Source organism: Diaphorobacter sp. C33 (assembly GCF_030503915.1).
In the GTDB taxonomy this organism is placed as follows: domain Bacteria; phylum Pseudomonadota; class Gammaproteobacteria; order Burkholderiales; family Burkholderiaceae_C; genus Diaphorobacter; species Diaphorobacter nitroreducens.
This window is the reverse complement of sequence record NZ_CP129980.1, coordinates 1,005,054-1,451,139: the sequence shown is the minus strand read 5'-3', so window position 1 is coordinate 1,451,139 and position 446,086 is coordinate 1,005,054. Positions and strand designations below refer to the sequence as shown.

Here is a 446,086-nt window from a genome sequence, read left to right as displayed (position 1 = left end):
GGGACGGTGATGGCGGTGAACAGCGCGGCAAAGCCCAGCAGCGTGGCCTGCCAGCTCAGATGCTGCAGCGCCATGCCCAGCGCGGGCGTCATGATGGCGATGCCGGCCATGGAGCCCGTGGACAAGAAGAACAGCGCCATGCCCCGGCGGCGGTTGAACCAGCGGCTGATGACCGGCGTGAGCGCCACCGGGCTGGTGAATCCCGCGCCCACGGACATGAGGATGCCGAAGCTCAGCAGCAGCCCCAGCGGCGTGCGCGTGTTCACTGCCCAGAGTGTCGACGCCACCAGCAGGACCGTGCCCGCCAACAGCACGAAGCGCGTGCCCCGACGCGCCACCAGCCAGCCCGCCAGCGGCATGGCCGCGCCGTAGCACAGCATGCCCACGGCGACGATGGCCGACAGCAGGCTGCGCGAAAAGCCCAGATCCTCGGTCATGGGCAGGAACAGCGGGCCCAGCCCCAGGCGCAGGCCCACGGTGAGGGCGGTGAGCACGGTGGCCGCGGCCACGATGTTCCAGCCGAAGTACCAGCGGGCCGGTGAGGAATCTTGAGAGGACATGGGAGCGACGGGCGTGGGGCCGGGTGAATGCGACCCTTGGTTGTAACGGCTGCCGTGGGCCGTGTGCGCCGGCTGCGGCCGGCGGCGCATCGCGATTGGCGATGGGGGCTGCCGCGGCGCGCGAGGGGCGGTGACCCGGTAGCCCGGTGGCCCCGCGGCGCGGCAGCGACGGCGTCAGCGGCGGAACAGTCCGTCCGCGTCGATGATGGACAGCTCCACGTAGCTCAGGCCCGTGCGGTCGCCGGGGCCGTAGCCCAGCTCCAGCCCGCCCAGGTCGTAGTGGCTCATGCCACCCAGCGCGGTGACGATCTTCTCGCGCGTGGGCTTGGGGCCGGCGCGGCGCACGCCTTCCACCAGCACCTTGGCGGAGGTGAAGCCTTCCATCACCGAGGGCGACAGCGTCAGGTTGCCCTTGGCCTTGGCCAGAGCGGCGGCCTCGCGGTTGATGGCGTAGCCCATGGAGCGCACGTTGGGGAACACCTGCGTGACGATCACGCCGCGCACCGAGTCGCCCAGCTGGGCGACGAAGCCGCGGGATGCGTTGTTCGACACCGTGACCACCTGCATGGACGAGCCGGCCTTGCGCAGCGCTTTCACGCCGTCGCTCACCGCCACGCTGGAGCCGATCCAGATGACCGCCTGGGCCTGCGCCTGGATGAGCTGCGGCACGATGGTGGCGTAGTCCGGCTTGGCGCGGTCGGCCTTGATCACGGCCACGGGCTTGCTGCCCACGTTGGCAAAGCCCTTCTGGGCACCGGCCAGGCAGTCCTCGCCAAAGCTGTCGTCCACGTGCACCACGGCGATGCGCTGGACCATGATGGTGTGCAGGTGCTCCACGGCCTTCTCGGTCTCGGCCTGGTAGCTGGAGCGCACGTTGAACACCAGCGGGTTGGCGGGCTTGTGGAAGGTCATCGCACCCGTGGAGGGCGCCACCAGCGCCACGCCGTGCTTGGCCAGGTGCGGCAGTATGGCTTCGGTGTGCGGCGTGGCGCGGCTCATGAACAGCGCGGCCACGTTGTCGTCTTCGATCAGGCGGCGCGCGTTCTCGCCGGCGAGCTTGGGTTCGAACTTGTCGTCCAGCGTGATCAGCTTGATGCGCTCGCCATGCACGCCGCCCTTGGCATTGACGTGGTCCAGATACAGGTGCACGCCCGCGAGGGTCTCGCCCACGCTGGCGGCCACCGGGCCGCTGACGGCCGTGGTCTGCCCGATCAGGATGTCGGCCGAGGCGGCGCCGCCGCTCAGGGCGCCCGCCAGCAGGCAGGCGGCTTGCCAGGCGCGCAGGCGCCCATGGAGTTTCTGGTTCATGGTTCCTCCCTGTGCCCGCGTTGCACCAAGTGGGTGCATGGGCTGTGGTTTCGCACTGGCAGCGGGTGGCTGCAGTCCCTCAAAAGGTGCATATTGTGACCGCGATGTGGCACGGCCGGCGTACGTGGTGCGCGTGCCGCGCCAGAAAGGTCACATACCGGAACGCACATTCCCGCATCACGCACCTACCGTTGTCGAGCCAGCCCGGCCGCCGATGCTGCCAGCCGCACGGCGCGATAAACCGCGTGGCCAGGTGCAATGGGCGCGCCTGCACGGCGCCGCGCGCAGCCCGGCGACGCATGCCGGCGCGCCGGTGGCCGTGGCCGTGGCGCGCGCGCCCAGGCGCCGTAGCGCTGCGGGGGCCAACCATGCCCCCGCGCCCATCAGCGCCATGGGCCGCAGGGTGGGACATGCAGGCGCCGAGAATCCCCATGCCGTCCCGGCGATCCCATGGCCGTGAGGAAGGGGCCCCGGTTCAGCGTGGCCAGCGCCACCGTCGCCAGGCATTCCTATACGCACGGGCCGGCACCGGCCCCGGCGGCGCTGTGGTCAGGGGTGTCAGGGGCCGTCCGTGGGCCAGGGCGCGTCGCCGTAGAGCTGCTCCACGCCAATGCCCGTGGCCAGGCGTTGCAGCGGCAGGGGCGGCGGGTCCAGCGGCAGCCGCAGGCGCTGGTAGGCGCCTTCGCTGGACAGGCCGTAGGGCGCGGCGTCGCGGTTGTCGAAGGCGTAGAACACCCTGTCCGCGCCGGCCATGACCAGCGCCGCCAGGCACATGGGGCAGGGGTGGCCGCTGGCGTAGACCGTGCAGCCCGCCAGGCTGGGGTTCGCTCGCTGGCGCGTTGCGGCGCGCAGGGCCTGCATCTCGGCGTGGGTACTGGGGTCGTGGCTGTGCACGATGTCGTTCACGCCGGTGGCGATCACCTCGCCGCCGCGCGCGATCACCGCGCCGAAGGGCCGGCCCCCGCGGGCCCGGTTGTCATGGGCCAGGGGCACGGCCCGGCGCAGCAGGGCGGTATCGGTGGACATGGGAACTCCTGAAAAATGAGCGGCCCCCGCTTTCCCCGCGGGCGTCGCGGCCGGATTGTCCTTTGGACACAAAAACCCTGCCGATGAATCACGCATGTGACATGTGTGGCGCGGGCCGCTCGCCACAATAGCCGCTCAAAATCCTGCCGCCGCGCCTCCGTTGCCCACTGTGGGCGATGGCACGGCGTACCACAGACTCTTGGGGAGACACCTTCATGGCCCGTACCGCGCAACAACTCTTCGACCTCTCGGGCAAGACCGCCCTCGTCACCGGCGGCTCGCGCGGCCTGGGGCTGCAGATGGCGCACGCGTTGGGCGAGGCGGGCGCGCGCATCATGCTCAGCTCGCGCAAGGCCGAAGACCTGGAGCAGGCCGCCGCCGAGTTGCAGGCCGCCGGCATCGACGCGCGCTGGGTCGCCGCCGACTGCGCGCGCGAGGAAGACATCCACCGCCTGGCCAGCGAGACGCTGCAGCGCATGGGCGACGTGGACATCCTGATCAACAACGCTGGCGCGAGCTGGGGCGCGCCGGCCGAGGACCACCCCGTGGCCGCATGGGACAAGGTCATGAACCTGAACGTGCGCGGCTACTTCCTGCTGTCGCAGGCGATCGGCAAGCACAGCATGATCCCGCGCAAGAGCGGCCGCATCATCAACGTGGCATCCATCGCGGGGCTGGCGGGCAACCCGATCGAGATGAAGACCATTGCCTACAACACCTCCAAGGGTGCGGTGATCAACTTCACGCGCGCGCTGGCCTGCGAGTGGGGCGTGCACGGCATCGGCGTGAACGCGATCTGCCCGGGTTTCTTCAAGACCAAGATGGCCACCGTGCTCATCGAGACGCTGGGCGAGGAAAAGATGGCCGCGCACGCGCCGCTGCGCCGCCTGGGCGACGACGAAGACCTCAAGGGCATCACGCTGCTGTATGCCAGCGAGGCGGGCAAGCACATCACCGGCCAGTGGCTGGCCGTGGACGGGGGCGTGAGCGCGGTCATCGGCGGCTGACGGCAAGGGCGAACCACCGCGCCAGGGGCTCTATCCTTGCGGTCTTTTTTTACCTTGAGCAAGGAGCTTCCCGTGCTGGATTTTGGTGCCGACATTCCCTTCGTCAAAGAGCTGGGCTTCACCCTGCATCACATGCAGGGCGGAACGTCCGAACTGCACTTTGAGGCGCGGCCCGAGCACATGAATTCCTACGCCGTCACCCATGGCGGCGCCACCATGACGCTGCTGGACGTGACCCTGGCCACGGCCGCGCGCAGCGATACGCCGGACATGGGCGTGGTCACCATCGAGATGAAGACCAGCTTCATGCACCCGGCGCGCGGCCCGCTGGTGGCCAAGGGGCGGCTGCTGCACCGCACGCGCTCGCTGGCCTTCGTCGAAGGGGCGGTGTACGACGCCGAAGGGCGCGTTTGCAGCCATGCCACGGGCACCTTCAAATACGTGCCCAAGGCCGTGCCCGGCGGCGTGTCCACCGACTGAATTTTAAATGAAAAGTGGCTCTGGCGCTTATGTATCAAGCGCTAGAAGCTATTGAAACAATAGCAAAATTTAACCTGGAGATTTCGCATGCCACGCAACCAACAGATCCTCCTCGACAACCGCCCCCAGGGTGAAGCCACGGTGGACAACTTCCGCCTGGTCACCACCGATACGCCTGCACTGCAGGACGGCCAGGTGCTGGTGCGCCACCATTACCTGAGCCTGGACCCCTACATGCGCGGGCGCATGAACGACAGCAAGAGCTACGCCGCCAGCCAGCCGCTGGGCGAGGTGATGATCGGCGGGACGGTGGGCGAGGTCGTCGAGAGCCGCCACCCGGCCTATGCCGTGGGCGACAAGGTGGTAGGCATGGGCGGCTGGCAAGAGTACAGCGTGGTCGACGGCAACACGCCCGGCATGCTGCGCAAGGTGGATACCACCCACGTGCCGCTGTCGGCCTACCTGGGGGCCGTGGGCATGCCCGGCGTGACCGCCTGGTACGGCCTGGTGAAGATCATCGCCCCGAAGGCGGGCGAGACCGTGGTGGTGAGCGCCGCCAGCGGCGCCGTCGGCAGTGCCTTCGGCGCGCTGGCCAAGGCGCGCGGCTGCCGCGTGGTGGGCATTGCCGGCGGCCCGGACAAATGCCGCTATGTGACTGAAGAGCTGGGCTTTGACGCCTGCATCGACCACCGTGCGAACGGCGATTTGAAGAGCATGGCCCGCGCGCTCAAGGAAGCCTGCCCGGACGGCATCGACGGCTACTTCGAGAACGTGGGCGGCTACATCCTGGACGCCGTGCTGCTGCGCGCCAACGCGTTCGCCCGCGTGGCCGTGTGCGGCATGATCGCCGGCTACGACGGCCAGCCGCTGCCGCTGCAGAACCCGGCGCTCATCCTCATCAACCGCATGAAGGTCGAGGGCTTCATCGTCAGCGAACACATGGAGGTGTGGCCCGAGGCGCTCAAGGAACTGGGGGGCCTGGCCGCCAGCGGCAAGCTGCGCCCGCGCGAGACCATCGCCCAGGGCCTGGCCGCGGCGCCCGAGGCGTTCCTGGGCCTGCTCAAGGGCAAGAACTTCGGCAAGCAACTGGTGAAGCTGGTTTGACGGTGCAGTGGAGCTGGGCACGGTTTGACGACCTGGGCGTGCACGCGCTGCACGATGCACTGGCCCTGCGCTGCCGGGTGTTCATCCTGGAGCAGGGCCCCTACCAGGACCCGGACGGCGCGGACAAGCACGCCTGGCACCTGCTGGGCCGCGCGCAGCCGCAGGGGCCTCTGCTGGCCACGCTGCGCGTGGTGGACCCCGGCGTGAACTACGCCGAGCCTTCGATCGGCCGCGTGGTCTGCGCGCCCGAGGCGCGCGGCAGCGGCCTGGGCCGCGCGCTGGTGGCTGAAGGGCTGGCGCAGTGCCAGCGGGTATGGCCGGGGCGCCCGGTGCGCATCAGTGCGCAGGCGCACCTGCAGCGCTTGTATGGCAGCCTGGGGTTTGCTACGGTGTCCGATCCCTATCTGGAAGACGACATCCCGCATGTCGAGATGCTGTGGAGCCCGCCGCCACAGGCCTGAAAGGGCGCAAGGCAGGGGCCGTCTTTCGCACCGCACCGGAGAGCGCGCATGACCGAACTCATCCTGCACCACTATCCCGCCTCGCCGTTCGCACACAAGGTGCGCTGCGTGCTCGGCTTCAAGCAACTGGCGTGGAAGTCGGTGATCGTGCCCAGCGTCATGCCCAAACCCGACGTGGTGGCGCTCACCGGGGGCTACCGGCGCACGCCCTTCCTGCAGATCGGGGCTGACATCTATTGCGACACGGCGCTGATCTGCGATGTGCTGGAGCATCTGCAGCCCGAGCCCGTGCTGTACCCGCCGCACCTCAAAGGCGTCTCGCGCGTGTTCGCCCAGTGGGCGGACATGGTGCTGTTCGGGGCCGCCATGGCTTACTGCCTGCAGCCGCGCGGGGCACAGGCGCTGTTCGCCGGCCTGCCCGATGGTGCGGCCGAGGCCTTTCGCAACGACCGCCGCGCCATGGGCACGGCCCGCACCCACCCGGCGGACGCCACGGCGGCCTACCGCTCGTACCTGCGGCGCATCGCCAACATGGTGGAAGAGCACGACTTTCTCTTCGGCGCCGAGCCCTGCGTGGCCGACTTTGCCGCCTACCACCCGCTGTGGTTCACGCGCGAATGCGTGCCGGTGATGGCCGACATTCTCTCGGCCACGCCGGCGGTGCTGGAGTGGATGGATCGCATGGCCGCGCAGGGCCAGGGCCGCGCGGAGAAGTTCAGCGCCCAGGACGCCGTCACCGTTGCCGCAGGCGCGCTACCCCAGCCGCTGCCCGCCGAGGCCTTCCAGGACGAGCATGGCATCCCCCTGGGCAGTCGCGTGACGATCACCGCCGAGAGCTTTGGGCCCGAGCCCACCGAAGGCACGCTGATCGCCGCCACGCGCACGCGCTACACGCTGGCGCGCACCGACCCGCGCGCGGGCGACGTGCATGTGCACTTCCCACGCGTGGGCTATGTGCTGCGCCGCGCCGCATGAGATTTCCATTCATAGACCGCAGGAGACACACAGCATGATCGACAACTTCGCCGGCAAGACCGCCGTGCTCACGGGGGCGGGCTCGGGCTTTGGCCTGGAGTGCGCCCGCATCGGCGCGCGCCTGGGCATGAACCTGGTCCTGGTGGACGTGCAGCAGGACGCACTGGAGCGCGCCGCCGTGGAGCTGGCCGCCGCTGGCGCCCCCGTGCTGGCGCGCCGGGTGGACGTGTCCAACGCCGCGCAGATGGAGCAGCTGGCGCAGGACGTGGTGCAGCACTTCGGCGCGCCGCACCTGGTGTTCAACAACGCGGGCGTGGGATCGGGCGGGCTGGTGTGGGAGAACTCGGCCCGCGACTGGGAATGGGTGCTGGGCGTGAACCTCATGGGCGTGGTGCACGGCGTGCGCCTGTTCACCCCGCTGATGCTGCAGGCCGCCAAGGACGACCCCGCCTGGCGCGGGCACATCGTCAACACCGCCAGCATGGCCGGCCTGCTGGCCCCGCCCAACATGGGCATCTACAACGTCAGCAAGCACGCCGTGGTGGCACTGAGCGAGACGCTGTACCAGGATCTGGCGCTGGTCACCGACCAGGTGGGCGCCAGCGTGCTGTGTCCGTATTTCGTGCCCACGGGCATCAGCCAGAGCGAGCGCAACCGCCCGCAGGTGCTGGCGGACGAGCGGCCCACCAAGAGCCAGCTCATCGGCCAGGCCATGATCGGCAAGGCCGTCACCAGCGGCAAGGTGACGGCCGCCGAGGTGGCGCAGAAGGTCTTCGACGCCGTGGCGGCGGGGCAGTTCTACATCTACAGCCACCCGCAGGCGCTGGGGGCCGTGCGCACGCGCATGGAAGACGTGGTGCAGGCACGCAACCCCACCGACCCGTTCGCGGACAAACCCGAGCTGGGGGCGCAACTGCGGGCGGCGTTGCGCGCGCAGTGACCGGATTTTGAATTGAAATGGCTTCTGGCGCTTGCTGGATCAGCGCTAGCAGCTATTGAAAATGTAGCGTTTGCGCGTCCACCCAGGTGCAGGGTGCGCAGAGCATCCGCTCAGGGCGCCGGGCGCACCAGCCGTATGGGCAGGCGCGTGCTGCGGCCCACGTCGCCGCGGGCCTCGCCGCTGGTCATGTCCACGGCCCAGCCCTGCTGCACCGACAGGCTGCTCTCGCCCGCGCCGCCGCGCGCCACATTGCCGTAGGCGTAGGGGTTCACGCTGAGGGTGTTGACGCTGGCGGTGCCGGTCCAGTGCCATTCCAGCGGCGCATTGGGAAAGAGTTGGGGGTCGACCGAGGGCGGCTGCGCGTTGCGGTTGACCAGGCGGCGCAGCTCGGGCACGCGCGGCAGGCGCCAGCGCACGCCCTCGTCCTTCCAGCGCTGGCGCACCAGCGCCTGGGCCTCGCCGTAGGTGTAGCGCAGGGCCACGCCGGTGCAGGTGGTGCCTGTCCATTGCATGCCCTGCGCGCAGCGCGGCCAGGCCAGCCGCGCCTGCGTGTCGATCACCAGCGCGCCGTCGGGCGACGGCACCAGCACCGGCTGGGCGGGCGCGACCGGAACGGGCGGGGCGTCGTCGGCCTCGTCCTCACGGTCCGTGGCGGCGAGGGCGGGCGCGGCCAGGAACAGGGCGCCAGCGCACAGGGCCAGGGTGGCGGCCCAGCCGCGCACGGCGGGGGCGATCGGGGGCAGGGGCATGCGGTGTCTCCGGGCGAGGCAGTACAGGACGGCAGGGAACAGTGCGGCCGAGCCGCGCACGCGATTGTCGGGCGGCGGCAGGGCCAGGCAACCCGTGAACAGCGGGCAGGAAGGGCGGCTTTTGTGGCCATCGAACGCACGCGGGTGCCGGCCGCGGCGCTGCATGGGAGGCGATGTGGGCCTTCGCGCAGCGCGCCAGCACGATCCGGCCAGTGTGGCGACAATCGCCCGAATGCCCTTTTCCCCGTTTTTCCGCATGGCCCTGATCCTGGGCCTGCTCTCGGCCATCGGCCCATTTGCCATCGACATGTACCTGCCGGCGCTGCCGGCCATCGGCGCAGCGCTGCGGGCCGACGTGGGGGCGGTGCAGTGGAGCCTGACGGCCTTCTTTCTCGCGCTGGGCGTGGGCCAGTTGGTCTACGGCCCGGTGTCCGACATGGTCGGGCGCAGGCCGCCGCTGTTCTTCGGGCTGGGCCTGTTCACGCTGGCCAGCGTGGGCTGCGCGCTGGCGACCGACGTGCACACGCTGGTGCTGCTGCGCTTTGTGCAGGGGCTGGGCGCGGCGGCGGGCATGGTGATTCCGCGCGCGGTGGTGCGCGACCTGCACACGGGCACCGCGGCGGCCCGGCTCATGTCGCTGCTGATGCTGGTGTTCAGCGTGTCGCCCTTGTTGGCGCCATTGGTGGGCAGCGGCGTGATCGCGCTGGCCGGCTGGCGCGGCGTGTTCTGGGTGGTGGCGGTGGCGGCGCTGGCCGGGCTGGTGTTGGTCCAGCGGGCGCTGCACGAGACACGGCCCGCCGGCCAGCGGGTGCGCAGCTCCGTGGGCAGCGCGGCCGCGGCCTACACGACGCTGCTGCGCGACTGGCACTACCTGGGGCTGGTGGGCATCGGCGGCTGCTCCATGGCGGGTTTCTTCGTTTACCTGGCGGGCTCGCCTTTCGTGCTGATCAACCACTACGGGTTGTCGCCCGTGCAGTACAGCGTGGCGTTTTCGGTCAACGCGGCGGCCTTCTTCGCCAGCGCGCAGCTCACGGCGCGGCTGGGGCGGCGCTACGGCATGGCGCCGGTGGTGAAGGCGGCCGCCAGCGGCGCGGGCGCGGTCATGCTGGCCCTGCTGGCGCATTACCTGCTGGGCGGCGACCGGCTGGCCGTGCTGCTGGTGCTGTACTTCGTCGCCAGCGCGCTGATGGGGCTGGTGATCCCCACCACCTCCGTGCTGGCGCTGGAGGAGCACGGCACCATTGCGGGGACGGCGTCCGCCCTCATGGGCACGCTGCAGATGCTGATCGGCACCCTCGCCATGGCGGCGGTGGGCCTGTTTGCCAGCGACGCGCCCCTGCCCATGGTGGTGGGCATGGCCACGGGGGCGCTGACGGGGGTGGCGCTGACCTGGATCACGCTGGGGCCGGCGGGCGCGCAGCGCATCGCGCACGGCGCCGCGAAAGACATCGCCCCGGAGCGCCGGCCATGAGCGGCTTACCCGTGGGTGCGCCGCCCCTGGCCGACGGCCTGCCGCAGCCCGCACGCCGCCAGGCGATGCTGGTCATCGTTCTCGGGCTCACGCTGGCGGTGCTCGACAGCAGCATCGTCAACCTGGCGCTGCCCGACATCGCACGCCAGTTGCAGTCGGGCGCGGCGCAGAGCGTGTGGGTGGTCAACGCCTACCAGCTCGCCACGCTGGTCGTGCTGCTGCCGCTGGCCGCGCTGGGCGAGCGCGTGGGCTACCGGCGCGTGTACTTGGTGGGCATGGCGCTGTTCGCGCTGGCGTCGGTGGGCGCCATGCTGGCGGCCAGCATGCCCGCCTTGATTGCCGCGCGCGCGTTGCAGGGCCTGGGCGCCGCGGGCGTGATGGCCGTGAACGCGGCGCTGGTGCGACTGATCTATCCGCGCGCACAGCTGGGCCACGGCATGGCCATCAATTCGCTGGTGGTGGCCACCGCGTCCATGGCGGGGCCGTCGGTGGCGGCGGCCATCCTGTCGGTGGCGTCGTGGCCCTGGCTGTTTGCCATGAACCTGCCCTTGGGCGTCGGAGTCTGGTGGCTGGGGCGGCGCGCGCTGCCGGTCAATCCTCCATCCGCCAACCATGCGCCGCGCTTTTCCGCCATCGACGTGCTACTCAACGGCGCCATGTTCACGCTGCTGTTCCTCGGTGGGGAGCAACTGGGCGTGCGCAGCGCGGCGCAGGGCGGCAGCGCGGCCACGGGTGCGATCCTGCTGGCCGCGGGCGTGGCCGTGGGGGCGGTGTTCCTGTGGCGCCAGCGCGGCTTGGCGGCGCCGCTGTTTCCGGTGGACCTGCTGCGCATTCCGGTGTTCGCCCTGTCGATGGGCTCTTCCGTGGGGGCGTTCTGCGCGCAGATGCTGGGCTTTCTGTCGCTGCCCTTCCTGCTGCTGGAGGCGCAGGGCCGCACCCACCTGGAGGCCGGGCTGCTCATCACGGCCTGGCCCCTGGCCACCGCCGTGGTGGCGCCGCTGGCGGGCCGGTTGATTGGCCGCTACCCGGACGGCCTGCTCGGCGGCATTGGCATGGCGGTGTTTGCTGCCGGCCTGGTCTCGCTGGGCCTGATGCCCGCGCAGCCCGCGGACTGGAACGTGGCCTGGCGCATGGCGCTGTGCGGTGCCGGCTTTGCGCTGTTTCAGTCGCCCAACAACCACACCATCGTCACCTCGGCCCCGCTGCATCGCAGCGGCGCGGCCAGCGGCATGCTGGGCACCGCGCGCCTGACGGGCCAGACACTGGGCGCCGTGTCGCTCGCGGCCATCTTCGCCCTGCGGCCGGGGCACGATGGAAGCGCGGAGTCGCTGGCACTGCTGGTGGCAGGGGCGTGCGCGGTCGTGGCGGGGGTGTGCAGCTCGCTGCGGGTGAGGCAGCGGTAAGAGGGCCCGAGCAGTGGCGCTTGTGCGCCCCATGTGGGCGGTGTTCTTGGTCTCCCTTTGGCGCAAGAAGAACGTCGTGCGGGCGCGGCAGTCCGTGATCGTCAGATCGTCAGATCGTCAGAAAAGATAGCTGCCAGCGCATGCCAGTCAAGCGTTAGAGCTGTTTTTTATCATAAAGAACCACTTGTTCCGCCAGCCGCTGCACTGTCAGCGGCGCACAGCCTTCCGCGTGGTTGCTGATGGTCACGAAGGCGTTTTGGCCCCGTCCGCAGATCCCCGCCACCGTGCGCGCCAGCAGCGCCAGGTTGTCCGGATCGGGGTCGTGAATGCGGTCGTAGGGCGCATAGCCCTTTTCAGCGGCTTCATACCCCTGGGGGCCGTGCACGGGGTTCAGGTTCCACCGGCAGACCAGTGGGCCGGGCCAGAGCCGGCGCAGCAGCGGTAGTTGCTCGGCCAGGGGCGGCAGGCGCGCATGCAGGCCCAGGCAGTAGGTGGCACCGCTGCTGCGCAGTACGTCGGCGAAGTGGTGCAGTTGCGCGGGCGCCAGCCATTCGGGGTCGCGCACCTCGACGGCCAGGACGGCGTCGGGCGCCGCGGGGCATAGCGCCGGTTGGGCCTGCAAGAGCGTGCGCAGTCGCTCCAACACCTCGGGCAGGCGGTCCAGCAGGTTCCAGGGCAGCGGGCTTAGCTGAAACACCAGCGCGCCGGTGCGCTGGCCCAGCCCCTCCAGTGCGGGCGCCACAAACTCCTGGGCGGCCAACTGCGCATTCAGGAAGGCCGGGTTGGGCTCGCGTCCACGGCCGTCCTCGCTGCGCACCAGCGCGTCGGTGACCAGGCTGGGCGCCTTGACCACAAAGCGGAAGTCCGCCGGCACCTGGGCCGCGTAGCGCGCATAGTCGCTGGCCTTGAGCGGGCGGTAGAAGCTCCGGTCGATGCTCACGGTGCGCATCAGCGGATGCTGGGCCAGCACGGGCAGGCCTTTGCGGGCCAGCAGCTGTTCGGAATGCGCCCCCTCCCACACGAAGCCCTGCCAGCCAGGGTAGCTCCAGGAGGAGGTGCCCAGGCGCAGCGTGGGCGGCAGCCGGTTGGCGAGTGCGCGCAGATCGTCGCCCCACGCGGCGGGATGCACGCCGGTGCGGCGGGTGGGTGACTTTTCCCGTGGGCGGGCGTGGGTGTCTTCCGGTGGTCGTGGCGGTGCTGAGGGCGATGGCGGCGCACCGCCAAACAGATCGTCCTGCATGGATCACAGGCCCTCGAACAGGCCGCCCGCGTTGAGCAGGGCGTAGACGATCTCGGGGTGCCGCTCCATGCTTTTCTTGATGGCCGCAGGGATGGCCTGGCGCGTCTTGCGGCACAGGCCCGGCTGCTCCTGGACCAGCACGGTGATGCCACGCAGGCTGCGTACCTCGTTGGGGCTGGTGCCGATGGTCAGGCGCACGCCGAGCTGCTCCAACAGGCGCTGCTCCATGTGGCGCAGGTCGGCCAGGCTGGTGAGGCTCTCCAGGCGCTGCACGAGGCGTTTTTCCTCCTCGCGCGTGAGGCGCAGGATGCGCACATCACCGCCGGGCGTGCGCATCAGCGCGTCGCGCTCGCACACGCAGGCGCCGGGCGGGCATTCGGTGCGGAGGGGGAAGGGAGGGGTGGACATCGGCAGTTGCAATTTTAGGGAGCAAGCCCTGTGGCAAACTCGCGCGCTTCGTGTTTTGACCCGTCTCAGAAGGCACATGCAGCAGATCGTTCGGCAGTTGGCCGCAGAAATCAAAGTCACCGAATCCCAGGTCCGCGCAGCGGTGGAGCTGCTCGATGGCGGGGCCACCGTGCCCTTCATCGCACGCTACCGCAAGGAGGTGACCGGCGGCCTGGACGATGTGCAACTGCGCGAGCTCGAAGCGCGCCTGGCCTACTTGCGCGAACTGGAAGACCGCCGCGTGGCGGTGCTGAAAAGCATCGACGAGCAGGGCAAGTTGACCGACGCATTGCGCGCTGCCATTGCTGCTGCTCCAACGAAGCAGGAGCTGGAAGACATCTACCTACCCTTCAAGCAAAAGCGCCGCACCAAGGGCCAGATTGCCCGCGAGTTCGGCATCGAGCCGCTGGCCGACAAGCTGCTGGCCGACCCCACGCTGGATCCGCACGCCGAGGCCCAGGCCTTCTGCCAGCCCGCCACCACGCTCGATGACGGCAAGCCGGGGCCCGATTTTTCGACCACCTTCGCCGTGCTCGACGGCGTGCGCGACATCCTGTCCGAGCGCTGGGCCGAGGACGCCGTGCTGGTGCAGTCGCTGCGCGAATGGCTGTGGGCCGAGGGGCTCTTGCGCAGTAAGAAGGTGGAGGGCAAGAACGAGAACGACCCCGAGGTGGCCAAGTTCCGTGACTACTTTGAGTACGACGAACCGATTGGCCGCGTGCCCTCGCACCGCGCGCTGGCGGTGTTCCGCGGCCGCGCGCTGGAGATTCTGGAAGCCAAGCTGGCGCTGCCTGAGCCGCAGGCGAATTCCACGTTCAAGCCCGAGCCGGGCCAGCCCAGCATCGCCGAGGGCAAGATCGCCCTGCACCTGGGCTGGAGCCACCAGGGCCGCAAGAGCGACGACCTGCTGCGCAAGTGCGTGGCCTGGACCTGGCGCGTGAAGCTCAGCCTGTCCACCGAGCGCGACCTGTTCTCGCGCCTGCGCGAGGAGGCTGAGAAGGTGGCCATCAAGGTGTTTGCCGACAACCTGCGCGACCTGCTGCTGGCCGCGCCCGCCGGCCCGCGCGCCGTGATGGGGCTGGACCCCGGCATCCGCACCGGCGTGAAGGTGGCCGTGGTGGACCGCACCGGCAAGCTGGTGGAGACCGCCACCGTCTACCCGCACGAGCCGCGCCGCGACTGGGACGGCAGCCTGGCCACGCTGGGCCGCCTGTGCATGAAGCACGGCGTGCAGCTCATCGCCATCGGCAACGGCACCGCCAGCCGCGAAACCGACAAGCTGGCGGCCGAGCTGATCAAATTAATGCAAAAACAGGCCGTAGACCAGGCAGGTCAAGCGCTACCAGCTATTGAAAAGATAGTGGTGAGCGAGGCCGGCGCCTCGGTGTATTCCGCCAGCGAGTACGCCAGCCAGGAAATGCCCGACGTGGACGTGAGCCTGCGCGGCGCCGCCAGCATTGCGCGCCGCCTGCAGGACCCGCTGGCCGAGCTGGTGAAGATCGAGCCCAAGAGCATCGGCGTGGGCCAGTACCAGCACGACGTGAACCAGAGCGAGCTGGCGCGCACGCTGGACGCCGTGGTCGAGGACTGCGTGAACTCCGTGGGCGTCGACCTGAACACCGCCAGCGCGCCGCTGCTGGCGCGCGTGTCGGGCCTGTCGGGCAGCGTGGCCAAGGCCGTGGTGCGCTGGCGCGAGCAGCACGGCGCCTTCAGGAACCGCAAGCAGCTCATGGAGGTCAGCGGCCTGGGTGCCAAGACCTTCGAGCAGGCGGCCGGCTTCTTGCGCATCCGCGATGGCGACAACCCGCTGGACATGACCGGCGTGCACCCCGAGACCTACCCCGTGGTCGAGCAGATCATGGAAAAGACCGGCAAGCCGGTGGCCGAGCTCATGGGCCGCGCCGAGATGCTCAAGACGCTCAAGCCCGAGCTGTTCGCCAACGAGAAGTTCGGCGTGATCACCGTGCGCGACATCCTGGGCGAGCTGGAAAAGCCCGGCCGCGACCCGCGCCCCGACTTCAAGGTGGCGCGCTTCAACGAGGGCGTGGAAGACATTGCCGACCTGCGCGAGGGCATGGTGCTGGAGGGCACGGTGAGCAACGTGGCCCAGTTCGGCGCCTTCGTGGACCTGGGCGTGCACCAGGACGGGCTGGTGCACGTGAGCCAGCTCAGCCACAAGTTCGTGAATGACGCGCGCGAGGTCGTCAAGACCGGCGACATCGTCAAGGTGAAGGTGCTGGAGGTGGACGCGGCGCGCAAGCGCATCAGCCTCAGCATGAAGCTGGACGCCGCACCCGCGCGCCGCGACGGCCCGCGCGACAACCGCTTCGAAGGCGCGGGCCGTGGCTACGCCCCGCCGCGCCGCGCGGCCGAGCCGGCGCAGCCCTCGGCCATGGCCTCGGCCTTCGCCAAGCTGCAGCAGGGCAAGCGCTGAAGCGCTGCCCGTAAACAACCGTAAGAGTTGCATGGATAATGGCCCGACTTTCCTGTCTGGGCGATCCGATCCATGGAGTTGAACGCACTGCTGGCGCAGCCCATCACGCTGCCCAGCCTGCCACGCGCGGTGGCGCTGCTGATGAACGAGCTGAGCGCGGTAGAGCCCAACCTGCGGCGCCTGAACCAGCTCTTCGGCACCGACCCTGCACTGGCCGCACGCCTGCTGGAAGAGGCGAACACGCCTCCATTCGCCGCGCAGCGCCAGATCGGCGGTATTCCTGAGGCGCTGGCGCTCCTGGGGGTGTCCCAACTGCGCGCGCTGGTGGCGTCCGCGCCGCTGGGGACCACGTCGCGCTCGGTGCCGGGGATGAACCTGCAACACTTCTGGCGCTACAGCCTGCACACGGCCAAAGTGGCACGCGCGCTCGCCGGGCTGGTGCACCACAACCAGATCGCTGCCTACACGGCCGGCCTGCTGCACGGGGTGGGCGAGCTGGCCATGCACCTGGCCGACGCGAGCCGCATGCAGACCCTCAACAGCCTGGTGGGCCCGCTGGACCTGCGCCGCGCCCGGCTGGAGCAACACCTGTGCGGCTACTGCTACGCCCATGTGAGTGCGGGGCTGGCCTGGCGCTGGCAGTTGCCCGAGACCGTGGTGGACGCGCTGCGCCACCACCATGCGCCGTTCGACAACGATGTGTACGAGCCGCTGGCGGGAGTGCTGCACCTGGCCGCGTGGCGCGCCCGCGCGCGCGAGGCGGGGCTGGATGCGCGCGAGCTGGCGGGGTCCTTCCCCGGCGAAGTCGGCATCGCGCTGGGGTTGGACATCGACATGGTGCTGCAGCAGGACCCCATTGACTGGAAGGTCCGCCCCGACGCGGGCGATTACGTGTGAGCCGGCGCATGCGTGAGGCGGGGGCGTGATGAAGGCGCTGTGCATCCATGCCGGTCCGCAGGCGCTGCAGCACATCGGGCGCCATGGCCTGGCGCCGAGCGACGTGGCCGTGATTCCCGCGGCCGCGGGCGGCCCGAAGGGACTCATCCTCGGCCCGCTGGACCGGTTTGTCTTTGGTGAATGGCTGGCGCAGTCGGCACAGCCGGTGGACCTGGTGGGCGCCTCCATCGGCGCGTGGCGCATGGCCACGGCGTGCCTGGATAACAGCCTGCCGGCCTTCGAACGGTTGGAGCACGACTACATCCACCAGGAGTACGAGCTGCCCCCCGGCGCGCGCCGCCCCACGGCGGACGCGGTGAGCGCGCAGTTCGGCCAGAACCTGCAGGCCTTCTTTGGCGGCCGTGTGGACACGGTGCTGGGCCATGCGCGCTACCGGTTGCACATCATCGCCGCGCGCGGGCGCCACCTGCTGGCGCGCGAGCACCGCTGGGGCACGCCGCTGGGCTACCTGGGCGCTTTCGCCAGCAATGCGCTGCACCGCCGCGCGCTGGCGCTGTGGCTGGACCGCGTGGTGTTCTCCACCGCTGCGCCGGGCGCGCTGCCGTTTGACGTGCGCGACTTCCGCACCCACCAGGTGGCCTTGACCCCGCAGAATTTCATGCCCGCGCTGCAGGCCAGTTGTTCCATTCCCTTCGTGCTGCGCGCCGTGCACGACATCGCAGGCGCACCGCGCGGCGCCTACTGGGACGGGGGCATCACCGACTACCACCTGCACCTGCGGTATCAGGCGCCAATTGCTATTAAAAATATAGCTGATACCGCTTTGCCCGCGGGTGCTGCAGGCCAAAACGGCTTGGAAAGTGCACCGGGGATCGTGCTGTACCCGCACTTCCAGCACCGCGTGGTACCCGGCTGGCTGGACAAGGGGTTGCCCTGGCGCCACCGCGCCACGCCGGCGCTGGACCGCATGGTGTTGCTGTCGCCCCATCCCGACTGGGTGCGCAGCCTGCCCGGCGGCAAACTGCCGGACCGCACCGATTTCACCCGCTACGGCACCGACACGGCCGCGCGCGCCCGTGCCTGGAGCACCGCGACGGCGGCGGCGCAGCAGCTGGCGGACGAGTGGGCGCAGTGGCTGCGGCGGCCCGATCCCGCCCGCGTCCAGCCGCTGTGAGCGTGTCCGCCGCGGCGTGCCGCGGCAACGTCACCGGGGGCGAAAGACCAGCACGTGGCCCACGGCGGTGCCGTCGGGCGCGTGCACGGCCGCCACGGAGTAGTCCACCGTGCGCGGCGCACCCGAATGGCAGGCGAGGATCGCGGTGGCCGGGGCGCCCGCGCCGTGCGCAGCATGCCCCTGCGTTCCCGAGGCGGCGAGCACGGAGTGCGGTGGCTCCAGGCGAAAGACCTCATCGACGTGGCGGCCGACCGTCTGCCCCTGCGCAAGCCTGATGACCCGCTGGGCTGCGCCGTTGATCGTGCGCACAAGGCCCTGCGCGTCGATGGTGATGACGCCATCGGCCACGGCATCCAGCGCGGCCTCCGCACACGCACGGCCGGCGCGCTCTGCCTGCAGTGCCTGGGTGTGCTCCGTCATGTCCACCAGCACGCCGATGGTGCCGGCGGGTACGCCGTCGGGCGCGGTGAAGGTGGCGTGGTAGCAGGCCATCTCGTGCGGCACGCCCTGCAAGGGGCGAACGGTGGTCTGCCATCCCGAGGGCCGGTCGGACAGCCGCTGGGCCAGGACGATGGAGGAGTCCACGCCGTCGGCCCAGAGCTGGTCCAGCGTGCCCGCGACGGTGGAGGGGCGGGAGGCATTGAGCAGTTCGCGCCAGGCCTTGTTGGTCTCCAGGTGCGCGCCATCCGCGCCCAGCACGAACAAAGGCAGAGGCAGGGCGTTCACCAGCTGGCGGCGAAAGTGCAGTTGCTCGTTCTGCTGCCGCTGGGTTTCCTGCAGAGACAGCACCAGGGACTGGACCTTGCCTGCCATGTCGTTGAAGGTGTCGGCGATTTCGCGCGCCTCCAGCGTGCCCGTGCGGCGTATGCGCGCGTCCAGGTGGCCTTGCTTGAAGCGCTCCGCCGCGTGCCGCATGCGGTCCAGCATGCGGTCGTTCGCGCGCAGGATCAGGGTCAGCAGGAGCAGGATGGTGAAGATGTTCAGCGCCGTGATGCGCAACTGCGTGGCCATCGCGCCCCAGGCGCGGTCCACGTAGTGCTGGGGCCACAGCGCCAGCGCCAGCTGCCCCGTGCGGCCGTCCGCCAGCCGGTGCGCCACCGTGTGGCGCGGGGTGGGCAGGTCCAGCAGCTCCACGAACCACGGCGGCGCCTTGGTGGGCGGCATGGCGTTGCGCAGGTCGACGGCCGGGCGGGAGGGCAGTTCCCAGCGGATGGACTGGATCGGTGCGTCCGCGACCTGCGCGGCCTGGCGCAGGCGCTCCTGCGCTGCAGCATTGCCGGCAGGCTCGTCCAGCGCCTGCAGCACGGCGTACGCGGCTGCCTGCAGCTCTGCGCGCATGCGCAGCTGCGCCTCCTCACGCTCGGCGCCCACCAGCGCGTGGTAGCGCACCAGCGTGACCGCCACCATGATCAGCACAATGGGAACGTACAGGCGCGGGTAGGTGCCTTGCGTCAGCCATTTGGAGAGCGGGTATGTGCGCATGCGGTACGCGGCCCCGCCGAACCGGCGGAATGCGTGTTAATAAATGTTAAGCGCACCAGTGTAGCGAGGCCGCCGGGCGCCTGCTCGGCGAACGCTGCCGCGGGTCAGAGCGACTCGACCAGCATCTCCCGGTAGTCGTCCGGCGTGGCCAGGCGGGGATTGGTCTTGTGGCAGTGGTCGGCCAGGGCGCCCTTGATCACGTCGTCGAACACGGCCTCGGTCACGCCCATGGCCGCCAGGCCCGTGGGCAGGCCCAGGCGTGCGCTCATGTCGCGGATGGCATCGGGGATGTCGCTGGCAGAGGCCAGGCCCATGGCATGGGCCATGCGCTCCAGGCGGCGCTCTTTGCGCACCGATTCGGCCTGCGCGTTGAAACGCACCACGGCGGGCAGGAACACGGCGTTCAGCGTGCCGTGGTGCAGGCGCGGGTTCAGCCCGCCCAGGCTGTGGCTCAGGGAATGCACGCAGCCCAGGCCCTTTTGGAAGGCCATCGCGCCCTGCATGCTGGCGCTCATCATGGCCAGGCGTGCGTCGCGGTCCTGGCCGTCGCGCGTGGCGGCCTCGATATGGTGCCAGCCGCGCTCCAGGCCATCGAGCGCAATACCGTCCGCCGGCGGGTTGAAGGCGGCGGACATGAAGGTCTCCATGCAGTGCGCGATGGCGTCCATGCCTGTGGCGGCCGTCAGCAGGGGCGGCAGGCCCAGCGTGAGGCCCGGGTCGCAGATGGCGGCCTTGGGCACCAGGTGCCAGGAGTGAAAGCCCAGCTTGCGGTGGTCATCCACGATGATGATGGCGCCGCGCGCCACCTCGCTGCCGGTGCCGCTGGTGGTGGGCACGGCGATCAGTGGCGCGGCGCGCTCGGTGATGCGCGGCGAGCCCCCCTCGATGGTGGCGTAGTGCGTGAGCGGGCCGTCGTGCGTGGCGGCGATCGCGATGCCCTTGGCGCAGTCGATGGCGCTGCCACCGCCCACGGCGATCAGGCCGTCGCAGCCCTGGGCCTTGTAGAGTTCCACGGCCGCGCGCACGGCCGCCTCGGTGGGGTTGGAGGGCGTCTGGTCGAACACGGCGACGTTCAGGCCGGGCAGGGCGTCCAGCGCCTGCTGCAGCACGCCGGCGGCCTTCACGCCGGGGTCGGTGACCACCAGGGGGCGGGTGATGCCGATGCGCTCGCATTCTGCTTTGAGCAGGCGCACGGCGCCGAATTCGAACTGGATCTGGGTGACGTAGTAGATGAAAGCCATGGTGTGCGAAAGAGAGGGAGTGCCAGTAGGATCGCCCGACACACTACAACCAGGAGACACGCATGACCATGAAGCAAACCCTCATCGCCCTGGGCGCGGGGGTCGCCTTGGCGACCGGCCTGGGCGCCCAGGCCGAGTGCCTCAGCGACGCCGCGGTGGGGGCGATGGCCTCGCACTACGCCGCCAAGACCCCCGCGCCCAACTTCCCGGCACTGTCGGACGCCGACGGCGCCTGCACCCGCGCCAAGTTCAATGCGCTGCTGGGCGCCCGCCTGGGCAAGGTGGTGGGCTACAAGGCCGGCCTCACCAACCCCGCGGTGCAAAAGCGCTTCAACACCGACAAGCCGGTGTGGGGCAAGCTGTACGAGGGCATGGTGCGCCCCGGCGGCAGCACCGTGCCCGCCGCGTTTGGGGCGCGCCCGCTGTACGAGGCCGACCTGCTGGTACGCGTGAAGGATGCGGCCATCAACCACGCGCGTACGCCCGAGGAGGTGCTGCAGCACATCGACCAGGTGATCCCCTTCATTGAACTGCCCGACCTGGTGGTGCAGGCGCCGCCCCAGCTCAACGGCGCCGGCGTGGGCGCGATCAACGTGGGCGCGCGCCTGGGTATCGCCGGGCAGCCTATCGCCGTGCCGGCGACGCGCGGCGAGCGCTATGCGCTGCTGGACGCGCTGGAGCGCATGACCGTGCAGCTCACGGACCATTCCGGCGCGCTGCTCGCCAGCGGCAAGGGCAGCGATATCCTCGGGCATCCGCTCAACGCCGTGGTCTGGCTGGCCCAGGCGCTGCAGCAGGAGGAGATCACGCTGCAGCCCGGCGACCTGGTGAGCCTGGGGTCGTTCTCGCCGCTGCTGCCCCCGCGCGCCGGCCTGAGCGTCTCGGCCACCTATCTGGGCCTGCCCGGCGCGCAGCCGGTGCAGGTGCACTTCCAATAACCCAAGGACTTTTCCGTTGACGACGCCCGGTTCCGCTTCCCATGTGCCTTCCCCCCACCACGCGCGGCTCACGCCGCAGATGCGCAACGTCATCGACGGCATGGCGCGCGCCGGGCGCCCCCCACTGCACACCCTGAGCCCTGCACAGGCCCGCGCTGCCTATGAACTGGGTGCCGGGGTGCTGGAGCTCCCCAAGGCGGCCCTGCCGCGCGTGGAAGACCTGCGCATCCCCGCACGCGACGGCACCCCGCTGGCCGCGCGCCTGTATGCACCCACGGCCTCTGACGCGCAGGCGCTGCCGTTGCTGCTGTACCTGCACGGTGGCGGCTTCACCATCGGCAGCATTGCCACCCACGACGTGCTGTGCCGCGAGTTGGCGCGGCTGGCCGGCTGCATGGTGGTGTCGCTGGAATACCGGCTCGCGCCCGAGCATCCGTTCCCCACGGCCAGCGACGATGCGTGGGACGCGCTGGCCTGGCTGGCGCAGCACGCCACCACGCTGGGCGCCGACCCGTCGCGCCTGGCGGTGGGCGGCGACAGCGCAGGCGGCACGTTGGCCGCGGTGTGCGCTCTGCAGGCGCGCGATGCCGGGCTGCCCCTGGCGCTGCAGTTGCTCATCTACCCCGGCACCACGGCGCACCAGGACACGCCTTCGCACACCGAGTTCGCGCAGGGCCTGGTGCTCGAACGCGCGGCCATTGGCTGGTTTTTCGACCAGTACATCCCCAGCCGTGCCGAGCGCGAGGACTGGCGCTTCGCCCCCTTGCTCGCGCCCGACGCCGAGGGCGTGGCGCCGGCCTGGATCGGTCTGGCCGAGTACGACCCGCTGGTGGACGAGGGCGTGGAGTACGCGGACAAGCTGCGTGCCGCGGGCGTGCCGGTGCAACTCGAGATCTACCGCGGCGTGACGCACGAATTCATCAAGATGGGTCGCGCCCTTCCCGAGGCGCGCCAGGCCCATGCCGATGCTGCCGCCGCGCTGCGCAGCGCCTTTCAACTCGACTGATCCCTTCGACGGAAACACGCCATGCAACGCTCTGACTTTCGCTGTTTTCACCGCCTGCGCGTGCGCTGGTCAGAGGTGGACATCCAGAAGATCGTCTTCAATGCCCACTACCTCACCTACGCTGATTGCGCCATGACCGAATACTGGCGCGCGCTGGCGTTGCCGTACGAAACCGGCATGCAGGCGCTGGGCGGCGAGGTGTACCTCAAGAAAGCCAGCGTCGAGTACCACGCCTCGGCCCGGCTCGACGACCTGCTGGACGTGGGCATGCGCTGCGCGCGCGTGGGCACCACGTCGCTGGTGTTCGAGGCCAGCATGTTCGCTGGCGATCGGCTGCTGGTGACCGTGGAACTGGTCTATGTGTTTGCCGACCCCGCCACGCAGACCAAGCGCGCCGTGCCGCCCGCGCTGCGCGCGATGATCGAGCACTTCGAGGCCGGCGGCGAGATGGTGGAGCTGCGCGTGGGCGACTGGGCCACGCTGGGGCGCGACGCCACGGCGCTGCGCACGGCGGTGTTCGTGCAGGAGCAGGGGATTGCGCCCGAGATCGAGCTGGACGCGCTGGACGCCACTGCCGTGCACGCCGTCGCCTACAACCGCCTGGGTCTGCCCGTGGCGACGGGCCGACTGCTGCAGGATGCGCCGGGCGAGGCGCGCATTGGCCGTATGGCGGTGGATCGCGTGTTGCGCGGCCAGCGTTGGGGCCGCATGGTGCTGGACGCGCTGGTGCAGGCGGCGCGCGCGCGCGGCGACGCACAGGTCACGCTGCATGCCCAGTGCAGCGCCGAGGCGTTCTACCGCCGCGCGGGCTTTGAGGCGGCAGGCCAACCGTATGAGGAGGCGGGCATTGCCCACATCACCATGCGGCGCAGTCTGCAGGGCTGACGGCTTCTTTATTGATAGCTGCTAGCGCTTGTCAAATAAGCGCTAGCGCCTGTTTTTGCTTAAATGTCTTCCAGCAGCGCGTAGGGCAGCGGCAGCAGCGTGAGCGCCACGCCATCCGCGGCGCCCATCCGCAGGGCGCCGCCGGTGGCTGCGATCTGCAGCGACACCAGCGCATCCACGCCGCCGGTGGGTGCGGCCGCAACCTGCACCACCGTGCCCACGGGCTGTTCGGCGTCACCGTCGGCAAACACTTCAGCACCCACGGCCACGGCCGAAGGGGCATGTGCCAGGTAAGTGCGCCGCTTGAGCGTGCCGCGGAACTGGCTGCGCGCCACGACCTCCTGGCCGGGGTAGCAGCCCTTCTTGAAGTTCACGCCGCCCACGGACTCATAGTTCAGCATCTGTGGCACGAAGGCCTCGACCACGGGCGCGGTCAGGGTGGCGATGCCGCTGCGCACCTCGCTCCACAGCCACAGCGCTTCGGTCAGGGCTGCGCCAGCGGGCGCGGCGCTGCCAGCGGGCGCTACCCACAGCGCGCGCGGCTGCCCTTCGGCGGGGTAGAGCTGCACCACGCTGGCATCCCCCACATCGGTCTTGGCCCAGGGCTCGCCAGCGGGTAGCACGGCGCGGGCGGCGTCGCCCAGCAGGCCGTACAGCGCGAAGTCGCCGGTGGCATCGGTCAGCTGGGCCTTGGCGCGCATCACGAACATCGACAGGCGCTTGAGCGCGGGCGCCAGCAGGTCGCGGGCGCAGACCAGCAGTACCTCGGCCTCGCTGCGCTTGAAGGCGATGAAGCTGGCCTGCATGCGGCCTTTGACGGTCAGGAACGCCGCCAGGCGGGCGTGGTGCAGATCCAGCAGCGCGAAGTCCTGCGTCAGCTGGCCGTGCAGGAACTTGGCGGCGTCTTCACCGGCCACGCGGATCACGCCAAGGTGGGACAGGGGGACTACGCCGTCCGCAGGCAGGGACGGGGGCACTGGCATGGAGTCGGTCATGGCTGAATTATGATGCCCGGCTTCTTTCATACAGGCTGCAGGGTTGTGCGTCGTTTCCTCGCATTGGTGTTGCTCATCGTGATCGCCGTGGGCGCTGTGGCCGCCTGGTGGCTGCAGGCGCCGTTGCCGGTGCGCGCGGACGTGCCCGCCGGCCAGCCGCTGGAGCTGGAGATCGAGCCTGGCACCACGCCACGCAGCGTGGCCCGCGCGGTGGTGCGGTCGGGCATGGCCACGGATGCAGACGTGCTGTTCCTGTGGTTCCGGCTGTCGGGCAAGGACCGCGAGATCAAGGCCGGCAACTACGAGATTCCCCAGGGCACCAGCCCCTACGCGCTGCTGCAGAAGCTGGTGCGCGGCGAGGAGGCATTGCGCGCCGTCACGCTGGTGGAAGGCTGGACCTTTCGCCAGGTGCGCCAGGCGCTGGCGCGGGCCGAGCAGCTCAAGCCCGACACCCAGGGCCTGAGCGACGCGGACATCATGGAGCGCCTGGGCCGCGCGGGCGTGCCCGCGGAGGGGCGCTTCTTTCCCGACACCTACACCTATGCCAAGGGCAGCAGCGACATTGCCGTGCTGCGTCGCGCGCTGCACGCCATGGACCGGCGTCTGGACGCGGCCTGGGCGCAGCGCGCGCCGGACACGCCGCTCCAATCCGCCGACCAGGCGCTGATCCTGGCGAGCATCGTCGAGAAGGAAACCGGCCGCGCCGAAGACCGCGCGCAGATCGCCGGCGTGTTCAGCAACCGCCTGCGCGTGGGCATGCTGCTGCAGACCGACCCCACGGTGATCTACGGCCTGGGTGAGAAGTTCGACGGCAACCTGCGCCGCCGTGACCTCACCGCCGACACCCCCTACAACACCTACACACGTGTGGGCCTGCCGCCCACGCCGATTGCCATGCCAGGCAAGGCGGCGCTGTTGGCCGCGGTGCAGCCCGCGCCCACCAAGGCGCTGTACTTCGTGGCGCGCGGCGACGGTTCCAGCCACTTCAGCAGCACGCTCCAAGACCACAACCGTGCGGTGAACCGCTACCAACGCGGCCAGAAATGACCAACGGCGCATTCATCACCTTCGAGGGCATCGACGGCGCGGGCAAGTCCTCGCACATCGACGCGCTGGCCCAGGCGCTGCGCGCTGCGGGGCATACCGTGACCCTGACGCGCGAGCCCGGCGGCACACCGCTGGCCGAGAAGCTGCGCGGGATGCTGCTGCACGACAGCATGGACGCGCTGACCGAAACGCTGCTGGTGTTTGCCGCGCGGCGCGACCATCTGCGCTGCGTGATCGAGCCGGCGCTGGCACGCGGCGAGGTGGTGTTGTGCGACCGGTTCACCGATGCCACCTTTGCCTACCAGGGCGCAGGGCGCGGCTTCGATCTGGAGGTGCTATCGTATATGGAGCGCCTTGCGCAGACTGGTGTTGGTCTGCAGCCCGATTTGATGCGAAACCCGGACCTCACGCTGTGGTTCGACGTGCCACCTGAGGTGGCCGCGCAGCGCCTGTCCGCCGCGCGCGCGCCCGACCGCTTCGAGTCGCAGCCTGTGGAATTCTTCACCCGCGTGGCGCGCGGCTATGCCGACCGCGCCGCGGGAGCGCCGCAGCGCTTTGCGCGCATCGACTCGTCGCAGCCGCGCGAGCAGGTTGCCGCGCAGCTGCGTGCCGTAGTGGCCGCACACGGCTGGCTGGCGCAGACGCCATGAGTGCCACGGTTGCCCCCTGGATCGCCGCGCAGCGCCAGACGCTGCTGGCCCAGCGCGGCCACGCGTGGCTGCTGCAGGGCCCGTCCGGCCTGGGCCAGTACACGCTGGCGCTGGAGCTGGTGCGCGCCTGGCTGTGCGATGCGCCCACCGCGCACGGCGCCTGCGGCCAGTGCGCCAGCTGCCATGGCATCGATGTGCATACGCATGCCGACCTGTGCGTGCTCATGCCCGAAACGCAGGCGCTGGCCCTGGGCTGGCCGCTGCCCGAGAAGGCGCAGGCCGAGATCGAGGACAAGAAGCGCAAGGCCAGCCGCGAGATCCGGGTGGAGGCCATGCGCGACGCGGTGGAGTTCGCCCAGCGCACTAGCGGGCGTGGCCGCGGAAAGGCCGTGCTGGTCTACCCGGCAGAGCAGATGAACCATGTGACGGCCAACGCGCTGCTCAAGACGCTGGAGGAGCCGCCGGGCGACGTGCGGTTTGTGCTGGCCACCGAGGCCGCGCACGAACTGCTGCCCACCATCCGCAGCCGCTGCCTGGGGCACACCCTGCAGTGGCCCGATCCGGCCCAAAGCCAGCAATGGCTGGTAGAGCAGGGCGTGCCCGCTGATGCGGCCGAGGCCCTGCTGCGCGCCGCCGGCGGCCGGCCTGACGACGCATTAGCCCTGGCGCGTGCGGGCCGCAGCCCGCAGACCTGGGCGCTGCTGCCCAAGGCCGTGGCGCGCGGCGACGTGTCGGCGCTGGCCGGGCTGGAACCCGCACAGGCCGTAGATGCCTTGCAAAAGCTCTGCCACGATCTGCTGGCGCAACGCGTGGGTGCACAGCCGCGCTATTTCTCGCCCGCCGACTTGCCCGCGCCGCCCGGCGTGGGGCCGCTCACGCGCTGGTCGCGCGCCCTCGCCAAGGAGGCGCGCACGGCCGAGCACCCCTTCAACGCCGGCCTGATGCTGGAGTCGCTTGTGGCGCAGGCGCGCCACACACTAAACTCGCGCCATTGAAAGCCTTCTACGACCTATGAGCAGTCCCTCCACAGCGCCGCGCCCCAGCGTCATGCAGCTGAACATCAAGGAAAAGGCCGCGCTGTACGCAGCCTATATCCCGTTCTTCGAAGAGGGCGGCATCTTCGTGCCCACGGCGCGCGAATACAAGCTCGGCGATGATGTGTACGTGCTGCTCACGCTGCCCGACGACCCGCAGCGCTACCCCGTGGCCGGCCGCGTGGCCTGGGTGACACCCGCGCGCGCCGCGGGCAACCGCACGCAGGGCGTAGGCATCCAGTTCCCCAAGGACGAGAAGTCGCGCCAGCTCAAGCACAAGATCGAGGAAGTGCTGGGCACGGCCCTGGCGTCTGAACGGCCTACGCAGACCATCTAAGGGCAACCCTTCGCGGGCCCCGCAGGATGCCGACCGCGCCCGCCGGTCGGCATTTTTGTTTTTCGAGACCACCATGTTTGTCGATTCCCACTGCCACCTGAACTTTCCCGAACTCATCAGCCAGTTGCCGCAGATCCGCCAGGCCATGGCCGAGGCGCAGGTGGACCGCGCGCTGTGCATCTGCACCACGATGGAGGAGTTCTCCGCCGTGCACGCGCTGGCGACCGGCTATGACAACTTCTGGGCCACGGTCGGCGTGCACCCGGACAACGAAGGCGTGGCCGAGCCCTCCGTGCAGGACCTGCTGGAGCGCGCAGCGCTGCCGCGCGTGGTGGCCATCGGGGAGACGGGGCTGGACTACTACGGCATGGATGACCGCAAGGGCGGCCGCAGCATCGCCGACCTAGAGTGGCAGCGCGAGCGCTTTCGCACGCACATCCGCGCTGCGCGCGCGGCGGCCAAGCCGCTGGTGATCCACACGCGCAGCGCGTCGCAGGACACCCTGGCCATCCTGCGCGAAGAGGGCGAGGACGGTGCGGGCAACCGTGCGGGCGGCGTGTTCCACTGCTTCACCGAAACCGCCGAGGTGGCCCGCGCGGCGCTGGACCGGGGCTACTACATCTCGTTCTCGGGCATCGTCACGTTCAAGAACGCGCAGGACCTGCGCGACGTGGCCGCCTTTGTGCCCATGGACCGCCTGCTCATCGAGACCGACAGCCCGTATCTGGCGCCGGTGCCTTACCGGGGCAAGACCAACAACCCGTCTTATGTGCCCTACGTCGCCCAGCAGCTGGCACAGGTGAAAGGGCTGAGCGTCCAGCAGGTGGCCGAGGCAACCAGCCGTAACTTCGAGCAACTTTTCTTGAGCAAGGAGGCAGTATGAAGAGCCTGTTGCAGCGTCGCAGCGCCCTGGCGTGGCTCGCCGTGGTTGCCGCCGGCACCGCGGGGCCGGCGCATGCCGGCGCGTACGACGATTTCCTGCGTGCCATCGCGCGCGACGATGCCGCCACGGTGGCTTCGCTGCTGCGCCGCGGGTTTGACCCCAACGCGCGCGATCCCAAGGGGCAGCCCGCGCTGATCCTGGCCCTGCGCGAGGAAGCGCGGCAGGTGGCCGAGGTGCTGATCGCCGCCAAGGGGCTGAAGGTGGAGGAGCGCAATGCCAAGGACGAAAGCGCGCTGATGATGGCCGCGTTGCGCGGCAATCTGCCCGCTGCGCGCGGCCTGATCGCGCGCGAGGCGGACGTCAACAAGACCGGCTGGGCGCCGCTGCACTATGCCGCCGCGAGCACCACGGCCGATGCCGCGGCCATGGTGGCGCTGTTGCTGGAGCATCACGCCTACATCGACGCCGCATCGCCCAACGGCACCACGCCGCTGATGATGGCCGTGCGCTACGGCACGGCGGATGCGGCGCGCCTGCTGATCAGCGAGGGGGCCGACCCATCGCTGAAGAACCAACTGGGCCTGTCGGCCGTGGATTTCGCCATGCGCGCCGACCGGCAGGACATGGTGCAACTGGTGGCGGAGGCCGTACGCCGCCGCCAGCCGGACCGCGGGAAATGGTAGGCCCTTGGGCGCGTACGCTATGAATAACGGAGCTGCTGGCGCTTTTCAGCTGGAAGTTTCAGGTCAAAAGAGTGCTACATCGCTTACAGGGTAAGCGCAAGCAGCTATTGTTTTGGTAGTCGTCATGCGCCGCCATGTGCGCGCAGGCGAGCGTACAGGCCGCCCCGGGCCAACAGCTCCGCGTGGGGGCCCTGCTCGACGATGCGCCCTTGCTCCATGACCACCACGCGGTCCGCGTGTTCGATGGTGGAGAGGCGGTGGGCAATTACCAGCGTGGTGCGCCCCTGCATGAGGTGCTGCAGGGCCTGCTGTACCAGGCGTTCGGATTCGGTATCCAGTGCCGAGGTGGCCTCGTCGAGGATGAGCACCGGAGCGTCGCGGTAGAGCGCCCGCGCGATGGCCAGCCGCTGCCGCTGTCCGCCCGACAGCTGCGTCGCGTTGTGCCCCACCACGGTGTGCATACCCTGCGGGAGGCTGGCCACGTACTCGGCGAGGTTCGCTGCGTCCAGACAGTGCTGCACACGTTGCTCGTCCACGGCAGCGCCCAGCGCCACGTTGGCGGCGACGCTGTCGTTGAACATCACCACGTCCTGGCTCACCATGGCGAATTGCGCGCGCAGGCTGGGCAACGCCCACTGGTCGGTCGCCACGCCATCCAGCAGCACCTGGCCGCTGCTGGGGCTGAGAAAGCGCGGCAGCAAGTTCACCAGCGTGGTCTTGCCGGCACCGGAGGGGCCAACGAACGCCACCACTTCGCCCGGGCGGATGTCCAGGCTCACGGCGTCCAGTGCGGGTGCCTGGTCGGGACGGAAGGACACGGTCACGTTGCGCAGGGCAATCGCCCCCTGGGCGCGCTGCGCGGTGTGCGTGCCGCCTGTCTCGGCCGGCGCCTCGTGCAGCAGGGCCAGACCCCGTTCCAGCGCCGCCACGCCACGCGTGATGGGGTTGGCGATGTCGGCCATGCGGCGGATGGGCGCTATCAACATCAGCATCGCCGCGATGAACGAGGCGAAACCGCCCACGGTCACGTCCTTGGCACCGTTGCCATGGCTTTGCCACAGGGCGATGCAGATCACGGTGGACAGCGCGCCCGCGGACAGCAACTGCGTGGTGGGCGTCATGGCGGCCGAGGCGATCGTGGATTTGATGGCCAGGCGGCGCAGGCGCTGGCTCAGCGTGTCAAAGCGCGCGGCCTGCTCGGCCTGGGCGCCGTGCAGGCGTACCACACGGTGGGCCAGCACGTTCTCTTCGACCACATAGGCCAAGTCGTCGGTGGCCTGCTGGCTGCTTTTAGTGATCTTGTACAGGCGCCGCGAGAGCGTCTTCATCACCCAGGCCACCCCCGGCACCAGCACGGCCACGATCAGCGTGAGTTGCCAGTTCAGGTAGATGAGATAACCCAGCAGGGCGACCAGCGTGAAACCGTCGCGCGACAGGCCCAGCAGCGCCTGGACCAGCGAGGTGAACCCGGTCTGCACCTCATACACCACGGTGTTGGACAGTGCGCTGGCCGACTGGCGATGGAAAAGCCCCATGTCCGCCGCCAGCAGCCGCTCGAACAGCGCCGTGCGCAGGCGCAGCATGCCCTCGTTGGCGATGCGCGTGAGGGCGTACTGTCCCGTGAACTGGGCCAGCCCACGCACCAGGAAGACGCCGATGATGGCCACGGGAACCATCCACAGCTCCAGCGATCCTTCTGTAAAACCCTGGTCCAGCAATGGTTTGAGAAGCGCGGGAATCAATGGCTCGGTAGCGGCCGCGACGATCGTCGCCAATACCGCCATGGTCCATGCCAGCCGCTGGTGACCGAAGTACGGATGGAGCCTGCGCAACCGCTCCCACAGCGAAAGAGGCTGCGGAGCTTGCTGCAAAGTGGTCTTTGGCGCGCTATGATTCGAATCTTGCATGAGGGGCGGATTCTACGTTTCGGCTATTGCAGACCGGCACAGTTTGTCACATGGCACGCTACGCTATGTGTAACATGCGAGGCTCTGTTTGCCGGCATTTGACGGTTATTCGATGGTTCCAATGACTATTGACCGCATCCCCAATACCCCTTCCTTCCGCACGGCTCTGCCGCAGCTTTCGCGGCGCCACGCCATTGCAGCCTTGGCTGCCAGTTCATCCCTTTCAGCGCTTGCGCAGTTCCGTGTGGAAATCACGGGCGTAGGACTGACGCAACTGCCCATTGCGATTGCACCGTTCCGTGGCGAACCGCAGTCGCCGCAGAAAATATCCGCCATCGTCCAGGCTGACCTGGAGCGCAGCGGGCGCTTTTTGGGCGTGGACGCGTCGGGTGTCGCGCTGGATGAATCGTCCCGTCCCGATCTGTCCCTGTGGCGTCAGCGCAAGGCCGACGCACTCACCTCCGGCAGCATCACGCGCTTGGCCGACGGCCGTTTCGACGTGCGATTCCGCTTGTGGGACGTGGTCAAGGCGCAGGACCTGGGCGGCCAGAGCTTCGTGGTCACGCAGGCCGACCTGCGTCTGGTGGCGCACCGCATTGCCGACTTCGTCTACGAAAAACTCACCGGCGAGCGCGGTATCTTCTCCACCCGCATTGCGTATGTGACCAAAGCCGGCTCGCGCTACAGCCTTTGGGTGGCCGATGCGGACGGCGAGAACGCGCAGTCAGCGCTTTCCAGTCCTGAGCCGATCATTTCTCCCGCATGGGCGCCCACCGGGACCCAGCTGGCTTACGTATCGTTCGAGTCGCGCAAGCCGGTGGTGTACGTGCATGACGTGGCCACAGGCCGCCGCCGTTTGATCGCCAATTTCCGTGGCTCCAACAGTGCCCCTGCTTGGTCGCCCGATGGCCGTACCTTGGCCGTGACCCTCAGCCGCGACGGGGGCTCGCAGCTCTACACCATCGACGCCAACGGCGGTGAGCCGCGCCGCCTGATGCAAAGCAGCGGCATCGACACGGAGCCCGTGTTCTCCAGCGACGGCCGCAGCATCTACTTCGTCAGCGACCGTGGAGGTTCGCCCCAGGTGTACCGCGTGGCAGCCAGCGGGGGAGGCGCGGAGCGCGTGACCTTCAACGGGTCCTACAACATTTCACCCAGCATCAGTCCCGATGGTCAGTGGTTGGCCTACATTTCCCGCGTGGGCGGCGCCTATAAGCTGCACGTGATGGATTTGAAGTCGGGCAGCGTGACGGCTGTGACCGACACCTCCGCCGATGAGAATCCCAGCTTTGCTCCCAATAGCCGCCTGATCGTCTATGCCACGCAGCAGCAGGGTCGCGAAGCCCTGATGACCACCACGCTGGACGGCAAAATCAAAGCGCGTCTGGCGGGGCAGGGTGGAGATATCCGCGAGCCCGACTGGGGCCCGTTCCAGAACAAATAAGTTTCCGTTTTTCGAACAACTGCTCTTCAGGAGTTATTAATGAACCGTTTTCCCTTCAAGCGCGTGTCCCTGGCGCTCTCCATCGTCGCCCTCATGGCAGGCTGCAGCTCCGGCGTCAAGCTGGACGATGTGCCGGTCGAAGACCGCGGCGCTACGTCCACCGCACCGGGTGCCAACTCGGGCAGCACGGGCCAAAGCGGCGTGGCTCCTGTGGACCTGTCCCAGTCGGGCCGCGACGCCGCGGGTCCCGTTGGCGTGGCGCGCGTCATTTACTTCGACTTTGACAGCTTCATCGTCAAGCCTGAGTTCCAGTCCGTGTTGGAGGCCCATGCTCGCTTCATGAAGGCGTCTTCCGCCCGCAAGGTCGTGCTGGAGGGCCATACCGATGAGCGCGGTGGTCGCGAGTACAACCTGGCGCTGGGCCAGAAGCGCGCGGAAGCCGTGCGCCGCTCGTTGGGGCTGCTGGGCGTGCAGGACGCGCAGGTGGAGGCGGTGAGCTTTGGGAAGGAAAAGCCGGCGGTGCAGGGCCACACGGAAGACGCGCACTCGCAAAACCGCCGCGTTGAGCTGTCGTACCGTTGATGCCGCGCATGTCTTTGCTCCTGCGCCCGCGGGCGCTGGGCGCGGCGGCGCTGGCCGCCGCTGCCTGCTGGTCGACCCCCAGCTATGCATTGTTCGAGGACAGCGAGGCGCGCCGTGCCATCCTTGAGATGCGCCAGCGTGTCGATGCATTGACGCAGGCCAGCCAGCGTGCGGGTGAACGGTCCGGCGATGAGGTCTCGCAACTACGGCGCAGCCTGCTCGACCTACAGATGCAAATCGAGGCATTACGCACCGAACAGGCGACACTGCGTGGTCAGAACGAGCAGTTATTGCGCGATGTCGCAGAGCTGCAGCGCCGCCAGAAGGACATGGCGCAGGGTGTCGATGAGCGTTTACGCCAGTTTGAGCCCGCGACGGTGACGCTGGACGGGCGCGAATTCCGGGCTGATCCTGCAGAGAAGCGTGATTTTGAGGCGGCCTTGGCGCTCTTCCGTGCAGGTAAGTTCGGTGAAGCCTCCAACGCTTTCAGCAGCTTCGTGCGCCAGTATCCACAGTCCGGTTATGTGCCGTCTGCCCGGTTTTGGCTGGGCAATGCACAGTACGCCACGCGTGATTACAAAGAGGCCATTAACAACTTCAAGGCTCTGTTGTCGGCGGCGCCAGACCATGCGCGCGCTCCCGAGGCGGCCCTCTCGATCGCCAATTGCCAGATCGAATTGAAAGATACGCGGGCTGCGCGCAAGACCCTGGAGGACTTGCTGCGCGTTTATCCGCAGTCGGAAGCAGCAGCCGCTGCGAAGGAACGACTGGCGCGCCTGAAGTGATCACACCCGTTGACGACACGCCAGACTTGGAGCGGCGCTTCGCAGGGCTGGAACGCCTGTTCGGGCAGGAGGGCGCCGCACGCATCCGGAGCGCGCACGTTGCTGTGGTCGGAATTGGCGGCGTGGGTTCTTGGACAGCAGAGGCACTCGCGCGCAGCGGCGTCGGAGCGCTCACGCTGATTGACTTGGACCATGTAGCCGAGTCGAACGTCAACCGGCAAATTCACGCTCTGACCACAACCATAGGCCAAGCCAAGGTACGCGCCATGGCCGAGCGCATTGCCCTGATCAATCCGGCATGTCGGGTGAACTGCGTTGAAGAGTTCGTGGATGCACAGAACTGGCCCACTCTGTTGCCATCTTCGGTGGATGCATTGGTGGATGCATGCGACCAAGTAAACGCCAAGGCCGCAATGGCAGCTTGGGCCGTCTCCACGCGGCTGCCTTTCGTCACGGTAGGTGCTGCCGGGGGTAAGCGTCACGCATATAAAGTCGAGGTAGAAGATCTGGCGTTTACCACGCACGACCCGCTGCTGGCCCAGCTGCGCTATCGCTTGCGCAGGAACCACGGCGCGGCCCGAGAAGGCCGCAAAATCGGCGTCACCTGCGTCTATAGCAAGGAAGCGGTATCAAAGCCACACGCGTCTTGCGGCGTCGGTGAAGGCGACGGATCCCTGAATTGCCATGGTTATGGCTCATCGGTCGCCGTCACGGCCACATTTGGTCAGTGTGCAGCGGGATGGATTCTCGACAAGTTGGCGGAAAGGTCGAAGACCTGAAAACCACGCTATAATCTTTAGCTTTGCTACTGAGAGGTGGCAAAGGCTGGGACGTTAGCTCAGTTGGTAGAGCAGCGGACTTTTAATCCGTTGGTCACAAGTTCGAATCTTGTACGTCCTACCAGAGATACAGAGGGACTGGCTGTCATGGTCAGTCCCTTTTTTTCATCTGGCGTAGCCAAAGCGTAGCCAAGCACATTATCCAGCCGACTTGCAGCGGCCTGCAAGCCTTCAGGCGCCACATGCGCGTACCGCTCCACCATCGAGAGCGTTTTCCACCCCCCAAGTCTTTGAAGCTCATGCGTTGGCGTGCCTGCTTGGCGATGCCATGTCGCGAACGTATGCCGCAGGTCGTGCCAGCGGAAGTTCTCGATCCCGGCTTGCTCCAAGCCTTTCCACCATGCCTTTGTCGAGACATTGGCGATGGGGTGCCCTCGGTACGAGAAAACGTGCGTTGGGTGCTTGCCGATCTGTTTTTGCAGCACGGCCATGGCCATGTCGTTCAGCGGCACCGCGTGCGCTCTGCCGTTCTTGTGCTGCTCGGGAGTGATCCATGCGTGGCGCAACTCCAGATTGATCTGACTCCAGGTCAGCCCGCGCACGTTGCCTTGCCGTAGGCCAGTGGCAACCGAGAAGGCCGCCATGTCCGCTAGGTGGGGCGGGAGGTGTTGCAGCAGCTTCGCGAATTCGGCGGGGGTGAGCGAGCGAATGCGGCCCTCTTTCTCGCGATAGAGCGATACCTTCGGAATGCGCTCGATCCATTCCCATTCATGGCAAGCCTTGCGCAGAATGGTGCGGATCAATGCCAGGTAGCGATTAGCCGTGCTTTGCGTCGCAATCTTCGCTCGCGTTGCCTTGATGTGGTCAATCGTTGCGCGGTCGATTTCATCGAGGTACCGGCCACCGAAGTGCTCGTCCAGCCAGCGCAGAATCGACTTGTCGCGTTCGTGGGTGCGCTTGTGCGCGGTTTCTTCCAAGAACTTCAGCACGGCGTCTTCCCACGTGCGCCGAGGCTTGGCGCCGAGCTTTTCTTGTTCCCATCGTTCGGCCTTCAGCCGATCATGGAACTCTTGGGCCTTGCGTTTTTCGGCAGTCCCAGTGCTGACCTGTAGAGGGCCAGATTCGCCCCGGATTGCCGGGAGTTTGACCCACCAAAAGGACGAGTCTTTTCTTCTGTAGAGCGACATTCAGTTTCTTCCTGAGTACCGGCTACAGACACACGCAGGGTTGATTGTGTCACCAAGTACTCGATCAGCAGAGATTCAACGAACACCCAAGAGCGACCGACCTTGCAGCCAGGTATGAGGCCCGAGCGGGCGCGGGTCATGAGCGTTTGCGGGTGGATGTGCAGCAAGGACGCCGCCTCGCCCACGTTCAAGGTGCGGCTCGTCATGACGCACCCGCATGAAGCGACACGCAACCTATGGACGAATAGGGACCGTCAGCCCATCGCGCAGGTAGCGGGCCATTGGGGTACAGGCGCATTCCGGCAGGCTGGAAAACGCGTCGGTACATGGCTCCAAGAATTTCCCCCGTTGCACGCACCACACGACGACCCGCGACGGTTTTGAGGTCACCAACTCCGAATCGCTGTTTGCACCAACTGGGCAGGTTGAGCCAGCTGCAGATGCCGCGGGCCTGCTGTGTAAGTCCTCCGAGGCCATAGAGTCGCACTCCCTTGGGAAACTGGTGGAACGGGGAAATCTTCGACAGGTACTTCATGAGGTACCCGACAGCGTTTTTTGCGATAACGCGATGCGTCATACCGTGGGGCCACCATCCCTGCTTATCGAACATGGGCAGCTGTAGCCGCTTAGGAAGCCATATCGCCAGGTGGTAATGAAGGGCGCCACGCTGCTGCAATTCAGCGACCCAGAGGTACCTGAAGGGAACCCTGCGTAGCTGACACCAACGGCGTGCAGCCTTGAGGCATTTGGAAATGTGGCGTGGTTGCCAGTCGTCGACCCCGCGGTAGGTCAGGGTGACGAACCAGACGTTTTCACGCATGCCGTTGGGTGTGCCGAAGCGCTGGAGATGTCCACCTGCCCAGACTTGGCGACGCAGGCGCTTGACGCGCCGTTCCATGACTAGATTTCTGGAGAAACCGATATCCAGAAAAGCCGGGCCACTTGTTTTAGATGAGACAAGCCCGGCGGCTTCGCCGCCCGTGGGCGCGCAGCGCGCCGCTTGCCCACCCACGAGCGGCAAATCCGCTGTCTGGACTGCAGAAGAAAAAGAAAGTGATGCAGGTAACCGCATGCGAACTCCAGAAGTTGGAAATTCGCGACAGGTGCGGTGTGTTTGTGAGAGGGAACTTGGCTCCTACGGTAGCTCCTGCTTTCTACCGTAACCCCGATGCGCGGGGCGACCCAGTGTCGGTGTCAGAAATAGCCTGAAATCAAGCTGTCGCAGCAAGAAGTCTATTGTGTATTGGTGTGGATCTCAAGTCGTGAAGCTGATACGACGAGCGCCGCTTGACCACAAGCCCCCACAGGTTCCCCGGCTCCCACCCCCCTGTTCGTCGCAAGCGACGGGGGGTCGCCGGGCCTTCGGCCTGTGGGTTTTGTGGACAAGCTCCGTGATCTACACGGAGCGTGGTTGCGTACACCGTTCCAGCATTTTTGCCTCGGGTGCGTAGTCGCCAATGCCGATTGAATGAGCTTCGGCCTTGATACGCAGATCAAAGAAGTGCGTCATGCAATCAGCGAAGGTTTCCCGATCAGCGTAGGGCCGACCATCAACGCCGAGAAATTTCTCCCCCTTGGGGGCCTTGACGTTGTTGCAAGCCCAATAGAACGCGGCGAGAGCGTGTCTCACCACGTCCTCGGGCCTGATCCAGTCCCAACAGTCAGGGGCTTTGACTGGCGCGGCAAAGGTATGTTTTTGATCACTCATAAAACGTAGCTCCAACGTAGCTGCAGACAGCAGAATTTGGCTACGCTTGGCACCCGGTGACATGGTGCGTGCGTCTGAAAGCCGTGGTTTAGGACTTGGAAAAAGGGCCGGGCAGCCTCTTTTAATCCGTTGGTCACAAGTTCGAATCTTGTACGTCCTACCAAGTTTCAAAGGCTCTGTAGCGATACAGGGCCTTTTTTATTTTTGCTTGGCCAATTGTGAGGGTAGGGGTGCGCCAACGTTTTGCCCCCCCAATAGCTCCGTGATCAGCATGGAAGGCACCCATGACCTGACTGCTTACCTTTGTCGCTGTGCTAGCGATGAGTGGTACAGCGTCGTACTACTCCACCGTACGAGTTTCAATCAGTCCGGGAACAATGGGCACTTCTAAAATGCCTCGACGTCCATCCACTTTTCCAGCCATGAAGACTCTGCTTGCCATTGCGGTTGCTGCATTCACGCTTTCCGGTTGCGCGGTCTATCACGACCATTACGACAACCGTGGAGTGGGTCCCAAGAGCCACCCGCACGGGTGCCCTCCCGGTCAGGCGAAAAAAGGCAACTGCTGATGTGACGCCGCGCTTCGCGCCGTATCGGACTTTTTTTGGGAAAGCTCGGTGTGGCGCAAGAGAGGGCAAAAATGCAGGCCCCCGGCCCTCTGCGGCAGATTACGGCGTGCCCAGGCGCTGGTTCTGTCGGTCAGAGTGCGCCAAGTACGCCTTACGCCCCGGAATCACCGCTAAAGTGGTGGGCTAGGCTGCGCGCGCAGCGCGAGTGCTTTCCTTCCTCCCGCATCCCGGCAAAGTTCCCATGACACTTCACCTCAGCATTGGCCCCCTGGTTTCCCTCATCGCAGGCATCCTGATTCTGATCATGCCCAAACTGCTCAACGTGATCGTTGCGCTGTACCTGATCGTGATGGGCATCCTCGGCCTGTTGGGTATGCACACGCTGCGTTTCTAGCCAGACTTACCGTTTGCGTTTCGACGGTGTGCCCCCCTTGCGTGCGGGCACACCGGCCTTTGCCGAGCGGACTGTCGCCCGGCTGATGGGTTGTTTCGCGCTGGTCCGCGCCAGCGAGGTCGCGGCAAGCCGCACGGGCAGGTACATCACGACCTGTTCTCCGGGCTTGAACTTGCTGGAGGTCTTCACGTCGTTCCAGTCGGCAACGTCTGCGGTGCTGACCTTGTAGCGCCGCGCGATGCTGGCTACGGAGTCGCGCTTGCCCGCGCGGACCGTGGTGCGCCGCGTCACGATTTCGGGGGTGAAGCTGACTTGGCCGTTGTCGGCCAGATGACCCGGGACGTCTGCGCGCATGGTGGCCGCGCGGGGCACCATGAGGGCCGAGCCGGCCTTGATCATCATGCGTGGTGGAATGCCATTCACCTGACGCAAATCGTTTTCGCTCATGCCCGTGCGTTGCGCCGCGGTGGAGACGCTCATCGTGTTGGGCACCGTCCATACCGTCCAACTGGCGTATTGGCCTTCGGTGTAGGCCTCCAGATTCTTGCGGAACACCTGGGCGTTGTCCCAGGGCAGCAGGATCTGCGGCATGCCCGCCGCAAGGATCACGGGCTTGTGCAGCGACGGGTTCAGGGCGCGGAAATCCTCGAGGCGTACGCCGGCGAGACTGGCTACCAGGGTGACGTCCATGTCGCGCGTGATCTCCACGCTCTGAAAGTACGGGTGGTTCTCGATCAACGGCAGCTCGGTGCTGAACTTGTCGGGATTGGCCACGATGTTCTTCACGGCCTGCAGCTTGGGCACGTACATGCGGGTTTCGGCAGGCATCGTCAACTCGGTGTAGCGCGTGCCCAGACCCTGTTTCTCGTTGCGAGCGATCGCGCGGGCCACGCTGCCTTCCCCCCAGTTGTAGGCGGCCAGGGCCAGATGCCAGTCGCCGAACATGCCGTAGAGCTTCTGCAGGTAGTCCAGTGCCGCGCGCGTGGACGCCAGCACATCGCGCCGGTCGTCGCGGAAGGCGTTCTGCTTCAAGTCGAAATAGGTTCCCGTGGCCGGCATGAACTGCCACATGCCCGCGGCCTTGGCGCTGGACACTGCCTGGGGGTTGAAGGCGCTCTCGATGTAGGGCAGCAGCGCCAGTTCTGTGGGCATGCCCCGGCGTTCCAGCTCTTCGACGATATGGAACAGGTACTTGCTGGAGCGCTCGGTCATGCGCTGCATGTAGTCGGGGCGCGTGGCATACCACTGTTCCCGGTCGCGTACCAGATCGGTGTCCAGGTCGGGCATGGAAAAGCCGCGCCGGATGCGGTCCCACAGATCGGCTGGCGCGCTGACGCCAGCCACTGTGTGGCCGCTGGCGGCGCTCGCCGTGATGGGCTGCAATGGTCCCGACGGATACAGCGGCGTATGGCTGGCAGTAGTGGGGTCGGTGGTGGATGCGGCGTTGTCCGTAGGGGCAGTGGTCGCGCAACCGGTCAACCACAGCAGGCTTGCCAGCCCCAGGATGTGCAGAAGTCTCATCGAAATTCGTTTTTCCATTGGCGCAGCGCGGCCAGTACGGCTGCGGGTTCGCGCGGGTCTATGAGGGCGTCGAAGCCGTGGGCGGCTTGGGCTACCGTAGCAACGCGCGTGCGCAGAAAAGGGTTGATGTCGCGCTCGATGGCAATGCGCGACGGCAGTGTGGGCTGATCCGCGCGGCGCCGGGACTCGCATTCGGTGATGTACTGGAGTAGCGCAGCGTTATGGGGTTCCACCGCGCGGGCGAACTTCAGGTTGGACAGCGTGTATTCATGGGCGCAGCATACGCGGGTGTTGCCGGGCAATGCGGCCAGCGTATCCAGCGAGGCCTGCATTTGCGTGGGCGTGCCTTCGAACAAGCGCCCGCATCCACCCGAGAACAGCGTATCCCCGCACAACAGCAGGGGCTCGCCTTCCATGTCCGCACAGTAGTAGGCGATATGCCCCGCCGTATGCCCCGGCACGTCCAGCACGGAAAACGTGAGGCCCAGCGCCTGCAGAGTGTCGCCGCCCGACAGGCGGATGAGGGGCTCGGGCATGGGCTCCGTGGCAGGGCCATACACGGTTGCGCCCGTGGCTTCGCGCAGGGCGTTCACCCCGCCCACGTGGTCGCCATGGTGGTGCGTGACTAGAATCGCTTCCAATGGCAGCCCCATGCTGCGCAGCGCCTGCAACACGGGTTCTGCATCGCCGGGATCCACAACGACCGCACGCTGCGCGTCGTACATCATCCAGATGTAGTTGTCGGCGAAGGCGGGCAATGGCAGCAAGTTCTTCATGACCGGCGAAATTATAGGTTTGCACCACTGGTTCGATACTGCCCCTGGCCGCTACCTGCTGGCCTGGGAGCAGGAGCGTTACGACGAGCTGGTGGCGGACATCTTCGGCTACCACGCGCTGCAGCTGGGCATGCCGGGCCTGCAGGCATTGCGCAGCAACCGCATGCCGCACCGCTGGCTGGCCGTGATGCCGCCGGAGTTGCTGCTAGAGCGTAGCGATGCTCAGGAGCCACCGGCGCTGCTGGCGGATGCGGTCGCGCTTCCGTTTGCCGAGGCCAGCCTGGACCTGCTGGCGCTGCCCCACACCCTGGAGCTGAGCGTGGACCCGCACACGGCGCTGCGCGAGGTGCACCGCGTGCTGGTGCCGGAGGGCAAGGTGGTCATCAGTGGACTCAACCCGCTCAGTCTGTGGGGGTTACGGCAGCGGCGATCGCGCCTGTACCAGCGCTGTGGCGCAGGGGGGCGGCTGTTCCTGCCGGACGTGGGGGAGTTCATTTCACCCGGGCGCCTGCGCGACTGGCTGCGCCTGCTTGGCTTTGAGCTGGAATCCATGAGCTTCGGCTGCTACCGGCCCGCCGTGGCCGGCGACCGCTGGCTGCAGCGCTACGGCTGGATGGACGCGCTGGGTGCGCGCTGGTGGCCGATCTTCGGGGCCGCGTATGTGATCGTCGCCGTCAAGCGCGTGCAGGGCATGCGCCTGCTGGAGCCTTCGTGGCGCAAGGCGCCGCAGGCGGCTGCCGCGCAGGTGCAGGTAGCGCGGCGCCATGGCCCGGGCTGAGGCGACGGGCCATTTTCTTTATTTCTGGGAGCTATTTTTTGAATCAGGTGGTGATCTATACCGACGGTGCGTGCAAGGGCAATCCGGGCCCCGGCGGTTGGGGGGCAGTGCTACGTTCAGGCACGCTGGAGAAAGAGCTGTTCGGTGGCGAACTGGGAACGACCAACAACCGCATGGAACTGATGGCCGTGATCCAGGCGCTGGGCGCGCTCAAGCGCCCCTGCCAGGTGGCGTTGTACCTGGACAGCCAGTACGTCCGCCAGGGCATCACCGAGTGGATCCACGGCTGGAAGAAAAAGGGCTGGCGCACGGCGGCCGGCCAGCCGGTGAAGAACGTGGAGCTGTGGCAGCGCCTAGACGAGCTGGCCCATCAAGCGGGCCACCGCATCGAATGGCACTGGGTGCGCGGCCATGCAGGCGACCCCGGCAACGAGCGCGCTGACATGCTGGCCAACAAGGGTGTGGAGCAGGCGCTGGGCCGCTGAGACCGGGTTCCGGGCCTTGCGGGTGATCAGCCGGTGGTGGCGGTGATGCCCTGCACCGCTTCATGGATGCTCTGAGCCGTCTGCGGGCGCACCAGCCGTGCCGTTTCGCGCCCGTCGCGCAGGAACACGAGCGTGGGCCAGAGTTTCACGCCAAAACTGCGGCCCAGGCGCTGGCCGGGGCCGTCCTCCACCTTGACGTGGCGCACATCGTCCCGGTCTTCGAGGGCCTGCTCGATGAGCGGCTGGGCGCGCTGGCAGTGGCCGCACCAGGGCGTACCGAACTCCAGCACGGTGGGGCCCAGCCACTGGTCCACCGTTTCACGCGAAGGCGGCTGAGCGAGATGGGTGGCGGCAAACGGCATGGCGGCTCCTGCAAGGATGGCGATGGGGGCAGGGTAGGGCTGCGGCGCACGCGGCCAAGCCGGCCGCCGCTGCGCGGGCGTGTCAGATCACGCCGTCAAACATCATCACATCGACCATGTCGCCAGGTGCCACGTTGCCCTGGCCGTGGTGCAGCACGATGAGGCCGTTGGCTTGCACCATGGAACTGAGCACCCCTGAGCCCTGGTTGCCCGTGGTGCGCACCTGCAGCGTGCCGTCCGCGGCCGTGGTGACCAGGCCGCGCTGGTATTCGGTGCGGCCGGGTTTCTTGCGCATGGCCTCGGTGCTGACGGCGCGCAGCAGCGGCGGTGCGCCGCGCGTGCAGCCCATCATGCGCAGCAGCGCGGGGCGGACGAAAGCCAGGAAGGTGACCATCACCGCCACAGGATTGCCTGGCAGCCCGAACAGCACGCTGCTGCCGTTTGCACTCTGAATGCTTCCATTTTGATAGCTGTTAACTCTTGATGGAAGCGCGTTAGGATCGGATTTGGCTTGTAATTCGGGCCGAATGCGGCCCACCGCCATTGGCCGGCCCGGGCGCATGGCGATGCGCCAGAACGCCACGTCGCCCAGCTGCTTCATCATGGTGCGCGTGTGGTCGGCCTCGCCCACGCTCACACCGCCGCTGGTAATGATGGCGTCGGCTTCGGTGGCCGCACGGCGGAAGGCGGCTTCCAGCAGTGTGGGCTCGTCGCGCACCACACCCAGGTCGATCACCTGGACGCCCAGACGTGTCAGCAGGCCAAAGACCGTGTAGCGGTTGCTGTCGTACACCGCGCCCTCGCGCGGTGGCTCGCCCAGGCTGAGGATCTCGTCGCCCGTGGAGAAATAGGCCACGCGCACCCGGCGGTACACCGTCACCGTTTTTAGGCCCAAACTGGCCACCAGGCCAATAGCAGCAGGCGCTAGCAGCTCTCCTTTTGCTAGCGCTACGCGGCCTTGCATGAGGTCTTCCCCCAGCAGGCGGCGGTTGTCGCCCCGGCGCAGCACGTCGGGTGCGATGCGGATGTGGCCGTCGGGCTCGGCAGTGGTGAACTCCTGCGGCACCACGGTGTCCAGCCCTGCCGGCATGATGGCGCCGGTCATGATCTTCACGCACTCGCCAGCGGCCACGGTGCCGGTCCAGGCGGCGCCGGCAAAGGCTGTGGAGCCGACCGGGCGCAGCACCAGCGGTTGGCCGGGCTGCAGTTGGGCGCCGTCGAAGGCGTAGCCGTCCATGGCCGAATTGTCGTGCGGCGGCACGCTGACGGGCGAGACCACGTCCCGCGCAAGCACGCGGCCCAGGGCGTCGAAGATGCCGACTTCTTCGGTGCTGGTGACGGGCGCGACCAGGCGCTCCAGGAAGGTGTTCACATCGGCGGCACGCAGCGCCTGCGGGTCGTAGCCCTGCAACTCGGCGGCGATCTGGTCAATGGTTTTCATGCGGTATGGGCAAGGAGGGTTGCAGCTCAGCGGTGGCCCAGGCCTTCCAGGGCGTGCAGCTCGGCCAGGGTGTTGGCGTTGTAGAAAGCATGCGGGTCGTCGCCCGGCTGGTCGAACGGAACCACGGCGCAGGCGTGCTGTTCGGTCCAGCGGTCGATCTTGCGCCCGCCGCCCTGCGTGAAGCGCACCAGGCTCTCCAGCAGCGTCACGCGCAGCAGGCAAAACACCGGCTGGGTGCGCACGCGCACGGTGCCATCGCGCTCGTCGGCCTCGGGTGCCGCTGCCATGGCAATGTCGGCGCCCTCGCGCATGGCGGCCTGGGCCAGGCGTGCGGCAAGGTCTGGCGGGAACAGCGGTGTGTCGCAGGGCACGGTGAGCAGCCAAGGGGCCTCGCAGCGCTCCAGCCCTGTGAGAAAGCCCGCCAGCGGGCCTGCGTAGTCGGCAAGGCCATCAGGCCACACCGGCACTCCGAATGATTCATAGGCCGCCAGGTTGCGGTTGGCGTTGATCATCACGTCGCCCACCTGCGGCTGCAGCCGCATCAGCGTGTGCAGCGCCAGCGGCAAGCCGCGGAAGTTCTGCAGGCCTTTGTCCACCCCGCCCATGCGGGAGCCGCGGCCGCCGGCGAGGATGAGGCCTGTGATGTCGTGGGTGTCGATCATGGGAAAGAAGAAGGGTGGTGAACGGCGCGCCGGGGCAGGTCCCTGCGGCGCGGCGGCGGGTCAGCCGCCGATGTAGCTCATCTCGATGCGCCGCTGGCCGCTGCCCGTCTCGGGTGGCAGGCTGGCACGCAGCTCGGAATAGCGGTCGCCGCGCCCCTGCCAGATGTGGGCGATGGCGGCGCTGATCTGCACGTCGCTGGCATTGCCGCGCAGCAGGCTGCGCAGGTCCCAGCCTTGCGAGGCAAACAGGCACAGGTACAGCCGGCCCTCCATGGACAGGCGCGCGCGGTTGCAGTCGCCGCAGAAGGCCTGCGTGACGCTGCTGATCACGCCCACTTCGCCCAAGCGCGGGTCGTGGCGACCGTCGGGGCCGGCGTAGCCCCAGCGCTTGGCGGTCTCGCCGGCGGACTGCGCGGCCAGCGGCACCAGCGGCAGCTCGGCCTGCAGCCGCGCGATGACTTGGGCGGAGGGCAGCACCTCATCCATGCGCCAGCCATTGGTGGCGCCCACGTCCATGTATTCGATGAAGCGCAGCGTGATGCCGGTGCCGCGAAAGTGGCGCGCCATCGCCGGGATCTCGTGGTCGTTGGTGCCGCGCTTGACCACCATGTTGACCTTGATGTGCTCCAGGCCCGCCGCCTGCGCGGCCTCGATACCGGCGAGCACGTCGGCCACCGGAAAGTCCACGTCGTTCATGCGGCGGAACACGTCGTCCTGCAGGCTGTCCAGGCTCACGGTGACGCGCCGCAGGCCCGCGGCCTTGAGGGCGCGCGCCTTGCGCGCCAGCAGAGATCCATTGGTGGTCAGCGTGAGGTCGGGCACGCGGCCCTCCAGCGTGCGCAGTTCCGCCAACTGGGCAACCAGGTTCTCCAGGTCCTTGCGCAGCAGCGGCTCGCCGCCGGTGAGGCGGATCTTGCGCACGCCATGCGCCATGAACAGGCGCGCCAGCCGCGTGATCTCTTCAAAGCTCAGCAGGTCGCTGTGCGGCAGGTAGCGGTAGTGCTTGTCGAACACTTCCTTGGGCATGCAGTAGCCGCAGCGGAAGTTGCAGCGGTCCGTCACGCTGATGCGCAGGTCGCGCAAGGGACGGGAGAGCGTGTCCTGCAGCAGTCCGGTAGCGGGTGCCGCGGCCAGGAGCGCAGGGGGCTGCAGCACCTTGCTGCGCTGATCCACGAGGGGAATGACACGTTCAGCCATGGCGAAATTGTGCCCCATCGGCGTCGTAGGGGTATGGCGGCTGCCCGCTAAATTGATGTTGATCAATCTGCTGTCACGGCAGCGACATGAGGTGCCTTTGACCAGTGTCATAGGGGGCGCGGGAGGGCGATTTGAGAATACGGCGCATGCAGAACCAACGCCCAGTCCCCACCCCTCCCTCCGTCGCCGCCTGCCGGCGCGGCCGCCGCACCGCTGTGCGCGCGCTGGCCACCGTGTTGCTGGTGCCGGCCCTGCCGCTGTCGGCCCAGGCGCGCATGGCCCTGGCCACGGCCATCAACCGCACGGCGCGCTTTCGGGCGCTGTCCCAGCGCACCGCCAAGGTCTACGGCCAGCTGTACCTGAACGTGGGTGCCGCGCGCGCCCGCGATGCGCTGGAACACACCCGCCGGCAGGTGCATTCCGGCTTCGAGGACATGGACCGCCAGAGCTGGCCGCCCGAGGTGGCGCGGCTGCTGGCGGACGTGCGCCGCAACGCGGACCGCCTGGACGCGCTCACGGCCCAGGCGCCGACGAAGGAGGGCTTTCAGGCCGTGTCGGCCCAGGCCGACCAAATGCTGGCTGCTGCCAACACCACCACCGAGGCCCTCGAGCGGCTGGCCCAGGCGCCCACGGCACGCCTGGTCAACACCGCCGGGCGCCAGCGCATGCTGTCGCAGCGCCTGGCCAAGAACTATGAGCTGTTGGCCGCCGGCCTTGACAGCCGCACGGTGCGCGAGCAGATGACGGGCGACGCCGATGAGTTCCAGCGTGCCCTCGCGCAGTTGAACAAGGCTCCCATCTCCACCCTGGCCATCCGCTCGGCACTGGAACTGGGCCAGGCGCAGTGGGTGTTTTTCGAGGCCGCCCTCAAGCGCCAGCCAGACCCGCGCGGCCTGGAAAACGTGGCCACCACCAGCGAGCGCCTGCTGGAGGTTACGGACAGCTTGACTTCGCTGTACGAGGTGGCCCTGCAGGACGTGCTGGGCTGACCCCCTGCGGCCACAAGAGCAACTGCGTGTCTCATCGGCGCGGCGCCCGGCTGCGCCGCTTTTCCGGGGGAGGGAAGGCCGACGTGGCTGGGCTGGTTGCCCCGCTGGGCAGCAGCTGTGGCGCGCGGGACACGGCTTTGGCTCGACCGCCCAGCCGCGAGTCCCCGGCGGATGTGCCACGCCACTCTCCACTCGCTCTACTAACCAGGGCTGGCTAACCAGGGGTTGGCGCAGGCCGTCCGTCGGGCCGAGCCGTTCAAGCGCTATTCATCCTCCGCGAGTGGCCGGATGGTGAACCTGAGCTGGGCGCCAGCACATGCGGTCGATCTAAATCAGGTCTATAGGTAAAAAGTGCCTCTAGCGCCTGTGGAGCAAGCGCGGGCAGCTATTGAATCGGGAGCGGTTGCTGATCAGGCTGCCTTCGGCGTGCGCGGCGCGCGGCCGTAGAACTGCGGGTAGTGCTCCTTCACTCCCTGACCGCTGAAGTCCCAACCCGCGCACTGGCCCAAGTGGCGCGGCGGCTCGTCGCCTTCATTCTGGAATGCGGCGTGAATCGTCTGGAACGTGGCCGTGGCCAGGTTGAACAGCAGTTCCCGCAGATGGGTGCAACCGGCCACGCCGCCCAGGTGGGTCTGGATGGACTGGCGCCAGCCGCGCGCCATGCTGCAGCCCACCATCGCCTGCAGGGCGCGCTGCGCTTGTGTGCAGCCCGCCAGGGGGTGGGCATCCATGGCGGACTCGATGGCGCGCACCACCAGGTCGCGGTCCACGGTGACGCGCAGCCACAGGTGGTGGATGGGTTCGCCCGCGCGGCGCACGCCGTCCGGGTAGCGCAGCGACGGCAGGTCCTGCGGCTTGCTGTCGTGCAGCTCGCCCTCGATGTCCCAGAGCCCGTCCTCGCGCTCGTAACCCTGGTAGGTGACGCGTCGGACATGGCGGGCAGTGCGGGGGACAGGGGATGACAGAGGCATGGGTTCGAGATGGGAAACGTATCAGCGGGCAAGCGAGCACTGGCGGGGCACCGCAGGGCACGCGGCTCGCAGGGATCAGCCGTGGCGGATGGCCACGGTCTTGAGGGTGGTGAAGCCGTAGAGCGCCTCGAAACCCTTCTCGCGTCCGTGTCCGCTGGACTTCACGCCGCCAAACGGCAATTCGACGCCGCCGGCTGCGCCGTAGTTGTTGATGAACACCTGGCCGCTGGCAATGCGCCGCGCCATGCGGAACTGGCGCGCGCCATCGCGCGTCCACACGCCCGCCACCAGACCAAAGGGCGTGCCGTTGGCGAGCTCCACGGCGTGGTCTTCGTCGTCGAAGGGCATGGCGGCCAGCACGGGGCCGAAGATTTCCTCCTGCGCCAGGCGGTGCTGCGCCGGTACGTCGCGCAGCAGGGTGGGGGCCTGGTAGAAGCCCGTGTCGGGCGCTTCGTCCACCACGGTGCCCTGCGCGGCCAGGGGAATGCCAGCTACCTGCGCATCGGACAGGTAATCCCACACGCGCTGCTGCTGGCTCTGGCGGATCAGCGGCCCCAGGTCCAGGTCCATGGCGGCGGGGCCCACGCGCAGCGCCTCGAAGGCCTTTGACAGGCGCTCCAGCAGCGGTTCGTAGATCAGGGAATCGATCAGCACGCGCGAGCCGGCCGAGCAGGTTTGCCCAGCGTTCTGCACGATGGCGTTCACGAGCACGGGCACGGCGGCGTCCAGGTCGGCGTCGGCAAAGACGATCTGCGGGCTCTTGCCGCCCAGCTCCAGCGTGACCGGGCAGTGGCGCTCGGCGGCGGCCTGCTGGATCAGCGTGCCCACCTTGGGGCTGCCGGTGAAGCTGATGTGCTGGATGCCGGGGTGGCGCGCCAGCGCGTCGCCGACCTCGTGGCCGTAGCCGGTCACGAGGTTCAGCGCGCCGGCAGGGAAGCCCACCTCGACCGCCAACTGGGCCACGCGCAGCAGGGACAGGCAGGCGTCCTCGGCCGGCTTGACCACGCACACGTTGCCGGCCGCCAGTGCGGCGCCCACGCAGCGCCCGAAGATCTGCATGGGGTAGTTCCACGGCACGATGTGGCCGGTCACGCCATGCGGCTCGCGCCAGGTCAACACGCTGAAGCCGTCGGGGTAGGGAATGGTCTCGCCGTGCAGCTTGTCGCAGGCGCCGGCGTAGAACTCGAAATAGCGCGCCAGGGCGTGTGCGTCGGCCCGTGCCTGCCGGGTGGGCTTGCCGCAGTCGCGTTGCTCGATGGCGGCCAACTCCTCGGCATGCTCGGTGATCTTGGCCGACAGCCGCATCAGCAGCCTGCCACGCTCGGCCGGGGCCAGCTTGCGCCACACGCTGTGGTAGCACTGCTGCGCCGCATGCACGGCGGCATCGATGTCCTCGGCCGTGCCGCGCTGGATTTCGTCGTACGGCTGGCCGTCGGAGGGGTCGATCACGGCAATGGTGCGGCCCGAAGTCGAGGCCACGCCGGCGTTGGCGATGTGGTGGAGCTGCATGGGCCTGATTGTGCGGCAGGCGCGCGCAGCGTGCTGGGCTACGAGCCGGAATGCCGTCCAGCGCCCAAGGGACGGGCGCTGGCAGCTTCTCTTTTGATAGTGCCGGGTCAGCCGGCGTGGAACTTCACCACCAGCGGCACGATGAGCAGCGCCACGATGTTGATGATCTTGATGAGCGGGTTGACCGCCGGGCCGGCCGTGTCCTTGTAGGGGTCGCCCACGGTGTCGCCGGTGACGGCGGCCTTGTGCGCGTCGCTGCCCTTGCCGCCGTGGTGGCCGTCCTCGATGAACTTTTTGGCGTTGTCCCAGGCGCCGCCGCCGGTGCACATGCTGATGGCCACGAACAGGCCCGTGACGATGGTGCCCATGAGCAGCCCGCCCAGCGCCTTCGGCCCCAGCGCCAGGCCCACGATGATGGGCACCGCCACGGGCAGCAGGCTGGGGATGATCATCTCCTTGATGGCGGCGCTGGTCAGCATGTCGACCGCGCGGCCGTACTCGGGCTTGGCCGTGCCTTCCATGATGCCTGGGATCTCGCTGAACTGGCGACGCACCTCCACTACCACGCTGCCGGCGGCGCGGCCCACGGCCTCCATGGCCATGGCGGCGAACAGGTAGGGAATGAGCCCGCCGATGAACAGGCCCACGATGACCATCGGGTCGCTCAGGTCGAAGCGGATCGCCTGGCCGAAGCTCTCCAGCTTGTGCGTGTAGTCGGCGAACAGCACCAGTGCTGCCAGGCCTGCCGAGCCGATGGCGTAGCCCTTGGTCACGGCCTTGGTGGTGTTGCCCACGGCGTCCAGCGGGTCGGTGATGTCGCGCACGCTGCTGGGCAGCTCGGCCATCTCGGCAATGCCGCCAGCGTTGTCGGTGATGGGGCCGTAGGCGTCCAGCGCCACCACGATGCCCGCCATGCTGAGCATGGACATGGCGGCCACGGCCACGCCGTACAGGCCCGCCAGCGTGTACGACACGATGATGGCCGCGCACACGAAGATCACCGGCCAGGCCGTGGAGCGCATGGACACGCCCAGACCCGCGATGATGTTGGTGCCGTGGCCCGTGGTGGACGCCTGCGCGATGTGGCGCACGGGCGAATATTGCGTGCCGGTGTAGAACTCCGTGATCCACACCAGCGCCGCCGTCAGCACCAGGCCCGTGGCGCAGGCACCGAACAGCCGCATCTGCGCGCCCGAGCCGCCCAGCGCGTTGTCGGGGATGACCCAGGCCGTGACGAACCAGAACGCGACGAGCGACAACACGCCCGCGATGGCCAGCCCGCGGTACAGCGCGGGCATCACGTTGCGCATGCCCGGGCCGGCTTGCACGAAGAAGCAGCCGATGATGGAGGCGATGATGGAGACGGCCCCCAGCGCCAGCGGGTAGGTCACGGCCGCGACGGGCGCAGCACCCACCAGCAGCGCGCCCAGCACCATCGTGGCGATGAGGGTGACGGCATAGGTCTCGAACAGGTCGGCCGCCATACCGGCGCAGTCGCCCACGTTGTCGCCCACGTTGTCGGCGATCACGGCGGGGTTGCGGGGGTCGTCCTCGGGGATGCCGGCCTCCACCTTGCCGACCAGGTCCGCGCCCACGTCGGCACCCTTGGTGAAGATGCCCCCGCCCAGGCGGGCAAAGATGGAAATCAGCGACGAGCCGAACGCAAAGCCGATCAGCGGGTTGAGCAGCGCCGGCAGGCTGGCCGTGGGGGTGAGCCGGCCATTGCCGACCAAGAACCACGCGAAGGCGGTCACGCCCAGCAGTCCCAGGCCCACCACCAGCATGCCAGTGATGGCCCCGCCGCGGAAGGCAACCTGCAGCGCCGGGCCCATGCCCTGCGTGGCGGCCTGGGCCGTGCGCACGTTGGCGCGCACCGAGACGTTCATGCCGATGAAGCCGCAGGCGCCGGAGAGTACCGCGCCGATGACGAAGCCCACGGCGGTGGTGCCGTCCAGGAACGCCGCAATGAGGATGGCCAGCACGATGCCGACGAAGGCGATGGTCTTGTATTGCCGTGCGAGATAGGCCGCCGCGCCCATCTGGATGGCGCCGGCGATTTCCTGCATGCGGGCGTTGCCCGCGTCCTTGGAAAGGATCCAGCTGCGTGCCCACAGTCCGTAGGCCACAGCAATCAGTCCGCAAACCAAAGCCAGGATGAGAGGGGCAGTCAGCGCCGAGGTGGAACCAGCCATTCGTTATCTCCATCGGTTGTCAGTTGCACGGAGGGGGAAGCGCAACGCATGGGGGAAGTGCTTCCGCTGCGTTGCTTCCTCGTGCCCCGGTGGCGGGAGACGATTGGCCAACGCAGCCATTTAACGCGAAACCCCCGGTGCAAGCAAGCTGCAAGGGGCGTGCGCCTAAAATCACGGGCCGCCTTGCGCACCGCCCCCGGGGCGAAGGCCGTGTCATTCCAACCACTCAACCCCCAAACCATGTCGCTGAACAACGTCAAGCCCGGCAAGAACATTCCCGAAACCTTCAATGTGGTGATCGAGATCCCGGCGGAATCCGATCCCATCAAGTACGAAGTGGACAAGGAGTCGGGTGCCGTCTTCGTGGACCGTTTCCTGACCACGGCCATGTACTACCCCTGCAACTACGGCTACGTGCCCCAGACCCTGTCGGGCGACGGCGACCCGGTGGACGTGCTGGTGATCACCCCGTACCCGCTGCACCCCGGCGTGGTGGTGCCCTGCCGCGCGCTGGGCATCCTGAAGATGGAAGACGAGGCCGGCGTGGACGGCAAAGTGCTGGCCGTGCCCACCACCAAGATCCTCAAGATGTACGAGCCCTGGAAGACCGTGGAGGATGTGAACCCCATGCGCCTGAAGGCCATCAGCCACTTCTTCGAGCACTACAAGGACCTGGAAGAAGGCAAGTGGGTCAAGGTGCTGGGCTGGGAAGGTATCGACGCCGCCCACAAGGAAATCCTGGACGGCGTGGAAAACTACAAGAAAGCCTGATGGTGGCGGGGTGCGGCCCGTATCGCGCCCACTGCCTCATCCAGCCCGCTGGCACATGCCCGCGGGCTTTTTTCTTGCAGGGATTTCGGCTTCTGGCAAAATTGTCAGCATAAGTAACCGATGACTGCTATGCTGCCAGGGCGTGCGCGACGCTGGTGTGGCCGGCGGTGCCCGACCTGCGCGCAAGCGCGAGAACATTTCCCTAGGAGTTGCCATGTCGTCTTCCATCGCCCAGCGTCCTTCGTACGGCAACGCCAACGCCAGCGGTGCCGCGGAATACCTGACCTTCCGCCTGGGTGAGGAGGAGTACGGCATCGACATCCTGCGCGTGCAGGAAATCCGCTCCTACGAGCAACCCACCCGCATGGCGCACGCGCCGGAGTTCATCAAGGGCGTGATCGATCTGCGCGGCGTGATCGTGCCGATCGTCGACCTGCGCCTGAAGCTGCAATGCGCCAGCGCCGACTACACCGACTTCACCGTGGTCATCATCCTCAACGTGGGTGGCACGGTGTTGGGCGCTGTGGTGGATGCCGTGGCCGACGTGGTGGCTCTGCCGGCCGATGCCATCAAGCCTGCACCGCAGTTCCAGGGGCAGGTGGATTCGTCCTTTGTGCGTGGCATCGCGACCGTGGGCGAGCGCATGCTGATCGTGGTGGACATCGAATCGCTGCTCAGCAGTTCTGAGATGGGATTGGTGCAGTCGGTCGCGACGGCCTGAGGGCCTTCTCGCTGTATCTCTGCCAAGCGCGCCCATGGGCGCGCTTTTTCATGGCCGCGTCCAGCCCGTCAGCCTGCCTGCCGGAAGGGGTTGCGCGCGTGCAGATCCTCCAGGTAGTGCTCCACGCCTTCGCCTTCACGCGCCAGGAACCGGTCCACGGCTTCGGCAAACGCCGGGTGCGCCAGCCAGTGGGCGCTCTGCGCGCGCACGGGCAGGAGGGCGCGCGCCATCTTGTGTTCGCCCTGCGCACCGCCTTCGAAACGGTGCACGCCCTGCGCGATGCACCACTCGATGGGCTGGTAGTAGCAGGCCTCGAAATGCAGGCAGTCCACCCGTTCTAGCGCACCCCAGTAGCGGCCATAGGCCACGGATTGCATGTCATCTGGGGTGTTTACGCAGTTGGGATAAGCGCCAACAGCTATCAAACTGGTAGCGATGGGGTGGCCTGCGCGCTCCGCCACGAAAAGCACCCAGGCCTCGGGCATGTGCTGCTGCATGGCGTGGAAGAAGGCCCGCGTCAGGTAGGGCGGATTGCCGTGCTCCAGGTAGGTGCGCTCGTAGCAGCGGTAGAAGAAGTCCCAGTCTGCTGTGGTGATCTGCGTGCCCCGCAGCACGCGAAAGCACACCCCCGCCTGGGCCACGCGCCGGCGCTCCTGGCGGATCTTCTTGCGCTTGTCCTGGTTCAGGGAGGCGAGGAAGTCCTCGAAATCCGCGAACCTTGCACCGTCCATGGGCCGCCGGTTGTGCCAGTGGAACTGCACGGTGCTGCGCAGCAGCATCCCCGCCTGGTGCGCTGCAGCCAGATCCTGCTGCGCGCCGAACAGCAGGTGCAGGGACGACAGCTCCGCCTGCTCCGCCCAGTCCAGCACGGCACGCAGCAGGGCATCCCGCCCGGCATCGTCGCAGGCCATCAGCCGGGTGCCGGGCACCGGCGTGAACGGCACGGCGGCCACGGCCTTGGGGTAGTACGCCAGCCCGTGGCGGGCGTAGGCATCGGCCCAGGCCCAATCGAACACGTACTCACCGTACGAGTGCGCCTTGGCGTACACGATGCAGGCGGCCTGCAGGTCCGTGCCCGCCCACAGGGTGAACACGACGGGCGTCCAGCCCCGGGCGGGCGTGGCGCTGCCGCTGTCTTCGAGCGCGCACAGGTAGGCATGGCGCAGGAAGGGCGTGGGGTGAGGCTGGAGCGCCAGCAGTGCGTCCCATGCATCGGCGCCCACGCGATGGATCGAGTCGTGCAGGTGCAATGCGTAAGCAGGCGTGCTGGCAGGGCAGGGTGTGGTCATGCAGTGGGCGGTGCCGCAATCAGGGCAGGGCGCATCATGTCCCCAAAGCCCGGACCGCGTGGCCGTGGGGATTTCTCCGCGGTAGCGCAGCCTGCTTAAAAATGAGGCGGTGCAGGGGCGGGCGTTACGAATCAACCACTTAAGCCGCATGTGCCCGCCTCGCCCGCAGCTTATCCACAGGTCTGTCCCTGGCCTGTGGGGACAAGCGCGCAGCCGGGGCGTGCCGCAGGGGCAAGGCGCGGCTCGGGGCGGCGCCAGGGCCCGGGTGACATAATCGTCCGAGACCAACCCGCCCCGCTATTCCCATGCCGTTCGTCATCAGCATCGCCCAACTCAACTTCGTGGTGGGCGACGTGCCGGGCAATGCCCAGAAGATTCTTGCGGCCGCGCGCGATGCCCATGCTGCCGGCGCCCGGCTGCTCCTTACGCCCGAATTGGCGCTGTGCGGCTACGCGGCCGAGGATCTGTACCTGCGGCCAGCCTTCGTGCAGGCGTGCGAGCAGGCACTGGAAGGGTTGGCGGCCGCTACGGCGGATTGGCCGGGGCTGACGGTGGTCGTGGGGCACCCGCGGCGCGTGGCGCACGGGGTGGGCGAGGGGGGGCGCGGCCTGTGCCACAACGCGGCCAGCGTGCTGCGCGCGGGGCGTATCGAGCACACCTATGCCAAGCAGTACCTGCCTAACTACGAAGTCTTCGACGAACGCCGCTATTTCGTCCCCGGGGATGAGAACTGCGTGTTCGAGGTCGAGGGCGTGCGCATGGGCCTGCTGATCTGCGAGGACGCGTGGTACCCCGGGCCGGCGCGCAGCGCGCGGGAGGCGGGCGCGCAGGTGCTGGTCACGCTCAATGCGTCGCCCTACCACCTGGGCAAGGCTGTCGAGCGCGAACAGGTGATGCGCGAGCGCGTGCTGGAAACCGGCCTGCCCCTGGTCTATGCGCACTTGGTCGGCGGGCAGGACGAGGTGGTTTTCGAGGGCCGATCCTTCGCGCTGAATGCCGATGGCAGCGTGGCGGCTCGTGCGCCAGGATTTGAAGAAAAAACGCTGCTGATCAAGGTGCAGCAAGCGCAAGCAGCTATTGTTTTGGAAGCGCCAGTGGCGCCACACGAGGGCTGGGAGGCGGAGCTGTGGTCCGCCCTGGTGCTGGGCGTGCGCGACTACGTGGGCAAGAACGGCTTCCCCGGCGTGCTGCTGGGCCTGTCGGGGGGCATGGACTCGGCGCTGGTGCTGGCCATTGCCGTGGACGCGCTGGGCGCCGACAAGGTGCGCACAGTGATGATGCCCTCGCCCTACACGGCCGACATCAGCTGGATCGATGCCCGCGACATGGCCGGGCGGCTGGGGGTGCGCTATGACGAAATCGCCATCGCCCCGCAGTTCGAGGCTTTCAAGACCGCGCTGGCGCCGCAGTTTGCCGGCCTGCCGGAGGACACGACGGAAGAGAATCTGCAAGCGCGCATCCGCGGCATGCTGCTGATGGCGCTGTCGAACAAGTTCGGCAGCCTGGTGCTGACGACGGGCAACAAGAGCGAGCTGGCCACGGGCTACTGCACGCTTTACGGCGACATGGCCGGCGGCTTTGCCGTGATCAAGGACGTGGTCAAGACGCGCGTGTTCGCCCTGGCCCGTTGGCGCAACGCCAATGACCCGTATGGCACCGGCGCGAATCCCATTCCCGAGCGCATCATCACCCGTCCGCCCAGTGCCGAACTGCGTCCCGACCAGAAAGACCAGGACAGTCTGCCGCCCTACGAGATACTGGACGCCATCGTCGAGCGCTACATGGAAAATGACGAGCCTCTGGAAGACATCGTGCGCGCCGGCTTTGAACGTGCGGATGTCGAACGCGTGACCCGGCTCATCAAGCTCAACGAATACAAGCGCCGCCAGGCGCCTGTGGGCGTGCGTGTCACGCGCCGCAGCTTCGGCAAGGACTGGCGCTACCCGATCACCAACCGATTCAGGGCCTGAGCCCCCTGTGGCGGCCGCTGGGTCGCCGTGCCGTGCCCGCCGCTTTTTAGATATTTGAGGAGTTTCCCATGCAAATGATCACCGCCGTCATCAAGCCCTTCAAACTGGAGGAAGTCCGCGAGGCCTTGGCTGAATGTGGGGTGACGGGGCTGACGGTGACCGAGGTGAAGGGCTTCGGCCGGCAAAAGGGCCATACCGAGCTGTACCGTGGTGCTGAGTACGTGGTGGACTTCCTGCCCAAGGTCAAGATCGAGGTGGTGGTGCGCACCGAAGACGTGGACCGCTGCGTGGACGCGATCGTAGGCGCGGCGCGCACCGGCAAGATCGGTGACGGCAAGATTTTCGTCACCGCCGTGGAGCGCGTGGTGCGCATCCGCACCGGCGACCTGGACGACGCCGCGGTGTAACGAACGGCACGTCTGCCAATCCCGCGCACGCCAGCGCGGTGGGACAGCCGTCAGATCACGCTGCGCAGGGGGATGGCGCTGGCATTCGCGCCTGCGTCCTGCACCAGCGCGGTGAGCAGGGCATCGGGCTCCGTACCCACGCGGATCAGGCCCATCTGCCATTCTCCCATGAGCCCGCCATGTACCGCATGCTGCAGGAAGCCCAGCATGCCGCCGTAGTAGCCGTCGGTGTCCAACAGGCCGATGGGCTTGTCGTGGTAGCCCAGCTGGCGCCAGGTCCAGACTTCGAACAGCTCTTCCAGTGTGCCGATGCCGCCCGGCAGGGCGACGAAGGCATCGCTGCGCTCGGCCATCATGGCCTTGCGCTCGTGCATGGTCTGCACGATGTGCAGCTCATCGCAGAAGTGGTTCGCCAGTTCCTTGTCCACGAGAGCCTGCGGAATGATGCCCACGACCCGGCCGCCTGCCACGCGCGTGGCCTCCGCCACCGTGCCCATGAGGCCGCTGCGGCCGCCGCCGTAGACCAACTGGCCGCCGTGGCGGCCTATCCAGTGGCCCACGGCCGTGGCCGCTTCTGTGAACAAGGGGTTGTTGCCCGGGCGAGAGCCCAGGTACACGCAGATCGAAAAAGCGACATCAGCCATGTAGGAACCTTTGGTAGAGCGCGGCCGCCCACACGGCTGCGCACAGCAGCAGGCTGAGCAGCACCGCTGCGCTGCCCAAGTCCTTGGCGCGCTTGGACAGCGGATGCAGTTCATGCCCGATGCGATCGATGGCGGCCTCGATGCCGGAGTTGAGCAACTCGGTGATCAGCACCAACACCACCACCGCCGCCAGTACAGCAGTCTGCATCCAGTCCCGACCGATGTAAAAGGACGAAGGCAACAGCAGGGCTGCCAGGCACACCTCCTGGCGAAACGCCTTTTCTTCCCAGCCTGACCGCAGGCCCGTCAGGGAGTAGCCCGTGGCATGCCACAGCCGGCGCAAGCCGGTGCGTTGCTTGTGGGGGTGTGGTGCGGAGGAGGTGGGATCAGGCATTCGGACGGTGATTGTCGCGCTATGGGAAGGCGAACTGCAGGGGTTGTGCGCATAGCTTGCGCGTCAGATGCACACGTGCGTGGCCCAGTCCGCCCCTCAACCCTTGCGGCGGGGCGGCACTTCGTAATGCACCAGGCGGGTACCGGCGAGTGCGTCGTGCCAGAACTGGCGTTGCGGGTGAAATCGGCTGAGCAGGGCCCATACCGCGACCCAGCCCGCCACGATGACGGTGGCTTCGCCCGCGGACAGTTGAAAGGGTGCGATCACCGCCAATGGGGGCAGGAACCACAGCCAGCACAACAAGTAGCGCAGCAGCGCCCGTGGTTGCGAGAGGGAGCGCCCCTGCCGGTCTTCCACCCGGATGTGCCAGGTCTTCATGGCAAGCGTGTGTCCCTGGGACCAGAACCAGACGAAGTAGATGCCGAACACCACGAACAGAAAGGCCTGCAGCGCGTGGCGGTTGTCCAGCCCATGCCGCGTCTGTGTCAGGGTGCCGAACAGGTAGCCCGCGATGAACACCACCCCGAACATCAACATGCCCTCATACAACCAGCAGGCCATGCGGCGCCGCAGCGGAGGGGCGATCGCGCGGGATGCCGCCGGGGCGGCAGCGTCGGATGGATGGGGATTCTGCGGATTGGCGCGCGAGGCAGTCATGCGGGACGGCGAACGGAGGTCATGCACCGATCATTGCGGCGGATGCAGGGGGGTCAGGTCCACTGGCGGTTCCGGAGCGGGTTCGGGGACCGAGGCGGGCGCAAGGGGGGGGAGCGGCGCAGGCAGTGCGGACGGGATCGTGACCGGCGATGTTTCCACGACCACGGGGGGCGGCACCGGCAGGGCCTGGGGCGAATGGAATTCCGCTGGCGGCTGGATTTTCGGAGGGTTGGGGACGGCCGGCGGCGCATTGGTGGCTGCAGGGACGCGGGCCAGCTTCTTGGGGGAAACCGGGCGTACCGTGGTGGCGGCGCCGGTTGGCCGCGGCGCGGCCTTGGCCGCCAGGCGCTTCTTCTCTTCCGCACTCAGCGCCTGGTATGCCTCCCATCGGGCACGCCGGCTGTCGGCCGGGAGCCTGCTGGCGGCGGCATAGTTCAGTCGCGCCTGGCTGCGCTGCTGGGTGCTGAGGCTGGCCCAATCGGTAATGCGTGCGAGCATCTTCGCCTGCTCGTCCTCAGAGAGTGCGTGAAAGCCCGCCGCCAGGTTGAGCCAGTTGCGCTTTTGCCCTTCGCTGAGCACGCTCCAGCGGTCTGCAAGGGGGTAGAGCGCTTCTTTCTGAGGAGTGCTCAATTCTGTCCAGCGGGGGCCAGCCTCGGCTTGCGGAGCCTGCCGGGGCTCGCTGTAGATTTTGTGCCTGCCATCTCCCAGCGCCTCGGCCGGGACAGGGGTACTGGGCGCCACCCGCACATAGGCAGCCATCCACCACCCCGTCGTCGCCAGCGCACCCAGCAAGACAAAAGCCAGCAAGAATGCTGGCAGGTGGGGGCGTGGGGCGTGCGGGGACGGCTCGTGCATGCAGGCAGTGATCTTATTGCGTCGTATTGGCTGTCTTGAGGTATTGCAGGAAGCCGGGGTCAGCATAGGCCGACGGGGGAAGATCGTCGGTCAGAAGCGCAGCGTCGACTTCGGCGATTTCGGTGGCCACCGTCTCATCCTGCGCCATATTGATGAAGACCAGCCCCACCACCAGCGCCGTCAGCGGCACGGCGGATACCAGGGCGCGCCACCAGTTGCCACCTTCGCTGCCCCAGCCGCTGAGCGTGGCGGTGGAGCCTTGCGAAGACACGTGCGTTGCCGCGGCTGTCTGACGGGCAGACTGTACGGCGGGGCGCTTGCGCTGCGCCAACGCCTGCATGCGGGCGGCGCGCAGGCGCTCGGTGATGTCGTAGGGAAGGCTGGCATTGCCTTCGCTCAGGCGCGCCGTAAGGCGGCGGGCGAACGCATCCGCGGCCCGGTTGATTTCCGGCGGGTATTCTGGAGGGCGGTTCATAGCACGATTCCTTTGGCCTTCAGTGCCTTGCTGAGGGTTTGGATGGCCCGAAAGCAGTGTGTCTTGACGCTGCCTTCGGAGCAACCCATGGCGGCTGCGGTTTCTGCGACATCCATTTCTTCCCAGTAACGCATCAAAAATGCCTCCCGTTGACGCGGGGGCAGTTCTTGGATCTCGGCATCGATATCGCGCAGTACCTGGGCGCGACGCACAGAATCCTCTGCACTCTGTGCCATTTCGCCATTGGCAGCGGCGTGTACCTCGAGAAAATCAAAATCTGAACCATCGTCCGACGGGCCCTCGAAGTCGCTCAGGCTGGAAAAAAGCGCATTGCGCGTCTTCTGTCGCCGGAACCAATCCAGCATGCAGTTGGTGAGGATGCGCTGGAAGAGCATGGGTAGCTCGGCCGGCGGTTTGTCGCCATAGTGCTCGGCCAGCTTGAGCATGCTGTCCTGAACGATGTCCAACGCGGCCTCCTCATTGCGCACATGGTAAAGCGTGCGCTTGAAAGCACGCTTGTCCACGCTTTTGAGGAAGTCGGAGAGCTCTTGTTCAGTAGCCAAAGGCAAAAACCCAAGGAGGGCGAAAGCGGAGTGCGCGCGCAGGTGCGTGCAGCAAGCTGCGAAAGGCGGATTATCGCATTGCCGCGTATTTTTTATGCCGTGCCGCGCCAACTGCATGTGTGCAGTGCAATAATGTGTACTGCAATTCAAAAAGGCAAACGGGTCCCGATCCGGCGCAACACTCATGGCGCCCATGGCCGAGGCCTCAAGTCCCAAGTCGGCTTCACAAGAGTTCGTGCAAGGGGCACCCAAGGTTTTTCGTTAGAGAAATTCGCAAAGGTTGATCATGGAAATCTCCAAGGCCGAACTCACGTCGGCGGCTGCGGCCTCTCGCGGCGGCAACTCCTCATCTTCTCCCGGCGCCCAGGACCTCATGGGGTCCGAGATTCTCGTCAAGGCTCTGCAGGCCGAGAATGTTCAGTACATCTGGGGCTACCCCGGCGGCGCCGTGCTGTACATCTACGACGCGCTGTACAAGCAGGACACCATTCAGCACGTGCTGGTGCGCCACGAACAGGCGGCGGTGCACGCGGCCGACGGTTATGCCCGCGCGACGGGCGAGGTCGGGGTGGCGCTGGTGACTTCCGGCCCCGGATTGACGAATGCCGTGACGGGCATCGCCACGGCGTATATGGATTCGATCCCCATGGTGATCATCTCCGGCCAGGTGCCTACGCCCGCGATCGGGCTGGATGCCTTCCAGGAGTGCGACACCGTGGGCATCACGCGTCCCATCGTCAAGCACAACTTCCTGGTCAAAGATGTGCGCGACCTGGCGGTGACGCTCAAAAAAGCCTTCCATATTGCGCGCACCGGCCGCCCCGGCCCCGTGGTGGTGGATATCCCGAAGGATGTGTCGTTCAAGAAGACGGCTTTCCATGGTTATCCGCAGAGCGTGGAAATGCGCTCTTACAACCCCGTCAAGAAGGGGCATGGCGGCCAGATCCGCAAGGCGCTGCAACTGCTGCTGGCCGCGAAACGACCTTATATCTATACCGGCGGCGGCGTGCTGCTGGGCAATGCGGTGCCCGAGCTGCGCACGCTCGTCGACATGCTGGGCTATCCGGTCACCCATACGCTGATGGGTCTGGGTGCCTACCCGGCCACCGACCGCAAATTCCTGGGCATGCTGGGCATGCACGGCACGATCGAGGCCAACAATGCCATGCAGAACTGCGACGTGCTGCTGGCCGTGGGCGCGCGCTTTGATGACCGCGTGATCGGCAATCCCAAGCATTTCGCGCAGAACGAGCGCAAGATCATCCATATCGATATCGACCCGTCGAGCATTTCCAAGCGCGTGAAGGTGGACATTCCGATCGTGGGCGATGTCAAGGACGTGTTGACTGAGCTGATCTCTATGATCCGCGAGACCACGACACGCCCCGACGCTGGCGCGCTGTCGGCGTGGTGGGATCAGATCGAGGCTTGGCGCGGCCGCGACTGCCTGAAGTACGACCGCGGGAACACCGAGGTGATCAAGCCGCAGTACGTGATCGAGACGCTGTGGAATATGACCCGCGATGCGGACGCATACGTCACCTCCGATGTGGGCCAGCATCAGATGTGGGCCGCCCAGTTTTACAAATTCGACGAGCCGCGCCGCTGGATCAACTCCGGCGGCCTGGGCACCATGGGCGTGGGCATTCCCTATGCCATGGGCATCAAGCTGGCCAAGCCCGAGTCTGAGGTGTTCTGCGTGACGGGCGAAGGCTCGGTGCAGATGAACATCCAGGAGCTCTCCACCTGCCTGCAGTACAACACCCCTATCAAGGTGCTGTCGCTCAACAACCGCTACTTGGGCATGGTGCGCCAGTGGCAAGAAATTGAATACTCGGGCCGCTACAGCCACAGCTACATGGACGCGCTGCCCAACTTCGTGAAGCTGGCCGAGGCCTATGGCCACGTGGGCATGCTCATCGAGCGCCCGCAGGACGTGGAGCCGGCGCTGCGCGAAGCGCGCAAGCTCAAGGACCGCACGGTGTTCCTGGACTTCCGGACCGACCCCACCGAGAACGTGTTCCCGATGGTGCAGGCTGGCAAGGGCATCACCGAGATGCTGCTGGGGTCGGAAGACCTTTAAGCATCAAAAAGGCCTGTAACGCTTGAATGACAAGCGCTAGTAGCTATTTATTTGATAGCGTTTTCTGACGAATCTATTGTCTGCCAAGCCTGGCGCTTACCGGCGCCAGGGGAGGGCAGCGAGAAGAGGAAGCTCATCCCATGAAACACATCATCGCCGTCCTGCTGGAGAACGAACCGGGTGCGCTGTCGCGCGTCGTTGGCCTGTTTTCCGCGCGGGGCTACAACATCGAATCGCTGACCGTGGCGCCCACCGAGGACGCGTCCCTGTCGCGCATGACCATCCAGACCCATGGATCGGAAGACGTGATCGAGCAGATCACCAAGCACCTGAACCGCCTCATCGAGGTGGTCAAGGTGGTTGACCTGACCGAAGGCGCCTACACCGAGCGCGAACTCATGATGGTGAAGGTGCGCGCCGTGGGCAAGGAGCGCGAAGAGATGAAGCGCATGGCCGACATCTTTCGCGGACGCATCATCGACGTGACCGAAAAGAGCTACACGATCGAGCTGACCGGCGACCAGTCCAAGAACGACGCTTTCCTGCAGGCCATCGACCGTACCGCCATTTTGGAGACGGTGCGCACGGGCGCCAGCGGCATCGGCCGTGGCGAACGCATCCTGCGTGTGTAAGTACGACAATCCCCCCGTTTTCCTTTCCCCCTGAACAGAATCCCAACCGGAGCGACCATGAAAGTTTTCTACGACAAAGACTGTGATCTGAGCCTCATCAAGGGCAAGACCGTGGCCATCATCGGCTATGGCAGCCAAGGCCACGCCCATGCTCAAAACCTCAACGACAGCGGCGTGAAGGTCGTGGTCGGCCTGCGCAAGGGCGGCGCTTCGTGGGACAAGGTCGGCAAGGCCGGCCTGACGGTCAAGGAAGTGAACGACGCCGTGAAGGAAGCCGACGTCGTCATGATCCTGCTGCCCGACGAGCAAATCGCCGAGGTCTACAAGAACAACGTCGAGCCCCACATCAAGCAGGGCGCCTCGCTGGCCTTTGCCCACGGCTTCAACGTGCACTACAACCAGGTCGTGCCCCGCGCCGATCTGGATGTGTGGATGGTGGCGCCCAAGGCTCCCGGCCACACCGTGCGCAACACCTACACCCAGGGCGGCGGCGTGCCCCACCTGGTGGCCGTGCACCAGGACAAGTCCGGCAAGGCGCGTGACCTGGCGCTGTCCTACGCCATGGCCAATGGCGGCGGCAAGGCCGGCATCATCGAGACCAACTTCAAGGAAGAGACCGAGACCGACCTGTTCGGCGAGCAGGCCGTGCTGTGCGGTGGCGCTGTCGAGCTGATCAAGATGGGCTACGAGACGCTGGTGGAAGCCGGCTACGCCCCCGAGATGGCCTACTTCGAGTGCCTGCACGAGCTCAAGCTCATCGTGGACCTGATCTACGAAGGCGGCATCGCCAACATGAACTACTCGATCTCGAACAACGCCGAGTTCGGCGAGTACGTGACCGGCCCTGAAGTGATCAACGAGCAGTCGCGCGCCGCCATGCGCAATGCCCTGAAGCGCATCCAGAACGGCGACTACGCCAAGATGTTCATCCAGGAAGGCCGCCTGAACTACCCGAGCATGACGGCCCGCCGCCGCAACACCGCCGACCACAGCATCGAAGTGGTGGGTGCCCAGCTGCGTGCGATGATGCCCTGGATCGCCAAGAACAAGCTGGTGGACCAGACGCGCAACTGATGCGTGAGCGCGGCCGGGCCGCGCTGGCGTCTTTCCCCAAGGCCACCCCGGTGGCCTTTTTTGCGTGCGGGGCAGCGGCTACACTGCGTCCTTTTCCGCACGCGTGTGCGGAACAAAAATACTATTGATTTAATAGCTGTTGGCGCTTGCTGGATGGGCGCTGGAGGTCGATTGAATGCATGATGGCAACGACGCCGCCGAAAACACGGGCGTGATGGTGCGCAAGCGCCGCAAGGGCATCTACATCCTGCCCAACCTGTTCACGCTGGCAGCGTTGTTTGGCGGGTTCTATGCCATTGTCATGGCCATGAATGGCCGCTTCGACTATGCGGCGGTGGGAGTGTTCTGCGCCATGGTGCTGGACAGCCTGGATGGCCGCGTGGCGCGCATGACCAACACGCAAAGCGCGTTCGGCGAGCAGATGGACTCGCTGTCGGACATGGTGTCCTTCGGCGTGGCGCCTGCACTGATCGCCTACGAGTGGGCTCTCAGCGGCCTGGGGCGCTGGGGCTGGATCGCGGCCTTCGTCTACTGTTCGTGCGCTGCCTTGCGGCTGGCGCGCTTCAACGTCAACACCGGCACCGTGGACAAGCGCTGGTTCCAGGGGCTTCCATCTCCGGCCGCGGCGGCGCTGGTGACGGGCTTTATCTGGCTGCTGTCCGACGCGGGTGTGCAGCGTGGGCAGGACGGCCTGCTGACCTGGAGCCAGCTCACCTGGGTGATGTTCGGGCTGACGCTGTACGCCGGGCTCACCATGGTGACCAACGCGCCGTTCTACAGCTTCAAGGACCTGCACCTCAAGCGCAGCGTCCCCTTCACGGCCATCGTGCTCATCGTGCTGGGGATCGCCATCATCAACATCCATGCGCCCACGGTGCTGTTCAGCATTTTCGTGGCTTATGGATTGAGCGGCTACGGCGTGTATGCATGGCGGCGTGCCAAGGGGTATCGGGCCAGCGTGATCAGCACCTCTAAGGACGAGCCCGAGGAGCGCGGGTTGCACGAGTAGCCCTGCGTGTCGCCGTGTGTTTTTTGTGCTAGAGTCGTTCGCATGCATTTCCTGTCGCTAGCACTACTACTGAACTTGTCCCTCGGGCAGGCATAGTAGCGCGCGCGTACACACCTACTTCCCACGGCCCGTGAGCACCAGCGACGGGCCGTTTTTGTTTTTCCGGGGTCGCTGGAGCACAGGTCAGACACCTACCTTGTTCCACGAAAGAGAGAATTCCGATGCTGCAGAACCCCGCCGCCAAATACCGTCCCTTTGCCCCCGTGCGCCTGACGGACCGCACCTGGCCCGACGCGGTGATCGACCGCGCGCCCATCTGGTGCAGTGTGGACCTGCGCGACGGCAACCAGGCGTTGATCGAGCCCATGGATATCGCGCGCAAGACGCGCATGTTCGAGCAACTGGTGAAGATCGGATTCAAGGAGATCGAGGTGGGCTTCCCGTCGGCCTCCCAGGTCGAGTTCGACTTCGTGCGCAAGCTCATCGAGGAAGACCGCATTCCTGACGACGTGACCATTCAGGTGCTGACCCAGGCGCGTGATCATCTGATCCGTCGCACGTTTGAGGCACTGGAAGGCGCGCCCCGCGCCATCGTCCACCTCTACAACGCGACCGCGCCTGTGATGCGCCGCGTGGTGCTGGACATGAGCGAGGACGAAATCGTGGAACTGGCGCGTGGCAACGCGCAGATGTTCAAGGACATTGCTGCCCAGTACCCCCTTACCGACTGGACGTTCCAGTATTCGCCTGAGATGTACTCGGACACCGAACTGGAGTTTTCCAAGCGTGTGATCGATGCGGTGACCGATGTGTGGCAGCCGACACCCCAGAAGAAGTGCATCATCAATCTGCCGACCACGGTGGAACACTCCACGCCGAACATCTTCGCGGACATGGTCGAGTGGACGCACCGCCACATCCAGCGCCGCGACAGCGTGGTGCTGTCGGTGCACCCGCACAACGACCGCGGCACCGCCACGGCAACGGCGGAGCTGGCCTTGATGGCGGGCGCCGACCGTCTGGAGGGCTGCCTCTTCGGCAACGGCGAACGTACGGGTAACCTGGACGTGGTGAACGTGGCTCTCAACATGTACACGCAAGGCGTGCATCCGGGGCTGGACTTTTCGGACATCGACGGCATCCGCAGCACCGTGGAGTATTGCAACCAGTTACCCGTGCACCCGCGCCATCCGTACGTGGGCGATCTGGTCTATACCTCTTTCTCCGGTTCGCATCAGGACGCTATCAAGAAAGCATTTGCCGCCCGGCGCGAGGGCGACATCTGGGAGATGCCCTACCTGCCGATCGATCCCAAGGATCTGGGGCGCAGTTATGAAGCCATCATTCGCGTCAACAGCCAGTCCGGCAAGGGCGGCATCGCGTATCTGTTGGAGAGTGAATACGGCGTGCAACTGCCGCGGCGCTTGCAGATCGAGTTCAGCCAGGCAGTGCAGCGCGAAATGGACGCCAGCGGCAAGGAGCTCACGGCCGCCGATCTGTGGAGTTTGTTCGAGCGCGAATACCGTCTGGACGAGGCAGCAACGCCGGTATACCGTATGGAAGGCGAAAACGGCACGGTTGCATTGCGCGGACAACTGCCCTGGCAAGGCCAGACGCTGCAGATTGAAGGCGAAGGCACAGGCCCGATCGACGCATTCGTGCAGGCCGTGGCCGCTGCGCTGGACTGCGATGTGCGCGTGCTGGACTACAACGAACATGCCATCAGCGAGGGCGCCCACGCCAAGGCCGTGGCCTATGTCGAGATGCGCATCGATGATCGCCACACCGTATATGGGGTGGGCATGGATGCCAATATCGTGTCAGCCTCGATCCGTGCCATTCTTTCGGGGCTGCAGCGTGCTCCGCAAATACAAGCCCAGGTGATGGTTGCCTGATTCCCTATCCCCACAACGACCTCAAGAGACGATCCATGACCGACAAGCTCATCATTTTCGACACCACCTTGCGCGACGGCGAACAGTCGCCGGGAGCTTCCATGACGCGCGATGAAAAGCTGCGCATTGCCCGTCAACTGGAGCGGCTGCGTGTGGATGTGATCGAGGCGGGTTTTGCCGCCAGTTCCAACGGCGACTTCGAATCGGTGCAGGCCATTGCGCGCGCAGTGAAGGATTCCACGGTCTGCTCGCTGGCACGTGCCAACGACCGGGACATCGCACGTGCTGCCGAGGCGCTCAAAGAGGCAAACCGCGCGCGCATCCATACGTTCATCGCCACCAGCGCGCTGCACATGGAAAAGAAGCTGCGCATGACGCCCGAGCAGGTGCTGGAGCAAGCCAGGCAGGCGGTGCGTTTTGCACGCAACCTGGTGGAGGACATCGAATTCAGCCCCGAGGATGGCTACCGCAGCGATCCGGACTTCCTGTGCCGCGTGATCGAGACGGTGATCGCGGAGGGCGCCACCACCATCAACGTGCCCGACACCGTGGGTTACGCCATTCCCGAGCTGTACGGCAACTTCATCAAGAACCTTCGCGAGCGCATTCCCAATAGTGACAAGGCCATCTGGTCCGTGCACTGCCACAACGATCTGGGCATGGCGGTCGCCAACTCGCTGGCGGGTGTGAAGATCGGCGGGGCACGCCAGGTGGAGTGCACCATCAACGGCCTGGGCGAGCGTGCGGGCAATTGTTCGCTGGAGGAGGTGGTGATGGCCGTGAAGACGCGGCGCGACTACTTCGGCCTGGACGTCGGCATCGATACCCAGCACATCGTGGCCGCCAGCCGCATGGTCAGCCAGACCACCGGCTTTGTGGTGCAGCCCAACAAGGCCGTGGTGGGCGCCAATGCGTTCGCCCACGCCTCGGGCATCCACCAGGACGGCGTGCTCAAGGCGCGCGACACGTACGAGATCATGCGCGCCGAGGACGTGGGCTGGAGCGCCAACAAGATCGTGCTGGGCAAACTCAGCGGCCGCAATGCGTTCAAGCAACGTCTGCAGGAACTGGGCGTCCAGTTGGAGAGCGAAGGCGAAATCAACGTGGCGTTTGCCAAATTCAAGGAACTCGCCGACCGCAAGAGCGAGATCTTTGACGAGGACATCCTGGCACTCGTGAGCGACGAAAGCGTGACCAGCGAGAAGGAGCAGTTCGGCTTCGTGTCCCTGGCGCAGCACAGCGAAACGGGCGAACGGCCCGAGGCGACCATCGTGTTCACCGTGGACGGCAAGGAAGTCCGCAGCTCCTCGGAGGGCAACGGCCCGGTCGATGCCTCGATGAAGGCCATCGAGGCGCATGTGCGCAGCGGTGCCGAGATGGTGCTGTACTCGGTGAATGCCATCAGTGGCTCCACCGAAAGCCAGGGCGAAGTCACCGTGCGGTTGCAGAGCGCCGGCCGCGTGGTGAATGGCGTAGGGGCCGACCCCGACATCGTGGTGGCATCGGCCAAGGCCTACCTCAGTGCCCTGAATAAATTACAAAGTAAAGCTGAGCGCGTGGCAGCGCAGGGCTGATACCGCATCCTATAATTCAGGCACTTTCTAAAAGAGTCGCGCAAGGCATTGATCTTGCGCGACTTTTTTTGATTTTGTACACTGCCACACAGTTTTTGCTGCTTGGAGCATTTGATGCATATGCGCGCTCGCATCGTCTCCCGTATCTCTCAGGGATTGGCCCTTCTGGTGATGGGCATCGCACTGGCCTCGCCGGGCGTGCATGCGGCCGAACGCAAGAAGGCGGTGGCAAAAAAAGCCGCGTCCACCACGGTTGCCAAACGCACCCCCGCTAAATCGTCGGCCAAGGCGCCCCGCCGGACCGTGGCCGTGAAGGCGGCGCGCGCGTCTGCAGTGAGTGCCCGGGCGCCCGTGCGCGTAGCGGCGGAGCCCGCGCGCCTCTCATTCGGGCAGTTGGCAGGGCTGCACGATGTGAGCGATCCGCTGGACCTGAAGTCGAGCGTGGCCCTGGTGATCGATCAGGACACGAAGGAAGTTCTCCTCAGCAAGAATGACCATGCCGTGCTGCCCATCGCTTCGTTGACCAAGCTGATGACCGGCTTGCTGGTTTCCGAGGCGAACTTGCCCATGGACGAGCTCATCACGATCACGCAGGACGACGTGGATACGGAAAAGGGCAGCGGCTCGCGGCTTGCGGTGGGAACGACACTCTCGCGCGGTGAACTGCTGCACCTGGCACTCATGTCCAGTGAGAACCGCGCCGCCCATGCGCTGGGACGCACCTTCCCGGGCGGGCTGGATACGTTCGTGGCGCGCATGAATGCCAAGGCCAAGCTGCTGGGCATGGCAGATACGCGCTTTGTCGAGCCCACCGGCCTGTCCAGCCGCAACCAGTCCAGCGCGCACGACCTGGCGACGCTCGTGAATGTGGCGCATGGAGACGCATTGCTGCGTGAACTCTCCACGTCTCCAAGCCACGAGGTCGCCGTTGGCCGGCGCACCCTGCAATACAACAACACCAACCGGCTGGTGAAGAGCCCTTCGTGGGATATCGGCCTGCAGAAGACCGGCTACATCTCGGAAGCGGGGCGCTGCCTGGTGATGCAGGCGGAGGTGGCGGGCCGCAAGTTGATCATGGTGTTCCTCGATTCGGCAGGAAAGTTCAGCCGTCTGGGCGACGCAGAGCGCGTGCGCTCCTGGGTCGAGAAGACCCACCCCAGCGCCGGCGCCATCCTGCACGCAGGAACCAACGGTTAGCCGCGGTTGTGGCCACGGGCCGCATGCGTCTTGCGACCCGCCCGCCGGACGGCTGGCGTCAGGCCATTCAGGTCTTGAGCGGGCCGTCCAGCGCCGTGCGCTGCCCCGCCGTATAACCCAGCGCTTGGGAGATTTCATCGGCGGTGGACTGGAGCTTGGGCAGCCATCCGTCATCCAGTCGATCGGCGGGCGCTGAAATTGACAGGCCTGCCACGAGCTGGCCCTGGTCGTCAAAGACCCCCGCCGCGATGCAGCGCACCCCGAGTTCCAACTCCTCGTTGTCCCGCGCAATGCCGTATTGGCGCGCCTTGCCCAGTTCACGTTCCAGGATGGGCAACTGGGTGATGCTGTTGCGCGTGTGGCCTGGCAGGCCGGTACGCGTGGCGTACGCGCGCACGCGCTGCGGATCGTCGGCCGCAAGGAAGAGCTTGCCCGTAGAGGTGAGGTGCAGCGGGGCGTGGCCGCCAATGGCGCGCACCACCTGCATGCCCGAACGCTCGCTGTAGGCGCGTTCCACGTACACGATCTCGTCCCCCTGGCGCACGCTGAGGTTCACCGGCTGCTGGATCTGCTTGTGCAATTGCCGCATGGGTGCCATCGCGGCGTCGCGCACGCTCAGGCGCCCCTTCACCAGATTGCCCAGTTCCAACAGGCGCATGCCCAGGCGGTAGCTGCCCGACTCAGGACGGTCCACGAAACGGCCGATGGTCAGGTCATTGAGGATGCGGTGGGTGGTGGACGGATGCAGGCCCGTCTTCTCGCTGATCTCCTTCAGCGAGATGGCTTCCTCGCGCGAAGCGAGTACGTCAATCAACTGGAACATGCGCTCCAGCACCTGGACACTGGGTTTGGCGGGCGCGTCCGGCGAGTGTTTCTTCATGAGGCAGGGCAGAACCAAGGAACCGGTGATTTTATCTTGTGAAATGCCGCGCTGCTTTTACTCACTGGCTGTCTGGCCGGTCCGTGCCTTTCTCCGTGCGGCGCCAGGCCTCGTTCAGGGAACCGCCGCCGCGAAGACCGGAACAGGCTGATCAAGACATCGCGGCCTAGCCACCCCAATGGGGATGGGCCAGGCCGGGACCGGATCTTCAACTGCGGAGCAAGGTCCCGCTGCGTTCAAGCGCCGCGGGTGACCGGTTGGGCCGCACCACGACCGTAGGTGCCGTACTTGCCCAGTTCCCATTTGGCAATGGCGTTGCGGTGCACCTCATCCGGGCCGTCGGCGAAGCGCAGGGTGCGCGCGTTGGCATAGGCGTAGGCCAGCGGGAAATCGTCGCTCACGCCGCCGCCACCATGCACCTGCATGGCCCAGTCGATCACCTGGCACGCCATGCTGGGGGCGACGACCTTGATCATGGCGATCTCGGTTTTGGCCACCTTATTGCCCACGGTGTCCATCATCCAGGCGGCCTTGAGCGTGAGCAGGCGCGCCATGTCGATCTTGCAACGGGCTTCGGCAATGCGTTCCTGGGTCACGCTCTGTTGTGCCAGCGTCTTGCCGAAGGCCACCCGGCTGCTGGCGCGGCGGCACATCAGTTCCAGCGCGCGCTCGGCCTGGCCGATCAGGCGCATGCAGTGGTGGATGCGCCCGGGCCCCAGGCGTCCCTGAGCGATCTCGAACCCACGGCCTTCGCCCAGCAGGATGTTGTCCACCGGTACGCGCACGTTCTCGAAGAGGACTTCGGCGTGGCCGTGCGGCGCATCGTCATAACCGAACACGTTGAGTGCACGCACCACCGTGATGCCTGGCGTATCGGCTGGCACCACGATCATGCTTTGTTGCGAGTGCTTGGGCGCCTCGGGGTCGGTCTTGCCCATGGTGATGAACACCTTGCAGCGCGGGTCGTTGGCGCCGCTGGTCCACCACTTGCGCCCATTAATCACGTAATGGTCGCCCTGGCGCTCGATGCGCGTTTCGATGTTGGTGGCGTCGCTGGAGGCGACATCGGGCTCGGTCATGGCAAAGGCCGAGCGCATGCGCCCTTCCAGCAGCGGCTTGAGCCACTGAGCCTTGATGGCCTCGGACCCATAACGCGCGATGGTCTCCATGTTGCCCGTGTCGGGGGCCGAGCAGTTGAACACCTCGCTGGACCACAGCACGCGGCCCATGATCTCCGCCAGCGGCGCGTACTCGGCGTTGGTCAACCCGGCGCCTTCGTAGCCCGATGCTTGGGCGGTGTCCACCGGCAGGAACAGGTTCCACAGCCCCGCGGCCTGCGCCTTGGGTTTCAGGTTTTCGATGGTTTGCAGTGGTGTCCAGCGCCTGCCCGCGGCGGTGTTGGCCGCCATCTCCTCGGCATAGGCCTTCTCGGCGGGGTAGATGTGGTCGTCCATGAACTGGATCAGGCGCGCCTGCAGTTCCTTGGTCTTGGGCGAGTAATCGAAGTCCATGGGGTGCTTTCTCGTCAGTGGGGAAGGGGGATCAACTCTTTTGCGCGAAGGACCAGGCCAGCTGCGCCATGGGCCGTGCGGTGGCGCCAGCGGCCTTGGCCTGTGCGCTGGCGGCCGTGCCGGCCTCCACGCGCTTGGCAATGCCTTGCAGGATGGCGGCGATGCGGAACATGTTGTAGGCCAGGTAGAAGTTCCAGTCCCGGTGCAGCGCATCCACGTCGGTGATGCCGGTGCGTTCGCAGTAGCGCTGGATGTAGTCGCGCTCGCACGGGATGCCCAGCGCCGCCAAGTCCAGCCCGCCGATGCCCCGGCTCAGCGATGCGGGGATGTGCCAGCTCATGCAGTGGTAGGCAAAGTCCGCGAGCGGATGGCCCAGGGTGGACAGCTCCCAGTCCAGCACCGCGATCACACGTGGCTCGGTGGGGTGAAACACGAGGTTGTCCAGCCGATAGTCGCCATGCACGATGGACACGCGGGTTGCGTCGCGCGCGCTGTCGGGCATGTGCGCGGGCAGCCATTGCATCAGCGCGTCCATCTCGGCGATGGGCTGGGTGACCGAGGCGGTGTACTGCTTGCTCCAGCGCGAGATCTGGCGTTCGAAGTAATTGCCCGGCTTGCCGTAGTCCGCCAGGCCACGCGCCGTGAAGTCCACCCGGTGCAGGGCAGCGATCACGCGGTTCATCTCGTCGTAGATCGCCGCGCGTTCGGCCGGCTGCATGCCGGGCAGCGACTGGTCCCACAGCACGCGGCCTTGCATGAACTCCATCAGATAAAACGCGCGCCCGATGACGGACTCGTCCTCGCACAGCGCAATCATGCGCGGCACGGGCACGTCGGTGCCGGCGAGCCCGCGCATGACCGCGTATTCGCGCTCGATGGCGTGTGCCGACGGCAGCAGCTTGGCCACAGGGCCGGGCTTGGCGCGCATCACATAGCTGCGCGTGGGAGTCACGAGCTTGTAGGTGGGGTTAGACTGGCCGCCTTTGAACATCTCCACCGTCAGCGGTCCGGCAAACCCTTCCACATGCTGCGACAGCCAGGCAGTGAGCGCGTCGGTGTCGAAGGCATGCTGCTCGGAGACGGGGCGTGTGCCGATGAAGTGCTCGAAGTTGCTCATGGGGATGGAGGGTTCTTTCAAAAAAGTGAGCTGCTTGCGCTTGTCAGCTATGGAATTCAAAGGCTTTTCACATGGAAACCGTTGCGGGACAAGCGCTGGAAGCTATGGTTTTTGTAAACCTGGCTCATTGGTTGGCTTCGGAGATGCGCATCAGCGCATCCCGGTCGCGTATCACGAGGCCGCCGGGCTCGATGCGGATGGCGTCCTCGCGCTCCATGGCCTTCAGCTCCTGGTTCACGCGCTGGCGTGACGCGCCCAGCAACTGCGCCAGTTCTTCCTGGGCCAGTTGCAGGCTGATGCGCACTTCGTTGCCGTCGGACAGGCTGGGCACGCCATAGCTGCGCACCAGGTGCAGCAACTGCTTGGCCAGCCGCGAGCGCAGGGGCAGGGTGTTGAGGTCTTCCACCAGCCCGAACAGCTGCCGGATGCGCCGCGCATGCAGCCGCAGCATGGCCTCGTACAGTTCCGAGTGCTGTGCAAGGATCTTCTTGAAGTCGGCCCGCGCCACGCACAGGATGGTGGTGTCGCCATGGGCGTAGGCATCGTGCGTGCGCCGGTCCCCGTCGAAGATCGCCACGTCGCCGAACCAGATGCCCGGCTCCACATAGGTCAGCGTGATCTGCTTGCCGGAGATCGAGGTGGAGCTCACGCGCACGGCGCCGCGCGCGCAGGCAATCCATTCCTCGGGCGGGTCGCCGCGTGCTGCGATGAGTGCGCCATCCTTGAAGCGTTTGACGTAGGAACATCGCAGTATGTCGTGGCGCAAAGAAGGGGAGAGGGAAGAAAACCAGCGACCTGAGTTGATCGCCTCGCGTTCATCGATGGTAAGAATCGGATCGTCCATGGTCTGTCGTTTGCGTGACTGGGTTGCAGTCCATTGTCGCGTGAGGGACCGGGGCGCGGGGAGCGGGCTGTCACATGGGCGTCCGCGGGCGCGCGCGTGCTGGCGCCGCTGCCGCGGAGCCAGCAATGCCATGGATGGGTTTGAATGAGACAAGCCGCCGGCGCTTGACCGTCAAGCGCTAGCAGCTATAAAAATAGTAGCTTTAAGCGCGTGGGTCGGCAGAAGCCGCCCGGGTTTCGCCCGCCGGGGCATGCTGGAGGTTGCGCACGAAGTGGCTGCGTTCCAGCGCGAGCTGTTCGGTGAAGCTGTGGTGTCGCGCCTCGCTCACCAGTTCCTTGATGCTCGCCAGCGCATGGGGCGGGCCATCGTTCAGGCGCTGGGCCAGCGCCAGCGCCTCATGCAGGGCGCGCCCGGGATCGGCCAGCCGGTTGACCATGCCCAGGGACTGCAGTCGTGCGGCGTCGATGCGGTCGCCGCACATCAGGATCTCATGCGCCAGCGCGCGGGGCAGCATTTGCGCCAGGCTCCAGCTGGCGCCGCCATCGGGCGACAGGCCCGCGTGGACATGGTTCATGGCAAACACCGCGTTGCGCGCGGCCACCATCAGGTCGCATGCCAGCGCGAGTGAAAACCCCGCGCCCTTGGCTTCACCCTCCACGGCGGCGATCACGGGCTTGGGATGGGTGCGTATCGCCTCGATCCAGTGGTGCAGCAGATCCAGGCCATGCACCTGCGCTGGCGCGCTCTGATGCCGCAACGCCTGCAGCCGCTGGGGGCTGCTGCCGGCGCTGAACAGGCCGTCCGCGCCCGTGATGACCACGCAGCGCACATCGGGATTGCGCTCCGCCACGTTCAGGGCTTCGATGCCCGCCGCGCAGATGGCCGGCTCCAGGGCATTGCGCAGTTCGGGGTGGCGAAGGGTCAGGACCAGGGTCTGGCCCTGGCTGGTGCTTTGCAGTTCGGCGGGCATGGCGGCGCGGGTGGTTGCAGGGTCAGGGTTCTTCGTGCGTCAGGCTCAGGCCGATGGCGCCGCGCCGGCGCAGCCAAGGGCTGGGGCGGTAGCGCGGGTCGCCGTACACGGTCTGCATGTTGAAGAGCACTTCCAGGATGTTGGTGGGGCCCCAGCGGTCGCCCATGGCCAGCGGGCCCAGCGGGTAGCCCAGGCCCAGGGTCACGGCGGTCTCCAGGTCCTTGGGACTGCAGATGCGCTGCTGGCAGATGTCCGCGGCGATGTTGACGATGCTGGCCACGACGCGCTGTGTGACGAAGCCGCCGCTGTCGCGGATCACGCTCACTGGCTTGCCGTCGCGCGCGAACAGCGCGTGCGCGGCGTCGCGCATGTCTTCGCGTGTGGCGGGGTTGGTCGCCAGCACGCGCCGGCGGGTGGCCGCGTCGTCGATCAGCATGTCGATGCCGATGGTGCGCGCGGGGTCCAGGCGCTCCACCACGGCCACGGTGGTCACGTCAAAGCCGAGTGGCGCGACCAGCGTGAGCGCCTGGGCCGAGGGCGAGGTGCCCGTCTCGATCGTTGCCCCCAGGTCCTTGAGCAACTGGTACAGCTCGGCGCGGCGGGCGGCGCGCGTGGAGACCCAGACCGGCGGCAGGCCCGATACCTCGGGCACCGGCGGCTCGGCCGGCAGCTCGGGCGCACCGTCCACGTAGCGGTAAAAGCCCTCGCCGGACTTGCGGCCCAGCAGGCCGCCGCTCAAGCGCTGCGCCGTGATCACGCTGGGGCGAAAGCGCGGTTCGTCGTAGTACTGGCGGTAGATCGACTCCATGACCGGGTGCGACACATCGAGCGCGGTGAGGTCCAGCAACTCGAAGGGGCCGAGCTTGAAGCCCACCTGGTCGCGCAGGATGCGGTCCACGGTGGCGAAATCGGCCACGCCCTCGCTCACGATGCGCAGCGCCTCGGTGCCGTAGCCCCGCCCTGCGTGGTTGACGATGAAGCCCGGCGTGTCCTGCGCCATCACCGGGGTGTGGCCCATGGCGCGCGCATAGCCGGCCAGGCGGGTGCAGACATGGGGGTCCGTGCGCAGGCCGGCCACGACCTCGACCACCTTCATCAGCGGCACCGGGTTGAAGAAGTGAAAGCCTGCCATGCGCTGCGGCCGCTGCAGCGGTGCGGCCACGGCGGTGATGGACAGCGATGACGTGTTGCTGGCCAGCACGGCTTCGGGCGAGACGATGGCTTCGAGCTGTTTGAGCAGTTCCTGCTTGGCATCCAGTCGCTCGACGATGGCTTCCACCACCAATTCGCAAGCCGCGAAGTCGTGCAGCGACGTGACGGGAACCAGCCGCTGCACCAGAGCCGGCAACAGGCTCTCGTCCAGCCGACCCTTGTCCACCAGACGCTGCCACTGCTGGTGGATGTGGGTGCGGGCGGCGTCGGCGGCGCCGCCATGGGTGTCATAGAGGTAGACCGTGCTGCCTGCCTGGGCGGCGATCTGCGCGATGCCGCGGCCCATGGCGCCAGTGCCCACGATGCCGATTGAAGTGAAGACCGTTTGCATGGCGGCAATTATCTAGCGCTATCGGATGCGGCAGGGTTATGGCAAAATTTATAAACAAATTGAAACCATTGTGTTTATGCGTAACCTACTTGTCGGCGCCTGGATCTATGCCGCAGCGTTTGGGGCCAGCGCGCTTTCGCTTGGCGGCAGCCACGGCACAGTGGTTCTGGGGTCCACGATCGATCTCACCTTCGAGGTACGGCCTGATCCCGGCAAGACCGTCGCGTCTTCCTGCCTCGGGGCGCGGCTGGTCTTAGGCGCAACCACTGTCCCCGAAACGCGTGTGCATGTCACTCCCCTGGAAGGAGGCGCCATTCCGATGGTGCGCGTGCAGGCGCTCATTCCCGTGGATGAGCCGGTGCTGACTGCCACGCTCACCGCCGGCTGCGAAGGGCGTGTGTCGCGCACCTACACGTTCTTGGCAGACCCGCCCGGCACTGCACCCCCAGCGGCACGGCAGCCCTTCGATCTATCGCGCCTGGCGGTGCCCGCACCACGCGCTACGCCGCAAGTGCGGAATGCATTGGGCGGCGAGGGGGAGGGCGCACGCACGGTCCGGCGGCCTCGTGCGCAGCCGCGTGTTCCCGCGGCGTCCACGTATGCCCCGGCCGAGCGGGCGACACGCCCATCGCGGGCGGCTAAGAACGCCACGACGCTGCGCACCAGCGCCAAAGTCTCGCCGCCCGCGGCCGCGGCGGCTCCCTCCCGCCTGGTAATGGAACCCCTGGATTTGGGTCCTGACAATGCCTCCGCGCTGCAGCTCACGCGCGAGCCGCCCCAGATGTCGCCGCGCCCCAGCGAGGCCTTGCGTGCGGAGTCGGCCGCGTGGTGGCAGGCGCTGGACACTTCGACGGCCCAAACACAGCGGTTTGAAGAGCGGCTCAAGAGGCTCGAGGCCGATGCGGCCGCGCAGGGCCAGCTGGTGGAGCGCGAGCGCGCAACGGCGGCTGAGCTGCGCGAGCGCCTGGCGCAGGTGGAGTCGCAGGGGTTCCCCGCGACCGTGGTGTACATGCTCGCGGGGCTGCTGGTGCTCGCGTTGGCCTGCATTGCCTGGCTGCTGCGCCGCACGCGGCGCGAGGCGCTGCAGGCATGGCGTGACTCGGTGGCACTCAGCGGTGGCCTGCGGGACGGGGCCGTGGCCGCGGAAGGCCCTGACGGCAAGCTCCGGCTGCAGGTGGAGCCGGATGCGCGCGATGTCTGGCAGCCGACAGCGCCGCCGCAAGGGCCGGACAGTGGGCCGCCTCCGCTCACGTCTACCGCCGCGCCAGTGAGTGCACCCGCGGCGGCTCCAGGCCCCGCGCTGGCGGCGCCGGCTGTGGAGCCCTTGCAGGCAAGGGCCCAGTCCGGTGTGCAGCCCGAGTCGCTGTTCGATCTGCAACAGCAGGCCGAATTTTTCACTTCGGTGGGCGAGCACGAGCAGGCGATCCATGTGCTGCGCCAATACATCGCGCAGCACGGTGAAGATTCGCCGCTGGCGCATCTCGAACTACTGCGGCTGTACCACCAACTGGGGCGAACCGACAGCTTCGACGGCCTGCGCGCGCAGGTCGAGGAGCGGTTCAATGTACGCGTGCCTCCATTTGCACAGTTCCAGCAACTGGGCCGGAGCCTGGAAGACCACCCCGAGGCGCTGGCACGGGTCGAGGCGGCATGGTCCTCGCCCGAGGTCCTGGCCGTGCTGGAGGGCCTCTTATTTCACCGGGGACAGACGCAGGGCGAGGGGCCCTTCGACCTGGCGGCGCTGGACGATTTGCTGCTGCTGCTGTCCATCGCCCAGACCACACCCGCACATTTGCGCGGTGCGCCGCCGCCCCGCGCGCGCACCACCCCGCGTGCCACGCCAGCGCTCCACCCGATGGGCGCGCAGGATGGGGCGGGCCGGTCGCTGGACTCGATGGCGGCCGGCCTGGCGCTGCTGCCGGTGGATGACGGCTCGCCAGCATCCACTTGCGCCGCCGCGGTGGACGTGGACGTGTCCGGGCCGCCTCACATCACCCTCAGCGATCTGCCGCCCGTGCCCGTCACCCCGGCGCCCGCGCAAGGGCAGGCCGTGGGTTTTGGTATGGAAAACGACAAGCTGGAGTTGCGCTTCGAACTCGAGCAGTCGCAAAAGAACCGCTTCTGAAGCGCGAACGCCCCCCGTGCGCGGACGGGGCTATCGCCTGCCGGCGTCCATGGCCCGCATGAGCTGCGCCGCAGCGGCTTCCGGCTGATCGGCCGCCACCACGGCGCGCACCACGGCGATCGCCCCCACTCCGGTGGCCAGGACTTGCGGGAACTGGGCCAGGCCAATGCCGCCGATGGCAACCAGCGGATAGCCGCGCATCAGCCGGGCATAGCCCGCCAGCCGCGCCACGCCCTGGGGCACTGTGGCCATTTTTTTGAGTGTGGTGGGGAACACCGCGCCCATGGCGATGTAGCTGGGGCTGGCCGCGTCGGCGCGCACCATCTCGGCATAGCCATGCGTGCTCACGCCCAGGCGCGCCCCGGACTCGCGCAGCGTGCGCAGCTCTTCGGGGCTCAGCGCATCCAGATCCTCCTGGCCCAGGTGCACGCCATAGGCCCCGGCCGCGATGGCCTGGCGCCAATGGTCGTTAATGAACAGCAGCGAAGCGGTGCCTTGCACGGCCTGCACTGCGGCGTGTACCTCGCGCGTGATGGCCGCAGGGTCATCACTTTTGAAGCGCAGCTGCACCGTCGGCACGCCGGCCTGCGCCATGCGGCCCACCCATTGGGCATCGGGCAATACGGCGTAGAGACCCAGGTTCTGCGGGCAGGCTGCAAAGGGGTGCGTATGGGGACGCGGCTGCAGTCCGAAGTCTGCGGGCTCGTCGGGCCACTGCGCCGGGTCGAAGCGGCCGGTGCGCCGCGTCTGCGCAGCCCAGGCGCGGGCCAGGCAGTCTGCGTCATGGGCGATGAAACCCAGGGCGCCGCAGGCCGCAAGGGCTGCGCGGTACACGGGGTCTTCCACGGTTGTTGCCGGCATCGGCTGGGGCGAGAAGTCCGCGAACGCCGACGCATGGTGCTGGCGGATGGCTTGCTCCATGGCGGCTGCAGAAGGCAATGGTGGGGCGGCTTGCGGCATGCTCAGCCCTGCGCGTGGTGCCAGAACGGCGTGCCCAACACGGGCGTGCTGGGTTGCGCCGCCTCCTGCGGCGTCATCGCGCCGGCCATGCGGGCGGCGCGGCCTGCGGCCACGGCATCGGCAAAGGCACCGGCCATTTGCACGGGGTTGGTCGCCAGGGCCACGGCCGTGTTGAGCAGTACGCCGTCGTAACCCCATTCCATCACCTGGCAGGCGTGGGACGGCAGGCCGAGGCCGGCGTCCACGAGCAGCGGCACGTCCAGGCGCTCGCGCAGCAGCTGCAGGCCATAGGGGTTCACCGGGCCGCGGCCCGTGCCGATGGGCGCCGCCCACGGCATGACGGCTTGGCAGCCCACGTCCACCAGGCGCTGGCACAGCACCAGGTCTTCAGTGCAGTAGGGCAGCACGTAGAAGCCTTCGCGGACCAGTTGCTCGGCTGCCTGCACCAGGTTCAGCGTATCGGGCTGCAGCGTGTAGTCGTCGCCGATCAGTTCCAGCTTGATCCAGGGGGTGTCGAAGACTTCACGCGCCATATGGGCGGTGGTGATGGCTTCCTGCAGGCTATGGCAGCCGGCGGTGTTGGGCAGCACCGGCACCTGCAGGCGCTTGAGCAACTCCCAGAAGCTGCTGCCGGATTCGGCCGGGTTGCTGCCCTGGCGGCGCAGCGATGCGGTGAGCATCGCGGGCCGCGCGCGCTGCACGGCTGCCTCCAGCACGGCGGGAGACGGGTAGCGCGCGGTGCCCAGCAGCAGGCGGCTCTGGAACGCCTGGCCGTAGAGCACCAGCGTGTCGGGGGAAGAGGTAGGACTGTTCATGGGTGAAAAAGGCTCAACCGCCGGTGACCGGCGCAATGATTTCGATCTGGTCGCCGGACTGCAGGGCGTGCGCGGCATAGCGGGCACTGGGCACGAACTGCAGGTTCACGGCCACGGCAAACGGGGGCTGGGGGGCCAGGTGGGCCACGGCGTCGGCGACGGTGGCGCCATCGGGCAGTTGCACGGCGTTTTGGTTGATGAATACGTTCATGTGTGCAGCGCAGCTTCGCGGTCGAGCTGCAGCGAGAGGTCGAATCCAGGGGCGAGCTCGGATTGTCCCGTGTTCAGCACCTGCATGACCACATCGAGCATGGCCGGCGCGATCATGAAGCCGTGGCGGTACAGACCGTTGACCTCCAGCACGCGATCCTGCACCACGCGCACGGCGGGCAGGTTGTCGGGCAGGGTGGGGCGGCAGTGGGTTGAGATCTCCAGGATACGCGCCTCGGCAAAGCCCGGATGTACGGCATAGGCGGCGCTCAGCAGCTCCAGCGTGGAGCGCACGCTGGCGGGCGACATGTCGTCGGATTCGATCTCGGTCGCGCCGATAACGAACAGGTGGTTCTCCTTCGGTGCGATGTAGATCGGGTAGCGGGGATGCACGATGCGCGTGGGGCGCTGCAGCGTCACGTCGGGCGCGTGCAGGCGTACCACTTCGCCGCGCAGCCCGCGCAGCTGCGGCCATTGCGCGCGCGCGCCCAGGCCCCGGCAGTCCAGCACCCAGTCGGGCTGGCCGGCCTGGCCGGGAGTGAAGTCGGCCGGCCGGCGCGCGCTGCCCCAATGCGTGACCACGCCCAACTGGTCCATGGTGGCGGCCAGCGCGGCCAGTGCCTGGCGGTTGTCCAATTGGCCCTCGCCGGGCAGGTACAGGCCCTGGTGGAAGCGCTGTGCGGCCGTGGGTTCCAGTGCGGCCACGCCGGCGCTGTCCAGCGCCTGCATGCGCGGCAGCCCGGGCACCAGGCCTTGGGTCTGCTCGAACTTCAGTCGCATGCGCGCGGCTTCGGGCGCGTCCTGGCGGTGCCACAGGATCAGCGTGCCGTCATGTTGGAAGTACACCGGTGCGGCCAGCGGTGCCAGCAGCTCGGGCCAGCGCGCCAGCGAGTGCACGCCCATGCGCACCACGCCGGGCTCGGCCACGATGGATTCGGCCAGGGGGGCCACCATGGCGGCGGCCACGTAGGCTGCGGCGCCTTCGGCGGCACGGGTGCCGGCCTCGTGCACCTCAACGGCGTGGCCCTGGCGGGCGAGTTCGACGGCCAGCAGGCGGCCCATGAGGCCCGCGCCCAGGATGGTGACGCGGGAGGAGGAGCGAAGGGTGGGGAAAGTGTGCATCGTGTCCGTGATGAAAGGCCAGGCCAAACAACCAAAGGACAAAACGGGAGCGCGCGGCGCGCCGATGCTGTTGAAACTCCCCACGCCAGCATGACCTGGATCGGGTGCTTAGGGTATTTCTCAGTCGCCTGCCGCTTTCGTCAACACGTTCTTAGTGCGGCGGGGACACCCCTGTTTCGTCCGTGGCCGGCATTACAGCACAGGGGTGGTGCCCCTGTTGTTGACGTGGCGCAGGCTCTGGCGTTGCCGCGGCTGCGTTGAATGCGCTGCGGCTTGGCCGATAATTTTTGCCATGAACCAAGAGACACAGACGCCCGGCGGTGGCCGGCGCTATGCGCGCGTGTTGACCATCGCGGGCTCCGACAGCGGCGGCGGCGCGGGCATACAGGCCGACCTGAAGACCTTCAGCGCCCTGGGCTGCTACGGCATGACCGCGATCACCGCCATCACCGCGCAGAACACGCGCGGCGTGACGGGCATCCACGGCATTCCGCCCGAGATGCTGCGCGCACAGATCGACGCCGTGGTCGAGGACATCGGCGTGGACGCGGTGAAGATCGGCATGCTGCATTCGCCTGAGGTGGTGCAGGTGGTGGCCGACGCGATTCTTCGCCATGGCTTGCCCAACGTGGTGCTGGACCCGGTGATGGTCGCCACCAGCGGCGACCGGCTGATTGCCGAGGAGACCGTGGGCACGCTGGTGCGCGCGCTGTTCCCGCTGGCCGCCGTGGTCACCCCCAACCTGGACGAGGCCGGCTGGCTGCTGGGCCGCGCCATTGCCGACGAAAGCGCGCTGGACGCGGCCGCCACCGACTTGCTGGCGCTGGGCGCGCGCGCGGTGCTGCTCAAGGGCGGGCATCTGCCGGGCGACCGGGTGGTGGATGTGCTGGCCCTGCCTGGCGACGAGCGCCACCGCCTGGAAGCTGCGCGCATCGTCACGCACAACGGCCACGGCACGGGCTGCACCTTGTCGTCGGCGATCGCTGCGCACCTCGCATTGGGCCAGCCGCTGGCGCAGGCGGTGCGGTTGGCGCGCCAGTACATTCTGGGCGCGATCGCTGCCGGGGCTGATGTGCGCACCGGTCACGGCCACGGGCCGCTCAACCATGGCTATGCGCCGGTGGCGCAGCGTGTGATCGAGTAACGGGCGGCTGAGGGAGCGCCGGGCACCGCGCGCGCCACAGGCCCACACCGCCGCGGCACCCGAAATATCACCAGCCCCAGGTCAGGCGCCGGGCCACCCAGCCCTTTTGCCCGTCTTCGCGCTGCACCCGGGCCCAGCTGCCCGACTGGCCCAGGCTGCGCACCACCTCATGCTGCTGCAGCTTGCCCACGGTCTTGTGCTGCTGGCCGGGGCCGGCGCGCAGGTTGGCGACGCGTGCCGTCACCACGCGGTGCGGCGTCTTGCTGGTCAGCGGCGCATACACCCAGCCGAGCGGCTCCTCGAAATCCCGCACTTGGAGCCACCGGCCCTTGCGCTGCTGCACCTGCAGCGGATAGCCCCGGCCCAGCTCCCACAGCGTCGCCGAGCGGGTGCTGGGCTTCTCGCGCACGTTGACCGCATTGCCCTTGATGCTGACGAACTCGCGCGCCTGCACGCCGGCGGGCATGAGCAGGGGCAGGGCCAGCGCGGCGGCGGCCAGGGCTTTGGACAAAATGCGATGCGGCAGGGGCAGTGCGAAGGGCACGGGGTGATCTCCTTGGAGTTGGAACTGAGGGATGACAACCCCCAGGTGGAGGGCCGCCCGCGTGCGAAGTTCCGGCCGTTTCAGGCGTGAACCGATGGCCGAAACGTCAATTGCTATGAAAAATATAGCTACCAGTGCAATATACAAGCCATTATTAGACAATTTTCTATTTGGAAACAAGGCAGAACGCGCGCTGCAAGCTCCTGCTTCAATAGCGCCCGGCGCATTGCCGCAGGGCGCGCCGCGCCGTCGACGCAGGTCAGCGGGCCGGGGCGACGCCCAGCCGGGCTTGCAGCCGTTCGCTGCTGGTGGTGTATTCCAGGGGCAGCTTGTGGCCCGCCTGCCGTTCGGCCTCGGCGAAGGCGGCGAGGGTGGCTTCGTGGAAGCCGCACAGGATCAGCTTGCGCTTGCCGGGGTAGGTGTTGATGTCGCCGACGGCGTAGATGCCGGGGACGCTGGTGGCGAAAGTGGCCGTGTCCACGGTCAGCTGCTTGCGGTCCATCGCCAGGCCCCAGTCGGCGATGGGCCCTAGGCGCGGAGAGATGCCCAGGTAGGCCAGCAACAGGTCCAGCGGCTGGCGCTGTGGCTCGCCTTGCGGGTCCAGCAGGGCCAGCGCCTGCAGGGTGCCGTCGGGCGCTGTCTCCACGCCCGTGATCTGGCCGATCACGACCTGGATGCGGCCCGCCTCGCGCAGTGCCTGCAGTTGCGCCAGCAGCGCGGGCGCGGCCTGGAAGGCATCGCGCCGGTGCAGCAGCAGCACCTGCGCGGCAGCGTCCACGCAGTCCAGCGCCGCCTGCACGGCCGCCTCGTCGCCGCCATGTACCACCACGCGCTTGCCGGCCGCGGCACGGGTGGCCGTGGCGGCGTCAGGGTGGTAGAGCAACTGGCCGGGTGCCAGCGCCTCTACCCCCTCGGCCTTGATGGCGCGCGGCACGAAGGCGCCCACGCCCGCGGCGATGAAGACGCTGCGTGCCAGCAGCGCGGTGCCGGCGGTGGTGGTGAGCAGAATACGTCCTTCGGCCTGCGCGGCCAGCGTGTGGACCTGCTGGCCCAAGTGCAGCGTGGGGGCGAAAGGGGCGATCTGCCGCTGCAGCAGTTCCACGAGCCCCTGGCCCGTGCACACAGGGATGCCGGGAATGTCGTAGATGGGTTTGTCGGGATACAGCTCGGCGCACTGGCCGCCCACATGGGGCAGCGCATCAACCAGGTGCGCCGCGATGCCCTGCAGCCCGAGCTGGAAGACCTGGAACAGCCCCACTGGCCCGGCGCCGATCACCACGGCGTCCGCGGCCTGGGGCGTCGGGCTGCTGGGGGATGGGTGCATGCGGGCGTGGCGGGAGCGCGGGAGTCAGCGCTCCAGCTGGTCCAGCTTGCCGGGCTTGCCGTTCCAGTCGTCAGCGTCGGGCAGCGCTGCCTTGCGCTTGGTGATGCTCTTGAACTTGGGCGTCAGCTCGGCGTTGATCTTGATGAAGGCCAGCTGGTCGCTGGGCAGGTCTTCCTCGGCAAAGATGGCGTTGGCCGGGCATTCGGGGATGCACACGGCGCAGTCGATGCACTCGTCGGGGTCGATCACGAGGAAGTTGGGACCTTCGCGGAAGCAGTCCACGGGGCACACATCCACGCAATCGGTGTATTTGCACTTGATGCAGTTTTCGGTGACGACGTGAGTCATGAGTAGTTGTGTTCTGGTATGGGGTTAGCCCGCGATTTTAGGCCGACCGCCGCCTCAGCAGGCCAGCCAACCATGCCTGAGGCGCGGAAACCTTAACGTTGATCAAGCTTTTGGGGCCGGTGCGTTCACCAGCACGGCGCCCGCCGTCTTGTGGCTGGCTGTGTCGACCAGGATGAGCGAACCGAGCACGCGGCTGCGCGCGAACGCCGCCGCGGGCAGGGGTTCCTGCAGCAGCAGCTCCACATGGCCGATGGCATTGGGCTCCAGTTGGGTGGCGTCTTCCTCGGCCAGGGTGTTGATGTCCAGACGGTGAACCACGCGGCGCACCTTGACCTTGACCCAGCGGTGGCCGTGCAGCGCCCAGTACACGCGGCCCGCCACCAGCGGCTCGTCGTCCATCCACGCGATGGTGGCGGTGATCTCGCGCTGGCCGGGCCATGCGGGCACGGTGACGGGGGTGTCGAAGTCGTCCTCGGCCGCGGCAGCGGGTGCGGGCGCAGCCACGATCCAGTCGCCGCGCGAGACGTCCACCTCGCGGTCGAGGGTGATGCCCGCGCTCTGGCCCGCGGCCACGCCGGTGGCGCGGCGCGCATGGTCCAGCACCTGCGCCACCTGCGCCAGCTGGCCGCTGGGGAAGATGGCGACCTGCGCACCCGGCTGCACGCGGCCCGTGCCCACCCGGCCCCAGAACACGCGGCGCCCCTGCGAGGTGTCGGACGAGGAAGAAAATTTCTCCACCCACTGCACCGGGAAGGCCAGGGGCAGGCCGGCGTCGGGCGGGGTGTTGGGCAGCCGCTCCAGGATCTGCAGCAGGCTCGGGCCCGCGTAGTCGCACCAGCCGGGCTTGGCCTCTACCACGTTCCAGCCCTTGAGCGCCGACACCGGCACCACGCCCGCCACCGCGATGCCCGCGTGCCGGGCGAACTGCTCCAGCGCGGCACGGATGTGACGGTAGGCGAGCTGTGGGTCGGCCACGGCGTCGAGCTTGTTCACGGCAAACACCAGCGAATGCACGCGCAGCAGGTGCACCAGCAGGCTGTGGCGGCGCGTTTGCGGCAGCAGCGTGAGTTGCGGGTTCTGCCAATCAAGTTTGGTGGCGTCCACCAGCACCACGGCGGCGTCTGCCTGGGAGGCGGCGGTGACCATGTTGCGCGTGTACTGTTCGTGGCCGGGCGCGTCGCCGATGATGAACTTGCGCGCCTCGGTGGCGAAGTAGCGGTAGGCCACGTCGATGGTGATGCCCTGCTCGCGCTCGGCACTGAGGCCGTCGGTCAGCAGCGCCAGGTCGGTCTCTCCGCCGCGCTGCACGCCGGCCAGGTGGTCCTGCAGCACGGCGCGGCTGTCCACCAGCAGGCGGCCGATCAGCGTGCTCTTGCCATCGTCCACGCTGCCGCAGGTGATGAAGCGCAGCGCGGAAATGTGATCATTTGTGCCGCTAGCGCTTTCTGGTTGTGCGCTGGAAGCTATTGAATTGATAGTGGCGGTGGTCATCAGAAATACCCGTCTTTCTTGCGCTTTTCCATCGAGGCGTCGCTGGTCTTGTCGTCCATGCGCGTGGCGCCGCGCTCGCTGACCTCGGCGGCCAGGGTCTCGATCACGATTTCGCCAGCCGTGGCGGCCAGGCTTTCCACCGGGCAGGTGCAGGTGATGTCGCCCACGGTGCGAAAGCGCACGGTGCGCGTCTGCACCGCTTCGCCGTCCTTCGGGGGCGTGAGCGGCGTGACGGGCACCAGCAGGCCGCGGCGCTCCACCACTTCGCGCGGGTGGGCGTAGTACAGCGATGGCAGGGCGACCTGCTCGCGCTCGATGTACTGCCACACGTCCAGCTCGGTCCAGTTGCTGATGGGAAAGACGCGGAAATGCTCGCCGGGGGCCAGGCGGGTGTTGAACAGCGTCCACAGCTCGGGGCGCTGCGCCTTGGGCTGCCATTGGCCGAAGCTGTCGCGGTGGCTGAAGATGCGCTCCTTGGCGCGCGCCTTCTCCTCGTCCCGGCGCGCACCGCCGATCAAGGCATCGAAGCGGAACTCCTCAATCGCTTCGAGCAGCGTGACGGACTGGTGCACGTTGCGCGATTCGCCGGGGTGGGCCAGGCGCACGGTGCCGCGCGCCATCGAATCCTCGACGCTGCGCACGATGAGTTCGGCGCCCAGTTCCTTCGCGCGGAAGTCGCGGAAGTCGGTCACCTCGGGGAAGTTGTGGCCCGTGTCGATCATCAGCAGCGGGTAGGGAATGCGGCCCGCGCCGAAGGCCTTCTCGGCGCACTTGAGCATGACCAGCGAGTCCTTGCCGCCCGAGAACAGCAGGGCGGGGCGCTCGAAGGCCGCAGCCACCTCGCGCAGGATGAAGATGGTTTCTTCTTCCAGCGCGTCCAGGTGGCGGTTGCTGAGCTGGTTGAGCACTTGGGAGTCAACACGGGCGTTCATTCGATGTTCCAGTCAAATCTGGCTCCAGCGCTTGTGGGGCAAGCGCAGGCAGCTATCGTTTTTAGTGGGCCAGGTGCAGGCCGCATTCGCGGTTGTCTTCGCCCTTGGTGGGGTCCACGTAGTCAAAGTTGTTGGGCAGGCCGTGCTGCTGGCAGTACTCGTGCAGCTGTTTGGACGACCAGTGCAATAGCGGCGCGACCTTGATCAGGCCGTCGGGGTTGATGCTCACGGGCTCCATCTGCGCGCGCACGGCGGTGTCGGTGGCGCGCAGCGCGGTGAACCACACCCGGGGTGCCGTTTCGCGCAGGGCGCGGGCGAAGGGTTCGAGCTTCACCTCTTCGGTGAACGCGGCGTGGCGCGGGTCGTCCAGTGCGGGCGTCGGGCCTTCGACGGCCTCGCGGTGGGCGCGCGAGCGGCGCGGCAGGTAGATCTTCAGGTTGAGCCCCAGCTGCTTCGTCACCGCGTCGGCAAAGCGGTAGGTGGCGTCGGTGTTGTAGCCGTTGTCCATCCAGACCACAGGCACGCCCGGCTGCACGCGGGTGACCAGGTGCAGGATCACGGCCTCGAACGGGCGGAAATTGGTGGTGACGATGGGCGTCTGGCCCAGGCCCAGCGCCCAGGCCACCAGGGCGGCGGCATCGTGGCCGTGCTCGGCGTTGACGCGGGCGAGTTCGGCGGCGCTGACCGCCGTGGCGGTGCTCATGCGGCCTCCCGGGCGAACAGTGGGCGCGGCTCCAGCACGTCGCCCTGGTAGAAGGCGGCATAGCGCGCGAACTGGCGTTCGGCCGCGGCCGGGTCCACGCCGGGCGCCAGCACCGCGCTGCTGAAGCCGCTGCGGTGCATGTGCACCAGCTGGTCGATCAGCACGTCGCCCGTGGCGCGGATATCGCCCGCAAAGCGGTAGCGGCGGCGCAGCAGCAGCGCCTGGCTGTAGGCGCGGCCGTCGGTGAACTTGGGGAACTGCAGCTCGATGCGCTGCACGCCCTCCAGCGCGCCTTCGGCGGCCAGCGCGGCCAGGTCGGCGTCGTTGGCGATCTGCAGGGTTTTGAGGTCGTCAGCGCCCAGGGACAAAGCGCCAGCAGCTATGATTTTCATAGTGTTCGAGATCTTTCGGATGGGGTCAGGCCACGGCTTCTTCGGCCGCCTTGGGATGGCGCGCGCCGTTGGCGGCGGCCTTGAAGGGGTCCTGGCCCACGCGGCGCAGGGTGTCGATGAACAACTCGCCGCCCTTGCGCAGCGCGCGGTAGGTGTCCAGCAGCGCCTCGATCACGTCGGGCACTTCGGCGGCCGAGAACGACGGGCCGACCACCTTGCCGCCGATGGCCGGGCCGGACAGCTGCGTGCCGTCGGAGCCGCCCAGCGTGATCTGGTACCACTCCTTGCCGTCCTTGTCCACGCCCAGGATGCCGATGTGGCCGCTGTGGTGGTGGCCGCAGCTGTTGATGCAGCCGCTCATGTGCAGGTCGATGGGGCCGATGTCGAACAGCTCGTCCAGGTCCTGGTAGCGCTCGGTGATGGCCGCGGCGATGGGCAGCGAACGCGCGTTGGCCAGTGAGCAGAAGTCGCCGCCGGGGCAGGCGATCATGTCCGTCAGCAGGCCGATGTTGGGCTGCGCCAGGCCCAGCTTGCGCGCGGCCTCGTACAGCGCGGGCACGTCGGCTTCGTGCACCCAGGGCAGCAGCAGGTTCTGCTCGTGCGTCAGGCGCGCCTCGCCGGCGCTGAACTGGTCGGCCAGTTGGGCCAGGGCGTCCAGCGTGTCGCCGTCGGCATCGCCGGGCGCAAAGCCCACGCGCTTGAACGACAGTGTCACCGCCTTCAGCCCCGCCATGCGGTGGCCGCGCACGTTCTGCTGCAGCCAGCGCTGGTACAGCTGGCCGGAGGTGTTCACGCCATGCGGGAGGCCGGCGGGCCGCAGCGGTGGCACGACGAAATGGCCGGTCACGCGGTCCAGCTCGGCCTGGGTGATGGTGTGGGGGGCGCCGTCCTGCTCCAGGATGGCGCGGTATTCGGCCTCCACCGCGTCGATGAACTGCTGGCCTTCGCTCTTGACCAGGATCTTGATGCGCGCCTTCCACTTGTTGTCGCGGCGGCCGTAGCTGTTGTACACGCGCACGATGGCTTCGATGTAGTTCAGCAGCTGGTCCCACGGCAGAAATTCACGCACCACGGTGCCGATGACGGGCGTGCGCCCCATGCCGCCGCCCACCTTGACGGCAAAGCCCACCTCGCCAGCCGCGTTCTTCAGCGCCTGCAGGCCGATGTCATACCAGCCGGTGGCGGCACGGTCTTCCGCGGCGCCGTTGAAGGCGATCTTGAACTTGCGCGGCAGGTAGGTGAACTCGGGGTGCAGCGAGCTCCACTGGCGCGTGATCTCGGCGAACGGCCGGGTGTCCACGATCTCGTCCTCGGCGATGCCGACGTAGGCCTCGCAGGTGATGTTGCGGATGTCGTTGCCGCTGGTCTGGATGCCGTGCATGTGCACGCTGGCCAGCAGGTCCATCACGTCGGCCGCGCGGGTGATGGGAATCCAGTTGAACTGCACGTTGGTGCGCGTGGTGAAGTGGCCGTAGCCGTAGCGCAGCGGTGGCGCGGCCAGTGTCAGGCCCGGCTGGGCGGCCTGCAGCTGGTCCTGCGTGGCCTGGGCATGGGCCAGCAGTTCGGGCGTGGGGCGGTCGTATTCGCGGGCGATGTGAGCCAGCATGCGCAGCTGAGCGCTGTTGATGTCGCCATAGGGCACGGCGATGCGGGCCATGGGCGCGTAGCGCTGGATGTACCAGCCGTTTTGCAGGCGCAGGGGCAGCAGTTGCTCGTCGGTCAACTCGCCGCGCTGCCAGCGTTCGAGCTGATCGCGGAATTGCTGGGCGCGCAGGTGGACGAACTGGCGGTCGAATTCGGTGTACTGGTACATGGCAGGGCCGTGGGCGTTTCAACACAGGTGCCGCCGGGCCCCGAATGGCGCCCGCAGCATCGATGGGCGCACTTTAAAAGTCTGTCTTATAAAGACAAACTATTTTTTAATGCTTCATATATTCCGTTATTTGTATATGAAATGCATGTCGGGTTCACTGTGGCTCATACCCTAGCCAGCGCTCGCTGCTCAACGCGCGCGCCAGAGGGGCGTCCAGCGGCAGGGGCTCACTGTGCAGCCGCGCGGCGATCAGTTCGCCGCACAGCAATGACAGCGTGAGCCCGCGCGCGCCCATGGCAGTGCACAGCCACAGGCCGGGTTGGCGCACCGAGTCCACCGGCCCCACGATGGGGCGGCGGTCCAGCGCGCCGCAGCGCACGGCCGCCCAGGTGCGCACGGGGCCGTCCGGCGTGGTGGCAGCCTGGGTGAAGGCGGCGTCCATGGCAGCGCCCAGGGGGGGCAGCAGCGCGTGCAGTTTGGCCTGATTGGTGGCCAAGCCCTTGGCGTGGTCGTCAGGGCTGGGGGGCAGGGCGGTCTTCAGGCGCTCGAACGTGGAGCCCAGCACCCAGCCTGCGCCGTCCTGCAGCGGCACACGGGGCACCAGGTTGCCGTTGCCATTGAGCGGCTGGGGCGGCCAGGGGGCGCCCGCGGGGGCCTGGGCATGCAGGCCCCAGGCCAACTGGCCGCGCAGCGGATTCATGGGCCAATGCGCGTGCGTGAGCGGGCCGGTGTGGTGCCCGGCGCAAACCACGGCAAGTTCCGCCTCGGCCAGCATGCGCCCCTCGGCGTCCAGTGCCTGCCAGAGGGGCTGGCCGTCGACGGTGGTGCGGCGCAACTCCGCCACCGCCGCGCTGCCGCGCCAGTGGATGGCCGGGTCGTTCAGCAGGTGGGCGATGAACTGGGGAGGGCGCACCCAGCCTGCGTGCTCGTGCCAGCAGGCCACCGTGTCTGCCGATAAGCCGTTAGCCTGCAGTTGCGCGGGTGTTGCGGGGCGACTCCAGTCCAGGCCAGGCCCGTCGCTCCAGGCCAATCCTGTGGTGCCGTCCACACGGTGCTCCAGCGTGCCGCACACGCTCCAGTCGGTGCCGCGCGTCTCGGCTGGAAGCTGCGCCAGCGTATTCAGCGTGGTGCGTACCCCCGCGCGCGACAGGCGCGAGATCAGGTTGTCGTCCTGCGAGACATTGGGCGCGAACACCCCCGCCGGCAGGCCGGATGCACCGGCGGCAGGGTGATCGGCCTGGTCCAGCACCTGGACCTGCCAGCCACGGTGCGCCAGGCTGGCCGCCACGGCGGCGCCCGCCAGTCCTGCGCCCACCACCAGGCAGCGGGCCGGGGCGGCCACCGTGGCGTCTGGCAGCACGGGCTGGCCGGCGCGTGGCTCCCAGCGGGGCGCGTAGGTGGCCTGCAGGTTGTCGCGCTTGGGGTGGACACCCGGCACCTTTTGCACCTCGAAGCCGCACTGCACCAGCCCGTCCCGCACGCCGCGCGCCACCGTCCACGTCGCCAGGCGGGTGCCGCGACGGCAGCAGCGCGCCACGGCCTTGAGGGTGTGGATGTCCCACATTTGCGGGTTGTGCTGGGGGTCGAAGCCGTCCAGGTACACCGAATCCGCCATGGGGTGCTGCTGCCTCAGCAGGGTTTGCGCGTCACCGATGTACAGCGTGAGCAGCACCTGCCCGCCGTCGAACGAGAGCCGGTGCACGCCCGGCAGCAAGCCCCAGTACTGCGCCGCCAACTGCTGGGCCAGCGATTGCAGTGTGGAATCGATGGGAGCGGCGCGCAGCAGATCGGCCGCGCTCACGGGCCAGGCCTCGCAAGAAACGAAGTGCAGCCGCTGTGGCCGGTGGGGGTCGGCGCGCCACGCGGCCCAGGTCACGAGGAAGTTCAGGCCCAGGCCGAAGCCGGTTTCCAGCACGCGCCACTGCGGCTGGTTCTGCCAGGCCTGGGGCAGGCCGCAGCCGGCGAGAAATGTGCCGCGGGCTTGTTCCAGGCCGCCTTGCTCGCTGTGGTACCGGTCTGAGAAGCGCGGGCTGTAGGGCGTGCCGTCTTCCAGCCATTCAATCGGTTCGGACATGGTGTCGGGAGGCGCGAAAAGATTACAGAAACAGTGTCATTCCCAGCGCTGCTGGTACGAGAACACCGGCAGGCGCCAGTGGTAGTGCAGTGCCAGCAGCCGCAGCGCCAGGCCGGCGGCGAAACACACCAAAGTGCTGAGGTTGTTTTCCACTTCCATCGTGCGCAGTCCCAGGAACAGCAGGCACACGGCCAGGGATACGCTGGCGTACAGCTCGCGCCGAAAGACCACGGGCACCTGGTTGCACAGCACGTCGCGCAGGATGCCGCCGCTGATGCCCGTGAGCATGCCGGACATCACCACCACCACGGGCGGGTAGCCCAGTTCCAGGGCCACATTGCATCCGATCAGCGAGAACGCGATCAGCCCCATGGCGTCCAGCAGCAGGAACACGCGCTTGATCCGGTGCAGGTAGCGCGCGACCACCGTCGTCAGCAGGCCTGCGGAAATCACCAGGTACACGTATTCCGGGTGCTGCGTCCAGCCGATCGGGTAGTGGCCCAGCACCATGTCACGGATGGTGCCGCCGCCCAGCGCGGTCACAAAGGCGATCACGCTGACACCGAAGATGTCCATGTTGCGCCGGCCTGCGGCCAGCGCGCCAGACATGGCCTCGGCCGTGATGGCCACAAGGTAGATCACCAGCAGGGTGGTGAACTGTGAGAACTGGAACGAGTCCAGCAAGGACACCGACGGCAACATGAATATCTCCTCAGGGAGCCGGGCCTGGGCCGCCTGCCAGGCGCCGTGGGCTACAACGGCAACGCCCCCGCCACAGTGATGCGACGGGGGCGACTGCAAAGAGGCGCTGCTTCAGCGCAGCGCTGCGTTATGCGCCGGGCGGGACGCAGCCAGCCTCAGCGTCTGCGCCGCGCCAAAGAAGTGGTTTTATCGAAACCGCTTCTTGCAGCGCTGCACTGCGTTACGCGCTGGGCGGCACATAACCCGCCGCAGCGTCTGCGCCGCTGCCGAAGAAGTGGTTTTCCATCTGGCGGGCGAGGTATTGGCGCGCGCGCGCGTCGGCCAAGTTCAGGCGGTTCTCGTTGACCAGCATGGTCTGGTGTTTGATCCAGTCGGCCCAGGCTTGCTTGCTCACGTTGTCATAGATGCGTTTGCCCAGATCGCCGGGGTAGGGCGCAAAGTCGAGGCCTTCGGCTTCCTTGCCGAGCTTGATGCAGTGGACGGTACGTGCCATGGAGCGATTCCTTGCTGAAACTTCAGACGTCAATGGAATAACGAACTGAAATCTTATTGGTTTGGATTTTGAAGGGCGACTTCCAGAATGCCTTGCATCGGTGAACCGCACCGACGCACCCTGCAACGAAAGCCCTTCATGAACAATCGCCGCGACTTTATCAAGTTTCCCCTGGCCACCGCCCTGACGGCGGTCATGTCCCTGACGTCTTTGCCGTCGTTCGCGCAGCCCGCCCAGTTCCTCAACGTGTCCTACGACCCCACGCGTGAACTCTATGTGGCCTACAACCAGGCCTTCGCACGCCACTGGAAGGCCAAGACGGGGCAGGAAGTGCAGTTCAAACAGTCGCACGGCGGCTCGGGCAAGCAGGCGCGTTCGATCATCGATGGCATCGACGCCGACGTGGCTACGCTGGCCCTGGGCGGAGACGTGGATGCGCTGGCCCAGCACGGCCTGCTGGCGCCCGCTTGGCAAAAGCGCCTCCCGCACAACTCGGCGCCCTATACCTCCACCATCGTGTTCTTGGTGAAGAAGGGCAACCCCAAGGGCGTGAAGGATTGGGATGACTTAGTCAAGCCCGGCGTGCAAGTCATCACACCCAACCCCAAGACCAGCGGCGGGGCCCGTTGGAACTATCTTGCCGCCTGGGAGTTCGCCAAGCGCAAGTACGGCAGCGACACTCAAGCCAAGGATTTCGTGTCCAAGCTCTACAAGAACGTGCCGGTGCTCGACACGGGTGCGCGCGGCTCGACCATCACCTTCGTGCAGCGCGGTGTGGGCGACGTGCTGCTGGCCTGGGAGAACGAGGCGTTTCTTGCGCTCAAGGAGTTCGGCAAGGACAAGTTCGAGATCGTCGTGCCATCGCTGTCCATCTTGGCCGAACCCACGGTGGCGGTGGTGGACAAGGTGGTGGACAAGAAGGGCACGCGCGCGCTGGCGGAGGAGTACCTTGCTTACCTCTATTCCGACGAGGGGCAGGACATTGCTGGAAAGAACTTCTACCGTCCAACCAGCGAGAAGGCCAAGGCCCAGTACGACAAGCAATTCCCCAAGCTCACACTGGCCACCATCGACCAGGCTTTCGGTGGCTGGGCCAAGGCCAATCGGGAGCATTTTGCGGACGGCGCACTGTTTGACCAGATCTACAGCCGGCGTTGATCCGTCTTTGGATGAAAATCGGCGCTAAGCTTTGATAAGTAAGCGCTATAAGCTATCAAAAATATAGTTTGCAAAGCGCCCCGCGCTCCTTTGGCGAAGTGAGGGACGTGGGTCCGGGCCTCGGCGCGAGGGACAGCACACCCATGGCGGGGCACGCCGTGCCGCGGCAGGCGCCAACCCTTCGCGCGCGACTGCACTACCATGCCGCCCATGCTGACCGTTCACCACCTGGAAACCTCGCGCTCCCAGCGCATTCTGTGGCTGCTGGAAGAACTGGGCGTGCCCTACGACATCCGCCGTTACTCGCGTGACCCCGTGACCAAGCTGGCGCCACCAGAGCTCAAGCGGGTGCACCCGCTGGGCAAGTCGCCCGTCATCACCGAAGGCGACATGGTAGTGGCCGAATCTGGCGCCATCATCGAATATCTGGCCGAGCGCTACGGTGCACAGGCACCGGCGGATCTGGCCCATCTGGAACCCGCGCGCGGTACGGCAGAACATCGCCAGTGCAGGTTCTGGATGCATTACGCCGAGGGATCCCTGATGAATTGGCTGGTGATGAAGCTGGTGTTTGACACCATTGCGCGCCAGCCCATGCCGTTTTTTGTGCGCCCCATCGCGCGCACCCTTTGCGCCAAAGTGCAGCAAAGACTCATCGGCCCGAACGTGCAAACCGCGCTGGCTTTCATGGACGCGCACCTGGCACAGCACGACTGGTTCGCCGGGGGCCACCTGACCATGGCCGACTTTCAGATGAGCTTTGCCGTCGAGGCGGCCCTCGCGCGCGGGGGCGACGAAACGGCCTGGCCGCACCTGGTGGCCTACCGCCAGCGTATGCGGGCGCGTCCAGCCTACCAACGGGCGCTGGAGCAGGGCGGCCCCGTGGTGATGCAGGCCTGAGGGGCACTGCCGCGCCGTCAGCCAGACCAGTCCTTCTCGTCCCATGCAAGCCAGCGCCCTTGTGTGGCTGCGGCGCGATCTGCGCTGCCATGACCACGCCGCCCTGTACCACGCACTGCGCCGTTTCGAACGCGTGTACTGCGTCTTCGTCTTTGACACCGACATCCTCGATGCGCTGCCGACCCGGTGCGACCGGCGGGTGGAATTCATTCACGCCAGCGTGTGCGCATTGGATGAGGACCTGCGCGCGCTGGCGGCGCGCAGTGGCGCCCCCGGCGGCGGCCTGATCGTGCGCCACGGTACGGCGGTGCAGTGCATCGTGCAATTGGCCCGCAGCCTGGGCGTGCGCGAAGTGCTGGCCAATCGCGACTACGAACCTGCAGCCCTGGCCCGCGACCGCCGGGTGGCAGACGGCCTGGCGGCGTGTGGCATCGCGTTCAGCGACTACAAGGACCAGGTGCTGCTGGAGCAGGGCGAGGTGCTGAACCAGCTGGGCCAGCCCTACAGCGTCTTCACGCCATACAAACGCACTTGGCTGCAGAAGCTGGATGCCTTCCAGACCAAGCCTTATCCCGTGGAGCGCCACGCACATCACCTGGCCGTGCCCCCGGCGGGGGAGCGGCTGCCCACGCTGGCGGATCTGGGCTTCGTGGCCACCAACCTGGCTGATTTGCAGCTGCCTGTGGGCTCGCGCGGCGCGCAGCAGTTGCTGCAGGATTTCCTGCCGCGCATGGCAGCTTACAAGCTGGCGCGCGACTTTCCTGGACGTAAAGGCGTGTCCTACCTGTCGGTGCATCTGCGCTTTGGCACCGTGTCCATCCGCCAACTGGCCTCACTGGCCGCGCGACAGGCCGCGCAAGGCTGCGAAGGCGCGCAGACCTGGTTGTCCGAACTGGCGTGGCGCGACTTCTATTTCATGATTCTGTGGCACCACCCGCACGTGGTCACCCAGGCATTTCGCCCCGAGTACGACCGCGTCCAGTGGGATGACGCGCCTGAGTACTGGCAGGCATGGTGCGCGGCGCGCACTGGCTATCCGTTGGTCGACGCCGCCATGCGCCAACTGCTGCAAACGGGCTACATGCACAACCGGCTGCGCATGGTGGTGGCGAGCTTCTTGACCAAGGATTTGGGTATCGATTGGCGCCGTGGCGAGCGCTTCTTTGCCCAGCACCTGAACGACTACGACCTGGCTGCAAACAATGGCGGCTGGCAATGGGCGGCGTCAACCGGCTGCGACGCTCAGCCCTGGTTTCGCATCTTCAACCCGGTGGCGCAGTCGCAGAAGTTTGACCCCGACGGCAGGTTTATCCGCCGCTATCTCCCAGAGCTGGCGTGTGTTCCTGATAAGCACCTCCATTTCCCTGCAGGCATGAAGCCGCTCGAGTTGCAGGCCTGTGGGTTGCGTTTAGGCATCGACTATCCACTGCCGGTAGTGGACCACGCCATAGCACGGGAGCGTACCCTGATGCGGTTCCATTTCTTAGGTCGCCCGCGAGAGGCATCCTGAAAGGCGGGGAACCGGGATGTCCCATCTTGGGATCCATGAGGAAGCATGTTTTTTCGAGGGAACAGTCAGATCTTTGAAAAAGTGTCTGTGCATCATCTATAATGGAGGGCTTCGGAGAGGTGGATGAGCGGTTTAAGTCGCACGCCTGGAAAGCGTGTGTGGGCTAATCCCCACCGCGGGTTCGAATCCCGCCCTCTCCGCCAGTCGTTCCAAGGGTTAGCAGGTACTCATCTGCTAACCCTTTTTCGTTGCGGCTCCTCTGAAAACGAGGGCTGTAGTAGAGGCAGCATCCCGGCAAACCATATAAGGTTGGCATGTGAACTAAGCTGGGCCGGTTATGCCATTACTGGATGGCGAGATGACCGCCGCGCCTGCGACGGATGCGGCCAGCCTGTACAAGGCAAGCGGCCACGCTGACTCCCCGGCACAGCGCGAACCTGTGGGTGACCGAGGCACTGGGGCACGGCTTTGGCGTGGGCGGCGGCCTGAACTATATGGGAGCGCGGTTTGCCAACCCTGGCAACTCGGTCACCTTGCGTGGCTACCACGGTGGATGCCATGGCCTACTACTGCCTGGGCGCCTGGGATGTGCAACTCAAGCTGAACAATCTGTTTCGACCACCGCTATATCGTGGCGGGCATGGCAGTTCGCCGAACCTGAACCTGGCGGGTGCCCCGCGTTCGGCGCAGGTGGTGGCACGCTACCGATTCTGAGATCCAGGCCCCGGGTCATGCCGCAGGAATCCTGGCGCGCCGACAAAGGCGCGATCATGGGCAACCAGCGGTCCTGAAAAGGCCGCGCACAGTGACCGAAACGAACAACGGGCCTTACAGGCCCGTTGGTTCTTCAAGCAAGGGCGGTGTGGCGCACCCACCCCGCAGTCATTTCAGCAGGCTCACACCTGGTCTGCCGAGAGCCCGGCGGTTTGGCTGAAGCCGCCGTCCACATAGGTGATCTCGGCTGTCACGCCGCTGGCCAGGTCGGACAGCAGGAACGCGGCCACGTTGCCCACGTCTTCGATCGTCACGTTGCGACGCAGCGGGGCGGCGTCAGCCACGCGGCCCAACAGCTTGCCGAAGTCCTTGATGCCGCTGGCGGCCAGCGTCTTGATGGGGCCCGCGCTGATGCCGTTGGCACGGATGCAGCGGCCGTCTTCAGTGCGGCCCACGGCTTCGGCCAGGTAGCGCACGCTGGCTTCCAGGCTGGCCTTGGCCAAGCCCATGGTGTTGTAGTTGGGAATGGAGCGCAGGGCGCCCAGGTACGACAGCGTCAGCAGCGACGACTTGTCGTTCAGGTAGGGCAGGGCCGCCTTGGCCATGGCCGGGAAGCTGTAGGCACTGATGTCGTGGGCCACCTTGAAGGCTTCGCGAGAGAGGCCTTCCAGGAAGTTGCCGGCGATGGCCTCGCGCGGAGCAAAGCCGATGGAGTGCACGAAGCCGTCGAACTTGCCCCAGGCGGCGCCGATGTCGGCGAACAATTTGTCGATCTGCGCGTCGTCGGCCACGTCGCAGTCAAAGACCAGCTTGGAGTCGAATTCGGCGGCGAACTCGGTGATGCGGTCCTTGAAGCGCTCGCCCACGTAGCTGAAGGCCAGTTCCGCGCCTTGTTGGTGGCAGGCCCTGGCGATGCCGTACGCGATCGAGCGATTGGACAGCACGCCCGTGATGAGCAGCTTCTTGCCGGCGAGAAAACCCATTGTTGTTCTCCTGAAATGCGATGTGCGAAGGAAAATGGCAAGCGTGACGCGGGGGCTTGCGGGCCGCTTGCGTGGTGCAGAATTGTCGCATGCGGTTCTGGCGTATCTGTTTATTGATCGGTTGGCTGGGAGGGAGCAGCGTGGCGGGCGGGACGGCCTGGGCCGCGCATGCCTACGCGATGTGGGGGGCGCCCGCGCTGGCGGCCGACTTCGCGCACTTCCCCTACGTCAACCCACAGGCGCCCAAGGGCGGCGAACTGCGCCTGGTGAGCAATCTGCGCACCTCCACCTTCGACAAGTACAACCCATTCACGATCCGCGGCAACGCGCCGGCCTACCTGTCGGCGCTGATGTTCGACTCGCTGCTCACCGGCTCGCTGGACGAAACGGCCACCGGCTATGGACTGCTGGCCGAGGATGTGGCGGTGGCGCCGGATGGCCTGTCAGCCACCTTCAGGCTGCGGCCCGAGGCGCGCTTTCACAACGGCAAGCCGGTGCTGGCCCAGGATGTAAAGCACAGTTTCGACACCCTGATGGGCCCTCACACCTCACCGGGCTACAAAACGCTCCTGATCGAGGTGGCCGGTGTGGATGTGCTGGACGACCGCACCGTGCGCTACCGCTTCAAGGCGCCCAACCGCGAACTGCCGCTCACCGTCGGGGGGCTACCCGTGTTCAGCCGCGACTGGGGGCTGGGCGCCGACGGCAAGCCCAAGCCCTTCGACCAGGTGGTGATGGACATCCCCATCGGCAGCGGACCGTACAAGATCGGCCCCGTCAACTTCGGCAAGGACATCACCTATGTGCGCGATCCCCAGTATTGGGCGCGCGACCTGCCCGTGCGCAAGGGGACGGCCAACTTTGACCGTGTGCTGGTCAAGATCTACAAGGACAACACTGCGCGGCTGGAGGCGCTGAAGGCCGGCGAGTTCGATCTGATGCGGTTTTTCAGTGCGGGCGATTGGGCGCGGCGGGTCAACGGCCGCAAGTTCGACACGGGTGAGCTGGTCAAGGGCGAGTTCGCCAACAAGCTGCCCTCGGGCTTCCAGAGCTACGTACTGAACACCCGCCGCCCGCTGCTGCAGGACCGCCGCGTGCGAGAGGCCCTGGGGCTGGCGTTCGACTTTGAGTGGATGAGTCGCCAGCTTTTCTATGGTGCCTATCAGCGCGTGCGCGGCATCTTCGGCAACACCATGTGCGAGACGCAGGGCATGCCCACGCCGCAGGAGTTGGCCTTGTTGGAGCCCTGGCGCAAGGATCTGCCCCCCGCGGTCTTCGGCCCCATGTTCGAGCCGCCCACCACCCACGGCGCCACCACGCTGCGCGACAACCTGCGCCGCGCACAGGCGCTGCTCCAGGAGGCAGGCTGGCAGGTGCAGGATGGCGTGCTGCGCAACGCCAGCGGCCAGGCCATGGTGCTGGAATACATGGACAGCAGCGAAGGCGGCGTGCGCACGTTGTCCTCGTGGATGCGCAACCTGCAAAAGCTCGGCATCACGCTCAAGTTCCGCTCGGTGGACTTCGCGCTGTACCAGCAGCGTCTGCAGAAGTTCGACTTCGACATCACCACCATTGCCTACCAGGGCACCAACAACCCGGGGCAGGAGTTTGCCGACCTGTTCGGCAGCGCGGCGGCAGACCAGGAAGACTCGGGCAATTTCCCCGGCGTAAAGAGCCCGGCCGTGGACGCAATGATCCGTGCCATGGTGTCTGCCAAGACGCAGGAACAGATGTTGCCCGCGTGCCATGCGCTGGACCGCATCATTGCGCATGGCCACTACCTCATTCCGCAGTGGTCCGCGGGCACCCATCGCATGGTCTACAACGCCTGGCGCCTGGACCGGCCCGAAGTGGTGCCGCCGTATTCGACCGGAGAGATGTGGGCGGTGGATACGTGGTGGGCCCGTTCGCCTACGCTGACCGCCGAGACTGCGCCCAAGGCCGCGACGCCGCGCAAGGACTGAAACCGCCATGTTCGCCTACATCCTCAAGCGCATCCTGCTCATGCTGCCTACGCTGTTGGGCGTGTTGCTGTTGACCTTTGTCGTGATCCAGTTCGTGCCCGGCGGTCCGGTGGAGCAGTACCTGGCCGAGGCCAAGGCCGGCGCTGCCGGCATGGGCGGGGGCGGCGAGGGCGGCGGCATGGCCTATCGCGGCGCGCAGGGCGTCGATCCCAAGCGGCTGGAGCAGATCAAGCAGCTCTATGGCTTTGACAAGCCGGCGCACGAGCGCTTCTTCCAGATGCTGGGCCAGTTCGCGCGCTTCGACCTGGGGCGCAGCTTCTTTCAGAACAAGGACGTGTGGCAACTCGTGAAGGAGAAGCTGCCCGTGTCCGTCAGCCTGGGGTTGTGGACCTTCTTCATCAGCTACCTCGTGGCGGTGCCGCTGGGTGTGGCCAAGGCGGTGCGCGCCGGCTCGCGCTTTGACTTCGTCACCACGCTCATCATCCTGGTGGGCTACGCGATCCCGGGTTTCGTGCTCGGCGTGGCGCTGCTGGTGATCTTTGGCGGGCAATTGCAGTGGTTCCCGCTGCGCGGGCTGACCTCGGCCAACTGGGACGAACTGGGCCTGTGGGCCAAGGTGACGGATTACCTGTGGCATATCGCGCTGCCCATCACGGCCATGGTGGCCGGCAGCTTTGCGGTGACGGCGATGCTGACCAAGAACGCTTTTCTGGAAGAGATCCGCAAGCAATATGTGCTCACCGCGCGTGCCAAGGGACTGACAGACCGGCAGGTGCTCTACAAGCACGTGTTTCGCAATGCGCTGATTCCCATCATCACGGGCTTTCCATCCGCCTTCATCGGCGCGTTCTTCGCGGGCTCGCTGCTCATCGAGACGCTGTTCTCGCTCGACGGCCTGGGCCTGCTGTCCTATGAGAGCGTGATCCGCCGCGACTACCCCGTGGTGTTGGGCACGCTGTACCTGTTCACCCTGATCGGGCTGGTGACCAAGCTCATCAGCGACCTGTGCTACGTGTGGGTGGATCCCCGCGTCAAGTTTGATTGAAATATGGCTCCAACGCCCGACCATCAAGCGCTAGTAGCTATTGATTCGGTAGCTAATGGGGCGCCTGCAGCGCCCGTTGCCGCCTCGGCGTCACCCAGTCGGCGCGCTTGGCAGCGCTTTCGTGCCAACCGCCTGGGGTTCTGGAGCCTGCTGGTGTTCTGCACCCTGGTCGTGATCAGCCTGGGGGCAGAACTGGTTAGCAACGACCGGCCCCTCGTCGTGCGCTATGAGGGTCAGACGTATTTCCCGTTGTTCAACGATTACCCCGAGACGACTTTCGGCGGTGACTTCCAGACGCCCACCGACTACCTCGACCCCTTCATTCGCGAGCGGCTGTCGCAGGGGGATAACTGGGCGCTGTACACGCTCAACCGCTACGGGCCCGACACCCTGAACTACTTCGCGAAGGAGCCCAACCCCTCGGGCCCGTCGCGCGACAACTGGCTGGGCACGGACGACCGCGGGCGTGACCTGCTGGCGCAACTGATCTACGGCTTTCGCGTGAGCGTGTTGTTCGGTATTGCCCTCACCGTGGTGGGCGTGGCACTGGGCGTGGCGGCGGGGGCCGTACAGGGCTTCTTTGGCGGCAAGACCGACCTGGCTTTCCAGCGCTTCATCGAGATCTGGGGCTCCATGCCCGAGCTGTACCTGCTCATCATCTTCAGCGCCGTGTTCGCGCCCAGCATCGGGCTGCTGCTGGTATTGCTCAGCCTGTTCGGCTGGATGGGGCTGTCGGACTATGTGCGCGCCGAATTCCTGCGCAACCGGCAACTGGACTATGTGAAGGCCGCGCGGGCGCTGGGTGTGTCCAACGGCCAGATCATCCGCCGCCACATCCTGCCCAACAGCATGACGCCGGTGGTGACCTTTCTGCCGTTTCGCATGGGTGCGGCGATCCTGGCGCTGACGTCGCTGGACTTCCTGGGCCTGGGCGTTCCGCCCGGCACCCCCAGCCTGGGCGAGCTGCTGTCGCAGGGCAAGAACAACATCGACGCGTGGTGGATCTCCATCTTCACCTTCGGGGTGCTGGTCACCACGCTGCTGCTGCTCACCTTCATGGGCGATGCGCTGCGCGACGCGCTGGACCCCCGCAAGAACTGAGGCATCGTGAACCCTTCTGCCATGCGCGCTGCGCCCCCCCTGTCTCCCTCGTCCGCGCCGCTGCTGCAGGTGCGGGACCTGCGGGTGCGCTTCGGCGCCAAGCAGGTGGTGCATGGGGTGAGCTTCGACATGGCCCCGGGCGAAAAGCTCGCGCTGGTGGGTGAATCCGGCTCGGGCAAAACAGTGACCGCGCTGGCGCTGCTGCGCCTGACGGGCGATGCGCAATTGGAGGGGAGCGCGCTGATGCACGGGCGTGATCTGCTCCAACTGCCTGAGCGCGAACTGCGCGGCGTGCGCGGCGGCGATATCGCCATGGTGTTCCAGGAGCCCATGACGGCGCTGAACCCGCTGATGACCATTGGCGACCAGGTGGCCGAGGTCTTGGTGCTAAAACAGGCCCTGAGCAAGGCGCAGAGCGCGCAAGCAGCTATCGAACTGCTAGCGAGTACCGGCATCCCCGAGCCATCGCGGCGCGCGGGCAGCTTTCCGCACCAGCTTTCGGGCGGGCAGCGCCAGCGCGCCATGATCGCCATGGCCCTGGCCAGTCGACCGAAGCTGTTGTTGGCCGACGAGCCCACCACCGCGCTGGATGTGACGCTGCGCGGCCAGATCCTGGATCTGCTGTCCGACCTGCAGCGCCAGACGGGCATGGCCGTGCTGCTCATCACGCACGACCTGCTGCTGGTGCGCCGCTTTGCCGATCGCGTGGCCGTCATGGAGCAGGGCGCCGTGGTGGAGCAGGGCACCGTCGCCCAGGTGTTCGACGCACCGCAGCATGCCTACACGCGCAAGCTGATCGGCAGTACGCCGCGGCGGGACGTGGTGGAAGGCGGTGCCGACGGCGACGCCGTGCCCGCCGCGCAGGCAAGCGGCCTGCGCGTGGCCTACCCCGTGCCAGTGCCGGGCATCCGCGGCTGGTTTGCCAAGGGCGAATTCGTGGCCGTGAAGGATGCGGGCTTTCGCATTGCGCGTGCGCGCACACTGGGGGTCGTGGGCGAATCGGGCTCGGGCAAGTCCACGCTGGCCCAGGCGCTGCTGGGCCTGCTGCCGTCGCGCGGTGACCTGCAGGTGGCCGGCCAGGCCTGGCAGCAGCCCGCCCACCGCAACACCGCGCACAACCAGGAGCTGCGCCGGCAGGTGCAGGTGGTGTTCCAAGACCCGTTCTCATCCCTGTCGCCGCGCATGACCGTGGAGGAGATCGTGGGCGAGGGCCTGCGCGTGCACATGCCTGCGCTGGACGTGGCCGAGCGCCGCACGCGCGTGGCTGCCATGCTGGCCGAGGTGGGCCTGACGGACGCGCAATTCCCCGGCCTGCTGGCGCGCTACCCGCATGAGTTCTCGGGCGGCCAGCGCCAGCGCCTGGCCATTGCGCGCGCGCTCATCGTCGAGCCGCAAGTGCTGGTGCTGGACGAGCCCACCAGCGCGCTGGACGTCACCATTCAGCAGCAGGTGCTGAGCCTGCTGCAGCGCCTGCAGAAGGAGCGGGCGCTGTCGTACCTGCTCATCACGCACGACGTGGCGGTGGTGCGCGCCATGGCGCATGAGGTCATCGTCATGAAGGACGGCGAGGTGGTGGAAAGCGGCAGCGTGCACCAGGTGCTGGATGCGCCGCGCCACGCCTACACGCAACGGCTGGTGCAGGCCGCGCAGCCGGTCTGACCTGCCCGGCGGCGGGTCGCGCAGCAGGGTGTGCGGGGCCGTGGGCGACTACCGCGTTTGGTGTAGGACACGAGCGCGATCTGCTTGCATGTCCGTTGGCCGGTTGCTCTGCTATTAATAGCATTGAATTTCGATTTCATCTGCCTGTCCGGTGTTTCACAGCGCACAAGGCGGCTCCCGCTTTTCTGGCGATTTCACACATCAGGCAACACACCTGACACTTGGCTGCTAGGTGCCGCGGGGTGCCGCTCTCACAATGCGCCCCGGGGCGGTCAGGCTGGTCTGACGGCACCTTCCTCGGCAAGAAAAACCCCGGAGGCGATGAACATCATGCGCACGAAAACCCTCTCCTGTTGCAAGTATCTGGCTGGCGCCGCCGCGCTGGCTGCCCTGGTCGCCTGTGGCGGCGGCGGTGGTGATGGCGGTGACGGTAGCGGCACCGGCACGCTGAAGCTGGCGCTGACCGACGCTCCCAGCTGCGGCTATGACGCGGTGAACGTCACAGTGCAGAAAATACGCGTGCACCAAAGCGCTACGGCGGCGGATGACGCTTCCGGCTGGCATGAGCTCACGCTGAACCCCGCGCGCCGCGTGGACCTGCTGTCGCTCACCAACGGAGTGCTGGAGGAACTGGGCGAGCTGCCGCTGCCCACGGGCAAATACACCCAGATGCGTCTGGTGCTGGCCGGCAATGGCGGAGCGGCCCCCTTCGCCAACTCCGTGGTGCCCACGGGGTCGGGCGAAGTAGCGCTGACCACGCCCAGCGGCCAGCAAAGTGGCGTGAAGATGAACGTGAACATCGACATCGCCGCCAACCAGATGGCGGACTTCGTGCTCGACTTCGACGCCTGCAAGTCCGTCGTGACGGCCGGCGCATCGGGCCGCTACCTGCTCAAGCCCGTGGTGGCTGTGATTCCGCGCCTGGTCTCTGGTGTGCAGGGCTTCGTCGAACCCGTTGCTGGCACCACGGTGACGCTGCAGTCCCAGGGCGAGGTGGTGCGCGCCACCGTGCCGGACGCTTCGGGCCGCTACCTGCTGCGGCCGGTGGTGCCGGGCAGCTACACGCTGGTGCTGACGGCACCCGGCCGCACCACGGCCGTGGTGACCCAGGTGCCGGTGCAGTCCGAGCTGGTCACCTCCGTCGGCACGTCCACGCAGGCCGTGGCGCTGCCGGCATCGCCCGTTGCCACCGTGAACGGCACCACTTCGGTGGATGCCTGGGTGCGGGCCCTGCAGCCGCTGGCGGCGGCTGGCGCGGTGGAAGTGTCGGCCAAGCCCGTGGACGGCGTGACCGGCGCCTACAGCTTCACGCTGCCCACGGCCGCCCCGCTGGTGGCGCCGTATGCCGCGGCGCCCACTCCGCTCGTGTTCACGGCCGATGCCGGCGCCGCAGGGCGCTACACCATCCAGGCGCGCCTGGCGGGGCAGGCCGACAAGCAGCAGGCCTTGACCCTGGGCGCGGGAACGACCCAGACGGTGAACTTCACGTTCCCCTGACGCCCGCCACGCGTTCCTAGAATGAAGGGCGCCAGTCCGCGACTGGCGCCCTTTTTTGTACGAACGCCCTTCCTGTCATGCCCCGCCTCGCTGCCAACCTCTCCATGCTCTACGCCGAGCATGCCTTCCTGGACCGCTTTGCCGCTGCCGCGCGCGACGGCTTCCGGGGTGTGGAATACCTCTTTCCCTACGACCATCCTGCGGAGCAGATCGCGCAGCGCCTGGCCGAACATGGACTGACGCAGGTACTGTTCAATGCCCCGCCGGGAGACTGGGCGGCGGGCGAGCGCGGTCTGGCCTGTCTGCCAGGGCGCGAGGCGCAATTCCAGGAGGGGCTGCAACAGGCGCTGCACTATGCGCAGGCGCTGCGCTGCGAGCGCCTGCACGTGATGGCTGGCGTGGTGCCGCCCGGGCTGGCGCACGCCGACGCACGCGCCTGCTACCTGCGCAACCTGCGCTGGGCCGCCGGCCAGGCCGGGCGTCAGGGCGTGCGGCTGATGATCGAGCCCATCAACGGGCGCGACATGCCCGGCTACTTCCTGCAGCGCCAGCAGGACGCCCATGCCGTGCTGCAGGAACTGGGCGCTTCCAACGTGCAGGTGCAGTTCGACCTGTACCACTGCCAGGTCATGGAGGGCGACGTGGCCACGAAGATCCGCCACTACCTGCCCACGGGACGGGTGGGGCATTTCCAGATCGCCGGCGTACCTGAGCGGCACGAGCCCGACCAGGGAGAGCTGCAGGTCGACTACCTGCTGGGCGTGATCGACGAGGTGGGGGCCACCTGCGGCTTCGACGGCTGGGTGGGCTGTGAATACCGTCCGGCGATCGCGGGCCCGGGCGGCACCTCGCAGGGGCTGGCCTGGGCGCGGCGCTGGGGTGTCGTGCCGCGCGGCGCGGATTGAGGGCGTTCGCCCCGGCGCGGGGCCGGGGCTAGCGTGGGGACGTCACAGTTCAGATAAAAAAGGCCTGCAGCGCTTATGCAGTAAGCGCTAGCAGCTATTGAATCGATAGTTAACCCGTCAGCGCAGCACCAGCACCGGCACGCTGCACAGCCGCAGCAGCGCGGTGGTGGTGCTGCCGACGATGAGCTGGCGGATGCGCGAGTGCCCGTAGGCGCCCAGCACTAGCAGTACGTTGCCGTGCGACTGCAGCAGGGCCGGCAGCGCCTCCTCCGGCACGCCCGGCACGATCTGCGTGGTGATGTTGAAGCCTGCGGCCTCCAGGTGTGACTGGGCGCTTTGCAGCGCTTCCAGCATCTCCAGCGTGGGCTCGCCGGCCAGGGCCAACAGGCCGGGCATGCCGCGCAGCAGCGGGCTGCGGCCCACGGCCTCTACGGCGCGGCGCGCGGTGGCGCTGCCGTCAAAGGCCACGACGAAGCCCGCCGGCGCCACGAACTCCGGCATGGTCACCACCATCACCGGCTGGCGCACGTTGCGCACCACGCCTTCCACACGGTAGTCCAGCCGCAGCTTGCGCGCGGCGGTGGCGCGGTGCTGGCGCCCCAGCACGAACAGGCGCGCGCTGGGTTCGTGCTCCAGCAGCACGTCGGTCAACTCGCCCTGGCGCAGCAGCGCCTGCAGCGACGGCACGCGTGCGGCATCCACGCGCGCCTGGGCCTCGGCCAGCATGCGGCGCGCGGCCTCCTGTGCGACGTGGCTGCGCTCTTCATCGAGGGTATTCAGGCGCTGCAGCAGCAGGTCCTGCGCGCCCATGCCGATGACGCCGCTGTAGTCGCCCACGGGCGGCATGGGTTCAGGCCGCTCCAGTGCGTGCAGCAGCGCCAGGGGTGCCTGCAGGCGCTGCGCGGCCCACAGGGCCCCGTCCACCACGGCGTGGGTGGTGGCCAGCCCGTCGATGCAGGCATACACGGTGTCGTGGGTGTTCATTGCTTCCTCCTGCGCACGCATGTGATGGCCCGAGTGTGGCATCGCAGAGCGTGCAGTGCCACCGGGGGTGCCCCGCAGGCTGTGGTCGCAGGTGAATGCAATTCACAAGAAAATCGCGCTCTAGCGCTTGTCCATCAAGCGCTGCCAGCTATTGTTTTGATGGCATTTCGGCATGCATCGGCCGCTGCTGCATCACCCGTGCGTACAGCGCCTGCGCGGCCACCGACAGGCCCCGGTCGCGCCGGCGCACCAGGTAGATCTGCCGCGTGAGCCCGGGCAGGGCCAGCGGCCGGGTGGCCAGGCCCTCCTGCTGGAAGTGGAACAGCGTGAGCGTAGGCACCACGCTGATGCCCAGCCCGGCCCGCACCATGCCCATGACGGTGGCCAACTGCTCCACCTCCATCAGCGTGCGCATCGCATGGGGATGGAAGGCCGCCTCCAGGTACTGGCGCACGCTGCTGTGCCGCGCGAGATGGATGAATGGCCACTCGGCCAGGGCACGCCATTGCGCGGCGGCGCTGCGCCGGCCGGCGGGCAAGGGTTGCCGGGCGAGCGGATGGTCCGCGCGGCAGACCAGGTGAAAGCCGTCCTCGCAGAAGGGCTCGGCCTGCAGCTCGGGCGTGTCCGCGCGGATGGCGGCCAGCGCGAAGTCGGCCTTGCCCGTGGCCACGCGCTCGATGCAAGGCTCGGACAGCACGTCGGCAATGTCCAGTTCCACGCCCGGGTGCTGTGCGCGAAAGCCGGCCAGCACACCCGGCAGCCACCCCGCGGCCAGCGAGGGCAGCAGCGCGACGGACACGCGCCCGCGCCGCAGCAGTGCGGCGTCGCGCAGCGTGGCCAGCGCGGCATCCACCTCGGCGCGAATGCGCAACGCCGACGCATGGAAGTTCTCGCCCTCGGCCGTCAGGCTCACATGGCGCGTGCTGCGGTCGAACAGGCGCAGACCCAGGTCGTCCTCCAACGCGCGGATGAGCGCGCTGAAGGCCGGTTGCGACAAGTGGCACTGCGCCGCGGCGCGCGTGAAGCTGCGCTGCGCCGCCAGGGCAAGGAAGGCGTCGACCTGCCGTGTGGAGATATTCATTTGATATCCAGATGAATTGATCTTGACAATCTATTTCCCAGAATAACCTGCCGTGCCTACAGTGCGCCCTGGAGACATTCCCCAAGGACCCCTGCAATGGCGAACCCCTCACCCCTGCTCATCGGCTGTGCGGCCGGCTTCTCGGGCGACCGCCTGGATGCTGCCGCACCCGTGGTGCAGGCGCTGGTGGACAGCGGCCGGCCCGGCGTGCTGATCTTCGAGACCCTGGCCGAGCGCACGCTGGCGCTGGCCCAACTGGCGCGCCGCGCCGATCCCGATGCGGGCTACGAGCCGCTGCTGGATGAGCTGCTGCGGCCGGTGCTCGCGCAATGCCTTCAACACGGCGTGCGCATCGTGAGCAACTTTGGCGCGGCCAATCCGCGGGGCGCTGCGCAGCGTATCCAGCAACTGGCAGCCGAGCTGGGCGCGCGCCGCCCGCGCGTGGCGGTGGTGCACGGCGACGACCTGAGTGGCGCACAGCACCGCGCTGTGCTGGAACGGGCGCTGGGCCCGTCCATGCCCGCGCAGCCCATCGTGAGCGCCAATGCCTACATTGGCGCGGAGCCCATCGCCCAGGCGCTGCGCGCGGGGGCCGACATCGTGGTCTGCGGCCGCGTGGCCGACCCTGCGCTGGTGCTGGGCCCGGCGCTGGCGCACTACGGCTGGTGCATGGACGACTGGGACCGCCTGGCGCGCGCCACCATGGCCGGCCACTTGCTGGAATGCGGCGCGCAGGTCACGGGCGGCTACTTTGCCGACCCGGGCTACAAGGATGTGCCGGGCCTGGCCCGGCTGGGCTACCCGATCGCCGAGATCGACGCCGACGGCCATTGCACCCTCACCAAGCCGCCGGGCACGGGGGGGCGCGTGGACGAGCGCACGGTCAAGGAGCAGCTGCTGTATGAACTGCACGACCCCGCCGCCTACCTGACGCCCGACGTGGTGGCCGACATCACCCAGGCGAGCGTGGCGCAGGCCGGCAGCGACCGCGTGCACCTGCAGGGCGTGCGCGGCCATGCGCGGCCGCCGTCGCTGAAGGTGAATGTGTGCTTCGAGTCCGGCTGGTTTGCCGAGGGCGAAATTTCGTATGCCGGCGCGCGCGCCGAGGAGCGCGCCCGCCTGGCGGGCGACGTGCTGCGCGAGCGGCTTGCGAGCGTGGCACCGCTGCGCGTGGACCTGATCGGCGTGGCCAGCGTTTGGGGTGACGACGCAGGGCGGTGGCTGGCGGCGCAGGCAGGCCAGGGCGCGCAGGACGTACGCCTGCGCGTGGCACTGCAGCACCGCGACCATGCCAGCGCGCAGCGCCTGGTACGCGAGGTGACGGCGCTGTACTGCTGCGGCCCGGCGGGGGGCGGCGGTGTGCGCACGGCCATGCGCCCGCGCCTGGGCACCGTTTCCTGTCTCGTGCCGCGCGAGGCGGTCAATCCTGGCTACACGCTGCTGGACTGAAGGACCACGATGAACCCTACTGATCTCACGGTTCCCCTGTACCGCCTGGCGCACGGCCGCACGGGTGACAAGGGCGACCGCTCCAACATCAGCGTGATCGCCTGGCACCCGGCCCTGTGGGACGTGCTGGTGCAGCAGGTCACCGAGGAGGCCGTGGCGCGCCAGTTCGCGGCGCGCGGGCCCACGCGTGTCACGCGCTATCTGCTGCCCCAACTGCAGGCGATGAATTTCGTGCTGGATGGCGTGCTGGACGGCGGCGTGAACGACGCGCTCAACCTCGACAGCCATGGCAAGGCGCTGTCCTTTCTGTTGCTGGACCTGCCGGTGCGGATGCCGGCGGCGCTTGTACATCACCTGGCCGGAGCGCATTGACGCGCGCCGGCGGCATTTTTCATCACCACAACCAAGGAGACACCATGAACCCGTTCCCGCATCGCCGCCGTGTACTGGCTGCCACCGCTGCGGCCGTCCTGTGTGCCGCGGCCGGCGCCGCCAACGCACAGGCTCCCGCCTATCCTGCCAAGCCCGTCACTTTCGTCGTGCCGTTTGCGGCCGGCAGTGCCACCGACCAACTGGCGCGGGCATTGGGCCAGGCCGTGAGCACCGATGCGCGGCAACCCGTGGTCGTGGAGAACAAGGCCGGCGCCAGCGGCATGATCGCCGCGCAGTCCGTCGCCAAGGCACCGGCGGATGGGTACACGGTGCTCATCACCACCAACACCACGCATGCCGCGAACGAACACCTGTACAAGAAACTGCCCTACGACCCGGTGAAGGATTTCGCCCCCGTCACCGGCCTGGGCAAGGGCGGCCAGGTGCTGGTGGTGAACGCGGGCGCTCCCTACAAGAACGTGGGCGACCTGCTGGCCGCCGCCCGCAAGAACCCCGGCAAGCTGAGCTTTGGCAGCGGCAGTTCCTCCAGCCGCATGGCCGGCGAGATGCTCAAGCAACTGGCGGGGGTGGACATCCTGCATGTGCCGTACAAGAGCAACCCGTTGGCCATCACCGATCTGCTCGGCGGGCAGATCGACCTGATGATCACCGACACGTCCACCGGCGTTCCTCAGGTCAAGGCGGGAAAGCTGCGCGCGCTGGGGTACTCCACGCAAAAGCGCAGCACGCAGCTGCCCGAGGTGCCCACGCTGGATGAGGCCGGCGTGAAGGGCTATGACATGGGCTACTGGTTTGCGGCCTACGTGCCCGCCGGCACGCCCGAGCCCGTGGTGGTGCGGCTGAACGCGCTGCTGGCGCAGGCGACGAGGAGCCAGGCCGCCCAGTCGTTCTTCGAGACCGCAGGCTCCGAGGCCTGGACCACCACGCCCGAAGAGCTGGCGCGCTTTCAGGCCGCCGAGACCCAGAAGTGGGGCAGGGTGATCAAGGCCGCCGGTATTGAGGCGGAATGAGTGCGTCGGCGGGGTTGAAGGCGTTTTGGCCTTCAGCGCCCGCCCATCAAGCGCTAGTAGCTCCTATTTCAGGAGCGTTCTGAGCCGTCGTGCGGCGCGAACAGGTCCCAGGTGGCGATGAACAGTGCGGCGATCATCGGGCCGATCACAAAGCCCGTGAGCCCGAACAACGCCATGCCGCCCAAGGTGGAGATCAGCACCACGTAGTCGGGCAGCTTGGTGTCCTTGCCGACCAGCACGGGACGCAGTACGTTGTCCACCAGCCCGATGACGAATACGCCATAGGCGGTGAGGATCACGGCCTGCCCCGGCGCGCCGGTCGCCAGGAAGTAGATGGCCACGGGCCCCCAGATCAGGCTGGCGCCCACGGCGGGCAGCAGCGACAGGAACGCCATCAGCACGCCCCACATCACCGGCCCCTGGATGTTCAACAGCCAGAAGATCAGGCCACCCAGGGCGCCCTGGGCCGCAGCCACCACGATGTTGCCCTTCACGGTGGCGCGGATCACGGTGGTGAACTTGATGGCCAACTGCTCCTTGTGCCGCGCATCCAGGGGGATGGCCTCGCGGATGCGCGCCGCCAGCCGCGCGCCGTCGCGCAGCAGGAAAAACAACAGGTAGAGCATGACGCCGAAGCTCACCACGAACTGCAGCGTGTTCTGGCCCACGTCCAGCGCCTTGGTGGCCAGGAACTGGCTGGCCTGGGCGCCGATCGTGGTCAGGCGGGCTTGCAGCTCCGCGCGGGTGGTGAGATGAAAGCGGTCCAGCAGCTCCAGCATCCAGGGGGGCAGCGCGGCCAGCACCTGCTGCAGGTAGGCGCCGAAGTTCAGCTGCCCCGAGCGGGCGCGCTCGTAGGCCACACTGGCCTCCTGCACCAGCGAAGCGCCGATCAGCGTTACCGGCAGGATCACGATCACCAGGCACACGCCCAGGGTGGCAAGCGCGGCCAGGTTGCGCCTGCGCGGCATGCGCCGCTGCAGCCGCCGGTGCAGCGGCGTGAACAGGATGGCGAGCACCACACCCCAGAAGATGGCACCGTTGAGCGGCCAGAGGATGGCGCCAAAGGCCAGCGTCACGACGGTGAGCAGGAGCAGCAGGGTGCGGGACTGGAGCGTGGGCGGGTTCATGGGGGCGGTGGAAGGAGCGAAGCCCAAAATGTAAGCCACACACACGCCTGTCTTGATACACCGCTCGCCGCGCGCGCAGGCGTTCAATGGCACAATAGCGGCCGCAAACGAGGCCCTTCCCCTGCCACAGTCGCATCCGCCAACCGGTTCAGCCGTGACGCGGAAGGTTTGTTAACCAGCTAACGCTTCCTTCAGGGAAGTGGAGGTCAGCGGAATATGAGCGATCCGACATCCGTCTACCAAGCCTACCAAGGCAACACCTATCTTTTCGGCGGCAACGCGCCCTACGTCGAAGAGATGTATGAGAACTACCTTGCCAACCCTGGCAGCGTGCCAGACTCCTGGCGCGAATACTTTGACGCACTGCAACATGTGCCCGCGGTAGACGGCAGCAATGCCAAGGACGTTCCCCACCTGCCCGTCATCAACGCCTTTGCCGAGCGCGCCAAGGCCGGCGGCACCAAGGTCGTGGTGGCCAGCGCCGACGCCGAGATGGGCCGCAAGCGCACCGCCGTCCAGCAACTGATCGCCGCGTACCGCAACGTGGGCCAGCGCTGGGCCGACCTGGACCCCCTCAAGCGCACCGAGCGCCCCCAAATTCCCGAACTGGAGCCGTCGTTCTACGGCTTCAGCGATGCCGACCAGGAAACGGTGTTCGACGCGAGCAACACCTTCTTCGGCAAGGACAAGATGCCCCTGCGCGAGCTGCTGAACGCGCTGCGCGAGACCTACTGCGGCACCATCGGCGTGGAGTACATGTACGCCACCGACCAGGTGCAAAAGCGCTGGTGGCAGCAAAAGCTGGAAAGCATCCGCAGCAAGCCCAACTTCTCTGCCGACAAGAAAAAGCGCATCCTGGAGCGCCTGACGGCCGCCGAAGGCCTGGAACGCTACCTGCACACCAAGTACGTGGGTCAGAAGCGCTTCTCGCTCGAGGGGGGCGAGTCCTTCATTGCCGCCATGGACGAGTTGATCAACTCCGCAGGCGCGAAGGGTGTGCAGGAAGTGGTGATCGGCATGGCCCACCGCGGCCGCCTGAACGTGCTGGTCAACACCCTGGGCAAGATGCCCAAGGACCTGTTCGCCGAGTTCGACCACACCGCCCCCGAGGACCTGCCCGCCGGTGACGTGAAATACCACCAGGGCTTCAGTTCCGACGTCTCCACGGCTGGCGGCCCAGTGCACCTGTCGCTCGCGTTCAACCCGTCGCACCTGGAAATCGTCAACCCCGTGGTCGAGGGCTCCGTGCGCTCGCGCATGGACCGCCGCGCCGACCCCCATGGCAAGCAGGTGCTGCCCGTGCTGGTGCACGGTGACGCGGCCTTTGCCGGCCAGGGCGTGAACCAGGAAACCCTGGCCCTGTCCGAAACGCGTGGCTACACCACGGGCGGTACGGTGCACCTGATCATCAACAACCAGATCGGCTTCACCACGTCCGATCCGCGCGACCTGCGCTCTACGCTGTACTGCACCGACATCGTGAAGATGATCGAGTCGCCCGTGCTGCACGTGAACGGTGACGATCCCGAGGCCGTGTGTCTGGCCATGCAGCTGGCGCTGGATTTCCGCATGGAATTCGCCAAGGACGTAGTGGTGGACATCATCTGCTACCGCAAGCTGGGCCACAACGAGCAGGACACGCCGGCGCTGACCCAGCCGCTGATGTACAAGAAGATCGGTCAACACCCCGGCACGCGCAAGCTCTACGCCGACAAGCTGGCAGCCCAGGGTCTGGGCGAGACGCTGGGCGATGACATGGCCAAGGCCTATCGCGCCGCCATGGACGAGGGCAAGCACACGGTCGATCCGGTGCTGACCAACTTCAAGAGCAAGTACGCCGTGGACTGGAGCCCCTTCCTGGACCAGAAGTGGACCGATGCCGGCGACACCGCCATCCCGCTGGCTGAGTGGAAGCGCATCGCCGAGAAAATCACGACCATTCCTGAGACCGTCGCACCGCACCAACTGGTGAAGAAGGTCTACGACGACCGCGCCGCCATGGGCCGTGGCGAGGTCAACGTGGACTGGGGCATGGGCGAACACATGGCCTTCGCATCGCTGGTGGCCTCGGGCTATCCGGTGCGCCTGTCTGGCGAGGATTGCGGCCGCGGCACGTTCACGCACCGCCACGCCGTGATTCATGACCAAAAGCGTGAGAAGTGGGACGAAGGCACCTACATCCCGCTGCAGAACGTGGCCGAGAACCAGGCGCCGTTCACGGTGATCGACTCCATCCTGTCCGAGGAGGCCGTTCTGGCCTTCGAATACGGCTACGCCTCCAACGACCCCAACACGCTGGTGGTCTGGGAAGCGCAGTTCGGCGACTTCGCCAACGGCGCACAGGTGGTGATCGACCAGTTCATCGCCTCGGGCGAAGTGAAGTGGGGCCGCGTGAACGGCATCACGCTGATGCTGCCGCACGGCTACGAAGGCCAGGGCCCCGAGCACAGCTCGGCCCGCCTGGAGCGCTTCATGCAGCTGGCCGCTGACACCAACATGCAGATCGTGCAGCCCACCACGGCCAGCCAGATCTTCCATGTGCTGCGCCGCCAGATGGTGCGCAACCTGCGCAAGCCCCTGGTCATCATGACGCCGAAGTCGCTGCTGCGTAACAAGGACGCCACGTCGCCGCTGTCCGAGTTCACCAAGGGCGGTTTCCAGACCGTCATCTCGGAGCAGGACGAAGCGATCGCCAAGAAGGCCGACAAGGTCAAGCGCGTGATCGCGTGCTCGGGCAAGGTCTACTACGACCTCGTGAAGAAGCGCGTGGAGAAGGAAGCTACCGACGTGGCCATCATCCGCGTCGAGCAGCTTTACCCGTTCCCGCACAAGGCCTTTGCCGCCGAGCTCAAGAAGTACCCGAATGCCACCGACATCGTGTGGTGCCAGGACGAACCACAGAACCAGGGCGCCTGGTTCTTCATCCAGCACAACATCCACGAGAACATGCTCGATGGCCAGAAGCTGGGCTATGCCGGCCGCGCCGCATCTGCCTCCCCCGCAGTGGGTTACGCCCATCTGCACCAGGAGCAGCAAAAGGCCCTGGTGGAAGCCGCTTTCGCCAAGCTCAAGGGTTTTGTCCTGACCAAGTAAGGCCGCAACCCACACCTTCAGTACAGAACCCTCTTTGGAAAGAATCAAATGGCTATCGTAGAAGTCAAAGTCCCCCAGCTGTCCGAGTCCGTGGCCGAGGCCACCCTGCTGCAGTGGAAGAAGAAGCCCGGCGAGGCCGTGGCAATCGATGAAATCCTGATCGAGATCGAGACCGACAAGGTGGTGCTGGAAGTGCCCGCACCGGCCGCCGGCGTGATGGCCGAGATCGTGGTCGCCGATGGCGGCACCGTGGCCTCGGACCAGGTCATCGCCAAGATCGACACCGAGGGCAAGGCCGGCGCGGCCGCGCCTGCAGCTGCTGCCGCTGCACCAGCGCCCGCAGCGGCATCTGCCCCGGCGGCCGCTGCGCCCGCCGCTGCTGGCGGCAGCAAGGGCGACGTGGCCATGCCTGCCGCCGCCAAGCTGCTGGCCGACAACAACCTGTCGGTCGGCGATGTGACGGGCTCCGGCAAGGACGGCCGCGTGACCAAGGGCGATGTGCTGGCCGCAGTGGCGGGCGGCGTGAAGTCGACGGCCGCCGTGATCCCCACCGGCGTGCCCACCAAGGCGCTGCCCCAGGTGGCGGCCCCGTCGTCCGCTGCTGATCTGGGCGAGCGCCCCGAGCAGCGCGTGCCCATGAGCCGCTTGCGTGCCCGCGTGGCCGAGCGTCTACTGCAATCGCAGTCCACCAACGCCATCCTCACTACATTCAACGAAGTGAATATGGCGCCGGTGATGGACCTGCGCAAGAAGTTCCAGGACGCATTCACCAAGGAGCACGGCGTGAAGCTGGGCTTCATGTCCTTCTTCGTAAAGGCCGCGGTGCATGCCCTCAAGAAGTACCCGGTGCTCAACGCCTCGGTGGACGGCAACGACATCGTCTACCACGGCTACTTCGACATCGGTATCGCCGTGGGCTCGCCGCGCGGCCTGGTGGTGCCCATCCTGCGCAACGCAGACCAGATGAGCTTTGCCGACATCGAAAAGAAGATCGCCGAATTCGGCAAGAAGGCGGCCGACGGCAAGCTGGGCATCGAAGAGATGACCGGTGGCACGTTCTCCATCTCCAACGGCGGCACCTTCGGCTCGATGATGTCCACCCCCATCATCAACCCGCCGCAGTCGGCCATCCTGGGCGTGCACGCCACCAAGGACCGCGCCGTGGTCGAAAACGGCCAGGTCGTGGTGCGTCCGATGAACTACCTGGCCATGTCTTATGACCACCGCATCATCGACGGCCGCGAAGCCGTGCTGGGCCTCGTAGCCATGAAGGACGCGCTGGAAGACCCGTCGCGCCTGTTGTTCGACCTGTAATTCCCACAGGGTTCGACGCATACGAAAACCCACCCCCGGCCCGGTCCAGCGGTGGGTTTTTTCTCATCACCAGATACTGTTTTTGAACCATGAGCAAGCAATTTGACGTCATCGTGATCGGCGCAGGCCCTGGCGGCTACATCGCCGCCATCCGCGCCGCCCAGTTGGGCATGAATGTGGCCTGTATCGACGAGTGGAAGAACGCCGCTGGCGGCGCCGCACCCGGCGGTACCTGCACCAACGTGGGCTGCATTCCCTCCAAGGCGCTGCTGCAGTCGTCCGAGCATTTCGAACATGCCAACCTGCACTTTGCCGACCACGGCATCACCGCCACGGGCGTGAAGATGGACGTGGCCAAGATGATTGCCCGCAAGGACAACGTCGTGAAGCAGAACAACGACGGCATCCTGTACCTGTTCAAGAAGAACAAGGTGACCTTCTTCCACGGCCGCGGCTCCTTCGTGAAGGCGGTGGACGGGGGCTATGAAATCAAGGTCACCGGCAAGGCCGAAGAAACGCTGACCGCCAAGCAGGTCATCGTGGCCACCGGATCCAACGCACGTGCGCTGCCCGGTGCGGCCTTCGACGAAGAGCAGATCCTGTCCAACGACGGCGCGCTCGCCATCGGCAGCGTGCCGAAGAAGCTGGGCGTGATCGGCTCCGGCGTGATCGGCCTGGAAATGGGCAGCGTGTGGCGCCGCCTGGGTGCCGACGTGACCATTCTGGAAGGCTTGCCCACGTTCCTGGGCGCGGTGGACGAGCAGATCGCCAAGGAGGCCAAGAAGGCCTTCGACAAGCAAGGCCTGAAGATCGAGCTGGGCGTGAAGATTGGCGAAGTCAAGGCTGGCAAAAAGGGCGTGAGTATCGCCTACACCAACGCCAAGGGCGAGGCCCAGGCGTTGGAAGTGGACAAGCTGATCGTCTCCATCGGTCGCGTGCCCAACACCACCGGCCTGAACGCCGAAGGGGTGGGCCTGAAGCTGGATGAGCGCGGCGCCGTGGTGGTTGATGGCGACTGCAAGACCAACCTGCCCGGCGTGTGGGCGGTGGGCGACGTGGTGCGCGGCCCCATGCTGGCGCACAAGGCCGAGGAAGAGGGCGTGGCCGTGGCCGAGCGCATGGCTGGCCAGCACGGCCATGTCAACTTCAACACCATCCCCTGGGTCATCTACACCAGCCCCGAGATCGCCTGGGTCGGACGCACCGAGCAGCAGCTCAAGGCCGACGGCGTGAAGTACAAGGCGGGCACCTTCCCGTTCCTGGCCAATGGCCGAGCGCGCGCACTGGGCGACACCACCGGCATGGTGAAGTTCCTGGCCGACGCCGCCACGGACGAAATCCTGGGCGTGCACATCGTCGGTCCGATGGCTTCCGAACTGATCGCCGAAGCCGTGGTCGCCATGGAGTTCAAGGCATCGAGCGAAGACATTGCGCGCATCTGCCATGCCCACCCCTCGCTGTCCGAAGCCACCAAGGAAGCGGCGCTGGCCGTGGACAAGCGCACCCTCAACTTCTGATAATTTGAGGCAAAAATGGCTGCCAGCGCTTGTGTGGCAAGCGCTGGCAGCTATTGTTTTTGAAGCATAGGGATAACATGCGGGTGAACGTCAGGCAGGCGTACGAGGCCGAGCTGGCCGCCAAGGGCTTCAAGAGCGATCCGGCCCAGTTGCGGGCCGTGGATGCGCTGGAGCGTTGTGCCCAGGAATGGGGAGCGTACAAGCAGCGCCGCTCCAACACGCTGAAGAAGCTTATCAACCGGCCCCAGGTGCCGCGGGGCGTGTACATGTACGGCGGTGTGGGGCGGGGTAAGAGCTTCCTCATGGACTGCTTCTTCAACGCCGTACCCATCAAGCGCAAGGTGCGTCTGCACTTTCACGAATTCATGCGCGAAGTGCACCGTGAGCTGGCTGGCCTGCAGGGGACGCAGAACCCCCTGGATGTGCTGGGTGCGCGCATCGCCAAGCGCTATAAGCTGATCTGCTTTGACGAGTTCCACGTCGCGGACATCACCGACGCGATGATCCTGCACCGCCTGCTGGCGGCGCTGTTCGACAACGACGTGGGCTTCGTCACCACTTCCAACTTCAAGCCCGACGAACTGTACCCCGGCGGCCTGCACCGCGACCGCATCCTGCCCGCCATCGACCTGCTCAACGACCGCATGGAGGTGGTGAACGTGGACAACGGCACGGACTATCGGCGCCGTGCGCTGGAGCTGGTCGAGCTCTACCACACGCCCCTAGGCCCCGCGGCGGACGCGGCCATGCATCACGCCTTCGAGCAGCTGGCCGAGGTGCGTGACGAAGACGCGGTGCTGCACATCGAGGCGCGCGAGATCAAGGCCATCCGCCGTGCGGGCGGCGTGGTGTGGTTCGACTTCCGCGAGCTGTGCATGGGCCCGCGGTCGCAGAACGACTATCTGGAAATCGCCTCGCAGTTCCACACGGTGCTGCTGTCCAACGTGCCCTACATGCCTGTCAGCATGGCGTCGCCCGCGCGCCGGTTTACCTGGCTGGTGGACGTGCTCTACGATAGGCGCGTGAAACTCGTCGTCTCCGCCGCCGTGCCGCCCGAGCAGCTCTATACGGAAGGCCCCCTGGCGCATGAGTTTCCACGCACCATTTCGCGCCTCAACGAGATGCAATCCAAGGAATTCCTGGCGCTTGAGCGGCGCGTCGTCGATACCGGACTGACCTGATGCCTGCACTGCCTTCCCGCTTTCTTGCCGCAGCCCTCCTGTGCGTGGGTGGGGCAGCGCTGCCTCCCCTGGCGGCGTGGGCTGCCGACGCTCCAGCGACCGATGCAGCGCAGGCGCAGCGGCAGCGCCAGACCCAGCGTGAGCACATCCAGGCGCAGCGCCGGGAGATCGAGGCGCAGCGTGAGCGTGGCGAGGCGGCTTGCTACCAGCAATTTGCCGTGGAGGATTGCCTGCGCAGGGTGCGTGTTCAGGCACGTGAGGCCGACAACGTGCTGCACCGCCAGGAAGTGCAGATCAACGATGCGGAGCGCCGGGAGAAGGCGGGGCAACGCCTGCAAGCAATCGAGGAGCGCAAGCAGGAGCAACGCCAGAAACTGGAAGCAGGGGAGCGTCCCGCCCCGATGCGGGTGGCGCCCCGCAACGCGCCGCAGAAGCCCCGCGAGCAGGAGGCGCGCGACCGTGCGCAGCAGCAGAGCCGCCGCGCAGCCGAGCATTCGGCCGATGTGCAACGCCGTGAGCAAACGCAGCCCCAGCGCATCCAGGATTCCCGCGCCCGCTACGAGGCCAAGCAGCAGAAAGCGCGTGAGCGCCGCGAACGCCTTGAGCGCCAGCAAGCCGAGGCGGCCGGCCGCAAGCCGTCGCCGGCATTGCCGCCGCCGGCCCCGGCCGCGAGCAGCGACCGTTGAGAGCCCTTTAGGGCCCGGTGGACGCCACGGCCCATGCGGGGCCGTCTTCCACGCGCGTTTTAGTTGGCGGGTGTGAGTTGCGCCAAGCGTGGAGGCTTCTTTTCCTCTACCAGCGTTTCGATCTTCACGATGGCGAGCGACAGGTTGTCGCCGCCCCCGCGTGCGCGCGAGCGCGCCTTGTCGATGAGGAACTCGGTGGCCTCGCGCGGCGTCAGCGAATCCAGGACCGACGCCAGTTCCGCAGGTGAGAAGTAGTGCCACACGCCGTCGCTGCAGGCCAACAGCACGTCGCCCGGCTGCATCTGCGGAATCAGGTGGGTGGTAATGGGAGGGTCGCTCTCGGTGCCCAGGCAGCCGACGAGGATGTTGGAGTGGGGATGGGTGTTGGCCTCGGCTTCCGTGATCTCGCCACGGTCCACGAGCGCCTGCACATAGGAGTGGTCGCTGGTGCGGAACACCAGCCGCCCCCCCTGGAAGTGGTAGATGCGCGAGTCCCCTGCGTGGGCCCAGTGGCAATCGCCGCGTGGGTTGATCACGAATGCCGCGATGGTGCTGTGTGGCTCCTGTTCCGCGGAAATCGCGGTGAGGCGGATCACGATGTGCGCCTCCTCCACGATGTGCTTGAGCAGGGCGGCGGCGTCGTCCGTTTCTGGCGAATAGCGTTCAAACAACTGGCGCGCGGTGAGCATCACCTGGTCGGACGCCTTGCGCCCTCCGCTGCGGCCACCCATGCCATCGGCCACCACGCCCAGTACGCATCCATTGAAACGCGGGTGCGACAGCAGGGCGACCTGGTCTTGCTGGTACTCGCGGTCACCCTTGTGGATGCCGGTCGACGCAATGAGGCGGAACGCTTTGGTCATGGGATTGGAGCGGAGGACGAAAGGCCGCCTCGCAGTCGCGAAAGCGGGGGAGCCGCCTATTATGATCAACTCCCGGGCCTTGTCATCGCTGGTGCGTCTGCTTGTGTTTTTAGAGCATCACGGCCGGTGCAGGGCCATTCCTTTCTGACACTTCTTTTGGCCCACGGCGCATGTCCTTGAGCGATCTCGTCCTCCCGGTGTTTGCGCCCGACGGACCCCTGGCGCGTGTGCGGCCTGATCTGCGTTCCCGCCCGGGGCAGGCGGCCATGGCCCTCGCAGTGGCGCAGGCCATCAACGCCCGGGAGTCACTGGTGGTGGAAGCGGGAACGGGGATTGGCAAGACCTTTGCCTATTTGGTTCCCGCACTGCTGAGCGGCGAGCGTGTGCTCATTTCCACGGCCACCAAGACACTGCAGGACCAACTGTTGACGCGCGACCTGCCGCTGCTGCAGCAGGCGCTGGCGCTCCCGCTACGCGTAGCGGCCCTCAAAGGCCGGGCCAATTACCTTTGCCTTTACCGACTGGAGCAGGCGCGTCGCGACGGGGAGGGGCATGACGAAGCAGTCGCCCACGATCTGGCGTGTGTTGAGCGATGGGCCCAGTCCACGCGCAGCGGAGACCTGGCGGAGGTCCCCGGTCTGGATGAATACTCAGCCGCCTGGAGGCAGGTCACTTCGACGGTGGACAACTGCCTGGGTTCCGGGTGCCCGCGGTTGCGCCAATGCCATGTCTACCGGGCACGGCACGACGCGCAGGCGGCGGATGTGCTCATCATCAACCACCACCTTTTCTTTGCGGACCTCGGTGCGCAGGGGGCGGGGGCCGCGCAACTGCTACCGGACACCGGGGTCGTGGTGTTCGATGAAGCCCATCGGTTGGCCGAGACCGCGGCCCAGTTCCTGGGCACGCATGTCAGCACCAGCCAGCTGCTGCAACTTGGGCAGGATGTGGTGGCGGCTGGGGCGCGGCATGCGCGCGGCGCTGCGGATTGGCAGGGGTTGCTCCAGCACCTGCGCCAGTGCGCGCACGCGCTGCGCCTGGCGGTCGCTCCGGGCGAAGATGCCGATGCAGCCGGCTCCCGCATCGCCTGGACGGGCGTCACACCCGAGGCCTTGGATCCGTCAGCCTGGGACGGTGCGCTGGAGGGGGCGGTGGCGGCACTCCGCGCGGTGCTGGCCGCACTGGACGGCGTGGCGCAGCACGCTCCCGATCTGGCCCACCTGCACAGCCGGACGGTCGCGTTGCTGGAGCGTGTACTGCATTTCTGTTCCGACGCGGAAGCTGGCACGGTGCGCTGGGTTGAATCTGCAGGTGCGTTGCGCATGGTGGAAACACCCCTGGATGTGGCCGGGGCCCTGCGCACGCTGTGGAAGGGAAAGCCCCCCACGGAGGGCGCCTGGGACGAGAGCGACGAACCGCCTGCCGCGTCCGCACCGCGTTCGTGGATCTATACCTCCGCCACGCTGGGCGATGGCAAGGACCTGCGCTGGTTCACCGATGCCTGTGGATTGGAGGGCGCTCGTACCCTGCAGGTGCCTAGCCCCTTCGACTACGCGCGGCAGGCGGCGCTGTATGTGCCACCCGCACTCCCGCTGCCTTCCGACGCGGGGCACAGCGTTCAGCTTGCGCGCTGGGTGGGTGATGCCGTAGCACGGCTTGGCGGGCATACGCTGGTGTTGACCACCAGTCTGCGGGCGCTTGCGGTGATCGCGGATGAGCTATGCCGCCGGTTCGCGCCCGGCGGCGGCATCGAGGTGCTGGTGCAGGGACATGCCTCACGGTCGCGCATGGTGGAGCGCTTTCGTGCCCAGCTTGACGCGAGCGGCCGGCCGGCGGGCCATGTGCTCGTGGGGGCGGCGTCGTTCTGGGAGGGGATCGACGTGCCAGGCGAGGCCCTGCAGATGGTGGTGATCGACAAGCTGCCATTCCCCGCTCCGGGTGACCCGTGGGAGCAGGCGCAGGCACGGCGGCTGGCGGACCAGGGTGGCAACGTGTTCCGCAGACACGCCCTGCCATCGGCGGCAGTGGCGCTCAAGCAGGGGGCCGGCCGGCTGATCCGCAACGAGAGCGACCACGGCATACTGGTCATCGCCGACACACGCCTGTTGCACAAGGGCTATGGCAAGCCTCTGCTGCGGGCATTGCCCCCCATGCGGAGGCTGCATACGCAGGAAGAGTTCGGCGCGGCGCTGGATGCCCTTACCAGAACTTCCACCAGGGGTTCGCCTTCGCCTTGAATCCCGTCTGCGGCAGGCTGCTCTGGGGATAGGACGCATCCATCACGCGGCGCGTGTCGTCACGCAGTTGCGTGAGCCCCAGCGCGTCGTACGACCGAACCAGGATGTACAGAGCCTCTTCCGTCGCCGGGACGTCCTTGTAGTCGGCAACCGCACTCTGCGCGCGGCTCACGGCGGCCACATACGCACCGCGCTCATAGTAGTAGCGCGCCACGTGTACTTCATACTGCGCCAGCGAGTTGACGATGTAGGTCATGCGCTGGCGCGCGTCGGGCGTGTAGCGCGACTCGGGGAAGCGGGTCACCAGTTCGCGGAAGGACTCGAACGAGTCCTTGGCGGCCTTCTGGTCGCGCTCCGACAGATCCTGGCGCGAGAGCCACGAGAACAGGCCCAGGTTGTCGTTGAAATTCACCAAGCCTTTGAGGTACAGCGCATAGTCGTACGCGGGACTGGCGGGGTGCAGTTTCATGAAGCGGTCCAGCGTGGCAATAGCCTGCGCCTTCTCGCCGCCCTTGTATTGCGCGTAGGCCTTTTCCAACTGGGCCTGTTGTGCCAACGGCGTGCCGGCGGCGCGTCCTTCCAGCTTTTCCAGCAGCGGCACGGCTTTGTCGTAAGAGCCGCCATTGAGCTCGTCGCGTGCTTCCGAATAAATCTTGTCGGTGCTCCAGCCAGCGGTCTTGTCTTCAGGCGTGCTGGAGCAGGCAGCCAGCAGGCCGGAGGCGAGCAGGGCAGAAATCAAAGGCAGGGGAAAACGCGGCATGGCGGCAGCTCTTGTACTAAGGGTATGCGACGACGGCGGCACCTCCATGGAACTGCCGCATGGCACCATTGTAAGGATGCTGCGCGCGGGCCCTGAGCAAGCATGGGACACGCCCGCGTTCCTACAATGCCGCATGTTTGTCCACTTGCGCTTGCACACTGAATTTTCCGTCGTGGACGGAACCACCCGTATCGACGAGGTCGTCAAGGCGGCGGCGAAAGACGGCCAGCCCGCCCTGGCGATCACGGACCTGAACAACCTGTTCGGCGCGATCAAGTTCTACAAGGAAGGCCGGGGCAAGGGCGTCAAGCCCATCCTGGGCGCCGAAATCTACCTGGAGGGCGAAGCGGCAGGCGCACCCTCGCGCATGGTGCTGCTGGTGCAGAACCGCACCGGGTATCTGAACCTCTCCGAACTGCTGGCCCGCGCGTGGACGCGCAACATCGTCAGGAACCAGGCGCTGTGCACCTGGGAGTGGCTGCAGGAATTGGGCGACGGCCTGATTGCCCTCGCTGGAGCGCAAGCTGGGCCCGTGGGGCAGGCGCTCATGAAGGGCGATGACGCCGGAGCTGCGCGGCTGGCGCTGCGTCTGGCGGGTATTTTCCCGCACCGCTTCTACCTGGAGGTCCAGCGCGCCGGACGCCCTGACGACGAAGCCCATGTCACCGCCGCGGTGCAGCTTGCCGCGCGCCTGGCCCTGCCGGTGGTAGCCACCCACCCGGTGCAGTTCGCAACGCCGGACGATTACGAGGCGCACGAGGCGCGCGTGTGCATTGCCGAGGGCGAGATCTTGGCGAATCCGCGGCGCGTGCGCCGTTTCACGCGCGAGCAGTATTTCAAGAGCAGTGCCGAGATGGAAGCGCTGTTCGCCGATGTACCCAGCGCGCTCGCCAACACCGTTGAGGTGGCCAAGCGCTGCAATGTGTCGCTGGTGCTGGGCAAGCCACAACTGCCGAACTTCCCCATTCCGGGTGGAATGACGATGGAGCAGTACTTCCGCCACGCGTCCCACGAGGGCCTGGAGGAGCGGCTGCTGCACCTGTACCCGGACACCGCCGAGCGCGACCGCCAGCGCCCCCGCTACCAGGAGCGGCTGGAGTTTGAACTGGGCACGATCCTGAAGATGGGCTTTCCCGGCTACTTCCTCATCGTGGGTGACTTCATCCAGTGGGCCAAGAAGAACGGCTGCCCGGTGGGCCCCGGGCGCGGCTCGGGTGCGGGCTCGCTCGTGGCCTACGCGCTCAAGATCACGGATCTGGATCCGCTGCAATACAACCTGCTGTTCGAGCGCTTCCTGAACCCCGAGCGGGTGTCCATGCCCGACTTCGACATCGATTTTTGCCAGGCCAACCGCGACCGGGTGATCGACTATGTGAAGGACAAGTACGGCAAGGAGGCCGTGAGCCAGATCGCCACCTTCGGCACGATGGCGGCCAAGGCTGCCATCCGCGACGTGGGGCGGGTGATGGATATGAGCTACACGTTCTGCGACGGTATCTCGAAGCTGGTGCCCGGTAAACCCGGCCAAACCTATACGCTGGCCTACCCGCCAGAGCCCAAGAAGGAAGGGGACAAGAACAACTACGCCCTGGAGTTGGAACCCATCCTGTACGAGCGCGTGCGCAAGGAGGAGGACGTGCGCACCATCATCGAGATGGCGCAAAAACTCGAAGGGATGACGCGCAATATTGGCATGCACGCCGGCGGCGTGCTGATCGCGCCGGGCAAACTGACCGATTTCTGCCCGCTGTACCAGCAGCCAGGCAGCGAATCGGCGGTGAGCCAGTACGACAAGGACGACGTGGAGGCCATCGGCCTGGTGAAATTCGACTTCCTGGGCTTGGCAACGCTGACCATCCTGGAAATCGCGCGTGAGTTCATCATGCAGCGTCACAAAGGGCAGGAAAACTTCGCGTTCGAGAACATTCCCCTGGACGATGCTGCGACCTACAAACTGTTCTCGGACGGCAAGACAGAAGCCGTGTTCCAGTTTGAAAGCCGGGGCATGCAAGGCATGCTCAAGGAAGCGCGCCCAAGCAGGCTGGAAGACCTGATCGCCTTGAATGCCCTGTACCGGCCGGGCCCCATGGACCTGATTCCCAGCTTCGTGAACCGCAAGCACGGCAAGGAGGTGGTGGAGTACCCGCATCCGCTGGTGGAGCCCGTGCTGGCCGAGACCTACGGCATCATGGTCTACCAGGAGCAGGTGATGCAGACGGCGCAGGTACTGGGGGGTTACTCGCTCGGTGGCGCCGACATGCTGCGCCGCGCCATGGGCAAGAAAAAGGCCGAGGAAATGGCCGAGCACCGTGCCATCTTCCGCAAGGGTGCAGCCGAAAAAGGTATCAGTCAGGACAAGGCCGACGAGGTCTTCGACCTGATGGAAAAGTTTGCGGGTTACGGCTTCAACAAGTCGCACGCCGCCGCCTATTCGCTACTGGCCTACCACACCGGGTGGCTCAAGGTGCACTACACGGCGGAGTTTTACTGCGCCAATATGACCGTGGAAATGGACGACACCGACAAGCTCAAGGTGCTCTATGAAGACGCGGTCAAACATTTCGGCATGACCTTCGAGCCGCCGGACATCAACCGCGGCAATTACCGCTTCGAGCCGGTGACGGACAAGGTCATCCGCTATGGCCTGGGCGCCGTCAAGGGCACGGGACAGCAGGCGATCGAGGCCATCATCGCCGCACGCGAAGGGCAGGGCGTGGGCCCACAGGGCGCAACCCGGGGGCCTTTCAAGAGCTTGTTTGACTTTTGCGTACGGGTGGACCGCACGCGCGTCAACAAGCGCACGGTGGAGGCGCTCATCAAGGCGGGCGCCTTCGATGCCCTGCAGCTCAACCGTGCCGCGCTCGTGGCATCCCTCGACCGGGCGTTCGAGTTTGCCAATGCGCAGATCGCCAACGCCAACCAAGGCGGGCTGTTCGACATGATGGGCGATGACGCCATCGGCTCCAGCACGCAGGAGCCTGATCTGGTGGATGTGATGCCCTGGGGCATCAAGGAACGGCTGATGCAGGAGAAGACCGCGGTGGGCTTCTACCTCTCGGGCCACTTGTTCGATGAAGTGCACCAGGAGGTGCGCCGCTTCGTGCGCACCGCAATCGACGAACTGGTGGACAGCCGCGAGACGCAGGTGGTCGCCGGCATCGTGAGCGACTACCGCGTCATTAACGGGCAGCGCGGCAGGCTGGCGTTGTTCAAGCTGGACGACAAGTCGGGCGTCATCGAGGCTTCCGCCGACGAAGGGCTGATCAACGCGAACGCCGGCCTGCTCAAGGACGATGAATTCGTAGTGGTGAGTGGTCGGCTGCAGTTGGACCACTTCAGCGGAGGCCTGCGTATGAAGGTGCAGCAGGTCTGGGATTTGGCGGGTGCGCGGGCACGCTATGGGCGCTATCTGCAGGTGTGCCTGGGGCAGCAATTGCCAGACATCGGGGCGCTGGTGCGTGAATATCCTCCGCAACGGGAGGAGACCGAACACGGCGAGGTGCTTGCCCATGGCCTGCGCGTGCGCATGCAGTTGCGCTGCACAGCGGCGGCTGGGGCGGCCACGGCCGAGGTGCAGTTGGGAGAGGCCAGCCGGTTCTTTCCCAGCGATGCCGCGCTGGCCGCGTGGAGCGCTCAGGCGGGCAGCGGTGCTGTGAATGTGGTCTATGAGTAGGGCTGTGATCAGCGCTTGAAAAAAGCCCGCGCGGCACCATGTGCGGTCTGCTCAGGTGCCACATCGGCCTCGCTAGAATGAAATTCATGGCAACCACCCCCCCAACCCCCGCGCCGGTGCCGGCTCCCACCCCTCCGTCCTGGGACGAGGGTGGTTCGGTCGTGCTGGAGCGGCGTACACAGAAGACCCAGCCGCCCCAGATGTACCAGGTGGTCATGCTCAACGACGACTACACCCCCATGGAGTTCGTCGTCGTCGTGTTGCAGGAGTTCTTCAACAAGGACCGCGAGGCCGCCACGCAGATCATGCTGAAGATCCATCTGGACGGCAAAGGCGTGTGTGGCGTGTATACGCGCGATGTCGCCGCTACCAAGGTGGACCAGGTGCTGGAAGCGGCGCACAAGGCGGGCCACCCCCTGCAATGTTTGAGTGAGCCCGTTGAATAAGGGGGCATTGCTCCCGATCTACAGTCATCCCTAACACGCAAGCACAAAGGAGTTCTCACATGATTGCCCAGGAACTGGAAGTCAGCTTGCACATGGCCTTTGTCGAGGCCCGCCAGCAACGCCACGAGTTCATCACCGTGGAACATCTGCTGCTGGCACTGCTCGATAACCCCAGCGCGGCCGAGGTGCTGCGTTCATGCGCTGCCAACATCGACGATCTGCGCGCATCGCTGACCAACTTCATCAAGGACAACACCCCTCAGGTCGCCGGTACCGACGAGGTGGACACACAACCCACGCTGGGCTTCCAGCGGGTGATTCAACGCGCCATCATGCACGTGCAGTCCACGGGCAACGGCAAGAAGGAAGTCACGGGCGCCAACGTGCTTGTGGCCATCTTCGGCGAAAAGGACTCCCATGCCGTGTACTACCTGCACCAGCAGGGCGTGACGCGCCTGGATGTGGTGAACTACATCGCCCACGGCATCAAGAAGGGCGAGCCGCCGGAGCCTGCCAAGGCCGAGGGCCAGGCCGACGGGGAAGAGGGCGCGCAAGGCGAGCGCAGTGAAAAAGCGTCGCCCCTGGAGCAATACACCCAGAACCTGAACCAGGCGGCCAAAGACGGCAAGATCGACCCCCTGATCGGCCGCAACTACGAGGTCGAGCGCACGATCCAGATCCTGTGCCGCCGCCGCAAGAACAACCCGCTGCTGGTGGGTGAGGCCGGCGTGGGCAAGACCGCGATTGCCGAGGGCCTGGCTTGGCGCATCACGCAGAACGACGTGCCCGAGATTTTGGCCGAGGCCACGGTGTATTCGCTGGACATGGGCGCGCTGCTGGCGGGCACCAAATACCGCGGCGACTTCGAGCAGCGTCTCAAGGGCGTCTTGAAGAGCCTGAAAGACAAGCCCAACGCCATCCTGTTCATCGACGAGATCCACACGCTGATCGGTGCGGGCGCGGCGTCGGGCGGGACACTGGATGCGTCCAACCTGCTGAAGCCTGCGCTGTCCAGCGGGCAGCTCAAGTGCATCGGCGCGACTACCTTCACCGAATACCGCGGCATCTTCGAAAAGGACGCGGCGCTGTCGCGGCGCTTCCAGAAGGTGGACGTGGTCGAGCCAACGGTACAGGAGACCATCGACATCCTCAAGGGACTCAAGAGCCGCTTCGAGGAGCACCACAGCGTGAAGTACGCCGCCGCCGCCTTGCAGGCCGCGGCCGAGCTGAGTGCCAAGTACATCAATGACCGCCACCTGCCCGACAAGGCCATCGACGTGATCGACGAGGCTGGCGCAGCGCAGCGCATCCTGACGCCGTCCAAGCGCAAGAAGACCATCGGCAAGGCCGAGATCGAGGAGATCGTTGCAAAGATCGCCCGCATCCCGCCTGCCAACGTGTCCAATGACGACCGCGGCAAGCTGCAGACGCTTGAGCGCGACCTCAAGAGCGTGGTTTTCGGCCAGGACAAGGCGCTGGAGGTGCTCGCCGCCGCCGTCAAGATGGCACGCTCGGGACTGGGTAAGGCGGACAAGCCGATCGGCTCCTTCCTGTTCTCGGGCCCCACAGGCGTGGGCAAGACCGAGGCCGCCAAGCAGCTCGCCTACATCATGGGCGTGGACCTGATCCGCTTCGACATGTCGGAGTACATGGAGCGCCACGCCGTGAGCCGTCTGATTGGTGCGCCTCCGGGCTACGTGGGCTTCGACCAGGGTGGTTTGCTGACCGAGGCCATCACCAAGAAGCCGCACGCCGTGCTGCTGCTCGACGAAATCGAGAAGGCACACCCGGACATCTTCAACGTGCTGCTGCAGGTCATGGACCACGGCACGTTAACGGACAACAACGGGCGCAAGGCCGACTTCCGCAACGTCATCATCATCATGACGACGAACGCGGGCGCCGAGACCATGAACAAGGCCGCTATCGGCTTCACGAATCCGCGCCAGGCGGGCGACGAGATGGGCGACATCAAGCGCCTGTTCACGCCCGAGTTCCGCAACCGCCTGGATGCCATCGTGAGCTTCAAGCCGCTGGATGAGCAGATCATCCTGCGCGTGGTGGACAAGTTCCTGCTGCAGCTCGAGCAGCAGCTCGCCGAGAAAAAGGTGGAAGTTACCTTTACCGACGCGCTGCGCAAGCATCTGGCCAAGAAGGGCTTTGATCCGCTCATGGGCGCGCGCCCCATGCAGCGCTTGATCCAAGACACCATCCGCAAGGCGTTGGCCGACGAGTTGCTTTTCGGTCGCCTGACCGAAGGCGGGCGTCTGACGGTGGACATCGAAGTCAAGACGGACGACAAGGGCGTGGAGACTTCCGAGGTGCTGCTGGACATCCAGCCGGTGCCCAAGAAGGAGCGCGGAGCCAAGTCCGAACCGGCCGAACCCGAAGAAGCCACCGCCGACTGATTCCGGCACCGCCGCGTTTTAACAAACCCGCAGCCCGCGCTGCGGGTTTTTTTATGGGCGCGCGCCCTGCTTATGAGCAAAAGCGGTTCTGGCTTTTATCCAGTAAGCGAGCGTAGCTATCGATAAGAGAGTGAATTGCAGGGTGTGGTCGGCGAATGGGGCACAACTAGATGCTCCAGGGGGCCTCCGTGCCTTGTGCCGAACGTGTTTATCGATAAGATAGTAATAAATTACTTTCTTTTGGTGACTGCATGAGTGAGCTGCCCAAGTACCTGCCCGCTGACGAACGGCGCACCGCCACGGTGGAGGCCGTGGTCGATCTGGCGGCCCAGCAGAACCCCAGCGACATCACCACCACCGCCATTGCCCAGCATATGGGCGTGACGCAGGGGGCACTGTTTCGGCATTTCGCGTCCAAAGACGCCATCCTGCAGGCGGTGATGTCGTGGGTGGCACAGCGTCTCATGGCGCGCGTGGACGCGGCCGCGGATGGGGCAGCCTCTCCCCTGGCGGCGCTGGAGGCTGTGTTCATGGCGCACATCCATTTCGTGTGCGAGCGGCCCGGTGTGCCACGCCTCATCTTTGGGGAGCTCCAACGCCCCGGCCAAACCCTGCCCAAGCAGATGGTGCAGACCCTGATCACGGCCTACGGCGAGCGCCTGCGCGGGCTGCTGGAGACCGGCAAAGCCGCGGGAGAGCTGGACCCGCAACTGGATGCGCAGGCCGCTGCCGTGCTGTTCATCGGCACCGTGCAGGGGCTGGTGATGCAGTCGCTGCTCGCGGGCGACGTGCAGCGCATGCGCCGCGATGCGCAGGGCGTGTTTGCCATTTACCGCCGCGGCATCGGAAGAGCGCTATGAAGTTTCCCCGTCTGCAGCGCCGCACGCTGGCGCTGATCGCCGTCATTGCGCCGCTGGTGGCGCTGTTCGTTTATGTCGCTCTGCGTTCGGGGCCGCTGGCGCCCGTGGCGGTCACGCTGGGCAGCGTGCAATCGCGCGCCATTGCTCCGGCACTCTCGGGCATCGGCACGGTGCAGGCGCGGTATCTGTACAAGATCGGCCCCACCTTCGCGGGGCGCGTGCAGCGCCTGGACGTGCAGGTGGGCGACAGGGTTGAGGCTGGGCAGGTGCTGGGCGAAATGGACCCGGTGGACCTGGACGACCGCGTGCGCGCACAGCAGGCGGCCATCAAGAGCGCCGAGGCCGCGCTGCGCCAGGCAGAGGCCAGGCAGAGCTATGCGCAGACCCAGCACCAGCGCTACGGGAAACTGGTGGCGGTGCGCGGCACCAGCGAGGAAAGCTACGCCACCAAGCAGCAGGAACTGGCCGTGGCAGACGCCGCGCTGGCCGCTGCCCGCGAGGATGCGAGCCGTCTGCGCGCTGACTTGCAGGCATTGCGCGCGCAGCGTGGCAACCTGCGGCTGGTGTCGCCCGTGGCCGGCATGGTGGCTGCGCGCGATGCCGACCCTGGCACGACCGTGGTGGCGGGGCAGGCGGTGGTAAAGCTCATCGACCCGGCCAGCCTGTGGATCGACACGCGCTTTGACCAGATCACCGCCCAAGGGTTGGCGGCACAGCTACCGGCCGAGGTGGTGCTGCGCTCGCGCCGCGGGGACAACCTGGTCGGCAGCGTGCTGCGCGTCGAGCCCCTGGCGGACGCGGTGACAGAGGAGACGCTGGCCAAGATCGTCTTCGATGCACCGGTTACACCGCTGCCCCCCGTCGGTGAACTGGCCGAGGTCACCGTGCGCCTGCCGGCACTGCCCGAAGCGCCCACCATCCCCAATGCGGCCATCCGCTTCGTGGACGGGCAGCGCGGCGTGTGGAAGCTGGTCGGCGGCAAGCCGCAGTTTGCGCAGGTACGCCTGGGCCGTGCGGACCTCGACGGCCATGTGCAGGTGCTGGACGGGCTGGCCGTGGGCGACTCCATCGTGGTGTACAGCGAGAGGGCGCTCACGGCGCGCAGCCGCGTGCACGTGGTCGAGCGCATTGCCGGGGTGGCGCCTTGATCAGCCTGGCAGGGCGCGACATTCTGCATGCCTGGGGGAAGTTCGTCTTCACCGGCATCGGCCTGGGCCTGCTGATCGGCGTGACGCTGACCATGGCGGGCGTCTACCGCGGCATGGTGGACGACGGCAAGGTGCTGCTGGACAACAGCGGCGCCGACCTGTGGGTGGTGCAGAAAGACACGCTGGGCCCCTACGCGGAATCCTCCAGCGTGCCCGACGACCTGTGGCGCGGCATCCGCGCCATGCCGGGCGTGGCGCAGGCCGCCAACATCACCTACCTGACCATGCAGGTGGGCCACGGCGACAAGGATGTGCGCTCCATGGTGGTGGGCATCACCGCGAGCGGCCCAGGCGCGCCCGGCTGGCCACCGCAGTTGGTGGCGGGGCGCCAGATCACGCGCGGCCATTACGAGGCCGTCGCCGACGTGGCGGCCGGCGTGCGTCTGGGCGATGTGCTGAAGATTCGGCGCAACCACTACACGGTGGTGGGCCTCACGCGGCGCATGGTCTCGTCCAGCGGCGACCCGATGGTGTTCATACCGTTGAAAGATGCGCAGGAGGCGCAGTTCCTCAAGGACAACGACGCCATCCTCATGCAGCGCCGCCGCACCGAGGCCAACCCGGCCTTCAACCGCCCCGGCGTTCCCGACCTGTTGGATGCGGTGGTGGCCTCGCAAACCAGCAACAGCTATGTGAATGCCGTGCTGGTGCGCATGCAGCCGGGCTTCACATCTGAGGAGGTGGCCGAGCCCATCCGCCGCTGGAAGCGGCTCACGGTGTACGACCGGGCGCAGATGGAAGGCATCCTCGTGGGCAAGCTCATCGCCACATCGGCCAAGCAGATCGGCATGTTCCTGGTGATCCTGGCGCTGGTCAGTGCGGCCATCGTGGCTTTTCTCATCTACACGCTGACGATGGACAAGATCCGCGAGATTGCCGTGCTCAAGCTCATCGGCACGCGCAACCGCACCATCGCCTGGATGATCCTGCAGCAGGCGCTGGTGCTGGGCGTGATCGGCTTCGTCGTTGGCAAGATAACGGCCACCTTTGCCGCGCCGCTGTTTCCCAAATACGTGCTGCTGGTGCCGTTCGATACGGTGGCGGGGTTCATCGCGGTGCTGGCGATCTGCGTGCTCTCCAGCGTGGTGGCCATCCGCATGGCGCTGCGGGTCGATCCGGCCGAAGCGATAGGGTGAGGACGCAGCAATGAGCAGGAAAGGGATCCACATTGAGCGCCTGACCAAGCGCTACGGCTCCGGCGACACGGCGTTCCTCGCCCTCAAGGACGTGAACATGCACGTGGCACCGGGTGAGGTGGTGGGCCTGATCGGCCCTTCCGGCTCGGGCAAGAGCACGCTGCTCAAGTGCCTGGGCGCGGTGATCGACCCCACGTCGGGCCGCATGACGCTGGGCGACACCGTGATCTATGACGACGGCTGGCAAGTACCCGACCTGCGCGCGCTGCGCCGCGACCAGATCGGCTTCGTGTTCCAGGCGCCGTACCTGATCCAGTTTCTGGATGCCACCGACAACGTGGCGCTGCTGCCCATGCTGGCCGGCGTGCCCAACGACGAGGCGCGCCGCCGCGCACTGGAGTTGCTCACGGCCCTGGACGTGCAGCACCGCGCCACGGCCATGCCATCGCAACTGTCGGGCGGGGAGCAGCAGCGTGTGGCCATCGCCCGCGGCTTGGTCAACCGCCCGCCGGTGATCCTGGCCGACGAGCCCACGGCGCCGCTGGATTCGCAACGTGCCATGGCGGTGATCCGCATCCTGAACGACATGGCTCGGCGCCTGGAAACGGCCATCATCGTCGTCACGCACGACGAGAAGATCATTCCCACCTTCAAGCGCATCTACCACATACGCGACGGCGTGACCCACGAAGAGGCGGGCGAGGGGCGCGGCTTCGAGTGAAGCGGCGATCTTGATGAAATCAGGCTCTAGCGCCCGTCCAGCAAGCGCGAGAAGCTATTAAAAGTGGAGTAACGCCCGCTCAATGCGTCAGCAGTCGCTGCAATAGTTCGCGCGTGGCATAGCCATCGGCGGGCAAGCCCACACTTTGCTGGTAGCGGCGCACCCCAGCGCGCGTGGCGGGTCCTGCCACGCCGTCGGGCGTGCCGGTGTCCAGGCCGCGCGCGTTCAGCGCCTCCTGCAGCGCGCGTACTTCGCTGCGCGACAGAGGCTGCAGTTCGCGCGGCCAGGCGGATGCCAGGCCCGCGCCGCCGTCGATCTGCCGTGCCAGCAGGCCGACGGCCAGGGCGTAGTTCACCGAGTTGTTGTAGCGCAGCAGCGCGCGGAAGTTGGGCCCGACCAGGATGGCGGGACCACGCGCGCCTGCCGGGGTAAGGACGGAGGCGTCCTGCAGCGGCGGCAGTTCTGCGCCATCCACCCCGCGCACCCCTTCAGCGGCCCAGTCGCTGCTGGCCTGGCGCACGCTCAGTTCGGCGCGTGCGTAGTCGAAGCCGGGCGGCAGCAGCACTTCGGCGCCCCACGGCTCACCGCTCTTCCAGCCCGAATGGGACAGGAAGTTGGCCGTGGACGCCACCACGTCGGGCACGCTGCCCCAGATGTCGCGCCGCCCGTCCCCGTCGGCATCCACCGCGTGGGCAAGGAACACCGAAGGCAGAAACTGCGTGTGCCCCATGGCCCCGGCCCAGGAGCCGATGAGCGCGTCGGCCGCGATGTCGCCCTGGTCCACGATGCGCAACGCGGCCAGCAGCTCGCGCTGGGCCCATGCGCTGCGGCGCCCGTCGTAGGCGAGGGTGGCCAGCGCATCCACGGTGCGGAAGCTGCCGAAGTTGCGGCCATAGTTGCTCTCCATGCCCCAGATGGCCGTGACCACGCTGGCGGGCACGCCGTAGCGCTGCGCGGCCGCGTCCAGCGCGTCGGCGTACTGGCGCCGCTGCTCGCGTCCCTGCGCAATACGCTGGGGTGACACGGCGCTGTCCAGGTAGGCCCAGGGCGGGCGGGTGAATTCGGGCTGGGCGCGGTCCAGTTCCACCACGCGCGGTTGCCACTGCACCTGGCCCAGGGTGGCGGCCACGGTCTGCGGTCGGATGCCGGCGGCCAGCGCCTCGCGTTCAAAGGCGCTCACCCAGGCGTGAAAGCCGGCCAGTGTGGCCGCAGTGGTGCCCGCCTGCGCCGGGGCTACCGGCGTGCTCGCAGGTTCCACGGTGGATGCTGCCGGGGCAGGCGCCGGGGTGGTGGGCGCTGCGGGCGACGGCAGTTGGGGGATGACCGGCGCGGGAGCAAGGGCGCTGGGTGCAGCGGATGGAGCCGCTACGGCGGGGGTCGCTGGCGGAGCGGAGGCGCACCCCGCCAGTGCTGCCAGGCCGAGTGCGGAGGCGGCGGCGCGGCGCCGGGCGAGGGTGTCGGGCATGAAGAGAAAACGCATGCGGCCATTGTGCCGGCCTGCCATGCATACTTCGCCCTGGCACTGTTTCCGGCTGCAACTTCTTCCTCATGCACACTTTTCTCTGGCACGACTACGAAACCTTTGGCGCCAACACGCGCCGCGACCGCCCCGCACAGTTCGCCGCCGTCCGCACCGATGCCGAGCTCAACGAGATCGGCGAGCCGCTGATGATCTACTGCCGCCCGGCCAACGACTATCTGCCGGATCCGCAGTCGTGCCTGATCACCGGTATCACGCCCCAGCTGTGCCTGGAAAAGGGTTTGCCCGAGCGCGAATTCGCCGCCCGCATCGAGGCCGAGCTGGCGCTGCCCGGCACCATCGGCGTGGGCTACAACACCATCCGTTTCGACGACGAGATCACGCGCTTCATGTTCTGGCGCAATCTCATGGACCCCTATGCGCGCGAGTGGCAGAACCAGTGCGGCCGCTGGGACCTGCTGGATGTGGTGCGCCTGACCTACGCGCTGCGCCCCGAGGGCATCGCGTGGCCCGAGGTGGACGGCAAGCCCAGCTTCCGCCTGGAGCATCTGTCCAAGGCCAACGGCCTGGCGCACGAGGCCGCGCACGACGCGCTGTCGGACGTGCGCGCGACCATCGCGCTGGCGCGGCTCATCCGTTCACACAACCCCCGGCTGTTTGACTTCGCGCTGTCCCTGCACAAGAAGGACCGCGTGGCTGCCGAGCTGCGCCTGCCCACCACGGCGCAGGAGGCACGGCCGTTCCTGCACGTCTCGGGCATGTTCCCCGCCGAACGCGGCTGCCTGGCCGTGATGTGGCCGCTGGCCAGCCACCCAACCAACAAGAATGAGCTGCTGGCCTGGGACCTGGCGCAAGACCCTTCCGAGCTGGCCCGGCTGTCCGCTGACGAGATCCGCACGCGCCTGTTCACGCGCGCAGCCGACCTGCCCGAGGGCGTGACACGCCTGCCGCTCAAGAGCGTGCACCTGAACAAGTCGCCGATGGTGGTGGGTAACCTCAATACGCTCACGCCGGCCATGGCGCAGCGCTGGGGCATCGACCTGCCACAGGCCGCGCAACATGCCGCCGCGGCGCGCGCGTTGCCCGACCTGACGGCCGTCTGGGCCCAGGTGTTCCAGCGCCCTGCGGAGGGGCCGCTGGATGTGGACCAGGACCTGTACGGGGGCTTCGTGGGCAATGAGGACCGCCGCCGCCTGAACCGTCTGCGCGCATTGCCCGGCGAAGAGCTGGCGCACGAGCGCCTGGGTTTTGACGACGCGCGCCTGGCCGAGCTGGTCTGGCGCTACCGTGCGCGCAACTTCCCGCACACGCTCTCGCCCGAGGAGCAGGAGCGCTGGGAGGCGCACCGCGTCGCCATGCTGGTGGAGGGCGAGGGCGGCGGGCTGACGTTCGACGCGCTGTTCGAGCGCCTGGACACGCTGGGTGCCGAGGCCGATGACGAACGCACCGAGGCCATCCTCGGCGCGGTGTACGACTACGCCGAGAGCATCGCGCCCGGCATGGACTGAGGGGCTGTGATGCAAGCTGCCGCCGACGTTGATGCGCTGCTTGACTTCGTGCGCCGCCACCCGCGGTTGTTCGTCATCACGGGCGCGGGCTGCAGTACGGAGGTGGGCATTCCCGACTACCGCGACCACAACGGTGAATGGAAGCGCCCCCAGCCCGTCACCTTCCAGGCCTTCATGGGTGATGAAGCCACGCGCCGGCGCTATTGGGCGCGCAGCCTGCTGGGCTGGCGGGTGATGGGCAGCGCCCAGCCCGGTTCTGCGCACCGTGCGCTGGCTGCGCTGGAAGCGGCGGGCCGTATCGAACTGCTGTTGACCCAGAACGTGGACGGCCTGCACAGCGCAGCGGGCAGCCAGCGCACGCTGGACCTGCACGGGCGCATCGACACCGTGCTGTGCATGGACTGCGGCATGCGTGCGCCGCGTGCCGCGTTGCAACACGAACTGGAGCGGCGCAACCCTGGATGGGTGGCGCTGCAGGCCGGCGCCGCGCCCGATGGGGACGCCGATCTGGACGGACGGGACTTCGGCGGCTTCGATGTGCCTTCCTGCGCGCACTGCGGCAACGGCCTGCTCAAGCCCGACGTGGTGTTCTTTGGCGAGAGCGTGCCGCGCGAGCGTGTGGAGGCCGCGCGCGCGGCGCTGGCACGCTCGCACGCGGTGCTCGTCGTGGGCTCGTCGCTCATGGTGTATTCGGGCTTCCGGTTCGTGCAGGCGGCGGTCGATGCGGGCCTGCCGGTGGCAGCGGTCAACCAGGGGCGTACACGGGCCGACGGGCTGCTGGCGCTCAAGCTCGAGCAGGACGCAGGCACTGCCCTGCAGGCGTTGGCCCACGCGTGGGCGCAGCCCCATGCCAGCGTGCCCGCCGCGGTTGCTGGGCTCGTCAGCGGCCGTTGATGCTATCGTGCGGTCCCAAAGCGCCGCCTGGCCGCGTGCCGTGCAGCGCATAGCTTGCATAGGAGACACCATGCACCGCACCGCAACGCCCGGCGCGCATCCTTCCGCGGGTGCCGCGCTGGCGCTGACCACGGCAGGCGTCGTCGCCCAGGCCCACGCCCGCTCGCAGTCGTTCGGGCTGCAGCCCCATGAGCAGGCCGACCTGCACCTGCTGGACCGCCAGACCCTGGCCTGGACCGTGGCACGCAACGAGGCCCTGTGCGCCCATGCGCGCCCCGTCATGGAAACCCTGGCGCAGCAGCTGCGCGGCACGCAGAGCATGGTGATGCTGACCGACGCGCAGGGGGTGATCCTGCATGCCGAGGGCGATGATGCCTTCCTGGACCGCGCCGGCCGCGTGGCCCTGCAGCCCGGTGCGGGCTGGTCGGAGCGCAGCAAGGGCACCAACGCCATTGGTACGGCGCTGGCCCTGGGCGATGCGGTGCAGATCAACGGGCGCCAGCATTACCTGGAAGCCAACCAGTTCCTCACCTGTTCATGCGCTCCCATCCTGGACCCGCAGGGGCAGATCCTCGGTGCGCTGGACGTGAGCGGCGACCGCCGTGGCCACAGCGCCCACACGCTGGCGCTGGTGCGCATGTCCGCCGCGATGGTGGAGAACCACCTCTTCGGCAAGGTGTACGAGGATGCCGTGCGCCTGCGCTTTCATGCGCGCGCCGAGTTCCTGGGCACGCTCATGGAAGGGCTGGCGGCGTTTACCCCGCAGGGGCGCTTTCTGGCGGCCAACCGCAGCGCGCAGTTCCAGCTGGGGTTGTCGGGACCGGCGCTGGCGGCACACACCTTCACCTCGCTGTTCGGCCTGTCGATGGGCGCGCTGCTGGAGCATGCGCGCCGCTCGGTGCCCACGCTGCTGGCGCTGCAACTGCCGGCAGGCGTGTCGGTGCACGCACAGGTGGAGTTTGCGCCACGCGGCGGCGTCACGCTGCCGGTGTGCCCGGACGTCCCGGCCGAGGCTCCGCCGCCGCGCGCGCGGCCTGCTGCGGCCCCGGGCCTGTCCAGCCTGCGCTACCTGGACACGGGCGATGCCCAGCTGGCGCAGGTGATCGAGCGCGTCACGCGGCTGCTGGGGCGTGGCGTGCCCACGATGATCCTGGGTGAGACGGGCACCGGCAAGGAGCTGCTGGCGCGTGCCATCCATAACGACGGCCCGCGCGCGCGGGGGCCCTTCGTGGCGGTGAACTGCGCGTCCATTCCCGAGTCGCTGATCGAGGCCGAGCTGTTCGGCTACGAAGAGGGCGCCTTCACCGGCGCGCGCCGCAAGGGCAGCGTGGGCAAGATCGTGCAGGCGCACGGCGGCACGCTGTTCCTGGACGAGATTGGCGACATGCCGCTCGCCATGCAGGCGCGGCTGCTGCGCGTGCTGCAGGAGCGCAGCGTGGCGCCTCTGGGCAGCACGCGGCAGATCGAGGTGGACGTGAACGTGGTCTGCGCCACGCACCGCAACCTGCGCGCCATGATGGCCGACGGCCAGTTTCGTGACGACCTGTACTACCGGCTGAACGGCCTGGTAGTGCGACTGCCTGCGCTGCGCGAGCGCACGGACCTGGCGGTGATCGTGCAGCGGTTGCTGCGCGCCCAGCATGACTCTCCCGCCGCAGACAGCCCCATGCCGGTGGCGCCCGAGGTGATGGCGTTGTTCGCCGCCCACGCCTGGCCGGGCAACCTGCGCCAGCTGTCCAACGTGCTGCGCACGGCGGCGCTGTTGGCTGAAGGGGCTGACGCGATCACGTGCGCGCACCTGCCGGAGGACTTCCTGGAGGAATGCGAGGCGCTGGCGCAGCAGGGCCGCGTGGTGGCGCAGGCGTTCTCTCAGCCGGCGGTGCCGCCAGCGGACGGCGCGCGTGCCGCGGTCCCGGCCCCGGCCCCGGCCAGCGTGCGGCCGCTGGGCGATGTGGCGGCCCATGCGCTGCAGCAGGCACTGGATGCGCACGCGGGCAATGTCTCCGCCGCCGCGCGCGCGCTGGGCGTGTCGCGCAACACGGTGTACCGCTACCTGCGCGCGCAGTCGCGTCGCTCCTGAAAAAGGAGCGATTTGCGCTGGTTGGGCGGGCGATTCAGTCGAAATTTATCTGAAAAACGCCGCCGATACAGCGCGAGCAGCTATTAAATAAAGAGCAACACTAGAGCAGCGTCACTGGCCGCCCGTTGGCGGCGGCCCCAGCGCTTCGATGGCGGCCCATTCCTCGTCGCTGTACAGCCGCGAGCGCGTGAGAAAGCGCATGCCCGTGGGCCCTTCGAGCGAGAACATGCCCCCGCCGCCCGGTACCGCATCGATGAGGAGGTGCGTGTGCTCCCAGTACGCGAACTGCGCGCGGCTCATGTAGAACGGCTGCCCGGCGATCTCGCCCAGCAGCACGTCGGCATCGCCCAGCAGGAACTCCCCGCGGGCAAAGCACATGGGCGCGCTGCCGTCGCAGCAGCCACCCGACTGGTGGAACATCAGCGGCCCGTGCTGGGCCACCAGGCGCTTGATGAGCGCCGTGGCCTCGGGCGTGGCCGACACGCGGGTGGCGGGCGGCGCTGGCGTGGTCATGGCGTTACCTGTGCCGCGGCGTCAGGCCGCCATGTCCAGCACCACGCGGCCCTGGATCTGGCCCTTGTGCATGCGCGCGAACACGTCGTTGATGTTCTCCAGCTTCTCGGTGCGCACCGTGGCCTTCACCTGGCCGCGCGCGGCGAAGTCCAGCGACTCCTGCAGGTCCAGACGCGTGCCGACGATGGAGCCGCGCACGGTCACGCCGCGCAGCACCATGTCGAAGATGGGCAGAGGGAAGTTGCCCGGCGGCAACCCGTTGAGCGACACCGTGCCGCCACGCCGCACCATGCCCAGCGCCTGCTCGAAGGCCTTGGGCGACACGGCCGTGACCAGCGCGCCGTGCGCGCCGCCGATCTCCTTTTGCAGGAAGGCGGCCGGGTCGGTGTCGCGGGCGTTCACCGTCACGCTGGCGCCCAGCTGGCGGGCCAGCGCGAGCTTGTCGTCGTCCACGTCCACCGCAGCCACGTTCAGCCCCATGGCGCGGGCGTACTGCACGGCCATGTGGCCCAGGCCGCCAATGCCGGAAATCGCCACCCAGTCGCCGGGCTTGGTGTCGGTCACCTTCAGGCCTTTGTACACGGTCACGCCGGCGCACAGCACGGGGGCGATGTCCACGAAGCCCACGTCTTTCGGCAGGTGGCCCACGTAGTTGGGGTCGGCCAGCGCGTAGTCGGCAAAACCGCCGTTGACCGAATACCCCGTGTTGCTCTGCGACTCGCACAGCGTCTCCCAACCGCCCAGGCAGTGCGTGCAACAGCCGCAGGCCGAGTGCAGCCAGGGCACGCCCACGCGGTCGCCTTCCTTCACATGCTTGACGTTGGCGCCCACGGCGGCGACGAAGCCCACGCCCTCATGCCCCGGGATGAAGGGCGGATTGGGCTTGACGGGCCAGTCGCCCTCGGCGGCGTGTAGGTCGGTGTGGCACACGCCCGAGGCCTCGATCTTCACCAGGATCTGGTCGGCGGCGGGGGTGGGCACGGGCACCTCTTCGATCGTCAGCGGCTTGCCGAACTCGCGGACCACGGCGGCTTTCATTGTCTTGGCTGGCATGGGATAAACCTCCTTCTCTGTGCAAATGAACGCAAGGGGAGCCCCCGTGCACCAGCCGCCCCCGCTGGGACGGCCAGTGGGGGCGCTGTATGGGCTTAGAAGAAGCCCAGCGGCTGCTGGGTGTAGCTCACCAGCAGGTTCTTGGTCTGCTGGTAGTGGTCCAGCATCATCTTGTGGTTCTCACGGCCGATGCCCGACTGCTTGTAGCCGCCAAACGCGGCGTGCGCGGGGTAGTGGTGGTAGCAGTTGGTCCACACGCGCCCGGCCTGGATGCCCTTGCCCATGCGGAAGGCGCGTGCGCCATCACGGCTCCACACGCCCGCGCCCAGGCCGTAGAGCGTGTCGTTGGCGATCTCCAGCGCCTCTTCCTCGGTCTTGAAGGTGGTCACCGAGACCACGGGCCCGAAGATTTCTTCCTGGAAGATGCGCATCTTGTTGTGGCCCTTGAACACCGTGGGCTGCACGTAGTAGCCGCCGGCCAGGTCGCCGCCCAGGGCGGTGTTGCGCGCGCCGCCGATGAGGCACTGGGCGCCTTCCTGCTTGCCCAGGTCCAGGTAAGAAAGGATCTTTTCCAGTTGCTCCTGCGAGGCCTGGGCGCCGATCATGGTGTTCTTGTCCAGCGGGTGGCCTTGCTGGATAGCGGCCACGCGCTTGAGCGCGCGCTCCATGAAGCGCTCGTAGATCGATTCCTGGATCAACGCGCGGCTGGGGCAGGTGCAGACCTCGCCCTGGTTCAGCGCGAACATCGCAAAGCCTTCCAACGCCTTGTCGAAGAAGCCGTCGTCGGCGGACATCACGTCCTCGAAGAAGATGTTGGGGCTCTTGCCGCCCAGCTCCAGCGTCACGGGAATGATGTTCTGGCTGGCGTACTGCATGATGAGCCGGCCCGTGGTGGTCTCGCCGGTGAAGGCTATTTTTGCGATGCGGTTGCTGGAGGCCAGCGGCTTGCCGGCCTCCAGGCCAAAGCCGTTGACCACATTGACCACGCCCGGCGGCAGCAGGTCGCCAATGATCTCCATCAGCACCAGGATGGAGGCGGGCGTCTGCTCCGCGGGTTTCAGCACCACGCAGTTGCCCGCAGCCAGCGCGGGGGCGAGCTTCCACACCGCCATCAGGATGGGGAAGTTCCACGGAATGATCTGCCCGACCACGCCCAGCGGCTCATGGAAGTGGTAGGCGATGGTGTCGGCGTCGATCTCGCTGATGCCGCCCTCCTGCGCGCGCACCGCGCCGGCGAAGTAGCGGAAGTGGTCGATGGCCAGCGGAATGTCGGCCGCCATGGTCTCGCGCAGCGGCTTGCCGTTGTCGATGGTCTCGGCCACGGCGATCTGCAGCAGGTTGGCCTCCATGCGGTCGGCGATCCGGTTCAGGATGTTGGCGCGCTCGGTGGTCGAGGTGCGGCCCCACGCGGCCTTGGCTTTGTGCGCGGCGTCCAGTGCGGCGTCGATGTCCTTGCTGTTGGAGCGCGGCACGGCCGTGAACTTCTGGCCGTTGATGGGCGAGATGTTCTCGAAGTACTGCCCGTCCACGGGCGCCACCCACTGCCCGCCAATGTAGTTGCCGTACTGCTGCTTGTAGGGGTTGGCGATGCCAAGGCTGGCGATTTCGGCCATGTTCATGTGGTGTCTCCTGAATGCTTGTGAAGGAATGCCACCGATGCGGCGGCGGCAGTGCCTCAGTGCAAGCGCCGTGCCAGCACGGCGACAGAGGGAAGGGGGCGGTGGGGCGTGCCGCGGCTGTGCCGCAGCGGCGCAGCCGTGTGCCATAACGCAACAGTGCGTCGGCCCATGACGGAACACCCGTTGGGGGTGCAGCCGTACGGATGTGCTCAGATTGCTATGCTTTATATAGCTTCCAGCGCAGTATGCAAGGGTGTTTCAGGCGCTTTTTTGCCTGATCTGCTTCCGCAGATCATTCGGCACCGGGCGTAACGCTTGCCGGGCCGTTGGCGGGCGGGGTGGGTTTGAGACGCGGCAGGGCTGCCAGATGCTGCGCGGCCTTGTGGGCCTGTTCCACGGCGCGGCGCAGGTCGCCCAGCAGGCCCGTCCACTCGTGCACGGCCGTCACTTCCAGCAAGCCCTGGGCACCCGCGCGCAGCACGGCGGCCTTGGCGGCTTCATACGCCGCGTTGAACACGGCTTGTGCGGTGTTCACCTGGTCCAGGTCGTGGGCCTTGGGATCAGCGGCGGCAAAGAAATCCAGCGCCGCGGTGAAGGCCAGGGGCAGCGCGGCCAGGGGGTGGCCTTCGGGCGTGGTGGGCGCTACCGTTGCGGGGTGCGTGACGCGCAGCGCCTGCTGGCCCACCTGGTGCATGACACGCGCCAGCGTGTCGTAGTAGCCCGCAATGCGCAGCAGCTCGGGCATCTGGTCGGCCACGTCGCGCGACAGCGGCTGGCGGCTCACGTCGCTCACAAACGCGCCCACCTGCTGCTGCAGCTGCTCCAGCGCCTGCAACTGGCGCGTGAGCTGGCTCGCGGCCTGTGCGCCGGCCGGTTGCCAGGGCAGGGCGACGGGCGCCATGCGGGTGGCATCCGACGCCAGCTGCAGTGCCAGGTGGCCTACGCGCGCCATCTCGCGGCGCAGCGCCTGCAGGGCCAGCGCGGGCACGGCGGCCACGTTGTGGTCCAGGAACTGCGCACGGGCCACGTCTTCGTCCGCCGAGCGAAAGCGTGCCAGCAGAAAGCGCGCGAGCGGCCCCGACAGCGGCCACATGAGCAGCACGCCCAGCAGGTTGAACGCGGTGTGGAAGATCACGAGCTGCGTCACTGCGTCTCCCTCACCCGTGAGCCATACGCCCAGATGGTGGATGGCCGCGAGCAGGGGCGACAGCAGCGCCAGGGCCGCCGCGGCCGTCACCACGTTGAACAGCACGTGTGCCGCCGCCAGGCGCCGCGCGTTGGACGTGGCGTGGATGGCGGCCAGGATGCCCGTGAGCGTGGTGCCCACGTTGGCGCCGATGACCACGCCCGCGCCCACTTCCACCGCCAGTGACCCGCCCGCCACGGCCGTGAGCACCACCGCCAGCGTGGCCGACGAGGCCTGCAGCACCACCGTCATGCCCAGGCCGATGAGCACTGCCAGCGCCAGGCCCGGCAGGTCGCTGGACAGCGGTGGCAGCGCTTGCGGACCCAGCCCGGTGAAGCCGTTGCGCAGCAGTTCGATACCCAGAAACAGCACGCCGAACCCCGCCACCGCCTGGCCCAGCGCCCCGCGCCGCGTGCCGCTGCCGGTGATTTGCAGCGCCATGCCGATGCCGATGAACGGAAGGGCGAAGGCATCGGCCTTCACCGCAAAGCCTAGCCACGCCACGAGCCAGCCGGTGACCGATGAACCCAGATTGGAGCCGAACACCACCCACAGCGCGGAGCTGAAGCCCAGCAACCCCGCGTTGACGAAACCGATGGCCGCCACCGTCATGGCGGTGGACGATTGCACCAGCGCCGTGAGCGCCACCCCGGTCACCAGCCCGTGCAGCGGCGTGCGCGTCCAGGCGGCCAGGATGCGCTCCAGCGCGCGCCCGGCCGCCAGCTTGAGCCCGTCGGTCAGCATGGTCATGCCCAGCAGGAACAGGCCGATGCCGCCCAGCAGGGTGCCGGCGGCAATCAGGGGAGTGGCGGTGGCGGTCAAGGCGGCGGCGGTGGCTTTGTTGGGGATGGACCCGTAGGTGCGTGCCGACGGGGCGGTGCGGCAGAGGCGCTTTTATTTTGATAGCTGCTCGCGCTTGCTGCAAGCGCTCTGGGGCTATTTTAGGTCATTGATCGGTAGGGCGGAGCGCCTTGCGGGCGGCGCGGTGCACGGCGTGCGCTGTCAGTCGTCCGCCCGCGTGCAGTCTGTGGCGGCTGCCGCCTACAGGGGCGCGGGGCCGCGCAGCAGACAATACGCGCCGGACACGACTTCGAGAAGCGATGCAAGGGGACAACGCCATGGGCAACAGCGGGCCGCAGGAGCCGACCGATTCCAGGCCGGCCAGGGATACGGGGGCGGCGCGCGGCGCCACCGCTTCGGGCTATCCGCCGCAGCGCACCGTGCACACCGCCACGGCCTTGGACGCCACGGTGCCCAGCCTGCGGTTCATGATCGGCCTGGTGATCGCGGCGCTGGTGGTCGCGGGCCTGTACTTCGGCCGTACGCTGCTGGTGCCGCTGGCATTGGCGTTCCTGCTGAGCTTCGTGCTGGAGCCGCTGGTGGCGCAGCTCAAGCGCATGGGCCTGCCGCGCCTGCCCTCGGTCATCGCGGTGGTGATGGCCATGCTGATGGTGCTGGGCGTGGGGGCGCTGTTCGTGGGTAACGAGGCGCGCGAGCTGAGCGCGCAGCTGCCCTCCTACCAAAGCACCATCCGCAAGAAGCTGCGCAGCCTGCGCCAGGAGTTGCGCGCGCCCGGCATGTTCGATGGCGCCAAGCGCACCTTCGACATCGTGCAGCGCGAGGTGGAGGCGGCCGCTCCCGCCTTGTCGGGTGTCGCGCGCGCGCCGGCCGTGCAAAAGGTGCAGGTGCAGCCGCCCGTGCTGTCGCCCGCCAACCAGCTCATGGCCGCGCTCTCGGCGGTCAGTGGGCCGCTCACCCAGGCGGGCCTGGTGCTGGTGTTCGTGATCTTCATCCTGCTGGACCGTGTAGACCTGCGCGACCGCCTGCTGCGCCTGTGGGGGGGCAATCTGCACCGCGCCACTGATGCCATGGACGAGGCGGGCGACCGCATCACGCGCTACCTGACCATGCAACTGCTGGTGAACGTGACCTACGGCATTCCCATGGCGGCGGGCCTGTGGCTCATCGGCGTGCCCGGTGCCGTGCTGTGGGGGTCGCTGGCCGCGGTGATGCGCTTCGTGCCCTACCTGGGGCCGTTCATCGCTGCGGCGTTTCCGCTCACCCTCGCTTTCGCGGTGGACCCGGGCTGGGACCTGGTGCTGTGGACGCTCGGCCTCATCGTGCTGCTGGAACTGGTGAGCAACAACGTCATCGAGCCCTGGCTGTATGGGTCCAGCACCGGGCTGTCGGCGCTGTCGCTCATCGTGGCGGCCACCTTCTGGGCGGCGCTGTGGGGGCCGGTGGGGCTCATCATGTCCACGCCGCTCACCGTGTGCCTGCTGGTGATCGGCCGCTACCTGCCGCAGCTGGCCTTCCTGGAGGTGCTGCTGGGCAGCCGGCCGGTGCTGGATGAGCCCACGCGCATCTACCAGCGACTGCTGGCGGGCGACGCGGCGGAGGCCATCGAGCTGAGCACCACCCGCATCGAGGCCCTGAAGGGCGCCGTGCCCGCTTTCTACGGCCAGGTGGGCGTGCCCGTGCTGCGCATGGCCGTGGGCGACCATGCGCAGGTGGCCACGCCCGAGCACCGCCTGCGCCTGGTCGAAGGCATGGACGCGCTGCTGGACGAGCTGGAGGAGCAGTACCCGGTGCCCGACGCCGCTGCGCAAGAGCCGGTGGTGTGCCTGGGCGGCAAGTGGGAGGTCGACCTGTTCGCGGCGCGCATGCTGGCGCATGCGCTGTCGCTGCAGCATTGCCCGGCGCTGGCGCGCGTGGAGGGCGCCATGAGCGCCGAACATCTGGATGGCCTGGACCTGGACGCCGTGCGCGTGGTTTGCGTGGTGTGGCTCGCGCCCGAGCCCACCGCCGCCGCGCGGCACCTGTGCCGCAGGCTCAAGCGCCGCTGGCCGCATGTGCACATCGTGCTGGCGCTGTGGGGTGGGGTGCAGTCCCAGCCGCAAGACGAGCTGAGTGCCCAACTGGGCGCCGACGCGCTGGCGCTGTCGCTGGAGGAAACCCTGGCCCAGGTGGCGCAGCTGCAGGGCGCCAGCGTGGAAGGCGCCTACACCCCCGCGCCCATTCCCGCGGACGACGAGGCGCGTCTGCGCGCCCTGCAGGCCAGCGGCGTGCTCGACAGCCCCGCGCTGCAGCAGCTGTGCCAGCACACGGCCCAGCGCGCGGCCGACATCTTCGACGTACCGCTGGCGATGGTGTCGCTGGTGGATCGCGAGCGGCAGGTCACGCTGTGTGCGCACGGCCCGTTGTCGGCCGGCGGGGGGCAGGCCTGCTCGGCGGGCCAGGGCCTGCCGCGCGGCCTGTCGCTGTGCGGGCATGTGGTGGCGCGGCAGCGGTCGCTGGTGGTGCTCGACATTGCGCGGGATGCGCGCTTTGCCGGCAATCCGGCGCTGCGCGAGCAGGGTCTGCGCTTTTACGCGGGCGTTCCGCTGCGCGACGCGGCGGGCCATGCGCTGGGCACGCTGTGCCTGATGGACACCGCGCCGCGCGCATTCGATGAGCGGGAAAAGCGGTTGCTGCAGGCCATGGCCAATGACCTCATGGCCGGCTGGCGCGACGCCCAGGCCGCGGGCGGCCCGGCGCTACCCGCGGGCCAGGCCGCGCCATCGGCCACGGTGGGTCAGGTGGTGCCGCAGTAGCCCGACGTCCGAAATCGTCCGCAATGGTCTGAAGTAGCAGCGACCGGCGCGGCCAGGGCCGGGGCAGGCCTTGTCGCCAGTGCGTTACTTGGTCCCGAAGATGCGGTCGCCCGCATCGCCCAGGCCGGGCAGGATGTAGCCGTGGTCGTTGAGTTCGCGGTCGATGGCGGCGGTGTAGATGGGCACGTCGGGGTGGGCCTTTTGCAGCGTGGCCACGCCCTCGGGTGCAGCCAGCAGGCACACGAACTTGATCGAGCGCGGCTGCAGTTGCTTGAGGCGCGCGACGGCCGCGGCGGCGGAGTTGCCGGTGGCCAGCATCGGATCCACGACGATGATGTCGCGCTCGGCCATCTCGGAGGGCATCTTGAAGTAATACTCGACCGGCTGCAGCGTGTCCGGGTCGCGGTACAGGCCGATGTGGCCGATGCGCGCGCCCGGCACCACGTTGAGCATGCCGTCCAGGAAGCCGTTGCCCGCGCGCAGGATGGACACGAGCACGAGCTTCTTGCCGTCGATGACCTTGCCGGTCATGGTCTCCAGCGGGGTTTCGATCTGGATGTCCTGCAGCGGCATGTCGCGCGTGACTTCGTAAGCCATCAGGGTGGACAGCTCGCCCAGCAGGCGGCGGAAGCTGTTGGTGCTGGCGTCCTTCTTGCGCATCAGGGTCAGCTTGTGCTGTACCAGGGGGTGGTCGATGACGTGGACGTTGCTCATGGGCTGGTGCCTCTTATTGGGATAGAAAAAAGATCGGAGCCGGAATTTTGCACTCTGGCGCCAAGCCCCTGCGCGCGGGCAGCGCCGACGCACCGCCGGCCAGCGGCCCATCCGCCTCAGGTCAATCTGCCGACGCCGCGGTCAGCAGCTGTGCGTAGCGGGTCATGTCCACGTTGCCGCCGCTGATGACGACGCCCACGCGCTTGCCCCGCAGCCGCACGCCGCCATGGCACGCGCCCGCCAGTCCCAGCGCGCCCGTGGGCTCGACCACGATCTTCATGCGTTCGGCAAAGAAGTGCATCGCGCTCATGAGCTGCGCATCGGTTGCGGTCACGATGTCAGAAACGCCGGCGTGGATGAGGGGGAAGGTGAGCGCGCCCAGTGCCTGCGTCTGTGCACCGTCGGCAATCGTCTGCGGTGTGTCGATGCGCACCACGTGGCCTGCGTTGAGGGACTGCTGTCCGTCGTTGCCGGTCTCGGGCTCCACGCCGACCACCTTGCACTGCGGCGCCAGTTCGCGCGCTGCCAGCAGGCAGCCCGACAGCAGGCCGCCGCCGCCCAGCGGCACGAACAGGTAGTCCAGGTGCGGCACGTCCTCGAACAGCTCCTTGGCCACCGTGCCCTGGCCGGCGATCACGTGGGCGTGGTCGAAGGGCGGAATCAGCGTCATGCCGCGCTCGGTGGCCAGGCGGCGGCTGATGGCCTCGCGGTCTTCGGTGAAGCGGTTGTAGGTGACCACCTCGGCGCCGTAGCCGCGCGTGGCGGCTATCTTTGCAAGCGGCGCATCCTCCGGCATGACGATGACTGCGGGAATCTCCAGCAGCCGCGCCGACAGCGCGATGGCCTGCGCATGGTTGCCCGACGAGAACGCGATCACGCCGCGCTGGCGCTGCGCGTCGCTGAACTGCACCAGTGCGTTGAACGCGCCGCGGAACTTGAACGCGCCCATGCGCTGCAGGTTCTCGCACTTGAAGAACACCTGCGCGCCGAGCAGCGCATCCAACGTGCTGGAACTCAGCACCGGCGTGCGGTGTGCCATGCCCTTGAGGCGATGGGCCGCTTCGGCAACGTCGTCGTAGGTGGGCAGCGGAGGGCGCGGCAGGTGCATGGCTGTGGGCGAACGCTGGTGAATGGAAACGCGGCGCGGTGCCGCGCCGCAGGCGGGTTGCCGCATCATAGCCCGACACCCGGCGGTATATGCCTCGATTGGCCTGCAACGCCCTTGCAGCAAGCGCACCCAGCTATCAACTTTGAAACCGGGGCCGCGCGGCGCGTGCGTCAGCCGAGTTCGCTGAAGCGCTTGAGCGGCGCCAGCGCCGGGAAGTCGCCAGCGCGCTTGGCCTGCATGGCGGAGACGGCCTCGCCCACGTGGCGGTTGCTCCAGATGGCGCCCTGCAGCCAGCCCATCTGGCGCAGGCTGTCGTGCACGCCGTGGTCGCGCGCATAGCGCACGGCCTGCTTGGTGCCCCAGACGGCCACCGGCGGCTTGGTGGCAATCTCGTTCGCGCAGGCCAGGGCGCCGGCCACCAGCGCTTCGTGCGAGTCGAACAGCTGCGTGACCAGTCCGCATTCCAGCGCGCGCTCGGCCGGCAGGCGGCGGCCGGTGTAGGCCAGCTCGTTCAGCAGGCCCAGCGGCATGAGCTTGGGCAGGCGCTGCAGGCTGCCCACGTCGGCCACCATGCCGATGTTGATCTCCTGGATGCAGAAGAAGGCATCGCGCGTGGCATAGCGGATGCAGGCGGCCGCCACCATGTCCAGTGCGCCACCGATGCAGCCGCCGTGGATGGCCGCGATCACGGGGATGCGCAGCTCTTCGATGCGCGTGAAGGTGGCCTGCATGTCCGTCAGCAGGTCGAACACGGCGGCGCGCCCCTCGGGGCTGCGGTCGTCCAGCGTGATCGCGCCGCCGAAGGTCTCCAGCGCCATGCCCGCGCTGAAGTGCTTGCCCGTGCTGCTGATGACCAGCGCGCGCGCATCGCCGCCGCGGTGCAGGTCGGCTAGCACGGCGTCCAGCTCGCGCCAGAACTGCGGGTGCATGGTGTTCATGGCCTCGGGGCGGTTCAGCACCAGGTGGGCCACGTGGTCGGTGACGGTGAGGGTGAAGCAGGTGAGGGTGTTCATGGCACGACTGTAGGAGTGGCCGGCGGGCCGGGGCGTCGCTTGCGCGACGGTGCGGCGGTCATCGGGCACAGAGCGAAATCGGCCTGCAGCGCTTGTAGGGCAAGCGCAGGCAGCTATTTGATGCATAGCAAAGAAGCGCCATCTCGCGCGGCGCCACCGGCAGGCGCCCCTCTGTCGCGGTCCAGCCGGTCTGGCGGCGAGGTATACACTTTGCCGCTGCGGCGCAGGCCGCATTTTTTGTTGGCTCCAAGCAAAGGAATCGCAGCCATGGGCGCGCAATGGAAGGCAAAGGGCAAGGCGCTGGTCGCCGATGCCAAGGGCAGGCTTTTTGGGAAGCTGGTCAAGGAAATCATCGTCGCCGCGCGCGCGGGGGCCGACCCGGCCGGCAATTCGCGCCTGCGCCTGGCCATCGAGGCGGCGCGCAAGGCGTCCATGCCCAAGGACACGCTGGAGCGTGCCATCAAGAAGGGTTCGGGCGTGGGGGGTGACGCGGTGAACTATGAGCGCGTGATCTACGAGGGCTTTGCCCCGCACCAGGTGCCGGTGATGGTGGAGTGCCTGACCGACAACGTGAACCGCACGGCGCCCGAGATGCGCGTGTGCTTTCGCAAGGGGCAGATGAGCGCCGTGGCCTGGGACTTCGACCACGTGGGCATGATCGAGGGCGAGCCCGAGCAAGCCGGCGCCGACGCGGAGTTGGCCGCCATCGAGGCCGGTGCCCAGGACTTCGAGCCCGGCGAGGAAGAGGGCCAGACCCTGTTCCTGACCGACCCCTCGGACCTGGACGCGGTGGCCAAGGCATTGCCGGGCTTCGGCTTCAAGGTGCTGTCGGTCAAGCTGGGCTACAAGGCCAAGAACCCGGTGAGCATGGCCAGCCTTTCGCCCGAGGCGCAGGAGGAAGTGCAGGCCTTCCTGGCGGGCATCGAGAACAACGACGACGTGCAGAACGTGTTCGTGGGGCTCGTGGACTGATGCACGCGATGCACCGTGCCGCCAAGGCCCCCGTCCACCCACGAAAAAGCCGCTGAACAGCGGCTTTTTTTCATGGCGCCTCGGTGCTTGGTTAGCGGCGCACCGTGCCGGCGTCCTGGCCGAAGAGGATCTTCTTGGCCGCCTCGTCCACCGTGGGCGCGGTATTGATGGTCTGTGCCAGCGCGTAGGCGCGGCCGGTGGCGGGCCGTGCCTGGATGCGCTCGAACCAGGCCCGCAGGTGCGGGAAATCCGCCAGGTCCTGGCGCTGCCTCTCGTGCGGCACGATCCAGGGATAGCAGGTCATGTCGGCAATGGAATAGTCCCCTGCGATGTAGTCGCGCCCGTCGGCCAGGTGCTTGTCTAGCACACCGTACAGGCGCGCGGTTTCCTTCACGTAGCGGTCGATGGCGTAGGGCACCGGCTCAGGCGCGTACTGCGTGAAGTGGTGGTTCTGCCCGGCCATGGGCCCCAGGCCGCCCATCTGCCAGAACAGCCACTGCAGCGCCTCGTTGCGCCCGCGCAGGTCCTGCGGGATGAACCGGCCGGTCTTGTCGGCCAGGTACAGCAGGATGGCGCCGGACTCGAACACCGACAGCGGCGCGCCGCCATCCGCGGGCGCCTGGTCCACGATGGCGGGGATGCGGTTGTTGGGCGCGATGCGCAGGAAGTCCGGCGCGAACTGCTCGCCCCGGCCGATGTTCACCGGGTGCACGCGGTAGGGCAGGCCGCTTTCTTCCAGGAAGAGGGTGATCTTGTGGCCGTTGGGCGTGGTCCAGTAGTACAGGTCGATCATCGGATGCTCCTTAAATAATAGCTGTTAGCGCTTGATAGATGGGCGCTGGAGCTGAATTTGGCTTGGAATGCCTCAACGCTTCCTACCGCCGAAGATGCCGCCCAGCACGCCGCGCAGTATTTCCTTGCCCAGGCTGGTGCCCATGGTGCGTACGGCCGACTTGGCCATGGTCTGCACCAGGCCGTCGCGCTTGCCGCCGCGCGGCCCGGTGCTGCCGAACAGCACGTCGTTCAGGCCGCCCATGAGGCCGCTGTCGCCCTGTGCCGTGCCGTTGCCGGGGGCGCTGGGGGCGTTGCTGGCAGCCTGCTCGGCGCGGCCGCGCAGCTTCTCGTAGGCAGATTCGCGGTCCACGGCTTGCTCGTAGGTGCCCGCGACGAGCGATCCGCCGATGAGTGCGCGGCGTTGCACGTCGGTGATGGGGCCGATCTGGCTGCCGGGCGGCAGCACGTACACGCGCTCGGTCTCGCTGGGGCGGCCCTTGGCGTCGAGAAAGCTCACCAGCGCCTCGCCCACGGCCAGCTCGGTGATGGCGGCCTCGATGTCCAGGCCCGCCTTGGGGCGCATGGTGGTGGCCGTGGCCTTCACGGCCTTCTGGTCGCGCGGGGTGAAGGCGCGCAGCGCGTGCTGCACGCGGTTGCCCAGCTGGGCCAGCACGCTGTCGGGGATGTCCAGCGGGTTCTGGGTGACGAAATACACGCCGACCCCTTTGGAACGCACCAAGCGCACCACCAGTTCGATGCGTTCCACAAGCACCTTGGGCGCCTCGTTGAACAGCAGGTGGGCTTCGTCGAAGAAGAACACCAGCTTGGGCTTTTCGGGGTCGCCGATCTCGGGCAGTTGTTCGAACAGCTCCGACAGCATCCACAGGAGGAACGTGGCGTACAGGCGCGGCGAATTCATGAGCTTGTCGGCCGCCAGGATGTTGACCACGCCGCGCCCGTCCACGGTCTGCATGAAGTCCTGGATGTTGAGCATGGGCTCGCCAAAGAATTGGTCGCCGCCCTGCGTCTCGATCTGCAGCAGCCCGCGCTGGATGGCGCCCACGCTGGCCGTGGAGATGTTGCCGTACTCGGTGGTGAAGTCCTTGGCGTTGTCGCCCACGTAGGTGAGCATGGCGCGCAGGTCCTTCAGGTCCAGCAGCAGCAGGCCGTTGTCGTCCGCGATCTTGAACACCAGGTTGAGCACGCCCAGCTGGGTTTCGTTCAGGTTCAGCATGCGCCCCAGCAAGAGCGGCCCCATGTCCGAGATGGTCGCGCGCACGGGGTGGCCCTGCGTGCCGAACACATCCCACAGCGTGGTGGGGCAGGCCGTGGGCTCGGGCGCGGCCAAGCCGCGGTCGGCCAGCGTCTTGCCCAGCTTCTCGCCAATGCTGCCCTTCTGGCTGATGCCGGTGAGATCGCCCTTCACGTCGGCCATGAACACCGGCACGCCGATGCGCGAGAACTGCTCGGCCAGCGTTTGCAGCGTCACGGTCTTGCCGGTGCCGGTGGCGCCGGTGATCAGGCCGTGCCGGTTGGCCAGGCCCGGCAGCAGGTGGCATTGCGTGGAATCACGCTGTGCAATCAGGAGAGGTTCGGACATGGCGGTAGTGATGGGGTGAGTCAAAAGTAAAATCGCGGCCGCAAGATTAAATCAATCAAAGGACGCTGCAGTGGCAGGACACAGTAAATGGGCCAACATCCAGCACCGCAAGGGGCGCCAGGATGAAAAGCGCGGAAAGATCTGGACCCGCATCATTCGTGAAATCACCGTCGCGGCGCGCACGGGCGGCGGCGACCCCTCGGCCAACCCGCGTCTGCGCCTGGCCATCGACAAGGCCAAGGCCGCCAACATGCCGGCCGACCGCATCAAGTACAACATCGACAAGGCCTCGGGCACGCTGGAAGGCGTGAGCTACGAGGAAATCCGCTACGAGGGCTACGGCATCGGCGGCGCCGCGATCATCGTGGACACCATGACCGACAACCGCGTGCGCACCGTGGCTGAAGTGCGCCACGCCTTCAGCAAGTACGGCGGCAACATGGGCACGGAAGGCTCCGTGGCCTTTCAGTTCAAGAACGTGGGCCAGATCATCTTCGCCCCCGGCACCAGCGAGGACAAGGTCATGGAAGTGGCCCTGGAGGCGGGCGCCGAGGACGTGATCACCGATGATGAGGGCGCCATCGAGGTGCTGACCGCGCCCGGCGATTTCGAGGCGGTGCGCGATGCGCTGGGGGCTGCGGGCCTTCAGCCGGAGGTGGCCGAGGTCACCATGCGCCCCGAGAACACCATCGCCCTGGAGGGCGACGATGTCGCGCGCATGCAAAAGCTCCTGGACATGATCGAAGACCTCGACGATGTGCAAGAGGTCTACCACAACGCAGAGCTCTAGGAACTTGAGCACCGACACCCTATGAAAATCCTAGTCATTGGCGGCGGCGGCCGGGAACACGCACTGGCCTGGAAGCTGAGCCAGTCCCCCAAGACCTCCAAGGTGTACGTGGCGCCCGGCAACGGCGGCACGGCGCTGTCGCCAAAGTATGAGAACGTGCCCATCAGCGACGTGACGGCCCTGCGCGAGTGGGCGCAGGCGCAGAAGATCGCGCTCACCGTGGTCGGCCCCGAGGCACCGCTGGCCGCTGGCGTGGTGGACGAGTTCCGTACCCACGGCCTGCGCATCTTCGGCCCCACGCAGGCTGCCGCGCAACTGGAAAGCTCCAAGGCCTTCTCCAAGGCTTTCATGAAGCGCCACGGCATCCCCACGGCCGAGTACGAGACCTTCACCGACCCGCAGGCCGCGCATGCCTACGTGAACCGTCTGGGCGCACCCATCGTCATCAAGGCCGACGGCCTGGCGGCGGGCAAGGGCGTAGTGGTAGCCATGACGCTGCAGGAGGCCCACGACGCCGTGGACTTCATGCTGGTGGACAACAAGTACGGCGTCGCCCACAACGAAGGCGGCGCCCGCGTGGTGATCGAGCAATTCCTCGAAGGTGAGGAAGCCTCGTTCATCGTGCTGTGCGACGGCAAGAACGTCCTGGCGCTGGCCACCAGCCAGGACCACAAGCGCCTGAAGGATGGCGACCAAGGCCCCAACACCGGTGGCATGGGCGCGTATTCGCCTGCGCCGGTGGTCACGGCCGACGTGCATGCGCGCGCCATGCGCGAGGTGATCCTGCCCACCATCCGTGGCATGGAAAAAGACGGCATCCCCTACACGGGCTTTCTGTATGCCGGCCTGATGATCGACGCGACGGGCCATCCCAAAACGTTGGAGTTCAACTGCCGCATGGGCGACCCCGAGACACAGCCCATCCTCATGCGCCTCAAAAGCGACCTGGTGGAGGTGCTGGGGGCGGCCGTGGACGGCAAGCTCGACCAGGTGGAACTGCAATGGGATCGCCGCACGGCGCTGGGCGTGGTGATGGCTGCCCAGGGCTATCCCGAGAACCCGCGCAAGGGCGACGCCATCACCGGCCTGCCGCAGGACGCGGACGACGCCATGGTCTTCCACGCCGGCACACAGCTCGTGGACGGCGTGGTGCGTACCAGTGGCGGGCGCGTGCTGTGCGTGACGGCGCTGGCCGACAGCGTCAAGCAGGCACAGCAGCGTGTGTATGACGTGGCGCGCGGCATTCACTTCGACGGCGCGCAGTACCGCCACGACATTGGCCACCGCGCGGTGAAGGCCAACGGATGACCACACAAAAACCCACCTTCAACACGGCGGACACCGTGGCTCGCGTGCGCGGCTATCTGGAGGGCCTGCAAGCGCGCATCACCAGCGCGCTGGAGGACATCGAGGGGCCGCAAAGCCACGGCGGGGCGCGCTTTCGGTCCGATGCCTGGCGGCGCGAAAGCGGCTCTGCACTGCAGGGCGACGGCATCACGCGCATCCTGGAAGGTGGGCGCGTGTTCGAGCGCGCGGGCTGCGGCTTCTCGCATGTGAGCGGGCCGCGCCTGCCGCCCTCGGCCACGCAGCACCGGCCGGAGCTGGCGGGTGCGCCGTTCGAGGCCATGGGCGTGTCGCTGGTGTTTCACCCGCGCAACCCCTATGTGCCCACGGTGCACATGAACGTGCGCATGATCGCAGCCGGCACAGGTGCGGCCGGCACAGATGCGGCAGGTCAGGCAGGCCAGGGCCCCATCTGCTGGTTCGGCGGCGGCATGGACCTCACGCCGTACTACGGTTTCGACGAGGATGCGGTGCACTTTCACCGTGCCTGCCGCGATGCGCTCGCGCCCTTCGGCGAAGGCCTGTACCCGCGCTTCAAGACCTGGTGCGACGAGTACTTCTACCTTAAGCACCGCAATGAGCAGCGCGGCGTGGGCGGCATCTTCTTTGACGACTTCGCGGAGCTGGGCTTCGAGCAGAGCCTGGCCATGACGCAGAGCGTGGGCGATGCCTTCCTGGGCGCCTACCTGCCCATCGTGCAGCGGCGCATGCACATGGGCCATGGCGAGCGAGAACGCGAGTTCCAGCTCTACCGGCGTGGCCGCTATGTGGAGTTCAACCTGGTGTGGGACCGCGGCACGCACTTCGGCCTGCAGTCGGGCGGGCGCACGGAATCCATCCTGCTGTCCATGCCGCCGCTCGCGGCCTGGTCCTACCAGCGCGAGCCGCAGCCGGGTTCGCACGAGGCGCTGTTGACCGAGCGCTTTCTGCAGCGCCGCGACTGGATCTGAGTGTGTGAGCGCGGGTAACTATAATTTCAATAGCTGCCTGCGCTTGATCATCAAGCGCCAGACCCGTTTTTGATATCTGAAACATGCCCTGACAACCGCTCCGCGCCCCCCTTGGCCGTGGCGGTGCTTGCAGGCTATATTGATTCCATTCCTTCACTGAAGACCACCTGATGACCACTTCCAGCAAATCGGAAACCGCCGCCAAGAAAGACGTCACCAAGCTCCAGCGCGCCATCGTCGATGGCCTGGAAGACGTCAAGGCGCAAGACATCCAGGTCTTCAACACCGAGCATCTCTCGCCGCTGTTCGAGCGCGTGGTCGTCGCCACCGGCAGCTCCAACCGCCAGACCAAGGCGCTGGCCGCCAGCGTGCGCGACGCCGTGCGCAAGGCCGGGTTCCCCAAGCCGCGCAGCGAGGGCGAGGACAACGGCGAATGGATCATCGTGGACTGCGGCCAGGCCGTGGTGCACGTCATGCAGCCCGCCATCCGCCAGTACTACCGGCTGGAGGAGATCTGGGGCGAGAAGCCCGTGCGCCTGAAGCTGGGCGCTGCCAAGCCGCGCAAGATCATGGCCTCGGAAGGCGACGACGAGGCGCCCGCGCGCAAGCCGGCCGCCAAGAAGGCAGCAGCCAAGCCCGCCACGAAGTCCGCAACTGGCAAGAAGCCGGCCAAGGCGGCAGCTCCCGCAGCGGCCAAGCCGGCAGCGAAATCCGCAGTGAAGCCCGCATCCAAGCCCGCTGCCAAGCTCGCGAGCAAGGCACAGAAGGCACCGGTCAAGGCCGCATCCAAACCCGGAGCGAAGAAGACCACGGCAAAGCCCGTGGCGGCGAAGAAGCCAGCTGTCAAGAACGCGGTGAAGACCGTCGTGGTGAACAAGCCTGTGGCCAAGAAGGCACCCGCCAAGGCCGCCGCTACCACCACGGCACGCAAGCCGGTCGCCAAATCCACCGGCAAGGCTGTTGCGAAGAAGGCCCCCGCACGCAAGAAGGCCTGAGCCTTTCGCTGACCCATGAAGCTGCTGATCGTGGCCGTGGGCCAGCGGGTTCCCGACTGGGCGCAGACGGCCTATGACGACTATGCCAAGCGATTCCCGCCCGAGCTGAAGGTCGAGCTCAAGGCCGTCAAGACCGAGCCGCGCGGCTCCAAGACGCTGGAGACGCTCTATGCTGCCGAGCGCGAGCGTATCGAAGCGGCCATCCCGCGTGGCACGCGTGTGGTGGTGCTGGACGAGCGGGGCACGAGTCTCACCACCAAGGCCCTGGCCCAGCGGCTGAAGGACTGGCAGCTCGGGGGGGATGATGTGGCCCTGGTGATCGGCGGTCCCGATGGGCTGGAGCCTGCGTTTCGGCAGGCCGCGCATGAGCGCATCCGCCTGTCTGACCTGACGCTGCCGCATGCCATGGTGCGCGTGTTGCTTATCGAGCAGCTCTACCGTGCCTGGTCGGTGAATGCCGGGCACCCGTACCATCGCGAATAACTTCAGATTTGATAGCTGCTCGCGCTTGCTGGTCGGGCGCTGGAGGCCCATTTGACTCAAGAACACCGCTTCATCTACCTGGCCTCCCAGAGCCCGCGGCGCCGCCAGTTGCTGGAGCAGTTGGGGGTGCGCCATGAGCTGCTGCTGCCCAACGCGGCGGGGGACGAGGCCGAGGATGCCGAGGCCATCGAAGCCGTGCTGCCTGGTGAGGCGCCCACGACCTATGTCGAGCGGGTGACGGGGCTCAAGCTGGACGCTGCCGTGGCGCGCCATGCGCGGCGCGGGCTGTCGCCAGCGCCCATTCTGTGCTCCGACACCACCGTGGCCCTGGGCCGCACCATCTACGGCAAGCCCGAGGATGCGCACGACGCGGTGCGTATGCTGAGGGAGTTGGCGGGGCATGAACACCGCGTATTGACGGCCGTCGCGCTGCAGGTGGGTCCCCGACGCCTCACGGCGCTGTCAGTCTCGCGCGTGCGCTTTGCGCCCATGTCGCGGGCGCAGATCGAGGACTACGTGGCTACGGGCGAGCCGCTGGGCAAGGCGGGCGCCTATGCGATCCAGGGGCGCGCCGCCGCCTATGTGGAGCACCTGTCGGGCAGTTACTCCGGCATCATGGGCCTGCCCATGTATGAGACGGCGCGCCTGTTGCGCGCGGCGGGCGTGCTGGCCGTCTAGGCGCAGCCTGTCAGGCCCGGAGCCTGGTTACATCGGGTATTTCGCCAGGCGCGCCGTATCTGGGATGTGGATGTCGCGCTTATCGATGTGGATCAGGCCGGCGGCCTCCAGGTCGTGCAGTACGCGAGAGAAATACTCGGGCGTGATCGACAGCCGCGAAGCGATGGTGGCCTTGCTCACCGGCAGCGAGATGCTGCGCGCGCTGGCTGGCGGCGCGGGAGCAACGGACTGCAGTGCCGCGCGGGCCGGGCATTGCGGAGGCACAGGTGCGGCAGGGGGATGAGGCGCGTCCTCGGGCAGGGCGTGCAGCAGGTAGCCGATCACGCGCTGCGCGCCGTTGTGCAGCGTATAGGTCTGCACGTCATGCACCAGGCCGTGCAGGCGGCGCGAGATGCCGGCGAGCATGCGCATGGCAAAGCGCGGCTCGTTCTCGATCTCGCGCACCACGGCCGCCTTGCCTACAGAGAGCAGCAGGGTATCGGTCAGGGCCTGGGCGTTCACGATATAGGGACGATCAGTAAACATCAGCGCCTCGGCGAAGCTGATGCCGGGGCCGGCAAGCTCGATCACCTTCTCCTGCCCCGCTGGCGACAGTGCAAACAGCTTCACCTGCCCCATTACGGTGACGTGGAATTCCTCGCAGGGCATGCCAACGCTGAACACCATCTCGCCGCGCGCATAGCGGCGTAGCCGGCAACCCGTGCCCAGGCGTTCCAGCTCCTGGGGTGCCATTTCCTGGAACAGGGGCAGCGCCGCAAGGTAGCGCGGTATGTCGAAGTGCGCGATGTCCATGCGCGCATTACAGGGGAGACCCCTAGGTTTTGACTTGATCTATCTCAAATCGTTCAGTGCGATGTGCCCTCACTGCGGGTGATCTTGTTCCAGACGTTGTATTTCCCCACGGGCTTTTTCATGGGCAGGCGCTTGACTTCCTTGAAGGTGGCGGCGTCGTAGACCACCAGGGCGCCGTCCATTTCCCAGACACTGGCGAGGGCGTAGCGGCCATCGCGGGTGAACTCGATGTGCGCCAGCGTCTTGCCGGGCTCGCGCACCTGGGCCACCGGCTGCAGCGTGCGCTTGTCGATGATGGTCAGAGTGTCCTTGGCCGTGGGGCTCATCATGGAGTCGGTCCAGGCGTAGGGCGTGTCCTCATGGCTGCGCATGAAGAAACCCGGGCCGGGCGTGGCGATGGTGCGTACCGTCTTCCAGGTCTGCATGTCGATGACGTCCACGGCCCCGCCGCCCAGGTTGGGGCTGGCCAGCACAGTGGTGTCGCCCCAGGCGAAGGTGATGCCCGAGCCCAGGTGCGGCATGCCGGCGATGGGCAGATCGGCCACCTTGCGCCGGATGTCCAGGTTTACGACCTGCGCGCTTGCGCGTTCGTCGGCGCCACTGCGCGGGCGCGTGGCGCCGAGTACGTGGCGGTAGGACTGGTCGAAGAAGAAGTCGTCCAGCGGCTCGCTCAGGGGGGTGCGCCGCACGCCCAGGTAGCCAGGTTTGGCGATGGCCTCTCCCATCTTGTAGTCGTGCACCAGACCATCGTAGATGGGGGCCGCGTTCCGGTCGTACGAGATTTCCCAGAGCTCGGGGATGTCCTTGAGCGCCACCACAAAGCTCTTGCGCGGCGTGGCGTCGTACACGGCCGAAACGCGTGAACTCGCCTTGCCGTCGAGCGTGGCTGCGGCGTATGTCTGCACGAGGTTCAGATCGGCATCGAACAGCGCCAGCGTGTGGGGCAGGTAGTTGGCGGCCATCACCCAGCGCCCGTCGCCGCTCACGGCCACGTTGCGCATGTTCAGGCCCGCGCGCACCTCGGCCACCACGCGCAGGCGCCACAGGTCGTATTTGGTGATCCAGCCGTCGCGCGAACCGAAGAACACGTAGCGCCCGTCCGGCGTGAACTTGGGACCGCCATGCAGCGCATAGCGGCTGGCAAAGCGCGTGATGACCTCGAAGCGGTCGCCGTCGAGCAGCGAGACATGGTGGTCGCCTCCTTCCACGACGAGGAAGAGGTTCATCGGGTCTGCGTTCCACTTCGGCTTGGCGGGCTCATCGTCGGGCACGGGCGTGAACGTGCGTGACGCCCGGATATCGTCCTCGCCCCAGCGCGGCGCGGGCACCACGGGGGTACGTACCCACGCGGCCAGGGCGCGAATCTCCGCGTCGCCCAACTGCTCGGAGAACCCGGGCATCTGGGTGGCGGGGCGCCCTTGCTGGATGACGCGCAACACCTCGGCGGGGCGTACGCGCTCCAGGCTCTCGGGCAGCAGCGCGGGGCCCATGATGCCGGTGCGCTGCGCGCCGTGGCATACAGCGCAGTGCTGCTGGTACAGGGCGGGGGCGTTGGGCTGGAGGGCTTCGGTGGTTTGGGCGTGCAGGCCCGTGAGCCAGAACAGACCCAAGGCCGCCAGATACCGGCTCGGCCCAGACCAGCGGGCGCCGCGCAAGGGCCGCTTCGCCGCGGCGGTGTCCACCTTTTTCGCGATAGCGCAGAGAAGGGGGAAGCGGCGTAGCCGCTCAGGGAAATGTGTTTCTAGTTTACGCATGGGCAATCTCGATCGTGCGACGGCGCTCATGCTTGGCGGGGAACTCGAAGGGCGTGCTGGAGGCGCCCACTTCGGCATCGGTGAGGTAGCAGCCGGGGTCTTCGAACCAGGGGTTGCCCGTGAGCTGCTGTGCGCGCACGCGGGTGTTGCCATTGCAGATCGAGAGGTATTGGCAACCGGCGCAGCGGCCCTGGACAGGGCGCGGGTGCTGCTTGAGCCCCGCCATGAGCGGGTCGCTGGTGTCGTTCCAGATCTGCGAGAAGGGGCGTTCGCGCACGCTGCCCAGGTCGTGGTGCCACCACATGGTGTCGGGGTGCACATGGCCCAGGTTGTCGATATTGGCCACCATCTGGCCGCTGGCATTGCCGCCCCAGGCCACCAGGCGCTGGCGCAAGGCGTCTTCCCATTGCGGCAGGTGCTCGCGCGCCCATTGCAGTAAATAGGGGCCGTCGGCATCGTTGTTGCCGCTCACGTAGTCGTCCAGGCTGCCGGCCTGGGCGTCGGCCCAGGCGTGGTTGAACAGCAGGTCCATGGCCTGGCGTGTGGCCTGATGGTGCGCGTCCTTGTCGCGGTGGATGTTGCCACGCCCCGCGTAGTTCAGGTGCGAGAAGTAGAACTTGTTGGCGCCCTCGTCCTTCATGAGCTGCAGCAATGCGGGCAGATCGTGTGCATTCAGCGCTGTCATGGTGAAGCGCAGGCCCACCTTGACATTGTGCGTGGCCAGGTGGCGGATGGCGGCCAGGCTGCGGTCGAACGCACCGTCCAGACGGCGGAACTTGTCGTGCGTGGGCTTCAGGCCATCCAGGCTGATGCCCACGTAGTCGAAGCCTGCGCCCGCGATGCGCGCGGCCATGGGCGCGTCGATCAGCGTGCCGTTGGTCGAAAGGCCGGTGTAGAAGCCCAGGTCACGCGCGCGCGCCGCGATCTCGAAGAGGTCGGGGCGCAGCAGTGGCTCGCCGCCCGAGAGGATGAGCGCAGGCACGCCGAAGGCCTTGAGGTCGTCCATGACGGTGTATACCTCTTGCAACGACAGCTCTCCAGCGTAGTCGTGGTCGGCCGAGAGCGCGTAGCAGTGCTTGCAGGTGAGGTTGCAGCGCCGGATCAGGTTCCAGATGACCACGGGGCCGCGCGCGTGCCGTTCGCGCGAAGTGGGGTAGGTTCCGGTGGCTTGGGCCTGGGCGAGTTCACGCAGGTACTGGCTGATGCGAAACATGGTCAGTCTTCCTTGAGGCGCAGGCCGGTCTTCTTGAGGATGGCCGTGGAATACAGGATGTCGTGGGCGCGGCAGGCATCGCCCAGCAGGCCGGCAATCTGCTCGGCCTGTTGCTCGACATGCGCGCGGCTGGGGCCATGCAGCATGGCAAACAGGTTGTAGGGCCAGTGGGGCAGGTGGCGCGGGCGGCGGTAGCAGTGGCTCACGCCCGGCAGCGCGGCGACTTGGCGGCCCAGCGCGGCGACCTGGGTATCGTCCACGTCCCACACGCTCATGCCGTTGGCCGTGTAGCCCAGGCGGTAATGGTTGGGCACCGCGCCGATGCGGCGCACCAGGCCCTCGTCGATCATCCGGGCCAGGCGCTCGCGCACCTGCTCGCCGGGCACGCCCAGCATGGCGCCCACGGCTTCGTAGGGGCGCGCCACCAGCGGCAGCCCGCCCTGCGTGGCGGCGATCAGCGCACGGTCGAAGGCATCAAGCGCCATGGTTTTCTCCGGTGGACTGCGCCGGCAGGGGCGGCAGGCGCAACTCCACGAAATACTCTTCTTCCTTGGGAAAGGCGTAGACCGGCAGGCCAGTCGCGGCTTCGATGCGTGCCAGGGTCTCGCGCGCCAGCGCGGGGGACTCGGCCGCCACCACGAACCACATGTTCAGCGCATGCTCGCGGCGGTAGTTGTGCGCCACCTCGGTGAAGGCATTGACGGCAGCGCACACGGCGTCAAAACGATCCTCGGGCACAGCCATGGCCGCGAGGACGAATTGGCCGCCTGCGCGTTCGATCTGGAACAGCGGGCCGAAGCGCGTGAGCACCCCCTGGGCGAGCAGGCGGTGCAGGCGTTCGATGACCTGCTCCTCGGTCCAGCCGATGTCGGCGGCGACGGCGGCGAAAGGGTGGTCCACCAGCGGAAAGCCGCCGTGCAGGTGGTCGATCAGCCGAGCGTCTTCAGGGGAGAGCATCGACGGCCTCCTGCATGGGTTCGGGAATGGCATGGGGCGCATGGTGGGCAAACCGCCGCGCACCCGTCTGTTTGAAGCGCCGTAACGAAAACAGCACGGCGCTGGGGCAAGTGGCCAGGCCCGCCTGGGCCACGGCCTGCGCCAGCTGGGTATGCACCGCTGCGCGGTCGCGCCCATGCACCATGCAGTACAGGTTGTAGCGCCAGTCTGGCGTGCGCGCACGGCGGTACGCCAGCGTTACGCCGTGCGCATGGGCCAGGGCCATGCCGTGGGTGTCCACGTGGTCGTCCGGCACGTCGAACACGGCCATGGCATTCGCTGTGTAGCCCAGTTCATGGTGACGCACCACCACGCCGAAGCGGCTGAGCAGCCCTTCGTCCTGCCAGCGGGCAATGGTGGCCAGCACGGCGGGCGTGCTGCTGTGGAGCTGGTCGGCCCATACGTCATAGGGCCGCTCGGTCAGCGGCAGGCCCTGCTCGGCCAGCGCGGCCAGGGGCCAGTCTTCGGGTGCCAGGGGGGTGCGTGCGCGGCCCGTGGGGCCCGTGGTGCCGACACCGTCCCCCACACCTGCGGAAGTCCTCTCCAGGTCGAAGGCGGTGTCGATGCGGTAGGGGCGCAGCATGGGCAGGCGCTGCACGGGCAGGCCGGTGGTGTGCTCGATGGACTGGAGCAGGCGCTCCACCTGGTCCGCGTCATGGCCGGTGGCCACGAACCAGAGGTTGGTGGTGTGCTCGCGCTCGTAGTTGTGGTTGACGCCCGGGTGGCCCGACACCGTGGCGGCCACGTCGTCGAGCCGCTCGGGGGGCACGGCCATGGCGGCCAGCAGGGAGGCGCCCCCCGCGCCCGGCGCAAACACTGCGCCGATGCGGCTGAGCGCGCCCGCCTGCCACAACCGTGCGTAGCCGCTGAGCACGGCCTCGGCATCCATCCCCAGGCTATGGCCGATGGCCGCGAAGGGTTCGGCGCACAGGGGAAAGCCACGCTGCCAGTGGTTGAGCAGCGCGAGGTGGGTTGCGTTCTGGCTGCTCGGCATGGCTTAGAACCCCATGCGCTGTGCGCGGGCAGTGAAGAAGATGCCGCTGGGGGCGTCCACGTCCAGCCTGGCTTGGGACTGCAAGGTGTGCGTGTCGTAGACCTGAACGCGGTTGTCGTCACGGCAGCTGATCCAGACCGATTCGCCGCGCGGCGTGAATTCCATGTGCAGCACGGCCTTGCCGGGCTCCAGCGTCTGCACCACGCGCTGGCTCGGTGTGTCGATGACCTGCACGCGGTTGTAGTCTGGCACAGAGAAGTTGACCCACACCTGACGTCCGTCGGGCCGCGCCATCACGAACACCGGCTGGCCCGCGACCGGAATGCGGCCGACCTCGGCCCAGGTGGCGGTGTCGACAACCAGCACCTCATGGCGGCCAATGGCCGGCAGATAGGCATGGCCTCCCGCGATGGCCCAGCCGCGCAGATGGGGCATTTTGTACACCGGCAGCGGTTGCTGGCCGCGGCCGTAGCCTGCGAGGATGCGGCGCACGCGCGGCGGGTTGTCCCAGAGGTCCACCATGGCCAGGCCGTCTTCACCGAACAGGCCGGCGATGTAGTGGCGTCCGTTGGGCGAGACCAGTGCGTCGTAGGGCTGGCGGCCGATGTTGGGGATAGTGGTGACCTGCGGCTTTCGGGGGTTGGAGCAGTCGGCGATGCAGATGGCGTTCGCGTCGAACAGGCTGTAGATGAACCGGCGCTGCGGCAGGTCGGCCAGGCCGACGACGCGCGAGCGTTCGCCACTGGCCGTGTGGGCGGGAAGGTCGGCCAGCAACTCAAGGGTGGCGGCGTCGAAGACCTTGACGCCGCCGGGCGTGTAGTTCTGCGCCACGACCAGGCTGCCGTCGGCGCTGATGGCGCCACCGATGGAGTTGCCGGCCTGCATCACGCGGCCCGTGATGTGCTGGGTGAGCAGGTCTACCTGGGTCAGGCCGCCGTCGCGGCCGAAGACGTAGGCAAAGCGCTCGTCACGCGAGAACACCACCGAGGCGTGCGACAGGTCGCCCAGGCCGGTAACGCGGCCCACGGCTTCGCGCCGGCTGGTGTTGATCAGGGTGAGTGCGCCCTTGGCGCGCTCGATGACCACGCCCAGATCGCCCGTGCCCTGCAGCGTGGCTGCAGAAGCGGTGGATGTGGAGGTGGTGGAAGAGGGAGCCGCACAGCCCGTGGCAATCAGGGGTGCACTGGCGGTAAGGGAGAGCAGGGCACGCCGTTTCATGGGGCGGACCTCCTGTTTTCTTCGGGGAACCCATTGGCCAGCTGTTCGGCGATCCACAGGGCCTCGCTTCCCTGCAGCATGGCGCTCCAGGGCGGCATGGGTGTACCGGGGATGCCGTGGGTGATGACGGCAGCCAAATACTCGGGCGGCTTGCCGGCCAGGGCCTCGCGGGTGAGCGCGGGACCCAGGCCGCCCGTCAGGCGCATGCCATGGCACGAACCGCAGTCCTGCCGCACCATGCGCACGAGCTGGGCGGCTCGGTCAGGGTCGGGCGTGCCCTGTGCGCCGGCCGCAGAAGCGGCCAATGCCAGGGCCAGGGACAGGAACGCGGTGCGTGACATGGCTGGCCTTCGAAGTGCGTCAATAGACGTCGTGCTGGGTGTTGTACACGTTGAAGTGGCCGGTCGGCGTGATCAGGCGCGGGTCCTTGATCACGGACTTCAGCTTGAGCGTCTTGTCGTCCACGACGACCAGCGCACTTTGCTTGTCCTTGGCCGACCACACGGCGAACCACACTTCGTCACCTGCCTTGTTGTACTCAGGCTGGGTCACGCGCTTGGCGCCACCGTCATCGGGCAAGCCTGCCCATTCGGCGATCGGCAGCGTGACGTAGCCCTTGTCCAGGTTGTTGATGTCGAACACCACCACGGCTTGCGAAACCTTGGGATCAGGATTCAGCGGTGCGTCGGACCACAGGTGCTTGGACTTGGGATGGGTCTTGATGAACAGCGCTCCGCCGCCCGGGCCCTTGAGCTTGGCCACTTCCTTGAAGGCGTATTGCTTGTTCTTCTGCGGGTCGGTGCCGATCAGCGAGATGGTCTCGTCGCCCAGGTGACCCGTGGCCCACACCGGACCGTACTTGGGGTGCGTGAAGTTGGCGCCGCGGCCGGGGTGGGGGATCTTGCCCACTTCGGTCAGGCCGGCCAGCTTGCCGTCCTTGGCGTCGATCGCAGCAATCTTGTTGCTGTTGTTGGCAGCCACCATGAAGTAGCGCTTGGATGCATCCCAGCCACCGTCATGCAGGAAGGGGGCCGAGCCGATCTCGGTGGTCTTCAGCGCATTCAGGTTGGAGTAGTCCACCATCATCGTCTTGCCGGTTTCCTTCACGTTCACCAGGAACTCGGGCTTGTAGTGCGATGCCACGATGGAAGCCACGCGCGGCTCGGGGTGGTATTCCTGCGTGCCGACGACCATGCCGCGGGTGGACACGATCTTCAGGGGCTCCAGGGTGTTGCCGTCCATGATGGTGTACTGGGGAGGCCAGTATGCACCGGCGATCGCCAGCTTGTCCTCATAGCCCTTGAACTTGGAGGTGTCCACCGAGCGTGCTTCCAGGCCCACGCGGATTTCAGCCACGTTGTCGGGCTTTTCCATCCACAGGTCGATCATGTTGATCTTGGCATCGCGGCCGATCACGAACAGATAACGCCCCGAAGCCGACATGCGCGAGATGTGCACCGCGTAGCCGGTCTTGACGATGTTGATGATCTGCTTGGTGTCGCCGTCGATCAGCGCCACTTCGCCCGTGTCGCGCAGCGTGGTGGAGAAGATGTTGTCCAAGTTGTACTTGTTCATCTTCTTCTTGGGACGCTGGTCTGGGGGCACGATGACCTTCCAGGTGTTCTTGGCGTCGGCCAGACTCCACTCGGGCGGTGTGGGAGGGTCCTGCTGAATGTAGCGGGCCATCAGGTCCACGGTCGCCTCGTCGAATTCGCCGGACGTCTGCCAGTTGGGCATGCCGGCAGGCGAGCCGTAGGCGATGAAGACCTTGAGGTAGTCCGTGCCCTTGGGCAGGGTCACGTCCGGTGTGAGCGGCTTGCCCGTGGCGCCCTTGCGCAGCACGCCGTGGCAGCCCGCGCAACGCTCGAAGTAAATCTGGCGTGCGCGGTCGAACTCGGCCTGCGTCATCTTGGGTGCCTTGGGGTTCGTGCTCTGGTACATGGGCACTTCCGCCAGCGGCGATCCGCCTGCCTGGTAGTTTTTCTCGGCCTCCGAGACTGGCTTGGCGTCCTGCGCCATAGCGGTGGCAGACACCAGGGTGGCGGCCGCTAATGCGACCAGCCTGGCGATCCTCTTTGCTGTCATTGTGGGTCCTCTGCGTCACGGATCAGCGCTTGGGTGGGCCCTGGCGGCTGCCACGGCCACTCTCGCGAGGTCGCTGTCCATCCCCTCTTCATGCGAGTGGGAGCATCGTCGCAGCGGGTGTTGCCGCTGTCCTTGAACTGGTTCAAGGACGCAAACGGTGCAGCCTTTGAACAATGGAGCCACCCCATGATCCGCAAAGGAGAGGCCCATATGAGCTTCATTGAAGATGCGCGCTGGTTCACCGTGGCACCCGCAGCAGGAGAGTCCGGACAGCCCCCGAAGCCTGGACACGTGACGCTGGTGGGCGCAGGCCCGGGCGACCCTGAGTTGCTCACGCTGCGCGCCGTCAAGGCCCTGCGCGGCGCGCGCCTGGTGCTCTACGACCACCTGGTCGGCAAGGAGGTGCTGCGCTACGTGGCCGAGGATGCCGACCTGATCTACGTGGGCAAGCAGTCCTCGCACCACACGCTGCCGCAGGAATCGATCATTGACCTCATGGTGCGCCTGGCGCGCAGCGGGCGTAGCCTGGTGCGCCTGAAGGGCGGCGATGGCTTCATCTTCGGCCGTGGCGGCGAAGAGGTGCAGGCGCTGGCCGAGGCCGGTATCGCGTTCGACGTGGTGCCGGGCATCACGGCCGCGCAGGGTGCGGGCGCCTGCGCCGGCATCCCGCTCACGCACCGTGACCACTCCGCGACCCTGGTGTTTGCCACCGGCCACCTGCGCGGCGACAACGAAGTGGCGCTGGACTGGGAGGCGCTGGCGCGCCCGCGCCAGACCGTGGTGATCTACATGGGAATGGGCACGCTGCCGATCATCTGCCGCGAACTGGTGCGCCACGGCCTGCCGGACAGCACGCCCGCAGCGCTGGTGGAGCAAGCCTCTCTGCCCGGGCAGCGCTGCATCACCGGCACGCTGCAGGACCTGCCCGCGCTGGCGCAGCAGCACCGCGTGCGTCCCCCTGCGCTCATCATCGTGGGCGACGTGGTGGCGCTGCAGCCGCAACTCATGCAGGGCATGCTGGCGACGATGGTGTGACGGGCGCCGGCCGCCGGTAGGGCGGCGGGCAGCGCTGGTTCTGAGGCATCATGGGCGCCTCATCTGGCAAAAGCCCATGCAACAAGACATCCTCATCAACTGGTCGCCGCAGGAAACGCGCGTGGCCGTGGTCGAAAACGGCGCCGTGCAGGAACTGCACGTGGAGCGCACGCTGGAGCGGGGCCTGGTCGGCAACGTGTACCTGGGCAAGGTCTCGCGCGTGCTGCCGGGCATGCAATCGGCCTTCATCGACATCGGGCTGGAACGTGCGGCCTTTCTGCATGTGGCGGACGTGTGGCACCGCCAGGAAGGCGGCGAGGCGCCGATGTTCGCGCGCAAGAACGAACCGCCCGTGCCCATCGAGAAGCAGGTCTTCGAGGGCCAGGCGCTCATGGTGCAGGTCATCAAGGACCCCATCGGCAGCAAGGGCGCACGCCTGTCCACGCAGATCAGCATCGCCGGGCGGCTGCTGGTCTTCCTGCCGCAGGACGACCATGTGGGCGTGTCGCAGAAGATTCCCCAGGCCGAGCGCGACGCCTTGCGCACGCGGTTGCAAAAGCTGGTGGATGACCAGGTATCGGGCAACGGTGGCGGCTTCATTTTGCGCACCAATGGTGAGGACGCCAGCGACGAAGAGCTGGCCGAAGACATCGCCTACCTGCGCAAGACCTGGGCAGGCATCCGGCAGGCAGCGCTGACGCATCCGCCCACCTCACTGCTGTACCAGGACCTGAGCCTGCTGCAGCGTGTGCTGCGCGACCTGGCGGGCGAGCAAACGCAGAGCATCCGCATCGATTCGCGCGAGCAGTTCGTGGCACTGAAGGCGTTCGGCAATGAATTCATGCCTGCGGCCGCCGCCAAGCTGCAGCTGTACAAGGGCGAGCGCCCCATCTTCGATCTGTATTCCATCGACGAGGAGATCGCCCTGGCGCTGGGCCGGCGCGTGCAGCTCAAGTCGGGCGGCTACCTCATCGTGGACCAGACCGAGGCGCTGACCACCATCGACGTGAACACCGGCGGCTACGTGGGCGCGCGCAACTTCGACGACACCATCTTCAAGACCAACCTGGAGGCCGCGGGCGCCATCGCGCGGCAACTGCGCCTGCGCAACCTGGGCGGCATCGTCATTGCCGACTTCATCGACATGCTGCGCGAGGACCACCAGGCCGCGGTGTTGGCGGAGTTCCGCAAGCAGCTCGCGCGCGACCGGGTCAAGACCATGGTGGGCGGTTTTTCACAGCTGGGCCTGGTGGAGATGACGCGCAAGCGCACGCGCGAATCGCTAGCGCACATGCTGTGCGAGCCGTGCCCCACGTGCCAGGGCGCGGGCCAGGTGAAGACCGCGCGCAGTGTGTGTTACGACATCCTGCGCGAGGTGCTGCGCGAGGCGCGCCAGTTCAATCCGCGCGAGTTCCGCGTGGTGGCGTCCCCGCGCGTGGTGGAGCTGTTCCTGGACGAGGAGAGCCAGCACCTGGCGGGCCTGTCGGACTTCATTGGCAAGCCGATCTCCCTGCAGGCCGAAAGCGCCATGGGCCAGGCGCAGTACGACATCGTGCTGTTGTGAGTTGAGGTCAAATTGGCCTCTGGCGCTTGTGGGACGGGCGCTAGCAGCTATCAAAAACATACCAACGTCGCGAGCCAGGGTGCGCCACGTCTGTCGCACGTGACGGTCGGAGACAGAAAAGTCGAGGTGAACGCGGACCCTACTCGTGCGCCGGTGGTCTTCCGGCGGTGGTGGGCGGGCAATGGTGGCATCCGCCGTACTGCTCCCTGGCTTGCTCGGCTGCGCGGCGCAGTGGCGCGACTTTCCGCGGCACCTGTGTGCCACACGGGGTGTCACAGGTGCAGGCCCGCGCCATGCGCCACGTCGCTCGCCGTCGATTGCGTGCGCCAGGAGGCAATGCTCCTGGGTGCTACTAAATGATGAGCTGCTAGCGCTTGCTGGATAAGCGCGGGAGCCTGTTTTGGCTTAAAGCGTGCGCAGGCGTTCGATGGCCGCACGCAGCGTTTCGTCCTTCTTGGCGAAGCAAAAGCGCACCACGCGCTGGTCGAAGCCGTCGCCATAGAAGGCCGACAGGGGAATGGCGGCCACGCCGATCTCGCGCGTGAGCCACTGGCAGAAGTCCGCTTCGTTCAGGTCGCTCACGGCCGAGATGTCCACGCACTGGAAGTAGCTGCCGGTGCTGGGCAGCAGCTTGAGTCGCGAGCCCTCCAGCCCCTGGCGGAACAGGTCGCGCTTGGCCTGGTAGAAGGCCGGCAGCTGCAGGTAAGGCGCGGGGTTCTGCAAATAGTCCGCGAGGCCGTACTGCATGGGTGTGTTCACGGTGAACACATTGAACTGGTGCACCTTGCGGAACTCCGCCGTCATGGCGGCGGGGGCAGCCACCGTGCCCACCTTCCAACCCGTGACGTGGAAGGTTTTGCCGAAGCTGGAGACGATGAAGGCGCGTTCCGCGAGGCCCGCGAAGCGCGCGGCGCTCTGGTGCTCGGCGCCGTCGAAGACCATGTGCTCGTACACCTCGTCGCTGATCAGGAGCACGTCCGTGGGGGCCAGCAGTTCCTCCAGCGTGCGCATGTCGTCGGCCGTCCACACGGTGGCGCTGGGGTTGTGCGGCGTGTTGATGATCAACAGACGCGTGCGCGGCGTGATGGCCGCCGCGATCTTGGCAAAGTCAGGGCGGAAGCTGCCCGGCGTGAGCGGCACCCGGACCACGACGCCGCCGGCCAGTGCGATGTTGGGCACGTAACTGTCGTAGCAGGGCTCCAGCACGATCACCTCGTCGCCTGGCTGCACGCAGGCGAGGATGGCGGTGAGAATGGCTTGGGTCGCCCCGGCCGTGATGGTGATTTCGGCGTTGGGGCAATACTGGCGAGCGTGAAGTGCTTCAATTTTTGAAGCAACGGCCTGCCGCAGCGCGGGCACGCCGGCCATGGGAGGGTACTGGTTGTGGCCGGCCTGCATGGCGCGCGTGACGGCGTCGATCAGCTGCGGGTCGCAGTGGAAGTCAGGAAAGCCCTGGCCGAGGTTCACGGCCTGGTGTTCGGCCGCCAGCGCGGACATCACGGTGAAGATGGTGGTGCCCACGTTGGGCAGGCGGCTGGGAAAGTGGGGCGTGGTCATTGGGTGTCACTCATTCAAAACTGGCGCAACGCGTGGCGTTCCGACGGCCGCATGCTTTGCGAACACGGGTCTTGGGGCGGGCTTGCCCAGGCCGCTGGCGTCGTCCCCATGCGGGAAGCCTTAAAGCGGCTCAGGGCGCATCACAGCTCATAGTCGTTGACGTGCCCGGTCATGGCGCGGGCGATCAGGTCGCGGCTCAGGCGGTCGCTCAGCAGCTCGGCGAACTTGTAGACGAAGTTGCGCAGGTAGGCGCCGCGCTTGAAAGCCACGCGCGCCACGCTCTGACCGAACAGATGGCCGACGGGGCGCACGACGAGGTCGCCCAACGGGTCGTCGCGCATGGCCATCTCCGCCACGATGCCGATGCCCAGCCCCAGGCGCACATAGGTCTTGATCACGTCGGAGTCGATGGCCTCCAGCACGATGCGCGGCTGCAGCTTGCGGGTGGCGAAGGCCTGGTCGATCTTGCCGCGCCCGGTGAATGAGGGGTGGTAGGTGATGAGCGACTCGTGCGCGATGTCCTCCAGCCCCACGCGCTCCTTTTGCGCCAGCGGATGGCTGGGTGGCAGCACCAGGACGTGCTGCCACTCGTAGCAGGGCAAGGTGACGAGGTCGGGATACTCCGCCAGCGACTCCGTGGCCATGCCGATCTCGGCCACTTCGTCGATCACCATGCGCGCCACCTCGTGCGGCGTGGCCTGGTGCAGGCTGATGTTGACCTTGGGATACGCCTCGCGCAGCTTGGCCACCGGTACGGGCAGCACATAACGCGCCTGGGTGTGGGTGGTGGCAATGGCGAGGGTGCCGCTGTCCTGGGCGCTGTACTGCTCGCCGATGCGTTTGAGGTTGCCCACCTCGCGCATGATGAGTTCGATGCTCTTGAGCACGTGCTGACCGGGCTCGGTCACGCGCTTGAGCCGCTTGCCGTGGCGCGCGAAGATGTCCACGCCCAACTCGTCCTCCAGCTCGATGATCGCCTTGGATACCCCCGGCTGCGAGGTGTGCAGTGCCTTGGCGGCCTCGGTGAGGTTGAGGTTGCGGCGCGCCGCCTCTTGAACGAAGCGAAACTGGTGCAGATTCATATTGAAATGCGGCTAAGAAGTCGCATCATTATGCTGCATCAATCTAAACGGCGGGCGCGAAAGGCGCAGATATCGTTACGGCACCAATGCTTCGGCGGCAATGCGCGCCATCAGGGCCGTCATGCGTTCGTCCTCGCCGATGGGAGGGCTGAGGTGCAGGCGCATCTGTGGAAACGCCTGGGACAACTCCTCGACCATGCGGGGGAGATCTTCGCGCGCATGCCGCCCGGTGCCGAGAAACATGGGCACGATGCCCACCTGGGTGATGCCCTGCGCCGCCATTGCGGCAACCGTTGAAGGCAGGTCGGGCGCGCACAGCTCCAGGTAGGCGCAGCGCACTTCCAGCGCGGGTTGCTCGGCGCGCATGCGCGCGAGCACCGCCTCCATGGGCAGGCGCCACAGGGGGTCGCGGGAGCCGTGTGCGAACAGCACGATGCCGTTGGTACTAGGGTTCGTCATGGGTCTACTGCAGTGGGTCTAGCGCCTCAATACCAGCCATCCAAACGCTGCCAGAGAAAGCACGGAATAGATCAGGCCCGGCGCGGCCGCGGTCAGCCAGGGCGACCAGTTCTGCAGATTGCCCGCGAAGCCGAACACATTGTTCAGCAGGAAGAAGCTGATGCCCGCCATCACCCCGCCGAACACATAGCCCGCAATGCCCCCCGAGCGGAAATGCAGGTAGGCGAAGGGCAGGGAGAGCACTACCATCACCAGGCAGCTCAAGGGGTAGAAGACCTTGCGCCAGAACTCGATCTCGTAGCGCTGTGCCGACTGGCCGTTCGCCTCTAGGTGGCGTACGAAGCGGAACAGTTCGATCGTCGCCATCTTGTCCGGCTTGAGCAGCGACGCGGCCACCATGTCGGGGCTGATGCGCGTGGGCCAACGCAACGTGGGCTCTTGCAGGCGCGACACGCGCATGCCGCCATCGGCCTCGGCCTCGAAAAGGGTGCGCTGGACCTGCTGCAGATTCCACGCATCGCGGGCGTCGTCGAAGGTGGCCTGTTCCGCCTGGATGGTGGCGGCGACGCGTCCGCGCGCATCGAACTCGAACACCCGCACGCCGCGCATGGCGCCATTGGGGTCCACGGCACGCACATTCACTGCGATCGAATGGTCGCCCTGGCGCTCCTTCAGCCATGCGCCCGTGGCGCCAGTGCTGATCTGGCCCAGCCGGCGGGCTTTCACGAGGGAGGCCGCTTTTTCGCTCGCCGGGGCAATGTAGTCCCCGACGATGACTGTGACCATGACGAACGCGCAGCCGAGCATCAGCAGCGTGCTCAGCGCCCGCCAGGGTCCCAGCCCACTGGTGCGCATGATGGTGAACTCCGAACTCTGCGCCAGCCGTGCCATCACGAAGATGGTGCCGATCAGCACGGTGATGGGCAGTAGTTCGTAGAGGTGCTGCGGCAGGCTCAGCGCCACGAACAGCAGCGCGTGCGAGAGCTGGTAGCCATTGGCGCCCGCGCGGCCCACCCAGCGCAGTTCGTCCACCATGTCGAAGAAGAAGAACAGCGCGAGGAAGGCGAGGGTGACGAAGGCCACACCCACGACGACTTCGCGGTAGATGAAGCGGCGGATGGTTTTCATGCCGTCCTCCTGCCCAGCAGGCTGCGCAGCGACCAGTGGTTGTGGCGCGCGGCCAGCAGCAGCAGGCCCAGGGCCAGGGTACCGCCGTGCAGCATCAGCATGAACGGTAGCAAGCCCAGCCGGCCCACGCCGATCCATGTCTGTCCAACGGTCATGAGGTTGTAGTACACGACAAAGGCGAACAGTGCGAACACCAGGCTGGTGCTGCGCCCCGCGCGCGGGTTGACGACGGCCACCGCCAGGCCCAGGACGACGAAATTCAGTGCGGCCAGCGCCATGCCGATGCGCCAGCCCAGCTCCGCCTGGTGGCGCGGCTGCGGGTCGCTGACCAGCTCCCAGGTGTCGCGGGTCTTGATGGAGGCCGCCTCGGGGTCGTTCTGCGATCCGCCACCCACAAGCGTGCCGTACTCGGCAAATTCACTGACGCGCAGGCCCGGCTTGTCCCGCAGCGTCTCCAGCCGCTGCCCGTTGCTCAACAGCGCCATGCGTTCGCCATTGCGGATCTCCAGGCGCGCGCTTTGCGCGGAGGTGACCGTCTCGCGGTTGGGTTCGTTGGTGGCAATGAAAACGTTGCTGGCCGAGTTGGCATCCGGTGCGTCCTTGTCAATGAAGAACACGCGTGACCCATTGGAGGATTCCTGGAATTCCCCGGGCGCGATACGGTCCACGTCGCTGCGCTGCTCGTATTGCGTCTTGAGCTCCTGGATCTGCCGGTTGGCCCAGGGCCAGACCACGAGCGACAGCGCGGCGATGGTCAGCATGACGGGCCAGGAAAACCGGAACAGCGGTGCCAGCAGGCTCATCAGTCCGCGCCCTGCCGAAAACCAGATGACCATCTCGCTGTCGCGGTACATGCGCGACAGCGCCCCCACCACGGTGACGAACAGGCTCAGGCTGAGGATGGTGGGCAGTTGTCCCAGCACCGTGAAACCCATGACCAGCATCACGTCGGAAGGGTTCACGCTGCCCCGGGATGCCTGGCCTAGCGTACGGATCAGCATCATGGTCATCACGACGGTGACCAGAACCACCAGGGTCGCGCCGAAGGTGCGGGCCAGCTCCTTGCGAATGGATGAATCGAATAACATTGGCTCGAAGGAAAACGCTGATTATGAACTTCGAACTGAAGACGCTTTCGCTGGCTGCCGCTGCTGCGCACAAATGCGACCTGCTGGTGGTGTTGGTGCCTGAAGGCTTCCTGCCGGGCAGCGACGTTCTGTCGACCATGGTTGCGCATGCGCTCAAGCAAGGCGATCTGGAGGTGAAACCGGGCAAGCTCCTGCAGTGCTACGCCCCCGCCGGTGTTGCGGCGCGTCGGGTTGTGCTGCTGGGGTGCGGTGCGGCCGATGCACATGCGGTGCGCCAGGCCATGCAAGCCTTAGCCCCCTCGTTCAAGTTGCCGTCGGTCAAGCGCGTGGCACTGGTGTTTGGAACCTCGGCCCAGCGGGGCGCCATCGGCGCTGCGGTGCGTGCGGTGGCCGATGGGAGCTATGTCTACACGGCCACCAAGACCAAGGCTGAGCCGCGTGCCTTGCTGCGTGTCACCCTGGGCGTGCCCGATGCGGGTGCGGCGCAGCCGGAGTTCGCCACGGCCACGGCCGTGGCGGCCGGTGTAGAGTTTGCGCGCGAGTGGGCCAATCGCCCTGCCAACCATGCGACCCCCACGCTGGTGGCCAATGCCGCCAAGACGCTTGCGAAATACCCCGGCGTCCAGTGCCAGGTGCTGGGCCCTACCGAGGTGGCCAAGCTGGGCATGGGGGCGTTTCTGGCGGTGGCTCAAGGGTCCGACCAGCCGCTTCGCCTGGTGGAATTGCGCTACAACGGCGCGGCCCGCACGCAGGCTCCCGTGGTGCTGGTGGGCAAGGGCATCACGTTCGACACCGGGGGGATCTCGCTGAAGCCCGCGGCGGAGATGGACGAGATGAAGTTCGACATGGGCGGGGCGGCGAGCGTCCTGGGCGTGTTCCGGGCGCTGGCGGAACTCCGGCCGGCGATCAACGTGGTGGGGCTCATTCCCGCGTGCGAAAACATGCCCGATGGCAAAGCGGTCAAGCCGGGTGATGTCGTGACGAGCATGAGCGGCCAGACCATCGAAATCCTCAACACAGACGCAGAAGGGCGTTTGGTCCTGTGCGACGCGCTGACCTACGCGGCACGCTTCAAGCCAGCCGCCGTGGTGGACATTGCCACATTGACAGGCGCTTGTGTGGTGGCGCTTGGTGGCTTGCGCAGCGGACTGTTTGCCTCCGATGACCTGTTGGCGGCACAACTCCTATCGGCAGGCGATGCCGCGCTTGACCCCTGCTGGCGTATGCCCTTGGATGATGAGTACGCAGAAGGGCTCAAGAGCAATTTTGCCGACATGGCCAATGTGGCAGGCCGGGCAGGTGGTTCGATCACCGCCGCGAAGTTCCTGCAGCGCTTCGTCGGGGACACGCCGTGGGCACACCTGGACATTGCCGGGACGGCTTGGAAGGGCGGTGCCGCCAAGGGCGCCACCGGCCGGCCTGTGGGACTGCTGGTGCACTATCTGCTGGAGCGGGCGACGGTGAGTACCGTGAAACCCAAGCAAAAGACGCGCAGTCGCAAGTCGGTGGCTTGAGGGCCATGTCGTTGAAGGTGCCCGCATGACACAGGTGGCATTCCACTTCAATGCACCCGACAAACTGGCGTATGTCTGTCGCCTGGTGCGAAAAGCCACCCGGCAGGATGCGCGGGTGACGGTCACGGGTGATGCAGACACCTTGCTGCGGCTGGATCGCCAGCTCTGGGCGTTGGCGCCTTCGGATTTCGTCGGCCATTGCCTGGGAGACGCCGACGAGGAAATTCTGCGTGCCTCTTCCACCGTGTTGGTGCAAGACCCTCGTACCAGTCCGAATCGGGACGTGCTGGTCAACCTGGGAAATGTCTTGCCCGAGGGATTTGCGCAGTACGCTCGGGTCGTGGAGGTGGTCAGCCAGGCGGATGAGGATGATCGGAAGCGCGCGCGGGAGCGCTGGCGCGGCTATGCCGCGCTGGGGTATGACATCGTTCGCCACGATCTGGTACTCAAGGAAAGCGCGGGATGACAACACCCACCAAGAAACCTCCCAGATTCGTGCCCACGCTCACCGACGTGGTGCAGATGCCCGAAGCCGAAGGGAGCTCGGCGCGTCCGTCGCCTCCGGTGACACGGCCTGCGACCACCGCTGCGTCGCTCTCTGTGCCTTTGCCAGCGGCTCCGCATTCACCACCGCCCCTCGCAGTTCCCGCGCCGGTTGCGCCGCTGCCTGCAGGGCTGCCCTACGGGTTTGAGGAGTACGTGGTGCATCGCGTGATGCAGCGCGTGGATGTCGTGCTCGACCAACGTTTGCGCGAGGCGATCGCAGTGGTGGTACAGGAGCAGACACGGTCCATGGTGCCTCGTCTGCGAGAGGAAGTGGAATCGGTAGTGCGGCAGGCCGTCTACGAAGCCGTGGCCGAGGAACTGGCAGGCGAGCGCAGCGGCCATTGATGCTGCGTCAGGGTATTTCCCTGTGTCGTTTCGCAGAACCTCCTTGTGTTCCCTAGTGATGTGGAACATAAATTGCGATATGTTTCTCCGCGTTGGTTCACAACAATATTTCCAGCGCTTTTCTTAATTGGAGATCCATATGCAACTGAAGTTGAAAATGACCGTGGCTGCTGCGATCGCAGCGGTTGCCGGTGTGGCCGCTGCTCAAGAGGTGGTGAAGATTGGCCACGTGGCACCGGTCTCCGGCGCCCAGGCGCACTACGGCAAGGACAACGAAAACGGCGCTCGCATGGCCATTGAAGAGCTGAACGCCCAGGGCGTCACGATCGGTGGCAAGAAGGTGAAGCTGGAATTGGTGGCGGAGGACGATGCCGCTGATCCCAAGCAAGGCACGGCGGCCGCACAGAAGTTGTGCGATGCGAAGGTCGCGGGGGTGGTCGGGCACCTGAACTCGGGCACCACGATCCCTGCCTCCAAGGTCTACAACGACTGCGGGATCCCCCACGTCACTGGCGCCGCAACCAACCCCAACCTGACGCGCCCCGGCTACAAAACCACCTTCCGCATCATTGCGAACGACAACGCTCTGGGTGCTGGACTGGCAGCTTACGCGGCGGAAACCCTGAAGCTGAAGACCGTGGCCATCGTGGATGACCGCACCGCTTATGGCCAGGGCGTTGCCAACGTGTTTAAGCGCGTGGCAGCCGAGAAAGGCATGAAGGTTGTGGACGAACAGTTCACCACGGACAAGGCGACGGACTTCATGGCTATTTTGACGGCCATCAAGGCCAAGAACCCCGATGCGATCTTCTTCGGCGGCATGGATCCTCAGGCGGGTCCCATGTTGCGCCAGATGGAGCAATTGGGCCTGGCCAACACGAAGTATTTCGGTGGGGATGGCGTATGCACCACGGAAATTGCCAAGCTGGCGGCAGGCGCCAAGACGCTGGCTAACGTGATTTGCGCAGAGGGTGGCGCATCCCTGGCCAAGATGCCTGGCGGCACGGCCTGGAAGGCCAAATACGACGCCAAGTACCCCAACCAGTTCCAGGTCTACAGCCCGTACACGTATGACGCGACCATGCTGCTGGTGGACGCTATGAAGCGCGCCGGCTCCTGGGACCCGAAGGTGTATATCCCCGAGCTGCTCAAGTCCAACTACAAGGGCGTGACCGCGAACATTGCGTTTGAACCCAATGGCGAAATGAAGAACCCGGCCATTACGCTGTACACCTACAAGGAAGGCAAGAAGACGCCGTTGAACTGATCGACCTGTTCCGCCTCGCCTTGAGTGCGGATCTCGTAAAAAAGGGCTCCTTGGGGAGCCCTTTCTCTTGATATCAGCAACCGTTCAGCGTCGGACCTGTAGCGCGCCGGGGTTGACGATATTCGAGGGCGTGCCTTTGATGTAGTTCACCACATTGTCAAAGGCGGCTCCGAAATAGAGCTCGTAACTGTCTTGTTCGACGTAGCCGATGTGCGGTGTACAAATACAGTTCTCAAGCCGCAACAGCGCGTGGCCTTGCAAAATGGGCTCGCTTTCAAATACATCCACAGCAGCCATGCCCGGGCGGCCTCTGTTCAATGCGGCGATCAGGGCGTCAGGCTCAATGAGCTCGGCACGTGACGTATTGACGAGAAGGGACGTCGGCCGCATGCACGACAGGTCCTCTAGCGTGATCATGCCCTGCGTTTCCTCGGTCAAACGCACATGCAGTGAAACCACATCGCATTGGGAGAAAAACTCTGCCCGTGTGGCCGCTACCTGCAGGCCGTCGCTCAGTGCCTGGACCCGTGAGGCTTCCCGCCCCCACACGCGCACGTTCATCCCAAAAGCGCGCCCATAACCTGCCACGATCTGCCCGATCCTGCCGTAGCCCCAGATGCCCAGCGTCTTGCCACGCAGGACATTGCCCACCCCGAAGTTAGGCGGCATGGATGCGGCGCGCAGGCCCGACTGTTGCCATGCGCCATGCTTGAGATTGGCGATGTACTGGGGAAGGCGGCGCATGGCGGCCATGATGAGAGCCCATGTGAGTTCCGCTGGCGCAACGGGGGAACTCACGCCTTCAGCGACGGCGATTCCCCGCTCGGTGCAGGCGGCAAGGTCAATGTGCGCGCCCACGCGGCCGGTCTGGGCAATCAACTTCAGGCGCGGCAGCTTGTCCACCAGTTGGCGCGTGATCTGCGTGCGGTCGCGGATCAGCACGATGACATCTGCGTCCCGCAAGCGCACCGATAGCTGCCCCAGCCCCTTGACGGTGTTCGTGTAGACCTTTGCGGAGTAGGGGTCCAACCGTGCCGCGCAATGCAGCTTGCGCACGGCGTCCTGGTAATCGTCGAGTATTACGATGTTCATCTTGTCCACTTACTGCGCACACAGTGGCGCAGCTTTGTTTCTCTGCAATGGTTCCAAAGGAGCGCATTGCCGGTCTCAATGGATCATTGTCGCTGATAAGAAAACCTGTGCAGCGTAGTTCCACCGATGGGCACCAGGCGCATTACCGTGGCGAATACGCTATTGCTTACATTTTTCAGAGAGTATCTGCGCCTTTTTCCCATTTGTGCAGTTACAAATGGCCGTGCATTCCACCAGTTTGTTTTCGGCATCAGCAATCACCATGAAAAACCGCGAGCCTCACGCCCTCTCCTCAACCCTCCAACTGGCCCGCGGTTTGGCTATGGCCTTGGCCGTGGCAGCCTCCGCCGGTGGCGTGGCAGCCCAGACCTACATCAACGCCACGGTGGGCGGGCAAATCGCTCCCGGCGTCTACGGCCGCGTGGATATCGGCAACAGCGCGCCTGCGCTGCTGTACCCGCAGCCGGTGGTGATCGCACCTCCCGCGGTGTATGTTCCCCGTTCGCCCATCTATATGTATGTGCCGCCGGGCCATGCCAAGAACTGGTCCAAGCACTGCGCGCGCTACTCTGCTTGCGGTCAACCCGTGTATTTCGTGAAGGAGCCCCCGCGCCGGCCCGGCAAATTCCGCGATGACCGCGACCGGTTCGATGGCCGTTCGTTTGACGATGGCCGCGGCCACTGGAACGGCCGCGACCGGGATGATGACCATCGCGGCCGTGGGAATGGAAAAGGCAACGGCAACGGCCGAGGCCACGGGCGCGGTGATCGCTGAGGCAGGCGTGAAGCCTGGCATCTGATGGCCGCAGCACGATGAGGGTCCAGGCTTTTCGAGGGAGGCATTTCCCTCCCGAAGTTTTCGAGCCAACACTGCGTGTGCTCGGCGGTGTTGCCTTAAGCTTGTGTGCCTATGGCACATGTGACGTTCTCCCCTCCCTATACACCGCCCTCACAGGTCGTCGCGCAGTTGCGTGACCGGGGTTATGCGGTGCTGCAACCCCGGGACACAGCGACATGGGTGGGATGTGCCTTGAACGATTTGCAGGCCCTGGCGGCCGACTGGTCGGATCTGCCCCCGGATGACTACCTCAAGGACGGAGGACGGTACCGCAGGCGGCGCCACTCCTGCTTCATTGTCGAGGGCCCCGCCGTGAAACAAGCACCGCACCGCGCGCACTGGCAGCCGGTGGAGTACAACGCGCTGCACGGAGGGCTGCAGCGCTGGTTTGCGCCCATGCGTGACGAAACGGTGGCTCGACCGGTGTGGCGGCAACTCATGCAGGCGGCTGCGGGCCTCTCGCAAGCGATGTGCGGGCAGCCGTCTCAACCCTGCTACATCGAAGCACATCAGTTCCGCATTGACACCGAGGGCGGCATCGGCCGTCCGACACCCGAAGGCGCGCACCGCGACGGCGTGGACCTGGTGGCGGTGTTCCTGGTAAGCCGGCAGGGCATCAAGGGTGGAGAGACCCGCATCTTCGAAGCCACGGGCCCGAATGGACAGCGGTTTACCTTGAGCGAGCCCTGGTCCGTCATGCTGCTGGACGATGCGCGCATGATCCATGAAACCACACCCATCCAGCCCACCGAAGATGGCGGCTGGCGCGATACCCTGGTGGTTACCTGCCGGGGCGGTGGCTTTCAAGGGGATGCGTCCCAATAATTGATGCGAATCAAGCCTTGGAGGCCGCGTACGCATCACACTCGTTGTTGTTGCGGGCCTTCCAGGCCTGCCACCCTAACCAAAAGGAGGTTCCATGTTCAAGCACATTCTGATTCCCGTCGATGGCTCGGAGACGTCCATGAAGGCCGTGGCCAAGGCGGCAGCGCTGGCCAAGACCTTCGGCAGCGCCGTGACGGCGCTGTACGTGATCGACCCTTATCCCTTCACGGGGGTGGGCGCCGATTTCGCCTACGGCCAGGCGCAATACCTCAGTGCCGCGACGGCCGAGGCGAACACGGCCCTGGACGCCGCCAAGGCCGCTGTCACCCAGGCAGGCGTCGCCAGCGTCAACACCATGGTAGGCGAGGGGCATGCGATCCACGACGGCATCCAGCGCGCCGTCGAGAGCACGGGCGCGGACCTCATCGTGATGGGATCGCACGGTCGCCGCGGGCTGGAAAAATTGGTGTTGGGCAGCGTCACACAGCGCGTGCTGGGCGTGGCCCACGTGCCGGTGCTGGTCGTGCGGGATTGACCCGGGGCGTACGTCGCCACACATGAAAACGGCTCGCAACGCGAGCCGTTGTCTTTTCGCGCCTCGGTCACGGAACGGGGCGCTGCGAGCACGGGTTATTCAATCCGTGCACCCGAGGCTTCCACGATACCCTTCCACTGCACGTATTCGTTCTTGAGCAGGGTCGAGAACTGTTCCGGCGACATGGCCTGCGGCTCTGCGCCTTGCGCTTGGATGGCAGCCTTCATGTCCGCGGTGGCGAGCAGCTTGTTGACTTCCGCGTTGAGCGTGTTCACCACGGCTGGCGGCGTGCCTGCCGGCGCCAGCACGCCGTACCAGGTGCTCACGTCAAAGCCCTTGAAGCCGGACTCGGCCACCGTGGGCACGTCGGGCAGCGACGAACTGCGCTTGGCCGAGGTGACCGCCAACGGGCGCAGCTTGCCCGCCTTGATCTGACCCATGGCCGAGGGCAGCGACGAAACCAGCAGTTCCACATTGCCCGCCAACGCATCCATGAGTGCCGGGTTGGAGCCTTTGTAGGGCACGTGGCTCAGCTTGATGCCGGCAGCTTTCTCGAACAGGTCGCCCGCCAAGTGAATGGAGGTGCCGTTGCCGGGCGAGCCATAGGTGACGGTGCCCGGCGCGGCCTTGGCGGCCGCCACCACGTCGGCCAAAGATTTGTACTTGGAGTTGACACTCGTGGCGATGACCACGGGCGTGTACGCCACGTGGGCCACGGCCGTCAGGTCCTTGGTGGGGTCCCACGGCAGGTTCTTGTACAGCCAGGGGCCGATGACCAGATTGTCCTTTTGGCCCATGACGATGTCATAGCCTGTGGGAGCGGCCTTCACCGCCTCGGTAATGCCGATGGTGCCGCCAGCACCCGGCTTGTTGTCGGCCACCACGGTCCATTTGTTGGCTTCCGTCAGCTTGGCGGCGACCAGGCGGGCCAGGATGTCGGTGCCGCCGCCGGGCGGGAAGGGCACGATCAAACGGATGGGCTTGGCGGGATAGGCGCCGGCAGCGGGTGCACTGGTCTGGGCATGGGCGGGCACAGCGCCCAATGCACAGGCGAGGGTGGCAAGAGAAAGGATGTGTCGACGAAGCATGGGAAAAAGTCTCCTGGAGAACCTGGTATAGAACATGGCGCATCTGGCGCGCGCCCGCCTGGATGATGGCCCAGCCATCGTGGGCCGCACTGTGCCGAAGCGCGCGCATGCCATCGCCATCGGCGATGGCGGGGCGTGTCAGAGGCGCTCGAAAATGGCCGCGATGCCTTGTCCACCGCCGATGCACATGGTCACCAGCGCGTACCGGCCCTGGATGCGCTGCAGTTCGTGCAGTGCCTTCACGGTGATCAGCGCACCGGTGGCGCCGATGGGATGGCCCAGCGAAATGCCCGACCCGTTGGGGTTGACCTTGGCCGGGTCCAGGCCCAGGTCGCGCGTGACGGCGCAGGCCTGCGCGGCAAAGGCCTCGTTGGCCTCGATCACGTCCAGGTCGTTGACCGTGAGGCCTGCCTTCTTGAGCGCCAACTGCGTCGCGGGCACAGGGCCGATGCCCATGTACTTCGGGTCCACGCCCGCATGGGCGTAGGCCACCAAGCGCGCCAAAGGCTTTGCGCCGCGGGCCTGCGCTGCCTTGGCATCCATCAGCACCACGGCGGCAGCCGCATCGTTGATGCCCGAGGCATTGCCCGCCGTCACCGTGCCGTTGTCCTTCGCAAACACGGGCTTGAGCTTGGCCATGTCGTCCAGTGTCGCGCCGGCGCGGAAGTGCTCGTCGGTGGCGTATTGCACCTCGCCCTTCTTGCTCTTGAGGGTGACCGGGACGATCTGGTCCTTGAAGTAGCCCGCTGCCGTGGCACGCTCGGCACGGTTGTGGCTCTCCACGGCCAGGCGGTCCTGGTCTTCGCGCGTGATGCCCCACTTGGCGGCGATGTTCTCGGCCGTCACGCCCATGTGGATGTTGTGGAAGGGGTCGTGCAGGGCGCCGATCATCATGTCGATCATCTTGAAGTCGCCCATGCGCGCGCCCCAGCGGCTGGCGAGGCTCGCGTAGGGTGCGCGGCTCATCACCTCCGCGCCGCCGCCGATGGCCACGTCGGCATCGCCCAGCTGGATGGTCTGTGCGGCCGACACGATGGCCTGCAAGCCCGAGCCGCACAGGCGGTTCACGTTGAACGCGGGCGTGCCCTCGGCGCAGCCGCCCTGGATGGCCGCCACGCGCGAGAGGTACATGTCCTTGGGCTCGGTGTTCACCACGTGGCCAAACACCACATGGCCGACGTCCTTGCCGTCCACTTGCGCGCGAGCCAGCGACGCGCGCACCACGAGCGCGCCCAGCTCGGTGGGCGGAACGTCCTTCAGGCTACCGCCAAAGGTGCCAATGGCGGTGCGCACGGCACTGACTACGACGACGTCACGGGACATGGTTTTCTCCTGTAATGGTTTTGAATCAAGTCAGGCTCTAGCGCTTATTGGATAAGCGCTAGCAGCTACAAAATGCATAGTAATGGTTGCACTGCGCCGGGGCACGGCATCAGGCCTCGCGCACGTCGGCCACGGGGTTGGCGCCGAAGTCTGTACGCTGCAGCCAGGCGAGCACGCGGGCAGCCGCGGCGTCTGGCGAGGTGAGCATGCCGCCCGTCTTGAGGGCGGCAGAAGTTCTGCACATCCGGAAAGTCGGCCGGGTTGGCGCCGCGCAGCTGGACCTGCATGTCGGTGTCGATCACACCGGGAGCCAGCGAGCATACCTTGGCGCCGTGGGGCTTGGCGGCTTCGTCCAGCGCCAGGCACCGCGTGAAATGGTCCATGCCGGCCTTGGCCGCGCAGTAGCCGGACTGGGACGCCATGGCGCGACGCCCCAGCCCCGAAGAGATGTTCAGCACCCTGCGCGCCACGGAGTGGGGCGGTGCAGCCCAGCCTTCGGTCGCGCCCAGGAAGGCGGCCGTCAGCAGCATCGGCGCCTCCAGACCCACGCGCAGCGCGTTGGACAGCTCGGCCATGTCCTGCGGGCCGGTGCATGCCGACAGCGGCGCGATGCGCGGGATCACGCCGGCGTTGTTGATCAGCGTGGCGCTCGCGTACCGGCTGGCAGGCTGCGTGGCCAGCCATTCGCGCAGGCGTTGAGCGGCCTGCGCAGGCTGGGCCAGGTCCACGCTCCATTGCTCCAGCGTCGCGCCCTGCGGCACGGCCGTGGACAACGGCGCAGAGGTGCTGCGCGCCAGGCTGATCAGCGTGTTGCCGGGTTTCAGCAACTGGTGTGCCATGGCCAGGCCCATGCCGCGCGAGCCGCCGGTGAGGATGTAGAGGTGTTGCGTCATGCGGGCATGGTAACGGCCACGCACGCGGCGATCAAAACGGCGGTGCCGAGGCAAACGCGCACCAGCCACCCTGCAGCGGGTGCGCGAACTCCAGCACGCATGCGTGCAGCAACAGGCGCGGTGCGCGGGCTTGTACCGACGCATCGGCATAGAGCTGGTCGCCCAGGATGGGGTGGCCCAGTGCCGCCAGGTGCACGCGCAGCTGGTGCGTGCGACCGGTGACGGGTTCCAGCTCCACGGAGGTAGTGTCGCGGGCGGCGTCGTGCGCCAGCACGCGCCAACGCGTGAGGCTGGGCTGGCCGTGCGTGGCATCCACCACGCGCAGCGGACGGCGTTCCCAGTCCGCCGCGATGGGCAGCGCGATCTCGCCCCAGCCGTCCGCGTGCGCAGGGTCGGGCGGCGGCATGCGGCCCGCCACCACGGCGCGGTAGCGCTTGTGCACCAGCCGCTGGGCGAAGCTGTGGCTGAGGGCCCGCTGCATCGCGGCGCCCCGCGCCATGAGCACCAGTCCCGACGTGGGCTGGTCCAGCCGGTGCACGATGAGCGCGTCGGGCCACAGCGCCTGGGCGCGCGTACTCAAGGCATCCTGTTTGTCGGGGCCCCGTCCGGGCACGCACAGCAATCCCGAGGGCTTGTCCAGCACCAGCAGCGTGTCGTCCACGTGCACGCTGCGGACGCCCTCTGATGGGCTGGCCGGCATACCCTGCAAAGGTGCATGCGCCCCCGCCGTCTGTACGGCCTGCGGTGCTGTCAACTCAACCGCCATGGGCCAGCCGGTCCACGGTCGCGCACAGCTCTTCCACGTCATTGGGCTTGTGGATCAGCGCGCGTGCGCCTTCGGCCAGCGCGGCCTGTTCGATTTCCGCCGTCACATAGCCGGAGGCCAGGGCCACTGGCAGGTCGCTGCGGATGGTGCGGGCTGCGCGCACAAGATCCAGGCCCGAGTAGCCCGGCATGTTGTAGTCCGTCACCAGCAGGTCGTAGCGCTCGGGGTGGGCCTGCAGGGCGTCTGTGGCTTGGTGCGGGTCGGTGAAACCGCTGACCTCGTAGCCGCGGAGGCGCAGCAGGCGCTGCACCAGAAAGACCAGCGCCTCGTCGTCGTCCACGTACATCACGTGCAGCAGGCGGTCTGTTGCCGGCGCCACCGCGGGCGGACTGGCGGGCGCGGCCGGCGCGGGAACGTCCGACAGGGCGGCCATCATGGCGTCCGATGCCACGGGAAAGTACAGCGTGAAGCGGCTGCCCTCGCCGGGTGCGCTGTGCACATCCACGCCACCACCGTGGGTGCGCATCACGCCGTGCACCACCGCCAGTCCCAGGCCGGTGCCCTGGCCCACGGGCTTGGTGGTGAAGAAGGGTTCGAAGATGCGCGACTGGGTGCCGGCGTCCATGCCCGGGCCGTTGTCATGCACGCGCACGGCCACGTAGTCGCCCGCACTCAGGCCCAGGCTCTCGCGCATGCGCTGGTCGGGCTGGATCAGCGCAGCATCCACGCGAATGCGGCCACGGCGGCTGCCGATGGCGTGCACGGCGTTGGTGCACAGGTTCAGCACCGCTTGCTCCACCTGCGTGGCATCCGCCAATACGGGGGGCAGGTCGGGGGGGACATGCACGGTCAGCTCGATCTCGGGCGGCAGCGTGACCCTCAGCAGCCGTTCGGTGTCGTGCACCACCTCTGCCAGGGTGACGGCGGCACGCTTGGGCGGCTCGTTGCGGCTGAAGGTGAGGATCTGCCGCACCAGGTCGCGGGCGCGCCGGCCGGCCTTGTCGATTTCCAGCAGGCTTTCGTACATCGGCGTGCCGGGCGGGCAATCGGCTTTGGCCAGCTCCACGTTGCCCAGGATCGCATGCAGGATGTTGTTGAAGTCGTGCGCGATACCGCCGGCCATGGTGCCGACGGCCTGCATCTTGTGCGACTCGCGCAGCTGTCCCTCCAGCGCGTTGCGGCGGGCTTCTTCGCGCTTACGGGCCGTAAGGTCGCGGGCAAACACGGTGGTGGTCTCGCCTTCCGCATGGCGCTCGAACGACACGCTGATCTCCACCGCCAGCTCGCGGCCTGATGCCGTGAGCGCCGTCATCTCCCCCAGAGCCGCCTGCGTGGTCAGTTGCGCGAACGCCAGCACCTGCTGGGCCTCGGGCAGAAAGCGGCTCAACGGGCTGCCCAGCGCGTCGCTGGTGGCGCACTGGAACAGCATCGCCGCCGTGGGGTTGAACACGGTGATGCGCTCGTGCTGGTCCACGCAGATGATCGCGTCGAGCGCGGAGTTGATCACCGCTTCCAGCCGGCGCTCGCTGGTGTGCAGTTGCACGTTGCGCTCCTGCAGCTCCTGTGCGCTGCGCTGCAGGGCCTGGCGTTCGGCCAGCAGCGGCCCCTGGTCGATCACGGCGCACAGAAACTGCGTGAGCGGCGCGTCCTGCTCGGAGCGCGACTCGATGCGCGCGATGTGCAGGTCGCCAGTGATATGGCGGCCCTCGCTGATGTGGAACACAACCTCCGTGGCCTCGGCCGTGCCCATGGCCCGCGCCTGGTCGAAGGCCTCGCGCACACGCGGCGCGTGGCTGTCGCTCACGAAGGGCATCAGTGCCGTCAGGGGACGGTCCGTCTCGCGCGGTTGGAACGAGCGCTGTGCCATGGAGTTGGCCTGGACCACCATGTCATGCTCGTCCACCACCATAAGCGACAGCGGCACGCTGGAAAACAGGGCCTCGAATCGCTCGGAAGCGCTTTCGGCCGCGGCCTGGCTGTAGCGCAGCACCTGGTTTTGCGCCTCCAGCTCGGCCTGTGAGGCGCGCAGCTGCGCAATCAGCTCGGCCACGTCGCCGCTGGCCCGTTGAGGGCCGCGGCGCTCCGGCTGCTCAGGGGGGGACGAGGCAGGCTCCGCGGCGGGAAACAGCAGGGACAGGTCGGGGCGGCTCATGGGAATCGGGCAATCCGCAGGCCTGCCAGTGTACGCGTCTGCCTGGTGCCCTACAGGCCGGTGCCGCTGCCTCGTTCAGCGGCGCACCGACAGCAGCTCGATCTCGAAATTCAGCGTGGCGTTGGGCGGAATCACGCCGCCCGCGCCGCGCGCGCCATACGCAATCGCCGGCGGGCAGGTCAGCTTGGCCTTACCGCCCGGCTTCATGCGCTGCACGCCTTCGGTCCAGCAGGGGATGACGCGGTTCAGCGGGAACTCGGTCGGCTCGCCGCGCTTGTAGGAGCTGTCGAACTCCTTGCCGTCGGGGACGGTGCCGCGGTAGTGCACCTTGACGGTGTCGGTGGCCTTGGGTGATTCACCGCTGCCGTCCTTGAGCGATTCATAGACCAGGCCGCTGCCGGTGGTGACGGCAGGGGCCTGCGCCTGGGCTGCGGAGGCGAGGGCAAGCGATGCGAGCAGTGCGAGAAGGGGGCGCATGGGTCAAATGTTCAGAAGCAACAAAGGCCCGATGGTAGGGCCTTTGTGAATGCCTGTGCGGAGAAGGCCGTCAGCCCAGTTCGCTCACCGGAACACAGCTGCAGAACAGGTTGCGGTCGCCGTAGACGTTGTCCACACGGCCCACGGGGCTCCAGTACTTGTTCTGGCGCAGGGCGGCAACGGGATAGGCTGCCGCATCGCGCGGGTAGGGGTGCTGCCAGTCGGCTGCCAGCAGGCACTCGGCCGTGTGGGGCGCGTTCTTGAGAGGGTTGTCGTCCTGCGGCCAGGTGCCGGCCTCGATCTGGCGGATCTCGCGCCGGATGGCGATCATCGCGTCGATGAAGCGGTCCAGCTCAAACAGCGTCTCGCTCTCGGTGGGCTCCACCATCAGCGTGTTGGGCACGGGGAACGACAGCGTGGGTGCGTGAAAGCCGTAGTCGATCAGGCGCTTGGCCACGTCCTCGGCCATCACGCCGCTGGTGTCCTTCAACTGGCGCAGGTCCAGGATGCACTCGTGCGCCACATGGCCGTTGGCGGAAGCGTACAGCGTGGGATAGTGGTCCTTCAGGCGCGCGCTGATGTAGTTGGCGCTCAAGATCGCTGTCTCGGTCGCGGCCTGCAGACCGTCGGCACCCATCATGCGGATGTACATCCAGCTGATGGGTAAAACGGCTGCATTGCCCAAGGGAGCTGCGCTGACAGCTCCTGTTTTGGAAGCAATGCCGCCCGTGGCATGGCCGGGCAGGTAGGGCACGAGGTCCTCCACCACGCACACCGGGCCCACGCCGGGGCCGCCGCCGCCGTGGGGGATGCAGAAGGTCTTGTGCAGGTTCAGGTGGCTCACGTCACCGCCGAACTCGCCCGGCGCGGCCACGCCGACCAGGGCGTTCATGTTGGCGCCGTCCACATACACGCGCCCGCCGTGGCGATGCACCAGCTCGCACAAGGCCTTCACCTGGGTCTCGAACACGCCATGCGTGCTGGGGTAGGTGATCATCACGCAGGCGAGGTTGGCGCTGTGCTTCTCGCATTGGGCTTGCAGGTCCGCCATGTCGACGTTGCCGTTTTCATCGCACTTGGTCACCACGACCTGCATGCCCACCATCTGGGCGCTGGCGGGGTTGGTGCCGTGCGCGCTACTGGGGATCAGGCAGATGTTGCGGTGGGCGTGCCCCTGCGCCGCGTGGTAGGCCTTGATGGCCAGCAGGCCGGCGTATTCGCCCTGGCTGCCTGCGTTGGGCTGCAGGCTGATGCCGGCGTAGCCCGTGGCCTGGCACAGCCAGGCGCGCAGTTGCTCGTCGAGCAGGCGGTAGCCTTCGAGCTGGTCGGCCGGGGCGAACGGGTGCACGTTGGCGAACTCGGGCCAGGTGATGGGGATCATCTCGCTGGTGGCGTTGAGCTTCATGGTGCACGAGCCCAGCGGGATCATGGTGCGGTCCAGCGCCAGGTCCTTGTCGGACAGCTGGCGGATGTAGCGCAGCATGCCGGTTTCGGAATGGTGGGTATTGAACACCGGGTGCGTCATGAAGCGGCTGGTGCGCGCCAGAGCGTCGGGGAACAGCGCCGGTGCGCCGGCCGCGTCCATCGCCTCGATGGTGGGCAGTTGCTGGCCGTCCCGCGCAAAGATCTTCCACAGCAGCTCGATATCGGCGCGGGTGGTGGTCTCGTCCAGCGAGATGCACAGGTATTTATTCCAGGCTTTTCGCAGGTTTGCGCCCATCTGGACTGCGCGAGCAGCTATTGAATCCGTAGCATCCTTGGTGTGCAGGCTGAGTGTGTCGAAGGCCGAGCCATGGTGGCGGCTGGTGAACCCCAGCTGCGCCAGGCCGCGGCTCAGGATGGCGGTGAAGCGCGCCACGCGGCGGGCGATGCGCGTGAGGCCCTCGGGGCCGTGGTACACGGCGTACATGCTGGCGATCACGGCCGGCAGCACCTGGGCCGTGCAGATGTTGCTCGTGGCCTTCTCGCGGCGGATGTGCTGCTCGCGCGTTTGCAGCGCCAGGCGGTAGGCGGGCTTGCCGTGCACGTCCACGCTCACGCCCACCAGGCGGCCGGGCAGGCTGCGCTTGAATTCGTCGCGGCAGGCCATGAAGGCGGCGTGCGGTCCGCCGGCGCCCATGGGCATGCCAAAGCGCTGGGTGGAGCCCACCACGATGTCGGCGTCCCACTCGCCGGGGGCCTTGAGCAGCGTGAGCGCCAGCAGGTCGGTAGCGAAGATGGCGGCGGCCTGTTTGGCGTGGATGGCGTCCACGTCGGCCTGCCAGTCCTGCACCCAGCCGCTGCTGGCAGGGTACTGGATGAGGGCGGCGAAGAAGTCGCCGGCCAGGGCCGCCTGCCATTCCTCCTGGGAATTGGCCACCACCACGGTGATGCCGATGGGGGCGGCGCGGGTCTGGATGACTTCGATGGTCTGCGGGTGCGCATCGCCGGCCACGATGAAGACGTCGCTCTTGGACTTGACCGAGCGCTTAGCCAGCGTCATGGCCTCGGCGGCAGCGGTCGCCTCGTCGAGCATGGAGGCGTTGGCGATGGGCATGGCCGTGAGGTCGCACACCATGGTCTGGAAGTTGAGCAGCGCCTCCATGCGGCCCTGGGAGATCTCGGCCTGGTAGGGCGTGTAGGCCGTGTACCAGGCAGGGTTTTCCAGCACGTTGCGCAGGATGACGCCCGGCGTGTGCGTGCCGTAGTAGCCCTGGCCGATGAAGCTCTTGAGGATGCGGTTCTTCGACGCAATGGCCTGGAGTTCAGCCAGCGCTGCGGCCTCGGTGGCCGGCGCGGGCAGGTCCATGGGGCGCTGGCGCGCGATGGAGCGCGGCACGATGGAATCAATGAGCGCGCGGCGCGAAGCCTCGCCGATCACCGACAGCATGTGTGCTTCGTCGGCGGCGTCGATGCCAATGTGGCGGGGCAGGAATTCAGCGGCGTTTTCGAGCGCCGCCAGGGGCAGGGGGGAGGGCATCTGCATGGCGAGGGACCAGTCTCAAGAGCGATGGGGCGGTGCGGCGGCGCCGTGTGCACGGCGCCGCGGGTGCATCAGGCGTTCTGGGCGAAGGCGGTATAGGCCGTTTCGTCCATCAGGCCGGCGAGCTGGCCGGCGTCGCTGAGCTTGACCTTGAAGAACCAGCCCGCGCCCAGCGGGTCCGAGTTGGCCAGGGACGGGTCGGCGCGCAGGGCCTCGTTGACCTCGACGATTTCGCCGGACACGGGCATGTAGACATCGGCAGCGGCCTTGACGGACTCGACCACACCGGCCACGTCGCCCTGGGCAAAGGTGGTGCCCACCGCGGGCAGGTCCACGAACACCACATCGCCCAACGCATCCTGCGCGTGGACGGTGATGCCGACGACGGCCGCGGCCGGGTCGGCTGCGTTGATCCATTCATGGTCTTTGGAAAACTGGATGCTCATGAGGGGCTCCGGGAAGAAGAGGTGGAAGGAAAAGGTTTGAGAGTGGTCAGCCCGCACTGTAGCCGGGCTGACCTGGGCGCGGTGGCAGTTCGCCGTGGTGAATTCAGCCGCGGTAGTAGCGTGTGGGAACAAAGGGCGTGGCAGCCACTTCCATGGGCACGGCCTTGCCGCGCACCATGGCGTTCACACGGGTGCCGGGGGCGGCATGGGCGGGCATTACGTAGGCCAGGGCGATGGGCTTGTCGGCAGTGGGGGCCAGCAGGCCGCTGGTGACTTCGCCGATGCGCTCGCCCGACTCGTTTTGCAACTCGGTGTGCTCACGCACGGGCACGCGCTCCAGCGCCACCAGGCCCACGCGCTTGCGCGTGAGAGTGGCCGGGCTGTCGATCTGGGCCAGCACCTTGTCGGCACCAGGAAAACCGCCAGCGCGCGCGCCGCCTGTACGGCGCACCTTCTGGATGGCCCAGTTCAGGCCGGCTTCGGGCGGGGTGGTGGTGGTGTCGATGTCGTTGCCATACAGACACAAGCCGGCTTCCAGGCGCAGCGAATTGCGTGCACCCAGGCCGATGGGCTTGACCTCGGGCTGGGCCAGCAGCGTGCGCGCCAGGGCCTCGGCCTGCGCGGCGGGCACCGAGATCTCGAAGCCGTCCTCTCCGGTGTAGCCGCTGCGCGTCACGAAGCACTGCGCCCCGGCGATGTCGCAATGCCCGCCGGTCATGAACACCAGTTTGTCCACGCCTGGTGCCAGACGCGCGAGCACCGCAGCCGCCTGTGGGCCCTGCAGCGCGAGCAGGGCCTGGTCGGGCATGGGAATCACCTGGCAGCGTTGGCCGATGCGCGCCTGGATGTGGGCAATGTCGCCCACCTTGCAGGCGCCGTTGACGATTACGAAGAGCTCGTCCTGCGCCATGCGGAAGAACATGAGGTCGTCGATGATGCCGCCCTCGTCATTGAGCAGCAGGCCGTAGCGCTGCTTGCCTACGGGCAGGTCGACCACGTCCACGGGCATCAGCGTCTCGAACGCGGCTGCGGCGTCAGGGCCGACCAGCTTGAGCTGCCCCATGTGCGACACGTCAAACAGGCCGGCCGCCGTGCGCGTGTGGTGGTGCTCGGCCATTAGGCCCATGGGGTATTGCACGGGCATGGAGTAGCCGGCGAAGGGCACCATGCGGGCGCCCAGTTCGATGTGCAGGGCGTTGAGGGGAGTGGTGAGCAGGTCGGACATGGCGGACATGGCAATGGGCGAAGGCAAATGGTGGAGCGATCTCTCGATCGCCGATTTGCCCCGCTGTCCGCTTTACCTGAGAGATTCACCCCGCCTGCATGGCATGTCACGGGGCTTGCTCCTTCGGTGGGCCGCATGCTGCTGCGGCCTCTCTCCAGCAAGGGAAACACCCGCATCCCTGCGGGCGTGTCGCCAGTCCTTTTGCCTGAGCGTTCGGCTGCTGCCTGCGCCTTCGGCGGCCTGGCCCTGATGGGCGCAGACTCTCTCCTGACGGGACGAATTCTATCTATTTTGCGTACACGAGATCACGCAGGGCCAGCGAAAGCGATGGCACGTAGGTGATGACCAGGAGGCACAGCAGGACCACGCCCACGAACGGCAGCAGGTGGGCGACGATGCGATCCAGAGAGATGCGCGCCACCGTGCATGCCGCGAACAGGTTCACGCCAAAGGGCGGCGTGATCATGCCCAGCGCCAGGTTCACCACCATGATCAGCCCGAAGTGCACCGGGTCCACGCCGAAGTGCTGGGCCACCGGCGCCAGGATCGGCGCCAGCACGATGATGGCGGCGCTGGTCTCGATGAACATGCCGATCACGAACAGCGCGGCATTCACGCCCAGCAGGAACAGCGCGGGCGACTGCAGCACCTCCTGCAGCCAGCGGCCGATGGCGTCCGGCACGCCAGCGCGCGTGATGAGGAAGGCAAACAGGCCCGCATTGGCAATGATGAACATGATCACTGCCGACGAGATGGCCGACTTGCGCAGGATGGCGAACAGGTCCGCGACGCGGATCTCGCGGTAGATCAGCATGCCCACCACCAGCGCGTAGAACACGGCCACGGCAGAGGCCTCGGTAGGCGTGAACACGCCGCCGTAGATGCCGCCCAGGATGATGACCGGCATCAGCAGTGCCCAGCCCGCCTGCAGCAGCGCGCGGCCGAAGGGCATGCGCCCGTCGCCGTCATGCTTGCCCCAGCCCTTGTACTTGCAATACGCCCAGACGAACAACATCAGCGCACCGCTGATGAGGATGCCGGGGCCGAAGCCGGCGATGAACAGCTCGCCAATCGACACCTCGGCCGCCACACCGTACAGGATCATGGGGATGGACGGCGGGATGATCACACCCAGCTCGGCACTGGTGGCTTGCAGCGCGGCCGCGTAGCTGGTGGGGTAGCCATGCTTGATGAGCGCAGGAATCAGGATGGCGCCGATGGCGAACGTGGTCGCCACCGATGACCCTGAGACGGCCGCGAAGATCATGCAGGTGAGCACGCAGGTCATGGGCAGGCCGCCCTGCACGCCGCCCACGATGCTCTTGGCAAACTCCACGAGCCGGCGCGAAATACCGCCGGTCTCCATGAGGTTGCCCGCCAGGATGAAGAACGGAATGGCTGCGAGCGGAAACTTGTTGATGGAGGCGAACATCTCCTTCACGGAGATCAGCATGTTGGCGTTCGCCACTTGGATGCCCAGGATGGAGGCCAGCCCGATGGAGACGGCCACGGAGATGGTGAGCGCGAAGCACAGCACCATGGTGGAGATCATGACCGTGGTCATAGGGCCCCCACGCGCGTCATTTCATGTACTCGTCGCCCCCCGTGGGGGTCGCTCGCTTGCTTGAGGTGGCTCTGCGCGGCGCTCATTGGGCAGTCTCCAGTTCATGGCGCTGCGGGTCGATCAGATTGCCCACGATGCCGAGGATGCTGAACAGCCCACCCACGGGCATGGCCAGATAGGCCCAGAACATGGAAACCGACTCCAGCCCTGCCATCGACTGCACGCCGCCGCGGCGCGCGTAGTCCCACCCCCACCAGATGATCACGGCGATGAGCGCCAGCGCTGCCAGGCACACCACCCAGTCCAGCACGCGGCGCAGCGGGCGCGGGCTCCAGCGGTAGAGCACGTCGACGCTGACCATGGCGCCCTGCCGGAATGCCATGGGAATCGCCAGGAACACCATCCAGATCAGGCTGAAGCGGATCAGCACCTCGGTCCACTCGGCCGGCTCTTCGAAAACGAAACGCATCAGGATCTGGAACATGCCGAGCGCCGAGGCCAGCGCCAGCATGGCGCAGGCGCCCCACATGGCGACGGCGGTGCTCCAGCGCTCGCAGGAGAGGAAGAAGGTTTTCATGCGCACTCACGAAAATATGAATAAAAACGCCCGTGGCGCATGATCCACGGGCGGTAGCAGCTACTGAAAAGTGAGCGTCACTTGTAGTTGCGGATCTTGTCGAGGTTGGCCTTGCCGAACTCTTTCTCGAACTGCGCGTTCACGGGCGCGAGCGCGGCGACAAACTTGGACTTGTCCAGATCGTCGATCACCGTCATGCCCTTGGCGCGCAGGTCGGCCACGCCCTTGGCGTCGTCCTCGTCCACGCGAGCGCGGTTGGCCTTGGTGCCCTCCTTGGCGGCGTCGATGAAGGCCTGCTTGTCCGCAGGGGAGAGCTTGTCGAACACCGCCTTGTTCATCACGAAGAGGCAGGGCGAGTACACGTGACCCGTCAGCGAGAGGTGCTTTTGTACTTGGTCGAACTTGGCCGAGATGATGACGGGCAGGGGGTTTTCCTGGCCGTCCACCGTGCCTTGTTGCAGGGCAGTGAACACTTCGGGGAAGGCCATGGGCGTGGTGATGATGCCGAAACCCTTGTACGCGGCGATGTGCACCGGGTTCTCCATGGTGCGCATCTTCAGGCCCTTCAAGTCCTCGGGCGTCTTCACGTCGCGCTTGCTGTTGGTCATGTGGCGAAAGCCATTCTCCGCCCAGGCCAGCGCCTTGAAGCCCTTGGCATCGAATTTGGTCAGCAGGTCCTGGCCGATCGGGCCGTCAAGCACGGCGCGGGCGTGGGCCTTGTCACGGAACAGGAAGGGCACGTCCAGGATCTTGGTCTCGGGCACGAAGTTGGGCACGGGACCGGTGGAGCTGAAGGCCAACTCCTGCGTGCCCAACTGCACCGCTTCGATGGATTCGCGCTCGCCGCCCAGCGCGCCGTTGTAGAAGGTCTGCACCTTGTAGCGCCCGCCGGTGCGCTTTTCGACCTCCTTGGCAAACGTGTCGATGGCGACGCCCTGGTGGGAGTTCTGCGCCGTCGAGATGCTGATGCGCATTGTGGTTTGTGCCAAGGCCGTTGCGGCCATGCCCAGTGCCAAGCCCAGGCCCAGCGCAAGTTTGGTCAGCTGCATGTTGTCTCCTGTGAATCTGCGGGTGCTGCCGAAAAATTATGGCAATGCAACATGACGCAGGTCATAGGGGTTTGCGCGGGGACTTGAGAAGGCCGCCTTGACCCGTCTTGCCAAGTCCCCGCCCAGCGGTAACCGGGCGGGGTCTCGTCAATGTCGTGCGCCCCGGTAAGAGCGCCTTGATGGAGAAGAAGTATGCGCCGCGGGTTGTGGATGAATTTGCTGAATTTCTCTATAAAAACCTACATTGAAGAAAAATTTTCTGCAGTATCTAGGTTTCACGAATAATGCAGCACATGGATCGCCTAGACAGAAAAATTCTCTCCGTCCTGCAAGGCAATGCACGCGCCAGCCTGCAAGAGATCGGCGCCGCCGTCGGCCTGAGCCCCTCGCCGTGCTGGGGCCGCATCAAGAAGATGGAGGAGGCCGGCGTGATCGAAGGCTATACCGTGCGCCTGAACCCGCTGGCGCTGGACCTGGGCGACACGGTGCTGGTGCAGGTGACGCTGGACAGCCATTCGGACAACACGCTGGAAAAGTTCGGCGAGATGCTTGCCAGCATCCCGGAAGTGGTGGAGGCGCACCTGGTCTCTGGCGACTACGATTACCTGCTGCGCGTGGTGGTCAAAGACACGCGCGACTACGAGCGCCTGCTGCGCGAGAAGCTTTACAGGATCAAGGGTATACGCCACAGCCGCTCGAGCTTCGTGTTGCGCACGCTCAAGAAGGCGGACCTGCCCCTGTTCCCGGGTTAACACTTCTCGCGGCGATTGGCCGTCAGAACTTCCACGTCACGTCCAGGCGTACGTTGCGGCCCGGCTCGGCGAAGCCCCGGCCACTGATGGCGCCAGCGGTACTCACGTAGTAGGCGTAGCTACCCTGGTCGTAGTAGAACTTGTTGAGCAGGTTGCGCGCGCCGAAGGTCACGCGCAAGCGGTCGTTGCCGTAGGGCAGCCAGTTGACGTAGACGTCGTGCACGCCAAAGCCGGGCTTGTGCTTGGTGGCGGTGCGGCTTTCGGAAATCAGATATTCGGTCGAGGTCTTGGATTCCACGAAGCGCCCAAACCATTCCAGGTCCAGGTTCCACGTGGGGATGCGGTAGCCCAGGTTCAGGTTCCAACTGCGGCCGGTGGACACGCCCAGCCCGTAGGCCTCGTCGCCCAGGTCGTAGCCGTTGAGCTGGGGCTTGGCGCTGGCCACAGCAAGACCGCTGCGCCACACGCTGCGATTCCATGCCACACCGACCTCGTAGCCTGAGGACTTCATCGTACCTACGTTGGCCACGGCCCAGGTTGCGCCGGTGGTGGTGGAGATGAAGTTGCGGATCTGCTGGCGGAACACGGTGGCTTTAGCGCTCCACGGGCCCTCGTTGTAGTTCACGCCCAGCTCGACGTTGCGGGCCTTTTCTGGCTGCAGTCCGGGGTCGTTCCGCCAGCGGGTGTTGTCCACATAGAACGCCTCCTTGAGTCCCGCGCCGCGCAGGGCGGTGCCTGCGGACGCGCGCACGCTCAGCGCGTCGGTCGCCATCCAGGTCAGAGACATGTTGGGGCTCAAGCCGCGGCTGGAGATACGCTGCGCGTGGTTGTCGGTGTAGCCGTACCAGTCGTAGCGCGCGCCCGCCCCCAGGAGGAACTGGTCGCCCAGTGGGATGCTGCCTTCGGCGAACAGTCCCTTCACGCTGCTTTCTTCGCGCCCGTTGCTGGTGGATGCGGCGGGCGGGCGGGCATGGACGGCGTTCATCTCGAAGCGATGGATGTTCAGTCCGTAGCGCACGGTGGCGTCCGCCACGCGGGTGGCGGCTTTCAGGTTCAGCCCGCTGGAGGCGATCTCTTCGCCGAACTGATGACCCAGCGGCTTGTTGAACTGCGGCTGCGCGGCCGTCGTGATGCGCGTGACCTTCATCGTGTCGGAGAACAGTCCTAACTCCATGGCCGGAAGGGTGCGCGTGCCGTCATAGCGGTAGGTGACGGTGAGCGTGTCACGCGTGGTCTTCTGGGGCATGAGCGAATTTCCCTGGCCCTGCCAGAAGTTGGGGCGCAGGTAGCGCGAACCCTCGTCCTGCACGGCCTGATAGCCCAGCGTGAGGCGGTGGCCGGCGGCGATGCGCCAGTTGAGCTTGCCCAGCCCGCTGCTTTGCTTGGAGCCGCTGTGCGTCTGCCGGATGCCGTCGCCCGCCTGGTAATCATCGTTGTCGTCACGGTTGGCGGACACCAGAAAGTCCACGCTCTCGCCCGCCAGGCCGTACAGCGCCGCGCCCCAGCGGTGCCCGTCGTTGGATGCCACGCCGCCGCGCACGCTGGCGCCAAAGGTCTGGCCGTCGCGCAGAAGCTGCCGGCCATCCTTGGTGGTCATGCGGATGGAGCCTGCCAGGGCCCCCGGCCCGGCACTCGCGGGTGTGGCTCCGCGGTCAATCTCCACGCTGTGGATGAGTTCCGGGTCGATCAGCAGGCGGGACTGGTGGTGGAACGCCCGGCCGCTCTGCGCCGCGCCGTCCAGCGTGGTGTTGAGCATGGAATCCTCCACGCCCCGGATGTAGAGTTTTTGTGCGATGGCCGCACCGCCACCCACCGACACGGCGGGCTCGTCGCGCAGCATCTCACCCAGGCTGCGCGCCGCGTGGGTCTGCACAGCTTCGCTGGTGACGGTGGTGGTCACGTCGGACACGAGTTTTTCCTGCACGCTGACAGTGGCGAGTGTGGGCTCCTGCGCCAGCGCGAGAGAGGCCGAGAACAGGCCGGGCAGGGCCAGAAGCAAGGGGTAGGGGCAAGGGTGTTTCACGAACATGGAAGAGGGAGCGCCTGGTAGGTGTGGCGAGACCGCTGAGATTGAGAATGGTTATCAACTAGCGTGTAGTATCGGGACAGCTCCGTTCTTCTTCTTTTGCGCTGACAGGGAATATGTTTGCCGCGACAAAAACCTTTGCCTCGATCGTGAATCGCCGGCAGGCCGAGCCCCAGGCGGGGGAAATGACGGCCCTGCTGCTGGACCGGCTGGCGCACGGTGGGGCTCTGAGCGGGCCCGAGCAGGCCGTCGGCGGTTCCGTGTTCAACGGCACGCTGTCCCTGGCCGAACTGCGCGCCGGGTTCTTCCTGCACCGCACGGACATCGCGTACCTGCGTGGCTTGACCAGCCGCTTCCCGCTGACCAAGAGCGGGATCAAGATCGTGTTCAAGCTGCAGGGCGGCGGCAGGCTGCGCATCGGCCCCCTGGCCCTGCCGGTGGCGGTGCCCCCAGGCGGGGGTGCCCGGGCGGCCGTGGTGGCACTGCGCGGGCCGGCGCCGTACGAGCACCGCTGCCGCGCGCCGTCGCGCGAGCGCATGCTGGTTCTCACGCTGACGCCGCACTGGCTGGACAAGGCGGGGCTGGGCCACCTGAACGCGCTGCCCCACCTGTCCATGACGGCGTGGGCGCCTTCGTCCAGGGCGGTGTACGTTGCCGAGCAGTTGTTGGCAGAGGGCCAGTTGCAGGACGGGCCGCTCAGCGGGCTGCAGCAGGAGTGCCTGACGCTCGAACTGGTCATCGAGGCGCTGGCGCAGTGGGTCGCGCCCGCCAATTCCGCCGCCGCATGCGAGGCAGCCGGATTGCGGCCAACCGCGTACCAGCGGGCATGCCATCTGCGCGACTGGCTCGACAGCGGCGCCGCTGACTCCCTCACCATGGGCGCAATCGCGCGGCACATGGGCTGCAACGCCAGCACCCTGCAAACGCAGTTCCGCCAGGCATTCGGCAAGCCCATCTTCGAACACTTGCGCGAAGGCCGCTTGCGCAGGGCGGCCGATGCCATCACGGCACAGGGCATCACCGTGGCGCAGGCGGCGGACTTGGCGGGCTACCGCAGCCCTGCGAATTTCTCCACCGCCTTTCGCCGGCTCTACGGCTTTTCGCCCAAAAATCTCCGCGCGAAGCGGTGACTACCGCGCGGCGCACGCTTCCCGTATTTGAAGCGAAATTGCCCTCTAGCGCTTTCCTGAAACGCGCTAGTAGCTATTAATAGAGAAGCATCAGCCGAGCAGCAGCGCGTCGTCGGCCAGCTTCTCGCCGCGCACCTTCTCGAACATCTGCAGCAGGTCGGGCACGTCCATACGCGCGCGTTCGTCGCCCGAGACGTCCAGCACCACCTGCCCCTGGTGCAGCATGACGGTGCGCTGGCCTACGTCCAGCGCCTGGCGCATGCTGTGCGTGACCATCATGGTGGTGAGCTGGTTCTCGGCCACGATGCGGGCCGTGAGCTGCAGCACGAAATCGGCCGTGCGTGGGTCCAGCGCGGCGGTGTGCTCGTCCAGCAGCAGGATGCGCGAGGGCTGCAATGCCGCCATGAGCAGGCTCACGGCCTGGCGCTGGCCGCCCGACAGCAAACCGATGCGGTCGGTGAGGCGATTCTCCAGGCCCAGGCCCAGCGTGGCCAGGCGTTCGCGAAACATGGCGCGTTCAGACTGCTTGACGGCGCCGCGCAGGCCGCGACGCGTGCCGCGCTGCTGGGCCAGGGCCATGTTCTCCTCGATGGTGAGGTCTTCGCAGGTGCCGGCCATGGGGTCCTGGAACACGCGCGCCACGCGGCGGGCGCGCTCCCACACGGGCTGGCGCGTCACGTCCTGGTTGTCGATGGCGATGCGGCCGGTGTCCACCGACAGGTCGCCCGAGATGGCATTCAGGAAGGTGGATTTGCCTGCCCCGTTGGAGCCGATGACGGTGACGAACTGACCCGCCGGGATGTCCAGCGACATGCCGCGCAGCGCGCGCGTCTCGATGGGCGTGCCGGGGTTGAAGGTGATGAAGAGGTCTTGTGCGCTCAGCATGGGGAGAGCCTTCCTTTCAGCGGCCGCGTGCGGCCAGCTTGCGCTTGAGCTGCGGAATCACGAGGGCGATGGTGACCAGCACGGCAGTCACCAGGTTGAGGTCCTGCGCCTTCAGGCCGATGAAGTCGCTGTTGAGCGCCAGCGCGATGAAGAAGCGGTACACGATGGCGCCAATGATCACGGCCAGCGTGGCCAGCACCAGGCGGCGCGAGGGCAGGATGCTCTCGCCCACGATCACGGCGGCCAGGCCGATGACGATGGTGCCGATGCCCATGGAAATGTCCGAGCCGCCCTGCGTCTGCGCGAACAGCGCGCCCGCCAGTGCCACCAGCGCGTTGGATACGGCCATGCCCAGCAGCACCATGGCGCCGGTGTTGATGCCCTGCGCGCGGGCCATGCGCGCGTTAGAGCCGGTGGCTCGGATGGCCAAGCCGCGTTCGGTGGCGAAGAACCAGTCCATGAACAGCTTGGCCGCGATCACGATCACCAGCAGGATCATTGGGCGCGACCAGTAGTCGTCCAGGCCCGGCGGCTGCAGCAAGGTGAACAGCGTCTCGTCGTTGATCAGCGGTACGTTGGGGCCGCCCATGATGCGCAGGTTGATGGAGTACAGCGCGATCATCATCAGAATGGACGCCAGCAGGTCCATGATCTTCAGGCGCACGTTCAGCCAGCCCGTGACCAGGCCGGCAACAGCCCCCGCCGCGGTGGCGGCCACCGTGGCCACGTAGGGGTTATGGCCGGTGGAAATGAGGATGGCGCAGACCGCGCCGCCCAGCGGGAAGCTGCCGTCCACCGTCAGGTCGGGAAAGCGCAGCAGCCGGAACGAGATGAAGACGCCCAGCGCGACCAGGCTGAAGATCAGGCCGATCTCGACGGCACCCAGCAGGGAAAAGAGTGACATGGACAGTGGCGGATAGAAAACAAAGCAGGAGCCATGGCGCCATGGCTCCTGCGTGGGGTGCCAGTGGCCCGGGCTGCCGCGGCGGCCCGGCCTTGGCGCGAAGGTTTATTGGACCACTTGCGTGGCGGATTTCACCAGCGCGTCGGAGAGCTTCACGCCCTGCTTCTCGGCGGCGCCGGGGTTCACGAACAGTTCCATCTTCGTGCTGACTTCAGGCTTGATGTCGCCGGGCTTTTCGCCCTTGAGCAGGCGCACCACCATGCGGCCGGTCTGTTCGCCCAGGTCGCGGTAGTTGATGCCCAGGGCGGCGATGGCGCCGCGCTTGACGCTGTCGGTGTCGGATGCCACCAGCGGCACCTTGGCCTCCTGGCCGACCTTCACCAGCGACTCGTAGGCCGAGACGACGTTGTTGTCCGTGTTGGTGTAGATCACGTCCACCTTGCCCACCAGGCTGCGCGCGGCGCTGCTCACGTCCACCGAGCGCGGGGCAGAAGCCTCCACCAGCGTCATGCCCATCTTGGGCAACAGTTGCTTGAGTTCCTTGACCACGACGACGGAGTTGGCCTCGCCCGGGTTGTAGACCATGCCCACGCGCTTGGCGCCGGGCACGACCTGCTTGACCAGGTCCATCTGCTTGTCCAGCGCCAGCATGTCGGACACGCCGGTCACGTTGGTCTTGGAGGGTTCCCAGTTCTTCACCAGCTTGGCGGCCACGGGATCCGTCACGGCAGAGAACACCACAGGCACGGTCTTGGTGGCAGCCACTACGGCCTGGGCAGAGGGCGTGGCGATGGCGACGATGGCGTCAGGCTTGTCACCCACGAACTTGCGCGCGATCTGCGCGGCAGTGCCCGTGTTGCCCTGGGCGCTCTGGTATTGCCACTTGAGGTTCTTGCCCTCTTCAAAGCCGGCGGCCTGCAACTGGGCCTTCACGCCGTCGCGGATCGAGTCCAGGGCGGGGTGCTCCACGATGGCGGTCACGGCAACGGACTTTTGCTGCGCATGCGCCACGGGCGCGAGGGCGGCTGCGGCCAGGGCGATAGCGCCCAGGGGCGCCCAAGACAAACTCTTCATAACGGTTCACTCTCCAATTGAACGTGCGGTGTTTTCCTGTGTTTGTAGTACCAGGCCGGCGCAGGAACCACGCGCGGCCTTGTGGGGAGTCTACCGTTTGCCTGCCGTCCGTGGACGGAACGGGCGCTGCAGCACTTTGGTGTCAAAAGTGCCTCCACGGCTTTTCAGTCAAGCGCTAACAGCTATTAAAAATATAGCATTGCGCAGCAGCCCCTTGGTTACATGCCCGAATAGTTCGGACCGCCGCCGCCTTCCGGCGTGACCCAGACGATGTTCTGCGTCGGGTCCTTGATGTCGCAGGTCTTGCAGTGCACGCAGTTCTGGGCGTTGATTTGCAGGCGTTGTGCGCTGCCGCCCTTGGCTTCGTCCGGCACGAACTCATATACGCCGGCCGGGCAGTAGCGCGCCTCGGGGCCGGCGTACTTGGCCAGGTTCACATTCACCGGCACGCTGGCGTCCTTGAGCGTCAGATGCGCGGGCTGGTCCTCGGCGTGGTTGGTGTTGCTGATGAACACGCTGGACAGGCGGTCGAAGGTCAGCTTGCCGTCCGGCTTGGGATACACGATGGGCTTGCACTCGGCCGCGGGCTTCAGGTAGGCGTGGTCGGGCTTGTCGCGGTGCAGCGTCCATGGAATGTGGCCCTTGAGCACGAACTGCTCGATGCCGTTCATCACCGTGGCCGTGACCAGGCCCTTCTTGAACCAGGCCTTGAAGTTGCGTGCCTTGTTCAGTTCGGTGTAGAGCCAGCTGCCCTCGAAGGCCTTGGGATAGGCCGAGAGCTCATCATGCTGGCGGCCATTTTGAATGGCGTCATATGCCGCCTCGGCGGCCAGCATGCCGGTCTTGATGGCGGCATGGCTGCCCTTGATGCGGCTCACGTTCAGGAAGCCCGCCTCGCAGCCCACCAGCGCGCCGCCCGGGAACACGAACTTGGGCAGGCTCATCAGGCCGCCGGCCGTGATGGCGCGTGCGCCGTAGCCCAGGCGCTTGGCGGGCTTGATGCCCTTGGCCTCGTCGCCCTCCAGGTACCAGCGGATGTTGGGGTGGGTCTTCCAGCGCTGGAATTCCTCGAACGGGCTCAGGTAGGGGTTGCTGTAGTCCAGGCCGGTGATGAAGCCCAGCGTGACCTTGTTGTCCTCCAGGTGGTAGAGGAAGGCGCCACCGTAGGTGCTGTTGTCCATGGGCCAACCGGCGGTGTGCAGCACGAAGCCGGGCTGGTGGCGCTGGGGGTCGATCTCCCACAACTCCTTGATGCCGATGCCGTAGGTCTGGGGGTCGCTCTCCGCATCCAGCTTGTAGCGGGCGATGACCTGCTTGCCCAGATGACCACGCGCACCCTCGGCAAAGATGGTGTACTTGGCATGCAATTCCATGCCCAGCTGAAATTCGCTCGTGGGCTCGCCGTCCTTGCCCACCCCCATGTTGCCGGTGGCCACGCCCTTGACGGAGCCGTCTTCGTTGTAGAGCACTTCAGCGGCGGCAAAGCCGGGGAAAATCTCCACGCCCAGGCCTTCCGCCTGTTCGGCCAGCCAGCGCACCACGTTGCCCAGGCTGACGATGTAATTGCCGTGGTTCTGAAAGCACTGCGGCAGCAGGAAATTGGGCGTGCGCAGGGAGGACTTCTCGCCCAGGAACACCATGGCGTCGTCGGTCACGGGCTGGTTCAGCGGCGCGCCCTTGGCCTTCCAGTCGGGGATCAGTTCGGTCAATGCCTTCGGGTCCATGATGGCGCCGGACAGGATGTGCGCGCCCGGCTCGGAGCCTTTTTCGAGCACGACGACGGAAACGTCCTGGCCCTTCTCGGCCGCCAGTTGCTTCAGGCGGATGGCGGTGGCAAGCCCGCCGGGGCCGCCGCCGACGATCACCACGTCATATTCCATGGCTTCCCGGGGACCGTAGGTGCTCAGAATTTCGTCGTTCGTCATGGGTGTCTCTTCTGCTTCGATAGTGGAAAAAGGCAGGGTGCCGGCCTGTGGGAGCGATGGCCCTGTGTGGTGACCGATTGTATTCAGGCCGTCGCACAGGAATCGCACGGTCGTTCACTTCTCGCTGTGCCGTCCAGACACTTCATTTTGTGCAGTGCACAAGCGCAAACGGGGCGTTCGCGTACCTTCGCTTTATGGGGGAACGAACTGAAAAACGGCAAGCGATGCCCGCTTTTTCGAATCCCGCATTCCGTAATTTGGCAGCACTTTCGTTATGTGAAAGTGAAGGCCACGGCAAAACCCGAGTCTGGCACCGCGACGGCCAGCGCTGTGGTGTGGCAACCTGGCGAAAATTGGACGGGACACTAGGGTAAACACTTAGCTAGAGCAGGGGCATTCCGCGGGAGATGCTTGTTACCAGCCACTTCCGAATAAAGTCACACTTATTTACATTTGGCGGTTTTTCCTTCTCGTGTTTGCTTCACGGACGGTAAGTCAGCCGTTCACGTTCCGAGGTACACATGGAAAACTTTCGTATCGGCACCCGCCTGACGGCTGGGTTTGGCCTGCTCATCCTGTTTGCGGTGCTCATGCTCACAGTGGGGGTGTGGCAGTTGCAGGAGGTGGCCGGGAGCACGCGGCAAATCCTTTCTGTGCCGCTCCAGAAGGAACGGCTGGTGACCGACTGGTACGGAGTGATTCGCGCCAGCATCCAGCGTGCCACTGCTGTCGCGCGCAGCAGCGACGACTCGCTGACGGAGTTGTTCGCCGCAGAGAACGCCGCGTCGAGCAAGGAAACCAACGAACGGCAGGCCCAGTTCGTCAAGCTCATTTCCGGCAGCGAAGAGCAAGCCCTCTTTGACACTCTCAGTGGACACCGTCAGGCATACATCCAGGCCCGCGACGCCATCATCGCCGCCAAGAAGGGCGGGCAGGCAGAGCAGGTGACCACCTTGTTCGAGCGCCAGTTCGTTCCTGCCTCCCGTGGCTATCTGGAAAGCCTGGCGGCGCTGCGCGACTTCCAGCGGGCCAGTATCGATCGCACCGGGCAAGACATCGACAGCAGCGCTACCGCAAGCTCCTGGCTGATGGGCGGCATCGGGCTGGTGGTCCTGGTGGCGGGCATCGGTGTGGCCTGGATCCTTACCCACAGCATCACTGCGCCGTTGGCCCGCGCTGTCCAAGCAACGCAGGTGGTCGCCGCAGGAGACCTCACGCATGCCGTGCACTCCAGCGGCCGGGACGAAGGTGCCCAGCTGTTGCAAGCGCTGCAAGCCATGACCGACCGTTTGCGTACCATCGTAGGCGAGGTGCGCCAGGGCGCCGACAGCATTGCGGGCGCGTCGGCAGAGATTGCCGCAGGCAACCTGGACCTGTCCCGGCGCACGGAACAGCAAGCCAGTTCGCTGGAGGAAACGGCAGCTTCCCTGGAAGAGCTGACGTCGACGGTGCGTCAGAACGCCGACAACGCCCATCAAGCCAACCAGCTGGCGCGCACGGCGGCAGAGCAGGCCCAGCAAGGCGGCCAGGTGATGGACGATGTGATGCAGACCATGCGCGCCATCGACGCGTCGTCGCGCAAGATCGTGGACATCATTGGCGTGATCGACTCCATTGCCTTCCAGACCAACATCCTTGCGCTCAACGCGGCGGTCGAAGCGGCACGGGCCGGCGAGCAGGGGCGGGGGTTTGCCGTGGTGGCCTCCGAGGTGCGCTCATTGGCCGGCCGTTCGTCCGAAGCGGCGAAGGAGATCAAGGACTTGATCGGACGTTCGGTCGATACCGTCGAGGCGGGTAACCAACTCGTGGCGAAGGCCGGCACATCCATCCAGGACATCATTCGCAGCGTTGACCAGGTGAGCGCTCTGGTGGGCGAAATCAGTGCGGCAAGCCGTGAACAGAGCTCGGGCATCGAGCAGGTGAATATCGCGGTGGCGCACATGGACCAGGCGACGCAGCAGAATGCCGCGCTCGTCGAAGAGGCCACCGCTGCGACGCAATCGCTGCAGGGCCAGGCGGCGCAAGTGGCCCAGGCCGTAGGGGTCTTTCGCGTTGATTCCTCGGCAGTCGCGTTGCCGGCACCGCAGGCCTGATCCTGGATACCACCGCACACCCCGCCGGGCCCCCGGGGCCTGGCGCTGGCGTAAGGGCAACGGCTGGCTTACCTGGGCGTCAGCAACAGCCGCGCCTCGAACCCGCCAGCCTCGCCAGCCAGGGGTGACGTGAGTTGTAGCTGGGCATCGTGCTTGGCCGCAATGGTCGCGACGATGGACAGACCCAGTCCATACCCCGTGCGGTCCGCGCTCTGGCGCACATGGCGCTGCTGCAGGGTCTGCAGGCGGTCGCTGCTCACACCCGGGCCGTGGTCGCGCACGGCGATAGCGCAGCCAGGGCCCACGATGAGTTCCACCGCGCTGTCGCCGGCATAGCTCAGTGCGTTCTCCAGCAGGTTGCGCAGGGCAATGGCCAGCGCGTCGAAGTCGCCCCGCGCTACGGGAGCGGGCCCTTCGTAAGCGGTTACCAGATCCAGCCGGTCGGCGGCGCGATCATCCTGCCAAAACTCCTGCGCCACCGTGGTGGCCAGTTGGGCCAGGTCCACGGGCTCCCGGGTATAGGGAGCACTGGACTCGGCGCGCGACAGCTGCAGCAGCTTTTCGGTGCGGCGGCTCAGCGTTTGCAGTGCGGCGATGGCGGCCTGCACGTCGTCACGGTGCAGGCCATGTTCCAGTGCCGTCTGTAACCGCAGGCGGGCCGCGGTGAGCGGCGTGCGCAGTTCGTGCGCAGCGTTGGCGGCCAGGGCGCGTTCCACGTCCAACGCGCGGGACAGGCGGTCCAGCAACCGGTTTACATGGTCTTCCACGCTGCGCAGTTCGCGCGGCAGGCCGGGCAGGGCGATCGGGGTGAGCTGCTGCCCGTCGCGCAGGCTGATCTCGTGCGTGAGAGCGTCCAGCACCTGCAATTCGCGCCGCGCGATGCGCCGCAGCAGCAGCGCCAGCAGGGGCAGCATGGCCACCATGACGATGCCCAGGCCGACCAGGGTGCGGTTCACCGCCTCGCGCCGCTCGTGCAGCGGGTCGGCCACCTGCATGAAGAGAGGGCGAGTGGGGTGCGACAGGGTGTAGACACGCCATCCGTGCGTGTTCTCGAAGCCCGGCGCCAGCGGTACGTCGAACTGCTCGGGCTGGGCCTCGGCCGACCGCGCCAGCACGCGCGTGTCGGGCGCGACGATCTGGTAGAGCAGGTCGGCATCGGCAAACGATCCCGGAGAGGGCAGGACCAGCGGCCCCTCGGTCGCGTCGCGCGGGCCGGCCGCGTCCAGGTGGTCCAGGGCAATATCGAAGAAACGGTGTGAGACCTCGACCAATTCGTTGTCGAAGTTGTAACTGATCTCGCGGTCCGTGTACCACACCACGCCCAGCACGCACAGCAGCCACACGCCGCCCACCCAGAGGATCAGGCTGCGCGTCAGTCGCCCCGCAAGGGTCTGCGTGCGCAATGGCCCGCGCAGGTGTGTCCTCATGCCGTTAAGCCTTCGTCAGGACGGTGCACGAGGCGGTAGCCCAACCCGCGCAGGGTCTCGATGTGTTCGCGCCCCAGCTTGCGCCGCAGCCGGCTGATGAACACCTCCAGCGTGTTGCTATCGGCCTCGTCGTCAAAGCCATACAGCGCGTCCTGCAGGCTTTCGCGCGTGTGGATGCGCTCGGGGCGGGTTGCCATCACGCGCAGCAGCGCCCATTCCTTCTGCGTGAGCGCGATCGGCACCCCGGCGCGGCGCACCTGCTCGCGCGACAGGTCGATCTGCAGGTCGCCCAGCGCCAATACCGGTACATAGGCGGCGTTGCGGCGGCGCTCCACCGCACGCAGGCGGGCCAGCAGTTCACCGGGGTCGTAGGGCTTGACGAGGTAGTCGTCCGCTCCCGCGTCCAGGCCGGCGATGCGGTCGCTGACCTGGTCGCGCGCCGTCAGCACGATGACGATGGGCCGGTCCTTGAGGGCACGGATCTGCGGCAGCAGGCTCAGGCCATCCCCGTCGGCCAGGTGCAGGTCCAGCAGTACCGCGGCGTACTGGGCCGCGCGCAGGGCGGCGCCGGCCTGCGCCAAGCTGGGAACGGCATCGACCACGAAGGCCTTGGCGCGCAGATAGCCGCACACGGCCTCGGACAGGGCTTCGTCGTCTTCTACCAGCAGCACGCGCATGCAAATTTCTCTAAGGTGGGTGAGGCCGAAAGTGTAGGGCGCTGTGCGGGCGGTCTGGTGTTCATGGTGCATTCAGGCCGCGGGCGTAGCCTGACGGGGTGCCGTTTTCTGCCCACGGCGGTTGTTGTGCCGCCAGCCTTGCCATGCCCTTCTGGAATTTGCGCCGCCTGTATGCGGTGACGTTGTTGCTTTTCCTGTTGCTCGTCTTGTGGGACGCTTCGGGCCTGGATCTGCCATTGGCCCGCCTGTTTGGGGGGGCGCAGGGCTTTGCCTGGCGTGACCACCATACCTTTGCCCTGCTGACGCATGAGGGTCCGCGCTATGCCAGCGGTGCGCTGCTGGCCGCACTGGCGGTGGGGGTGTGGCGGCCCTGGGGATTCCTGCGCGTCATGGCGCCGGCGCAGCGCGCGCAACTGGTGCTGTCCGTCATCGGTGCGATGCTGGCGGTTTCGGTGTTCAAGCGCCTGAACACCACCAGCTGTCCCTGGGATCTGGCCGAGTTCGGCGGGGTGGCGCAGTACGTCTCGCACTGGGTGTGGGGCGTGCGCGACCTGGGGCCGGGGCACTGCTTCCCTGCAGGGCATGCCTCGGCCGCGTTTGGCTTTGTAGCGGGCTGGTTCGTACTGCGCCGCGCGGCGCCGAACGTAGCGCGCCTCTGGCTGCCCGGCGCTCTGATGGCCGGGCTGGCACTGGGCTGGGCGCAGCAGATGCGCGGTGCACATTTCATGAGCCACACACTGTGGTCCGCCTGGTCCTGCTGGACCGTGGGCCTTGCGTGGGAAAGTCTGGCGCAGCTGCACGTGCGCCTGGGAGTAGCGGCAGATACAAAGCTGAACGAAGCCTGAGCGGCGTCTTCAGCTTGGCTTCAGTGGCAGGTTCCACGATGGCGGCATGTCTTCGCGCGCCTCCATTGCCTCTCCCTCCTCGGCCTCCGTGCCGCTTGTGTCATTTTCCAGCCCTGCCGACGAAGGCTTCTTGCGTGGTGCATTACGCCGGCTGGATGGCTGGATGACCACCCCGCTGTCGGCGCAGCAGGTGGTGGTGCGCCTGTCGCTGTACCTGGTACTGGCGGCCAACTGGCCGCTGTGGCTGCAAATCACGCGCATTGGCGGCGCGCCCAGCCTGTACCTGCGTTCAGCGGCTGCCTTGGCCGTGCTGACGGCGTGCGGCACGGTGGCCATTCTGGCATTCACCGCCTGGACGCGCGGCATGAAGCTGCTGTGGTGGCTGGTGGTCATGGTGGCCGCGCTGTCGCAGTACTACATGCTGACCTACAGCGTGGTCATGGACCCCAGCATGGCCGCCAACGTGCTGCAGACGGATGCGCGCGAGGTGGCCGATCTGCTGAGCGTGCGCATGCTGGCTGCGGTGCTGGCCGTCGCGGCGCTTCCCTCCTGGTGGTTGCTGCGTATGCGTATTCCCGCCATGCGGCCGCTGCGCCAGGTGGGCCGCAACCTGGCACTGCTGGTGCTGGCGCTGGGCCTGGCCGCCGGCACGGTGGCGGCCATGTCGCGGGACTTGGCGCCGCTGATGCGCAACCACCCGCACCTGCGCTACCTGATGAACCCCTTGGCCAGCCTGTACTCCACCTCCGTGTCGGCCCTGCGACCGGTGTTCGCACGCAACCGCACGCTGGTGCCGATGACCCAGGGCGCCGCGCTGGGCGCCAGCTATGCGGCCGGGGCGCGGCCCACGCTGTTCGTGCTGGTGGTGGGCGAGACGGCGCGCGCGGACCATTTCGGCATCAACGGCTATGGCCGCGACACCACGCCGGAACTGACCAAACGCAACGTGATGAGCTGGCGCGAAGTGCGCTCGTGCGGCACCAGCACGCTGGCGTCGCTGCCTTGCATGTTTTCGCCACTGGGCAAGAGTGCATTTGAATCGCGTGACAACGACTACGAGAACCTGCTGGACGTGGCGCAAGCCGCGGGTATGGGCGTGCTGTGGCTGGACAACCAGTCCGGCTGCAAGGGCGTGTGCGACCGCGTGCCGCACGCATCTGCCGCCGAAGGCCTGGATGCAGAGGCGCGCAAGCAGTTGTGCGATGGCGGCGAATGCCGCGACGAGGCCATGCTGCACAACCTGGATGCGCGCCTGGCCGCCTTGCCCGCGGCGCAGCGCGAGCGCGGCGTGCTGCTGGTGCTGCACCAGATGGGCAGCCATGGGCCGGCCTACTACAAGCGCTCGGCCGATGCAGGCAAGCGCTTCATGCCCGAATGCCGCACGGAAGTGCTGGCCGACTGCGCCCACGGTGAACTGGTGAACGCCTACGACAACTCCATCGCCGCAACGGACGCCTTCCTGGGCAAGACCATCGACTGGCTGCGTGGCCAGAGCGCCAAGTACGACACGGCTCTGCTGTACCTGAGCGACCATGGCGAGTCGCTGGGCGAGTACGGGTTGTTCCTGCACGGCATGCCCTACGGCGTGGCGCCCGACATGCAAAAGCACGTGCCCATGGTGGCGTGGATGGACACCTCCTTCCTGCGCCGTGACGGGTTGGCGGCCGACTGCCTGCGCGCCAGCGGCGATGCGCCGTTGACGCACGACAACCTCTACCACACCGTGCTGGGCCTGCTGGACGTGCAGTCGCCTTCCTACCAGCGCCCGCTGGATGCCTTCAGCGGCTGCCGGAGCGCCGTGTTGGCATCCAAATAAAAACAGCCACCAGCGCTTATCTATAAAGCGCTAGCAGCTATTGTTTTAAGAGCATTTTGACGCTCAGGCCTTCTTCTCGCGCGGCAGACGGCCCATCAGGTAGAACTCGGGATTGGGCTGCATGCCGGCAAAGCTGGCCATGCGGTTGGACAGGCCGAAGAACGCGGTGATGGCCGCGATGTCCCAGATGTCTTCATCGTCAAAGCCGTGGGGGTACAGCGCCTCGAAGTCGGCGTCCTCGATCTCGTGCGCGCGCTGGCAGACCTTCATGGCAAAGTCGAGCATGGCCTTCTGGCGCGGCGGAATGTCGGCCTTGCGGTGGTTCACCGCTACCTGGTCGGCCACCAGCGGCTTCTTCTCGTAGATGCGCAGGATGGCCCCGTGTGCCACCACGCAGTACAGGCACTGGTTGGCGGCGCTGGTGGTGGTGACGATCATCTCGCGCTCGCCCTTGGTGAGGCTGCCTTCTTCCTTCAGCATCAGCGCATCGTGGTAGGCGAAGAACGCGCGCCATTCGGCCGGGCGGCGGGCGAACGCCAGGAACACGTTGGGGATGAACCCGGCCTTTTCCTGCACCTCCAGGATGCGGGCGCGGATGTCCTCGGGCAATGTGTTCAGGTCGGGGAAGGGATAGCGTTCGGCCATGGGTGTCTCCTGATTTTTTATGAAAGGTCTGGTCCGAGCATAGCCGAGCGTGCCGCGCCATCGCGCGAGCGCAGCAGTGCCATCAATGCATCCATGGCCTGGCCCAGTGCGGCGATGTGCGGGTTGGCGGGTTCCAGTTGCCGCAGTGCGCACTGCGCGGCCTCCAGCGTGCTGAGCTGGTGCGGCGCGTGCGCCTTGCGCACGGCGTAACGCGTGGGCGGTACCTGCTGCAGGGCCAGGCGCGGCAGGGCCTGCAACGCAGGGTTGGCCCACAGCATCCTGCGGCTCTTGCGCCAGGTACCGTCCAGCACCACCAGGCGCAGCCGTTCGGGCACTGCCAGCCAGTCGGTCGACAGCGGCGGCGGGGGCAGCATGGGGTGCTGCGGGTCGAGCGGCGTGGGCGGGTACAACAGCACTGCGCGGCGCGGTGCCTGCCGGTCGCCATCAACCCAGGGGGCGTTTATTTCCTGCACCAAGGCAGCGTGGTCGAACGCCTCGCCCACCACGATGCGGCTGCCCGGCAGGCACAGGTGCAGCAGCCGTGCCGTGCCCTTGGCCTGGTGCTGCTCCAGCGGGTGCATGAGGATCAGTACCTGCACTTGGTGCGCCACGGGCCGCACGGCGGCGCAGATGCAGGCTGCGGCGGGGCGCTGGCAGCGGTGGCATACGAGCCGGCGGGCCAGATGGGTGCAGGAGGGCATCGGGGTTGTCAAAAACAGAAGCGCCCAGCGCTTGTCAGGTAAGGGCTGGGCGGTATTTTGATGCTTGGCCCGGGTGCGGGCCTGAGCAGGGCGGCGGCGGTGCTTATTACAGCGTGCCGGCGCGCACGGCTTCGAGGGCAGCCTTCACGCCGGCGCCGTAGGCCGGGTCGGCCTGGGTGCAGTGCGCGATGTGGCGGTCAATGATGTGCTGCGACACCCCGTTGATGTTGCGCGCGGTGTTCTCGCACAGCAGGCGCTGCTTCTCCGGCGTCATCAGGCGGAACAGGTCGCCGGGCTGGGTGAAGTAGTCATCGTCGTCCTCGCGGTAGTTCCAGCGGCTGGCGTCACCGTAGAGCTTTTCCACCGGTTCGGCGTACGCGGGCTGCTCCTGCCACGCACCCTGGGTGTTGGGTTCGTACGCAATGGTGCGTCCGGCATTGCCGTCCACACGCATGGCGCCGTCGCGGTGGTAGATATTGACCGGGCAGCGCGCGGCGTTCACCGGGATCTGGTGGTGGTTCACACCCAGGCGGTAGCGCGCGGCGTCGGCGTACGAGAACAGGCGCGACTGCAGCATGCGGTCGGGCGACGGGCCGATGCCAGGCACCAGGTTGCTGGGCGCGAACGAGGCCTGCTCCACGTCGGCGTAGTAGTTGTCGGGGTTACGGTTGAGCTCCATCACGCCGACCTCGATCAGCGGGAAGTCCTTCTTGCTCCACACCTTGGTCAGGTCGAAGGGGTGGAAGCGGTAGGTCTGCGCCTCGTCCTCGGTCATGATCTGCACGCACAGCTTCCACTTCGGAAAGTCGCCGCGGTCGATGGCTTGCAGCAGGTCGCGCTGGCTGCTTTCGCGGTCATGGGCGACCACGGCGGCGGCCTCCTGGTCGGACAGGTTCTCGATGCCCTGCTGGCAGACCCAGTGGAACTTCACGTAGTGGCGCTCGCCGGCCTGGTTGATGAGGCTGTAGGTGTGCGAGCCAAAGCCGTGCATGTGGCGGTAGCCGCGCGGAATGCCGCGGTCGCTCATCACGATGGTGATCTGGTGCAGCGCCTCGGGCAGGCCGGTCCAGAAGTCCCAGTTGCTCTCGGCGCTGCGCATGTTGGTGTAGGGGTCGCGCTTGACGGCCTTGTTCAGGTCGGGGAACTTGAGCGGGTCGCGGAAGAAGAACACCGGCGTGTTGTTGCCCACCAAGTCCCAGTTGCCTTCCTCGGTGTACATCTTCACGGCGAAGCCGCGGATGTCACGCTCGGCGTCGGCCGCGCCGCGCTCGCCAGCCACCGTGGAAAAGCGCGCGAACAGCTCGGTCTGCTTGCCGATCGCCGAGAACACCTTGGCGCGGGTGTAGCGGGTGATGTCGCCGGTCACCGTGAAAGTGCCGAAGGCGCCCGAGCCCTTGGCGTGCATGCGCCGCTCAGGGATCACCTCGCGGTGGAAGTGGGCGAGCTTTTCCAGGTGCCATAGGTCTTGCAGGAGCATGGGGCCGCGCGGGCCCGCGGTCAGCGAATCCTGGTTATTGGCCACGGGTGCGCCGGCGGCGGTAGTGAGGCGATGGGTCATGGAAGAGCTCCTTTCTGGATTGCTGCGGGTTAAATAGATGTGAACTATTTGTTTTGAAGAATTATTGTTTTCATCTATTTAAACGGCAAGCCCAAACCCATTGAATTTCCGCAACGCGGCAATAGACGCAGGCTTGCCTACACTGTAGAGCGGTAACCTGGAAGAAGGTTTGACATGCATTACGACATCGTGATCGTGGGGGGTGGGGCCGGCGGCCTGGAACTGGCTGCACGCCTGGGCCGCGCGCTGGGGCCGCGACAGGGGCGTGAGCGGGTGCTGCTGGTGGACCGCTTTGCGTTCCACATCTGGAAGCCCACGCTGCACGAAGTCGCGGCCGGGACGCTGGACGCCCATCAGGAGGGTCTGTCGTACCCCGTGCTCGCGCGGCGCAACCATTTCAGCTTCACCATGGGCGAACTGGCCGGGCTGGACGCCGCGCGCAAGACCATCGCCCTGGCCCCTCAGCGCAATGCACATGGCGAGGAGGTGGTGCCCGCGCGCACGCTGAGCTTCACGCGCCTGGTGCTGGCGCTGGGCAGCGGCTCCAACGCCTTTGGCACGCCGGGCATCGAACACGCCTATCTGCTGGAAAACGTGCGCGATGCACAGCGCTTTCATGCCGACTGGCTGAGCGCCTGCGCGCGGGCATCGTTCACGGACAAGCGCGCGCTGTCCATCGCCATCGTAGGCGCGGGCGCCACGGGGGTGGAGCTGTCTGCCGAGCTGCTGGAAGCCCATGCAGAGCTGCTGGAGAGCCTGGGCAGCAGCCAGCGTTTTCGGCTGGACGTGACGCTGGTGGAGGCGGGCGACCGCATTCTGGGCGGCCTGCCCGAGCGCATCTCTGCCCAGGCCGCCGTGGCCCTGCGCCGCAAGCAGGTGCGGGTGATGACGGGCACACGTGTGCTGGAGCTGCGCCCGGGCGTGCTGGTCACCTCGGCCGGAGAGATCGCGGCCGAGATGATGGTCTGGGCCGCGGGCATCAAGGCCGCGGACGCCAACGCCGCGCTGGGCCTGGAAGTGAACCGGCTCAACCAGTTCGTGGTGGACGAGCGGCTGCGCACCTCGGCCCCTGACGTGCTGGCCCTGGGCGACTGCGCGGCCTGCGTGTGGGACGGTGGCCGCATGGTCCCGGCACGCGCGCAGGCCGCGCACCAGCAGGCCGACTACCTGGCGCGCGTGCTGCTGGCGCTGCTGCGCGAGCGCGAGGTGGCGGAGCCCTTCGTCTATCGCGACTTCGGCTCACTCGTGTCGCTGGGTGAGAACAAGGGCGTGGGCAACCTGATGGGCGGCCTGGCGGGGCGCAACTTCTTCGTGGAAGGGCTGATCGCCAAGTGGATGTACATGTCGCTGCACCTGATGCACCACCGCGCCATCCTGGGCCTGGGCAAGACGGCGGTGCTGGCGCTGGCGCGGCTGCTGCAGCAACGCGTGTCGGGGCGGCTCAAACTGCACTGACCGGCGCGACGGCGGCTTCAAAAACCATAGCTGGCAGCGCTTGCTGCGATTGGATCTCAGGCAATAAACGCCTTGAACTGCTTGATTAGCAAGCGCCAGCAGCTCACTTTTTTGATGACTTATCCCGCCAGCAGCTTCTGCACCAGGTCCGCGGCCGTGGACGCGCCGTACTTGCGCATGAGCCGCGCGCGGTAGATTTCCACCGTGCGGTGGCTGATGTCCAGCGCGCGGCCGATCTCCTTGGAGGTCATGCCGTCCAGCAGCCGCGCGGCCACCTCGCGTTCGCGCGCCGTCAACTCGGCGCGCACAGGGCGCTGCGCGCTCAGGTCCTCGAAGCTCCAGATGCCCGAGGCGTGCGGATCGTTGCGATCCAGCGCGCGACCGGACACGTGGCACCAGAAGGTTTCGCCGTTGGCGCGCTTCATGATGCGGTTGTCGGCATAGTGGCCGCGTGCGTTCAGGATGGGCGCCATGCGTGCGCCCAGCCGCTCATATTCGTCCGGGCTGGGGTAGAGGATCTGGAACGACTGGCCGATGAGCAGTTCGCGCGAGGCGCCGAACATCTCGCACACATGGCGGTTGCAATCCACCATGGTGCGGTTGCGCGAAATCACCAGGCCCACGGGTGCCATCTCGAAGGCCAGGCGGTAGTCGGCAACATTCATAGTGGTGCAAGTCTTTAGGGAAAACTACTTAGAAAACTACGTAGTATCGTAGCGCATCCACCCAGCAAACCAGGAGACTGTAGTGAACAAGCTTTACCCCTCGGCGGCCGAAGCGCTCAAGGGCGTCGTGGCCGATGGCCAGCTGATGGCCGTTGGCGGTTTCGGCCTGTGCGGCATTCCAGAGGCCTTGATCGATGCGCTGCAGGCCAGCGGCGTGAAGGACCTCACGGTGATTTCCAACAACGCGGGCGTTGACGGCTTCGGCTTGGGCAAGCTGCTGGAGACGCGCCAGATCAAGAAGATGATCAGCTCCTACGTGGGCGAGAACAAGGAGTTCGAGCGCCAGTACCTCGCGGGCGAGCTGGAGCTGGAGTTCACCCCGCAGGGCACGCTGGCCGAGAAGCTGCGCGCCGGCGGCGCGGGCATCCCGGCCTTCTTCACCAAAACCGGCGTGGGCACCATCGTGGCCGAGGGCAAGGAGCTGCGCGAGTTCGACGGCGAGACCTACGTGATGGAACGCTCGCTGGTGCCGCAGGTTTCGCTGGTCAAGGCCCAGCGGGCCGACAAGTCGGGCAATCTGCAGTTCCGCCTGACGGCACGCAACTTCAACCCGGCCGCCGCCATGGCGGGCAAGCTGTGCATCGTCGAGGTGGAGGAGGTGGTGGAGACCGGCGCGCTGGACCCCGACCAGATCCACCTTCCCGGCATCTACGTGCACCGCATCGTGCACAACCCGAACCCCGAGAAGCGCATCGAGAAGCGCACCATCACCGAGAAAGCAGGAGCCTGAACCATGCCGTGGACCCAAGACCAGATGGCGGCCCGCGCCGCGCAAGAACTCGAAGACGGCTTTTACGTCAACTTAGGGATAGGCATTCCCACGCTGGTGGCCAACTTCACCGGCGACAAAGAGGTGTGGCTGCAGTCGGAGAACGGCATGCTGGGCATCGGTGCCTTTCCCACCGAGGACAAGGTGGATGCCGACCTCATCAACGCCGGCAAGCAGACCGTCACCACCATCCCCGGTTCGTCCATCTTCAGTTCGGACCAGTCGTTCGCGATGATCCGCGGCGGCAAGATCAACCTGTCCATCCTGGGCGCCATGCAGGTCAGCGAGAAGGGCGACCTGGCCAACTGGATGATCCCCGGCAAGATGGTCAAGGGCATGGGCGGCGCCATGGACCTGGTGGCCGGTGTCAAGCGCGTGATCGTGCTCATGGAGCATGTGGCGCGCAAGAAGGACGGCACCACCGACCTGAAGATCCTGCCGGCCTGCACGCTGCCGCTGACGGGCGTGGGCGTGGTGGACCGCATCATCACCGACCTGGGCGTGATGGACGTCACCCCCGAAGGCCTGAAACTGGTGGAGTTGGCGCCGGGTGTGAGCTTCGAGGACATCCAGTCCAAGACCGGCGTGCCGCTGCTGCGCTGAGGACAGGCATCCGCCAGGCCGCCATGCGCATGCACGGCGGGGGCGCGGGGCCAAAACTACGGGCCGGGTGGGATCACCCGGCTTTTTTGTCTTTTTGCGCAAGGCAAAGCGCCGTATAGTGCGCGTGACATTTTTTAACATTTCGTCTGCGCATGAACGCACCCGACCTCAGCCCGGCGGCTTTTGCCGACGGAGACAGCCATTACCTGCGTGCCATCACCGACATGGCCGATCGCCGCACCGTGGTCACGCAGGAAGCGCTTTACACCGACCGGGGCATCAAGCTGGTAGACAAGGGCGCGCGCGTGGACAGCCGGCTCTACGACCGCTTGGTCAAGCACAAGCTGCGCGGCAGCATCGACGAGCATCTGGCCATGGACGACATGGTCAGCGTGCAGTCCATCGTGCAACTGGCCGCGTCGCAGTGCGAGCACGACACGCTGGCCTATCTGCTGGTGCACACGCTGGAGGGCATGACCGCCGAGAAGCTGCTCGCGCCCGTGCGCGCCTTGCTGCTGCCGCCGTCCCTGGCCTTCAAGCTCACCGTCATGCGCGAGCAGCATCCGGTGCTGTTCGAGCACAGCGTGCGCATGATGCTGGCGGCCGTGTACCTGGGCATCAAGAGCGGCTGGAGCGACCGCGAATGCGTGCCTCTGGCGACGGCGGCGCTGCTGCACGACATCGGCGTGCTGCACATGGACCCCGTCTGGCACGACCCGGCCAACAAGATGACGGCCGTCGGGCGCCAGCAGCTCATGGCGCACCCCATCACGGCCATGTTGATCATCCGGGGGCAGAACATGTTCCCGCGCGTGGTGGAGCAGGCCGTGCTGGAACACCATGAATGCATGGATGGCAGCGGTTATCCGCGCGGCCTGCAGGGAGACCAGATCTCGCTCATGGGGCAGATCCTGATGGTGGCCGAGGTGGTGGCCGCCTTCTTCGAGAAATACGCCAACGAGGCCGCGGCCCAGCGCCTGTCGCTCACGCTGCGCCTGAACCACCGCAAGTTCCCCGCAGCGCTCATCGCCTGTCTGCTGCCCGTGCTGCAGATACGCGCCGTGCAGACCGATGTACAGGTCACGCCGGCAGATGTGGAGCGGCTCATTGAACAGCTGTCCACGGCCTTCGGCGACTGGGACACCCGCCGCGCCGGGCTGCCGCCAGAGGCGGCGGAATCCGAGGCCTGCGCCTTCGTGGAGCAGCGGCTTTCCGCGCTGCAAAAAACCCTGTTCGAGGCCGGCTCCCATCCCCAGCAGCAGGCAGAGGCCCTGCAATACCTGCAGGGCGATGAACAAGGCTTGGCCGAACTGGCTCTGTTGGGGCGGGAAGCCCTGTGGCAGCTGCAGGGCATCGTGGACGCCACCCACAGCCGCTGGCTCACGCTGGAGCACAGCCCGCAGGCGGGCGACCGTGCGGTCGTGCAGTGGCGCGATGCCTGTGCAGTGCGCTTGGCGCAGCGCTGAAATTCGCTCCCTGACGCACCGCCGGATCAGACGCTAGGCCCTGACGCCGGCCGGGTTGGAGCCACCAACCGCCGATGATTACTGTATATTTGAACAGTATTCATCGGCGGTTCGCATGGCGGCTTTTCTTTCCTCTTCCCTGAACGCGCTGCCCGGCGTCTGGCAGGGCGATGCCTGGGCGCACGCGCCGCAGCCGGCGCTGGCCACGGGCCATGCGCCGCTGGATGCGCAACTGCCCGGTGGGGGGTGGCCGTTGGGGTGCATGAGCGAGTTGCTGCTGCCTCCCCAGGCCCATCCCGAGTGGACCCTGGTGATGCCGGCCCTGGCCGCGCACCTGGCGCAAGGCCCGGGACGCGCGGTACTGGTCACGCCGCCGCTGGAGCCCTTCCTGCCGGCGCTGCAACCCCTGGGGGTTGCCGCCGACCGGCTGTGCTGCATTCACCCGCCCAGCCCGCGTGCGGACATGGCCGCGGCATGGGCTTGCGAGCAGGCGCTGCGTTGCCGCGACGTGCGCGCCGTGCTGGCCTGGCTGCCACAGGTGCCTGCCGCCGTGCTGCGGCGGCTGCAGCTGGCGGCCGCGCAGCACCGCCAGCTGCTGTGGGTGATGCGTCCCGAGCGCTCGCGCGCGCAGGCATCGCCCGCGCCGCTGCGCCTGTGGCTGCAACCGCAGGGCGAGGAGCTGCACGTCCATGTCGTCAAGCGGCGCGGCCCGCCGCTGGCGCAGCCCGTGGCACTGCCCGCACGCACGCCGGTACTGGCCGCGGCGCTGCAGGCACAGGCCCAATGGCGCCGCCAGGTGCAGGCGGCCGCCTGGGGCATGGGGGGCCACACACCGCAGGAGGTGGAGGATGCATTGGCTTGCCTGGCACTTGCCACCCATTGAGGCCACGACCGGGCCCGCCACCGGGTCCGTGATCGGTCTGCCGCCTGCCGCGCAGGGCTGGTGGGCGCTGCGCTTCACGCCGCGCGTGGCCCTTGTGGACGAAGCGCTGCTGCTGGAGGTGAGCGGTACCGAACGCCTGTGGGGCGGGCGCGCCGCTCTGCAAAGCCTGCTGCGTGACCACGCGCCCCCCGGGCCCGAAACCCTGGAGGGCGGGTCTCTCTGGGCCAGTGCGCCCACGGCGCTGCAAGCCCTGGCCCTGCTGCGCCTGCAGCGCCAGGGCCGGCCCGTGCCGCGGCGGCTGCCGCACGATCTGCCGGTTGCCACCCTCTCGGCGCTGCGCCCGCATGCCCAGGCGCTGCAGCAGCTGGGCTGCCGCACCTGGGGCGCCGTGCGTGCGCTGCCGCGCGCCGGGGTGGCGCGGCGCTTCGGCGCCGAACCCCTGGCGGCGCTGGACCGCGCATGGGGCGACGCACCGCATGGCCTGGACTGGATCACGCTGCCCGAGCAGTTCGCGCTGGAGCTCGAACTGCCCGCGCTGGCCGAATCGGCCCCCGCGCTGCTGTGGGCCGGCCAGCGCCTGCTGGATGCACTGCAGGGCTGGCTGCGCGCGCGCCACCAGGGCGTGCAGGCGCTGGAGCTGGCCTGGCGCCATGACCTGCGCCGCATCGACGGCGTGGACCTGCCCCCCTGGCAGAGCCTCACGCTGCGCACGGCCGAGCCGCTGCAGGGCATGGCACACCTGCGCCGCCTGCTGGCCGAGCGCCTGGCGCACCAGCGCCTGGCCGCGCCCGTGAGCCGGCTGGCGCTGCGCAGCCTGCAAACCGCGCCCATGCCACAGGCCAGCGCGGACCTGCTGCCGCCCCAGCCAGGCGACGCGGAGGCGGGGCAGGGCGAGCCCTGGCACCAGTTCGTCGAGCGCCTCTCGGCCCGCCTGGGCGCGGACAGTCTGCGGGTGCCGCGGTCCCAGGCAGACCACCGTCCCGAATGCATGCAACAGTGGCACCCGGCCCTGGCGGCCCGCGCCGCGCCGCCGGCGCCCGCACAGGACTGCACCCTCGCGCCCTTGCTTCCGCCCTGGCTCGTGCGGCCTGCGCGGCCGCTGGCCCTGCGCGGCAGCCGGCCTTGCCTGCACGGCCAGCCGCTGCGCTTGCTGGACGGGCCGCAGCGCGTGGAAACCGGCTGGTGGGAGGCCGCAGCGGATCTGAACGACGACGAGAGCGATGTGCAGGTCAGTGCACACAATGGCGCGCAGGATGGTGGCTCGGCCCTGGTGCGGCGCGACTATTTCATCGCCCACAACGTGGTGGCGGGCACCGTCTGGATCTTCCGCGACCGGGCGACGGGCGGCTGGTTCTTGCAGGGGGTGTACGGATGACGCTGCCCGCCTACGCAGAGCTGCACGCGTTGAGCAACTTCAGCTTTCAGCGCGGCGCCTCGCACCCGCAGGAACTGGTGCAGCGCGCGCACAAACTGGGCTACAGCGCCCTGGCGCTGACCGACGAATGCTCCGTCGCCGGCGTGGTGCGCGCCCATGGCGCGGCGCAGGCGCTGGGCCTGCCGCTCATCGTGGGCAGCGAGTTCTGCTGGGGCGACGTGCGCATCGTGGCACTGGCGCGCGACGTGCAGGGCTGGGGCGACCTGTGCGAATTCATCACCGCCGCGCGCCAGCGTGCCGGCAAGGGCGGCTACCGCGTGGATGCCCAGTCGCCCTGGGCGCTGCTGCAGGGCTGCGAGGTGCTGCTGGCGCCGCGGCGCGAGGCGTTTGTCGATGCTTCTGATTTAATAGCTGTCAGCGCTTGTCTAGAAAGCGTTAGAGGCCTATTTGGCTCTAACTGCTGGCTGGCGGTAGAGCTGCACACCGCACCGGACGACGGCCTGTGGCTGCGCACGCTCACGCAGGCCGGCGCGCAGTTGGGCCTGCCGTTGGTGGCCGCGGGTGACGTGCACATGCACTCGCGCGCGGCCAAGCCGCTGCAGGACGTACTGACCGCCGTGCGCCTGGGCCGCAGCGTGGCCGCGTGCGGCTTCGCTCTGCAGCCGCATGCCGAGAAGCGCCTGCGCCCGCGCAGCCGGCTGGCGGGCCTGTACCCGCCCGCGCTGCTGGCGGCCACGCTGCAGGTGGCGGCGCGCTGCACCTTCAGCCTGAACGAGATCAAGTACCGCTACCCGCTGGAGACCGTGCAGCCCGGCATGACGGCAAGCCAGACGCTGGCCTGCCTCACCTGGGAGGGCGCGCGTGTCCGTTACCCCGATGGCGTGCCAGAAGCGGTGGTGACGCAGGTCGAGAAGGAGCTGGCGCTGATCGCCGAGTGCGGGTACGAGATGTACTTCCTCACGGTGCACGACATCGTGCGCTATGCGCGCAGCCAGGGCATTCTGTGCCAGGGGCGGGGCTCGGCGGCCAACTCGGCGGTGTGTTATTGCCTGGGCATCACGGCGGTGGACCCGCAGAAGACGCGCCTGCTGTTCGAGCGTTTCATCAGCCGCGAACGCAGCGAGCCGCCCGACATCGACGTGGACTTCGAGCACGACCGGCGCGAGACCGTCATCCAGTACATCTACGACAAGTACGGGCGCGAGCGCTCCGCGATCACCGCGGTGGTCATCAGCTACCGCACGCGCAGCGCCCTGCGCGACGTGGGCAAGGCCCTGGGTGTGGCGCCGGCGCTGGTAGATGCGTTCGCCAAGGAGCACCACTGGTTCGACGACGTGCTGGCCACGGAGCACCTGCTGGCGCTGGCCGAGCGCCTGGGCGAGCCGCTGGGCGCGCACACGGCCGCGCTGTGGCTGCAACTGGCGCGCCAGTTGCGCGGCTTTCCGCGCCACCTGAGCCAGCACGTGGGCGGCTTCGTGCTCACCGAGGGCAAGCTCACACGCCTGGTGCCCGTGGAGCCGGCCGCCATGGACGGGCGCTCCATCATCCAGTGGGACAAGGACGATCTGGACGCCATGGGCCTCTTGAAAGTGGACGTGCTGGCGCTGGGCATGCTCAGCGCGCTGCGCCGCTGCCTGGAAATGCGTGCCGCGCTGCGGGGCGAATCATGGGACCTGGCCGACATCCCGCCCGAGGACCCGGCCACTTACGACATGGTCTGCCGCGCTGACACCGTGGGCGTGTTCCAGATCGAGAGCCGCGCGCAGATGAGCATGCTGCCGCGCCTGCAGCCGCGCGAGTTCTACGACCTGGTGGTGCAGGTGGCGATCGTGCGGCCCGGGCCCATCCAGGGCGGCATGGTGCACCCCTACCTGCAGGCGCGCGAGCGCCGGCGCCAGTGGCAGCGCACGAAGCGCGAGGAGCCGTTCCCCATTGAATACCCGAGGCTCGGCAACGCCCTGCGGCGCACGCTGGGCGTGCCCATCTTCCAGGAACAGGTGATGCAGATCGCCATCGACGGCGCGGGCTTCAGCGCGGGCCAGGCCGACGAGCTGCGCCGCTCCATGGCCGCCTGGCGGCGCAAGGGCGAGGTGCACCGCTTCGAGAAGCCCTTCAAGGACGGTCTGTTGGCGAACGGCTACCCGCCGGAATTTGCCGACCGGCTGTTCCAGCAGATCCTGGGCTTTGGCGAATACGGCTTTCCCGAAAGCCATGCCTACAGCTTTGCGCTGTTGGCCTACGCCAGCAGCTGGCTCAAGCGGCACGAGCCCGCGTGCTTCCTGGCCGCGCTGCTCAATGCGCAGCCGCTGGGCTTTTACACACCGGCGCAACTGGTGCAGGACGCGCGCCGCCATGGCGTGCGCGTGCTGCCCATCGACGTGGCGACGAGCGACGTGGACTGCACGCTGGAGGAGCCCCTGGCGCCCGTTGCCGGCGTGTCCTTGGCGCAGCCGGCCGTGCGCCTGGGCCTGCGGCTGGTGGCGGGGCTGGGCGCGGCGGCCGAGCGGCTGGTGCAGGCGCGCGGCAGCGGCCCCTTCGCCAGCACCGAAGACCTGGCCCTGCGCGCGCGGCTGGACCGGCAGGATCTGCAGGCCCTGGCCGCGGCTGATGCGCTGCGCGCGCTGGCGGGCCACCGGCGCCAGCAGATGTGGGACGCCGCGGCCCAGCTGCGCGCTCCGCCGCTGCTACAGGACGCGCCCGTGCATGAGGCCGCCCTGCAGTTGCCCGCCGCACCAGAGGGCGAAGACATCTTGTGGGACTACGCCGCCACGGGCCTGACGCTGCGGCGCCACCCCCTGGCGCTGCTGCGCGAGAAGCTGCAGCGCTGGCGGCTGGCCACGGCGCAGCAGTTGCAATCGGCGCCCCATGGGCGGCGCGTGCGTGCCTGCGGCATCGTCACCGTGCGCCAGCGGCCGGGCTCGGCCAACGGCACGATGTTCGTCACGCTGGAGGACGAGACCGGCTCGGTCAATGTGATCGTGTGGCCCGCGCGGCTGGAGCGCTGGCGCAGCGCGCTGCTGCGCTCGCGCCTGCTAGCGGTGGAGGGCGTGTGGCAGTGCGCCCGCGCACCGGGCGCGGACACGGCCGTGCGCCACCTGGTGGGCGAGCGGTTCAAAGACCTCACGCCGCTACTGGGCCGCCTGGCGCAGGCGCTGGACGGCAGCCGCGACTTCCATTGAGTTTCAAGAGAAATAAGGCTCTGGCGCTTATGTGACAAGCGCTGACAGCTATCAAAACGATAGTCAGCGTGGCCCCACGGGCCGGCCCGAGCGCCATTCCTGTGGAATCAGCGCGTACAGCGGCGTGGGGTCGCGCACGAACAGCTGCGGCGTGGGCGGCGGCTGCAGGGTGAGCACCGAACCCTCGGGCGACAGCTCCATGGTCGAGAGCTGGCGCATCCAGGCCACATCGATCGTGCCGTCGGGCGCGGGGCGCGAGTAGATCAGCTCCAGCATGCGCTTGGCGGGTCGGCTGCCGCTGGCGGCGGCGATCTGGTACAGGCGGATGGCTTCGGTGTAATTGGACGGCACGCCGTCGCCGCGGTGGTAGCGGCGCGCCTGCGCCAGCCATTCGTCGGCCGTGTGCGGGGCGGGCTGTGCGCTGATGGTCTGCTCCATGCGGCTGGCCAGCAGCCGGGCATTGGAGGCTGCCGCGGGCGAGCGCGGCGCCGCCGCGCGGAACTGTGCCAGCGCATCGGGCAGGCGCGCTGCGGCGATCTGACGCAGGCCCAGTTCGTTGAGCGCCTGGGCACTGCCGGCCTGGGCGGCGCGCTGCAGCAGGGCTGCGTGTCCGTTCTCCTGCGGGGGGGCATCTGGCGCGCGCGGTGCTGCGGCGGAAAGCGGCAGCGGGGCCAGGCGCTCCTGCGCCCACCATTCCAGCAGCAGCGCCAGCGGCGCGTCCACCGCACGCAACTGGGCGATCCACGGGCGCGCGGCCGCAGGTTGCGGCGGGCCCACGCAGCCATCGATTTCGCACCAGGCCAGGCCGGCGCTGGCGTGGGGCTCACCCAGCGCGCGGGCGCGCTCGAACCAGTACCGCGCCTGCGTGCGGTCCAGGGGCACGCGCTCGCCGTGCAGGTACAGCAGGCCCAGGACCCAGGCGCTGCGCGCGGCGGCCTTTTCCGCTGCGCTGCCCTTGCGCGCTGGCGCCAGGGCCGTGGCGCGCAACCGGCGCAACTGCGCCATGGTGGCCTCGTCCTCGGGCTGGGGCAGGCGCAACGGTTCGGCCTGGGGTTGGCCGGAGGGCTGGATGCGCGGCACGCTGGAGGAACCAGATGGCTCGATCAGCGGGGCCGCGGGCTGCACCGCCGGCGGCGTGAAGTCGCCGCCGCCCTGGCTGGGCTGGATGGCGGGCTGCGGCAGCGCTTCGATGCGCGCTTGGGCCGGAGCCAGCAGCGTGCACGCCAGGAGCAGCACGGCCGGCAGGGCCAGTCGTCTGCCGCCGGGCGGCAGGGTGGCACCGGCCCGGGGCGCGAAAGGGCGGAGCAGGGGCGTCATGGCGGCGTCCTGGCGAGGTGGGGCGGGCCGCGCCCTCAGCGCTTGGCGGGCTGCGGGGCGGCAGGTGCGGCCGCCGCGGGCTGGGTTTTCTTGGGCTGGGTCTTCCAGTACACCTCGGACTTCACGTAGCCACTGGTGCCCACGCCCTGCTGGAAGGCCTTGTCGATGTCCTCGATGGTGCGGTAGCCGGGAATGTTGACCAGCCCTGCGCCTTGCAGTGGCGCGGGCAGCCGGGGCAGCACGTCGGTTTCGGCGGCAAAGCAGGCCACGCGCTCGGTGCCAGGGCGGCTCGCGTCCATGATGAAGGCCGGGTTGGGCACCAGCCAGTCGGGCAGTCGCAGCGCCTGGTTCGCCGCCACCAGCGAATGCGGCGTGACCTGGTTGGGCGTGAGTCGCATGACGTTGCCCGAGGGGTCGGCAAAGTAGCAGTACATGTGTGAGGTGCGCGACACGGTGGCCGACACGAACACCTGCTCGCCGACTTCGAAAGTGGGCTCCATGCCCGGGGGCAGCGCATTCTCGATCTGCATGTCGATGCGCCGTGGCGGGGGCGTGGTGGAGGTGAGCACGAGGCCCGAGGTGCGCACGGGCGTGGAATCCCCTTTGTTCTCGGCCATGCTGCCGGTGGGGCCCGACGGGCCCCAGCCCACCCGTTGCAGGGAGCCGTCGGGTGCCAACGTCACGAAGTGGCGCATCGCGCGCTCGTAGGTGGAGAAGTCCAGCACGCCAGTGGGCACCAGCAGGCTGTCGATCTGGAACTGCGTGAGCGCGGTGCGCAGCGCAGGCGAGTCCAGCGCCAGCAGGTCGGTGCCCGCCTGCAGGTAGCCCTGGGCGATCAGCGAGTTCTGCACCAGCGTGGCCTGGCCTACGCCGCCGCTTTCGTCGAACCAGTCGCGCATCTGGCGCTGAAAATCGGGATGCGTTTGTTCCAGCGTCAGGCACTGCCAGTAGGGCACGCGTGCCCACTTGCCCACGAGCTCGATGGTGGCCAGGTCAATCAGCGTGCGCATGGCGCCGCCGGCGCCCAGCGCGTAGTCGCGCCCCACGTTGAAGTTGACGCCGTAGCTGCCGATGCGCCCGGCCACGTCCAGGCCCTGGCTGCCGCTGCCGATCACCACCTCATTGGCTGAGTCCAGTCCGGGAATCAGCGTGCGCGTGCGAAAGTCCCCCAGGTGCATCTCCAGCCCGATCACGGTGGCCGAGCGGTTGCGGCTGTAGCCTGTGTCCAGCCGGCTGGCGGAGGTGCCGGCGTCGAAGCGGTTGGTGGCCACGTTCTGGTCCACGAACGCAATGGCACCCGACACGTACAGCGCGGGGCGCTGCAGTTGCATGAGGTTGTTGTTGAGCAAGATGGTGGTGAGGTTCTGCACCGTATCCTGGCGGACGATGTCGACTTCGTAGTCCACGTAGCGGAAGGCGTTGGACAGCCGCGACATCTGCGACAGGGAGGTGATGATCATGTCTTTGGCAGCAACGGGCACGCGGCTGGAATAGTCGATGACCTGCTTGCTGGTGATGAGCGTGGTGGGCACCTGCGCGGCGCGCAACATGTGGTCCATGCACATCAGCGAATCCGAGAAGCTGGAGACCGAGCGCGTCGGGCGCACGACGGGGCGGTCCGTCGTATAAGCCGCCTGCTGCAGCGATGCGTCCTTGCGAGGGTCTAGCGGCGTTGTGCAGGCGCTGAGCAGTAGAGCACCCGCCAGCATCAGCCAGGCAGCGCCACGGCGTGGGGCGCCGTTGCGGCCGGGACCGCGGGGAAGTGTGGTTGCGGTGTTCATGGCAAAGCCCTCTCGTCTTCGCGTTATCCAACCCTCTGGCGCGGCCGAGCAGGCGCGCGGCGCATGCCCGGCCGCGCCCGCACGCTGGTGGCCATCACCAGCAGATATTGACCAGATCCCCTCGCAGCACCACCACCTGGTCGGCGCCGGGCTTGCCGGTGCCACCCGAGGCCGCGGTGCCGAAGTTGCTGCCCACGGATTGCGAGCACACGACCTTGGAGCCTTGCGTGTTCACCGCGTTGACGACGTCCTTTTCGGTCACGATGCCCGTGGTGTCGCCAGAGAACGCCTTGGCCACGTAACGGGTCAGGCGCGCCTGCTGCCAGGCGGGCAGGCCGGTGTCGTGGTTGATGTAGCCGGAGCGCGGCGCAGAAGGCAACGGCTGCATCTGCACATTGACCTTCTTGTCCAGCACCACCGGGTCTTCACCTGGCGCGGCCCAGGCGGGCACCGTGGCGCAGAAGGCCAGGGCTGCCGTGGCGGGCGCCAGGAAGCGTGTTGCGCGACTGAGCATGGCGAATCTCCTCAAGCAACCTGCACAAAAAGCGCCAGGCCTTCAGTAGGCCCGGCGCTCGCGGACTCACCAGTTGGGGCGATAGCAGTTGCCGCCGGGGCAGGGATCCTCGGCGCAAGCGTCATTGGAGGAGATGTTCTGCACCGCGAACGAGTGCGAGCCCTTGGCCTGGTTGACTGCGCTGCCACCGATGAAATTGGCCGTCTGGGTGGAAGCTGCCGCTACCACCACATGCCCGTAGTTGGAGGCGACGTTCTGGGTGGCGTGTGCATCGCTGCCGTCAGCCAGGTTGCTCAGCACGGCACCCAGGCTGTTCACCGTCTGGTTGGAAGCAGCGCGAATTTCCACCTTGCCGTTGTTGCTGGCGAGGTTCTGGCGGGCAAGGGCGTCGTCACCCTTGGCTTCGTTGGTCACGGCACCCAGGCCCAAATTGGCGGTCTGTGTAGACGAGCCCCCAGCAAAGACCTGCACGGGGCCGGCGTTGGAGGCAATGTTTTGCAATGCCTCGTTGTGTGCGCCGGACGTATTGGAGATGGCGGTGCCGACCGAGTTGGTCATTTGCACGGACGGCCCATTCAGGGTGATGGTGCTGGGCGGTTGCACTGCCATGGCAGCAGTCGCGACGGCACTCAACGCAAAAAATGCAAGAACTTTCATGACTGTCTCTCCTATAACGTGTCAAAAAGACCGCGCCCTCCGGTGGCTTGGGTTATGACCGGTGTCACGGCTACATCGACAAGAAGAAAGACCGCGCCCGACCCGAGGAGGAATGCCGGAGGCCGCCCGTCTTTTTGTCTGGCTCCAGTTTCCGCAGGGGGGCCTCCGGCATCCATCTCCCATCGCGGGTAGCCGAAGAAGGGGGCGCTCTGAAAGCAGTGGAAATGCGTGCGTCAGAGAGGAAAGAGGACCAAGAGAGGCGCTGAAAAGGACCGGCGCAGGGGTGTTTCTCAGGTAGTGTCATTCGGTAACAACCGAATCGCTGCGGATGGGATGTGTTTATTGCCAGTGAGGGCCGGACCGGGCGGGACTGCAAAAAAGGCTAGCACGCCCTGCATATTCTTTCGCAGGGAAAATTTCCCATTAATGTGCTTGAGCGAGGTTTATCCCTTATCTGCGTTAGTTTCAAAATGTGAGTCAGGTAACTCACGAAGAAATTACGAATATCTCCGGATGTTTCGGTGTAATTTGTTTTCCTGTGAGGAAAGCACCCAAAGCGTTGGGATGATCTTTCCGTGGTTACGGTGTGCAAACGCTGAGGGGCCGCCAACAGGCGCCCCCGTCTGGAGACTTCTTTATGCTGCCCGTCAACGATCCTCCTGGTGCAATGGCCGCTCCGCGGGGGACGTCTGTCACCCCAGGCCAATTCGCCATGCACCAGAATCCGCCCTCCATCTGGCCGGACTTTCTGGCGGGGCAACTGGAAAAGCCCGTGCGCGTTTTGCTGGTGGATGACGATGCGCACATGCGGCGCGTCATCGCGCAAGAGCTGATGAGCGACCAGCGTACGCTGCTGGTAGCGCAGGCCACCAGCGTGCGCGAGGGCCGCAAGGCCATCAAGCAGCATGAGTTCGATGTGATGCTCGTGGACCTGAACCTCGGTGATGGCGAGGGCTTCATGTTGATCGACTACATGAAGTCGGTGCGCCCCACGGCCGAGGCCATCGTCATCTCCATCATGCAGAACGATGAGCAGGTGCTGCATGCCTTCGAGCTGGGTGCCACGGGCTATCTCGTCAAGAACTCATGGTTCGGCAGCTATCCCCAGGCGGTACTGCAGGTGGCCAACGGCGGTGCTTCCATCACCCCCAACCTTGCGCGTCGCCTGCTGCAGCGGTTTGACCCGAGCGGCGCCGCCGCCCCGCACGCCCAGCGGCGCGTGGAGCAGGAAACCGAGCGCCTGTCCCAGCGCGAGAAAGAAGTGCTGCGCATGGTGGCCAGCGGTTACACCAGCGCCGAGATCGGCAACCGGCTGTTCATCAGCAGCCTGACCGTGAACACGCACATCAAGAACATCTACCGCAAGCTGCAGGTGCGCACGCGGGCGCAGGCCGTGCGCTTCGCGTCACTGCGCGGGCTGTTCTGAAAGAAGAGCCGCCTGGGCGCAAAAACGTCCGTCGCACCTGCTGCAGGGATGAGGGAGATTTCCATGTTTCGCACCCGTCCGCCGGCCTTTGCAATCGCCTGCGTTGCTGTCTGGTTGCTTGCCATGTCCGTTGATACCCTGCTGCTGGCCTCTGCGGAGCAACTGAGTCTGCAGGCGCAGTTGCGCTGGAAGCTGCTGGGCCTGGGGGCTCTGGTAGTGCTGGGCATCTTGCTGATCGTGCAGTTGCCGCGCGCACTGCAGTGGCGCCCACGGCGCAGCATCCGGCCCAGCCCTGACGTGAAGCGCGAGCGCGAACGCATCGCGCGCAACCTCCACGACCAGGTGGGGTCCCAACTTGTCAACGCGATCGCCCTGGTGGACGAGCGAGACCCCGAACACGGGACGCTGATGCAGTCGCTGGAGTTGTGCCTGCTGGACCTGCGCCTGTTGGTGGATTCGATGGACGGCGAGGACGATTCCCTGGCGGACCGGCTCGCGCGGCTGCGCCACCGCATCCAGCCTGCGCTGGACCGGCGCGGCATCGCGCTGCACTGGGAGATTGCGCCACACGATGAACTGGCCCTGCCAGGAGGAAAGGTGGCGCGGGAGATAGCCGCCATCGTCCAGGAAGCCGTGAGCAATGTGCTGCAGCATGCGGACGCCACGGCGCTCGTGATCCGCCTGCACTCCGTGCAAACGCTGCAGGGCAGGGCATGGCAGTTGCAGGTGGCAGACAACGGCGCAGGGCTGCCGAGCGGCGAGCCCGCGTGCCACAGTCTGGGACGCGGCATTGACAGCATGCGCTCGCGTGCGGCGGCGGTGGCGGGCTGGCTGGAGCTGCTGCCGCAAGAAGGCCGTGGTCTGTGTGTGCAACTCACGGTTCCGGCCGTGCAGTGAGCACGACCAGTGCGTGCCCCCAGGCCGCACACCCAGAAAACTATTAAAACAATAGCTGTTAGCGCTGTATTGGCGAGCCTTGTGGGCTGCTTTAACGTTGAGCGCGCGAGGCGGGCTTGGCCGGCGCAGATGCCGGTGCCGCGCCGGCCTTGGCCAAAAGTGCAGCGCAGTGCGCGTCGTCCTCGGCGGCGGGCACGGTAATCGGCAGCAGCGCCAGCGCCGCGGGCGCCGTGAGGGCGGCAGCCACCGCCGCCCCCGCGCGCAGCAGCAGCGGCCCGGGTTCTACCCCCACCTGCGGATCTGCGAAGGTGCCGCGCACATACAACGGCGTGCGCAGCGAAAAGAATTTCCACTTCAGCGAATCGGGCGTGATGCGCAGGTTGAGCAGTTCGTCGCCGAGGTCCACCGTGCCCTTGGCTTCGACGATGGCCTCCTCGGTGTTGAGCTTGACGGTGCGCGTGCTGGCCACCCCACCTTGTACGTCCAGGTTGGCCACGGCGCAGCGCAGCTTGACCTCCTTGTCGTCGCCGAACAGTTTGGAGACGATGACGCTGCCCAGGTTGAGCGCCGCCAGATCCAGCAATTCCTTGCTCAGCGTGCCGTCGCGGATGTACAGCCGCATTTCGCCCCCACTGGTGCTCAGCATGCGCGCCACCGATTGCCCCTGGCCGGTCAGCGCCAGAGCGCCGTCCAGCCGCCCCAGGCTCTTTTGCATGCGCTCCACCTTGGGAAAGAGAGCCGACAGCTGCAGGCCCTGGACTGAGCCCTGCAACTGCACCTGCAGCGGATCGGTGCGGCTGTCCAGCAGCACGTTGGAGTCGATGCGACCGTGGGCCACGCCAAAGCGCAGCGGTGTCAGGCGCAGCTGGCGGTCTTCCAGCACCGCGCGCACGCTCAGGTTGTCCAGCGGCAGGCTGTCGGGGCGCACCACCTTCTGCCCGGCAAATGCCAGGTCCAGATCCATGGCGCCCCAGCGGTCGGTGGCGAAGCGGGCATCGGGCAGCACCTTGCCGGGGCGGCGCGAGGTGCCTTTCTCCTGTGCGCGCACGCCGCTGGGCGCGCCCAGGACCGGGCCCAGATCCGCCAGGCGCAGTTGCTTGGACGTCATATGGCCCTGCAGCTTGGGACGGGGCTCGCCGCCTGTGTAGGTCAGGCTGCCGTGCAGGTCGCTGCTGCCCACGGTGCCGTTGAAGTCGCGGTATTCCCACACCGCTTTGGCCGGTGCCAGGTTGCCGAGCAGGCGCCCCTCGACCTGGAACGGCGGCGTGTTGGGCAGCACCAGGCCGGTCAGTTCATACAGGTCCGCCATGCTGGGCGCCTTCACGAACACCTGCAGATCCATGCCCGAAAGCTTGGCGGGATTGTTGAGCACGCCTTCCACCCGCGTCTGCACGCTGCCCGAGCGTGCGGAAAAGCGCAGCGGATACCGCGCGGCCTGCTGGCGCAGCGACAGCACCGGTCCTGCCAATCCTTCTCCGGCGATGCGCGCCTTGCGGTAGGTGCCCTGCAGCGCGATCTTCATGCCGTACTTGCCTTCGGCCTGCGGTGCACCAGTGGGCAGGGTGTCGATGCGGGCACGCAGCGCCAAATCCTTCAGGCCATCGGCATAGCCCAACCAGCCGCCGCGCACGACGAGCTGGTTCAAGCGCAGATCCCAAGGGTTGTCCTCAGCAGTGCTTTCTCGGGCATGGGAGCGCGTGAAGGTCCAGTTGTTGCGCCCGTCCTGCCGGCGCGCCAGCACGATGTCGGGCGCCGTCAGTACGACCGTGTCCAGCAGCAGCGTGCGGGACAGCAGCGGCAACAGGCGCAATGTGGCGCTGGCGCTGGCGATGGTGCCCATGCCCGTGGGCGGGCGTGCCGGAGCATTCGCTTGGGTATCCCCCGCCTCCAGCGCGACGGCGCGCGCGGCGTCGGACGCCGCCGAACCCGCAGACGCAGGCGCTGCTGCCGCCGTGCGCGCGTCGGCATCACCTGCGGGTGCGGCTGGCTCGGGGCGCGGGGGAAGGGCGGGCAGTTGGTCCGTGCCCTTGACCGGCGCTTCCGGCACCTCAAAGCCCTCCGGGTTGCTCAGGGAGAGCTGCTGGGCACGCACGGTCACACCGGGTACCCAACGGCGCCAGCCTTCTTCCAGCGGTTGGGGCCAGTGCCACTCCGCCGACAAATCGCCATCAATGGAGAAGGTGCGCCCCGTGGCCTCGCTCACCTTGTCGTTCACCCAGGGTTTGGCGCGGTTCCAGTCCCAATTCACCAGCACCACGATGAACAGCGCCAGGGCCGCCACCACTGCGCCTAACGTGCCCAGCGTCCATCGCAGCACCCGCTGGCGCGTGGAACGGCGGGGGAGGGAGGCGGCGGTGGGCGTGTTCTCAGGGGGCATGGCAAAGGCGCCGCAAGCTGGCCAAACGGGTGTGCCTTGCCTCAGGGCGCGGAGTGGTGTTTGAAGCCATGCTAGTGCGAACATCCTCGCGCTGGGCCGTGCGTACGGCGATTGCCGGGCTTGTCCTACAGCCCACCCATAGGACGGCGCCGGGGCGTGCATGCGCCTTTGGCCTACGTTGAACCACAGCTGTTGCTTCAAGAATGGCGCCATTGCATTCACTTACACCGAGGCGCTCCTCATGCAAACGACCGACGCACTCACCCAGGAAACGATCTTCGGCGTGGCCGACAGCGTGACCTATTCCGGCATGCTGTGCCTGGCGCCGGATGGCCGCCGCTACTTTTACGCCCATGCCCAGGTGGATGGACGCACGCTGCCCCTGCCGCATGACCACTGGACCTCGCGCGATGCCGCGGTGCGCGGCCTGGCGGCCATCGCATCGGGCGAGAGCAAGCCCGCGGTCGCATGACACCGGAGCCCCCCGCGATGGATGCAACGCCTACGCTGCCCCAGGTCCTGGAAGAGGGTTATCGCGGCTTCCTGATCCGCATTCCTATTCCTGAGGCCACGCACGTCGCTGCCGGCACGCCGGTCCAGGTCAGCGTGGCGGCCATCTCGCAACACGCGATAGCCCATATGGACGCCATACGCTGGGCGCCCGTGGAAGGATCGGAGGGAGACCTGCACACACTCGCACGGATCAAGCAAGCCATCGACGAGGCGTTGGACGGCGTGGATCGCGCGTCGTGAGCGTCGGTTTGCAACCCAAGACAAAATAGCCTCTAGCGCTTTACCATCAAGCGCTGATAGCTATCAAAAAAATAGTATTGTTGCATGGAGCGGGAGCCTGGGGCCCCTACAATCGCGGCCCCATGCACAACAGCCACGATCCCCGGGTCCTGCCCATGCGCGACGGCGTCAACCCCAGTTGCGTGGTTCTGCCCTCGGCGGGGCAGGGGCTTCTGGTGGACTTCCTCGCGCAGCGCTTGCCCGCCGTGTCGCGCGAGGACTGGCTGCGCCGCCTGCGCGCGAACGAAGTGGTGGACGAGTTCGGCGCGGCCGCCACGGAGCGCAGCGCGTTCACGCCGGGCGTACGCTACTACTACTATCGCGAACTGCCGCCCGAGCCCGAGCTGCCGTTCCACGAAACCGTGCTCTACCAGGATGCGCACATCCTTGTGGCCGACAAACCCCACTTTCTGCCCGTGGTGCCCGCGGGCCGCTACCTGCAGCAAACCCTGCTGGTGCGCTTGAAGCGCCGGCTGGGCCTGAGCGAGTTGTCCCCCGTGCACCGCATCGACCGCGACACGGCAGGCCTGGTGCTGTTTTCCGTGCAGCGGGCAACGCGCGGCACCTATCAGGCCCTTTTTCGCGACAGACGGGTGCACAAGGTCTATGAGGCCGTTGCACCGTGGCGTGCCGACCTGCCGCTGCCGTGCATCCATGAAAGCCGGCTGGAGGAAAGCGGCCATTTTTTTCGCATGCACGAAGTGCCCGGCACGCCCAACGCGCGCACGCACATCGACGTGTTGGAGGTTGCGGCACCCTGGGCGCGCTACCGGCTGCAGCCCATCACCGGAAAGCGCCACCAATTGCGCGTACACATGGCCGCGCTGGGCCTGCCGCTGCGCGGCGATGCGTTCTACCCGGAGGTGAACGACCCGCCGGAAGGGGACTATTCCAACCCGCTGCAACTGCTGGCGCGCACGCTTGCCTTTACCGATCCCCTCAGCGGAGAGACGCGGCAGTTTGACAGCCGGCTGAAACTGCGCCCGCTGACGGATTAGCGTGTGGGAAAGTGGGGGAGGGGAGAGCAGCCGGAAGGCCGCGTTGCAGCACGCCTTGCCGGAATGCTGGAGCGGGCGATGGGAATCGAATCCGTCCGAGATGGGATTACCCCATCCATTTTGCGTGCGCAATTGACCTGCAACCCGCCACCCGTACCAAGGCAATAGAGAATCCGCGCAACCGAGAGGAAGCGCGATGCGCAAGAGCAGGTACACGGACGAACAGATCATTGGGTTCATCAAGCAGGCCGACGCTGGCATGAGCGTTGCGGACCTGTGCCGCCGAGAGGGTTTCAGCTCGGCCACGTTCTACAAGTGGCGAGCCAAGTTCGGCGGCATGGAAGCCAGCGACGCCAAACGGCTGCGCGACCTCGAAGCCGAGAACAACCGGCTCAAGAAGCTACTGGCCGAAGCGGTGTTGGACAACGAGGCGCTGAAGGTGGCCTTCGGCGTAAAGCGCTGAGCCCACCGGCGAAGCGACGCGCGGTGGGCAAGATGTTGGAAGAGACCTCGATCAGTGAACGGCGCGCCTGCGCTTTGGTGGGACTGTCGCGCGACAGCTGGCGGCACCCGCCCCAGCGCGCACAGCACGACCAGGCCACGAGTCAGCGCATCGTCGAGCTCGCGCACGAGCGGCGTCGCTTCGGCTACCGGCGCATTGCGGACCTGCTGCGGGCTGAAGGCACGAAGGTCAACGACAAACGCGTCTATAGGCTCTACAGGCTGGCTGAGCTGTCGGTGCGCAAGCGCCGCGGCAAGCAGCGCCTGAAGCTCGAACGCGTGCCGCTGCACCAATGCCAGAGCGTCAACGAGGTCTGGAGCATGGATTTCGTCAGCGACAGCTTGGCCAGTGGCCGGCGCATCAAGTGCCTGACCATCACCGATGACTTCAGCCACGAGTGCGTGGATATCGCCGTCGACCACGGCATCGGCGGCGAGTACGTAGTGCGCGTGCTGGAGCAGGTGGCGCGGTTTCGCGGTTACCCGCAGGCCGTGCGCACAGACCAGGGGCCCGAATTCACCAGCCGAGCCTTCATGGCGTGGGCGCAGGCCAGGGGCGTGCGCCATATCCTCAACCAGCCCGGCAAGCCCACGCAGAATGCCTACATCGAGAGCTTCAACGGCAAGTTCCGCGACGAGTGTCTGAACGAGCACTGGTTCCAGAGCCTGAAACAGGCCCGTGCCGAGATTGCGCGCTGGCGGGCTGACTACAACGAGATCAGACCGCACAGCAGCTGCGGCCGGATTCCCCCAGCAAAGTTCGCAGCGCGACATCGACAATCAACTGGCGGCGCCGTAACGGCGCCGCTTCAAACCCAGGAGTAATCTCCTTTAACCAGCGGATTTTCTCAAAACGACTGGTACGGGTATTGGGGGCAGGTCACCTGTCCGCCACAAAAGCCCACAACCTGCCGCAGCAGAGCAGTTGATCCCTTTGATAGCCAGTCCGCACACTTTGCACAGTGGGCAGGGCCAAGAAAGTTATTGAGCTACCCTATAGAAGCCCTATTCCCCCAAAGGGGGAATAGGGCTTCTTCATGATGTGTTGTATCGGAAATACCGTTTCAACCGACAGACTGATGACTGGCCGAACTCATCTTGTTCTGCAGCCACTCTTCCACGGTCACGTCGTCATACCTGATGGCACCCCCAATCCGGACGCAGGGTGGAAGGTCATTGGAGCCTTGGGCACGCAGCCGTTCGATTGTTGATACTGACAGCCCGAGCCGCTTGGCAAGCCAGCTTGTTGGGCGAAGAAATCGGAATTGCGTCATGTTGTCCTCCTGATGGCAGGGAGTAGTCCCTAACGGGATGTTGCGGACATCAGGGGCAACGTCTGGCGTGGGTCGGCCGCAAGGCATTCGCTGGGACCAAGCAGCAGAAGCCATCTATTTGACTTAAGGGCAATCTACCGTCGCTAAAGGCTGGCGATCCGTGGCTTTTTCGATGCTATTTGCGACATCTTCGCGCCACCTCTCCTGAAATGCACCTCAGAATTTGCCCAAAAAAGTGGCAGTCAGAAACGCAGGAGACGGGGTTTGACGGGGTTAAGCCCACTGGACCCGGCAAGACCGTCAATGCAGCCCTTCGCAGGCGACTATGACTAACGTTGATTTACGCTGATCCAGCTGCGACCAGAAATCGACCAGACAGCAAAAAGGCCAACCGGTGTGGTTGGCCTAAGTGCTTGGAAACACTAGAGGTTTCCAAAAGTTCATGGAGCGGGCGATGGGAATCGAACCCACGTCTTGAGCTTGGGAAGCTCAGGTCCTACCATTGAACGACGCCCGCAAAGTCGGTGGATTCTAGCGCACTGCCGCGTGCTTTCCGGGCAACCGTGCGATCTGCGCCGGCCGACGACCAGCCTGTCCTGCCGGTACATAGGTTCGTGGGCATTTCTGGCCATCGGACAATAGGAGCAAGCGCTGGCAGCTATAAAAAAAGAAGCAAAGTGCTCTCTACTTCTGGATATCGCCCACGCAGAGGTATTTGATCTCCACATAGTCGTCCATGCCGTAGTGGGAGCCCTCGCGCCCCAGGCCCGACTGCTTGACGCCGCCGAAGGGCACATGCTCGGTCGCGAGAATGCCGACGTTCACACCCACCATGCCATATTCAAGCGCCTCGCCCACTCGGAAGATGCGGCCCACGTCGCGGCTGTAGAAGTAGCTGGCCAGGCCAAACTCGGTGGCGTTGGCGGCAGCGATGGCTTCCTGCTCGGTCTCGAACCTGAAGACCGGCGCCAGCGGGCCAAAGGTTTCCTCGCGCGCGCACAGCATTCCAGCGGTGGCGTTGGCCAGCACCGTGGGCTCAAAGAACTGGCCCGCGCCCAGTTCCGCCAGGTGCTTTCCGCCCGTCACGACGCTGGCGCCCTTGGCGACGGCGTCATCCAGGTGGCGCTGCACCTTGTCCACCGCGGCGGGTTCGATCAACGGGCCCTGGTTCACGCCGTCCTCGAAGCCATTGCCGACCTTCGCGGTTTTTACGCGGGCGGCAAACTTGGCGACGAAGGCGTCGTACACCCCCGCCTGCACATAGAAGCGGTTGGTGCACACGCAGGTCTGCCCGGCATTGCGGTATTTGCTGGCAAAGGCGCCTTCCACGGCGGAATCGAGGTCGGCATCGTCGAACACGATGAACGGCGCATTGCCGCCCAGCTCCAGGCTCAGCTTCTTCACCGTGGGCGCGCACTGGGCCATGAGGATGCGCCCGACCTCCGTCGAGCCGGTGAACGACAGGTGGCGCACGACGTCGCTTGCGCACAGCACCTTGCCGATGGCGATGGAGTTCTCCGCATCGGCCGTCAGCACGCTCAGCACGCCGGGGGGAATGCCCGCGCGCAACGCCAGCTCGGCAGCGGCGAGGGCGGTGAGGGGCGTGAGCTCGGCCGGCTTGATGACCACCGGACAGCCCGCCGCGAGCGCCGGCGCTACCTTGCGCGTGATCATCGCCAAGGGGAAGTTCCACGGCGTGATCGCCGCACACACGCCGATGGGCTGCTTGAGCACCAACAAGCGGCGGTTGTTGTCGAACTGCGGCAGGGTCTCGCCGTTCACGCGCTTGGCCTCCTCGGCAAACCACTCGACGAAGCTGGCGCCATAGGCCACCTCGCCCTTGGCCTCGGGCAAGGGCTTGCCTTGTTCCGCCGTCATGAGCCGGCCCAGGTCGTCCTGGTGCTGCATGAGCAGGTCAAACCACTGGCGCAGGATGGTGCTGCGCTCCTTGGCGGTCTTGGCCTTCCATGCGGGCCACGCTTCGTTGGCGGCGGCGATAGCCAGCTCGGCTTCCTTGGCCCCCAGGTTGGCCACATCGGCCAACTTCAGGCCGGTGGCCGGGTCGTGCACGGCAAAGCGTGCGCCGCCTGCGAACCACTGGCCTCCCAGTAGGGCGTCAGTCTTGAGCAGACTCGGATCCTTGAGCAGGGAAAGGGGTGATGTCTTCATGTCCATGGGGTGGCTCCTGGAAGGCCGCGGCGGGCAGGGCAAAGGGGCAGGATAGCGCCGTGTGCACGCAAGGGTGAAATCTATAATGGCGGGTTGGTCACGACGGGATGCCTTGCGCTGCCATACCCGCCCACGAACCCCATACACACCATGAGCACACCCACTTTCTCCGTTGCAGACATTCGCAAGACCTTCCTGGACTTCTTCGCCGCCAAGGGGCATACCGTGGTGGCGTCCAGTCCGCTGGTGCCGGGCAACGACCCCACGCTGATGTTCACCAACTCGGGCATGGTGCAGTTCAAGGATGTGTTCCTGGGTACGGACAAGCGCCCCTATGTGCGCGCCACATCGGTGCAGACCTGCCTGCGCGCCGGCGGCAAGCACAACGATCTGGAGAACGTGGGCTACACCGCGCGCCACCACACGTTCTTCGAGATGCTGGGCAACTGGAGCTTTGGCGACTACTTCAAGCGCGAGTCGCTCAAGTGGGCCTGGGAGCTGCTGACCGAGGTCTACAAGCTGCCTCCCGAGCGCTTGCTGGCCACGGTCTACGCCGAGGACGACGAGGCCTACGACATCTGGACCAAAGAAATCGGCCTGCCGCCCGAGCGTGTGATCCGCATCGGCGACAACAAGGGCGGCCGCTACAAGAGCGACAACTTCTGGATGATGGCCGACACCGGCCCCTGCGGCCCGTGCTCGGAAATCTTCTACGACCACGGCGAGCACATTGCCGGCGGCCCCCCGGGCAGCCCGGATGAGGACGGCGACCGCTTCATCGAAATCTGGAACAACGTGTTCATGCAGTTCGACATGGACGAGCAAGGCAACGTCAAGCCGCTGCCCGCGCCCTGCGTGGACACCGGCATGGGCCTGGAGCGCCTGGCCGCCATCCTGCAGCACGTGCACAGCAACTACGAGATCGACCTGTTCGACGCGCTGATCAAGGCCGCGGCGCGCGAAACAGGCACAAGCGACCTGACCAACCCGTCGCTCAAGGTCATCGCCGACCATATTCGCGCCACCGCCTTCCTGGTCGCCGACGGTGTCATCCCCAGCAACGAGGGCCGCGGCTACGTGCAGCGCCGCATCGTGCGCCGCGCCATTCGTCACGGCTACAAGCTGGGTCGTAAGACGCCGTTCTTCCACAAGCTGGTGCAAGACCTGGTGCAACAGATGGGCGATGCCTACCCCAAAATCCGCGAGCAACAGGCGCGCATCACGGACGTGCTGCGGGTGGAAGAGGAACGCTTCTTCGAGACCCTGGCGCACGGCATGGAGATTCTGGACAGCGCTTTGGCTGGCGGTGCCAAGACGCTGCCGGGCGACGTGGCGTTCAAGCTGCACGACACCTATGGCTTCCCGCTGGACCTGACGAATGACGTGTGCCGCGAACGGGGCGTCAACGTGGACGAAGCGGGCTTTGCCACCGCCATGGAACACCAGAAGAGCACTGCCCGCGCCGCAGGCAAGTTCAAGATGGACCGCGCGCTGGAATACACCGGCGCGGCCAACCAGTTCACGGGCTACGAGCAACTGGCCGAAAGTGCCAAGATCGTCGCGCTGTACGTGGACGGCACCAGCACCGCGGCCCTGCACGCGGGCCAGAGCGGCGTGGTGGTGCTGGACCGCACGCCGTTCTATGCCGAAAGCGGCGGCCAGGTGGGCGACCAAGGCACCATCGGCGCTGGCTCGGCGTGCTTCACCGTGGCCGACACGCAGAAAATCAAAGCCGACGTCTACGGCCACCACGGCACCTTGGAAGCCGGCACGCTGAATGTGGGCGACACGGTGCAGGCGCAGGTGGACCTGCAACTGCGCGCGGCCACCATGCGCAACCACTCGGTCACCCACCTCATGCACAAGGCGTTGCGCGAGGTGCTAGGCGACCATGTGCAGCAAAAGGGCAGCCTGGTGAACGCCGAGCGCACGCGCTTTGACTTCGCGCACAACGCGCCGCTGACGGCCGCGCAGATTCGCGAGATCGAACGCCTGGTGAATGCCGAAGTGCTGGCCAATACCGACACCAACGCGCGCCTGATGGACATCGAAAGCGCGCAAAAAACGGGCGCCATGATGTTGTTCGGCGAGAAGTACGGCGAGAGCGTGCGTGTGCTGGACATCGGCACCAGCCGCGAGCTGTGCGGCGGCACGCACGTGCGCCGCACGGGCGACATCGGCCTGTTCAAGGTGGTGGCTGAGGGCGGCGTGGCCGCGGGCGTGCGCCGCATCGAGGCGGTGACCGGCGAGAACGCGCTGGCCTACCTGCAGTCGCTGGAGTCCACGGTGGACCAGGCTGCAGCCGCCCTGAAGGCGCCCCCTGCGGAGCTGACCGCCCGCATTGGCGGTGCGCTCGATCAGATCAAGACGCTCGAGAAGGAACTGGCTGCACTCAAGGGCAAGCTGGCTTCCAGCCAGGGCGACGAGCTGGCCGGCCAGGCCGTGGACGTCAAGGGCCTCAAGGTGCTGGCGGCCCGGCTGGAAGGCGCGGACGCCAAGACCCTGCGCGAGACCATGGACAAGCTCAAGGACAAGCTCAAGACGGCGGCCATCGTGCTGGCGGCCGTCGATGGCGACAAGGTGCAGCTGGCGGCCGGCGTGACGGCCGATAGCATCGGCCGTGTCAAGGCCGGGGATCTGGTGAACTTCGTGGCGGCCCAGGTGGGTGGCAAAGGCGGCGGCAAACCCGACATGGCCATGGCCGGCGGCACCAACGCGGCGGCGCTGCCGCAGGCGCTGGCAGCCGTGCAGGGCTGGGTGGGCGAGCGCATTTGACGACGGCCTGGGCCCCCAGACGGGGGCCCGGCGCACATGCGGACATGGTGCACCCGCGTGGGCGGTGGTGGCCTGCGCCGCGGTCGCACCGGACCCAGGGGGCTAGGCAAAAGACGGCAGGCGCAGCGCCGTCTGCCGGCAAATGAGCTAGAACAGCTCCACTTCGTCGTGCGCCACCTTGATCTGCAAGGCGCCACTGTTGACCAGATCTTCATAGAAGCAGACCTGGTTGCGTCCATGTTCCTTGGCATAGTAGAGCGCCTGGTCCGCGCGCCCCAGGATCTCCACCGGCGAGCCCTGTTGCGTGGCCGCGAAGCCGATGCTCACGGTGATGTGTCCGATCTGCGGGAACACATGCGTCTGCACGGCCGCGCGCAACCGCTCCAGCGCCTGGCGCGCCTGCGCCAGCGTGAGGGAACGCAGCAGCACCACGAACTCCTCTCCGCCGAAGCGGAAGATGCTGTCCTGGCTCTGGAACTGGGTGCGCAGGCGGTTGGCCACCAGGATCAGCACCTCATCGCCATAGAGGTGTCCAAAGCGGTCATTGACCGACTTGAAATGGTCGATGTCGATCACCGCCAGCCATTGGCGCACGGCGTCTTCGCCCTCGCCTGGGCTGGCGGGTGCGCCGGTCTGTCGTGAGAACTGCTCCTCGAAGGTCTTGCGGTTCAGCAGCCCGGTGAGCGCGTCCCGCTCGCTGTAATCCAGCAGGCTCTGGTAGTTTTGGTAGACCAGGAACACGCCCATGATCACGTCGCGCTGGTGCCGCGTGAAGCGGCGGGACTGGGTGATTTCCAGGCACGCCGTGGGGCGCCCGCCCAGCCACATGGGCAGCCAGAGCGTGTGGCGCTGCTCGGAGGCACGCGCGGCGCTCTCGCCCTGGGTGGCGATGCAGTGGGCCAGTTCAGGCTCTTGCGCCAGCGGAATGCGCTGGGGATCCGAAGCAGCGTCGTACTCACTGGAGACTAACTGCCCTTCGTGGCTCCAGCTGCGCGGGCGCAGCATCAGGACTTCGTCCTGCGTGAACAGCTCCAGCGCCCGCACGTGCACGATATGGCCCAGCTTGAGCAGCGTGGACAGCACCGAGACCTCCAGGCGCAAGTGGTCCCGGTGGGCGGTCATTTCGGCCAGGTTCTGGAGGATGGGCTTCATCGGGAAACGGGAATAGACGCTCAGCGGCGCGTGAACACCAGGTCCCACACGCCATGGCCGAGCCGCATGCCGCGGTTCTCGAACTTGGTCAGGGGGCGATAGTCCGGCTGCGGAGCATAGCCCTCGGCGGTGTTGGACAGCAAGGGTTCGGCCGACAACACCTCCAGCATCTGCTCCGCATACGGTTGCCAGTCGGTCGCACAGTGGATGTAGCCCCCCGGCTTCAGGCGTGCCGCCAGCTGCGCCACCAGCGGCGGCTGGATCAGGCGGCGCTTGTTGTGGCGCTTCTTGTGCCAGGGGTCGGGAAAGAAGATATGCACGCCGTCGAGCGATCCGGGCGCCAGCATGTGCTCCAGCACCTCGACGGCGTCGTGCTGCAGGATGCGGATGTTGTGGATGTCCTGCTCGCCGATGCGCTTGAGCAGCGCGCCCACACCGGGTTCATGCACCTCGCAGCACAGAAAGTTGTCTTGCGGGCGCACGCGCGCGATGTGAGCCGTGGCCTCGCCCATGCCGAAGCCGATCTCCAGCACCAGCGGCGCGCTGCGGCCGAAGGCCGCAGTGGCGTCCAGCAGGGCGGGCGCATAGTCCAGCACGTAGCGCGGGCCCAGCTCTTCCAGCGCCTTGGCCTGGCCGGTGGTGGTGCGGCCGGCGCGGCGCACATAGCTTTTGATGCCCTTGGGATGGGCGACGTCTGCCGGGGCGCTGCCTGCGGCACCGGGCATGGGGGAGGCCGCGGGGGCCTGCGGGTCTTGCGAAGAAAGCGTTTGAGTCACAGCGGCGAATTGTAGGTTCCAGGCCATGCCTTGACCCAGAATGCGAGCGCATCGGCGATGCCTGTTATGCCTGTAGGTGACGGCAATCCCAGTACCTGGGCTGCATTTGTCAAAGCCTGCAGCGGCTGGCTGTCGTCGATGGGGGGAGCGCCATGTTGTTTGGAGAGCTTCTCGCCATCCGCCGCACGTACCAGGGGTGTATGCAGGTATTGCGGCGTGGGCACGCCCAATGCGGACTGCAGCAGGATCTGGCGCGGCGTGTTGTCGGCCAGGTCTTCGCCGCGTACCACATGGGTGACGCCCTGGTCGGCGTCGTCGACCACGACCGCAAGCTGGTAGGCCCACAGGCCATCTGCACGCCGCAGCACGAAGTCGCCCACCTGCCGCGCCACATCTTGAAACTGCGGGCCCAGGCGCCGATCGGTCCAGGAGACGCCGGAACTTGCTATTGAATAAATAGCTGGTTGCGCTTGCTGGATGGGCGCTGGAGGCATTTTTGATTGATACCTCTGGGTATGGAAGCGCCAGGCGCGCGGCGTGCGTCCACCCAGGCCGTGGCGGCAGGTGCCAGGGTAGGGGCGTTCCACATGGCGTTCATGCACCAGGCCCTGCGCCTGCAAGGCGGCTTCGATGTCGCGGCGCGTGCATGCGCATGGGTAGGCCAGGCCGGCGTGGAGCAGCCCATCCAGCGCCTGCTGGTAGCGGGGGCCGCGGGTGGATTGGTACAGCGGCTGCTCGTCGGGCAGCAGGCCGCAGCGGGCCAGCTGCGCCAGAATGCGCTCGTCGGCGCCGGGCACGCAGCGCGGCGGGTCCACGTCTTCGATGCGCACCAGCCAGCGCCCGCCGCGTCCTCCAAGGGCCGCGCGCGCGTCCAGCCAGCTGGCCAGGGCGGCGACGAGCGAGCCCGCGTGCAGCGGGCCGGTCGGGGAGGGGGCAAAGCGGCCGACGTAGCCCGCGGCCGCTGTCATGCAGCGGTGAGCGCGAGCTCCAGGCCCGAGACGAAAGCGTCTTCCAGCCGGTGCCCCAGGCACCAATCGCCGCAAACGCCCAGGCCCAGGGAGGCGTCCCACAGAAAGCTCTGGCCCAAGGGCTTTTGCGTCTGCGCGTGGCGCCAGCGCCGCATCTCGGCATGCGTGGGCGTGGCGCGTATGCCGGTGACTTCGGCAAACGCCTTGATGAGCTTGGCCTGCACGCGGGGGGCCTCGTCGTTCAGGTGCTCCAGCGACCAGGCGGGACTGGCCTGCACCGTCCAACGCTCGATCTGTGTCCGGCCGGGCTTGCTGGACTCACGGGCCAGCCAGGCAATGCGGTGGTGCGTACTGCGTGCAGCGTTCCACTGCGGACCGAGCGTGGTCAGCCCGGGGCGCACGGCCTGCGCAAAGGCGAGCATCAAGGTCCAGCAGGGCGCGATGTCCACGCCGGCCAGGGCGTCGTCCCACGGCGTGGAAACGCCGGACTGCTGCAGCAGCGCCCGCGACAGCGGTGCGGGCTGGGCCAGTACCACGCCATCGAAACCCGCATACACCTGCGATCCCCCATCCAGCGTCTCGGTGCGCAGCTGCCAGGCCGTGGGTCGCATGGCGTCGCGCTCGATGTGCGTGACGGCCGTGCGCGTGTGCAGGTGCCCTTCACGCGCCAGTGGTGCGGCCCAGGCCTGGACCAGCGCATCCATCGCGGGGGCGGCCACCCAGTGCGCTTCACCGGGCGGTGGCGCGGCGGTGGCGACGCGCCCGGCAGCGTCCAGCACGCGGATGGTGGTGGCACTCCATGCGCGGCACAGGCCGGAAACGGTGTCCAGCGCCCGCTGAAAGCGTGCGTCGCGTACCGTGAAGTACTGCGCGCCCGAATCAAAACTGCCAAAGGGCGACGCCAGCGCCGCCGTGCGCCCGCCGGGCTGCGGCGCCTTCTCGAAGACGGTGACCATGTGGCCCGCCTGGGCCAGTGTGCGGGCGCAGGCCACGCCGGCCATGCCGGCACCCACCACGGCAAAGCGCCGCGCGGCGCCCAGGGGCGCGACCTGCTGGCCTTGTTTCAGTCGATCGCTGGAGCGGGAGGAAAAGCGGGTCATGGCAGGCCTTCGATGACGTCGGAAATGGGCTGGTGCAGAGCTGGTAATTAGCGCAGCGCTAGTGTTGACTCTACACGCGCCGCGCGGCCCACGCATTCAGAACTGGTGGTGGTTTTCCAGCAGCGCACGGCGTGTGGCGTCACTTTGCAGTTGCGACAGCCACCACTGCAGCGCGCGGCCTGGCGCAGCGTGCCCGGGGCCACCCCATTGGTAGCTCAGACGCACGTTGCGCGCGGGGCGCGCCACCTGCCGCTCGACCAGATGGCCGGCTTCGAGGTACGGACGCACCATGGGCTCGGGCAGAAAGCCCCCGCCCAGGCCGCGCAACTGTGCGTGGATCTTGGCGCGCATGTTGTCCACGGTGAGGACGTCCTGCCCCGCGAGGATGCCCATGGTCACGTTGCTGCGCCGTGCCGAGTCGGCCACGGCGATCGCGCGGTGTTCGCGCAGCGTGGTGTCGCTGATGGGCTCGGGCACCTTGGCCAGTGGGTGGTGGGGCGCCACGACGAAGATGAAGCGCACCTCGCCCAGCGGGGCGGATTGCAGCCCGGCGACGTTGGAGGCACCCACGGCCACGCCGATGGCCAGGTCTGCTTGGCCCGACGTCAGCGCTTCGGCCGTGCCGCCGAGGATGCCGTCGCGCCACTTCACGCGCGTGGGTGGACCGAGGGCGTAGAACGCCTCCACCAGCTCCAGCATGGTGGTGGGCGAGATGACGCCGTCCACCGACAGCGTGAGCTGTGGCTCCCAGCCCGTGGCCACGCGGCGCACGCGGTTGGCGATGGCGTCCACGTCCTCCAGCAAGCGCTTGCCTTCGCGCAGCAGCTCCATGCCGGCATCGGTGGGCCGTGCGTGGCGGGCGCTGCGGTCGAACAGCAGCACGTCCAGCGCATCCTCGATCTGGCGCACACGGTAGGTCAGTGCGCTGGGCACCACGCCGAGCTGGCGTGCCGCCGCGGCAAAGCTGCCCGTCTCCGCAATGCTCTGCAGCATGGCCAAGTTTTCAGGGGTCAGGGCATCGCGGGTGTTTTGCATGATCGATGGCCTCTTCATTCAATGAGTTTGAATGATGCCTTCAAGCCCGCTGTCCCTGCAAGGGCGCTGCGCCACCTACAGTTCTCTCCAACGCAACGCATTTCCAGGAGCAACCCCATGCTGACCCTTCGCAAATCGCAAGATCGCGGCCACGCAGACCACGGCTGGCTCCATTCGTACCACAGCTTCTCGTTCGCGGGCTACTACGACCCGCGCCACATGGGCTGGGGCAACCTGCGCGTCATCAACGAGGACCGCATCGCGCCGGGCACGGGCTTCGGCACCCATGGCCACCGCGACATGGAGATCATCAGCTACGTGCTGCCTGGCGAACTGGCGCACCAGGACAGCATGGGCAACGTCAAAGGCATTCCGCCCGGCGACGTGCAGCGCATGAGCGCCGGCACGGGCGTGATGCACAGCGAGTTCAACCACGCCGAGGGCCAGCAGACGCACTTTCTGCAGATCTGGATCGAGCCCAATGTGCGCGGCATCGCGCCGAGCTATGAGCAAAAGCGCTTTTCCGATGCCGACAAGCGCGGCCAGTTGCGTCGCGTGGCCTCGCCCGACGGCGCGCAAGGCTCGGTCACGATCCATGCCGACGCCACGCTGTACGCGGGCCTGTTCGACGGTGCTGAGGCGGCGCAACTGCCCATTGCCGCAGGGCGCAAAGCCTACGTTCACCTGATCCGCGGTACGCTGCAGGTCAACGGACAGCATCTGAGCGGGGGCGACGCGGCCCTGCTGGATAACGAAAGCAGCGTGACCCTGTCCGGGGGAAGCGATGCCGAAGTTCTGGTTTTTGATCTCGCCGCGTGAAGTCTGCCCATCCACTTCAACCCTAGGAGTTCCGCCATGTTTGCTACCCTGCAAAACCCTCTGGCCCTGGTGGGCCGCATCCTCATCGCCCTGTTGTTCATCCCTGCGGGGTTCGGCAAGATCAGCGGCTTTGCCGGCACCGTGGGCTACGCCACGTCTGTGGGCATGCCCATGCCCACCGTGGCCGTTGCCGTCGGTCTGTTGATTGAACTACTGGGCGGCCTGGCACTGCTCTTCGGATTCGGAACACGCATCGCTGCGCTGGCGTTGGCCGTGTTCACGCTGGCGGCCAGTTTCTTCTTCCACGCCTACTGGGCTCTGCCGGCGGACCAGCAGATGATGCAGCAGCTGTTGTTCTTCAAGAACGTTGCCGTGACGGGCGGCCTGCTGGCATTCGCCGCCTTCGGTGCCGGGGCATGGAGCGTGGACGGCGCACGGTCCGGGCGCTGATCGCTATTAAAAAAGAAGCTGCTTGCGTTTGATGGATGGGCCTTGGAGGTCGATATGACCTGCAAGGCCCATCAACTGTTGGAACGCTGCCAACGGCCGTCGATGCGCAGCTCATGCGGCATGAAGCGCGCCTTGTAGTTCATCTTCGGGCTCTGCTCGATCCAGTAACCCAGGTAGACATACGGCAGGCCCAGCGTGCGCGCCTGCTGTACCTGCCACAGCACGTTGTAGGTGCCGTAGCTTGCGCCCGGCTCGGGCTCGTAAAAAGTGTAGACGGCGGAGAGGCCGTCCTCCAGCACGTCCAGGATGGACACCATCTTCAGTGTCCCCGGCTGGCCGTCGGCCCCGGTCTCACGGAACTCCACCAGCCGCGAATTGACCCGGCTTTGCAGCAGGAACTGGGTGTACTGGTCGATGCTGTCCTGGTCCATGCCGCCCCCAGCGTGGCGTGCGTTCTGGTAGCGCAGGTATAGCTGGTAATGCTCGGGCAGGTAGCACAAGCGCAGCACCCGCGCCTGCAGGCCGGCGTGGCGCTTCCAGGCACGGCGCTGGCTGCGGTCGAGCTTGAATGGATCAACCACCACGCGCAGCGGCGTGCAGGCCTGGCAGCCGTCGCAGTAGGGGCGGTAGGTGAACATGCCGCTGCGCCGAAAGCCCCGCGCCACGAGGCCCGAATACACATCGTTCTGAATCAGGTGACTGGGCGTCGCCACCTGCGAGCGCGCCTGCCGCTCGGGCAGGTAGCTGCACGGGTAGGGTGCCGTGGCGTAGAACTGCAGGCTTTGCAGCGGAAGATCGTTGAGTTGGGTCACGCCGCTGAGGGGTTGGGCAAAAGCTCGGTCCAGTATACGGGCTCGAATTTCCAGGTGCAGGCAGGGTCTTGCCGCGCTCGCGCCACGTGATTCAGGAACTGCGAACGTTCCATCTCCCGGGCGCCCAGCGAGGCCAGATGGCCCGTGTTCTGCTGACAGTCGATCAACCGGACCCCCTCGCGCCGGCACAGGCATACCAGCGCCGCCAGGGCGATCTTGGAAGCATCGGTCGCGTGCGCGAACATCGATTCGCCAAACACGGCCCGTCCTAGCGCCACGCAATAAAGCCCCCCCACCAGTTGCCCGTTCACCCAGGTTTCCACGCTATGGGCATGCCCAGCGGCATGTAGCGCCTCATACGCGGCAACCATGGAGGGCACGATCCAGGTGCCGGACTGCCCGGCCCGCGGCTTGTTGGCGCAGGCGTGGATCACGGCGGAAAAGTCGCTGTCGAGGCGCACCTCGCAACCGGGTGTGGCGCGAAAGCGCTGCAGCACGCGGCGCAGCGAGCGGTGCAGACGGAATTCCTGCACATGCAGCACCATGCGCGGGTCCGGGCTCCACCACAGGATGGGCTGGCCGGTGCTGAACCACGGAAAGACGCCCTGGGCATAGGCCTGCACCAGGCGAGGCACCCCCAGCGTGCCGCCCGCGGCCAGCAGGCCGGGCGCGGGAGAGTCTGTGCCCCAGGCACCGTCGGTGGGTGGAAAAGGATCGTCGGGTTCCAGCCAGGGAAGCGATGTGGTCATGCAGGCAATCAAGGGCGCGCGTGGAGCGCGATTGTCGCCCGCCCGCGTGCTCAGAACGTGATCAGGACGGAGGACGCGCTGCGCTGGTGTGCGCCATGGAATACCGCCTCGATGTTGTTGCCGTCCGGGTCCAGCGCAAAGGCGGCGTAGTAGCCCGGGTGGTAGGACCGCTCGCCCGGGGCGCCGTTGTCGCGCCCGCCATGCGCCAGCGCCGCGCGGTGGAAGGCATCCACCATCTCGCGGTCCTTCGCCTGGAAGGCGAGGTGGTGCCGCCCCGTGAGGTGGCCATTAGCGGCGGGGCTGCTGGCCGTGGAGACGAACAGCTCGTCAGCCCAGAAGTAGCTGTCGGTCTGACCCCCGACGGGGATTTGCAGCGCGCCCAGCACCGCCTCATAGAACCGCAGGCTGGCGGGCAGGTCGCGCACCACCAGTTGGATATGGTCGATGAGGCGGCCGCGGTGCAGTTGCTGGACTTCCATCTTGGCACTCCTTTCCTGTCGTGGCGGAATACCGCGCGACCCAGCGCGCGGTGCGTCCGGTCATTCTAGGCAGGGGCGCGTGCCGGCCTCTCAGCGCACCATGCAGGGCCGCTTGGGGTCGAACTGCCAGCCCGGAATCAGGCTTTGCATGCCGATGGCGTCGTCGCGCGCGCCCAGGCCGTGTTCCTGGTACAGCGCATGCGCGCGCTGCAGTGCGGCGCGGTCCACCGTCACGCCCAGGCCCGGGGTCTTGGGCACGTCGACGAAGCCGCCGCGGATCTGCAGTGGGTTCTGGGTGAGGAACTGCCCGTCCTGCCAGATCCAGTGCGTGTCGATGGCCGTGACCTTGCCCGGAACGGCGGCCGCCACGTGGGTGAACATGGCCAGCGAGATGTCGAAGTGGTTGTTGGAGTGCGACCCCCAGGTCAGGCCCCAGTCGCGGCAGGTCTGGCCCACGCGCACGGAGCCGGCCATGGTCCAGAAATGGGGGTCGGCCAGCGGGATGTCCACGGACTGCAGCGACAGGGCGTGCACCATCTGGCGCCAGTCGGTGGCGACCATGTTGGTGGCCGTGGGCAGGCCGGTGGCACGGCGGAATTCGGCCATGACCTCGCGGCCCGAGAAACCCCCTTCGGCGCCGCAGGGGTCTTCGGCATAGGCCAGCACACCGCGCATGTCGCGCATCAGGCGGATCGCGTCCTTGAGCAGCCAGCCGCCGTTGGGGTCCAGCGTGACGCGCGCCTGCGGAAAACGTTGAGCCAGTGCAGTGACGGCTTCGACCTCCTGCTCGCCGGCCAGCACGCCGCCCTTGAGCTTGAAGTCGTTGAAGCCGTAGCGCGCGTGCGCGGCTTCGGCCTGGCGCACGATGGCGTCCGGCGTCATGGCCTCCATGTGGCGTACCTGATGCCAGTCGTCGGTGCCTGAACGGTCCTCTCCCGCCTGCACGTAGGGTTTACCGGTCTTGTGCGACGGGCCCACGAAGAACAGATAGCCCAACATCTCCACGCGCTCGCGCTGCTGGCCTTCGCCCAGGAGCGCCGCCACGGGCACGCCCAGGTACTGGCCCTGCAGGTCCAGCAGTGCGGATTCGATGGCCGTCACGGCGTGCACGCCAACGCGCAGGTCGAAGGTTTGCAGGCCGCGCCCACCAGGGTCACGCCCTTCCAGGGTCTTTTGCACCTGCTGCAGCAACTGCAGGCGCTCACCAATGGAGCGGCCGATGAGCACGCCGCGACTGTCCTCCAGCGCCCGGCGGATGCCTTCGCCACCGGGGACTTCCCCCACGCCGGTGCGACCCGCGCTGTCATGAATCAGCACCACGTTGCGTGTGAAGAAGGGCGCGTGCGCGCCGCTGAGGTTCATCAACATGCCGTCGCGCCCGGCGACGGGGATGACTTCGATCTCGGTGATGGTGGGAGTCTGTGACATGGTTCGGGGAAGCAGAAAAAACGGAAATGAAAACGGCCCGGACGTCAGGCGGAGTGCGCCTGCCGGGCCGCAGCCGCCGACCAGGGCACTTCCTGCACCGGCGCGCCCGTGGCAAGGCAGCTGTGCAGGTTTTGCAGCACCAGGTCGGCCATGGCACGGCGGGTCTCCTGGGTGCCGCTGGCGATGTTGGGGGGCCAGGACGACGTTGTCCAATGCGAGCAGTGCTGGCAGCGGGTGGGGCTCGTCCTCGAACACGTCCAGACCGGCGCCGGCAATCCGCTGCTGCTGCAGGGCGGCGGCCAGCGCGGCCTCGTCCACCACGCTGCCGCGCGCTACGTTGACCAGGAACCCCTGCGGGCCCAGCGCGTCCAGCACCTCGGCATTCACCAGGTGGCGCGTGCTGTCTCCGCCCGCAGCGGTGATGACGAGGAAGTCCGCCCAACGCGCCAGCTCCATCAGTGACGGCAGGTACTGATGGGGCGAGCCCTCCACCGGCCGGCGGTTGTGGTAGGCCACCTGCATGTCAAAGCCCGCGGCGCGGCGCGCCACGGCAGCGCCGATGCGCCCCATGCCGAAGATGCCCAGGCGCTTGCCGCTGGCGCGCGTGTGCACGCCAAAGCGCTGGCGGCTCCAGTCACCGCGGCGCACGAAGCGGTCGGCCGCGGACAGGCTGCGCGCCGCGTCCAGCAGCAGGGCGAAGGCCATGTCGGCCACGCAGTCGTCCAGCACACCGGGCGTATAGCCCACGCGTGCGCCGCACTCCAGCAGCGCAGCCTGGTCCAGTGCGTCAAAGCCCACGCCAAAGCTGCTGACGAACCGCAGGCGGGGCAGGGCGCGCACCACGTCGCCCGGCAGCCCCATGGCGGCGGAAGTCACCACGCATTCGAAATCTGCGCCGTGTGCGGCCAGGAAGCCGGCCCGGTCTGGCTGCTCGCTGAGCACGGTCACGTCGAACTGGGCGGCCAGTTCGTGGTCCAGCGCGGGCAATGGCATGCGGCCGTACTGGAGGATGCGGGGAGAGCGGTGTGTCATGGGGGCGGCAGAGGCAAGAGGGCGCCCGCACCGGCAAGTGCGGCGCGGACGTCGAGAGGGCGTGGCAATCAGTCGATGCTGATTTTGCGGGCTTCGATGAGCGTCTTCCAGCGCGCATATTCGCGCGCCTGGAAGGCCGTGAACTCCTCGGGGGTGTTGGCAACGATCTCCATGCCCTGGTCCGTTAGGCGCTTCTTCAGCGTCGGCTCATTGATGGCCTGGATGGCGGCGTCCGCCAGCTTCTTCTTCACATCCGCGGGCAAGCCCTTGGGCGCGGCCATTCCTTGCCAGGAATAGATCTCGGCCCCTTTCACACCGGCCTCGGCCAGCGTGGGCACGTCGGGCAGAACGGGGGAGCGCTTGTCGCCCGTGACGGCGATGGCCGTCAACTTACCGGCACGGATGTGCGGCAGCACCGCGTTCACGTTCTGGAACGAGAAATCCACCTGTCCACCCAGCAGATCGTTGATGGCCGGTGCGCCACCCTTGTAGGGCACGTGCACGCCCGTGGTGCCGCTTTGCTGCCAGAACAGCTCGGCCGAGAGGTGGTCCGACGAGCCATTGCCAGAGCTGGCAAAGCTGATCTTGCCAGGTTGCGCCTTGAGCGCAGCCACCACCTCGGCCAGCGTACGTGCCTTCTGCGCGGGCGAGGCGACGAGCACATTGGGCGCTTGCACGGGCAGGGACAGGTAGTCGAAGTCCTTGACTGCGTCATAGGGCACGTTCTTCACCAGATGCGGCGCGATCACGTAGGGGCCGAGCGAGGCCACGAGCAGCGTGTAGCCGTCGGGCGCGGCGCGCTTGACTGCCGTGGCGCCAATGGTGCCGGTGGCGCCCGGGCGGTTGTCCACCACGAATGCCTGGCCCAGTTTCTCGCCCATGTGCTGGGCCATGGCGCGGGCAATGGTGTCGGTGGAGCCGCCGGGCGGGAACGGTACGACGATGTTCACGCTCTTTTCCGGCCAGGCGGCCACGGCAGACAGGGCCACGCTGGCCGCGAGGGCCACGAGGACTTTTTTCATGGGGTGCTCCTTGGATCTTTATGTGCCGGGATGAGCGGCCCCGCCAACGCTGGGCGGGGCCAAAATGCATCAGACAGGCTCGACCTTGCGGATCAGTTCGGCCAGCATCTCGATCTCTTCGGCCTGCAAGTCGGCCAGCGGCGCACGCACGGGGCCGGCGGGGTGGCCGACGATCTTGGCGCCGGCTTTGATGATGCTCACCGCGTAGCCGGCGCTGCGGTTGCGGATCTTCAGGTAAGGCATGAAGAAGTCCTTGAGCAACTGGTGCTGCGTGGCCTGATCGTCGTTCTTCACCGCTTCGTAGAAACGCATGGCTGTTTTCGGGATGAAGTTGAACACGGCGGACGAATACACCGGCGTGCCCAGTGCCTTGTAGGCGGCGGCATAGACCTCGGCCGTGGGCAGGCCGCCCAGGTAGGCAAGCCGGTCGCCCATGGCCAGGAACATGGAGGCCATGCCTTCGATGTCGCCCACGCCATCCTTGAAGCCGACCAGGTTCGGGTTGCGCTCGCACAGGCGGGCAACGGTTTCCGGCGTGTAGCGGGTGATGCCGCGGTTGTAGATGATCACGCCGAAGTTCACGCTCTTGCACACGGCTTCCACGTGGGCTGCCAGGCCTTCCTGGCTGGCTTCTGTCATGTAGTGGGGCATGAGCAGGATGCCGTGCGCGCCGGCCTTCTCGGCGGCCTGCGCGCATTCGATGGCAAAGCGCGTGGGGCCGCCCGCACCGGCAATGATGGGCACCTTGCCGCGGCAGGTGTTTACCGCCGTCTGGATGATCTGCGGATATTCGCTGGCCGTGAGCGAGAAGTACTCGCCCGTGCCACCCGCAGCAAACAACGCGCTGGCGCCGAACGGTGCGAGCCACTCCAGGCGCTCGGCATAGCCCTTGGCATTGAAGTCGCCGTTGTCATGGAAGTCGGTGATGGGGAACGACAGCAGGCCGGAACTCATCACGTTCTTCAGGTCTTGGGGAGTCATCTCAGTCTTTCTTTCAAAGCCGCTGCGCGGCAGGTTGGCGACGTGGGGTTAAGTTAAAGAAGGGAAATCGGGGCGCGGTCAGTCCAGCTGCAGCTTCTCTTGCTGCACGACCTTGGCCCAACGGGCGCGCTCGCTGGCAAAGAAGCTGTCCACTTCCGACGGGGACATGGTCACCACTTCGGCGCCCTGGCCCGTGAGGCGTGAGCGCACATCGGGCGTACGGATGGCGGCCACCAGGGCCTCGCCAATGCGCTTGGTGATGGCCGGCGGTGTTCCGGCGGGCAGCATCACGCCTTGCCACGAGCCGGTTTCGAAGCCCGTCACGCCCTGCTCGGCGATGGTGGGGGAGCTGCCGATGAGCGGCATGCGCTCGCGCTTGGACACACCCAGCAGCTTGAGCTTGCCGCTTTGCACATGGGGATAGGTGGCCAGCATGCCGTTCATCAGCACTTGCGTCTGGCCGGCTACCGTGTCCTGCACCGACTGCACGCCGCCCTTGTAGGGCACGTAGACCCACTTGGCGCCCGTGGCGCGGGCCAACTCCACGCCCGCCAGGTGCGGTGCGCTGCCGGTGGCCGTGACGGCGAAGTTCAGGTCGCTGGTTTTGGACAGCTCCACCAGTTCCTTCAGGTTGTTGGCCTTGACGGAGGGGTGCACCACCAACAGGTGGGGCGAATACGCCAGCATGGCAGCGCCGCGCAGATCCTTGGACGGATCGAAGGGCAGCTTGGTATAGATCGACGGGCTGATGGCCAGCGCACCCAGATCGCACAACAGCAGCGTGTAGCCGTCAGGCGACGACTTGGCCACGATATCGGCGCCCAGATTGCCGTTTGCACCGGGCTTGTTCTCGACGATCACCGGCTGCTTGAGCGACTCGGACAACTGCTGGCTGATCGAGCGGGCAATGATGTCCGAACTGCCGCCCGGCGGGTAGGGCACGACGATCTTGAGCGGACGGCTGGGCCAGTTGTCTGCGGCGTGAACCATGGTCGTGCTGCAGGCCAGCGCAGCGCAGGCGAGGGCAAGGCGGCGGGTAAAAGTCATGCGATGTCTCCTGATGTTGTGCGGGTTAAGTTATACGTCATCGTACAACATCAATCAAAGAACAACAAACGTTTCAGCGCAAATTTTTCAGTGGATGGCTTGTGAGGGGCTCAGGCGGGCAGGGCGGCCGCCGCGGCGGCCGCTTCCTGAGCCTGGCGCAGCCGTTCGCGGCTGTTGGTCAGGTGTACGCGCATAGCCGCGCGGGCGGATTCCGCATCCTTGCGCGCAATCGCCATGTAGATCTCTTCGTGCTCTCGGTTCACGCGCTGCAGGTAGCCGTCATTCGGCGGGGAGCTGCGGGTGGTGCCCACGCGGGTGCGTGGAATCAGCGTGGTGCCCAGGTGGTTCATGATGTCCGCAAAATAGCGGTTACCGGTGGCCTGGGCAATCTGCAGGTGAAAGCGAAAGTCGTGGGCTACCGTGTCTTCGCCCAGTTGCGTGCTCTGCGCAAAGTCATCCAGTGCGGCACGCATGGCCTGCAATTGCCCCTCCGTACGGCGTTGCGCGGCCAGCCCGGCCGACTCGGTCTCCAGGCTGATGCGCAGCTCCAGCACGGCCAGCACGTCCACGGACTCGGCCAACTCGGAGGGGTCCAGGAAGAACATGCCGCCGCTGCGGGGTGGCAGTACGAAGGTGCCGATGCCGTGTCGGGTCTCCACCATGCCGGCGGCCTGCAGCTTGGACAGTGCCTCGCGCACAACTGTGCGACTCACATCGTAGCCCTGCACCAGCTCCGATTCCGTGGGCAGCTTGTCGCCTTCGCGCAGCAGGCCTTGGCGAATCTTGCTTTCAAACTCATCGAACAGCACCTTTGCCAGGCTGCGCCCTGCGCTGCGGCCCGCTCTGCCGCGCAGTGAAGAGGCGTGCTGGGCTACGGACGCGATGGATTCGGGTAATCCCGTGGAGGGCGTGTTCATGGATGTGATCATAATTCGTTGCACGTTATCAGACAACATATCTCTTATTCGAGCCGCACCCTGAAATGCCGGCACGGATGCCTCTCTCAACGCACGAAGATGAGCACCTCCCACGCGATCCGCCACATCCGCATCACGCCCATCGCCTTCCGCGATCCGCCGCTGCTCAATGCGGCCGGCATCCACGAGCCCTGGGCCCTGCGCTCCATCATCGAGATCGAGACCGCCTCGGGTCTGGTGGGCATCAACGAGAGCTATGGCGACCAGCCCATGCTGGACGCTTTGGCCAAGGCGGCGCCCGCCCTGGTGGGTCTGTCCCCCTGGGCGCTCAACGCCATGGAGCAGCGCGTGGCGGCCCTGGTCGCACCGCCCGCACAGACGGCCTCGGAATTCCTGGGGCAGCAGGTGTCGCTGGCACCGGGCACGCATGTATCCAAGACCGTGGCCAAGGTCATCAGCGCGTTTGAAGTGGCGATGCTGGACCTGCAAGGCCAGTTGGCCCAGGCCCCGGTCGTGGATCTGCTGGGCGGCGCGGCGCGCGACAGCGTTCCCTTCTCGGCCTACCTGTTCTACAAATACGCCGAACACATCGACCAGCCCTATGCGCCGGATGCCTGGGGCGAGGCACTCACGCCCGCGCAACTCGTCGCCCAGGCGCGGCGCATGATCGCCCAGTACGGCTTCCAGAGCATCAAGCTCAAGGGCGGCGCCTTGCCGCCCGACCAGGAGGCGGCCGGCATCCTCGCGCTGGCCCAGGCCTTTCCGGGTATGCCGTTGCGCATCGACCCCAACGCCAACTGGACGGTACAGACCAGCCTGAAGGTGGTGCGGCAACTGCGTGGCGTGCTGGAGTATTACGAAGACCCGGCCCCTGGCCTGGAGGGCATGGCTGCCGTGGCGCGCGCGATGGAACGCGAAGGCGACGTGCCGCTGGCCACCAACATGGTGGTCACCGACTTTGCCGAATTCCGCCGCAACGTTGACCTGGGCTGCCCCGTGAAGATCGTGCTCAGCGACCACCACTACTGGGGCGGTCTGCGTGCCACGCAACGGCTGGCCACGCTGTGCAAGACCTTCGACCTGGGTCTGTCCATGCACAGCAACTCCCACCTGGGCATCAGCCTCGTCGCCATGACGCACCTGTGTGCCAGCGTGCCGCAGCTCACCTATGCCTGCGACACGCACTACCCGTGGCAGGACGAGGAGGTCGTCGAAGGCGGCCGCCTGCAATTCGAACAGGGCAGCCTGCGCGTGCCTACGACGGCGGGCCTGGGCGTCACGCTGGATCGCGAGGCGCTGGCCCGCCTGCACGACAACTACCTGCACTGCGGCATCCGCAACCGCGACGACCTCGGGCAGATGCGCAAGTACGACCCCGGCTTCACTGGCCGCCAGCCACGTTTCTGAGTCCTTTCCATCCAACCAGGAGACATCCCCCATGCAACGCCGCACCTTGATCAAAAGCTCCCTCGCCGCCGCCAGCGCCTTGCTGCTGGGCAGCGCATTGACCCCCCTGCCTGTAGCAGCGCAGGGCAATTGGCCGGCGGGCAAGGCCATCACCTACCTGGTGCCCTTTCCACCCGGCGGTAATACCGACACGCTGGCTCGCGTGGTAGCCCAGCCTCTGGGCCAGGCCCTGGGCACGCCCGTGGTCATTGACAACAAGGGCGGCGCGGGCGGCAGCGTGGGATCGGCCATCGCCGCGCGCGCGCCCGCCGACGGCTACACCATCCTTGGCGGCACCATCAGCTCGCACGCCATCAACGTGAGCCTGTACCCAAAGCTGGACTACGACCCCGTCAAGTCCTTCACACCGATTGCCATGCTGGGATCGGGTCCGCTGGTGCTGGTGGTGCCCGCCGCCAGCCCGTACAAGACGCTTGCGGAAGTGCTCGCCGCCAGCAAGGCCAAGGCCGCGGCGGGCGGCCTGTCCTCGGCGTCGCCCGGCAGCGGCACCTCCAACCACATGGCGCTGGAGCTGCTGGCCTATCAGACGGGCGTGAAGTTCACGCATGTGCCGTACAAGGGCAGCGGCCCGGCCGTGCAGGACGTGATCGGTGGCCAGGTGGACATGATGTTCGACACCGCCCTGGTCGTAGGCCCGCACATCCAGTCGGGCAAGCTGCGCCCCATCGCCGTGACCAGCTCCAAACGCGTGGAGTCGCTGCCCGACGTGCCCACCATTGCCGAAGCCGGAGAAAAAGGCTTCGACATGGGCTCCTGGCAGGCCGTGTTCGCGCCCGCCGGCACACCCAAGCCCATCGTGGACCGACTGCACGCCGAGATCATGAAGATCGTCGCCACCCCGGAAGTCCAGGCGCGCCTCAAAGCCTTCGGCATGGTGCCATCCACCATGACGCCCGCCGAACTGGCCACATTCCAGAAAGCCGAGGTGGCCAAGTGGGCGCAGGTGATCAAGGCCGCAGGCATAAAGGCGGAATGACCCCTGAGCGGCCGCACGCCTTTCGCTAACGGAGATGCCGCCCCGTTGCCGGGTAGCCCTTGCACGGCAACCTGGTTGCAGGCGTCAGCTTCATAGCCCGCGGGCGGCCGTAGCGCCATGGAAACTGGAAAAGACATTGGTATGAGTACACAAGCCCCGCTTTGCATCGCCATGCACCCGGCCGACAACGTCGCCATCGTGGCCAACGATGGCGGCCTGCCTGCTGGCACCCGGCTGCCCGGCGGCCAGGTGCTGGTGGACAAGGTGCCGCAGGCGCACAAGGTGGCGCTGGAAGACATCCCCGAGGGCGGTGCCGTGCGCCGCTACAACGTGGTCATCGGCTATGCCCTCAAGTTCATAGCGGCTGGTAGCTGGGTGCACGAGCGCCTGTTGCAGATGCCCGATGCGCGTGCGCTGGACGGCCTGCCCATCGCCACCGCCAAGCCGACGCCGATGGAGCCGCTGGCGGGCTACACCTTCGAGGGCTACCGCAACGCCGATGGCTCCGTGGGCACGCGCAACATCCTTGCAATCACCCAGACGGTGCAGTGCGTGGCCGGGGTGACGGACTTTGCCGTGCAGCGCATCAAGGCCGAGTTGCTGCCCAAGTACCCGAACGTGGACGACGTGGTGGCGCTGGAGCATGGCTACGGCTGCGGTGTCGCCATCGACGCGCCGGACGCGGCGGTACCCATCCGCACGCTGCGCAACATCAGCCTCAACCCGAACTTCGGCGGCGAGGTGATGGTGGTCAGCCTGGGCTGCGAGAAGCTGCAGCCCGAGCGCCTCATGCCGCCTGGCGCCATTGCTCTGGTGGACCAGCGTACCCTGCAGGAGGCACCGCTGGACGTGGTGTGCCTGCAGGATGAAGCCCATGTGGGCTTTATGTCCATGGTCGACTCCATCTTGCGCCAGGCCGACGAGCACCTGAAGCGCCTGAACGCACGTCGGCGCGAGACGGTGCCTGCCAGCGAACTGGTGGTGGGCGTACAGTGCGGCGGCAGCGATGCCTTCAGCGGTGTGACCGCCAACCCGGCCGTGGGCTTTTGCACCGATTTGCTGGTGCGCGCCGGCGCCACGGTGATGTTCAGCGAGGTGACCGAGGTGCGTGACGGCATCGACCAGCTCACCGCACGTGCGGCCACGCCCGAGGTGGCGCAGGCCCTGATCGACCAGATGGTCTGGTACGACGCCTACCTGGCACGCGGCCGCGTGGACCGCAGTGCCAACACCACGCCGGGCAACAAGAAGGGGGGGCTGTCGAACATCGTCGAGAAGGCCATGGGCTCCATCGTCAAGAGCGGTAGCGCGCCCATCGCCGGCGTGGTGGCACCGGGCGAAAAGGCGGTGCAAAAAGGATTGATCTACGCGGCCACCCCCGCCAGCGACTTCATCTGCGGCACGCTGCAACTGGCGGCGGGCATGAACCTGCACGTGTTCACCACGGGGCGCGGCACGCCTTATGGGCTTGCGCAGGTGCCGGTGATCAAGGTGGCCACGCGCAGCGATTTGGCCCGGCGTTGGCACGACCTGATGGATGTGAACGCCGGCCGCATCGCAGACGGGCAGGCCACCATCGAAGAAGTGGGCTGGGAGTTGTTCCACCTCATGCTCGACGTGGCCAGCGGCCGCAAAAAGACCTGGGCCGAGCACTGGAAGCTGGCCAACCAGCTCGTGCTGTTCAACCCAGCGCCGGTGACCTGACCTGCTTGTTCGACCCACCCCCGGCAAAACCCACAACGGAGATCCCGAAATGCCTCACGAGAAGAATGCGGCGCCCCGCGCTGCCACGCGGCGCCATTTCCTGGCCGGCGCGGTGGTCGCCACGGCCGCAGGTGCTGCCACGGCGCAGAGTTTTGAATTCAAGCCCCAGCAGCGTTACCCCGACCCATCGGTGCAGGTGCTGGACCCGCAGTTCGCCAAGTACCGCATCTACAGCAGCAGCGTGGAGCAGATCGCCACCGGCATGCGTTGGGCCGAAGGGCCCGTGTGGTTCGGGGACGGGCGCTACCTGCTGGTATCCGACATTCCGAACAACCGCATCATGCGCTGGGATGAGGCCACCGGTGCGTGGGGCGTATTCCGCCAGCCCTCCAACTTTTCCAACGGCCTCGCGCGCGACCGCCAGGGCCGGCTGCTGACCTGCGAGCACCTGACGCGCCGTATCACGCGCACCGAGTACGACGGAAGCATCACCGTGCTGGCCGATGGCTACAACGGCAAGCGCTTCAACTCACCCAACGACATCATTTGCAGCAAGGACGGCGCGGTCTGGTTTACCGACCCGCCGTTCGGCATCGCCGGTCATTGGGAGGGCGAAAAGGCCGCGCCAGAGCTGCCGCACGGCGTCTACCGCATCGACCCGGCCGGCGCAAAGGTCAGCCAGGTGCTGGGCGACCTGGCAGGTGCCAATGGCCTGTGCTTTTCGCCCGATGAGAAGGTGCTCTACATCGTCGAGGGCCGCCACCAGCCGCATCGCGTGGTGTGGGCCTACGATGTGGGCCCGGGCGGGCGGCTGTCCGGCAAGCGTCTGCACATCGACGCGGGCGGCCCGGGTGCCCTGGACGGCATCAAGTGCGACGAGTTCGGCAACCTCTGGTGCGGGTGGGGCAGCAACGGCGCCGTGGGCGCCAACCCGGCGGACCTGGATGGCGTGATGGTCTTCAACCCCGAAGGCAAAGCCATTGGCCACATCCGGCTGCCTGAGCGTTGTGCCAACCTGTGTTTTGGGGGTGCCAAGAACAACCGCCTGTTCATGGCCAGCAGCCATTCGATCTACGCGCTTTACGTGGAGGCGCGCGGCGCTGTCTGAGTGCGAACGTCCCCGTGGCGGGCGCCCGCCAGAGGGCAGGGGCCGCCCCGTGCGACCCAGGTCATCAGGGCCGCAAGGATCACGGTGTACTGAGCCAACCGCCCCGTTCGCACGAACGCACCGCATCAACGGCAACAGCCGCCACCCCCGTGGGGGTTGGCGGCTGTTTCGCTTCTGTTTTGATAGCTGCTGGCGCTTGCTGGTCAAAGGCTAGAGGCCAAAAAGGCTTGAAACCTTCTGGCTGACGCCAGCCCAGCACTGCGCGGCTACCCTGTGGTGCGCAGATCAGTCTTGCACGTACCAGGCGTCCTTCAGCTCGCTCACCGTGGCCTCGGCCACCTCGGGCTGTGCAGCCAGCCAGGCCTGCGTGGCTTGGCGGTCGTCCTCGGTGGCGGAGCCGCGCACGAAGGCCGTCACGAAGCCTTCGCGCACCCAGCCGGCGGCCGCCAGATTGCGGGGCACCAGCAGGTCCCGCACGAAGCGGTCCATCAGCGCCTCCTCTTGCTCGGGCGTCAGCTCCTGCTTGACCTTCAGCTCGTACTCGAAGCCGAATTCCTGAAACTCGGCCACGCGCATCTTCTTGCGAAGGCGGCGGCTGCGTTGCTTGTTGGGTGGCAGTGCCATGGTCAGGTTCTCTCAGTTCAGTGAATCAAGGGCGGCATGATGGCAGAACACGCGCCGCGCCCGCCCGTCAAAGCCCCAGTACCTTGGCGACGTAATCCGCATCCTTGTCGCCGCGGCCCGACAGGTTGACCAGGATGTGCTGGTCCTGAGGCAGCGTGGGCGCCACGCGGATGGCCCAGGCCACGGCATGGGCGCTCTCCAGCGCGGGGATGATCCCTTCCACGCGCGACAGCTGCATGAACGCGTCCAGACATTCCTTGTCGGTCACGGCTTCGTACTGCACGCGGCCAATGTCCTTCAGATAGCTGTGCTGCGGGCCCACGCCGGGGTAGTCCAGGCCCGAGGCAATGCTGTGCACGGCGGCGGGCACGCCCGGCGCATCCTCCAGCACATAGCACTTCATGCCGTGGATCTCACCGGGCTGGCCCATGCTCAGCGTGGCCGCGTGCCGGCCGGGCTTGTCGGTGCCTTCGCCCGAGGGCTCCACGCCCACCAGCTTCACATCGGTATCGCCCAGGAAGGCGGTGAACATGCCCATGGCATTGCTGCCGCCGCCCACGCAGGCGGTCACGTAGTCGGGCAGGCGGCCGTGCCTGGCCTGGAACTGTTCGCGCGCCTCGCGGCCGATGATGCTCTGGAAGTCGCGCACCATCATCGGAAACGGGTGCGGCCCCACCACCGAGCCGATGGCGTACAGGTAGTCGGTGGGGTTGGTCAGGTACTCCTCGAAGGCGCTGTCCACCGCCTCCTTCAGCGTGGCCGCGTCGCGCGTCACTGCCACCAGCTTGCAGCCCAGAATGCGCATCTTGGTGACGTTGGGGTGCTCCTTCTCGATGTCCACCTGGCCCATGTGGATCTCGCACGGAATGCCCACCAGCGCACAGGCCGTGGCCAGCGCCACGCCGTGCTGGCCGGCGCCCGTCTCGGCGATCACCTTCTTCTTGCCCATGAACTTGGCCAGCAGCGCCTCGCCCAGGCAGTGGTTGATCTTGTGCGCGCCGGTGTGGTTCAGGTCCTCGCGCTTGAGGTGGATCTGCGCGCCGCCCAGCAGGCCCGACAGGCGCTTGGCATGAAAGATCGGGCTGGGCCGGCCCACGTAATCGGCAAACAGCTGTGCCAGCTCGTCCTGGAAGTCCTTGCGCTGCGTGATCTCGGCATAGGCCGCGGCGATGTCGTCCATGGCGGCTTTCAGGTGCGGCGGCACAAGCTGCCCGCCGTAGGGGCCAAAGAAGCCGGCGGCATCGGGCATGGGGGCGAAGTCGGTGGAGGCTGTCATCGCAGTCAAAGGAGGAGGGTGGTTGAAAGAACTTCGATTTTGATAGCTGCCCGCGCTTTTCAGACGGGTGCTGGGCGGCATTTTCATGCTGAACCATTGCGGGGTGCTTACGGCCCGCCAACGGCAACACGGGGCAATATACGCGCGTGTTGCGCCTCACGGTTCGATACACGCCCCCGGTTGCCGCGCGCCGCCGCGCCGCCACAGAATCGACCATGCACCTGCAACCCTACGAAAGCGTGAATGGCGTGCCCCTCACCGCCACGCGCGGCGACATCATCCGCGCCCACGGCCAGCCACGCAGCGAGTCGCGCAACAACGTCGACCTGACCGCGCTGGACTATGGCGACGTGGTCTACCGCTTTCAGGACAGTGGCCGCCTGGAAGAGGTGACCGCCCGCGCGGAAGCGCTGCACCTGGGCACCGTGGCCGTGCCGTTCCGTGACCTGGCCGTGTTTGTGCAATCGAGCGATGACCGGGCATTCGACCGCGCCGGGTTTCTGGTCAGCCCGCGGTACGGGATTGCCTTCGTACCGGGGGAGCCCTGCTGGGTGACGGCGCTGGCCCGCCATTGCGTACAAGAGTGGATGGCGATGGCTTGAATTTCTATCTAACCGATTGTTTTATAAAGAGTTTCGGTAGAGGAGCAAAGCCAGGGCATTGTTAGCCCGCTTCAACCAAGGCGAGAGAACCCGACAAATGCCGGCGTGAAGGAAACGCTGGCGTCACCGACTGCGTTCAGAATCCCGTCACGCACGGCTTTGCTGGCGTCGCCATAAACCTCCAAGCTGCGGATGACGCAGTACTTCATCACCCCGGCAATGCTGGGGTCAGACACTTGCCAATGGCGGAGAACCGCTTCGGAGTCTTGAAACAGCTGGAAGCTGTAGCAGAGGCCGTTCTCATCGTCGACGTAAGTCTGAACCATCAACTGGGGGGCGTGCTGATTTGCAAACTCGACCGCGTTGACGATGGCGCGCTTGAATTCGGCCACATGTTGCCGGTCAAAAGCCAGGGTATTGCGAAGAAGGATGGGGCTGGTTTGTCTATCGGTGGTCATGCGAGATTCGACTCCAAGGTGCTTCCAGGCTGCGTTCGGTTCGCGGCAGCAACCACCACGCCACCGCGACGGCCGCGAGGGCGGCGGCGGCGACCCCAGCTCCCAACGCGGGCCATCCGCCTGCTGCGGTGAGGGCGGCTGCGGCGGGTGGACCCGCGACCAGGCCCAGGTTGTTGCCCTGCATCATCATTCCCAGGGTCGCACCCACTGCATTGGGATGCGGTGCCTGTGACGGAGCCTCCGCGAAAAGCGCGGGAGGCACGATTCCAGAAATCACTGCAAAGACTACGACCAGGCCGAAACGCCATGCGGGGCCGAGCGGTGCTGTCGCCACGACCAACGCAAGCACTGCGCTGGCACCGAATGCCCAGGCCAAGGCAGAAGACGGTCGTGCCCCGTGCGCAACCAACGCCCCGCCCAGCAGGTTGCCCACTGCACCCGCGCCGATGGCAAGCGCAGTGAGCGCGTTCGCCCGAGCCGGCGAGGGCGCCAGCCCGTCCTGCAGGACGACCGGCAGCAGCCCGAACAGAGCAAACCATGCCCCGGCATAGAGCATGAACAGCAGCAGCAGGCAGATTGGCCCCCGCGCCAGCAGCGTTTGGCGCAGCAAAGCCGCGGTGCTTGCGTTGTCCCGCGCAGCCGCTACGTGGGGCGCGTGCAACGCCACGGCGCAGGCGAAGACCAGGGCGGCGGCGCTGCCCACCCACCACAGCGCGCGCCAGCCGTACAAGAGCAAGCAGGGGGACGCAAAGAGGATGAGTGCCATGCCAACCGGCATGAAGGTGCTCCAGGCACCCAACGGGCCAGAGGCGCCGCGTCCCCGCGCGATGTGTGCAATGAGGGCGGGGGCCGCCACGATCGCACCAAGGAAGCCAACGCCCTCCACGACGCGGCTTGTGATCAGCAGCACGGGGCCTTGGGCCATGGCGCCAGCGGCCGATGCGACGCCCTGCAGGAGCAGGCCGGCGATCAGTGCGCGGCGCGCGCCGAGCCGATCTGCCACCAGTCCGATGGCGATACCGAACATCGCCCCGACGACGCCGAAGGCGGACAGCAGCCACGCGGCTTGCGATAGCGGCATGGCCAGCGCCGTCTGCACAGCCTGCAACGCGGCGGGCGCCTTGCCCACCTGTACGGCCGAGACAATGCCAGCCCCGACCAGCAACAAGGTAGCGGGCCAGGGCGACGTCGGGAGCGCGCCCGTCATGCCGCTTCCCGGTGGAGCCGGCCGAGCAACAAATCATGGGTGACGCGAGCGACGTGCGCGCCCTGGAAGCGCGCGCCTTCCAGCTCGTTCGGGCTCGGCAGGCGGTTGCCACCTTCGCCATCATCGGCGATCGTCGAAGCGCCATAGGGGCTGCCTCCGGTCACTTCGTCCATGCGGTTCTGCCCCTTGAAGGTATAGGGGAGGCCGACCAGCAGCATGCCCAGGTGCAGCAGCACCACGTGCGTCGTGAGCAGCGTGGCTTCCTGACCGCCGTGCTGCGAGCCCGTGGATGTGAAGACGCTGCCTACCTTGCCGACGAGCGCGTCGCGTGCCCAGAGGCCACCGGCCTGGTCCAAGAAGTTCTTCATCTGGGCGGCCATCGTGCCAAAGCGCGTCGGCGTGCCGAACAGGATCGCGTCGTAGTCGGCCAGCTCTTCGACCCGGGCGACCGGTGCGGCCTGTTCGAGCCGATAGCCAGCCCGCTCCGCAACCGATGGAGGCACGAGTTCCGGCACGCGTTTGAGGTCGGCCTGCGCGCCCGCCTCGCGCGCACCGTCGCGCACGGCCTGCGCCAGGGTTTCGACGTGCCCGTACGAGGAGTAGTACAGAACCAGCACACGTGGACGGATAGGCATCCTGAATTCCTTTCTTTTGAGTTGGTTGTGCGACTATGGGTCCAACGTCCGATCAATGAAAGTCACATAATTTCGCTCAAAATGATCTAAAGAGTGGATCAATGATCGACGCCCTCACACTGGGTCAATTACGAACTTTTGTGGCCATCGCCGAAGCGGGCGGCTTTCGCGCCGGCGCTGCCCGCTTGCGACGAGCGCAGTCGGCCGTCAGCCACGCGGTGGCGAGCCTGGAGCAGGAGTTGGGTATTGCGCTCTTCGACCGCGACGGGCGCAGGCCGGTTTTGACGCCTGCCGGGACCGCGCTGCTAGAGGACGCACGCGCGGTGCTGCTAAAGGTGGACACCATGCGCGCTCGCGCCCAGGGCGTGAGCCAAGGGCTGGAGCTGGAGTTATCCGTCATCGTCGACACGCTGTTTCCGCTGCCCCTGGCCTGTGCCGCATTGCAGGCCGTGCACGCGCGGTATCCGAGCGTCCGTGTCCAACTGCAAGTCGCCCCGCTTGGCGGTCCACTCGACGCATTGCTCGAGGGCCGCTGTTCCGTGGCCATCACGGTCGGCAACGACCTGCACGATCCGCGGGTCAAGAAGGAGCCGCTGACGACGGTCCCGATCGTGCCCGTCGTGTCATCCAGCCACCGGCTGGGTGCGTCGCTGCGCGCGCGCAAGCGCCTGAGCGCGGACGATATTGGCGAGCACCTGCAGATCGTCCTGATCGATCCCACCCCGCTGTCAGCGAGGCGTGACTTCAATGTGCTGTCTCCCCGGACGTGGCGCGTCGGTACGCAGGAAGCGAAGCAGGCGTTAATTGAGGCGGGCGTGGGCTGGGGCCGCCTGCCCCTATGGACAGTCGAAACCGCGCTGCGCGACGCTCGACTTCTGCGACTCGTTGCCAGCAACCTCGGCCCCGCAGGGGAAGCCCGTGAACAGGCCTATGTTGCGCATCGGCGCGATCGCGTACTTGGACCAGCGGGCAGGGCTTTTCGGGAGGAGGTGCTGTGTCGTGTCTGAAATTCCTCACTACCTCTGTTTTCGGGGGTACGCTGCGACGATCTCGCGCCAAGCCGCGCGCCCCGGTCCCGCGAGACCGTACCCAAGACAACTGCATCGAAAGATGTCCGCTCCGGGTGAAGCGGGTTATTTTTCAGGATCCGTCGATGATGTCAGCGGTCCAACTCGCCCGCGTTGGGTCGAAAGAGGCCATAGATGGATGAGCACCTGCCTACTACTTGCCTAGTTTGAGATCGCAGCAAGGCACTCTGCTCAAAATAAAAAAGGCGCTGCAACGCAAGTCACAGCGCCTTTTTGCAGAAGGCATGCCGGAAAGCCTGCTTCAGCCCTTCTTTTGCACCATCTTGATCACGCTGGAGAAATCCTCCCCCCCGTGCCCCGCAATGCTGTGCGCCGCGTAGATTGCGCGCGCCATGCCGCCGAGCGGGGTGCTGGCCTTGGTGGCGATGGCGTTTTCCTGGGCCAGACCCAAATCTTTCAGCATCAGGTCGGTGCCAAAGCCGCCCGCGTAGCCCTTGCTGGCGGGGGCGTTCTCGTGCACGCCGGGGAAGGGGTTGTACTTTTCCAGCGCCCAGTTGCCGCCGGAGCTGCGGCGCATGATCTCAGACAGCACCTTGGGGTCCAGGCCGTTGGCTACCCCCAAGGCGATGGCTTCGCTGGTGCCCACCATCAGGATGCCCAGCAGCATGTTGTTGCAGATCTTGGCTGTCTGGCCCGCGCCCACGGCGCCGGCGTGGAAGATGTTGGCGCCCATTTTTTCCAGCAGGGGGCGTGCGCGCTGCAGTTGCGCGTCGGTGCCGCCCACCATGAAGGTGAGGGAGCCGGCGATGGCGCCGCCCGTGCCACCCGATACGGGTGCGTCGATGAAGTCGATGCCCAGGGCTTCAGCGGCCTTGGCGACCTTCTGGCTGGTGGCGGCGGCGATGGTGGAGCTGTCGATCACCAGCGTGCCCTTGGCAATGCTGGCCAGCAGGTTGCCGTTGCCCAGGAACAGGCCTTCCACGTGTTGGCTGGCGGGCAGCATGGTAACGACGGCCTCAGCGCCCTGCACGGCGTCTTGCGCGCTCGCGGCGACCTGCAGGCCCTCGGCCTTGATCTTGGCCAGGGCGTCCTGGCTCAGATCGAAGGCCTTCACGCTGTGGCCGGCCTTGTGCAGGTTGATGGCCATGGGCGCGCCCATGTTGCCCAGCCCGATGAATGCGATTTGCATGGTGGTTGTCTCCTGTGGTGTGTGATGGGAACTATGGTTTTGATAGCTGCTAGCGCTTTATGGGTAAGCGTTACAGGGCAAAAATGCCTGAAATCATGATCGCGTGCCCTTGCTGCTGCTTGTGGCTGCCTTCGCCCGCCGGGGCGAGGCCTTGGCAAGCGGGTTGAAGGCGAGGGCGGTGTCAATCCAGTGCTCCCACTGGGCGCGCGTGGCGTAGGCAGCGGGCTCCAGCCAGAAGTAGCCGGCCATGCCGCCACGCGGGTCCAGTTCGCGCACGCCGGGGGTTTCGGCGGTTGCATCGTGCTGCTGCGGCGGCAGGCGCACCAACAGCTCTTCGCCCTTCACGCCCAGGCAGAGTTTGCCGTCCACCATGAAGGCGTGGCAGCCAAAGAGCGTGCGCTCCTCTACCTCCACCTGTGCGTTCAGCCGCTCGCCCAGTGCGTCGCGCACGGCGGCGATCAGGTGCAGCGCTTCGTCGGACAGGGGGCGAGCAGGCATGGTGGGTATCGAGTCAAATAGGCCTTTAGCGCTTATCTGTCCAGCGCAGGCAGCTATGGTTTTTGAATGTCAACGGATCACCTCCGGCGCGTCGCCGTCCAGCATGCGCCGGCCGATGATGACGCGCATGATCTCGTTGGTGCCTTCCAGGATCTGGTGCACGCGCGCGTCGCGCAGCAGGCGCTCCAGCGGGTATTCGCGGATGTAGCCGTAGCCGCCGTGCAGTTGCAGCGCCTCGTTCACCACGGTAAAGCCCACGTCGGTGGCAAAGCGCTTGGCCATGGCGCAGTAGGTGGAGGCATCGCGCGCGCCGGCGTCGAGTTTGCTGGCGGCCAGCCGCACCATCTGGCGCGCAGCCACCAGCTCGGTGGCCATGTCGGCCAGCTTGAATTGCAGCGCCTGGAAGCTGGCGATGGGCTTGCCGAACTGCTTGCGGTCCTGCATGTAGCGCTGGGCGTGTTGCAGTGCGCCTTGCGCGGCGCCGACCGAGCAGGTGGCGATGTTGATGCGCCCGCCGTCCAGCCCCTTCATGGCGATCTTGAAGCCTTCGCCTTCCTGGCCCAGCAGGTGGTTGGCGGGGATGCGCACGTTGTCAAAGCTGATCTGGCGCGTGGGCTGGCTGTTCCAGCCCATCTTTTCTTCCTTCTTGCCGTAGTGGATGCCGGGCAGGTTCGCGGGTACGGCAAAGGCGCTGATGCCGCCGGCGCCGGATTGCGCGTCGCCGGTGCGTGCCATGAGCACCAGCACGTCGGTGCTGCCCGCACCGCTGATGAAGGCCTTGCTGCCGTTGATGACGTACTCGTTGCCGACCAGCTCCGCGCGCGTCTTGATGGAGGCGGCGTCGGACCCCGCGCCGGGTTCGGTCAGGCAGTAGCTGGCGAGCTTTTGCCCGCTGGTGAGTGCCTCGCCCCATTCGGCGCGCACGGCATCCGTGGCCCAGGTGCCCAGCATCCAGGTGGCCATGTTGTGGATGGTGATGAAGGCGGTGGTGCTGGGGTCCACGGCCGCCAGTTCCTCGAACACCAGCGTGGCGTCCAGGCGCGGCAGGGCCAGGCCACCGGCGCTCTCGGGCGCGTACAGGCCGCAAAAGCCCAGTTCGCCCGCACGGCAAATAGCCTCGCGGGGGAAGATGCCCTGCGCATCCCACTCGGCGGCGTGGGGCGCCAGCTCCGCCTGGGCGAACTGGCGCGCGGTGTCGGCAAAAGCGCGCTGGTCTTCGCTGAGTTCAAAGTCCATGGCGGTGTCTCCTTCTCTTATGTGTCTTATGGCTTGTTCGTCGTGGGCTGCGGCGCCTCGCCATGGTGCAGCCAGTGCATCAGGGCATCGCGCCGCGCCTGGGTATGGACCGTCAGGCAGTCGTGGTACAGCCGCGGCCATTCGGGGCGGGACTCCGCCGCGCGCTGCGCCTGCTTGCACTGCGCGGCGCGCGTGCGCTGCCAGGCGGCGTGGTCCTGGCGCAGGGCAGGGCGTTCATGGGCCGACAGGGCACGCATCACATCGCCATACAGAATCTGAGTGGCGGTGTCCGCCTCCTGGTAGCGCTGCACGGCGCAGGCGTTGGTCTCATCCACCGTGCCACCGGGGCGGCAGGCAGCGCCGGCCTGCGCCTGTGCCTGCGTGGCAGCCAACAGGGCGCACGCAGCGGCCAGGGTGCGCAGGCGGGCGGCATGGGGTCTCACGCATCGTGTCATGCCTGTGATTTCACCATGCGCGCACCGCGCGGCGCCGCTTACTTCAGGCTGATGGTGGTGTTCACGCCGTGGCTGGTGGTGCTGTCGTCAAACCAGCGCGCCGTGACGGTCTTGGTCTGCGTGTAGAACAGCACCACCTGCTTGCCGTAGGGGCCCAGGTCGCCGAGCTTGGAGGCGCGGCTGCCGGTGAACGAGAACAGCGGCACGGGCACGGGGATCGGCACGTTGATGCCCACCTGGCCCACGTCGATGTCTTCCTGGAACTTGCGCGCGGCAGCGCCGGACTGCGTGAAGATGGCCGTGCCGTTGCCGTTGGGGTTGGCGTTGATGAACTCGATGGCCTCGTCGATGTCCTCGGCGCCGGCCAGGCACAGCACGGGGCCGAAGATTTCCTGGTCGTACACGCTCATGCCGGGCTTCACACCGCTGAAGATCGTGGGGCCGACGAAGTTGCCCTTGTCGTAGCCCGGCACCTGGGGCTTGCGGCCGTCCAGTTCCAGCGTGGCACCGTCGGCAATGCCGCGCTCGATCAGGCCCTCGACGCGCGACAGCGCGGCGCAGCTCACCAGCGGGCCCACGTCGGTGCCGGGTTCGGTGCCGGCGGACACCTTCAGCGTCTTGGCCTTCTCGACCAGCTCGGGGATCCAGTTGCGCGCCTCGCCCACCAGCACGGCGACCGACAGGGCCATGCAGCGCTGGCCGGCCGCACCGAAGGCGGCGCCGGCCAGGGCGTTCAGCGTCTGCTCCTTGTTGGCGTCAGGCATGACGATGGCGTGGTTCTTCGCACCCATCATGCATTGCACGCGCTTGCCGTTGAGGCTGGCGCGGTTGTACACATGGGTGCCCACCTTGGTGGAGCCCACGAAGCTGATGGCCTTGATGTCCGGGTGGTCGCAGATGGCGTTCACGGCGTCTTCGCCGCCATGCACCACGTTCAGCACGCCGGCGGGGATGCCGGCCTCCAGCGCCAGTTCGCACAGGCGCATGGTGACCATGGGGTCCTGCTCGGACGGCTTGAGCACGAAGGTGTTGCCCGTGGCGATGGCCATGGGGAACATCCACAGCGGGATCATGGCGGGGAAGTTGAACGGCGTGATGCCGGCGCACACGCCCAGCGGCTGCATGATGGAATAGGTGTCCACGCCGTTGGCCACGTTGTTGGCCAGCTCGCCCAGCTGCAGCGTGCCGATGTTGGCAGCGTGCTCCACCACTTCCAGGCCGCGGAACACGTCGCCTTCGGCGTCGGGCAGGGTCTTGCCCTGTTCGGCCGTCAGCAGGGCGGCCAGTTCCTTCATGTTCTCGCGAATGAGCTGCTGCAGCTTCAGGAAGATGCGTGCGCGCGTGCCGATGGGGGTCTTCTTCCAGGTCTTGAAGGCTTCCTTGGCGGAGGCCACGGCGGCGTTGATCTCGTCGGGCGTGGCGAAGGGCACGCGCGCCAGCACCTGCTGCGTGGCGGGGTTCACCACGTCGCGCCACTGGGTGGTCTTGGACTCGACGAACTGGCCGCCGATCAGCAGCTTGACGGTGGGGGCCTTCACGGCCTGGGAGGTGGATGCGTCCATGGTTGTCTCCTGGGGTCCTGGGGTGGTCTGCAATGAAGCCGGCACGGCAAGTGCCGACTTGGCATGGGCTGCATCGTAGTTGTGCGAAATTGCGTAGGCAATAGACAATCACGCACCTTGGCTTTGCAAATTTGCACATCACCGCAGAGGAGCCACATGGATTGGGACAATTTGCGCTACTTTCTGGAGCTGGCGCGCACCGGCACGCTGGCAGGGGCCGCGCGCCGCACCGGTGTGGAACACACGACAGTGGCGCGGCGCATCCAGGCGCTGGAAAAACAGATGGGTGCGCCGCTGTTCGCCCGCGAGGCAGCGGGACACCGGTTGACGGAAACCGGCCGCCACCTGCTGCCCGCCGTCGAGGCCATGGAGGCCGCCGTGCTGGGGGTGGAGCGCGCATCGCCCGCCAACTCGCCGGGCGCGGGCCCCTCCGGACTGGTGCGCGTGGGTGCCACCGAGGGTTTTGGCACCGTGGTGCTGGCGCCGCACCTGGCGCGGCTCACACAGAAGCACCCGCACTTGTCCATCGACCTGCTGGCTCTGCCGCGCATGCTGCACCTGAGCCGGCGCGAGGCGGACATCGTGATCTCCCTGGAGCGGCCCAAGCGCGGCTCGGTGATCGTCACCAAACTCGCCGACTACACCCTGCGTCTCTACGGCCAGCGCGAGTACCTGGCGCGCAGACCGCTGGTGGCCAAGCGTGAAGACCTGCGCCACCACGCCTTCATCAGCTACGTGGACGATCTGCTGTTCACAAAAGAGCTGCAGTTCATCGACCAGCTCTACCCGCCCGAGCGTTTTGCGCTGCGCAGCACCAGCATCACCGCGCAGTACGAGGCCGTGCGCGCCGGCGCGGGCCTGGCCGTGCTGCCCGCGTTCCTGGCCGACCGTGACCCTGTACTTGCGCGCGTGCTGCCCCACGAGGCCGAGTTCACACGCACCTTCTGGATGAGCATGCCGGCCGAGGCCAAGCACCTGGCGCGCATGCAGGCGGTGTGGGCCTTCCTGAAAGACGTGGGCCAGCGCGAGGCGGCATCGCTGGTCCCAGGTAAACCAGCGGCAGGCTAGGGCACGCTGAGGCATACAGAAAAAGGCCCCCGCATGCGGGGGCCTTGCGGACCAGGGGATCAGCGAGGATCAACCCTGTTCTTTGTTCTTGCCCGACGTGCCCTGGCTGGATGAGGTAGCGCTGTTGCTTCCGCTGCTCTTTTGCCCGGCGCCGCCGCGCGAGGTGCGCCAGGTGTTGAAGTCATCGGCAAACTTCTCATAGCGCTCCTTGCGCCAGGAGTCGTAGTCGTCATCCAATTGGCGCAATTGGTCCTGGCGCCACTGGTGGTAGTCGGGGTCGTTCTGAAAGCGTCCGCGCTGCTCTCCGCCCGTGCCGGAGTACTGCGAACCAAAGTCCGCGTCGCGATGGCCTTCATAACCTTGGCCTTGGGAGCCGTACCCCTGCGAACCGTACCCCCCGTAGCCGCTCTGACCCACGCCCCCCTGGGCGCCATAGCCTTGAGCGCCGCGGTAGCCGCGGCCGTACGAGCCCTGCATCGGGTTGTTGCCGCCATACATACCCTGCTGCTGCCCGCCTGCGCCAAAGTCGCCGCCATAGCCGGCACCGCCCTGGTAGCCCTGGCCTGATCGCGACCCTGCGCGGAAGTCGCTGTCATAACCCGCCTCGTAGCGGTCGCGGTAGTTTTCCTCATAAGGGCGCTGCTGTTGCATGCCCTGGTAGTCGCCGGCCCACTCGCGCTGGGAGCGCTGGGAGCCGCTGCCTTCCTGGCCATAGGATGCATAGCGCTCCCGGTCGTCCCCGCCGCGGTAGCCGCCGCCTTGCTGGGATTCGCGCCCGCCGCGGCCCATGCGATTGTCATGATCGTCACGGCTGCGGTCTTGGCGGTAATTGCGTTCGTCGTTGTCTCGGTATGCCATTGCGTACTCCTGAAAAAAAGGGGTGGAAGAGGGGGGCTGAAAACGCTCAGCGCTGCTTCGAACTGCGGTTGGATGAACCGCTTTTCACATTCGAATCGCCTTGCGATCGCGTGGAGTTCTGGCCGCTGGCGGTGGCGCCACCCTGGCGGCTCTGGCTCTTGCGCTGGTTCGAGTTCTCCGTGTACTGGTTGTGGCCTTGCGGGTTGTTGTTGGGCATCGATTTCTCCTGAAGTGGTGGTGTGAAGGGCGCACAAAACCTGATGTGCGTGATTCATTCTTCGGTTGCGGTGTACGCGGGTCGGTAGGACCGGTCCTATCGGCGGGTAGGTGCCCTGCGCTGACTGGAAACACAGCGCATGGGCATCAGACGCATCAGGCGCCGTCTCCCGCATTGCCGGTAATGGGCAGCACGATCCCGGTGATGTAGCTGGAGCAGCACGGCGCTGCCAGGAACACGTAGGCCGGAGAAATCTCCTCGGGCTGTGCCGGCCGGCCCAGGTGCGTCTTCTCGCCGAAGTGAACGATGTCCTCGGACGATTGGTCCGCCGGGTTCAGCGGCGTCCATACCGGCCCCGGGGCCACCGCATTCACGCGGATGCCCTTTTCCGCCAGGTTGTGTGCGAGGGCTTTGGTGAAGGCATGGATGGCCCCCTTGGTGGCCGAATAGTCCAGCAGCTTCTTGCTGCCCCGCAGGCCGGTGACGGAGCCGGTATTGATGATCGCGTCGCCGCGCGACAAGTGCGGCAGCGCGGCCGTGGCCATGTGGAAGTAGCCGTAGATGTTCGTGCGGAAGGTTTCGTCCAGCCGTTCCTCGGTGATGTCCGTCAGCGATTCGGCGTGTTCCTGGAACGCGGCGTTGTTCACCAGGATGTTCAGCTTGCCGAGCTGGGCCACGGCCTGCTTCACCGCGTCGCGGCAAAAAGCCGCGTCTTTCACGTCACCCCGAATGACCAAGCATTGACGGCCCTCCGCCTGCACCAGGCGGGCGGTCTCCTGCGCGTCCTGGTCGGCGCTCAGGTAAACGATGGCGACGTCGGCACCCTCGCGGGCAAACAGCAGCGCGACCGCGCGGCCAATGCCGGAGTCGCCCCCCGTGATCAGGGCCGCCATGCCCTGCAGTTTGCCGCTGCCCTTGTAGTGGGGCGCGTCGAAACGGGGCTGGAGCTCCATGGCATGTTCGTGCCCGGGCTTTTGCAGATGCTGCTCCGGCATGGGCGGAACGGGCTCCTCGCGGCCCGGGCCGGGTGCCGCCTTCTGCGATTGCTGGGTGTCGCCTGAGGACTTGGTGGCGTCTTTTTGGTCTTGCTGCTGTTGTATGTCCCGCTGTTGTTGCTGGGTCTCGTCGGCGGTGGGCGAGGAGGGCGTCTGGCTGGCCGGTGTATTCATGAGAAGGCTCCGTGGAAGGTTCAGAAAGAGAGAGGACTGCTGCTCAGCCCAGGGATTTCCAGTGGGGAAGTTCGGGATCGGGGCAAAGCGGCGCGATGTGGCAATGACGGGCGGCGGTTTCCATGGCGTTGGCTCCTGCATAAAAAGTGGCTGACATGACCGGCTGAAAACCACAGGGCCGGGCACGCGCCATGGCGGGCCCGGCCCTGCTGGCCAGTGCGCGTCAGCGGTCGCTGCTGCGGCGAGGGCTGCTCTGGCCGGCGCCGCGGGAAGCGTGGGTGCCCCCATGGCTCTTGGCGCCTGCTGCGCGTGCCTCGGCGGAGGTGAATTCGTGTGCATTGCCCGAGGCATGGGCCGCGCGCCCGCCTTGCGAGGCCGTCTCGCGCCGGCGCTCGGGGTCCATGCAGGCAAATCCCCGCCCGCCCTGGCTGCTGGCCTGGGGCGGGGTGCCGGCGCGCTGATCTCGGCTGGCGGGACGTTGGGAGGTATGGCTGGGCATGCGTAAGCTCCTGCGTGAAGGGGGAAATGAACAAGCGGCGAAAGTGACTCGCTGCCAATTCACTCTAGGCCGCAGGATTTGCATGCAAAGGTAAGAAGATTCTGACGGAGAGGTCGGAATCGGTTGCGCTGGGGCCGTGGTGGCGCTTACCCCTTGGCGGGCTGGCCGCCACTTTCTGCGGTGGGCGCGTCGGCCTCCGCTGCAATGCGCAGCTCTGCGGGCGGCAGCAGGGCGAGGTGGTCGTTGCTGACCACGGGAATGAACCCCAGCGCACCCCGCTGCTTGTGAAAGGGTGTGGAGAACTTGGCTTCGATGAGCGCGGTTACCTTCTGAAAGAAGGCGAGGTGCGGCGGGTCTCCATACGCCATCTCCGTCTGGTTCCAGCGCACACGCCATTGGTTGCGCACGCGCTGCACGCCGATGCGCACATGCTCATCCAGACATCCGTGGTTCATCTTGAAGACGATCGTGAGACCGAAGTAGATGAAGCCATCGTCCCCCGGCTGCAATCGGGGCGAGAGGGTGGTTCCCTCGTCCTTCATGCGCTCCAGATTTTCATTCAACACGTGGAACTCAATGTCCGCCGACCGCGCGCCCAGGTATTCGATGTACTCCACGCGCATGTGCTCCGCGAACACGCGGCATTCCTCCTTGTAGCGCCCATATTCCGAGCACCATTGCGAGGCTTTGGCTTGCAGTTGTTCGAAGATGGGAGGACTGCTCATACGGGGCTCCTCATCCAGGGATCATGGTATGTGACGGCGGGCGCGGACGGCCCGCCCCGGCACGCGGAATCCGCGGTGGACGGCGCCGCCGCGGTGTATTCAGCAGGAGCAAGGGCTGTCCGGTAGAGCGCCGTCCTTGAAGGGTCCGCATCGATCCACTCTGCGCCTGGGAAAAATGCCCGGCTGTAGGACAAGGGCAGAAATAGGGCAGGCCCCTCATCGCTTGGGCGTCGCATCCTGCCCAAGTCGGCAGTACCGCCCAGCCACGCATTGCGCAGGCGCGCCTTCCCCGGTACGGCGGCTGGTCCTACAGCCCGGCGCCTGCGCGTTTTCCACACTGAAGGCCAATCCGTTGCAAGAAAGGACTTCCCATGGCCAAGCAGTGCGAAACCTGCGGCAATACCTACGACCGCACGTTCGATGTGATTCTGGACGGCAAGCCGCACACCTTCGACAGCTTTGAGTGCGCTATTTCGCGCCTGGCGCCGCGGTGCGGGCACTGCGAGGTGCCGATCATCGGCCACGGCGTGCAGGCGGGAGAGCGCATCTTCTGCTGCAACCATTGCGCCGAGGCCACGGGTGTCCAAGTCTTGCGCGATCGCGCCTGACCCTTGTCTTTCATGAATGGAGTGAGCTATGCAGAAAGTTTCTGATGTGATGACCCGCGGGATCCGCACCATGGCACCCGACGACACCCTCACCACCGCCGCGCAGGCCATGCGCGAATTGAATGTGGGAGCCTTGCCGGTGTGCGATGGCGAGCGCCTGGTGGGCATGGTGACGGACCGCGACATGGTGCTGCGCGGCCTGGCCGAAGAGCGCACCCACTCGCGCCTGAACGAGGTCATGTCCCGCGAGGTGTACTACTGCTACGAAGACCAGCCCGTGGACGAAGCCATCGCGTCAATGCGCGACATGCAGGTGCGCCGGCTGCCCGTGGTGGACCGTGATCAGCGGCTGGTGGGTATCGTGTCGCTGGGCGACGTGGCCACCAACGTGGACGAGCGCCAGTCCGGCACGGCGATCCGCGACATCTCCAGTCCTTCGGAGCCTGACCGGCGCAGCCAATCGGCCGCCAGTGGCGCCGCGGGCGGCGGCCAGACCTCGTGACGACACACGGCCGCGCCCACGGCGGCCCTCGCCACAGCGGGGCGCAGGCCCCGCTTTTTTATATGCGCCCCATCAGCAGCAGGATGAGCACGATCACCACCACCAGCCCGACACCACCGCCCGGACCGTAGCCCCAGGAACGGCTGTACCCCCAGGTCGGCAGCACGCCGATCAGGATCAGCACCAGGATGATGAGCAGCAGGAGGGAAATCGACATGGTTTTTCCTTTCGTTGGCAACGCGGGCATCGCGTGGCCTCATCGTGCGGGCGCTGGGGGCGCGCGCAGCTAAGCAGGCGGCGCATGGTGTGGTCAGGCAGCATGCCGAGCGGGCTGTAGGCCAAGGCCCCGCTCTTGCCTGGACAGTAGCCGGCGCTTCGCTGCCGGCTGCGCGGGCCGCCGCGTGCGGGTTCGCTGAAGGATGGGTTTGCCTGTGCGGCCCGGCCGCGCACAATGCACATGCCATGGTGTCAACGCGGCGCCATGGCCCTCCGCGTAGCCCCGCGTGCCGCATGCAGAGCCCGCTGGCGCAGCACCATGACAGCACCCACGGTTGATCCCAGGAATCTTTCCCATGAACTCTGTGCCAAAAGTGCCTGCAAGCCACACTGGAAGAGCGCTAGCAGCTATTATTAACATAGCATTGACCGCTGCCGCCATGCTGGCGGGCGGCGAGGCGCTTTCCCAGGAGGTCGCACCCGTCCCCCCCGTGCCCGCGCGCGGTGAGGCGTCGGCGGAGGTAGTGGCTTCGGGCCTGAGCCATCCGTGGGGCCTGGCCTTCTTGCCGGGCGGGCGCTTCCTCGTCACCGAGCGGCCCGGCCGCCTGCGCGTGGTAGAGGCTGACGGGCGCCTGGGGCCGCCGCTGGCCGGGTTGCCACAAGTGGCGGCGGGCGGGCAGGGCGGCCTGCTGGATGTGATCACCGATGCGGACTTCGCGCGCAACCGGCGCATCTTCTTTTGCTACTCCGAACCCGCACCAAAGGGCGGCGGCAACAGCACGGCCCTGGCCAGCGCCACGCTGGCGCCGGACGCGGCGGCGCTGCAGGACGTGAAAGTGCTCTTCAGCCAGCGTCCCAAGGTGGCGAGCCAGTTGCACTTTGGCTGCCGCATCGTGCAGGCGCCGGACGGCCATCTGTTTCTCACCCTGGGCGAGCGCTACGGCCGCAAGGAGGACGCCCAGCGCCTGGACAACCACCTGGGCAAGGTCGTGCGCATAGCGCCCACGGGCGGCGCGGCGCCTGGCAACCCGCTGGCGGGCCGCGCGGGCGCGCTGCCGGAGATCTGGAGTTGGGGCCACCGCAACCCCCAGGGAGCGGCCTGGGGGCCAGACGGCCGGCTGTGGATCCATGAGCACGGCGCGCAAGGGGGCGACGAGATCAACCGCCCCGAAGCAGGCCGCAACTACGGCTGGCCGGTGATCACCTATGGCGAAAACTATGGCGGCGGCAAGATCGGCGAGGGCACGGCCAAGGCCGGCATGGAGCAGCCGCTGCATTACTGGGTGCCGTCGATCGCGCCGTCGGGGATGGCCTTTCTCACCAGCGACCGGTACGGCACGGCCTGGAAGGGGAGCCTGTTCGTGGGTTCTCTCAAGTTCGCACGGCTGCACCGGCTGGAGTTGCAGGGCGCGCAGGTGGTGCGCGACGAGTACCTGCTGGACGGCCTGGGCGCGCGCATCCGCGACGTGCGCCAGGGGCCGGACGGTTGGTTGTACTTGCTCACCGACAGCCCGGACGGGCAGTTGCTGCGCCTGAGGCAACGTTGAACACGCCAGCGCGAGGGCGAGCCGCGGTGCGGGACCGGCTGCGAGGGGGCATCCCCTGTGCCCGAATCGGGACATGCGGCGCACGGGGAACTTGCGCGCTGTTGCCCCGCTGCTACCCGTAGCGCCTGCGACAATGACCGCCCGACTGAACAACGATGACCGCCATGCTGCTTGACGCCTCCGAATCCCAACTCGTTCTCGTGGATTACCAGGAACGCCTGATGCCCGCCATCTTCGAGGCAGAAGCCGTGCTGGCCAACGCGCGCAGGCTGGCGCAGATTGCCAGGCTGATGGACGTGCCGGTGTGGGGCACGGAGCAAAACCCTTCGCGCCTGGGACCCAACGACGCCGCGTTGCGCGCGCTGTGCCAGCGCACCTTGTCCAAGATGCACTTCAGCGCCACCGAGGAGGGCCTGGGCGAGTGGCTGCGCCCGCCCGCCAAGCCCCAGGGCGGCAATGCGCGCAGCCTGCCCAAGCACCTGCAAAAGGGCCGCGAGCCCCAGGCGCCGGAGCGCGCCAGCATCGTGGTGGCCGGCTGCGAGGCCCATGTCTGCCTGCTGCAGACGGCGCTCGATCTGCTGGAGGATGAATTCGAGGTGTGGGTGGTGACGGACGCCTGCAGCTCGCGCACGGAGCGCAACCGCGACGCCGCCTTCGACCGACTGGCCGGCGCCGGCGCCGAGCTGGTAACCACCGAGATGGTGGCCTTCGAGTGGCTGCGCAGCTGCGAGCACCCGGCATTCAAGGAGATGCTGGCCTTGATAAAATAGGTCTCTGAGGCACACCCACCAAGCGCTAGCAGCTATGAATAGTGAAGCACGAAGGTGGGCCGAGCATAGAAGGGGCGGCAAGCGCCGCGTCAGCGACTGCGTCAAGGACCGCGTCTGCGACCGCGTCAGCTTCCCGCAAGCGCGGCATGAATAATTATGAATTTTGGATAACCACCGACCCGCGCCACGTCGGCGCGGAGGATTCCAAGGAGACAGCACCATGGCCGCCGACTATGCCGAGTTCTACCGCCGCTCCATCGACGAGCGCGACGCCTTCTGGGCCGAGCAGGCTCGCCTGATCGACTGGCAGCAGCCGCCGCAGCAGATCTGCGACTGGAGCAACCCGCCGTTCGCCAAGTGGTTCGTGGGCGGCACCACCAACCTGTGCCACAACGCGGTGGACCGCCACCTGACAGAGCGCCCGCTGCAAAACGCGCTGGTGGCCATCTCCACCGAAACCGATACCGAGCGCGCCTATACCTACGCCGAACTGCACCAGGAAGTGCAGCGCATGGCCGCCAGCCTGCAGACGCTGGGCGTGCGCCAGGGCGACCGCGTGCTGATCTACATGCCCATGATTGCCGAGGCGGCGTTCGCCATGCTGGCGTGCGCGCGCATCGGGGCCATCCATTCGGTGGTGTTCGGCGGGTTCGCGTCGTCGTCGCTGGCTTCGCGCATCGAGGACGCCGAGCCCACGGTGATCGTGAGCGCCGATGCGGGCTCGCGCGGCGGCAAGGTGGTGCCCTACAAGCCGCTGCTGGACGAGGCCATCGAACTGTCGGCCCACAAGCCCGCGGCCGTGCTGCTGGTGGACCGGGGCCTCGCGCCCGCCGCCATGCGCGCGGGCCGCGACCACGACTGGGCGGCACTGCGCGCGCGGCACATGGATGCACAGGTGCCCTGCATCTGGGTGGACGCCACGCAGCCCAGCTACACCCTGTACACCAGCGGCACCACCGGCAAGCCCAAGGGCGTGCAGCGCGACACGGGCGGCTACACCGTGGCGCTGGCGTCCAGCATGCGCCACATCTTCGAGGCACAGCCGGGCGACACCTATTTCTGTACCAGCGACATCGGCTGGGTGGTGGGCCACAGCTACATCATCTACGGCCCGCTGATTGCCGGCATGACCACCATCCTGTACGAAGGCCTGCCGGTGCGGCCCGACGCGGGCATCTGGTGGAGCATCGTCGAGAAATACCGGGTCACGCACATGTTCTCGGCCCCCACGGCGGTGCGCGTGCTCAAGAAGCAAGACCCGGCCTACCTGAAGAAATACGACATCCGCAGCCTGAAGGCGCTGTGGCTGGCAGGCGAGCCCCTGGACGAGCCCACGGCGCAGTGGATCAGCGACGCGCTGCAGGTGCCCATCATCGACAACTACTGGCAGACCGAGACCGGCTGGCCCATCCTCACGCTGTGCAACGGCGTGCAGAAGCAAACCTCGCGCTTCGGCAGCCCGGGCAAGGCCGTGTACGGCTACAACGTCCAGCTGATCGACGAGGCCACGGGCGAGGAACTGACCCAGCCCAACCAGAAGGGCGTGGTGGCCATCGAGGGGCCGCTGCCCCCTGGCTGCCTGCAGACCGTGTGGCGCAACGATGATCGCTTCGTCAACACCTACTGGAAGAGCATTCCCGGCCGGCTGGTCTACAGCACGTTTGACTGGGGCATCCGCGATGCCGACGGCTACTACTTCATCCTGGGCCGCACCGACGACGTGATCAACGTGGCCGGCCACCGCCTGGGCACGCGCGAGATCGAGGAATGCATCGCCGGCCACCCCAATGTGGCCGAGGTGGCCGTGGTGGGCGTGGCCGACGCGCTGAAAGGCCAAGTCGCGATGGCCTTCGCGGTGCCGCGCGATGCCTCTGGCCTCACCGACGAGGCCGCGCGCCTGAAGCTGGAAGGCGAGGTGATGAAGCAGGTCGATACCCAACTGGGCGCCGTGGCCCGCCCGGCGCGCGTGCTGTTCGTGACGATGCTGCCCAAGACCCGCAGCGGCAAGCTGCTGCGCCGCGCCCTGCAGGCCGTGGCCGAGCGCCGCGACACGGGCGACCTGACCACCATGGAAGACCCCGTGGCACTGCAGCAGATCAAGGAACTGCTGGGCTGACGCGCGGGAATTTGCTCTCGATTTGATAGCTTCTAGCGCTTGATGGACGGGCGCTGGAAGCTTTTTTATTGCTTGATTCGATACGCCATCAAGCGGCTATCGCCGCCGCCGGTGGTACGGGCGCGGCGGCCTGGCTTGTGGCGCGCCATGGTGCGGGGGCCTGCCAGGCCTTCGCCCAGTCCATGAACTGCTCCACGGGCATGGGCATGGCGATGCAGTAGCCCTGCGCATGGTGGCAGCCCATCTGCAGCAGCGCCAGGCCTTGCTCCACCGTTTCCACCCCTTCGGCCACGATGCCGCAGCCAAAGGAATGCGCCAGGCCGATCACGCCCTGCACGATGGCCCGGTCGCCCGCATCGCCCAGCATGCCGGCGACAAAGCTGCGGTCCAGCTTGAGGTGGTCCATGGGCAGGCGGCGCAGGTACGCCAGCGACGAGTAGCCCGTGCCGAAGTCGTCGAACGAGATCTGCATGCCCAGCGCGCGCAGTCTGGTCAGCTCCCGCGCCACGTGGTCGATGTCGTAGAGCGCGGCGCTTTCGGTGAGCTCGATGGCCAGCAGCCGCGCCGTCACCGCGGGGTGCTGCGCCAGGCGCAACGCCATCCAGTCCGCAAAGCCCCGGCGGTGCAGGTGCTCGGGCGTGATGTTGATGCTGACGGGCAGTTCCAGACCCTGTGCCATCAGGCGGGCGATCTGCTGCAGCGCGGTGTCCACCACCCATTCGCCAAAACGCATCTGCAGCTCGGTGTGCCCTTCGATGAGGTGCAGGAAATGCACGGGCGACAGCAGGCCGCGCTCGGGGTGCTGCCAGCGGGCCAGGGCCTCGGCCCCCACCACGGTGCCCAGCCGCATGTCCACTTTGGGCTGCAGGAACAGTGTCAGTTCGCCACGCTGCAGCGCGCGCAGCAGTTCGCCGCACTGCTCGCGCCGCAGTTGCCGGGCGCGCTCCTCGGCAGCGTCAAAGCCATGGAAGCGGTTGCGCCCCGCCTGCTTGGCCGCATACATGGCCTGGTCGGCATGGCGCAACAGGGTGTCGGCGTCGGCCTCATCGTCGGGGTAGAGGGTGTAGCCGATGCTGGCGGTGACCAGCACGCGCTCGCCGTCCAGCGTGTACGGGGCCGCGACGCTTTCCATCACCGTGTGCAGGCGCCGCTCGCATTCCTCGGCATGGGCCAAGCCCGACAGCAGGATCACGAACTCGTCTCCGCCCAGCCGCGCCACCGAGTCGGTCAGGCGCAGGGCGCGCTTGAGCCGCTCGGCCACCACCACCAGCAGCCGGTCGCCCGCCGCGTGGCCCAGGCGGTCGTTGACGGGCTTGAAGCCGTCCAGGTCCAGGTAGGCCACGCCCAATTGCTGGCCGCGCGCACGGCTGTGCTCCATGCCTGCGCGCAGCCGCCGCTCCAGCATCACCCGGTTGGGCAGGCCGGTGAGTGCGTCGTAATGGGCCATGCGCTCCAGTTGCCGCTCCTGCGCGCGCTGGCTGCTCACGTCGATGGACATGCCCACCATGCGCGCGGGCTGCCCGGCGGCGTCGTACGCCACCACCTTGCCCACGCTGCGGATCCAGCGGCCGTCGCCCTGGGGGGCAAGCACCTCGCAGGTCACGTCGAACGGCTTGTGCGGCTCCTGCAGGTGGCGCTGCAGTTCCTGGGTGACCACGTCGATGTCTTCCGGCGTGATACCCGACGCCCAGTGCACGGCGGCGCTGGCCCCGAGCTCCACGGGCGCCAGCCCGTACATGGCGCGCCAGCGCGCGTCGCCCGTGACTTCGCCGCTGTGCAGGTTCCAGTCCCACAGGCCAAGCGCCGCCGCCGCGATGGTGAGCGACAGCAGTTCCTCGCGTTCGCGTACGCGCTGTTCGGTCTGCTTGCGCTCGGTGATGTCGTGCAGGCCGAACAGCCAGCAGGCCTCGCCGTTCACTTCGATGGGGCTCATGGACTGCAGCACGGTGCGCTTGTCGCCGCCGCGCGTGGTCAGTTCCAGCTCGTAGCCCACAAGCTGCCCTTCGGCCGTCGCCGCCTCCAGCAGCGCCGCGCGGGTGGGGGCGGAGTAGATGCCCAGTTCCACCACCGTGCGCCCCACGGCTTCCTGGCGGGTGTAGCCCAGGGCCTGCTCCCACGCCGGATTCACGTCGAGGTAGGTGCCGTCCTCGCGGCGCGAGAACCCCAGCGGGTAGGGCAGCAGCTGGAAGATGCGCGCCAGCCGTTCTTCGGAAGAACGCAGCCGCTGCGCCGCGCGGCGCGGCTCGTCGATGTCCTGCAGGATGCCGCGCACGCGCACCACGCGGTCGCCCTCGATGATGGGCTCCCCGCGCACGCGCACCCAGACCAGGCGCCCATCGGCGCGCACGATCTCGATTTCCTGGCTCCACACAGTGCGCTTGCGCAGGCAGTCGCGCAGGGCTGCGTGCATGGCTTCCCGCCAGGCGGGTGCGACGAACTGCTGCACGTAGTCGCGCGGCAGCGGCGTGCCTGGGTCCAGCCCGTGGATGTCGAAGCACACGTCGGACCAATAGGTGATGCCCTTGCCCGGCTCTTCCTCCCACACGCCCAGCCGCGCCATCCAGCCCGCCTGGCGCAGCAGGCGGTTGGCGGCGAGCAATTCATCGCGCACACGGCGCTCCTGCGTCATGTCGTGGAACACGAAGACCAGGCAGTCCTCGCCCTCAATGCGCGACACCCGTCCCGACATGAGGCCCGGCACTTCGGCGCCGTCGCGCAGCGCCGTCATCGGCAGGCCGCGGACCTCGCCCTGATTGCGCAGCGCTTCGGTGAGGCGGGCGCGCTCCTGCGTGTCGCCCCACACGCCCAGTTCCATGGACGAACGCCCCAAAATCTGGTCGCGCGGCTTGCCCAGCAACCGCTCGAACGCAGGGTTCACGTCCAGGTAGCACCCGTCGGACAGGCGGGTGATGCCCGCGGCGTCGGGCAGTGTCTGGTAGACGGTGGTGTATTTGGCTTCGGACACGCGCAGCGCGTCGCGCATCTCGTGGTGCTCGGTGATGTCCAGGTCAATGCCGGCCATGCGCAGGACCCGGCCGGCGGAGTCGCGCTCCACCGCGTGCCCGCGCGAGACCACCCAGCGCCAGTGGCCCTCGTCATCGCGCATGCGCGACTCTGCATGGAAGCTCTCTTCCAGTCCGTCCTGCACGCGCTGCAGGTACGCGCCCAGGCGCTCGCGGTCGTCGGGGTGGCGCCGGGCGTTCCAGCGTTGCCATGACTCGCGCACATCGAAGGCGCGCAGCGGTGTGAAGTCCTCGTCGTCGGGGCTGTTGGCCAGGCCGAAAGCCCGGTAAAAGCGCCCGTGGTAGGTAAAGCGGCTGTTGCGCAGATCCCATTCCCAGCGCCCGCCGCCCGAGGCCTTGAGCACGCGCAGCAGCTCGTCCTCGTGCTGTCCCAGCGTCTGCAGCGACCGGGCCCGCGCGCGCAGCAGCTCGACGGCGCCGCACAGCGCCACCACGCCGAAGGCGTAGCGCCAGGGGATGCCCTGCCACGGGGCCGATCCCCCCTGCGCGGCGAGGGCGCTGGCCGTCTCGGTCCAGGGCAGCAGCGCGGGCGGCACCAGCACGGTGAGCGCGACCACCAGCGATATCGCCGTCAAGCGTGTCGAGCGCCCCAGCAGCCACGCCAGGCAGCCCATCAGCCAACAGGCCGCGGACAGGCTGATCATGGCGCCCCAGTGGGCCGGCGCGTCCAGCCAGCCGCTGGCCAGCGCAGCCACTGCGGCCACGCCACCGCACAACGGCCCGAACAGGAACGCGGCGGAAACGATGATGGGCGGGTGGATGTACGCCACCCCGGGCGCGTCTAGCGGCATGCCCTGCAGGGCCACCAGCGTCGACGCAGCCCCGGCCACCAGGCCCAGCGCGATGCGCACGCCGCGCGAGGGTTGCAGCAGGACGGATTGCGGCAGCGCGGTCGCCCCGGCGATCAGCAGCAGGTGCACGATGCCAGAGAGGAACACCTCAGTGGGCATATCCCTCCTGTGCATCCGCGCGCTGGTCGCCCCTGCGGTCCCCGCCGTCCTGGCGCAATGGCGCAGCGCCCGCGGGCCGCGGCCCGGGGATGCGTGCAACGGCAGGGAATACGGCGAGGGCGCAAGGCGACATGTTTCAGAGTGTATTGCGCCCGGCGGTCCATGTGCGTGCCGCGCGTCGCGCAGCGGACCCGCAGGCGTCGGGTGAAACCCTGCCGCGGCGCGTCAGGGCGCCTTTGTACCCGGCCGCACCGCGCCGCCCACCAACCCCGTGGAGAGCGCCGTGCCGCACGCAATGACCACGCCGCAGCCCAGCATCCACGGCGTCACCGCTTCGCCCAGAAACACCGCGCCGTAGAACACTGCGAACACGGGCGCCAGGAAAGTCACGGCCAGCGCCCGGCTGGGGCCGGCATTGGCAATCAGGCGAAAGTAGAGGATGTACGCAATGCCCGTGCACAGCACGGCAATGGCGGCGATGGCCGCCCAGGCGCGCAGGCTCGGCGTCTGCGCGGGCCAGGCCCACCACATGGGCAGGGCCAGCCCGAGCGCCGCGCCCACCTGGCTGCCCGTGGCCGTGGCCAGTGGCGGAATGCCCACCAGGTAGCGCCGTGCGTAACTGGCGGCCACCGCATAGCAGGTGGACGCCAGCAGGCACGCCGCGATGGCCCAGCCCGCCTGACTGCCGCTGGCGCCCACGCCAGCCGGTGCGCGCCAGGCCAGCAGCGCCACGCCGACGAAGCCCAGCGCCAGCCCCGCCCAGCGCAGCCGGCTGATGCGGTCGCCCAGCCACAGCCAGGCCACCAGCGCGCCGAACAGCGGCACCGTGGCATTGAGAATCGATGTCAGCCCGGTGGCTATGTGCATCACAGCCCAGGCGAACAGCGCGAACGGAATCGCCGAGTTGATGAGCCCGGCGAACAGCACGGGCCGCCAGTGGCGCCGCAGCGCGGGCCATTCGCCCCGGTGCAGCAGGAAGGGCCAGAGGAACAGGGCCGCCATCAGCACGCGCAGCCCGGCCATGGGCAGCGGGCCGAACTCGGCCGCGCCCAGGCGCATGAAGAGGAACGACGCCCCCCACAGGCTGGACAGCAGCACGAACTCGCCCACCCAGGCGGGCGCGGGGGGGGAGAGGGCTTCAGCGCTGGTGTGTGGTGCTGTCATGCGAAATTCAATAGAGGGGTGAAGGGAATGGCGCGGGCTTGCGGGCCCGACTCCAGCGCCAGCAGTGCCTTCTTGCGCGGCAGCCCACCCGCGTAGCCGGTGAGGGCGCCCGCACTGCCGACGGCGCGGTGGCAGGGCACGACGACGCTGAGGGGGTTGCGCCCCACGGCAGCGCCCACGGCACGCACCGCGGTAGGCCGGCCGATCTGGCGTGCCAGCGCGCCATAGCTGGTGGTGGCGCCGTGCGGAATGGCCAGCAACGCCTGCCACACGGCCTGCTGGAAGGGTGTGCCGCCCGACAGGTCCAGCGGCAGATCGAACCGCGTGCGTTCGCCCCGCAGAAACTGCTGCAGTTGCTGGGCCGCCCCGCGCAGCACGGGATGCGCATCGTCTGTGGGCCACGCGGGCGCGGCATCCAGTTGCGCGGGCTGGTGGCGCTGGCCGTCGAACCAGAGCCCGACCAGGCCTTTCGCGCTGGCGGCCAGGCGCACGTCGCCCAGGGCCGTTGCGATGCGGCTTTGCACGGTGTCGCGGGGGTATTGCATGGTGAATCCTTCATTAAACGCGAAATTTGCCTTTTGCGCAGGCGCACCCAGCGCCGGCAGCTATTGGTCTGATAGCGCCAGAGCCAAACCACTCCACGCGCGCAGCACGCCATAGCTGCGCCAGGGGCGCCAGGCGCGCGCTGCTTCGGTGGCGGCGCGCGCGGGTTGCGGCTGGCCCTGCACGCCCAGCGCCTTGTGCAGCGCCACGTCCCCGGCCGGAAAGGCGTCGGGCCAGCGCAGGGCGCGCATGGCGATGTACTGCGCCGTCCAGTCGCCAATACCGGGCAGCGCACGCAGCGCGTCCAGCGTGGCGGGTACGTCGGCGCTGGCATCCAGCAGCAGCGTTCCCGCGTCCACGGCCTGCGCAAGCGCCACGATGGCGGCCTGCCGCTGGCGCACGATGCCCAGGCTGCCCAGTGCGTCCCCTTCTGCCCCGGCCAGAGCGGCCGGTGTGGGAAACAGCCGATGCAGGTCCGGCCATGGCGTGGCGATGGGCTCGCCAAAGCGTTCCACCAGCCGCTGCGCCAGCGTGCGCGCGGCGGCCACCGTGATCTGCTGGCCCAGCACGGCGCGCACCGCCAGCTCGAAGCCGTCGAACGCGCCCGGCACACGCAGACCGTCGCCCTCCGGGAAGGAGGGGTGCAGCACCGCGTTGATGGCCTGCGGGTCCGCGTCCAGGTCGAACAATGCGCGCACCCGCGCGATAAGCTGCGGCAGCACGGGCTGCAGGCCGTCGCTGACGCGCAGCCACAGCTGGGGGCGCCCGTCATCGAAGCCGGCTTCCAGCCAGCCGGTGAAAACGGTGCCCGCGCTTGCCAGCCGCACCGTTCTGCGCAGAACCTGCGCCCCCGGCCCGGTGCGGATGCTCTCCATGCCATGGATCTGCCGCGCCGCCAGAAAGCCCATCAGCGCGGCCGTGTCGTAGGGCGGGCGCAGGCCCAGACGCACTGCACGGGCGCCTGCCTGCACCCCATCGGGTGCGGCGCCTTGCCGGCGCAACTGGGTGGGATTGAGTCCGTAGTGGGTATTGAAAGCCGCGTTGAAGCGGCGCACGCTGGCAAACCCGCTGGCCAGCGCCACCTGGGTGACGGGCAGATCGGTATCGGTCAGCAACTGCTTGGCCGCCAGCAGACGGCGCGTCTGCAGGTACTGCAACGGCGAGATGCCCAGCGCGGCCTCGAAGATGCGGCGCAGGTGCCGGTCGCTCACGCCCAGGCGCGCAGCCAGCTGCGCGACCACGGCGCCACTTTCGCACGCGCCCCAGGACTGCGGCGCATCCAGCATCCGCAGCGCCTGGCGCACGAGGATGCCCGATGCGTCCTGCACCGACCAGGCCAGCGCCTGCGGCGCCAGCTCGGGCCGGCAGCGCAGGCAGGGGCGAAAGCCGGCACTCTCGGCCTGCGCCGCCAGCGTAAAAAAACGGCAGTTTTCGCGCCGGGGCGTGCGTACGGCACAGACGGGACGGCAGTAGACTCCGGTGGAGGTCACGCCGGTGAAGAACCGTCCGTCAAAACGCGCATCCCGGGCCCGCAGGGCCAGGTAGCGGGCCTCGTCGTCGTCCGCCGCAGAGGCGGTGCTGGCGGGTGGAGCAGGGGAATGAAGAACGTCGGGCATGGGGCCATGATAGGCACGCGCAGCCGTTCTACTGGCCGTTTTCGGACATGCGCCTGGCCTGCCTCAGGGGGGTCCCCGGCTGACAGGGGCGCGCCCGGTCCGGGCCTACAATTCCCGCCTTCCTGCCGGCCTTCCTGCCGGCCTTGCCTGGACGGCGGACCTCCCGGTCCCGCCCCTTATCTCCAAGGAATCCCCTGTGCAGCTTTCTCCCGCGATCTTCAAGGCCTACGACATCCGCGGCATCGTGCCCAGCACGCTCAACGACGACGTGGCCCGTGCCCTCGGCCGGGCCTTTGGCACCGCCGCACTCGCGCAGGGCGAGCGTACGGTGGCCGTGGGACGCGACGGGCGCCTGTCGGGCCCGGCACTCTCGGCCGCGCTGATCCAGGGCCTGGTGGACGCGGGCATTGAGGTCATCGACATCGGCATGAGCACCACGCCCCTGCTGTACTTCGCGGCCAGCACGCTGTGCGCCAGCGGCATCCAGGTCACGGGCAGCCACAACCCCAAGGACTACAACGGCTTCAAGATGGTGCTGGCCGGTCGCGCGATCTACGGCGAGGAAATCCAGCAGTTACGCCGCACCATGGAGCAGCAGAGCTGGCAGTTGCGCGAAGGGGGCCACGTGCGCCATGAGGACGTGCTGCCCGCCTACGTGCAACGCATCGTGGGCGACGTGAAGCTCGCGCGGCCCATGAAGATCGTGGTGGACAGCGGCAACGGCATCGCCGGCGCGTCGGCGCCCGGCATCTTCCGTGCATTGGGCTGTGAGGTGATCGAGCTGTTTTCGGAGGTGGACGGCAACTTCCCCAACCACCACCCCGACCCCAGCAAGCCCGACAACCTGCGCGACGTGATCGAGGCCTTGAAGAGCAGCGACGCCGAACTGGGCCTGGCCTTCGACGGCGACGGCGACCGCCTGGGCATCGTGACCAAGGACGGCCAGAACATCTTCCCCGACCGGCAGATGATGCTGTTCGCCCAGGATGTGCTCTCGCGCGTGCCGGGCGCACCCATCCTGTTCGACGTGAAGTGCACGCAGCGGCTGGCGCCCGCCATCGAGGCCGCGGGCGGCCAGCCGCAGATGTACAAGACCGGCCATTCGCTCATCAAGGCACGCATGAAAGAGCTGGACGCGCCCCTGGGCGGCGAGATGAGCGGCCACATCTTCTTCAAGGAACGCTGGTTCGGTTTTGACGACGGCACGTATGCAGGCTGCCGCCTGCTGGAAATCCTGAGCCGCCATGCCGACCCCAGCGCCGTGCTGAACGCCCTGCCCACAAGCCATTCCACGCCCGAACTCAACGTGCATTGCGAGGAGGGCGAGCCCCATCGCCTGACGGCCGAGTTGCAGGCGCTGGCGGCCGACGCGTTTGCGGCGCCGGCCCGCATCAGCACCATCGACGGCCTGCGCGTGGACTGGCCCGATGGCTTTGGCCTGATCCGCGCCAGCAACACCACGCCGGTGCTGGTGCTGCGCTTCGAGGGCCACACCGACGCCGCGCTGCAGCGCATCGAAGCCGCCATGCTGGCGCTGCTGGAACGCGTGAAGCCCGGCGCCCAGGTGGGCGGCGCCGCGCACTGATCGCGGGCAGCGCGGGCGGCATGCACCAGCTCATACTGTGGCTCTACAGCCTGGCCGTGTGGCTGGCCACGCCGCTGCTGATGCGCAAGCTGCGCCGCCGTGCGCTCACCGAGCCCGGCTACGCCGTGGCCGTGCCCGAGCGCTTCGGCCACTACCCGCCGCCCATGGACAGCCTGTCGCCGTCATCGGAGACCGAGGCCGACGAGCAGTTCATCTGGATCCACGCCGTCTCCCTGGGGGAGACACGCGCGGCGGCCATCCTGCTGAAGGAACTGCGCCCGCTGCTGCCCGGCATGCGCCTGCTGCTCACCCACGGCACGGCCACGGGCCGGGCCGAGGGCGAAAAGCTGCTGCTGCCCGGCGACGTGCAGGTGTGGCAGCCCTGGGACACGCCCGGGGCCGTGCGGCGCTTTCTGCGGCAGTTCCGCCCGTCCATCGGCATCCTCATGGAGACGGAGATCTGGCCCAACCTCGTCGCGGCCTGCCGCAGGCGGCGCATCCCGCTGGTGCTGGCCAACGCGCGGCTCAACGAAAAGTCGCGCGCCGGCGCGCGCCGGCTGGGCTGGCTGTCGCGCCCGGCCTACGCCGGCCTGTCGGCCGTGTGGGCGCAGACCGAGGACGACGCCGCCCGGCTGCGCGACGTGGGCGCGCATGTGGCAGGAGTCTTCGGCAACCTGAAGTTCGACGTGGTGCCGTCACCCGCCCTGCAGGCGCAGGGCCGCGCGTGGCGCGCCGCCAGCGCCCGACCGGTGGTGCTGCTTGCCAGCAGCCGCGAGGGCGAAGAGGCCATGTGGCTGGAGGTTTTGAAGCAAAAAACGCCTCTAGCGCCCGCCATTCAAGCGCCAGCAGCTATTGATTCAGGAGTAAATCAATCCGTGCAGTGGTTGGTGGTCCCGCGCCACCCCCAGCGTTTTGACGAGGTGCAGCGCCTGTGCGAGGCCGCCGGCCTGCGCGTGTCGCGGCGCAGCCAGTGGACCGCGCAGCCGGACAGCGCCGATGTGTGGCTGGGCGACTCGCTGGGCGAGATGGCGCTGTATTACGGCCTGGCCCACGTGGCGCTGCTGGGAGGCAGCTTTGCGCCGCTGGGCGGGCAGAATCTCATCGAGGCCGCGGCAGGCGGCTGCCCTGTGGTCATGGGCCCGCACACGTTCAACTTTGCCGAGGCCGCGCGCCTGGCCATCGACGCCGGCGCCGCGCTGCGCGTGGCCGACATGGCCGAGGGCGTGGCCGCCGCGACCGCCCTGGCGCAGGACCCGCAGCGGCGGATGGCGCTGTCCGAGCGCTGCGTGGCATTCACCGAGGAGCACCGCGGCGCGGCCCTGGACACGGCCCTGGCCGTCCTGCAGCGCCTGCGCGAGGCCGTGGACGACCGTCCCGACTGAGCGGTCCGCCCGCGTTTCCTGCGATCACGACTGCGACCACGACTGCGAGGGCGCTGACACAGCGCAAGCCGCCGGCGTTGCCTGTCTCGCCAAGCAATGCCGGGATGGCAGAGAATCGCTCCATCATGATGGACAAGCACTACCTCACGCCCCTGTTCACGCCCAGCTCCATCGTCGTGCTGGCCGGCAACGCCGATGCGCCCGATACGCACACGCCCCAGGCCAAGGTGCTGCGCGAGGCGCTGGCCGCCCAGCGCTTCACGGGCACGCTCACCTACCTGGACATCCATACCAGCGGCACGCTGGCCGACCTGGCGCAGACGCGTGCGGACCTGGCCATCATCGCCCAGCCGCCGCAGGACCTGCCCGCCGCGCTGGAGGTAGCGGGGCGCATCAACTGCCGCTCGGCACTGGTGCTGTCCAACGGCGTGGATGCGCAACTGGCCGAGCAGCTGCGCAAGATCGCGCGTCGCGAGGGCATCCACCTGCTGGGGCCCAATTCGCTGGGCATGCAGCGGCCGTCGCTGCAATTGAATGCCAGCGCCGCGGGGCCGCTGGCGCGCGAGGGGTCGCTGGCGCTGGTGTGTCAGTCGGGCGCGCTCACCTCGTCCATCCTGGACTGGGCCAGCAACAACGCGGTGGGCTTTTCCAGCGTGATTTCGCTGGGCCCGCACACCGACGTGGGGCTGAGCGAGGCGCTGGACTTCCTGGCCAACGATGCGCGCACGCAGAGCATCGTGGTCTACATGGAAGGCATCCAGAATGCGCGCCGATTCATGAGCGCCCTGCGATCGGCGGCCTATGCCAAGCCCGTGGTGGTGCTCAAGGCGGGGCGCAAGCCTGCAGGCAACGAGGCGGCGCAGACGCACAGCGCCGCCATCGTGGGCAGCGACGATGTGTTCGACGCCGCGCTGCGCCGCGCGGGCGCCGTGCGCGTGCGCTCGTTCGTGGAGCTGTTCTCGGCGGCCAAGTGCCTGGCCTCGCGCTACCGGCCCGTAGGCAAGCGCCTGGCCATCATCACCAACGGCGGCGGCCCCGGCGTGCTGGCGGCCGACTGGGAGAACGAGATCGGCCTGGACCTGGGCCGCTTTTCGCCCGAGACCTGCGCTGCGTTGGCACCCAAGCTGCCGCCGCTGGCCTCGCTGGCCGACCTGATCGATCTGTCGGAAGAAGCGGGGCCGGAGCACTATCGCCTGGCGCTGGAGGCGGCGTTCCGTGACAAGCAGATCGATGGCCTGCTGGCCATCTTCTCGCCCAAGGCGGGCGCCGACGCCGAAGCCGTGGCCACCGTGCTGGCCGATGCCAAGCGCCTGGCCTCCAAGCCCTTGCTGTCGTGCTGGATGGGCGACGCCTCGGTGGTGCCGGCGCGCCGCATCCTGCGGGCCGCGCAGATTCCCACCTTCCGAACGCCCGAAGCCGCGGTGGGCGCCTTCGGCAACATCGCCTCGTTCTACCAGAACCAGCAGCTTTTGCAGCAGACACCGCCGCCGCTCACGACGCTGTCCAAGCCCGACATCGAGGGCGCGCGCCTGGTGATCGAGAGCGTGCTGGCCGAGCGGCGCAACGTGCTGACCGAGATGGAGTCCAAGACGCTGCTGGCGGCCTTCCACATCCCGGTGACCAAGACGCTGCTGGCGCGCAGCAGCCACGAGGCGATGATGATCGCCACGCAGCTCGGCTTCCCCGTGGCGCTCAAGATCGATTCGCCCGATATCGCGCACAAGTCCGACGTGGGCGGCGTGGCGCTGAATGTGCACAACGGATCGGCCGCGCGCGATGCCTACACCGACATGGTGCAGCGTGTGGCGCGGGTACAGCCCGGTGCGCGCATCAACGGCGTAACGGTGCAGAAGATGGCACGCGGGCGCCGCGGGCGCGAGACCTGCATCGGCCTGGTCAGCGACGAGCCCTTCGGCCCGGTGATCACCTTTGGCGCCGGCGGCACGATGATCGAGCTCATCAACGATCGCGCGATGGAGTTGCCGCCGCTCAACCAATTCCTGGCGCGGCGGCTCATCGACCGCTCGCGCGTGGCCGAGACGCTGGGCGAATGGCGCGGCGCCACCGCCGTGGACCTGGAAGGGCTGGAGCAGGTGTTGCTGCGCGTGTCCGAGATGGTCTGCGCGCTGCCCCAGCTGCGCGAGATGGACATCAACCCCCTGATCGTGGACGAGCAGGGCGCCGTGGCCGTGGACGCGCGCATCGTCATCCATGAAACCGCCCAGGGCGGCTCGCGCGGCGAGGTAGCCGGCTACGGGCACTACGGCCACCTCTCCATCCTGCCGTACCCGGCGCGCTATGAGGCGGTGTGGCCGCTGCGCGGCGGGGGTGAGTATCTGGTGCGACCGATCCGCCCGGACGATGCGCAGATGGTGCAGCGCCTGGTCAAGGAACTATCGCCCGAGAGCCGCTACTTCCGCTTCGTGTCGCAGTTGGCCGAACTGCCGCCTTCGATGCTGGCGCGCTTCACCCTCATCGACTACGACCGCGAAATGGCCCTGGTGGCCGTGCACCGCGAGCGCGTGGTGGACGAGGAGGGCGAGGTGAGCCACAAGGAGCGCATCGTGGGCGTGTCGCGCTACGTGACCAACCCCGACCAGACGAGCTGCGAGTTCGCGTTGCTGGTGGCCGACGACTTCGCCGGCAAAGGGTTGGGCTCGCGCCTGATGCTCAGCATCATGGACGTGGCGCGCGATCGCGGCCTGGCCGAGATCCAGGGCCTGGTGCTGGCCAACAACCCGACCATGCTCAAGCTGATGCGGCGCCTGGGCTTTGAGGTGCGCACCTTCGAGGACGACCCAGAATTCCGCCTGGTGGTGCACCAACTATAAAAACGATGGGCTGGCTCGTCACCAAATACCTGATCACCGCGGCGGTGGTGGTCGCCGTGTCCGAAGCAGCCAAGCGCAGCGACAAGCTGGGCGCATTGCTGGCGGCGCTGCCGCTGGTGACGTTCCTCGCGCTGGTCTGGCTGTACGTGGAAAAGCAGCCGCAGGAAAAAATCGCCAACCACGCCTGGTACACGTTCTGGTACGTGGTCCCCACGCTGCCCATGTTTTTGGCCTTCCCCTGGCTGCTGCCGCGCATCGGGTTCGGCCTGACCCTACTGGCCAGCGCAGCCATCACCGTGGTCTGCTTCGGCCTGTTCGCGCTCGCCGTGCGGCCGCTGGGCGTCGAGTTGCTGCCCTGACCCTGCAGAGCTTTGCGGGACGGCCCACGCGCTATAAACCGTCCATGAAGACCCAGTATTTCACCGCCACCAGCCTGGACGGCTTCCTCGCCACGGAAGACGACTCGCTGGATTGGCTTTTCACCCTGGGCAGCCTGGAGGAATCCAGCTATCCCGCCTTCATCGCGCAGGTGGGTGCCCTGGCCATGGGGTCATCCACCTACGAATGGATGCTGCGCAACGCGGACGCCGTGCGCGCCGAAACGGGCTCCGCCTGGCCCTACACGCAGCCTGCCTGGGTGTTCTCCTCGCGCCGCCTGCCGGGCATCGACGGGGCGGACATCCGCTTCGTGCAGGGCGACGTGCGGCCGGTGCACGCGGCCATGCGCTTGGCCGCGGGGACGAAGAACCTCTGGGTGGTTGGCGGCGGGGACCTTGCCGGCCAGTTCTACGACGCTGGCTTGCTGGACGAGCTGATCCTGCAGGTGGGCTCGATCACGCTGGGACGGGGCAAGCCGCTGTTTCCGCGCCGGCTGCCCGGCACCGCGTTGCGCCTGCTTGACGCACAGCCCCTGGGGACGGGCATGGTGGAGCTGCGTTATGCCGTGAACCGGACGGGTGACGCGGCGGACCTTGACCGCGAATGATGGTCTTTTAGGCCTCTAGCGCTTATCCACCAAGCGCAAGCAGCTATTTTTTATATAGCACTAGCGGTGGGTATCGCAGGGTGTCAGCGACTCAGCAGGCTGTCCACCGCCACCACGTCGTCCATGGACAAGGTGCCGGCGGCCTGCTTGAGTCGCAGCGTGCCCATGAGCACGTTGTAGCGCGCCACGGCCAGGTCGCGCTTGGTCTGGTAGAGCTGGCTCTGGGCGTTGAGCACGTCGATGTTGATGCGCACGCCCACCTCGTAGCCCAGCTGGTTGGCTTCCAGCGCGCTCTGGGTGGACGCCTCGGCCGCCTGCAGCGCCCGCACCTGGCTCTGGCCCGACTGCACGCCGAAGAACGCGGCGCGCGTGGCCTGGGCCACGTTGCGGCGCGCATGGTCCAAGTCGGCGCGCGCCTTGTCTTCCAGCGACAGGGTTTCCTTCACCCGGTTTTGCACCGCGAAGCCCGCGAACAGCGGCAGGTTGAGCGCCACACCCACGCTGGCGACGTTGGCGCGGGAGTGCACGCCCGGCATGGTGACGGTGCCGTTGGGCGTGCGCTGCACGCTGTAGCCCGCCTGCAGGTCCACCGTGGGCAGGTGGCCGGTCTCGGCCTTGGCGGTTTCCAGACGCGCCACGTCCAGCGCGATGGCCGCCTGGCGCACCTGGGGCTGCTGATCTTCCGCGACGTGCACCCAGCTGTTCACATCGGCCGGCTGCACCGCGGGCAGCTGCACCGGCTGGGCCAGGGGCAGCGGGGTCAGGCCCGGGCGGCCCACGGTCTGCTCCAGTGCCAGGCGCTTGACGTGCAGGTCGTTCTCGGCCGCGATCTCCTGGGCCGACACCAGGTCGTGCCGCGCCTGGGCCTCGCGCTCGTCGGTCACCGTGGCGGTGCCGACCTCGAAATTGCGCTTGGCCGCGGCCAGTTGCTCAGCCACGGCGGCCTTTTGGGCCTGCACGAAGGTCAGGGTGTCCTGGGCGGCCAGCACATCGAAATACGCCTGGCTCACGCGCACCAGCAGGTCCTGCTCGGCCCCGTCACGCTGCGCGCGGGCAATGTCGATCCCGCGCTGCCCCTGCTCGAAGCCGATGCGGTTGGCCGGCCGGTACAGCGGCTGCGAGGCCACCACGCCCACGGTCTGGGTAGGGGCGTGCAGGTCCAGCGGGGGCAGGGGGCCACGGGTCAGGTCGGTGCGGGCGTAGGTCACGCCCCCGTTCAGCGCGGCGCTGGGCAGCAGTCCTGCGCGCGCCTGCTCGGCGCGGCTGTCGGCGGCCTGCAACTGTGCCTGCGCGGCCTGCCACGGGGCGTCATAGCTGCGCGCCCACTCCACCAGCGTGGACAGGCTCTGCGCCTGCGCGGGCAGGGCGCCCAGCGCACAGGCGCCCACGGCCAGGGAAACGGAGAGCAACCGTTGCAGTGATGTCATGGCGTTCTTCAGGAAGGTCTGCGGTGATCAATGGGAAGGCTGCAGCACGCCGGGCGACGTCCGTGGTGGCTCAATACCGGGGCACCGCCGGGTCGCGCTCATGCGACCAGGCCTCGATGCCGCCCGTGATATTGGCCACCTGGTCGAAGCCCCGGTGCGCCAGGAAGCCCGCCACCCGCAGGCTGCGCATGCCGTGGTGGCACAAGCAGGCCACAGGGCGGGCGGGGTCCAGTTCATCCAGCCGTGCGGCCAGCTCCCCCATGGGGATGGCGACGAGCTCAAACCCCCGGGGCGTCACGCTGGCGGTCTGCAGCTCCCACGGCTCACGCACGTCCAGTACCAGCGGGCGGCTGCCGGCGTTAGCGGTCAGCCAGTCGGCCAGTTGGGCAGGGCGCACGTGGTCGATCATGCAAAGGTTCCTGAAGGACGCTGAAGGGGTGTCAGAACTTGAAGCGGGTCGGCTCCGGGAAGTGGCGCAGGCGCGGCACCACCACATCCCAGGGTTGAGTGGTCTCGTACCGGTCACCTTGGCGGCGCACGAACGTGGCGCGCATCATCGGCGTGTGGCCCACGAAGGCGCCCAGGCGGCCGCCGTCGCGCAGCAGGCCCAGCAGGCGCTGGGGAATCTCGGCCACCGAGCCGCTGAGCACGATCACATCGAACGGACCATCGGGGATGGGGTCCAGCGCGCCGTCGGACTGGCGCACCTCGGCGTTGTCCACGCCGGCACTGCGCAGGTTCTCGCGGGCGAACTCGGCCAGCTCAGGGACGATCTCCAGCGACACCACGCGCTCGGCGCGCGCGGCCAGCAGCGCGGCCATGTAGCCCGAGCCCGCGCCGATCTCCAGCACGCGGTCGGTGGATTGCACCTGCAGATCCTGCAGCATGCGCGCATCCACGCGCGGCGCCAGCATCACCTGCCCCAGGCGCTCGGCTTCTTCCACCGAGGGGTTCAGCGGGATCTGCGTGTCGATGAAGGCGGCACCCTGGTAGGCCGGAGGCACGAACTCTTCGCGGCGCACGGTGGCCAGCAACTCCAGCACCGCCTCGTCCAGCACGTTCCACGGGCGGATCTGCTGCTCGACCATGTTGTAGCGGGCCTGCTCGGTAGGATCGCAAATGTCAGCGGACGTGTTCAGGGGCATGTTCATGGGGTACTCCGGAGGCGGGTCACTGTGGTTCAGACAAACCCCTGATTCTAGGTCGGCCGCACGCACAGCCCCTGCAAGACGTTCTCGGCCTGCAGGCGGATGTACTCCTGCGCGGAGAACGTGTCAGGGTTCGGGATGCACAGCGACAGCGATGGCTGCGAGAACATCAGGAACATCAAGGGCGCCAGCACCAGGTAGACGGCATGGTCCAGATCCAGCGGGCGGAACTCGCCACGGTCCATGCCGCGCTGCAGGATGCGGCGGATCAGGCGGTGGCCGGGTTCCACGACCTCCCGGCGGTAGAACTCAGCGATCTCCGGGAAGTTGTTGGCCTCGCTCAGCATGAGCTTGCCCAGGCCCGAGGCCTTGGTGGAGCCCACGCGCTCCCACCACGTCTGAAAGCAGTACTGCACCAGTTCGCTGCTCGTGCCCTCGAAGGTTTCCATCTCCAGGTCCCATTCAGGGAAGCGGCCCGCAATGTTCTTGCGCACCACGGCCTTGAAAAGGTCTTCCTTGCTGGGGAAGTAGAGGAACAGCGTGCCCTTGGACACGCCCGCGCGCGCGGCGACCTCGTCCACCCGGGTGGCGGCAAACCCTTTTTCCACGAACAGGTCCAGGGCAGCGTCCAGCAATTCACCGGGCCGGGCTTCCTTGCGGCGGCCACGGCGCGGCGGTTCGGGCGATTCGGGGACTGGGGGGAGGGCGGCCATAAATTACTGACTGACTGGTTAGTAATATAGCAACCCGCCTTGCCCCCGTCAACGCAAGGGCAGACGCGGGACGGCGCCTTCGCTTCATTTCTATGATGAGGCTTTCATTCCCTTCATGAGGCGCAACCCATGTCCGATCTGCAGTCCATCACCCTCGGCGGCGGGTGCTTCTGGTGCACCGAAGCCGTGTTCGACCGCGTGCGCGGCGTGACCGACGTGCAAAGCGGCTATGCCAATGGCGACGTAGCCGAGCCCACCTACGAGCAGGTGTGCAGCGGCACGACCGGCCACGCCGAGGTGGTGCGCGTGACCTTCGACCCTGCGCAGATCGGCGTGCGCGAGATCTTGGAGATATTCTTCGCCACGCACGACCCCACCACCCTCAACCGCCAGGGCAACGATGTGGGCACGCAGTACCGCAGCGCCATCTACTTCACCGACCCCGCACACCAGGACGTGGCCGAAGAGCTGCTGCGCCAGATGGGGCAGGACAAGCTCTTCGGCGCGCCCGTGGTGACCGAGGTGGCACCCCTGGTGAACTACTGGCCCGCGGAGGACTACCACCAAGACTACTACCGCAACCACCCCAACCAGGGCTATTGCGCCTTCGTCGTGGGGCCGAAGGTGGAGAAGTTCCGCAAGACCTTCGCACGGCACCTCAAACCCGGCGCCTGACCGCTGCGCGGCCCAGGTCGCCGCCAGCGGGTCCACCGCCTTCCCAAAGCGGCGCATCCGCGCAGCCTTTTTGTGAATCCCCGCGGGTTCCTGCGCTATCCTCCCGGGCCCGCGCCGCAACAGCGGCGCGGTGTTACTTTGGAGGAAGCAACCCATGAAACCCTGGCTCGCCACCCTGCTGCTGGGCTGCGCCGCCGTCGCGCACGCGCAGGAGCACACCGCGCAGCAGACCAAGGTCGACATCGAGCGCCACCGCGCCATGGCCGCGGCGCACGAGGCCGCTGCCAAGTGCCTGGAATCCGGCAAGGGCGAAGAAACCTGCCGCAAGGAATTGCAGGCCGCCTGCAAGAACCTGGCGATCGGCAAGTACTGCGGCATGAAGCACGCCCACTGACGACTGCACCTTTCGCCCAGCCCGCATGTCCCTGACACCCGCGCTCATGCTGCAACTGCGCCGCCGCCTGGCCCTGGCCTGGCTGCTGCTGGCGCTGGTGCTCGCGCCCGCACTCGGGCGCATGCACCAGGTGTTGCACCTGCCCGCGGGGCAGGGGCTGGCGCATGCCTTGCACGGCGACGGGCATGCACGGGATGCGGCAAGCGCCGGGCAACAGGCCCTGGACACCCTGCATGCGCTGTTTGCCGGGCACGGCGCCGCGGACTGCCAGGTGCTGGACGAGCAGACGCTGGTGGGCGCCGCGCTGGGCCAGGCCCCGGCACTGGCACAGGCACAGCCGCAGCTGCCCCCTGCCAGAACCCCGGCACCCGTGCCGCGCGCGGGCCGGGCGGCGCCTTTCCATGCCCGCGCTCCGCCCCTGAGCGCCTGAGGCTCCCCGCCTCGCGCCGCCGCCTTTGCGTGTCGGCGTCGCAAAAACTCCTCTTTTTATAGCTGCTCGCGCTTGATACATAAGCGTTAGAGGCAGTTTTGAATCAATTTTCAAGCGCGGCCGCGTGCGGCCCAAGCGCTCGCGCGCGCCTGCCGCCTTTTGACGGAAATCGTTGTATGAACTCCTTCACCCCTTTCGCTCGCATGCCGGGCGCAATGCACCCGCTGGCCTGGGCCTCGCTGCTGTGCCTGACCAGCGCAGCACCCGCGTGGGCGCAGGCGGATGCCCGCCTGCCCGAGGTCACCGTGTCCTCCAGCGGTTTGCAGCTGGGCGTGTCCGAAATGACACAACCCGTGTCTGTGCTGGAGGGCGACGCCCTCGTGCGCCAGCGCGAGGCCACGCTGGGCGAGACCCTGGACGGTGAGCCGGGCATCACCGGCAGCCATTTCGGCGCGGGCGCCAGCCGCCCCGTGATCCGCGGCATGGACGGTCCGCGCGTGCGCGTGCTCTCTGACGGGTCCGAACTGCACGACGCCTCCACCGTCAGCCCGGACCACGCCGTGGCGGCCGAGCCGCTGCTGGCCACGCAGGTCGAAGTGTTGCGCGGGCCGTCGGCACTGGTCTACGGCGGCGGTGCCGTGGGCGGCGTGGTCAACGTGCTGGACGGCAAGGTGCCCACGGCCGTGCCTGACAAGGGCTACGAAGGCAGCGCCGAGCTGCGCGCCGGCAGCGCAGCGCGCGAAAAGGCCGGCGCTGTCGCGCTGACCGGTGGCGCGGGCAACCTGGCCGTGCACGTGGAGGCCGCCGGTCGGGACGCCGACGACTACCGCGTGGGCAGCGGCTGGACCGAGGGGCGCCGCGTGCCCGGCAGCTTCAACCGCACGGGTACCGGCAGCGTGGGCCTGTCCTGGGTTGGCAGCCGCGGCTACCTGGGCCTGGCCTTCACACGCCAGAACGCCAAATACGGCCTGCCGGGCCACAGCCACAGTTTCGAAGGCTGCCACACCCATGGCAACCACCTGCACTGCGGCAGCCATGACGAGCACGACCACGAGGACGACGGGCATGACCACGACCACGGTCACGAAGCCGTTCCTGTGGTGGACCTGCGCAGCGAGCGCGTGGACATCCGCGGTGAGCTGCGCGACCCGTTCACCGGCTTCTCCGCGCTGCGCCTGCGCGCGGGCGTGACCGACTACGTACACGACGAGGTGGAGGAGGGCACCGTCGCCACCACCTTCAAGAACAAGGCCCACGACCTGCGCGTGGAGCTGCAGCACGCGCCCGTGGCTGGCTGGCGCGGCGTGCTGGGCCTGCAGACCGGGCAGCGCAAGTTCAGCGCCGCGGGAGAAGAGGCCTACGTGCAACCCACCCTCACGCGCCAATGGGGCGTGTTTCTGCTGGAGGAATACCGCCTGGGCGACTGGCATGGCGACTGGCGCATCGAGACCGCGCTGCGCCACGACCGCCAAAGCGCCGAAGCGCAGGACAGCGGTGTAGAGCGGCGCCACCACGGCACCTCCGCATCGCTGGGCGCGGTGTGGCGCTTTGCGCCTGGCTACGCAGCGGGTGCGAGCATCACCCGCGCCCACCGTGCGCCCACCGCCGAGGAGCTGTACGCACGCGGCCTGCACATGGCCACGTCCACCTACGAGCGTGGCGACGCCAGTCTGCGTGCGGAAACCTCGCGCAACATTGACCTGAGCCTGCGCAAGACCAGCGGGGACACCACGTTTGACGTGAGCGTGTTCCATAACCGCATCCGCAACTACATCTACGGCCGCACGCTCGACGAACTGGACGGCCTGCAGCTGCTGCAGTACAGCCAGGCGGGCGCCACCTTTACCGGCATGGAGGGCCGGGTGCGCCAGCGCATCACGCAGCGCCTGGGGGTCACCCTGTTCGGCGACAGCGTGCGTGCCCGCCTGGACGGTGGCGAACGGCTGCCGCGCATCGCCCCCGCACGCGTGGGCCTGCGCCTGGATGCCAACTGGCGCGACTGGGACGGCGCAGTGGAATGGGTGCAGGTGGCGCGGCAAAACCGCGTGGCCGCGTTCGAGACCGCCACGCCTGGCTACGGCATGCTGAACCTGGGCCTGGCCTACAACGGCCGCACGGGCAGTGGCACGCCGTGGCAGGTGTACCTGAAGGCGCGCAACCTCACGGACCGCCTGGCCTACGCCCACACCTCGTTCATCAAGGACGCGGCCCCGCTGGCAGGGCGCAACGTGACGGTGGGCGTGCGCGTGTCGTTCTGACACCGCCATCCCCGGCCCGCGGCGGACGCGCATGCACATCCGCCGCGCAGCACGCACGGCGGCGCACCAAAGACCGCGCGCCGCCGTGCGACAAGGTTGTCCCGCGGGCTGCGCACTGCTAGCATGCGCGCCCATGTTCCCGACCACACCCGTCCGCCGCACCCTTGCGCGCAACCGCGTGGGCGTCGTGGCGCGTGTGCTCTGGCCATACCAGCCGGTCGCACATTCCTCCGCCCGGCGATAAAGCACCCTTCCTCTTTCCAACGCGCAGAACCACCATCGCCGGGCACCCGCCCTGCGCAACGGCGGACGACGCCTTCCCACGCCCGCTCACGCGGGCCCTTCGTCCGCCGGGTCACCCCGGGCCCCCGCAGCAGCACCGCACGGGCGCCTTGCAAGGATTGGAGCGTCGCATGGAATTCACCAAGCAGTTTCTCCGGGCCAAGAGCCCCTGCGCCAACGGCTTTCGCTGGTTCGTGCGCCATGTCGAGGACGGTGTGGGCTACCAGCAGGCGCTGGACCAGCTGGTGGCCGCCGGCCGCGTGGACGACGCGCTGTGGCTGCTCGGCCAGTTCGGCCCCTCGAACGCAGTGCTGCACCTGGACAGCCTGGAGGCCGAGGCCTTCGTGTTCGCGGGCACCGTGCAAGTGCGCGGCGGCATCGAGGTGGACGGCGTGATCCACGTCGGCCGCTCCCTCCATGCGGGGGGCGGCATCCGCGCCGGCGGCGCCATCGTGGCGGGCGAGGACATCCGCGCCGGCGCGCACATCCACAGCGATGGACGGCTGCACTGCGGCGGCCACCTGCGCACCGACTGGGGCGTGCAGGTGCAGGAATCGCTGCACTGCGGCGGCGACCTGCGCGCTGCGTGGGACGTGGTCTGCCACGGCGCGCTCAGCGTGGGCGCCAGCGCCTTCGTGGGGCAGGACCTGCTGGTGCACGGCGGCATCGACTGCGGCAAAAGCCTGCGCGTGGGCGGGCATGTGAGCGGCGAAGGCAGCCTGCGCGCAGGGCAGGGCATCGTGGTCGGCGGAGCCATCAGCGGCCTGACGCACCTGGAGGCCGGCTGGGGCATCAAGGCGGGCGAGTGCATCCACACGCAGGGCGCCATCAAGGCCGGCGAGAGCCTGAGCGCGGGTGAGGACATCCGTGCGGGCGAAGGCTACGGCATTTTCGCGGGCCTGAACGTGCAGGAGCCCGCCTGGGAGGTGTGTGCCCAGGTCTGGGCGCAGCAGCCGCCGGCCGGCCTGCGCAGCGGGGTGTGGATGGGGCCCTGCGCTATCTGATGCCCCACAGCGGCTGCGGCTGCAAAAATCAGGAGGTCTGCTTGCGCGCGCACGCGTCGCGCTCCGCTGCTGGCACGCGGCGCCAGTCATCCGCGCGCCACGCGCAATAGCGATACTCGGGGTTTCTCGCCCGCTGCATGCCACCCATTTCTCCTTTCGCCGCCACCCGCCACCACGCCAGCGCCTCGCGGGTGTTCCTCATCTTCTTGCGCCTGGGCCTGACGTCGTTCGGCGGGCCGGTGGCCCATCTGGGCTACTTCCGCGAGGAATTCGTCGCGCGCCGCGGTTGGCTGACGGAAGACGCCTATGCCGACCTGGTGGCGCTGTGCCAGTTCCTGCCCGGCCCCGCCAGCAGCCAGGTGGGCCTGGCGCTGGGCCTGCGCCAAGCGGGGTGGGGCGGCGCACTGGCGGCCTGGCTGGGTTTCACGCTGCCATCCGCGCTGGTGATGGCGCTGCTGGGCCTGGGCTTGGTGGCGGGGCAGGGCCTCATGCCCGCGGGCGTGCTGCACGGCCTGAAGGTGGCGGCCGTGGCCGTGGTGGCGCAAGCCGTCTGGGGCATGGCGCGCAGCCTGTGCCGCGGGCCCGCACGGCTGCTGCTGATGGCGCTGGCCTGTGCGCTTGCGCTGCTGTGGCCGGGCGTGGTGGGGCAGGTGGGCGCCATGCTGGTGGCGGCGCTGGCCGGCTTGGCCCTGTGGGGGCGCGCGAGCGCCATGCCGGCTCCACCATCGCAGAGCGGGCTGGCGGCCGGGCTGCGACCGCGTACCGGAGCGCTGCTGCTGGCCGCATTTGCGGCGCTGCTGGTGTTGCTGCCGCTGGCTGCGCGCGCCCGGCCTCAAGGATGGCTGGTGCTGGCCGATGCGTTCTACCGCGCCGGCGCCCTGGTGTTCGGCGGCGGCCACGTCGTGCTGCCGCTGTTGCAGGCCGAGGTGGTGGCCACCGGCTGGGTGGCGGCCGACGATTTCCTGGCAGGCTATGGATTGGCGCAGGCGGTGCCGGGGCCGCTGTTCACCTTTGCGGCCTTTCTGGGCGCGGCGGCAGGCCACGGCGCGGGCGGCTGGCTGGGCGCGGCCGTATGCCTGGTGGCGATCTTCGTGCCAGCATTCCTGCTGGTGGCGGGCGCGCTACCGTTCTGGGATCGGCTGCGGCACAACGCACGTGCCCGGGCGGCCTTGGCGGGCGTGAATGCCGCCGTGGTGGGCCTGCTGCTGGCGGCGCTCTACCACCCGGTGTGGACCAGCGCCATCCATGCGCCAGCCGACCTGGCGTTGGCACTGGCGGCCTTTGCCGCGCTGGTATGGGCGCGCGTGCCGCCGTGGCTGGTGGTGCCGTTGTGCGGCGCAGCAGGTTGGCTGCTGGGCTGATGACAGAAGGAAAACGGCCTCAGCGCTTATCCATCAAGCGCTAGCAGCTCTCATTAATAGAGCATCAACCGCCCACGCTGCGACGGTCGATCTTGCGGCTGAGCACGATGCTGGTCTGCGTGTTCTGCACGCCGTCCAGCTGGCCGATGCGGTCCAGCAGGCCGTCGAGCTGCTCGTGGCTGGTGCAGCGCAGGAACACCAGGTAGTCGAACGGCCCGCTCACCGCCGAAACCTCTTCCACCTGGGGCAGGGCCTGCAACGTTTGCAGCACCGCCGGCCCGGCCTTGGGCAACACGCGCAGTGCGCACCAGGCCCGCACGGCGCTGCCTGCCAGCCGCTGGCCCAGGCGCACGCCGTAGCCAGCAACCACCCCTTCACGCTCCAGCCGCGCAATGCGCGCCACCACCGTGGTGCGTGCCAGGCCCAGGCGGCGCGCCAGCTCGGCCGTGCACTCGCGCGCGTTGGCCTGCAGCAGGCTGAGCAGTTGTTGGTCCAGTGCGTCCAGTTCCACGGGTGTCTCCAATGCTGCCGATACGTCGTGCAATGCCGTCAATATGACGAACGTTGATGCCTTTATCGACAGATGTGATGCTACACACTGACAACGATCCGGCCTAGCATGGCTCTACCGAACGACAACGCAAGGAGACCGCCATGACCCGCCTGCATCCCGTCAATGCTTCCCACCCGCACCGCGTACTGATCCTGGGCGCGGGCCATATCGGCCGTGCCATTGCGCTGCTATTGGAGGACGCGGGCAGCTACACGCTCACCGTGGCCGACCGCGACGACGCCGCACTGAAGCGCCTACAGGTCCACAGCGCCGCCACCTTGCAGGTGACGGATGACGCCATGCTGGAGGCTGCCATTGCCGGGCACCATGCGGTGCTGAACGCACTGCCGTTCCACCAGGCCGTGCCGGTGGCCACGCTGTGTGCACGCCATGGCGTGCACTACTTCGACCTGACGGAGGACGTGGCCAGCACCCGTGCCATCCAGGCGCTGGCCGAAGGCGCGCGCAGCGCGCTCATGCCGCAGTGCGGGCTGGCGCCCGGCTTCATCGGCGTGGTGGGCAACGCCCTGGCGCAGCGCCTGGACCGCGCGGAAGCGCTGCAACTGCGCGTGGGGGCGCTGCCGCGCTACCCCCAGGGCGCCCTGCGTTATGCCATGACCTGGAGCACCGAGGGCCTGATCAACGAATACTGCAACCCGTGCGACGCCATCGTGCAGGGCCGGCGCACCAGCGTGCCTGCGCTCGACGGGTTGGAAACGCTGCTGATCGACGGCGTGGAATACGAGGCCTTCAATACCTCGGGCGGCCTGGGCACGTTGCCCCAGACCTGGGAGGGGCGCGTGCAGCAGCTCGACTACAAGTCGGTGCGCTACCCCGGCCACCATGCCATCCTGCAGCTGCTGCTGCACGAGCTGCGCCTGCGCGACCGGCGCGACCTGCTCAAGGAGTTGCTGGACGGCGCCGTCCCGACCACGCAGCAAGACGTGATCGTGATCCTGGCCAGTGCGCGCGGCCAGCGGGACGGCCGGTTGGTGCAGGAAAGCTATGCCGCCCACATCTTGGGTGCATCGGTGCGCGGGCAGATGCTCAGCGCCATCCAACGCACCACGGCCGCGGGCATCTGCGCGGCGCTGGACCTGGTCATGGCGGGCCAGCTTCCGCAGGCCGGTTTCATCGGGCAAGAGCAGATCGCGCTGGAGGACTTCCTGGCCAACCGGTTCGGGCGCATCTACCGCGCGCCGGGAAGCGTGGGGGACGCCGGGTCCCCCCAGGCCCCGCTTGCGCGGTCATTGCAAGCGGTGGGGGCCTGATCAGCGCTTTTGGTACATCGCCTCGATGGCAGCCGCGTAGTGCGCCATGAGGTTGGTGCGTTTGAGCTTGAGCGTGGGTGTCATGAACGCGTTCTCGATCGTCCATGGCTCGCGCACCAGATGCACGGCGCGCGGCACCGCATAGCGCGGGAAGCCGGCCGCCAGCTTCTCGATGCGCGCCAGTGCCGCCCGTTGGGCGCTGGGGTGCGCAAGGCTGGCAGGGTCGTTGGCGTCCAGGCCCAGTTGCCCAGCCAGTTGGCGCCACTCTTCGGCATGCACCACGGCCACGCAGGCGATGAAGGGGCGCTGCTCGCCCACCACAAAGGCCTGCTCGAACAGCGCATCGGCGGTGATGGCCAGCTCCAGGTCGGCCGGCGGCACCTTCTCGCCCGTGGAGGTGACGATGATTTCCTTGATGCGCCCCAGGATGCGGATGCGGCCGTCGACGATCTCGGCCTGGTCGCCCGTGCCCAGCCAGCCGTCGGCGGAGACGGTGCGGGCCGTGTCCTCGGGGCGCTTCCAGTAGCCCTTCATGACGATGGGGCCGCGCACCTGCAGTTCGCGGTTCTCGCCGATGCGCACCTCCACGCCCGGCAAGGCGCGGCCGACGGTGGACGGGTCGTTGTCCTCCAGCGTGTTCACGCTGACCACGGGCGTGGTTTCGGTCATGCCGTAGCCCTGTACCAGTTGCAGGCCCAGGCCCAGGAAGCAGTGCGCGATGGTAGGCGACAGCGGCGCGCCCCCGCTCACGGCCACGCGCACGCGGCCACCGAACTGCGCCAACAGCGGCTTGGCCACCAGGGCACGCAACAGCGGCCAGGGCAGGGCGCGCATCCAGCCGCCCGCGCCGTCGTCCTTGGGTGCTGGTAGGCGCTGCGCGGCGCAAAACCGCTTCCAGCCCACGGCCTGCGCGGCCTGGAACAGCTGCATCTTCAAGGGCGAGGGCGACAGCGTCTCGATGAGCTTGGCATGCACGCGTTCATAAATGCGCGGCACCGACACCAGCACCGTGGGGCGCACATTCTTCAAGTCCTCCGCCAGTTGCGCCACCGAGCGCGCGTAGACCACGCAACTGCCCGAGGCCATGGGCAGGTAGTAGCCGCCCGTACGCTCGAAGGTGTGCGACAGCGGCAGGAAGGACAGGAACACATCCTGTGGCGTGGGGGCAATGCGCTCCAGCACCGCCTTCACGTCGGCCACCACGTTGGCATGGGTGAGCATCACCCCCTTGGGCTTGCCGGTGGTGCCGCTGGTGTAGACGATCGCCGCCAGATCCTCAGGGCCGGGCGGCGGGGGCAGCGGCGTATCTGCAGCGGCATGCTGCAGCCAGGCAGCCAGCGGTGCGACCGGTACGTCCTGCTCGGCGGCGGTGGGCAGGCCGGTGCTGGCGTTGGTCGTCACCACGCCCATCAGGTGCGGCAGCGGCATGCCCACGTCGCGGATGCGCCGCCATTGCTCTGGCTCTTCCACGACGAGCAGCGACACCTCGGCATCCGCCAGGATGTAGGCAATGCTGCCCGGATTGTCGATGGCATGCAGAGGCACGGGCACACAGCCCGTGGCCATCACCGCCTGGTCGATGCTCATGGCATCCAGCCCGTTGGGCAGCAGGATGGCGATGCGCGCCCCCTGTGGCAGGCCCGATGCGGCAATGGCGCGGCTGCACTGCTGCACGCGCTCCTGGGTCTGTGCCCAGGTCAGGCTGATCCACTGGCCGGTGCCGGGGTCGCAGGCACGGTAGGCCTCGCTGTGGGGAGTGAGGGCGGCGCGGAACGCCAGCAGTTCGGGCAGCGTCTGCACGCCGCGCAGGTCGGGGGTGGGGGAATTCATGCGTGCAATACGTGCAGTGCGTGCCGGCAGGGCGGGGCGCCATTGCGGAGCCAAGCCGCCGGGCAAAAAGCGGAATCATAGGCCGGGCACGCGCGTTTCCGCACGATCGTTCGCAAACTTGTCGCTCGCGCGACGGAAAAAGAACGGCGGATGGGGGGCGGGCCCGGTCAGCCCGCTGCCTCCAGCCCATGCGCGAAATGCGCGGACATGGCGGCCACCGTGGCCTGCGGGTCGCGCGCGCGCAGCGCGGCCAGGATGGTTTCGTGCTCGGCCAGCGAATCCTCGATGCGTCCCTGCTTGAGCAGCGAGTTGTGACGGTTGAGCTTCATGACCTTGCGCAGGTCGGCCACCATCTGGCTGCGCCAGCGGTTGTCGGCCATCTCCAGCAGGCGCATGTGGATGCGCTCATTGATGGTGAAGAAGCGGTCGCGGTCCTGCACGGCGGCGGCCAGGTCGGCATGCAGCTGCTCCAGTTCGCGCAGTTGCTCCGGCGTGGCACGGGCGGCCACCACGCCTGCGGCGTCGCTCTCCAGCAGGCTGAGCAGGTGGTAGACATCGTGCAGGTCCTTGTCGGACATCTCGGTCACGTAGGCGCCGCGGCGCACCTTCATGGTGACCAGACCTTCCGCCGCCAGTACTTTGAGTGCTTCGCGCAAAGGCGTGCGGCTGATGCCGAACTCCTCGGCGATCTTCAGCTCGTCGATCCAGCTGCCAGGCTCCAGCTCGCGCCGGAAGATGCGCTGGCGCAGTTGCTCCGCCACTTGTTCATAGAGTGCGCGGGGAGTGAGGGTGACGGCTGACATGGGCGGACTGTACCTGAAAAAAACTAAGAATTAATAATTACAGATCAGGTAAACTCCGCAAAATTGCGAAAACGCAGCACGCATAACCACATCTCTTTGCCATCTTTGCGAAAGCGCCCCCGCCATGAGCAGCCATCCTGATCCCATCTTCCAGTCCGCCGACCTTGCCGCCTGGGCCAAGGCCGCGGCCAAGTCCGCGCCCGGCGGCGACGTGAATGCCCTGAACTGGGTGACGCCCGACGGCATCAGCGTGAAGCCCCTGTACACGGCGCAAGATACACAGGACCTGCCCTACGCCAATACGCTGCCGGGCTTCGAGCCCTACCTGCGCGGCCCGCAGGCCACCATGTACTCAGTGCGCCCCTGGACCATCCGCCAGTACGCGGGGTTTTCCACGGCCGAAGAATCCAACGCCTTCTACCGCAAAGCGCTGGCCGCGGGCGGGCAGGGTGTGTCGGTGGCCTTTGACCTGGCCACGCACCGCGGCTACGACAGCGACCACCCGCGCGTGACGGGCGACGTGGGCAAGGCGGGCGTCGCCATCGACAGCGTGGAGGATATGAAGATCCTGTTCGACGGCATTCCGCTGGACAAGGTGTCTGTTTCCATGACCATGAACGGCGCCGTGCTGCCCGTGCTGGCCGGCTATGTGGTGGCAGCCGAGGAGCAGGGCGTGAGCCAGGACAAGCTGGCCGGGACCATCCAGAACGACATCCTCAAGGAGTTCATGGTCCGCAACACCTACATCTATCCGCCCAAGCCGTCGATGCGCATCATCGGCGACATCATCGAGTACACGAGCAAGAACATGCCCAAGTTCAACTCGATCTCGATCTCGGGCTACCACATGCAGGAAGCCGGCGCCAACCAGGCGCTGGAACTGGCCTTCACCCTGGCCGACGGCAAGGAATACGTGAAGACGGCCATCGCCAAGGGCATGGACGTGGACGATTTCGCCGGGCGCCTGTCGTTCTTCTGGGCGATCGGCATGAACTTCTACCTGGAAATCGCCAAGATGCGCGCCGCGCGCCTGCTGTGGTGCCGCATCATGAAGGGGTTCAACGCCAAAAACCCCAAGAGCCTGATGCTGCGCACCCACTGCCAGACTTCGGGGTGGTCGCTCACTGAGCAGGACCCCTACAACAACGTGGTGCGCACCACCATCGAGGCCATGGCGGCCGTGTTCGGCGGCACGCAAAGCCTGCACACCAACGCGCTGGACGAAGCCATAGCGCTGCCCACCGAATTCAGCGCACGCATCGCGCGCAACACGCAGCTCATCATCCAGGAAGAGACCCACATCACCAACGTGATCGACCCCTGGGCCGGCTCCTACATGATGGAAAAGCTCACCCAGGACATGGCCGACGCCGCTTGGAAGATCATCGAAGAGGTCGAGGCGATGGGCGGCATGACCGCCGCCGTGGACTCCGGCTGGGCCAAGCTCAAGATCGAGGCCGCGGCTGCGGAAAAGCAGGCGCGCATCGATTCGGGCAAGGAAGTCATCGTGGGCGTGAACAAGTACAAGCTTGCCAAGGAAGACCCGGTGGACATCCTTGAGGTGGACAACGTCAAGGTGCGCGAGAACCAGATCGCGCGCCTCAACGCCATCAAGGCAAAACGCGATCAAACCCAGGTCCAACAAGCGCTGGATGCTCTTACTTCTGCAGCAGAAAGCGGCCAGGGCAACCTGCTGGATCTGTCGATCCAGGCGATTCGCGCACGCGCCACGGTGGGCGAGGTGTCCGACGCGCTGGAAAAAATCTTCGGGCGCCACCGCGCCGATACGCAAAAGGTGACCGGTGTGTACGCTGCTGCCTACGACTCGGCCGAAGGCTGGGAAAAGCTCAAGGGTGAAATCGATCAGGCCGCCGAACAGCTCGGTCGCCGCCCGCGCGTGATGATCGCCAAGCTCGGCCAAGACGGCCACGACCGCGGTGCCAAGGTGGTGGCCACGGCCTTTGCCGACCTGGGGTTCGATGTCGACATGGGCCCGCTGTTCCAGACCCCCGAGGAGTGCGCGCGCCAGGCCATCGAGAACGACGTGCACGCCGTGGGCGTCTCCACCCTGGCCGCGGGCCACAAGACGCTGGTGCCCGCCATCATCGAAGAACTGAAAAAGCAGGGCGCCGACGACATCATCGTCTTCGTGGGCGGCGTGGTGCCCGCGCAGGACTACGACTTCCTCTACGGTGCAGGCGTCAAGGGCGTCTATGGCCCCGGCACGCCGATCCCGGCCAGCGCCAAGGACGTGCTGGAGCAAATCAAGAAGGCGCAGGCGCAGTGACCCCCCAGCAGCTGCAAGAAGGCATCCTGCACGGCGCGCCCGCCGTGCGGCGCCGCGCCATGGCCAAGGCCATCACGCTGCTGGAATCCACGCGGGCCGACCATCGCACGCAGGGCGACGAACTGCTCACCGCGCTGCTGCCGCACACGGGCCGGGCGTTTCGCCTCGGCATCAGCGGCGTGCCTGGCGTGGGCAAGAGCACCTTTATCGAAGCCTTGGGCCTGCACCTGATCGCACAAGGCCTCAAGGTGGCGGTGCTGGCCATCGACCCGTCATCCACCGTCTCGGGCGGCTCCATCCTCGGTGACAAGACGCGCATGGAGCACCTGTCGGTCCACCCCGATGCCTACATCCGCCCCAGCCCGTCCAGCGGTACGCTGGGCGGCGTGGCTGAGAAGACGCGCGAGGCCATGCTGGTGTGCGAGGCTGCGGGCTATGACGTGGTCATCATCGAGACCGTGGGCGTGGGCCAGAGCGAGATCGCCGTGCAGGGCATGACCGACATGTTCTGCGTGCTGCAGTTGCCCAACGCGGGCGACGACCTGCAGGCCATCAAGAAGGGCGTGATGGAGCTGGCCGACCTGGTGGTCATCAACAAGGCCGACATCGACCCGCACGCCGCCACACGCGCGCAGGCGCAGATCACTTCCAGCCTGCGCCTGCTGTCCATGCACGGCAACCCCGAGCATGCGCACCACGACGAATCCCTGTGGACGCCGAAGGTCATCACGCTCAGCGCGCTGAAAGGCGAGGGGGTGGATGGCTTCTGGGCCGCGGTGCAGGAGTTCCGCCGCCTGCAGACGGCCAACGGCCGCCTGGCCGCGCGGCGCGAGCGCCAATCCCTGGCGTGGATGTGGGAGCGCATCGACGCGGGCCTGAAGCAGGCCTTCCGCCAGCACCCTCAGGTGCGCGAGCTGCTGCCCCGCCTGCAGCAGGACGTGACCGCGGGGCGCATAGCGGCTTCCACTGCAGCACGAAATCTGCTTGCAGCGCAATCTGGACAAGCGCTGCAAGCTACTATTTAAATAGCACTTCACTGAAAGAGCGACCATGCAAGACATCCTGGATCAACTGGAGAAAAAGCGCGAACTCGCCCGCCTGGGCGGTGGCCAGAAGCGCATCGACGCCCAGCACAAGAAGGGCAAGCTCACCGCGCGCGAGCGCATCGAGCTGCTGCTGGACGACGGCACCTTCGAGGAATGGGACATGTTCGTGGAGCACCGCTGCACGGACTTCGGCATGGAGAACACCAAGATCCCCGGTGACGGCGTGGTCACCGGCTACGGCATGATCAACGGCCGCCTGGTGTTCGTGTTCAGCCAGGACTTCACGGTGTTCGGCGGCGCGCTGTCCGAGACCCACGCCGAGAAGATCTGCAAGGTCATGGACCAGGCCATGAAGGTCGGTGCGCCGGTGATCGGCCTGAACGACTCGGGCGGCGCGCGCATCCAGGAGGGTGTGGCTTCCCTGGGTGGCTATGCCGACGTGTTCCAGAAGAATGTGCTGGCGTCCGGCGTGATCCCGCAGATCAGCATGATCATGGGCCCCTGCGCGGGCGGAGCGGTATACAGCCCGGCCATGACCGACTTCATCTTCATGGTCAAGGACAGCTCGTACATGTTCGTGACCGGCCCCGAGGTCGTGAAGACCGTCACGCACGAAGAGGTCACGGCCGAAGAACTGGGCGGCGCCATCACCCACACCACCAAGAGCGGCGTGGCCGACATGGCCTTCGAGAACGACGTGGAGGCGCTGATGATGCTGCGCCGCCTGTACAACTACCTGCCGCTCAACAACAAGGAAAAGGCGCCCGTGCGCCCGAGCAACGACCCGGCCGACCGCGCTGACCTGTCGCTGGACACGCTGGTGCCCGACAACCCCAACAAGCCGTATGACATGAAGGAGCTGATCGTCAAGACGGTGGACGACGGTGACTTCTTTGAGCTGCAGCCCGACTACGCCAAGAACATTCTCATTGGCTTCGCGCGCATGGAAGGGCAGACCGTGGGCATCGTGGCCAACCAGCCGCTGGTACTGGCGGGTTGCCTGGACATCAAGAGCTCTATCAAGGCCGCACGCTTCGTGCGCTTCTGCGATGCGTTCAACATCCCCGTCATCACCTTCGTGGACGTGCCCGGTTTCATGCCAGGCACCAGCCAGGAATACGGCGGCATCATCAAGCACGGCGCCAAGCTGCTCTACGCGTACGCCGAATGCACGGTGCCGAAGATCACCGTCATCACGCGCAAGGCCTACGGCGGCGCGTACGACGTGATGAGCTCCAAACACCTGCGCGGCGATGTGAACCTGGCCTGGCCGAACGCCGAGATCGCCGTGATGGGCGCCAAGGGCGCGGTGGAGATCATCTTCCGCGAGGACAAGAACGACCCCGCCAAGCTGGCCGCCCGCGAGGCTGAGTACAAGGCGCGCTTTGCCAACCCGTTCGTCGCCGGCGCACGCGGCTTCATCGACGACGTGATCCTGCCGCATGAGACACGCAAGCGCATCTGCCGCAGCCTGGCCATGCTCAAGAACAAGCAGCTTGATAACCCGTGGCGCAAGCACGGGAACATTCCGCTGTAAGCAGGCCAGGCCGGCAATGACGCACACCCGCCCCGTATTTTTCTCCCGGGTCGATGGCTGGATCCTGGCCATCGGCCCCGTGACCGGCCTTGCCGCGGTCGGCATGGCGCTGCCGCCGGCCCTGCGCTCGGGTGCTACGGCCGAGGTGGCTGTGCTCGGGATCGTAATCGCGTCCACGCTGATTCTGCCGATCTGGCTGCTGCTCGATACCCACTACACGTTCACGGCAGACACGCTGCGCGTGCAGTGCGGCCCATTTTGCTGGCGCATCGCGCTGGCCGAGGTGACCGAGGTGTCGCCCTCGCGCAGCTGGGTGTCTTCGCCCGCGCTTTCGCTGGACCGCCTGCGCATCCGCTATGGAAGAGGGCGCAGCATTTTGCTATCGCCGCGCGAGAAGCAGCGGTTTGTGGAGCAGTTGCGTCAGCAGTGCCCCCACGTTTTAGTTACCGGTTTTTGAATTCCCTCCTGAGGAACTCGTCATGTTCACCAAAATTCTGATTGCCAACCGTGGCGAAATCGCCTGCCGCGTCATCGCAACCGCCCGCAAGATGGGCATTGCCACCGTGGCCGTCTACTCCGACGCCGACAAGGACGCGCGCCATGTCAAGCTGGCCGACGAGGCCGTGCACATCGGCGCTGCGCCCAGCCGCGAGTCGTATCTGCTGGCCGACAAGATCATTGCCGCCTGCAAGCAGACCGGCGCGCAGGCGGTGCATCCGGGCTACGGCTTCCTGTCCGAGAACGAAGCCTTCGCCAAGCGGGTGGAGGAGGAGGGCATCGTCTTCATTGGCCCCAAGCATGCGGCGATCGCCGCCATGGGCGACAAGATCGCTTCCAAGAAGCTGGCCAACCAGGCGGGCGTGAACACCATCCCCGGATACAACGACCCCATCGCCGGGCCCGAGGCCGCGGTGGAGATCGCCAAGGGCATCGGCTACCCGGTGATGATCAAGGCCTCGGCCGGTGGCGGCGGCAAAGGCCTGCGCGTGGCGTTCAATGACAAGGAAGCCTTTGAAGGCTTTGCCAGTTGCCAGAACGAAGCGCGCAACAGTTTTGGCGACGACCGCATCTTCATCGAGAAGTTCGTGCAGGAGCCGCGCCACATCGAGATCCAGGTGCTGGGCGACGCCCACGGCAACGTGATCTACCTGAACGAGCGCGAATGCTCCATCCAGCGTCGCCACCAAAAGGTGATCGAGGAGGCGCCATCCCCCTTCATCAGCGACGCCACCCGCAAGGCCATGGGCGAGCAAGCCGTGGCCCTGGCCAAGGCCGTGGGCTACCAGAGCGCCGGCACGGTGGAGTTCGTGGTCGGCAAGGACCAGGACTTCTACTTCCTGGAGATGAACACCCGCCTGCAGGTGGAGCACCCGGTGACCGAGTGCATCACCGGCCTGGATCTGGTGGAACTCATGATCCGCGTGGCCGCCGGCGAAAAGCTCACCATCCGCCAGGAGGACGTGAAGCGCGACGGCTGGGCCATCGAGTGCCGCATCAACGCCGAGGACCCGTTCCGCAACTTCCTGCCCTCCACCGGACGGCTCGTGCGTTTCCAGGCGCCGGAAGAGTCCATGTTCCAGGGCGACACGACCAAGAAGTATGGCGTGCGCGTGGACACGGGTGTGTTCGAAGGCGGTGAGATCCCGATGTACTACGACTCGATGATCGCCAAGCTCATCGTGCACGGCCAGGACCGCAACGACGCCATCGAGAAGATGCGCGCCGCGCTCAACGGCTTCGTGATCCGCGGCATCAGCAGCAACATCCCTTTCCAGGCGGCGCTGCTGGCGCACCCGAAATTCGTGGCCGGCCAGTTCAACACCGGCTTCATTGCCGAGCACTACAGCAAGGGCTTCGCCGCCGAAGACGTGCCGCACGACGATCCGCTGTTCCTGGTGGCACTGGCGGCGTACATGAACCGCCGCTACCGCGCGCGTGCATCGGGCATCAGCGGCCAGCTCACGGGTCATGAGGTGCAGGTGGGCGCGCAGTTCACCGTGGTGGTGCTGGGCGCACAGGGCAACAACATCCACCATGAAGTGACGGTCACCGACTATGAGCAAGAGAGCCGCTCCAGCGCCGTGACCATCGGCAGCACCACCTACCGCATCAGCAGTACGGCCGGCCTGGGCGACATCCGCGTGCAGGGCCAGTGCAACGGCAAGGGCTTCACGGCGCAGGTGGAGCGCGGTACGGCCAAGAACCCGCTGGCGCTGCGCATCAGCCACAACGGTACGCAGATCGACGCGCTGGTGCTGTCGCCGCTGGGCGCAAGGTTGCACCAGCTCATGCCCTTCAAGGCACCACCGGACCTGTCCAAGTTCCTGCTGTCGCCCATGCCGGGCCTGTTGGTGGACGTCGCGGTGCAGCCGGGCCAGAAGGTGCAGGCCGGCGAGAAGCTGGCCGTGATTGAGGCCATGAAGATGGAGAACATCCTCTTCGCGGCGCAGGACGGCGTGGTGGGCAAGATCGTCGCGGGCAAGGGCGAATCGCTGGCGGTGGATCAGGTCATCCTGGAATTTCAATGAAAACAGCATCTAACGCTTGCCCTGCAAGCGCTAGCAGCTATCAATAAAGGAGTAAATGGATGACACGCCCCTTCAAAGTGCTGGGCATCCAGCAGGTGGCCATCGGCGGCACCGACAAGCAGCGCATGAAGACCTTGTGGGTGGACATGCTCGGCCTCACGCAGACGGGTACCTTCCAGAGCGAGCGAGAAAACGTGGACGAGGACATCCTTGCCATGGGGCAGGGCGCCTTCAAGGTGGAGGTGGACATCATGCAGCCCCTGGACATTGAGAAAAAGCCTGCCGTGCACGCCACGCCGCTGAACCACATCGGTCTGTGGATCGATGACCTGCCCAAGGCGGTGGAATGGCTGACCGCACAGGGTGTGCGCTTTGCGCCCGGGGGCATCCGCAAAGGCGCGGCGGGCTACGACATCACCTTCCTGCATCCCAAGAGCAATGACGAGTTCCCGATCGCCGGGGAGGGTGTCCTGATCGAACTGGTGCAGGCGCCGCCCGAGGTGATCGCGGCGTTGGGTTGAAAAAGACAAACTTCGACGCAACCGCCTGACTGCTGAAAAACAAGAGCGCCCTGGTCCATGCGACCAGGGCTTTTTTTATGGTCATGCCGCATCTTCAGCAAAAACAGCAGGGTGTTTCTGGTAATTAAGGGGAGTTAAATGGGAGTTGATGGCAGATGAACAACATGACTTGCTTCCTCCATCTTCATTCCCGCTTTTTCACTTATATGCTTTCAAGACACATTAAAAATAACGCAAATACGCTTCTTTTAGGCACATCTTTTTTCATCCTGCTTTTTGAACGCTAAACCTTCACAGACCACTCAAGCCTTTACACAATCAGGAGCAGCGCCCAGCAGTGGCGACCGCAGAACCGGAGAAATTTGATGACCTCAGCCACAACAGCCCCGCATACAACCCAGACCCTGCAGTTTCATCCTCGCGTTGCCGAGAGTGTTGCGACGCAGCGAGGGGAGGGCTGGAGCATTCAAGCGGTACAGGAGCTCCTCGATCTTCCATTCATGGAACTGCTCTGGCGCGCGCAGGCCACGCACCGCGCACATTGGCCCCAGGGCGACATCGAATTGGCCACGCTGCTGTCCGTGAAAACAGGCGGCTGTCCGGAAAACTGCGGCTACTGCCCCCAGTCGGCGGAGTTCGATACCGGCGTGAAGGCCGAAAAACTCATGAACGTCCAGGAGGTAACCCAGGCAGCGCAAGCCGCCAAGGACGCCGGCGCGACGCGCTTTTGCATGGGCGCCGCCTGGCGAGCTCCGAAGGACCGCGACATCGAAAAGATGAGCGAGCTGATCACCGCCGTGAAGGACCTAGGCCTGCAGACCTGCGCCACGCTGGGCATGTTGCAGTCGCACCAGGCCCTGGCGCTGAAGGATGCCGGACTGGACTACTACAACCACAACCTGGACACGGCCCCCGAGTACTACAGCGACGTGGTCAGCTCGCGCCAGTACCAGGACCGGCTGGATACGCTGCGCCATGTGCGCGACGCAGGCATCAACGTGTGCTGCGGCGGCATCGTTGGCATGGGCGAAGCGCCGGTGCACCGCGCGGGTCTCATCGCGCAGTTGGCCAACCTAAGCCCGTATCCGGAGTCGGTGCCCATCAACAGCCTGGTGCGCGTTCCCGGAACACCGTTGGCCGACAGCGAGCCGGTGGACCCGCTGGACTTCGTGCGCGTGATCGCGGTGGCCCGCATCACCATGCCCAAGGCTCGCGTACGCCTGTCCGCCGGCCGCCAGCAGCTTGGCGACGCGGTGCAGGCTTTGTGCTTCTTGGCAGGTGCCAATTCCATCTTCTATGGCGACAAGCTGCTCGTGACGGGCAACCCGGATGTAGAGGCCGACACCCAACTGCTGGCCAAACTGGGGTTGAAGGGTACGCCCAACCAAACCACCACAGAAACTGCTTGCGGTGCTTAATCTGCATGCGCTGTTTTGTACAGAGGATGCGCGCCCTGAAGAATCGGGGTGCCACCAGAGCTGGGTACGGTTTTCGGTACGCCATCGAGTAAGCGGCAAGACTAGTCAGTTCAATTATTTAACATAATATACATCGTATCTAGTAGCTAGGCTAAGAAAAAAGGCCGTCAAGCCTTTCCTGGTCACTAGCAAGTCGCTTATGTTGCCGTCCGTTTCAGCCCTTCTGAACTGCACACGCCTCGGACTCTAGCCACCCTCAGAGCCAGTGTCAACCGATGTGGACGAATCCGCACGCCGATCTGGATCGACGGGCACCTTGATGTGTACCTCCTCATGCCAGTTGCAGCACCGGGTTGGCGGGCGGCACTGGCATGACCCAGCGATCGGGCTCGGTAAGCACGACCGCAGAAATCTTACCCACGGCGACAGCGCCACGTCCCAGCACCGCATAGCGAAGGATGTTGAGCCGGCCGCTGCCCTGGGCGCTGGTCATGCGATGCCAGCCGGCCTTGATGACCTCGCGCTGCACCTGCAGGCCATCGGTATCGGCATCCGCCTGGGGGCCGGTTTCGCTGGCATACAGCTTGAAAATCAGCGGTGACACCAACGCCATGCCCTCGGACGTGAAATGCACCGGCGCACCGGCCTCGTTGTACTTGATCTGCCGGTTGGCCAGGCCTTGCTGCAGCCACTGCATGAAAGCCAACGCGGTTGCGCTGGGCTCGGTCTTGCGCGCTGCGGTCTCCTGCGGCAACTCGGGCAGCTGGGGCGCCAGTAGCACCGGGCCGGGTTCCGCCGGGCCAAACATGGGCTGGACGAGATGCGTCTTGGCGCGCACTGGCGTCGAGGCCATTGCTGCAGTTTGGTGCTGCGAGGCTTCTGGCGCAGCTGCTTGCCGTTCGCGCGGTGTGCCTGGTGCAGGCTCTTGTGCCTTGGCCGCAGCTTCTGCCGCATGCGCTGTCTTGTGCTTGTCGGGCAGTTGCCGCACATCATCATCATCGCCCAGCAGACCATCATCTGCATCGAAACCATCGACACCCCCGCCAACGGTGATCTCACCAACTGGCACAGTCCGGGAAGGTTTCGACGCAGCAGGTGCTGCCTGGCGCTGAACCGGCTCTGCAGCATGCTTGGAATTCTTGCCTGCAGGCGCTGCGCCAGCCTTGGGTTTGTTGAATGCCGGCGCACGCAGCTGGGTTCCAGCAGCTGCAGCAGGCTTTTTGCCTTGGATGGGCGCAGCTGTTGCAGCTTCCTGCGGTGTGGTTGGTTCTGCTTCAGTTTCCGGCTCCAAAAAGCGTGGCACAGGCTCCAGGGATGTGGTTGCCACAGCCTCATCGGCGCCAGCCTGAGCGGACGGGTCTTCCTTCGGCCGCTTGTCCTTGACTTCGATGCGCCCAGTCATCACCGGCGGGTATCTGGCCTCATCCTCATAGAGACGCGCCAGCGGAAACCGGAGCATGGTCAGTTGGTGCGAGTAGCCTGCCCCTTCGTCAGCGGCTGCGCCACCCTCGCCCTGCGGCGCACCGGCGTTGCCCTGCACCACCACATACCAGACCGCCTGGCCGGTGTGTGGGTTGGGCTGGATGCAGCCATATTCCTGCCAGGTGTCGAACAGGCGATCGTTCTTGCTGTCGCCTGGAATGCTCTCCTCGGGTGCATGTTTGCGCAGCCAGGTGCGCACCGCGTCGGCCAGGCGCTTGGCAACGAACCATACCGAGCCGTCATGCACCCACCCGGCAGCGCCGGAACGGTTCAGCGGCAACGCGGTACCGTTGGCCAGCATGGCGCGGATGGCGCCCATCAACAGTTCGATCAGGGGCACGCTGCAGGCCGTGTCGAAACGCGCACGGCTACCCGTCATGAGCGCCTTGGCTGTCGAGGCCTGATCGGCGCGGCTCACAATGCGCGCAACCAGGCTGGTCTTATCCTGGCCGGACAGGTATTGCGTCAGTGCATCCATGGCCTGCGGCGTGCCAGCCAGAAAGGCCAAGGCCGAGGGTGGGGCAATCTGGCCCAGCAGCGTCAGGGCGAGCTTGCTGTGCGCGCCATAGTCGCGCAGAGACTTGGGCGTGAACTCCACGCGGTATTCCGCCTGCGCCCTGCCCTGGGTCAACTGCACCAGGTTGCCAGCCACGGGCGTCCAGCGCAGGTTTTCGCTCATGCCGGCTGCGCGCCACTGGATGCGCAGATCCGTGAGTGGCTTGGCAATGTCATGCAGCAGGGCGGCGTAGAACACCACATAAGTCCACACATCGCGCTCGGCGTCGATCTGCTCGATCTGCGCACCCGAGGGCAGGAAATGCCCGTTGCGCCAGGTCACAGCCGCCAGCACCATCTCCAGCGTATGCGCCAGCAGCCCGCCGGCATGTGCATGATGGTGCGATTCCGAGGCCGGCATAAGCTGCACATAGTCGGCAAAGCGATGGATGGAGCCCAGCAGGTCGTGCTCCCAGACGGATGCCGCCAAGCGTGACTGCCGCCAGGTGGCGTCGAGCGCCGATTGCGCATGCAATTGCGCCAGCAGTGCCTTGGCATCGAGCACCCTGATCCAACCCTGGGCCGTACCCTCTACGCCTGTTGCAGAGCGACTGGGAGGTGCCGTGGCGTCGGCGGCTGGCCGGGCCTGCTCGGTGCCTGCGGCGCGCTGGCTGCTGCCGCGGAGCAGCAGGGCTCGATAACCACTGATCCAGCGCCGCATCATTGCCCTACTCCTGGTTCAGAAACACGCGATGTGTCTCAAGCGGAGGCGTGATCCGGCAGTCCGTCAGATAGACCATCAGCTCATCGCCTGGGCGTGCCAGTTCCACGAAGGACAGCCAAGACTGTTGCAGCGGCACCCAGACCAGGGCATTGCCATCCTGGGCCATTCTGCGGCTCCAGTAGGCGCGGTAGCGCAGGAAATCGAGGGACAACAGATCGTCGATGATGCGTTGCTTCAACTGGCTTGCATCCATTGAAGTCGCCGTATCTGCCTTGTGCGGCCTGTCCGCGCTGCGCAGGCACAGCACATAGGACGCCAGCAGATCGCGCACGCACAGGCAGGGCTCCTGTCCCGGATCGACCCAGCGCTCCATGCCGTCATAGAAGGACAGCCAGCGCACGAGACGCGGCGTCCAGCGCTCCAGCGCCAGACTGTGCAGATGTGCCGCAATCGCAAAGATGGCATGGCTGTGATCGAGTTCATCGCGCCCCCAATGCGGAAATTCCGGGTTGCTGCGGTGCGGTTCATGCTGGCTATGCGCCTTGGGTGTATCCGGTTCGTCTCCCATGGCAGCACCTCCCTGCCCTGCTCGGGCCGTCGCATGTAGGAATCGCCGGGTCAGCCTTGACCACGTTGCCATCGCACCATCGGTTTGATGGAACAAGTCCAAACCACCAGGACGGTACAACGTCCCCAACGTCATGCCCACGCCCGCTGGTAACGTGGTTCGGCCATGGGTTGCTGCACCAGCTCACGATAGTTGGCCGCGACGATGGCGCGCATCGGCACGGGGCTGACGGAATTGCCACACATCCTGATCTGCGCCGTCTTGGACAGCGGCTGGCCCGCCGCGGTGCGGTCGATCACATAGTCCGGCGGGAAGTCCTGCGCGTTGTACAGCTCGCGCGGCATCAGCATGCGCAGGGTGATGTCCACGATCACCCACGGCTCACCCTGCAGCCATACGGTCACCAGCGCCAGGCGATCGCGCGTCGTGACGGTGGTCATGGGTTCGCGCAGATCGGCCCACTGGCCGCCGCTGGCGTGATAGCGCATCAGGAAGGCGGCGCAGCGCAGTGCGCCGGCCTCGTCGGCACGGCTCAGCTGGTACTGCACCAGGGCGTGGTGCTCGCCGCCGGCCGCCACCGTCGCCAGCGGCTCGCGCAGGTCGCGTCCCGTGCTGTGGTGGCGCAGCGTCACCAGGCTGGCCGTCACCAGCTGCTGCTGGCTGCCGCTGGTGGTCACCGTCGATAGGGGATCGCGCAGTTCACGGGCCGGCGTTGCATTGAAACCGCCGTTGGCCTGCACCATGAATGCCGTGGCGAGGCTCTGGCCGCCGCCCGCGAACAGGTCAATCACCAGCTTGGCGTGCAGCGGCAGTATGAGTTGCGGACTCAGCATGGATCAGTCTCTCTCAAGGGCTTGGTCAACATGGCCCTTTCGATACTGCCGATGGCCTGGCCGGCTGTCAGCCGACTAGCCTCGGAAACGTGACCGAGGGTTAGCGCTTGCAGGCAGATCGATCTTGTGCTAATCGCGCCGTCAGCCGATTGGCCGAGCGTCGGGTCGCGCACGCTCGGCGCCTCGTCACGCGATTCGTCGCCCTGCGGCAGGGCCGTCAGCGCCCGAGCGCCCCGCGCGGGCGCTGACCGATAGCCCGTAAAACACCCTTTCCCGTCCCCGTAGGCCATTTCCCGCGCGTGCGACGACTTTAGGAGCACGCGCGGCCCTTTGGATTGGGCCCTTAACCAGTAGAAGGCCGTTTACCCGTCGGCCAGCCGCCCCGGCTGGCCCTGCCATTTGCCATTTCGCATGGGTCATTTGGCACGCCGGCCAAGCAACGATGCCAGCCCAGGATGCGGCATGCTGATTTGCAAGCATGTTTTGATGTGTCTGTCAAGCGCTTAGCCTCCGTCACGTAACCGAGGGCAAGCGCTGGTTTCGCCGGGCCATCGCGGCAACACTTTTCTCACTGGCGACGCTTCCGGCTTGTCCGAAGTGTCTTTTGCCCGGTGACAACGGCTTGAACCCTCTTGACTGTTCCCTCCCTTGGCTTTGGTTCGCGCTGTCACAGCACTGGAAACGGTGCTGGCCGGGTCTTTCTATTCGGGTGACCCCATGACACTTGCACGCTTTCTGACCGCCCTGGCCTGCACCGCCTGCACTGGCGCCATGGCGCAGCCCATGGGAGTCACCGATCCGGCTGGTGGTGCGGAACTTCCCCTGGGAGTTGTCCTCGCCGGCGGTCAGATGCAGGTTGGCCGCTACACCACCACCGTGGCGACGCCTGCGGGCCAGGCGGCCGACCCTCTGGATGTATTCGTGCGCCTGAGCTACCCGCGCCAGACCGTGAGCACCGTGGGGGACGCGCTGCGCCACACGCTGCTGCGCACTGGCTGGCGCCTGGTGGAGAGCAGCGCGCTCACGCCGCAGGCCGCGCATCTGCTCGGCCTGCCACTGCCGGAATCACAGCGTCAGCTCGGCCCCTACAAGGCCCGCGCGATTCTCGAGGTGCTTACCGGCCCGAGCTGGCGCTGGCATGAAGACCCGATTCAACGCCTGGTGTGGTTCGAGCAGGCCGTGGCGCCCCTGGCGGCGACCACCGATGCGCACGCCGCGTACTGAGGCAGGGTGGAACTCATGCATACCGAACCGAACGACCCGCTCCTGATACAGGAGCAACAGGCCGAGCAAGTACGCCGCCTGCAACGCATCGAGCAACAGCGCAGGCAAGAGCACCAGCAGCTGCTGGAAGATCAGGAGCGCGAGGAACAGCGCCTGCTGGAGCAGCGCCAACGCGCCGAAGAGCCGCGCGTAGATCGCGGGCGCAAGGCTGCTGCCCAGGCGGCCGATGGCGTTAGCGTACCTGAACAGCAGGCACAGGATGAGGAGCAGCAAGAACCTCGCTCCGCCACATCCGGCTGGTTCAAGCGCCGCATCCAGAAAAAGGACGTTGACGGCGACCTGGACGGCGAGGACGGCGAGGACGGCGAGGCTGACGACGATCAAGATCGGCCCGTAGCTCAGGAATCCACCAGCTCGACCGGTGGCACGGGTCTTGGCGTCGGTTTCGTGGTCGTTGCGCTGCTCCTGGCCGCCGGCGCAAGTTTTGTTGGCTACCGCTTCTTGAACGGCCAGGCCGACGACCAACCTGCAGCGGTCGCCAGCGAGGCCAGGACTGCGCCCGCATTGCCGCTGGCAGAACCCCGAGATTCCCGTCCCGCCGCCGTCGTGCAGGCGCCAGGCCATGCCGAGCCCGTGGCGGCGAAGCCGCCCGTTGCCCTGCCGGAACCCGCCGATGCGCCCGATGATCTGGCGCCAGCCGCGACAGCAGCCGCCACGCCGGCCGGGCCTGCACAGTCTCCTGCAGCTGTTGTCACGGCTGATGCAAAGCCGGCAAGTTCCGACACAAGTGTTGGTGCAGCGGCTGTGACGCCCGACACACAAAGGGAGCAGATACAGGCCCTGGAGCAGCGCGTGGCCCACCTGGAGCAGCAGCTGCAAGGCCAGCAAGCAAACCCACGGCCGGCCCCTGCCAACGTCCGGCCCGCCGGGCAGTACCCGCGCGCAGCAACGGCGCAGGCGCCGACCAGGCCCGTGGCCGCAGCACCAAGAGCCACGCCAGCGGCAACACCTGCGGCTCAGGGGCAGTTGCTGGCGATCGATACCTGGGATGGCCGCCCATCGGTCGTCGTGGGCACCGGCATGCCCGGCGACCAGCGCGTGCGCGTGCTGCAGCCCGGCGAGTCCTTCAACGGCATCAGCCTGCAGTCTGTCGATGTGCAGGCGGGCCGTGCCACCTTCATGGCTGCTGGCGGCAAGCCGTTCACGCTGCAACTGCACGAGGCCGCTCAATGAAGCATCCCGCACGCACCCCAACGGCCATGGTTGACCTGGTCTGGGCCGTCGCCCTGGTGCTGGTGGCAGCGCTGATGGGATCGGGCCTGGCGCACGCACAGAGCGTGGCCCGTACCGAGCAGCAACGTACCCAGGAAGCCGGCTCACAGAACAGCTACACGACCCTGAGTGACCGTGATCGACTGCTGGGACAGATCTGGGGCCTGTCCAACGAGGAGATGACGCGTGCCAAGGTGCTACTGGAGGGGCCGCGCAAGAGCTTTTCCGTGGAAAACCTCTCGCCCGTGGAAGCGCTTGGCATCCACGCTCGCACCGACGCCGAGCGGCGCAAGTACGCCGAGATGTTCGCCCGTGCCTTCCACGCGGACGTGGAGCGCTCGCTGGCCTGGAACCAGGCATTCACCGAGGCCATGGGGCGCCTCTACCCCAACGAGCCCATCATCGACTACTCGGGAGGCACGCCGGTGGCCGCGCCCGTGGGCGCCGCCGATGCCCTGGGCGTGCCGCGCAGCCTGGTGATTGATCAGTCGCCATCGGCCCAGCCACGCCCGCGTCCCGCGAGCAAGCGCTGAGCACCACAGCACAGGCACCGCCATGATCGCCCACCCCTGCCCCTCCCAGCCATGCGGCGCAGCGCTGACACAGCGCCGCGGCCTGCTGGTGCGCGCTGCGGCCCTGCTCGCGGGCGCCGTGGCCTGGCCGGCTCAGGCCCGCGTCAGCGACTGGTTGCCTTACCGGCCGGATCAGGTGCGGCGCCTGGAGCCCAGGCTGTCTGGTGGGATGGATCACGCCGCCGTGTCCAGTAGGACGCTGCGCATCGATCCGGTCATTACCGACTTCGAGCCTGCCGGGGCCCGCCCGGCCGTGCATCGCCCAGGCAAGGCCAGTGCCACATCGGCGACTGCATCCGGCCTGCAGCCGCCCGGCGCCTACGTGCGCATCGCACGTCAGTACGGTGTTGATCCCTGGCTGCTCTATGGCGTGGCGCTGCAGGAGTCGCAACTCAAGTTCGGCGCGCGCACCCTGCCCTACCCCTGGACGCTGTGCGTGCGCGGCAAGGGCCTGCGCTATGCCGGCTATGGCGAAACTCTGGCCGCCCTCAAGGGCTATGTGGGCCGGGGCGTGACGAACGTCGATTGCGGCGCCATGCAGGTCAACTGGCGCTGGCATGCCGACAGGCTGGGCAGCTTCGAGCGCGCCCTCGACCCGTACCCGAATCTCAGCGTGGGCGCCCAGATCCTGCGCGGACACTATGACGCGCGTGGCGACTGGCGCGGTGCCATTGCGCTGTATCACACGGGTTCCGACGCCACGGCAGAAGCTCGCCAGCGCGGCGAACGCTATGCCGCGCAGACCCTGGCCAGGCTGGAGCGCCTGGGCGTGCGCCATGCTGCTGCGATCGCGGGAGGGCGCCATGGCTAAGTCCACGCACATCCTCGGCATCCTGGTCGCAGGCCTGGCCGGCATGCTGTGCCTGCCCTGGCCGGTGCTGGCCGGCCCCGGCAATTCAGGCCAGCCGCTGCAGGAAATCAACGCCGGCCCTGCCGTTCCCGTGGCGCCCTATCTGAGCCATCTGCTGGCAGGGCAAGACCAGCCGCTCACGGGCGTGGCGTTCCCCCTGGTGTCGCGGCTCAAGCCTGGCCGCCTCAAGGCCGGTCTCGGCCCGGTGCTCGACAGCCGCTGGCTCACCGAGCCGGTGTTTGTGATCGGCGCTGACGAGGCTTCCATCGCCTGGCTGACACGCCAGGGCGAGGCCCTGCGCCGCCTCGGCGCCAGCGGTGTGGTGTTGGCGGCGCAGGACGCCACGGCTTTCAAGCGCGTGCAGCAGCTTGCCAACGAGCACAGCCTGCCCATTGCGCATGGCCCGGATCGCTGGCTGGAAGAGCGCCTGCTGGCCCGCAACGCCGGCGTCCTGCCCGTGTTGATCCTGCTCGACGGGCATGCAACCCAGGAGCCCACCCCATGAAGAACCACGCCGTCCTGGAGGGCCTGCTGCGCCCGCCCATCGAGCTCTACAGCGCCGGCGTGTCCACGGGCGTGGCCGTGGTCGCCGCGGCGGCGCCCTGGGCCTTGATGATGCCGCCTGTCCTGGGCTGGGGCGCCGCCGCCATTGCCGGTGGCTTTGCCTGGGTGCGCACGCGCCAGGCCCTGGAAGTCATGCACTACCAGCATGGCATGAAGTTCTACAAGGTCACGCGCGTGGCGCCCTCCAAGCTGCCGGTGAGTCAGGAGCTGCTGTACCTGGGCCAGGGCTTTGAGTGGACGCAGCAGCACACGCAGCGCAAGCGCGATGCGATACAGGTGGACGCCAAGCCCTTCGTGCGGCCAGGACGGCTGGAACAGTCTCTGCGCCGTCGCGGCGCCGCATGGCAGGAGGCGGCAGGCCAGCCAGAGGCCCGGCCGATGGTGCGCGCCCTGGGGGCGCTGGCCGGTGTGGACAGCTGGCTGAACCCGTTTCGCGCCTATCCCGACCTGGGCGGCTCTCCCATCCTGCACGGGGTGGGCGCACCGCAGGAGGTGCCGGTGGCCCTGCGCCAGTCGGCGCGCACCGGGCACATGATCGTCATGGGCACGACGCGCGTGGGCAAGACGCGGCTGCTGGAGATGCTGGCGACGCAGGACATACACGCGGGCAAGGTGACCATCGTCATCGACCCCAAGGGCGATGCCGACCTGATGCTGCGCATGTATGCCGAGGCCAAGCGTGCCGGGCGCCTGGATCGCTTCTACCTGTTCCACCTGGGCTACCCGGATATTTCTGCGCGCTACAACGGCATCGGCAATTTCGCGCGCATCACCGAGGTGGCCACGCGGGCCACCAATGCCCTGCCCTCGTCGGGCAACTCGGCCGCGTTCAAGGAGTTTTCCTGGCGCTTTTCCAACATCGTCGCCCAGGCCCAGGTGGCCCTGGGCCGGGTGCCGACCTATGAGTCGCTGCTCAAGGACGTGACCGGCATCGATGGCCTGTTCCTGGACTACGCCACCATGGTGTTCGAGGGTCTTGCGGCCCAGGGGCGCTTTCCCGACTGGCAGGAGCGCGTGACCATGCTGCAGGCCCAGATTGGCGTCAAGGGCGGCATTCCGGTGCCGCGCAGCCTGCAGGACAGGCCGGCCGAGCTGGTGGCCATGTTCCTGTGGATCAAGGAAACCCGGCTCGATGACAAGGTGCTCACCGGCCTGGCCGCGGCCTTCAGCTACGAGCGCAGTTTCTACGAAAAGATCATCGCCAGCCTCGGCCCCTTCCTGGAAAAACTCACCACGGGCGCCGTGGGCAAGCTCATCAGCCCGGACTATTTCGATCCCGAGGACAAGCGCCCGATCTTCGACTGGATGACCGTGATGCGCCAGGGCGGCATCGTCTATGTGGGCCTGGATGCGCTCTCGGACGCCGTGGTGTCCTCGGCCGTGGGCAACTCCATGCTGGCCGACCTGGTGAGCGTGGGCGGCAAGCTCTACAAGAGCGGGCTTGATCCCCATGATCCCGAGGGCAAGCTCAAGCTGCCCGAGGTCTGCTGCCATTTCGATGAGGTCAACGAGATTGCCGGCCCGGAGTTCGTGCCCATGGTGAACAAGCTGGGCGGCTCGGGGTTCAGGATCACGGCCTACACCCAGTCCATGTTCGACATCGAGGCCAGAGTTGGAGACAGGGCCAAGGCCGGCCAGATTCTGGACAACTTCAACCACCTGGTGATGCTGCGCGTGCGCAGCGTGACCACGGCGAATCTGCTGGCCGAGCAGGTGCCACAGGTGGACGTAGTGCATCTGACGCCCATGTCCGGTGTCACCGACACCGCGGCGCAGGGCACCGGCGTGGACTTCACCAGCCGCAACGACGACATCGTCACCAAGACCAAGGTGCCCATGATCGAGGCCGCCGACATTCTGGAGCTGCCCCAGGGCCAGGCCTTTGCGCTGCTGGAGGGCAACCGGCGCTACAAGATCCGCATCCCGCTGGCGGACTCGCGCGGCGACCCCTTCGTGCCCGAATCGCTCAAGAAGGTGGCTTCGGACATGAAGCAGCGCTATCGCACGAGCGAGCAATGGGCCAGGGAAACCGACTGGCTCGGGCAGACCGGCGGCTGGCTGGCCGGCCAACCCCTGGGCGATGCCGGTATCGGCGTGATCGACACCACCCTGGCCGATGCCGATGAGGCCGGCGCCCGGCCCAGGGCCGGCGACGATGGCCCGTCCGGGGCGCTGGGCGATTCTGGCGTGCTCGGCCAGATCATGGAGCGTTCCGCATGACGCCGCGCCCCACCCAAGGCGGTGCTCCGGTGCGTGCCCGCACCCGTGGCCCGGTCGAGCTGACGCTGGAAGTGGCGTTCGGCCTGATCTTCGTGTCGTTGTTTGCCTGGTTCATCGGCGTCATGATCGAACTCGCCGGGCATTACGTGCTGTGGAAGGAAGAAGGTGCACTGGCGCATTCGCAGCGCATCGTGGCGCAGGACATGGGCTACATCGCGGCGGCGCCGCGCAGCCTGCTGATTGACGACACCGAAGGCTTCGCGCACCGGCTCAACGGCTGGGCCGCCTGGCCCTATGAACGCCTGGGGGTGCTGGCCTGGTACAGGCGCACGCATGCGCCGGGCCAGGAGCCGGCACCATCGGCCAGCCAGCGCAAGGCATCGGCGCCACAGCAGCTCGGCCTGGGCCTGCAAAGCGCCACGCGCTCCATCGGCAAGACCGCCAGCTACTGGGCTGTCGTTTCCATGCATGTGGCGCAGGACGTGCTGCTGCGCCTGTCGGTGGCCCTGTTTGCCCTGCCCGCCTTCGCCCTGGCCTGCATCGTCGGCATCGTCGATGGCCTGGTGCGCCGCGACCTGCGCCGCTGGCAGGGCGGGCGCGAAAGCTCCTTTGTCTATCACCACGCCAAGCGCTACACGGCCTGGGCGCTGACGGGCGGCTTTGGCCTGTACCTGACCTGGCCCTTCGGCGGCTTCAACCCGGCCTACATGGTGCTGGTGTTCACCGTGCTCGTGGCCGCCACCCTCTCCACCACGGTGGGGAGTTTCAAGAAATACGTCTGACGCAAGCAGATTTCCAGCAAGGAGAACCCACCATGTCCCAAGCGATTCCTACCAACGCAGGCCAGCCCGGCGCCAGTGCCGCTGCCCGAGTGCGCCGCGCCTGGCTGCTGGCCCTGTTCGTGGCCGCGGGCCTGGCCGCGCAGGGCGCGCAGGCCGGCGACGATGACAGCGAGCGCGAGAACCTGGCGCGCATCGCGCACGAGATTGCTCGCCTGCAGGCACAGGTGTCCGCCGCCGCCCAGGACGCGCCGACAGGCCAGCGCGTGAAGTTCCGCTACGACTGGCTGCAGCGCGACCTGCAGATGCTGCGCGAGGGCGTGGAGCACCACGCCGATGCCGCGCGCCAGCCGCGTCCCGTGCCGCCGCTGCGCGGCGACTACCGCCAGTGATGGCACGCGGAGACAACACATGAACGCCGCCATGCGCAGTGCATTCCAGTCGGGATCGGGCATCGATCCCCTGGTGCTCAAGTCCACGCTGGGCCTGATCGCGGTGGCGCTCATCCTCGTGGTCGCCAGCTGGTTCGTGGTGCAGCTCATCGACGCCTACCGCGACGACAGGCTGACCACGGGCGACATGGTTCTTGGTTCGGTGCGGCTGCTGATCCTGGTCGCGCTGGTTGTGTTCGTCATCGTTTGAGGGAGGACAGCCGCAGCCAACCCAACACCACATCCCAACACCACAGAACCCGACTTCAAGTGCTTTCGCAACCCTCCCACTTCCAAGGAGAACCTCTCGTGAAACAGCTCTCTCTCAAAAATCTCGCTGCCCGCGCCCGGAACAAGTCCGCCCGCCTGATGCTGGCGCCCGCCGTGGCCCTGCTGTGCAGCCCGGCCTTCGCCGCCCTGCCGACCATGCCCACCCCCGGGCAGGCCATCGGCGGCGGCTCCGTCGCCAGCGGCGACTGGCTGGGCGCCATGGGCGCCTGGTTCAAGGCCGGCGTGACCATTCTCGGCCTGGTGCTGGCCGCGCTGGGCTTCATCTACGTGGTCATGGGCGCGCTGGGCAAGTGGCGCGCCTACTCCATGGGCCGTGCGGAAATCGCCGACCTCAAGGAGTATTTCATCATGGCCGCCGTGCTCGGCGTGTTCCTGGTGATCATGGTCACCTACTCGCTGCAGATCCTGACCTGACCGGCCCGCCCCCAGGGATCAAGCCATGAGCACCCGCACCCGCTCCCAGGCCGCAGCCGATGTCGAGGCCGTGCGCCACAAGGCGCCGGTCACCGATCGCGTGAACGTCGAGCCCTCCATCCTCAACGGCATGAACATGCCCGAGGCCCAGGTCATAGGCGCGGTGTCGCTCGTGGTGTTCCTGATCGTCGGTGGCCTGGTCTTCTCGGCCACCCGACTGTGGCAGGTCTGGCTGCTGCTGTCGCTGATCGGGCCGACCCTGGCGCTGTGGTTCGGCTCGCTGTACCTGGCGCGCATCAAGCGCGGCCGGCCCGACGCCTACTACACCCAGGCCATCCACCTGTGGCTTGCCCAGCGCAGTCTCGCCAAGCCCAGGTTCATTACCTACCACGGCTGGTGGTCGCTGGGTCGCTCGCTCGACCTGTCGCTCGCCAGCCCTCTCGAACCACCCCAGGAATCGACCAAGCCATGAGCAGCAAGCAACAACTCGATGCGCTCGCCGCCGAGCGCTCCCACAACGCCACGTTGCGCAAGATGATCCTGCTGGTGGCCCTGCTCGGTGGTGTCGGCATGTACTTCGCGCACTCTCTGCCGAAGTCCATAGACCTGCATGTGGCGACCGACATGAAGGCCGGCGATACCGTGCATTTCCAGGACGGCCAGGCCGTGGTGCCGGACGTGAACGTGTATGGCTTCGCCTACTACATCTGGCAGCAGATCAACCGCTGGCAGGCCGATGGCGCGACGGACTACGGTGCGCAGATCTTCCGGTTCCAGGCCTATGTGACGCCGAGCTGCCGGGCGCAGCTCGAAGCCGACATGGACAGCCGCTACCAGGCCGGCGAGCTGCGCGCCCGCACACGCCAGATGACGGAAATCCCTGGCCTGGGCTACGCCGCCAACCGGGTACTGCCCGATGGCCAGGCCGCCTGGACAGTGCTGCTGGACATGCAGCTGATGGAGGCCTTCCGGGGTCAGCCCGTCAAGGATGCCTTCATCCGCTACCCGATCCGTGTGGTGCGCTATGACGTGGACAGGGAGCGCAATCCCTGGCGCCTGGCGATCGACTGCTATGGCAGCCACAGGCCCGAACGGCTTGATGTACGCGATGTGCAGGACGCCAGCAGCGGCAAGACCGAGGCCAGCCTCCCCTCCATCGTGACACCGCCCGCGCTGCCACGCACCACGGGCGATGCCGTCGATCCCCACGCCACGCCCACGGCCACGCCCCTGCAGCACAGCGCTGCATCGGCGCAGTGATCCCGATCCCGCGAGGAAACACCACCATGACCCGTACTGCTTCAAAGCCCAGGCAAGTCCCGGCCCTGGCATGTGCCGTGCTGCTGTCCTGCGCCACTGGCGCCTGGGCGCAGGAAGTATCTGTTGCCACGTTGCAGAACGTGCCTGCCGACATGATCGAGCCGGCGCCCTCCGCGCAGCCTGGTGCCATCGACCTGGGACAGAGCCTCACGTCCCCTGGCTCGCCAGGCACTGGCGCTGGCGCCGCTACGGGCGCCGCCAGCCGTGCGGCCAGTGCGGCGCGCAGCAGCGACACCAAGGCCATGCGTACCCGCCGCCCCCCGGCGACTGCGGCCAGCGCCCGCGCCGGCATCGAGCGCGCGGTGTTCGAGCGCCAGCCCATCGCGGTGCCGCTGCCCGTGGGACGCGAGCGCCTCATCACGCTGCCGGCGCCGGCGGCGCTGCATGTGCCCAGCGACATGGCCAGGGTGGCGCGTATCGAGATCATCGACCGCACCATCTATGCCACGGCCCTGGTGCCGTTCACGCCTATTCGCATCGTCGCCGAGCTGATCGACACCGGCCAGCAGCTGCCGATGGACATGGTGGCCGACAAGAGCACGTCAGATGCGCAGGCCGAGCTGGAGGTGTTCGTCGTTGATCCCGCGAGCCCGCGCGCAGCGAAGGCCGGCGCCGCGGCCGACGACAGCAGCGATGCGACGCCCGAGCAGGCCGCCGACATGGTGGAGCTGACCCGCCATGCGGCACGCCAGCTGTATGCACCGCGGCGCCTGGCCTGGACGCAGAACGGCGTGCAGCAGGTGGAACTGAACACCGATCCCGTGGATGGTCTGATACCGGGCGCCCGCGTCGAAACCGTGCCGCTTGGCCAGTGGCGCAGCGGGCAGCTGTATGTGACCGCCGTGCGCGTTACCAACCGTTCGGCCCGCCCGCTGGAGATTCCCCTGGAGGGCATTCGCGGGCGCTGGCTTGCGGCGTCGGCCCAGCATGGCCGCATCGGCCCGGGCGGCAGCGACACCGACACCACTGCGCTGTACCTGGTGTGCGACCGCAGCTTTGCGGCCTGCCTGCGCTGACAAGGAGGCCCGTCATGGCAACCACCAGCAACAAGCTCATCCCCATCGTCGCCGCCGTCGGCATGACCATCGTCGGCGTGGTGCTCTACAAGCAGTTTGCAGGGGACGGCAGCGTCAAGGCCGGCGCCGAAATGACCGCCGTGCCCACGCCGCAACTGCCCAAGACCGATGGCGCGGACAACGATACGCCCACCGAAACCCTGCGCACGGTGACCACCAGCAACGCCGAGCTGCGCTCGGAAGTGGCCAAGGTCATCAAGATCAACAACGACCTGATCGAAGAAAACAGGAAGCTGCGCGAACGCGAGCGCGGCGGTGCCGCCGGGGCCGCGGCCCAGGCCGCCGTCCCGGCGCCGCCCGCGCCGGCCCCGGCGCCAGCGCCTGAACGCTCGCCGCTGGATAACGCGCTGGACACGGCGGCACAGGCCGCCGACAGCTTCACGCTCGGCCTGCCCAGCCTGGATGCAGCCAAGGGCAAGGCCCAGAACCCGCAAACGGGTGCTGGCGCTGCAGGCACCGCTGGCATGGCCGATGAGGCTACGGCCGAGGCCGCGGGTGCCGTGCGCTACAGCGTGTTGCCGCCCATGGGCTATGCGGTGCAGACCGAGCCGGCACGCGGCCAGAACGCGCCGCCCATGACGCGCTATGTGCGCACCATGCACACCGAAGGCCCTGGCACCACAACGGCGCCGGCCGATGGCCCGGCGTCCCAGGCCGCGCGTGCCGCCCAGGACAGGCGCGAGCCGGTGCCGTATTTCACGCTGCCGGAAAACGCCACGCTGGCCGGTGCCACGGCCATGACGGCGCTGATCGGCCGCGTGCCCATCGATGGACGGGTGACCGACCCGATGCAGTTCAAGGCCGTGATCGGCCGCGACAACCTGGCCGCCAATGGTTTCGAGCTGCCGGGGGATGTGTCCGGGATGATCGTGACAGGGGTCGCCATTGGCGACATGGCGCTCTCATGCAGCGAAGGCCGGGTGCGCTCGGTGACTTTCGTTTTCAACGACGGCTCCATCCAGACTGTTTCCGCGCGTGGTGCGGGCTCGCGTAGCATCAACACCGGAGCCGGCGCCAGCAGCAATAGTGATCTGGGCTTCATCAGCGACTTGCACGGCAATCCCTGCATCACGGGCAAGTTCGTCACCAACGCGCCCGCCTATCTGACCGACCTGATCGGTCTGGGCGCGCTGGGCGTTGCCGGCCAGGCCTATTCCGAGGCGCAGCGCACCACCTACAGCGGCATGCAGGGCAGCAGCAGCACGATTACCGGCAGTGCCGGCAGCTACGCCCTGGGCCAGGCCGTGGCCGGCGGCACGAATGAAGTCTCCAAATGGCTGCTGCAGCGCCTGAAGAACAGTTTCGACGCCGTGATCACGCCCTCGGGCCACCAGCTCGTGGTGCATCTGGACAGGGAGATCCAGATCGACAAGGCGCCCAACGCACGCAAGCTCATCCATCGCAAGCAGGGCGGCCTGCAGCTCGCCAGAGGAGAACACCATGGTCTTGAATGATGTGAGGCGCCTGGGCGCCACCCTGCCCTGCGCGCTGATGGCGCTGCTGCTGGCCGGCTGCTCGGTCACCGGCTCGCGCGAATCGCCGATCAACGAGGTCACGCGCGGCTCGCCCACGGTCGTGGACATCTATCGCGGCCAGACCGAAGGCGGCACACAGGGAGACGGCGCCAGGCGCGAGGCCGCACCACAGGAGCGGCTGCGCTCGCAGTCCCAGGCGCGCCCGATCGCGGCCGGCGACGGCAATACCCAGCGCTACTGGTCGGCTCTGGAGCCGCTGCAACAGCGCTTTGCGCGCGTGCCCAACCCCGACCTGGTGATGGTGGTCTATCCCCACCTGGCCAAGGGCAAGTACCCGGTGCCCGGATATGTGACGGTGTTCCCGATGTACGAGCAGACCCAGTATGCGCTTCCCGGCGAGGTGGCCGAGGACTTGATCGCCGCCCGTGCCCTGTACCAGGGTTCCGAGACTGCGGCCAAGAACACCAGCGCCAAGCCGCCGCGCCAGCCCTGAACCGGGCCCACAGACAGGGAGACTTGCATGGAACTGATACAGAAACTCGGCCTTGGACTGTTCGGCCTGGGTGCGCGGCGCGCATCCACCGGCAGCGGTGCGCAGGGCGATGCCAGGACGCGCGGCCGTCAGACCCGGCAGGAGCGCGACAGCGGCGACAGCCAGCAGCGCAGCGGCAAGCCGGGGCGTGGCGAAACCGTGGGGCAACGCCGCCGCATGGCGATGCGCCCGCCATCGTTCACGGACATGCTGCCCTATGTGTCCTATGACGGCGACGAGCAGGTTTTTGTGCTCAAGGATGGTTCCACCCTGGGCGTATTCTTCGAGCTGACCGCCGTGCCCACGGAGGCGCAGGCACTGGACTTCCTGGTCGATCATGCCAACAAGGTGCAGGAAGCGCTGCAGGCTCTGCCCGAGTCCGATGCCTCGCCCTGGATCGTGCAGTTCTTCCTCAACGATGACCGCAACATCGATGGCCTCAATGGCGCGCTGCGCGACTACATCGCGGAGCAGCACGGCCGCTACCCGGAGCGGGCCAGCAACGTCCTGCAGTCCCCGTTCACGCGCTCGGTGCTGTCCGAGGTGGCCGAACATATCGACCTGGCATCGCGCCCGCAGGGCCTGTTCACCGACACCCAGGTGACCGGCCAGGTCTGGCGCGGCCAGCAGCGGCGCGTGCGCTGCTGTCTCTACAAGCGCTTTGCCTCGCTGGCCGAAGACCCCTCGCCTGCCACTACGCAGATCGAGGCCGTCGCCGTGACCTTGACCGCCACGCTCAGCGAGGCCGGGGTGAAAGCACGCCGTTGCAACGGGCGCGACCTCTATGAATGGCTGCTGCCCTTCTTCAACCGCGATGTGCCCTGGGCGCAGAGCGATGCGGGCCTGATGCGCCTGGCGCCCTACCCCGGCGACGATCCCCAGCAGGCCGGGCAGACCGGCAGCATGGCCGGCGCCGCTGCGGCCCCCATCTTTGGCTGGGACATGGCCGAGCTGCTCACCCTGTCGGAGCCCTGTTCGGACGTGGAGGATGGCCTGTTCGAGTTCGATGGCGTGCCGGTGAAGGCGCTGGTACTGCAGTCCATGCGCTCATCGCCGCAGATCGGGCATTTCTCCGCGGAGCTGCAAAGCGGCAACGAGGCCTTCGCACGCTTTGACCGCCTGCCGGCCGGCTCCATGCTGTCGATCTCGATCACGGTGGAGCCGCAATACAAGCTGGAGCGCCATATCGAGCGCATCCGGGATTCCTCGCGTGCGCGCAATGCCCTGGCCATGGAGACACACCGCGAATGCGAGCTGGTGTTGCACCGCATGGTCGAGGGCGACAAGCTGTTTCCGATGATGGTCACGCTGTACGTGACCGGGCCGAACCGCGAAGCCCTGGAGACGGCGGTATCCCAGACGAATGCCCTGCTGGTGCCCACCGGCCTGCGCTTCATCCATCCGCGCCAGGATCTGGTGCCGCTGGACGGCTTCATGCGCGGCCTGCCGTTCAACTTTGATCCCGCCTTCGACAACCGCGCCCTGCGCCGCTCGCGCCTGACCTTCGCCTCGCAGATCGCGGCGCTGCTGCCGGTCTATGGGCGGGCGCGCGGCACCAACCATCCGGGCTTCTGGTTCTGGAATCGGGGCGGCGAGCCGATCTGGATCGACCCGCTGAACAAGCATGACCGCAAGAAGAACGCCCATATGCTGGTGCTCGGGCCTACCGGGGCCGGCAAATCGGCCACGCTGAATTACCTGGCGATGATGATGATGGCCATCCACCGGCCGCGTCTGGTGATCGTCGATGCCGGGCGCTCTTTCGGCCTGCTGCTGGACTATTTCCGCACCATGGGCCTGTCCACCCATTCGGTGACGCTGAGCAGCGAGGCCGACGTGTCGCTGCCGCCCTTCGTGCATGCCAACCGGCTGCTCGATGACGCGGACATCATGACCTCCTTCGATGCGGCCGAGCGCCAGGCGCGCATCAACGCCGGCCTGCCCGACGCACCGGTCATGGACGCGCTGCTGGGCGACAGCGACGCGGCGCAGCCCGGAGCGGCAATGAATCCAGACACGGAGCAATCCGAGGGCGAGGACGACCAGGCCGCCACGGACAAGCGCGACCTGCTCGGTGAGATGCTGATAGCCGCCATCATGATGATCACGGGTGGCGAGAGCAGCGAGACGGCGCGCATGGGCCGCGCCGACCGCTATCTGATCTCGCGCGCCATCATCCGTGCGGCCTCGCGCGCCCGCGAGGAAGGCCGGCCGCACCCGCTCGCGCATGACGTGGCCATCGAGCTCATGGGCATGCACAAGGACGCCACGCTGTCCGGGCCGCGCCAGATCCGTGCCGAGGAAATGGGCCAGTCCATGATGAGCTTCACCCAGGGCCTGCGCGGCAAGCTGTTCAACCGCGAGGGCCAGGACTGGCCGGACGCCGACGTGACCTTGGTGGAAATGGGCACGCTGACCCAGGACGGCTATGGCGACGCCCTGGCCGTGGCCTACACCAGCCTGCTCGATTCGGTGCAGTCGCGTGGTGAGCGCTTCGTGGCCGAGGACAGGCCCATCATCTTCCTCACCGACGAGGGCCACCTGATCACGACCAACGACCTGCTCGGCCCGAAGATTGCCAAGGGCACGAAGATGTGGCGCAAGCTGAACATCTGGTTCTGGCTGGCGACGCAGAACCTGAAGGACTTCCCCGGCAGCATGGATCGCGTGCTGTCCATGTGCGAATACTGGATGCTACTGACCATGGACAAGTCGGAGATCGAGGAGGTCACGCGCTTCCGAACTCTGACGCCCGAGCAGCGCAAGCTGATGGAATCGGCGCGCAAGGAGCCGCCCAAGTACACCGAAGGGGTGATGATTTCCGCGACCGGCCAGTTCCTGTTCAGGAACGTGCCCCCGGCCCTGCCGATTGCCCTGGCTATGACCGAGGGCCACGAAAAAGCCCAGCGCAAGCGTCTCATGGAGCAGCATGGCTGCACCGAGATGCAGGCCGCCATGATGGTGGCGCGTGAACTGGCGAGGACACGCTCATGACCCGCCACCACCGGCTCGCATGCACGCTCGCCGCCCTGCTGCTGGCCGGCGCCGCCCACGCCCAGGGCGGCGCGGCTGCGGTCATGACGGTGGAGGTGTTCGCCAACTCGGCGATGCTGGTGACGCCCGAGCCCTCGCCCGCCCTGCCCTACCAGCTCAAGGTGTACCGGCTCGATGCCATGCGCAACATCGAGGCCGCCATCAACCAGAACCTGCCCCAGACCGAGGCCGAGGCGCAGCAGTGGATAGCCGCCAACGAGGCGCGCATCCGCCGCCAGGTGCAGCCGCAGGTGGAATCGGCCGCCCAGGGCCTCACCCTGGCCGCCAACTACCGGCTCAGCCGCATTCCGGCCATCGTCATCAACCGCAAGACCGTGGTCTATGGCATCACGGACGTGCAGCAGGCCCTGGAGCTGGCGCGCCGCCAGCCGGGAGGCAAGCCATGATGATCTGCACGGCATTGCAGCAGCTGGCCCGTCGCTGCCTGCTGGCCCCATTGGTGTTGGCCCTGGCCTGTTCCATGGCCTTGCCTGCACGGGCAGACACCATCACCACGCCGATGATCCTCACCAAGACCATCGCCGCCATGCCCAGCTGCCTCAGTTACCAGGTCAAGGGCATTTGCTTCTTCCTGTACTGCACCCTCAAGGGCTGCACGATTCGCACGTCGATACGCATCAGCCACTATGTGCCCGATGCGATTGTCAGCAGCTACCACGAGCCGCTGACCCACCCCTGGCTGGACATCGGCAAGCCACTGGCGGCGACCATGAGTGCCGTGGGCTCGGCGATGATGGGCATGCCGGTCGATTCTTCCTCCAGCTCGGCGCGCGAGCACCGGGAAATGGCCACGTTCAAGAGCGTGGACGCCATCGGCAACCCTGCAGGCATGATCCTGGCCACGCTCGCCAGCGGCACCCTGCCCAGCCTGCCAGGTGCCTTTGGCGTGCCGGGAGTCAGCGAGCTGATGAAATTCCCCTATCAGGAGCTGCCCAACATCCAGCAGCAATGGCTGTCCGTGCCGGGGACGCTCACCAACAACGTCCTGGCCGGCGCCGCCAGCCTGGCCAAGGCGCCTTCCGACATTCTGGGCAAGATTGCCGCCGTTCCCGGCTATCTCGGCAAGCTGCAGTCGGCCATCGGCAATGTCGGCAGCCTCATGAACGCGGGCATGAAGCTGGGCGATCTGGGCATCACGGTTTCCAAGTTGACGGGGGTGGATCTGGGGCCGCTGCAGACCGTCATGCAGATAGCCCAGGGCGCCAGCGGTGGCGGCTACCCGCTCGGCTCGCTGTTCTGCCCCGGCTCGGCATCGGCCTTCACGCTGCATTTCCAGTCGGATCTGGATTCGCTGTTCTGGCGCGAGCTGATTCCCGTGGAAATGCTGTACCCGGCGAGCTGGATTCCCACGATGCAGGAGGTCAGCAAGTCGCCCGCGCTCAGCACCTGGGGCGGGCGCTATCCGCGCACCGGCAAGCTGGTGCAGTCGCACCCGGTCAAGGCCTCGGCGGTGTATGCCGAACGGGTGGCATCCATCATCACCCGAAGCGCGCAGCCGCATATCTACACGCCGCTGTCGCCTGGCGGTGGTTTCAAGTATTTCTCGCAGTTCAGTGGCAGGCGCTGGCAGATGCTGTCGCCCTCCAGCACCTCCTGCATCGAGTTCGGTGACAACGACTCGTTGTCACTGGCCTCATTCGGCGACTTCAAGACCAGTTCCACGGACGGCTATGTCTGGAACCTCTGGCACAACTACGACTGCTGCCAGCGCCGTGGCATCTATCTTTTTACGGTTCCCTGACCACGGAGTAAGGCAATGCCTGCTTTGTCACACACCCATCTCTCAGCCCTGCGCCTGCTGTCGGCGGCCGTCATGGGCGCCCTGCTGTGCCATGCTCCGGCCCAGGCCCAGCCGGTGAACAATTCATCGCTCTACTACCGCATGGGTGGCGGCTCGCCGGGTGGCGCTGCGGCCTACCGCGGGCAGCTGGCGAACACCCTGGGCATACAGGGCAATCTGCGCCTGAACTACTCCTGCGGGAAGTTCGACATCGGCCTGTCCTGGTCGAACCTGATGAACGGCTTCAGCAGCCTGGGCACGCAGGTCAGCAACGCGGTGAAGGCCGGCATTGCCTCGCTGCCGCTGTATGTGCTGCAACGTGCCCAACCGGGCCTGTACCAGCTGTTCCAGAACTACTCGCTCAAGGCCGACACCATGATCGGTGCCGCGCTCAAGACCTGCGAAGAGATGGAGGCCGTCATCCGCCAGGGGCAGAATCCCTATGAGGACTGGGTGAAGATAGCCCAGGGCGACCTGTGGAAGATCAAGGCCACGGCCGGAGGTGACGTGGTGCAGGCCAAGCTCGACCTGACCAAGAACAACGAGGCCCATATCCGCGGCATACCCTGGTTCGGCGGGCTTGCCGGCGGCGCCTCTTCCAAGCCCATCTCTCCCATCCATGACATCTCGATTGCGGGCTACAACGTCACGCTGAACAAGCCGGCCACGGCATCGCCTACCACCAACTATTCCGCAAGTGCCCTGGAAAAGGATGCGCGCCTGGTACGGGCCTTCCCAACGCCCAACGACCTGGCCAAGTTCACCACCGAGGTGCTGGGCGACAAGCGCATCTACACCTGCACGGAAGGGACACCCGGCTGTCCCACTCCGACCACCGTGACCACGGCCGCTGGCCTGGGCCCCAAGTACGAGGACGAGTTCAACCTGGTGGCGCCGAAGCTGAACGTCCTCGCCAGTTCGGGCACGGGCGCGGGCACGCCCGCCACCTATGCCGAGTTGCAGAACATCGCCGCGCCCGGCATGGCCGTGAGCCCGCAACTGCTCGATGCGCTGCGCCGCCTGCCGTTGGAGACGCGCAGCATCGCCGTGAATCGCCTGTCCCAGGAGCTGGCCATGCACCGCGTGATCGACAAGGCCCTCGTGGCCCGTGCGGCGCTGCTGACCGGCATCAGCCTGCCCGAGGTCACGGCCGCGGGCGATGCCATGCGCGACACCCAGGACACCATCAACCGCCTGACGCGCTACATCGACGATCTGATGTACGAGTCCCGAGTCCGCAAGGAGCTGACCGCCGAGACGGCGCTGGCCATCATGGGCGGCCAGCTGCAGGCCGACACCCAGGCCATGCGTGTACCGGACGGCCGCAGGCCCGATCCGGCACCGCTGGACAACGGCCGCGTCAAGCCATGAGCCTGGAGCGGAACATGACGCAGCACACACCACCTCCCGAGTCGCCCAAGAGCGAGCGGACACCGCTCCGGGCCGACAGCACGAAGTCTCGCGCACAGCAGGCGCGCGGCATCGGACGGCTGGTGCTGCGCCTGGCGCTGCTCGTTCTGATCTGTGTGCTGGTCGCGGCCTTGCTGGCCTCGCTGGCCGCACGCTCCCAGGTCAGCCAGCAGACCCTGCAGGACTGGCTGCAGCTGGCGGCCAGCATAAAGCGCTGGGGCCTGTTCGTGCAATGCCTGGCGCTGGCGGCCATCGGCATCTGGTGGCAGCGCATCGTGGCCTGGGGCCATGCCCGCAACATCGTCAAGAGCCACGAGCTGGCCCGCGTGCTGCGGCTGCGCCCGGCCGTGCTGGCGCTGGGCGTGGCCTACCTGCTGCTGGTGCCCATAGGGCCGACGACCCTGTGGCGCTACCTGGGCTTGGGAGGGTGAGGCCGGCAGGCATCGCCCGTGAATGAAGAAAGGCAACCATCATGCAGCTCGACAGCTACCTGGAAATCTTCACCACCATGTACGGCTGGGCCTTCGCCAACATCATTGGCGAAGTCATCACCGGCACTGGCCTGGTGATCATCCCGTTTGCCATCATCATCTTCCAGAGCTGGCGCGAGGCCAAGGAGCAGGGTCTGGAGAGTTCGGGCGTGCTGGCCCTGCTGGAGCGCGCAATGACGCGCCTGATCCTGGCGCTGTTCGTGATGTCGGTATGTTTTGCGACCACGCCCATCACCTCGCTGCACCACACCAACCTGGCCTATATGCCGCCGGCCACGCCGCTGGCGCCCAGCCCGGTGCAGGGCTCGCGCGACGGTGGCACGGGCTCGGGCTTCGACAGCGCCATGCATGACAGTGTCGATGGTTCGATGAGCGGAACCGGCAATCTGTCCTATGTGCCCGCCTGGTGGTATTCGGTGATGGCCATCAGCTCGGGCGTGAACAACGCCGTGCGCAACGGCCTGAACAATTCCGGCAATTCGATCCGCATGGTCGAAGACCTGGCGCGCACCGCCACCATTGAAGACCCGAAGGTGCTCAACTCCGTTCAGCGCTTCTACAGCGAGTGCTTCATTCCGGCGCGCAGCCGCTACCTGACACTGACCGCGGGGGATATTTCCCCCACGGGCCAGACCATCCTTGACCCCACCAACAAGCCCTATGGCCCGACCGACGTGGACTGGATGGGAAGCCAGCTGTTTCGCACCGAGCCGGGGTTCTATGCCCATATGCGCAGCTACAACCCGGTGCCTGGGTTCGCGGTGGATTTCACGCGGGACACGGACTACTACAACCCCAGCAGCGGCCTGCCGCCGCCCAATCCCGGCGTGATCAATCCCGCCTGGGGGCGCCCCACCTGCAAGGAGTGGTGGGAGGATTCCACGCAGGGCGTGCGCGAGCAGATGATTTCTCACTCATCAACGTGGCAGCAGCTGCTGAACGTCGGTGCCAGCGCCATGACCTGGGGCAGCAATGACCAGCGTAAGGACTCCTTTGCCAGGCTGGCACAGGCCAAGGCCAATCCCAGCTTTGTCGATCAGGATCGGATTTCCGGGTCGGACTATGACGTGGCGACCAGCATTGGGCGCATCGCCGGGGGCGCCCTGAGCACCATTGGTGTTGGCTCGGCCGCAGCGGTTGCGGGTGTGGCCTTCACGCCCCTCATCACGGCGTTGCCGATGATGCAGGCGCTGGTGCTCATGGGCATCTATATGTTCCTGCCGCTGGTGGTGTTCCTGAGCGGCTTCGACCTGAAAGCGATGTTTTACGGGGCCGTGGCGATCTTTACCGTCAAGCTCTGGGCCGCAATGTGGTTCATCGCGCAGTGGGTAGATGCACGCTTGATCGACTCCATGTACCCAGGCGGCCAAGGGAACATCCTGCTTCAGGAGTTGACGCACCTGGCCAGTGGCTCAACTCCCCAGGGCTACAAACGGATGATTCTGAATATCCTGTTGTTGACCTTGTTCATTGGGTTGCCGTTGATATGGACGGCAATGATGGGGTGGATCGGTTTGCACGTTGGTGGACAGTTGACCGACATAGCACGGCAGACCGAGGGCCACGCTAAAAACAGCGCAAGTGCGTCCACTTCGATTGCAACGAAGGGCAAGGTCAGATGACTTCAGTCTCCATAAACCTCTTCATAGTAAGCCATCTCAGCAGCTCCGATCTTTCCTTCGTTCAGTGCATCAACAGCTTCAAGACGAGAACTAATTATTGGATTTCGTTCTTCTTGCTCGGCATACGCGCTCGCTCCCGCACGTACCACCTGCCACAACGCAGCGCCCATCACCGGCCCCAGGATCATGAGCACGCGCCACACCAGCCTGCCGCCTTGCAGGCCCAGCCGCTTGAGGTAGTCAACATGGTTCATTTCTCTCTCCTGTGGTTCGTTCCCCTGCATCCCATGATGAATGGGACAACTCCTGTCCGTCAATTGCCATGAGCCACTCAGCAACAACACCGATCGGTTCACGGCCTGCCCCGTGCATGGGCGATCCCGAGGCCACGGGCAGCTACCGGGTGTGGCCCGATGGCACGGTGCAATCCGTCGAAGAAGGTGCGGCCCACACCTGGATGAGCGACGACTACATGCGGGTCGAGGCTACGAGCGAGGACGAAGCGCTACGCATAGCGCTCCAGCGAGAGGCCGAAAACTACAAAGATGACGCGCGCCTTGAATAGCATGTTTTCCAGGTAGCGTCAAGCGCTTACCCTCCGTCACGTAACCCAGGCTTGCGTGCTGACAGCCTTCAACCGCCCTTCTATTCTGACTCCATGCACACAGACCCTACTTCAGCAGCACCAGCGGGCAGGTCGGCCCTGGAGTCAGCGGCGATGCCGGTTCACTCCGGTATCAACGCGATGCCCGAGGTGCATGTGCTGTGGTCGGCCTCGGAGGGACAGGTGGTGAACGCCGGGGTGTTTGTGTTTGCCCTGTTCTGCTTCTGGCTGCTGTTTCCAGTGGCCTGGGCCTTGTACCGCTACCTGGCCACGGCGAATCACCGCTACACACTGACCGACCAGCGGCTGCTTGTGGAGTCCGGGATCATCGTCAAACGGGTGGAGTCCCTGGAGCTGTACCGAGTCAAGGACATGTCCATCGGCAGCACGCTGATGCAAACCATCTTTGGCCGAGGCCGGATCACTCTGCACACGACAGATGCCTCGTGCCCCACGCTGCTGATCAACGCCATCCCCAACGCGATGGACGTGTCACAGCTCATTCGCAACACCATCGAAACCTGCCGCGCTGCCAAGGGCGTGCGGGCCTTCGACTACTGACAGGGAGTCCCGTTGCATGAAACCCAGTCCCATCCTTGCCATCGCGCTGGCGGCGCTGTTTGCCAGCGGCAGCGCCCTGGCCCAGTCGCCCGCCACCATCAAGGCAAACATCGAACGCCTGACAGGCGGCAAGGTCAAGGTCGATCAGATTCAGGCGACGCCTGCCCCTGGCATCTACCAGGTGATTTCGGACGGTGAGGTGTTCTACACCGACGCCAGCGGGCGCTTCGGCATCATCGGCGGCACGATGCTGGACATGCAGACCCGGCAGGATCTGACGGCGGACACCGTGAACCGGCTGACCTCGGTGCCGTTCTCCAGCCTGCCGCTCAGGCATGCGATCAAGGAGGTGCATGGCAACGGTAGCCGCAAGGTCGCCCTCTTTGAAGATCCCAACTGCCCCATCTGCAGGGTGTTCACCAAGTTCGTTGATCAGCTCGATGACGTGACCGTGTACCGCTTCATGTTCCCGGTCATTGACCCGAGCTCGCAGGCGCTGGCGCGCACGGCCTGGTGCTCACCCGACCGGGCCGGCACCTGGAAGGCCATCATGGCCGGCCGGCGCCCGACCGGCACCCAGGACTGCGACGTGTCGGGCCTGGTGGAAATCCTCAAGTTCGGTGAAAAACACCGCATCCAGAACACGCCCACGGTATTCCTTGGCAATGGCAAGCGCCTGGTGGGAGCCACCCCGCCCGAGCAGTTCGTGGCCGAGCTCGATGCCAGTGGCAAGGCCCAATAGCGGCGCAGTAAAGACGCAGCAGGAGTGATGAACATGCAGTTTCGCAAGACAGTTTCCGTCCTTGCCCTGGGCCTGTCACTGGCCGTGGGCGTCCAGGCCCAGGGCAAGAAGGTGGAGTTCCCGAAGGGCCTGCAGTGGCAAACCATGGATATGCTGGCCTTCGATTACAGCTATTCAGGCTATGAGGGCACGCCCGAATCCAGAAAGCTCGCCGCCGCGATCTGGGGGCCGACGCTCAAGAGCTTCCCGGCGCGCGATGGCGACAAGAAGTACCCGGCCTTTGTGAACATCACCACTTTCGAGGCGGGCGGCAATCGGTACATCTTCACCATCCTGAGCGCCGCATCGCTGGCCTATCCGCAGTGCGAAGACCCGCCAAACAGCAGTGCCATCCACACCCCCATCTATGCCATATGCCCGATGCGCGTTGTGATCCAAAGCCTGTCGGGGGGACAGGCCACGCAGCAGGACTTCCCACGCTACTGCAACATCACATCCAACGAAGAAGACCAGCCCAAGTCGCGCAACTACGAGCAGGTCGCGTTTGATGCGAAGAACAGGATGGCCTATGTGCGCGTGGTGCAGTACGGCAAGCCGGCGCCGGAATGCAACCGGGCGATCAAGTTGCCCTGAATGACAGCCGAGGCGATCCCATGACGGCCCTGCCCTCCCCCTTTCGCTGGCTGATCGCCGCCATGCTGGCTCTGTCGGCACTCATTGTGGCCAGTCAGGCCCATGCCGACGAGCGCGTCACGGCGGCAGATGTGGCGACCGCTGTGCGCAACTCGCCGCATGCCAGTGCGTGGCTGAAGGCCAATGCGGACGCCGTGGGCAACCTGGCCATGTTCGAGAGCGGCGGCCAGCTTGGCATCTACAACGGCTCCTGCTGCTACGGCGTGCTGCAGCTGAACACGCAAAACATCAAGGACTTTGCAGATGTTAAGCCAGCGGTTTTCCAGGCCTGGAGCCTGCAGCAGCAGGTGGACGCCTGGTCGAAGCTGACCACGCAGATGCTGGCCACCAAGCCGCCCGCGTCGCTGGTCGCGCTGGGTAAGTTCGACGGCCGCACGGTCGATGGCAACCTGGTTCTGTCCTGTGTGCAGCTCGGCGTCGGCAATTGCCAGACGATGATCAACTCGGGCAAATGCACGGGATTTGCCGACATCAACGGCACGACGATCTGCACCATGGCTGACAAGATGACGGGCGGCAGCTCCGGCCCAGCGCCCAGTCCGGGTTCGCCCCCCATAGCGGGAACCGGGACAAACTACAACCCGTCCTGGACGCCGTCGAGTTGCGTGCGCGACGGCAGCGGCGGGTGCATGAGCATGAACGCGGCCATCGCGGCGGGCTTCCAGTCGGGCTCTGGCATCAGCATGGCAAAGCTGCGCTCCATCAACCAGATGCTGCTGGTGGTGGTCACCCTGCTTGTGGTCGGCAGCGCGATGCTGGGTGTCTGGCAACGCTACGCCAGGGGTGTGATCGCCACGGCCGATCTGCTGCTGTACATGAAGCGGGGGTTGATCGTGGTCTGCATGGTGTTCGTGATCATGTCGCTGTTTTGACAAGCCAGCGATCAAACAAAGCGGGGTGATCTTTCTGGACGGGTCGCAACGATGTGACGGGGCGGATAAGCGCGTCCCGGGGTTGGCCACGTTGAGATCGATCGTAGTGGATACCGCGCGGATGAAAGCGCTCAATGAATGCCCGCATCAAATCTGGCGCTGGCCGGGCATAGATGCAGGTCGTTGCCAGATGGCTATGGCCGAGCAGTTCCTGGATGACCCTCAGGTTGGCGCCGCCCTGGTAGAGATGGGTGGCAAATGCATGGCGCAGCGAATGAGCGGTCAACAGGGGTAACCCGGCAGCGTCTGCATAGCCTCGGATCATGAGGCGAAGGATCGGATAGGACAGGCCCCCTGTTGGCCTGGGATGAACGAAGAACTGCGGTGTCCGGTCAGGCGAGATTCCAACCCTGGTGAGCAGTTGGGGCCTTGCCACCCGCAGGTAGTAGCGCAGCCATGTCTGTGTTGTCTGGCCGTAAATCACGATGCGTTCCTTCTGGCCTTTGCCCATCACCGCAATGATCCGGTCGGAGTCTCCGAGGGCGACCTGATGGCAGGCTAGGCTCAGTAACTCGGCCGCACGCAGACCGGTCGCATACAACAGTTCCAGGATCGCGCGATCGCGCACCCCGATCATGGTGGCAAGGTCGGGTTGCGCAAGCAGATGATCCACGGCACGGATGGAGGGTGTGAAACGTGGGCTCCAAGGTCTGTTGGTGCGCGGGCGAACAATCGTCTGCCAGGGGTCGGACTCGACCAGCTCGTGCTCCCGCGCCCACCTGTACAGGCTGCGCAGAATCGCGGTCTTTTTTTGCATCGTCGCGTCGGCATACTCTCGATAATGCCCCAGCCATAGCCGGATGTCCGAGGGTGTGACCCCATCCCACGCAACACCCCTGGCATTGAGCCAGCGCAGCCAACCATTGAGTTCGATCCGTATGGTGTGGATTGACGAAAACGTCAGGCCATGCAGATGCATGCGCTCATCAAGGAACGCGTCCATCCATGCCGATGCTGAGCAGCGTTGCTGGATCATTGGCCCCACCTCGTTGTTCAACGTTGTTGGAAGGCCCAAGAACCCATGGAGGTTTCCGGCATGCCAGTATCCTCAGCGTCCCTTATTGAAGTCAATCGCGCATGCTTGCCGCCCTGCTTTGCCTGATCGTCGGAGTATCCGACGGCGATACCCTGACGGCCCGCTGCCCCGCAGCTAATCCAGCCCATCCCTATCAGCAAGTATGCGTGCGCCTCGCCGAGATCGATGCGCCAGAGAGCCGCCAGGCCTTCGGCCAGCGCAGCAAGCGCCACCTGTCCGATCTATGCTTCAAGGCGGATGCGACGATCAGGCCGACAGCCACGGATCACTATGGCCGCACGGTGGCCAGGGTCGAATGCCGCGGCAAGGACGCCAATCTGGAACAAGTCAAGGCAGGCTTGGCCTGGGCCTACACCAGGTACCAGACAGATGCGGCATTTCGCGCTGCCGAGCAGGCAGCACGCGTGGCGCGTGTCGGGCTGTGGAGCACGCAGGGAACCGCAGCGGCCCCTATGGCTCCATGGGAGTTTCGGCAAAGCAACCGCCCCAAGTCGGCAGATGCCACGGATTGCATCACCGGGCCCAAGGGCGGTCGGTATCAATTGCTGCCAGATGGATCAAAGCGCTATGGCTGTTGACCGGAGCATCAGCAATATGCGACTGGCAGGTCACTGAAGGCGGTGGTGAAACACGGCGAAAGGTGTTTCTGCCGCATCCCCCAATGGGACGTTGATTGCCAGCCCGTGGCTCCAAGGCCGATCGCACCACGCCCATGTCGGCGGTTGGTGGCATCGACGACTTCCATCAATCGTTCGTTGCCGGCGGTGGCCGGGTCGAACAGTTCTGGCTGCAGATCCGCCGGGCGGGCCAAGTCCATGAGCCACACCCCTGCTTTCTTGTACGCGAGGCAGCGTGAGCGCCTGAGTGATTTTTCAACCGTCATACAGCTTCCAGACGGCCCCGCAGATGCGCGGCCTCCTGCTGGGCCTTGGCCAGCTCCTGCCCCTGCTGCGCGGCGAGTGTCTCGGCGCGCGTGGCGCGCTCCAGCGCGGCCTGAACTTGGGCCTGCGCGACGGCTGCCGCCTGCTGCGCCGCCTGTGCTTGCTCCCGACCTGCCTCCAGTGCAGCGCGTAGGCGCTCGTTCTCGGCCTGCAGGGCATCAACTCGCCCCGTGAGCGTGTCGCGCTCCCCGCGCAGCCCTTGCGCCTGCGCAGCCAGCTCGTCACGCTCGTTCTCCAGCGCCTCGCCCGCTGCGGCCAACTCCGCAGCCTCGGCCTGTGCCTGGTCGATTTCGGCCTGGGCGGCTTCACGCGCTGCGGTTGTCGCGCCTGCCAGCTCGGCGGCGATGGCAGCGGCCAGCGCCTTCGGTAGCTCCTGCGCTGGTGATCCTACTGGGCGTGCCTTGCGCCACGCGGCCAGGTGCCTCTGGATGGTGTTCGGACTCCCTGTGTCGCCAAGCCGCTCGCGCACCCCGCGAATGGTGGGCTGCTGACCCTCGGCATGCAGCGCCTCGGCGGCTGCTGCGACGTGAGCGGCGGTGATTCCTGGACGTATCATATCATATCCTTTAATATTGCTACATATATGGTATGCGATACAGATGCGATATAGAAGTCTTTTTTGCTTTCGTTAGGAGGTCGTATCGTTAGGAGGTCGTATCGTAAAATCCCCATCAGGCCTGCCTCCGTCTTGCTCGCCAACGACGTTGCGTACCAATCGAGGCAAAACTCGGCCGCGACGAACGGGCATCGGCTATACCCTTGCGACATGTGCAATCGCTATGAAACCCCCGAGGAGCGCGAAATCGAGCGCACTTGGCATGTCGGGCGAGACCAGCCCGGGCGCTGGTGGAATGAGGTCGTGTTTCCACGCGGCAAGGGGGTTTTCATCCGCAGAGCTGCACACGATGCGGGGTATCGGCGTGAGCTGGTGGCTGGCCAGTGGGGCCTGATCCCATGGTTCTCCAAGACGGCTAAGCTGCAGTACAGCACCAACAATGCACGCAGCGAGGAGTTGGCCGCGAAGGCAGCATTCAAGCAGCCCTGGGCCCGTGGTCAGCGCTGCATAATTCCGGCCAGGTCGTTTGATGAACCCTGCTGGGAGACTGGCAAGAACGTCTGGTGGCGCTTCAGGAGGGCCGACGGTCAGCCATGGGGCCTGGCTGGACTATGGAACACCTGGATCGACAAATCCTCCGGCGAAGTTCATGAGAGCTACACCATGCTCACCGTCAACGCCGATCATCACCCGCTGATGCGACGCATGCACAAATCCGATCCGTGCTTGCCCGCAGATCAGCAGGACAAGCGGTCAGTGATCTCTATCGAGTCAGGCGATATCGAGCAGTGGTTGCACGGGTCGCTCGACGAGGCCAAAGACCTGCTCCGGCTCGCACCGGTGGAACGGTTCTATACGAACCCCGGTTCGGTGACGTCGCAATCCTCGCTGCTGTAGCAGTCTGCAACCACAATCCGACGTCTTCAAACCCTTGTCACGCAAGTAATCGCCCTTGGAGCAGTCTACGGACAGGTGGAGAAAAACAGAGACAGAAAGGGCTCGGAGGATGGGAAAATGAGGGGAATGGAGGCGCGACACAACAAGCGAGCGTCTGGATGTGGTGCCCGCCGAGTTCTTCGTGCATCGGCACATCTACGGCAAGTGGGCGTGCAAGTGCTGCCAGACCCTCACGCAGCAGCCGGCCGAGCCGCAGATCATCGACAAGGGGCTGCCCGCGGCCGGGCTGCTGGCCCACACCCTGGTGGCGCGCTACGTCGATCACCTGCCGTACTACCGGCAGGAGCTGATCAATACGCGCTCAGGCGTGCACACGCCGCGCTCGACGCTGGCGGCCTGGGCGGGCGCGGCGGCCGGCGCGCTGGCTCCGCTGTACGAGGCGCAGCGTGCCTTCGTGCGTAGCGCGAGGGTGCTGCACGCCGACGAGACGCCGGTGAGGCTGCTCAATCCTGGCGCGGGCAAGACAGCCCGTGCCTACGTCTGGGCCTATGCGCGAGGCGAGCACGACGACACGGCGGGCGTGGTCTACGAGTTCTGCAGGGGCCGGGGTTCGAAGTACCCCGCCGACTTCCTGGCCGAGTGGCGAGGCACGCTGACCTGCGACGACTACGGCGGCTACAACGTCGTCTTCCAGTACGAAGGCCGCATCGAGGCGGGCTGCCTGGCGCACGCGCGGCGCAAGTTCGACGAGTTGGCCAAGGCCAAGGCGAGCGCTGTTGGGCAGTTGGCCATCGAGCGCATCGCCAGACTGTACCGCGTCGAGGCCCAGGCGAAAGAGATGGACGCCGCGCAGCGCCTGGTGCACCGGCAGCAGCACGCCGCGCCGCTGTGGGACGAGTTGCATGCATGGATGCGCACCGAGCGGGTCCGCGTTGCGGACGGCAGCGCGATTGCCGCGGCCCTGGACTACAGCCTGCGGCGCTGGGCGGCGCTCGGTCGCTTCCTGCGCGACGGGGCCGTGAGCATCGACAACAACCACCTGGAGAACCTCATGCGCCCGTGGGCGATGGGGCGCAAGGCGTGGTTGTTCGCGGGCAGCGAGTTGGCAGGCCAGCGCGCGGCCATGGTGATGAGCCTGGTGCAGTCGGCCAGGCTGCACGGTCATGATCCGTGGGTCTATCTGCGCGATGTCCTTGAGCGATTGCTGGCACATCCGTATCGGCGCATCGACGAACTGCTGCCTCATCGCTGGACGCCAGCGGCCTGACAGGCACTGTTGCGACCGTCAAGGTGGGGCGCCCAGCCGCCTACTAGCCAATAGCCAAACCCGCGCCACCTCTGGGGGACGAAAAAACCAAGCGAGAGTGGTTGGTTTTTCTGACGTTGGTGGCGGGTGGTTGGCCAAGTGCCGACTGGCCTCCTGAGCTTATGAGCACTGGCGCAGGTTGCTGCGGGCTGGTTCAAGCCGTGCCATTGCCCGGGGGCTTTTGTTGCACGTGCACCGCCTCGAAGATTTCTTTAGCCAAAATCGGGAACGCCGTGCGCTGAAACTCGCCGTCGTCCATATACCGGGTGACGATCTTGTCGTTCTCGGCCATGCGCTGGATCATCAAGTCCTCGATCAGCTTACGCACCCCCAACTGGAACTTATCCAGCGGGTTGGCCATGGCCGTTTGGATCACTTGGCTGTTGCTTGTGGCTCGCGCCTTGATCTGATCGAAGAACAGGCGGTCTTCGTCGGTGAAGGTGGTGCCAAAGCGTTCGTTGAGCACCTGGATGATTTCCGACAGGGGGGCCTTTTCTTCCTTGGCTTTGCCGGTGCCGACATCGGTGGGGCTGCACACGCCTTCCGGTTCGCCCACCTTCAATTCAATCGGCCCGCTGGAAACGCGCTGCAGTCGGTAGTACTGCAACTCCACTTCGTTGCCGATCTTTACCACGGTGTTGTCACGGTCCAGTGGCAGGTGCGGCAGCAGGAAACGTCCGTAGCTGTAGAGCATTTCCAGATCCGGATCGGCATACGGCAGGATCTGGCTCAGAAAGGAATACATCCGCAAATAGCCGCCCAGCTTGTCGCGGAAGGTGGACCGCACTTCGTCGTCCTCAAGCGCCTTGAAACGATCCACTGCCGGTTGCAGGTGACGCTGCATATGGGCGTGGTCAGCCGGGTTCTGTCGATCCGGCTGGCGATAGAAGATGCGCGCAAACGCTTCGACCTCGCTCCAGTGGTAAATCTGCAGCTGATCCAGTTCATGCTTGATGCTGGGCAGCATTTCCGGGTTAGCCGATTCTTGCAGACTGGTCGAGTCGAAATACGGCTTAAAGGCCGCGTAAATTTCTTCCGGCTTATTGACGAAATCCAGCACAAAGGGTTCGTCCTTGCCTGCGATCTTGCGGTTCAGGCGGGACAGCGTCTGCACCGCCTGCACGCCATCCAGCCGCTTGTCCACGTACATGGCGCACAGCAGCGGTTGGTCAAAACCGGTCTGGTATTTGCTCGCCACCAGCAGCACCTGGTAATCGCTGGAGCCGAAGCGCTCGGGCAACTGGCTTTCTGGGATGGGTTTGCCGGTCACGGCATCCGGGTTCATGCCCGGCTCGGTGTATTCAACGCCCGTGTCCGGGTCTTTCACCGTGCCGCTAAATGCCACCAGCGAACGAATGTCTGCATAACCCTGTTCCAGGATGTAGCGCTCAAACGCCAGCTTGTAACGCACCGCCTGAATGCGGCTGGCCGTCACGACCATCGCCTTGCCACGCCCGCCAAGCTGGTGCCGCACATGCTCGCGGAAATGCTCGACCATCACCTCGGTCTTCTGCTCGATGTTGTGCGGGTGCAGCTCCTTGAACTTTGCCAGCGCTTTGGCGCCTTTCTTCTTCGGGATGGCGGGGTCGTCCTCCACCGTCTTCACGAACTTGAACCAGGTGCTATAGGTCGTGTAGTTGCGCAGCACGTCGAGGATGAAGCCCTCTTCAATCGCCTGCCGCATTGAATAGGTGTGGAAGGCTTCCGGCTGGCCGCTGCCTCTCGGCCTGCCGAACAATTCCAGCGTCTTGCCCTTGGGGGTGGCAGTGAAAGCAAAGAAACTCAGGTTCTGCTGCTGGCCGCGTGAGGCCATGATCTGGTTCAGGCGGTCTTCCCAATCGGCTTCGTCATCGCCATTACCGTTTTGAGCCCCGTTCTGAGCATTGGCACCGAGGATGGTCTTCAGCTCGCGCGCGGTTTCGCCCGTCTGGCTGGAATGTGCTTCATCCACGATCACCGCGTAGCGCCGCGCTGCGATGGCCTCTTGCCAATCCTTCGCCTGCGCTTTTTCCTCAATGCTGGCCTTGTCTTGATTCTCAGCGCCTGCGGCACGCAGCAACCCGCGCAGTACAAAGGGGAATTTCTGTAGCGTGGTGATGACGATCTTGGTGCCGTCAATCAGCGCATCGGCCAGTTGCTTGGCGTCTTGGTCGATGGCTTTCACCACGCCCTGCGCGTGCTCGATCTGATAGATGGCATCCTGCAACTGCTTGTCCAGTACCTTGCGGTCGGTGATGACGATCACGCAGTCGAATACCTTCTGATCCTGTGCGTTGTGCAGGCTGGCCAGCCGGTGCGACAACCACGAAATGCTGTTGGTCTTGCCGCTGCCTGCCGAATGTTGAATCAGGTAATTGTGACCGGCATTCTCCACGCGCGCCGCTGCCACCAGCGCCCGCACTGCATCCAGCTGGTGGTAACGCGGGAACACCATTTTTTCGGTGGTCACCAGCTTTTTGCCGCCCCGGCCATCGTCCACCTTTTGTTCGTCTTTTTCGATAAAGATGAAGTGGCCAAGGATGTCCAGAAAGCTGTCGCGTTGCAGGGTTTCCTGCCAGAAATAACCCGTGCGGTAGCCGCTGGCGTGCTGCGGGTTGCCCGCGCCGCACTGAATCTGCCCCGGATGGCTACCCCGATTAAAGGGCAGGAAGAAGGTTTTTTCCTTGGCCAGCCGTGTGGTCATCCACACTTCATCCGGGTCGGCGGCAAAGTGCACCAGTGCCCGTTTTTTGAAGTCAAACAGCGGCGCACGCGGATCGCGGTCGGTCTGGTACTGCCGAACAGCGTGCCGCCAGTTTTGGTGCGTGCCGGGGTTTTTCAGCTCGATGGTGGCCACCGGCAGGCCGTTGACCGCCAGTACGATGTCGGTGGTGGAGTGGTCGCCGGGGTGGCAAGGCACCTGCCGCGTCACGGTGAGCTTGTTCTGCACATACAGTTCCAGCACATCGGGTGACAGTGCATGGGCTGGTTTGAAGTAAGCCAGCCGGAACAACTTGCCGTAGAACTTGAAGCCGTGGCGCAGCACATGCAGGCTGCCCTTGATATCTAGTTCCTTGCCCAGCGCATCCAGCAACATCGGCTGTAGATTGGCTCCGTGCAGCGCGGCCATCTCGGCCCACAGCTTGGGCTGAGTGGCTTCAATGAAAGCGAACGCCCGCGCCGGGAACAATGCCCGCGCCTTGTCCCATTCGGCGTTGGTGCCGGGCAACCAGCCGCCCTGCTTGAGCAGCAGGTCTTCAACGTGAAACTCAAAGGCGCGTTCGGTGGTTTGGCCGGGCATCAGGGTCTTCCTCAGATCGTTCCGTTGATCTCGTAGGCGCGGTATTTCAGCCACTTGGCAATGCCATCGAGATCGGGAAAAAGTTGTTTGTCGAATACGCCGTACTTGTCCAGGCGTCGGCGGATGTCTTCATGCGCAGCCTGTTTGATGACGATTTCCAGATAGTCCTTCTCGTCCAGCGGCCGCATGGGTTGCCAGCAGGCCAGCAGCACACCGTCCTGCGCGCGGATGCGCGGCGACACATGCGGTGGGTCGTAGATTATGTTTTCGCTGATCTTGAACGGCGTTGGCAATTCCAGCGGGCCGACATCGGCGCTCAGGTCCGCGCTGTCGGTAGGCGTTGTGGTGTCGGTTGTGGCGGCGACCGGTGTGCTGTCGTCCGTGCTGAAGTCAGCGTAGGCGTCGTCTTCGGGTTCGCTGGCAGATTCTGTGGCCGCATCGCCTACCGGTTTTACCTGCGCCGCCTGCCCGCGCTTCAAATCGGCATAGCGTTTCGGATTGGAAATCAGTGCATAGACCGCGCTGTCTGCACTGCGGCCACTGGTATTGCGAACGGCGAAATACAGCGCCACCAGTGGGTTGGTTGTCCAGTCCATAAAGCGTGTGGGCAGGCCGTGGTGCTGCGCGATGGCCAGTTCTTCCCACGCGGTTTGTGGCCGGTGCTGCACGTAGGTAAGCAGGTGATTGCTGAAAGTTTCCAGCACCTCCGCCTCTTTGCATTCGCGCTCAGCCAGCGGCAGCTTTTCGAGATACGGGTAACGCGCCACGGATGGAGTCAGTGGATAGCCTTCCGTCGCACGCTTGCTTTGCCCACGAAAATAAAGACGGCGCTTGCCTTCGCCGTTTTGCCCCAATTCGCTGTGGATGGTGTTGAGGTATTCGTCGAAACTCTCAATCTCGAACGGCGTGCTCATGCCAACTCCCGCACGTCGATCTTGCCGGTGACGGCGGAGGTGATAAGGGCTTGGCGGTATTCGGTGAGGCGATCAACGACTTCAACTGCCTGACCGACAAGAGCGTCAAGCTCGCCCGTTTTGGCGGCAAGGTAGTCAGCAATGGTCGCTTGCTCATTTGGAGGAGGAACCGGAAGCTGAATGCCACCAAGCCGATCAGCCGTAAGCTTGGGCTGTGCGGCGCCAGTAATCAGCGGTGAAAAGTCAAAAGTTTCTAAAGTGGCGACCCAGTACCGAATGTCGCCAGCAAGCGGTTTGAGGATGTGCGCGTGGTTGTTCACCCAGTATTTTCCGGTCGCCAGAAAGGCAAGCGGCGTACTGCGGGAGAGAAGATTTGCGCCATCTTCTGCCACCAGAACCAGGGGTTCGTCGAAAAGATAGTCATCGACCATATCAATGACACCTGATGCACCGTAGTACGGATATAGCTTTTCAAGGTCAGCGCGTTCCTCGCTGGAAAGCGGGATGCGGCGAGAGTCGCAATTTCTGAAAATGTAGCGCACAGCTTTCGCCGTCCAATGCTTCGGAATTTGCCCCAACCAATCCACCCCCGAATCTTTCATCTCCGGATTCGGTTCCAGCCCCGCCGCCTTGGCGGCTTCGGGGGGCAGGCCACGGGTGACGGTGCTGGCGATGAGTGCCTGCCTCTTTTCCTTGAGCTTGCAGATGAGCTGACGCTTTTGCGCCACCAGCGCATCAATCTGCGCGGTCTTGGCATTGAGGAAGCGGGCGATGGTTTGTTGTTCGTCGAGCGGTGGCAAAGGAATGCGAAAGTCCTTTGCAAATTCGGGTGGCACGCGTTTCTGGCCACCGGCGCCGTACATTTCCGATTCGCCCAGCATCCTGAACGTATGCGAGATCGTTAGGTAAAACAAAAACTGTTTATCGAGGTGCTTGCCTGCGCGGAGCACGTGCAGCTCCGTTGTGCCGAAACCCACCCCATTCTTCAGTCCACTTGCGATGGCGCCTTTGCCGTTCTCAAAGCAAGGCGTAATTTTGGCAATGACAACATCGCCATCCTCAAACGCCGTATAGCCTGATCCTATTTCGTCGAGCGGTTTTGTGCGCTCAAGATTAAGACCGCCATATTCCCCCACAGCTTCCATCGGCACGAATGAAACTTCGTCTGTGTCATCCAGTGCACGCGCACGGCGCGCTGGCGGATTGACAGCCATGACAAAGCGGCCACGGATTTGATCCCATGCTTCGGGTAAAGCATGTAGCCAACTTTCGTTTGCAGGTTTGTACTTTTCATATGGCATTGCTTTCACGCCACAGCCTCCCTGAACAGCCAGCCGCGCGTTTCTGCTTGTGCTCGCAGAAGCTTGGATTTCTTCTCAATTGCTTTTTTATCGAATGCCGTGAAATTGACCGAGCAATGCTCCGGGTGGGGATTGCCGTCCTCGATCACCGTGAGCGCCTGCGCGGTGCACTCCGTATGCGACACCGCTTGCACGCCGACGGACTTGCAGGCCGGGTTGGCGATGAAGCGCTGCCAGGATGCTTCGGCAGTCACGCGATCACCATCATCCACCGACAGCAGAAGCTCATCCTTGGGCGTGGGGCGGAAGGCCTGCGAGGTGACGCGGCCATCCTGAACAAAACTGGGATGAATCTGGCGCAGCAGCAGGGTATCGGGCGTCATCCTAAAGCCTCCTGCAACTGGGCCAACGCCTCATTCAGGGCTGTCCAACCCGAACCGTCTTCCGCAGCAAGCAACAGCGCTTGCTCACGGGTTTCACCCGTGGCTGTGTGGACGGCCTGATAGTCAGCGGCCAAATTCGGCAGGGTGATTTCCAGCGAAATCTCCCAACTGCCTAGCGTCCATTCGGCCTGCACCCCGCCTTCCGGCGTGGGATACAGGTGTGGCAAAGGCAGGTCTGTGCTGAAACGTTCGTCGAAGGCAAGCGCCAGACGAATGAGGGAAGCTCGATCCGGTGCACGGCCTTTGCCGTCCAGCCAGCCGTCTTGCAGTTGCGCCAGTTCTTCAAGGCGAGTTTCGATGTCCAGCGGGTCCAGCGGCGTAACGTGTTCGACCGACTCGAAACACTTGGGGCGGTCGGCGCGGTCACGCTGGATGACGCCCTTGATAGCGACGGTGACGCCGGTTCGGTAGCCGACCGCGGCTTCAAGAACGGTTTTTCGATGCGCTTCAAGCAATGGCGCTTTGAGTTTGGTGCCGTTGCGAAGCTCCAGTTCAAAGCCGTGATCGGCCTGATCGACCTCTGGGATTCGACCTTTGAGGGTGACTTCCTCGGTCCAGCTTTCTGCCTGCGAGGCGCGCAGCAAGTGTTCGCGTATGGCCGGTGTCAGCGAAGCGGTCTGCCCGTTGCTGCGGGCAAACTCCATGGCCTCGCCTTCGTGCAGGCCGCGACCGAAGCGGTCGAAGTAGCGCAGCAGCTCGGGCGGCAAGGCGGGTTGCTGCCCGTGTTCGGCAGCGGCGATGGCTTCGACGATCTGATCCTTGGCTTGGTCAAAGTAGTCGGCATCTGCCGAGGGAAACAGGGTGGCGAAGGCCATGGCAATCACCGGAATGGCGCTGCCTTCTTCCACCGCTGTCAGGTGCAGTTCCAGCCCCTTGGTGAAGCCCTTCGGCGTGCGCTGGCGGTCGGGGTGCACGGTAAGGTACTGGCGCTTGGCCACTTCGATCAGCATTTCTTCCAGTGCGGAAAAATCCTTGAGGATGTCCAGCGGCAGCGTGTGCGCATCGAAGCGCCTGCCCACGAGGCGTGGGCGCAGGAATTCTTGGTTCATGGTGTGCTCTCCTGCCAGATCGTCCTCTGTTCCCAATCTGCCGGGAAGCCCATGCGCTTCAAATCAATGGTGTGCTGTACCAGCAATGATTTCAGGCGCTGCTTCCAGTGGTGCTGCGGGCTGATGCCATCGAGCAGCCAAGCCAGCACGGTCAGCGTGTTGTAGAGCCGCCGGGAGTCCTGCTGATTCAGACTGGCCACCAGCGCGGGCGGGCGATGGCTGGGCAAACGGAAGGTGAAGGTAAATTCACGATTCCACAGGCGGCTGTGGTGTGCGCAGAAATTGCGGATGACACTGAGGTGATGCAGAAAGGACGTGAGGTTGGTTTCGTCCATGTCATAGCGATGCGCCACCGCATTGCGATCAGCGCCGTGGCGCAGGTTGCCGTACCACTTGGACAACTGGCCCAGCGTCATGATTTCGACCACGGCCCACAGTGGCGGCAAGGGCTCGTCGTACTTCTGGTAGTGGTGCTGCAGAAAGGTTTCGTGGCTCTTGCGCGCCTCTGTTTCCAGCTTCTGGCTTTGCTGGCTGTAGTCCCAATTGCGGGCGGGCTTCTTGAACAGATTGGCGTTCAGGTGTGCGTGTGGGCCGTAGCGGTGCGCGAGGGTGTAAGCCCAGCCTGTGCGCACGGAGACTTCAACGCGCTCGATGGCATCCAGTACCAGCAGGCGCAATTCGCGGTCGAACACATACAGGTTCAGGACATCGGCGAAACAGGTGCCGGGCTTGAAGGTGTGACTGGTATGGTCGGCTTCGAAAGGCAGCCAGTAGGCACCCAGCCGGTAGTAGTTGAGGTGCCCGAGGTAGTGAAGGGCTTCGGCGCGATCTGCGCAGGTCAATCCACGCTGGATCAACTGGTCGAGCTGCTGCTCGTGGGTGAGCGGGGGCTTGTTGAACTTCATTTTTCCGCCCCCGGAAAAAAGTAACCCCCCATGGTGCGCATCGTGGAGAGGCGTGGGGGGTGTTGTTGAGCGCAATTATACGCAAACGCATCGCTTTGCGCCAGAAAGAAACGGGCCGCCCGAACGCTGGTGTGGCCAAGCGTGCGCGCCATCATGCTGTAACCTCGCCCAGCAGGCGGACGATGTCGGCCTCCAACGCCTTGATTTCGCTCTCGATCACGGCCAGTTCGCGGGGTGGCTCGTAGCGGTAGAAGTGCCGGTTGAGCGGGATCTCATAGCCGATCTTGGTCTTGCTGTGGTCGATCCACGCATCCGGCACATGGGGCAGCACCTCACGCTCAAAATAGGCTTGGATGCTCTCCTTCAATGGCACGTTCTCGTTGTCGCGTAGCTCGGCATCCGGCTCAGTAACACCCTCGCGGTTGCGGCAGATGGCGGCGGTTTCGTCGCGCTCACTCAGGGCGCTGACCACGGCCTTGAGCTCCGGGGCTGACAGACGCACGTTGAGCTCCCGGTCCACCGGCTTGAGGCGATCCAGAAACATCTTGCGGTCGTTGATCTGCTCGGGGTGGCGCTTGGCAAATTCAGCCAGCAAGTCGCGGATTTGCTGCTGGCGCTGTTCACCAGCGGCAATGTCGATCAGGCGCGCGGCTTCGTCTTTCTTGGCGCTGGTGGCCAAGTTCTTGAACGCGGTTTCGTCTTCCAGTCGGGCCAGCCGTTCTGGCGTGGCGTGGAAGTTCAGGCGCAGGGGACGTTCGACGGTGATCTTGTGGTAGCCAAAGTCGTCGTTGTCGAACACCTTGCTGACCACGAGTTGCTTCCATTGCTGGCCTTCGGGAGTATCGCCCGTGGGGGCCGTGCTGGTGACGGTGACGACCTTACCATCCTTATCGAACAGCACCCAGCGACAGGCGCCTTTCTGAAACTGGCCGTGCAGGCCGGTGATGTCGCCGATGTAGTCGGGGTCTTTAGGCTTGTCGCTGGGATCGCCAATGCGGCGGCGCTTGTTGCCCAGGCTTTTTTCCATCGGCACCCAGTGGTTGCGGGCATCGATGAGTTGCACCTTGCCCTTACGGTGCGCTTCTTTGTGGTTGGTCAGCACCCAGATATAGGTGCTGATGCCGGTGTTGTAGAAGAGCTGGTCGGGCAGCGCGACCACGGCTTCAAGCCAATCGTTTTCGATGATCCAGCGGCGGATCTCCGATTCTCCACCACCGGCATCGCCGGTGAACAAGGGTGAGCCATTGAACACGATGCCGATGCGGCTGCCGCCTTCGGAAGCCGGGCGCATCTTGTCGATCATGTGTTGGAGGAACAGCAGCGCGCCGTCGTTGATGCGGGGCGTGCCTGCGCCGAAGCGGCCCTGATACCCCAGAGTGTCGCGCTCGTGCTCGATGTAGCGTTGTTGCTGCTTCCACTCCACACCGAAAGGCGGATTGGCCAGCATGTAATCGAAGCTGCGCTTCTGGCCCTGCTCGTCGCGGGCATGGGCATCCTTGGTGAAGGTGTCGCCCAATGCGATGTTGTCGGCATCCTCGCCCTTGATGAGCATGTCGGAGCGGCAAACGGCCCAGGCTTCGTCGTTCCAGTCCTGCCCGTAGAGATGCGGCTTGGCTTCGCTGTTGAGGTCGCGGATGTATTTCTCGGCCACCGACAACATGCCGCCCGTACCGCAGGCGGGGTCGTAGATGGTTTTGACCACGTGGCTGCGGCGCAGGTCTTGCTCCGGCGTAAGCAGCAGGTTGACCATCAGTTTGATGACTTCGCGTGGGGTGAAGTGCTCCCCGGCTTCTTCGTTGGATTGTTCCGCGCCGATCCGGATCAACTCTTCGAACACATAGCCCATTTGCATGGCCGCCTGGTCGGCAGACAAGCCGGAAAAGCTCAGGTCGAAGGTGGCGAATTTCTGGATGACCTGGAACAGCAGGTTCTTCTCGGCCATCTTGTTGATCTGCTCACCGAACTTGAAGTGATCAAAGATTGCGCGGATGTTGGGCGAGTAGCCGTTGATGTAGCTGTTGAGATTGGGCGCGAGGTTGCCGGGGTCGTCCAGCAAGGAGTTGCGCCCCTTCTGTGAAGGAGCCAGTTCCAGCTTGGACAAGCTATAGAACGGATACCCCGTGGCCGACTGCATCACGCTGCGGATGATGCTTTCTGGTTTGCCTTTGTACTGATTGAAGGTTTCCAGCGCCTGGGTCTTGGTGGGGGCCAGCAGGCAGTCGAAACGACGCAACACGGTGAGCGGCAAAATGACCTTGCGGTATTCATTGCGTTTGTACGGCCCGCGCAGCAGGTTGCAGATGCTCCAGATGTCATTGGCAAGCTGGCGGTGGGTTTCTGTATTCATTCGCTCGTTCCGTATCTATTTGGACTGTGGCCATGTCTTGTGATTGCGATCAATCCAGCACAACCAAAAATTCCGTGGCCAGCGCAATGGGCTGCGTTTCGCGGGCGTTCTTTTCAATCGTCACTAGGCCATAGCCTTCCATCATGCGCAGCGTGCGTGACAGATTGGGCACCTGCCGCCCGGTCAGCTCAGCCAGCTCCGTCAGTGACTTTGGCTTGCGCTCATGGATCAACCGCAGCATGGCGCGGTTGTCTTCTGACAGCACAGCGGCCATGGTGGCCATGGACGGAAACCACACCGTCGGGGCAAAGCGCCCATGGCCTTCTGCGACCGGTGCATCGGCGCGCCGGACTCCCACAACGCAGCGTTTCATCGAAAGTCACCTGATGGTTAGGTCATAGGCTCAGAAGTATATCAATGTGGCACAACTATAGACAGTGAATCAGCTTGGCCTCTTGATCGTTCAGCGCGTGAATGGTGGCGTCATCCACCAATCAAGGAGCCCCGCGATGAACACCAAGCCGCGCACTTTCCCTGAGGCAGGGGCGGAAAATTTGGTCATTCAATTCAATGCCAAGTACAACGGCAATGGGTGCCCTGTAGTCATTTCCAACGCATTGCCTGACCTGCACTGCAATGGCGACTCGCAATGCTTCCCCCTTTACCTTTACGACGAGGAAGCCCAGGAGCGGGCCAGTGACACGCCCGATGTGTTTGCGGCCCCCGCTTCCGCTGCCCAACGTCCACGCCGCGATGCCATCACCGATGCCGGACTGTCGCACTTCCAAGAGGTCTATCCGGGCGAACGCATTAGCAAGGAAGACCTGCTCTATTACGTGTACGGCCTGCTGCACTCGCCAGACTACCGTGAGCGCTACGCCGACAACCTGAGCAAAGAATTGCCGCGCATCCCCCGCGTCAAAACCGCAGCCGACTTCTGGGCCTTCAGCCAGGCAGGCCGCGACTTGGCCGACCTGCATTTGAATTACGAGACGGTGCAGCCCTATTCCCTGACGATCGAGGCCAAGGGGCCGCTGTCCGATGCCGATTACCGCGTGGAGAAGATGAAGTTCGCAAAGAAAAGCGACAAGACCCCCGTCATCTACAACGGCAAGATCACCCTGCGCGGCATCCCCGAAGCCGCCTGGGACTACGTGGTCAACGGCAAGGCCGCGCTGGACTGGATGATGGAGCGCCAGAGCGTCAAAACCGACAAGGCCAGCGGCATCGTCAATGATGCTAACGACTGGGCGATTGAGACCATGCGCAACCCCAAATACCCGTTGGAGCTGTTCCAGCGCGTGGTGACGGTGTGCCTTGAGACGCAGAAGATTGTTTCTGCGCTACCTTCTTTAAATATAGGCTCTTTTAGCGAAACGTATTGATAAGGTGCTCGGAGCAAAAAATTGCGTTGTTGATCATGGACTTACACGATCCCAACCGCCGCAGCGCCATCGTTCACATAAGTCATTGATTTGACTTGCAAAATTGTGAAAACGTGGCGGTGGGACTGGCATATCCATACGTTTCGCTAAAAGAGTCTAAATATATCCTGAATTCGTGATTGTGGATGAATAAATCTTGGAATTTGCTGGGCGGCAGCAGAAGCAATATAGACCAGCAAACCATGCAAAACCAATTTCTTCTCCTGGCCCTGGCGCCAGTCTTCGCATGACTGGTATTTGGTAAAACCATCGTAGTGGCGAACTAATTTCTCGCACGCTCAACGACCTCATCAATCGCCTTCTATTTGAACGCAATTTGCGAAGAGCCAAGGAACTGGGGATTGAACAAGATTTTCAGAATGCTTTTCGGGGGTTCAGTGGCTTGCAAGAGTGTCGTAGCATGCGGTGCGCATCGCCAAGACGCAGGCAGCCGGGAAAATCTAAAAAAACGCTGCCAAACTGCGGCGCTTGCCAGATGTAGGTAACGTGACTAACATTGCCCCGAGCGCGGAGTGTGCGGCCTGGCTGGACGAGCCCTTCCGCGCCGAGGTACTCGGATCGAAAGGAGCCCCCATGGGCCACACTCAAGTCAGAACCGTCACAAGCCGGGAGTTCGTGCACAACGTGAGCGCAGCCAAGCGCGCCGCATCCGAAGGGGACACCGTGATCATCACGGATCGGGGCGAGCCATCGCTCGCGCTCATCCCCATTGCCGAATACCGCCGTCTCACCAAGACCGACAAGAGCCTCGTCGAGCTGCTGCGCATGCCCGAAGCCGACAGCTACGACTTTGACGTGGAGCCCGTGCGCATCGACGCGAAGGATCTGGACGCGTGAGGCCCGCACCACGCAACTGGGAAACGAGATGCTGATCCTGGACACCAACGTCATTTCGGAAGCGCGCAAAAGCACCTGCCATCCGAATGTACGGGCTTGGTTAGCCGCCCAGACCACGGAGTATCTGTACATCTCCGCCATCACCGTATTGGAGATCCAGCGCGGCATCAGCCTGGCCGCGCAGCGCGGGGACGAAGCGCAGGCGGCGGTTTTCAATCGCTGGCTTGAAGAAATGGTGCTGCCGGCTTTCGCCGGCCGCATCCTGCCCATTGATCACGTCGTCGCCAGGCGGTCGGCTAAGCTGCAATGGGTAGATTCCAGGGACTACCGCGACCCCTTGATTGCCGCAACCGGCCTCGTTCATAGTGCGGCCGTGGTCACGCGCAACATCAAGCATTTCGAGGCCACCGGGGTTCGACTGGTCAACCCATGGGAATTTCTCCCCGAGAAAACATGAAAATCAGCAGCGTGCAGCGCGGATTTCTCGCATGAGGGTGAGATAAGGGAAAAAGCAGGTGTGCTCCCATGCAGGGTGCACCAAAAAAAACCCACCCCCGCTTGCGCGAGAGGTGGGTCGAGGCTGGCATTTCAACCGTGCAGCAGCTTCTTGGCCAGTGCCACTTCCAGGCTGTCGCCCGAGTCGTTGAGCACGTCCAGACCGCTGTCTGGCATGTCGCCCGACGTGGACTGCGACACTGCGATCTTCTTGCCCATGAGCCTCAAGCAGTCCATTTGCGTGGTGCCCGCATAGCCCAGGTACAAGACCTTCACCGGCAGCTTTTGACCAATGCGCCATGAGCGCCTGGATGCCTGCTGGACGGTATAGACGTTGTAGCCCGATTGCATGAACACGATCGTTGGGAATTCCAGCAAGTCCAGGCCGGTTTTCACGAGCTCGGGGTTGCAGATCATCACGTCGATACCGCGCTCCACCTGGTCGGCCACCCAATCCTCGCGGCGGGCAGCATCGACGCTGGCGCGCAGCACTCCGACCTTCAGACCTTCCTGCTCCAGTTGCGACTTCAACCGGGCCGTGGTGTCACGGGTGCCGGAATAGATCGAATAGGCCAGGACTCTGCGGCCGTGGGCCTTTTCTTCCTTGCAGATGCGCAGCAGCTCCAGCTCCTTGGGCGAAGATTCACCTTCAGAAAACACGGCCGGCTGCGAGTACAGCACCTTGCGGGTACGCGGATGTTGCACGGTTTCAAAGCGGAACGCGCAATCTGGCCAGGCCAGCAACACGTTCATCACGACACCCAGCAGGCTGTTGTCGTGCAGTACGAGGGCATGCTTCAACTCCTGCACCAGAATGCTCTGCATGCGGCGATAGGCCTCGCCCTGCACTTCCGTCATGGGCACCTCCAGGAACTGCTCTTCGTAGGGCGGCAAGACCTTCTGGCCAATGTCGCGCAGTTTCAGGAACACGGTGGTCGGAAGCACGTAGCGCATGATGCCGACCGGGCCGAACCCTGGGGCCTTGCTGGTGCGAACCGTCATCTGCTTTCCCTTGGCCGTGCGGTGCGAGGGGCCGCTGGACTCCTTGTACACGTCCTTGAGCACGCCATGCTCACGCATGAAGGCCATGGCCGCATTACCCATGGAGCCGGTCTTGGCGGGTTTGAACCCGTCTTCGATCATGCTGCCCGGATCGAGGCGCCACAGCAGATGAAACAGATCGTCGGCATAGCCGCCCATCAGCGTGCCAGTCAGCAGCAGCGTTTTTTGACACTGGCTGGCAAGCACCCCCATGGCCTGGCCCTGGGCCGAACCCTCGTTCTTGTACTCGTGCCCCTCATCGACCACCAGCAGGCCAAAGTAGCCGCGCGGCAGGTAGCGCTTGATGAACTCGGTGGCCTGGTAGCCACCTTCTCCGATGCTGAACTCAAAGTTGGCGAGGCTGCGCTCCATGCGCGCGGCCTGCCGGTCACTGAACACCAGCTCACCGTTGTCGTCCATCAGGTTTACGAACTCATAGACGTTGTCACCCAGCATGTCGCCAAGCGCCTTCTCCCCGAAGATGGAGAGCAGGCGTCGGGCGGTCTTGTCGCCAATGGTGGGCATCTGCTTGAGGGCAGACAGCACCAGGTCGTACATGGACTCGATCGGCTTGCCGGCGCGCATCAGCGTCCACAAGGCGCTGCCACAATGGAGGCACTTGAGACGCCGGTCGCCCAGGGTGGCCTGGGCGAACTCGGACGACACGGGCATGGGATGCCCTTCATCATCCTCACGGGTGATCGGTGCCATGCAATCAGAACAGGCTGCCACGGTGAACGTCTGTCCATCGACGCGCTGCTTGCGCGTGATGAACGACGGCTTCCAGTGAAAACCCATGCGCATGCGCACCCGTCCCAGGATGAAGAACTCGGGCTTGCCGGTTTTCACCCCCAGAGCGTCGCGCAGCATCAGCAGCTTCCTCAGCGTATCCGCACCGTTCAAGATCCAGACCTTGGCGTCCGGCACGGTATCGAGGATCTCGCGCCGCCACTTGTAAACCAGGTGCGGCGGCGAGATGACCAGGGTACGCGGGTGCGTGCGTTGCATCACGGCCGCCGCGCAGATGGCCATCATGGTCTTGCCCGTGCCCATTTCCGCGTTGATGACGGCTGCAGGCCGGTTCTCATCGACCAGCAGCTTCACCGTGGCATGCACGGCATCGGCCTGGGCCTTGAACGGCTGGCGCTTGAGTCCGTCAAGAATGGCCTGGCGCGCGTTCCAAAGTGTGGTTCTCTCATCGATGGCCGGATCGAACACCGGAGGGTTCTGCGACTTGACCTGCTCCAGCAGGCCGTCGCCAAATTCTTCGATGAACTGTGCCAGTGCCAACTGCGGCCCGGATTCACCGTTTCCGGTGTCCTGGAGCTGCTGCTGTGGATCGGACAGGGCCTGTTCGAGTTGGCCGCCGACAGTTTCACATTCCATGTTTTCCATTTCGACTCTCCTTCAGTTAAAAAAACGGAGAGCCAGCACGGGGCCGGACTCCCCGCACGGGTTGATGAAAAATGCACCCACCTGCGTGGGCGCCGATGCTCAGGCGGCGATGGCCTCCTGAATTCGAGAGGCCTCGACCGACTGGTGGCCGAGGCTTGCCTGCAGTGCTGCACCGCCCTCCTCCAGCCGCAGAACGCCCATGCGGACGCTGCTGCTGATGAAGGCGGTGAAGTGGTCGCTGAGACTGACGCGCATCGCGGTCATGTTTCCAAGGGCTGGATACAGCCTGCTATCCAAGGCCTGGATGGCCTGCTTTTCCCGGCACCACTGGAACACCGGCTCGCGCCAGTGCTCTTGCAGCGCCACGGGCGAGAGCAGGTTGACCAGCTGCCACAGTCGATGGCGATAGTCCTCGGCCTGCTCAGCACTGCGCCTGGCCGCCGAGGATGAGTGCAAGGCCCAACCGATGCGATTGGCGCGGTCGGGTGAGCGCATGCCTCTGTCAAACAACCACATCTGGTTCAGCGGGCCAAACAGGTTCTGCCGAGGCAGCTTGCCGGCGTGCTTGTCCAGGCGCTTCACATCCCCCACATCGACACGGTGGCGCTCGCCATCCTTGCCGACCAGGTGAATCTGATTGACGCCACGCTGGGAGGCCCCCAGCTCGAACGCGGCGAGCATCTGCATCAGCACACCATCGCGGCCATAGACCGACAGGAACATCAGCCGCCCCTCGCTGTCGCGCAGGCAGGCATCGGCCCAAATGTCGGAGAACTCCTCGATTTGATAGAGCGTGTGGTTCAGCATTTCAGGCTCCTTGCGTTGCCTGACATGCATAGAACTGCTCGACCCTGGCCAGGATGGTCTGCAGGTTTTCCAGTACCCGCCCGTGCTGCGAGTTGACCCGGGCCTCCGTGATGCGCGGTGGTTGGGACACGGCGAGGGTTTCGCTGTAGTCCCCATTGCCGCGGGTTCCAAAGCGGAAGGCTAGGATGCCGTTCTCGCGCGTGTGACAGGTCGCGCAACTCGCCAGGCCGTGCTCGTTCTGGCGCTTCTCTGTGATGATGCGCAGCACCTGGTTGTTGCCCATCTCGATCAGGGACAGGCCCGTCCAGCCATAGGCGGTGCGGTAGTAGGACGTTTGAACTTGTTGAACCGGTTGAACTTGCATGGTGACTCTCCTTGGATTGCAGGCGGAGTCACCTCCCCACGGGGAAGTGATCCCCGCCAGGGTTGATGGAAAAATTCAGGCCTTGCTGTAGTAGGCCTCGACCTTTGAACGAATGGCGTCAATGCGTGCAATGACGGCCGCGTGCTGCTCACGCACGGCTTTTTCCGTGATGCGCTTGGGGCTTGTCAGCTCCAGGCGCTCGTAGAAATCGCCCGTACCGGCCAGGCCGGCGGCGTGCGATTTGAAGCCACGCCCGTCGTGCCGCCAGACGGCGGCCCGAGTGGACAGGCCGTTGCCGAATGCACGCCGGCTGGTTTCGATGATGAGTTCCTGGTTGCCAGGCATCTCGACCGTGGTCTTGCCGTTCCAGCCTTGGCTGTCGCGGAAGTAGGTGGTTTGCATGAGGGCTCTCCTTCAAAAAAATGCCGGATAGCCCTGCCCCATCGGGGAAGGAATTCCCCGGCGGGTGGTGGTTGCAGAAGTACCCGGCCAGCTTGCGCCGGCCTGCGCGTTTTCAGGGTTGAACGCGCGTTGAGACCATCATCCTTTTGGTCAGATGGTTTCCCCGAGCGTCCGCCATGCGGCGGGCGCTCGGGGAACCCATCGGGTTCCCAGTGGGTTGAAAGGAAGTTGAAAGGAAGGTTCAGCGGCTGACGCTCAGGGACGACTGCAATGCCTGCAAGCCATCCCTTACCATCCAGAACAGGGTTTCATAGTCATGGCCATCGGGCACCTTCTCCGAGCGATTGAGTTCGTCGTTGAAGGCCTGCACCTGGCGCAGCAACCTGTCTGCCCGGTGCTGCGGCGAGTCGGCCGGGCTGTCGCTGTCGGCCTGGGGTTCGGATGAAGAACCGGAACGCTTGCCGTATTTCGCGCCCATGCGATCACGGATTTCCTGGGCGCAGCGCACCCAGGCATGGCCGGAAATCAAAGGGCGGTCGATCGTTTCGGGATCGACCTCCGCCACTGCCTCGGCGCGCTTCATGATGGCGTCGATGATGAAGACCTGCGCCAGCGCCCCGCTGTTGTTGAAGTTCATCAAATCCACGATGAATTCGACGTTGGTCAGAGAAGTACCGTTGTTCATTTGCAAGCTCCAAAAATGCGTGTGAAGCCTGCTGCCCTGCGGGGAAACAGGCCCCACGGGGTTGAAAGAGAAGTGCGTTGTGCCTGCCGGTCAGTCGGCGCGATCCACCAGCTTGTCCGCAAATGCTGCCAGCGCCCTCGCCTTCGCAGCCTCACGTTCGCCATGCAGCACCAGCGCGTGGTGCCTGCGCACCTGGTCGCGCCAGGACTGGCATTGCACGGGAGTCATGTCCAGGAATTCCAATGGACAGCTGTAGTAGCAGGGGCCCATGGCCTCCTCCAGGGTCTTGTAACCCCAGCCATAACGATCACAGTCCAGCAGGTCACACCTGATGAAGTCCAGGTATTGCCCGGCCTTCAGGTGGGCGACACCATCCTGCAGCGCGGTTATGCGTACCACCGACCACAGCACGTTGTCGCAATCGGCGTGGCGCAGCGTCTCCATTCGGGCAGCTTCATTTCCGCGCAGCTGCAACAGGCCAGCGATCAATTCCGTGCGGCTGAGCCCTGTAAATAGCCATCCCATGGCGGTTCTCCTTTACAAAAAAATGCCGGAGAGCCGCCCCTGACCGGGACAGACTGCCCCGGCGGGTGGTTGATGAAAAATACCCGGCCAGCTTGCACTGGCCTGACGCGCTTTCAGAGTTGAGCGCGCCTTGAAACCGTTCCATGGTTTGATGCAGAAGGTTTCCCGAAATGGCCTGGTGAAAGCCATTTTGGGAACCCCTCCAAAAGGGGTGGGGATGAATCAGCGTTGCAAAGCGCTCATCGCCAGCATCGGCTCCTGAGACACGATTTTCAGCAGTGCCGAGGCCGGCCCCGTGGGGGTTCGCCTCTGTTGCTCCCAGTTTTGAAGTGTCTTGATGCTGACATGCATGAGGCTGGCAAAGTCACCCTGAGACAAGCCAGTGCGCTCGCGCACCTTCTTGACATCCAGAGAACTCATCGTGAAGCGGCGCGAAGGCTCGGCTTCGCCTCGCTTGATCTGGCCAGCTTCTTTCAAGCTCTGCACGAGATCGCCAAATAGCGTGCTATCCATGGCACAGCTCCTTTACAAGTTCCCGCAAAATCGCCGTTTCGCGGTCGGTTAGATTGTCTTTCTCGGATTTCGGATAGACCAGCAACATGAAGATCTGCCCGTCTTCTTTAAGCCAGTAGTAGATGACACGAACGCCGCCACTTTTTCCCTGACCTTCCAGTCCAAATCGCATCTTCCGAATTCCGCCACCAGCTTTGATGAGTGCTCCCCGCTGAGGGTCGTCGAGCAGCTCACGTTGCATGGCCGCGTACTCATCGTCGGACATGAGTTGCAAAATCTGGCGGGTAAAAACCGGCGTTTCGATGAACTCCAGCGCGTTCATATTGTACGCCAGTGGCGGACTTGCATGAAAAGCATGATGGCTCCTTTCAAGAGAAGCCACGCCCTGGTGGGGGATGGCCCCACGGGGTTGATGAAGATGGATACCCGGCCAGCTTGCACTGGCCTGACGCGCTTTCAGAGTTGAGCGCGCCTTGAAACCGTTCCATGGTTTGATGCAGAAGGTTTCCCTGAAGGGCCTGGTCAAGGGCCACTCAGGGAACTCATCTGCGATGAGTTCTTTGAGCCTGCATTGTGCAAGCCCTCTTTGGTGCCGGTCAACTGATCTTCACGATCTGCCCCAGCCGGTCGCCCGGCGTGAAGTCGATCGCGTTGATCACAGGCACAAACCTGTCGAGCATGGTGACGGTCTCCGTCACGTTGCCGTTGTCATCGACCTGGGTGGCCACCGTGCGCTCCTTCTTTTTAAAAGTGTCGCCCTTGATCAGAAACACACGACCGTCCTTGCTCTCGATGCGACCGGTGACCTGTCCGGCGGCAAGCGCCAGGGCCAGGTGCCACTTGGTCATATCGCGCAATGGCCTGCGATGCTCCGATTTGGCCTGGCTGAACGTGGTGTCGAACCCCGTCCACAACAGGCTGTTTTGCCACCGATCGAGCTCTTGCGCGAGCTGCGGCCCATCGAGACGCACGGCACGGAAGTCGAACTCCGAGCCATAGGCCACCGATGGAACCACATAGCGCTCCTGCGTCCACTGCCTGGGCAGCTCCTGGTTGTTCAGCTCGCCGGCCTGGGCGCGTGTCAGCATGTCCAGCACGTCCTTTCGGGGGTGGCCAGGCTTGCACTTGGCTCCCACGATGACGCATTGCTTGAACTGCTGCTCGGGCGCCATGAAAAACCGCAGGTCGGTGAAATTGCGCGCCAGGTAGGTGCGGATTTCATCGTCAAGGGCGTAGTGCGGAATGATGTACACCAACACCCCGCCGATCATCAACAGCGGTGCGGTTTTCTTCAGAAAAGTGCGCTCCAGCCGTTCGGCCCGCTCGTTGGTGTCCGAAGCCACGGCTCCAGTGGCGTTGTCCTTCAATCCAAACCCATAGGGCGGATTCAGGAACAGCAGGCCCACCGTTCTCGGCTTGATCACCACGTCATGGATGTCCGAATGGATCACGCTCTGCACGATGGTTTTCGCGTGCCAGGCACGTTCCTGGTCAAACTCGACACCGTAGGTTTCGATGAATGGCCCGTGGGGCCAGCTGTTGCACAGGCCCTGACACAGGTCAGCCAGGGCAGCGCCCTCGCCGCAACACGGATCGAGCATGCGGATCGTCCGCCCCTCACATGGCACACCACCCGACAGGTCGGGAATGAGCATGGGGAGGATGCGGCTCAGGGTCTCCCCGTCGGTCGGGAAGTAGCCGTTCTTGATGAAATTGCGCGCCAGGCGCTGGAAGATCAAAGCCATGGGGTTCTCCTTGGTTGTGGACAGGAGACACCCCTGACGGGGAGTTGCCCCGTCCGGGTTGAAAAAACTGTAACTTCAGCTATCCGTCAATCAAAGACGGGATCAGGCTCAGTATTGAAGCCGACGACTTCGAGGGCTAGGCGAAAGGCTTCATCAAGCCCTTCCCACGCAACGCTTCCGCCTCTGGCCTCGCCTTCTTCATAGGCGGCGATCAGCGCCTCACAGGCTTTGATTGCCTTGCGCTTGCGCCGTAGTTCCACGACTGAAAAACGAGGAACGAAGTCACCTTCGATTTCGATCGCCTCGAACTGCAGCACGCCGCCATCGTCTTCTTCGAAATCGTCACAGAGCAATGGCATCTCCTCACTGTCGTCCCAAAGTGAGCCGTCTGTGGCAGCCGCGTCGGCGATGCAAATCGCTTCCTCGGCGCTGTTGGCAGAGATCCCTACGGTCACGTCATGACGGTAGGGCAAGGTGTAGCTAACCTCAAATTTCTTCATGTTGATCTCCTGGTTTGAACAAGCGGAGACAGCACCCCATGCGGGATGCCTGGCCCCGCATGGGTTGGTGGTAGAAAGACTCAATACTCAGATGGGAGCAGCAAGGTGGTCACCGAGCGATCCCATTCGGTGATGATCCAGATCTTGGTAGTGGCGTTGATCTGGTAGGACGACATGATGCGACCGCCATGCTTGACGGCACGGTTGTTGGTCGCGCAATCCTCGGCGTCCATCTCGCCCCAGTCGCCCGAGACATGCCGGAGCACTAAGGGGGCGGGCCTGAGCAGCCCGTTTCCGACGAGGTCGCAGACGCCTTCGGTCATGCAGATGCTGCCGAGCTCAAACAGCGGACGCCCGAATGCAAAAGACGCGTTCATAGAAGCGGACATGGTTGTCTCCAAAAGGAAAGTGGGATGCCCGCACCCGTTCGGGGCAGGAACACCCCGGGGGTTGAAAGAAAGGAAGGCCCGTGCAGCGCCGAAGCGCCGCGAACGGGCAGGTCAGAACGACTTGGGCAAGCCTGCCTGTTTGAGCACCGCGTTGGCGGTGTGGCGAGACTTGATCTTGTGGTCAACCGGGAAGCGAGTCCCGGTATGTGGCGAGTACCAGATGTCGTGATCGCCCTTGCCAGGACGCTCGAAACGACAGCTGGCAGCGCGCAGCAGCCGGATCAGCTCCGGCGTAAAGCTGGCGCCCATGGACTCAATGGAGCGCGCGTGAAGTGATGCCCCAGCGACGCGCCATCAGCTCATAGGTAACCGCATCATCCATCGCTACGCCATTGGCTTCGAGCAGCTCAGGCACCAGGTGGTGGAGCTTCTCTGCCAGGGCTTCGAGTGAGGCACTTTCGGTGGCAAGACCCGGAACATCGTCCGAGGTTGCCACCCAAACGCCCGCCTCGTCGTCCCACTCGGCGTGAATGAGATAGGGCTTTTGCATGGGGCCAGTATAGGCCGGCATGCACAGTGCAAGTGCCATAAAACACCTCCTTGAACAGGTGGTGGACAGGTGCCCCGGAGGGGCAGCCCATCCGGGTTGATGAAAGCGAAGCCAGTAACGCTAGAGCGGTTGCCAGCAGCGCGACCACATCTCAAAGCCGAACGGCTGCCTAAAGTTGGGCAGCTGCTCGGCCTGTGGCATCTCGGCCTGGAGTTCGGGCACAGCGCTTTCGCTGGCAAGGCCCGGAACAGTGTCGGAACCAGCCACCGATGCACCAGCGCCGTCCTCCATGCCATCGGTGAGGCAAGATTTCTGCGTTAGATCAGTACTCATGAAACACCTCCTTGGTGCAGTGGATGGACAGGTGACCCGGAGGGGCCAGCCCGTCCGGGTTGATGAAGTTGGAGAATTGCCTCGATCGCCAGGGCGACCGGCTGTGTTTACAAGGCTGAACACAGCGCAAAACCATCATTCGGTTGGAGGGATGGTTTCCCACAGCGCCCTGCCCTGCCTATGTGCGGGCCCGGCGCTGTGGGAACCCATCCGTGGGTGGGTTCCGGGTTGAGGGTTAGACCAAGCCTTGCTCGGCCAGGCTCAATACCTGCATCGGCGTGACGATGAAGTGATCGAGCAGCCGGATGTCCAGCATCGCCAGGGCTGTTTTGAGGGTCTGCGTCAGCGCCTCATCTGCGCGGGATGGGGTTGGATCGCCACTGGGGTGGTTATGGGCCACCATGACGGCCGCGGCTTCATGACGCAGCGCCCCGATGGCAAGCTCGCGCGGATACACGGAGGTCTGTCCCAAGGTGCCGCGAAACAGCGTTTCAGCATGCAGCAGTCGGTGATGGCTATCCAGGTACAACACCACGAATTCCTCATGTGGCAAGGTGCCCATGCGAATCCGCAGGTATTCCTTGACCGCCGTCGGGGTCTGCAGAGCCGGTCCGTGATGCACCCTGGCCAGCAGCCGCAGCTCGGCGGCATTCAGGATTTCGACATCCGACGCCGGCCTGTAGCAGCCACCGGCCTCGGCCACCAGCAGCGGCGAGTTCTCTTCAGCGCAAGAGACGATCGAATTGATGAACATGGTGCTCTCCAGTCAAAAATGGACGGAGGACACCCCCGGCAGGAGCGTCGCCCCATCCGGGTTGTTGAAATGAGTGATACGGGAATCGGCCCATGCGATGGCACACTGTCGGCCATGGCCGATCGCACGAAACTGATACCCATCCAGGGTGGCAATGCCGCCCAGCAGGTCGATTTGACCGAACTGCTGGAGGACATGGACTTGAGGCAGGCCCTGCCCCGGCTCAGAGCGCTATCGCGCCGTCGCAAGCCGGCGGCCAATTCCGTTCTTGCAGTAGTTGGCGCAGGGACTGCGGAAGCTCCCGCGCCAGATCCCGGCGAGCCAGACAGCGGCGCACCAGCCTGACGGCCGAGCACACTTCGTTGGGTGCAAAGCGCTCGCGCGCCTGCTCCAATTGCTGCCAGTCCTCGTCGGATGCTCGGCTCAGCCACTCGTTGAAGATGCTGTGAAACAGCATTCGCTCTTGCGCGTCGGCAGTCAGGGCAAAGATGTTGAAGGTCATCGTCGTCTCCATGAGAAAAAACGGGGACGACCTACCCCGCACGGGGATTGGCTGTCCCCAGGGGGTTGATGAAAATGCAGTCCGGCTGCAGTGCCGGACGAACTCAGCGGGAACGCAGTCGGTGTTCCCAGCCTTCTTCACGCAAGTCCCAGAGCAGTTTCTGGAACTCGCCTTCGAGCCTGTTGGCCATGTCGGGTGGTGTGCCCAACTCGGTAAACGCCTCGAAGATGTGCAGCTCAGGCCAGGGCATCTCGCGCCTGAGCATGACGGGCCTCAGATAGTCGAGCACTTCATGAAGCGCCCTGTCCACCTTGTAGGCCGTATCGTGGGGCTTGCCGGCCGCCACCAGGGTTTTGTAGAAATCGACAGCCATGTCATGCCGCCAGCTTGATCACCACGGCGATGATGATGCCGGTGGAAGCCAGCATCGCACCGAACATCTTGATCGTGAGATCGTTGATGACCTTGTGAAGCTCGGCCACGATTTCAGCCCGAAGCACTTGCCCGTCCGCTTTGCTCAGAACTTGCTCTCGCAAATCCCGAACATCGCCGCGCACGCCTTCGACGCCGTTATCGACCATCTGTTTCATGGCTTGTTCCACCTCGTTGGCGTTATCGGAGGGGATGCCCGCTCGCGACAACGAACCGTAAACAGTCAAATGAGACACGCTCATCAGTCTACTCCTTGCATCGAAAAATGCAGGGCCTGGCCCTTGCGAACAGGCGCCCGCAAGGGTTGATGGAAATCACAGTTGTACCCGGTAGGCTTGCGCCGGCCCGCGTGTTTTCAGGGTTGAACACGCCTTGAGACCATCTTCGGTTCGGGTCAGATGGTTTCCCCCAGTGTCCGCCACGCTGCGGGCACTCGGGGAACCCATCGGGTTCCGGGCTAGAAACGATTGCTTGAACTGCACCCCCTCACTGCGGCCCGTCATTGCTCCGAGGAGCTGGGGCGGCAGGTGGATCACCGAAGGCGGGGGTCGAGGTGACCAATAAAAGGCGCGAGGGTCAACGGTGCGGTTTGGCTTTCACCGCACACCGCCCATTCGCAAAGCTGCGGACGCATGAGGTCGCCGCCACCCTGCTAGGACATCTTCCCGCGGCATGCCGGGAGGCTGGCCTCTACACCCAACGGACGATGTAGAGGTCAGCCCACCGCTAGGCGGGCTGGAGGCGGAACCCTTGCGGGCTCCCCTTCCTGTCAACTGGTAAAGAGCCAGGTCTGCTGCTTGGCATCGAAGCGATAGCCACGCTGCCTGAGCATTCCTGCCTGCTGTCTCAACAAGGCCCGATCCACGGAGGCATCGAGCTTGACGGGCATGGCCCGCTCCATGGCCGACCAGGTTTCTTCATCGAACAGATCGTTTGCAGGTTCAGATTCATCCGCGTCCTGTACGGGTGCGGCTTCCTCCTTGGACTTCTTGAACTTGTCCCAGCGCTTGTCGCGGGGCTCTTCCTGGACGGGTGGCTTCTGGATGGCGGGTGCCGGCTGCGGCTGCTCTTCCAGGGGATCGGGTTCAACGATTTCCTCGGACACCGGTCGTTGATCTTCGGTCAGCACCTGCACATCGCGCAGGCGTGCCCGAATCTCCGTGACGGCCTTGCCGTAGGCGACATACTGGCCCATGTAGATTTCGTCGATCCACACGGTCGCCTCGTAGGTGCCCTCGTCGAACTGGTCGAGCAGTGATTCCTTGACCTTGAACTCACCGAAGTCGGTGGACAGGTCGGCAATACAAAACGGGCCATTGCGGCCGTTGATGCGCTTGACGCGCAGGGTGGCATTTTTGACTGTGATCATGGTGGTGTGCTCCTGGTGAAAAAACACGGAAGCACTCCACGCACGCCCCTCGCGGGGCATGAGGGCTGTCCCGTGAGGCTGGAAAAAATAGAAGATACCCAGACCGCTTGCGCGGCCTGGGCTCTCCGAGGCTTGGAGTTACTGACAGGCTTGCGACCTGGCAGTTCTGGCGACGCAACAGCGAGTGTGTGTGCAGTTCGAGGAGGCGTGCCGAGGGTACCCCGACGCTTGCGCGCGTGCCCACTTCAGGGGTTGATGGGCCTCATACGCCAGCAGTGCTGGCCCTGGTTATTCAAGTGACACCAGTAAACACTCGCAAAGCGATCTAAGGATATGCGCTGGGCATCAGAAAATCAAGACTGACTGACTGGATGCGTTGCAAGACCAAGGTTTCCACGGATTGCTCATGCTCGACCTGGTGTGTGGCTGTACGGTTGTCCGGCCGCATCCTCTGCGCCCACCTCGGCGATCAGGTCGTCTGCGACCGGGTCGCGCGCACCACCGGCGGCAATGTGCCGGTTGTACCAGGTGGAGATCAACTCACCCAAGGCGTCTTCGTCCTGGCCCATGAAAAAGCCGTGAGGCAGACCGCTCTCACGCTCGATGAGCTCGATCACGGCGGTGTCAAAAGACACGTCTCCGGTGCCGGGGTCGCGGGCTAGGTGCAAATCGGCAAATGACACGCCTTCAGGAATACTGATGGGGACGATTTTCTTCATGTGCGCCTCCACGCGCTGCGGTATTTCGCGCACCCAGCGCGCCTTGAGGGCGGCCGGGACGCGCAGGTGAATGACGGTGCCTGTCATACGTAGTATCGGCGCACGTGCAGCCCATACTTTAAACCGCAGCCCTCGTTTGCCTTTGTATAAGCCCTGGCTCCTGCGTAGTCCTTGCCAAAGCTGCAGATGAGATTGCCGTTTGCGTTCACTACGTCATGTCTCGCGCTACAAGATGACGTAAAGATCCGCACGTACACATCCTCTCCCAGCAGATCGGCCAGGTAGTCGCGCTGGGTGCGGTACGGGCGGCCGGTAGCGGGATCAAAAACCGCGCCGTCACCTTGGGCTTTGTGATAGCCGCCGGTCATCGCGATGATCTTATCGCTGCCGACATATACAGATTGCCCCTGGGGCTCCTCCGCGATCCACAGATCCCCGTCGTCGGCCAGCAGCAACCACGTCATAACGCAGCTGTAAGCGGCCATTGCCTCGCGGGCGTGGCGGCGCAAAGTCTTGCGGTTGGCAGGGGTGGCGTTGATTTTGGTCAAGATGTACTCCTGGTGAAAAAAACACGGAAGCACTCCACGCACGCCCCTCGCGGGACATGAGGGCTGTCCCGTGAGGTTGGAAAAAATAGAAGATACCCAGACCGCTTGAGCGGCCTGGGCTCTCCGAGGCTTGAAGTTACTGACAGGCTTGCGACCTGGCAGTCCTGGCGACGCAACATCAAGGCTGCATGCAGGCAACACTAGGGTTCCATGCGTTGCGTCCATGCGCGGCTGCGATGCGCTGCATACGCCTGGTCAGCGGTCAGGAAATACTCCACCGACTCGCGGGACACTGGCCCATCCTGATCGCAAGTGCCAAGGTAGTAGCCCGCCCGCGACTGCAACACCTGCAGTGGCAGGCACTTGTTGCAATACTGCCAGGCCAACAGGCCATGCGCAGGGGTCTGTGGGTGTTGTGGCTCTGTCATCTGGTACTCCGTTCGCTTCAAAAAACCAAACCCCTCGATTCGCCACGAAGGCGAATGCGAGGGGTCTGGTCGTGGCGCTGAGTTTCAGGCTACGGCACGAGCAACATAGTCGGCGCCCTGGCGGACGGTACGACCGGCAGCGTATCCACCGTTGTAGGCGGGACGCTGGCTGGCAGGACGTGCTTGCGGCGGACGAGCAGCCGGCTGGACACGTTCCTGGATGCGCTCGGGACGCTGGCGTTGAGGTTCACCCTCGGCCACCTGCGGCGCAGTGTCGCGTTGCAGCCCTTCACCCTGTTCGACCGGTTGCGCCGCTGGCGAACCCTGCTCCAGCTCCGGGGGAGCGGATTGCAGGTCGTCAACGGGCTGGTCGGCTTCGGGATCGCGCCGGTACACGTTTTCACCATCGATGGTGATACTGTTGATCAGGAGCAGGCGACCCTTGATGAGTGCTGCCATCTCCTTCTCGCCAGTCTTGCGACCATCGCGCTCACGTACATCGCGTTCGTACATGTGGGGATAGATGTCCCCAATGCGGAATGCGATGAACACCTTGCGCTTTTCCTCGACATCCACCTTCAGGCGCTCGACCATCTCGATGGCCTCGCTGCCACTGACCCGCAGGTCGAAGTAGGTGTAGTCGGGGCTCTCCGCATTGCCACGAATGGCAGACACGGAACAGGCAAGGAAGGGTTCGGCACGGCGGCCGGCGTTGCGACGAGGTTCAACCCAGCGGACACGGTTCACGTATCCGACGCCATTGACATGCAGGTTGAAATGGTTGGTTTGTGCGGAAGCAGTCATCATGATCTCCAAAAGAATGGACTTAGGAGATCACGCAGCCCGACACCGACCGTGAGGCCGAGGACAGGAATACGCAAAATCCCTGTCCGGGTTGCAACGAAAATACTCTGGCACCGACCTTGGGAGTCAGTGCGTGCGCCTTTCAAGAGTTGAGACGCTGCGTGGTGCCTTGCGGCATGTCACGGGACGAAAGCTATATGGTTCGGGGAGCGATGTCAAGAGTCGTCTTCGACGCCCACACCGTGGAGCCAACGCCATGAACCGCACCCTGCCCTCAATCTGGATCAGCACCGCAGCGGACTATCATCCCGCGCTCAAGACAGAAGAGCGTTTCCTGAATCTATAGGTGCCGCTCGGCATCTTGCCGTTGGTGCAGCACGCGGATAACGTCCAAGTGATCGGGGTAGTCCAGAAAATAGACCACGTGCGAGCCGCATAGGTATTTCTGCAGGTTCGGCAACACGGAGGGGCGGCCTTGCTTTGTTCCTCGGGCTAGCGCATAGCAGGCATCCCGAATTGTGTCGGTGTAGCTGTCAGCCTGGTCTGGCCCCCACCTGTCCGCGCTGTAGTCCCACATCTCGCCAATGTCCGCCTCCGCCGCTGGCGAAAACGCGATGACCTTCATTGCGCTTGAAATCCTGCACGCTTACGGGCCTTAAAAGCCTCAAAGTCGAACGGGTGCGGTTCGCCAGATTCAAGGCCGGCACTCAGCGCATCTTGTAGCGCCTTCACCCTGGTTTCATGCTCTTCAAGCAGTCGCAACCCTGCCCGGATTACATCGCTTGCGGAACCATAACGCCCGCCCTGCACTTGGGAATCAATGAAGCTGGTGAAGTGTTGTCCGAGGGATACGGAGGTATTTCTCATGGATTTTCTCCTTGGCTCGGTACCATTTTATACCAATAATTGGTATTTATCGTACTGCCACACCTCCAACAGATCAAGGATCAACAGCTGTAATCCAACCCTGGCGTGAGCGTCCGTGGATACTCGACCCCGCCAGCGAGGAAGGCGCATAGATCGAAGCGCTCATCGAAGCCTGGGAGCGCAAGCACTGCCCCCTGGAGCCACTCGAGCCCTTCGAGGCCATCAAATTCCGCATGAACCAATCGGGCCTGACGGTGGCCGACATCGCGCCCTACAGTGGATCACGTCAGCGGGGGTATGAAGTGCTCAATGGCAAACGTCCACTCACAGTGCTCATGATCCGACGGATTTTGACGCTGGGCTTGCAGGCCCAGTCACTGGTGGGAAGCCCAGAGCCAGTTCGGGCCTGACCCACCCCCGCTCAGTCCGCCCTACCGCTCTTTACTATGCCCCACCTCGATCCTGCGCAGCCGCAGTGCATCGCGGTGCAGTAGTTCAGGGCTATGCTTCGTATTCCAGCGCCAGTGGCTCGGCGTCCGAGCGCTCGCGCGAGCGCCTGCGCAACTCGACGGCGTCGGTTTCAGCATGTGTGCGGTCTCCACGACCAAGGCGAAACACCTGGATATTGTGGCGGGCCTGCCTGGCTTCGGCATCCATGAGCTGGGCCGCGCCTGCCAGCTGTTCCACCAGGGCGGCGTTTTGCTGGGTGATGCCGTCTATATGCTGCACCGCTTCACTGATCTGAACCACACCCTGGGCTTGTTCGCGCGCAGCCTGGTCGATTTGCTGCAGCATCTGAGCGACTTTTTGCACCGACTGCATCGCCTCCTCCATGCGCTGACCTGCTTGTGCGGTGCGTTGGCCGCCCGTCGCTACTCTCTGTTGGGACTCGCGAATGATGTCGTTGATCTCCTTGGCCAGGCCGCTCGTGCGGTGCGCCAGCGAGCGAACCTCGCTGGCCACCACGGCGAAACCACGCCCTTGTTCACCGGCTCGCGCAGCTTCCACCGCCGCATTCAGCGCCAGAATATTGGTCTGGAACGCCACGCTTTCGATCACCTGGATGATGTCCCCGATCCGCTTGGACGACTGAGTGATTTCCTGCATGGTGTCGGCCACACTGCGTATGGCTTCCTGGCTGCGTTGGGCGTTAGCGGTGGTTTCATGTGCCATATGTACGCCGCAGCTGGCCAGTTGCGAGGTGTTCTGCACCGTGCTGTTGATCTCATCCATCGCCGCAGCGCTTTGCTCCAGGCTGGCCGCCTGAGCCTCGGTGCGCGCGGACAGATCGTTGCTGCTGTGTGCAATTTCCTGCGCTGCCGTTTGCAGGCGTCGCAGGTCGTCGCGCACGTCGCCCATCACGGTTCTGGTGGACAGGCCCACCTGAATCATGGGCAGCAGCAGACTGCGAGCAACACCATTGCCCTGAACCGCAAAAAATTGCGACAAGTCGCCACTCGCCAGCTGCCGGGAGACGCGAATCACGTTTTTCAGCGGGCGCAACGTGACGCCTGCCAAGCCATACCCCGCCACACACGCGCTGACGACGCCGGCCAGCCAGACGCCCCACAGTGGACCGCCCGTGTTTGCGACGACTACCGGCCCCGCCGCAGCCAATGCCATCCAGGCTGCGTATTGCCCCCTGGGCCGCAGGCGCAACGCCCCTGCCAACCGCCCCAAGGCATCGACACGCATCAGCTCGCCGTGGCGGAAGGAATACACCTTTTTGCCGGCCTCGGCATGCGCGCTCATGCTCGCGTACAACTGTTCGGCTTCGCGGATTTCTTCGTTGCTCGGACGCGAGCGTACCGACAGAAAACCGACAATACGCTCGCCATCGCGCATCGGCGTCGCGTTGGCACGTACCCAGTAATGGTCGCCATTCTTGCGCCGGTTCTTGATCACTGCGCTCCACAGCAGGCCTTTTTGGATGGTGTCCCAGAAATCCCGAAACGCTTCGGCAGGCATGTCCGGATGGCGCAGCAGGTTGTGCGGCTGGCCCAAGAGCTCATCCTCTTTGTACCCGCTGACAGCAATGAAGTCCGCATTGCAGTAGGTGATGCGACCCTTGGTGTCAGTGATCGAAATCAGGGTTCGATCCGCTGGAAAGTCAAAGTTGGCCTGTGTGACGGGAAGATTCTTGCGCATCGCAGAAGAATTTGTAATTAGTTGAAAAAATGTTACCCCCCCCCGGAAAACGTCAAGGGAAGTGACTGATTAATACAACTAGTAAAATTTTGCGGTGCTAACGCTATGCTTTGTGTTAATAGCGCCTTGGTCGATCTGTGCCGTGCGAGGTGTGTCCTCTTAATGGGACTGGTGTTCAACCGATGTCCGATGTCTGAAAGCCCCCTCCGGAACTCGCCCAGCAGCGCGGACAAGCGCCCCCGATGGTTTACTCGCTGACCACTTGCGGTGCTTGTCCTCTCCTGGAGCCTTTCGCTCAACCAGGTCGGTCACCCGGGGAATTGCATACGACGCCGTAAGCAGTCATTTTGTTTCCAGTCGCCCGCGCAGATGCGCGGCCTCCTGCTGGGCCTTGGCCAGCTCCTGGGCCTGCTGCGAGGCCAGTGTTTCGGCACGCGTGGCGCGCTCCAGCGCGGCCTGGGTCTGCGCCTGGGCCACGGCTGCGGCCTGCTGCGCAACCGTGGACTGTTCCCGCGCTGCATGCAGGGCGGAACGCAGGCGCTCGCCCTCAGCCTGCAGGGTATCAACCCGCCCCGTGAGCTTGTCGCGCTCCCCGCGCAGCCCTTGCGCCTGCGCAGCCAGCTCGTCACGCTCGCCCTCCAGCGCCTCGCCCGCTGCGGCCAGCTCCGCAGCCTCGGCCTGCGCCTGGTCGATTTCGGCCTGGGCGGCTTCACGCGCTGAGGCTGCAGCGCGCGTCAGCTCGGCAGCAATTGCCGCAGCCAGTGCCGGCGGTAGCTCCTGCCCAGGTGCTGCTGCTGGGCGTGCTTTGCGCCACGCGGCCAGGTGCCTCTGGATGGTGTTCGGGCTTCCGGTGTCGCCGAGCCGCTCGCGCACCCCGCGAATGGTGGGCTGCTGGCCTTCGGCCTGCAGCGCCTCGGCGGCGGCTGCGACGTGAGCGGCTGTAATTCCTCGATGAGTCATATCATAGCATATCCGTTAGTATCACTACAGATACGATATATTATATTGATACGATACACAAGTGTTTTTTAACCCATCTGCAGAGCACAATCGCAACAAACTCACTCCGGCCGGTACGACTTGAACCGGCTGAAAGAGGCCATGCTGCTGCTCATCGCCAGCAAGAGTTGCCTGGCTGTGCCAGGCTGGCGGGACTGGCATATCCATACGTTTCGCTAAAAGAGGGGCGATTTATCGAAAGAACCAGCTTCTCCCACACCGATGTTTTTCGGATTGCTAACTGGCTGCGCAGCCTTTCGCATTCAGAACGCACCTCGCCATCCTTAACACCAGCTAGGCTGCTCATCATGTCGCTGACGGTGAAATCACTTTGCATCCCGAGGTGCATAGCGTGATCCACCAATTCGGCACCAGGATGGCGGAGGTAATAGAACCCACCGACATGCAACCATGCCGCTGCATATCCAATGGCAGGAAGTGCAAGCGCCACGAACAGAATCCAAAAGTTCATCATTTCGGTTTCCTTCGAGTTCAACGGTATTTTCTAATTGACGAAATGCGATCGCCAAGCCCGGCTTTTTCAATGCAGGCATTTGCTTTTGGTGAAAAGCCGTTCCCCAGGGTGAGTTGCACGTCGCCGTTCCCATGCCTCTCGAACGTCCCAATTCGCTTACCGTCGATAGAGGGAGTCAAGTCATCCCCAGTGTCGGTGATGTCATATGCACAAGATTCCTCCGTCAAGTCCACAAGCTCACTGTGCCGGTGCGCAGTTGAAATCCAAACGCCGCCACCAATCAGAAGGGCTACAAGGGCCGCTACTACGGCATATTTGGCCTTGGTGGCTTGCCCAAGTTCTCTAATAATGGTTGCTTGCATAATGTGCTTTCCAATCAGTTTGTGTTTGCCGCGATGAGGCCTGGGCAGTGCGTCCGTATGTTGCTGACGGTTGTGGTGCTCATGGCTATTCCTTAGTTGGCGGAATCAATCATAGGTGCGTTTAATGCACCTGTCCAAGCCTTTTTGGCACCTTCTTTTTTCAGCACTGGCCCCCAGGCCTCGATGCTGTATGACGCGCCCGATTTGCTGATGAAAACACAGGCTTGTTCGCCAGCTTGGGCAACCAGTGAGGTGACCGTTTTCTTATCCAGCCCAGTCGCAGCCACGATCTGCACCAGGGTACAGTGGCCGGCATCTATGGCGCCCAGCACGGCCAGCATGCGGCGAAGATCGCCCTTGGGGTATTGCGGTGCTCTCATGCAGGGAAAGCGGAGACGAAACGATGAATGCACGGTCGCTTTGCCTTGCTGGCCTGATACAGGTCGTACTGCATCTGCATGCCCGCCCAAAGTTCAGGGCTCGTGCCAAAAGCGCTCGCCAGACGAAAGGCCATGTCGGGAGAAATCCCTGAAGTTTCCATGAGCAAGAGTTTTGGCTGGCGCTGCAGCATCAAGCAGAGCCTGCAGCAGGGCCGGTCAATATGTCAGCCGCCTCCAGGTATTCCTGCAGGTAGCCAAACAGACTGAGGGCGGTGTACTCATGCAAGATAATACTTTCGGTACGCCCGTCGCCGAAAACGGCGCGCAACTCCAATGCCGTGCCCGTGACTGTGTATGTAGCGCGTTCAATGACCGTGGCCCGGCCGGCTCTTCCTACCTCGTCCTCGGTCAGCTTTGGCACTTCCGTCAACAGTGTGTGGTAGGGGTGCCTCGCAGGAAGGTTCTCCACCAGCGAGGGATCGGCTTTGGCACGCAGCATGAAGGCATTGCTGCCAAGGTGGTTGCAATAGCCAGCCAGAGATTTCATGAGCAAGGCAAAGGCCTTGGGTGGCCAATGCGTGAGCTTGGTGCGGCGGTCATACATCGCGAACATGATGCAGATGCCGACCCATTCGCCGTTGCGTGCCATGATGCCAGTCTCGAAACTCGCAACGTAATTGTCGGATTCTTGACTGGTGCGCTCAGAATTTTCGGTCATGGTCTATCTCCAAAAATTGACGGCCATCATGGGTTGTTGCCGGGCAGCTGGGATTTCACAGCCTCCACGACATCCTGCTCCGTGGCCTGCTTGGACTGCAACAGACCCCATACCCCTTCATCAATCGTGCCAGCCACCAGCGGCACGATGACCAGTACATTGCGTTTTTGCCCTAACCGGTAGGCGCGATCTTCTGCCTGGCGCATCAATGCCGGCGTCCACGGCAAGGAGGAAAATGCCACATGGTTTGCAGCTGTTAAGGAAATCCTGCAAAACCTCCCCATTTGTCTGGTAGCTGTCAGCCACCGCTGGCATCCTCAGCATCTATGAAGCAAATTAGCCTCGCCTTGAACCTGAGCACGCGCCAGACCCGCAAGCAAGTCTTCCTCGAACAGATGGAGCAGGTCGTGCCCTGGCAAGAGCTGGTGCAACTGATCGCCCCGTACTACCCCCAGGGCAGGAACGGGCGCCCGCCCTTTGAGCTGCAGACCATGCTGCGCCTGCACTTCTTGCAGCAGTGGTTCAAGCTGTCGGATCTGGGGATGGAGGAAGCCTTGTTTGACACGCCCCTGTACCGGGACTTTGCCCAGCTCGATGCCCACGGGCGGCTGCCTGACGAGAGCACCATCTTGCGCTTTCGCCACCGACTGGAGCGCCACAAGCTGGCCGAGCAGATGCTGGCCACCGTCAACGACCTGCTGTGCGCCAAAGGCCTGCAGCTCAAGGAAGGCACCATCGTGGATGCCACCTTGATTGCCGCGCCGAGCTCAACCAAGAACAAAGACAACGCGCGAGACCCCGAGATGCATTCGAGCAAGAAGGGCAACCAGTGGTACTTCGGCATGAAGGCCCATATCGGCGTGGATGCCGACAGCGGCCTGGTGCACACCGTGCGCTGCACCTCGGGCAACGTCGGCGACGTGGTCGAAGGCAACAGCCTGCTGCACGGACAGGAGGTGCAGGTCTTTGGCGACGCTGGCTACCAGGGAGCGGACAAACGCGCCGATGCGCCTAACGACGTGCCGTGGCACGTTGCCATGGGGCCGGCCAAACGCAAGGCATTGGACAAAGAACACAGTGCTGTAGATGCTCTGGTCGATCAGCTCGAGCGCGTGAAGGCGCAAATCCGCGCCAAGGTGGAACACCCGTTTCGCGTCATCAAGCGCCAGTTTGGCTACACCAAGGTGCGTTATCGAGGCCTGAAGAAAAACACCCTGCAGATCGTGACGTTGTTTGCGCTCTCGAACCTGTGGATGGCGCGCCATCAGTTGATGCAGCAGCAAGGAGCACGGGGATGAGTGCGCCCGAAAACAGGGCGCGGGCCGCCAAAAGCGGCAAAAAGCCCTGTTTCAAGGGCAAAAGGCAGGGGAAACTGCCGAAATCAACTCAAGTTTGCACCATCTGAAAAATAGCCCAGGCGTAGCACGCCTGGGAATGAGTTGTTCAGGGCATCCTTAACGTGATTCCCACGCCAGCTGCTGACGTGGTGCCGATAAATACCGTGACGGTCGGATCATTCTGAAAGGCGTCAATCGCCTTTTGCCGCCGGGTGCCAGAGTCTGCACCCACCAGGGAGACACAGGCAATGCCGGCCTGTGCAAACGCATCCCGCATGGCCTCCACCGTCGCCATGTACTCGCAGAAAATAATGATCTTGTCGCCCTCGGAAAGGCTTTCCACTGTTTCGATGAGAAATGGCGTCTTGAGCGCTTCCAGCTTTTGCCGCAGGCGAGTGATCTTGGGCATGGTTTGCAGGCTCATATCACCATGGATTTCCTTGTAACCACCCAACCCTTCCGGTGGTGAAACCCAACGCAACTGGCGTGTCTTGTCACCCAGATTTTAGCTTTCTTGACTTTTTTTGTGGGAATCTTGTCAATGAGTCCCCCGAGCTAAGTAGCTCCGCTTTCATGAACAGCTTTACCCCAAGTGATATAGATACTGCGGGCGGGTTGAAGCGGTGCAGAGTTGTCCACGGCGGCGGTCGGCGCTTGCGACGAACCGGCCGACGCTGTGGGCAACTCGGGGCGCACCAGGGATTTTCATTCTAGGCGGCCTCCCGCATTGTCGGCAGTAGTGCCCAGTAGGTCCGATCCTGCGTCTCGTCTCCCTGGCTGCTGTGTTGTTGCTCGGTGTTGTACCTGTCTATGAAATGCGCAATGTCCGCCTTGGCCGCACTCACGTCGTCGCAGGCACGCAGGTACAACGTGACGACAATCTGGTGCCGCACATGGAACGCGTGTGGCACGCCAACATGCAGGTCTACGGCGCCGACAAGGTCTGGAGACAGCTCAACCGCGAAGGCATCACCATTGCCCGCTGCACAGTCGAGCGGCTGATGCGGCGCCTTGGCTTGCAGGGCGTGCGCCGTGGCAAGGTGGAGCGCACCACCATCAGCGACGCTCGGGCACCGTGCCCGCTGGACCGGGTCAACCGGCAATTCAAAGCCGAGCGGCCCAACCAGCTGAGGGTCTCGGACTTCACCTACGTTTCAACCTGGCAAGGCTGGCTGTACGTGGCCTTTGTGATCGACGCGTGCGCCCGGCGCATGTGGGCTGGCGGGTGAGCAGTTCGATGCGTACGGACTTCGTGCTCAATACGCTGGAGCAGGCGCTGTACGCACGCAAGCCTGAGCGCGACGGCGGCTTGGTCTGTCACTCCGACAGGGGGCGCAATATGTCAGTATCCGCTACACAGAGTGACTGGCCGAGGCCGGTATCGAACCCTCTGTGGGCAGCAAGGGCAACAGCTATGACAACGCGCTGGCCGAGACGATCAACGGGCTGTACAAGGCCGAATTGATCCACCGACGAGCAACGTGGAAGACAAGGAATCGGTGGAGTTGGCCACCCTCGAATGGGTGTCATGGTTCAACCACCACCGGCTGCTCGAACCCATCGGCTACATCCCGTCCGCCGAGGCTGAGGCAAACTACTACCGGCAACTCGCCAGTCAGGTCTCCATGGTGGTGGCCTGACTTAAACCAACCGGCCTCCACGATTCCCGGGGTGGTTCACCATGCCCATGAAAATCAGAACGCCAAGTTTGCGCAAACAAACGGGGGCATCCATACCAACAATAAGGCTGAACTCCAGCACCAAGGATTCTCTTGAGGCTTTACTGCGAGAGGTCAGAGCCTGCAAGATATGTTCCGCAAGTCTCCCGATGGACCCACGGCCAGTACTTCAATGTCATGGATCTGCACGTATCCTCATCGTCGGACAAGCACCCGGCCGGAAAGTACATGAATCAGGCATTCCGTTTCAAGACGCCAGCGGCGAGCGGCTCCGTTCTTGGCTTGGGGTTACATCTGAAATCTTCTATGACGAACGTCGAGTCGCCATCTTGCCCATGGGGTTTTGCTTTCCCGGAACTGGTGTTTCGGGCGATCTACCCCCACGACCTGAGTGCGCTCCAGCATGGCGAAATAAACTTCTCAAGCACCTGAAGTCCGTCCAACTCACCTTGGTCATTGGGCAGTTTGCTCATGACTACCATCTCCCCAATGCAGGCTCAACGGTGACGGAGGTGGTTCAGTCTTGGCGCATGCACCTTCCAAGCGTCATTCCACTTCCTCATCCAAGCCCGAGGAACAATCGATGGCTTGCACGAAACCCCTGGTTCGAAGCTGAGCTATTGCCTGTACTTAGGAAACGTGTCGCCCTCTCACTCAGCGATGCCTAACAAGTCGCTTGTGAACTTCCCCTAAGTCACTCTTAGGGACACGTATCGTGTTTCCTAACGGTGCATCCGTCCTTGATGGACGGCTCCGAAGATGAACCTCAAAGAGTCCAAGAGCCGTCTACTAAAGCCATTTGAACCAGCGAAAAACCGCGACCAACCCAACACTCATTAGTAAGCATAGACCTACCAACACCCAAAAACCGTTGGTGGCATCCGTGAACGGCAGTCCCTGTAGATTGGCGCCAAACAGTCCAGTGACAAAGTTCAAGGGCAAGAAGATTGTGGATACCACGGCAAAGACATAAGAGCTTTGGTTCAGCTGTCGTTCCTGAATGCGGCTTGCCTGGTCACTGAGGACATCGATACGGTCACGCAGATTCACCAGCGTTTCGAGCAGCCGCAACAGCTGGTTCAGGTGATCCTCCAGTCGGCCTCGGTGATTGGTATTCAGCGGTGGGACGACTAGGGTTGTCAACTTTTGAAAAACGGCTCGCTGGGGGCCAAGATGACGCAGAAAGCCAGAGATCGCGGTCTGGGTATTGGCCATGCTCGGGCAAGCGGCTTCTGTCTGGTGATGAACCAACATATTGCTGATCAGATCCACCCCGTCCTCCAGCTTCTCGACCTGCTCGGATGCTTCCGCAAGGTGCACCTCGATGAGGTCGCAAAGGAAGTCGCCTGGCGTCGCCGGGCCACGCCCCTGAGAGATGTCTTCCGCGAGTTCGAGGATTGGGTCCACATCCTCCTCACGGGTCGTGATGACCCGACCCTCGTCAATCCAGATTCGCATGGATACCATGTCCTCCGGATGCCCCACGCCATCAGCCCTCAGGCGCATGGCTTTGAGCAGAACCATCACTCCCTGCCCGTGAACGCGCAACCGCGACCGGGTGTCTTCCGAAACCATGGCCGCGGAAATCAGATTGTCCAGGCCTGCGGCACTCGAGAGATAGCTCTCCGTCTCGCGATGGCGGATGCACATGTGCAACCACGGCGCGCCGCCGCTCATCCGAAGAAGATGGAGGAAACCAGGGGTGCGCTCTGCTTTGATCATGGCTCTCAACCCACGGCAGTTTCAAGCTCGAGGCTGACGGTATCGCCGACCCGCAACACGCCACCGGCAACAATCAGGGCCGTGGCGCCTCCGTGACCGCGCAGTGCCGCGTAACCGCCTTCACCAAGTTCATCCTCCATGCGTGAACAAGGAGGACATGGCCCCGTAACTTCAATGCGAACCGATTCGCCAATGCGCCAGACAAAGCGTTCTTGCCGAAAAAGTGAGTGCATCGCGGCAACATTGATGCCCGAGATCACGAGATTGCGCCGCAAGCGCTCCGGCGCGATCGGCGCTTGCCCCGTCCAGGCACCGATCAGGCTCAGGTGCTCAGCCTGGATCAGGCTCAGCTCGCGATGGCGTTGTGCATCCGTCCGGCGAAGTCGCAGAGAGCGGTGATCGCCAATCAGACCGAGACCCGGCTCGGCACTGACCTCCTGCACCGACACCGCGTCCTTCAGGCGATCCGGACGCAGGACGATGGCATCAAGCCGCCCTGAGCCTTGAAAGCGCCGAACCAGGTCGCGGAGCGTGCTGCTCATGGTTCAGACTCGAACGAGGTGCATCACAAGACTTCATCGATGTGCAGGTCGCGTTGTCTGAAGTTGACAACATCTCCGGCCCGGGCATCGGCGATAGCCGCGTAAATTGGTGCCTTGGTGGAAATCCCCATGTAAGTGTTCCCGTCGCACTCGAAGGCATCGCTTGCCACAGCAACCACGAACCAGCGCCCGTCGATGCGGACTACCGCGCCTTTCTCCACCGAATCCCGGGGACCGAAATCAATCTGACGCAAGACATCCAGGGCCTCCTGATGGTCGTGAATGGGGCATTCGAATGCCTGCGCCAGAGCGGCATTGTTGACGGCCCGCGACGCCGCATCGCTTTCACCGGGTTCATCTCCGCGGCCCGCCGCACCAACCAGGTATTGTGCATAGGCCTGTTCAGCAAACCGCAGGCGCCCTTCGGCAAGGTCCAGCATGGTCTGGCGCAAATGGATCTTGTTGCTCATTCAGGCTCCTATGTCAGGTCGACGTTTGTTGCGTTGGGGTGAACGGTAGGCGGTGCCAGACTGTGAGGGCGTACCAGCCTCGGGGGTCGGTCAGGGTGCAGGTGTTGTCAAACCCGCTTTGGGCTGCGAGGTGTTCAATAGAAGCCATCGTGTACTTCTGAGATTGCTCCGTGTAGATGGTCTCGCCGGCAAGGAAAACGAAACCTCGGTCGAGGGTCTTGCTGTTGACCACCTGGTCCACCTGGCTAACCAGAAAGCTCCTGGCCACGTGTTCCAGCGGACAGTAGCTGGCGTAATGACGAAATTTCGCAAGATCGAAGTCCATGCCCAACTCGCGATTCAACCGTGTCAGCAGGTTCAGATTGAACGCAGCTGTCACGCCTTGAGAGTCGTCGTAAGCTGCGCGCAGCATGGCCGGGTCCTTGACCAGATCCAGACCAAGCAGCACAAGGTCACCCGGGCGCAAATTCGAATGCACTCGCTGCAGCAGCTTGACGGCACCGTGTTCGTCCAGGTTGCCCAGATTGCTGCCCAGTAACATTGCAACCTGGCGTCGCCCTTCGGCGACCTGAGGCCAGTGCTCGAAGTAGTCTCCCAGCACCGGCTCGATGGCCATGCGGGGGAGGTACGTGTCAAAGCGGCGGCTCAGATCCGCTAGTGCGCGTGCGGACACATCCATAGGCCTGTAAATGCAGTCCACGTCACGTTGTGCCAGTGCCTGGCACAACGACAGCGTTTTGGCCCCGTCGCCGCTGCCCAGTTCAATCAAATCGATCGGGCTGCACCGAGGGTCTATCCACCGGGAAAGTTCGTCCGCTCGTGAACGCAGGAGCTCGTGCTCAAGGCGTGTGAGGTAGTACTCTGGCAGCGCCATGATCTGCTGAAACAGGCGCGAGCCTTCGTCGTCGTAGAACCAAGCGGATGAGAGCGCCTTTTGTGGTCGCGTCAACCCTTGCAGAACATGCTCTGTCAGTCTGTCCCGATCAGTCATGCCGACTCCCGCGAGCGAACAGGACGAATCCCCGTGAACTGCCAACGCAACGGAGCGTGAAAGAAGTTCCGGTATGTCAGACGGGCGTGGCCCGGTGATGTGGCCCAGGATGCTCCGCGCAAGACCTGCTGGTTTACCATGAACTTCCCGTTGTATTCCCCCACCGCGCCCTCGCTGCGGGCAAAGCCAGGATAGGGCTGATAGGCACTGCGCGTCCATTCCCATCGACGTCCCCAGTCGAGCCGGCTTGCCGCTGCCTCCCACTCGAACTCGGTGGGCAATCGCCACCCCGCCCACTCGCAGAAGGCATGTGCCTCGTAGTAACTGACGTGGGAGACTGGCGCCTGGCTACTGAGAGGCGCCACACCCTGGAGCGTGTAGTGACTCCATCCGTGAGGCTGGGCTGGGTCGGGCAGCCAGTACATTGGCGCACGGTGTTCGAGCGTTTGCACCCAGTCCCAACCTTCTGCATGCCAGAGCGAATGGCGCTGATACCCTCCGTCGCGCATAAACTGAAGGTATTCATCATTGGTGACAAGCGCCACACGGATGTCTACCCCTTGAATGAGCGCCAAATGCGATGGCGACTCGTTATCGAAGGCGAACCCTGGCCCCTGGTGGCCGATGCGAATCGTCTGCCCGTCGACGCTCAGCCAATCGTTCAGGGGTGGGCAGGTGCCATCGTGTTCGGCCGTCACATCTTGCGGACCGATGCCCTGAGGGTCATACGCCGGATGCAATGGGTTGTGGCCAAGGATGTACTTGATGTCTGTGATCAGCAACTCCTGATGCTGTTGTTCATGCTGCATGCCCAGCTCTACCAAAGCCGCGACTGCGGGCTCCAGTGGTTCCTTCAGCAGACGATGCATGGACTCGTCCACATGCGCGCGGTATGCCATCACCTCAGCCACCGTCGGGCGACTCATGCTCCCTCGCCGAGGGCGTGCCAAGTGAGCGCCCTCAGATTCGTAGTAGCTGTTGAACAGGTAGCCATACAGAGGATGGAACAGTCGATAGCCCGGCTGTTGTAGCGCGAGAACAAAAGTCTCGAAGAACCACGTGGTGTGAGCCAAGTGCCACTTCGGTGGACTGACGTCGGAAACCGGTTGAGGGACATGGTCCTCGGCACTCAGAGGAGCACACAGCCGTTCGCTGCGTGAACGGACAGAGACGTATCGGGTCAGGAGAATTTCTTCAGGTGTCATGGCAAGTAAGAACAAAAAGTGCTTCAACTTCCGAAACGCTCAGTGCGGATGGAGACCTCTGGCACATTCAGCCCGGTGACCATATGAACGATGGACTCGACAAAGTCATTGCGCCCGCAGATAAAAACTTGTGCGGATTCGGTCGCCACATTGCCCAACTGCTGCAAAGCCCAGGCAACATCGGCTTCAACAATGCGGCCAACGTGGTCCTGCACACGCGGGGCACAGGTGTCCCGCGAGAGAGCTAGTCGGGTGCGAAACCGTGGAGTAAACGCTTCCCATCGCTGCAGGGTTGGCCAGAGCAACACTTCTTCCAGATGGCGTGCGGCAATCAACAACGTTGTATGCGCTAGGCTGTATGCACCCACGCGTTGCGCTGCCATGGACAAAAGGGGAACGACGCCAGATCCTCCCCCAATCAGCAAGGCTGGTCGTGTGTTCGACTCGTCAAGCACAAAATGTCCTCCAACTGGTCCGAGGATTTCAATCGTTTCGCCGTGCTGGGCCTCATCGTGAAACCAGGTGGATACTTCGCCATCGTCCAAACGCTCAATGCCCAGTTCATAGAGCCCAATACGTTGAGGAGGAGAGAGGAGTGAGTAGCTCCGTTGTGCCTGATAGCCGTCTTCTGCTGTCAGTCGGACATCCAAATGCTGGCCCGGCCTCGGGCGAACCCATCTGTCGGGACGCAGCACCACCCGCATGACGCGTGGAGTCAGTGCCTGCAACGCTTCGATGCGTGCGGACTGCCAGCTCAGCCGTTGCTGACCAACGGCCTCATCCATAGCGCTCTTCCTTGAAGGGGTCACCTCGCATGTGATAGCCCCGCAGTTCCCAGAACCCGGCCTCGTCGCGCTCGTTGAACTGCAGCGCATTGACCCACTTGGCCGACTTCCAGAAATAGAGATGCGGCACCAACAGGCGTGCCGGTCCCCCGTGCTCGGGCGCGAGCGGTCGGTCATCGTAGTGCGTTGCGATCATTGCGCGCCCTTGTGTCAGATCGGCCAACGGCACGTTGGTGGAGTAGCCGTCCTGGGAATGCGCCAGCACCCAAGGCGTGGGCGCTTCCAGTCCGGCTGCTTGCAACAAAGCGTCCAACGTCACACCGCGCCAGCGGGTGTCGAATTTCGACCAGGTGGTAACGCAGTGGATGTCGACCACCTGCTCGGTCTGGGGCAGGGCCTGGAATTCGCTCCAGGTCCAAACGCGAACCGGCCGCACACCGACCTTCAAGGTCAAGCGCCAATCGCCAAGCGCCAATGCTTTTGGAGTGGGGCCCGCAGTCAGCACGGGAAAGCCTTCCGTCAGGGACTGTCCTGGCGGAAGTCGACCGCCGTGGTTGTGGACATCGCGGTTGCGGCCGCTGAATGAGCGGTTGATGGGCATGGTAGGGGTCCTCCAGCTCACCCTGGACTTGCGGTCAAGGGCTTGCGTCGATCAATGATGGTGGGCAGGAACTCGGTGACCGTCGGGTGAACGGGCAATGCATCCCGGACCATCTTCCAGGTGCCGCCACTGGCCATCACCAGACCGATCGCTTGGATGATCTCGTCCGACTGGATCCCGAGCATGGTCGCGCCAAGGAAATGACCGCTGTCCTCATCGAGGAGAAGCTTGATCTTGCCCACGGTTTCACTTTCTTCCTTCGCGCGGCTGACGTCCTTCATGGCATGAACGGCCTGGGAAATGCGTCGACCTTCGGCCACCAGTTTCCGCGCGTCGGCCTCATACAGGCCGACGTGGGCCAGCGGAGGATCGGTGAACATGGCGTAGATACCAACGCGCATGGCGGCGCTGCGTTGCCCGCCAGCCAAGTTCTCCGCCACGATGTCTTGATCGTGATAACTGGTGTGGGTGAAGGCGCCGCGCTGATTGACGTCGCCCAACGCCCAGATCCCAGGTACCGAGGTTTCGAGTCGGTCGTTCGTGGCCAGATAGCCTCGGGCACTGACCTCCAAGCCCACTGTATCCAGGCCCAGTCCATCGGTGTTCGGTACGCGCCCGGTGGCAACCAGAAGATGGCTGCCATCCACAGTGCGTCCATTAGCCAACTGCACCCTTACCCCTGCCTCATCGTCTGCCTTGCCGACCCGTTCGATGCGAACCCCGGTGTTCACTTCAATGCCTTCCGCTGCCAGCATTCCGGTCACAGCAGCAGCAATGTCCTCGTCCTCGCGGGCTGTGAGGCGGGGCCCTGTTTCCAGAATGACAACCTCACTCCCCAGTCGCCGAAAGATTTGTGCCATCTCCAGGCTGATGTATCCACCTCCGATGATCACCAGCCTAGACGGCAGTTCGCGCAGCGCCAACAACTGTTCGTTATCCAGGAAAGGCAGCTCGGCCAGCCCAGGCACAGGCGGGACAAAGGGACGTGTGCCTGTGTTCAGCACCACCTTGGGCGCGACCAAACGATGCTCGCCGGCCATCACCACGAACTGTTCGCCTTCACGGCCCGCCAGGCGACCGCGCGCCTTGATGATGGTGAGTCCTTCCAACTGGCCCAGCCAGGCCTGCAGGCCTGAGCGAGCCTCGTCAACCCGGCGTTGCATGCGCTCCATCGCCGCCTTGAAGTTGACCTGGACCGGCCCAGTTTCCACACCGAATTCTCTGGCCCGGCGCGCCATGTAAGCCACGCGAGCCGACTTGCGCAGGGTCTTGGTCGGGGTACAGCCCCGATTGACGCAGGTACCACCTAGGTCCCGCTCCTCGATGAGCGCCACCTTCATGCCCCGGGCAACGAATGTCGCGCCCAGAAAAGGACCGGCCTGACCGGCACCGACCACGACCGCGTCGAACCGCTGTTCTCCACTCATGGCCGCACCTCGACACCGCGCCAGAACGCCACCCTGCCGGTCACGGCCTCTGCACCATCCTTGGGTGACGGGTAGTACCACGCCGCGTCGGCGTTCACATCTTCGCCGACAACAAGGTTGTAGTAGCTGGCCCGCCCCTTCCATGGACAGGTGGTGTGCGTATCGCTTGGCTTGATATGTTCCGGGCGTAACGAGTCGAGCGGGAAATAGGCATTGCCTTCAACTTCCACGATGTCGTCGCTCTCTGCGATTGTTGTGCCTTTCCAGATGGCTCTCATGTTTCGACTCCTTCGGGTACGAGCGACTGGGATCAGTCGCGAATTAGCGTGGTTGTGATTACTGGATGGTTCTCCAGCGTCCGATGTACAGGGCATCGATCGGCAATGCGCAGCAGGTCCTGTCGCTGGCTTTCGCTCAACGGTCCGCTCAGCAGGAGCTGGCGCGTGAGGTGGTCAACCTGCCCCGAGCGATCACCGCACTCCTGGCAATCGGTCGCGTATACGCGCTCATGACGCAACCTGACCTGGACATCCTTTAGCGCATAGCCTTTTCGCTTGGCGTATTGGCGCAATGTCATGGATGTGCAGGCACCCAGCGACATCAGCAGAAGTTCATAAGGATCGGGCCCGCGTTCGCTACCGCCCACTTCCTTGGGCTCATCGGCGTCGAGGTGGTGCGGACCTGCTCGCATTGATCGCCAGAAGGCGTGATCGTGCTCACCCACCCACACCTCGCCCGCACGAAGGTCCGCCGGCGCATCGTCTCGCTCGGCTCGCATCGGCAGAAACCGCGAGGCCCAGGCGCCAATCAGGTCAGCTGCATACTGCGCATCGGCCGGGCGCGTGAGCAGATGGTCCGCATCGTCCAGGCTGATGAAGCTCTTAGGATGTCTGGCCGCCTTGAACAGGTCCTGTGCCTCGCCGATGTCCACCACTGTGTCGCCTGGCGCGTGCATGACCAGCAAGGCCGCGCGAAGCCCCTTGGCCGGGTTCTCGTCGGCTAGGGCCTGGAGCTCTTCAATGAAGGCTGGCGCAATCCTGAAGGCCCTGCCCCCCAAGTCGACCTGAATCTGTCCGTCCTCCTCAGACTCGGCCGGACCAAAGTGGCGAAGCACGTGGTCGGCAGTCGCAGGTGCGCCTAGCGTGCAAACCGCCCGGATACCGTCGAGGCGGGCCGCCGCCGCTATGGCCGCAGTCCCCCCCAGGCTGTGGCCGACCAGCAGGGCAGGCGTGCCGATCGTGCCCTGCATCCAGTGCACCGCCGCTACGATATCCGCCACGCTTGATGAAAAGCCACCGCGCCCGAAGTCGCCGTCGCTCTCGCCCAGACCGGTGAAATCAAATCGCAGCGTACCGATGCCCTGCTCAGCCAGCGCTCGGCTGATGCGAGTTGCCGCGAGAGAGTTCTTGCCGCAGGTGAAACAGTGGGCGAACACCGCGAGGGCTTGTAAGGGTGCATGGTCTGGACGTTCCAATACACCCGCTAGCAGGCCCTGGCTGCTGCCGGCGAAGCTCACCTTTTCGCTGCTCATGCTCTCTCCAGTGCCAGGGCGTTGATGCAGTAGCGCAGGCCGCTGGGCTTGGGTCCGTCGGGAAACACATGGCCCAAGTGGGCGTCGCAGACGTTGCACGTCGTCTCCACCCGCACCATGCCGTGGCTGTTATCACCGTGATAACCCACCAGGCCTGGGGCAATCGCTTGCGTGAAACTGGGCCAGCCGCTGCGACTGTCATATTTCGTGGAAGCGTCGAACAACTCAGTACGGCAACACACGCACCGGTAGATTCCAGGCGAAAACAACGTACACATCGAAGAGCTGTGCGCTCGTTCGGTACCCTTGAGCCGCGTGATTCGGAACTGCTCAGGTGTCAGCCGTTGGGCCCACTCGGCCTCGCTGAGTTCCACCCGGCGCGGCGGTGCCGGGTTGCCTGTTTCCACCAGTCGAATCACTCCTTTCCAAGTCAACATATCGGGCCCAGGCTCCGGTGCCGCAGGTTCGATTTCCATTCGCTTGAGAAAGGTGACGAGCTTGTCTGCGTCGATCCGGAAATGGTTGTAGACCACCCTGCCATCCGGATCGATCAGGATGAACCAGGGTGTGCCGCCGTTGCGGTAGCGGCGCATCAGCTCCGAGCCCACCCCTTCCTGTCCGTCACCGGCGTCGTGTCCAAATGGGATGCCCAGCGCGTATCGTGCGTGATTGGCCAGCATGCGCTCCCAGGTGTTCGAGCCGAAGTCCTCGAACACGGTCTGGACCGCGGCGAACCCGACGAAGTTGCTTCCCCGAAATGCGTCAACCACCCGAGCAAGCGCCGGAAAGCCGGTCGCATGGCACCCCGGGCAGGCGTCCTGAAAACAGAAGATGAGCTTGAACCGGCCGGGCATGCGGTCCAGGTCGAAGTGTTCCAGCGCCTGGCCCGACGCGTCCACCCACCGGGTCACACCCAGGGGAGCGGCCGCCTCGCCAAGGACACCGGGTTCCTGTTGCGTTGTGGTCATGCGAAGTCTCCTTTCAGAAATCGTTGGGCAACCCAATCAGGTGCCACAGAAGGTGCGGTGGGCTGCGGCCACCTCGGGCGGGGCCGGCAGCGTGAAGGGCCGCGCGGACTCCACCGTCTCGTACGGCCGCTCCAGCACCGCCAGCAGGCGCTCGAACGGACCGAGGTCGGCCTCGTCCACGGCACTCGCCAGCGCCGCCTCCAGCTGGTGATTGCGCGGGATCACGAAGGGATTGACCGACCACGCCGTTGCGGCGCAGTCCTGCAAGCTCCTTCCCTCCCGGGCCATGCGCTGGCGCCAGCGCGCCAGCCAGTCCGAGAGCGCCGGGCGCTCCCGCCCGAACAGGTCGTGCAGTGCGGCATCCGGCCCCGTGATGGCGTCGGACAGGAGGCGGAACGCCAGCGTGAAGTCCACCTTTTCCCGCTGCAGCAGCTGCAGGAAGTCGTCCGCCAGGTCGCGGTCCTCCGCCTCGGTGGCTACCAATCCCATCTTGGCGCGCAACTGCTCGGTCCAATGCCGGTCAAAGCGCGCGGCAAACCCGGCCACCACCTGTTCCACCCGCTCCACGACGTCGATATCGCGGGCGTCCAGAACCGGCAGCAATGCTTCGGCCAGCCGGGCCAGGTTCCATTGCGCGATGGCGGGCTGCTGGCCGTAGGCGTAACGCCCCTGGCGGTCGATCGAGCTGAACACCGTGGCCGGATCGAAACCCTCCATGAACGCACACGGGCCGTAGTCGATGGTTTCGCCCGAGATGCTCATGTTGTCGGTGTTCATCACCCCGTGGATGAAGCCCACGCCCATCCAGCGTGCAATCAGCTGCGCCTGCCGCTCACAGACGGCCTCCAGCATCGGAATGGCCTTGTCGGAAAGCTTGGCGAGGGCGGGGTCATGCCGCGCCACGGCATGGTCGAGCAGCCGCCAGAGCATCACCCAATCATCCCGCGCGGCGAAGAATTCGAAAGTGCCGACCCGCAAGTGGCTGGCCGCCACGCGCACCAATATCGCCCCGGGGGGCGAGCCCTCGCGGTTCACCCGCTCACCGGTCCGGATCACCGCCAGCGCACGCGTCGTGGGAATGCCCAACGCGTGCATGGCCTCGCCCATGAGGTACTCGCGCAGCGCCGGACCCAGCGCCGCCTTGCCATCGCCACGGCGCGAAAACGGCGTACGGCCCGACCCCTTGAGGGCCAGGTCCCGGCGCTGACCTGCCGTGTCGATGAGTTCCCCGAGCAGCAAGGCGCGGCCATCCCCCAGGTGTGGCGAAAACTGGCCGAACTGGTGCCCCGCGTAGGCCTGTGCCAGCGGCGCCGCCTCGGCCGGCACTTCCACGCCGGACAGCCACGCCAGACCGGTCGCAGACTTCAGTGCCGCCGGCTCCAGCCCCAGCTCCAGCGCCAGGGCGCCGTTGAACTGCACCCAGGCCGGGGCCGGGGACGGCTCGGGCTTCCACGGGACATAGAACCCCTGCATGTCCCGGAAGAAGCTGTTGTCAAACGGCAGCCGAAACGCCGGGCCCGTCCCCGGCGTCTTCGGCTCCGACACGGACTTTGGTGTGGACGCACGCATGGCTTCAGGCCGCCTTGAGACCATCGTTCGAAGCGCCGAACGCCCCGATCAGCTGCCGCTCGTCGATCTCGAAGTCGCTGTAGAGCACCTCGTCCAGCGGATCGATCACCAAAAACCACGGTGTCCCCCGCGTCCCGTAGTCCGCCATGAGCGACGACGCCCGTCCGATCGCAGGGTCGTGTCCGAACGGAATGTTCAAGCCGTAGCGCAGCTGCGTCTCGCGCAGGCGCTCGAAGGTGTTGGACTCGGCGCCCTCGAACACGGTCTGCACCGCGGCAAACGCGAAGCCGCGATCACCCAACGCCTTGATCAGCTTCTGCAGGGTCGGAAAGCCATGGCTGTGGCAGCCCGGACACCAGTGCTGGAAGCAGAAGATCACTTTGAACCCGTCGCCCAGGTCGGCCAGCTTCAGCGGCGCCATGCTGCGCCCTTCGCCGTCGATCCACCACGGCACCCGCAGCTCGGGCGCCTGTTGAATGCAATGGGATTGCATCACCATCTCCTCAGGAAGAAAACAGACACACCGGGTCGGCCCGCCCGCTGGCGCGCCGACCCCCACCGTTATTGAGCGCTGGCCGTCAGCCGATCTCGCGGCGCGGCAGTTTCCAGCCCGCGCGGGGGTAGTGGCAGGTGTAGCCGTTGGGGTGCTTGACCAGGTAGTCCTGATGCTCGGGCTCGGCCTCCCAGAACGGCCCCGCGGGCGCGAGCTCGGTGACCACCTTGCCCGGCCACAAACCCGAGGCATTCACATCGGCAATGGTCTGCTGCGCCGTGGCCAGCTGCTCGTCCGAGGTGTAGAAAATGGCCGAACGGTAGGAACTGCCGCGGTCATTGCCCTGGCGCCCCGGGGTGCTCGGATCGTGGATCTGGAAGAAGAACTCCAGCAGGTCGCGGAAGCTCGTCTGCGTGGGGTCGAACTCCACCTCCAACGCCTCGGCGTGGGTGCCGTGGTTGCGGTAGGTGGCGTTGGGCACATCGCCGCCGCTGTAGCCCACACGGGTGCGCAACACGCCAGGCAGCTTGCGGACCAGGTCCTGCATGCCCCAGAAGCAACCGCCGGCCAGCACTGCTTTTTCGCTCGGGTTCATCGTGATCTCCTTCAAGGTTCTGCCTCAAGGCATTGAACCTGAAATCGGGGTCTTTCGACAGAGCACAACGGCATCCGGCGTCCGCTTCACGCCACCAATCGTCCAGAACCGGGGCGAAGTGGGTCTACGACTGGCCCAGATGGTCCATCTGCCAGGCGCTGGGCGATTGCCGGGTCGCGCGCTGAAACGCCCGCGCGAACGCGGTGGCATTGCCGTAGCCCACCTGGGCAGCCACCGCCTTCACCGCCTGCCCCTGCGCGAGCAGGTTGCGGGCCACCGCCATGCGCCAGTGGGTCAGGTAAGTCAGCGGCGGCATGCCCACCATCTGGACAAAGCGCAGGGCAAAGGCAGAGCGGGACAGGTGCGCCAGCTCCGCCATGCTGTCGAGCGTCCAGTCGTGTTCCGGCGACTCGTGCAGCATGGACAGCACCACGCTCAGACGGTTGTCGACCATGGCCTCCAGCACACCACCGGACAGCAGTTGCCGGTCGATCAGGTGGCGCACCAGCACCACGAAGGTGTATTGCAGCAGGCGATCGATCGCCGCCCGATAGCCGAATGCACGCGCCTCGGCTTCCTCGAACAGCAGTTCCACCAGCCGCTGCAGCGAAGGCGTGGCGTCCAGGTCGATCACCGTGATGTCGGGCAAGATCAAGTCCAGCGGCGGCGCCAACTCGCTGAGAGTGGCGCACATCAGGTCCACCCCCTGCGGTCCTGAGCCCTGGACCCAGTGCTCCAACGCGCGGGGAAGCAACAGCACGCTGGGTGCCCGCACGATCAACGGCACAAAACCTTTACGCGTCAATTGCAGCTCGCCGCGACTGAGCAGGTGCATCGTCCCCTGCTTGAGTCCATCAGCCTCGGATCCCTGCTTCAGAGTACAGAGATTTCCCGAGAAAAACATGCGCGCCGTGGGTGCGAACCTCAGAAGCTGGTTCAGCATTGAGGCGTTCGGCAAGGGAGTGCTTTGGTTCAAGTGCGTGACACCTGTTGTGGGTTAGACCTTGATTATCTTGGAGCTTCCGCCTCTCCTTAGAATGACTCCATGCCCCCCCCGTCACTTTCGTCCAGCATCTCTCCACGCTACCAAGCTCCTGCAGAAATAGAGGGCCAGGCGCTCAGGACGTCAAACTTCCTGCGCCAGATCATCGAGAAAGACCTCGAGACGGGCACCTACGCCCAGCGTCAGTGGGGAGGTGGCCCGGGTGATGCTTCCTTCCACTCCGCCGGCCAGCCCGACCCGGCCAAGATCCGTACCCGCTTCCCGCCCGAGCCCAACGGCTACCTGCACGTGGGCCACGCCAAGAGCATCTGCCTGAACTTCGGCCTGGCGCGCGACTACGGCGGCGTCTGCCACATGCGCTTTGACGACACCAACCCCGAGAAGGAAGAGAAGGAGTACGTGGACTCCATCCTCGACGCGGTGCAGTGGCTGGGCTTCAACTGGGAATCCAGCTTCAACGGCAAACAAGAGAGCCACCTGTACTACGCGTCGAACTACTTCGACTTCATGTACCGCGCGGCCGAATACCTGATCACCGCCGGCCACGCCTATGTGGACGAACAGACCGCCGAAGAAATGCGCGTCAACCGCGGCGACTTCGGCAAGCCCGGCGTGGACAGCCCCTTCCGCACCCGCACGCCCGACGAGAACCTGGCCCGCTTCCGCGAAATGCGCGACGGCAAGCTCGCCGACGGCGCCGCCGTGCTGCGCGCCAGGATCGACATGGCCTCGCCCAACATCAACATGCGCGACCCGGCGATCTACCGCATCCGCCGCGCCACGCACCACAACACGGGCGACGCCTGGTGCATCTACCCGATGTACACCTTCGCGCACCCCATCGAGGACGCGCTGGAGCAGATCACCCACTCCATAGCCACGCTGGAATTCGAAGACCAGCGCCCCTTCTACGACTGGCTGATGGAGCGCCTCATCGAAGGCGGCCTGCTCAAGGCCCCGCCGCCGCGGCAGTACGAATTTGCGCGCCTGAACCTGACCTACGTCATCACCAGCAAGCGCAAGCTGGCGCAGCTGGTGAACGAGAAGAAAGTCAGCGGCTGGGACGACCCGCGCATGCCCACCATCGTCGGCCTGCGCCGCCGCGGCTACACGCCCGAGGCCATCCAGCTATTTGCCGAACGCATCGGCGTCACCAAGAGCGATTCCTGGATCGACTACAGCACGCTCGACGGCTGCCTGCGCGAGGACCTGGAAAACAAGGCCCACCGCGGCATGGCCGTGCTCGACCCCGTCAAGCTGGTGCTCACCAACTGGGCCGAAGTGTTCGGCTCGGACGGCTACACCGAAGACTGCACCCAGCCCGCCCTGCCCCACTCGGCAATAGCCGAAGGGCAAACGCCCCCGCCCGACCGCGTGTTCAAGATCGGCAAGGACGTGTGGATCGAACGCGAAGACTTTGAAGAAGTGCCGCCCAAGGGCTACAAGCGCCTGTTTCCCGGCAACGTGGTGCGCCTCAAAGGCGGCTACGTCATCGAATGCTCGGGTTGCGCCAAAGACGCGGACGGCAAGGTGACCGAAGTGCACGCCAAAGTGATCGCCGGCACCAAGAGCGGCACCCCCGGCGCCGACAGCGTCAAGGCCAAAGCCGCCATCACCTGGGTGGGCGCAGCCGACGGCGTGAGCGCCGAAGTGCGCCTTTACGACCGCCTGTTCACCGACCCGCAACCCGACGCGGGCGGCAAGAACTTCCTGGACGCGCTGAACCCCGACAGCCTGAAGGTGGTGACGGCGGTCGTGGAACCCTCACTGGCCGCAGCGAAGCCGGACCAGAAGTTCCAGTTTGAGCGCCACGGCTACTTTGTGGCCGACCGTGCGGACCATGGGGTGGGCGGGAAGGTAGTGTTCAACCGAGTGACGGGGTTGAAGGACGGCCGGAGTTGATCACTAATCCCACACTATGCTTGCTTGATGCTCCGTACAAATCGCTTGTGTTGATGACGCCGTCCGAGGATACCGAACCGTTCGGTTACAGAGAGAGCCGGCATGATGAACGCCGAATGGGCAGGAGCATGTCGTGAAGAAGAGCAAATTCGCCGAGGAGCAAATCGCTTTTGCCCTCAAACAAGCTGAGCAGGGTACCCGAGTGGAGGAGGTCTGTCGCAAGTTAGGCATCAGCTAGGAGACCTTCTACGTCTGGAATAAGCGTTACGGCGGAGTTGGTCCTTCCGAGTTGCGCCGCTTGCGCTAGCTGGAGGAAGAAAACCGCAAGCTCAAGCAGATCGTGGCCGATCTGAGCCTGGACAAGGCCATACTGCAGGCGGTGGTCGAAAAAGCTCTGTGGCTCTCCCTGCGACGCGAGTTGGTGCCCGAGTGTTGATTTCCACCGAATCCTGACCCACCGTTTCCATCCAATATTGACCCACCCTGGATAGTGCCCTGCAGGGCTCACGGTGTGGATAACTTCTTCGGTTTGGACTCCTTCTTGAGGGGTTGAGCGGAGCTGTTTTTGAACCGGTAGCTGTCGTTGCCGGTTTCAAGGATATGGCAGTGGTGCGTGAGGCGGTCCAGGAGCGCGGTGGTCATCTTGGCATCGCCGAACACGCTGGCCCATTCGCTGAAGCTCAGGTTCGTCGTGATGACCACGCTGGTGCGCTCGTAGAGCTTGCTGAGCAGGTGGAACAGCAAGGCACCACCTGAAGCACTGAAGGGCAGATAGCCCAACTCGTCGAGTACCACCATGTCCATATGGGCCAGGCGGTGAGCCATCTGTCCGCTTTTGTTGCAGACCTTCTCTTGATCGAGCAAGTTGACCAGCTCGACCGTGGAGAAGAAGCGCACCCGGCGCCGATGGTGCTCGACGGCCTGCACCCCGATGGCACTGGCCAAGTGCGTCTTGCCAGTGCCAGGGCCACCGACCAGCACCACGTTCTCAGCCCTCTCCATGAACTCGCAGCGGTGCAGCTGTCGCACCAGGGTCTCGTTCACCTCGCTGCTGCTGAAGTCAAAGCCTGCCAAGTCCCGGTACGCCGGTAGCTTGGCCTGTTTGAGCTGGTAGGCCACGGCACGCACTTCTCGCTCGGCTGTCTCGGCTTTGAGCAACTGCGAGAGCATCGACTGCGCGGCCTCGAAGGCTGGCGCGCCTTGCTCGGCCAACTCTGAGACGGCCTGCGCCATGCCGAACATCTTGAGTTCGCGCAGCATGATGACGATGGCTGCAACGGCGGGGTCATGACGCATGGCGCACCTTCCCTTCCGACGCACGCAGGTCGTCATAGCGGCTCACGTTGGCCAGCGGTTCGTGAACCAGGCGCAGCGCCTGCGGTGCGGTCACTGGTGGTGGCGCGGCCTTGCTGTCGAGCAGCCGGTGCAACACATTGAGTACATGCATCTTGGTCGGCACGCCGGCCTCCAGTGCCAGCTCGACGGCGGTCAGCACCGCCTGTTCTTCGTGGTGCAGCACCAGTGCCAACACCTCGACCATCTCGCGGTCACCACCGGGCTGCTTGAGCAGAGCGGCCTGCAGTTGCCGGAAGGCCGCTGGCAGTTCGGCGAACGGGGCGCCGTTGCGCAGCGCTCCGGGCTTGCGTTGCAGCACCGCTAGGTAATGGCGCCAGTCGTAGACGGTGTGGCCTGCGCTGTCGTGGCGGCGGTCGATGACGCGCGGGTGCTCGCAGAGCAGTTGACCCTCGGCCGCCACCACAATCCGCTGGGCATAGACGCGCAGGCTCACCGGGCGGTTGGCGAAAGAGGCCGGCACGCTGTAGCGAACACGCTCGAAGGTCACCAGGCATGTGGGCGAGACGCGCTTGGTGTACTCCACAAAGCCATCGAAGGGGCGTGGCAGCGGCATCAGAAGTGCCCGCTCCTGCATCCAGACGTCCGCGACGGTGCCCGGCAGTTTGCCGTGGTCAATCTCGTGCCACAGGGTCATGCAACGCGCCTCCAGCCAGTCGTTCAAGGCCGCCAGCGTGACGAAGGCTGGCACGTGCTGCCAGAGCCGGTGGCGGGGTCTCCTCGTTTTCAGTGCAATAAGTGACGGTACGAAAAGCTAGCACTGGCGCGGAGGTGGTGTTGGTAGATCGTTGATTTCATTGACTTTCCTGTTCACTTTCAAATCTGCGATTCGTGGCGTCAAACCGTGGTCGGTTTCATCCATTGGTGCCAGTTATCGATGCATTTGGCCGCGAAGGCAGGATTTGGTCAGCATAGCGGTCAACCGGGAAGCGAAACACACCCCGCAAGTTGATGCTCTCCAGCCTGGTGGGCGCAATCTTCCCGATCAGTTCCGGTGGAATGACCTGGCGGCGGTTCGACCAGCGATCCAGGACCGCCTGCATCTGTGAGGTATTCCACGCCATCACGATGTTGGCCATCAGGCTCAACGCATCGGCCACAGCCTGCATTTCATCGACACGTTTGGCCTGCGCCGGGCTGATCCGGCCGGTATAAATGGCGCGCTTGAGGGCGTTAACAGCCTCGCCCCGATTGAGCACCCGGCGCAACTCGTTCCTGAAAGCGTCCTTGACAAAGTAGTCAGCCAAAAACGCCGTACGCAGCAACCGCCCCAATTGCACGCCAGCCTCATAGATTGGATCGCCCTGGGCGGCAGAACCGAACCGCGCAAGAGCTGCCACCGCACTGGCATGTCCGCTCATGACCGAGGCTGCCAGGTGCACCAGACTATCCCAATGCTTTTCGATCAAAGCGACGTCGACATTGGCTTCGCACACCGCAGCGATTTCTGCGGGCACTTTGGTGCCGCGTGGCACAAAGAGGTGGCGCTGTTTGAGTTCCTTCAACCGCGGGCAAAGATCAAAACCAAGCAAACGGGCATGTGACATGGCAAAGTCGGTGTAGCCATGGGTATCCACAGCAAGCTGGCTGGTCTCCAGCTTTTCTTGGCGGATGACACCTTCAATGGCCACGCCCGCCTGGCGCTCATTGAGCACAAAGGGCTGCGCATGGAAGATGCCCCACCGGTCTTTTACATGGGAGTAGATTCCAATGGAAGGTGTGTTGCGCCGAGGATCAAGCCGGGCTTGCCACACCCGTTTGGTGGTCTCCATGGTCATCATGTCAGAAGATGCCAAATCGGACCGCCCCCAGGTGGCGGCAATCGGGTGTCGCTGCATGAATTCCAGCACAGCCTGGCAGGCCTGGCTCAGACGCCGTTCGTCCCGCGCCCAGCGCATGGCCTGGCGAATGCTGGTGGCAGACAATTGCGGAATCATGCGCGCGCATTCGACCGCAGTCAGACTGGTGCCGTGGGCCATGATGCCGGCATAGACCATCAGCAGCTCGTCGGTAGAGCGCGGCTCACGTCCGAGCATGATCCAGCTAAAGCGCACCTGGGCGTCAACGGCCAGAATCACTTCCGGCAATTGAACCTCACCGATGCGGTGATCCAAAGCCGCGCGCAGCTTGGTCACTTCTGGGTCTTCGTCCTCTGCGGGCAATGGCGACAAATGGAGTTCATCATCCACGCGCAGTACGCCACTGCGGGCTGCAGCGGCCACCGCATCGACACCGGCAGTTACTCTGGCCAGCAAAGGCTTCAAGAAAGTGGCAGCCTTGCTGGGTAACGATAGACGGGCATAGTGTTTCTTGGACTCTGCCTGCCAACGCTCGTCCGTGAAGAACAAGCGCGCACGACCCCGAAAGCTCAGGCTGTGCTCAATCCAGACCGAGCCATTGCGCACCGCGCGGCGCAGGGCAAACAGGGTGGCCACCTCCAACGCCTGAAACGCCCGTTCCCGGTCTGGGCTGGAGATCGAAACCTGCCAGATCATTCCCAGACTTGGTGCCACCACTTCAACTGGCAGCTTTCTGGATCCTTTGAGATATAAAGCTTGCAGCTTGGCAAGGTACTCGATGGCAGGATGCTCGCCGGTGGCCTGCCAGGGCAGCTTTGCAATGGCGACGAGCAACGACCGCACGGGGCGAATTCCATCAATCAATCCCTCGCGGACCAGGGAGGCCCTGCTCGGTGGTTTGCGTTTCTGGGTTTCGGTGATCAAGGCTTCAAGACGGGCACGCAACTCAGCATCTGGCACCGCACCTTGCGCGCTCAAGGCAACAAGTTCGCCGAGCAGCGTTTTGTACATTGCGGCCCAATTGACGGTAGCGGGGACATCGGCGGCAGCCTGACGCCACAGATCGGCGATCCGGCGCTGCACCATAAGGATCAACTGGTCTGTGGTGGTGAACAGGCAATACCGAAGAAAGCATGCGACCTCCACGGTGCGCGCTGGCTCTTTGATCTTGGCTCCGGCTGAGGGCGGCCTGGAGACAAGTCGGCGCGCGTAGCGGCGCAAGATGAGATCGGGGATGTCTGCCAGGTGCTTATGAACGTCCAGCGTGTAAAGCAGGTCGATGCGCTCCAGTACCTCGCTGATTTGGCGGGTTGAGTGTTTCGCCGGTGCAGCCCATAGCCAACTCTGCTGGGTTTGTCCATCTGGGCGCAGCTCTGAAACTGAGGCTCGCCAGCGATCAAGTGTTGCTGGATCAACGCTGGCGGCGATGGCGGTGCCTGTTTCAACTTCAAGCTGGGCAAGTGCCGCCGCAATCAGTGTCCGAATTGCCCGCTCGTGCACGATCACCAGCTTGTTCTTGTACAGCCATTGACGCGCCCGCACGAGTAGCTGATCGCGGTCGGCGCAGCGCGCCACTTCGTCGCGCAGTTCACGTACCAGTGAGCGGCGCTGGTGCTCGCTCATCCACTGGAATCCAAGGACCGTGCAGGCTACTTGTTGGTGATCGAATAGCGTGCGCCCGCGTTCATACATGGCTCTCAGCGAGGCGACTTCTGGTGCTGCAATGCCAAGCTCGTTGCCAAGGTGGCGCCACAAGGCTACTGGAATTACCCGAAAGGCACCGAGCAAACGCCCACTCATGCGCAGGAAACCAATATGGAGCGCCAGACCAAGCTTGTGGGAATCACCTCGGCGTGCATTGATTGCGTCGCGCTCGGCACCATCGAAGGTGAAAAATGCCTTCATCTCGAAGTCGCTGATATCGCGGGGGAGCCCACGCATCCCCAAAAACGTTGTGTGCCAACCCTGCATCGTGAACCTCAAAAGTGGGAGGCCACCATACCCGTTTACAAAGCGAACAGGAAAGTCAATGAAATCAACGGTCTACCCAGACCACCCCCGCGCCAGTGCTAGCTTTGCGTACCGTCACTTATTGCACTGAAAACGAGGAGACCCCCTGAAGCAGACCTTTGTGCGCGAAGGCAAGGCCTTGCGGCGCAAGGCCGGCGGCTACGCCCATGCCAAGCAGTTCAAGCGACTCAAGAAGACCGTCAAGCGCCAGCGCACCATCCTCGGCATCGTGTTGCGCGAGGTGGGGCGCAAGATCAAGCAGATGCCTCAAGTGCCGGCCGAGGCGCTGACCGCCCTGCACGATCTGATGCAGCGCGCCGAGCGCATCCGCACCCAGCAACCCAAAGACAAGAACAAGCTGTATGCCATGCACGCACCGGAGGTCGAGTGCATTGGCAAGGGCAAGGCCAGGAAACCTTACGAGTTCGGCGTGAAGGTCAGCGTGGCGGTAACGCACAGGCAGGGGCTGATGGTGGGCGCACGCAGCTTTACCGGCAACCCCTATGACGGCCACACCTTGGCTGAGCAACTCGAGCAGGTAACGATCCTGACCGAAGACACGGGCCGCAGCCCCAAGCAGGTGGTCGTCGATCTGGGCTTCAGAGGGGTGGATGCACACAACCCGGGCGTTGAAATCATCCACCGGGGCAAGTTCAAAAGCCTCACCTCAGCGCATCGGCGCTGGCTCAAGAGAAGGCAAGCGGTAGAGCCTGCGATAGGGCACTTGAAACACGACAACGGCATGGATCGGTGCTGGCTCAAGGGATCCATGGGCGATGCGTTGCACGCGGTGCTGTGCGCAGCCGGCTACAACATCCGCTGGCTGCTGCGGGCGATCGTGCGTTTGGGCCTCAAGGGGCTTTTTGCGCCCCTGCTCGCACGACTGTGGATCTGGGCTGCGGCGCTGGCTATGGCCACGCAGGCGCGCAGAACCCGCTGTGGATCGCTGGGTTGGATGTTGCGGTGAATTTTGCAGGGCCGACTATCTACGTTGCCACGCTTGACGACGCTCGACCTCAGTGGTAATTTGGTTAAAAGCCTACAAGCACTGCACCAGAGCGAACGGCTCTCGTACCTCGATATTCGTGGTAATCCGATACCGTATAGGGACGCAGAGGCCTTTGCAGCCGCAAACGCGGGCGTCAAGTTCGCGCTCGACGATAAGACGTTCGGTACCTTCAAGGAATACGCTGTCAAGCACTACGGCGTCACTAGGTGAGCGGCTCTAAGACTGCTTCGCGAGGGCAGCCGAACAACTTGCATTGGAACATGGTGAGCTGCTCATGACCTTGGCACGCGATATTCTTGAGCGTTGGCACACTTTGCGGGCGTAGCCAGAACGCTTTCCGCCCCCTGCATCCGGTTGCTACTTGTTAAAGGGGAGCGCTGCTTGACCGTGTAAAATCGCCCTCCATTAGTATTTCTGCAGGTAATTCGACTATCGGCAATGAGCCTAAGTAATATATCTTGGGTTTCTTTGTGCCTCCAGCCCGTGGCGCGAGTAAGATTTTCGAGTGTTTCGGGCTCCAGTGCAATGAGCTTGAATAAACACTCCGTCTTTTCGGATTGATGCGCTATATTCACGACAACCTCCATTGGGTAAAACTGGCGACGCTTCACGCATGGGGTTATTTGCTCAATGGAATATCAAACCTCGGCCGCTTCTGTTTCCCGTGCGCGTGATGGCGTGAACGTGATGGATTCAATCCGCGACAGTTGAAGCGCCACATCCTCGGCCACCACCTTGATCACCTGCACCTCATTGCCATCGTCATCCGTGGCAGTGAACTCTCGTTCCTCACCGATGACCAGCACTCGAGCACCCTTGCGCAGATGCTTGGCACAGGCCTCGGCCTTTGCGCCGTAAATCTCGACCTCACGCCAGAAACCACCCACCTGCTCTACCCCACCATCCTCGGTCTGGCCATAGCGTCCGAACATGACACGCATCGACGCCACCGTGAAATCGCCGCTCCTGCCGGCAACATGCTTCAACTTTGGCGAATCGCCGAGGTTGCCCTTGCCAATGAAAAGGTTCTGCATCACTTATTCCTCGTGGTGCGGTTCAAGGAAGGCCCAGCAGCTGCACCAGTGCCACAAGACCAGGGTATCCATGCCTCAGTTCATTTCGATCCCGGAATGGCCTTCGCATACACGGCACGCTCACTCCTGATCAATCGGCGCCTGATCATCCTGATCTCCTTGCGCAGGCGCACATGTTCATCGTTGGCCTTCATCGCCTGCTCGGAGAGCTGCGCGTACCAGCTACGGGTGCGCTGCTGGTACGCCGAATACATCTGCTGCGCCAGCTCCCAGGACAGGTGCCGCTTGGAGCCACCGGCCTCGCGCCAGCGCAGAAACGTGTAGCCAGTTGAAGCCCGCAGATGGCGTGCCAGGTAGATGTGTCCGCCATGCACCCGCTTGCTCGCCTCGATCAGCTCATCCATGTGCTGCTCCAGCCTGTCAAGCTCTGCCTCCAGTTGGCGCAGCTCGGGGCGGGTGCCCCTACCCGTAAGGGCCTTTGCGTCAACCCGTTCTTGACACGTCTCACTTTCCTGCATTGCGGCAGGGCGACCATGGAAGTTGACATCACGGCCAGGTGCCCGCCCGTTGAATTCATCCCTTTCCATCACCAACCCTTTCCATCACCAACCCTTTCAACACAAAAGCCCTTTCACACACACCATGCCGGCCCTGCCGCAGCTTCCTCACATTTGCCTCACACCAGCCCTGCATCAGATTGATCCGCCCCTGCGCCTGACCCACCCTGGGCTATATCGTCCAGGTGCGCTCCCAGGGTCTGTAGCAAGTGACGCTCTGCTGCCGTTAGATCCCCCGTGCGGCGACGCGAGTGGCGCGGATGCAGCTTGCCGGTGAAGACCTCGCTGGGAACGATACCGAATACTTCTGATGCAAACTCCACCCGCTTCTGCGCTTCTGCCCCAGATTCCGGGATGAAGTCACTGCGAGACAGGGCCTTGACTTCCTCACGGGTGAGCCATCGATCAAACCGCGCCGTCTCATTGAACACCCGACGAATGAACCGCGTCAGTTCAGAAATCGCCTGGCGTGCCTGGTCATCCGAGCGCAGCGTCTTGCGGGCCAGGGTCTTTTGCAGGCGCACGAAATAGTCGAACTCCACGATCAGCGTGGAAATCGCATAGCCATACGGAGAGCGGTAACCTAGGTTGAGCACCTTGGGTTCGGCGGACTGCAGAATCGAGAAGCTCAAGCCCTTCTTCTTGAGATCGGCAAGAAGTGATTCAGCTTCCTTGGTTTCGCGCCGCAGGCGCTTGCAAATCTCGTCGATGGTCTGCTCATGGCGCAGCAAGGCCCAATCGGCATACGGGTTGTCGTAGCCCGTCAGAACCCACAGCCCACGCAAGGCCGCAGCCACGCGCCGCCCGCCGATGATGGGGGCCGCTTCCTTGCCAGGCTCGCGCGTGCGGCCCATGAACATCCGATAGGCCTCCTTGGTGTGGATCGTCATCTGATCGACCTCCTCATCGACCAGTGCCCCCAGGGCGTCAATGGCCCTGGCTTCCTGACGCGTCACCACCGACTCAGCACCCTTGCGGCCGTCGAACTCCACCTTGCGCCGTTCCAGCCGATCCTTGCGATCTTCCAGCTCGATGTACCTGTCATACAAGGGATCGGTCTCACTCATTGGCCCGGCCATGTACTCGGCCAGAGCCGCTTCCTCCTTGGCGATGCTGTAGCCATCAGAAAACGGTGAATTGGGCTCGGTGGCGAAGGCGAATCCTACGGGCGCAGGAATGCTCGGCATTGCGGCAGCTTCCTGGCTGGTGGGAGCTGACGCTGCGGCATTCTTGGGTGACTTGTTGCGAGTGGTGGCCATGGTGATGAGGGTAGATTTCGGTTGTGACAGCGGGGCATGGGCAATGGGACGAACGCTGATCCAGGCGAATCAGTGATGCTTGATTGGTGCAGGTGGCTCGGGCTTGGCCTCAACGGAATCGTCCTTCCTGGGTTCAGATAACGTCGGTGAAGGCCAGCCCCAGCCGGCCGGCAGCACGCCGCTCTCGGCCTTCCTCCTGGCATTCAGGTCATCCAAAAACGGAAAGCTGTCGCTATTCAGGCCTGGCAGGTAGTCGCTCACCGGGGTGCGAAGCAATGCCTGCACCGCTTCACGATCCACCGTGATGTGGGTGCGGTAGTTGGGGTGCGCTTGGACTTGCAGAAGGCCCATGTCAGTCAGTCGATCCAACGCACGCTGTACCTGCTTCTTCTGAACGCGATTCCCAAGAAAGTCCAAGGCGATCCGAGTTGCAGAGGTTCGAAGTTCGGTAACGTCTGCCTGCTGCTGAATCACCGCATGCAGAACCATGGAATCGTCGTAGCGTTGAAGGCGGTGAACCAGCTCCGTGAAAAGTTGCTTGCTATCCATCGCTGTCTCCTTTGCTAAAGATTGACTAGCCGGGACAAAACGTCCCACGTGGTAACCGTTACCACGTGGGACAAACTGTCCCGGTTCACCGAATTGCGTATCGCGCTCATGCCGCCCTCCCCTTCCCCGCAATCTCGAGACGTAGGGTCAGCAGCTTGCGGCGCTCTTCAATCACGGCCGGCGAAGGTTCAGCCTTTTGCGCATCCTGGGCACCAGCAGGTCGAGGCTGTTCCGCTTCCTGCCTGGCCTTGAGCAAAGCCTGCTCGTGGCGTGCTCGCTGTGTCCTTTCGGCAGCTACCTTGTCCGCCATCGCCAGATCCAGCGTGCCGCAGGCATGGCGACGGATCAGGGCGTGCAGGTACCCCGGAGGGTTGTGGATGGTCTTGCCCTGCAGGCCGAGCTGGCCCTCCAGCTCATCCAGCAAGGCCTGGTGAATGGCCGCAGGTGCAGTGGCCAGGGTGCGGCGCACGCCGTCGTGCCACTCCATGCCAAGCGCCTTGGGCATGACCAGGTTGTCGAGTTCGACAAGCGCTGCTGGCAGGGGTGCTGCGCGATTTGCCTGTTGCGCCAACCGGGCTTCGGATGGGGAGGTTTCAGAAATCCGACGACGACTTGCCGTTTTGTCGAACCCCGAGGCGTCCTCGCGGGCGCACGCGGTAGTCGTTGTAGGTTGATTGTTATGTTGTTGTATATGGGTTTGACAAAAGGGCGAGGTAGATTCGACAAAACGGCAACCATGATTCGACAAAACGGCAGGTGCTTGCCCTTTTGTCGTATGGTCATTGGATTCATGGTTCGACAAAAGGGCAGAAGGTTGACACCTTATTTCCGACAAGTTTCCATGGTTTTGATTCGCGGGATGTAAGCTACCGACGGGCACCGGGCTCGCGCTTGTATTGCCGAACATGCGTGTCACGACGTGCGTGGTCTGCTGCCCCTGCGGTGTGTCGGTCAGCCAGCGCCCAAAAAGATCCAGCTGTAGCTGATCCTGAACACGATGCTCATACAACACGGGATCAGTCGTTGGGCGTCGATCGGCTTCTGCCAGCCAGCGCACCGCGTCGGCCAGGCCTTCGGCGGAAGGTGCCACTGCGGCCGGCGGCCTGGCGACCGCATGCAGTCGGGCAGGCTGCGGGAGCTTCTCGACATGCCCAATGGCATCCTGGAGCGCATGCAGATTCACATGACACAGGCCGCCAGCTCGTTCTTGCAGGAAGCCCAGCGCCTTGAGGCGTTCACGCGCATTGCGCTGGGTCTTGGTGCCAAGACACAGGGCGATGCGTGCATCCTCGTGCGACAGTCGGAAATATCCTTCGAAGGTGGCTTCACCGGAGCGCACTGCTGCGCGTTGCTGGCGCAAGAGATAGGACAGCAGCAGGCCGCTGGCGACTGACCCGCTGATGCGGGCCAGGGGCCGGTAGAAGCTGATCGAGGTTTTCAGCCAGGGTGCGAACGCTTCCCAGGTGATTGCTGGCGCCCCATCAGCGTGGGCTTGCAAGCCGCTCCACTGGGCCAGCCTGGCGAGATCGACCCGGTAGTGCAGGCGGGCAGGCCTGCCGGCGACACGCTCCAACAGCAGATGGTTTTGCAGCAGCAGCTCACGCACGCTGGCCTGCTCCCTCGCTGTCAGGCCCGTGGCATCCTCCCATTGACGCGCGGTCATGAAGAACCAGCCACCACGTTGCGGTTCCTTCTTGCCGAGATGGCGGCTCCAGTACAGGGCATGCCCGAGGAACAATGCCGCCTTGAAACCTAGTTGTTCAGCCAGGGCTAGATGGAACTGAATGAAACCGCCTTGACCCAGGTGCTGCAGGGCGGCGCCTTCATCTACAAATGGCTCCATAGAGGGCCGTGGGCAAGCCATTGGACTTGCCGTGGTTGATGGTGCGAGCACGGGATAGGCCACGATATGGCTCCGTCTCAGGCTTGGCGTTCCCATGCCGCAGGCAACTCTGGCAGTGGCTCATATGCAGCCAGGTGCTCGGCCAAAGGCGCGGACTGCGCCAGCAGTTTGCGCGCCAGGCAGTCGAGGTGCAGACGGTAAACGGGGGGTGCAGGCGGCAGACTGTTCACGCTGATCAGACCTGATGCAACCAGGTCACGCCGACATTTGTGCTGCTGCGAGCGGATCAATCCGATGGCAGCTTCGCATTCCGCCTCAGACATGGAAAAGACAAAATCGCCATTGACCTCGAACTCATGAGCCTTGGCGTTGGAGACGCGCTCCATTGCGGCCGACAGCCACAGGGCTTGCAGCACGCCGCCCGCCAGGCCCACATAGGCCCGGTTGAAGCTGATGGGCGCCTGTCCCAGCCATTCCAGGAGCGCAGCCTGTCCGAGGACGTTGGGCAGTCGCCGCAATTCGCCGACCTGCAGGCCGGATCGCGGTGTTTGCTCGGGGTCGTTGATGCGCTTCTGGCGACGGGAAACGCGGTTGCGGCTGAGCAGAGCGAGCTTGGTCATGGTGCGGCTCCGATGGCGTTCAAGAGAGGGTTCCAAAATCGGTCACAGGCCATGACGGCTCGGCAGAAAACTCGTCGATGGTTCGGCACAGCGAGTCGATGCGACAGTCAGGAAAGGACTGATGCAGGCGATACAGCCTGTCGCGCAGCGATCCCCGGGGATCGTCCGCCTCAAGTTCAGCCCAGCGGGCGTGGATCTGGTCGCGCACGGCGGGCGCCGGCATGCGATTGCGACCCAGCGGTTGATCTGGTGGCAGCAGCTGTGCGCGCAGGCCGCGCACCTCTTCGGCAGAGATCTTCCAAAGCATACAGACCACCTGCACGGCTGCACCATGGCGGATGAAGTATTCGCACATGTGAGCATCGCGTCGCATCATGTCCAGGCGGTTGAGGTATTCGGTGATGGCGCGTTCCTTGATGGAGACCCGGAAATCAATCGCCGGCACCTCGGACGCCTTGATCAGATCGCGCGCAGGCCGATGGCGCATGCAATCCAGAAATTCCGGGCTGAACCCAGCCTGCAACAAGTCGTCGATGCCGCCTGCGTCGATGCGCGCCACGATCTGATCGAGCAGCATGCGTTTGAGGGTGGGGTCGGTAATGCGCAGCATGGTTTCTCCCGGTTCTGGTTTGTTCTTCAGGTATCGAAGAGCGGCTGGAATCCCGCAGGGATGCGCTCAGGAAACTTCAGGCGCATCTGCTCCATGGCGGCCAACAGCTTGATCACGCTGTAGCCCAGCTTGGGCGCGGCCAGCACAAGACCCAGCTCGTCCATGCCCATCTGGTAATAGTTCCCCGAGACAGGCATACCGGCCTTCTGCGCACAGGCGTGTTCAAAGGCCTGACGACCATTGGTGTAGGTCGTTGTCCAGATCGTTTCGGTGACATGCTGGGGTGGAATCGCGCCCGGAATGCGTCGGTCGTACTGGTAGGACAGTGCGGCCAGTAGCTTCCAGACCGCGGCGCGCAGCGGTACCAGATCGGTGCGGACAGGCTCACCGTTGATGTGCGCCATATCTTGCGGCGGGAAATCGACCATGAAGCCGAACGGCGCAAGAGGCAGGTTGCACAGCACGTCGCTCAGGGGAACGTCTGCGTTGATCTCACCAAGCAGGTCGCGGATACCCTTGAACGCCTCGCTCAAGGGGTCAGTGGCCACTGCATGCTGGGCTGCATGCGTTCCAGCCTTGACCCTGCCCGGCTGTGCCTGGGCGGATATGCCTGCCAGCATTCCGGGTAGCGGAGCTTGCTGGATCCCATCGGGTGCCGATGGTTGCGCCGCTGACTCTGGGTCTGCCCGGGGCGTGAATGGCTCCGACGGGTCGGTATTCTCTGGTGCAAAGGTCAGCCGTTGTGGAGGCGGGGCCACAGCAACAGGACGTTGCCCAACGGCACGAAGATCGTCGCGCGACAACTTGGGATCGGCCTCCATGGCGGAGAGAGCGGCCTCCAGCTGCGGGCGTCCGGCAAGGCCCAACTCCTGTACTGCAGCCAACTGCAGGTCGGCCAGCAGCGCCGCATCGTCGAGTTCCACCGGCAGACGCTCGGCTGCTTCCAGGTCTTCGTTGCTCTTGGCGCGCAGGCGTAGGGCATCACCATAGGTCTGCATGACTGCCTGGAGCTGTTCGCGCAAGGCCGATCCCTGGCCCAGCTTGGCACCGAGTTCGAGCAGGGCCGCCACCTTGGGCCGCGTGACTTCGTTGACCGCCCGGGCCTGCAGCCAGGGCCCGACCGGGGCCATCTGCTCGGTGGCGAACGCAAAGTTCTGGATCGTCTTGACGCCGTAATTGAGGCCCCGCCCCCGCAGTTCACGGTTGAGCTCACCGGCGGTGAGCGGCTTGTGCTGCTCGTGTTCGAGTTCGACACGGAACTGATGTACGCCTCGGGCTTTTTCCCAGAAGGTGATGTCTGCGCGCAGCTCGTTTTCTACAAGGTGCGCGGTGATCACCTGGGCGTCGCCGGGCCACTCCTTGACGATGACGCGCAGCTGCGCGAAGCGCTGATCGCCTTCGGCAAACAGTTCTTTGGCAATCTGCAGGCGCGTGTTTCCTCCGCCATAGGGCGTGTACTTGTCATCCACACTGCGCCGTGTGACGGTGAGGATGTTGGTGATGCCGTCGGCCTTGATGCTGGCCTTGAGCTCGTCATATCGCGGGTTCTGTCCCTGGCGCGGGTTGTGGCCATAGGCCACGATTTCCGAGACAGGAAGGATAGAAAACGACAACTCGGCATCGCTGCGAGGGTCTAGGTTGGCGGTCGCACTGGCGCGCGGGCCACTCAGGGGCGGCAAGGACTTGCGCGCCTGCTCCATGATCTTTCGCTCTTGCTTGCTTGGTTTCACTACCATGGGGTTCTTGTCTTGGTACGCGTGCGCGTGGCCTGCATCGGATTCAGCCAACGCGGGCGGCGGGTGGAGGTTCAAGCGCTGTGCCCGCTGTACGGCGGTCAGCGTTTCAGGGGTTCTGGAGGGGGTCATGGCTCATGCTCCCCTCACTCATCGTCTGTGCCAGCACTGGTGTGCTCACCATCGGCACCCGTCTCCGGTGCCGGATCGGCTTTAGGCACCACCAGAGAGGGGTCGATCTCTTTTCGGTGATTTGGGGCAAACGTGCCCTCAAGGTGTGGCAACAGCTCCCACAGCAACGCGTGCATAGTGTCGCCAGCCTTGACCGGATCGATCCAATGCACGGGCACCTGGGAGGTTGCAGCCTTCTTGTAGGCCACAGCAGCCGTCACCACAGTATTGAGCACTGTCACTCGGCCGCGCAACGTCATGAATTGGTCGCGGATGAGACCAGCCATGGATCGGCTATCGACGGTTTTTTCTGCCCGATTGATAATCGCACGCATCGCCGGAACGGTAAATCCCATATTCGCCGACGATTCGTGGCGATCTAATAGGGTAAGCGTCCCATCTACGAATTCACGGGCGCTGATAATATCCGGCGAGGCCGGAGTGATCAGCAGATCGGATGCATTAACTGCTGCATCCTGAAGGTGCCCCACAGCACCTTGCGTGTCGATAATCGCTACGTCGTAGCTATCTGCGAGCGAGGTATTTTTGATAGCCATGCGGATACGCACGAGGCGATCAAGACGATTACTCAGCCAGTCCTGGAGGCGTCCATCGCGGGTGTCCGAGCGCACGAGATGCAGGAACCCGCCCTGTTTGTTGAGCAGGTCATGGTCGCCTGAGAAGGATTCAGGAGGGAGCTCAATCTGGCTGATGCATTCGGGCGTCAGAGAGCCATCCATGACCATCTTGGTCAGGCCATGCTCGGCCTCCTTCGAGACGACGAAGTAGCGTGATAGCGATGGCTGTACATCGGCGTCAATGAGCAAGACGCGGTAACCAATGTCGGCCAAGAGGCCGCCGAGATTGGCTGCTACTGTGGTTTTGCCGACCCCACCCTTGGTGGCTACCACTCCAAATGTAAACATATCGACCTCGCTGAACTGTGGATAAACCACAATTCAGAAGGGCAAAATGACTTACAATCACAAGCGTTATTCTCAATATTTATTATTGAGAATATACATCGTATCTAGTAAGCCAACGGCTGGGGCTGAGGCACTACGACCTCGACATCCGCACCCAGTTTAGGGAACGATCCCACCCTCCGCGTAAACGTTCAGTGACCAGCCCTTTTCAATTGACTACGATGACTGGCATGTCCCAAACACTCACCACGTCACCTATCTCCTTCGGCCATCACGGTCGCGTGTGTATTGTCACGGGCGGTGCCCAGGGCATTGGCGAGGCCTGCGTGCGCAGGCTGGCGCGCGACGGTGCCAAGGTGGTGATCGCAGACATGGATGATGCCCGCGGACGTGCTCTTGCCGATGCGGTGCCGCAAGCCGCCTACATTCATTGCGATGTGGGCAACAAGTCCGAAGTGGATGCCCTGGTAGGTCAAACCATGGCGCTGCACGGGCGCATCGACGTATTGGTCAACAACGCGGGCATCTTCCGCGCTGCGGACTTTCTGGAGGTGACCGAGGAAGACTTTGACGCGGTACTGCGCGTGAACCTCAAGGGTGCCTTTCTCATGGGCCAGGCCGTGGCACGCGAAATGGTGCGCTCGGGCGGCGGCAGCATCGTGAACATGAGTTCCGTCAATGGCGTTTTGGCCATTCCGAACATCGCCAGCTACAACGTGAGCAAGGGCGGCATCAATCAGCTCACCCGCGTGATGGCGCTGGCGCTGGCGGACCGTGGCATCCGCGTGAACGCGGTGGCGCCCGGCACCATTGCCACGGAACTCGCCGCGAAGGCCGTGCTGACGAGCGACGAGGCCCGGCTCAAGATCATGAGCCGCACGCCGATGAAGCGCCTGGGTGAGCCTTCGGAGGTCGCTGATGTGGTGGCATGGCTCGCCAGCGACGCCGCCAGTTATGTGACCGGTGAGATCGTCACCGTGGACGGCGGCCGCATGACGCTCAACTACACCGTGCCGGTCTAGCCCAGCCCATCACTCAGCGCAACAGGCCGCTGGGTCTTTGGGTTGACGGCACAATCCATGCCATGAGACTTCTGCACACCATGCTGCGCGTTGGCAATCTCCAGCGCTCCATCGATTTCTACACCCAGGTGCTGGGCATGCAGTTGCTGCGCACCTCCGAAAACCCTGAGTACAAATACTCTCTGGCCTTCCTGGGCTTCGAGGGCGGCAACCCCGGCCAGGCCGAGATCGAGCTGACGTACAACTGGGGGGTGGAAAGCTATGAGATGGGCACAGCCTACGGCCACATTGCCCTGGGCGTGCCCGACGCCTACGCCGCCTGCGAGAAGATCAAGGCAGCCGGCGGCACCGTGACGCGCGAGGCCGGGCCGGTCAAGGGCGGCACCACGGTGATCGCCTTTGTGACCGACCCTGACGGTTACAAGATTGAATTGATCGAGCGCAAGAGCGATGCCGGCGCAGGCACCGGTCTGCGCTAGTTTGCTCTTTCTTTAATAGCTGTTAGCGCTTATCCACAAAGCGCTACAGCCCATTTTTACTTGTATTCATCAAACCCGCTGCAACGCGCTGGCTTCGCGCGCTAGACGGGTGATGCGGGACCAGTCGCCCTGCTCCAGCGCATCCGCGGGCACCAGCCACGACCCGCCCACGCAGGCCACGTTCTTGAGCGCCAGAAACTCCGCCGCATTGCCGGACTGGATTCCACCCGTCGGACAGAACGCCACGTCGCCAAACGGCCCCTGCCACGCTTTCAGCATGGCCGTACCGCCCGCCTGCACCGCAGGGAAGAACTTGAGCGCAGAGAAGCCCTCTTCCTGCGCCGTCATGATCTCGCTGCCCGTGGCCACGCCCGGCAGCAGCGGCAAGCCCGCATCGCGGCAGGCGCGGCCTACGGCGGGCGTAAAACCCGGACTGACGGCAAACCGCGCCCCGGCGCGCGCGGCAGCAGCCGCATCAGCACTGGTGCGTACGGTGCCTGCGCCGACCACGGCATCGGGCACTTCCGCGGCGATGGCCCGCATGCATTCGAGGGCTTGCGGCGTGCGCAACGTCACCTCCAGCATGCGGATACCACCGGCGACCAGCGCGCGCGCCATCGGCACGGCATGCCGCACGTCGTGCAGAACGATGACCGGGATCACGGGCGCATCGCGCATCACATCGAGCGCCGTGAGGGTGTGTTGCGTCACAGCCATGTGCAGGCTCCCTCTTCCGCGCTGAGCGCATTGCGCCGCATGCCGGCGAACAGTTCGCGCCCCCAACCGCGTGTGTTGTCCTGCAGCAAGCCAGGCGGCACGGTGGCAGGCGTGCGCGCCTGCCATTCGACCGCATCGACCAGCACATCGAGCGTGCCCGCCACGGCATCCAGTCGGATGACGTCACCATCGCGCACCAGCGCCAGCGGGCCGCCGGCATGCGCCTCGGGCGATGCGTGGATGGCCGCAGGCACCTTGCCCGAGGCGCCGCTCATGCGGCCGTCGGTGACCAGCGCCACCTTGTAGCCCTTGCCCTGCAGCACGGCCAGCGGCGGGGTGAGCTTGTGCAGTTCTGGCATGCCATTGGCCTGGGGACCCTGCCAGCGCACCACGCAGACCACGTCGCGGTCCAGTTCGCCGGCCTGGAAGGCCTGCTGCAGTTCGCCCTGCGAGGCAAACACGCGTGCAGGCGCCTGCACCACATGCCGGTCGGGCGGCACGGCGGAGACCTTGATCACGCTGCGCCCCAGGTTGCCCGACAGCAGCTTGAGGCCGCCCGTGGCGCTGAAAGGTTCGGCCGCAGGGCGCAGCACGCTGTCGTCACGCGAGGCGCCGATGTCGGCCCAGTGCAGCTGCTGATCGGCGGTTCCCTGCGGCTCGCGCGTGTATTCGCGGATACCTCCAGGGCGAACGGTAAGTACATCCTCATGCATCAGCCCGGCATCGAGCAGCTCGCGGATCACATAGCCGGGGCCGCCGGCGGCCTGGAACTGGTTCACGTCCGCGCTGCCGTTGGGGTACACGCGCGCCAGCAACGGCACGACGGCGGACAGGGCGGAAAAGTCGTCCCAGTCGATCACGAGGCCCGCCGCGCGCGCCACGGCCACCCAGTGGATCAGGTGGTTGGTGGATCCTCCCGTGGCCAGCAGCGTCACCATGGCGTTGACGATAGCGCGCTCGTCTACCACGCGCCCGATAGGTGGGCATGACGCCCCCTTGTCGCCCAGCACCGTGCGTGCGGCCTCGCGCGTAAGTTCCTGGCGCAGCGCCTGGCCCGGGTTCACGAAGGCCGTGCCCGGCACATGCAGGCCCATGGCCTCCAGCATCATCTGATTGCTGTTGGCCGTGCCGTAGAAGGTGCAGGTGCCCGGCGAGTGGTAAGCGGCCATCTCGGCCTCCAGCAGTTCACCGCGGCCCACCAGACCTTGCGCGGCCTGCTCGCGCACCTTGGCCTTGGCGCTGTTGGACAGGCCCGAAGTCATCGGCCCCGCCGGCACGAACACCGTGGGCAGATGGCCGAACTGCAGCGCACCCACCAGCAGACCAGGCACGATCTTGTCGCACACGCCGAGCATGAGCGCGCCATCGAACACGTCGTGGCTCAGCGCCACGGCCGTGGCCATGGCGATCACGTCGCGGCTGAACAGGCTCAACTCCATGCCGGGTGTGCCCTGCGTCACGCCATCGCACATGGCGGGTACGCCGCCGGCCACCTGGGCCGTAGCCCCGCGCTTGCGCACCTCGTCCTTGATCAGGTCCGGGTAATGCTGCAGCGGCGCATGGGCCGACAGCATGTCGTTGTACGCCGTGACGATGCCGATGTTGGGTGCCTTCTGGACCACCACACGCAGTTTGTCGTTGCCAGGCATGCCGGCGAAGGCGTGGGCCACATTGGCGCAACCCAGGCGGTCTGCACCGCGGTCGCGGCGCGCCTGGAACTCAAGCTGCTGCAGATAGGCGCCGCGCGTAGGGGCGCTGCGCTGGCGGATGCGCTCGGTGACGGTGTGGACGGTGTCGTGCAGGGGCATGCTGGGTGGCGCGAGGGCGGCTGTGGGAAGGTTGCAGAAAACGACTGCGGGCAAACATTGCCCCCGGAATCCTACGCGCCAGTGGGCGACACAGGTGTAGGCCGAGGGCACATGGCAGGGAACCGAGGGCAGGCGCCGCCGCCTGCCCCACCCTGCGCTTACTTGGCGTTGCGCGCCTGCTGGACGGCGGCGTTCACCTCGTCCCAGGTCTGCTGGCCCACCGACTTGGCGATGCCCGCGTTCACGCTGACCAGCTTTTCGCGCATGCGGTTGGCCTCGGCGGCCGACAGCTCGTTGACCTGCATGCCCTTGCCCTTCAGGTCGGCCAGGGCCTTGGCGGCCTCTTCACGCGTGTCCTTGCGCTCGAAATCACGGCTCTTGATAGCGGCGTCCTGCAGCACCTTCTTCTCGGCGGCGGACAGGCCGTCCCACCATTTCTTGCTCACCGTGACGATCCAGGGGCTGTACACGTGGTTGGTCACCGTGAGGTACTTCTGCACCTCGTAGAACTTGCTGGAGACGATGGTGTTGTAGGGGTTCTCCTGGCCGTCCACGGCGCGCGTTTCCAACGCGGTGAACAGCTCGGAGAACGGCAGCGGCACGGCGTTGGCGCCTAGGGCCTTGAAGCTGTCGAGGAACACGTTGTTCTGCATCACGCGCAGCTTGATGTCGTTCAGGTCTTCCAGCTTGGCGACGGGACGCTTGCTGTTGGTGAGGTTACGGAAACCGTTCTCCCAGTACACCAGGCCCACCATGCCCTTGGCTTCCAGCTTGGCCTTGATCTTGTCGCCCACGGGGCCGTCCAGCACCACATCGGCTTCCTTGGCGTTGCTGAAGAGGAACGGCGTATCCCACACGGCCATCTCCGGCACCAGGCCCACCAGCGTGGCGGTGGAGCCCACCATCATCTCCTGCGCGCCGCCGATCAGCGCCTGCTGCATCTGCGTGTCGGAGCCCAGCGAGGCGTTGCCAATGGCACGCACCTTCATCTTGCCGCCGGAGGCCTTTTCCACTTCTTGCGCAAACATGCGGGCCGCGCGGCCCTGGTTGGAGTTGTCCACCAGGCCATAGCCGAAACGCACGATGCGCGGCTTGAAGTCCTGCGCCTGTACAGCGCCGGTGGCAACGAGTGCGGCCACGAGGCCGGCAAGAGCAAAGCGGATACGCATGGGAAGTCTCCTTTGGACAGTCAGGGTGAAAAGGGATGAAAAGCTCAGTGCATCCAGCGCAGCGGCGCGGTGATGAGGGCCGGGAACAGCGTGAACAGGACCGCCAGCAGCACATACACGGCCAGGAAAGGCGTCGTGCCCTTGATCACGGTTTCCATGCGCAGCCGGCCCACACCCGCCACCACGTTCTGCACCGTGCCCACGGGCGGCGTGATCAGGCCGATGCAACCCACATAGATGAACATGAAGCCGAAGTACACGGGGTCGATGCCCGCCTTGGCGGCCAGCGGCGCGCAGACGGGGCCGAAGATCAGGATGGTGGGCGTAAGGTCCATGGCCGTGCCCACCACCAACAGGAAGGTCATCATCAGCGCCATGAACAGCACGGGGTTGCCCATCACGCCGGCGAAGCTGTCGGCCAGCATGTTGGGCAGGTCGGCCAGGGTGATCATGTAGGCCGTGACGGTGGCGGCGCCGCACAGGAACATGACCACCGCCGTGGTCTTGCCCGCGGCCAGGAACACGTCGTACAGCTGCGTCCAGCTCAGCTCGCGGTACACGAACATGGACACCAGCAGCGCATAGACGGCGGCCACCACGGCAGCCTCGGTGGGCGTGAAAATGCCGCCGCGCAGGCCGCCCAGGATGATGACCGGCATCATCATGGCCCAGAAGCTCTTGGCCAGCGCCTTCATGCGCGGGCCCCACGCCACGCGCTCCATCGAGGGCAGGTCGTGGCGGCGCGCAATCCAGGCCCAGGCGCCAATCAGGAAGATGCCCATCATCAGGCCCGGTGCCACGCCCGAGAGGAACAGCTTGCTGATCGAGGTATTCGTCGTCACCCCGTAGATCACGAACGGCATGGACGGCGGGATGATCGGCGCGATGATGCCGCCAGACGCCAGCAGGCCCGCGCTGTAGCTCATCGGGTATTTCTGCGCACGCATCATCGGCAGCAGGATGGTGGCCAGCGCCGCCGTGTCGGCAATGGCCGAGCCGCTCATGGACGCTAGCAGCACGGCCGCGCCAATCACCACGAAGCCCAGCCCGCCGCGGATATGCCCCACGAAGGCGCGTGCCAGGTCGATGATGCGCCGCGACAGGCCACCCGCGTTCATCAGCTCGCCCGCCAGGATGAAGAACGGCACGGCCAGCAGCGGAAAGTTGTCAAAGCCGGCCTGCAGGTTTTGCGCCAGCAGCTGCGAATCGAAGAAATCCAGGTGCCACATCAGGGCGACACCCGTCAGCACCAGGGCGTGGGCGATGGGCATGCCGATCACCATGCCGCCGATGAGCACCAGAAGAAAGATGGCGGTAACGATCATGGTGCGCCCTACTCCACCGACGTTTCCGCGTCGCTGCCATGCGGCAGCGGCTCGCCGCGGCGCAGATCCACCACCACACCCACCAGCAGGCCCACGGCCAGTACCAGCGTCGCCGCGGCGCCCAGCGCCAGCGGATAACCCAGCACGGTGCTGTAGCTGTCCATGCCGGCGATCACCTGCTCCCACGAACCCTTGAGCAGCAGCAGCATGCCGCCCGCCACCAGAGCCTGGCTGGCCCAGAACAGCAGCTTGCGCGAGCGGCCCTTCAGGCGCGAAGTGAGCATGTCGAAGCCCAGATGCTTGCCCTCAAAGGCCGCGACGATGGTGCCCACCGCCACCAGCCACACGAACAGCAGGCGCGAGATCTCCTCGTACGAGACGATGCTCGTGGAGAACACGTAGCGCAATACCACGTTGACGAACACGGCCACGACCATGCCGGCCAGTGCGAGCACCATGAAATGCTCGGCCAGGCGCTGCACCAGGGGCTTGCGCGGCCGTTCCTGCGGGGAAGGGGAAGAAGCGCTCATGCACTGTCTCCGGAAGACGACGAAAGGGAGGCAGCTGCGTTGCCTCGCAGCCATTGGACGACGGACCGGGCCAGCTCGTCCACGGGGCGTGTGGCATCCAGCGTCAACACGCGCGGCTCGCCCTCGGGCGACTCCAGCGTGGCGAACTGATCGGCCACCAGAGCGGGCGAAAAGAAATGCCCCGCGCGCGTCTGCACGCGCTGCAATGCCTGCTCATAGTCCAGCGCCAGAAACACGAATCCCACGCGCGGGTTGCCCGCACGCAGGCGATCGCGGTATTTGCGGCGCAGCGCCGAGCAGGTCAGCACTACGCCCGCCGAGCCGGAGGGCGCCGCCAGCAATGCGGCCAACCGGTCCAGCCAGCCCGCGCGGTCGGCATCGGTCAAGGGCACGCCGGCGCGCATTTTGGCAATGCTCTCGGGAGCATGGTGGGCATCGCCTTCATGCAGCACCCAGCCCAGCGCCTGCGCGCAGGCCTCGCCCACGCTGGACTTGCCGCAGCCGGAAACGCCCATCACCACGATGGCATCGATGTCACAGGTCAAGATAGCGCTATCTCTAAAGATTCAAAAAAACGGCTGCATCCCAGGACGCAAGCCGTTCACCCGAAGTTCACGGCTTCACGCCGCGGCTTCTCATGGAGAAATTTCGCTGCATCGCACCGGGAGAAGCTACTCCCTCCCCACAAACCCGCGAAAACCCCATGAAAGATAGCGCTATCTTAAGGGACAATTTTGGCCAGAATTCCTAGGAATAACCCTTGACCGCCAACCGACGACCGCGCCGCTCCAGCGGCCGCATCACCCTGAATGACGTGGCAGGCGCCGCCGGCGTGAGTCCCATCACCGCGTCGCGTGCCCTGCGCGGCGAACGCACCGTGGATCCTGCATTGGCCGAACGCGTACGCGAGGCGGCCGATCGGCTGGGCTACGTGCCCGACCCGGCCGCGCGCGCGCTGGCGTCGCAGCGCAGCACGCAAGTGCTGGTGCTGGTGCCGCTGCTGTCCAACGCGCTGTTCGTGGATTTGCTGGAGGCGGTGCACCGCACGCTGTTCCCCGAGGGCTTTCAGCCGCTCATCGGCGTGACCCACTACGACAGCGCCGAGGAAGAGTTGCTGCTGCGCACCTACCTACCCCACCGCCCCGCCGGCCTGCTGGTGACGGGGTTCGATCGCAGCGAGGCCGCACGCCAGCTCATCGTGCACAGCGGCGTGCCCTGCGTGCACCTCATGGAGACCAGCGCCGCGCCTGGTGTGGCCTGCGTGGGCTTTTCGCAGCAGGACGCGGGCGCCACCATCACGCGCCACCTGCTGGAACGCGGGCGTAAGCGCATCGCCTTTTGCGCCGCGCAACTGGACCCGCGCGTGCTGCAGCGCGCCGAAGGGTACCGGCGCACCCTGCGCGAAGCGGGCCTGTACGATCCGCGCCTGGAGTTGCTAAGCCCCGAGCGCTCTTCCATCGCCCTGGGCGCTCGGCTGTTCGAGGACCTGGTGCAACGCATGCCCGACGTGGACGCCATCTTCTTTTGCAACGACGACATTGCCCAGGGCGGGCTGCTGGCGGCCAACCGCATGCGCGTCGACGTGCCGGGGCGCATCGCCGTCGCGGGATTCAACGACTTGGCCGGCAGCGCGCAGATGGTGCCGCCGCTGACCACCATCCGCACACCGCGCAGCGAAGTCGGCCGCGCCGGCGCCGACATGCTGCTGGGCCTGATGCGCGGCACGCTGGCGCAGCCGCAGTGCGTGCAGCTGGACTACGAGCTGATCGTGCGCGAGAGTACGTGAACAAGGATGCAGCGCAGTGCGCTACAGCTTTGGTAGCTGTTCGCGCTTGCAAATCAAGCACTCAAGGCAAAAAAGCACCTGAATCCCCATTCAAACAAGCGTGACCAGCTATTGAATATGCAGCACGCCAGACACGGGTGTTATGACTCTGATGGCCCAACACAAGGGCTCTTGAACCTGAAAACAAGTTTTGTGCTCAATTGTTGAGCAATAGTGGACTGACTGGCTCGCTCTACGTTGGTAGCGTCCCACTTATGACCTACCAACGTGCCCTCACCATCACACCTGTCGGCCTCAGTGCCTACCCCGCGAACCCGCACGCCTCCCGTATTCAAGTGGCTCCTGAACGAACGGGCCGTCCTCGCGGGGGAAGCCCCTGCGCCTGCAGGCAGAGCTGGAGCGTATCCAACTGGAACTGCCCTCCGTCCTGGCCAAGCTCGGCGCACTGGACGCCACGATGGCGGCAATCGACCCTGCGGTCGCACCCGATGCAGCGGGCACCGTCAACGCCTGGGCCGGGAAGTACGGCGAACGCGGCGCGGTCAAGGCCTGCGTCCTGTCGCATCTGCGGTCAGCGGGCATCTCTGGAATCGACGTCAGCACCCTTGCCCTGCAGGTGGCAGCCGCCCTGGGCGTGGCGCTGCCCACAAAGAAAGACTTCAGCCTGTTCCGACGCGACACCGTCCACGCTGTGCTCAAACGGGCCAAGGCCGACGGGCTGACCGAGGTGCTCGTTGCTGCCAGAGGTGGGCATACGCCCCAGGTCTGGCGCTGGCGCGGGCCCAATGCAGCGCCCAGCCTGGCGGAGCTGCAGGACCTGAGGGAAGCGCTGGAGCTTGCCAACAAAGGGGGTTGACGTGAGCCCGGTGGCCAACATCAAGGACATCGGCAAGGGCAGTGAGAGCGGCACTCCCGACCAGGACCACGCCCCGCTTCGCCGAACCCGCACCCCCTCTGACCTCAAGTGGACGGTCAACGAGCTGGCAGCCGTCAAAGGGGAAATCGAACACATCGACCAGGAGGTGGCCAGGCTGAAGCAGCGACGGGAACGACTCATGCGAATGGCCAAGGCACTCTCTGCCGTGACCCAGTTGATAGCGGCCGAAGTGCATCCAGCGGCGGTTGAGCCCGTCCATGCCCACACCCGCTATGGGGGCCGTGGCAATTTGCGCAAATACCTCCGCGAGACGCTCAAGGCTGCGCACCCAGGTGCCGTGCCCACCAATGTTTTGGCAGAAGGGGCGGTGCAGGTGTTCGGGCTGCGCTTTTCGTCATGCCAAGAGAGGGCCCGCTTCGCGGACAACAACCTGGGAAACGCCTTGCGACGGATGTGCGCACGCGGCGAGGTCGAGCGCCTGCACGACTATGCAGGGCTGCCGACCATGTCAGGAGTGTGGCGCTGGAAAGCGCCTACGCCGAGCCTTGAAGAACTGCGGAAACAGGATGCAGCAGCTGGGCACCGGCGGGAGGAAAATTCATGGCGCTGACCAAGACGCGCACTCGCACGCAAACCGCTTTAACGCGCCTGGCTTTGCTCATCGCCAACGTGCATGGTGAGTTGGCGCTGGTGGAAGGGCTCCTGGCGGGCCCTGAGGAACGTCCAGACGCACAGCTGCGAGGCCTTGCGGCGAAACGTGCCGAGCTACAAGAGCTGCGGACCGCGCTCTACGCCTCTCTGCTCCAATTCGACCCAGGGCTGGACCCCGCCGACATCGGCTCCGACGACGGGTGGCTCAAGAAATTTGGGCGCGGCGGAGGGAAGTCCGCGGTGGGGAGGTATCTGAAGGCGATTTCCCCGAGCTAGTGACCTGCAACCCGCCACCCGTACCAAGGCAATAGAGAATCCGCGCAACCGAGAGGAAGCGCGATGCGCAAGAGCAGGTACACGGACGAACAGATCATTGGGTTCATCAAGCAGGCCGACGCTGGCATGAGCGTTGCGGACCTGTGCCGCCGAGAGGGTTTCAGCTCGGCCACGTTCTACAAGTGGCGAGCCAAGTTCGGCGGCATGGAAGCCAGCGACGCCAAACGGCTGCGCGACCTCGAAGCCGAGAACAACCGGCTCAAGAAGCTACTGGCCGAAGCGGTGTTGGACAACGAGGCGCTGAAGGTGGCCTTCGGCGTAAAGCGCTGAGCCCACCGGCGAAGCGACGCGCGGTGGGCAAGATGTTGGAAGAGACCTCGATCAGTGAACGGCGCGCCTGCGCTTTGGTGGGACTGTCGCGCGACAGCTGGCGGCACCCGCCCCAGCGCGCACAGCACGACCAGGCCACGAGTCAGCGCATCGTCGAGCTCGCGCACGAGCGGCGTCGCTTCGGCTACCGGCGCATTGCGGACCTGCTGCGGGCTGAAGGCACGAAGGTCAACGACAAACGCGTCTATAGGCTCTACAGGCTGGCTGAGCTGTCGGTGCGCAAGCGCCGCGGCAAGCAGCGCCTGAAGCTCGAACGCGTGCCGCTGCACCAATGCCAGAGCGTCAACGAGGTCTGGAGCATGGATTTCGTCAGCGACAGCTTGGCCAGTGGCCGGCGCATCAAGTGCCTGACCATCACCGATGACTTCAGCCACGAGTGCGTGGATATCGCCGTCGACCACGGCATCGGCGGCGAGTACGTAGTGCGCGTGCTGGAGCAGGTGGCGCGGTTTCGCGGTTACCCGCAGGCCGTGCGCACAGACCAGGGGCCCGAATTCACCAGCCGAGCCTTCATGGCGTGGGCGCAGGCCAGGGGCGTGCGCCATATCCTCAACCAGCCCGGCAAGCCCACGCAGAATGCCTACATCGAGAGCTTCAACGGCAAGTTCCGCGACGAGTGTCTGAACGAGCACTGGTTCCAGAGCCTGAAACAGGCCCGTGCCGAGATTGCGCGCTGGCGGGCTGACTACAACGAGATCAGACCGCACAGCAGCTGCGGCCGGATTCCCCCAGCAAAGTTCGCAGCGCGACATCGACAATCAACTGGCGGCGCCGTAACGGCGCCGCTTCAAACCCAGGAGTAATCTCCTTTAACCAGCGGATTTTCTCAAAACGACTGGTACGGGTATTGGGGGCAGGTCACATAACCAATCCACAAACGAAGAGACCTGTTCGGTCTCCACAAGTCTTGCAGTGTTATTTGGGGCCCGCTTCGGGGCCATGTCTGGCTGCGTGCGTTTAGACCACGCAAAAAGTAGCGCCGATGCGACCTGTTCCGCGGTTGCATGCCGCGAATCGACCCAACGCTGCAGCGCTGCAATCCTTCTTGCGAAAATGACCCGAGCCTCTGCGGGTATCACCATGGCTTGCGTTTCTTTAGGTTCATCAGATGTTTAGCTACAGTCTTATACCCGCATCTGACTGGCGCGTTACATCAACATACAGGTCTCATCCCGTATTCGGGCGAATTGCCCCTTTAGACGTCCGACCAACTCGCGTACAAGGACCCGTGTGCTTCTTTCCGGATGTTCCCAATTTGTCCCAGCAGCGTACGCGGCGTGTGGTCGGGAGAGCCTTGCTACGGCGTCTAGTCCTAGATGGACTACATGAGCCGAGGGAGGAAAAGGGCATGAAGGCTCTCGCGTGATAGGCGTTGGCGCCGATGCCCTTCGCATTCGGCGCGAGGATATCCACCGTCGGCCGTGGAGTACTGACTAAGGACCCAGTCCCGGCGAGCCTATCAGCGCTCATCTTCGACGCTCAGGCACCCCTGCAAATTGGGTAGCTCGATGACTCGTCAAAGGGATTTCGACTTGAGCTAGGAAGGTTCGCGGGAAGTTGTGCTTCCCCTCCTAACAATTCTGCGTTGGAAGAAACTGGTAAAGGCCGACGTCGACGGCCTACCTCTTCGCTCGCGTTCCATGCCGTGGCGGTGCGGTCCCTGCCTCTCTAATTTTCTCTCGAGTACAGTTCGAAAGTGACCTAAGTCATTGATTTTCAAGGATTTTGGCCATCAGAGTCATAACACCCCCAGACACAAAAAAGCCCGGCATTACCGGGCTTTCGCAGGCTTGGCGCATCCAGGCTCAGGGAGCCAGAATCACCTCCACGCGGCGCGCCTCGGCATTGCTGCCGCTGCCCTGCGTGGCTTCGGGCTTCTTCAGCTCCACCTTCTCTTCGGCCACACCCAGGGCCTTCAGGGCGTCGCGCACGGCCAGCGCGCGCTGCTTGGCCAGCTCGGCGTTCACGGCCGCGTCGCCCGTGGCGTCATGGAAGCCCGACACCACGGCGGTCTTACCGCCGTCCACCACGCCCTTGACCACGTCGCCCAGCGCTTCGTTGGCGCCCGGGGCCAGCTCGGCCTTGCCGGTGGCGAAGAAGAACTTCACCACACCGCCCTCCACCACCACGCTGGCGGCGTCCTCGGTGATCACCACGCCGGGCGCGGCTGCCTCAGCCGCAGGGGCCACAGCGGCGGCCGGCGCCTTGGGGGCGTGGGCAATGCCACGCTTGTAGACCACCACGCCCACGACGGTGGAGACCACCAGCGCGATCAGCGCGAAGAGGAACCCGAGTGCGAAGCGTTGCTGGCTGTCGTCGTCGGAGCTGTTGAAGGACATGTTGAGAACTCCCGTGAATAATCGGTGCGTTGGACAAAACCCATCGATTGTAGAGTCTCGCCATGCCGCCGCTTGCCGCTCCCCTGCGTGACCCCGCCCCCATGCTCGACCGCGCGCTGCATGAATGGGGCGGGCGGGACGACCTGTGGATCTTTGGCTATGGCTCGCTGATCTGGCGGCCCGACTTTGCCTACGCCGAGCGGCGCGCGGCCACGGTGCACGGCTGGCACCGGGCTTTGAAGATGTGGAGCCGCGTGAACCGCGGCACGCCCGAATGCCCGGGCCTGGTGTTCGGCATGCTGTCGGGCGGCAGTTGCCGCGGCATGGTGTTCCGCGTGGACCACAGCCACGCGCGCCAGGTCATGGTCAACCTGTGGCAGCGCGAGATGGTCCTGGGCGTATACGACCCGCGCTGGCTCAACTGCCGCACGCCCCAGGGTGCGGTGCGCGCGCTGGCGTTCACGCTGTCGCGCAAGAGCCCCAGCCACACAGGCGTGCTGGCGGACGAGGAATACCGCCGCATCTTCGCGCAGGCCAGCGGCATCTACGGCACCACGCGCGACTACGCCGAGGCCACGCACGCCGAGCTGCAGCGCATGGGCATCCACGACCGAGCGCTCTCGCGTCTGATTGCGTTGGCGCGCGAACCGCGTTAGTTTGGCGGTTTTCAACCCTCCTGGAGAAATCGCATGTCCCTTCGCTACCTCCCCACGGCCGCGGCCCTGGCGGCTGCCGTCGCACTCGCCGGCTGCGCATCCATGTCCAGCGCGCCCTCGGCCACCGCACGGCTGGAGCCTACGCGCGGCAACAGCACCCAGGGCACGGTGCGCTTCGTGCAGAACGGTGATGCGGTGCGCGTCAGCGGCACGGTCAGCGGGCTCAAGCCGGGGGCGGAGCACGGCTTTCACATCCATGAGAAAGGCGACTGCTCCAGCGGGGACGGCAACAGCGCGGGCGGCCATTTCAATCCCATGGGCACACCGCATGGCCAACACGGCAAGGGACCGCACCACACCGGCGACCTGCCCAGCCTGCGCGCGGACGGCAACGGCGTGGCCACCTTCAACTTCGAGTCGCGCAGCATTCGCGTGGGCTCCGGCGCCACCGACATCGTGGGTCGCGGCCTGATCGTGCATGCCAACCCCGACGATTACGTCACCCAACCCACCGGCAACGCGGGCGCGCGCCTGGCGTGCGCGGTGATCGCCGGTCGCTGATCGTGCAGGGCTGGGCGCCCTGCGGGCACAATCCCCGCATGAGCCACAGCCCTCTTTCCTCCTCCATCGCCGACCTGCGCAAGAGCTACGAGCGCGCCGAGCTCAGCGAGGACGCCTCCCACGCCGATCCCTTGCTGCAGTTCGACCAATGGCTGCGCGAAGCCATGGCTGCCCAGGTACCCGAGCCCAACGCCATGACCGTGGCCACCGTGGGCAGCGACCTGCGTCCCAGCACCCGGGTGGTGCTCATCAAGGGCTATGACGCACGCGGCATCGTCTGGTACACCAACTACGACAGCCGCAAGGGCCGCCAGCTGGCCGGCAACCCCTATGCCGCGCTGCAATTCCACTGGGTGGAGCTGGAGCGCGTGGTGCGCATCGAGGGCGTCGTGGAAAAGGTGAGCGACGAGGAAAGCGACACCTATTTCCACAGCCGCCCGCTGGACTCGCGCATCGGCGCCTGGGCCAGCCCGCAAAGCCAGGTCATCGCCAGCCGCGGCGTGCTGGTGGCCAACGCCGCCAAGTACGGCGCGCAGTTCCTGCTCAAGCCGCCCCGCCCGCCGCACTGGGGGGGCTTTCGCCTGCGGCCGGATCAGTGGGAGTTCTGGCAGGGCCGCAAGAGCCGCCTGCACGACCGGTTGCGCTACCGCCTGGAGGACGGCGCGTGGGAGCGCGAGCGGCTGGCGCCGTAAGCGCCCGGAAGACGCCCTGCTCCACGCGCGTCTTCGACGCATGTTCAATGCATGAAGAACTGCGCCAACACCAGCACCACCGGCAGCGTGATCAGCGCCAGCGCGGTGGACAGCGCGATGGCCGAGGACACCTCCTCCTGCATCACCCCATAGCGCTGCGTGAACAACAGCACATTCGCGCCCACCGGCATGGCCGCAGCGGTGAACATCACCGCGATCGCCGGGCCTGACAGCCCCAGCGCCCACGCCAGCGTCCCCAGCGTGGCGGGCAGCGCCAGGTTCTTGATCACCGCCACCCGCAACGCGCCGCGCCAGTGGTTGCCAATGCGTGTGTGCGCCAGCGCAATACCCACCAGCAGCAGCGCCATGGGCCCCAGCGCCGCCGCCAGCACCTGCAGCGGGCGGTCCAGCATCTCGGGCAGCTGCCAGCCTGTCTGCGCGAACAGCAGGCCCGCCAGGATCGGTAGCGGCACCGGGTGCACGATGCTGTTGCGCACGGCCTGCCACACGGTGTGCGCCATGGGGCGCGGCGCTGCACTGCCGGTGCGCTGCTGTTCGCGCGCCTCGGCCAGCTCGAACACCATGGTGGCCGCCGTCAGCAGCACCAGCGAATGCAGGGACACCAGCGTGAACAGCGTCACCAGGCCCTGCGGCCCATACACCAGGCCCATGAGCGGCGCGCCGATCATTACCAGGTTGCTGAAGGTGTGCGCCAGCGCCCGCGCCGCCGCGGCCGTGGAGAACCGGCTGAACGCCAGCGTCAGCCCGAACAGCAGCGCCGCCGCGCTGAAGTACAGCAGCACAGGCTGAAAGTCCAGCTCTTGGAGCCGCACATGGCCCATGGTGCGAAACAGAAGCGCGGGCGTGAGCACCAGGAACACGATGTTGGACAGATCTGGCACCGCCGTGGCGCGCACCCAGCCCACGCGGGCGGTGAGGTAGCCGATGCCGATGCACAGAATGACGGGAACCAGGGGAACGAGGATCGAGGACAGCAAGGTGGGCAGAGGGTCGAAGTGCCGGCGCGGCGCCGGGCGGCAAGTGTAGGGCCTGGGGATGCGGCGCGCTTACACTCATGAATTAATAGCTGCCAGCGCTTGATGGACAAGCGCTGGAGGCCAAAAATACCCAAAACCCCTTGCCACCGCGGCGCAAAACCGGACCTGGGACAATATCGGCCCCCGCCCCGCTCCTTTATCTCGTCAGACCGCCCCGTCCTTCACCGTGCACGCTACGCCCTCCTCCATCGCCCACAGTCCCTGGCGCATGTCCGTCGCGCCGATGATGGACTGGACCGACAGGCACTGCCGCTACCTGCACCGCCTGCTGTCGCGCCACACGCTGCTCTACACCGAGATGGTGACCACCGGTGCGCTGGTGCACGGCGACGTGCAGCGCCATCTGCGCTTTGACGCGGCCGAGCACCCCGTGGCGCTGCAGTTGGGCGGCAGCGAGCCGGCCGACCTCGCGCACTGCGCCCGTCTGGGCGAGCAGTGGGGCTATGACGAGATCAACCTCAACTGCGGCTGCCCCAGCGAGCGTGTGCAGCGCGGCGCTTTCGGCGCCTGCCTGATGAACGAGCCGCAACTGGTCGCCGACTGCGTGAAAGCCATGGTGGACGTGGTTCAGGTCCCGGTCACCGTCAAGCACCGCATCGGGATCGACCAGAACGAAGACTACGGTTTCGTGCGCGACTTCGTGGGCGTGGTGGCCGACGCGGGCTGCCGCGTGTTCATCGTGCATGCGCGCAATGCGTGGCTGAAGGGTCTGTCGCCCAAGGAGAACCGCGAGATTCCCCCGCTGCGCTACGACGTCGCGGCCCGGCTGAAAGCCGACTTCCCGCAACTGACCATCGCCATCAACGGGGGCTTTCAGACCGACGCCGCAGTGCTGGAGGAGCTGGCCCGGGTGGATGGCGTGATGGTGGGCCGCGAGGCCTACCACAACCCCTGGTGGCTGGCGCGCTGGGATGAGCAGTTCTTTGGCGCCGCGCCCGCCGCGCTCACGCGCGAGCAGGTCGAGGAAGACATGGTGGCCTACATGGAGCGCGAAGCCACCGCGCACGGCACGCACTGGTATGCGGTGGCGCGCCACATGCTGGGCCTGCGCAACGGACTGCCCGGCGCGCGACGCTGGCGCCAGGTGTGGAGCGACCACCGCTTGAAACACCTGCCCGCGCGCGAAGTAATGGCCCTGGCGCGCACCAAGCCGGGCGCCACCGCGCCCGATGCACTGCGCGCAAGCGCCGTGCAAGCAGTCGCCCTGCCAACGGAGCCGCTCAGCCTTTGAGGCCCGCCAGCCAGTCCCGCAGCGGCTGCGGCAGCCCGAACAGATAGCCCTGCAGGCCATGGCAGTGGTGAGCGATGAGGAAATCCGCCTGCTGCCGCGTCTCCACCCCCTCGGCCACCACGCGCAGGCGCAAGTGGCGTGCGACGGAAAGAATGGCCTGCACGATCGCCGCGTCGTTCGCGTCGGAGGGCGCGTCCTGCACGAAGCTGCGGTCGATCTTGAGTTCGTACAGCGGCAGGCGCTTCAGATACGCCAGGCTGGAGTAGCCGGTGCCGAAGTCATCGATGGAAAAGCGCACGCCCAGCGCCACCAGCTCGTGCATGCGCCGGGCGGTGTCCTGCCAGTTCTCCACCAGCAGACTTTCCGTAACCTCCAGCGTGAGCAGCGCCGCGGGCGCGCCCGTGCTGTGCAGCGCCGCGCGCACCTGCTCCACGAAGTCCGCCTGACGGAACTGGCGGGGACTGACATTGACCGAGATTGACAGCGCCCGGCCCTGCTGGTGCAGTTCGGCCAGCGTGGCGCAGGCCTGCTGGATGACACGCGCACCCATGCGCACGATCAAACCCGCCTGTTCCGCCACCGGGATGAACTGCGCCGGCGGCACGAAGCCGCGCTGCGGATGCGGCCAGCGCAGCAGCAGCTCCGCGCCGATGAGCTGGCCGGCGGCATCCACCTGCGGCTGCGCATAGGTCAGCAGCGCGTCGTTGTCGACCGCGCTCTTGAGGTCCTGCAGCAGCGCCAGGCGCTCCTGCGCTGCGGCGTGCATGTCCTGCTCAAAGAAGCACACCTGGTTGCGCCCCCGGTCCTTGGCACAGAACATGGCCGTGTCGGCCTCGCGCAGCAGGTCTTCCACGGCCTCACCGTTCTTGGGAAACAGCGTCACGCCGATGCTGCCGGTACTGCCGTAGTGCACCCCGCCCAGGTCATAGGGCGCATCCAGGCATTCGCGCAGCTGCTGGGCGCGCCGGCAGGCCTGCTCACGCGCAACGGAGGGGGTGTCGCCCAGCCGCGGCACCAGCATGACGAATTCGTCGCTCCCCAGCCGTGCCACGGTCTCCTGCGGCCCGGCCGCGTCCTGCAGGCGCGCGGCGACCTGCACCAGCAGCCCGTCGCCCACACCGTGGCCGCGCGCGTCGTTGATCTCCTTGAAGTTGTCCAGGTCGATGTAGAACAGCGCACCCATGCCCCCCCGCTGCTGGGCCGTGAGCAGTGCATCCTGCAGGCGCTGCAGCAGCAGGCGGCGGTTGGGCAGGCCGGTGAGCGCGTCGAAATACGCGAGCCGGTACATGGCGGCCTCGGCCTCGTGGCGCCGCGTGACGTCGCGCGACAGCGCGATGAAGTGGCGCTGGCCCGGGCCGGTCCCGGTCTGCGGCGTACCGCCCTGCTTGCAGGCCACGGACAGCTCGAACCAATGCTGGCTGCCCCCGATATCCAGACTGTACTGCCGCCCTTCGGAATAGCCGTACTCGGCCGCCTCGTCCAGCGCAGCCATGCATTCGGCGGCGGCAGCGGGCGGCAACACATCCCCCAGCGTGCGCCCCACCAGCGCCTGGGCGCGCGTACCGATCAGGTCCGCGCGGGCGGACCGGTAGTGGTGGATGCCTCCCTGTGCGTCCACCTCGAACAGCAGATCGGGCACGGCATTGAGCGTGCCTTCCAGCTCATCGCGCGTGCGGCGCAACTCGCGCGTCATCTCGCGGGCCAGCGCCATGGCCCGCTGCCGGGCGTTCACCTGCTGCCCCACGAACCATCCCGCCAGCAGGCTGAAGGCGGCGCCCAGCAGGGCAACCAGATGGTGTGTGGATCCTTCGAAGCGCTGCTCGAATGAAGGCAGCGGGTACAGCACCAGCGTCCACCGCCTGCCGCCTACGTCGTAGCTGCGCACGGCCTCCAGCCCGCCATTGACCGCGTGGGGTGCATAGTCCGTGCGCGACGCAAACACCAGCACCCCCCCTGCCACCGAGGGGCCGTCATGGATGGCCAGTGCAAGGTCGCTGTCCAGTTCGCTCGCCAGGCCCTGGATCACGTCGTCCATGCGAAATGGCGCGGCCACCCAGCCTGCAATGTTCTGGCGGCGCTGGGCCAGAGTGTCCACGGCAGCGTGTCTGGCATACAGCGGCAGGTACATGACCAGGGAGCTGCCGGCATCCCCTTCGCGGCTGCCCAGCGGGCCCGACAGCGCCAGCGTCCCGGAGTCGCGCGCGCGCAGCAGCGCCTCGCGCCGCGCCGGCTGCAGCATGGCATCCTGTCCCAATTCCTGCTGGTTTTCCGGCGTTTGGGGTGCGATGTGCGTGATCAACGCCTGCCCCGTGCGCGCCTCGGTGGATTCCGCCACGCGCGACAGCAACGCCACCCCCTGCAGGCCCGGGCGCGTCTGTGGCAGGTGCAAGGCCTCCACATAGGCCTGGAATTCCTGCTGGTCGATGCTGTCGGAGCCTTCGTAGTAGCCCTTGGCACCACGCAACACCATTTCGTACGCGGCGATGCGGTCCGACAGGTTGGAAACCACGCGGTCCACGGACAAGGCGAAAGCCTGCAGCCGGCGCTCGTCCCGTGCGCGCTCCACACCCTGCCAGACCAGATAGGTGACGGCGAGCAGCAGCAGTGAGAGCACCACTGCTGCGATCATGCCCGGATGCCATGGGGCCCAGTGCTGTGCGAACCCCCTCGGGGCAGCCACCTCTTTATTCATGCGTTTCCAAGCGTCGCATAGCGACCGCCGCAACACAATAGGGAAGCGCCAGATTGCCGTGCGCCGCGCGGCCCGTCTGTGGGACGCGGCCTTGTCCTACCCCGCCGAGGGTCACCACAGGCCCTTCCCTGCCCTACCATCCGTGGCTGTCCCTTGACCCCTGCGCCTGCCGTGCCCCTCCCCTCACCCGCGACCCATCTCACCCCTGAGGAGTCCGCGTTCCACGCGTTCTA

Annotated in this window: 423 protein-coding genes, 3 tRNA genes, 7 pseudogenes and 3 riboswitches (2 of these 436 only partly in view); of the genes and pseudogenes, 194 read left to right on the top strand and 239 right to left on the bottom strand. The window is 65.9% G+C overall.

Going from position 1 to position 446,086, the window contains the following annotated elements:
* The 3 genes from QY917_RS06885 to QY917_RS06875 all read right to left on the bottom strand — a co-directional run.
* On the bottom strand, positions 1 to 560 hold the beginning of the coding sequence (locus QY917_RS06885) for an MFS transporter (RefSeq protein WP_162844540.1). It extends 709 nt beyond the left edge of the window; the window shows 560 of its 1,269 coding nt (coding positions 1–560); it begins with the start codon at positions 558 to 560; its stop codon lies off the left edge, out of view.
* Between the two features lie 174 nt (positions 561 to 734).
* A complete protein-coding gene (locus QY917_RS06880; RefSeq protein ID WP_123675711.1) occupies positions 735 to 1,868 on the bottom strand; it encodes an ABC transporter substrate-binding protein in 1,134 nt (377 codons plus the stop codon).
* Between the two features lie 558 nt (positions 1,869 to 2,426).
* Entirely contained in the window at positions 2,427 to 2,894 is a 468-nt protein-coding gene (locus QY917_RS06875) for a nucleoside deaminase (RefSeq protein ID WP_123675712.1), read from the bottom strand.
* Positions 2,895 to 3,109: 215 nt separating this feature from the next.
* Between QY917_RS06875 and QY917_RS06870 the strand changes: the two genes are divergently transcribed.
* The 6 genes from QY917_RS06870 (at position 3,110) to QY917_RS06845 (ending at position 7,861) form a co-directional block, all read left to right on the top strand.
* Positions 3,110 to 3,901: an SDR family oxidoreductase gene (locus tag QY917_RS06870; RefSeq protein ID WP_011804965.1), complete on the top strand. Its 792-nt coding sequence runs from the start codon at positions 3,110 to 3,112 to the stop codon at positions 3,899 to 3,901.
* A gap of 72 nt (positions 3,902 to 3,973) precedes the next feature.
* Positions 3,974 to 4,381 carry a PaaI family thioesterase gene (locus QY917_RS06865; RefSeq protein WP_015913503.1) on the top strand — a complete coding sequence of 136 codons (408 nt, stop codon included), beginning with the start codon at positions 3,974 to 3,976 and terminating at the stop codon, positions 4,379 to 4,381.
* Positions 4,382 to 4,468: 87 nt separating this feature from the next.
* The gene (locus QY917_RS06860) at positions 4,469 to 5,485 is read left to right on the top strand and encodes an NADP-dependent oxidoreductase (protein ID WP_123675713.1); all 1,017 of its coding nucleotides are present in this window, start codon (positions 4,469 to 4,471) and stop codon (positions 5,483 to 5,485) included.
* Positions 5,482 to 5,946, top strand: a complete 465-nt coding sequence (locus QY917_RS06855) for a GNAT family N-acetyltransferase (protein WP_015913501.1) — start codon at positions 5,482 to 5,484, stop codon at positions 5,944 to 5,946. The genes QY917_RS06860 and QY917_RS06855 overlap by 4 nt, the downstream gene beginning before the upstream one ends.
* A gap of 48 nt (positions 5,947 to 5,994) precedes the next feature.
* Positions 5,995 to 6,921, top strand: a complete 927-nt coding sequence (locus QY917_RS06850; RefSeq protein WP_011804969.1) for a glutathione S-transferase family protein — start codon at positions 5,995 to 5,997, stop codon at positions 6,919 to 6,921.
* A gap of 34 nt (positions 6,922 to 6,955) precedes the next feature.
* Positions 6,956 to 7,861 (top strand): SDR family oxidoreductase, encoded by a 906-nt coding sequence (locus tag QY917_RS06845; RefSeq protein ID WP_011804970.1) that lies wholly within the window; start codon positions 6,956 to 6,958, stop codon positions 7,859 to 7,861.
* A gap of 110 nt (positions 7,862 to 7,971) precedes the next feature.
* Here the strand turns inward: QY917_RS06845 and QY917_RS06840 are convergent, their stop codons facing one another.
* Complete coding sequence (locus tag QY917_RS06840; protein ID WP_123675830.1) at positions 7,972 to 8,610, bottom strand: DUF1566 domain-containing protein; 639 nt, start codon at positions 8,608 to 8,610, stop codon at positions 7,972 to 7,974.
* 232 nt (positions 8,611 to 8,842) lie between these two features.
* On the opposite strand from QY917_RS06840, the gene QY917_RS06835 reads away from it, so the two are divergent.
* Positions 8,843 to 10,081 carry a multidrug effflux MFS transporter gene (locus QY917_RS06835; RefSeq protein WP_123675714.1) on the top strand — a complete coding sequence of 413 codons (1,239 nt, stop codon included), beginning with the start codon at positions 8,843 to 8,845 and terminating at the stop codon, positions 10,079 to 10,081.
* Positions 10,078 to 11,484, top strand: coding sequence for an MFS transporter (locus QY917_RS06830; protein ID WP_123675715.1), 1,407 nt, complete (start codon positions 10,078 to 10,080; stop codon positions 11,482 to 11,484). The genes QY917_RS06835 and QY917_RS06830 overlap by 4 nt, the downstream gene beginning before the upstream one ends.
* A 154-nt stretch (positions 11,485 to 11,638) precedes the next feature.
* On the opposite strand, the gene QY917_RS06825 is transcribed toward QY917_RS06830, so the two are convergent.
* Positions 11,639 to 12,724 carry a DUF72 domain-containing protein gene (locus QY917_RS06825; protein WP_123675716.1) on the bottom strand — a complete coding sequence of 362 codons (1,086 nt, stop codon included), beginning with the start codon at positions 12,722 to 12,724 and terminating at the stop codon, positions 11,639 to 11,641.
* Between the two features lie 3 nt (positions 12,725 to 12,727).
* A complete protein-coding gene (locus QY917_RS06820; RefSeq protein WP_123675717.1) occupies positions 12,728 to 13,132 on the bottom strand; it encodes a hypothetical protein in 405 nt (134 codons plus the stop codon).
* A 76-nt stretch (positions 13,133 to 13,208) separates the two neighbouring features.
* On the opposite strand from QY917_RS06820, the gene QY917_RS06815 reads away from it, so the two are divergent.
* The 3 genes from QY917_RS06815 to QY917_RS06805 all read left to right on the top strand — a co-directional run bounded on the left by QY917_RS06815 (position 13,209) and on the right by QY917_RS06805 (position 17,676).
* A complete protein-coding gene (locus tag QY917_RS06815) occupies positions 13,209 to 15,605 on the top strand; it encodes a Tex family protein (RefSeq protein ID WP_123675718.1) in 2,397 nt (798 codons plus the stop codon).
* Positions 15,606 to 15,677: 72 nt separating this feature from the next.
* The gene (locus QY917_RS06810) at positions 15,678 to 16,502 is read left to right on the top strand and encodes an HDOD domain-containing protein (protein ID WP_123675719.1); all 825 of its coding nucleotides are present in this window, start codon (positions 15,678 to 15,680) and stop codon (positions 16,500 to 16,502) included.
* 28 nt (positions 16,503 to 16,530) lie between these two features.
* Positions 16,531 to 17,676 carry a phospholipase gene (locus QY917_RS06805; RefSeq protein ID WP_123675720.1) on the top strand — a complete coding sequence of 382 codons (1,146 nt, stop codon included), beginning with the start codon at positions 16,531 to 16,533 and terminating at the stop codon, positions 17,674 to 17,676.
* 30 nt (positions 17,677 to 17,706) lie between these two features.
* Here the strand turns inward: QY917_RS06805 and QY917_RS06800 are convergent, their stop codons facing one another.
* Positions 17,707 to 19,158, bottom strand: a complete 1,452-nt coding sequence (locus QY917_RS06800; protein WP_123675721.1) for a PAS domain-containing protein — start codon at positions 19,156 to 19,158, stop codon at positions 17,707 to 17,709.
* 104 nt (positions 19,159 to 19,262) lie between these two features.
* Positions 19,263 to 20,399: an iron-containing alcohol dehydrogenase gene (locus QY917_RS06795; RefSeq protein ID WP_123675722.1), complete on the bottom strand. Its 1,137-nt coding sequence runs from the start codon at positions 20,397 to 20,399 to the stop codon at positions 19,263 to 19,265.
* Positions 20,400 to 20,461: 62 nt separating this feature from the next.
* On the opposite strand from QY917_RS06795, the gene QY917_RS06790 reads away from it, so the two are divergent.
* From QY917_RS06790 to QY917_RS06780, 3 genes are read left to right on the top strand one after another with little or no spacing between them, the layout of a single operon-like run.
* Complete coding sequence (locus tag QY917_RS06790; protein ID WP_123675723.1) at positions 20,462 to 21,337, top strand: 2-keto-4-pentenoate hydratase; 876 nt, start codon at positions 20,462 to 20,464, stop codon at positions 21,335 to 21,337.
* Positions 21,338 to 21,353: 16 nt separating this feature from the next.
* Positions 21,354 to 22,343 carry an alpha/beta hydrolase gene (locus QY917_RS06785; RefSeq protein WP_123675724.1) on the top strand — a complete coding sequence of 330 codons (990 nt, stop codon included), beginning with the start codon at positions 21,354 to 21,356 and terminating at the stop codon, positions 22,341 to 22,343.
* A 21-nt stretch (positions 22,344 to 22,364) separates the two neighbouring features.
* A complete protein-coding gene (locus tag QY917_RS06780; RefSeq protein WP_123675725.1) occupies positions 22,365 to 23,228 on the top strand; it encodes a YbgC/FadM family acyl-CoA thioesterase in 864 nt (287 codons plus the stop codon).
* Positions 23,229 to 23,287: 59 nt separating this feature from the next.
* On the opposite strand, the gene QY917_RS06775 is transcribed toward QY917_RS06780, so the two are convergent.
* A complete protein-coding gene (locus QY917_RS06775) occupies positions 23,288 to 24,223 on the bottom strand; it encodes a folate-binding protein YgfZ (RefSeq protein WP_123675726.1) in 936 nt (311 codons plus the stop codon).
* Between the two features lie 45 nt (positions 24,224 to 24,268).
* Between QY917_RS06775 and mltG the strand changes: the two genes are divergently transcribed.
* The 6 genes from mltG to QY917_RS06745 all read left to right on the top strand — a co-directional run bounded on the left by mltG (position 24,269) and on the right by QY917_RS06745 (position 28,857).
* Positions 24,269 to 25,270 (top strand): endolytic transglycosylase MltG, encoded by a 1,002-nt coding sequence (gene mltG, locus QY917_RS06770; RefSeq protein ID WP_123675727.1) that lies wholly within the window; start codon positions 24,269 to 24,271, stop codon positions 25,268 to 25,270.
* Complete coding sequence (tmk, locus tag QY917_RS06765) at positions 25,267 to 25,920, top strand: dTMP kinase (RefSeq protein WP_123675728.1); 654 nt, start codon at positions 25,267 to 25,269, stop codon at positions 25,918 to 25,920. The genes mltG and tmk overlap by 4 nt, the downstream gene beginning before the upstream one ends.
* A complete protein-coding gene (locus QY917_RS06760; RefSeq protein ID WP_123675729.1) occupies positions 25,917 to 26,915 on the top strand; it encodes a DNA polymerase III subunit delta' in 999 nt (332 codons plus the stop codon). Before tmk ends, QY917_RS06760 begins: the two co-directional genes overlap by 4 nt.
* Before the next feature lie 16 nt (positions 26,916 to 26,931).
* The gene (locus QY917_RS06755; RefSeq protein ID WP_088886564.1) at positions 26,932 to 27,291 is read left to right on the top strand and encodes a PilZ domain-containing protein; all 360 of its coding nucleotides are present in this window, start codon (positions 26,932 to 26,934) and stop codon (positions 27,289 to 27,291) included.
* 73 nt (positions 27,292 to 27,364) lie between these two features.
* Positions 27,365 to 28,174, top strand: a complete 810-nt coding sequence (locus QY917_RS06750) for a TatD family hydrolase (RefSeq protein WP_123675730.1) — start codon at positions 27,365 to 27,367, stop codon at positions 28,172 to 28,174.
* Positions 28,171 to 28,857: an ankyrin repeat domain-containing protein gene (locus QY917_RS06745; RefSeq protein ID WP_123675731.1), complete on the top strand. Its 687-nt coding sequence runs from the start codon at positions 28,171 to 28,173 to the stop codon at positions 28,855 to 28,857. Before QY917_RS06750 ends, QY917_RS06745 begins: the two co-directional genes overlap by 4 nt.
* 122 nt (positions 28,858 to 28,979) lie before the next feature.
* On the opposite strand, the gene msbA is transcribed toward QY917_RS06745, so the two are convergent.
* Positions 28,980 to 30,764 carry a lipid A export permease/ATP-binding protein MsbA gene (gene msbA, locus QY917_RS06740; protein WP_123675732.1) on the bottom strand — a complete coding sequence of 595 codons (1,785 nt, stop codon included), beginning with the start codon at positions 30,762 to 30,764 and terminating at the stop codon, positions 28,980 to 28,982.
* 121 nt (positions 30,765 to 30,885) lie between these two features.
* Between msbA and tolB the strand changes: the two genes are divergently transcribed.
* The 5 genes from tolB (at position 30,886) to QY917_RS06715 (ending at position 34,478) form a co-directional block, all read left to right on the top strand.
* Positions 30,886 to 32,208, top strand: coding sequence for a Tol-Pal system beta propeller repeat protein TolB (gene tolB, locus QY917_RS06735; protein WP_123675733.1), 1,323 nt, complete (start codon positions 30,886 to 30,888; stop codon positions 32,206 to 32,208).
* 39 nt (positions 32,209 to 32,247) lie between these two features.
* Positions 32,248 to 32,790, top strand: a complete 543-nt coding sequence (gene pal / locus QY917_RS06730) for a peptidoglycan-associated lipoprotein Pal (protein WP_011804994.1) — start codon at positions 32,248 to 32,250, stop codon at positions 32,788 to 32,790.
* Positions 32,790 to 33,575 carry a tol-pal system protein YbgF gene (gene ybgF / locus QY917_RS06725; protein ID WP_123675734.1) on the top strand — a complete coding sequence of 262 codons (786 nt, stop codon included), beginning with the start codon at positions 32,790 to 32,792 and terminating at the stop codon, positions 33,573 to 33,575. Before pal ends, ybgF begins: the two co-directional genes overlap by 1 nt.
* A complete protein-coding gene (locus QY917_RS06720; RefSeq protein WP_123675735.1) occupies positions 33,572 to 34,354 on the top strand; it encodes a ThiF family adenylyltransferase in 783 nt (260 codons plus the stop codon). Before ybgF ends, QY917_RS06720 begins: the two co-directional genes overlap by 4 nt.
* Positions 34,355 to 34,402: 48 nt before the next feature.
* Positions 34,403 to 34,478: transfer RNA gene (locus QY917_RS06715), tRNA-Lys, on the top strand.
* Positions 34,479 to 34,647: 169 nt separating this feature from the next.
* On the opposite strand, the pseudogene QY917_RS06710 reads toward QY917_RS06715, so the two are convergent.
* A pseudogene (locus QY917_RS06710) lies at positions 34,648 to 34,998 on the bottom strand (site-specific integrase); the annotation flags it as partial.
* A gap of 24 nt (positions 34,999 to 35,022) precedes the next feature.
* Between QY917_RS06710 and QY917_RS06705 the strand changes: the two are divergent.
* Entirely contained in the window at positions 35,023 to 35,466 is a 444-nt protein-coding gene (locus QY917_RS06705; protein ID WP_302079091.1) for a hypothetical protein, read from the top strand.
* On the opposite strand, the gene QY917_RS17350 is transcribed toward QY917_RS06705, so the two are convergent.
* From QY917_RS17350 to QY917_RS06695, 3 genes are all read right to left on the bottom strand, one after another.
* Positions 35,406 to 35,681, bottom strand: a complete 276-nt coding sequence (locus QY917_RS17350; RefSeq protein ID WP_369684868.1) for a hypothetical protein — start codon at positions 35,679 to 35,681, stop codon at positions 35,406 to 35,408. The two genes, QY917_RS06705 and QY917_RS17350, sit on opposite strands and share 61 nt — an antisense overlap.
* A 62-nt stretch (positions 35,682 to 35,743) precedes the next feature.
* Positions 35,744 to 36,613, bottom strand: coding sequence for a hypothetical protein (locus tag QY917_RS06700; protein WP_148061004.1), 870 nt, complete (start codon positions 36,611 to 36,613; stop codon positions 35,744 to 35,746).
* Positions 36,614 to 36,937: 324 nt separating this feature from the next.
* Positions 36,938 to 37,312, bottom strand: a complete 375-nt coding sequence (locus QY917_RS06695) for a hypothetical protein (protein ID WP_162844541.1) — start codon at positions 37,310 to 37,312, stop codon at positions 36,938 to 36,940.
* A 747-nt stretch (positions 37,313 to 38,059) separates the two neighbouring features.
* Here QY917_RS06695 and QY917_RS06690 point away from each other — a divergent pair.
* Positions 38,060 to 38,212, top strand: coding sequence for a DUF3096 domain-containing protein (locus QY917_RS06690; RefSeq protein WP_011805007.1), 153 nt, complete (start codon positions 38,060 to 38,062; stop codon positions 38,210 to 38,212).
* A gap of 6 nt (positions 38,213 to 38,218) precedes the next feature.
* Here QY917_RS06690 and QY917_RS06685 read toward each other — a convergent pair whose 3' ends face one another.
* Together QY917_RS06685 and gloB are read right to left on the bottom strand one after the other, a co-directional pair.
* On the bottom strand, positions 38,219 to 39,733 hold the full coding sequence (locus QY917_RS06685) for a transglycosylase SLT domain-containing protein (RefSeq protein ID WP_123675738.1): 1,515 nt from the start codon (positions 39,731 to 39,733) through the stop codon (positions 38,219 to 38,221).
* Positions 39,730 to 40,509 carry a hydroxyacylglutathione hydrolase gene (gene gloB / locus QY917_RS06680; RefSeq protein WP_088886578.1) on the bottom strand — a complete coding sequence of 260 codons (780 nt, stop codon included), beginning with the start codon at positions 40,507 to 40,509 and terminating at the stop codon, positions 39,730 to 39,732. Before gloB ends, QY917_RS06685 begins: the two co-directional genes overlap by 4 nt.
* Here gloB and QY917_RS06675 point away from each other — a divergent pair.
* Positions 40,508 to 41,287: a class I SAM-dependent methyltransferase gene (locus QY917_RS06675; RefSeq protein ID WP_011805010.1), complete on the top strand. Its 780-nt coding sequence runs from the start codon at positions 40,508 to 40,510 to the stop codon at positions 41,285 to 41,287. The genes gloB and QY917_RS06675 overlap by 2 nt on opposite strands.
* 38 nt (positions 41,288 to 41,325) lie before the next feature.
* Positions 41,326 to 41,772, top strand: coding sequence for a ribonuclease HI (gene rnhA / locus QY917_RS06670; protein WP_015913473.1), 447 nt, complete (start codon positions 41,326 to 41,328; stop codon positions 41,770 to 41,772).
* Positions 41,773 to 41,798: 26 nt separating this feature from the next.
* Here rnhA and QY917_RS06665 read toward each other — a convergent pair whose 3' ends face one another.
* From QY917_RS06665 to moaA, 4 genes are all read right to left on the bottom strand, one after another.
* The gene (locus QY917_RS06665; RefSeq protein ID WP_011805012.1) at positions 41,799 to 42,134 is read right to left on the bottom strand and encodes a thioredoxin family protein; all 336 of its coding nucleotides are present in this window, start codon (positions 42,132 to 42,134) and stop codon (positions 41,799 to 41,801) included.
* A gap of 82 nt (positions 42,135 to 42,216) precedes the next feature.
* On the bottom strand, positions 42,217 to 43,575 hold the full coding sequence (gene glp, locus QY917_RS06660) for a gephyrin-like molybdotransferase Glp (RefSeq protein WP_123675739.1): 1,359 nt from the start codon (positions 43,573 to 43,575) through the stop codon (positions 42,217 to 42,219).
* Positions 43,576 to 43,601: 26 nt separating this feature from the next.
* Positions 43,602 to 44,237, bottom strand: a complete 636-nt coding sequence (gene mobA / locus QY917_RS06655) for a molybdenum cofactor guanylyltransferase MobA (RefSeq protein WP_123675740.1) — start codon at positions 44,235 to 44,237, stop codon at positions 43,602 to 43,604.
* A gap of 60 nt (positions 44,238 to 44,297) precedes the next feature.
* Positions 44,298 to 45,434, bottom strand: coding sequence for a GTP 3',8-cyclase MoaA (gene moaA / locus QY917_RS06650; protein WP_123675831.1), 1,137 nt, complete (start codon positions 45,432 to 45,434; stop codon positions 44,298 to 44,300).
* A 146-nt stretch (positions 45,435 to 45,580) separates the two neighbouring features.
* Here moaA and QY917_RS06645 point away from each other — a divergent pair, with 146 nt between their 5' ends.
* On the top strand, positions 45,581 to 46,423 hold the full coding sequence (locus QY917_RS06645; RefSeq protein WP_123675741.1) for a type IV pili methyl-accepting chemotaxis transducer N-terminal domain-containing protein: 843 nt from the start codon (positions 45,581 to 45,583) through the stop codon (positions 46,421 to 46,423).
* A gap of 410 nt (positions 46,424 to 46,833) precedes the next feature.
* On the opposite strand, the gene QY917_RS06640 is transcribed toward QY917_RS06645, so the two are convergent.
* The 3 genes from QY917_RS06640 to QY917_RS06630 form a co-directional block, all read right to left on the bottom strand.
* Positions 46,834 to 47,394, bottom strand: coding sequence for a DUF2889 domain-containing protein (locus QY917_RS06640; RefSeq protein WP_123675742.1), 561 nt, complete (start codon positions 47,392 to 47,394; stop codon positions 46,834 to 46,836).
* 75 nt (positions 47,395 to 47,469) lie between these two features.
* A complete protein-coding gene (locus QY917_RS06635) occupies positions 47,470 to 48,903 on the bottom strand; it encodes an aldehyde dehydrogenase family protein (protein ID WP_047351344.1) in 1,434 nt (477 codons plus the stop codon).
* 107 nt (positions 48,904 to 49,010) lie between these two features.
* Entirely contained in the window at positions 49,011 to 51,095 is a 2,085-nt protein-coding gene (locus QY917_RS06630; RefSeq protein WP_123675743.1) for a sodium-translocating pyrophosphatase, read from the bottom strand.
* 240 nt (positions 51,096 to 51,335) lie between these two features.
* Between QY917_RS06630 and ppa the strand changes: the two genes are divergently transcribed.
* Positions 51,336 to 51,866: an inorganic diphosphatase gene (gene ppa, locus QY917_RS06625; protein WP_015913465.1), complete on the top strand. Its 531-nt coding sequence runs from the start codon at positions 51,336 to 51,338 to the stop codon at positions 51,864 to 51,866.
* A 214-nt stretch (positions 51,867 to 52,080) separates the two neighbouring features.
* Positions 52,081 to 52,587: a chemotaxis protein CheW gene (locus tag QY917_RS06620; RefSeq protein ID WP_047351342.1), complete on the top strand. Its 507-nt coding sequence runs from the start codon at positions 52,081 to 52,083 to the stop codon at positions 52,585 to 52,587.
* 68 nt (positions 52,588 to 52,655) lie between these two features.
* On the opposite strand, the gene QY917_RS06615 is transcribed toward QY917_RS06620, so the two are convergent.
* On the bottom strand, positions 52,656 to 53,876 hold the full coding sequence (locus tag QY917_RS06615) for a GNAT family N-acetyltransferase (protein WP_123675744.1): 1,221 nt from the start codon (positions 53,874 to 53,876) through the stop codon (positions 52,656 to 52,658).
* Between the two features lie 305 nt (positions 53,877 to 54,181).
* On the opposite strand from QY917_RS06615, the gene QY917_RS06610 reads away from it, so the two are divergent.
* On the top strand, positions 54,182 to 55,846 hold the full coding sequence (locus QY917_RS06610; protein WP_123675745.1) for an NAD+ synthase: 1,665 nt from the start codon (positions 54,182 to 54,184) through the stop codon (positions 55,844 to 55,846).
* A 68-nt stretch (positions 55,847 to 55,914) separates the two neighbouring features.
* Positions 55,915 to 56,253 (top strand): P-II family nitrogen regulator, encoded by a 339-nt coding sequence (locus tag QY917_RS06605; protein WP_011805026.1) that lies wholly within the window; start codon positions 55,915 to 55,917, stop codon positions 56,251 to 56,253.
* Between the two features lie 50 nt (positions 56,254 to 56,303).
* Here the strand turns inward: QY917_RS06605 and QY917_RS06600 are convergent, their stop codons facing one another.
* From QY917_RS06600 to QY917_RS06575, 6 genes are all read right to left on the bottom strand, one after another.
* Complete coding sequence (locus QY917_RS06600; protein ID WP_011805027.1) at positions 56,304 to 56,897, bottom strand: TIGR00730 family Rossman fold protein; 594 nt, start codon at positions 56,895 to 56,897, stop codon at positions 56,304 to 56,306.
* On the bottom strand, positions 56,890 to 57,291 hold the full coding sequence (locus QY917_RS06595; RefSeq protein WP_123675746.1) for a diacylglycerol kinase: 402 nt from the start codon (positions 57,289 to 57,291) through the stop codon (positions 56,890 to 56,892). Before QY917_RS06595 ends, QY917_RS06600 begins: the two co-directional genes overlap by 8 nt.
* A gap of 96 nt (positions 57,292 to 57,387) precedes the next feature.
* Positions 57,388 to 57,948 (bottom strand): RDD family protein, encoded by a 561-nt coding sequence (locus QY917_RS06590; protein ID WP_011805029.1) that lies wholly within the window; start codon positions 57,946 to 57,948, stop codon positions 57,388 to 57,390.
* Between the two features lie 30 nt (positions 57,949 to 57,978).
* Positions 57,979 to 58,803, bottom strand: a complete 825-nt coding sequence (locus tag QY917_RS06585; RefSeq protein WP_123675747.1) for a DUF3106 domain-containing protein — start codon at positions 58,801 to 58,803, stop codon at positions 57,979 to 57,981.
* A 13-nt stretch (positions 58,804 to 58,816) separates the two neighbouring features.
* Positions 58,817 to 59,278 carry a DUF3619 family protein gene (locus QY917_RS06580; protein WP_123675748.1) on the bottom strand — a complete coding sequence of 154 codons (462 nt, stop codon included), beginning with the start codon at positions 59,276 to 59,278 and terminating at the stop codon, positions 58,817 to 58,819.
* Positions 59,275 to 59,841: an RNA polymerase sigma factor gene (locus QY917_RS06575; RefSeq protein ID WP_011805032.1), complete on the bottom strand. Its 567-nt coding sequence runs from the start codon at positions 59,839 to 59,841 to the stop codon at positions 59,275 to 59,277. The genes QY917_RS06580 and QY917_RS06575 overlap by 4 nt, the downstream gene beginning before the upstream one ends.
* Positions 59,842 to 60,127: 286 nt before the next feature.
* Between QY917_RS06575 and QY917_RS06570 the strand changes: the two genes are divergently transcribed.
* The 7 genes from QY917_RS06570 (at position 60,128) to QY917_RS06540 (ending at position 69,305) form a co-directional block, all read left to right on the top strand.
* Complete coding sequence (locus QY917_RS06570; protein WP_011805033.1) at positions 60,128 to 61,924, top strand: acetolactate synthase 3 catalytic subunit; 1,797 nt, start codon at positions 60,128 to 60,130, stop codon at positions 61,922 to 61,924.
* Positions 61,925 to 62,064: 140 nt separating this feature from the next.
* The gene (ilvN, locus tag QY917_RS06565; protein WP_011805034.1) at positions 62,065 to 62,556 is read left to right on the top strand and encodes an acetolactate synthase small subunit; all 492 of its coding nucleotides are present in this window, start codon (positions 62,065 to 62,067) and stop codon (positions 62,554 to 62,556) included.
* Positions 62,557 to 62,613: 57 nt separating this feature from the next.
* On the top strand, positions 62,614 to 63,630 hold the full coding sequence (gene ilvC / locus QY917_RS06560; RefSeq protein ID WP_011805035.1) for a ketol-acid reductoisomerase: 1,017 nt from the start codon (positions 62,614 to 62,616) through the stop codon (positions 63,628 to 63,630).
* Between the two features lie 175 nt (positions 63,631 to 63,805).
* Entirely contained in the window at positions 63,806 to 64,639 is an 834-nt protein-coding gene (gene pssA, locus QY917_RS06555) for a CDP-diacylglycerol--serine O-phosphatidyltransferase (protein ID WP_011805036.1), read from the top strand.
* A gap of 221 nt (positions 64,640 to 64,860) precedes the next feature.
* Entirely contained in the window at positions 64,861 to 66,534 is a 1,674-nt protein-coding gene (gene leuA / locus QY917_RS06550; RefSeq protein WP_123675749.1) for a 2-isopropylmalate synthase, read from the top strand.
* 35 nt (positions 66,535 to 66,569) lie between these two features.
* Positions 66,570 to 68,108 (top strand): 2-isopropylmalate synthase, encoded by a 1,539-nt coding sequence (locus tag QY917_RS06545; RefSeq protein ID WP_011805038.1) that lies wholly within the window; start codon positions 66,570 to 66,572, stop codon positions 68,106 to 68,108.
* 114 nt (positions 68,109 to 68,222) lie between these two features.
* Positions 68,223 to 69,305, top strand: a complete 1,083-nt coding sequence (locus tag QY917_RS06540) for a serine hydrolase (protein WP_088886588.1) — start codon at positions 68,223 to 68,225, stop codon at positions 69,303 to 69,305.
* 67 nt (positions 69,306 to 69,372) lie between these two features.
* Here the strand turns inward: QY917_RS06540 and QY917_RS06535 are convergent, their stop codons facing one another.
* The 6 genes from QY917_RS06535 to QY917_RS06510 form a co-directional block, all read right to left on the bottom strand.
* Entirely contained in the window at positions 69,373 to 70,185 is an 813-nt protein-coding gene (locus tag QY917_RS06535) for an IclR family transcriptional regulator (protein ID WP_011805040.1), read from the bottom strand.
* A gap of 236 nt (positions 70,186 to 70,421) precedes the next feature.
* Positions 70,422 to 71,696, bottom strand: a complete 1,275-nt coding sequence (locus QY917_RS06530; RefSeq protein ID WP_015913454.1) for an acyl-CoA dehydrogenase family protein — start codon at positions 71,694 to 71,696, stop codon at positions 70,422 to 70,424.
* Positions 71,697 to 71,727: 31 nt separating this feature from the next.
* Positions 71,728 to 72,813 carry a phosphotransferase gene (locus QY917_RS06525; protein WP_123675750.1) on the bottom strand — a complete coding sequence of 362 codons (1,086 nt, stop codon included), beginning with the start codon at positions 72,811 to 72,813 and terminating at the stop codon, positions 71,728 to 71,730.
* A 124-nt stretch (positions 72,814 to 72,937) separates the two neighbouring features.
* Positions 72,938 to 73,657 (bottom strand): Crp/Fnr family transcriptional regulator, encoded by a 720-nt coding sequence (locus tag QY917_RS06520; RefSeq protein ID WP_047351330.1) that lies wholly within the window; start codon positions 73,655 to 73,657, stop codon positions 72,938 to 72,940.
* Positions 73,658 to 73,859: 202 nt separating this feature from the next.
* Entirely contained in the window at positions 73,860 to 74,627 is a 768-nt protein-coding gene (locus QY917_RS06515; protein WP_011805044.1) for an oxepin-CoA hydrolase, alternative type, read from the bottom strand.
* A gap of 22 nt (positions 74,628 to 74,649) precedes the next feature.
* The gene (locus QY917_RS06510) at positions 74,650 to 76,170 is read right to left on the bottom strand and encodes a 3-hydroxyacyl-CoA dehydrogenase (protein WP_123675751.1); all 1,521 of its coding nucleotides are present in this window, start codon (positions 76,168 to 76,170) and stop codon (positions 74,650 to 74,652) included.
* A gap of 283 nt (positions 76,171 to 76,453) precedes the next feature.
* Between QY917_RS06510 and QY917_RS06505 the strand changes: the two genes are divergently transcribed.
* Complete coding sequence (locus tag QY917_RS06505) at positions 76,454 to 78,295, top strand: hypothetical protein (protein ID WP_312035112.1); 1,842 nt, start codon at positions 76,454 to 76,456, stop codon at positions 78,293 to 78,295.
* Between the two features lie 30 nt (positions 78,296 to 78,325).
* Here QY917_RS06505 and QY917_RS06500 read toward each other — a convergent pair whose 3' ends face one another.
* From QY917_RS06500 to QY917_RS06485, 4 genes are read right to left on the bottom strand one after another with little or no spacing between them, the layout of a single operon-like run.
* Positions 78,326 to 79,255: a thiamine phosphate synthase gene (locus tag QY917_RS06500; RefSeq protein ID WP_123675753.1), complete on the bottom strand. Its 930-nt coding sequence runs from the start codon at positions 79,253 to 79,255 to the stop codon at positions 78,326 to 78,328.
* 2 nt (positions 79,256 to 79,257) lie between these two features.
* The gene (locus QY917_RS06495; protein ID WP_123675754.1) at positions 79,258 to 80,070 is read right to left on the bottom strand and encodes a thiazole synthase; all 813 of its coding nucleotides are present in this window, start codon (positions 80,068 to 80,070) and stop codon (positions 79,258 to 79,260) included.
* Positions 80,071 to 80,083: 13 nt separating this feature from the next.
* The gene (gene thiS / locus QY917_RS06490) at positions 80,084 to 80,281 is read right to left on the bottom strand and encodes a sulfur carrier protein ThiS (protein ID WP_011805049.1); all 198 of its coding nucleotides are present in this window, start codon (positions 80,279 to 80,281) and stop codon (positions 80,084 to 80,086) included.
* Complete coding sequence (locus tag QY917_RS06485; RefSeq protein WP_123675832.1) at positions 80,278 to 81,402, bottom strand: FAD-dependent oxidoreductase; 1,125 nt, start codon at positions 81,400 to 81,402, stop codon at positions 80,278 to 80,280. Before QY917_RS06485 ends, thiS begins: the two co-directional genes overlap by 4 nt.
* A 60-nt stretch (positions 81,403 to 81,462) precedes the next feature.
* Positions 81,463 to 81,585, bottom strand: a riboswitch (TPP riboswitch).
* A 109-nt stretch (positions 81,586 to 81,694) separates the two neighbouring features.
* Here QY917_RS06485 and thiD point away from each other — a divergent pair.
* The gene (gene thiD / locus QY917_RS06480; protein ID WP_047351324.1) at positions 81,695 to 82,546 is read left to right on the top strand and encodes a bifunctional hydroxymethylpyrimidine kinase/phosphomethylpyrimidine kinase; all 852 of its coding nucleotides are present in this window, start codon (positions 81,695 to 81,697) and stop codon (positions 82,544 to 82,546) included.
* 67 nt (positions 82,547 to 82,613) lie between these two features.
* On the opposite strand, the gene QY917_RS06475 is transcribed toward thiD, so the two are convergent.
* From QY917_RS06475 to QY917_RS06425, 11 genes are all read right to left on the bottom strand, one after another.
* Positions 82,614 to 83,012 (bottom strand): SH3 domain-containing protein, encoded by a 399-nt coding sequence (locus QY917_RS06475; RefSeq protein ID WP_250645006.1) that lies wholly within the window; start codon positions 83,010 to 83,012, stop codon positions 82,614 to 82,616.
* Between the two features lie 337 nt (positions 83,013 to 83,349).
* Complete coding sequence (locus tag QY917_RS06470) at positions 83,350 to 84,414, bottom strand: NAD(P)/FAD-dependent oxidoreductase (protein ID WP_123675755.1); 1,065 nt, start codon at positions 84,412 to 84,414, stop codon at positions 83,350 to 83,352.
* Between the two features lie 24 nt (positions 84,415 to 84,438).
* The gene (fdxA, locus tag QY917_RS06465) at positions 84,439 to 84,762 is read right to left on the bottom strand and encodes a ferredoxin FdxA (RefSeq protein ID WP_011805054.1); all 324 of its coding nucleotides are present in this window, start codon (positions 84,760 to 84,762) and stop codon (positions 84,439 to 84,441) included.
* 102 nt (positions 84,763 to 84,864) lie between these two features.
* Positions 84,865 to 86,253 carry a sulfate adenylyltransferase subunit 1 gene (locus QY917_RS06460; protein ID WP_123675756.1) on the bottom strand — a complete coding sequence of 463 codons (1,389 nt, stop codon included), beginning with the start codon at positions 86,251 to 86,253 and terminating at the stop codon, positions 84,865 to 84,867.
* Positions 86,253 to 87,185 (bottom strand): sulfate adenylyltransferase subunit CysD, encoded by a 933-nt coding sequence (cysD, locus tag QY917_RS06455; protein ID WP_123675757.1) that lies wholly within the window; start codon positions 87,183 to 87,185, stop codon positions 86,253 to 86,255. The genes QY917_RS06460 and cysD overlap by 1 nt, the downstream gene beginning before the upstream one ends.
* A gap of 61 nt (positions 87,186 to 87,246) precedes the next feature.
* Positions 87,247 to 87,888 (bottom strand): phosphoadenosine phosphosulfate reductase family protein, encoded by a 642-nt coding sequence (locus QY917_RS06450; protein ID WP_123675758.1) that lies wholly within the window; start codon positions 87,886 to 87,888, stop codon positions 87,247 to 87,249.
* The gene (locus QY917_RS06445) at positions 87,885 to 88,280 is read right to left on the bottom strand and encodes a DUF934 domain-containing protein (protein WP_011805058.1); all 396 of its coding nucleotides are present in this window, start codon (positions 88,278 to 88,280) and stop codon (positions 87,885 to 87,887) included. The genes QY917_RS06450 and QY917_RS06445 overlap by 4 nt, the downstream gene beginning before the upstream one ends.
* 25 nt (positions 88,281 to 88,305) lie before the next feature.
* On the bottom strand, positions 88,306 to 90,093 hold the full coding sequence (locus QY917_RS06440; protein ID WP_123675759.1) for a nitrite/sulfite reductase: 1,788 nt from the start codon (positions 90,091 to 90,093) through the stop codon (positions 88,306 to 88,308).
* A gap of 154 nt (positions 90,094 to 90,247) precedes the next feature.
* Positions 90,248 to 92,167, bottom strand: coding sequence for an FAD-dependent 5-carboxymethylaminomethyl-2-thiouridine(34) oxidoreductase MnmC (mnmC, locus tag QY917_RS06435; RefSeq protein ID WP_123675760.1), 1,920 nt, complete (start codon positions 92,165 to 92,167; stop codon positions 90,248 to 90,250).
* A gap of 36 nt (positions 92,168 to 92,203) precedes the next feature.
* A complete protein-coding gene (locus QY917_RS06430; protein WP_011805061.1) occupies positions 92,204 to 92,869 on the bottom strand; it encodes a trimeric intracellular cation channel family protein in 666 nt (221 codons plus the stop codon).
* A gap of 220 nt (positions 92,870 to 93,089) precedes the next feature.
* Positions 93,090 to 93,362 carry an oxidative damage protection protein gene (locus tag QY917_RS06425; protein WP_011805062.1) on the bottom strand — a complete coding sequence of 91 codons (273 nt, stop codon included), beginning with the start codon at positions 93,360 to 93,362 and terminating at the stop codon, positions 93,090 to 93,092.
* Positions 93,363 to 93,500: 138 nt separating this feature from the next.
* Here QY917_RS06425 and QY917_RS06420 point away from each other — a divergent pair, with 138 nt between their 5' ends.
* From QY917_RS06420 to QY917_RS06400, 5 genes are all read left to right on the top strand, one after another.
* Positions 93,501 to 94,520, top strand: coding sequence for a sulfate ABC transporter substrate-binding protein (locus tag QY917_RS06420; RefSeq protein WP_015913438.1), 1,020 nt, complete (start codon positions 93,501 to 93,503; stop codon positions 94,518 to 94,520).
* 210 nt (positions 94,521 to 94,730) lie between these two features.
* Positions 94,731 to 95,420: a glutathione S-transferase family protein gene (locus QY917_RS06415; RefSeq protein ID WP_172206996.1), complete on the top strand. Its 690-nt coding sequence runs from the start codon at positions 94,731 to 94,733 to the stop codon at positions 95,418 to 95,420.
* A gap of 43 nt (positions 95,421 to 95,463) precedes the next feature.
* The gene (locus QY917_RS06410; protein WP_123675762.1) at positions 95,464 to 96,930 is read left to right on the top strand and encodes a deoxyribodipyrimidine photo-lyase; all 1,467 of its coding nucleotides are present in this window, start codon (positions 95,464 to 95,466) and stop codon (positions 96,928 to 96,930) included.
* A 113-nt stretch (positions 96,931 to 97,043) separates the two neighbouring features.
* A tRNA-Ser gene (locus QY917_RS06405) sits at positions 97,044 to 97,133 on the top strand.
* A 334-nt stretch (positions 97,134 to 97,467) separates the two neighbouring features.
* Positions 97,468 to 97,644, top strand: a complete 177-nt coding sequence (locus tag QY917_RS06400; protein ID WP_287804986.1) for a hypothetical protein — start codon at positions 97,468 to 97,470, stop codon at positions 97,642 to 97,644.
* Positions 97,645 to 97,826: 182 nt separating this feature from the next.
* Here the strand turns inward: QY917_RS06400 and fabI are convergent, their stop codons facing one another.
* Entirely contained in the window at positions 97,827 to 98,627 is an 801-nt protein-coding gene (gene fabI, locus QY917_RS06395) for an enoyl-ACP reductase FabI (protein WP_015913435.1), read from the bottom strand.
* 89 nt (positions 98,628 to 98,716) lie between these two features.
* On the opposite strand from fabI, the gene QY917_RS06390 reads away from it, so the two are divergent.
* From QY917_RS06390 to otnI, 6 genes are all read left to right on the top strand, one after another.
* Entirely contained in the window at positions 98,717 to 100,591 is a 1,875-nt protein-coding gene (locus tag QY917_RS06390) for an extracellular solute-binding protein (RefSeq protein ID WP_123675763.1), read from the top strand.
* A 7-nt stretch (positions 100,592 to 100,598) separates the two neighbouring features.
* Complete coding sequence (locus QY917_RS06385; protein ID WP_011805074.1) at positions 100,599 to 101,636, top strand: microcin C ABC transporter permease YejB; 1,038 nt, start codon at positions 100,599 to 100,601, stop codon at positions 101,634 to 101,636.
* A gap of 3 nt (positions 101,637 to 101,639) precedes the next feature.
* Positions 101,640 to 102,737 carry an ABC transporter permease gene (locus QY917_RS06380; protein ID WP_123675764.1) on the top strand — a complete coding sequence of 366 codons (1,098 nt, stop codon included), beginning with the start codon at positions 101,640 to 101,642 and terminating at the stop codon, positions 102,735 to 102,737.
* A 21-nt stretch (positions 102,738 to 102,758) separates the two neighbouring features.
* Positions 102,759 to 104,396 carry an ABC transporter ATP-binding protein gene (locus tag QY917_RS06375; protein ID WP_123675765.1) on the top strand — a complete coding sequence of 546 codons (1,638 nt, stop codon included), beginning with the start codon at positions 102,759 to 102,761 and terminating at the stop codon, positions 104,394 to 104,396.
* A 330-nt stretch (positions 104,397 to 104,726) separates the two neighbouring features.
* Positions 104,727 to 105,893 carry a DUF4382 domain-containing protein gene (locus tag QY917_RS06370; RefSeq protein WP_123675833.1) on the top strand — a complete coding sequence of 389 codons (1,167 nt, stop codon included), beginning with the start codon at positions 104,727 to 104,729 and terminating at the stop codon, positions 105,891 to 105,893.
* A 77-nt stretch (positions 105,894 to 105,970) separates the two neighbouring features.
* Positions 105,971 to 106,798, top strand: a complete 828-nt coding sequence (gene otnI, locus QY917_RS06365) for a 2-oxo-tetronate isomerase (RefSeq protein ID WP_123675766.1) — start codon at positions 105,971 to 105,973, stop codon at positions 106,796 to 106,798.
* Positions 106,799 to 106,915: 117 nt separating this feature from the next.
* On the opposite strand, the gene QY917_RS06360 is transcribed toward otnI, so the two are convergent.
* Both QY917_RS06360 and QY917_RS06355 read right to left on the bottom strand, forming a co-directional pair.
* Positions 106,916 to 107,782 carry a universal stress protein gene (locus QY917_RS06360; protein WP_123675834.1) on the bottom strand — a complete coding sequence of 289 codons (867 nt, stop codon included), beginning with the start codon at positions 107,780 to 107,782 and terminating at the stop codon, positions 106,916 to 106,918.
* A 148-nt stretch (positions 107,783 to 107,930) separates the two neighbouring features.
* On the bottom strand, positions 107,931 to 108,863 hold the full coding sequence (locus QY917_RS06355) for a LysR family transcriptional regulator (RefSeq protein WP_123675767.1): 933 nt from the start codon (positions 108,861 to 108,863) through the stop codon (positions 107,931 to 107,933).
* Positions 108,864 to 108,959: 96 nt separating this feature from the next.
* On the opposite strand from QY917_RS06355, the gene QY917_RS06350 reads away from it, so the two are divergent.
* The 3 genes from QY917_RS06350 to QY917_RS06340 are packed head-to-tail and all read left to right on the top strand — an operon-like array spanning position 108,960 to position 111,715.
* A complete protein-coding gene (locus QY917_RS06350; RefSeq protein ID WP_123675768.1) occupies positions 108,960 to 110,312 on the top strand; it encodes an acyclic terpene utilization AtuA family protein in 1,353 nt (450 codons plus the stop codon).
* Positions 110,313 to 110,321: 9 nt separating this feature from the next.
* Positions 110,322 to 110,684 (top strand): hypothetical protein, encoded by a 363-nt coding sequence (locus QY917_RS06345; RefSeq protein WP_011805082.1) that lies wholly within the window; start codon positions 110,322 to 110,324, stop codon positions 110,682 to 110,684.
* A 44-nt stretch (positions 110,685 to 110,728) separates the two neighbouring features.
* Positions 110,729 to 111,715: a tripartite tricarboxylate transporter substrate binding protein gene (locus tag QY917_RS06340; protein WP_123675835.1), complete on the top strand. Its 987-nt coding sequence runs from the start codon at positions 110,729 to 110,731 to the stop codon at positions 111,713 to 111,715.
* A 68-nt stretch (positions 111,716 to 111,783) separates the two neighbouring features.
* Here QY917_RS06340 and QY917_RS06335 read toward each other — a convergent pair whose 3' ends face one another.
* Positions 111,784 to 112,842 carry an AI-2E family transporter gene (locus QY917_RS06335; RefSeq protein WP_015913425.1) on the bottom strand — a complete coding sequence of 353 codons (1,059 nt, stop codon included), beginning with the start codon at positions 112,840 to 112,842 and terminating at the stop codon, positions 111,784 to 111,786.
* A gap of 216 nt (positions 112,843 to 113,058) precedes the next feature.
* On the opposite strand from QY917_RS06335, the gene QY917_RS06330 reads away from it, so the two are divergent.
* From QY917_RS06330 to QY917_RS06310, 5 genes are all read left to right on the top strand, one after another.
* Entirely contained in the window at positions 113,059 to 115,935 is a 2,877-nt protein-coding gene (locus QY917_RS06330) for a 2-oxoglutarate dehydrogenase E1 component (protein WP_123675769.1), read from the top strand.
* Positions 115,936 to 115,983: 48 nt separating this feature from the next.
* A complete protein-coding gene (odhB, locus tag QY917_RS06325) occupies positions 115,984 to 117,249 on the top strand; it encodes a 2-oxoglutarate dehydrogenase complex dihydrolipoyllysine-residue succinyltransferase (protein WP_015913423.1) in 1,266 nt (421 codons plus the stop codon).
* A gap of 89 nt (positions 117,250 to 117,338) precedes the next feature.
* The gene (gene lpdA / locus QY917_RS06320; RefSeq protein ID WP_015913422.1) at positions 117,339 to 118,766 is read left to right on the top strand and encodes a dihydrolipoyl dehydrogenase; all 1,428 of its coding nucleotides are present in this window, start codon (positions 117,339 to 117,341) and stop codon (positions 118,764 to 118,766) included.
* 83 nt (positions 118,767 to 118,849) lie between these two features.
* Positions 118,850 to 119,947, top strand: coding sequence for a cell division protein ZapE (gene zapE, locus QY917_RS06315; RefSeq protein ID WP_162844544.1), 1,098 nt, complete (start codon positions 118,850 to 118,852; stop codon positions 119,945 to 119,947).
* The gene (locus QY917_RS06310; protein WP_123675771.1) at positions 119,947 to 120,633 is read left to right on the top strand and encodes a hypothetical protein; all 687 of its coding nucleotides are present in this window, start codon (positions 119,947 to 119,949) and stop codon (positions 120,631 to 120,633) included. The genes zapE and QY917_RS06310 overlap by 1 nt, the downstream gene beginning before the upstream one ends.
* Before the next feature lie 59 nt (positions 120,634 to 120,692).
* On the opposite strand, the gene QY917_RS06305 is transcribed toward QY917_RS06310, so the two are convergent.
* Positions 120,693 to 121,496 (bottom strand): PP2C family serine/threonine-protein phosphatase, encoded by an 804-nt coding sequence (locus tag QY917_RS06305; protein ID WP_123675772.1) that lies wholly within the window; start codon positions 121,494 to 121,496, stop codon positions 120,693 to 120,695.
* A gap of 170 nt (positions 121,497 to 121,666) precedes the next feature.
* On the opposite strand from QY917_RS06305, the gene QY917_RS06300 reads away from it, so the two are divergent.
* Positions 121,667 to 123,733: an ATP-dependent DNA helicase gene (locus QY917_RS06300; protein WP_123675773.1), complete on the top strand. Its 2,067-nt coding sequence runs from the start codon at positions 121,667 to 121,669 to the stop codon at positions 123,731 to 123,733.
* Here the strand turns inward: QY917_RS06300 and QY917_RS06295 are convergent.
* Positions 123,696 to 124,493 (bottom strand): outer membrane protein assembly factor BamD, encoded by a 798-nt coding sequence (locus tag QY917_RS06295; protein ID WP_123675774.1) that lies wholly within the window; start codon positions 124,491 to 124,493, stop codon positions 123,696 to 123,698. The two genes, QY917_RS06300 and QY917_RS06295, sit on opposite strands and share 38 nt — an antisense overlap.
* Before the next feature lie 133 nt (positions 124,494 to 124,626).
* On the opposite strand from QY917_RS06295, the gene dnaE reads away from it, so the two are divergent.
* The 7 genes from dnaE (at position 124,627) to QY917_RS06260 (ending at position 134,945) form a co-directional block, all read left to right on the top strand.
* A complete protein-coding gene (gene dnaE, locus QY917_RS06290; RefSeq protein WP_123675836.1) occupies positions 124,627 to 128,166 on the top strand; it encodes a DNA polymerase III subunit alpha in 3,540 nt (1,179 codons plus the stop codon).
* Positions 128,167 to 128,243: 77 nt separating this feature from the next.
* Positions 128,244 to 128,612 (top strand): ATP-dependent Clp protease adapter ClpS, encoded by a 369-nt coding sequence (gene clpS / locus QY917_RS06285; RefSeq protein ID WP_123675775.1) that lies wholly within the window; start codon positions 128,244 to 128,246, stop codon positions 128,610 to 128,612.
* A 59-nt stretch (positions 128,613 to 128,671) separates the two neighbouring features.
* A complete protein-coding gene (gene clpA / locus QY917_RS06280; RefSeq protein WP_088886618.1) occupies positions 128,672 to 131,020 on the top strand; it encodes an ATP-dependent Clp protease ATP-binding subunit ClpA in 2,349 nt (782 codons plus the stop codon).
* A 251-nt stretch (positions 131,021 to 131,271) separates the two neighbouring features.
* Complete coding sequence (locus QY917_RS06275; protein ID WP_123675776.1) at positions 131,272 to 131,880, top strand: TetR/AcrR family transcriptional regulator; 609 nt, start codon at positions 131,272 to 131,274, stop codon at positions 131,878 to 131,880.
* On the top strand, positions 131,877 to 133,028 hold the full coding sequence (locus tag QY917_RS06270) for an efflux RND transporter periplasmic adaptor subunit (RefSeq protein WP_123675777.1): 1,152 nt from the start codon (positions 131,877 to 131,879) through the stop codon (positions 133,026 to 133,028). The genes QY917_RS06275 and QY917_RS06270 overlap by 4 nt, the downstream gene beginning before the upstream one ends.
* Complete coding sequence (locus QY917_RS06265; RefSeq protein ID WP_015913232.1) at positions 133,025 to 134,224, top strand: ABC transporter permease; 1,200 nt, start codon at positions 133,025 to 133,027, stop codon at positions 134,222 to 134,224. Before QY917_RS06270 ends, QY917_RS06265 begins: the two co-directional genes overlap by 4 nt.
* A 10-nt stretch (positions 134,225 to 134,234) precedes the next feature.
* Positions 134,235 to 134,945 carry an ABC transporter ATP-binding protein gene (locus tag QY917_RS06260; protein ID WP_015913233.1) on the top strand — a complete coding sequence of 237 codons (711 nt, stop codon included), beginning with the start codon at positions 134,235 to 134,237 and terminating at the stop codon, positions 134,943 to 134,945.
* A 79-nt stretch (positions 134,946 to 135,024) separates the two neighbouring features.
* On the opposite strand, the gene QY917_RS06255 is transcribed toward QY917_RS06260, so the two are convergent.
* Positions 135,025 to 136,425: a lytic murein transglycosylase gene (locus tag QY917_RS06255; RefSeq protein ID WP_302079039.1), complete on the bottom strand. Its 1,401-nt coding sequence runs from the start codon at positions 136,423 to 136,425 to the stop codon at positions 135,025 to 135,027.
* Between the two features lie 68 nt (positions 136,426 to 136,493).
* Here QY917_RS06255 and sbcB point away from each other — a divergent pair, with 68 nt between their 5' ends.
* From sbcB to QY917_RS06240, 3 genes are all read left to right on the top strand, one after another.
* Positions 136,494 to 137,933, top strand: a complete 1,440-nt coding sequence (gene sbcB, locus QY917_RS06250; RefSeq protein WP_123675778.1) for an exodeoxyribonuclease I — start codon at positions 136,494 to 136,496, stop codon at positions 137,931 to 137,933.
* A gap of 9 nt (positions 137,934 to 137,942) precedes the next feature.
* Positions 137,943 to 138,827, top strand: a complete 885-nt coding sequence (locus QY917_RS06245; RefSeq protein ID WP_123675779.1) for an NAD-dependent protein deacetylase — start codon at positions 137,943 to 137,945, stop codon at positions 138,825 to 138,827.
* Positions 138,828 to 138,897: 70 nt separating this feature from the next.
* Complete coding sequence (locus QY917_RS06240) at positions 138,898 to 140,907, top strand: sigma-54-dependent Fis family transcriptional regulator (RefSeq protein WP_123675780.1); 2,010 nt, start codon at positions 138,898 to 138,900, stop codon at positions 140,905 to 140,907.
* Positions 140,908 to 141,018: 111 nt separating this feature from the next.
* Here the strand turns inward: QY917_RS06240 and QY917_RS06235 are convergent, their stop codons facing one another.
* From QY917_RS06235 to QY917_RS06220, 4 genes are all read right to left on the bottom strand, one after another.
* Positions 141,019 to 141,420 (bottom strand): DUF779 domain-containing protein, encoded by a 402-nt coding sequence (locus tag QY917_RS06235; RefSeq protein WP_123675781.1) that lies wholly within the window; start codon positions 141,418 to 141,420, stop codon positions 141,019 to 141,021.
* A gap of 21 nt (positions 141,421 to 141,441) precedes the next feature.
* Positions 141,442 to 142,473, bottom strand: a complete 1,032-nt coding sequence (adhP, locus tag QY917_RS06230; RefSeq protein ID WP_047351213.1) for an alcohol dehydrogenase AdhP — start codon at positions 142,471 to 142,473, stop codon at positions 141,442 to 141,444.
* 95 nt (positions 142,474 to 142,568) lie between these two features.
* Positions 142,569 to 144,092, bottom strand: a complete 1,524-nt coding sequence (gene adh / locus QY917_RS06225; protein ID WP_011805141.1) for an aldehyde dehydrogenase — start codon at positions 144,090 to 144,092, stop codon at positions 142,569 to 142,571.
* A gap of 292 nt (positions 144,093 to 144,384) precedes the next feature.
* Entirely contained in the window at positions 144,385 to 146,100 is a 1,716-nt protein-coding gene (locus QY917_RS06220; RefSeq protein WP_123675782.1) for a Na/Pi cotransporter family protein, read from the bottom strand.
* A 278-nt stretch (positions 146,101 to 146,378) separates the two neighbouring features.
* Between QY917_RS06220 and QY917_RS06215 the strand changes: the two genes are divergently transcribed.
* Positions 146,379 to 148,871, top strand: coding sequence for an AI-2E family transporter (locus QY917_RS06215; protein ID WP_302079034.1), 2,493 nt, complete (start codon positions 146,379 to 146,381; stop codon positions 148,869 to 148,871).
* A gap of 84 nt (positions 148,872 to 148,955) precedes the next feature.
* Here the strand turns inward: QY917_RS06215 and upp are convergent, their stop codons facing one another.
* The 3 genes from upp to QY917_RS06200 all read right to left on the bottom strand — a co-directional run bounded on the left by upp (position 148,956) and on the right by QY917_RS06200 (position 151,706).
* The gene (gene upp, locus QY917_RS06210; protein WP_015913242.1) at positions 148,956 to 149,585 is read right to left on the bottom strand and encodes a uracil phosphoribosyltransferase; all 630 of its coding nucleotides are present in this window, start codon (positions 149,583 to 149,585) and stop codon (positions 148,956 to 148,958) included.
* A gap of 121 nt (positions 149,586 to 149,706) precedes the next feature.
* Positions 149,707 to 150,693, bottom strand: a complete 987-nt coding sequence (locus QY917_RS06205) for a threo-3-hydroxy-L-aspartate ammonia-lyase (protein WP_088886845.1) — start codon at positions 150,691 to 150,693, stop codon at positions 149,707 to 149,709.
* Between the two features lie 170 nt (positions 150,694 to 150,863).
* Complete coding sequence (locus QY917_RS06200; protein ID WP_015913244.1) at positions 150,864 to 151,706, bottom strand: enoyl-CoA hydratase-related protein; 843 nt, start codon at positions 151,704 to 151,706, stop codon at positions 150,864 to 150,866.
* A gap of 267 nt (positions 151,707 to 151,973) precedes the next feature.
* Here QY917_RS06200 and QY917_RS06195 point away from each other — a divergent pair, with 267 nt between their 5' ends.
* Entirely contained in the window at positions 151,974 to 152,678 is a 705-nt protein-coding gene (locus QY917_RS06195) for a YebC/PmpR family DNA-binding transcriptional regulator (protein WP_015913245.1), read from the top strand.
* A 91-nt stretch (positions 152,679 to 152,769) separates the two neighbouring features.
* Here the strand turns inward: QY917_RS06195 and QY917_RS06190 are convergent, their stop codons facing one another.
* A complete protein-coding gene (locus tag QY917_RS06190; protein WP_123675783.1) occupies positions 152,770 to 153,471 on the bottom strand; it encodes a glutathione binding-like protein in 702 nt (233 codons plus the stop codon).
* A gap of 72 nt (positions 153,472 to 153,543) precedes the next feature.
* Complete coding sequence (locus QY917_RS06185) at positions 153,544 to 155,052, bottom strand: helicase HerA-like C-terminal domain-containing protein (protein WP_123675784.1); 1,509 nt, start codon at positions 155,050 to 155,052, stop codon at positions 153,544 to 153,546.
* Positions 155,053 to 155,122: 70 nt separating this feature from the next.
* Here QY917_RS06185 and QY917_RS06180 point away from each other — a divergent pair, with 70 nt between their 5' ends.
* The 6 genes from QY917_RS06180 to QY917_RS06155 all read left to right on the top strand — a co-directional run bounded on the left by QY917_RS06180 (position 155,123) and on the right by QY917_RS06155 (position 160,292).
* Positions 155,123 to 155,842, top strand: a complete 720-nt coding sequence (locus QY917_RS06180; RefSeq protein WP_011805149.1) for a YebC/PmpR family DNA-binding transcriptional regulator — start codon at positions 155,123 to 155,125, stop codon at positions 155,840 to 155,842.
* 21 nt (positions 155,843 to 155,863) lie between these two features.
* On the top strand, positions 155,864 to 157,150 hold the full coding sequence (gene purD, locus QY917_RS06175) for a phosphoribosylamine--glycine ligase (RefSeq protein ID WP_015913248.1): 1,287 nt from the start codon (positions 155,864 to 155,866) through the stop codon (positions 157,148 to 157,150).
* On the top strand, positions 157,147 to 158,136 hold the full coding sequence (gene hemF, locus QY917_RS06170; RefSeq protein WP_123675785.1) for an oxygen-dependent coproporphyrinogen oxidase: 990 nt from the start codon (positions 157,147 to 157,149) through the stop codon (positions 158,134 to 158,136). Before purD ends, hemF begins: the two co-directional genes overlap by 4 nt.
* A 170-nt stretch (positions 158,137 to 158,306) precedes the next feature.
* Positions 158,307 to 159,131 (top strand): ribosome silencing factor, encoded by an 825-nt coding sequence (gene rsfS / locus QY917_RS06165; RefSeq protein ID WP_123675786.1) that lies wholly within the window; start codon positions 158,307 to 158,309, stop codon positions 159,129 to 159,131.
* Between the two features lie 15 nt (positions 159,132 to 159,146).
* The gene (gene rlmH, locus QY917_RS06160; RefSeq protein WP_015913251.1) at positions 159,147 to 159,614 is read left to right on the top strand and encodes a 23S rRNA (pseudouridine(1915)-N(3))-methyltransferase RlmH; all 468 of its coding nucleotides are present in this window, start codon (positions 159,147 to 159,149) and stop codon (positions 159,612 to 159,614) included.
* A 51-nt stretch (positions 159,615 to 159,665) separates the two neighbouring features.
* A complete protein-coding gene (locus tag QY917_RS06155) occupies positions 159,666 to 160,292 on the top strand; it encodes a nucleoside triphosphate pyrophosphatase (protein WP_123675787.1) in 627 nt (208 codons plus the stop codon).
* Positions 160,293 to 160,319: 27 nt separating this feature from the next.
* Here the strand turns inward: QY917_RS06155 and QY917_RS06150 are convergent, their stop codons facing one another.
* Genes QY917_RS06150 through QY917_RS06110 form a run of 9 tightly spaced genes read right to left on the bottom strand, consistent with a single transcriptional unit; the run spans position 160,320 to position 169,344 of the window.
* Positions 160,320 to 161,084 (bottom strand): Crp/Fnr family transcriptional regulator, encoded by a 765-nt coding sequence (locus QY917_RS06150; protein ID WP_123675788.1) that lies wholly within the window; start codon positions 161,082 to 161,084, stop codon positions 160,320 to 160,322.
* 53 nt (positions 161,085 to 161,137) lie between these two features.
* Positions 161,138 to 162,838: a cytochrome D1 domain-containing protein gene (locus QY917_RS06145; RefSeq protein WP_302079028.1), complete on the bottom strand. Its 1,701-nt coding sequence runs from the start codon at positions 162,836 to 162,838 to the stop codon at positions 161,138 to 161,140.
* Positions 162,831 to 164,051 (bottom strand): heme d1 biosynthesis radical SAM protein NirJ, encoded by a 1,221-nt coding sequence (gene nirJ, locus QY917_RS06140; RefSeq protein WP_123675790.1) that lies wholly within the window; start codon positions 164,049 to 164,051, stop codon positions 162,831 to 162,833. Before nirJ ends, QY917_RS06145 begins: the two co-directional genes overlap by 8 nt.
* 2 nt (positions 164,052 to 164,053) lie before the next feature.
* Entirely contained in the window at positions 164,054 to 164,536 is a 483-nt protein-coding gene (locus tag QY917_RS06135) for an AsnC family transcriptional regulator (protein WP_011805158.1), read from the bottom strand.
* Entirely contained in the window at positions 164,526 to 165,008 is a 483-nt protein-coding gene (locus tag QY917_RS06130; protein WP_123675791.1) for an Lrp/AsnC family transcriptional regulator, read from the bottom strand. Before QY917_RS06130 ends, QY917_RS06135 begins: the two co-directional genes overlap by 11 nt.
* The gene (locus QY917_RS06125) at positions 164,995 to 166,041 is read right to left on the bottom strand and encodes an Lrp/AsnC family transcriptional regulator (RefSeq protein WP_123675792.1); all 1,047 of its coding nucleotides are present in this window, start codon (positions 166,039 to 166,041) and stop codon (positions 164,995 to 164,997) included. Before QY917_RS06125 ends, QY917_RS06130 begins: the two co-directional genes overlap by 14 nt.
* Positions 166,042 to 166,044: 3 nt before the next feature.
* A complete protein-coding gene (locus tag QY917_RS06120) occupies positions 166,045 to 167,259 on the bottom strand; it encodes a cytochrome D1 domain-containing protein (protein WP_123675793.1) in 1,215 nt (404 codons plus the stop codon).
* Positions 167,256 to 167,600, bottom strand: coding sequence for a cytochrome c (locus tag QY917_RS06115; protein ID WP_015913259.1), 345 nt, complete (start codon positions 167,598 to 167,600; stop codon positions 167,256 to 167,258). Before QY917_RS06115 ends, QY917_RS06120 begins: the two co-directional genes overlap by 4 nt.
* Before the next feature lie 19 nt (positions 167,601 to 167,619).
* Entirely contained in the window at positions 167,620 to 169,344 is a 1,725-nt protein-coding gene (locus QY917_RS06110) for a nitrite reductase (protein ID WP_011805163.1), read from the bottom strand.
* Between the two features lie 210 nt (positions 169,345 to 169,554).
* On the opposite strand from QY917_RS06110, the gene cobA reads away from it, so the two are divergent.
* Both cobA and rng read left to right on the top strand, forming a co-directional pair.
* Positions 169,555 to 170,379 (top strand): uroporphyrinogen-III C-methyltransferase, encoded by an 825-nt coding sequence (gene cobA, locus QY917_RS06105; protein WP_041839006.1) that lies wholly within the window; start codon positions 169,555 to 169,557, stop codon positions 170,377 to 170,379.
* A 76-nt stretch (positions 170,380 to 170,455) separates the two neighbouring features.
* Complete coding sequence (rng, locus tag QY917_RS06100; protein WP_123675794.1) at positions 170,456 to 171,943, top strand: ribonuclease G; 1,488 nt, start codon at positions 170,456 to 170,458, stop codon at positions 171,941 to 171,943.
* A 405-nt stretch (positions 171,944 to 172,348) separates the two neighbouring features.
* On the opposite strand, the gene QY917_RS06095 is transcribed toward rng, so the two are convergent.
* From QY917_RS06095 to lptF, 5 genes are all read right to left on the bottom strand, one after another.
* Entirely contained in the window at positions 172,349 to 173,500 is a 1,152-nt protein-coding gene (locus tag QY917_RS06095) for a pyridoxal phosphate-dependent aminotransferase (protein WP_015913262.1), read from the bottom strand.
* A 140-nt stretch (positions 173,501 to 173,640) separates the two neighbouring features.
* The gene (locus tag QY917_RS06090; RefSeq protein ID WP_047351197.1) at positions 173,641 to 174,582 is read right to left on the bottom strand and encodes a CysB family HTH-type transcriptional regulator; all 942 of its coding nucleotides are present in this window, start codon (positions 174,580 to 174,582) and stop codon (positions 173,641 to 173,643) included.
* Positions 174,583 to 174,657: 75 nt separating this feature from the next.
* A complete protein-coding gene (locus tag QY917_RS06085; protein WP_088886831.1) occupies positions 174,658 to 175,041 on the bottom strand; it encodes a sirohydrochlorin chelatase in 384 nt (127 codons plus the stop codon).
* 18 nt (positions 175,042 to 175,059) lie between these two features.
* Complete coding sequence (gene lptG / locus QY917_RS06080) at positions 175,060 to 176,169, bottom strand: LPS export ABC transporter permease LptG (protein WP_047350657.1); 1,110 nt, start codon at positions 176,167 to 176,169, stop codon at positions 175,060 to 175,062.
* Entirely contained in the window at positions 176,166 to 177,257 is a 1,092-nt protein-coding gene (gene lptF, locus QY917_RS06075; RefSeq protein ID WP_015913266.1) for an LPS export ABC transporter permease LptF, read from the bottom strand. Before lptF ends, lptG begins: the two co-directional genes overlap by 4 nt.
* A gap of 23 nt (positions 177,258 to 177,280) precedes the next feature.
* On the opposite strand from lptF, the gene QY917_RS06070 reads away from it, so the two are divergent.
* From QY917_RS06070 to QY917_RS06055, 4 genes are all read left to right on the top strand, one after another.
* Positions 177,281 to 178,771 (top strand): leucyl aminopeptidase, encoded by a 1,491-nt coding sequence (locus QY917_RS06070; protein WP_123675795.1) that lies wholly within the window; start codon positions 177,281 to 177,283, stop codon positions 178,769 to 178,771.
* A gap of 25 nt (positions 178,772 to 178,796) precedes the next feature.
* Positions 178,797 to 179,237, top strand: a complete 441-nt coding sequence (locus QY917_RS06065; RefSeq protein WP_123675796.1) for a DNA polymerase III subunit chi — start codon at positions 178,797 to 178,799, stop codon at positions 179,235 to 179,237.
* A complete protein-coding gene (locus QY917_RS06060) occupies positions 179,234 to 179,662 on the top strand; it encodes a hypothetical protein (RefSeq protein WP_047350654.1) in 429 nt (142 codons plus the stop codon). The genes QY917_RS06065 and QY917_RS06060 overlap by 4 nt, the downstream gene beginning before the upstream one ends.
* Positions 179,663 to 179,801: 139 nt before the next feature.
* Positions 179,802 to 180,929 carry a branched-chain amino acid ABC transporter substrate-binding protein gene (locus QY917_RS06055; RefSeq protein WP_015913269.1) on the top strand — a complete coding sequence of 376 codons (1,128 nt, stop codon included), beginning with the start codon at positions 179,802 to 179,804 and terminating at the stop codon, positions 180,927 to 180,929.
* A gap of 84 nt (positions 180,930 to 181,013) precedes the next feature.
* Here QY917_RS06055 and QY917_RS06050 read toward each other — a convergent pair whose 3' ends face one another.
* Entirely contained in the window at positions 181,014 to 182,021 is a 1,008-nt protein-coding gene (locus tag QY917_RS06050; protein ID WP_015913270.1) for a D-2-hydroxyacid dehydrogenase family protein, read from the bottom strand.
* Positions 182,022 to 182,283: 262 nt separating this feature from the next.
* Here QY917_RS06050 and QY917_RS06045 point away from each other — a divergent pair, with 262 nt between their 5' ends.
* The 3 genes from QY917_RS06045 (at position 182,284) to QY917_RS06035 (ending at position 184,219) form a co-directional block, all read left to right on the top strand.
* Positions 182,284 to 182,796: a hypothetical protein gene (locus tag QY917_RS06045; RefSeq protein ID WP_047350659.1), complete on the top strand. Its 513-nt coding sequence runs from the start codon at positions 182,284 to 182,286 to the stop codon at positions 182,794 to 182,796.
* Between the two features lie 135 nt (positions 182,797 to 182,931).
* Positions 182,932 to 183,684: a 2OG-Fe dioxygenase family protein gene (locus QY917_RS06040; protein ID WP_123675797.1), complete on the top strand. Its 753-nt coding sequence runs from the start codon at positions 182,932 to 182,934 to the stop codon at positions 183,682 to 183,684.
* Between the two features lie 94 nt (positions 183,685 to 183,778).
* Entirely contained in the window at positions 183,779 to 184,219 is a 441-nt protein-coding gene (locus QY917_RS06035; RefSeq protein ID WP_015913273.1) for a universal stress protein, read from the top strand.
* 95 nt (positions 184,220 to 184,314) lie between these two features.
* Here QY917_RS06035 and QY917_RS06030 read toward each other — a convergent pair whose 3' ends face one another.
* The 12 genes and pseudogenes from QY917_RS06030 to QY917_RS05975 all read right to left on the bottom strand — a co-directional run bounded on the left by QY917_RS06030 (position 184,315) and on the right by QY917_RS05975 (position 198,741).
* The gene (locus tag QY917_RS06030; RefSeq protein WP_123675798.1) at positions 184,315 to 185,307 is read right to left on the bottom strand and encodes a tripartite tricarboxylate transporter substrate binding protein; all 993 of its coding nucleotides are present in this window, start codon (positions 185,305 to 185,307) and stop codon (positions 184,315 to 184,317) included.
* Positions 185,308 to 185,445: 138 nt separating this feature from the next.
* Positions 185,446 to 186,630, bottom strand: a complete 1,185-nt coding sequence (gene bktB, locus QY917_RS06025; RefSeq protein ID WP_011805180.1) for a beta-ketothiolase BktB — start codon at positions 186,628 to 186,630, stop codon at positions 185,446 to 185,448.
* Between the two features lie 109 nt (positions 186,631 to 186,739).
* Positions 186,740 to 187,523 (bottom strand): annotated as a pseudogene (locus QY917_RS06020) (SDR family NAD(P)-dependent oxidoreductase).
* Between the two features lie 31 nt (positions 187,524 to 187,554).
* Entirely contained in the window at positions 187,555 to 188,223 is a 669-nt protein-coding gene (locus QY917_RS06015; RefSeq protein ID WP_011805182.1) for an RluA family pseudouridine synthase, read from the bottom strand.
* A 55-nt stretch (positions 188,224 to 188,278) separates the two neighbouring features.
* Complete coding sequence (locus QY917_RS06010; RefSeq protein WP_123675800.1) at positions 188,279 to 190,441, bottom strand: ATP-binding protein; 2,163 nt, start codon at positions 190,439 to 190,441, stop codon at positions 188,279 to 188,281.
* Positions 190,442 to 190,516: 75 nt separating this feature from the next.
* Positions 190,517 to 190,918, bottom strand: a complete 402-nt coding sequence (locus QY917_RS06005) for an FKBP-type peptidyl-prolyl cis-trans isomerase (protein WP_123675801.1) — start codon at positions 190,916 to 190,918, stop codon at positions 190,517 to 190,519.
* A gap of 70 nt (positions 190,919 to 190,988) precedes the next feature.
* On the bottom strand, positions 190,989 to 193,883 hold the full coding sequence (gcvP, locus tag QY917_RS06000) for an aminomethyl-transferring glycine dehydrogenase (RefSeq protein WP_123675802.1): 2,895 nt from the start codon (positions 193,881 to 193,883) through the stop codon (positions 190,989 to 190,991).
* Positions 193,884 to 193,951: 68 nt separating this feature from the next.
* Positions 193,952 to 194,326: a glycine cleavage system protein GcvH gene (gcvH, locus tag QY917_RS05995; protein ID WP_011805186.1), complete on the bottom strand. Its 375-nt coding sequence runs from the start codon at positions 194,324 to 194,326 to the stop codon at positions 193,952 to 193,954.
* A 103-nt stretch (positions 194,327 to 194,429) separates the two neighbouring features.
* On the bottom strand, positions 194,430 to 195,560 hold the full coding sequence (gene gcvT, locus QY917_RS05990; RefSeq protein ID WP_123675803.1) for a glycine cleavage system aminomethyltransferase GcvT: 1,131 nt from the start codon (positions 195,558 to 195,560) through the stop codon (positions 194,430 to 194,432).
* Between the two features lie 44 nt (positions 195,561 to 195,604).
* Positions 195,605 to 195,719: riboswitch (glycine riboswitch) on the bottom strand.
* A gap of 15 nt (positions 195,720 to 195,734) precedes the next feature.
* Positions 195,735 to 195,831: riboswitch (glycine riboswitch) on the bottom strand.
* A gap of 6 nt (positions 195,832 to 195,837) precedes the next feature.
* Positions 195,838 to 197,115, bottom strand: a complete 1,278-nt coding sequence (locus QY917_RS05985) for a TRAP transporter large permease (protein WP_015913281.1) — start codon at positions 197,113 to 197,115, stop codon at positions 195,838 to 195,840.
* Positions 197,116 to 197,197: 82 nt separating this feature from the next.
* Entirely contained in the window at positions 197,198 to 197,692 is a 495-nt protein-coding gene (locus QY917_RS05980; protein ID WP_015913282.1) for a TRAP transporter small permease, read from the bottom strand.
* Between the two features lie 77 nt (positions 197,693 to 197,769).
* A complete protein-coding gene (locus QY917_RS05975; RefSeq protein ID WP_123675804.1) occupies positions 197,770 to 198,741 on the bottom strand; it encodes a TRAP transporter substrate-binding protein in 972 nt (323 codons plus the stop codon).
* Positions 198,742 to 199,034: 293 nt separating this feature from the next.
* On the opposite strand from QY917_RS05975, the gene QY917_RS05970 reads away from it, so the two are divergent.
* Positions 199,035 to 199,493, top strand: coding sequence for an Lrp/AsnC family transcriptional regulator (locus QY917_RS05970; protein ID WP_041836275.1), 459 nt, complete (start codon positions 199,035 to 199,037; stop codon positions 199,491 to 199,493).
* A gap of 22 nt (positions 199,494 to 199,515) precedes the next feature.
* Here the strand turns inward: QY917_RS05970 and QY917_RS05965 are convergent, their stop codons facing one another.
* A complete protein-coding gene (locus tag QY917_RS05965) occupies positions 199,516 to 201,522 on the bottom strand; it encodes a TonB-dependent receptor (protein ID WP_123675805.1) in 2,007 nt (668 codons plus the stop codon).
* A gap of 113 nt (positions 201,523 to 201,635) precedes the next feature.
* Between QY917_RS05965 and QY917_RS05960 the strand changes: the two genes are divergently transcribed.
* Entirely contained in the window at positions 201,636 to 202,649 is a 1,014-nt protein-coding gene (locus QY917_RS05960; RefSeq protein WP_123675806.1) for a helix-turn-helix transcriptional regulator, read from the top strand.
* A 90-nt stretch (positions 202,650 to 202,739) separates the two neighbouring features.
* Here the strand turns inward: QY917_RS05960 and QY917_RS05955 are convergent, their stop codons facing one another.
* The 4 genes from QY917_RS05955 to QY917_RS05940 form a co-directional block, all read right to left on the bottom strand.
* The gene (locus QY917_RS05955) at positions 202,740 to 203,534 is read right to left on the bottom strand and encodes an ABC transporter ATP-binding protein (RefSeq protein WP_011805195.1); all 795 of its coding nucleotides are present in this window, start codon (positions 203,532 to 203,534) and stop codon (positions 202,740 to 202,742) included.
* 16 nt (positions 203,535 to 203,550) lie between these two features.
* The gene (locus QY917_RS05950) at positions 203,551 to 204,438 is read right to left on the bottom strand and encodes an ABC transporter permease (protein ID WP_015913285.1); all 888 of its coding nucleotides are present in this window, start codon (positions 204,436 to 204,438) and stop codon (positions 203,551 to 203,553) included.
* A 105-nt stretch (positions 204,439 to 204,543) separates the two neighbouring features.
* On the bottom strand, positions 204,544 to 205,512 hold the full coding sequence (locus QY917_RS05945; protein WP_088886817.1) for an ABC transporter substrate-binding protein: 969 nt from the start codon (positions 205,510 to 205,512) through the stop codon (positions 204,544 to 204,546).
* Between the two features lie 218 nt (positions 205,513 to 205,730).
* Positions 205,731 to 207,437, bottom strand: coding sequence for an electron transfer flavoprotein-ubiquinone oxidoreductase (locus tag QY917_RS05940; protein ID WP_088886816.1), 1,707 nt, complete (start codon positions 207,435 to 207,437; stop codon positions 205,731 to 205,733).
* 521 nt (positions 207,438 to 207,958) lie between these two features.
* Between QY917_RS05940 and QY917_RS05935 the strand changes: the two genes are divergently transcribed.
* Complete coding sequence (locus tag QY917_RS05935; RefSeq protein WP_123675807.1) at positions 207,959 to 209,530, top strand: methyl-accepting chemotaxis protein; 1,572 nt, start codon at positions 207,959 to 207,961, stop codon at positions 209,528 to 209,530.
* A gap of 68 nt (positions 209,531 to 209,598) precedes the next feature.
* Here QY917_RS05935 and QY917_RS05930 read toward each other — a convergent pair whose 3' ends face one another.
* Positions 209,599 to 210,957, bottom strand: a complete 1,359-nt coding sequence (locus tag QY917_RS05930; protein ID WP_123675808.1) for a HAMP domain-containing sensor histidine kinase — start codon at positions 210,955 to 210,957, stop codon at positions 209,599 to 209,601.
* Positions 210,954 to 211,634, bottom strand: coding sequence for a response regulator transcription factor (locus QY917_RS05925; RefSeq protein WP_123675809.1), 681 nt, complete (start codon positions 211,632 to 211,634; stop codon positions 210,954 to 210,956). The genes QY917_RS05930 and QY917_RS05925 overlap by 4 nt, the downstream gene beginning before the upstream one ends.
* 143 nt (positions 211,635 to 211,777) lie before the next feature.
* Between QY917_RS05925 and QY917_RS05920 the strand changes: the two genes are divergently transcribed.
* Positions 211,778 to 212,479: a phosphatase PAP2 family protein gene (locus tag QY917_RS05920; protein ID WP_123675810.1), complete on the top strand. Its 702-nt coding sequence runs from the start codon at positions 211,778 to 211,780 to the stop codon at positions 212,477 to 212,479.
* A 163-nt stretch (positions 212,480 to 212,642) separates the two neighbouring features.
* A complete protein-coding gene (locus tag QY917_RS05915) occupies positions 212,643 to 214,295 on the top strand; it encodes a phosphoethanolamine transferase (protein ID WP_302079269.1) in 1,653 nt (550 codons plus the stop codon).
* Between the two features lie 63 nt (positions 214,296 to 214,358).
* On the opposite strand, the gene QY917_RS05910 is transcribed toward QY917_RS05915, so the two are convergent.
* The 3 genes from QY917_RS05910 to QY917_RS05900 form a co-directional block, all read right to left on the bottom strand.
* Entirely contained in the window at positions 214,359 to 214,940 is a 582-nt protein-coding gene (locus QY917_RS05910) for a peroxidase-related enzyme (protein WP_015913292.1), read from the bottom strand.
* A 17-nt stretch (positions 214,941 to 214,957) separates the two neighbouring features.
* Positions 214,958 to 215,641 carry a tRNA-uridine aminocarboxypropyltransferase gene (locus tag QY917_RS05905; RefSeq protein WP_123675812.1) on the bottom strand — a complete coding sequence of 228 codons (684 nt, stop codon included), beginning with the start codon at positions 215,639 to 215,641 and terminating at the stop codon, positions 214,958 to 214,960.
* Between the two features lie 106 nt (positions 215,642 to 215,747).
* The gene (locus tag QY917_RS05900; protein ID WP_123675813.1) at positions 215,748 to 217,199 is read right to left on the bottom strand and encodes a catalase; all 1,452 of its coding nucleotides are present in this window, start codon (positions 217,197 to 217,199) and stop codon (positions 215,748 to 215,750) included.
* A gap of 174 nt (positions 217,200 to 217,373) precedes the next feature.
* Between QY917_RS05900 and QY917_RS05895 the strand changes: the two genes are divergently transcribed.
* The gene (locus QY917_RS05895) at positions 217,374 to 218,654 is read left to right on the top strand and encodes an NAD(P)/FAD-dependent oxidoreductase (RefSeq protein WP_123675814.1); all 1,281 of its coding nucleotides are present in this window, start codon (positions 217,374 to 217,376) and stop codon (positions 218,652 to 218,654) included.
* Between the two features lie 119 nt (positions 218,655 to 218,773).
* Here the strand turns inward: QY917_RS05895 and QY917_RS05890 are convergent, their stop codons facing one another.
* On the bottom strand, positions 218,774 to 219,319 hold the full coding sequence (locus tag QY917_RS05890) for a PAS and helix-turn-helix domain-containing protein (protein WP_088886809.1): 546 nt from the start codon (positions 219,317 to 219,319) through the stop codon (positions 218,774 to 218,776).
* 82 nt (positions 219,320 to 219,401) lie between these two features.
* Between QY917_RS05890 and QY917_RS05885 the strand changes: the two genes are divergently transcribed.
* The 6 genes from QY917_RS05885 (at position 219,402) to QY917_RS05860 (ending at position 227,654) form a co-directional block, all read left to right on the top strand.
* Positions 219,402 to 220,109, top strand: a complete 708-nt coding sequence (locus QY917_RS05885; RefSeq protein ID WP_011805209.1) for a CoA transferase subunit A — start codon at positions 219,402 to 219,404, stop codon at positions 220,107 to 220,109.
* A 3-nt stretch (positions 220,110 to 220,112) separates the two neighbouring features.
* Positions 220,113 to 220,751, top strand: a complete 639-nt coding sequence (locus QY917_RS05880; protein WP_011805210.1) for a 3-oxoacid CoA-transferase subunit B — start codon at positions 220,113 to 220,115, stop codon at positions 220,749 to 220,751.
* A gap of 152 nt (positions 220,752 to 220,903) precedes the next feature.
* Positions 220,904 to 222,217: an HD-GYP domain-containing protein gene (locus QY917_RS05875; protein WP_123675815.1), complete on the top strand. Its 1,314-nt coding sequence runs from the start codon at positions 220,904 to 220,906 to the stop codon at positions 222,215 to 222,217.
* 115 nt (positions 222,218 to 222,332) lie between these two features.
* A complete protein-coding gene (gene imuA, locus QY917_RS05870) occupies positions 222,333 to 223,100 on the top strand; it encodes a translesion DNA synthesis-associated protein ImuA (RefSeq protein ID WP_123675816.1) in 768 nt (255 codons plus the stop codon).
* On the top strand, positions 223,066 to 224,475 hold the full coding sequence (locus tag QY917_RS05865) for a DNA polymerase Y family protein (protein ID WP_123675817.1): 1,410 nt from the start codon (positions 223,066 to 223,068) through the stop codon (positions 224,473 to 224,475). Before imuA ends, QY917_RS05865 begins: the two co-directional genes overlap by 35 nt.
* A complete protein-coding gene (locus QY917_RS05860) occupies positions 224,472 to 227,654 on the top strand; it encodes an error-prone DNA polymerase (RefSeq protein ID WP_123675818.1) in 3,183 nt (1,060 codons plus the stop codon). Before QY917_RS05865 ends, QY917_RS05860 begins: the two co-directional genes overlap by 4 nt.
* 63 nt (positions 227,655 to 227,717) lie before the next feature.
* Here the strand turns inward: QY917_RS05860 and QY917_RS05855 are convergent, their stop codons facing one another.
* The 4 genes from QY917_RS05855 to QY917_RS05840 all read right to left on the bottom strand — a co-directional run bounded on the left by QY917_RS05855 (position 227,718) and on the right by QY917_RS05840 (position 231,923).
* Positions 227,718 to 228,971: an SEL1-like repeat protein gene (locus tag QY917_RS05855; protein WP_123675819.1), complete on the bottom strand. Its 1,254-nt coding sequence runs from the start codon at positions 228,969 to 228,971 to the stop codon at positions 227,718 to 227,720.
* A gap of 35 nt (positions 228,972 to 229,006) precedes the next feature.
* The gene (locus QY917_RS05850; RefSeq protein ID WP_103738925.1) at positions 229,007 to 230,752 is read right to left on the bottom strand and encodes a DUF4384 domain-containing protein; all 1,746 of its coding nucleotides are present in this window, start codon (positions 230,750 to 230,752) and stop codon (positions 229,007 to 229,009) included.
* A 94-nt stretch (positions 230,753 to 230,846) separates the two neighbouring features.
* Entirely contained in the window at positions 230,847 to 231,266 is a 420-nt protein-coding gene (locus QY917_RS05845) for a hypothetical protein (RefSeq protein ID WP_123675820.1), read from the bottom strand.
* Positions 231,267 to 231,332: 66 nt separating this feature from the next.
* Entirely contained in the window at positions 231,333 to 231,923 is a 591-nt protein-coding gene (locus tag QY917_RS05840; protein ID WP_011805219.1) for a hypothetical protein, read from the bottom strand.
* Between the two features lie 712 nt (positions 231,924 to 232,635).
* Here QY917_RS05840 and QY917_RS05835 point away from each other — a divergent pair.
* Complete coding sequence (locus QY917_RS05835) at positions 232,636 to 233,349, top strand: response regulator transcription factor (RefSeq protein ID WP_162844542.1); 714 nt, start codon at positions 232,636 to 232,638, stop codon at positions 233,347 to 233,349.
* 123 nt (positions 233,350 to 233,472) lie between these two features.
* Positions 233,473 to 234,246: a sensor histidine kinase gene (locus QY917_RS05830; RefSeq protein ID WP_287740697.1), complete on the top strand. Its 774-nt coding sequence runs from the start codon at positions 233,473 to 233,475 to the stop codon at positions 234,244 to 234,246.
* Between the two features lie 91 nt (positions 234,247 to 234,337).
* On the opposite strand, the gene QY917_RS05825 is transcribed toward QY917_RS05830, so the two are convergent.
* Positions 234,338 to 236,623 carry an AsmA family protein gene (locus tag QY917_RS05825; protein WP_123675821.1) on the bottom strand — a complete coding sequence of 762 codons (2,286 nt, stop codon included), beginning with the start codon at positions 236,621 to 236,623 and terminating at the stop codon, positions 234,338 to 234,340.
* A 241-nt stretch (positions 236,624 to 236,864) separates the two neighbouring features.
* Between QY917_RS05825 and QY917_RS05820 the strand changes: the two genes are divergently transcribed.
* From QY917_RS05820 to QY917_RS05805, 4 genes are all read left to right on the top strand, one after another.
* Positions 236,865 to 237,095, top strand: a complete 231-nt coding sequence (locus QY917_RS05820) for a hypothetical protein (RefSeq protein WP_041839010.1) — start codon at positions 236,865 to 236,867, stop codon at positions 237,093 to 237,095.
* A 17-nt stretch (positions 237,096 to 237,112) separates the two neighbouring features.
* The gene (locus QY917_RS05815; RefSeq protein WP_123675823.1) at positions 237,113 to 237,376 is read left to right on the top strand and encodes a hypothetical protein; all 264 of its coding nucleotides are present in this window, start codon (positions 237,113 to 237,115) and stop codon (positions 237,374 to 237,376) included.
* Positions 237,377 to 237,498: 122 nt separating this feature from the next.
* Complete coding sequence (locus QY917_RS05810; RefSeq protein ID WP_123675824.1) at positions 237,499 to 238,413, top strand: pseudouridine synthase; 915 nt, start codon at positions 237,499 to 237,501, stop codon at positions 238,411 to 238,413.
* A gap of 196 nt (positions 238,414 to 238,609) precedes the next feature.
* A protein-coding gene (locus tag QY917_RS05805; protein ID WP_085945346.1) for an IS3 family transposase occupies positions 238,610 to 239,739 on the top strand; the annotation gives its coding sequence in 2 pieces (ribosomal slippage) (positions 238,610 to 238,871 and positions 238,871 to 239,739; 1,131 coding nt in all).
* A 239-nt stretch (positions 239,740 to 239,978) separates the two neighbouring features.
* Here QY917_RS05805 and QY917_RS17345 read toward each other — a convergent pair.
* From QY917_RS17345 to QY917_RS05795, 3 genes are all read right to left on the bottom strand, one after another.
* Positions 239,979 to 240,188, bottom strand: a complete 210-nt coding sequence (locus QY917_RS17345; protein ID WP_162844571.1) for an AlpA family transcriptional regulator — start codon at positions 240,186 to 240,188, stop codon at positions 239,979 to 239,981.
* A gap of 443 nt (positions 240,189 to 240,631) precedes the next feature.
* Positions 240,632 to 240,705, bottom strand: a tRNA-Gly gene (locus tag QY917_RS05800).
* 167 nt (positions 240,706 to 240,872) lie between these two features.
* Complete coding sequence (locus QY917_RS05795) at positions 240,873 to 242,363, bottom strand: NAD-dependent succinate-semialdehyde dehydrogenase (protein ID WP_123676743.1); 1,491 nt, start codon at positions 242,361 to 242,363, stop codon at positions 240,873 to 240,875.
* Positions 242,364 to 242,507: 144 nt separating this feature from the next.
* On the opposite strand from QY917_RS05795, the gene alaS reads away from it, so the two are divergent.
* Positions 242,508 to 245,132 carry an alanine--tRNA ligase gene (gene alaS / locus QY917_RS05790; protein WP_088886796.1) on the top strand — a complete coding sequence of 875 codons (2,625 nt, stop codon included), beginning with the start codon at positions 242,508 to 242,510 and terminating at the stop codon, positions 245,130 to 245,132.
* 147 nt (positions 245,133 to 245,279) lie between these two features.
* On the opposite strand, the gene QY917_RS05785 is transcribed toward alaS, so the two are convergent.
* From QY917_RS05785 to QY917_RS05765, 5 genes are all read right to left on the bottom strand, one after another.
* Positions 245,280 to 246,284 (bottom strand): GGDEF domain-containing protein, encoded by a 1,005-nt coding sequence (locus tag QY917_RS05785; protein ID WP_123676742.1) that lies wholly within the window; start codon positions 246,282 to 246,284, stop codon positions 245,280 to 245,282.
* 20 nt (positions 246,285 to 246,304) lie between these two features.
* Positions 246,305 to 247,087, bottom strand: a complete 783-nt coding sequence (gene trmB / locus QY917_RS05780) for a tRNA (guanosine(46)-N7)-methyltransferase TrmB (protein ID WP_187306020.1) — start codon at positions 247,085 to 247,087, stop codon at positions 246,305 to 246,307.
* A complete protein-coding gene (gene gluQRS / locus QY917_RS05775; protein ID WP_123676741.1) occupies positions 247,057 to 248,028 on the bottom strand; it encodes a tRNA glutamyl-Q(34) synthetase GluQRS in 972 nt (323 codons plus the stop codon). The genes trmB and gluQRS overlap by 31 nt, the downstream gene beginning before the upstream one ends.
* Positions 248,025 to 249,128, bottom strand: a complete 1,104-nt coding sequence (locus QY917_RS05770; protein ID WP_088886793.1) for an NAD(P)/FAD-dependent oxidoreductase — start codon at positions 249,126 to 249,128, stop codon at positions 248,025 to 248,027. Before QY917_RS05770 ends, gluQRS begins: the two co-directional genes overlap by 4 nt.
* A gap of 96 nt (positions 249,129 to 249,224) precedes the next feature.
* Positions 249,225 to 250,163 carry a LysR family transcriptional regulator gene (locus QY917_RS05765; protein ID WP_015913314.1) on the bottom strand — a complete coding sequence of 313 codons (939 nt, stop codon included), beginning with the start codon at positions 250,161 to 250,163 and terminating at the stop codon, positions 249,225 to 249,227.
* A 117-nt stretch (positions 250,164 to 250,280) separates the two neighbouring features.
* On the opposite strand from QY917_RS05765, the gene QY917_RS05760 reads away from it, so the two are divergent.
* Complete coding sequence (locus QY917_RS05760) at positions 250,281 to 250,982, top strand: pirin family protein (RefSeq protein WP_123676740.1); 702 nt, start codon at positions 250,281 to 250,283, stop codon at positions 250,980 to 250,982.
* A 36-nt stretch (positions 250,983 to 251,018) separates the two neighbouring features.
* Complete coding sequence (locus QY917_RS05755; protein WP_088886790.1) at positions 251,019 to 251,432, top strand: DoxX family protein; 414 nt, start codon at positions 251,019 to 251,021, stop codon at positions 251,430 to 251,432.
* Between the two features lie 71 nt (positions 251,433 to 251,503).
* On the opposite strand, the gene QY917_RS05750 is transcribed toward QY917_RS05755, so the two are convergent.
* From QY917_RS05750 to QY917_RS05710, 9 genes and pseudogenes are all read right to left on the bottom strand, one after another.
* Entirely contained in the window at positions 251,504 to 252,244 is a 741-nt protein-coding gene (locus tag QY917_RS05750; protein WP_123676739.1) for an arginyltransferase, read from the bottom strand.
* Positions 252,241 to 252,993, bottom strand: coding sequence for a leucyl/phenylalanyl-tRNA--protein transferase (aat, locus tag QY917_RS05745; RefSeq protein WP_123676738.1), 753 nt, complete (start codon positions 252,991 to 252,993; stop codon positions 252,241 to 252,243). Before aat ends, QY917_RS05750 begins: the two co-directional genes overlap by 4 nt.
* 50 nt (positions 252,994 to 253,043) lie before the next feature.
* Positions 253,044 to 253,472 carry a VOC family protein gene (locus QY917_RS05740; RefSeq protein WP_123676737.1) on the bottom strand — a complete coding sequence of 143 codons (429 nt, stop codon included), beginning with the start codon at positions 253,470 to 253,472 and terminating at the stop codon, positions 253,044 to 253,046.
* Between the two features lie 90 nt (positions 253,473 to 253,562).
* On the bottom strand, positions 253,563 to 254,900 hold the full coding sequence (locus QY917_RS05735) for an enolase C-terminal domain-like protein (protein ID WP_011805234.1): 1,338 nt from the start codon (positions 254,898 to 254,900) through the stop codon (positions 253,563 to 253,565).
* A 44-nt stretch (positions 254,901 to 254,944) separates the two neighbouring features.
* Positions 254,945 to 255,932 (bottom strand): annotated as a pseudogene (locus QY917_RS05730) (2-hydroxyacid dehydrogenase).
* A gap of 68 nt (positions 255,933 to 256,000) precedes the next feature.
* Complete coding sequence (locus QY917_RS05725; protein WP_011805236.1) at positions 256,001 to 256,954, bottom strand: tripartite tricarboxylate transporter substrate binding protein; 954 nt, start codon at positions 256,952 to 256,954, stop codon at positions 256,001 to 256,003.
* A gap of 69 nt (positions 256,955 to 257,023) precedes the next feature.
* Positions 257,024 to 257,935 carry a 5-dehydro-4-deoxyglucarate dehydratase gene (gene kdgD, locus QY917_RS05720; RefSeq protein WP_011805237.1) on the bottom strand — a complete coding sequence of 304 codons (912 nt, stop codon included), beginning with the start codon at positions 257,933 to 257,935 and terminating at the stop codon, positions 257,024 to 257,026.
* 78 nt (positions 257,936 to 258,013) lie between these two features.
* Positions 258,014 to 258,982, bottom strand: a complete 969-nt coding sequence (locus QY917_RS05715) for a tripartite tricarboxylate transporter substrate binding protein (RefSeq protein ID WP_123676735.1) — start codon at positions 258,980 to 258,982, stop codon at positions 258,014 to 258,016.
* Between the two features lie 110 nt (positions 258,983 to 259,092).
* Entirely contained in the window at positions 259,093 to 259,899 is an 807-nt protein-coding gene (locus QY917_RS05710) for a FadR/GntR family transcriptional regulator (protein ID WP_162844570.1), read from the bottom strand.
* 99 nt (positions 259,900 to 259,998) lie between these two features.
* Here QY917_RS05710 and QY917_RS05705 point away from each other — a divergent pair, with 99 nt between their 5' ends.
* The 4 genes from QY917_RS05705 to QY917_RS05690 all read left to right on the top strand — a co-directional run bounded on the left by QY917_RS05705 (position 259,999) and on the right by QY917_RS05690 (position 265,154).
* Positions 259,999 to 261,306: a glucarate dehydratase family protein gene (locus QY917_RS05705; RefSeq protein ID WP_123676733.1), complete on the top strand. Its 1,308-nt coding sequence runs from the start codon at positions 259,999 to 260,001 to the stop codon at positions 261,304 to 261,306.
* Positions 261,307 to 261,337: 31 nt separating this feature from the next.
* Positions 261,338 to 262,342: a tripartite tricarboxylate transporter substrate binding protein gene (locus QY917_RS05700; RefSeq protein ID WP_123676732.1), complete on the top strand. Its 1,005-nt coding sequence runs from the start codon at positions 261,338 to 261,340 to the stop codon at positions 262,340 to 262,342.
* Between the two features lie 141 nt (positions 262,343 to 262,483).
* Positions 262,484 to 264,046 (top strand): galactarate dehydratase, encoded by a 1,563-nt coding sequence (gene garD / locus QY917_RS05695; RefSeq protein WP_123676731.1) that lies wholly within the window; start codon positions 262,484 to 262,486, stop codon positions 264,044 to 264,046.
* Positions 264,047 to 264,095: 49 nt separating this feature from the next.
* Positions 264,096 to 265,154, top strand: coding sequence for an SMP-30/gluconolactonase/LRE family protein (locus QY917_RS05690; protein WP_123676730.1), 1,059 nt, complete (start codon positions 264,096 to 264,098; stop codon positions 265,152 to 265,154).
* Positions 265,155 to 265,439: 285 nt separating this feature from the next.
* Here QY917_RS05690 and QY917_RS05685 read toward each other — a convergent pair whose 3' ends face one another.
* Both QY917_RS05685 and trpB read right to left on the bottom strand, forming a co-directional pair.
* Complete coding sequence (locus QY917_RS05685; RefSeq protein WP_011805244.1) at positions 265,440 to 265,778, bottom strand: YggL family protein; 339 nt, start codon at positions 265,776 to 265,778, stop codon at positions 265,440 to 265,442.
* A 67-nt stretch (positions 265,779 to 265,845) separates the two neighbouring features.
* The gene (trpB, locus tag QY917_RS05680) at positions 265,846 to 267,054 is read right to left on the bottom strand and encodes a tryptophan synthase subunit beta (RefSeq protein WP_123676729.1); all 1,209 of its coding nucleotides are present in this window, start codon (positions 267,052 to 267,054) and stop codon (positions 265,846 to 265,848) included.
* Between the two features lie 215 nt (positions 267,055 to 267,269).
* Between trpB and QY917_RS05675 the strand changes: the two genes are divergently transcribed.
* Positions 267,270 to 267,656 (top strand): hypothetical protein, encoded by a 387-nt coding sequence (locus tag QY917_RS05675; RefSeq protein WP_123676728.1) that lies wholly within the window; start codon positions 267,270 to 267,272, stop codon positions 267,654 to 267,656.
* Between the two features lie 71 nt (positions 267,657 to 267,727).
* On the opposite strand, the gene QY917_RS05670 is transcribed toward QY917_RS05675, so the two are convergent.
* From QY917_RS05670 to wrbA, 3 genes are read right to left on the bottom strand one after another with little or no spacing between them, the layout of a single operon-like run.
* Positions 267,728 to 268,114 (bottom strand): hypothetical protein, encoded by a 387-nt coding sequence (locus QY917_RS05670; protein ID WP_123676727.1) that lies wholly within the window; start codon positions 268,112 to 268,114, stop codon positions 267,728 to 267,730.
* Positions 268,101 to 269,321: an MFS transporter gene (locus QY917_RS05665; protein ID WP_123676726.1), complete on the bottom strand. Its 1,221-nt coding sequence runs from the start codon at positions 269,319 to 269,321 to the stop codon at positions 268,101 to 268,103. Before QY917_RS05665 ends, QY917_RS05670 begins: the two co-directional genes overlap by 14 nt.
* Positions 269,318 to 269,956: an NAD(P)H:quinone oxidoreductase gene (gene wrbA / locus QY917_RS05660; protein WP_088886780.1), complete on the bottom strand. Its 639-nt coding sequence runs from the start codon at positions 269,954 to 269,956 to the stop codon at positions 269,318 to 269,320. The genes QY917_RS05665 and wrbA overlap by 4 nt, the downstream gene beginning before the upstream one ends.
* Before the next feature lie 101 nt (positions 269,957 to 270,057).
* On the opposite strand from wrbA, the gene QY917_RS05655 reads away from it, so the two are divergent.
* Entirely contained in the window at positions 270,058 to 270,963 is a 906-nt protein-coding gene (locus QY917_RS05655) for a LysR family transcriptional regulator (protein ID WP_123676725.1), read from the top strand.
* Between the two features lie 322 nt (positions 270,964 to 271,285).
* Here the strand turns inward: QY917_RS05655 and mmsB are convergent, their stop codons facing one another.
* The 5 genes from mmsB to QY917_RS05630 all read right to left on the bottom strand — a co-directional run bounded on the left by mmsB (position 271,286) and on the right by QY917_RS05630 (position 275,924).
* Positions 271,286 to 272,173, bottom strand: coding sequence for a 3-hydroxyisobutyrate dehydrogenase (mmsB, locus tag QY917_RS05650; RefSeq protein ID WP_123676724.1), 888 nt, complete (start codon positions 272,171 to 272,173; stop codon positions 271,286 to 271,288).
* Positions 272,174 to 272,266: 93 nt separating this feature from the next.
* Positions 272,267 to 272,671: a TfoX/Sxy family protein gene (locus QY917_RS05645; protein WP_123676723.1), complete on the bottom strand. Its 405-nt coding sequence runs from the start codon at positions 272,669 to 272,671 to the stop codon at positions 272,267 to 272,269.
* 69 nt (positions 272,672 to 272,740) lie between these two features.
* Positions 272,741 to 273,907, bottom strand: coding sequence for an acyl-CoA dehydrogenase family protein (locus QY917_RS05640; protein ID WP_015913338.1), 1,167 nt, complete (start codon positions 273,905 to 273,907; stop codon positions 272,741 to 272,743).
* A gap of 26 nt (positions 273,908 to 273,933) precedes the next feature.
* Complete coding sequence (locus tag QY917_RS05635; RefSeq protein ID WP_123676722.1) at positions 273,934 to 274,362, bottom strand: lysozyme inhibitor LprI family protein; 429 nt, start codon at positions 274,360 to 274,362, stop codon at positions 273,934 to 273,936.
* Positions 274,363 to 274,400: 38 nt separating this feature from the next.
* Positions 274,401 to 275,924 carry a CoA-acylating methylmalonate-semialdehyde dehydrogenase gene (locus QY917_RS05630; protein WP_123676721.1) on the bottom strand — a complete coding sequence of 508 codons (1,524 nt, stop codon included), beginning with the start codon at positions 275,922 to 275,924 and terminating at the stop codon, positions 274,401 to 274,403.
* Positions 275,925 to 276,080: 156 nt separating this feature from the next.
* Here QY917_RS05630 and QY917_RS05625 point away from each other — a divergent pair, with 156 nt between their 5' ends.
* Positions 276,081 to 276,992: a LysR family transcriptional regulator gene (locus QY917_RS05625; RefSeq protein ID WP_103737656.1), complete on the top strand. Its 912-nt coding sequence runs from the start codon at positions 276,081 to 276,083 to the stop codon at positions 276,990 to 276,992.
* A gap of 69 nt (positions 276,993 to 277,061) precedes the next feature.
* Here QY917_RS05625 and QY917_RS05620 read toward each other — a convergent pair whose 3' ends face one another.
* The 5 genes from QY917_RS05620 to QY917_RS05600 all read right to left on the bottom strand — a co-directional run bounded on the left by QY917_RS05620 (position 277,062) and on the right by QY917_RS05600 (position 280,460).
* Positions 277,062 to 277,850: a hypothetical protein gene (locus tag QY917_RS05620; protein WP_123676720.1), complete on the bottom strand. Its 789-nt coding sequence runs from the start codon at positions 277,848 to 277,850 to the stop codon at positions 277,062 to 277,064.
* A gap of 46 nt (positions 277,851 to 277,896) precedes the next feature.
* Positions 277,897 to 278,067: a hypothetical protein gene (locus QY917_RS05615; protein ID WP_162844569.1), complete on the bottom strand. Its 171-nt coding sequence runs from the start codon at positions 278,065 to 278,067 to the stop codon at positions 277,897 to 277,899.
* Positions 278,068 to 278,222: 155 nt separating this feature from the next.
* Positions 278,223 to 279,236: an SDR family oxidoreductase gene (locus tag QY917_RS05610; RefSeq protein WP_123676719.1), complete on the bottom strand. Its 1,014-nt coding sequence runs from the start codon at positions 279,234 to 279,236 to the stop codon at positions 278,223 to 278,225.
* Between the two features lie 223 nt (positions 279,237 to 279,459).
* A complete protein-coding gene (locus tag QY917_RS05605; RefSeq protein ID WP_287740579.1) occupies positions 279,460 to 279,735 on the bottom strand; it encodes a KGG domain-containing protein in 276 nt (91 codons plus the stop codon).
* 146 nt (positions 279,736 to 279,881) lie between these two features.
* A complete protein-coding gene (locus tag QY917_RS05600; RefSeq protein ID WP_015913346.1) occupies positions 279,882 to 280,460 on the bottom strand; it encodes a hypothetical protein in 579 nt (192 codons plus the stop codon).
* A gap of 371 nt (positions 280,461 to 280,831) precedes the next feature.
* On the opposite strand from QY917_RS05600, the gene QY917_RS05595 reads away from it, so the two are divergent.
* The gene (locus QY917_RS05595; protein ID WP_015913347.1) at positions 280,832 to 281,068 is read left to right on the top strand and encodes a hypothetical protein; all 237 of its coding nucleotides are present in this window, start codon (positions 280,832 to 280,834) and stop codon (positions 281,066 to 281,068) included.
* 28 nt (positions 281,069 to 281,096) lie between these two features.
* Positions 281,097 to 281,570, top strand: coding sequence for a CBS domain-containing protein (locus QY917_RS05590; RefSeq protein ID WP_123676718.1), 474 nt, complete (start codon positions 281,097 to 281,099; stop codon positions 281,568 to 281,570).
* Positions 281,571 to 281,628: 58 nt separating this feature from the next.
* Here QY917_RS05590 and QY917_RS05585 read toward each other — a convergent pair whose 3' ends face one another.
* Positions 281,629 to 281,787: a DUF3309 family protein gene (locus QY917_RS05585; protein WP_011805256.1), complete on the bottom strand. Its 159-nt coding sequence runs from the start codon at positions 281,785 to 281,787 to the stop codon at positions 281,629 to 281,631.
* 439 nt (positions 281,788 to 282,226) lie between these two features.
* Here QY917_RS05585 and QY917_RS05580 point away from each other — a divergent pair, with 439 nt between their 5' ends.
* The 3 genes from QY917_RS05580 to QY917_RS05570 all read left to right on the top strand — a co-directional run bounded on the left by QY917_RS05580 (position 282,227) and on the right by QY917_RS05570 (position 286,219).
* Positions 282,227 to 283,333: a PQQ-dependent sugar dehydrogenase gene (locus QY917_RS05580; protein ID WP_123676717.1), complete on the top strand. Its 1,107-nt coding sequence runs from the start codon at positions 282,227 to 282,229 to the stop codon at positions 283,331 to 283,333.
* A gap of 164 nt (positions 283,334 to 283,497) precedes the next feature.
* Positions 283,498 to 284,103, top strand: a complete 606-nt coding sequence (locus QY917_RS05575; RefSeq protein ID WP_123676762.1) for an isochorismatase family protein — start codon at positions 283,498 to 283,500, stop codon at positions 284,101 to 284,103.
* Positions 284,104 to 284,323: 220 nt separating this feature from the next.
* Positions 284,324 to 286,219 carry a propionate--CoA ligase gene (locus QY917_RS05570; RefSeq protein ID WP_123676716.1) on the top strand — a complete coding sequence of 632 codons (1,896 nt, stop codon included), beginning with the start codon at positions 284,324 to 284,326 and terminating at the stop codon, positions 286,217 to 286,219.
* A gap of 88 nt (positions 286,220 to 286,307) precedes the next feature.
* Here QY917_RS05570 and QY917_RS05565 read toward each other — a convergent pair whose 3' ends face one another.
* From QY917_RS05565 to QY917_RS05550, 4 genes are all read right to left on the bottom strand, one after another.
* Entirely contained in the window at positions 286,308 to 290,192 is a 3,885-nt protein-coding gene (locus QY917_RS05565; protein WP_123676715.1) for an EAL domain-containing protein, read from the bottom strand.
* A gap of 225 nt (positions 290,193 to 290,417) precedes the next feature.
* Positions 290,418 to 291,356, bottom strand: a complete 939-nt coding sequence (locus QY917_RS05560) for a DMT family transporter (protein WP_123676714.1) — start codon at positions 291,354 to 291,356, stop codon at positions 290,418 to 290,420.
* Positions 291,353 to 291,901 (bottom strand): methylated-DNA--[protein]-cysteine S-methyltransferase, encoded by a 549-nt coding sequence (locus tag QY917_RS05555; protein WP_123676713.1) that lies wholly within the window; start codon positions 291,899 to 291,901, stop codon positions 291,353 to 291,355. The genes QY917_RS05560 and QY917_RS05555 overlap by 4 nt, the downstream gene beginning before the upstream one ends.
* A gap of 60 nt (positions 291,902 to 291,961) precedes the next feature.
* Positions 291,962 to 293,515 (bottom strand): DNA-3-methyladenine glycosylase 2 family protein, encoded by a 1,554-nt coding sequence (locus QY917_RS05550; protein WP_123676712.1) that lies wholly within the window; start codon positions 293,513 to 293,515, stop codon positions 291,962 to 291,964.
* A 196-nt stretch (positions 293,516 to 293,711) separates the two neighbouring features.
* Here QY917_RS05550 and QY917_RS05545 point away from each other — a divergent pair, with 196 nt between their 5' ends.
* From QY917_RS05545 to QY917_RS05525, 5 genes are all read left to right on the top strand, one after another.
* The gene (locus QY917_RS05545) at positions 293,712 to 295,100 is read left to right on the top strand and encodes a phosphomannomutase/phosphoglucomutase (protein WP_123676711.1); all 1,389 of its coding nucleotides are present in this window, start codon (positions 293,712 to 293,714) and stop codon (positions 295,098 to 295,100) included.
* Positions 295,101 to 295,120: 20 nt separating this feature from the next.
* Positions 295,121 to 296,482 carry a 3-deoxy-D-manno-octulosonic acid transferase gene (locus QY917_RS05540; protein WP_123676710.1) on the top strand — a complete coding sequence of 454 codons (1,362 nt, stop codon included), beginning with the start codon at positions 295,121 to 295,123 and terminating at the stop codon, positions 296,480 to 296,482.
* A gap of 125 nt (positions 296,483 to 296,607) precedes the next feature.
* Entirely contained in the window at positions 296,608 to 299,313 is a 2,706-nt protein-coding gene (locus QY917_RS05535; RefSeq protein ID WP_015913357.1) for a bifunctional acetate--CoA ligase family protein/GNAT family N-acetyltransferase, read from the top strand.
* Positions 299,314 to 299,318: 5 nt separating this feature from the next.
* The gene (locus tag QY917_RS05530) at positions 299,319 to 299,672 is read left to right on the top strand and encodes a DUF3147 family protein (protein WP_011805267.1); all 354 of its coding nucleotides are present in this window, start codon (positions 299,319 to 299,321) and stop codon (positions 299,670 to 299,672) included.
* Between the two features lie 44 nt (positions 299,673 to 299,716).
* On the top strand, positions 299,717 to 300,298 hold the full coding sequence (locus QY917_RS05525; RefSeq protein ID WP_123676709.1) for a dihydrofolate reductase family protein: 582 nt from the start codon (positions 299,717 to 299,719) through the stop codon (positions 300,296 to 300,298).
* Between the two features lie 83 nt (positions 300,299 to 300,381).
* On the opposite strand, the gene QY917_RS05520 is transcribed toward QY917_RS05525, so the two are convergent.
* The 4 genes from QY917_RS05520 to QY917_RS05505 all read right to left on the bottom strand — a co-directional run bounded on the left by QY917_RS05520 (position 300,382) and on the right by QY917_RS05505 (position 303,586).
* Entirely contained in the window at positions 300,382 to 301,725 is a 1,344-nt protein-coding gene (locus QY917_RS05520; protein WP_123676708.1) for a TolC family outer membrane protein, read from the bottom strand.
* A 70-nt stretch (positions 301,726 to 301,795) separates the two neighbouring features.
* On the bottom strand, positions 301,796 to 302,134 hold the full coding sequence (locus QY917_RS05515) for a rhodanese-like domain-containing protein (RefSeq protein ID WP_123676707.1): 339 nt from the start codon (positions 302,132 to 302,134) through the stop codon (positions 301,796 to 301,798).
* A 31-nt stretch (positions 302,135 to 302,165) separates the two neighbouring features.
* Positions 302,166 to 302,876 carry a protein-L-isoaspartate O-methyltransferase gene (locus QY917_RS05510; protein ID WP_088886760.1) on the bottom strand — a complete coding sequence of 237 codons (711 nt, stop codon included), beginning with the start codon at positions 302,874 to 302,876 and terminating at the stop codon, positions 302,166 to 302,168.
* A 47-nt stretch (positions 302,877 to 302,923) separates the two neighbouring features.
* Positions 302,924 to 303,586: a TetR/AcrR family transcriptional regulator gene (locus tag QY917_RS05505; RefSeq protein WP_123676706.1), complete on the bottom strand. Its 663-nt coding sequence runs from the start codon at positions 303,584 to 303,586 to the stop codon at positions 302,924 to 302,926.
* Between the two features lie 129 nt (positions 303,587 to 303,715).
* On the opposite strand from QY917_RS05505, the gene msrA (QY917_RS05500) reads away from it, so the two are divergent.
* The 6 genes from msrA (QY917_RS05500) (at position 303,716) to chrA (ending at position 309,990) form a co-directional block, all read left to right on the top strand.
* Positions 303,716 to 304,261 carry a peptide-methionine (S)-S-oxide reductase MsrA gene (gene msrA / locus QY917_RS05500; protein ID WP_011805273.1) on the top strand — a complete coding sequence of 182 codons (546 nt, stop codon included), beginning with the start codon at positions 303,716 to 303,718 and terminating at the stop codon, positions 304,259 to 304,261.
* 154 nt (positions 304,262 to 304,415) lie between these two features.
* Entirely contained in the window at positions 304,416 to 304,655 is a 240-nt protein-coding gene (locus QY917_RS05495; RefSeq protein WP_015913363.1) for a hypothetical protein, read from the top strand.
* Positions 304,656 to 304,680: 25 nt separating this feature from the next.
* A complete protein-coding gene (locus QY917_RS05490) occupies positions 304,681 to 305,085 on the top strand; it encodes a hypothetical protein (protein WP_123676705.1) in 405 nt (134 codons plus the stop codon).
* 176 nt (positions 305,086 to 305,261) lie between these two features.
* On the top strand, positions 305,262 to 307,343 hold the full coding sequence (locus tag QY917_RS05485) for a TonB-dependent receptor (protein WP_123676704.1): 2,082 nt from the start codon (positions 305,262 to 305,264) through the stop codon (positions 307,341 to 307,343).
* Between the two features lie 413 nt (positions 307,344 to 307,756).
* On the top strand, positions 307,757 to 308,629 hold the full coding sequence (locus QY917_RS05480) for a hypothetical protein (RefSeq protein ID WP_123676703.1): 873 nt from the start codon (positions 307,757 to 307,759) through the stop codon (positions 308,627 to 308,629).
* A gap of 137 nt (positions 308,630 to 308,766) precedes the next feature.
* Positions 308,767 to 309,990 carry a chromate efflux transporter gene (chrA, locus tag QY917_RS05475; protein ID WP_123676702.1) on the top strand — a complete coding sequence of 408 codons (1,224 nt, stop codon included), beginning with the start codon at positions 308,767 to 308,769 and terminating at the stop codon, positions 309,988 to 309,990.
* Between the two features lie 64 nt (positions 309,991 to 310,054).
* Here chrA and QY917_RS05470 read toward each other — a convergent pair whose 3' ends face one another.
* Positions 310,055 to 310,501, bottom strand: a complete 447-nt coding sequence (locus tag QY917_RS05470) for an Lrp/AsnC family transcriptional regulator (protein ID WP_123676761.1) — start codon at positions 310,499 to 310,501, stop codon at positions 310,055 to 310,057.
* 143 nt (positions 310,502 to 310,644) lie between these two features.
* On the opposite strand from QY917_RS05470, the gene QY917_RS05465 reads away from it, so the two are divergent.
* Positions 310,645 to 311,814, top strand: a complete 1,170-nt coding sequence (locus QY917_RS05465) for a saccharopine dehydrogenase NADP-binding domain-containing protein (protein ID WP_123676701.1) — start codon at positions 310,645 to 310,647, stop codon at positions 311,812 to 311,814.
* Here the strand turns inward: QY917_RS05465 and QY917_RS05460 are convergent, their stop codons facing one another.
* On the bottom strand, positions 311,815 to 313,644 hold the full coding sequence (locus QY917_RS05460) for a long-chain fatty acid--CoA ligase (protein ID WP_123676700.1): 1,830 nt from the start codon (positions 313,642 to 313,644) through the stop codon (positions 311,815 to 311,817). It abuts the gene before it with no gap.
* 167 nt (positions 313,645 to 313,811) lie between these two features.
* Positions 313,812 to 314,447, bottom strand: a complete 636-nt coding sequence (locus QY917_RS05455; RefSeq protein ID WP_015913371.1) for a GntR family transcriptional regulator — start codon at positions 314,445 to 314,447, stop codon at positions 313,812 to 313,814.
* A 124-nt stretch (positions 314,448 to 314,571) separates the two neighbouring features.
* Here QY917_RS05455 and scpA point away from each other — a divergent pair, with 124 nt between their 5' ends.
* The 7 genes from scpA (at position 314,572) to bioB (ending at position 323,784) form a co-directional block, all read left to right on the top strand.
* Positions 314,572 to 316,734 carry a methylmalonyl-CoA mutase gene (gene scpA / locus QY917_RS05450; RefSeq protein WP_123676699.1) on the top strand — a complete coding sequence of 721 codons (2,163 nt, stop codon included), beginning with the start codon at positions 314,572 to 314,574 and terminating at the stop codon, positions 316,732 to 316,734.
* The gene (gene meaB / locus QY917_RS05445; RefSeq protein WP_287924633.1) at positions 316,731 to 317,759 is read left to right on the top strand and encodes a methylmalonyl Co-A mutase-associated GTPase MeaB; all 1,029 of its coding nucleotides are present in this window, start codon (positions 316,731 to 316,733) and stop codon (positions 317,757 to 317,759) included. Before scpA ends, meaB begins: the two co-directional genes overlap by 4 nt.
* A gap of 25 nt (positions 317,760 to 317,784) precedes the next feature.
* A complete protein-coding gene (locus QY917_RS05440) occupies positions 317,785 to 319,317 on the top strand; it encodes an acyl-CoA carboxylase subunit beta (RefSeq protein ID WP_015913374.1) in 1,533 nt (510 codons plus the stop codon).
* 16 nt (positions 319,318 to 319,333) lie between these two features.
* On the top strand, positions 319,334 to 319,774 hold the full coding sequence (locus QY917_RS05435) for a PH domain-containing protein (RefSeq protein ID WP_123676698.1): 441 nt from the start codon (positions 319,334 to 319,336) through the stop codon (positions 319,772 to 319,774).
* A 22-nt stretch (positions 319,775 to 319,796) separates the two neighbouring features.
* On the top strand, positions 319,797 to 321,845 hold the full coding sequence (locus QY917_RS05430) for an acetyl/propionyl/methylcrotonyl-CoA carboxylase subunit alpha (protein ID WP_123676697.1): 2,049 nt from the start codon (positions 319,797 to 319,799) through the stop codon (positions 321,843 to 321,845).
* A gap of 59 nt (positions 321,846 to 321,904) precedes the next feature.
* Positions 321,905 to 322,366 carry a VOC family protein gene (locus tag QY917_RS05425; RefSeq protein ID WP_015913377.1) on the top strand — a complete coding sequence of 154 codons (462 nt, stop codon included), beginning with the start codon at positions 321,905 to 321,907 and terminating at the stop codon, positions 322,364 to 322,366.
* Between the two features lie 365 nt (positions 322,367 to 322,731).
* The gene (gene bioB, locus QY917_RS05420; RefSeq protein ID WP_123676696.1) at positions 322,732 to 323,784 is read left to right on the top strand and encodes a biotin synthase BioB; all 1,053 of its coding nucleotides are present in this window, start codon (positions 322,732 to 322,734) and stop codon (positions 323,782 to 323,784) included.
* 331 nt (positions 323,785 to 324,115) lie between these two features.
* On the opposite strand, the gene mobH is transcribed toward bioB, so the two are convergent.
* The 3 genes from mobH to QY917_RS05405 form a co-directional block, all read right to left on the bottom strand.
* Positions 324,116 to 326,485 carry a MobH family relaxase gene (mobH, locus tag QY917_RS05415; protein ID WP_302078929.1) on the bottom strand — a complete coding sequence of 790 codons (2,370 nt, stop codon included), beginning with the start codon at positions 326,483 to 326,485 and terminating at the stop codon, positions 324,116 to 324,118.
* 4 nt (positions 326,486 to 326,489) lie between these two features.
* Complete coding sequence (locus tag QY917_RS05410) at positions 326,490 to 327,053, bottom strand: hypothetical protein (RefSeq protein ID WP_123676695.1); 564 nt, start codon at positions 327,051 to 327,053, stop codon at positions 326,490 to 326,492.
* A 131-nt stretch (positions 327,054 to 327,184) separates the two neighbouring features.
* Positions 327,185 to 327,886 carry a hypothetical protein gene (locus tag QY917_RS05405; protein ID WP_302078927.1) on the bottom strand — a complete coding sequence of 234 codons (702 nt, stop codon included), beginning with the start codon at positions 327,884 to 327,886 and terminating at the stop codon, positions 327,185 to 327,187.
* Positions 327,887 to 328,603: 717 nt separating this feature from the next.
* Here QY917_RS05405 and QY917_RS05400 point away from each other — a divergent pair.
* The 21 genes from QY917_RS05400 to QY917_RS05300 all read left to right on the top strand — a co-directional run bounded on the left by QY917_RS05400 (position 328,604) and on the right by QY917_RS05300 (position 349,263).
* Positions 328,604 to 329,110 (top strand): hypothetical protein, encoded by a 507-nt coding sequence (locus QY917_RS05400; RefSeq protein ID WP_123676693.1) that lies wholly within the window; start codon positions 328,604 to 328,606, stop codon positions 329,108 to 329,110.
* A 15-nt stretch (positions 329,111 to 329,125) separates the two neighbouring features.
* A complete protein-coding gene (locus QY917_RS05395) occupies positions 329,126 to 330,343 on the top strand; it encodes a hypothetical protein (protein ID WP_302078924.1) in 1,218 nt (405 codons plus the stop codon).
* Positions 330,340 to 330,915 (top strand): hypothetical protein, encoded by a 576-nt coding sequence (locus QY917_RS05390; protein ID WP_302078922.1) that lies wholly within the window; start codon positions 330,340 to 330,342, stop codon positions 330,913 to 330,915. Before QY917_RS05395 ends, QY917_RS05390 begins: the two co-directional genes overlap by 4 nt.
* 22 nt (positions 330,916 to 330,937) lie before the next feature.
* Positions 330,938 to 331,765, top strand: a complete 828-nt coding sequence (locus QY917_RS05385) for a transglycosylase SLT domain-containing protein (RefSeq protein WP_302078920.1) — start codon at positions 330,938 to 330,940, stop codon at positions 331,763 to 331,765.
* Positions 331,758 to 332,309, top strand: coding sequence for a DUF2859 domain-containing protein (locus QY917_RS05380; protein WP_162844568.1), 552 nt, complete (start codon positions 331,758 to 331,760; stop codon positions 332,307 to 332,309). Before QY917_RS05385 ends, QY917_RS05380 begins: the two co-directional genes overlap by 8 nt.
* Entirely contained in the window at positions 332,306 to 334,588 is a 2,283-nt protein-coding gene (gene traD / locus QY917_RS05375; RefSeq protein ID WP_123676690.1) for a type IV conjugative transfer system coupling protein TraD, read from the top strand. The genes QY917_RS05380 and traD overlap by 4 nt, the downstream gene beginning before the upstream one ends.
* A complete protein-coding gene (locus QY917_RS05370) occupies positions 334,585 to 335,370 on the top strand; it encodes a TIGR03747 family integrating conjugative element membrane protein (protein WP_123676689.1) in 786 nt (261 codons plus the stop codon). Before traD ends, QY917_RS05370 begins: the two co-directional genes overlap by 4 nt.
* 32 nt (positions 335,371 to 335,402) lie before the next feature.
* Complete coding sequence (locus tag QY917_RS05365) at positions 335,403 to 335,759, top strand: RAQPRD family integrative conjugative element protein (protein WP_123676688.1); 357 nt, start codon at positions 335,403 to 335,405, stop codon at positions 335,757 to 335,759.
* Positions 335,760 to 335,778: 19 nt separating this feature from the next.
* Complete coding sequence (locus QY917_RS05360) at positions 335,779 to 336,009, top strand: DUF3262 family protein (RefSeq protein ID WP_162844567.1); 231 nt, start codon at positions 335,779 to 335,781, stop codon at positions 336,007 to 336,009.
* A gap of 98 nt (positions 336,010 to 336,107) precedes the next feature.
* A complete protein-coding gene (locus tag QY917_RS05355; RefSeq protein ID WP_302078914.1) occupies positions 336,108 to 336,503 on the top strand; it encodes a DUF2976 domain-containing protein in 396 nt (131 codons plus the stop codon).
* Between the two features lie 25 nt (positions 336,504 to 336,528).
* The gene (locus QY917_RS05350) at positions 336,529 to 336,975 is read left to right on the top strand and encodes a TIGR03750 family conjugal transfer protein (RefSeq protein ID WP_123676685.1); all 447 of its coding nucleotides are present in this window, start codon (positions 336,529 to 336,531) and stop codon (positions 336,973 to 336,975) included.
* Positions 336,972 to 337,763: a PFL_4703 family integrating conjugative element protein gene (locus QY917_RS05345; RefSeq protein ID WP_123676684.1), complete on the top strand. Its 792-nt coding sequence runs from the start codon at positions 336,972 to 336,974 to the stop codon at positions 337,761 to 337,763. The genes QY917_RS05350 and QY917_RS05345 overlap by 4 nt, the downstream gene beginning before the upstream one ends.
* Positions 337,764 to 337,789: 26 nt before the next feature.
* Positions 337,790 to 338,839 carry a TIGR03749 family integrating conjugative element protein gene (locus tag QY917_RS05340; protein ID WP_123676683.1) on the top strand — a complete coding sequence of 350 codons (1,050 nt, stop codon included), beginning with the start codon at positions 337,790 to 337,792 and terminating at the stop codon, positions 338,837 to 338,839.
* 14 nt (positions 338,840 to 338,853) lie between these two features.
* The gene (locus tag QY917_RS05335) at positions 338,854 to 340,353 is read left to right on the top strand and encodes a TIGR03752 family integrating conjugative element protein (protein ID WP_123676682.1); all 1,500 of its coding nucleotides are present in this window, start codon (positions 338,854 to 338,856) and stop codon (positions 340,351 to 340,353) included.
* Entirely contained in the window at positions 340,340 to 340,867 is a 528-nt protein-coding gene (locus QY917_RS05330) for a TIGR03751 family conjugal transfer lipoprotein (protein WP_302078910.1), read from the top strand. Before QY917_RS05335 ends, QY917_RS05330 begins: the two co-directional genes overlap by 14 nt.
* 27 nt (positions 340,868 to 340,894) lie before the next feature.
* Positions 340,895 to 343,900, top strand: coding sequence for a conjugative transfer ATPase (locus QY917_RS05325; protein ID WP_123676681.1), 3,006 nt, complete (start codon positions 340,895 to 340,897; stop codon positions 343,898 to 343,900).
* Positions 343,897 to 344,346: a TIGR03757 family integrating conjugative element protein gene (locus QY917_RS05320; protein WP_123676680.1), complete on the top strand. Its 450-nt coding sequence runs from the start codon at positions 343,897 to 343,899 to the stop codon at positions 344,344 to 344,346. Before QY917_RS05325 ends, QY917_RS05320 begins: the two co-directional genes overlap by 4 nt.
* The gene (locus QY917_RS05315) at positions 344,343 to 345,701 is read left to right on the top strand and encodes a TraU family protein (protein ID WP_302078907.1); all 1,359 of its coding nucleotides are present in this window, start codon (positions 344,343 to 344,345) and stop codon (positions 345,699 to 345,701) included. Before QY917_RS05320 ends, QY917_RS05315 begins: the two co-directional genes overlap by 4 nt.
* Positions 345,702 to 345,716: 15 nt before the next feature.
* Positions 345,717 to 347,111, top strand: coding sequence for an integrating conjugative element protein (locus QY917_RS05310; protein WP_123676679.1), 1,395 nt, complete (start codon positions 345,717 to 345,719; stop codon positions 347,109 to 347,111).
* Positions 347,112 to 347,125: 14 nt separating this feature from the next.
* A complete protein-coding gene (locus QY917_RS05305) occupies positions 347,126 to 347,581 on the top strand; it encodes a hypothetical protein (RefSeq protein ID WP_148061022.1) in 456 nt (151 codons plus the stop codon).
* A gap of 41 nt (positions 347,582 to 347,622) precedes the next feature.
* Positions 347,623 to 349,263 (top strand): conjugal transfer protein TraG N-terminal domain-containing protein, encoded by a 1,641-nt coding sequence (locus QY917_RS05300; RefSeq protein WP_123676677.1) that lies wholly within the window; start codon positions 347,623 to 347,625, stop codon positions 349,261 to 349,263.
* Between the two features lie 2 nt (positions 349,264 to 349,265).
* Here QY917_RS05300 and QY917_RS05295 read toward each other — a convergent pair whose 3' ends face one another.
* A complete protein-coding gene (locus QY917_RS05295; protein WP_148061021.1) occupies positions 349,266 to 349,517 on the bottom strand; it encodes a hypothetical protein in 252 nt (83 codons plus the stop codon).
* Positions 349,518 to 349,633: 116 nt separating this feature from the next.
* Here QY917_RS05295 and QY917_RS05290 point away from each other — a divergent pair, with 116 nt between their 5' ends.
* The 5 genes from QY917_RS05290 to QY917_RS05270 all read left to right on the top strand — a co-directional run bounded on the left by QY917_RS05290 (position 349,634) and on the right by QY917_RS05270 (position 352,735).
* The gene (locus QY917_RS05290) at positions 349,634 to 349,828 is read left to right on the top strand and encodes a hypothetical protein (protein WP_123676675.1); all 195 of its coding nucleotides are present in this window, start codon (positions 349,634 to 349,636) and stop codon (positions 349,826 to 349,828) included.
* Positions 349,829 to 349,981: 153 nt separating this feature from the next.
* The gene (locus QY917_RS05285) at positions 349,982 to 350,428 is read left to right on the top strand and encodes a PH domain-containing protein (RefSeq protein ID WP_123676674.1); all 447 of its coding nucleotides are present in this window, start codon (positions 349,982 to 349,984) and stop codon (positions 350,426 to 350,428) included.
* A gap of 16 nt (positions 350,429 to 350,444) precedes the next feature.
* Positions 350,445 to 351,170, top strand: coding sequence for a DsbC family protein (locus tag QY917_RS05280; protein ID WP_123676673.1), 726 nt, complete (start codon positions 350,445 to 350,447; stop codon positions 351,168 to 351,170).
* 33 nt (positions 351,171 to 351,203) lie between these two features.
* Positions 351,204 to 351,803 carry a hypothetical protein gene (locus tag QY917_RS05275; RefSeq protein ID WP_148061020.1) on the top strand — a complete coding sequence of 200 codons (600 nt, stop codon included), beginning with the start codon at positions 351,204 to 351,206 and terminating at the stop codon, positions 351,801 to 351,803.
* 20 nt (positions 351,804 to 351,823) lie between these two features.
* Positions 351,824 to 352,735, top strand: coding sequence for a DUF3262 family protein (locus tag QY917_RS05270; RefSeq protein ID WP_123676671.1), 912 nt, complete (start codon positions 351,824 to 351,826; stop codon positions 352,733 to 352,735).
* Here the strand turns inward: QY917_RS05270 and QY917_RS05265 are convergent.
* Positions 352,719 to 353,771: a tyrosine-type recombinase/integrase gene (locus QY917_RS05265; RefSeq protein ID WP_123676670.1), complete on the bottom strand. Its 1,053-nt coding sequence runs from the start codon at positions 353,769 to 353,771 to the stop codon at positions 352,719 to 352,721. The genes QY917_RS05270 and QY917_RS05265 overlap by 17 nt on opposite strands.
* A 101-nt stretch (positions 353,772 to 353,872) precedes the next feature.
* On the opposite strand from QY917_RS05265, the gene QY917_RS05260 reads away from it, so the two are divergent.
* Positions 353,873 to 354,409 carry a thermonuclease family protein gene (locus QY917_RS05260; protein ID WP_123676669.1) on the top strand — a complete coding sequence of 179 codons (537 nt, stop codon included), beginning with the start codon at positions 353,873 to 353,875 and terminating at the stop codon, positions 354,407 to 354,409.
* An 8-nt stretch (positions 354,410 to 354,417) separates the two neighbouring features.
* Here the strand turns inward: QY917_RS05260 and QY917_RS05255 are convergent, their stop codons facing one another.
* Both QY917_RS05255 and QY917_RS05250 read right to left on the bottom strand, forming a co-directional pair.
* A complete protein-coding gene (locus QY917_RS05255; protein WP_123676668.1) occupies positions 354,418 to 354,714 on the bottom strand; it encodes a DUF4113 domain-containing protein in 297 nt (98 codons plus the stop codon).
* Positions 354,711 to 355,328, bottom strand: coding sequence for a DNA-binding protein (locus tag QY917_RS05250; RefSeq protein ID WP_123676667.1), 618 nt, complete (start codon positions 355,326 to 355,328; stop codon positions 354,711 to 354,713). Before QY917_RS05250 ends, QY917_RS05255 begins: the two co-directional genes overlap by 4 nt.
* Positions 355,329 to 355,538: 210 nt before the next feature.
* Here QY917_RS05250 and QY917_RS05245 point away from each other — a divergent pair, with 210 nt between their 5' ends.
* Both QY917_RS05245 and QY917_RS05240 read left to right on the top strand, forming a co-directional pair.
* Positions 355,539 to 356,225, top strand: a complete 687-nt coding sequence (locus QY917_RS05245; protein WP_123676666.1) for an SOS response-associated peptidase — start codon at positions 355,539 to 355,541, stop codon at positions 356,223 to 356,225.
* Positions 356,226 to 356,388: 163 nt separating this feature from the next.
* Positions 356,389 to 357,492, top strand: coding sequence for an IS66 family transposase (locus tag QY917_RS05240; RefSeq protein WP_162844566.1), 1,104 nt, complete (start codon positions 356,389 to 356,391; stop codon positions 357,490 to 357,492).
* A 193-nt stretch (positions 357,493 to 357,685) separates the two neighbouring features.
* Here QY917_RS05240 and QY917_RS05235 read toward each other — a convergent pair whose 3' ends face one another.
* From QY917_RS05235 to QY917_RS05200, 8 genes are all read right to left on the bottom strand, one after another.
* The gene (locus tag QY917_RS05235) at positions 357,686 to 360,811 is read right to left on the bottom strand and encodes a type I restriction endonuclease subunit R (RefSeq protein WP_123676664.1); all 3,126 of its coding nucleotides are present in this window, start codon (positions 360,809 to 360,811) and stop codon (positions 357,686 to 357,688) included.
* Positions 360,812 to 360,822: 11 nt separating this feature from the next.
* Positions 360,823 to 361,725: an FRG domain-containing protein gene (locus QY917_RS05230; protein WP_123676663.1), complete on the bottom strand. Its 903-nt coding sequence runs from the start codon at positions 361,723 to 361,725 to the stop codon at positions 360,823 to 360,825.
* Positions 361,722 to 363,026, bottom strand: coding sequence for a restriction endonuclease subunit S (locus QY917_RS05225; RefSeq protein WP_302079268.1), 1,305 nt, complete (start codon positions 363,024 to 363,026; stop codon positions 361,722 to 361,724). The genes QY917_RS05230 and QY917_RS05225 overlap by 4 nt, the downstream gene beginning before the upstream one ends.
* A gap of 5 nt (positions 363,027 to 363,031) precedes the next feature.
* A complete protein-coding gene (locus QY917_RS05220; protein WP_123676662.1) occupies positions 363,032 to 363,409 on the bottom strand; it encodes a hypothetical protein in 378 nt (125 codons plus the stop codon).
* On the bottom strand, positions 363,406 to 364,518 hold the full coding sequence (locus QY917_RS05215) for a hypothetical protein (RefSeq protein ID WP_123676661.1): 1,113 nt from the start codon (positions 364,516 to 364,518) through the stop codon (positions 363,406 to 363,408). The genes QY917_RS05220 and QY917_RS05215 overlap by 4 nt, the downstream gene beginning before the upstream one ends.
* Positions 364,515 to 365,423 carry an Abi family protein gene (locus QY917_RS05210; RefSeq protein ID WP_123676660.1) on the bottom strand — a complete coding sequence of 303 codons (909 nt, stop codon included), beginning with the start codon at positions 365,421 to 365,423 and terminating at the stop codon, positions 364,515 to 364,517. Before QY917_RS05210 ends, QY917_RS05215 begins: the two co-directional genes overlap by 4 nt.
* Before the next feature lie 151 nt (positions 365,424 to 365,574).
* Positions 365,575 to 367,770 (bottom strand): class I SAM-dependent DNA methyltransferase, encoded by a 2,196-nt coding sequence (locus tag QY917_RS05205; protein WP_123676659.1) that lies wholly within the window; start codon positions 367,768 to 367,770, stop codon positions 365,575 to 365,577.
* Between the two features lie 49 nt (positions 367,771 to 367,819).
* Positions 367,820 to 368,053 carry a helix-turn-helix domain-containing protein gene (locus QY917_RS05200; RefSeq protein ID WP_162844564.1) on the bottom strand — a complete coding sequence of 78 codons (234 nt, stop codon included), beginning with the start codon at positions 368,051 to 368,053 and terminating at the stop codon, positions 367,820 to 367,822.
* A gap of 226 nt (positions 368,054 to 368,279) precedes the next feature.
* Here QY917_RS05200 and QY917_RS05195 point away from each other — a divergent pair, with 226 nt between their 5' ends.
* The 3 genes from QY917_RS05195 (at position 368,280) to QY917_RS05185 (ending at position 370,509) form a co-directional block, all read left to right on the top strand.
* Entirely contained in the window at positions 368,280 to 369,155 is an 876-nt protein-coding gene (locus QY917_RS05195; protein WP_162844563.1) for a type ISP restriction/modification enzyme, read from the top strand.
* A 633-nt stretch (positions 369,156 to 369,788) separates the two neighbouring features.
* The gene (locus tag QY917_RS05190) at positions 369,789 to 370,052 is read left to right on the top strand and encodes a type II toxin-antitoxin system Phd/YefM family antitoxin (protein WP_123676657.1); all 264 of its coding nucleotides are present in this window, start codon (positions 369,789 to 369,791) and stop codon (positions 370,050 to 370,052) included.
* Positions 370,053 to 370,080: 28 nt separating this feature from the next.
* Positions 370,081 to 370,509, top strand: coding sequence for a type II toxin-antitoxin system VapC family toxin (locus QY917_RS05185; protein WP_123676656.1), 429 nt, complete (start codon positions 370,081 to 370,083; stop codon positions 370,507 to 370,509).
* Between the two features lie 131 nt (positions 370,510 to 370,640).
* Here QY917_RS05185 and QY917_RS05180 read toward each other — a convergent pair whose 3' ends face one another.
* The 33 genes from QY917_RS05180 to QY917_RS05020 form a co-directional block, all read right to left on the bottom strand.
* Positions 370,641 to 372,983, bottom strand: coding sequence for a DEAD/DEAH box helicase family protein (locus tag QY917_RS05180; RefSeq protein ID WP_302078890.1), 2,343 nt, complete (start codon positions 372,981 to 372,983; stop codon positions 370,641 to 370,643).
* 99 nt (positions 372,984 to 373,082) lie between these two features.
* Positions 373,083 to 373,790 (bottom strand): hypothetical protein, encoded by a 708-nt coding sequence (locus tag QY917_RS05175; protein ID WP_302078889.1) that lies wholly within the window; start codon positions 373,788 to 373,790, stop codon positions 373,083 to 373,085.
* Between the two features lies 1 nt (position 373,791).
* Positions 373,792 to 374,154 (bottom strand): hypothetical protein, encoded by a 363-nt coding sequence (locus tag QY917_RS05170; protein WP_123676655.1) that lies wholly within the window; start codon positions 374,152 to 374,154, stop codon positions 373,792 to 373,794.
* A gap of 75 nt (positions 374,155 to 374,229) precedes the next feature.
* Positions 374,230 to 374,556, bottom strand: a complete 327-nt coding sequence (locus QY917_RS05165) for a hypothetical protein (protein ID WP_123676654.1) — start codon at positions 374,554 to 374,556, stop codon at positions 374,230 to 374,232.
* A 241-nt stretch (positions 374,557 to 374,797) separates the two neighbouring features.
* The gene (locus tag QY917_RS05160; protein ID WP_123676653.1) at positions 374,798 to 375,241 is read right to left on the bottom strand and encodes a hypothetical protein; all 444 of its coding nucleotides are present in this window, start codon (positions 375,239 to 375,241) and stop codon (positions 374,798 to 374,800) included.
* Positions 375,242 to 375,331: 90 nt separating this feature from the next.
* Positions 375,332 to 375,766, bottom strand: a complete 435-nt coding sequence (locus QY917_RS05155; protein ID WP_302078885.1) for a hypothetical protein — start codon at positions 375,764 to 375,766, stop codon at positions 375,332 to 375,334.
* A 222-nt stretch (positions 375,767 to 375,988) separates the two neighbouring features.
* The gene (gene nadS, locus QY917_RS05150; RefSeq protein WP_123676652.1) at positions 375,989 to 376,279 is read right to left on the bottom strand and encodes a NadS family protein; all 291 of its coding nucleotides are present in this window, start codon (positions 376,277 to 376,279) and stop codon (positions 375,989 to 375,991) included.
* On the bottom strand, positions 376,272 to 376,592 hold the full coding sequence (locus QY917_RS05145) for a type II toxin-antitoxin system RelE/ParE family toxin (protein WP_123676753.1): 321 nt from the start codon (positions 376,590 to 376,592) through the stop codon (positions 376,272 to 376,274). Before QY917_RS05145 ends, nadS begins: the two co-directional genes overlap by 8 nt.
* A gap of 283 nt (positions 376,593 to 376,875) precedes the next feature.
* Positions 376,876 to 378,024, bottom strand: a complete 1,149-nt coding sequence (locus QY917_RS05140; protein WP_123676651.1) for a DUF6094 domain-containing protein — start codon at positions 378,022 to 378,024, stop codon at positions 376,876 to 376,878.
* A gap of 86 nt (positions 378,025 to 378,110) precedes the next feature.
* Positions 378,111 to 378,524: a hypothetical protein gene (locus QY917_RS05135; RefSeq protein WP_123676650.1), complete on the bottom strand. Its 414-nt coding sequence runs from the start codon at positions 378,522 to 378,524 to the stop codon at positions 378,111 to 378,113.
* A gap of 80 nt (positions 378,525 to 378,604) precedes the next feature.
* Positions 378,605 to 378,913, bottom strand: a complete 309-nt coding sequence (locus QY917_RS05130) for a hypothetical protein (protein ID WP_302078882.1) — start codon at positions 378,911 to 378,913, stop codon at positions 378,605 to 378,607.
* Between the two features lie 111 nt (positions 378,914 to 379,024).
* Positions 379,025 to 379,222 (bottom strand): type II toxin-antitoxin system HicA family toxin, encoded by a 198-nt coding sequence (locus tag QY917_RS05125; RefSeq protein ID WP_123676648.1) that lies wholly within the window; start codon positions 379,220 to 379,222, stop codon positions 379,025 to 379,027.
* Positions 379,223 to 379,226: 4 nt separating this feature from the next.
* Positions 379,227 to 379,502 carry a DUF1902 domain-containing protein gene (locus QY917_RS05120; RefSeq protein WP_302078878.1) on the bottom strand — a complete coding sequence of 92 codons (276 nt, stop codon included), beginning with the start codon at positions 379,500 to 379,502 and terminating at the stop codon, positions 379,227 to 379,229.
* Positions 379,503 to 379,583: 81 nt separating this feature from the next.
* Entirely contained in the window at positions 379,584 to 379,796 is a 213-nt protein-coding gene (locus QY917_RS05115) for a hypothetical protein (RefSeq protein ID WP_148061019.1), read from the bottom strand.
* A gap of 235 nt (positions 379,797 to 380,031) precedes the next feature.
* On the bottom strand, positions 380,032 to 380,550 hold the full coding sequence (locus tag QY917_RS05110) for a RadC family protein (RefSeq protein ID WP_123676646.1): 519 nt from the start codon (positions 380,548 to 380,550) through the stop codon (positions 380,032 to 380,034).
* 223 nt (positions 380,551 to 380,773) lie between these two features.
* The gene (locus tag QY917_RS05105; RefSeq protein ID WP_148061018.1) at positions 380,774 to 381,052 is read right to left on the bottom strand and encodes a hypothetical protein; all 279 of its coding nucleotides are present in this window, start codon (positions 381,050 to 381,052) and stop codon (positions 380,774 to 380,776) included.
* Between the two features lie 103 nt (positions 381,053 to 381,155).
* Entirely contained in the window at positions 381,156 to 381,425 is a 270-nt protein-coding gene (locus QY917_RS05100; RefSeq protein WP_123676644.1) for a hypothetical protein, read from the bottom strand.
* Between the two features lies 1 nt (position 381,426).
* The gene (locus QY917_RS05095) at positions 381,427 to 381,726 is read right to left on the bottom strand and encodes a hypothetical protein (RefSeq protein ID WP_123676643.1); all 300 of its coding nucleotides are present in this window, start codon (positions 381,724 to 381,726) and stop codon (positions 381,427 to 381,429) included.
* Positions 381,727 to 382,253: 527 nt separating this feature from the next.
* A complete protein-coding gene (locus tag QY917_RS05090) occupies positions 382,254 to 382,853 on the bottom strand; it encodes a DUF3275 family protein (protein WP_123676752.1) in 600 nt (199 codons plus the stop codon).
* A 404-nt stretch (positions 382,854 to 383,257) separates the two neighbouring features.
* Positions 383,258 to 383,659: a hypothetical protein gene (locus tag QY917_RS05085; RefSeq protein ID WP_123676642.1), complete on the bottom strand. Its 402-nt coding sequence runs from the start codon at positions 383,657 to 383,659 to the stop codon at positions 383,258 to 383,260.
* On the bottom strand, positions 383,656 to 384,120 hold the full coding sequence (locus QY917_RS05080) for a hypothetical protein (RefSeq protein ID WP_148061017.1): 465 nt from the start codon (positions 384,118 to 384,120) through the stop codon (positions 383,656 to 383,658). The genes QY917_RS05085 and QY917_RS05080 overlap by 4 nt, the downstream gene beginning before the upstream one ends.
* Before the next feature lie 200 nt (positions 384,121 to 384,320).
* On the bottom strand, positions 384,321 to 384,548 hold the full coding sequence (locus tag QY917_RS05075) for a hypothetical protein (protein ID WP_123676640.1): 228 nt from the start codon (positions 384,546 to 384,548) through the stop codon (positions 384,321 to 384,323).
* 84 nt (positions 384,549 to 384,632) lie between these two features.
* Positions 384,633 to 385,355 (bottom strand): DUF3577 domain-containing protein, encoded by a 723-nt coding sequence (locus QY917_RS05070; protein ID WP_123676751.1) that lies wholly within the window; start codon positions 385,353 to 385,355, stop codon positions 384,633 to 384,635.
* Between the two features lie 337 nt (positions 385,356 to 385,692).
* Positions 385,693 to 385,977 (bottom strand): type II toxin-antitoxin system RelE/ParE family toxin, encoded by a 285-nt coding sequence (locus tag QY917_RS05065; RefSeq protein WP_123676639.1) that lies wholly within the window; start codon positions 385,975 to 385,977, stop codon positions 385,693 to 385,695.
* Positions 385,974 to 386,219, bottom strand: coding sequence for a type II toxin-antitoxin system ParD family antitoxin (locus tag QY917_RS05060; protein ID WP_123676638.1), 246 nt, complete (start codon positions 386,217 to 386,219; stop codon positions 385,974 to 385,976). The genes QY917_RS05065 and QY917_RS05060 overlap by 4 nt, the downstream gene beginning before the upstream one ends.
* 501 nt (positions 386,220 to 386,720) lie before the next feature.
* A complete protein-coding gene (locus QY917_RS05055; protein WP_123676637.1) occupies positions 386,721 to 388,367 on the bottom strand; it encodes a PAS domain-containing methyl-accepting chemotaxis protein in 1,647 nt (548 codons plus the stop codon).
* A gap of 342 nt (positions 388,368 to 388,709) precedes the next feature.
* On the bottom strand, positions 388,710 to 389,327 hold the full coding sequence (locus QY917_RS05050; RefSeq protein WP_123676636.1) for a DNA-binding protein: 618 nt from the start codon (positions 389,325 to 389,327) through the stop codon (positions 388,710 to 388,712).
* Between the two features lie 151 nt (positions 389,328 to 389,478).
* The gene (locus QY917_RS05045; protein WP_162844562.1) at positions 389,479 to 389,841 is read right to left on the bottom strand and encodes a hypothetical protein; all 363 of its coding nucleotides are present in this window, start codon (positions 389,839 to 389,841) and stop codon (positions 389,479 to 389,481) included.
* A 17-nt stretch (positions 389,842 to 389,858) separates the two neighbouring features.
* Complete coding sequence (locus QY917_RS05040; RefSeq protein WP_148061015.1) at positions 389,859 to 390,203, bottom strand: hypothetical protein; 345 nt, start codon at positions 390,201 to 390,203, stop codon at positions 389,859 to 389,861.
* 92 nt (positions 390,204 to 390,295) lie between these two features.
* Complete coding sequence (locus QY917_RS05035; RefSeq protein WP_123676635.1) at positions 390,296 to 390,583, bottom strand: hypothetical protein; 288 nt, start codon at positions 390,581 to 390,583, stop codon at positions 390,296 to 390,298.
* Positions 390,580 to 390,774 (bottom strand): hypothetical protein, encoded by a 195-nt coding sequence (locus tag QY917_RS05030; RefSeq protein ID WP_302078868.1) that lies wholly within the window; start codon positions 390,772 to 390,774, stop codon positions 390,580 to 390,582. The genes QY917_RS05035 and QY917_RS05030 overlap by 4 nt, the downstream gene beginning before the upstream one ends.
* Entirely contained in the window at positions 390,774 to 391,301 is a 528-nt protein-coding gene (locus QY917_RS05025) for a hypothetical protein (RefSeq protein WP_123676634.1), read from the bottom strand. The genes QY917_RS05030 and QY917_RS05025 overlap by 1 nt, the downstream gene beginning before the upstream one ends.
* Positions 391,302 to 391,327: 26 nt before the next feature.
* Positions 391,328 to 391,543, bottom strand: a complete 216-nt coding sequence (locus QY917_RS05020) for a hypothetical protein (protein WP_302078866.1) — start codon at positions 391,541 to 391,543, stop codon at positions 391,328 to 391,330.
* Positions 391,544 to 391,627: 84 nt separating this feature from the next.
* Here QY917_RS05020 and QY917_RS05015 point away from each other — a divergent pair, with 84 nt between their 5' ends.
* Positions 391,628 to 392,599 (top strand): IS5 family transposase, encoded by a 972-nt coding sequence (locus tag QY917_RS05015; RefSeq protein WP_123676633.1) that lies wholly within the window; start codon positions 391,628 to 391,630, stop codon positions 392,597 to 392,599.
* A 145-nt stretch (positions 392,600 to 392,744) separates the two neighbouring features.
* On the opposite strand, the gene QY917_RS05010 is transcribed toward QY917_RS05015, so the two are convergent.
* Entirely contained in the window at positions 392,745 to 393,062 is a 318-nt protein-coding gene (locus QY917_RS05010) for a C-terminal helicase domain-containing protein (RefSeq protein WP_123676632.1), read from the bottom strand.
* A gap of 436 nt (positions 393,063 to 393,498) precedes the next feature.
* Between QY917_RS05010 and QY917_RS05005 the strand changes: the two are divergent.
* Both QY917_RS05005 and QY917_RS05000 read left to right on the top strand, forming a co-directional pair.
* Positions 393,499 to 394,278 (top strand): annotated as a pseudogene (locus QY917_RS05005) (IS3 family transposase); the annotation flags it as partial.
* A 107-nt stretch (positions 394,279 to 394,385) separates the two neighbouring features.
* Positions 394,386 to 394,985: a uracil-DNA glycosylase family protein gene (locus tag QY917_RS05000; protein ID WP_302079267.1), complete on the top strand. Its 600-nt coding sequence runs from the start codon at positions 394,386 to 394,388 to the stop codon at positions 394,983 to 394,985.
* A gap of 121 nt (positions 394,986 to 395,106) precedes the next feature.
* Here QY917_RS05000 and QY917_RS04995 read toward each other — a convergent pair whose 3' ends face one another.
* The 15 genes from QY917_RS04995 to QY917_RS04925 form a co-directional block, all read right to left on the bottom strand.
* Positions 395,107 to 396,039 carry a CorA family divalent cation transporter gene (locus QY917_RS04995; protein WP_123676631.1) on the bottom strand — a complete coding sequence of 311 codons (933 nt, stop codon included), beginning with the start codon at positions 396,037 to 396,039 and terminating at the stop codon, positions 395,107 to 395,109.
* Between the two features lie 5 nt (positions 396,040 to 396,044).
* Positions 396,045 to 396,581 (bottom strand): MOSC domain-containing protein, encoded by a 537-nt coding sequence (locus tag QY917_RS04990; protein WP_123676630.1) that lies wholly within the window; start codon positions 396,579 to 396,581, stop codon positions 396,045 to 396,047.
* 23 nt (positions 396,582 to 396,604) lie between these two features.
* A complete protein-coding gene (locus QY917_RS04985) occupies positions 396,605 to 397,051 on the bottom strand; it encodes a hypothetical protein (RefSeq protein WP_123676629.1) in 447 nt (148 codons plus the stop codon).
* 13 nt (positions 397,052 to 397,064) lie between these two features.
* Complete coding sequence (egtD, locus tag QY917_RS04980; RefSeq protein ID WP_123676628.1) at positions 397,065 to 398,042, bottom strand: L-histidine N(alpha)-methyltransferase; 978 nt, start codon at positions 398,040 to 398,042, stop codon at positions 397,065 to 397,067.
* A complete protein-coding gene (egtB, locus tag QY917_RS04975; protein ID WP_123676627.1) occupies positions 398,039 to 399,247 on the bottom strand; it encodes an ergothioneine biosynthesis protein EgtB in 1,209 nt (402 codons plus the stop codon). The genes egtD and egtB overlap by 4 nt, the downstream gene beginning before the upstream one ends.
* Before the next feature lie 23 nt (positions 399,248 to 399,270).
* Complete coding sequence (locus QY917_RS04970; protein ID WP_162844561.1) at positions 399,271 to 400,032, bottom strand: FAD-binding oxidoreductase; 762 nt, start codon at positions 400,030 to 400,032, stop codon at positions 399,271 to 399,273.
* A complete protein-coding gene (locus QY917_RS04965) occupies positions 400,025 to 400,633 on the bottom strand; it encodes a sulfite oxidase-like oxidoreductase (protein WP_123676625.1) in 609 nt (202 codons plus the stop codon). Before QY917_RS04965 ends, QY917_RS04970 begins: the two co-directional genes overlap by 8 nt.
* 17 nt (positions 400,634 to 400,650) lie before the next feature.
* Positions 400,651 to 402,060 (bottom strand): mercuric reductase, encoded by a 1,410-nt coding sequence (locus tag QY917_RS04960; protein ID WP_123676624.1) that lies wholly within the window; start codon positions 402,058 to 402,060, stop codon positions 400,651 to 400,653.
* The gene (locus QY917_RS04955) at positions 402,057 to 402,338 is read right to left on the bottom strand and encodes a DUF427 domain-containing protein (protein WP_123676623.1); all 282 of its coding nucleotides are present in this window, start codon (positions 402,336 to 402,338) and stop codon (positions 402,057 to 402,059) included. The genes QY917_RS04960 and QY917_RS04955 overlap by 4 nt, the downstream gene beginning before the upstream one ends.
* 32 nt (positions 402,339 to 402,370) lie before the next feature.
* A complete protein-coding gene (locus QY917_RS04950; RefSeq protein ID WP_123676622.1) occupies positions 402,371 to 403,591 on the bottom strand; it encodes a bifunctional alpha/beta hydrolase/OsmC family protein in 1,221 nt (406 codons plus the stop codon).
* Positions 403,588 to 404,028 (bottom strand): peptide-methionine (R)-S-oxide reductase MsrB, encoded by a 441-nt coding sequence (msrB, locus tag QY917_RS04945; RefSeq protein WP_123676749.1) that lies wholly within the window; start codon positions 404,026 to 404,028, stop codon positions 403,588 to 403,590. The genes QY917_RS04950 and msrB overlap by 4 nt, the downstream gene beginning before the upstream one ends.
* Positions 404,029 to 404,595: 567 nt before the next feature.
* The gene (locus QY917_RS04940) at positions 404,596 to 406,128 is read right to left on the bottom strand and encodes a YdiU family protein (RefSeq protein WP_123676621.1); all 1,533 of its coding nucleotides are present in this window, start codon (positions 406,126 to 406,128) and stop codon (positions 404,596 to 404,598) included.
* 4 nt (positions 406,129 to 406,132) lie between these two features.
* Positions 406,133 to 406,621 carry a peroxiredoxin gene (locus QY917_RS04935; protein WP_123676748.1) on the bottom strand — a complete coding sequence of 163 codons (489 nt, stop codon included), beginning with the start codon at positions 406,619 to 406,621 and terminating at the stop codon, positions 406,133 to 406,135.
* Positions 406,622 to 406,706: 85 nt separating this feature from the next.
* Positions 406,707 to 407,216 (bottom strand): peptide-methionine (S)-S-oxide reductase MsrA, encoded by a 510-nt coding sequence (msrA, locus tag QY917_RS04930; RefSeq protein ID WP_008652077.1) that lies wholly within the window; start codon positions 407,214 to 407,216, stop codon positions 406,707 to 406,709.
* A 124-nt stretch (positions 407,217 to 407,340) separates the two neighbouring features.
* A complete protein-coding gene (locus QY917_RS04925; RefSeq protein WP_162844560.1) occupies positions 407,341 to 408,120 on the bottom strand; it encodes an AraC family transcriptional regulator in 780 nt (259 codons plus the stop codon).
* 141 nt (positions 408,121 to 408,261) lie between these two features.
* On the opposite strand from QY917_RS04925, the gene QY917_RS04920 reads away from it, so the two are divergent.
* Complete coding sequence (locus tag QY917_RS04920; RefSeq protein WP_302078854.1) at positions 408,262 to 410,121, top strand: glutamine--tRNA ligase/YqeY domain fusion protein; 1,860 nt, start codon at positions 408,262 to 408,264, stop codon at positions 410,119 to 410,121.
* Positions 410,122 to 410,254: 133 nt separating this feature from the next.
* Positions 410,255 to 410,551: pseudogene (locus tag QY917_RS04915) on the top strand (transposase); the annotation flags it as partial.
* Positions 410,552 to 410,625: 74 nt separating this feature from the next.
* On the opposite strand, the gene istB reads toward QY917_RS04915, so the two are convergent.
* From istB to QY917_RS04900, 3 genes and pseudogenes are all read right to left on the bottom strand, one after another.
* The gene (gene istB / locus QY917_RS04910) at positions 410,626 to 411,417 is read right to left on the bottom strand and encodes an IS21-like element helper ATPase IstB (RefSeq protein ID WP_123676618.1); all 792 of its coding nucleotides are present in this window, start codon (positions 411,415 to 411,417) and stop codon (positions 410,626 to 410,628) included.
* Positions 411,407 to 412,186, bottom strand: a pseudogene (locus tag QY917_RS04905) (IS21 family transposase); the annotation flags it as partial. The pseudogene QY917_RS04905 and the gene istB, both read right to left, overlap by 11 nt.
* A gap of 142 nt (positions 412,187 to 412,328) precedes the next feature.
* On the bottom strand, positions 412,329 to 415,244 hold the full coding sequence (locus QY917_RS04900) for a Tn3-like element IS1071 family transposase (protein ID WP_003158660.1): 2,916 nt from the start codon (positions 415,242 to 415,244) through the stop codon (positions 412,329 to 412,331).
* Positions 415,245 to 415,389: 145 nt separating this feature from the next.
* Here QY917_RS04900 and QY917_RS04895 point away from each other — a divergent pair.
* From QY917_RS04895 to QY917_RS17340, 3 genes and pseudogenes are all read left to right on the top strand, one after another.
* Positions 415,390 to 416,250: pseudogene (locus tag QY917_RS04895) on the top strand (IS5 family transposase); the annotation flags it as partial.
* Between the two features lie 33 nt (positions 416,251 to 416,283).
* A complete protein-coding gene (locus QY917_RS04890; RefSeq protein WP_162844559.1) occupies positions 416,284 to 416,502 on the top strand; it encodes a leucine-rich repeat domain-containing protein in 219 nt (72 codons plus the stop codon).
* Positions 416,503 to 416,878: 376 nt separating this feature from the next.
* The gene (locus QY917_RS17340; protein ID WP_162844558.1) at positions 416,879 to 416,974 is read left to right on the top strand and encodes a sortase B protein-sorting domain-containing protein; all 96 of its coding nucleotides are present in this window, start codon (positions 416,879 to 416,881) and stop codon (positions 416,972 to 416,974) included.
* On the opposite strand, the gene QY917_RS04885 is transcribed toward QY917_RS17340, so the two are convergent.
* The 9 genes from QY917_RS04885 to QY917_RS04845 form a co-directional block, all read right to left on the bottom strand.
* Entirely contained in the window at positions 416,931 to 417,326 is a 396-nt protein-coding gene (locus tag QY917_RS04885; RefSeq protein ID WP_123676615.1) for a single-stranded DNA-binding protein, read from the bottom strand. The two genes, QY917_RS17340 and QY917_RS04885, sit on opposite strands and share 44 nt — an antisense overlap.
* 80 nt (positions 417,327 to 417,406) lie before the next feature.
* Positions 417,407 to 417,730 (bottom strand): hypothetical protein, encoded by a 324-nt coding sequence (locus tag QY917_RS04880; protein ID WP_148061014.1) that lies wholly within the window; start codon positions 417,728 to 417,730, stop codon positions 417,407 to 417,409.
* A gap of 272 nt (positions 417,731 to 418,002) precedes the next feature.
* Positions 418,003 to 419,142, bottom strand: coding sequence for a PFL_4669 family integrating conjugative element protein (locus QY917_RS04875; protein WP_123676613.1), 1,140 nt, complete (start codon positions 419,140 to 419,142; stop codon positions 418,003 to 418,005).
* A 69-nt stretch (positions 419,143 to 419,211) separates the two neighbouring features.
* Positions 419,212 to 419,691, bottom strand: coding sequence for a hypothetical protein (locus QY917_RS04870; protein ID WP_123676612.1), 480 nt, complete (start codon positions 419,689 to 419,691; stop codon positions 419,212 to 419,214).
* Between the two features lie 106 nt (positions 419,692 to 419,797).
* Complete coding sequence (locus tag QY917_RS04865; RefSeq protein WP_148061013.1) at positions 419,798 to 421,534, bottom strand: hypothetical protein; 1,737 nt, start codon at positions 421,532 to 421,534, stop codon at positions 419,798 to 419,800.
* Between the two features lie 77 nt (positions 421,535 to 421,611).
* Positions 421,612 to 422,154, bottom strand: coding sequence for a hypothetical protein (locus QY917_RS04860; RefSeq protein WP_123676608.1), 543 nt, complete (start codon positions 422,152 to 422,154; stop codon positions 421,612 to 421,614).
* A 19-nt stretch (positions 422,155 to 422,173) separates the two neighbouring features.
* Entirely contained in the window at positions 422,174 to 422,764 is a 591-nt protein-coding gene (locus QY917_RS04855) for an STY4526/YPO1902 family pathogenicity island replication protein (protein WP_123676607.1), read from the bottom strand.
* Between the two features lie 26 nt (positions 422,765 to 422,790).
* Positions 422,791 to 424,629 carry a ParB N-terminal domain-containing protein gene (locus QY917_RS04850; RefSeq protein WP_123676606.1) on the bottom strand — a complete coding sequence of 613 codons (1,839 nt, stop codon included), beginning with the start codon at positions 424,627 to 424,629 and terminating at the stop codon, positions 422,791 to 422,793.
* A gap of 14 nt (positions 424,630 to 424,643) precedes the next feature.
* Positions 424,644 to 425,594: a ParA family protein gene (locus QY917_RS04845; RefSeq protein ID WP_123676746.1), complete on the bottom strand. Its 951-nt coding sequence runs from the start codon at positions 425,592 to 425,594 to the stop codon at positions 424,644 to 424,646.
* A gap of 230 nt (positions 425,595 to 425,824) precedes the next feature.
* Between QY917_RS04845 and QY917_RS04840 the strand changes: the two genes are divergently transcribed.
* Together QY917_RS04840 and gloA are read left to right on the top strand one after the other, a co-directional pair.
* Positions 425,825 to 426,616, top strand: coding sequence for an SDR family NAD(P)-dependent oxidoreductase (locus tag QY917_RS04840; protein WP_123676605.1), 792 nt, complete (start codon positions 425,825 to 425,827; stop codon positions 426,614 to 426,616).
* Positions 426,617 to 426,678: 62 nt separating this feature from the next.
* Positions 426,679 to 427,095, top strand: coding sequence for a lactoylglutathione lyase (gene gloA / locus QY917_RS04835; protein ID WP_011805290.1), 417 nt, complete (start codon positions 426,679 to 426,681; stop codon positions 427,093 to 427,095).
* A 69-nt stretch (positions 427,096 to 427,164) separates the two neighbouring features.
* Here the strand turns inward: gloA and eda are convergent, their stop codons facing one another.
* The 6 genes from eda to QY917_RS04805 all read right to left on the bottom strand — a co-directional run bounded on the left by eda (position 427,165) and on the right by QY917_RS04805 (position 433,159).
* Positions 427,165 to 427,812, bottom strand: coding sequence for a bifunctional 4-hydroxy-2-oxoglutarate aldolase/2-dehydro-3-deoxy-phosphogluconate aldolase (gene eda, locus QY917_RS04830; RefSeq protein WP_123676604.1), 648 nt, complete (start codon positions 427,810 to 427,812; stop codon positions 427,165 to 427,167).
* Positions 427,803 to 429,620, bottom strand: a complete 1,818-nt coding sequence (gene edd, locus QY917_RS04825; protein ID WP_123676603.1) for a phosphogluconate dehydratase — start codon at positions 429,618 to 429,620, stop codon at positions 427,803 to 427,805. The genes eda and edd overlap by 10 nt, the downstream gene beginning before the upstream one ends.
* A 158-nt stretch (positions 429,621 to 429,778) precedes the next feature.
* Positions 429,779 to 430,789: a TRAP transporter substrate-binding protein gene (locus QY917_RS04820; protein WP_123676602.1), complete on the bottom strand. Its 1,011-nt coding sequence runs from the start codon at positions 430,787 to 430,789 to the stop codon at positions 429,779 to 429,781.
* Between the two features lie 44 nt (positions 430,790 to 430,833).
* Positions 430,834 to 432,114, bottom strand: coding sequence for a TRAP transporter large permease (locus QY917_RS04815; protein ID WP_123676601.1), 1,281 nt, complete (start codon positions 432,112 to 432,114; stop codon positions 430,834 to 430,836).
* Positions 432,115 to 432,122: 8 nt separating this feature from the next.
* Positions 432,123 to 432,644, bottom strand: coding sequence for a TRAP transporter small permease (locus QY917_RS04810; RefSeq protein ID WP_123676600.1), 522 nt, complete (start codon positions 432,642 to 432,644; stop codon positions 432,123 to 432,125).
* Positions 432,641 to 433,159, bottom strand: coding sequence for a gluconokinase (locus tag QY917_RS04805; protein ID WP_123676745.1), 519 nt, complete (start codon positions 433,157 to 433,159; stop codon positions 432,641 to 432,643). Before QY917_RS04805 ends, QY917_RS04810 begins: the two co-directional genes overlap by 4 nt.
* Positions 433,160 to 433,404: 245 nt before the next feature.
* On the opposite strand from QY917_RS04805, the gene QY917_RS04800 reads away from it, so the two are divergent.
* From QY917_RS04800 to QY917_RS04780, 5 genes are all read left to right on the top strand, one after another.
* Positions 433,405 to 434,430, top strand: coding sequence for a LacI family DNA-binding transcriptional regulator (locus tag QY917_RS04800; RefSeq protein ID WP_123676599.1), 1,026 nt, complete (start codon positions 433,405 to 433,407; stop codon positions 434,428 to 434,430).
* 457 nt (positions 434,431 to 434,887) lie between these two features.
* Positions 434,888 to 435,286: a hypothetical protein gene (locus tag QY917_RS04795; RefSeq protein WP_123676598.1), complete on the top strand. Its 399-nt coding sequence runs from the start codon at positions 434,888 to 434,890 to the stop codon at positions 435,284 to 435,286.
* Between the two features lies 1 nt (position 435,287).
* Complete coding sequence (locus tag QY917_RS04790; protein ID WP_123676597.1) at positions 435,288 to 435,917, top strand: hypothetical protein; 630 nt, start codon at positions 435,288 to 435,290, stop codon at positions 435,915 to 435,917.
* Positions 435,908 to 436,234 carry a hypothetical protein gene (locus QY917_RS04785; RefSeq protein WP_123676596.1) on the top strand — a complete coding sequence of 109 codons (327 nt, stop codon included), beginning with the start codon at positions 435,908 to 435,910 and terminating at the stop codon, positions 436,232 to 436,234. The genes QY917_RS04790 and QY917_RS04785 overlap by 10 nt, the downstream gene beginning before the upstream one ends.
* A 63-nt stretch (positions 436,235 to 436,297) precedes the next feature.
* A protein-coding gene (locus QY917_RS04780; RefSeq protein WP_085945346.1) for an IS3 family transposase occupies positions 436,298 to 437,427 on the top strand; the annotation gives its coding sequence in 2 pieces (ribosomal slippage) (positions 436,298 to 436,559 and positions 436,559 to 437,427; 1,131 coding nt in all).
* A gap of 1,002 nt (positions 437,428 to 438,429) precedes the next feature.
* Here the strand turns inward: QY917_RS04780 and QY917_RS04775 are convergent.
* Positions 438,430 to 438,963, bottom strand: a complete 534-nt coding sequence (locus tag QY917_RS04775) for an OmpA family protein (RefSeq protein ID WP_088886633.1) — start codon at positions 438,961 to 438,963, stop codon at positions 438,430 to 438,432.
* Between the two features lie 62 nt (positions 438,964 to 439,025).
* Between QY917_RS04775 and QY917_RS04770 the strand changes: the two genes are divergently transcribed.
* Genes QY917_RS04770 through pdxH form a run of 3 tightly spaced genes read left to right on the top strand, consistent with a single transcriptional unit; the run spans position 439,026 to position 440,872 of the window.
* Positions 439,026 to 439,619 (top strand): gamma-glutamylcyclotransferase, encoded by a 594-nt coding sequence (locus tag QY917_RS04770; protein ID WP_015913401.1) that lies wholly within the window; start codon positions 439,026 to 439,028, stop codon positions 439,617 to 439,619.
* A gap of 33 nt (positions 439,620 to 439,652) precedes the next feature.
* A complete protein-coding gene (locus QY917_RS04765; protein ID WP_123676282.1) occupies positions 439,653 to 440,180 on the top strand; it encodes a superoxide dismutase family protein in 528 nt (175 codons plus the stop codon).
* A gap of 38 nt (positions 440,181 to 440,218) precedes the next feature.
* Entirely contained in the window at positions 440,219 to 440,872 is a 654-nt protein-coding gene (gene pdxH, locus QY917_RS04760; RefSeq protein WP_123676283.1) for a pyridoxamine 5'-phosphate oxidase, read from the top strand.
* Positions 440,873 to 440,916: 44 nt separating this feature from the next.
* Here pdxH and QY917_RS04755 read toward each other — a convergent pair whose 3' ends face one another.
* Positions 440,917 to 441,870: an AEC family transporter gene (locus QY917_RS04755; RefSeq protein WP_123676284.1), complete on the bottom strand. Its 954-nt coding sequence runs from the start codon at positions 441,868 to 441,870 to the stop codon at positions 440,917 to 440,919.
* Between the two features lie 268 nt (positions 441,871 to 442,138).
* On the opposite strand from QY917_RS04755, the gene dusA reads away from it, so the two are divergent.
* Entirely contained in the window at positions 442,139 to 443,161 is a 1,023-nt protein-coding gene (dusA, locus tag QY917_RS04750) for a tRNA dihydrouridine(20/20a) synthase DusA (protein ID WP_302079266.1), read from the top strand.
* Here dusA and QY917_RS04745 read toward each other — a convergent pair.
* A complete protein-coding gene (locus tag QY917_RS04745) occupies positions 443,151 to 445,790 on the bottom strand; it encodes an EAL domain-containing protein (RefSeq protein ID WP_302078830.1) in 2,640 nt (879 codons plus the stop codon). The genes dusA and QY917_RS04745 overlap by 11 nt on opposite strands.
* A gap of 234 nt (positions 445,791 to 446,024) precedes the next feature.
* Here QY917_RS04745 and QY917_RS04740 point away from each other — a divergent pair, with 234 nt between their 5' ends.
* Positions 446,025 to 446,086, top strand: the 5' end (the start) of a protein-coding gene (locus QY917_RS04740; RefSeq protein ID WP_123676443.1) for a GTP pyrophosphokinase family protein. The gene runs 1,009 nt beyond the window's last position; 62 of the gene's 1,071 nt are visible here — the first part of the coding sequence; its start codon is at positions 446,025 to 446,027; the stop codon falls past the right edge of the window.

What these genes read in the sequence shown, in the direction of transcription:
- QY917_RS06880 (WP_123675711.1), bottom strand. Translation starts at nt 1,868, where the DNA reads ATGAACCAGAAACTCCATGGGCGCCTGCGCGCCTGGCAAGCCGCCTGC.
- QY917_RS06875 (WP_123675712.1), bottom strand. Translation starts at nt 2,894, where the DNA reads ATGTCCACCGATACCGCCCTGCTGCGCCGGGCCGTGCCCCTGGCCCAT.
- QY917_RS06870 (WP_011804965.1), top strand. Translation starts at nt 3,110, where the DNA reads ATGGCCCGTACCGCGCAACAACTCTTCGACCTCTCGGGCAAGACCGCC.
- QY917_RS06860 (WP_123675713.1), top strand. Translation starts at nt 4,469, where the DNA reads ATGCCACGCAACCAACAGATCCTCCTCGACAACCGCCCCCAGGGTGAA.
- QY917_RS06850 (WP_011804969.1), top strand. Translation starts at nt 5,995, where the DNA reads ATGACCGAACTCATCCTGCACCACTATCCCGCCTCGCCGTTCGCACAC.
- QY917_RS06845 (WP_011804970.1), top strand. Translation starts at nt 6,956, where the DNA reads ATGATCGACAACTTCGCCGGCAAGACCGCCGTGCTCACGGGGGCGGGC.
- QY917_RS06840 (WP_123675830.1), bottom strand. Translation starts at nt 8,610, where the DNA reads ATGCCCCTGCCCCCGATCGCCCCCGCCGTGCGCGGCTGGGCCGCCACC.
- QY917_RS06835 (WP_123675714.1), top strand. Translation starts at nt 8,843, where the DNA reads ATGCCCTTTTCCCCGTTTTTCCGCATGGCCCTGATCCTGGGCCTGCTC.
- QY917_RS06830 (WP_123675715.1), top strand. Translation starts at nt 10,078, where the DNA reads ATGAGCGGCTTACCCGTGGGTGCGCCGCCCCTGGCCGACGGCCTGCCG.
- QY917_RS06825 (WP_123675716.1), bottom strand. Translation starts at nt 12,724, where the DNA reads ATGCAGGACGATCTGTTTGGCGGTGCGCCGCCATCGCCCTCAGCACCG.
- QY917_RS06820 (WP_123675717.1), bottom strand. Translation starts at nt 13,132, where the DNA reads ATGTCCACCCCTCCCTTCCCCCTCCGCACCGAATGCCCGCCCGGCGCC.
- QY917_RS06815 (WP_123675718.1), top strand. Translation starts at nt 13,209, where the DNA reads ATGCAGCAGATCGTTCGGCAGTTGGCCGCAGAAATCAAAGTCACCGAA.
- QY917_RS06810 (WP_123675719.1), top strand. Translation starts at nt 15,678, where the DNA reads ATGGAGTTGAACGCACTGCTGGCGCAGCCCATCACGCTGCCCAGCCTG.
- QY917_RS06805 (WP_123675720.1), top strand. Translation starts at nt 16,531, where the DNA reads ATGAAGGCGCTGTGCATCCATGCCGGTCCGCAGGCGCTGCAGCACATC.
- QY917_RS06800 (WP_123675721.1), bottom strand. Translation starts at nt 19,158, where the DNA reads ATGCGCACATACCCGCTCTCCAAATGGCTGACGCAAGGCACCTACCCG.
- QY917_RS06795 (WP_123675722.1), bottom strand. Translation starts at nt 20,399, where the DNA reads ATGGCTTTCATCTACTACGTCACCCAGATCCAGTTCGAATTCGGCGCC.
- QY917_RS06790 (WP_123675723.1), top strand. Translation starts at nt 20,462, where the DNA reads ATGACCATGAAGCAAACCCTCATCGCCCTGGGCGCGGGGGTCGCCTTG.
- QY917_RS06780 (WP_123675725.1), top strand. Translation starts at nt 22,365, where the DNA reads ATGCAACGCTCTGACTTTCGCTGTTTTCACCGCCTGCGCGTGCGCTGG.
- QY917_RS06775 (WP_123675726.1), bottom strand. Translation starts at nt 24,223, where the DNA reads ATGACCGACTCCATGCCAGTGCCCCCGTCCCTGCCTGCGGACGGCGTA.
- tmk (WP_123675728.1), top strand. Translation starts at nt 25,267, where the DNA reads ATGACCAACGGCGCATTCATCACCTTCGAGGGCATCGACGGCGCGGGC.
- QY917_RS06760 (WP_123675729.1), top strand. Translation starts at nt 25,917, where the DNA reads ATGAGTGCCACGGTTGCCCCCTGGATCGCCGCGCAGCGCCAGACGCTG.
- QY917_RS06755 (WP_088886564.1), top strand. Translation starts at nt 26,932, where the DNA reads ATGAGCAGTCCCTCCACAGCGCCGCGCCCCAGCGTCATGCAGCTGAAC.
- QY917_RS06750 (WP_123675730.1), top strand. Translation starts at nt 27,365, where the DNA reads ATGTTTGTCGATTCCCACTGCCACCTGAACTTTCCCGAACTCATCAGC.
- QY917_RS06745 (WP_123675731.1), top strand. Translation starts at nt 28,171, where the DNA reads ATGAAGAGCCTGTTGCAGCGTCGCAGCGCCCTGGCGTGGCTCGCCGTG.
- msbA (WP_123675732.1), bottom strand. Translation starts at nt 30,764, where the DNA reads ATGCAAGATTCGAATCATAGCGCGCCAAAGACCACTTTGCAGCAAGCT.
- tolB (WP_123675733.1), top strand. Translation starts at nt 30,886, where the DNA reads ATGACTATTGACCGCATCCCCAATACCCCTTCCTTCCGCACGGCTCTG.
- pal (WP_011804994.1), top strand. Translation starts at nt 32,248, where the DNA reads ATGAACCGTTTTCCCTTCAAGCGCGTGTCCCTGGCGCTCTCCATCGTC.
- ybgF (WP_123675734.1), top strand. Translation starts at nt 32,790, where the DNA reads ATGCCGCGCATGTCTTTGCTCCTGCGCCCGCGGGCGCTGGGCGCGGCG.
- QY917_RS17350 (WP_369684868.1), bottom strand. Translation starts at nt 35,681, where the DNA reads ATGACCCGCGCCCGCTCGGGCCTCATACCTGGCTGCAAGGTCGGTCGC.
- QY917_RS06700 (WP_148061004.1), bottom strand. Translation starts at nt 36,613, where the DNA reads ATGCGGTTACCTGCATCACTTTCTTTTTCTTCTGCAGTCCAGACAGCG.
- QY917_RS06695 (WP_162844541.1), bottom strand. Translation starts at nt 37,312, where the DNA reads ATGTCACCGGGTGCCAAGCGTAGCCAAATTCTGCTGTCTGCAGCTACG.
- QY917_RS06690 (WP_011805007.1), top strand. Translation starts at nt 38,060, where the DNA reads ATGACACTTCACCTCAGCATTGGCCCCCTGGTTTCCCTCATCGCAGGC.
- QY917_RS06685 (WP_123675738.1), bottom strand. Translation starts at nt 39,733, where the DNA reads ATGAGACTTCTGCACATCCTGGGGCTGGCAAGCCTGCTGTGGTTGACC.
- QY917_RS06675 (WP_011805010.1), top strand. Translation starts at nt 40,508, where the DNA reads ATGACCGGCGAAATTATAGGTTTGCACCACTGGTTCGATACTGCCCCT.
- gloB (WP_088886578.1), bottom strand. Translation starts at nt 40,509, where the DNA reads ATGAAGAACTTGCTGCCATTGCCCGCCTTCGCCGACAACTACATCTGG.
- QY917_RS06665 (WP_011805012.1), bottom strand. Translation starts at nt 42,134, where the DNA reads ATGCCGTTTGCCGCCACCCATCTCGCTCAGCCGCCTTCGCGTGAAACG.
- glp (WP_123675739.1), bottom strand. Translation starts at nt 43,575, where the DNA reads ATGAAAACCATTGACCAGATCGCCGCCGAGTTGCAGGGCTACGACCCG.
- mobA (WP_123675740.1), bottom strand. Translation starts at nt 44,237, where the DNA reads ATGATCGACACCCACGACATCACAGGCCTCATCCTCGCCGGCGGCCGC.
- moaA (WP_123675831.1), bottom strand. Translation starts at nt 45,434, where the DNA reads ATGGCTGAACGTGTCATTCCCCTCGTGGATCAGCGCAGCAAGGTGCTG.
- QY917_RS06645 (WP_123675741.1), top strand. Translation starts at nt 45,581, where the DNA reads ATGCAGAACCAACGCCCAGTCCCCACCCCTCCCTCCGTCGCCGCCTGC.
- QY917_RS06640 (WP_123675742.1), bottom strand. Translation starts at nt 47,394, where the DNA reads ATGCCTCTGTCATCCCCTGTCCCCCGCACTGCCCGCCATGTCCGACGC.
- QY917_RS06635 (WP_047351344.1), bottom strand. Translation starts at nt 48,903, where the DNA reads ATGCAGCTCCACCACATCGCCAACGCCGGCGTGGCCTCGACTTCGGGC.
- QY917_RS06630 (WP_123675743.1), bottom strand. Translation starts at nt 51,095, where the DNA reads ATGGCTGGTTCCACCTCGGCGCTGACTGCCCCTCTCATCCTGGCTTTG.
- ppa (WP_015913465.1), top strand. Translation starts at nt 51,336, where the DNA reads ATGTCGCTGAACAACGTCAAGCCCGGCAAGAACATTCCCGAAACCTTC.
- QY917_RS06620 (WP_047351342.1), top strand. Translation starts at nt 52,081, where the DNA reads ATGTCGTCTTCCATCGCCCAGCGTCCTTCGTACGGCAACGCCAACGCC.
- QY917_RS06615 (WP_123675744.1), bottom strand. Translation starts at nt 53,876, where the DNA reads ATGACCACACCCTGCCCTGCCAGCACGCCTGCTTACGCATTGCACCTG.
- QY917_RS06610 (WP_123675745.1), top strand. Translation starts at nt 54,182, where the DNA reads ATGCCGTTCGTCATCAGCATCGCCCAACTCAACTTCGTGGTGGGCGAC.
- QY917_RS06605 (WP_011805026.1), top strand. Translation starts at nt 55,915, where the DNA reads ATGCAAATGATCACCGCCGTCATCAAGCCCTTCAAACTGGAGGAAGTC.
- QY917_RS06600 (WP_011805027.1), bottom strand. Translation starts at nt 56,897, where the DNA reads ATGGCTGATGTCGCTTTTTCGATCTGCGTGTACCTGGGCTCTCGCCCG.
- QY917_RS06595 (WP_123675746.1), bottom strand. Translation starts at nt 57,291, where the DNA reads ATGCCTGATCCCACCTCCTCCGCACCACACCCCCACAAGCAACGCACC.
- QY917_RS06590 (WP_011805029.1), bottom strand. Translation starts at nt 57,948, where the DNA reads ATGACTGCCTCGCGCGCCAATCCGCAGAATCCCCATCCATCCGACGCT.
- QY917_RS06585 (WP_123675747.1), bottom strand. Translation starts at nt 58,803, where the DNA reads ATGCACGAGCCGTCCCCGCACGCCCCACGCCCCCACCTGCCAGCATTC.
- QY917_RS06580 (WP_123675748.1), bottom strand. Translation starts at nt 59,278, where the DNA reads ATGAACCGCCCTCCAGAATACCCGCCGGAAATCAACCGGGCCGCGGAT.
- QY917_RS06570 (WP_011805033.1), top strand. Translation starts at nt 60,128, where the DNA reads ATGGAAATCTCCAAGGCCGAACTCACGTCGGCGGCTGCGGCCTCTCGC.
- ilvN (WP_011805034.1), top strand. Translation starts at nt 62,065, where the DNA reads ATGAAACACATCATCGCCGTCCTGCTGGAGAACGAACCGGGTGCGCTG.
- ilvC (WP_011805035.1), top strand. Translation starts at nt 62,614, where the DNA reads ATGAAAGTTTTCTACGACAAAGACTGTGATCTGAGCCTCATCAAGGGC.
- pssA (WP_011805036.1), top strand. Translation starts at nt 63,806, where the DNA reads ATGCATGATGGCAACGACGCCGCCGAAAACACGGGCGTGATGGTGCGC.
- leuA (WP_123675749.1), top strand. Translation starts at nt 64,861, where the DNA reads ATGCTGCAGAACCCCGCCGCCAAATACCGTCCCTTTGCCCCCGTGCGC.
- QY917_RS06545 (WP_011805038.1), top strand. Translation starts at nt 66,570, where the DNA reads ATGACCGACAAGCTCATCATTTTCGACACCACCTTGCGCGACGGCGAA.
- QY917_RS06540 (WP_088886588.1), top strand. Translation starts at nt 68,223, where the DNA reads ATGCATATGCGCGCTCGCATCGTCTCCCGTATCTCTCAGGGATTGGCC.
- QY917_RS06535 (WP_011805040.1), bottom strand. Translation starts at nt 70,185, where the DNA reads ATGAAGAAACACTCGCCGGACGCGCCCGCCAAACCCAGTGTCCAGGTG.
- QY917_RS06530 (WP_015913454.1), bottom strand. Translation starts at nt 71,696, where the DNA reads ATGGACTTCGATTACTCGCCCAAGACCAAGGAACTGCAGGCGCGCCTG.
- QY917_RS06525 (WP_123675750.1), bottom strand. Translation starts at nt 72,813, where the DNA reads ATGAGCAACTTCGAGCACTTCATCGGCACACGCCCCGTCTCCGAGCAG.
- QY917_RS06520 (WP_047351330.1), bottom strand. Translation starts at nt 73,657, where the DNA reads ATGGACGATCCGATTCTTACCATCGATGAACGCGAGGCGATCAACTCA.
- QY917_RS06515 (WP_011805044.1), bottom strand. Translation starts at nt 74,627, where the DNA reads ATGCCCGCCGAACTGCAAAGCACCAGCCAGGGCCAGACCCTGGTCCTG.
- QY917_RS06510 (WP_123675751.1), bottom strand. Translation starts at nt 76,170, where the DNA reads ATGCAAACGGTCTTCACTTCAATCGGCATCGTGGGCACTGGCGCCATG.
- QY917_RS06500 (WP_123675753.1), bottom strand. Translation starts at nt 79,255, where the DNA reads ATGCCGCAAGCCGCCCCACCATTGCCTTCTGCAGCCGCCATGGAGCAA.
- QY917_RS06495 (WP_123675754.1), bottom strand. Translation starts at nt 80,070, where the DNA reads ATGAACAGTCCTACCTCTTCCCCCGACACGCTGGTGCTCTACGGCCAG.
- thiS (WP_011805049.1), bottom strand. Translation starts at nt 80,281, where the DNA reads ATGAACGTATTCATCAACCAAAACGCCGTGCAACTGCCCGATGGCGCC.
- QY917_RS06485 (WP_123675832.1), bottom strand. Translation starts at nt 81,402, where the DNA reads ATGCACACTTTCCCCACCCTTCGCTCCTCCTCCCGCGTCACCATCCTG.
- thiD (WP_047351324.1), top strand. Translation starts at nt 81,695, where the DNA reads ATGAACCAAGAGACACAGACGCCCGGCGGTGGCCGGCGCTATGCGCGC.
- QY917_RS06475 (WP_250645006.1), bottom strand. Translation starts at nt 83,012, where the DNA reads ATGCCCGCCGGCGTGCAGGCGCGCGAGTTCGTCAGCATCAAGGGCAAT.
- QY917_RS06470 (WP_123675755.1), bottom strand. Translation starts at nt 84,414, where the DNA reads ATGCACCCATCCCCCAGCAGCCCGACGCCCCAGGCCGCGGACGCCGTG.
- fdxA (WP_011805054.1), bottom strand. Translation starts at nt 84,762, where the DNA reads ATGACTCACGTCGTCACCGAAAACTGCATCAAGTGCAAATACACCGAT.
- QY917_RS06460 (WP_123675756.1), bottom strand. Translation starts at nt 86,253, where the DNA reads ATGACCACCGCCACTATCAATTCAATAGCTTCCAGCGCACAACCAGAA.
- cysD (WP_123675757.1), bottom strand. Translation starts at nt 87,185, where the DNA reads ATGAACGCCCGTGTTGACTCCCAAGTGCTCAACCAGCTCAGCAACCGC.
- QY917_RS06450 (WP_123675758.1), bottom strand. Translation starts at nt 87,888, where the DNA reads ATGAGCACCGCCACGGCGGTCAGCGCCGCCGAACTCGCCCGCGTCAAC.
- QY917_RS06445 (WP_011805058.1), bottom strand. Translation starts at nt 88,280, where the DNA reads ATGAAAATCATAGCTGCTGGCGCTTTGTCCCTGGGCGCTGACGACCTC.
- QY917_RS06440 (WP_123675759.1), bottom strand. Translation starts at nt 90,093, where the DNA reads ATGTACCAGTACACCGAATTCGACCGCCAGTTCGTCCACCTGCGCGCC.
- mnmC (WP_123675760.1), bottom strand. Translation starts at nt 92,167, where the DNA reads ATGTCCGAACCGATTGAATGGCTGGAAGACGGCACGCCCTACAGCCCG.
- QY917_RS06430 (WP_011805061.1), bottom strand. Translation starts at nt 92,869, where the DNA reads ATGTTGCCGTCGGTGTCCTTGCTGGACTCGTTCCAGTTCTCACAGTTC.
- QY917_RS06425 (WP_011805062.1), bottom strand. Translation starts at nt 93,362, where the DNA reads ATGGCACGTACCGTCCACTGCATCAAGCTCGGCAAGGAAGCCGAAGGC.
- QY917_RS06420 (WP_015913438.1), top strand. Translation starts at nt 93,501, where the DNA reads ATGAACAATCGCCGCGACTTTATCAAGTTTCCCCTGGCCACCGCCCTG.
- QY917_RS06415 (WP_172206996.1), top strand. Translation starts at nt 94,731, where the DNA reads ATGCTGACCGTTCACCACCTGGAAACCTCGCGCTCCCAGCGCATTCTG.
- QY917_RS06410 (WP_123675762.1), top strand. Translation starts at nt 95,464, where the DNA reads ATGCAAGCCAGCGCCCTTGTGTGGCTGCGGCGCGATCTGCGCTGCCAT.
- fabI (WP_015913435.1), bottom strand. Translation starts at nt 98,627, where the DNA reads ATGGGTTTTCTCGCCGGCAAGAAGCTGCTCATCACGGGCGTGCTGTCC.
- QY917_RS06390 (WP_123675763.1), top strand. Translation starts at nt 98,717, where the DNA reads ATGCGGTTCTGGCGTATCTGTTTATTGATCGGTTGGCTGGGAGGGAGC.
- QY917_RS06385 (WP_011805074.1), top strand. Translation starts at nt 100,599, where the DNA reads ATGTTCGCCTACATCCTCAAGCGCATCCTGCTCATGCTGCCTACGCTG.
- QY917_RS06380 (WP_123675764.1), top strand. Translation starts at nt 101,640, where the DNA reads ATGGCTCCAACGCCCGACCATCAAGCGCTAGTAGCTATTGATTCGGTA.
- QY917_RS06375 (WP_123675765.1), top strand. Translation starts at nt 102,759, where the DNA reads ATGCGCGCTGCGCCCCCCCTGTCTCCCTCGTCCGCGCCGCTGCTGCAG.
- QY917_RS06370 (WP_123675833.1), top strand. Translation starts at nt 104,727, where the DNA reads ATGCGCACGAAAACCCTCTCCTGTTGCAAGTATCTGGCTGGCGCCGCC.
- otnI (WP_123675766.1), top strand. Translation starts at nt 105,971, where the DNA reads ATGCCCCGCCTCGCTGCCAACCTCTCCATGCTCTACGCCGAGCATGCC.
- QY917_RS06360 (WP_123675834.1), bottom strand. Translation starts at nt 107,782, where the DNA reads ATGAACACCCACGACACCGTGTATGCCTGCATCGACGGGCTGGCCACC.
- QY917_RS06355 (WP_123675767.1), bottom strand. Translation starts at nt 108,863, where the DNA reads ATGAATATCTCCACACGGCAGGTCGACGCCTTCCTTGCCCTGGCGGCG.
- QY917_RS06350 (WP_123675768.1), top strand. Translation starts at nt 108,960, where the DNA reads ATGGCGAACCCCTCACCCCTGCTCATCGGCTGTGCGGCCGGCTTCTCG.
- QY917_RS06345 (WP_011805082.1), top strand. Translation starts at nt 110,322, where the DNA reads ATGAACCCTACTGATCTCACGGTTCCCCTGTACCGCCTGGCGCACGGC.
- QY917_RS06340 (WP_123675835.1), top strand. Translation starts at nt 110,729, where the DNA reads ATGAACCCGTTCCCGCATCGCCGCCGTGTACTGGCTGCCACCGCTGCG.
- QY917_RS06335 (WP_015913425.1), bottom strand. Translation starts at nt 112,842, where the DNA reads ATGAACCCGCCCACGCTCCAGTCCCGCACCCTGCTGCTCCTGCTCACC.
- QY917_RS06330 (WP_123675769.1), top strand. Translation starts at nt 113,059, where the DNA reads ATGAGCGATCCGACATCCGTCTACCAAGCCTACCAAGGCAACACCTAT.
- odhB (WP_015913423.1), top strand. Translation starts at nt 115,984, where the DNA reads ATGGCTATCGTAGAAGTCAAAGTCCCCCAGCTGTCCGAGTCCGTGGCC.
- lpdA (WP_015913422.1), top strand. Translation starts at nt 117,339, where the DNA reads ATGAGCAAGCAATTTGACGTCATCGTGATCGGCGCAGGCCCTGGCGGC.
- QY917_RS06310 (WP_123675771.1), top strand. Translation starts at nt 119,947, where the DNA reads ATGCCTGCACTGCCTTCCCGCTTTCTTGCCGCAGCCCTCCTGTGCGTG.
- QY917_RS06305 (WP_123675772.1), bottom strand. Translation starts at nt 121,496, where the DNA reads ATGACCAAAGCGTTCCGCCTCATTGCGTCGACCGGCATCCACAAGGGT.
- QY917_RS06300 (WP_123675773.1), top strand. Translation starts at nt 121,667, where the DNA reads ATGTCCTTGAGCGATCTCGTCCTCCCGGTGTTTGCGCCCGACGGACCC.
- QY917_RS06295 (WP_123675774.1), bottom strand. Translation starts at nt 124,493, where the DNA reads ATGCCGCGTTTTCCCCTGCCTTTGATTTCTGCCCTGCTCGCCTCCGGC.
- dnaE (WP_123675836.1), top strand. Translation starts at nt 124,627, where the DNA reads ATGTTTGTCCACTTGCGCTTGCACACTGAATTTTCCGTCGTGGACGGA.
- clpS (WP_123675775.1), top strand. Translation starts at nt 128,244, where the DNA reads ATGAAATTCATGGCAACCACCCCCCCAACCCCCGCGCCGGTGCCGGCT.
- clpA (WP_088886618.1), top strand. Translation starts at nt 128,672, where the DNA reads ATGATTGCCCAGGAACTGGAAGTCAGCTTGCACATGGCCTTTGTCGAG.
- QY917_RS06275 (WP_123675776.1), top strand. Translation starts at nt 131,272, where the DNA reads ATGAGTGAGCTGCCCAAGTACCTGCCCGCTGACGAACGGCGCACCGCC.
- QY917_RS06270 (WP_123675777.1), top strand. Translation starts at nt 131,877, where the DNA reads ATGAAGTTTCCCCGTCTGCAGCGCCGCACGCTGGCGCTGATCGCCGTC.
- QY917_RS06260 (WP_015913233.1), top strand. Translation starts at nt 134,235, where the DNA reads ATGAGCAGGAAAGGGATCCACATTGAGCGCCTGACCAAGCGCTACGGC.
- QY917_RS06255 (WP_302079039.1), bottom strand. Translation starts at nt 136,425, where the DNA reads ATGCGTTTTCTCTTCATGCCCGACACCCTCGCCCGGCGCCGCGCCGCC.
- sbcB (WP_123675778.1), top strand. Translation starts at nt 136,494, where the DNA reads ATGCACACTTTTCTCTGGCACGACTACGAAACCTTTGGCGCCAACACG.
- QY917_RS06245 (WP_123675779.1), top strand. Translation starts at nt 137,943, where the DNA reads ATGCAAGCTGCCGCCGACGTTGATGCGCTGCTTGACTTCGTGCGCCGC.
- QY917_RS06240 (WP_123675780.1), top strand. Translation starts at nt 138,898, where the DNA reads ATGCACCGCACCGCAACGCCCGGCGCGCATCCTTCCGCGGGTGCCGCG.
- QY917_RS06235 (WP_123675781.1), bottom strand. Translation starts at nt 141,420, where the DNA reads ATGACCACGCCAGCGCCGCCCGCCACCCGCGTGTCGGCCACGCCCGAG.
- adhP (WP_047351213.1), bottom strand. Translation starts at nt 142,473, where the DNA reads ATGCCAGCCAAGACAATGAAAGCCGCCGTGGTCCGCGAGTTCGGCAAG.
- adh (WP_011805141.1), bottom strand. Translation starts at nt 144,092, where the DNA reads ATGAACATGGCCGAAATCGCCAGCCTTGGCATCGCCAACCCCTACAAG.
- QY917_RS06215 (WP_302079034.1), top strand. Translation starts at nt 146,379, where the DNA reads ATGCAAGGGGACAACGCCATGGGCAACAGCGGGCCGCAGGAGCCGACC.
- upp (WP_015913242.1), bottom strand. Translation starts at nt 149,585, where the DNA reads ATGAGCAACGTCCACGTCATCGACCACCCCCTGGTACAGCACAAGCTG.
- QY917_RS06205 (WP_088886845.1), bottom strand. Translation starts at nt 150,693, where the DNA reads ATGCACCTGCCGCGCCCTCCGCTGCCCACCTACGACGACGTTGCCGAA.
- QY917_RS06200 (WP_015913244.1), bottom strand. Translation starts at nt 151,706, where the DNA reads ATGAACACCCTCACCTGCTTCACCCTCACCGTCACCGACCACGTGGCC.
- QY917_RS06195 (WP_015913245.1), top strand. Translation starts at nt 151,974, where the DNA reads ATGGGCGCGCAATGGAAGGCAAAGGGCAAGGCGCTGGTCGCCGATGCC.
- QY917_RS06190 (WP_123675783.1), bottom strand. Translation starts at nt 153,471, where the DNA reads ATGATCGACCTGTACTACTGGACCACGCCCAACGGCCACAAGATCACC.
- QY917_RS06185 (WP_123675784.1), bottom strand. Translation starts at nt 155,052, where the DNA reads ATGTCCGAACCTCTCCTGATTGCACAGCGTGATTCCACGCAATGCCAC.
- purD (WP_015913248.1), top strand. Translation starts at nt 155,864, where the DNA reads ATGAAAATCCTAGTCATTGGCGGCGGCGGCCGGGAACACGCACTGGCC.
- hemF (WP_123675785.1), top strand. Translation starts at nt 157,147, where the DNA reads ATGACCACACAAAAACCCACCTTCAACACGGCGGACACCGTGGCTCGC.
- rsfS (WP_123675786.1), top strand. Translation starts at nt 158,307, where the DNA reads ATGACCACTTCCAGCAAATCGGAAACCGCCGCCAAGAAAGACGTCACC.
- rlmH (WP_015913251.1), top strand. Translation starts at nt 159,147, where the DNA reads ATGAAGCTGCTGATCGTGGCCGTGGGCCAGCGGGTTCCCGACTGGGCG.
- QY917_RS06150 (WP_123675788.1), bottom strand. Translation starts at nt 161,084, where the DNA reads ATGGACATCGCGCACTTCGACATACCGCGCTACCTTGCGGCGCTGCCC.
- QY917_RS06145 (WP_302079028.1), bottom strand. Translation starts at nt 162,838, where the DNA reads ATGCGTAAACTAGAAACACATTTCCCTGAGCGGCTACGCCGCTTCCCC.
- nirJ (WP_123675790.1), bottom strand. Translation starts at nt 164,051, where the DNA reads ATGTTTCGCATCAGCCAGTACCTGCGTGAACTCGCCCAGGCCCAAGCC.
- QY917_RS06135 (WP_011805158.1), bottom strand. Translation starts at nt 164,536, where the DNA reads ATGGCGCTTGATGCCTTCGACCGTGCGCTGATCGCCGCCACGCAGGGC.
- QY917_RS06130 (WP_123675791.1), bottom strand. Translation starts at nt 165,008, where the DNA reads ATGCTCTCCCCTGAAGACGCTCGGCTGATCGACCACCTGCACGGCGGC.
- QY917_RS06125 (WP_123675792.1), bottom strand. Translation starts at nt 166,041, where the DNA reads ATGCCGAGCAGCCAGAACGCAACCCACCTCGCGCTGCTCAACCACTGG.
- QY917_RS06120 (WP_123675793.1), bottom strand. Translation starts at nt 167,259, where the DNA reads ATGAAACGGCGTGCCCTGCTCTCCCTTACCGCCAGTGCACCCCTGATT.
- QY917_RS06115 (WP_015913259.1), bottom strand. Translation starts at nt 167,600, where the DNA reads ATGTCACGCACCGCGTTCCTGTCCCTGGCCCTGGCATTGGCCGCTTCT.
- QY917_RS06110 (WP_011805163.1), bottom strand. Translation starts at nt 169,344, where the DNA reads ATGACAGCAAAGAGGATCGCCAGGCTGGTCGCATTAGCGGCCGCCACC.
- cobA (WP_041839006.1), top strand. Translation starts at nt 169,555, where the DNA reads ATGAGCTTCATTGAAGATGCGCGCTGGTTCACCGTGGCACCCGCAGCA.
- rng (WP_123675794.1), top strand. Translation starts at nt 170,456, where the DNA reads ATGCAACAAGACATCCTCATCAACTGGTCGCCGCAGGAAACGCGCGTG.
- QY917_RS06095 (WP_015913262.1), bottom strand. Translation starts at nt 173,500, where the DNA reads ATGACCACGCCCCACTTTCCCAGCCGCCTGCCCAACGTGGGCACCACC.
- QY917_RS06090 (WP_047351197.1), bottom strand. Translation starts at nt 174,582, where the DNA reads ATGAATCTGCACCAGTTTCGCTTCGTTCAAGAGGCGGCGCGCCGCAAC.
- QY917_RS06085 (WP_088886831.1), bottom strand. Translation starts at nt 175,041, where the DNA reads ATGACGAACCCTAGTACCAACGGCATCGTGCTGTTCGCACACGGCTCC.
- lptG (WP_047350657.1), bottom strand. Translation starts at nt 176,169, where the DNA reads ATGAAAACCATCCGCCGCTTCATCTACCGCGAAGTCGTCGTGGGTGTG.
- lptF (WP_015913266.1), bottom strand. Translation starts at nt 177,257, where the DNA reads ATGTTATTCGATTCATCCATTCGCAAGGAGCTGGCCCGCACCTTCGGC.
- QY917_RS06070 (WP_123675795.1), top strand. Translation starts at nt 177,281, where the DNA reads ATGAACTTCGAACTGAAGACGCTTTCGCTGGCTGCCGCTGCTGCGCAC.
- QY917_RS06065 (WP_123675796.1), top strand. Translation starts at nt 178,797, where the DNA reads ATGACACAGGTGGCATTCCACTTCAATGCACCCGACAAACTGGCGTAT.
- QY917_RS06060 (WP_047350654.1), top strand. Translation starts at nt 179,234, where the DNA reads ATGACAACACCCACCAAGAAACCTCCCAGATTCGTGCCCACGCTCACC.
- QY917_RS06055 (WP_015913269.1), top strand. Translation starts at nt 179,802, where the DNA reads ATGCAACTGAAGTTGAAAATGACCGTGGCTGCTGCGATCGCAGCGGTT.
- QY917_RS06050 (WP_015913270.1), bottom strand. Translation starts at nt 182,021, where the DNA reads ATGAACATCGTAATACTCGACGATTACCAGGACGCCGTGCGCAAGCTG.
- QY917_RS06045 (WP_047350659.1), top strand. Translation starts at nt 182,284, where the DNA reads ATGAAAAACCGCGAGCCTCACGCCCTCTCCTCAACCCTCCAACTGGCC.
- QY917_RS06040 (WP_123675797.1), top strand. Translation starts at nt 182,932, where the DNA reads ATGGCACATGTGACGTTCTCCCCTCCCTATACACCGCCCTCACAGGTC.
- QY917_RS06035 (WP_015913273.1), top strand. Translation starts at nt 183,779, where the DNA reads ATGTTCAAGCACATTCTGATTCCCGTCGATGGCTCGGAGACGTCCATG.
- QY917_RS06030 (WP_123675798.1), bottom strand. Translation starts at nt 185,307, where the DNA reads ATGCTTCGTCGACACATCCTTTCTCTTGCCACCCTCGCCTGTGCATTG.
- bktB (WP_011805180.1), bottom strand. Translation starts at nt 186,630, where the DNA reads ATGTCCCGTGACGTCGTCGTAGTCAGTGCCGTGCGCACCGCCATTGGC.
- QY917_RS06015 (WP_011805182.1), bottom strand. Translation starts at nt 188,223, where the DNA reads ATGCCGGCCAGCCCATCAGAGGGCGTCCGCAGCGTGCACGTGGACGAC.
- QY917_RS06010 (WP_123675800.1), bottom strand. Translation starts at nt 190,441, where the DNA reads ATGAGCCGCCCCGACCTGTCCCTGCTGTTTCCCGCCGCGGAGCCTGCC.
- QY917_RS06005 (WP_123675801.1), bottom strand. Translation starts at nt 190,918, where the DNA reads ATGCGCCCCCTTCTCGCACTGCTCGCATCGCTTGCCCTCGCCTCCGCA.
- gcvP (WP_123675802.1), bottom strand. Translation starts at nt 193,883, where the DNA reads ATGCAGATGCCCTCCCCCCTGCCCCTGGCGGCGCTCGAAAACGCCGCT.
- gcvH (WP_011805186.1), bottom strand. Translation starts at nt 194,326, where the DNA reads ATGAGCATCCAGTTTTCCAAAGACCATGAATGGATCAACGCAGCCGAC.
- gcvT (WP_123675803.1), bottom strand. Translation starts at nt 195,560, where the DNA reads ATGTCCGCCATGTCCGACCTGCTCACCACTCCCCTCAACGCCCTGCAC.
- QY917_RS05985 (WP_015913281.1), bottom strand. Translation starts at nt 197,115, where the DNA reads ATGACCACGGTCATGATCTCCACCATGGTGCTGTGCTTCGCGCTCACC.
- QY917_RS05980 (WP_015913282.1), bottom strand. Translation starts at nt 197,692, where the DNA reads ATGAAAACCTTCTTCCTCTCCTGCGAGCGCTGGAGCACCGCCGTCGCC.
- QY917_RS05975 (WP_123675804.1), bottom strand. Translation starts at nt 198,741, where the DNA reads ATGCAGCTGACCAAACTTGCGCTGGGCCTGGGCTTGGCACTGGGCATG.
- QY917_RS05970 (WP_041836275.1), top strand. Translation starts at nt 199,035, where the DNA reads ATGGATCGCCTAGACAGAAAAATTCTCTCCGTCCTGCAAGGCAATGCA.
- QY917_RS05965 (WP_123675805.1), bottom strand. Translation starts at nt 201,522, where the DNA reads ATGTTCGTGAAACACCCTTGCCCCTACCCCTTGCTTCTGGCCCTGCCC.
- QY917_RS05960 (WP_123675806.1), top strand. Translation starts at nt 201,636, where the DNA reads ATGTTTGCCGCGACAAAAACCTTTGCCTCGATCGTGAATCGCCGGCAG.
- QY917_RS05955 (WP_011805195.1), bottom strand. Translation starts at nt 203,534, where the DNA reads ATGCTGAGCGCACAAGACCTCTTCATCACCTTCAACCCCGGCACGCCC.
- QY917_RS05950 (WP_015913285.1), bottom strand. Translation starts at nt 204,438, where the DNA reads ATGTCACTCTTTTCCCTGCTGGGTGCCGTCGAGATCGGCCTGATCTTC.
- QY917_RS05945 (WP_088886817.1), bottom strand. Translation starts at nt 205,512, where the DNA reads ATGAAGAGTTTGTCTTGGGCGCCCCTGGGCGCTATCGCCCTGGCCGCA.
- QY917_RS05940 (WP_088886816.1), bottom strand. Translation starts at nt 207,437, where the DNA reads ATGACGAACGACGAAATTCTGAGCACCTACGGTCCCCGGGAAGCCATG.
- QY917_RS05935 (WP_123675807.1), top strand. Translation starts at nt 207,959, where the DNA reads ATGGAAAACTTTCGTATCGGCACCCGCCTGACGGCTGGGTTTGGCCTG.
- QY917_RS05930 (WP_123675808.1), bottom strand. Translation starts at nt 210,957, where the DNA reads ATGAGGACACACCTGCGCGGGCCATTGCGCACGCAGACCCTTGCGGGG.
- QY917_RS05925 (WP_123675809.1), bottom strand. Translation starts at nt 211,634, where the DNA reads ATGCGCGTGCTGCTGGTAGAAGACGACGAAGCCCTGTCCGAGGCCGTG.
- QY917_RS05920 (WP_123675810.1), top strand. Translation starts at nt 211,778, where the DNA reads ATGCCCTTCTGGAATTTGCGCCGCCTGTATGCGGTGACGTTGTTGCTT.
- QY917_RS05915 (WP_302079269.1), top strand. Translation starts at nt 212,643, where the DNA reads ATGACCACCCCGCTGTCGGCGCAGCAGGTGGTGGTGCGCCTGTCGCTG.
- QY917_RS05910 (WP_015913292.1), bottom strand. Translation starts at nt 214,940, where the DNA reads ATGGCCGAACGCTATCCCTTCCCCGACCTGAACACATTGCCCGAGGAC.
- QY917_RS05905 (WP_123675812.1), bottom strand. Translation starts at nt 215,641, where the DNA reads ATGCCCTCCTGCACCCATCTGGCCCGCCGGCTCGTATGCCACCGCTGC.
- QY917_RS05900 (WP_123675813.1), bottom strand. Translation starts at nt 217,199, where the DNA reads ATGACCCATCGCCTCACTACCGCCGCCGGCGCACCCGTGGCCAATAAC.
- QY917_RS05895 (WP_123675814.1), top strand. Translation starts at nt 217,374, where the DNA reads ATGCATTACGACATCGTGATCGTGGGGGGTGGGGCCGGCGGCCTGGAA.
- QY917_RS05890 (WP_088886809.1), bottom strand. Translation starts at nt 219,319, where the DNA reads ATGAATGTTGCCGACTACCGCCTGGCCTTCGAGATGGCACCCGTGGGC.
- QY917_RS05880 (WP_011805210.1), top strand. Translation starts at nt 220,113, where the DNA reads ATGCCGTGGACCCAAGACCAGATGGCGGCCCGCGCCGCGCAAGAACTC.
- QY917_RS05875 (WP_123675815.1), top strand. Translation starts at nt 220,904, where the DNA reads ATGAACGCACCCGACCTCAGCCCGGCGGCTTTTGCCGACGGAGACAGC.
- imuA (WP_123675816.1), top strand. Translation starts at nt 222,333, where the DNA reads ATGGCGGCTTTTCTTTCCTCTTCCCTGAACGCGCTGCCCGGCGTCTGG.
- QY917_RS05865 (WP_123675817.1), top strand. Translation starts at nt 223,066, where the DNA reads ATGCATTGGCTTGCCTGGCACTTGCCACCCATTGAGGCCACGACCGGG.
- QY917_RS05860 (WP_123675818.1), top strand. Translation starts at nt 224,472, where the DNA reads ATGACGCTGCCCGCCTACGCAGAGCTGCACGCGTTGAGCAACTTCAGC.
- QY917_RS05855 (WP_123675819.1), bottom strand. Translation starts at nt 228,971, where the DNA reads ATGACGCCCCTGCTCCGCCCTTTCGCGCCCCGGGCCGGTGCCACCCTG.
- QY917_RS05850 (WP_103738925.1), bottom strand. Translation starts at nt 230,752, where the DNA reads ATGAACACCGCAACCACACTTCCCCGCGGTCCCGGCCGCAACGGCGCC.
- QY917_RS05845 (WP_123675820.1), bottom strand. Translation starts at nt 231,266, where the DNA reads ATGCTCAGTCGCGCAACACGCTTCCTGGCGCCCGCCACGGCAGCCCTG.
- QY917_RS05840 (WP_011805219.1), bottom strand. Translation starts at nt 231,923, where the DNA reads ATGAAAGTTCTTGCATTTTTTGCGTTGAGTGCCGTCGCGACTGCTGCC.
- QY917_RS05835 (WP_162844542.1), top strand. Translation starts at nt 232,636, where the DNA reads ATGCACCAGAATCCGCCCTCCATCTGGCCGGACTTTCTGGCGGGGCAA.
- QY917_RS05830 (WP_287740697.1), top strand. Translation starts at nt 233,473, where the DNA reads ATGTCCGTTGATACCCTGCTGCTGGCCTCTGCGGAGCAACTGAGTCTG.
- QY917_RS05825 (WP_123675821.1), bottom strand. Translation starts at nt 236,623, where the DNA reads ATGCCCCCTGAGAACACGCCCACCGCCGCCTCCCTCCCCCGCCGTTCC.
- QY917_RS05820 (WP_041839010.1), top strand. Translation starts at nt 236,865, where the DNA reads ATGCAAACGACCGACGCACTCACCCAGGAAACGATCTTCGGCGTGGCC.
- QY917_RS05815 (WP_123675823.1), top strand. Translation starts at nt 237,113, where the DNA reads ATGGATGCAACGCCTACGCTGCCCCAGGTCCTGGAAGAGGGTTATCGC.
- QY917_RS05810 (WP_123675824.1), top strand. Translation starts at nt 237,499, where the DNA reads ATGCACAACAGCCACGATCCCCGGGTCCTGCCCATGCGCGACGGCGTC.
- QY917_RS17345 (WP_162844571.1), bottom strand. Translation starts at nt 240,188, where the DNA reads ATGACGCAATTCCGATTTCTTCGCCCAACAAGCTGGCTTGCCAAGCGG.
- QY917_RS05795 (WP_123676743.1), bottom strand. Translation starts at nt 242,363, where the DNA reads ATGGACATGAAGACATCACCCCTTTCCCTGCTCAAGGATCCGAGTCTG.
- alaS (WP_088886796.1), top strand. Translation starts at nt 242,508, where the DNA reads ATGAGCACACCCACTTTCTCCGTTGCAGACATTCGCAAGACCTTCCTG.
- QY917_RS05785 (WP_123676742.1), bottom strand. Translation starts at nt 246,284, where the DNA reads ATGAAGCCCATCCTCCAGAACCTGGCCGAAATGACCGCCCACCGGGAC.
- trmB (WP_187306020.1), bottom strand. Translation starts at nt 247,087, where the DNA reads ATGGCCTGGAACCTACAATTCGCCGCTGTGACTCAAACGCTTTCTTCG.
- gluQRS (WP_123676741.1), bottom strand. Translation starts at nt 248,028, where the DNA reads ATGACAGCGGCCGCGGGCTACGTCGGCCGCTTTGCCCCCTCCCCGACC.
- QY917_RS05770 (WP_088886793.1), bottom strand. Translation starts at nt 249,128, where the DNA reads ATGACCCGCTTTTCCTCCCGCTCCAGCGATCGACTGAAACAAGGCCAG.
- QY917_RS05765 (WP_015913314.1), bottom strand. Translation starts at nt 250,163, where the DNA reads ATGCAAAACACCCGCGATGCCCTGACCCCTGAAAACTTGGCCATGCTG.
- QY917_RS05760 (WP_123676740.1), top strand. Translation starts at nt 250,281, where the DNA reads ATGCTGACCCTTCGCAAATCGCAAGATCGCGGCCACGCAGACCACGGC.
- QY917_RS05755 (WP_088886790.1), top strand. Translation starts at nt 251,019, where the DNA reads ATGTTTGCTACCCTGCAAAACCCTCTGGCCCTGGTGGGCCGCATCCTC.
- aat (WP_123676738.1), bottom strand. Translation starts at nt 252,993, where the DNA reads ATGACCACATCGCTTCCCTGGCTGGAACCCGACGATCCTTTTCCACCC.
- QY917_RS05740 (WP_123676737.1), bottom strand. Translation starts at nt 253,472, where the DNA reads ATGGAAGTCCAGCAACTGCACCGCGGCCGCCTCATCGACCATATCCAA.
- QY917_RS05735 (WP_011805234.1), bottom strand. Translation starts at nt 254,900, where the DNA reads ATGTCACAGACTCCCACCATCACCGAGATCGAAGTCATCCCCGTCGCC.
- QY917_RS05725 (WP_011805236.1), bottom strand. Translation starts at nt 256,954, where the DNA reads ATGAAAAAAGTCCTCGTGGCCCTCGCGGCCAGCGTGGCCCTGTCTGCC.
- kdgD (WP_011805237.1), bottom strand. Translation starts at nt 257,935, where the DNA reads ATGACTCCCCAAGACCTGAAGAACGTGATGAGTTCCGGCCTGCTGTCG.
- QY917_RS05715 (WP_123676735.1), bottom strand. Translation starts at nt 258,982, where the DNA reads ATGACTTTTACCCGCCGCCTTGCCCTCGCCTGCGCTGCGCTGGCCTGC.
- QY917_RS05710 (WP_162844570.1), bottom strand. Translation starts at nt 259,899, where the DNA reads ATGAACACGCCCTCCACGGGATTACCCGAATCCATCGCGTCCGTAGCC.
- QY917_RS05705 (WP_123676733.1), top strand. Translation starts at nt 259,999, where the DNA reads ATGAGCACCTCCCACGCGATCCGCCACATCCGCATCACGCCCATCGCC.
- QY917_RS05700 (WP_123676732.1), top strand. Translation starts at nt 261,338, where the DNA reads ATGCAACGCCGCACCTTGATCAAAAGCTCCCTCGCCGCCGCCAGCGCC.
- garD (WP_123676731.1), top strand. Translation starts at nt 262,484, where the DNA reads ATGAGTACACAAGCCCCGCTTTGCATCGCCATGCACCCGGCCGACAAC.
- QY917_RS05690 (WP_123676730.1), top strand. Translation starts at nt 264,096, where the DNA reads ATGCCTCACGAGAAGAATGCGGCGCCCCGCGCTGCCACGCGGCGCCAT.
- QY917_RS05685 (WP_011805244.1), bottom strand. Translation starts at nt 265,778, where the DNA reads ATGGCACTGCCACCCAACAAGCAACGCAGCCGCCGCCTTCGCAAGAAG.
- trpB (WP_123676729.1), bottom strand. Translation starts at nt 267,054, where the DNA reads ATGACAGCCTCCACCGACTTCGCCCCCATGCCCGATGCCGCCGGCTTC.
- QY917_RS05675 (WP_123676728.1), top strand. Translation starts at nt 267,270, where the DNA reads ATGCACCTGCAACCCTACGAAAGCGTGAATGGCGTGCCCCTCACCGCC.
- QY917_RS05670 (WP_123676727.1), bottom strand. Translation starts at nt 268,114, where the DNA reads ATGACCACCGATAGACAAACCAGCCCCATCCTTCTTCGCAATACCCTG.
- QY917_RS05665 (WP_123676726.1), bottom strand. Translation starts at nt 269,321, where the DNA reads ATGACGGGCGCGCTCCCGACGTCGCCCTGGCCCGCTACCTTGTTGCTG.
- wrbA (WP_088886780.1), bottom strand. Translation starts at nt 269,956, where the DNA reads ATGCCTATCCGTCCACGTGTGCTGGTTCTGTACTACTCCTCGTACGGG.
- QY917_RS05655 (WP_123676725.1), top strand. Translation starts at nt 270,058, where the DNA reads ATGATCGACGCCCTCACACTGGGTCAATTACGAACTTTTGTGGCCATC.
- mmsB (WP_123676724.1), bottom strand. Translation starts at nt 272,173, where the DNA reads ATGCAAATCGCATTCATCGGGCTGGGCAACATGGGCGCGCCCATGGCC.
- QY917_RS05645 (WP_123676723.1), bottom strand. Translation starts at nt 272,671, where the DNA reads ATGCCTGCTCGCCCCCTGTCCGACGAAGCGCTGCACCTGATCGCCGCC.
- QY917_RS05640 (WP_015913338.1), bottom strand. Translation starts at nt 273,907, where the DNA reads ATGGACTTTGAACTCAGCGAAGACCAGCGCGCTTTTGCCGACACCGCG.
- QY917_RS05635 (WP_123676722.1), bottom strand. Translation starts at nt 274,362, where the DNA reads ATGACACGATGCGTGAGACCCCATGCCGCCCGCCTGCGCACCCTGGCC.
- QY917_RS05630 (WP_123676721.1), bottom strand. Translation starts at nt 275,924, where the DNA reads ATGGACGCATCCACCTCCCAGGCCGTGAAGGCCCCCACCGTCAAGCTG.
- QY917_RS05625 (WP_103737656.1), top strand. Translation starts at nt 276,081, where the DNA reads ATGGATTGGGACAATTTGCGCTACTTTCTGGAGCTGGCGCGCACCGGC.
- QY917_RS05620 (WP_123676720.1), bottom strand. Translation starts at nt 277,850, where the DNA reads ATGGCATACCGAGACAACGACGAACGCAATTACCGCCAAGACCGCAGC.
- QY917_RS05615 (WP_162844569.1), bottom strand. Translation starts at nt 278,067, where the DNA reads ATGCCCAACAACAACCCGCAAGGCCACAACCAGTACACGGAGAACTCG.
- QY917_RS05610 (WP_123676719.1), bottom strand. Translation starts at nt 279,236, where the DNA reads ATGAATACACCGGCCAGCCAGACGCCCTCCTCGCCCACCGCCGACGAG.
- QY917_RS05605 (WP_287740579.1), bottom strand. Translation starts at nt 279,735, where the DNA reads ATGCCCAGCCATACCTCCCAACGTCCCGCCAGCCGAGATCAGCGCGCC.
- QY917_RS05600 (WP_015913346.1), bottom strand. Translation starts at nt 280,460, where the DNA reads ATGAGCAGTCCTCCCATCTTCGAACAACTGCAAGCCAAAGCCTCGCAA.
- QY917_RS05595 (WP_015913347.1), top strand. Translation starts at nt 280,832, where the DNA reads ATGGCCAAGCAGTGCGAAACCTGCGGCAATACCTACGACCGCACGTTC.
- QY917_RS05590 (WP_123676718.1), top strand. Translation starts at nt 281,097, where the DNA reads ATGCAGAAAGTTTCTGATGTGATGACCCGCGGGATCCGCACCATGGCA.
- QY917_RS05585 (WP_011805256.1), bottom strand. Translation starts at nt 281,787, where the DNA reads ATGTCGATTTCCCTCCTGCTGCTCATCATCCTGGTGCTGATCCTGATC.
- QY917_RS05580 (WP_123676717.1), top strand. Translation starts at nt 282,227, where the DNA reads ATGCTGGCGGGCGGCGAGGCGCTTTCCCAGGAGGTCGCACCCGTCCCC.
- QY917_RS05575 (WP_123676762.1), top strand. Translation starts at nt 283,498, where the DNA reads ATGCTGCTTGACGCCTCCGAATCCCAACTCGTTCTCGTGGATTACCAG.
- QY917_RS05570 (WP_123676716.1), top strand. Translation starts at nt 284,324, where the DNA reads ATGGCCGCCGACTATGCCGAGTTCTACCGCCGCTCCATCGACGAGCGC.
- QY917_RS05565 (WP_123676715.1), bottom strand. Translation starts at nt 290,192, where the DNA reads ATGCCCACTGAGGTGTTCCTCTCTGGCATCGTGCACCTGCTGCTGATC.
- QY917_RS05560 (WP_123676714.1), bottom strand. Translation starts at nt 291,356, where the DNA reads ATGACAGCACCACACACCAGCGCTGAAGCCCTCTCCCCCCCCGCGCCC.
- QY917_RS05555 (WP_123676713.1), bottom strand. Translation starts at nt 291,901, where the DNA reads ATGCAATACCCCCGCGACACCGTGCAAAGCCGCATCGCAACGGCCCTG.
- QY917_RS05550 (WP_123676712.1), bottom strand. Translation starts at nt 293,515, where the DNA reads ATGCCCGACGTTCTTCATTCCCCTGCTCCACCCGCCAGCACCGCCTCT.
- QY917_RS05540 (WP_123676710.1), top strand. Translation starts at nt 295,121, where the DNA reads ATGCACCAGCTCATACTGTGGCTCTACAGCCTGGCCGTGTGGCTGGCC.
- QY917_RS05535 (WP_015913357.1), top strand. Translation starts at nt 296,608, where the DNA reads ATGATGGACAAGCACTACCTCACGCCCCTGTTCACGCCCAGCTCCATC.
- QY917_RS05530 (WP_011805267.1), top strand. Translation starts at nt 299,319, where the DNA reads ATGGGCTGGCTCGTCACCAAATACCTGATCACCGCGGCGGTGGTGGTC.
- QY917_RS05525 (WP_123676709.1), top strand. Translation starts at nt 299,717, where the DNA reads ATGAAGACCCAGTATTTCACCGCCACCAGCCTGGACGGCTTCCTCGCC.
- QY917_RS05520 (WP_123676708.1), bottom strand. Translation starts at nt 301,725, where the DNA reads ATGACATCACTGCAACGGTTGCTCTCCGTTTCCCTGGCCGTGGGCGCC.
- QY917_RS05515 (WP_123676707.1), bottom strand. Translation starts at nt 302,134, where the DNA reads ATGATCGACCACGTGCGCCCTGCCCAACTGGCCGACTGGCTGACCGCT.
- QY917_RS05510 (WP_088886760.1), bottom strand. Translation starts at nt 302,876, where the DNA reads ATGAACATGCCCCTGAACACGTCCGCTGACATTTGCGATCCTACCGAG.
- QY917_RS05505 (WP_123676706.1), bottom strand. Translation starts at nt 303,586, where the DNA reads ATGGCCGCCCTCCCCCCAGTCCCCGAATCGCCCGAACCGCCGCGCCGT.
- msrA (WP_011805273.1), top strand. Translation starts at nt 303,716, where the DNA reads ATGTCCGATCTGCAGTCCATCACCCTCGGCGGCGGGTGCTTCTGGTGC.
- QY917_RS05495 (WP_015913363.1), top strand. Translation starts at nt 304,416, where the DNA reads ATGAAACCCTGGCTCGCCACCCTGCTGCTGGGCTGCGCCGCCGTCGCG.
- QY917_RS05490 (WP_123676705.1), top strand. Translation starts at nt 304,681, where the DNA reads ATGTCCCTGACACCCGCGCTCATGCTGCAACTGCGCCGCCGCCTGGCC.
- QY917_RS05485 (WP_123676704.1), top strand. Translation starts at nt 305,262, where the DNA reads ATGAACTCCTTCACCCCTTTCGCTCGCATGCCGGGCGCAATGCACCCG.
- QY917_RS05480 (WP_123676703.1), top strand. Translation starts at nt 307,757, where the DNA reads ATGGAATTCACCAAGCAGTTTCTCCGGGCCAAGAGCCCCTGCGCCAAC.
- chrA (WP_123676702.1), top strand. Translation starts at nt 308,767, where the DNA reads ATGCCACCCATTTCTCCTTTCGCCGCCACCCGCCACCACGCCAGCGCC.
- QY917_RS05465 (WP_123676701.1), top strand. Translation starts at nt 310,645, where the DNA reads ATGACCCGCCTGCATCCCGTCAATGCTTCCCACCCGCACCGCGTACTG.
- QY917_RS05460 (WP_123676700.1), bottom strand. Translation starts at nt 313,644, where the DNA reads ATGAATTCCCCCACCCCCGACCTGCGCGGCGTGCAGACGCTGCCCGAA.
- QY917_RS05455 (WP_015913371.1), bottom strand. Translation starts at nt 314,447, where the DNA reads ATGTCAGCCGTCACCCTCACTCCCCGCGCACTCTATGAACAAGTGGCG.
- scpA (WP_123676699.1), top strand. Translation starts at nt 314,572, where the DNA reads ATGAGCAGCCATCCTGATCCCATCTTCCAGTCCGCCGACCTTGCCGCC.
- QY917_RS05440 (WP_015913374.1), top strand. Translation starts at nt 317,785, where the DNA reads ATGCAAGACATCCTGGATCAACTGGAGAAAAAGCGCGAACTCGCCCGC.
- QY917_RS05435 (WP_123676698.1), top strand. Translation starts at nt 319,334, where the DNA reads ATGACGCACACCCGCCCCGTATTTTTCTCCCGGGTCGATGGCTGGATC.
- QY917_RS05430 (WP_123676697.1), top strand. Translation starts at nt 319,797, where the DNA reads ATGTTCACCAAAATTCTGATTGCCAACCGTGGCGAAATCGCCTGCCGC.
- QY917_RS05425 (WP_015913377.1), top strand. Translation starts at nt 321,905, where the DNA reads ATGACACGCCCCTTCAAAGTGCTGGGCATCCAGCAGGTGGCCATCGGC.
- bioB (WP_123676696.1), top strand. Translation starts at nt 322,732, where the DNA reads ATGACCTCAGCCACAACAGCCCCGCATACAACCCAGACCCTGCAGTTT.
- mobH (WP_302078929.1), bottom strand. Translation starts at nt 326,485, where the DNA reads ATGATGCGGCGCTGGATCAGTGGTTATCGAGCCCTGCTGCTCCGCGGC.
- QY917_RS05410 (WP_123676695.1), bottom strand. Translation starts at nt 327,053, where the DNA reads ATGGGAGACGAACCGGATACACCCAAGGCGCATAGCCAGCATGAACCG.
- QY917_RS05405 (WP_302078927.1), bottom strand. Translation starts at nt 327,886, where the DNA reads ATGCTGAGTCCGCAACTCATACTGCCGCTGCACGCCAAGCTGGTGATT.
- QY917_RS05400 (WP_123676693.1), top strand. Translation starts at nt 328,604, where the DNA reads ATGACACTTGCACGCTTTCTGACCGCCCTGGCCTGCACCGCCTGCACT.
- QY917_RS05395 (WP_302078924.1), top strand. Translation starts at nt 329,126, where the DNA reads ATGCATACCGAACCGAACGACCCGCTCCTGATACAGGAGCAACAGGCC.
- QY917_RS05390 (WP_302078922.1), top strand. Translation starts at nt 330,340, where the DNA reads ATGAAGCATCCCGCACGCACCCCAACGGCCATGGTTGACCTGGTCTGG.
- QY917_RS05385 (WP_302078920.1), top strand. Translation starts at nt 330,938, where the DNA reads ATGATCGCCCACCCCTGCCCCTCCCAGCCATGCGGCGCAGCGCTGACA.
- QY917_RS05380 (WP_162844568.1), top strand. Translation starts at nt 331,758, where the DNA reads ATGGCTAAGTCCACGCACATCCTCGGCATCCTGGTCGCAGGCCTGGCC.
- traD (WP_123676690.1), top strand. Translation starts at nt 332,306, where the DNA reads ATGAAGAACCACGCCGTCCTGGAGGGCCTGCTGCGCCCGCCCATCGAG.
- QY917_RS05370 (WP_123676689.1), top strand. Translation starts at nt 334,585, where the DNA reads ATGACGCCGCGCCCCACCCAAGGCGGTGCTCCGGTGCGTGCCCGCACC.
- QY917_RS05365 (WP_123676688.1), top strand. Translation starts at nt 335,403, where the DNA reads ATGTCCCAAGCGATTCCTACCAACGCAGGCCAGCCCGGCGCCAGTGCC.
- QY917_RS05360 (WP_162844567.1), top strand. Translation starts at nt 335,779, where the DNA reads ATGAACGCCGCCATGCGCAGTGCATTCCAGTCGGGATCGGGCATCGAT.
- QY917_RS05350 (WP_123676685.1), top strand. Translation starts at nt 336,529, where the DNA reads ATGAGCACCCGCACCCGCTCCCAGGCCGCAGCCGATGTCGAGGCCGTG.
- QY917_RS05345 (WP_123676684.1), top strand. Translation starts at nt 336,972, where the DNA reads ATGAGCAGCAAGCAACAACTCGATGCGCTCGCCGCCGAGCGCTCCCAC.
- QY917_RS05340 (WP_123676683.1), top strand. Translation starts at nt 337,790, where the DNA reads ATGACCCGTACTGCTTCAAAGCCCAGGCAAGTCCCGGCCCTGGCATGT.
- QY917_RS05335 (WP_123676682.1), top strand. Translation starts at nt 338,854, where the DNA reads ATGGCAACCACCAGCAACAAGCTCATCCCCATCGTCGCCGCCGTCGGC.
- QY917_RS05330 (WP_302078910.1), top strand. Translation starts at nt 340,340, where the DNA reads ATGGTCTTGAATGATGTGAGGCGCCTGGGCGCCACCCTGCCCTGCGCG.
- QY917_RS05325 (WP_123676681.1), top strand. Translation starts at nt 340,895, where the DNA reads ATGGAACTGATACAGAAACTCGGCCTTGGACTGTTCGGCCTGGGTGCG.
- QY917_RS05320 (WP_123676680.1), top strand. Translation starts at nt 343,897, where the DNA reads ATGACCCGCCACCACCGGCTCGCATGCACGCTCGCCGCCCTGCTGCTG.
- QY917_RS05315 (WP_302078907.1), top strand. Translation starts at nt 344,343, where the DNA reads ATGATGATCTGCACGGCATTGCAGCAGCTGGCCCGTCGCTGCCTGCTG.
- QY917_RS05310 (WP_123676679.1), top strand. Translation starts at nt 345,717, where the DNA reads ATGCCTGCTTTGTCACACACCCATCTCTCAGCCCTGCGCCTGCTGTCG.
- QY917_RS05305 (WP_148061022.1), top strand. Translation starts at nt 347,126, where the DNA reads ATGACGCAGCACACACCACCTCCCGAGTCGCCCAAGAGCGAGCGGACA.
- QY917_RS05300 (WP_123676677.1), top strand. Translation starts at nt 347,623, where the DNA reads ATGCAGCTCGACAGCTACCTGGAAATCTTCACCACCATGTACGGCTGG.
- QY917_RS05295 (WP_148061021.1), bottom strand. Translation starts at nt 349,517, where the DNA reads ATGAACCATGTTGACTACCTCAAGCGGCTGGGCCTGCAAGGCGGCAGG.
- QY917_RS05290 (WP_123676675.1), top strand. Translation starts at nt 349,634, where the DNA reads ATGGGCGATCCCGAGGCCACGGGCAGCTACCGGGTGTGGCCCGATGGC.
- QY917_RS05285 (WP_123676674.1), top strand. Translation starts at nt 349,982, where the DNA reads ATGCCGGTTCACTCCGGTATCAACGCGATGCCCGAGGTGCATGTGCTG.
- QY917_RS05280 (WP_123676673.1), top strand. Translation starts at nt 350,445, where the DNA reads ATGAAACCCAGTCCCATCCTTGCCATCGCGCTGGCGGCGCTGTTTGCC.
- QY917_RS05275 (WP_148061020.1), top strand. Translation starts at nt 351,204, where the DNA reads ATGCAGTTTCGCAAGACAGTTTCCGTCCTTGCCCTGGGCCTGTCACTG.
- QY917_RS05270 (WP_123676671.1), top strand. Translation starts at nt 351,824, where the DNA reads ATGACGGCCCTGCCCTCCCCCTTTCGCTGGCTGATCGCCGCCATGCTG.
- QY917_RS05265 (WP_123676670.1), bottom strand. Translation starts at nt 353,771, where the DNA reads ATGATCCAGCAACGCTGCTCAGCATCGGCATGGATGGACGCGTTCCTT.
- QY917_RS05260 (WP_123676669.1), top strand. Translation starts at nt 353,873, where the DNA reads ATGCTTGCCGCCCTGCTTTGCCTGATCGTCGGAGTATCCGACGGCGAT.
- QY917_RS05255 (WP_123676668.1), bottom strand. Translation starts at nt 354,714, where the DNA reads ATGACGGTTGAAAAATCACTCAGGCGCTCACGCTGCCTCGCGTACAAG.
- QY917_RS05250 (WP_123676667.1), bottom strand. Translation starts at nt 355,328, where the DNA reads ATGATACGTCCAGGAATCACCGCCGCTCACGTCGCAGCAGCCGCCGAG.
- QY917_RS05245 (WP_123676666.1), top strand. Translation starts at nt 355,539, where the DNA reads ATGTGCAATCGCTATGAAACCCCCGAGGAGCGCGAAATCGAGCGCACT.
- QY917_RS05235 (WP_123676664.1), bottom strand. Translation starts at nt 360,811, where the DNA reads ATGCCCGGCCAAACCACCGAACGCGCCTTTGAGTTTCACGTTGAAGAC.
- QY917_RS05230 (WP_123676663.1), bottom strand. Translation starts at nt 361,725, where the DNA reads ATGAGCACGCCGTTCGAGATTGAGAGTTTCGACGAATACCTCAACACC.
- QY917_RS05225 (WP_302079268.1), bottom strand. Translation starts at nt 363,026, where the DNA reads ATGCCATATGAAAAGTACAAACCTGCAAACGAAAGTTGGCTACATGCT.
- QY917_RS05220 (WP_123676662.1), bottom strand. Translation starts at nt 363,409, where the DNA reads ATGACGCCCGATACCCTGCTGCTGCGCCAGATTCATCCCAGTTTTGTT.
- QY917_RS05215 (WP_123676661.1), bottom strand. Translation starts at nt 364,518, where the DNA reads ATGAACCAAGAATTCCTGCGCCCACGCCTCGTGGGCAGGCGCTTCGAT.
- QY917_RS05210 (WP_123676660.1), bottom strand. Translation starts at nt 365,423, where the DNA reads ATGAAGTTCAACAAGCCCCCGCTCACCCACGAGCAGCAGCTCGACCAG.
- QY917_RS05205 (WP_123676659.1), bottom strand. Translation starts at nt 367,770, where the DNA reads ATGAATACAGAAACCCACCGCCAGCTTGCCAATGACATCTGGAGCATC.
- QY917_RS05200 (WP_162844564.1), bottom strand. Translation starts at nt 368,053, where the DNA reads ATGGCCACCATGGCCGCTGTGCTGTCAGAAGACAACCGCGCCATGCTG.
- QY917_RS05195 (WP_162844563.1), top strand. Translation starts at nt 368,280, where the DNA reads ATGAACACCAAGCCGCGCACTTTCCCTGAGGCAGGGGCGGAAAATTTG.
- QY917_RS05190 (WP_123676657.1), top strand. Translation starts at nt 369,789, where the DNA reads ATGGGCCACACTCAAGTCAGAACCGTCACAAGCCGGGAGTTCGTGCAC.
- QY917_RS05185 (WP_123676656.1), top strand. Translation starts at nt 370,081, where the DNA reads ATGCTGATCCTGGACACCAACGTCATTTCGGAAGCGCGCAAAAGCACC.
- QY917_RS05180 (WP_302078890.1), bottom strand. Translation starts at nt 372,983, where the DNA reads ATGGAAAACATGGAATGTGAAACTGTCGGCGGCCAACTCGAACAGGCC.
- QY917_RS05175 (WP_302078889.1), bottom strand. Translation starts at nt 373,790, where the DNA reads ATGCTGAACCACACGCTCTATCAAATCGAGGAGTTCTCCGACATTTGG.
- QY917_RS05170 (WP_123676655.1), bottom strand. Translation starts at nt 374,154, where the DNA reads ATGCAAGTTCAACCGGTTCAACAAGTTCAAACGTCCTACTACCGCACC.
- QY917_RS05165 (WP_123676654.1), bottom strand. Translation starts at nt 374,556, where the DNA reads ATGCAAACCACCTACTTCCGCGACAGCCAAGGCTGGAACGGCAAGACC.
- QY917_RS05160 (WP_123676653.1), bottom strand. Translation starts at nt 375,241, where the DNA reads ATGAACAACGGTACTTCTCTGACCAACGTCGAATTCATCGTGGATTTG.
- QY917_RS05155 (WP_302078885.1), bottom strand. Translation starts at nt 375,766, where the DNA reads ATGGGATGGCTATTTACAGGGCTCAGCCGCACGGAATTGATCGCTGGC.
- nadS (WP_123676652.1), bottom strand. Translation starts at nt 376,279, where the DNA reads ATGGATAGCACGCTATTTGGCGATCTCGTGCAGAGCTTGAAAGAAGCT.
- QY917_RS05140 (WP_123676651.1), bottom strand. Translation starts at nt 378,024, where the DNA reads ATGGCTTTGATCTTCCAGCGCCTGGCGCGCAATTTCATCAAGAACGGC.
- QY917_RS05135 (WP_123676650.1), bottom strand. Translation starts at nt 378,524, where the DNA reads ATGAAGAAATTTGAGGTTAGCTACACCTTGCCCTACCGTCATGACGTG.
- QY917_RS05130 (WP_302078882.1), bottom strand. Translation starts at nt 378,913, where the DNA reads ATGTCCGCTTCTATGAACGCGTCTTTTGCATTCGGGCGTCCGCTGTTT.
- QY917_RS05125 (WP_123676648.1), bottom strand. Translation starts at nt 379,222, where the DNA reads ATGGGCGCCAGCTTTACGCCGGAGCTGATCCGGCTGCTGCGCGCTGCC.
- QY917_RS05120 (WP_302078878.1), bottom strand. Translation starts at nt 379,502, where the DNA reads ATGGCACTTGCACTGTGCATGCCGGCCTATACTGGCCCCATGCAAAAG.
- QY917_RS05115 (WP_148061019.1), bottom strand. Translation starts at nt 379,796, where the DNA reads ATGAGTACTGATCTAACGCAGAAATCTTGCCTCACCGATGGCATGGAG.
- QY917_RS05110 (WP_123676646.1), bottom strand. Translation starts at nt 380,550, where the DNA reads ATGTTCATCAATTCGATCGTCTCTTGCGCTGAAGAGAACTCGCCGCTG.
- QY917_RS05105 (WP_148061018.1), bottom strand. Translation starts at nt 381,052, where the DNA reads ATGACCTTCAACATCTTTGCCCTGACTGCCGACGCGCAAGAGCGAATG.
- QY917_RS05100 (WP_123676644.1), bottom strand. Translation starts at nt 381,425, where the DNA reads ATGGCTGTCGATTTCTACAAAACCCTGGTGGCGGCCGGCAAGCCCCAC.
- QY917_RS05095 (WP_123676643.1), bottom strand. Translation starts at nt 381,726, where the DNA reads ATGAGCGTGTCTCATTTGACTGTTTACGGTTCGTTGTCGCGAGCGGGC.
- QY917_RS05090 (WP_123676752.1), bottom strand. Translation starts at nt 382,853, where the DNA reads ATGATCACAGTCAAAAATGCCACCCTGCGCGTCAAGCGCATCAACGGC.
- QY917_RS05085 (WP_123676642.1), bottom strand. Translation starts at nt 383,659, where the DNA reads ATGACAGGCACCGTCATTCACCTGCGCGTCCCGGCCGCCCTCAAGGCG.
- QY917_RS05075 (WP_123676640.1), bottom strand. Translation starts at nt 384,548, where the DNA reads ATGACAGAGCCACAACACCCACAGACCCCTGCGCATGGCCTGTTGGCC.
- QY917_RS05070 (WP_123676751.1), bottom strand. Translation starts at nt 385,355, where the DNA reads ATGATGACTGCTTCCGCACAAACCAACCATTTCAACCTGCATGTCAAT.
- QY917_RS05065 (WP_123676639.1), bottom strand. Translation starts at nt 385,977, where the DNA reads ATGAAGGTCATCGCGTTTTCGCCAGCGGCGGAGGCGGACATTGGCGAG.
- QY917_RS05060 (WP_123676638.1), bottom strand. Translation starts at nt 386,219, where the DNA reads ATGAGAAATACCTCCGTATCCCTCGGACAACACTTCACCAGCTTCATT.
- QY917_RS05055 (WP_123676637.1), bottom strand. Translation starts at nt 388,367, where the DNA reads ATGCGCAAGAATCTTCCCGTCACACAGGCCAACTTTGACTTTCCAGCG.
- QY917_RS05050 (WP_123676636.1), bottom strand. Translation starts at nt 389,327, where the DNA reads ATGACTCATCGAGGAATTACAGCCGCTCACGTCGCAGCCGCCGCCGAG.
- QY917_RS05045 (WP_162844562.1), bottom strand. Translation starts at nt 389,841, where the DNA reads ATGATGAACTTTTGGATTCTGTTCGTGGCGCTTGCACTTCCTGCCATT.
- QY917_RS05040 (WP_148061015.1), bottom strand. Translation starts at nt 390,203, where the DNA reads ATGCAAGCAACCATTATTAGAGAACTTGGGCAAGCCACCAAGGCCAAA.
- QY917_RS05035 (WP_123676635.1), bottom strand. Translation starts at nt 390,583, where the DNA reads ATGAGAGCACCGCAATACCCCAAGGGCGATCTTCGCCGCATGCTGGCC.
- QY917_RS05030 (WP_302078868.1), bottom strand. Translation starts at nt 390,774, where the DNA reads ATGCTGCAGCGCCAGCCAAAACTCTTGCTCATGGAAACTTCAGGGATT.
- QY917_RS05025 (WP_123676634.1), bottom strand. Translation starts at nt 391,301, where the DNA reads ATGACCGAAAATTCTGAGCGCACCAGTCAAGAATCCGACAATTACGTT.
- QY917_RS05015 (WP_123676633.1), top strand. Translation starts at nt 391,628, where the DNA reads ATGAAGCAAATTAGCCTCGCCTTGAACCTGAGCACGCGCCAGACCCGC.
- QY917_RS05010 (WP_123676632.1), bottom strand. Translation starts at nt 393,062, where the DNA reads ATGAGCCTGCAAACCATGCCCAAGATCACTCGCCTGCGGCAAAAGCTG.
- QY917_RS04995 (WP_123676631.1), bottom strand. Translation starts at nt 396,039, where the DNA reads ATGATCAAAGCAGAGCGCACCCCTGGTTTCCTCCATCTTCTTCGGATG.
- QY917_RS04990 (WP_123676630.1), bottom strand. Translation starts at nt 396,581, where the DNA reads ATGAGCAGCACGCTCCGCGACCTGGTTCGGCGCTTTCAAGGCTCAGGG.
- QY917_RS04985 (WP_123676629.1), bottom strand. Translation starts at nt 397,051, where the DNA reads ATGAGCAACAAGATCCATTTGCGCCAGACCATGCTGGACCTTGCCGAA.
- egtD (WP_123676628.1), bottom strand. Translation starts at nt 398,042, where the DNA reads ATGACTGATCGGGACAGACTGACAGAGCATGTTCTGCAAGGGTTGACG.
- egtB (WP_123676627.1), bottom strand. Translation starts at nt 399,247, where the DNA reads ATGACACCTGAAGAAATTCTCCTGACCCGATACGTCTCTGTCCGTTCA.
- QY917_RS04970 (WP_162844561.1), bottom strand. Translation starts at nt 400,032, where the DNA reads ATGGATGAGGCCGTTGGTCAGCAACGGCTGAGCTGGCAGTCCGCACGC.
- QY917_RS04965 (WP_123676625.1), bottom strand. Translation starts at nt 400,633, where the DNA reads ATGCCCATCAACCGCTCATTCAGCGGCCGCAACCGCGATGTCCACAAC.
- QY917_RS04960 (WP_123676624.1), bottom strand. Translation starts at nt 402,060, where the DNA reads ATGAGTGGAGAACAGCGGTTCGACGCGGTCGTGGTCGGTGCCGGTCAG.
- QY917_RS04955 (WP_123676623.1), bottom strand. Translation starts at nt 402,338, where the DNA reads ATGAGAGCCATCTGGAAAGGCACAACAATCGCAGAGAGCGACGACATC.
- QY917_RS04950 (WP_123676622.1), bottom strand. Translation starts at nt 403,591, where the DNA reads ATGAGCAGCGAAAAGGTGAGCTTCGCCGGCAGCAGCCAGGGCCTGCTA.
- msrB (WP_123676749.1), bottom strand. Translation starts at nt 404,028, where the DNA reads ATGTTGACTTGGAAAGGAGTGATTCGACTGGTGGAAACAGGCAACCCG.
- QY917_RS04940 (WP_123676621.1), bottom strand. Translation starts at nt 406,128, where the DNA reads ATGCGTGCGTCCACACCAAAGTCCGTGTCGGAGCCGAAGACGCCGGGG.
- QY917_RS04935 (WP_123676748.1), bottom strand. Translation starts at nt 406,621, where the DNA reads ATGCAATCCCATTGCATTCAACAGGCGCCCGAGCTGCGGGTGCCGTGG.
- msrA (WP_008652077.1), bottom strand. Translation starts at nt 407,216, where the DNA reads ATGAACCCGAGCGAAAAAGCAGTGCTGGCCGGCGGTTGCTTCTGGGGC.
- QY917_RS04925 (WP_162844560.1), bottom strand. Translation starts at nt 408,120, where the DNA reads ATGTTTTTCTCGGGAAATCTCTGTACTCTGAAGCAGGGATCCGAGGCT.
- QY917_RS04920 (WP_302078854.1), top strand. Translation starts at nt 408,262, where the DNA reads ATGCCCCCCCCGTCACTTTCGTCCAGCATCTCTCCACGCTACCAAGCT.
- istB (WP_123676618.1), bottom strand. Translation starts at nt 411,417, where the DNA reads ATGCGTCATGACCCCGCCGTTGCAGCCATCGTCATCATGCTGCGCGAA.
- QY917_RS04900 (WP_003158660.1), bottom strand. Translation starts at nt 415,244, where the DNA reads ATGCAGGGTTGGCACACAACGTTTTTGGGGATGCGTGGGCTCCCCCGC.
- QY917_RS04885 (WP_123676615.1), bottom strand. Translation starts at nt 417,326, where the DNA reads ATGCAGAACCTTTTCATTGGCAAGGGCAACCTCGGCGATTCGCCAAAG.
- QY917_RS04880 (WP_148061014.1), bottom strand. Translation starts at nt 417,730, where the DNA reads ATGGATGAGCTGATCGAGGCGAGCAAGCGGGTGCATGGCGGACACATC.
- QY917_RS04875 (WP_123676613.1), bottom strand. Translation starts at nt 419,142, where the DNA reads ATGGCCACCACTCGCAACAAGTCACCCAAGAATGCCGCAGCGTCAGCT.
- QY917_RS04870 (WP_123676612.1), bottom strand. Translation starts at nt 419,691, where the DNA reads ATGGATAGCAAGCAACTTTTCACGGAGCTGGTTCACCGCCTTCAACGC.
- QY917_RS04865 (WP_148061013.1), bottom strand. Translation starts at nt 421,534, where the DNA reads ATGGAGCCATTTGTAGATGAAGGCGCCGCCCTGCAGCACCTGGGTCAA.
- QY917_RS04860 (WP_123676608.1), bottom strand. Translation starts at nt 422,154, where the DNA reads ATGACCAAGCTCGCTCTGCTCAGCCGCAACCGCGTTTCCCGTCGCCAG.
- QY917_RS04855 (WP_123676607.1), bottom strand. Translation starts at nt 422,764, where the DNA reads ATGCTGCGCATTACCGACCCCACCCTCAAACGCATGCTGCTCGATCAG.
- QY917_RS04850 (WP_123676606.1), bottom strand. Translation starts at nt 424,629, where the DNA reads ATGACCCCCTCCAGAACCCCTGAAACGCTGACCGCCGTACAGCGGGCA.
- QY917_RS04845 (WP_123676746.1), bottom strand. Translation starts at nt 425,594, where the DNA reads ATGTTTACATTTGGAGTGGTAGCCACCAAGGGTGGGGTCGGCAAAACC.
- QY917_RS04840 (WP_123676605.1), top strand. Translation starts at nt 425,825, where the DNA reads ATGTCCCAAACACTCACCACGTCACCTATCTCCTTCGGCCATCACGGT.
- gloA (WP_011805290.1), top strand. Translation starts at nt 426,679, where the DNA reads ATGAGACTTCTGCACACCATGCTGCGCGTTGGCAATCTCCAGCGCTCC.
- eda (WP_123676604.1), bottom strand. Translation starts at nt 427,812, where the DNA reads ATGGCTGTGACGCAACACACCCTCACGGCGCTCGATGTGATGCGCGAT.
- edd (WP_123676603.1), bottom strand. Translation starts at nt 429,620, where the DNA reads ATGCCCCTGCACGACACCGTCCACACCGTCACCGAGCGCATCCGCCAG.
- QY917_RS04820 (WP_123676602.1), bottom strand. Translation starts at nt 430,789, where the DNA reads ATGCGTATCCGCTTTGCTCTTGCCGGCCTCGTGGCCGCACTCGTTGCC.
- QY917_RS04815 (WP_123676601.1), bottom strand. Translation starts at nt 432,114, where the DNA reads ATGATCGTTACCGCCATCTTTCTTCTGGTGCTCATCGGCGGCATGGTG.
- QY917_RS04810 (WP_123676600.1), bottom strand. Translation starts at nt 432,644, where the DNA reads ATGAGCGCTTCTTCCCCTTCCCCGCAGGAACGGCCGCGCAAGCCCCTG.
- QY917_RS04805 (WP_123676745.1), bottom strand. Translation starts at nt 433,159, where the DNA reads ATGGGCGTTTCCGGCTGCGGCAAGTCCAGCGTGGGCGAGGCCTGCGCG.
- QY917_RS04795 (WP_123676598.1), top strand. Translation starts at nt 434,888, where the DNA reads ATGGCGGCAATCGACCCTGCGGTCGCACCCGATGCAGCGGGCACCGTC.
- QY917_RS04785 (WP_123676596.1), top strand. Translation starts at nt 435,908, where the DNA reads ATGGCGCTGACCAAGACGCGCACTCGCACGCAAACCGCTTTAACGCGC.
- QY917_RS04775 (WP_088886633.1), bottom strand. Translation starts at nt 438,963, where the DNA reads ATGTCCTTCAACAGCTCCGACGACGACAGCCAGCAACGCTTCGCACTC.
- QY917_RS04770 (WP_015913401.1), top strand. Translation starts at nt 439,026, where the DNA reads ATGCCGCCGCTTGCCGCTCCCCTGCGTGACCCCGCCCCCATGCTCGAC.
- QY917_RS04765 (WP_123676282.1), top strand. Translation starts at nt 439,653, where the DNA reads ATGTCCCTTCGCTACCTCCCCACGGCCGCGGCCCTGGCGGCTGCCGTC.
- pdxH (WP_123676283.1), top strand. Translation starts at nt 440,219, where the DNA reads ATGAGCCACAGCCCTCTTTCCTCCTCCATCGCCGACCTGCGCAAGAGC.
- dusA (WP_302079266.1), top strand. Translation starts at nt 442,139, where the DNA reads ATGTCCGTCGCGCCGATGATGGACTGGACCGACAGGCACTGCCGCTAC.
- QY917_RS04745 (WP_302078830.1), bottom strand. Translation starts at nt 445,790, where the DNA reads ATGATCGCAGCAGTGGTGCTCTCACTGCTGCTGCTCGCCGTCACCTAT.